This is a genomic window from Actinomycetospora lemnae (genome assembly GCF_028737315.1).
Classification (GTDB): Bacteria; Actinomycetota; Actinomycetes; order Mycobacteriales; family Pseudonocardiaceae; genus Actinomycetospora; species Actinomycetospora lemnae.
Map to the genome: position 1 here is coordinate 1 of NZ_JAQZAO010000007.1, position 352,767 is coordinate 352,767.

General features: G+C 74.6%; 343 protein-coding genes, 5 tRNA genes, 1 pseudogene and 1 riboswitch. Of the genes and pseudogenes, 194 read left to right on the plus strand and 155 right to left on the minus strand.

What is annotated here, in order from left to right:
* Positions 1–206: 206 nt before the first annotated feature.
* The 3 genes from PGB27_RS16610 to sbnB are packed head-to-tail and all read left to right on the plus strand — an operon-like array spanning position 207 to position 6,790.
* On the plus strand, positions 207–3,080 hold the full coding sequence (locus PGB27_RS16610; protein WP_274201498.1) for a Pls/PosA family non-ribosomal peptide synthetase: 2,874 nt from the start codon (positions 207–209) through the stop codon (positions 3,078–3,080).
* 21 nt (positions 3,081–3,101) lie between these two features.
* Positions 3,102–5,741, plus strand: a complete 2,640-nt coding sequence (locus tag PGB27_RS16615) for an amino acid adenylation domain-containing protein (RefSeq protein WP_274201499.1) — start codon at positions 3,102–3,104, stop codon at positions 5,739–5,741.
* 20 nt (positions 5,742–5,761) lie between these two features.
* On the plus strand, positions 5,762–6,790 hold the full coding sequence (sbnB, locus tag PGB27_RS16620; protein ID WP_274201500.1) for a 2,3-diaminopropionate biosynthesis protein SbnB: 1,029 nt from the start codon (positions 5,762–5,764) through the stop codon (positions 6,788–6,790).
* Positions 6,791–6,818: 28 nt separating this feature from the next.
* Here the strand turns inward: sbnB and PGB27_RS16625 are convergent, their stop codons facing one another.
* Positions 6,819–7,424: an FHA domain-containing protein gene (locus PGB27_RS16625; RefSeq protein ID WP_274201501.1), complete on the minus strand. Its 606-nt coding sequence runs from the start codon at positions 7,422–7,424 to the stop codon at positions 6,819–6,821.
* 148 nt (positions 7,425–7,572) lie between these two features.
* Between PGB27_RS16625 and PGB27_RS16630 the strand changes: the two genes are divergently transcribed.
* From PGB27_RS16630 to PGB27_RS16645, 4 genes are all read left to right on the plus strand, one after another.
* Positions 7,573–9,408: a serine/threonine-protein kinase gene (locus PGB27_RS16630; RefSeq protein WP_274201502.1), complete on the plus strand. Its 1,836-nt coding sequence runs from the start codon at positions 7,573–7,575 to the stop codon at positions 9,406–9,408.
* Between the two features lie 175 nt (positions 9,409–9,583).
* Positions 9,584–10,615: a 2,3-diaminopropionate biosynthesis protein SbnA gene (gene sbnA / locus PGB27_RS16635; protein ID WP_274201503.1), complete on the plus strand. Its 1,032-nt coding sequence runs from the start codon at positions 9,584–9,586 to the stop codon at positions 10,613–10,615.
* 68 nt (positions 10,616–10,683) lie between these two features.
* The gene (locus PGB27_RS16640) at positions 10,684–11,694 is read left to right on the plus strand and encodes a TauD/TfdA family dioxygenase (RefSeq protein ID WP_274201504.1); all 1,011 of its coding nucleotides are present in this window, start codon (positions 10,684–10,686) and stop codon (positions 11,692–11,694) included.
* A gap of 109 nt (positions 11,695–11,803) precedes the next feature.
* A complete protein-coding gene (locus tag PGB27_RS16645) occupies positions 11,804–13,228 on the plus strand; it encodes an aldehyde dehydrogenase family protein (protein ID WP_274201505.1) in 1,425 nt (474 codons plus the stop codon).
* Here the strand turns inward: PGB27_RS16645 and PGB27_RS16650 are convergent.
* Entirely contained in the window at positions 13,209–13,562 is a 354-nt protein-coding gene (locus tag PGB27_RS16650; RefSeq protein WP_274201506.1) for a DUF488 domain-containing protein, read from the minus strand. The genes PGB27_RS16645 and PGB27_RS16650 overlap by 20 nt on opposite strands.
* Positions 13,563–13,582: 20 nt before the next feature.
* Between PGB27_RS16650 and PGB27_RS16655 the strand changes: the two genes are divergently transcribed.
* Positions 13,583–14,680: an acyltransferase family protein gene (locus PGB27_RS16655; protein WP_274201507.1), complete on the plus strand. Its 1,098-nt coding sequence runs from the start codon at positions 13,583–13,585 to the stop codon at positions 14,678–14,680.
* A gap of 150 nt (positions 14,681–14,830) precedes the next feature.
* Here PGB27_RS16655 and PGB27_RS16660 read toward each other — a convergent pair whose 3' ends face one another.
* From PGB27_RS16660 to PGB27_RS16685, 6 genes are all read right to left on the minus strand, one after another.
* Positions 14,831–15,175, minus strand: coding sequence for a contact-dependent growth inhibition system immunity protein (locus tag PGB27_RS16660; RefSeq protein WP_274201508.1), 345 nt, complete (start codon positions 15,173–15,175; stop codon positions 14,831–14,833).
* A gap of 8 nt (positions 15,176–15,183) precedes the next feature.
* Entirely contained in the window at positions 15,184–16,443 is a 1,260-nt protein-coding gene (locus tag PGB27_RS16665; RefSeq protein ID WP_274201509.1) for an RNase A-like domain-containing protein, read from the minus strand.
* An 8-nt stretch (positions 16,444–16,451) separates the two neighbouring features.
* Positions 16,452–16,808 (minus strand): hypothetical protein, encoded by a 357-nt coding sequence (locus PGB27_RS16670; RefSeq protein WP_274201510.1) that lies wholly within the window; start codon positions 16,806–16,808, stop codon positions 16,452–16,454.
* A gap of 92 nt (positions 16,809–16,900) precedes the next feature.
* On the minus strand, positions 16,901–18,757 hold the full coding sequence (locus tag PGB27_RS16675; RefSeq protein ID WP_274201511.1) for a prolyl oligopeptidase family serine peptidase: 1,857 nt from the start codon (positions 18,755–18,757) through the stop codon (positions 16,901–16,903).
* Positions 18,758–18,821: 64 nt separating this feature from the next.
* A complete protein-coding gene (locus tag PGB27_RS16680) occupies positions 18,822–20,597 on the minus strand; it encodes an N-acetylglutaminylglutamine amidotransferase (RefSeq protein WP_274201512.1) in 1,776 nt (591 codons plus the stop codon).
* A 28-nt stretch (positions 20,598–20,625) separates the two neighbouring features.
* Complete coding sequence (locus PGB27_RS16685; protein WP_274201513.1) at positions 20,626–23,166, minus strand: glutamate--cysteine ligase; 2,541 nt, start codon at positions 23,164–23,166, stop codon at positions 20,626–20,628.
* A gap of 148 nt (positions 23,167–23,314) precedes the next feature.
* On the opposite strand from PGB27_RS16685, the gene PGB27_RS16690 reads away from it, so the two are divergent.
* The 6 genes from PGB27_RS16690 (at position 23,315) to PGB27_RS16715 (ending at position 27,521) form a co-directional block, all read left to right on the plus strand.
* Positions 23,315–23,785 (plus strand): ribose-5-phosphate isomerase, encoded by a 471-nt coding sequence (locus PGB27_RS16690; RefSeq protein WP_274201514.1) that lies wholly within the window; start codon positions 23,315–23,317, stop codon positions 23,783–23,785.
* Positions 23,786–23,814: 29 nt separating this feature from the next.
* Entirely contained in the window at positions 23,815–24,630 is an 816-nt protein-coding gene (locus tag PGB27_RS16695; protein WP_274201515.1) for an Fpg/Nei family DNA glycosylase, read from the plus strand.
* Positions 24,631–24,769: 139 nt separating this feature from the next.
* On the plus strand, positions 24,770–26,194 hold the full coding sequence (locus PGB27_RS16700; protein WP_274201516.1) for a hypothetical protein: 1,425 nt from the start codon (positions 24,770–24,772) through the stop codon (positions 26,192–26,194).
* A 40-nt stretch (positions 26,195–26,234) separates the two neighbouring features.
* Positions 26,235–26,381, plus strand: a complete 147-nt coding sequence (locus tag PGB27_RS16705; protein ID WP_274201517.1) for a hypothetical protein — start codon at positions 26,235–26,237, stop codon at positions 26,379–26,381.
* A 14-nt stretch (positions 26,382–26,395) separates the two neighbouring features.
* Positions 26,396–26,770, plus strand: coding sequence for an MmcQ/YjbR family DNA-binding protein (locus PGB27_RS16710; protein ID WP_408630083.1), 375 nt, complete (start codon positions 26,396–26,398; stop codon positions 26,768–26,770).
* A gap of 34 nt (positions 26,771–26,804) precedes the next feature.
* Positions 26,805–27,521 carry a PIG-L deacetylase family protein gene (locus tag PGB27_RS16715; RefSeq protein ID WP_274201518.1) on the plus strand — a complete coding sequence of 239 codons (717 nt, stop codon included), beginning with the start codon at positions 26,805–26,807 and terminating at the stop codon, positions 27,519–27,521.
* 3 nt (positions 27,522–27,524) lie between these two features.
* On the opposite strand, the gene PGB27_RS16720 is transcribed toward PGB27_RS16715, so the two are convergent.
* The 3 genes from PGB27_RS16720 to solA form a co-directional block, all read right to left on the minus strand.
* On the minus strand, positions 27,525–28,403 hold the full coding sequence (locus PGB27_RS16720) for a GDSL-type esterase/lipase family protein (RefSeq protein WP_274201519.1): 879 nt from the start codon (positions 28,401–28,403) through the stop codon (positions 27,525–27,527).
* 184 nt (positions 28,404–28,587) lie between these two features.
* Positions 28,588–29,784 (minus strand): aromatic ring-hydroxylating oxygenase subunit alpha, encoded by a 1,197-nt coding sequence (locus tag PGB27_RS16725; protein WP_274201520.1) that lies wholly within the window; start codon positions 29,782–29,784, stop codon positions 28,588–28,590.
* Positions 29,777–30,964 carry an N-methyl-L-tryptophan oxidase gene (gene solA / locus PGB27_RS16730; RefSeq protein ID WP_274201521.1) on the minus strand — a complete coding sequence of 396 codons (1,188 nt, stop codon included), beginning with the start codon at positions 30,962–30,964 and terminating at the stop codon, positions 29,777–29,779. The genes PGB27_RS16725 and solA overlap by 8 nt, the downstream gene beginning before the upstream one ends.
* A gap of 140 nt (positions 30,965–31,104) precedes the next feature.
* Between solA and PGB27_RS16735 the strand changes: the two genes are divergently transcribed.
* Positions 31,105–31,992, plus strand: a complete 888-nt coding sequence (locus PGB27_RS16735; protein ID WP_274201522.1) for a LysR family transcriptional regulator — start codon at positions 31,105–31,107, stop codon at positions 31,990–31,992.
* Positions 31,993–32,035: 43 nt separating this feature from the next.
* Here PGB27_RS16735 and PGB27_RS16740 read toward each other — a convergent pair whose 3' ends face one another.
* On the minus strand, positions 32,036–32,731 hold the full coding sequence (locus tag PGB27_RS16740) for an SDR family NAD(P)-dependent oxidoreductase (protein ID WP_274201523.1): 696 nt from the start codon (positions 32,729–32,731) through the stop codon (positions 32,036–32,038).
* A 93-nt stretch (positions 32,732–32,824) separates the two neighbouring features.
* Between PGB27_RS16740 and PGB27_RS16745 the strand changes: the two genes are divergently transcribed.
* From PGB27_RS16745 to PGB27_RS16765, 5 genes are read left to right on the plus strand one after another with little or no spacing between them, the layout of a single operon-like run.
* Positions 32,825–33,997: a cytochrome P450 gene (locus PGB27_RS16745; RefSeq protein ID WP_274201524.1), complete on the plus strand. Its 1,173-nt coding sequence runs from the start codon at positions 32,825–32,827 to the stop codon at positions 33,995–33,997.
* A 35-nt stretch (positions 33,998–34,032) separates the two neighbouring features.
* Positions 34,033–34,227 (plus strand): ferredoxin, encoded by a 195-nt coding sequence (locus tag PGB27_RS16750; protein ID WP_274201525.1) that lies wholly within the window; start codon positions 34,033–34,035, stop codon positions 34,225–34,227.
* A gap of 30 nt (positions 34,228–34,257) precedes the next feature.
* Positions 34,258–34,827: a TetR/AcrR family transcriptional regulator gene (locus tag PGB27_RS16755; protein WP_274201526.1), complete on the plus strand. Its 570-nt coding sequence runs from the start codon at positions 34,258–34,260 to the stop codon at positions 34,825–34,827.
* Between the two features lie 11 nt (positions 34,828–34,838).
* Positions 34,839–36,257: a uracil-xanthine permease family protein gene (locus PGB27_RS16760; RefSeq protein WP_274201527.1), complete on the plus strand. Its 1,419-nt coding sequence runs from the start codon at positions 34,839–34,841 to the stop codon at positions 36,255–36,257.
* 58 nt (positions 36,258–36,315) lie between these two features.
* Positions 36,316–36,777, plus strand: a complete 462-nt coding sequence (locus PGB27_RS16765; protein ID WP_274201528.1) for a cupin domain-containing protein — start codon at positions 36,316–36,318, stop codon at positions 36,775–36,777.
* Here the strand turns inward: PGB27_RS16765 and PGB27_RS16770 are convergent.
* From PGB27_RS16770 to PGB27_RS16790, 5 genes are all read right to left on the minus strand, one after another.
* Positions 36,774–37,412: a TetR/AcrR family transcriptional regulator gene (locus PGB27_RS16770; RefSeq protein ID WP_274201529.1), complete on the minus strand. Its 639-nt coding sequence runs from the start codon at positions 37,410–37,412 to the stop codon at positions 36,774–36,776. The two genes, PGB27_RS16765 and PGB27_RS16770, sit on opposite strands and share 4 nt — an antisense overlap.
* Before the next feature lie 141 nt (positions 37,413–37,553).
* Positions 37,554–37,826, minus strand: a complete 273-nt coding sequence (locus PGB27_RS16775) for a hypothetical protein (protein WP_274201530.1) — start codon at positions 37,824–37,826, stop codon at positions 37,554–37,556.
* Between the two features lie 260 nt (positions 37,827–38,086).
* Positions 38,087–38,992, minus strand: coding sequence for an NADP-dependent oxidoreductase (locus tag PGB27_RS16780; protein WP_274201531.1), 906 nt, complete (start codon positions 38,990–38,992; stop codon positions 38,087–38,089).
* 9 nt (positions 38,993–39,001) lie between these two features.
* Entirely contained in the window at positions 39,002–40,507 is a 1,506-nt protein-coding gene (wsfD, locus tag PGB27_RS16785; RefSeq protein ID WP_274201532.1) for a glycan biosynthesis hexose transferase WsfD, read from the minus strand.
* Between the two features lie 43 nt (positions 40,508–40,550).
* A complete protein-coding gene (locus PGB27_RS16790; RefSeq protein WP_274201533.1) occupies positions 40,551–40,985 on the minus strand; it encodes a TIGR03618 family F420-dependent PPOX class oxidoreductase in 435 nt (144 codons plus the stop codon).
* A gap of 294 nt (positions 40,986–41,279) precedes the next feature.
* Here PGB27_RS16790 and PGB27_RS16795 point away from each other — a divergent pair, with 294 nt between their 5' ends.
* Positions 41,280–42,452, plus strand: coding sequence for a serine hydrolase domain-containing protein (locus tag PGB27_RS16795; RefSeq protein WP_274201534.1), 1,173 nt, complete (start codon positions 41,280–41,282; stop codon positions 42,450–42,452).
* 73 nt (positions 42,453–42,525) lie between these two features.
* Positions 42,526–43,497: a DMT family transporter gene (locus PGB27_RS16800; protein ID WP_274201535.1), complete on the plus strand. Its 972-nt coding sequence runs from the start codon at positions 42,526–42,528 to the stop codon at positions 43,495–43,497.
* Between the two features lie 2 nt (positions 43,498–43,499).
* Here the strand turns inward: PGB27_RS16800 and PGB27_RS16805 are convergent, their stop codons facing one another.
* A complete protein-coding gene (locus PGB27_RS16805; protein WP_274201536.1) occupies positions 43,500–43,883 on the minus strand; it encodes a VOC family protein in 384 nt (127 codons plus the stop codon).
* 123 nt (positions 43,884–44,006) lie between these two features.
* On the opposite strand from PGB27_RS16805, the gene rox reads away from it, so the two are divergent.
* Positions 44,007–45,434, plus strand: coding sequence for a rifampin monooxygenase (rox, locus tag PGB27_RS16810; RefSeq protein ID WP_274201537.1), 1,428 nt, complete (start codon positions 44,007–44,009; stop codon positions 45,432–45,434).
* Positions 45,435–45,500: 66 nt separating this feature from the next.
* On the opposite strand, the gene PGB27_RS16815 is transcribed toward rox, so the two are convergent.
* On the minus strand, positions 45,501–46,466 hold the full coding sequence (locus PGB27_RS16815) for an SDR family oxidoreductase (RefSeq protein WP_274201538.1): 966 nt from the start codon (positions 46,464–46,466) through the stop codon (positions 45,501–45,503).
* Between the two features lie 29 nt (positions 46,467–46,495).
* The gene (locus tag PGB27_RS16820; RefSeq protein WP_274201539.1) at positions 46,496–47,203 is read right to left on the minus strand and encodes a DUF3159 domain-containing protein; all 708 of its coding nucleotides are present in this window, start codon (positions 47,201–47,203) and stop codon (positions 46,496–46,498) included.
* Between the two features lie 192 nt (positions 47,204–47,395).
* Here PGB27_RS16820 and PGB27_RS16825 point away from each other — a divergent pair, with 192 nt between their 5' ends.
* Positions 47,396–48,268, plus strand: coding sequence for a helix-turn-helix transcriptional regulator (locus tag PGB27_RS16825; protein WP_274201540.1), 873 nt, complete (start codon positions 47,396–47,398; stop codon positions 48,266–48,268).
* A gap of 12 nt (positions 48,269–48,280) precedes the next feature.
* Here PGB27_RS16825 and PGB27_RS16830 read toward each other — a convergent pair whose 3' ends face one another.
* Both PGB27_RS16830 and PGB27_RS16835 read right to left on the minus strand, forming a co-directional pair.
* A complete protein-coding gene (locus PGB27_RS16830) occupies positions 48,281–48,856 on the minus strand; it encodes a dihydrofolate reductase family protein (RefSeq protein WP_274201541.1) in 576 nt (191 codons plus the stop codon).
* Positions 48,853–49,494, minus strand: a complete 642-nt coding sequence (locus tag PGB27_RS16835) for a chemotaxis protein CheB (RefSeq protein ID WP_274201542.1) — start codon at positions 49,492–49,494, stop codon at positions 48,853–48,855. The genes PGB27_RS16830 and PGB27_RS16835 overlap by 4 nt, the downstream gene beginning before the upstream one ends.
* Before the next feature lie 72 nt (positions 49,495–49,566).
* Between PGB27_RS16835 and PGB27_RS16840 the strand changes: the two genes are divergently transcribed.
* The gene (locus PGB27_RS16840; RefSeq protein WP_274201543.1) at positions 49,567–50,334 is read left to right on the plus strand and encodes a Crp/Fnr family transcriptional regulator; all 768 of its coding nucleotides are present in this window, start codon (positions 49,567–49,569) and stop codon (positions 50,332–50,334) included.
* Between the two features lie 48 nt (positions 50,335–50,382).
* Here PGB27_RS16840 and PGB27_RS16845 read toward each other — a convergent pair.
* Positions 50,383–50,456 (minus strand) — tRNA-Gly (locus PGB27_RS16845).
* 406 nt (positions 50,457–50,862) lie between these two features.
* Here PGB27_RS16845 and PGB27_RS16850 point away from each other — a divergent pair.
* The 4 genes from PGB27_RS16850 (at position 50,863) to PGB27_RS16865 (ending at position 52,228) form a co-directional block, all read left to right on the plus strand.
* Positions 50,863–50,936 (plus strand) — tRNA-Pro (locus PGB27_RS16850).
* A 118-nt stretch (positions 50,937–51,054) separates the two neighbouring features.
* On the plus strand, positions 51,055–51,255 hold the full coding sequence (locus PGB27_RS16855) for a helix-hairpin-helix domain-containing protein (RefSeq protein ID WP_274201544.1): 201 nt from the start codon (positions 51,055–51,057) through the stop codon (positions 51,253–51,255).
* A gap of 67 nt (positions 51,256–51,322) precedes the next feature.
* Positions 51,323–51,724, plus strand: coding sequence for a cupin domain-containing protein (locus PGB27_RS16860; RefSeq protein WP_274201545.1), 402 nt, complete (start codon positions 51,323–51,325; stop codon positions 51,722–51,724).
* Between the two features lie 138 nt (positions 51,725–51,862).
* Entirely contained in the window at positions 51,863–52,228 is a 366-nt protein-coding gene (locus PGB27_RS16865) for a DUF4180 domain-containing protein (RefSeq protein ID WP_274201546.1), read from the plus strand.
* Here the strand turns inward: PGB27_RS16865 and PGB27_RS16870 are convergent.
* Positions 52,209–52,535, minus strand: coding sequence for a YnfA family protein (locus PGB27_RS16870; protein WP_274201547.1), 327 nt, complete (start codon positions 52,533–52,535; stop codon positions 52,209–52,211). The two genes, PGB27_RS16865 and PGB27_RS16870, sit on opposite strands and share 20 nt — an antisense overlap.
* On the minus strand, positions 52,532–53,353 hold the full coding sequence (locus PGB27_RS16875) for a pentapeptide repeat-containing protein (protein WP_274201548.1): 822 nt from the start codon (positions 53,351–53,353) through the stop codon (positions 52,532–52,534). Before PGB27_RS16875 ends, PGB27_RS16870 begins: the two co-directional genes overlap by 4 nt.
* Before the next feature lie 608 nt (positions 53,354–53,961).
* Here PGB27_RS16875 and tig point away from each other — a divergent pair.
* The 4 genes from tig (at position 53,962) to clpX (ending at position 58,589) form a co-directional block, all read left to right on the plus strand.
* Positions 53,962–55,527, plus strand: a complete 1,566-nt coding sequence (gene tig / locus PGB27_RS16880; protein ID WP_274201549.1) for a trigger factor — start codon at positions 53,962–53,964, stop codon at positions 55,525–55,527.
* A gap of 260 nt (positions 55,528–55,787) precedes the next feature.
* Positions 55,788–56,390 (plus strand): ATP-dependent Clp protease proteolytic subunit, encoded by a 603-nt coding sequence (locus tag PGB27_RS16885; protein WP_274201824.1) that lies wholly within the window; start codon positions 55,788–55,790, stop codon positions 56,388–56,390.
* A 13-nt stretch (positions 56,391–56,403) separates the two neighbouring features.
* The gene (locus PGB27_RS16890) at positions 56,404–57,057 is read left to right on the plus strand and encodes an ATP-dependent Clp protease proteolytic subunit (protein WP_274201550.1); all 654 of its coding nucleotides are present in this window, start codon (positions 56,404–56,406) and stop codon (positions 57,055–57,057) included.
* 245 nt (positions 57,058–57,302) lie between these two features.
* Positions 57,303–58,589, plus strand: a complete 1,287-nt coding sequence (gene clpX / locus PGB27_RS16895; protein WP_274201551.1) for an ATP-dependent Clp protease ATP-binding subunit ClpX — start codon at positions 57,303–57,305, stop codon at positions 58,587–58,589.
* A gap of 14 nt (positions 58,590–58,603) precedes the next feature.
* Here the strand turns inward: clpX and PGB27_RS16900 are convergent, their stop codons facing one another.
* The gene (locus tag PGB27_RS16900) at positions 58,604–59,539 is read right to left on the minus strand and encodes an alpha/beta hydrolase (RefSeq protein WP_274201552.1); all 936 of its coding nucleotides are present in this window, start codon (positions 59,537–59,539) and stop codon (positions 58,604–58,606) included.
* A gap of 94 nt (positions 59,540–59,633) precedes the next feature.
* On the minus strand, positions 59,634–60,482 hold the full coding sequence (gene fdhD, locus PGB27_RS16905; RefSeq protein ID WP_274201553.1) for a formate dehydrogenase accessory sulfurtransferase FdhD: 849 nt from the start codon (positions 60,480–60,482) through the stop codon (positions 59,634–59,636).
* Between the two features lie 101 nt (positions 60,483–60,583).
* Between fdhD and PGB27_RS16910 the strand changes: the two genes are divergently transcribed.
* From PGB27_RS16910 to PGB27_RS16975, 14 genes are all read left to right on the plus strand, one after another.
* On the plus strand, positions 60,584–61,963 hold the full coding sequence (locus tag PGB27_RS16910) for an OFA family MFS transporter (RefSeq protein ID WP_274201554.1): 1,380 nt from the start codon (positions 60,584–60,586) through the stop codon (positions 61,961–61,963).
* Positions 61,960–62,091: an MFS transporter small subunit gene (locus tag PGB27_RS16915; RefSeq protein ID WP_274201555.1), complete on the plus strand. Its 132-nt coding sequence runs from the start codon at positions 61,960–61,962 to the stop codon at positions 62,089–62,091. Before PGB27_RS16910 ends, PGB27_RS16915 begins: the two co-directional genes overlap by 4 nt.
* A 43-nt stretch (positions 62,092–62,134) precedes the next feature.
* A complete protein-coding gene (gene folC / locus PGB27_RS16920; protein ID WP_408630084.1) occupies positions 62,135–63,703 on the plus strand; it encodes a bifunctional tetrahydrofolate synthase/dihydrofolate synthase in 1,569 nt (522 codons plus the stop codon).
* Positions 63,700–64,110: a DUF4233 domain-containing protein gene (locus PGB27_RS16925; RefSeq protein WP_274201556.1), complete on the plus strand. Its 411-nt coding sequence runs from the start codon at positions 63,700–63,702 to the stop codon at positions 64,108–64,110. The genes folC and PGB27_RS16925 overlap by 4 nt, the downstream gene beginning before the upstream one ends.
* 55 nt (positions 64,111–64,165) lie before the next feature.
* The gene (ndk, locus tag PGB27_RS16930; protein WP_274201557.1) at positions 64,166–64,570 is read left to right on the plus strand and encodes a nucleoside-diphosphate kinase; all 405 of its coding nucleotides are present in this window, start codon (positions 64,166–64,168) and stop codon (positions 64,568–64,570) included.
* A gap of 90 nt (positions 64,571–64,660) precedes the next feature.
* A complete protein-coding gene (locus PGB27_RS16935) occupies positions 64,661–66,688 on the plus strand; it encodes a TIGR03960 family B12-binding radical SAM protein (protein WP_274201558.1) in 2,028 nt (675 codons plus the stop codon).
* Between the two features lie 109 nt (positions 66,689–66,797).
* Complete coding sequence (locus PGB27_RS16940) at positions 66,798–67,277, plus strand: GNAT family N-acetyltransferase (protein ID WP_274201559.1); 480 nt, start codon at positions 66,798–66,800, stop codon at positions 67,275–67,277.
* Positions 67,277–68,101 carry a TIGR03936 family radical SAM-associated protein gene (locus PGB27_RS16945; RefSeq protein WP_274201560.1) on the plus strand — a complete coding sequence of 275 codons (825 nt, stop codon included), beginning with the start codon at positions 67,277–67,279 and terminating at the stop codon, positions 68,099–68,101. Before PGB27_RS16940 ends, PGB27_RS16945 begins: the two co-directional genes overlap by 1 nt.
* Before the next feature lie 182 nt (positions 68,102–68,283).
* Positions 68,284–71,598: an Rne/Rng family ribonuclease gene (locus tag PGB27_RS16950; RefSeq protein ID WP_274201561.1), complete on the plus strand. Its 3,315-nt coding sequence runs from the start codon at positions 68,284–68,286 to the stop codon at positions 71,596–71,598.
* Between the two features lie 170 nt (positions 71,599–71,768).
* Positions 71,769–72,068: a 50S ribosomal protein L21 gene (rplU, locus tag PGB27_RS16955; protein ID WP_274201562.1), complete on the plus strand. Its 300-nt coding sequence runs from the start codon at positions 71,769–71,771 to the stop codon at positions 72,066–72,068.
* 11 nt (positions 72,069–72,079) lie between these two features.
* Positions 72,080–72,349, plus strand: coding sequence for a 50S ribosomal protein L27 (gene rpmA / locus PGB27_RS16960; RefSeq protein WP_274201563.1), 270 nt, complete (start codon positions 72,080–72,082; stop codon positions 72,347–72,349).
* 145 nt (positions 72,350–72,494) lie between these two features.
* The gene (obgE, locus tag PGB27_RS16965) at positions 72,495–73,979 is read left to right on the plus strand and encodes a GTPase ObgE (protein WP_274201564.1); all 1,485 of its coding nucleotides are present in this window, start codon (positions 72,495–72,497) and stop codon (positions 73,977–73,979) included.
* Positions 73,976–75,115: a glutamate 5-kinase gene (gene proB / locus PGB27_RS16970; RefSeq protein WP_274201565.1), complete on the plus strand. Its 1,140-nt coding sequence runs from the start codon at positions 73,976–73,978 to the stop codon at positions 75,113–75,115. Before obgE ends, proB begins: the two co-directional genes overlap by 4 nt.
* Positions 75,112–76,404 carry an aldehyde dehydrogenase family protein gene (locus PGB27_RS16975; protein WP_408630085.1) on the plus strand — a complete coding sequence of 431 codons (1,293 nt, stop codon included), beginning with the start codon at positions 75,112–75,114 and terminating at the stop codon, positions 76,402–76,404. Before proB ends, PGB27_RS16975 begins: the two co-directional genes overlap by 4 nt.
* A 194-nt stretch (positions 76,405–76,598) precedes the next feature.
* Here the strand turns inward: PGB27_RS16975 and PGB27_RS16980 are convergent, their stop codons facing one another.
* The 7 genes from PGB27_RS16980 to PGB27_RS17010 form a co-directional block, all read right to left on the minus strand.
* Entirely contained in the window at positions 76,599–77,057 is a 459-nt protein-coding gene (locus PGB27_RS16980; RefSeq protein ID WP_274201566.1) for an SRPBCC family protein, read from the minus strand.
* Positions 77,058–77,078: 21 nt separating this feature from the next.
* A complete protein-coding gene (locus PGB27_RS16985) occupies positions 77,079–77,774 on the minus strand; it encodes a helix-hairpin-helix domain-containing protein (protein WP_274201567.1) in 696 nt (231 codons plus the stop codon).
* Complete coding sequence (locus tag PGB27_RS16990; RefSeq protein WP_274201568.1) at positions 77,774–79,318, minus strand: acyl-CoA synthetase; 1,545 nt, start codon at positions 79,316–79,318, stop codon at positions 77,774–77,776. Before PGB27_RS16990 ends, PGB27_RS16985 begins: the two co-directional genes overlap by 1 nt.
* Positions 79,319–79,360: 42 nt before the next feature.
* Complete coding sequence (locus PGB27_RS16995) at positions 79,361–80,254, minus strand: MOSC domain-containing protein (RefSeq protein WP_274201569.1); 894 nt, start codon at positions 80,252–80,254, stop codon at positions 79,361–79,363.
* Positions 80,255–80,303: 49 nt separating this feature from the next.
* The gene (locus PGB27_RS17000; RefSeq protein WP_274201570.1) at positions 80,304–80,663 is read right to left on the minus strand and encodes a DUF3040 domain-containing protein; all 360 of its coding nucleotides are present in this window, start codon (positions 80,661–80,663) and stop codon (positions 80,304–80,306) included.
* 117 nt (positions 80,664–80,780) lie between these two features.
* Complete coding sequence (locus PGB27_RS17005) at positions 80,781–82,907, minus strand: RecQ family ATP-dependent DNA helicase (RefSeq protein ID WP_274201571.1); 2,127 nt, start codon at positions 82,905–82,907, stop codon at positions 80,781–80,783.
* Positions 82,908–83,069: 162 nt separating this feature from the next.
* The gene (locus tag PGB27_RS17010; protein WP_274201572.1) at positions 83,070–84,560 is read right to left on the minus strand and encodes a hypothetical protein; all 1,491 of its coding nucleotides are present in this window, start codon (positions 84,558–84,560) and stop codon (positions 83,070–83,072) included.
* 155 nt (positions 84,561–84,715) lie between these two features.
* On the opposite strand from PGB27_RS17010, the gene PGB27_RS17015 reads away from it, so the two are divergent.
* The 4 genes from PGB27_RS17015 (at position 84,716) to PGB27_RS17030 (ending at position 88,407) form a co-directional block, all read left to right on the plus strand.
* Entirely contained in the window at positions 84,716–85,606 is an 891-nt protein-coding gene (locus PGB27_RS17015) for an AAA family ATPase (protein ID WP_274201573.1), read from the plus strand.
* 43 nt (positions 85,607–85,649) lie between these two features.
* Positions 85,650–87,134: a VWA domain-containing protein gene (locus PGB27_RS17020; protein WP_274201574.1), complete on the plus strand. Its 1,485-nt coding sequence runs from the start codon at positions 85,650–85,652 to the stop codon at positions 87,132–87,134.
* 31 nt (positions 87,135–87,165) lie between these two features.
* Complete coding sequence (gene nadD, locus PGB27_RS17025; RefSeq protein WP_274201575.1) at positions 87,166–87,801, plus strand: nicotinate-nucleotide adenylyltransferase; 636 nt, start codon at positions 87,166–87,168, stop codon at positions 87,799–87,801.
* Positions 87,802–87,969: 168 nt separating this feature from the next.
* Positions 87,970–88,407: a hypothetical protein gene (locus PGB27_RS17030; protein WP_274201576.1), complete on the plus strand. Its 438-nt coding sequence runs from the start codon at positions 87,970–87,972 to the stop codon at positions 88,405–88,407.
* A 7-nt stretch (positions 88,408–88,414) separates the two neighbouring features.
* On the opposite strand, the gene PGB27_RS17035 is transcribed toward PGB27_RS17030, so the two are convergent.
* A complete protein-coding gene (locus PGB27_RS17035; RefSeq protein WP_274201577.1) occupies positions 88,415–88,828 on the minus strand; it encodes a TIGR03618 family F420-dependent PPOX class oxidoreductase in 414 nt (137 codons plus the stop codon).
* Between the two features lie 82 nt (positions 88,829–88,910).
* The gene (locus tag PGB27_RS17040; RefSeq protein ID WP_274201578.1) at positions 88,911–90,068 is read right to left on the minus strand and encodes an FIST signal transduction protein; all 1,158 of its coding nucleotides are present in this window, start codon (positions 90,066–90,068) and stop codon (positions 88,911–88,913) included.
* Positions 90,069–90,178: 110 nt separating this feature from the next.
* Here PGB27_RS17040 and rsfS point away from each other — a divergent pair, with 110 nt between their 5' ends.
* The 6 genes from rsfS to PGB27_RS17070 all read left to right on the plus strand — a co-directional run bounded on the left by rsfS (position 90,179) and on the right by PGB27_RS17070 (position 96,130).
* Positions 90,179–90,577: a ribosome silencing factor gene (gene rsfS / locus PGB27_RS17045; RefSeq protein WP_274201579.1), complete on the plus strand. Its 399-nt coding sequence runs from the start codon at positions 90,179–90,181 to the stop codon at positions 90,575–90,577.
* The gene (locus tag PGB27_RS17050; protein ID WP_274201580.1) at positions 90,574–91,188 is read left to right on the plus strand and encodes a histidine phosphatase family protein; all 615 of its coding nucleotides are present in this window, start codon (positions 90,574–90,576) and stop codon (positions 91,186–91,188) included. Before rsfS ends, PGB27_RS17050 begins: the two co-directional genes overlap by 4 nt.
* The gene (gene octT, locus PGB27_RS17055) at positions 91,185–91,907 is read left to right on the plus strand and encodes a diglucosylglycerate octanoyltransferase (RefSeq protein ID WP_274201581.1); all 723 of its coding nucleotides are present in this window, start codon (positions 91,185–91,187) and stop codon (positions 91,905–91,907) included. The genes PGB27_RS17050 and octT overlap by 4 nt, the downstream gene beginning before the upstream one ends.
* A gap of 53 nt (positions 91,908–91,960) precedes the next feature.
* Positions 91,961–92,392, plus strand: coding sequence for an SRPBCC family protein (locus tag PGB27_RS17060; RefSeq protein WP_274201582.1), 432 nt, complete (start codon positions 91,961–91,963; stop codon positions 92,390–92,392).
* A 136-nt stretch (positions 92,393–92,528) separates the two neighbouring features.
* Complete coding sequence (locus PGB27_RS17065) at positions 92,529–93,674, plus strand: ComEA family DNA-binding protein (protein ID WP_274201583.1); 1,146 nt, start codon at positions 92,529–92,531, stop codon at positions 93,672–93,674.
* 113 nt (positions 93,675–93,787) lie between these two features.
* Positions 93,788–96,130, plus strand: coding sequence for a ComEC/Rec2 family competence protein (locus PGB27_RS17070; RefSeq protein WP_274201827.1), 2,343 nt, complete (start codon positions 93,788–93,790; stop codon positions 96,128–96,130).
* Positions 96,131–96,205: 75 nt separating this feature from the next.
* Here the strand turns inward: PGB27_RS17070 and thrC are convergent, their stop codons facing one another.
* On the minus strand, positions 96,206–97,468 hold the full coding sequence (gene thrC / locus PGB27_RS17075) for a threonine synthase (RefSeq protein ID WP_274201584.1): 1,263 nt from the start codon (positions 97,466–97,468) through the stop codon (positions 96,206–96,208).
* A 12-nt stretch (positions 97,469–97,480) separates the two neighbouring features.
* Positions 97,481–97,592, minus strand: a riboswitch (SAM riboswitch).
* A 172-nt stretch (positions 97,593–97,764) separates the two neighbouring features.
* Between thrC and holA the strand changes: the two genes are divergently transcribed.
* Entirely contained in the window at positions 97,765–98,802 is a 1,038-nt protein-coding gene (gene holA, locus PGB27_RS17080; RefSeq protein ID WP_274201585.1) for a DNA polymerase III subunit delta, read from the plus strand.
* Positions 98,803–98,937: 135 nt separating this feature from the next.
* Here the strand turns inward: holA and rpsT are convergent, their stop codons facing one another.
* Positions 98,938–99,231, minus strand: coding sequence for a 30S ribosomal protein S20 (gene rpsT, locus PGB27_RS17085; protein WP_274201586.1), 294 nt, complete (start codon positions 99,229–99,231; stop codon positions 98,938–98,940).
* 171 nt (positions 99,232–99,402) lie between these two features.
* On the opposite strand from rpsT, the gene lepA reads away from it, so the two are divergent.
* Positions 99,403–101,316, plus strand: coding sequence for a translation elongation factor 4 (gene lepA / locus PGB27_RS17090; protein ID WP_274201587.1), 1,914 nt, complete (start codon positions 99,403–99,405; stop codon positions 101,314–101,316).
* Between the two features lie 155 nt (positions 101,317–101,471).
* A complete protein-coding gene (locus PGB27_RS17095) occupies positions 101,472–103,382 on the plus strand; it encodes a DEAD/DEAH box helicase (RefSeq protein ID WP_274201588.1) in 1,911 nt (636 codons plus the stop codon).
* Between the two features lie 12 nt (positions 103,383–103,394).
* Here PGB27_RS17095 and PGB27_RS17100 read toward each other — a convergent pair whose 3' ends face one another.
* A complete protein-coding gene (locus PGB27_RS17100) occupies positions 103,395–104,507 on the minus strand; it encodes a helix-turn-helix transcriptional regulator (RefSeq protein ID WP_274201589.1) in 1,113 nt (370 codons plus the stop codon).
* Between the two features lie 373 nt (positions 104,508–104,880).
* On the opposite strand from PGB27_RS17100, the gene PGB27_RS17105 reads away from it, so the two are divergent.
* Complete coding sequence (locus tag PGB27_RS17105; RefSeq protein ID WP_274201590.1) at positions 104,881–106,848, plus strand: FAD/NAD(P)-binding protein; 1,968 nt, start codon at positions 104,881–104,883, stop codon at positions 106,846–106,848.
* A gap of 13 nt (positions 106,849–106,861) precedes the next feature.
* Positions 106,862–107,704 carry an alpha/beta fold hydrolase gene (locus PGB27_RS17110; protein WP_274201591.1) on the plus strand — a complete coding sequence of 281 codons (843 nt, stop codon included), beginning with the start codon at positions 106,862–106,864 and terminating at the stop codon, positions 107,702–107,704.
* 42 nt (positions 107,705–107,746) lie between these two features.
* Here PGB27_RS17110 and PGB27_RS17115 read toward each other — a convergent pair whose 3' ends face one another.
* On the minus strand, positions 107,747–108,712 hold the full coding sequence (locus tag PGB27_RS17115; RefSeq protein ID WP_274201592.1) for a quinone oxidoreductase family protein: 966 nt from the start codon (positions 108,710–108,712) through the stop codon (positions 107,747–107,749).
* Positions 108,713–108,812: 100 nt separating this feature from the next.
* Between PGB27_RS17115 and PGB27_RS17120 the strand changes: the two genes are divergently transcribed.
* Together PGB27_RS17120 and PGB27_RS17125 are read left to right on the plus strand one after the other, a co-directional pair.
* A complete protein-coding gene (locus PGB27_RS17120; protein WP_274201593.1) occupies positions 108,813–109,580 on the plus strand; it encodes an alpha/beta fold hydrolase in 768 nt (255 codons plus the stop codon).
* Positions 109,581–109,614: 34 nt separating this feature from the next.
* A complete protein-coding gene (locus tag PGB27_RS17125; RefSeq protein ID WP_274201594.1) occupies positions 109,615–109,860 on the plus strand; it encodes a hypothetical protein in 246 nt (81 codons plus the stop codon).
* Between the two features lie 95 nt (positions 109,861–109,955).
* Here PGB27_RS17125 and PGB27_RS17130 read toward each other — a convergent pair whose 3' ends face one another.
* From PGB27_RS17130 to PGB27_RS17165, 8 genes are all read right to left on the minus strand, one after another.
* A complete protein-coding gene (locus tag PGB27_RS17130; RefSeq protein WP_274201595.1) occupies positions 109,956–110,738 on the minus strand; it encodes an enoyl-CoA hydratase-related protein in 783 nt (260 codons plus the stop codon).
* Between the two features lie 148 nt (positions 110,739–110,886).
* On the minus strand, positions 110,887–111,891 hold the full coding sequence (locus PGB27_RS17135) for a zinc-binding alcohol dehydrogenase family protein (protein WP_274201828.1): 1,005 nt from the start codon (positions 111,889–111,891) through the stop codon (positions 110,887–110,889).
* A 57-nt stretch (positions 111,892–111,948) separates the two neighbouring features.
* Entirely contained in the window at positions 111,949–112,698 is a 750-nt protein-coding gene (locus PGB27_RS17140; RefSeq protein WP_274201596.1) for a dienelactone hydrolase family protein, read from the minus strand.
* Between the two features lie 158 nt (positions 112,699–112,856).
* On the minus strand, positions 112,857–114,230 hold the full coding sequence (locus PGB27_RS17145; protein WP_274201597.1) for an MFS transporter: 1,374 nt from the start codon (positions 114,228–114,230) through the stop codon (positions 112,857–112,859).
* A 177-nt stretch (positions 114,231–114,407) separates the two neighbouring features.
* Positions 114,408–115,610, minus strand: a complete 1,203-nt coding sequence (locus tag PGB27_RS17150) for a trans-sulfuration enzyme family protein (RefSeq protein WP_274201598.1) — start codon at positions 115,608–115,610, stop codon at positions 114,408–114,410.
* Positions 115,611–115,692: 82 nt separating this feature from the next.
* A complete protein-coding gene (locus PGB27_RS17155) occupies positions 115,693–117,078 on the minus strand; it encodes an NtaA/DmoA family FMN-dependent monooxygenase (protein ID WP_274201599.1) in 1,386 nt (461 codons plus the stop codon).
* A 10-nt stretch (positions 117,079–117,088) separates the two neighbouring features.
* The gene (locus PGB27_RS17160; protein ID WP_274201600.1) at positions 117,089–118,252 is read right to left on the minus strand and encodes an LLM class flavin-dependent oxidoreductase; all 1,164 of its coding nucleotides are present in this window, start codon (positions 118,250–118,252) and stop codon (positions 117,089–117,091) included.
* A gap of 14 nt (positions 118,253–118,266) precedes the next feature.
* On the minus strand, positions 118,267–118,968 hold the full coding sequence (locus tag PGB27_RS17165; protein ID WP_274201601.1) for a GNAT family N-acetyltransferase: 702 nt from the start codon (positions 118,966–118,968) through the stop codon (positions 118,267–118,269).
* A gap of 115 nt (positions 118,969–119,083) precedes the next feature.
* On the opposite strand from PGB27_RS17165, the gene PGB27_RS17170 reads away from it, so the two are divergent.
* On the plus strand, positions 119,084–119,503 hold the full coding sequence (locus PGB27_RS17170) for a hypothetical protein (protein ID WP_274201602.1): 420 nt from the start codon (positions 119,084–119,086) through the stop codon (positions 119,501–119,503).
* Between the two features lie 12 nt (positions 119,504–119,515).
* Here the strand turns inward: PGB27_RS17170 and PGB27_RS17175 are convergent, their stop codons facing one another.
* Positions 119,516–120,112 carry a TetR/AcrR family transcriptional regulator gene (locus tag PGB27_RS17175; protein WP_274201603.1) on the minus strand — a complete coding sequence of 199 codons (597 nt, stop codon included), beginning with the start codon at positions 120,110–120,112 and terminating at the stop codon, positions 119,516–119,518.
* 103 nt (positions 120,113–120,215) lie between these two features.
* Between PGB27_RS17175 and PGB27_RS17180 the strand changes: the two genes are divergently transcribed.
* The 4 genes from PGB27_RS17180 to PGB27_RS17195 all read left to right on the plus strand — a co-directional run bounded on the left by PGB27_RS17180 (position 120,216) and on the right by PGB27_RS17195 (position 123,744).
* Positions 120,216–121,406 (plus strand): cytochrome P450, encoded by a 1,191-nt coding sequence (locus PGB27_RS17180; protein WP_274201604.1) that lies wholly within the window; start codon positions 120,216–120,218, stop codon positions 121,404–121,406.
* Positions 121,406–122,350, plus strand: a complete 945-nt coding sequence (locus tag PGB27_RS17185) for an MBL fold metallo-hydrolase (RefSeq protein ID WP_274201605.1) — start codon at positions 121,406–121,408, stop codon at positions 122,348–122,350. The genes PGB27_RS17180 and PGB27_RS17185 overlap by 1 nt, the downstream gene beginning before the upstream one ends.
* Positions 122,347–123,321, plus strand: a complete 975-nt coding sequence (locus tag PGB27_RS17190; protein WP_274201606.1) for a fumarylacetoacetate hydrolase family protein — start codon at positions 122,347–122,349, stop codon at positions 123,319–123,321. Before PGB27_RS17185 ends, PGB27_RS17190 begins: the two co-directional genes overlap by 4 nt.
* 84 nt (positions 123,322–123,405) lie before the next feature.
* Entirely contained in the window at positions 123,406–123,744 is a 339-nt protein-coding gene (locus tag PGB27_RS17195) for a cupin domain-containing protein (protein WP_274201607.1), read from the plus strand.
* On the opposite strand, the gene PGB27_RS17200 is transcribed toward PGB27_RS17195, so the two are convergent.
* From PGB27_RS17200 to PGB27_RS17210, 3 genes are read right to left on the minus strand one after another with little or no spacing between them, the layout of a single operon-like run.
* Entirely contained in the window at positions 123,735–124,931 is a 1,197-nt protein-coding gene (locus tag PGB27_RS17200; protein WP_274201608.1) for an acyl-CoA dehydrogenase family protein, read from the minus strand. The two genes, PGB27_RS17195 and PGB27_RS17200, sit on opposite strands and share 10 nt — an antisense overlap.
* Positions 124,928–126,343 carry an LLM class flavin-dependent oxidoreductase gene (locus PGB27_RS17205; RefSeq protein ID WP_274201609.1) on the minus strand — a complete coding sequence of 472 codons (1,416 nt, stop codon included), beginning with the start codon at positions 126,341–126,343 and terminating at the stop codon, positions 124,928–124,930. The genes PGB27_RS17200 and PGB27_RS17205 overlap by 4 nt, the downstream gene beginning before the upstream one ends.
* Before the next feature lie 13 nt (positions 126,344–126,356).
* The gene (locus tag PGB27_RS17210) at positions 126,357–127,655 is read right to left on the minus strand and encodes an MFS transporter (protein ID WP_274201610.1); all 1,299 of its coding nucleotides are present in this window, start codon (positions 127,653–127,655) and stop codon (positions 126,357–126,359) included.
* 414 nt (positions 127,656–128,069) lie between these two features.
* Here PGB27_RS17210 and PGB27_RS17215 point away from each other — a divergent pair, with 414 nt between their 5' ends.
* The gene (locus tag PGB27_RS17215; protein ID WP_274201611.1) at positions 128,070–128,558 is read left to right on the plus strand and encodes a beta-class carbonic anhydrase; all 489 of its coding nucleotides are present in this window, start codon (positions 128,070–128,072) and stop codon (positions 128,556–128,558) included.
* A 69-nt stretch (positions 128,559–128,627) separates the two neighbouring features.
* Here the strand turns inward: PGB27_RS17215 and PGB27_RS17220 are convergent, their stop codons facing one another.
* The 9 genes from PGB27_RS17220 to PGB27_RS29455 all read right to left on the minus strand — a co-directional run bounded on the left by PGB27_RS17220 (position 128,628) and on the right by PGB27_RS29455 (position 136,545).
* A complete protein-coding gene (locus tag PGB27_RS17220; RefSeq protein ID WP_274201612.1) occupies positions 128,628–129,902 on the minus strand; it encodes a sulfate adenylyltransferase subunit 1 in 1,275 nt (424 codons plus the stop codon).
* Position 129,903: 1 nt separating this feature from the next.
* Positions 129,904–130,824: a sulfate adenylyltransferase subunit CysD gene (cysD, locus tag PGB27_RS17225; RefSeq protein WP_274201613.1), complete on the minus strand. Its 921-nt coding sequence runs from the start codon at positions 130,822–130,824 to the stop codon at positions 129,904–129,906.
* On the minus strand, positions 130,821–131,582 hold the full coding sequence (locus tag PGB27_RS17230) for a phosphoadenylyl-sulfate reductase (protein ID WP_274201614.1): 762 nt from the start codon (positions 131,580–131,582) through the stop codon (positions 130,821–130,823). Before PGB27_RS17230 ends, cysD begins: the two co-directional genes overlap by 4 nt.
* Positions 131,579–131,719 carry an Insertion element protein gene (locus PGB27_RS17235; protein ID WP_274201615.1) on the minus strand — a complete coding sequence of 47 codons (141 nt, stop codon included), beginning with the start codon at positions 131,717–131,719 and terminating at the stop codon, positions 131,579–131,581. The genes PGB27_RS17230 and PGB27_RS17235 overlap by 4 nt, the downstream gene beginning before the upstream one ends.
* Positions 131,716–133,497: a nitrite/sulfite reductase gene (locus PGB27_RS17240; RefSeq protein WP_274201616.1), complete on the minus strand. Its 1,782-nt coding sequence runs from the start codon at positions 133,495–133,497 to the stop codon at positions 131,716–131,718. Before PGB27_RS17240 ends, PGB27_RS17235 begins: the two co-directional genes overlap by 4 nt.
* A gap of 100 nt (positions 133,498–133,597) precedes the next feature.
* Positions 133,598–133,789 (minus strand): putative leader peptide, encoded by a 192-nt coding sequence (locus PGB27_RS29450; RefSeq protein WP_408630086.1) that lies wholly within the window; start codon positions 133,787–133,789, stop codon positions 133,598–133,600.
* On the minus strand, positions 133,729–134,880 hold the full coding sequence (locus PGB27_RS17245) for an LLM class flavin-dependent oxidoreductase (RefSeq protein WP_274201617.1): 1,152 nt from the start codon (positions 134,878–134,880) through the stop codon (positions 133,729–133,731). Before PGB27_RS17245 ends, PGB27_RS29450 begins: the two co-directional genes overlap by 61 nt.
* Before the next feature lie 7 nt (positions 134,881–134,887).
* Positions 134,888–136,192, minus strand: coding sequence for an MFS transporter (locus PGB27_RS17250; protein ID WP_274201618.1), 1,305 nt, complete (start codon positions 136,190–136,192; stop codon positions 134,888–134,890).
* A 32-nt stretch (positions 136,193–136,224) separates the two neighbouring features.
* Positions 136,225–136,545, minus strand: a complete 321-nt coding sequence (locus PGB27_RS29455) for a putative leader peptide (protein ID WP_408630087.1) — start codon at positions 136,543–136,545, stop codon at positions 136,225–136,227.
* Between PGB27_RS29455 and hemW the strand changes: the two genes are divergently transcribed.
* Complete coding sequence (gene hemW, locus PGB27_RS17255; protein WP_274201619.1) at positions 136,441–137,676, plus strand: radical SAM family heme chaperone HemW; 1,236 nt, start codon at positions 136,441–136,443, stop codon at positions 137,674–137,676. The two genes, PGB27_RS29455 and hemW, sit on opposite strands and share 105 nt — an antisense overlap.
* Before the next feature lie 185 nt (positions 137,677–137,861).
* On the opposite strand, the gene PGB27_RS17260 is transcribed toward hemW, so the two are convergent.
* Genes PGB27_RS17260 through PGB27_RS17270 form a run of 3 tightly spaced genes read right to left on the minus strand, consistent with a single transcriptional unit; the run spans position 137,862 to position 139,607 of the window.
* Complete coding sequence (locus tag PGB27_RS17260) at positions 137,862–138,137, minus strand: hypothetical protein (protein ID WP_274201620.1); 276 nt, start codon at positions 138,135–138,137, stop codon at positions 137,862–137,864.
* Positions 138,138–138,168: 31 nt separating this feature from the next.
* Positions 138,169–139,278: a hypothetical protein gene (locus tag PGB27_RS17265; protein ID WP_274201621.1), complete on the minus strand. Its 1,110-nt coding sequence runs from the start codon at positions 139,276–139,278 to the stop codon at positions 138,169–138,171.
* Positions 139,278–139,607 (minus strand): hypothetical protein, encoded by a 330-nt coding sequence (locus PGB27_RS17270; protein WP_274201622.1) that lies wholly within the window; start codon positions 139,605–139,607, stop codon positions 139,278–139,280. The genes PGB27_RS17265 and PGB27_RS17270 overlap by 1 nt, the downstream gene beginning before the upstream one ends.
* A 272-nt stretch (positions 139,608–139,879) precedes the next feature.
* On the opposite strand from PGB27_RS17270, the gene hrcA reads away from it, so the two are divergent.
* The 16 genes from hrcA to PGB27_RS17350 all read left to right on the plus strand — a co-directional run bounded on the left by hrcA (position 139,880) and on the right by PGB27_RS17350 (position 156,014).
* Entirely contained in the window at positions 139,880–140,899 is a 1,020-nt protein-coding gene (hrcA, locus tag PGB27_RS17275) for a heat-inducible transcriptional repressor HrcA (protein ID WP_274201623.1), read from the plus strand.
* A gap of 53 nt (positions 140,900–140,952) precedes the next feature.
* The gene (dnaJ, locus tag PGB27_RS17280; RefSeq protein ID WP_274201624.1) at positions 140,953–142,110 is read left to right on the plus strand and encodes a molecular chaperone DnaJ; all 1,158 of its coding nucleotides are present in this window, start codon (positions 140,953–140,955) and stop codon (positions 142,108–142,110) included.
* Between the two features lie 16 nt (positions 142,111–142,126).
* The gene (locus PGB27_RS17285; protein WP_274201625.1) at positions 142,127–142,873 is read left to right on the plus strand and encodes a 16S rRNA (uracil(1498)-N(3))-methyltransferase; all 747 of its coding nucleotides are present in this window, start codon (positions 142,127–142,129) and stop codon (positions 142,871–142,873) included.
* Positions 142,874–142,889: 16 nt separating this feature from the next.
* Complete coding sequence (locus PGB27_RS17290) at positions 142,890–143,786, plus strand: alpha/beta hydrolase (protein ID WP_274201626.1); 897 nt, start codon at positions 142,890–142,892, stop codon at positions 143,784–143,786.
* A 79-nt stretch (positions 143,787–143,865) separates the two neighbouring features.
* On the plus strand, positions 143,866–144,921 hold the full coding sequence (locus tag PGB27_RS17295) for a PhoH family protein (RefSeq protein WP_274201627.1): 1,056 nt from the start codon (positions 143,866–143,868) through the stop codon (positions 144,919–144,921).
* A gap of 23 nt (positions 144,922–144,944) precedes the next feature.
* Entirely contained in the window at positions 144,945–145,526 is a 582-nt protein-coding gene (ybeY, locus tag PGB27_RS17300) for an rRNA maturation RNase YbeY (RefSeq protein WP_274201628.1), read from the plus strand.
* Positions 145,523–146,956, plus strand: a complete 1,434-nt coding sequence (locus tag PGB27_RS17305; RefSeq protein ID WP_274201629.1) for a hemolysin family protein — start codon at positions 145,523–145,525, stop codon at positions 146,954–146,956. The genes ybeY and PGB27_RS17305 overlap by 4 nt, the downstream gene beginning before the upstream one ends.
* On the plus strand, positions 146,949–147,332 hold the full coding sequence (locus PGB27_RS17310; RefSeq protein WP_274201630.1) for a cytidine deaminase: 384 nt from the start codon (positions 146,949–146,951) through the stop codon (positions 147,330–147,332). Before PGB27_RS17305 ends, PGB27_RS17310 begins: the two co-directional genes overlap by 8 nt.
* A complete protein-coding gene (gene lhgO / locus PGB27_RS17315; RefSeq protein ID WP_274201631.1) occupies positions 147,329–148,597 on the plus strand; it encodes an L-2-hydroxyglutarate oxidase in 1,269 nt (422 codons plus the stop codon). The genes PGB27_RS17310 and lhgO overlap by 4 nt, the downstream gene beginning before the upstream one ends.
* The gene (gene era / locus PGB27_RS17320) at positions 148,584–149,534 is read left to right on the plus strand and encodes a GTPase Era (protein ID WP_274201632.1); all 951 of its coding nucleotides are present in this window, start codon (positions 148,584–148,586) and stop codon (positions 149,532–149,534) included. Before lhgO ends, era begins: the two co-directional genes overlap by 14 nt.
* Before the next feature lie 227 nt (positions 149,535–149,761).
* A complete protein-coding gene (gene recO / locus PGB27_RS17325; protein WP_274201633.1) occupies positions 149,762–150,685 on the plus strand; it encodes a DNA repair protein RecO in 924 nt (307 codons plus the stop codon).
* Between the two features lie 68 nt (positions 150,686–150,753).
* A complete protein-coding gene (locus tag PGB27_RS17330) occupies positions 150,754–151,533 on the plus strand; it encodes an isoprenyl transferase (protein ID WP_274201829.1) in 780 nt (259 codons plus the stop codon).
* Complete coding sequence (locus tag PGB27_RS17335) at positions 151,530–151,940, plus strand: hypothetical protein (protein WP_274201634.1); 411 nt, start codon at positions 151,530–151,532, stop codon at positions 151,938–151,940. Before PGB27_RS17330 ends, PGB27_RS17335 begins: the two co-directional genes overlap by 4 nt.
* Positions 151,941–152,084: 144 nt before the next feature.
* Entirely contained in the window at positions 152,085–153,092 is a 1,008-nt protein-coding gene (locus tag PGB27_RS17340; RefSeq protein WP_274201635.1) for a permease, read from the plus strand.
* Positions 153,089–153,946: a DUF1980 domain-containing protein gene (locus PGB27_RS17345; protein ID WP_274201636.1), complete on the plus strand. Its 858-nt coding sequence runs from the start codon at positions 153,089–153,091 to the stop codon at positions 153,944–153,946. The genes PGB27_RS17340 and PGB27_RS17345 overlap by 4 nt, the downstream gene beginning before the upstream one ends.
* 130 nt (positions 153,947–154,076) lie before the next feature.
* A complete protein-coding gene (locus PGB27_RS17350) occupies positions 154,077–156,014 on the plus strand; it encodes a BCCT family transporter (RefSeq protein WP_274201637.1) in 1,938 nt (645 codons plus the stop codon).
* 183 nt (positions 156,015–156,197) lie between these two features.
* Here the strand turns inward: PGB27_RS17350 and PGB27_RS17355 are convergent, their stop codons facing one another.
* From PGB27_RS17355 to PGB27_RS17365, 3 genes are read right to left on the minus strand one after another with little or no spacing between them, the layout of a single operon-like run.
* Entirely contained in the window at positions 156,198–156,620 is a 423-nt protein-coding gene (locus tag PGB27_RS17355; protein ID WP_274201638.1) for a Fur family transcriptional regulator, read from the minus strand.
* Positions 156,617–156,997 carry an ArsR/SmtB family transcription factor gene (locus tag PGB27_RS17360; protein WP_274201639.1) on the minus strand — a complete coding sequence of 127 codons (381 nt, stop codon included), beginning with the start codon at positions 156,995–156,997 and terminating at the stop codon, positions 156,617–156,619. The genes PGB27_RS17355 and PGB27_RS17360 overlap by 4 nt, the downstream gene beginning before the upstream one ends.
* Complete coding sequence (locus PGB27_RS17365) at positions 156,994–157,299, minus strand: DUF6703 family protein (RefSeq protein WP_274201640.1); 306 nt, start codon at positions 157,297–157,299, stop codon at positions 156,994–156,996. The genes PGB27_RS17360 and PGB27_RS17365 overlap by 4 nt, the downstream gene beginning before the upstream one ends.
* Positions 157,300–157,399: 100 nt before the next feature.
* On the opposite strand from PGB27_RS17365, the gene PGB27_RS17370 reads away from it, so the two are divergent.
* The 6 genes from PGB27_RS17370 to PGB27_RS17395 all read left to right on the plus strand — a co-directional run bounded on the left by PGB27_RS17370 (position 157,400) and on the right by PGB27_RS17395 (position 162,877).
* Positions 157,400–157,732 carry an antibiotic biosynthesis monooxygenase family protein gene (locus tag PGB27_RS17370; RefSeq protein ID WP_274201641.1) on the plus strand — a complete coding sequence of 111 codons (333 nt, stop codon included), beginning with the start codon at positions 157,400–157,402 and terminating at the stop codon, positions 157,730–157,732.
* A gap of 127 nt (positions 157,733–157,859) precedes the next feature.
* The gene (locus tag PGB27_RS17375; RefSeq protein ID WP_274201642.1) at positions 157,860–159,287 is read left to right on the plus strand and encodes a glycine--tRNA ligase; all 1,428 of its coding nucleotides are present in this window, start codon (positions 157,860–157,862) and stop codon (positions 159,285–159,287) included.
* 25 nt (positions 159,288–159,312) lie between these two features.
* Complete coding sequence (locus PGB27_RS17380; protein WP_274201643.1) at positions 159,313–160,326, plus strand: XdhC family protein; 1,014 nt, start codon at positions 159,313–159,315, stop codon at positions 160,324–160,326.
* Positions 160,323–161,012, plus strand: a complete 690-nt coding sequence (locus PGB27_RS17385) for a YdcF family protein (protein WP_274201644.1) — start codon at positions 160,323–160,325, stop codon at positions 161,010–161,012. The genes PGB27_RS17380 and PGB27_RS17385 overlap by 4 nt, the downstream gene beginning before the upstream one ends.
* A gap of 2 nt (positions 161,013–161,014) precedes the next feature.
* Entirely contained in the window at positions 161,015–162,274 is a 1,260-nt protein-coding gene (locus PGB27_RS17390) for a deoxyguanosinetriphosphate triphosphohydrolase (protein WP_408630088.1), read from the plus strand.
* A gap of 87 nt (positions 162,275–162,361) precedes the next feature.
* Positions 162,362–162,877 carry a gamma carbonic anhydrase family protein gene (locus tag PGB27_RS17395; RefSeq protein WP_274201645.1) on the plus strand — a complete coding sequence of 172 codons (516 nt, stop codon included), beginning with the start codon at positions 162,362–162,364 and terminating at the stop codon, positions 162,875–162,877.
* Positions 162,878–162,883: 6 nt separating this feature from the next.
* Here PGB27_RS17395 and PGB27_RS17400 read toward each other — a convergent pair whose 3' ends face one another.
* The 3 genes from PGB27_RS17400 to PGB27_RS17410 are packed head-to-tail and all read right to left on the minus strand — an operon-like array spanning position 162,884 to position 165,637.
* Complete coding sequence (locus PGB27_RS17400; RefSeq protein ID WP_274201646.1) at positions 162,884–164,362, minus strand: FAD-dependent monooxygenase; 1,479 nt, start codon at positions 164,360–164,362, stop codon at positions 162,884–162,886.
* A gap of 13 nt (positions 164,363–164,375) precedes the next feature.
* Entirely contained in the window at positions 164,376–164,858 is a 483-nt protein-coding gene (locus PGB27_RS17405) for a DUF1772 domain-containing protein (protein WP_274201647.1), read from the minus strand.
* Positions 164,858–165,637, minus strand: a complete 780-nt coding sequence (locus PGB27_RS17410; protein ID WP_274201648.1) for a CPBP family intramembrane glutamic endopeptidase — start codon at positions 165,635–165,637, stop codon at positions 164,858–164,860. The genes PGB27_RS17405 and PGB27_RS17410 overlap by 1 nt, the downstream gene beginning before the upstream one ends.
* 136 nt (positions 165,638–165,773) lie before the next feature.
* Here PGB27_RS17410 and PGB27_RS17415 point away from each other — a divergent pair, with 136 nt between their 5' ends.
* Complete coding sequence (locus PGB27_RS17415; RefSeq protein ID WP_274201649.1) at positions 165,774–166,112, plus strand: thioesterase family protein; 339 nt, start codon at positions 165,774–165,776, stop codon at positions 166,110–166,112.
* Between the two features lies 1 nt (position 166,113).
* Here the strand turns inward: PGB27_RS17415 and PGB27_RS17420 are convergent, their stop codons facing one another.
* Complete coding sequence (locus tag PGB27_RS17420; RefSeq protein WP_274201650.1) at positions 166,114–166,905, minus strand: SDR family NAD(P)-dependent oxidoreductase; 792 nt, start codon at positions 166,903–166,905, stop codon at positions 166,114–166,116.
* A gap of 92 nt (positions 166,906–166,997) precedes the next feature.
* On the opposite strand from PGB27_RS17420, the gene dnaG reads away from it, so the two are divergent.
* Genes dnaG through PGB27_RS17435 form a run of 3 tightly spaced genes read left to right on the plus strand, consistent with a single transcriptional unit; the run spans position 166,998 to position 170,238 of the window.
* Positions 166,998–168,887, plus strand: a complete 1,890-nt coding sequence (gene dnaG / locus PGB27_RS17425; protein ID WP_274201651.1) for a DNA primase — start codon at positions 166,998–167,000, stop codon at positions 168,885–168,887.
* On the plus strand, positions 168,884–169,471 hold the full coding sequence (locus PGB27_RS17430; RefSeq protein WP_274201652.1) for a hypothetical protein: 588 nt from the start codon (positions 168,884–168,886) through the stop codon (positions 169,469–169,471). The genes dnaG and PGB27_RS17430 overlap by 4 nt, the downstream gene beginning before the upstream one ends.
* Positions 169,468–170,238 carry a trans-aconitate 2-methyltransferase gene (locus PGB27_RS17435; RefSeq protein WP_274201653.1) on the plus strand — a complete coding sequence of 257 codons (771 nt, stop codon included), beginning with the start codon at positions 169,468–169,470 and terminating at the stop codon, positions 170,236–170,238. Before PGB27_RS17430 ends, PGB27_RS17435 begins: the two co-directional genes overlap by 4 nt.
* Position 170,239: 1 nt before the next feature.
* On the opposite strand, the gene PGB27_RS17440 is transcribed toward PGB27_RS17435, so the two are convergent.
* The gene (locus PGB27_RS17440; protein ID WP_274201654.1) at positions 170,240–170,518 is read right to left on the minus strand and encodes a hypothetical protein; all 279 of its coding nucleotides are present in this window, start codon (positions 170,516–170,518) and stop codon (positions 170,240–170,242) included.
* Positions 170,519–170,638: 120 nt separating this feature from the next.
* On the opposite strand from PGB27_RS17440, the gene PGB27_RS17445 reads away from it, so the two are divergent.
* From PGB27_RS17445 to PGB27_RS17455, 3 genes are all read left to right on the plus strand, one after another.
* Positions 170,639–170,711 (plus strand) — tRNA-Asn (locus tag PGB27_RS17445).
* 24 nt (positions 170,712–170,735) lie between these two features.
* Entirely contained in the window at positions 170,736–170,927 is a 192-nt protein-coding gene (locus tag PGB27_RS17450; protein ID WP_274201655.1) for a hypothetical protein, read from the plus strand.
* Positions 170,928–171,135: 208 nt separating this feature from the next.
* Entirely contained in the window at positions 171,136–171,693 is a 558-nt protein-coding gene (locus PGB27_RS17455; protein ID WP_274201656.1) for a hypothetical protein, read from the plus strand.
* Here PGB27_RS17455 and PGB27_RS17460 read toward each other — a convergent pair.
* From PGB27_RS17460 to PGB27_RS17470, 3 genes are all read right to left on the minus strand, one after another.
* Entirely contained in the window at positions 171,680–172,210 is a 531-nt protein-coding gene (locus tag PGB27_RS17460; RefSeq protein ID WP_274201657.1) for a hypothetical protein, read from the minus strand. The two genes, PGB27_RS17455 and PGB27_RS17460, sit on opposite strands and share 14 nt — an antisense overlap.
* Before the next feature lie 3 nt (positions 172,211–172,213).
* On the minus strand, positions 172,214–172,672 hold the full coding sequence (locus PGB27_RS17465; RefSeq protein ID WP_274201658.1) for a hypothetical protein: 459 nt from the start codon (positions 172,670–172,672) through the stop codon (positions 172,214–172,216).
* A gap of 96 nt (positions 172,673–172,768) precedes the next feature.
* Positions 172,769–173,992, minus strand: a complete 1,224-nt coding sequence (locus PGB27_RS17470) for an adenylate/guanylate cyclase domain-containing protein (RefSeq protein ID WP_274201659.1) — start codon at positions 173,990–173,992, stop codon at positions 172,769–172,771.
* A gap of 126 nt (positions 173,993–174,118) precedes the next feature.
* Here PGB27_RS17470 and PGB27_RS17475 point away from each other — a divergent pair, with 126 nt between their 5' ends.
* From PGB27_RS17475 to PGB27_RS17485, 3 genes are read left to right on the plus strand one after another with little or no spacing between them, the layout of a single operon-like run.
* Positions 174,119–175,030, plus strand: coding sequence for a metallophosphoesterase family protein (locus tag PGB27_RS17475; RefSeq protein ID WP_274201660.1), 912 nt, complete (start codon positions 174,119–174,121; stop codon positions 175,028–175,030).
* Positions 175,027–175,707, plus strand: a complete 681-nt coding sequence (locus tag PGB27_RS17480) for a 4'-phosphopantetheinyl transferase family protein (RefSeq protein ID WP_274201661.1) — start codon at positions 175,027–175,029, stop codon at positions 175,705–175,707. The genes PGB27_RS17475 and PGB27_RS17480 overlap by 4 nt, the downstream gene beginning before the upstream one ends.
* A 13-nt stretch (positions 175,708–175,720) precedes the next feature.
* Complete coding sequence (locus PGB27_RS17485) at positions 175,721–176,245, plus strand: DnaJ family domain-containing protein (RefSeq protein ID WP_274201662.1); 525 nt, start codon at positions 175,721–175,723, stop codon at positions 176,243–176,245.
* 32 nt (positions 176,246–176,277) lie between these two features.
* On the opposite strand, the gene PGB27_RS17490 is transcribed toward PGB27_RS17485, so the two are convergent.
* The 6 genes from PGB27_RS17490 to PGB27_RS17515 all read right to left on the minus strand — a co-directional run bounded on the left by PGB27_RS17490 (position 176,278) and on the right by PGB27_RS17515 (position 183,439).
* A complete protein-coding gene (locus PGB27_RS17490; protein WP_274201663.1) occupies positions 176,278–179,145 on the minus strand; it encodes an AAA family ATPase in 2,868 nt (955 codons plus the stop codon).
* Positions 179,142–180,302, minus strand: a complete 1,161-nt coding sequence (locus tag PGB27_RS17495) for a metallophosphoesterase family protein (protein WP_274201664.1) — start codon at positions 180,300–180,302, stop codon at positions 179,142–179,144. The genes PGB27_RS17490 and PGB27_RS17495 overlap by 4 nt, the downstream gene beginning before the upstream one ends.
* 227 nt (positions 180,303–180,529) lie before the next feature.
* Positions 180,530–182,176 (minus strand): alkaline phosphatase D family protein, encoded by a 1,647-nt coding sequence (locus PGB27_RS17500; protein ID WP_274201665.1) that lies wholly within the window; start codon positions 182,174–182,176, stop codon positions 180,530–180,532.
* A 53-nt stretch (positions 182,177–182,229) separates the two neighbouring features.
* A complete protein-coding gene (locus PGB27_RS17505) occupies positions 182,230–182,850 on the minus strand; it encodes a hypothetical protein (protein WP_274201666.1) in 621 nt (206 codons plus the stop codon).
* Positions 182,851–182,896: 46 nt separating this feature from the next.
* A complete protein-coding gene (locus tag PGB27_RS17510; RefSeq protein ID WP_274201667.1) occupies positions 182,897–183,034 on the minus strand; it encodes a hypothetical protein in 138 nt (45 codons plus the stop codon).
* Between the two features lie 213 nt (positions 183,035–183,247).
* Positions 183,248–183,439, minus strand: a complete 192-nt coding sequence (locus PGB27_RS17515; protein ID WP_274201668.1) for a hypothetical protein — start codon at positions 183,437–183,439, stop codon at positions 183,248–183,250.
* 334 nt (positions 183,440–183,773) lie between these two features.
* Here PGB27_RS17515 and PGB27_RS17520 point away from each other — a divergent pair.
* Positions 183,774–183,848, plus strand: a tRNA-Ile gene (locus PGB27_RS17520).
* Between the two features lie 5 nt (positions 183,849–183,853).
* Here the strand turns inward: PGB27_RS17520 and PGB27_RS17525 are convergent.
* The 3 genes from PGB27_RS17525 to PGB27_RS17535 form a co-directional block, all read right to left on the minus strand.
* Positions 183,854–185,563, minus strand: a complete 1,710-nt coding sequence (locus tag PGB27_RS17525; protein ID WP_274201669.1) for a heparan-alpha-glucosaminide N-acetyltransferase domain-containing protein — start codon at positions 185,561–185,563, stop codon at positions 183,854–183,856.
* A 130-nt stretch (positions 185,564–185,693) separates the two neighbouring features.
* Positions 185,694–186,107, minus strand: coding sequence for a pyridoxamine 5'-phosphate oxidase family protein (locus tag PGB27_RS17530; protein WP_274201670.1), 414 nt, complete (start codon positions 186,105–186,107; stop codon positions 185,694–185,696).
* Positions 186,108–186,135: 28 nt separating this feature from the next.
* Positions 186,136–186,963, minus strand: a complete 828-nt coding sequence (locus tag PGB27_RS17535; RefSeq protein ID WP_274201671.1) for a Rossmann-fold NAD(P)-binding domain-containing protein — start codon at positions 186,961–186,963, stop codon at positions 186,136–186,138.
* A 104-nt stretch (positions 186,964–187,067) separates the two neighbouring features.
* Here PGB27_RS17535 and PGB27_RS17540 point away from each other — a divergent pair, with 104 nt between their 5' ends.
* Positions 187,068–187,868: a helix-turn-helix transcriptional regulator gene (locus tag PGB27_RS17540; RefSeq protein ID WP_274201672.1), complete on the plus strand. Its 801-nt coding sequence runs from the start codon at positions 187,068–187,070 to the stop codon at positions 187,866–187,868.
* 3 nt (positions 187,869–187,871) lie between these two features.
* Here PGB27_RS17540 and PGB27_RS17545 read toward each other — a convergent pair whose 3' ends face one another.
* The 9 genes from PGB27_RS17545 to PGB27_RS17585 all read right to left on the minus strand — a co-directional run bounded on the left by PGB27_RS17545 (position 187,872) and on the right by PGB27_RS17585 (position 197,728).
* Positions 187,872–188,693, minus strand: coding sequence for a DedA family protein (locus tag PGB27_RS17545; RefSeq protein WP_274201673.1), 822 nt, complete (start codon positions 188,691–188,693; stop codon positions 187,872–187,874).
* 183 nt (positions 188,694–188,876) lie between these two features.
* Positions 188,877–190,238 carry an MFS transporter gene (locus PGB27_RS17550; protein WP_274201674.1) on the minus strand — a complete coding sequence of 454 codons (1,362 nt, stop codon included), beginning with the start codon at positions 190,236–190,238 and terminating at the stop codon, positions 188,877–188,879.
* A gap of 188 nt (positions 190,239–190,426) precedes the next feature.
* Positions 190,427–190,801 (minus strand): hypothetical protein, encoded by a 375-nt coding sequence (locus tag PGB27_RS17555; RefSeq protein WP_274201675.1) that lies wholly within the window; start codon positions 190,799–190,801, stop codon positions 190,427–190,429.
* Between the two features lie 65 nt (positions 190,802–190,866).
* Complete coding sequence (locus PGB27_RS17560) at positions 190,867–191,739, minus strand: LLM class flavin-dependent oxidoreductase (protein WP_274201676.1); 873 nt, start codon at positions 191,737–191,739, stop codon at positions 190,867–190,869.
* Positions 191,740–191,750: 11 nt separating this feature from the next.
* Positions 191,751–192,557, minus strand: a complete 807-nt coding sequence (locus tag PGB27_RS17565) for an HpcH/HpaI aldolase/citrate lyase family protein (RefSeq protein WP_274201677.1) — start codon at positions 192,555–192,557, stop codon at positions 191,751–191,753.
* Positions 192,554–193,006, minus strand: a complete 453-nt coding sequence (locus PGB27_RS17570; protein WP_274201678.1) for a MaoC family dehydratase — start codon at positions 193,004–193,006, stop codon at positions 192,554–192,556. Before PGB27_RS17570 ends, PGB27_RS17565 begins: the two co-directional genes overlap by 4 nt.
* Entirely contained in the window at positions 193,003–194,931 is a 1,929-nt protein-coding gene (locus PGB27_RS17575) for an AMP-binding protein (RefSeq protein WP_274201679.1), read from the minus strand. Before PGB27_RS17575 ends, PGB27_RS17570 begins: the two co-directional genes overlap by 4 nt.
* A gap of 23 nt (positions 194,932–194,954) precedes the next feature.
* On the minus strand, positions 194,955–196,544 hold the full coding sequence (locus PGB27_RS17580; protein WP_274201680.1) for an acyl-CoA carboxylase subunit beta: 1,590 nt from the start codon (positions 196,542–196,544) through the stop codon (positions 194,955–194,957).
* Positions 196,541–197,728, minus strand: a complete 1,188-nt coding sequence (locus PGB27_RS17585) for an acyl-CoA dehydrogenase family protein (RefSeq protein ID WP_274201681.1) — start codon at positions 197,726–197,728, stop codon at positions 196,541–196,543. The genes PGB27_RS17580 and PGB27_RS17585 overlap by 4 nt, the downstream gene beginning before the upstream one ends.
* Positions 197,729–197,817: 89 nt before the next feature.
* Between PGB27_RS17585 and PGB27_RS17590 the strand changes: the two genes are divergently transcribed.
* The gene (locus PGB27_RS17590; protein WP_274201682.1) at positions 197,818–198,420 is read left to right on the plus strand and encodes a TetR/AcrR family transcriptional regulator; all 603 of its coding nucleotides are present in this window, start codon (positions 197,818–197,820) and stop codon (positions 198,418–198,420) included.
* Between the two features lie 18 nt (positions 198,421–198,438).
* Here the strand turns inward: PGB27_RS17590 and PGB27_RS17595 are convergent, their stop codons facing one another.
* Positions 198,439–199,251, minus strand: a complete 813-nt coding sequence (locus PGB27_RS17595; RefSeq protein ID WP_274201683.1) for a crotonase/enoyl-CoA hydratase family protein — start codon at positions 199,249–199,251, stop codon at positions 198,439–198,441.
* A 90-nt stretch (positions 199,252–199,341) separates the two neighbouring features.
* Here PGB27_RS17595 and PGB27_RS17600 point away from each other — a divergent pair, with 90 nt between their 5' ends.
* Genes PGB27_RS17600 through PGB27_RS17620 form a run of 5 tightly spaced genes read left to right on the plus strand, consistent with a single transcriptional unit; the run spans position 199,342 to position 204,757 of the window.
* Positions 199,342–200,598 carry an acyl-CoA dehydrogenase family protein gene (locus PGB27_RS17600; protein WP_274201684.1) on the plus strand — a complete coding sequence of 419 codons (1,257 nt, stop codon included), beginning with the start codon at positions 199,342–199,344 and terminating at the stop codon, positions 200,596–200,598.
* Complete coding sequence (locus tag PGB27_RS17605; protein ID WP_274201685.1) at positions 200,598–201,971, plus strand: phosphotransferase family protein; 1,374 nt, start codon at positions 200,598–200,600, stop codon at positions 201,969–201,971. The genes PGB27_RS17600 and PGB27_RS17605 overlap by 1 nt, the downstream gene beginning before the upstream one ends.
* Positions 201,972–202,010: 39 nt before the next feature.
* On the plus strand, positions 202,011–202,940 hold the full coding sequence (locus tag PGB27_RS17610) for an SMP-30/gluconolactonase/LRE family protein (RefSeq protein WP_274201686.1): 930 nt from the start codon (positions 202,011–202,013) through the stop codon (positions 202,938–202,940).
* Between the two features lie 12 nt (positions 202,941–202,952).
* Entirely contained in the window at positions 202,953–204,239 is a 1,287-nt protein-coding gene (locus PGB27_RS17615) for an acyl-CoA dehydrogenase family protein (protein ID WP_274201687.1), read from the plus strand.
* A gap of 35 nt (positions 204,240–204,274) precedes the next feature.
* Positions 204,275–204,757 carry a peroxiredoxin gene (locus PGB27_RS17620; RefSeq protein WP_274201688.1) on the plus strand — a complete coding sequence of 161 codons (483 nt, stop codon included), beginning with the start codon at positions 204,275–204,277 and terminating at the stop codon, positions 204,755–204,757.
* Between the two features lie 27 nt (positions 204,758–204,784).
* Here the strand turns inward: PGB27_RS17620 and PGB27_RS17625 are convergent, their stop codons facing one another.
* Positions 204,785–205,381, minus strand: a complete 597-nt coding sequence (locus PGB27_RS17625; protein WP_274201689.1) for a TetR family transcriptional regulator — start codon at positions 205,379–205,381, stop codon at positions 204,785–204,787.
* A gap of 86 nt (positions 205,382–205,467) precedes the next feature.
* Here PGB27_RS17625 and PGB27_RS17630 point away from each other — a divergent pair, with 86 nt between their 5' ends.
* The 4 genes from PGB27_RS17630 (at position 205,468) to PGB27_RS17645 (ending at position 209,261) form a co-directional block, all read left to right on the plus strand.
* Complete coding sequence (locus PGB27_RS17630) at positions 205,468–206,250, plus strand: enoyl-CoA hydratase/isomerase family protein (protein ID WP_274201690.1); 783 nt, start codon at positions 205,468–205,470, stop codon at positions 206,248–206,250.
* Entirely contained in the window at positions 206,247–207,014 is a 768-nt protein-coding gene (locus PGB27_RS17635; protein WP_274201691.1) for an SDR family NAD(P)-dependent oxidoreductase, read from the plus strand. Before PGB27_RS17630 ends, PGB27_RS17635 begins: the two co-directional genes overlap by 4 nt.
* A 39-nt stretch (positions 207,015–207,053) precedes the next feature.
* Positions 207,054–207,254, plus strand: a complete 201-nt coding sequence (locus tag PGB27_RS17640; RefSeq protein ID WP_274201692.1) for a hypothetical protein — start codon at positions 207,054–207,056, stop codon at positions 207,252–207,254.
* A 189-nt stretch (positions 207,255–207,443) separates the two neighbouring features.
* Complete coding sequence (locus PGB27_RS17645) at positions 207,444–209,261, plus strand: flavin-containing monooxygenase (RefSeq protein WP_274201693.1); 1,818 nt, start codon at positions 207,444–207,446, stop codon at positions 209,259–209,261.
* Positions 209,262–209,312: 51 nt separating this feature from the next.
* On the opposite strand, the gene PGB27_RS17655 is transcribed toward PGB27_RS17645, so the two are convergent.
* Entirely contained in the window at positions 209,313–211,049 is a 1,737-nt protein-coding gene (locus tag PGB27_RS17655) for an MFS transporter (protein ID WP_332843817.1), read from the minus strand.
* A 163-nt stretch (positions 211,050–211,212) separates the two neighbouring features.
* On the opposite strand from PGB27_RS17655, the gene PGB27_RS17660 reads away from it, so the two are divergent.
* Positions 211,213–212,184: an aldo/keto reductase gene (locus PGB27_RS17660; protein WP_274201694.1), complete on the plus strand. Its 972-nt coding sequence runs from the start codon at positions 211,213–211,215 to the stop codon at positions 212,182–212,184.
* 49 nt (positions 212,185–212,233) lie between these two features.
* Here PGB27_RS17660 and PGB27_RS17665 read toward each other — a convergent pair whose 3' ends face one another.
* Positions 212,234–213,022 (minus strand): SDR family NAD(P)-dependent oxidoreductase, encoded by a 789-nt coding sequence (locus PGB27_RS17665; protein ID WP_274201695.1) that lies wholly within the window; start codon positions 213,020–213,022, stop codon positions 212,234–212,236.
* 175 nt (positions 213,023–213,197) lie between these two features.
* On the opposite strand from PGB27_RS17665, the gene PGB27_RS17670 reads away from it, so the two are divergent.
* On the plus strand, positions 213,198–213,857 hold the full coding sequence (locus tag PGB27_RS17670) for a TetR/AcrR family transcriptional regulator (RefSeq protein ID WP_408630089.1): 660 nt from the start codon (positions 213,198–213,200) through the stop codon (positions 213,855–213,857).
* On the opposite strand, the gene PGB27_RS17675 is transcribed toward PGB27_RS17670, so the two are convergent.
* Positions 213,854–214,294 carry a GNAT family N-acetyltransferase gene (locus PGB27_RS17675; protein ID WP_274201696.1) on the minus strand — a complete coding sequence of 147 codons (441 nt, stop codon included), beginning with the start codon at positions 214,292–214,294 and terminating at the stop codon, positions 213,854–213,856. The genes PGB27_RS17670 and PGB27_RS17675 overlap by 4 nt on opposite strands.
* Before the next feature lie 85 nt (positions 214,295–214,379).
* Between PGB27_RS17675 and boxC the strand changes: the two genes are divergently transcribed.
* From boxC to PGB27_RS17695, 4 genes are all read left to right on the plus strand, one after another.
* Positions 214,380–216,107, plus strand: a complete 1,728-nt coding sequence (gene boxC, locus PGB27_RS17680; protein WP_274201697.1) for a 2,3-epoxybenzoyl-CoA dihydrolase — start codon at positions 214,380–214,382, stop codon at positions 216,105–216,107.
* Positions 216,108–216,111: 4 nt separating this feature from the next.
* Positions 216,112–217,539: a benzoyl-CoA 2,3-epoxidase subunit BoxB gene (gene boxB / locus PGB27_RS17685; RefSeq protein ID WP_274201698.1), complete on the plus strand. Its 1,428-nt coding sequence runs from the start codon at positions 216,112–216,114 to the stop codon at positions 217,537–217,539.
* Positions 217,540–217,633: 94 nt separating this feature from the next.
* On the plus strand, positions 217,634–219,262 hold the full coding sequence (locus tag PGB27_RS17690; protein ID WP_274201699.1) for a benzoate-CoA ligase family protein: 1,629 nt from the start codon (positions 217,634–217,636) through the stop codon (positions 219,260–219,262).
* The gene (locus tag PGB27_RS17695; RefSeq protein WP_274201700.1) at positions 219,262–219,438 is read left to right on the plus strand and encodes a hypothetical protein; all 177 of its coding nucleotides are present in this window, start codon (positions 219,262–219,264) and stop codon (positions 219,436–219,438) included. Before PGB27_RS17690 ends, PGB27_RS17695 begins: the two co-directional genes overlap by 1 nt.
* A gap of 16 nt (positions 219,439–219,454) precedes the next feature.
* Here the strand turns inward: PGB27_RS17695 and PGB27_RS17700 are convergent, their stop codons facing one another.
* From PGB27_RS17700 to PGB27_RS17715, 4 genes are read right to left on the minus strand one after another with little or no spacing between them, the layout of a single operon-like run.
* Positions 219,455–220,417, minus strand: coding sequence for a hypothetical protein (locus tag PGB27_RS17700; RefSeq protein WP_274201701.1), 963 nt, complete (start codon positions 220,415–220,417; stop codon positions 219,455–219,457).
* Positions 220,418–220,439: 22 nt separating this feature from the next.
* Complete coding sequence (locus PGB27_RS17705) at positions 220,440–222,035, minus strand: patatin-like phospholipase family protein (RefSeq protein ID WP_274201702.1); 1,596 nt, start codon at positions 222,033–222,035, stop codon at positions 220,440–220,442.
* A gap of 4 nt (positions 222,036–222,039) precedes the next feature.
* Positions 222,040–222,957 carry an SCO6745 family protein gene (locus tag PGB27_RS17710; protein WP_274201703.1) on the minus strand — a complete coding sequence of 306 codons (918 nt, stop codon included), beginning with the start codon at positions 222,955–222,957 and terminating at the stop codon, positions 222,040–222,042.
* 17 nt (positions 222,958–222,974) lie between these two features.
* Entirely contained in the window at positions 222,975–223,394 is a 420-nt protein-coding gene (locus PGB27_RS17715; RefSeq protein ID WP_274201704.1) for a hypothetical protein, read from the minus strand.
* A 114-nt stretch (positions 223,395–223,508) separates the two neighbouring features.
* On the opposite strand from PGB27_RS17715, the gene PGB27_RS17720 reads away from it, so the two are divergent.
* Positions 223,509–226,337 carry an ATP-binding protein gene (locus PGB27_RS17720; protein ID WP_274201705.1) on the plus strand — a complete coding sequence of 943 codons (2,829 nt, stop codon included), beginning with the start codon at positions 223,509–223,511 and terminating at the stop codon, positions 226,335–226,337.
* On the opposite strand, the gene PGB27_RS17725 is transcribed toward PGB27_RS17720, so the two are convergent.
* From PGB27_RS17725 to PGB27_RS17735, 3 genes are all read right to left on the minus strand, one after another.
* Positions 226,306–226,503, minus strand: a complete 198-nt coding sequence (locus tag PGB27_RS17725) for a hypothetical protein (protein WP_274201706.1) — start codon at positions 226,501–226,503, stop codon at positions 226,306–226,308. The two genes, PGB27_RS17720 and PGB27_RS17725, sit on opposite strands and share 32 nt — an antisense overlap.
* A 157-nt stretch (positions 226,504–226,660) precedes the next feature.
* Positions 226,661–227,677, minus strand: coding sequence for a phosphotransferase family protein (locus tag PGB27_RS17730; RefSeq protein WP_274201707.1), 1,017 nt, complete (start codon positions 227,675–227,677; stop codon positions 226,661–226,663).
* Positions 227,674–228,672 carry a zinc-dependent alcohol dehydrogenase family protein gene (locus PGB27_RS17735; protein WP_274201708.1) on the minus strand — a complete coding sequence of 333 codons (999 nt, stop codon included), beginning with the start codon at positions 228,670–228,672 and terminating at the stop codon, positions 227,674–227,676. Before PGB27_RS17735 ends, PGB27_RS17730 begins: the two co-directional genes overlap by 4 nt.
* A gap of 118 nt (positions 228,673–228,790) precedes the next feature.
* Here PGB27_RS17735 and PGB27_RS17740 point away from each other — a divergent pair, with 118 nt between their 5' ends.
* The 3 genes from PGB27_RS17740 to PGB27_RS17750 all read left to right on the plus strand — a co-directional run bounded on the left by PGB27_RS17740 (position 228,791) and on the right by PGB27_RS17750 (position 231,431).
* On the plus strand, positions 228,791–229,474 hold the full coding sequence (locus PGB27_RS17740) for a TetR/AcrR family transcriptional regulator (RefSeq protein WP_274201709.1): 684 nt from the start codon (positions 228,791–228,793) through the stop codon (positions 229,472–229,474).
* A complete protein-coding gene (locus tag PGB27_RS17745; RefSeq protein WP_274201710.1) occupies positions 229,471–230,700 on the plus strand; it encodes a cytochrome P450 in 1,230 nt (409 codons plus the stop codon). The genes PGB27_RS17740 and PGB27_RS17745 overlap by 4 nt, the downstream gene beginning before the upstream one ends.
* Before the next feature lie 65 nt (positions 230,701–230,765).
* Entirely contained in the window at positions 230,766–231,431 is a 666-nt protein-coding gene (locus PGB27_RS17750; RefSeq protein WP_274201711.1) for a thermonuclease family protein, read from the plus strand.
* 6 nt (positions 231,432–231,437) lie between these two features.
* Here PGB27_RS17750 and PGB27_RS17755 read toward each other — a convergent pair whose 3' ends face one another.
* Together PGB27_RS17755 and PGB27_RS17760 are read right to left on the minus strand one after the other, a co-directional pair.
* The gene (locus PGB27_RS17755; protein WP_274201712.1) at positions 231,438–231,938 is read right to left on the minus strand and encodes a hypothetical protein; all 501 of its coding nucleotides are present in this window, start codon (positions 231,936–231,938) and stop codon (positions 231,438–231,440) included.
* Between the two features lie 38 nt (positions 231,939–231,976).
* Complete coding sequence (locus tag PGB27_RS17760) at positions 231,977–233,371, minus strand: FAD-binding oxidoreductase (RefSeq protein WP_274201713.1); 1,395 nt, start codon at positions 233,369–233,371, stop codon at positions 231,977–231,979.
* Positions 233,372–233,519: 148 nt separating this feature from the next.
* Between PGB27_RS17760 and PGB27_RS17765 the strand changes: the two genes are divergently transcribed.
* Genes PGB27_RS17765 through PGB27_RS17775 form a run of 3 tightly spaced genes read left to right on the plus strand, consistent with a single transcriptional unit; the run spans position 233,520 to position 235,524 of the window.
* Entirely contained in the window at positions 233,520–234,095 is a 576-nt protein-coding gene (locus PGB27_RS17765) for a superoxide dismutase (protein ID WP_274201714.1), read from the plus strand.
* Positions 234,096–234,133: 38 nt separating this feature from the next.
* Positions 234,134–234,493, plus strand: a complete 360-nt coding sequence (locus PGB27_RS17770; protein ID WP_274201715.1) for a hypothetical protein — start codon at positions 234,134–234,136, stop codon at positions 234,491–234,493.
* A gap of 17 nt (positions 234,494–234,510) precedes the next feature.
* Positions 234,511–235,524, plus strand: a complete 1,014-nt coding sequence (locus PGB27_RS17775) for an alcohol dehydrogenase catalytic domain-containing protein (protein WP_274201716.1) — start codon at positions 234,511–234,513, stop codon at positions 235,522–235,524.
* A 67-nt stretch (positions 235,525–235,591) separates the two neighbouring features.
* On the opposite strand, the gene PGB27_RS17780 is transcribed toward PGB27_RS17775, so the two are convergent.
* Complete coding sequence (locus PGB27_RS17780; protein ID WP_274201717.1) at positions 235,592–236,284, minus strand: hypothetical protein; 693 nt, start codon at positions 236,282–236,284, stop codon at positions 235,592–235,594.
* A gap of 450 nt (positions 236,285–236,734) precedes the next feature.
* On the opposite strand from PGB27_RS17780, the gene PGB27_RS17785 reads away from it, so the two are divergent.
* A complete protein-coding gene (locus tag PGB27_RS17785) occupies positions 236,735–237,664 on the plus strand; it encodes an SDR family NAD(P)-dependent oxidoreductase (protein ID WP_274201718.1) in 930 nt (309 codons plus the stop codon).
* Between the two features lie 32 nt (positions 237,665–237,696).
* Here PGB27_RS17785 and PGB27_RS17790 read toward each other — a convergent pair whose 3' ends face one another.
* The 3 genes from PGB27_RS17790 to PGB27_RS17800 form a co-directional block, all read right to left on the minus strand.
* Entirely contained in the window at positions 237,697–238,080 is a 384-nt protein-coding gene (locus PGB27_RS17790) for a helix-turn-helix domain-containing protein (RefSeq protein ID WP_274201719.1), read from the minus strand.
* 167 nt (positions 238,081–238,247) lie between these two features.
* Positions 238,248–238,472, minus strand: coding sequence for an acyl carrier protein (locus tag PGB27_RS17795; protein WP_274201720.1), 225 nt, complete (start codon positions 238,470–238,472; stop codon positions 238,248–238,250).
* 103 nt (positions 238,473–238,575) lie between these two features.
* Positions 238,576–239,502 carry a hypothetical protein gene (locus tag PGB27_RS17800; protein WP_274201721.1) on the minus strand — a complete coding sequence of 309 codons (927 nt, stop codon included), beginning with the start codon at positions 239,500–239,502 and terminating at the stop codon, positions 238,576–238,578.
* A gap of 192 nt (positions 239,503–239,694) precedes the next feature.
* Here PGB27_RS17800 and fdh point away from each other — a divergent pair, with 192 nt between their 5' ends.
* Positions 239,695–242,955 carry a formate dehydrogenase gene (fdh, locus tag PGB27_RS17805; RefSeq protein ID WP_274201833.1) on the plus strand — a complete coding sequence of 1,087 codons (3,261 nt, stop codon included), beginning with the start codon at positions 239,695–239,697 and terminating at the stop codon, positions 242,953–242,955.
* Here fdh and PGB27_RS17810 read toward each other — a convergent pair.
* Together PGB27_RS17810 and PGB27_RS17815 are read right to left on the minus strand one after the other, a co-directional pair.
* Positions 242,939–243,601 (minus strand): OmpA family protein, encoded by a 663-nt coding sequence (locus PGB27_RS17810; RefSeq protein ID WP_274201722.1) that lies wholly within the window; start codon positions 243,599–243,601, stop codon positions 242,939–242,941. The genes fdh and PGB27_RS17810 overlap by 17 nt on opposite strands.
* Before the next feature lie 136 nt (positions 243,602–243,737).
* Complete coding sequence (locus tag PGB27_RS17815) at positions 243,738–244,169, minus strand: GlcG/HbpS family heme-binding protein (RefSeq protein WP_274201723.1); 432 nt, start codon at positions 244,167–244,169, stop codon at positions 243,738–243,740.
* Between the two features lie 230 nt (positions 244,170–244,399).
* Between PGB27_RS17815 and PGB27_RS17820 the strand changes: the two genes are divergently transcribed.
* The 3 genes from PGB27_RS17820 to PGB27_RS17830 are packed head-to-tail and all read left to right on the plus strand — an operon-like array spanning position 244,400 to position 247,548.
* Positions 244,400–246,154, plus strand: coding sequence for a PP2C family protein-serine/threonine phosphatase (locus PGB27_RS17820; protein WP_274201724.1), 1,755 nt, complete (start codon positions 244,400–244,402; stop codon positions 246,152–246,154).
* A complete protein-coding gene (locus tag PGB27_RS17825) occupies positions 246,151–247,221 on the plus strand; it encodes a cobalamin B12-binding domain-containing protein (protein WP_274201725.1) in 1,071 nt (356 codons plus the stop codon). The genes PGB27_RS17820 and PGB27_RS17825 overlap by 4 nt, the downstream gene beginning before the upstream one ends.
* Positions 247,222–247,233: 12 nt before the next feature.
* Entirely contained in the window at positions 247,234–247,548 is a 315-nt protein-coding gene (locus PGB27_RS17830; RefSeq protein ID WP_274201726.1) for an STAS domain-containing protein, read from the plus strand.
* On the opposite strand, the gene PGB27_RS17835 is transcribed toward PGB27_RS17830, so the two are convergent.
* From PGB27_RS17835 to PGB27_RS17845, 3 genes are read right to left on the minus strand one after another with little or no spacing between them, the layout of a single operon-like run.
* Positions 247,545–248,606 (minus strand): alpha/beta hydrolase, encoded by a 1,062-nt coding sequence (locus PGB27_RS17835; RefSeq protein WP_274201727.1) that lies wholly within the window; start codon positions 248,604–248,606, stop codon positions 247,545–247,547. The genes PGB27_RS17830 and PGB27_RS17835 overlap by 4 nt on opposite strands.
* Positions 248,606–250,297 carry an acyl-CoA dehydrogenase family protein gene (locus tag PGB27_RS17840; RefSeq protein WP_274201728.1) on the minus strand — a complete coding sequence of 564 codons (1,692 nt, stop codon included), beginning with the start codon at positions 250,295–250,297 and terminating at the stop codon, positions 248,606–248,608. The genes PGB27_RS17835 and PGB27_RS17840 overlap by 1 nt, the downstream gene beginning before the upstream one ends.
* The gene (locus PGB27_RS17845; protein WP_274201729.1) at positions 250,281–251,027 is read right to left on the minus strand and encodes a Crp/Fnr family transcriptional regulator; all 747 of its coding nucleotides are present in this window, start codon (positions 251,025–251,027) and stop codon (positions 250,281–250,283) included. Before PGB27_RS17845 ends, PGB27_RS17840 begins: the two co-directional genes overlap by 17 nt.
* A gap of 127 nt (positions 251,028–251,154) precedes the next feature.
* Between PGB27_RS17845 and PGB27_RS17850 the strand changes: the two genes are divergently transcribed.
* The 3 genes from PGB27_RS17850 to PGB27_RS17860 all read left to right on the plus strand — a co-directional run bounded on the left by PGB27_RS17850 (position 251,155) and on the right by PGB27_RS17860 (position 254,397).
* The gene (locus tag PGB27_RS17850) at positions 251,155–252,117 is read left to right on the plus strand and encodes a cyclase family protein (protein WP_274201730.1); all 963 of its coding nucleotides are present in this window, start codon (positions 251,155–251,157) and stop codon (positions 252,115–252,117) included.
* Positions 252,117–253,781, plus strand: coding sequence for a class I adenylate-forming enzyme family protein (locus PGB27_RS17855; RefSeq protein ID WP_274201731.1), 1,665 nt, complete (start codon positions 252,117–252,119; stop codon positions 253,779–253,781). Before PGB27_RS17850 ends, PGB27_RS17855 begins: the two co-directional genes overlap by 1 nt.
* A gap of 82 nt (positions 253,782–253,863) precedes the next feature.
* The gene (locus PGB27_RS17860; RefSeq protein WP_274201732.1) at positions 253,864–254,397 is read left to right on the plus strand and encodes an HAD family hydrolase; all 534 of its coding nucleotides are present in this window, start codon (positions 253,864–253,866) and stop codon (positions 254,395–254,397) included.
* 574 nt (positions 254,398–254,971) lie between these two features.
* On the opposite strand, the gene PGB27_RS17865 is transcribed toward PGB27_RS17860, so the two are convergent.
* On the minus strand, positions 254,972–255,862 hold the full coding sequence (locus PGB27_RS17865) for an isocitrate lyase/PEP mutase family protein (protein WP_274201733.1): 891 nt from the start codon (positions 255,860–255,862) through the stop codon (positions 254,972–254,974).
* Between the two features lie 104 nt (positions 255,863–255,966).
* Here PGB27_RS17865 and PGB27_RS17870 point away from each other — a divergent pair, with 104 nt between their 5' ends.
* The 4 genes from PGB27_RS17870 (at position 255,967) to PGB27_RS17885 (ending at position 258,461) form a co-directional block, all read left to right on the plus strand.
* A complete protein-coding gene (locus tag PGB27_RS17870; RefSeq protein ID WP_274201734.1) occupies positions 255,967–256,617 on the plus strand; it encodes a GntR family transcriptional regulator in 651 nt (216 codons plus the stop codon).
* The gene (locus PGB27_RS17875) at positions 256,614–257,228 is read left to right on the plus strand and encodes an isochorismatase family protein (RefSeq protein ID WP_274201735.1); all 615 of its coding nucleotides are present in this window, start codon (positions 256,614–256,616) and stop codon (positions 257,226–257,228) included. The genes PGB27_RS17870 and PGB27_RS17875 overlap by 4 nt, the downstream gene beginning before the upstream one ends.
* 158 nt (positions 257,229–257,386) lie before the next feature.
* Positions 257,387–257,749: a hypothetical protein gene (locus tag PGB27_RS17880; RefSeq protein WP_274201736.1), complete on the plus strand. Its 363-nt coding sequence runs from the start codon at positions 257,387–257,389 to the stop codon at positions 257,747–257,749.
* 121 nt (positions 257,750–257,870) lie between these two features.
* Complete coding sequence (locus PGB27_RS17885; RefSeq protein ID WP_274201737.1) at positions 257,871–258,461, plus strand: TetR/AcrR family transcriptional regulator; 591 nt, start codon at positions 257,871–257,873, stop codon at positions 258,459–258,461.
* On the opposite strand, the gene PGB27_RS17890 is transcribed toward PGB27_RS17885, so the two are convergent.
* Together PGB27_RS17890 and PGB27_RS17895 are read right to left on the minus strand one after the other, a co-directional pair.
* Positions 258,400–258,876: a protein-tyrosine phosphatase family protein gene (locus PGB27_RS17890; RefSeq protein WP_274201738.1), complete on the minus strand. Its 477-nt coding sequence runs from the start codon at positions 258,874–258,876 to the stop codon at positions 258,400–258,402. The two genes, PGB27_RS17885 and PGB27_RS17890, sit on opposite strands and share 62 nt — an antisense overlap.
* 65 nt (positions 258,877–258,941) lie before the next feature.
* Positions 258,942–259,832, minus strand: a complete 891-nt coding sequence (locus PGB27_RS17895; RefSeq protein WP_274201739.1) for a LysR family transcriptional regulator — start codon at positions 259,830–259,832, stop codon at positions 258,942–258,944.
* A 58-nt stretch (positions 259,833–259,890) separates the two neighbouring features.
* Here PGB27_RS17895 and PGB27_RS17900 point away from each other — a divergent pair, with 58 nt between their 5' ends.
* The 5 genes from PGB27_RS17900 to PGB27_RS17920 all read left to right on the plus strand — a co-directional run bounded on the left by PGB27_RS17900 (position 259,891) and on the right by PGB27_RS17920 (position 264,748).
* Positions 259,891–260,319 carry a Rieske (2Fe-2S) protein gene (locus PGB27_RS17900; RefSeq protein WP_274201740.1) on the plus strand — a complete coding sequence of 143 codons (429 nt, stop codon included), beginning with the start codon at positions 259,891–259,893 and terminating at the stop codon, positions 260,317–260,319.
* A complete protein-coding gene (locus tag PGB27_RS17905; RefSeq protein WP_274201741.1) occupies positions 260,306–260,611 on the plus strand; it encodes a hypothetical protein in 306 nt (101 codons plus the stop codon). Before PGB27_RS17900 ends, PGB27_RS17905 begins: the two co-directional genes overlap by 14 nt.
* A gap of 10 nt (positions 260,612–260,621) precedes the next feature.
* Positions 260,622–261,830: an amidohydrolase family protein gene (locus PGB27_RS17910; RefSeq protein ID WP_274201742.1), complete on the plus strand. Its 1,209-nt coding sequence runs from the start codon at positions 260,622–260,624 to the stop codon at positions 261,828–261,830.
* Between the two features lie 115 nt (positions 261,831–261,945).
* Positions 261,946–262,800: a siderophore-interacting protein gene (locus PGB27_RS17915; RefSeq protein ID WP_274201834.1), complete on the plus strand. Its 855-nt coding sequence runs from the start codon at positions 261,946–261,948 to the stop codon at positions 262,798–262,800.
* Between the two features lie 76 nt (positions 262,801–262,876).
* Positions 262,877–264,748: a serine/threonine-protein kinase gene (locus PGB27_RS17920; protein ID WP_274201743.1), complete on the plus strand. Its 1,872-nt coding sequence runs from the start codon at positions 262,877–262,879 to the stop codon at positions 264,746–264,748.
* Positions 264,749–264,768: 20 nt separating this feature from the next.
* Here the strand turns inward: PGB27_RS17920 and PGB27_RS17925 are convergent, their stop codons facing one another.
* The 9 genes from PGB27_RS17925 to PGB27_RS17965 all read right to left on the minus strand — a co-directional run bounded on the left by PGB27_RS17925 (position 264,769) and on the right by PGB27_RS17965 (position 275,189).
* Entirely contained in the window at positions 264,769–264,894 is a 126-nt protein-coding gene (locus PGB27_RS17925; RefSeq protein ID WP_274201744.1) for a hypothetical protein, read from the minus strand.
* A gap of 110 nt (positions 264,895–265,004) precedes the next feature.
* On the minus strand, positions 265,005–266,924 hold the full coding sequence (locus tag PGB27_RS17930) for an aldolase/citrate lyase family protein (RefSeq protein ID WP_274201745.1): 1,920 nt from the start codon (positions 266,922–266,924) through the stop codon (positions 265,005–265,007).
* A gap of 92 nt (positions 266,925–267,016) precedes the next feature.
* Complete coding sequence (locus tag PGB27_RS17935; RefSeq protein WP_274201746.1) at positions 267,017–268,630, minus strand: IucA/IucC family protein; 1,614 nt, start codon at positions 268,628–268,630, stop codon at positions 267,017–267,019.
* Positions 268,627–270,423 carry an IucA/IucC family protein gene (locus tag PGB27_RS17940; RefSeq protein WP_274201747.1) on the minus strand — a complete coding sequence of 599 codons (1,797 nt, stop codon included), beginning with the start codon at positions 270,421–270,423 and terminating at the stop codon, positions 268,627–268,629. Before PGB27_RS17940 ends, PGB27_RS17935 begins: the two co-directional genes overlap by 4 nt.
* 7 nt (positions 270,424–270,430) lie before the next feature.
* Positions 270,431–271,474, minus strand: a complete 1,044-nt coding sequence (gene sbnA / locus PGB27_RS17945; protein ID WP_274201748.1) for a 2,3-diaminopropionate biosynthesis protein SbnA — start codon at positions 271,472–271,474, stop codon at positions 270,431–270,433.
* 124 nt (positions 271,475–271,598) lie between these two features.
* Complete coding sequence (locus tag PGB27_RS17950) at positions 271,599–272,027, minus strand: TIGR03618 family F420-dependent PPOX class oxidoreductase (protein WP_274201749.1); 429 nt, start codon at positions 272,025–272,027, stop codon at positions 271,599–271,601.
* 42 nt (positions 272,028–272,069) lie between these two features.
* Complete coding sequence (locus PGB27_RS17955) at positions 272,070–273,296, minus strand: MFS transporter (RefSeq protein WP_274201750.1); 1,227 nt, start codon at positions 273,294–273,296, stop codon at positions 272,070–272,072.
* A gap of 41 nt (positions 273,297–273,337) precedes the next feature.
* Complete coding sequence (locus PGB27_RS17960; RefSeq protein ID WP_274201751.1) at positions 273,338–274,516, minus strand: alkane 1-monooxygenase; 1,179 nt, start codon at positions 274,514–274,516, stop codon at positions 273,338–273,340.
* Positions 274,517–274,595: 79 nt separating this feature from the next.
* Positions 274,596–275,189 carry a TetR/AcrR family transcriptional regulator gene (locus PGB27_RS17965; RefSeq protein ID WP_274201752.1) on the minus strand — a complete coding sequence of 198 codons (594 nt, stop codon included), beginning with the start codon at positions 275,187–275,189 and terminating at the stop codon, positions 274,596–274,598.
* A gap of 316 nt (positions 275,190–275,505) precedes the next feature.
* Here PGB27_RS17965 and PGB27_RS17970 point away from each other — a divergent pair, with 316 nt between their 5' ends.
* A complete protein-coding gene (locus tag PGB27_RS17970) occupies positions 275,506–276,312 on the plus strand; it encodes a hypothetical protein (protein ID WP_274201753.1) in 807 nt (268 codons plus the stop codon).
* 81 nt (positions 276,313–276,393) lie between these two features.
* Here the strand turns inward: PGB27_RS17970 and PGB27_RS17975 are convergent, their stop codons facing one another.
* Positions 276,394–277,662, minus strand: coding sequence for a cytochrome P450 (locus PGB27_RS17975; RefSeq protein ID WP_274201754.1), 1,269 nt, complete (start codon positions 277,660–277,662; stop codon positions 276,394–276,396).
* Between the two features lie 58 nt (positions 277,663–277,720).
* On the opposite strand from PGB27_RS17975, the gene PGB27_RS17980 reads away from it, so the two are divergent.
* From PGB27_RS17980 to metX, 3 genes are all read left to right on the plus strand, one after another.
* Positions 277,721–277,846 carry a hypothetical protein gene (locus tag PGB27_RS17980; protein ID WP_274201755.1) on the plus strand — a complete coding sequence of 42 codons (126 nt, stop codon included), beginning with the start codon at positions 277,721–277,723 and terminating at the stop codon, positions 277,844–277,846.
* An 80-nt stretch (positions 277,847–277,926) separates the two neighbouring features.
* The gene (locus PGB27_RS17985) at positions 277,927–279,234 is read left to right on the plus strand and encodes a bifunctional o-acetylhomoserine/o-acetylserine sulfhydrylase (protein WP_274201756.1); all 1,308 of its coding nucleotides are present in this window, start codon (positions 277,927–277,929) and stop codon (positions 279,232–279,234) included.
* A 13-nt stretch (positions 279,235–279,247) separates the two neighbouring features.
* Positions 279,248–280,387, plus strand: coding sequence for a homoserine O-acetyltransferase MetX (metX, locus tag PGB27_RS17990; protein ID WP_408630090.1), 1,140 nt, complete (start codon positions 279,248–279,250; stop codon positions 280,385–280,387).
* A gap of 1 nt (position 280,388) precedes the next feature.
* On the opposite strand, the gene PGB27_RS17995 is transcribed toward metX, so the two are convergent.
* On the minus strand, positions 280,389–280,787 hold the full coding sequence (locus PGB27_RS17995; RefSeq protein WP_408630091.1) for an ArsR/SmtB family transcription factor: 399 nt from the start codon (positions 280,785–280,787) through the stop codon (positions 280,389–280,391).
* Between the two features lie 76 nt (positions 280,788–280,863).
* On the opposite strand from PGB27_RS17995, the gene PGB27_RS18000 reads away from it, so the two are divergent.
* The 8 genes from PGB27_RS18000 (at position 280,864) to PGB27_RS18035 (ending at position 288,098) form a co-directional block, all read left to right on the plus strand.
* A complete protein-coding gene (locus PGB27_RS18000; RefSeq protein WP_274201757.1) occupies positions 280,864–281,994 on the plus strand; it encodes a DUF418 domain-containing protein in 1,131 nt (376 codons plus the stop codon).
* 348 nt (positions 281,995–282,342) lie between these two features.
* On the plus strand, positions 282,343–282,705 hold the full coding sequence (locus tag PGB27_RS18005; protein ID WP_274201758.1) for a cupin domain-containing protein: 363 nt from the start codon (positions 282,343–282,345) through the stop codon (positions 282,703–282,705).
* 61 nt (positions 282,706–282,766) lie between these two features.
* Entirely contained in the window at positions 282,767–283,495 is a 729-nt protein-coding gene (locus PGB27_RS18010) for an alpha/beta fold hydrolase (protein ID WP_274201759.1), read from the plus strand.
* Positions 283,496–283,555: 60 nt separating this feature from the next.
* Positions 283,556–284,458 (plus strand): oxidoreductase, encoded by a 903-nt coding sequence (locus tag PGB27_RS18015; RefSeq protein ID WP_274201760.1) that lies wholly within the window; start codon positions 283,556–283,558, stop codon positions 284,456–284,458.
* A 68-nt stretch (positions 284,459–284,526) separates the two neighbouring features.
* Entirely contained in the window at positions 284,527–285,216 is a 690-nt protein-coding gene (locus PGB27_RS18020) for a PaaI family thioesterase (RefSeq protein WP_274201761.1), read from the plus strand.
* A 61-nt stretch (positions 285,217–285,277) separates the two neighbouring features.
* Entirely contained in the window at positions 285,278–286,477 is a 1,200-nt protein-coding gene (cbiE, locus tag PGB27_RS18025) for a precorrin-6y C5,15-methyltransferase (decarboxylating) subunit CbiE (protein WP_274201762.1), read from the plus strand.
* Entirely contained in the window at positions 286,478–287,221 is a 744-nt protein-coding gene (gene cobM / locus PGB27_RS18030) for a precorrin-4 C(11)-methyltransferase (protein ID WP_274201763.1), read from the plus strand.
* A gap of 124 nt (positions 287,222–287,345) precedes the next feature.
* Complete coding sequence (locus PGB27_RS18035) at positions 287,346–288,098, plus strand: cobalt-precorrin-6A reductase (protein WP_274201764.1); 753 nt, start codon at positions 287,346–287,348, stop codon at positions 288,096–288,098.
* A 54-nt stretch (positions 288,099–288,152) separates the two neighbouring features.
* Here PGB27_RS18035 and PGB27_RS18040 read toward each other — a convergent pair whose 3' ends face one another.
* Positions 288,153–290,951: a DUF2232 domain-containing protein gene (locus tag PGB27_RS18040; RefSeq protein WP_274201765.1), complete on the minus strand. Its 2,799-nt coding sequence runs from the start codon at positions 290,949–290,951 to the stop codon at positions 288,153–288,155.
* Positions 290,952–291,051: 100 nt separating this feature from the next.
* Here PGB27_RS18040 and PGB27_RS18045 point away from each other — a divergent pair, with 100 nt between their 5' ends.
* From PGB27_RS18045 to PGB27_RS18055, 3 genes are all read left to right on the plus strand, one after another.
* On the plus strand, positions 291,052–291,408 hold the full coding sequence (locus tag PGB27_RS18045; RefSeq protein ID WP_274201766.1) for a VOC family protein: 357 nt from the start codon (positions 291,052–291,054) through the stop codon (positions 291,406–291,408).
* Positions 291,409–291,533: 125 nt separating this feature from the next.
* Positions 291,534–291,824: a hypothetical protein gene (locus PGB27_RS18050; RefSeq protein ID WP_274201767.1), complete on the plus strand. Its 291-nt coding sequence runs from the start codon at positions 291,534–291,536 to the stop codon at positions 291,822–291,824.
* 12 nt (positions 291,825–291,836) lie between these two features.
* On the plus strand, positions 291,837–292,022 hold the full coding sequence (locus PGB27_RS18055) for a hypothetical protein (RefSeq protein WP_274201768.1): 186 nt from the start codon (positions 291,837–291,839) through the stop codon (positions 292,020–292,022).
* A gap of 7 nt (positions 292,023–292,029) precedes the next feature.
* Here PGB27_RS18055 and PGB27_RS18060 read toward each other — a convergent pair whose 3' ends face one another.
* The 3 genes from PGB27_RS18060 to PGB27_RS18070 are packed head-to-tail and all read right to left on the minus strand — an operon-like array spanning position 292,030 to position 295,306.
* Positions 292,030–293,529, minus strand: coding sequence for a precorrin-2 C(20)-methyltransferase (locus tag PGB27_RS18060; RefSeq protein ID WP_274201769.1), 1,500 nt, complete (start codon positions 293,527–293,529; stop codon positions 292,030–292,032).
* Positions 293,526–294,182, minus strand: coding sequence for a precorrin-8X methylmutase (locus tag PGB27_RS18065; RefSeq protein ID WP_274201770.1), 657 nt, complete (start codon positions 294,180–294,182; stop codon positions 293,526–293,528). The genes PGB27_RS18060 and PGB27_RS18065 overlap by 4 nt, the downstream gene beginning before the upstream one ends.
* Positions 294,179–295,306 (minus strand): precorrin-3B synthase, encoded by a 1,128-nt coding sequence (locus PGB27_RS18070; protein ID WP_274201771.1) that lies wholly within the window; start codon positions 295,304–295,306, stop codon positions 294,179–294,181. Before PGB27_RS18070 ends, PGB27_RS18065 begins: the two co-directional genes overlap by 4 nt.
* A 70-nt stretch (positions 295,307–295,376) precedes the next feature.
* Here PGB27_RS18070 and cobN point away from each other — a divergent pair, with 70 nt between their 5' ends.
* The 3 genes from cobN to PGB27_RS18085 all read left to right on the plus strand — a co-directional run bounded on the left by cobN (position 295,377) and on the right by PGB27_RS18085 (position 301,268).
* On the plus strand, positions 295,377–299,042 hold the full coding sequence (gene cobN / locus PGB27_RS18075; RefSeq protein ID WP_408630092.1) for a cobaltochelatase subunit CobN: 3,666 nt from the start codon (positions 295,377–295,379) through the stop codon (positions 299,040–299,042).
* Positions 299,043–299,188: 146 nt separating this feature from the next.
* Complete coding sequence (locus PGB27_RS18080) at positions 299,189–300,784, plus strand: SLC13 family permease (protein WP_274201772.1); 1,596 nt, start codon at positions 299,189–299,191, stop codon at positions 300,782–300,784.
* Positions 300,785–300,860: 76 nt separating this feature from the next.
* On the plus strand, positions 300,861–301,268 hold the full coding sequence (locus PGB27_RS18085; protein ID WP_274201773.1) for a RidA family protein: 408 nt from the start codon (positions 300,861–300,863) through the stop codon (positions 301,266–301,268).
* Here the strand turns inward: PGB27_RS18085 and PGB27_RS18090 are convergent.
* Both PGB27_RS18090 and PGB27_RS18095 read right to left on the minus strand, forming a co-directional pair.
* Complete coding sequence (locus PGB27_RS18090; protein ID WP_274201774.1) at positions 301,229–301,942, minus strand: TetR/AcrR family transcriptional regulator; 714 nt, start codon at positions 301,940–301,942, stop codon at positions 301,229–301,231. The genes PGB27_RS18085 and PGB27_RS18090 overlap by 40 nt on opposite strands.
* Before the next feature lie 37 nt (positions 301,943–301,979).
* Positions 301,980–302,438, minus strand: coding sequence for a MerR family transcriptional regulator (locus PGB27_RS18095; protein ID WP_274201775.1), 459 nt, complete (start codon positions 302,436–302,438; stop codon positions 301,980–301,982).
* A 68-nt stretch (positions 302,439–302,506) separates the two neighbouring features.
* On the opposite strand from PGB27_RS18095, the gene PGB27_RS18100 reads away from it, so the two are divergent.
* The 3 genes from PGB27_RS18100 to PGB27_RS18110 are packed head-to-tail and all read left to right on the plus strand — an operon-like array spanning position 302,507 to position 304,593.
* The gene (locus tag PGB27_RS18100; RefSeq protein WP_274201776.1) at positions 302,507–303,418 is read left to right on the plus strand and encodes an RNA polymerase sigma-70 factor; all 912 of its coding nucleotides are present in this window, start codon (positions 302,507–302,509) and stop codon (positions 303,416–303,418) included.
* Between the two features lie 39 nt (positions 303,419–303,457).
* Positions 303,458–304,186, plus strand: a complete 729-nt coding sequence (locus tag PGB27_RS18105) for an SDR family oxidoreductase (RefSeq protein WP_274201777.1) — start codon at positions 303,458–303,460, stop codon at positions 304,184–304,186.
* Entirely contained in the window at positions 304,183–304,593 is a 411-nt protein-coding gene (locus PGB27_RS18110) for a hypothetical protein (RefSeq protein ID WP_274201778.1), read from the plus strand. The genes PGB27_RS18105 and PGB27_RS18110 overlap by 4 nt, the downstream gene beginning before the upstream one ends.
* Here the strand turns inward: PGB27_RS18110 and PGB27_RS18115 are convergent.
* A complete protein-coding gene (locus tag PGB27_RS18115; protein ID WP_274201779.1) occupies positions 304,574–305,140 on the minus strand; it encodes a TetR/AcrR family transcriptional regulator in 567 nt (188 codons plus the stop codon). The two genes, PGB27_RS18110 and PGB27_RS18115, sit on opposite strands and share 20 nt — an antisense overlap.
* Positions 305,141–305,212: 72 nt before the next feature.
* Here PGB27_RS18115 and PGB27_RS18120 point away from each other — a divergent pair, with 72 nt between their 5' ends.
* The 5 genes and pseudogenes from PGB27_RS18120 to PGB27_RS18135 all read left to right on the plus strand — a co-directional run bounded on the left by PGB27_RS18120 (position 305,213) and on the right by PGB27_RS18135 (position 308,652).
* A complete protein-coding gene (locus PGB27_RS18120; RefSeq protein ID WP_274201780.1) occupies positions 305,213–306,346 on the plus strand; it encodes an FAD-dependent monooxygenase in 1,134 nt (377 codons plus the stop codon).
* A pseudogene (locus tag PGB27_RS29460) lies at positions 306,343–306,540 on the plus strand (NAD(P)H-binding protein); the annotation flags it as partial. The gene PGB27_RS18120 and the pseudogene PGB27_RS29460, both read left to right, overlap by 4 nt.
* A 59-nt stretch (positions 306,541–306,599) precedes the next feature.
* A complete protein-coding gene (locus PGB27_RS18125) occupies positions 306,600–307,304 on the plus strand; it encodes an NAD-dependent epimerase/dehydratase family protein (protein WP_332843826.1) in 705 nt (234 codons plus the stop codon).
* 24 nt (positions 307,305–307,328) lie between these two features.
* On the plus strand, positions 307,329–308,384 hold the full coding sequence (gene tsaD, locus PGB27_RS18130; RefSeq protein WP_274201782.1) for a tRNA (adenosine(37)-N6)-threonylcarbamoyltransferase complex transferase subunit TsaD: 1,056 nt from the start codon (positions 307,329–307,331) through the stop codon (positions 308,382–308,384).
* 61 nt (positions 308,385–308,445) lie between these two features.
* Positions 308,446–308,652, plus strand: a complete 207-nt coding sequence (locus PGB27_RS18135) for a hypothetical protein (protein WP_274201783.1) — start codon at positions 308,446–308,448, stop codon at positions 308,650–308,652.
* 1 nt (position 308,653) lies between these two features.
* Here the strand turns inward: PGB27_RS18135 and PGB27_RS18140 are convergent, their stop codons facing one another.
* On the minus strand, positions 308,654–309,529 hold the full coding sequence (locus PGB27_RS18140; protein ID WP_274201784.1) for a PP2C family protein-serine/threonine phosphatase: 876 nt from the start codon (positions 309,527–309,529) through the stop codon (positions 308,654–308,656).
* 224 nt (positions 309,530–309,753) lie between these two features.
* Positions 309,754–310,296 (minus strand): type II toxin-antitoxin system PemK/MazF family toxin, encoded by a 543-nt coding sequence (locus tag PGB27_RS18145; protein WP_274201785.1) that lies wholly within the window; start codon positions 310,294–310,296, stop codon positions 309,754–309,756.
* Positions 310,297–310,361: 65 nt separating this feature from the next.
* Between PGB27_RS18145 and PGB27_RS18150 the strand changes: the two genes are divergently transcribed.
* Together PGB27_RS18150 and PGB27_RS18155 are read left to right on the plus strand one after the other, a co-directional pair.
* Positions 310,362–311,990 carry a cation:proton antiporter domain-containing protein gene (locus PGB27_RS18150; RefSeq protein ID WP_274201786.1) on the plus strand — a complete coding sequence of 543 codons (1,629 nt, stop codon included), beginning with the start codon at positions 310,362–310,364 and terminating at the stop codon, positions 311,988–311,990.
* 47 nt (positions 311,991–312,037) lie between these two features.
* Positions 312,038–312,322, plus strand: a complete 285-nt coding sequence (locus PGB27_RS18155; protein ID WP_274201787.1) for an MSMEG_0570 family nitrogen starvation response protein — start codon at positions 312,038–312,040, stop codon at positions 312,320–312,322.
* Between the two features lie 9 nt (positions 312,323–312,331).
* On the opposite strand, the gene PGB27_RS18160 is transcribed toward PGB27_RS18155, so the two are convergent.
* Positions 312,332–314,203: a serine/threonine-protein kinase gene (locus PGB27_RS18160; protein ID WP_274201788.1), complete on the minus strand. Its 1,872-nt coding sequence runs from the start codon at positions 314,201–314,203 to the stop codon at positions 312,332–312,334.
* Between the two features lie 277 nt (positions 314,204–314,480).
* Here PGB27_RS18160 and PGB27_RS18165 point away from each other — a divergent pair, with 277 nt between their 5' ends.
* The 5 genes from PGB27_RS18165 (at position 314,481) to PGB27_RS18185 (ending at position 322,443) form a co-directional block, all read left to right on the plus strand.
* Positions 314,481–314,966 (plus strand): helix-turn-helix domain-containing protein, encoded by a 486-nt coding sequence (locus PGB27_RS18165; RefSeq protein WP_274201789.1) that lies wholly within the window; start codon positions 314,481–314,483, stop codon positions 314,964–314,966.
* Positions 314,963–315,160 carry a hypothetical protein gene (locus PGB27_RS18170; protein WP_274201790.1) on the plus strand — a complete coding sequence of 66 codons (198 nt, stop codon included), beginning with the start codon at positions 314,963–314,965 and terminating at the stop codon, positions 315,158–315,160. Before PGB27_RS18165 ends, PGB27_RS18170 begins: the two co-directional genes overlap by 4 nt.
* Before the next feature lie 161 nt (positions 315,161–315,321).
* A complete protein-coding gene (locus tag PGB27_RS18175; protein WP_274201791.1) occupies positions 315,322–316,644 on the plus strand; it encodes an FAD-dependent monooxygenase in 1,323 nt (440 codons plus the stop codon).
* 117 nt (positions 316,645–316,761) lie between these two features.
* Positions 316,762–321,429, plus strand: a complete 4,668-nt coding sequence (locus PGB27_RS18180) for a cation-translocating P-type ATPase (protein WP_274201792.1) — start codon at positions 316,762–316,764, stop codon at positions 321,427–321,429.
* A gap of 90 nt (positions 321,430–321,519) precedes the next feature.
* Positions 321,520–322,443 (plus strand): DUF2188 domain-containing protein, encoded by a 924-nt coding sequence (locus tag PGB27_RS18185; RefSeq protein WP_274201793.1) that lies wholly within the window; start codon positions 321,520–321,522, stop codon positions 322,441–322,443.
* A 79-nt stretch (positions 322,444–322,522) separates the two neighbouring features.
* On the opposite strand, the gene PGB27_RS18190 is transcribed toward PGB27_RS18185, so the two are convergent.
* Entirely contained in the window at positions 322,523–322,780 is a 258-nt protein-coding gene (locus tag PGB27_RS18190) for a WhiB family transcriptional regulator (protein WP_274201794.1), read from the minus strand.
* A gap of 587 nt (positions 322,781–323,367) precedes the next feature.
* Between PGB27_RS18190 and PGB27_RS18195 the strand changes: the two genes are divergently transcribed.
* Both PGB27_RS18195 and PGB27_RS18200 read left to right on the plus strand, forming a co-directional pair.
* A complete protein-coding gene (locus PGB27_RS18195) occupies positions 323,368–323,577 on the plus strand; it encodes a hypothetical protein (protein ID WP_274201795.1) in 210 nt (69 codons plus the stop codon).
* A gap of 43 nt (positions 323,578–323,620) precedes the next feature.
* A complete protein-coding gene (locus PGB27_RS18200) occupies positions 323,621–325,060 on the plus strand; it encodes a DUF2867 domain-containing protein (protein WP_274201796.1) in 1,440 nt (479 codons plus the stop codon).
* Between the two features lie 42 nt (positions 325,061–325,102).
* Here PGB27_RS18200 and PGB27_RS18205 read toward each other — a convergent pair whose 3' ends face one another.
* On the minus strand, positions 325,103–326,200 hold the full coding sequence (locus PGB27_RS18205) for a carboxylate-amine ligase (protein ID WP_274201797.1): 1,098 nt from the start codon (positions 326,198–326,200) through the stop codon (positions 325,103–325,105).
* Between the two features lie 102 nt (positions 326,201–326,302).
* Here PGB27_RS18205 and PGB27_RS18210 point away from each other — a divergent pair, with 102 nt between their 5' ends.
* Together PGB27_RS18210 and PGB27_RS18215 are read left to right on the plus strand one after the other, a co-directional pair.
* Positions 326,303–326,761, plus strand: a complete 459-nt coding sequence (locus PGB27_RS18210) for an NUDIX domain-containing protein (RefSeq protein WP_274201798.1) — start codon at positions 326,303–326,305, stop codon at positions 326,759–326,761.
* A gap of 5 nt (positions 326,762–326,766) precedes the next feature.
* A complete protein-coding gene (locus PGB27_RS18215; protein ID WP_274201799.1) occupies positions 326,767–327,954 on the plus strand; it encodes an acyl-CoA dehydrogenase family protein in 1,188 nt (395 codons plus the stop codon).
* Positions 327,955–327,960: 6 nt separating this feature from the next.
* Here the strand turns inward: PGB27_RS18215 and PGB27_RS18220 are convergent, their stop codons facing one another.
* A complete protein-coding gene (locus PGB27_RS18220; RefSeq protein WP_274201800.1) occupies positions 327,961–329,349 on the minus strand; it encodes a sensor domain-containing diguanylate cyclase in 1,389 nt (462 codons plus the stop codon).
* Positions 329,350–329,811: 462 nt separating this feature from the next.
* Here PGB27_RS18220 and PGB27_RS18225 point away from each other — a divergent pair, with 462 nt between their 5' ends.
* Positions 329,812–329,970 carry a hypothetical protein gene (locus PGB27_RS18225; protein ID WP_274201801.1) on the plus strand — a complete coding sequence of 53 codons (159 nt, stop codon included), beginning with the start codon at positions 329,812–329,814 and terminating at the stop codon, positions 329,968–329,970.
* Positions 329,971–330,001: 31 nt separating this feature from the next.
* Here PGB27_RS18225 and PGB27_RS18230 read toward each other — a convergent pair whose 3' ends face one another.
* On the minus strand, positions 330,002–331,213 hold the full coding sequence (locus PGB27_RS18230; RefSeq protein WP_274201802.1) for an MFS transporter: 1,212 nt from the start codon (positions 331,211–331,213) through the stop codon (positions 330,002–330,004).
* Positions 331,214–331,381: 168 nt separating this feature from the next.
* On the opposite strand from PGB27_RS18230, the gene PGB27_RS18235 reads away from it, so the two are divergent.
* Both PGB27_RS18235 and PGB27_RS18240 read left to right on the plus strand, forming a co-directional pair.
* Positions 331,382–331,873: a DUF3145 domain-containing protein gene (locus tag PGB27_RS18235; RefSeq protein ID WP_274201803.1), complete on the plus strand. Its 492-nt coding sequence runs from the start codon at positions 331,382–331,384 to the stop codon at positions 331,871–331,873.
* Between the two features lie 49 nt (positions 331,874–331,922).
* Complete coding sequence (locus PGB27_RS18240; RefSeq protein WP_274201804.1) at positions 331,923–332,528, plus strand: hypothetical protein; 606 nt, start codon at positions 331,923–331,925, stop codon at positions 332,526–332,528.
* 3 nt (positions 332,529–332,531) lie between these two features.
* On the opposite strand, the gene PGB27_RS18245 is transcribed toward PGB27_RS18240, so the two are convergent.
* From PGB27_RS18245 to PGB27_RS18265, 5 genes are all read right to left on the minus strand, one after another.
* A complete protein-coding gene (locus PGB27_RS18245) occupies positions 332,532–333,794 on the minus strand; it encodes a beta-ketoacyl-[acyl-carrier-protein] synthase family protein (protein WP_274201805.1) in 1,263 nt (420 codons plus the stop codon).
* A gap of 10 nt (positions 333,795–333,804) precedes the next feature.
* Positions 333,805–334,047 (minus strand): acyl carrier protein, encoded by a 243-nt coding sequence (locus tag PGB27_RS18250; protein ID WP_274201806.1) that lies wholly within the window; start codon positions 334,045–334,047, stop codon positions 333,805–333,807.
* Positions 334,048–334,134: 87 nt separating this feature from the next.
* Positions 334,135–335,115 (minus strand): beta-ketoacyl-ACP synthase III, encoded by a 981-nt coding sequence (locus PGB27_RS18255; RefSeq protein ID WP_274201807.1) that lies wholly within the window; start codon positions 335,113–335,115, stop codon positions 334,135–334,137.
* Positions 335,112–336,044, minus strand: coding sequence for an ACP S-malonyltransferase (locus tag PGB27_RS18260; protein ID WP_274201808.1), 933 nt, complete (start codon positions 336,042–336,044; stop codon positions 335,112–335,114). Before PGB27_RS18260 ends, PGB27_RS18255 begins: the two co-directional genes overlap by 4 nt.
* Before the next feature lie 140 nt (positions 336,045–336,184).
* The gene (locus PGB27_RS18265) at positions 336,185–337,336 is read right to left on the minus strand and encodes a PucR family transcriptional regulator (RefSeq protein ID WP_274201809.1); all 1,152 of its coding nucleotides are present in this window, start codon (positions 337,334–337,336) and stop codon (positions 336,185–336,187) included.
* A 200-nt stretch (positions 337,337–337,536) separates the two neighbouring features.
* On the opposite strand from PGB27_RS18265, the gene PGB27_RS18270 reads away from it, so the two are divergent.
* The gene (locus PGB27_RS18270) at positions 337,537–338,208 is read left to right on the plus strand and encodes a pirin family protein (RefSeq protein ID WP_274201810.1); all 672 of its coding nucleotides are present in this window, start codon (positions 337,537–337,539) and stop codon (positions 338,206–338,208) included.
* A gap of 122 nt (positions 338,209–338,330) precedes the next feature.
* Here the strand turns inward: PGB27_RS18270 and PGB27_RS18275 are convergent, their stop codons facing one another.
* A complete protein-coding gene (locus tag PGB27_RS18275) occupies positions 338,331–338,534 on the minus strand; it encodes a cold-shock protein (RefSeq protein WP_116710338.1) in 204 nt (67 codons plus the stop codon).
* 205 nt (positions 338,535–338,739) lie between these two features.
* Positions 338,740–341,523, minus strand: coding sequence for a pyruvate dehydrogenase (acetyl-transferring), homodimeric type (gene aceE, locus PGB27_RS18280; protein WP_274201811.1), 2,784 nt, complete (start codon positions 341,521–341,523; stop codon positions 338,740–338,742).
* A gap of 341 nt (positions 341,524–341,864) precedes the next feature.
* Here aceE and PGB27_RS18285 point away from each other — a divergent pair, with 341 nt between their 5' ends.
* From PGB27_RS18285 to PGB27_RS18315, 7 genes are all read left to right on the plus strand, one after another.
* Positions 341,865–342,299, plus strand: coding sequence for a DUF3052 domain-containing protein (locus PGB27_RS18285; RefSeq protein WP_274201812.1), 435 nt, complete (start codon positions 341,865–341,867; stop codon positions 342,297–342,299).
* 85 nt (positions 342,300–342,384) lie between these two features.
* On the plus strand, positions 342,385–342,849 hold the full coding sequence (locus PGB27_RS18290; RefSeq protein ID WP_274201813.1) for a peroxiredoxin: 465 nt from the start codon (positions 342,385–342,387) through the stop codon (positions 342,847–342,849).
* Positions 342,850–342,913: 64 nt separating this feature from the next.
* Positions 342,914–342,985, plus strand: a tRNA-Val gene (locus PGB27_RS18295).
* Positions 342,986–343,071: 86 nt separating this feature from the next.
* A complete protein-coding gene (locus tag PGB27_RS18300) occupies positions 343,072–343,974 on the plus strand; it encodes a tyrosine-type recombinase/integrase (protein ID WP_274201814.1) in 903 nt (300 codons plus the stop codon).
* Positions 343,975–344,005: 31 nt separating this feature from the next.
* Positions 344,006–344,554, plus strand: coding sequence for an HD domain-containing protein (locus tag PGB27_RS18305; protein WP_274201815.1), 549 nt, complete (start codon positions 344,006–344,008; stop codon positions 344,552–344,554).
* Positions 344,555–346,410: 1,856 nt separating this feature from the next.
* The gene (locus tag PGB27_RS18310) at positions 346,411–346,611 is read left to right on the plus strand and encodes a hypothetical protein (protein ID WP_274201816.1); all 201 of its coding nucleotides are present in this window, start codon (positions 346,411–346,413) and stop codon (positions 346,609–346,611) included.
* A gap of 476 nt (positions 346,612–347,087) precedes the next feature.
* Positions 347,088–347,870, plus strand: coding sequence for a hypothetical protein (locus tag PGB27_RS18315; protein WP_274201817.1), 783 nt, complete (start codon positions 347,088–347,090; stop codon positions 347,868–347,870).
* A 1,159-nt stretch (positions 347,871–349,029) separates the two neighbouring features.
* Here the strand turns inward: PGB27_RS18315 and PGB27_RS18320 are convergent.
* The 4 genes from PGB27_RS18320 to PGB27_RS18335 form a co-directional block, all read right to left on the minus strand.
* Positions 349,030–349,830: a hypothetical protein gene (locus PGB27_RS18320; RefSeq protein ID WP_274201818.1), complete on the minus strand. Its 801-nt coding sequence runs from the start codon at positions 349,828–349,830 to the stop codon at positions 349,030–349,032.
* A 263-nt stretch (positions 349,831–350,093) separates the two neighbouring features.
* A complete protein-coding gene (locus tag PGB27_RS18325) occupies positions 350,094–350,531 on the minus strand; it encodes a hypothetical protein (RefSeq protein ID WP_274201819.1) in 438 nt (145 codons plus the stop codon).
* A gap of 202 nt (positions 350,532–350,733) precedes the next feature.
* A complete protein-coding gene (locus tag PGB27_RS18330) occupies positions 350,734–351,207 on the minus strand; it encodes an NUDIX hydrolase (RefSeq protein WP_274201820.1) in 474 nt (157 codons plus the stop codon).
* A gap of 4 nt (positions 351,208–351,211) precedes the next feature.
* On the minus strand, positions 351,212–351,979 hold the full coding sequence (locus tag PGB27_RS18335; RefSeq protein ID WP_274201821.1) for an XRE family transcriptional regulator: 768 nt from the start codon (positions 351,977–351,979) through the stop codon (positions 351,212–351,214).
* Positions 351,980–352,146: 167 nt separating this feature from the next.
* Between PGB27_RS18335 and PGB27_RS18340 the strand changes: the two genes are divergently transcribed.
* Complete coding sequence (locus PGB27_RS18340) at positions 352,147–352,371, plus strand: hypothetical protein (protein WP_274201822.1); 225 nt, start codon at positions 352,147–352,149, stop codon at positions 352,369–352,371.
* The last annotated feature ends 396 nt before the right edge of the window (positions 352,372–352,767 follow it).

The following is a 352,767-nucleotide window of genomic DNA, read 5'->3' on the forward strand; positions in this document are numbered from 1 at the left end:
CTCTGCGGCCGAGCGCCCCGCGCCCGCCCGCAGCCCGGCCGTCGGCGCCGCCCCCCCCGCCCGCCCAGCCCCGGCGCCGCCCGGGAGCCCCGGGCCCCGCCACGCCCAGCCGACCGGCCCCCGGACCCCCGACCCCCGGCGCCGGCCGCCCCGCGCCGCCCGCCCGCCACGGTGCGCCCCCTCGACCCGGCGCGCCGGGCCGGCCCGTGCCACCGACCCGCCCGGGCCCACCCCCGCACCGCGGCCCCGCCGGGCCGGGACTGCGACCGCCGCCGGGCCGTCCCGGGTTCGGGACGGCGGCCGCCCCCGCCCCGCCCGTCCAGCCCACCGCGCCGCCCGCGAAGCCGCCCGCCACGCCGGGCAAGGCCGGGGCAGCCGCAGCACCGGCCGCCGCGCCCGGCGCGACCGAGGCCCTGCTCCGGGAGATCCTGGTCGAGATCCTCGGGCGCCCGGACGTGCCGAAGGACGGCAACTTCTTCGACGACCTGGGCGCCGACTCGCTGCTGATGGCCCGCTTCTGCGCGCGCATCCGCAAGCACCCCGACCTGCCGTCGGCGGCGATGCAGGACATCTACCAGAACCCGACCCTCGCCTCGCTCGCGAAGGCGCTGGCCCCGGCCGCCAAGCCCGCCGACGCCGGCGGGGCCGCGCGCACCACCAGCGGCCTCGCCGGGGTGCTCGCCGAGGTCCTCGAGCGCCCTGACGTGCCGCCCGACGCGCACTTCTTCGACGACCTCGGCGCCGACTCGCTGCTCATGGCCCGCTTCTGCGCGCGGACGCGCAAGCGCGACGACCTGCCGTCGGTGGGCATGCCCGACATCTACGCGAACCCGACGATCGCGAGCTTGACGAAGGCCCTCGGCGGGGCGGCCGATCGGGCGCCGTCCGGGCCGGCGGGCCCGTCGGTCACCGAGACCGAGGAGCCCACCGGGCCGCGCGCCGGCACCGCGGCGTTCGTCCTGTGCGGGGCGGCGCAGCTCGTCTGCGTCGTGGCCTACAGCTACCTCGCCGCCGTCATCCTCACCTACGGCTTCCGGGCGGTCACGACGGCGACCGGGATCGTGGAGGGCTACCTCGCGGCCCTCCTCGTCGGGGTCATCGGGTTCGTCGCGCTCAGCGTGCTGCCGATCGTCGCGAAGTGGGCGCTCATCGGGCGCTGGAAGCCCGGGTCGATCCGCGTGTGGAGCCCCGCTTACCTGCGGTTCTGGGTGGTCAAGACGCTGGTCCGCACCAGTCCGATGGTGCTGTTCAACGGAACGCCGGCGTTCACGCTCTACCTGCGCACGCTCGGGGCGAAGGTGGGCCGCGACGTCGTCTACCTCTCGAGGCAGGTGCCGGTGTGCACCGACCTGTTCAGCGTCGGCGACGGCACCCTCGTGCGGAAGGAGGCCGTCATCGCGTGCTACCGCGCGCACGACGGCCGGATCGAGATCGGCGGGGTCAGCATCGGTGCGGGCGCCTTCGTCGGCGAGGCGACGGTGCTCGACGTGCGGACCGCCGTCGGCGACGGGGCGTCGCTCGCCCACAGCTCGTCGCTGCACGCGGGCCAGGCGATCCCCGTGGGCGAGGTCTGGCACGGCTCGCCCGGGCGCCGCAGCACCGAGGGCCCGCTGCCCGCGGTGCCGCCGGCCCCCGGCAGCCGCGTGCGCCGGGTCGTCTACTCGTCGGTGCTCCTCGTGGTGGTGCTGGCGGTGGCCTCGCCCGCCGCCCTCGCGATCGCGGGCGCGCTGTACTCCCTGGTGCCGGTGTTCGCCGCGCTGTTCGAGCCCGCGCCCGGCGTGCTCCTCACCGGGACCTTCCACCTCCAGCTGCTGGCGCTCAGCGGCGCGCTCTACCTCGGCGGCATCGTGCTCGGCCTGATCGTGGTGGCGACGGTGCCGCGGCTGTTCGCGCTCGGGGTCCGCCCCGACCACGTCTACCCCCTCTACGGGGTGCGCTACTGGCTGCACCGCGCGATCGGGACGTCCACCAACGTCAAGTCCTTCGTCGAGCTGTTCGGCGACAGCTCCGCGATCGCCCACTACCTCGTGCTCGTCGGCTACGAGCTGCGTCCGCTCGTGCAGACCGGTTCCAACTTCGGCATGGCGGTCCAGCACGAGAACCCGTACCTGACGAGCGTCGGGCGCGGCACCGTCGTCGCCGACGGCCTGTCGGTGATGAACGCCGAGTACTCCGCGACGTCGTTCCGCGTCTCGCGGACGACGATCGGCGCGAACAACTTCCTCGGCAACAAGATCGCCTACCCGCCGCAGGGCCGGACCGGCGACGACTGCCTGCTGGCGACGAAGGTGCAGATCCCGATGCAGGGGAAGGTCCGGCAGGGCGTCGGCCTGCTGGGCTCCCCGAGCTTCGAGATCCCGCGCAAGGTCGCGCGGGACAGCGCCCTCGACGTCGAGGACCCTGCCGAGCTCGCCGCGTCGCTGCGCCGCAAGAACCTCGACAACGGCGTGTCGATGGCCCTGCGCCTGCTCGTGCGGTGGCTCTTCGGCTACCTGGCCCTCGTGGGCGTCGTGGCGGTCGCGTCGCTGCCGATCCAGGCGGGGCCGGCCGAGGTCGTCATCGTCGAGCTGGTCGGCATCGTCCTGCTGGTCGGCTGGTTCGTGCTGGTCCAACGGTGTGTGTCGCGGCTCAAGACCCACGCACCCGACGGCGTCTCGATCTACGACCCCGCGTTCTGGCGCCACGAGCGCTACTGGAAGGTGCCGTCGCCGGACTGGGTGCAGATGTTCAACGGCACGCCGTTCAAGCCGATGGTGTGGCGCCTGCTCGGCGCACGGGTCGGCGCGCGGGTGTTCGACGACGGCGCGAACCTCACCGAGAAGGAGTTCACGACCATCGGCGACGACGCCACGCTCGGCGAGGGCTGCATCATCCAGTGCCACTCGCAGGAGGACGGCGGGTTCAAGTCCGAGCGCGTGGTGATCGGTGCCCGCGTCACCCTCGGCGTCTCCTCCTTCGTGCACTACGGCACGACCATCGGCGACGACGCGGTCCTCGCCCCCGACACGTTCCTGATGAAGGGCGAGGAGGTGCCGGCCGGCGAGTCCTGGGGCGGCAACCCCGCCCGAGGCCTCGACTGACCGAACCCCGAGGACGGACCCATGACCGACACCACGATCGCGTGCGCAGTCACCGACGACAGCCGCTGGCGTGCCGTCCTCGCGAGCGGCGCCACCGCCGTGCCCCGGTGGAGCCTCACCCCCCGCGCGCCCGGCGAGGGCCCGGTCGCGACGACGGTGTCCGTGCCGGCGGCGCTGCTCGACGCGGTGTCCGCGCAGGCCGGACGCCTCGGCGTGGTCCCGGAGGCACTGCTCCTCGCGGCGCACGCCCGGGTCCTCGCGGCGCTCACCGCGGAGCCCGAGGTCCTCGCGGGGGTCGAGGTCGCGGGCCGGACGCTGCCGGCCCGTCTCGACACCGAGGTCGCGTCGTGGCGGGTGCTGGCCACAGCGGCCGCCACGGCACTCTCCGAGCTGGCCGGCGCGGACCAGCCCGGGGACGAGGTGGCCCTGGCCCAGGCACGGCGCGACCTGACCGGCCTGTGGCCGGAGACGGTGCTGGCGCCCGCGGTCGCCGACGGCAGCGCTGCGGACGCCCCGCTCGCCGACGACGCCGTCTTCCGGGTCGACCGCCCGGCCGCGGACGTGCTGCGGGTCGTGCACCGGCCGGGCGACCTCGACGCCGCGGCCGCCGAGCGGATCGCGGGCTACCACCTCACCGCGCTCGAGCAGCTGTGCGCCGACCTCGACGCGGCGCCGGGCGCGCAGGGTCTCGTCGGCCCCGAGGAGCTGGCGCAGCAGATCGACGGCCTCGCGGGCCCGGTGCGCGAGCGGCCCGACCGTCCGGCCCACGAGATCATCCGGGGGCGGGCCGCCGCCGACCCGGACCGGGTCGCCGTGGTCAACGGCGAGCGGTCGTGGACGTACCGCGAGCTCGACGAGGTCACCGACCGGGTCGCGCGCGCGATCCTGGCCCGCCGCCTGCCGCCCGAGGGCATCGTCGCGGTGGTGGCCGAGCGGACCCTCGACTGGGCCGCGTCCGTGCTCGGCATCCTCAAGGCGGGGGCCGCCTACCTGCCGCTGGAGCCGCACTTCCCGGCCGACCGCATCGCGACCGTCCTCACCCGCGCCGACGCGCAGCTGGTGCTGGGGGAGCGGGGCAGCACGACGACCCTCGACGAGGCCCTGGCCGGCCTCGGCACCGCGGCCCCCGAGCGCCTGCTCGTCGACGACGCGATCGCGGAGGAGCACGGGGACGTGGTCCCGCAGGTCGAGATCGCCGGCGACCGCCTCGCGTACCTGTACTTCACCTCCGGCTCGACGGGCGAGCCGAAGGGCGCCATGTGCGAGCACGCGGGGATGGTCAACCACCTCTACGCGAAGATCGAGGACCTCGGGATCACCGAGGGCACGGTGGTCACCGAGACCGCGCCGCAGTGCTTCGACATCTCGCTCTGGCAGCTCGTGGCGCCGTGGCTGGTGGGCGGCACCACCGTCATCGTCGAGCAGGAGGTCATCCTCGACGTCCCGCGGTTCGTCGACCTCCTGGCCCGTCGGCGGGTCGAGGTCGCCCAGCTCGTCCCGTCCTACCTCGACGTCGTCGTGTCCTTCCTCGAGCAGCAGGACGCCCCGGCGACCGAGGTGCTGCCCGCCCTGCGGCGCATCGCGGTCACGGGCGAGGCGGTCAAGAAGGAGCTGGTGGCGCGCTGGTTCTCCGTGCGCCCCGACGTCGCCGTCGTCAACGCCTACGGCCTCACCGAGACCTGCGACGACACCAACCACGAGATCCTCACCGAGGTCCCCGCCGGCGAGCGGGTGCCGCTCGGGCCGGCCGTGCCCAACGTCCGCGTCTACGTCGTGGACGAGCACCTGCACCCGGTGCCCCTCGGCGCCCCGGGCGAGATCGTCTTCTCCGGGGTCTGCGTCGGCCGCGGCTACGTCAACGACCCCGAGCGCACCGCGAAGGCCTTCGTCCCCGACCCGCTCCGGCCCGGCGAGCGGCTCTACCGCAGCGGCGACCACGGGCGCTGGCTGCCCGACGGCAAGCTCGACTTCCTCGGCCGCCGCGACCACCAGGTGAAGATCTCCGGGTTCCGCATCGAGATCGGCGAGGTCGAGAACACCCTGCTGCGGGCGCCCGGGGTGCGCGACGCCGCGGTGGTCGTCGCCGAGCGGCCCGGGCGCGGCAAGCAGCTCGTCGGCTTCTACGGCGCCGCCGCGCCGGTGGAGACCGAGGTGCTGCGCGGGACCCTCGAGGCCTCGCTGCCCGTCTACATGGTGCCGCCGGTGCTGCACCACCAGGAGACCCTGCCGCTCACGCCCAACGGGAAGATCGACCGCAAGGCGCTCACGGCGCTCGCGCTCGCCCTGGACGAGCCCGAGCCCGCCGCCGGCGGCGACACCACCCCGCTGACGCCGACCGAGGAGCGCGTGGCCGCGGTCTGGGCGCCGCTGCTCGGTGTCGACGCGTCGGCGCTCGGCCGCGACACCCACTTCTTCGAGCGCGGCGGCTCGTCGCTGCTCGCCGTGAAGATGGCGGTCGGGCTGAAGAAGGCCGTCACCCTGCCCGAGATCGTGGCGAACCCGGTGCTCGCCGACCTCGCCGCGCTCATCGACGGCCGTGCAACGGCCGAGCCGGCGCCCGCCCCGGCGCCCGCTCCCGCCGCCGCTCCCACCCCGCCATCCGACGTGGACGAGACCCCGACGGTCCGGCTGCGCGCCTCCGACCTCACGCCCTCGACGTGACCACCCCGAAGGAGTCAGCGATGTCAGTGACGGTGCCGCCGTTCGCGGTGATCCCGGGTGCCCAGGTGGGGGAGGCGCTGCGCGGTCGCGAGCGCGACGTGATCGCCCTCATGGAGGAGACCTACCGGCTCCACGACGCGGGCCGGACCCACAACCCGCCGTCGTACTTCCTCACCTTCGCCGACCGGCCGACGTCGCGGATCATCGCGCTCCCCGCGTCCGTCGGCGGGGACGTGAACGTCGACGGGATCAAGTGGGTCTCGAGCTTCCCGGAGAACGTGGCGGCCGGGGTGCCCCGCGCGTCGGCGGTGCTGATCCTCAACGACCACGACACCGGCTACCCCTTCGCCTGCCTCGAGGCGTCGATCATCAACGCGTGCCGCACCTCGGCCTCCGCGGCGCTGGCCGCCGACCGGCTGACCCGCGGTCGCGAGCGGCCCCGTCGCGTCGGCTTCTTCGGGGTGGGCCTCATCGCCCGCTACCTGCACACCTACCTCGCGGCGAGCGGGTGGACCTTCGACGAGACCGGCGTGTTCGACCTGAAGCCCGAGAGCGCCGAGGGGTTCCGTGGCTATCTCGAGACGCAGGAGGGCACGGGGACGATCACCGTGCACGACGACGCCGAGTCGCTGATCCGGAACAGCGATCTGGTCGTCTTCGCCACGGTGGCCGGGACCCCGCACGTGCACGACCCGTCGTGGTTCGACCACCACCCGCTGGTGCTGCACGTGTCGCTGCGTGACCTGGGCAGCGAGGTGATCCAGTCCTCGACGAACATCGTCGACGACGTCGACCACTGCCTGCGCGCCAACACCTCGGTGCACCTCGTGGAGCAGGAGACCGGCAACCGCGACCACGTGCACGGGACGCTGGGCGACGTCCTCGAGGAGCGGATCACGCTGCCGACCGACCGGACCGTCGTGTTCTCGCCGTTCGGCCTCGGCATCCTCGACCTGGCGCTGGGCAAGGACGTCTACGACCACGTCACGAAGACCGGCGGCCTGCACGTGGTCGAGGACTTCTTCCACGAGCTCAAGCGGTACGGCTGAGGCCGTCGCGGTCGCGCCCCGGCGAGCGTCAGGTGAGCTCGCCGGGGGTGACGGCCCCGCGTTCCAGTGCCGCGTTGGCGAGCTCGACGCGGCGCCGGGTGCTCGTCGGGTCGAGCTCGAACTTGTCGTAGAGGCGCAGCAGGTGCTGCTTGACCGCCGCCTCGGACACGACGAGCTCGGCGGCGATGGCCCGCGCGGTGGCGGGCTCCGTGAACACCGCCCCGGAGAACAACGGCCGGCACAGCGCCACGAGCACGTCGTGCTCGCGGCGCGTGAGCTCCGGGGCCCGGCGCGGCGCCGTGGTGGGCGCCGCCCGTCCCCCGGAGCCGCGGAACACCATGCGGGTCGCGCCGACGTGGATGACGTCCCCGTGGCGCAGGGCGCGCTCGGCGATGAGCCGCTCGCCCCCGACGACGGTCCCGTTGGTGCTGCCGAGGTCCCGGATCGCCCAGCTCGGCCCGTAGGCCTGCAGCACGGCGTGCAGCGACGAGACCTGGCCGTCGTGGTCGAGCACGACCCCGTTGCCCTCGCCGCGCCCGATCGTCACCGTCGGTGGGGAGAGGAGGACGACCTCGACGCCGCCGGGCCGCCACACCTCGAGGAAGCTCGTCGCACGGTCCCGGTCGTCGGCCACGCCTCGCCTCCTCGCCGTGGATCCACCCGAGCGGGGGTGGTGACACAACGTGACTTTCGGGTGAGACTACTACGCGGCATGTACCACGAACGGGGGTGCGTGCGACATAGTGTCACGAGCTTCGACCAGGGGTCAGGGGGTGCCACAGGTGGTCGAGCGTTTCGGGCCCTACGAGCTCCGCCGCCGCGTCGGTCGCGGCGGCATGGGCGAGGTGTTCGAGGCCTTCGACACCGAGCACGACAGGATCGTCGCGCTCAAGCGCCTGGTGGCCGGGACGGCCAACGACGACGAGTTCCAGAAGCGCTTCCGTCGCGAGGCGCGGCTGACCGCGCGCCTGCACAGCCCGCACGTCATCCCCATCCACCGCTACGGCGAGATCGACGGACGCCTGTTCCTCGACATGCGGCTCGTCGGGGGTGCCGACCTCGAGAAGATCCTCCAGGCCGAGGGCCGGCTGAAGCCCGCACGCGCGGTGGCGATCATCGAGCAGGTCGCGTCCGCGCTCGACGCCGCCCACCACGCGGGCCTGGTGCACCGCGACGTCAAGCCGTCGAACGTGCTGATCGACGACGCGGTCGGCGCCCACGACTTCGTCTACCTCGTCGACTTCGGGATCACCCGCTCCATGACGGGCGACGAGAGCGCGGCCCTCACCGGGACCCGCACCCTCATCGGCAGCCTCGACTACATGGCCCCCGAGCGGTTCCGGGGCGAGGGCGGGGTGGGCATCGACATCTACGCGCTGGCGTGCCTGCTCTTCGAGTGCCTCACCGGGAGCCGGCCCTTTCCGCTCGACGGGTTCACCGAGCTCATGACCGCCCACCTGACCTGGACCCCGCCCACGCCGTCGCGCTCGGTGCCGGGCCTGCACGAGGCCTTCGACGCCGTGATCGCCGCGGGCCTGGCCAAGGACCCCGCGCAGCGTCCCGCGAGCGCCGGCGAGCTCGCCGCCGCCGCGCGGGCGGCGCTCGACGCGGGCACCGGGACGACGGTGCCGTCGACCCCGACCACCGCGGCGCCGCGGGAGGAGACGCCCGCGCCGGCGGAGCACATCGTCGACGGCGAGACCCCCGAGATCGCCGAGCGCGCGCGGGCCGGGAGCGAGGCCGGGAAGACCCCGGCCGCCGAGCCCGCGCCGGCCGGGACGTCGTCCGCCGAGCCGGTCCCGTCCGGCGAGCCGGCACCGTCCGAGGAGCCGACGAAGCCCCGCCGCGGCTCCACACAGGCCTCGCCGGCCGCGGCGGCGCTCGACGTGCCGACCACGGCCGTGCCCGCACGGACAGGGGCGGCACCGCACGGCGCCGACACGACGACCGCCCTGCCGCGGCCCGCGGCGCAGGCGGCGGTGGTGCGCGAGGCGCCCGGTCCGCGCACCCGCATCGGGGGGACGCCCCGGCCGGAGACGCCGCCGACGCGCGAGATCGGGCCGCCGGTGCGGGGTGCGCCCCGGCCGCCGACGGGCCGGGCCCACGGACCCGCCGGGGCGGTCCGCGGCGCGGGCGGGGGTCCGCGATCGGCCCAGCCGGCCCAGCCGGCGTCGTCGGCACCGCCGACCCCGCCACGCCCGCCCGCCGGCGAGGGCGTCACGTCCGATCTGCGGGTCGGCGACCCGCGGCGCGGCGCGACCCCGGGCTCGAACGCGGGACCGAACGCGGGACCGAACGGGGGCTCGAGTGCCAGGCCGTCCGCGCGGCCGTCGGCGCCGTCGTCCGCCGCGCCCACCGCGACGTCGACCGGGCGGCCCGCCGCCCGGCCCGCCGGCGGAGCGTCGGCGTCGTCGCCGTCGCTCGCCCCGGTCTCGGTGACCCCGGCCTCCGCACCGGTCTCGACGACCCCGACGGCCCCGACGGCCGCGGCGGACGCGCCGGCCGAGCGGAACACCGTCCGGACGGTCCTCTGGGTCGTCCTGGCCGTCCTCGGGGCCGCGGCGCTGATCGCGGGCGCCGTGTACGTGGCCATCCTCCTGACGCCCGCCGCGGGCTGACCGGAGGTCTCGCGATGGATCACGGCACCACGTCCCGCTCCCCCTTACCCCGGGGTGAGGAAAGCCTGACCCCGGCTCGGGGAAAGGGTGCCCGCGCGGCGATGTCGACGCGGGGCGCCGCAGCGGACCCTGTGATCCGCACCGGGACGACGACAGCGAACACGAGGAGGTCGCTTTGACCATCATCTCCGCCCCGCAGCAGTACAACACCGACGACCTCTTCGTGGACCTGCGCGCCATCGTCGAGCACAACCTCTTCCTCAAGGTCGAGGGCATGAACTTCGCGGGGTCCGTGAAGCTGAAAGCGGCGGCTTCGATGATCGCGGCGGCGCAGGCCCAGGGCCTGCTCAATCCGTGGTCGATCGTTGTCGAGTCCTCGTCGGGCAACCTCGGCGTCGCCCTGGCCATGGTCTGCGCGAACCACGGCTACCGCTTCATCTGCGTCACCGACGACCGCTGCAACGCGCAGACCCGCAAGCTGATCGAGGCCTTCGGCGGCGAGGTCCACGTCGTCGACGTGCCCCACCCCGAGACCGGCCTGCTCGGCGCCCGCATCGAGCACCTCGCCTCGATCTGCGCGAAGAACCCCGACGCCGTGTGGCTCAACCAGTACGAGAACCCGGCCAACGCGGGCGCCCACTACGCCCAGACGGGTCCGGCGATCGCCCACAACTTCCCGCACATCAACGTCGTGTGCGTCGGGGCGGGCACCTGCGGGACGCTGATGGGCACCGCGCGCTGGTTCAAGCAGCACCGCCCGCACGTCAAGGTCGTCGCGATCGACGTCGAGGGCTCGGTGAGCTTCGGCGGCGAGGCCGGCACCCGCCGCATCCCCGGTCTGGGTATGGGCATGACGCCGCCCGCGCTCGACCGCTCGCTGATCGACGACGTCGTCATGGTCCCCGAGACCGAGACCCTGCGGATGTGCCAGCGCCTCGCCATGCGCGGGTTCCTCTTCGGCGGCTCCACCGGCACCGTCGTCGCCGGCGCCCAGGCCTGGCTGAACGAGCACGGCCGGCCGGGGATGACCGCGGTGACGCTGGCGCCCGACTCCGGCGAGCGCTACCTCGACACCGTCTACGCCCCGATGTGGCGCGAGGAGCACTACGGCGCCTACGCGCGCCTGACCGGTCGCTACACCCTGCCCGACCCCGACCAGCTGCCCACGGTGGGAACACCGAACACGCCGACCACGCCGCCCGCCTGATCGTCGGCCGCCGGCTCGCACCGCCCCTGACCTCGTCCTACCGCCCGATCCGCCCTGGGAGCACCACCATGTCGTCCACGATGCAGCCGCCCGCCGCCGGCAACCTCGACCTCCGTCCCGGCCACCCGCCGGTCCTGTGGGTGAACCCCGGTCCCGACCCGGTCGGCTGGGCGGCGTATCACCGCAACGACGTCCGGCAGATCGTCGCCCGCCACGGCTCGGTGCTGATCCGGGGGCTCGGCGTCCGCGACCACGCGCAGACGGCCGCCGTGATGGGGCGCCTCGCGGCGGTCGGCCTGCTGGCCGAGCGCGAGGCCTTCGCGGCCCGCACGGCCCTCGGCAACGGGCTGTACTCGGCCACCCCGTGGCCGTCGACCCAGCAGATGTGCCTGCACAACGAGCTGAGCTACCTGCCCGACCCGCCAGCGTTCATGTTCTTCGCCTGCCTCACGCCGCCCGCCGCCGGCGGCGCCACCCCGGTCGGCGACGCCTCGGCCGTCCTCCAGGCGCTGCCGCCGGCGCTGGTCGCGCGGCTCGACCACGAGGGCTGGATGCTGGTCCGCAACTACAACGATGAGATCGGCGCCTCGTGGGCCGAGGCGTTCGGCACGAACGACCGCGGCGCCGTCGAGCACTACTGCCGCAGCCAGGGCATCGAGTTCACCTGGAACGGCGACGGCCTGAGCACCCGCCAGCGGCGTCGCGCCGTCGTGCGGCACCCCGTCGACGGGCGGCCCTGCTGGTTCAACCAGGTCGCGTTCCTCAACGAGTGGACGCTCGACCCCGACGTCCGCGAGTACCTCGTCGAGTCCTACGGGCCCGACGGCCTGCCGTTCACCACGCGGTTCGGCAACGGCGAGCCGATCGGTGAGGACGTCGTCAACCTGATCAACAACGCCTACGCCGCGCACACCGTGCGCGAGCCGTGGCAGGCGGGCGACGTCCTGGTCGTCGACAACATCCGCACCGCCCACGGCCGCGACCCCTACGAGGGCGACCGCGAGGTCGTCGTGGGGATGGCCGACGCGATCCGCCTCGACGGCGGGGCGGGGCCGGCGGTGCCGGGGCCTCGCCGCTGAGGGGGCCGCTGAGGGGGCCGCTGAGGGAGTCCCTGCTCCTCGGGGTTCGTCGCCGCCACCGCGGGCACAGTGGTGGGGGAACCGGACGAGCACCTGGAGGTCAGCAGGCATGACGGCGAGCGTCGAGACCCTGTCGCGGCACTGGATCGACGGGACCTGGCAGGAGGGCCCGGGAGCGATCCCGGTGGTGAACCCGGCCACCGGGGAGACGATCGCCGAGGTGCCCGCGGGCGGCGCCTCGGAGATCGACACCGCGGTGGTGGCCGCGCGGCACGCCTTCAACCGGTGGGCGGCGACGCCGCTCGCCGACCGGGTGGCGACGGTGCTGGCGATCCGCGAGGGGATCAAGGCGCGCAGTGCGGAGATCGCGGCCTCGATCACCGCCGAGATGGGGTCGCCGACGAAGTTCGCGAACTCGGTGCAGGTCGGCATGCCGATGGCGACCTCGAAGGGCGTCGCCGGGCTCGCCGAGTCGTTCCCGTGGACCGAGGAGATCGGCAACTCGCTGGTCGTGCGCGAGCCCGTCGGCGTCGTCGGGGCGGTGACGCCGTGGAACTACCCGCTGCACCAGGTCGTCGCCAAGGTCGCGCCGGCGCTGGTCGCGGGCTGCACGATCGTGCTCAAGCCCAGCGAGGTCGCGCCGCTGACGGCGAGCATCCTGGCCGAGATCACCGCCGAGGCCGGGCTGCCCGCCGGGGTCTTCAACGTCGTGCACGGCACCGGCCCCGAGGCCGGCGAGGCGCTGGCGAAGCACCCGCTGGTCGACATGGTGTCGTTCACCGGCTCGGTGCCCGCGGGGCGGCGGGTGCAGGAGGTGGCGGCCGGCACCGTCAAGCGGGTCGCGCTCGAGCTCGGCGGGAAGTCCGCCAACATCGTCCTCGACGACGCCGACCTCACCCAGGCCGTCAAGCTCGGCCTCGGCAACTGCTTCATCAACGGCGGGCAGACGTGCACCGCCTGGACCCGCCTGCTCGTGCCCGAGGCGCTGCACGACCAGGTCGTGGAGATGGCCGTCGAGCAGTCCGCCAAGTACACCGTCGGCGACCCGACCGACGAGTCCACGCGCATCGGGCCGATGTCCTCGGACCGCCAGCGCGAGCGGGTCGAGCACTACATCACCCAGGGCGTCGAGGAGGGCGCCGAGCTCGCCGTCGGCGGCCCGGGCCGTCCCGACGGGCTGGAGCGCGGCGCCTACGTCCGTCCGACGATCTTCTCCGGCGTCCGCCCGGACATGACGATCGCCCAGGAGGAGATCTTCGGTCCGGTGCTGTCGGTGATGCCGTACGCCGACGAGGACGAGGCCGTCGAGATCGCCAACGCCACCGTGTACGGGCTCGCCGGTGCGGTGTTCGCGGGGTCGCAGGAGCGCGGGCTGGAGGTCGCCAAGCGGATGCGCACCGGGCAGGTCGACGTCAACGGCGGCGCGTTCAACCCGCTCGCGCCGTTCGGCGGCTACAAGCAGTCGGGCACCGGCCGCGAGCTCGGGCGCTACGGGCTCGAGGAGTTCCTCGAGGTCAAGTCGATCCAGCTCTGAGGACCTCGGCCAGGACCCGGGCGTGGCTGTGCTCGGTGTCCCTGGTCGCGGTCAGCAGGGTGATCGGGCCCGGCGTGTCGCGCAGCGTCGCGAGGGCCGATGCGGCGGGCTCGGCCTCGAGCTCGGCGCGGTAGCGGCGGGCGAACTCGTCGTACTTCGCCGGGTCGTGGGCGAACCATCGCCGCAGCTCGGAGCTGGGCGCGACGTCGCGCAGCCACGTGTCGTGGTCGGCGTCGGCCTTGGCCAGCCCGCGTGGCCAGAGCCGGTCGACGAGCACGCGCGTGCCGTCGTCGTCGCTGCGCTCCTCGCGCACCCGCTTCACCTGCACCGTCATCGTCGGGGATGGTGCCGTACGTGACGACCGACCGGGGCGACCGGCACCGCGCGCCTGCCGGGGTCGCGGCCCTCGCCGAGGCGACCCCTGCGACGCGCGACCGGCTGGTCGACGCGGTGCGCGCGGCGGCGATCGTCGTGGTGGTCCTGTGGCACTGGGTGGGGTCGCTGACCCACCGCGGCCCGGACGGCGTGGTCGTCATGCCGAACCCGGTCGACGCCGTACCGCTGGGGTGGGCGGCGACGTGGGTGCTGCAGGTGATGCCGGCCTTCTTCGTCGTCGGGGGGTTCGCGAACCTGGCCGGGTGGGACGCGGCCGGGCGGCGGGCCGGGGTGTTCCTGCGGCGCCGGGGGCGCCGGCTGCTGGCGCCGGTGGCGGTGTGGGTGGGTGCGTGGGCCGTCGTCGAGGGCGTCGCGACGGCGGCCGGGGCGTCGACGCCGCTGGTGGCCCGGTTCCCGGGCGTGCTGACGCCGTTGTGGTTCGTCGGGGTCTACGCGCTGGTCACGGCCCTGGTGCCGGTGACGGCGGGGTGGCACCGGCGGGCGCCCGGGGGGACGCTCGTCGCGCTGGTGGTCGTGACCGCTGTGCTCGAGGCGCTCCGGGCCGCCCTGCCGATCCTCGGGTGGCTCTCGTCGGCGCTGGTGTGGGTGCTCGTCCACCAGATCGGCTACCTCTGGCGGGACCACGGGCGGGTCCCGCGCGGGGTGGGCGTGGCGGTCGCCGGGGTGGGGCTCGGGCTGCTCGTCGTGCTGACGGGTGCGCTCGGCTACCCGCGGTCGATGGTCGGGGCGAACCTGTGGCCGACGACGCCGGCGGTCGTCGCCCTGGGCATGCTGCAGCTCGGGCTCGCGCTGCTCGTCGCGCCCGCCGCCGACCGGCTGCTGCGCCGGCGCCGACCGTGGCGGTGGGTCGTGGCGGTCAACGCGACGGCGCTGACGCTGTTCGTGTGGCACATGACGGCCTTCGCCGCGGTGTTCCTCGTGGTGGAGCGCCTGGGCGCGGCGCCGGGCGGGGTGCCCGACGCGGGGTGGCTGCTCGCCCGCCCGTTCTGGCTGGCGGCGCCGGCGGTGGTGCTGTTCGTCCTCGTGGCGGCGTTTCGGCGGGCAGAGCTGCGGTAGGCGGCAGCGGGAGCTCCTCGGCCGCTGCCCGCGCGGCGTCCTCGGTGGGGAAGCTGTCGAGCAGGAGCTGCGCCTGGCCCGTCGCCTCCCACGTCATCCCGTGGTCGTCGCCCTGGGCTGCCGGTCCCAGGGCGCGCCCCGCGGACACGATCAGGACTCGTGGGGCCAGTTGAGGGTCGTCGACCGGTGCGGGTCCCGGAGAACCCGCTCCAGCTCCGCGAGCCAATCGCGCATCTTCCAGCCCTCGGCTTCCGGGGCGTAATCGAGTCCGAAGCGATGGACGACCTGCAGCGTGTCGGCCTCACCGGCGGTGCCGTCGAGGATTCGACGGACTTCAGCGGCGGCTTCCATCCGCTGCTCGGGCGACGACTCTCGACAGAACGCCCTGACCGTCTCCTCCGGTGTCCCGTGCTCCTCCTGGAAGTCCTGGTGGAAGTAGGCACCGAAGAGCGTCCACAGCTCGCTCCACTCCTCGGCCTGCGGGTCGATGTCCACGATCTCTCCTACGGTCGCGGGTAGGACGTCAGGATGCGGTAGCCGTCCGGCATCGCGACGTCACGGACGAGGACCACGCGGGAGACCGTGGCGTCGGTGACGTCTCCGAGCCCAGCAGCGGTCCTCGGTGCCAGACGACCGATGGGCTCGTCGTGCGCCAACTCGAATCGTCCCGGTCTCCTGGGATCGCTCTGGAGCCATCGGTCGATCGCGGCTCGGTTGGCGGCGATGTTCTCGTGGACGGCGCGCTCGGCGGTCTGCCGGTCGGTGTAGGTCGACACGGCGCCCGGCCGGTCCATGCTGGCCTGGCGGTCGAGCAGATCCTGGTCGCTCGCGCCGACGTGGGCGCGGCTCGGGTCGAGGGTGTGCCCACCCGCGTCCTCGTGCCGCTGGAGCCCGCCCCCGGGCGCGAGGGGTGTGTGATCGCCCGGCGCGGGGTCGGGCGCGAGGTCGCGGAGGCGACCGAGCTTGCCGAGCCCCTTGCCGCCCAGGGCGGCGGCGATGACGCCCGGGCTGCGGCCGACGGCCTCGTCCAGGCCGCCGGTCTGGTACGAGTCGACGACCGGCGCAACGGTGCCCTGGACCATCGTCCCGACGGCGCCGAGCGGGTCGGTCACGGCCGCCTGGGTGGTCTCCCAGGTGCCCTTCCACGTGTCCCCGAAGCCGGGGTCGAAGACGTCTACGTGGTCGAGGACGCCACCGACGGTGTTCGCGACCTCGTCGACGACGTCCCCGCCGGCCTTGACCAGCCCGTCCCACGCGTTGCCGTCGGGTGGCGCGGCGGCCGGCGCGGTGGGGGACAGGCCGGCCAGGACCGCCCCGGCGGCGTCGAGGGCCCGCGCCGCGTCCTCGGCCGCGGTCCGCGCCCGGTCCTCCGCCGAGGTCATGATCGCGGCGCCGTCGGTGATCGCGACCCGGCCGGACTCCCGCGCCGCGTCCGCCGGCGCGCCCGACCCCGCGCCGACGAGCAGCGCCTGGCCCTGCAGCGCCATCCGCTCGCCCTCGAGCCAGTCCTGCTGCGCCCGGCGGAGCTCGGCGGCGAACGCGCGCAGCGGCCCGACGGCGGCGCGGACGGCGCCGGCGGTGGTGCGGCTGCCGGTGGCGGCCGTGCCGACGGCCGTTGCGGCGAGCACCGCGGCGGACCCCGACCACGTGGCCGTCGCGGCCCGACCGTGCGCCGCCACGGCGTCGCCGACCGTGGCGAGGTCCTGCGCGGCGCGGTCGAGGGCGTCGGCGGCGACCTCGACGGCCGCCGGGTCACCCGGCACCCCGGGCATCAGGGCCCGCCGAGGCCGGGCAGCACGACGGCAGGTCCGGGGGCGGCGCCCGGTCGACCCAGCCCGCCCGCGGCGCCCACGTCGTCGGTGACGTAGGTGGTCGCCGAGCCCTCGAGGGACGCCGCGGCCTCGCTCACCCGCCCCGACACCGCGCGGACCGCGCCGTCCAGCCCCTGCCCGAACCGCGCCGCCGCCGTCCCCAGCGGCTCCACCCCGCACGCCCCGGCTGCGGAGGTCGCGGCGGCGGACGCCACCCGGCCCGCCCTGGCCAGCGCCTCCGCGTCGCCGCGCAGGGCGACCGCGCCGGCGCGCAGCTCGTCGGGGCTGACGTCGAACCCCTCGCCCGGTGCGGTCACGCGGCCCCCGTCCGATCACGTCGTCGATCGGAGAGTGGCAGAGGCACGCGGCCCGTAGGGCGCGTTCGGAGGAAGTCGGGGGCGCGGTCGCGCTACCCCGCGTCCGCGCGCTCGTCGAGCCCGAAGTGCTCGCTGAGCCAGTCCACGCACTCGTGGATGAAGCGCACGCGGTTCTCGGTGCGCTGGATCTCGTGGCCCTCGTCGTCGAAGAGCAGGTAGCGGAAGGGCACGCCGGCGGCCTTGGCCCCGTGCACGGCGAGCTCGGCCTCGTGGACGGGCACGTTGGTGTCCCACTTGCCGTGCACGACGAGCAGGGGCGCGCGCAGGTGCTCCATGCGGTGCACCGGGGAGAGCTCGCGCAGCAGGTTGCGGTCGTGGATCGGGTGGCCGTACTCGCCGACCGCGGCGTCGGCGATCCACGGCTCGGTGCGGGCGAAGAAGGTCTCGAAGTCGGCCATCCCGCACACGTCGATGCCGACGGCGAAGAGCTCGGGGTGGTTCACCAGCGCCGCGAGCGTCAGGTAGCCGCCGTAGGAGCGGCCCATGACGCCGACGCGGTCGGGGTCGGCGACCCCGCTGTCGACGAGGTGCTCGACGCACGTGGCCACGTCACGGATCGCCGCGAAGCGCCCGGCGCCGTTGTCGGCGTTGACGAAGGAGCGTCCGAACCCCGAGGAACCGCGGACGTTCGCGGCGTACACGGCGATCCCACGGGCGAGGATGTGCTGGTAGAGCGGGGTGAAGACCGGGCGCTCCTGCGCCTCGGGCCCGCCGTGCAGGAAGATCACCGTCGGCAGCGGCCCGGCGTGGCCCCGCGGGCGGTAGAGCCAGCCGGGCAGGCGCAGGCCGTCCGGGGTGGCGACGACCTCGAGCGTCGGGTGCACCAGCTGCCCCGGCGACCACCGGGGCTCCTCCTGCGGACAGATCAGCGCCGTGGTGTCCGAGGACAGCTCGTGGCACCACACGGCCGCCGGCACATCGGGGGACTGGATGCCCATGACCAACGAGTCGCTGTCGTGGCTGAACACGGCGTGGGTCACGACGTCGCCGGGCGGGGCGTAGGACGAGCACTTGCCGGCGGCGATGTCGAGCAGGTCGACCTCGCTGCGCCCCTCGACGTTCCACACGAGCGCGGCGAGCGAGGCGTCCTCGGTGAGCGCGAAGCGCTCGAGGTCGGCGTCGGTGCGCTCGGCGAGGACCTCGGGGGTCATCGGGCGCGCGTCGGTGGCGACGTCGACGCGGACCAGCGCTGCCCGCTCGCGTCCGCCGTCGGTGAGCAGGTACATCTGCGTGCCGTCGGGGCAGAAGCGGCCGGCGACGACGCTGGAGTTCCAGGTGATGGCCACCGAGTGCTCGACGGCGCCCGGGGGCCCGCCGGGGCCGCGGTTGCTGTCGATCTCGTGCCAACCCTCGGTGCCGTCGAGGTCCACGATCCCGACGTGGCGGGAGCCCCGCCGGCCGCGGCGCAGCAGCACGCGGCGGCGGTCCCGGCTGACGTCGAGGATCTGCAGGGCGTGCCCGGACCCGACGCGCTGGCGCTGCCCGGTGTCGGCGTCGACCAGCCAGGCCGTCGTCGTCTCGACGTCGGACTCGGTGATCGCGAGCACGGACCCGGTGTGCGTGAAGCGGTCGAGGGTGACCGCGCCGCGGTCGGCGTCGCCGACACCGCGCACGGGCCTCAGATCGCTCCCGTCGGGCCGCACGATCGCGACGTTGGTGCGCTCGCCGCCGTCCGGGGCCGTCTCGATCGCGAGCCAGGCGCCGTCGGGGGACCAGCGCACGGTGGAGACGAGGTCGTCGCCCGTGTCGAGGGACCACTCCTCACCGGTCGCGCGCCGGTGCAGGCGGACCTGCGGGCGCCCGTCGCCATCCCAGACGAAGGCGATCGCGGTGCCGTCGGGGGAGGGGCTGGGTGACCAGCAACGCGTGGCGCTGATCCACTCGTCCACCGCCCCGGGCCCTCCTCCAGTCGCGCACGATCCGCCGTCGTCGGGCACCGTACCCAGCGCGCGACTAGGTGATGCCGTGGGCCTGCAGCCACATCTCCAACAGTGCGACCTGCCACAGGGCGTTGGCCCCGAGGTTGGTCCGGCCGGAGTTCGGGTCGTCGAGCATCTCGGTGACGGCCTCCGGGCGGAAGAGCCCGCGCGACCTGGCCGCCGGGTCGCTCAGCGCGCCCCGCACGCGTTCGAGGACCGGCCCCGAGAGCTGCCGGATCGCCGGCACCGGGAAGTAGCCCTTCTTCCGGTCGATGATCTCGTCGGGCAGCACGCCGCGGGCCGCGGCCTTGAGCACGCCCTTGCCGCCGTCGGCGAGCTTGTACTCCGGCGGGCACGCGCCCATCGTCTCGACGAACTCGTGGTCGAGGAACGGCACGCGCGCCTCGAGGCCCCAGGCCATGGTCATGTTGTCGACGCGCTTCACCGGGTCGTCGACCAGCATGATCGTGGTGTCGAGGCGCAGGGCCGCGTCGACGGCGGAGTCCGCGCCGGGCCGGCCGAAGTGCTCGGCGACGAACGCGCGACTGACGTCGTCGTCGACCAGCGCCTCGGCGGTCAGGAGCTGGGCGACCTCGCTGTGCGGGCGGTCGAAGAACGCCTTCTGGTACGCGTCGAGGGCGCCGTCGCGCGGGATGCCGGCCAGCGGCGGGTACCAGTCGTAGCCGCCGAGGATCTCGTCCGCGCCCTGCCCGGACTGCACGACCTTGATCGACTTCGAGACCTCGCGCGAGAGCAGGTAGAAGGCGACGACGTCGTGGCTGACCATCGGCTCGGCCATCGCCGCGACCGCGCCCTCCAGCGCGTCGTCGGTCTCGTGCTTGGGCACCGTGAACCGCGTGTGGTCGGTGCCGTAGGTCTTCGCGACGAGGTCGGAGTAGTCGAACTCGTCGCCCCGCTCGCCGGCCTCGGACTCGAAGCCGATCGAGAACGTCTTGAGGTCCTTCTGGCCCATCTCGGCGAGCAGGGCCACGACGATCGACGAGTCGATGCCGCCGGAGAGCAGCACGCCGACCGGGACGTCGGCGACCATGCGCCGTTCGACAGCGGTGCGCAGCGAGGCGAGCGCGGTCTCCGCCCACTCCTGCTCGGTCTTCTCGCCGTGGCGCGTGAACTGCGGGGTCCAGTACAGCCAGTCGTCGGTGCCGCCGTCGGGGGAGACCGTGCGGACCGTCGCGGGCGGCAGCTTGCGGACGCCCTGCAGGATCGTGCGCGGCGCGGGCACCACCGAGTGGAAGCTCATGTAGTGGTGCAGGGCGACGCGGTCGACGTCGGTGTTGAGCCCGCCGCCCGCGAGCAGCGCCGGCAGCGACGACGCGAAGCGCAGCGCGCCGGGCACCTGCGCGACGTAGAGCGGCTTGATGCCCAGCCGGTCGCGGCCGAGGACGAGCTCGCCGGTGCGCCGGTCGGCGACGGCGAACGCGAACATGCCCTTGAAGTGCTCGACGCAGGCCTTCCCCCAGCGGTGGAAGGCCTTGAGCAGCACCTCGGTGTCCGAGGTCGAGAAGAACCGGTAGCCCTCGGCGTGCAGCTCCTCGCGGAGCTGCTTGTAGTTGTAGATGATGCCGTTGAACACGGCGGTCAGGCCGAGCTCGGAGTCGACCATCGGCTGGGCGCCGGTCTCCGACAGGTCGATGATCTTCAGCCGCTGGTGGGCGAGGGCCAGGGGCCCGTGCCCGACCACACCCCAGCCGTCGGGTCCGCGGGGCTCGAGGACCTGGGCCATGTCGAGGACCGCCCCGACCTCGGCCGCCCGGCCGTCGAAGCGGAACTCACCGGCGATGCCGCACAAACTCTGCCTCCTCCGGTCACCCGCGCCGTCAGCGCAGGATCCAGGTGTCCTTCGACCCGCCACCCCGCGAGGAGTTGACCACGAGCGAGTCGGCGGGCGCGACCCGTGTCAACGGGGTCGGGAGCACGGTGGGGGTCGGCGCGAGGACGACGAACGCCCTCAGGTCGACGACCCGCGGCTCCAGCGCCGCGCCCGTGAACGTGGGGTGCGTGGAGATTCGGATGGTCTCCTGGGCGACGAAGCCGTTCGGGTCCGCGCGCACCGCCGCCGCGGCCTCCTCGAGCTCCCGCTCCTGCGCGTGGGGCCCGATGATGATCCCCTGCCCGCCGTAGCCGTCGACCGGCTTGAGGACGAGCTCGGACAGGTGCTCGAGGACGTACTCGCGCTGCTCCGGTTCGGCGCACGACCAGGTCGGGACGGCCGCGAGCGTCGCCTTCTCGCCCAGGTAGTACTCGGTGAGGGCGGAGATGAAGGGGTAGACGCCCTTGTCGTCGACGAGCCCGTTGCCCGGCGCGTTCGCGAGGGTCAGGCGTCCGGTGCGCACGGCGTCCTGGATCGGCTCGCCGAGGCGGACACCGCTCGCGTCGGTGGCCTCGAACAGGACCTCCTCGTCGATGCGCCGGTAGACGACGTCGACGGGGCGCCCGCTCTCCGCGATGGTGATCATCCCGGCGGCCGCGCGGAGCTCGCCCGGCGTGAGCAACGGCACGCCCATCTCCTCGGCGAGCATGCGGTGCTCGAAGTACGCGGCGTCGCTCGGCCCCTCGGTGACGACGGCCAGCACCGGGTTGCTCCCCGCGGCCGGCGGCGCGCACGCCAGCAGCGCGTCGCGCAGCATCGCCGGGCCGTCGTCGGCGTCGAGGACGCCGTTCGGGGCCTGCAGCTCGGGCAGCACGCTGCGCACCACGCGACGGTCGGCCATGGCGAACCCGATGCCCGACGGGATGCGCAGGTTGTCCTCGAGGACCTTCCACTCGCCCTCGCCGTCGCAGACGAGGTCCAGGCCGCTGACCAGCGCCCGCACCGCGCCGGGGTGCAGGTTCATCGCGGCCTCGTGCGGACGGGGCAGCCAGCGCAGCGCGCCCTCGGGCAGCACCCCGTCGCGCAGACACGCGCGCTCGCCGTGCAGGTCCTGCAGCAGCGCCTCGCACGTCCGCGCCCGCTGGACCAGGCCCTCGGTGAGCGTCGTCCACTCGCCGGCGGTGATCAGTCGGGGCACGAGGTCGAGCGGGAAGAGCCGCTCGGCGTCGTCGGACTGCGGGAAGAACATGCCGCGGGCGCGCTGCTCGGCGTCGCGGCTCTTCTCGTGCACCAGCAGCCCGGACGGCCCGATCCGCTCGAGGGTGGACACGAGCCACGAGTACGCCGGGCGCACGGTGCCGTCCTCGGCGACGGCCTCGTCGTACCCGGGCGAGGCGTAGTCGGCGAGCATCACCGGGGCGACGGTCGCCGAGACCGGCGCGTCGACCGGCGAGTCCGGGGCGCCGCGGGTCTCGGCGACGAGCATGTCGACGACGGCCTCGAGGTTGCCGCTGCGGTTGGCGCGCTGCCGCTGCCGCGCGGCCCAGCTGCCCCGGGCGAGCGCCTCGAGGGCCAGCTCCTCGACGACCGCGCGGTCGCCGGCCTCCTCGAGGTCGTCGGCGAGGTGGGCGAGCATGAGGCGCACCGCCCGCGACGGCGGCACGAGCTCGCGGCCCGGCACGTCGACGAGGTCGCCCTCGAGGCCCGAGCGCGCCGCTCGCCAGCTCGCGGCGCGCAGCAGCTCGGAGCGGTACTGCGGCGTCGGACGGCCCTCGAGGTGGGCGCGCACCCCGTGGCGCACGAGCGCGCGCGACAGCCCGGCGAGGAGCACGACGCCGTCGACGCTCGGGCTCGCGTCGCAGATGCGGACCTCGACCGTGTCCTGGTGCGCCGAGGGCCGCATGTCGAAATAGACCATGCCGGGGTCGGACATGGTCCCGGAGGCGAGCAGGTCGGCGATGAGCGCGTCGTACTCGGCGGCGTCGCGCAGGGGCGCCGGCGGACCGGCGGTGGGCCAGCGGTGCCAGGCGAGGGTGCGCGAGCTCGCGTAGCCGGTGTCCTCGCTCTTCCAGAACGGCGAGCTCGCCGAGAGCGCGAGCAGGATCGGCAGCCACGGCGCGCTGTGCTGCATCACGGTGATCGCCGCGTCCCGGTCGGGGACGTCGACGTGCACCTGGGTGCCGCAGATCTGCTGCTCGAAGGCGAGCACCTGGTACTCGTCGCGCATCCGCTCGTAGCGCGGCGAGGGCGTGATGCCCTCGGCGGAGCCGTCGATCAGCGGGACGCTGCCGGCGCCGACGACACCCAGGCCGTGGTCGTCGGCGATGTTCGCGAGCATCCCGCGCAGCCGCACCAGGTCGGTGCGCAGGTCGGCGAGGTCGGAGGTCGGCGCGGAGTTGGTCTCGATGATCGAGGGCTTGAGCTCGGCGGCGAACGCCCCTTGGACACCGTCGTCGAGCGCCTGCAGCTCGTCGAGCATCTCGGGCACGCGCGGCACGGCCGAGCGCGTCTCGAGGTCGACGAGGTGGAACTCCTCCTCGACACCCATGACGACCTCGTGCGCGGGGGCCAGCCGATGGTCCGACGAACGCCTTGCCATAGCGGGCCAACCTACGATCGATGTGTCACGGCGATGTTTCCGAGCGCGTCCCCACTACCCCCGCGGCGGTCCGCATCACACCTGACAGACTGCGCGGGTGCGCGTCTTCCTCGGATCGGACCACGCGGGTTTCGAGCTCAAGGCCCACCTGCTGCGCGAACTGGCGCAGGCGGGGCACGACGTCGTCGACGTCGGGCCGGCCGAGTTCGATCCGAACGACGACTATCCGCCGTACTGCGTCGAGACCGGTCGCCGGACCGTCGCCGAGCAGGGCGCCCGGGGCGTCGTCATCGGCGGGTCGGGCAACGGCGAGCAGATCGCGGCGAACAAGGTGCCCGGCTGCCGCGCCGCGCTGGCCTGGAGCGTCGAGACCGCGCAGCTCGCCCGCAAGCACAACGACGCGCAGGTGGTCGCCGTGGGCGCGCGGATGCACAGCCTCGAGCAGGCCACCGAGATCGTGACCGCGTTCCTCGCCACCGGGTTCGAGGGCGGCCGCCACCAGCGGCGCATCGCCATGCTCACCGCCTACGAGCAGACGGGCGAGCCCCCGGCGCTGCCGCAGGACTGAGGGCACCGGCCGCGGGGTAGGCACGCCGGGTGCCCGAAGGCCACACCATCCGCCGTCTCGCGAGCACGCACACGCGGCGGTTCGTCGGGCACGAGGTCGCGGTGTCGTCGCCGCAGGGTCGCTTCGCCCGCGACGCCGAGCTCGTCGACGGCCGGGTGCTGCGCGCCGCCGACGCCCACGGCAAGCACCTGTTCCACGTCTACGCCGACGACCTCGTCGTCCACGTGCACCTCGGGCTCTACGGCAAGTTCTCCACGCACCGCGGCGACGTGACGCCCCCGCGCGGGCAGGTGCGCATGCGCATGGTCGGTCCGACGCACTGGGCCGACCTGCGCGGTCCGATCGCCTGCGAGGTGCTCACCGAGGGCGAGGTCGACGGCCTGCGCTCTCGCCTGGGCGCCGATCCCTTGCGCGACGACGCCGACCCCGAGACCGCCTGGGCCCGCATCTCCCGCTCGCGCGCGCCGCTGGCGACGTTGCTCATGGACCAGTCGGTGATCGCCGGCGTCGGCAACGTCTATCGCGCCGAGGTCCTCTTCCGGCACGGCCTCGACCCGCTGCTGCCCGGCCGCGAGCTCGGGCGGGAGCGGTGGGAGGCGGTGTGGGGCGACCTCGTGGCGCTCCTCGCCGACGGCGTGCGCCGCGGCGCGATCGACACCGTGCGTCCCGAGCACCGCTCCTGTGATCACGCGCACGACCAGCCGCACGGTCGCAGCTGTGGCCGTGAGGTGTACGTGTACCGCCGCACGGGCCAGCCGTGCCGCGTCTGCGGCACCGAGGTCTCGAAGCGCACGCACGCGAGTCGCAACCTGTTCTGGTGCGCTCGATGCCAGTCCGCGACCTGACCGTTACGTTTCGCGCCCCGCGACCGATGCGTCACTCAGGAGGGTGACGCGTGCCCCGTCCGGGGTGGGGGTCCGGGACGCGCGTCGTCCGATCGAGTTGACTGTGTCCGGGTCGTACGGCCCGACGAGGGAGGTGGGCGTGGCCCGGGAGAGGCAGCGGACCGGGGCTCGATCCACCGAGGGTCGCCCGCGTCGCCCGCGGTGGCAGCTGACCACCCGCTCGCGGTTCTCGGTCCTGCTCGGTGTCGCGGGCCTCGCGGTGGCCGGCGTGCAGCTCGTGATGCTCAGCGATCCGCCGACCGTCGTGCAGCTCGTCGTCGTCGCCTTCTGGAGCCTCGTGGGCTTCGGGTACCTCTGCTCCGCAGCCGCCCAGCAGCTCTTCGCGCGACGCAAGCCCGCGCCGGCTCCCGTCGCCGCGGCGCCGGTCGAGGAGATCGTGCCGGTGCCGGTGCGCCCGGCCCGGCCCCGGCCGCGGCGGGAGGAGGCCGGTGCGGCCCCTCGTGGTGACGGGGAGCAGCCCGATCGTCCCGAGCCGGCGGCGACGCGCGATCGAGCGCGGACCGAGGCGGTGCGGCCGCCTGCTCCGGCGTCCTCCGCGGCGGCTCCCACGTCGGGCCCGCCCCGGCCGGCCGCGTCAGGAGCCCCGGTGTCGGCGGAGGCCGGCGGGTCCACGCGGGTCGCGATCCGGTCCAAGCGGCCGGCCTCCGCGGCGACCGCGGTGACGCCGTCCACGACCACGGCCACGTCGGCGCCCACCACGACGTCCACCACGTCCACCACGACGTCCACCACGACCTCGGTCGCGACCCCGCGCGCTGCCGCGCACCGCGGTGCGCCGACGCGCCCGGGTACCGGCCCGGCACCCGCGCCCACCGCCGCGGTGCCCGCCGCCGCGGTGCCCGCCGCGCCGCACCCGCCGAGACCGGCCGGGACGCCGCCCCGGACCCCGGCCCCCTCCGTCGCCCCGACGATGGCCCCGTCCGTGCCCCCGTCCGTGCCCCCGTCCGTGCCCCCGGCGGCTGGCGCGTCCGCTGCCCCGCCCTCGCCGGCCCGGCCCGCCGCGCAGGCGCCCCGCGCGGGGCGTCCGGCACCCGCCGCCACGCCCTTCGCCGAGGACCGCACCGACGCCTTCCGCGTCCGGTCCGCTCCCGCGCGGCGGGCCGCACGGCACGACGCCGACGGGACGGCCCTGGCCGGGCTGGACAGCTTCGCCTCGGCACTGTCGTTCGGTGCGCCGAGCGCGGGCGGCGCGACCGGCCGGTCGCGCCGGTACAGCCCGACCGGCGAGCACCCGGCGGTCGACCCGCTCGCGGCGCCCCCCGACCCCGCGCCGGCGCCGCGGACGTCGTCGCCGTTGTCGGGCCCGCTGCCCACCGCGCCGGCCACCCCGTCGGCCACCCCGTCGGCCACCCGCAGCCGCCACGCCGCCGACGACACCCCGCCGCCCCGGCGGGCCCGGCACGCGGCCGACGTCGAGGACCCGGTGGCGGCGCGCCGCGGCCGGCCCGGGCCGAACGCGGGGCGCCACGCGACCCCGGCCGGCACCCCGGGCTCGGGACGGTAGCCTCGCGGGTGCCCGATCCGTCCCCTTCGTGAGGAACGTGATGACCGAGCCCGCCGAGCGCACCGACCCCACCGAGGGCGCCTCCGAGCCCGGGGTGACCACGCACCGGCCCTGGATCCGCGTCGTCACGATCGTCGTCCTCGCGGTGTTCGTGCTGGCGACCCTGGTGAGCGCGCTCGCCCTGTAGGCAGGATCGCGGGCGTGGACCCCGACGAGCTGCTCGCCCGCATGCGGGAGGTCTGCCTCGCGCTGCCCGAGGCGACCGAGAAGGTCAGCCACGGCTCGCCGTCGTGGTTCGTGCGCAGGATGTTCGCGAGCTGGGTCCCGTACCACCACGGGGACGAGCACCTCGCGATCTGGGTGGCCGCGCCCGAGGGCGCCCAGCAGGACATGGTCGACGCCGAGCCCGCCCGCTTCTTCGTGCCGCCCTACGTCGGGCACCGGGGCTGGCTCGGCCTGCGCCTCGACGTCGAGCCGGGCGGGCCGGACTGGGACGAGGTCCGCGGGGTCGTCACCGACGCCTACCGCTGCGTGGCCCCGAAGCGGCTGGTCGCGCAGCTCGACCCGACGGCTTGACCTCGACCTTGCTCGAGGTCACACCCTGTCCGTCATGAGCACCGACCTGCCGCCCCTGCCCGACGACGCGACGCGGGTGCTGGCCGTCGCCGCCCACCCCGACGACCTCGAGTACGGCACCGCCGCCGCGGTCGCCCGGTGGACCGCCGAGGGGAAGGACGTGTCGTACCTGCTGGTCACGCGCGGCGAGGCCGGCATCCACGACCTCCCGCCGGCGAAGGCCGCCGTCGTGCGCGAGGACGAGGAACGCCGCAGCGCGGCCGCGGTCGGGGTGCGCGACGTGCGCTTCCTCGACGACCACCGCGACGGCGTCGTCGTCGAGGGCCCGGCACTGCGCCGCGACATCGCGCGGGAGATCCGCCGGGTGCGCCCGGAGCTTGTCGTCGTCAACAGCCACCACGAGACGTTCGGGCCGGGCCTGTGGAACAGCGCCGACCACCGGGCGGTCGGGCGCGCGACGATCGACGCCGTCGGCGACGCGGGCAACCGCTGGATCTTCCCCGAGCTCGTCGACGAGGGCTTCGAGCCGTGGCCGGGAGTGCGGCACGTCGCGGTGGCCGCGTCGACGCAGCCGACCCACGTCGTCGACGTGACGGGGTACCGGGAGGCCGCGATCGCCTCGCTCGCCGAGCACGCGACCTACCTCGCGGCCCTCGACCCGCGCCCGGTCGCCGAGCAGGCCCGCGAGGTCGTGGTGATGACGACGGGGGGCGACGGCCCGCCGCGCGTGGCGTTCGAGGTCTTCGGCTGACCGTCAGCCCGGGAACAGGCCCTGCGCCACGCGCCCGTCGGCGGGGGAGGCGGGGGACGGGGGTGTCGTCGGCGGGGTCGGCGGACCGGCCGCGGCGAGGGCCGGCAGCACCCCGCGGGCGTGGCCGTCCGCGTTCGGGCCGCCGGCGAGGAGCGCCTCGCTGTCGGTGAGGGAGGTCAGCCAGGGCGCGGTCGAGCAGACGCCGTGCCCGGCGAACGCCGGGCGGACGTCGACGAAGCGCAGGCCGGCGGCGGTGACCCGGCCGGCGAGCACGGCGTCGAGCCGGTCGACGGCGTCGTCGATGCGGGCCGCGCGGGCGGCGTCGGCGGGTCCCTGGGGACAGGCCCTGCCCTCGGCGAGGTGGGGGTAGCCGGTGACGGTCACCGCGGCGCGGGGCGCGCGGGCGCGGATGTCGCGCAGCGCGGCGTCGAGGGCGCCCGGCAGGGTCCGCAGGGCGCGGTCGAAGCGGCCCAGGGCGGTGTCGCAACGTGCCGGCGTGCCGGCCGAGGAGCACGCGGCGGCGAGCGCGCCGAGGCCGGTGGCGTCGGCGCCGACGGTCGCGGTGACGATCTCGGTGGTGGGGGTGAGCGAGGTGAACTGGCCGTTGCCGCCGCCGGTGGACGACGAGCACGCGCGCGAGGTCCACGACGTCTCCGCGGCGGCGCGCGCGAGCAGCGGGGGATAGGCGACGCCGCTGCGCCGGCAGGTGCCCGACGCGGCCTCGACCACGCCGGCCGCGGTCCCGGCGGCCCAGGAGTCGCCGAGCGCGACCCGCCGGTTGCCGTCGCCGCCGCTGGTCGGGCTGCCCGCGACCGCGGTCCCGGCGCCCAGCGTGAGCGCCGTCGCCACCAGCGCCGCGACCACCACCGACCGACAGCCCATCCCCGCCCCCGATCACCGTCACGATCACGCCGTCCGACGGCGGTCAGTGTCGGTGTCGACGCCCACAGGAGGCAGGGCCGTCACGCCATCGAGGTGGCGCCACCACCCACACGGGGTGCGCTGCGCGCAGGTGAGCAGAAAGAAGTGCTCCAGCACTCCTTTCTGCTCACGAGCGCGGAGCGCACTAGGCGGCGGTGCGGGCGAGGTCGAGGGTGGCGAGGTACCAGTCGAGGAACGCCTCCACCGACGCCTCGACCACCGGCGAGAGCGGGCCCGGGCGGTAGCCGCGCGAGGCGATGCCGGCGTAGTTCTTCTCGCACAGCACCCAGTCCTGCTCCGAGGTCGCGCGCCACACCGCGGCGAGGGCGTCGGTGTCGACCGTCGCGTCGCGGTCGACGAGGAAGCAGAGCTCGACGTCGGTGGTCGCGGCGTCGATCGGGGTCAGACGCGTGGTCACCGCGTAGTCGGCGTTGGCGTGTGCCCACAGGTTGGGCAGCGAGATCACCCGCAGGCTGCCGACGTCGGGGTCGGTCAGCGTCCCCATCGGCGGGGCGAGCGGGCGGCCGTCGAGGGTCTCGGACAGGAAGCCGTCGCGCAGGGGCAGCCGCGCGATCCGGTAGGGGGCACCGCCGGGGAAGTTGACGTCCTCGCCGGGCAGGCCCTGCGCGGTCCAGCGGGTGCGCGCGGCGGCGAGCGCGCGGTCGTAGCGCGGATTGGTGCGCACGTCGCCGTTGACACCGACGTCGAAGTTCGACAGCGAGAACTCGGGGTGGCTGCCGGCGCAGTGGTAGCACTCGCGATTGTTCTCGACGAGCGTCTTCCAGTTCGCGGCGACGCGGTAGTGCTCGCGCACGGCGATGCGGGCGTCGGCGAGCCCGTGCGGGCCGAGGCGGGGCTCGAGCGCTTCCGCGAAGGGACCGAAGTCCGGCGGATCGTCGGCCAGGCACACGAACACCAGCCCGGCGGTCTCGCGGACGGCCACGGGCGCGAGCCGGTAGGACGACGTCGCGAAGCAGTCGCCCATGAGCCGCGCCGAGCGCAGCGTCCCGTCCAGGGCGTAGACCCACTGGTGGTACGGGCAGACGAACGCCTTGACCTGCCCGCGGTCGTCGGGCGCGACGCGCGAGCCGCGGTGGGCGCACACGTCGTGGTGGGCGTGCAGCGCACCGCCCTGACCGCCCTCGCCGCGCACGACGATGACGCGGTCGCGCCCGACGTCGACGGTGAGGTAGCGGCCGGGCGCGTCGAGCTCGGCGGTGTGCCCGGCGAAGAGCCACTGCCCGGCGAAGACCCGGTCGAGGTCGGCGGCGTAGACGTCCGGGTCGGTGTAGGCCGCCTGCGGCAGCGACCAGCCCGGCGTGCGGGAGACGAGATCAGACATGGAAGGCACGTCCCCAGCTCGGGTCGGTCAGCGCGGGGCGGTCGAGGGCGAACGTGCCGATGGGGTGCCGGGTGGTCCCCGTCGTCGCGAGGTCGGCGGCGATCCGGCCGAGCAGCGACGCGAACTTGAACGCGTGCCCGGCCCCGACGAGGACGCTGACGCGCGTGCCGGGCAGCGTGTCGACGACGTAGTGCTGGTCGGGCGGGATCGTGTAGAGGCAGGTCTTCGTGGAGAGCTCGGGGCCGCCGAAGCCGGGCAGGTGCTCGGCGAGGAAGGCCTCCTGGCGCTTCTGGCGCAGCGGGTCGGGGTCGTAGGTGCGGGTGTCGGCGGTGACCTCGTGCCCGCCCATGTGCTGCCCGAGCTTCGTCGCGACCTCGCCGTGGACGGGGAAGCCGTAGAAGTTGTCGCCGCCGTGCCACATGAACACCGGGAAGCGCTCGGGGGAGAAGTCGAGCAGGTTCGGCGTCGCGTAGTAGGTGACCTGCTCCTGGGTGACGGTCAGCGGGATCGACGTCAGACCGTCGAGCACCTCGTTGGTGCGCGCGTCGGCGGCGACGACGACGTGCTCGGCGAGCACCACCTCGTCGTCGAGGACGACCTCGACGTGCCCACCGGCGGGGCGCAGGGCCCGCACGGGGCTGTGCTCGCGGATCTCCGCGCCGTGCCCGCGGGCGAGGGCGACGTGGGTGGCGTTGGCCCGCCGGGCGTCGACGATGCCCGTGCGCCGCTGGTAGAAGGCCTCCTCGGTGCCCGCGAGGTGGAACTGCGGCCAGCGGCGCTGGACCCCGCGCGCGTCGAGCAGCTCGAAGTCGACGCCGTGCCGGTCGGCCACCGCGGCGTAGCCGCCGATGTCGCGGCCGCCGGTGGTCAGGCCCTGCCGGGCGTCGACGTCCTCGATGACGAGCCCGCCGGTCTCGGTGACGAGGGTCTGTCCGGAGACGCGCTCGACGTCGCGCCAGGTGGCGTAGGCGGCGGGCGCGAGGGCCGCGTAGGCGTCCTGGTGCTGGGCGTAGCGGATGATCCGCGAGTGGTCCTCGCTCGCGCCGTGGTGGTGGCCGAGGGCGTGGCGCTCGAGGGCGAGCACGCGGCCGCCGGCGGCGCGGGAGAGCCAGTAGGTGGCGGCGGCGCCGAGGCCGCCGACGCCGACGACGACGAGGCGTGGTTCGCGGGGACTGGGCACGGTGATCACTCCGGGTCTGCTCTCGGATGTGCCCTCACCATCGCGGGTCACCGGCGCCCGTGGTGCGGATCCGCGATCACCCTCGCCACTGGTGTCATCAGGTCTGCCTTATCGATCGCGCGTCGGGGCAGGATCACGGGATGGACGTCGAGCTGCGGCAGCTGCGGGTGTTCCTCACCGTGGCCTCCGAGCTGCACTTCAGCCGGGCGGCCCGGCGCCTGCACGTCAGCCAGCCCGCGCTCTCCCAGCAGATCCGCTCGCTGGAGAAGGCGCTCGGCGCCGCGCTGTTCGACCGCTCGAGCCGCGCCACCGAGCTGACCCCGGCCGGGCGGGTGCTGCTCGACGCCGCGCCGCGGGTGCTGTTCGAGGCCGAGCGGGCGCAGTCGCTCGTGGCGCAGGCGGCGGACGGGGCGGTCGGGCTGCTCGTGGTGGGCTCGGTCGGGACGGCGCTCGCCTCGATCACCCCGCGCATCCTGCGGGCGATGCGCGCCGAGTTCCCCGACCTGCAGCTCGAGGTCTCCCAGCAGGACACCGCCGCCCAGCTCGTGGCGATCGCCGACGGGCGCCTCGACGTCGGCCTCGTGCGCGCCGCCCCGCCGACCGCGACCGTGGCCGTCGAGCACCTCGTCTCGGAGCCGCTGCTCGCCGCCCTGCCCGGCGACCACCCGCTCGCCGAGCTCGAGGAGATCACGCCGGAGGCGCTCGCCGACGAGCCGTTCGTGCTCTGGCCCCGGCCGCTGGGGATGGCGTTCTTCGACATCATCACGAGCTACTGCCGCGACCACGGCTTCAGCCCGCGCATCGTCGCCGAGGGCGCGGACATCGAGACCCAGCTCGGCCTCGTCGCCGCGGGCCTCGGGGTGTCGCTGCAGCCCGCGTACTACGCGAACCTCCGCCCGCCGGGCGTGGTGTTCCGGCCGCTGTCGGGCGACGTGCCGATGGTGGCGCTGCAGGTGGCCTGGCGCCGCACCGACCGCTCGCCCGCCGTGGCCCACTTCGTCGACGCGGCCCGCGCCCTGGGTACGTGAGCACTTTCCACGGCTATAGCCGTGGAAAGTGCTCACGAGGGGGTCACCAGGACACGTGCTCGCCGTCCTGGAGGAACGAGCCGGAGGGAAAGGAGCCGGGGGAGCGGACGACGTCGACGATGCCCCGCGCGCCATCGGCGACCGGGCGCCCGCCCGCGCCGCCCATGTCGGTGGCGGTCCAGCCGGGCGAGACGGCGTGCACCGCGATCCCGTCGCGGGTCAGGGCGTCGGCGAACACGCGGGTCAGCGCGTTGATCCCGGCCTTCGACACGCTGTAGGCCGGCGACGTCGCCCCCATCCGCGCCAGCGACCCGAGCCCGCTCGTCACGTTGACGATCACCGGGTCGCGGCCCGCGCGCAGCAGCGGCGCGCACGCCTGGCTCAGCCGCCACGGCGCGAGCACGTTGGTGCGCCAGGCACCGTCGGCGACCGCGAGGTCCTCGGTGACCGGGTCGGCGCCGCTGTCGAAGTTGATCGCCGCGTTGTTCACCAGCGCGTCGAGCCGGCCGTGGCGCCGGTCGATCGCCTCGACCGCGGCCTGCACCGACTCCGGCTCGGTGACGTCGAGGGTCAGCGGCCAGGCCGCGTCGCCGAGCTCCTTCGCGGTCGACGCGGCGGCCTCCGCGTCGCGGGCCGCGCACAACACCGTCGCGCCCGCCGCCACCAGCTGCCGCGCGATCTCGACGCCGAGCCCGCGGCCCGCACCGGTCACGAGGACGATCCGCTCGTCTGCACTCATGGGAGGGGGATAGCCGCTCGGGACCTCACGGACACGAAACGGCAGTCCGCTCCCACTTCGCGTACGGTCGGGTTCCCGACGACGGGAGCGACGATGACCACCACCATCCCGCGGCACATGCAGCGCGACCGGTTCGCGCCGGTCCCCGAGACGCAGGCGGCCCGCGACGAGGACGGCTTCCCGGCGATCCGGACGGCGTTCGGCACGACCGCCCGTCTGGTGACGCGGTACGCCGACGTCCGCGAGGTCCTCGGCGACGCCGAGCGCTTCTCCAACGCCGGCCTGCCCCGCCTGCCCACCCCCGACGGCGAGAACGCGCGCGCCGGCAACCTGCTCGCCACCGACCCGCCGGAGCACACGCGGCTGCGCCGGCTGCTCACCGGTGAGTTCACGGTCAAGCGCATCCGGCGCCTGGAGCCGCGCATCACCGAGATCGTCGACGAGCACCTCGACGCGATGGAGCAGGCCGGCCCCCCGGCAGACCTCGTCAGCGCGTTCGCCCTGCCGGTGCCCAGCCTCGTCATCTGCGAGCTGCTCGGGGTCCCGTACGCCGACCGCCACGAGTTCCAGGACCGCGCCACGCGGCAGATCGACCTGAGCCGCTCGCTGGAGGAGCGCGGGCGGGTGGCCGCCGAGTCCCGCGCCTACATGGGCGAGCTCGTCGACCGCGCCTTCGCCGCCCCGGGCGACGACATGCTCGGGATGCTCGTGCGCGAGCACGGCGACGACCTCACCCGCGCCGAGCTCATCGGCATCGCCTCGCTGCTGCTCATCGCCGGGCACGAGACCACCGCCAACATGCTCGGGCTCGGCACGCTGGCCCTGCTGCGCGCGCCCGACCAGCTCGTCCGCGTGCGCGACGAGCCCGGCGCCGTCGCCCCGGCGATCGAGGAGCTGCTGCGGTTCCTGTCCGTCGTGCACTCGGGCATCCCGCGCACCGCCCGCCACGACACGACGGTCGGCGGCACCCCCGTCGCAGCGGGCGACCTGCTCGTGCTCTCGCTGCCGTCGGCCAACCGCGACCCCGCCGCCGTCGAGCGCCCCGACGAGCTCGACGTCACCCGGGCGATCGCCCCGCACGTGGCGTTCGGGCACGGGGTGCACCATTGCCTCGGCGCGCCGCTGGCGCGGGCGGAGATGGCGGTCGCGTTCCCCGCGCTGCTGCGACGCTTCCCGGACCTCGCGCTGGGCATCCCGTTCGAGGACGTCGAGTTCCGTTCGGCCACCGTCGTGCACGGGCTGCGCGCGCTGCCCGTGACCTGGTGACCACCACCCCTTCGACCACCACCTGAGGGAGAACCATGAGGATCCAGGCCGACCGCGACGTCTGCATCGGCGCCGGCAACTGCGTGCTCGCCGCCGAGGACGTCTTCGACCAGGACGACGACGCCCTGGTCGTGGTGCTGCAGGAGCACCCCGCGCCCGGGCAGGAGGCCGAGGTCCGCAACGCCGTCGCCCAGTGCCCGTCGGGGGCGCTCGCGCTCGTCGAGGACTGAGGCGCCCGTCGCCGGGTTAGGCTGACGCGGATGTCCGCGCCGTCCGATCCGGTGGCACGTCCGCTGCGCGCGGACGCGGCGCGCAACCACGCCGCGATCCTCGCCGCGGCCCGGGCCGCGCTGGAGGCCGGCGGGCCGGACGTGGCGCTCGAGGAGGTCGCCCGGCGCGCGGGGGTGGCGCCGTCCACGCTCTACCGCCGCTTCGCCGGGCGCGACGAGCTCGTCGCCGCGGTGCTGGAGGACTACGTCGCCGAGTCCGTCGAGCCACTGCTCGCGCGCGCCGCCGCCGTCGACGACCCGTGGGCGGCACTGACCGGCGTCCTCGAGGGTCTCGTCGACGGCGTCACCCGCCACCGCGGGCTGCTCGCCGCCGCCAAGGCCACCGGGGCGTTCACCCCGGAGCTCGCCGCCCGCACCCTCGCGCCGCTGGGCGAGCTGCTGCGCCGCGGGCAGGCGGCCGGCGTGGTGCGCGCCGACCTCGTGCCCGAGGACCTGCCCGTCGTCGTGCACATGGCCGTCGTCACCGCCGAGCACGACGCCCGGCGCTGGCGGCGCTACCTGCACCTGCTGCTCGACGGGATGGCCGCCCGCCGCGCGTGACCCGCCCTAGGGTGTCGCGCGTGATCAGGGGATGGACGCTGCACGGCGACGGGCGCGCACCCGCACCGGGCGAGGTGGTGCGGCCCGAGGAACGGCTGTCGTGGGGCCGCACGGTGGGCCTGGGGGCCCAGCACGTGCTGGCGATGTTCGGGGCGACGTTCGTCTTCCCCGTGCTCATGGGCCTCGACCCGAACCTCGCGATCCTGCTCTCGGGCCTCGCGACCATGCTGTTCCTGCTGATGACGCGCGGGCGGGTGCCCAGCTACCTCGGCACCAGCGCGTCGTTCGTCGGGGTGGTGGCCGCGGTCCGCGCGGACGGCGGCACCAGCGCCGAGGTGACGGGCGCGATCGCGGTGTGCGGGGTGGTCGTCGCGCTGGTCGGGCTGGCGGTGCACCTCGGCGGCGGCCGCATCGTGTCCGCGGTGCTGCCGCCGGCCGTGACGGGCGCGGTCGTGCTGCTCATCGGCTTCAACCTCGCCCCGGTCGTCGCCGGCACGTACTGGCCGCAGGACGAGGTCGTCGCGGTGATCACGATGCTCGTCGTCATGCTCACCGCGGTGGCCGGGCGCGGGATGCTGGGCCGGCTCGGGGTGCTCGTCGGGCTCGTCGTCGGGTACGGCCTGTCGCTGCTGCTCGACACGGTGCTCGGCCCGATCACGGGTCCCGACGCGTCGGGCGTCGTGTCCACCCACCCGCGCGTGGACCTCTCGGGGGTGGCCGACGCGCCGTGGATCGGCCTGCCGCTGGGGACGCCGGCGGCCCCCGGCCTGCACCTGCCCGCCTTCAGCGCGTCGGCGATCCTCCTGGTCGTGCCCGTGGCGGTGGCGCTCATCGCCGAGAACACCGGGCACGTCAAGGCCGTCGCGAACATGACCCGCGAGGACCTCGACCCCTACCTCGGGCGCGCGCTGGCCGCCGACGGCATCGCGACGGCGGTGGCCGGCGGCGTCGGCGGCTCGCCCACCACCACGTACGCCGAGAACATCGGCGTCATGGCCGCGACCCGCGTGTACTCCACCGCGGCCTACTGGGTCGCCGCGGTGGTGGCCGTCGCGATCGGGTTCTGCCCCAAGTTCGGCGCGGTCGTCGCGGCCACCCCGGGCGGGGTGCTGGGCGGCATCACCGTGGTGCTCTACGGGATGATCGGCCTGCTCGGCGCCCGGATCTGGGTGGAGAACCGCGTCGACTTCTCCCGCCCCGAGGTCCTCGTGCCGCTCGCCGCCGGCATCGTCATCGGCATCGGCGACGTCGCGCTGACGATCGGGGGCGGGTCGCTGTCGGGGATCGCGCTGGGCACGATCGTCGTCATCGTCGGCTACCACGTCCTGCGGCGACTGGCCCCGACGCCGGTGGACCGCCGCGACGGGACCCCGGTCGACGGGACCCCGGCCGACGGGACCCCGGCCGACGAGGAGCGCGACCGCTCGTAGGGGGTGCCGCCGCGCCCCGTGCTGCGCCACCATCGTCGGTGACCGCGGGGAGGCTCCGATGACCGTCCAGCTGCCGCCCGTCGCCGTCCGGACCGGTGAGGGTCGAGCCCTCGCGTCGCCGACCGGGGACCGGATCACGATCAAGCTCGGCACAGGGGACACGGCCGGGGTACTGAGCGCGGTCGAGATCGTGAACTCGCCGAGCAGCGGGCCGCCGCGGCACATCCATCGCCGCGAGGACGAGCTGTGGTGGGTCCTCGAGGGCCACTACCGGTTCGAGGTCGGCGAGACCCTCGTCGAGCTGGAGCCGGGCGGGATGGCGTTCGGCCCCCGCGACGTCGCCCACGCCTTCGTCAACGTCGGCGACGCGCCGGGACGCCTGTTGGTGATCACCACGCCGGGCGGGCTCGAGCAGTTCTTCGAGCGGTCCGCGGAGCTGCGGGCGACCACCGCGGACCCGCAGCAGCTGGCCGACCTCGGGCTCGCGCACGGGATCGACTTCATCGGGCCGCCGCTCTAGTCCCGGGTGGCCAGCCCGTCGAGCAGCGCGAGCAGCGCCCGCCCGTAGAGGTCGGCGGGCACGCTGTCGCGCGCGAGGCGCCGGTGCTGGACGAGGCCGGAGAACAGGCCCAGCGCCACGGTCGCGACCTCCTCGTCGGTCAGAGACCAGGCGGCGCCGCGGCGCGCGCGCTCCGCGCGGATGAGCGGGAGGAGGTCGGCGCGCAGGCGGTCCTGGTGGGCGGCGAGGTCGGCACCGAAGTCGGGGTCGCGCATCGCGTAGAGCCAGGCCTCGGCCGCGAGGAGGGCCGCGCGCCCGTCGTCGGCGGTGGCCGTGACCCGGTGGTCGAGGTCGTGCAGCGCGGACGGGAGGCCGTCGGCGAGGTGCCGCCGGGCGTCGTCCATCTCGGCCACGCGGCGGCGGTCCATGAGGGCGAGGAAGAGGTCCTGCTTGCCGGCGAAGTGCGCGTAGATCGAGCCGACGGACACGCCGGCGGTGCGGGCGATCTCGCCGACCGACGCGGCGCCGTAGCCCTTCTCGGCGAACACGGCCGCGGCGGCGTCGAGCAGCCCGGCGTGCGTGCGCTCCCGGGCCGCGGCCCGCGAGCCCGCCCGGGGGGTCCCGCCGGGCGGGGTGGGCTCGTCGGGGACCGGCACCGCCACACCCTCCCCGCGGTCCCGGGGTGGTGCAACATGCGACGGGTGCGGGGCCCGGTGGCGATTCCGGCGCCACCGGGACCCGCACCCGTCACCTCACACCGGTGCCCCGGCACCCCCGATGGGTCGGGGCACGGGTGCTCAGATCAGGCCGTCGACCACGTCGGCGACAGCGTCGCTCCCCAGCACGCTGTCGGCCGCCCCGGTGACGCCGCCCAGCAGCCCGCCGACGCCGCCGACGAGCTCGCCGCCCGCGCCGACGAGACCGCCGACCAGGCCCTGGCGGTCGCTGCTCCCGTGGGACGACTCGCTGTCGGACGCGTGGGACTCGGACGCGCTCGCCACGCCGGCGAGGGCGAGGCTTCCGGCACCGGCGAGGGCGGTGGCGGCGGCGAGGCGCTGCAGTCGGGTCATGGGGGACTCCCTTCGGGTCATGGACACCGCGCTGACCGCGGCGTGGGGGAGTCTCCCGAGTCGCTGAGCAGACGTTCATCGAGGGTGCGTTCGCTGAACGATCGCTCAGTCAAACGGTTGGTCCTGGTGGTAGCTCCGATCGGCGCAGGGCGGCGCGGCAGACGGCCTCTTCGGCCGCTCGACGGAGTGACGAGTACGCCGTTGGGGTGAAATGCCATCGGTGGTGGTCGCGCACGTGACACGCCCTGCTCCGGGCGGGATCAGGCGCCCAGATCGAGCACGACCTTGCCCAGCACGTGCCCGTCCTCCACGGCCGCGAGCGCGTCGGCCGCCTGCGCGAAGGGGACGACGGTGCGCACCCAGGGGTCGAGGTCGCCCGCCGCGACGCGCGCCGCGAGCGCGCCGAGCACCGCGGTGCTGCGGTCGCGGGGCACGTCGCGCCCGCCGAGCTCGGCCACGAGGGGCTTGTCGGCGACCGAGAACAGGTGCGCGGGGTCGACGAGCCGGGCGACCGCGCGCAGGGCGTCCCCGCCGACGAGGTCGAACACCCCGTCGACGCCGTCGGGGGCCGCGGCACGGACGTGGTGCGCGACCGCGGGGCCGGCGACGACCGCGGCCGCCCCCAGCTCGCACAGCAGGTCCTGCTTGCCCTCGCTCGCGACGCCGACCACGTGCAGGCCCCGCGCCCGCGCCAGCTGCACGGTCGGGATGCCCACCCCGCCGCCCGCGCCGTTGACCACCAGCGTCGCCCCGGCCGGCAGTGCCAGCACCTCGAGCGCGTCGTACGCCGTGCCCGCCGCGACGGGCAGCGCGGCGGCGTCGCGGGGCGCGACCCCGGACGGGCGGTGCGCCGCGAACGACGCCGTCACCAGCGCCTGCTCGGCCCACCCGCCGACCATGCCCGGGCAGCCGCCGAACACCTCGTCGCCCGGCGCGAAGCCCGTGACGTCCGGCCCGGTCGCGACGACCGTGCCCGCCACCTCGCGGCCCAGCACCGCCGACCCGGTGTGCCCGTACTCGCCGTTGCGCAGCCGCCAGTCGCCCGGGTTGACGCCCGCCGTGCGCACCCGCACGAGCAGCTCGCCGGGCCCGGGCTCGGGCACCGGGACGTCGAGGAAGGCCTGCTGGTCGGGGCCGCCGGGGCGGAGGAAGCCGTACGCGCGCACGGCTCCTTCCTACTCCCGCCGGCCCTGCTCCCGGTGGCGCACCAGCCCCAGCAGCGCCGTCACCGCCGCGCCCACCAGCGCGAGCCCCGACACCGCGAGCAGGTACGCCGCGAGCCACACGTGCTTGAAGACCTCGAAGTAGCCGTCGCCGGCCACCGCCACGACGACGAGCGCGAGCGCGGTGCCCGCCGCGAGCCCGGCGGCGAGCGACCACCGCCCGGCGCGGCCCTGCCACCGCGCGGTGGCCGCGACGGCGAGGGCGACGACCACCAGCACGGCCGGCAGCCAGGGTGGGCGGCGGGTGTCCTGCAGGACCTGAGCGAGGTCGGGCTGGCGCGCGCCCGACCAGCCGGGGTGCCCGTCCGGCGAGGAGAGGGCCGTGGCGGGCGCGGGGAACGCGTCGAGGTAGGGCAGGTCGGCGAGGGTCGTGGCCTGCAGGCCGACGCCCACCGCGCGCGCCGCCGCCGACGGGTGCTCGGCGAGCACGACGAGGGCGGACGCGCGGGTCTCGCCGGGCCGGCCGAGGATCGCCCCCTCCCACCACGGGACGCCGTCGGGGCGCGGCGGGCCGTTGAAGTACCCGTTGCCGGTGAGCTCGACGGCCTCGGGCGGCAGGCCCAGCGGGGACGTCGCCGACGGCCCGACCTCGAGCAGGACCGTCGTGAACACCAGGTTGTGCGCGTTGACCGGCGCGTAGAACTGCTGTTGCCGGGCGAGCGCCGCGGTCACCGGGACGACGGCGAGCAGCACGGTGACCAGCGCGATGACCGGCCCGTCGCGGCGTGGGCGCGCGGTGCCGATCGCCGTCACCGCGCAGACGATCACCGCCGCGACGAGCAGCGGGACGTAGGCCACCTTCGCCGTGGTCGCGACCAGGCCCCCGACCGCGGTGAGGGCGAGGGCGACGATCCGCGCGGCCCGGTGCTCACGGCGGGTGGCGAGCACGGCCGCGACCCCGACGCCGACGGTCACGGCGCCCAGCAACCCGGCCGGCTCGCTGTAGGTGGAGACGAAGAAGCGCGGGAACGTCGCCGCGGCCAGCGGGAGCACCGGGATCGCGACGACGAGGGCCCGGCGGCGCCCCGCGGCCGCGGCCGCCCAGGCGCCGAGCCCGACGACCACCCCGATCAGCACCGCGTACGTCCACCCCAGCACGACCGGCGACCAGGTGCCCTCGGCCAGGGCCGTCGTCGCCCGCGCGATGAGCAGGGCGGACGAGGGGACCGGGTCCTCGCAGGTCGGCGGGCCGACGGCGTACTCGGCGGTCCAGCCGCCGCGCCAGCTCGCGTAGCCGTCCGCGGTCAGCGGCGTGAGCCCGGCGCCGCAGAAGAGCCGGTAGCCGTCGCCGTTGTCCTCGACGCCGAGCGGGGTCGCCCCGACCAGGCGCGTCGCGAGGACGACCAGCAGTGACGCCGCGAGCCCGGCGAGGACGCCGACCAGCCAGCGCGGCGGGCCGGTCCGGCGCCGGGGCAGCGGATCCGTCGTCGCGGTCGCGTCCGCGGTGCCCGTGGCCATCGACGCCCATGATGCCCGAGCGCGTCCGGCCCGCCGCGGCGGCTCAGTCGCTGGTGTCGACGTTCTGGTCCACGATCGTCTGCCGCTCCGGGGTGACCCAGAGGATCACCCGCTCCGACTTGATGGCGTCCTCCGGGTAGTCGTTGCCGGTGTAGCGCTGCGCGAGCTCGTCGAGGTGCTGACGGGCCTCGGGACCGGTCGTGGTGCGCTCCACCCGGCCGCGGACCTCCGCGTAGCGGTACGGGTCCTGCTCGTCGCGGATCAGCACCGTGATGCGGGGGTCCGCCTCGACGTTCGCGAAGCGCCGGCGGTGGGTCTCGGTGTTGACCACCACCGAGCCGTCCTTCACCCCCACCCACAGGATCTGGGTCTGGATGCGGCCGCTGGGCAGCATCGTCGACACCGAGGCGAAGTTGCGGCCGGTGGCCAGCTCCTCGGTCATCGGGTGCAGTCCGGGTCCGTTGCGGGTGTCGGCCATCGTCTCGACCTTCCTGGTCGTGTGCGGGACCCGCGCGGCTACCCGATCGGCGCCGACCGTGCCCGGTGCAGATCGAGCAGCAGGTCGATCTCCGCGCCGTGGTGGAGCAGCTCGCTCGTCGGTCAGTCCCTCGAGGCGTGCCCGAGAGCCCCGCACAGGAAGTCGACCTGCTCGACCAGCATCGGGTTCCACTCCAGGGCCATGGCTCTGCTCCCACCCCTCCGTTCGACGGGTCCCGAAGAGTGTGGTGGCCAGCACACTGGGTGGCGACGCTCACTTCAGGAGGTCCACACCATGAGCAGGACGATCGACGGCTCCGGCATCGACAAGGTGCTGGCCGGCGCGGTCGAGGCCGGCGACGTGCCTCACGTCGCGGCCATCGCCGCCGACGCCGACGGCGTGTTCTACGAGGGCGCCGTGGGACCGCGCGCGGTGGGTGAGTCCGACCAGGTCTCGACGAGCACGCACTTCCGGATCATGTCGATGACCAAGATGGTGGCCACGACCACCGCGCTGCAGCAGGTGGAGCGCGGCGAGCTGGACCTCGACGCGCCCGTCGAGGAGTACGTGCCGGAGTTCGGGCAGATCCAGGTGCTCGAGGGCTTCGACGGCGACACGCCGCGGCTGCGCGCGCCCGCCACCAAGGCCACCGTGAAGCACCTCGTCACCCACACCTCGGGCCTGAGCTACTGGTTCTGGAACGAGGACATCCACCGCTACGAGCAGCTCACGGGCCACCCGAACGTCGTCCCCGGGCTGCGGCGTGCCCTCCTCGCGCCGATGGTCGCCGACCCCGGCACGCGCTTCGAGTACGGCATCAACACCGACTGGCTCGGGCTCGTCGTCGAGGCCGTCGCCGGCACCACGCTCGACGTCGTCATCAAGGACAACGTCACCGGTCCGCTCGGCATGGACGACACGGTGTTCGCCCTCGACGACACGCAGCAGGGCAACAAGACCCCGGTGCACGTGCGGGGTGAGGACGGCGCGTGGACCAACGCCGGCAACCTCCTGCCCGACGACCCCGAGTGGTGGGCCGGCGGCCACGGCCTGCACTCGACGCCCCGCGACTACATCCGCTTCGAGCGCGCGCTGCTGCGCGGCGGCGAGCTCGACGGCGCGCGCATCCTGCGCCAGGAGACCGTCGACGCGGCGTTCTCCGACCAGCTCGGCGGCCTGCCCTTCCCCGAGGAGATCGCGACGGCCGACCCGGCCACCACCGACGTGCTGCACCTCGGCCCGGGCTGGACCTGGGGCTACGGCCTGCTGCTCAACACCGACGACGTCCCCGGGCGCCGCCGGGCGTGGAGCGGCGCGTGGGCGGGCCTTCTCAACACCCACTTCTGGATCGACCGCAGCACCGGCATCTGCGCCTCGATCTACACGAACTCGCTGCCGTTCATCAGCGAGCACGAGGCGTGGAAGCTCTACGGCGACTTCGAGTCGGCGCTCTACGCGGCCCTGTGACGACGACGGTGACGACCCCGCTGTGACAGGAGACCGTTTGCGTTGTCGTTAGCGGTGCTATGGACTGGGGGCCATGCTCCGTGACAGGCGCGCCGGTCCCGTGGTGCCGCCCGCCGGCGTCGCCGCGGGGCCGGCGTCCACGCAGGTCTCACGGGCGTGGCTCGTCCCGGTGCTCAGCACCCTGTTCGTGCCCGTCTACGCGTCCGGGTTCGTCGTCGGCAAGATCGCCACCGCACACATGGCGGTGCCGACCGTGCTGCTGTGGCGGTTCCTCGTCGCGTTCGTGGTGGTGCTGGTCGCCGTCGTCGCCACCCGCCCGGCCCTGCCGCGGGGGCGGGCCTGGGGTCACCTCGTGGTGACGGCCCTGCTGCTGCAGGTCGGGCAGTTCGCCTTCTGCTACACGGGGCTCGCGGCGGGCGTCCCCGCAGGCGTCACCAGCCTCGTGCTCGGCATGGCGCCCCTGCTCGTCGGCCTGCTGACGCCGCTGGTGCTCTCCACCCGGATCGGCGCCGCGCCGGTGATCGGCCTGATCGTCGGCGCGTGCGGGGTCTACATCGTCCTGTCCGACCGCCTCGGCGGGGACCTCGGCACGACGATCGTGCTGCCGGTGCTGGGCGCGCTGTCGATGGCCGCCGGCACGCTGTACCAGAAGCGCTTCAACGACGGCACGCCTGTGGCGACGAGCGTCGCGGTGCAGATGGGGACCTCGCTCGTCGTCACGGCCGCGGTGATGCCGTTCCTCGGCGCGGCCTGGCTGCCCGCCGACGGCGCCGCATGGTGGACCGCGCTCTGGCTCGGCGTCGTCAACTCGGCGGGCGCGTTCGTGCTGATGTTCGTCCTGCTGCGGTGGCGCTCCACGGTGCACGTGAGCTCGCTGCTCAACCTCGTCCCGGCCGTCACCGCGCTCGCCGCGGTCCCGATCCTCGGCGAGCCGCTCACGCTCCACGCCGTCGCCGGGCTCGCCGTCGCCCTGCTCGGCATGTACATCGGTCTCGGGCTGGTCGGTCGACGACGGCGCGCCGCTGTCCCGACCCGGGCACCCTGAGCTCAGGCGCCGGGCACGAACAGGCAGAACAGGTGCCCGTGCGGGTCCCGCATCACCACGACGCCCGCGGCGGGCTGGTGGTCCTCCCGGGTCGCGCCGAGCGCCTCGGCCCGGGCGGCCTCCGCGTCGAGCGCGCCGGGGGCGACGAGCAGGTCGAGGTGGGCGTGCATCCGCTGCTCGCCCTCGCGCGGCGGCCAGGCGGGCGCGACGTGGCCGTGATCGAGCTGGAAGCTGAGCCCGGGCCGCTCGGAGCCCGGACCGCGCAGGCGCAGGAAGGTGGGGTCGCCGCCCTCGACCGTCGCCCAGCCCAGCAGCTCGCGGTAGAACGCGGCGAGGCCGGCGGGGTCCGGCGTGGAGAGGACGACGGACCCGAAGGTGGGCGCCATCTATTTCCCCGCCATGTCCAACGTATAGCGGACCGGGGGACTTGCGGCAAGGCCCGGTGCATTCCGCAGAATGCGCGCCCGCGCAATTCGCGCGGAATCGTCGTCGCTTTCTCGGGAGACCTGTTGTCAGACGTGATCGTCGTGGGTGCCGGCCCGACCGGGCTGATGGTGGCGAGCGAGCTGCGCCTGCACGGCGTGGACGTGCTCGTGCTCGACCGCGACGCGGAGCCCACCCCGGTCGTGCGCTCCCTGGGGCTGCACGCCCGCAGCATCGAGATCCTCGACCAGCGGGGCGTGCTCGACCGCTTCCTCGCCGTCGGGACGCGGTACCCGGTCGGGGGCTTCTTCGCGGCCATCCCCTCGACCCCTCCCGAGCGGCTGGACTCCGCGCACGCCTACGTCCTCGCCATCCCGCAGCCCACCACCGACCGGCTGCTCGCCGAGCGCGCGGTCGAGCTCGGCGCCGAGGTGCGCCGCGGCGTCGCGGTGGTCGGTCTGGACCAGGACGCCGACGGGGTCACCGTCGCCCTCGACGACGGGACGCACCGGCGCGCGCGGTACGTCGTCGGCTGCGACGGCGGGCGCAGCACCGTGCGCCGGCTGCTCGGCGTCGCCTTCCCCGGGGAGCCGACGCGGGTGGAGACGCTGATCGGCGAGATGGAGGCGGGGGAGTCGCCGGAGACGGTGGCCGCGGTCGTCGCCGACGTCCGTCGCACCCAGCAGCGCTTCGGGCTCGGGCCACTCGGCCACGACGGCCTGTACCGGGTGGTCGTGCCCGCCGACGGCGTCGCCACGGACCGCGGGACGCCGCCCACCCTCGACGACGTGCGCCGGCAGCTGCGGGCGGTCGCGGGCACCGACTTCGGCGTCCACTCCCCGCGCTGGCTCTCCCGCTTCGGCGACGCCATCCGCCAGGCCGAGCGCTACCGCGTCGACCGCGTGTTCCTCGCCGGCGACGCGGCGCACGTCCACCCGCCCGTCGGCGGGCAGGGCCTCAACCTCGGCATCCAGGACGCGGTCAACCTCGGGTGGAAGCTCGCCGCCGCCGTCGCCGGGTGGGCGCCGGAGGGGCTGCTCGACAGCTACGAGGCCGAGCGGCACCCGGTGGGCGCGGACGTGCTGTGGAGCTCGCGGGCGCAGATGGAGCTGATGTCCACCGAGCCCGGCGCCCGCGCGGTCCGGCGGCTGGTCACGGAGCTCCTGGCGTACGAGGACGTCCGGCGCCACCTCACCGAGAAGATCACCCGCACCGCGACCCGCTACGACCTCGGCGGCGAGCACGAGCTCGTCGGGCGCCGGCTGCGGGACATCGCGCTGGGGCGGGGGCGGCTCTACCCGCTGCTGCACGAGGGCCGCGGCCTGCTGCTCGACCAGACCGGACGGCTCGCGGTGACGGGATGGGCGGACCGCGTCGACCACGTCGTCGACGTCAGCGAGGAGCTCGACGTCCCGGCGGCGCTGCTGCGGCCCGACGGGCACCTGGCGTGGGTGGGGGAGGACCAGGAGGGGCTGACGGCGGCGCTGCCCCGCTGGTTCGGGAGTCCGGCCTGATCCCGGCACGACGAAACGCCCGTGGACGGCCGACCGGCCGTCCACGGGCGCTCCCGTCCCCCGACGTCAGGCCCGGGGGGCGGCCTGCGGGGTCGTCGCGGGGAACGACACCCCGGCCATCTCCTGCGAGACCCGCCAGACGCGCTCGGCCTCCTCGACGCTGCGCAGCGTCGGGAAGGGCTTCTGCTCACCGGGCGGCCCGCCGAGGTTGCCGAGCCCCTGCGGGCCGTAGAAGTGGCCGCTGCGGGCCTGCGGGGACGTCGCGGCGTACAGGGCGGGGAGCGCGGCGCTCTCCGGCGTGCCGGCGAGGATCCCGCGCGAGGACAGGAAGCCGATGACCTTGCGTCCGCGCACCGGCTCGTCGCGACCGAGCTCGGGGCGCGCCGTGAGCAGGCTCGTCGGCGCGATGCCCGGGTGCGACGCGTTGCTCGTGATGCCCCATCCGCCGGCGCGGCTGCGGCGGTCGAGCTCGAGCGCGAAGAGCCCGAACGCGATCTTGGACCGGCGGTAGGCGCGCATCCCGTCGTAGGAGCGCTCCGCGTTCAGGTCGTCCCAGTCGATCGACCCGGCGCGGGCGGCGATGCTCAGCTGCGAGGTCACCCGGCCGCGGCCGGCGCGCAGCAGCGGCAGCAGCTCGGCCACGAGGGCGACGTGGCCCAGGTGGTTCGTGCCCCACTGCAGCTCGAAGCCGTCGGTGGTGGTCTGCCGGTCGGGTGGCGTCATGACGCCGGCGTTGTTGATGAGGAGGTGGACCGGTCGATCCTCCTCGCGCATCGTCGCGCCGAGCGCGGCGACCGAGGCGAGCGAGGACAGGTCGAGCTCGCGCAGGGACACCGTGGCGCCGGGGACCTGCTCGCGGATGGCGCTGATCGCCGCCGCGCCCTTGCGCGGGTTGCGGACCGGCAGCACCACCTCGGCCCCGGCGGCGGCGAGTCTCCGGGCGATCCGGAGGCCGATGCCGTCGCTGGCGCCGGTGACGACGGCGCGGTGGCCGGTGAGGTCGGGGACGGTGAAGTCGCGGGTGCGGGACATGGTTCCTCCTGGGATGGGGTCGGAGCTGGTCAGGGGGCGGCCGTGATCGCCCGGCGGGCGGCGACGAGGGTGACGGCGGCGAGCAGGGCGAAGACGGGGGCGGCGGCGACACCGAGGGCGGCGAGGACGGCCGGCTGGTTCGCGAGGTAGGCCACGCCGCGGGCGACGAGGTTCAGGGCGTGGAGCGCGACACCGGCGAGCGTGCTGAGGGTGTAGACGCGCAGCAGGCGGGGGTGGTCACGCCAGTCCGCGGGGCCGCCGACGAGGCGGTTGAAGATCATGCCGGTCACCGGCCGGCGCACGAGGACCGAGCCGAGGAAGACCACCCCGAGCACGGCGGGGATCAGCGTCGGGAGCAGGAAGAAGGCGCGCGCCTCCCCGGAGAACGCGGCGACGCCCGCGCAGACGCCGGCGACGGCGAGGCCGATCAGCGCGCCGCGCAGGGACTCGCGGCGGGCCAGCCGCGCCCCGAACGCCACCGGGGCGGCGACGGCGAGGGCGATGAACGCCCAGGTGAGCCCGCCGACGGCATCCGCGGCGACGAAGGCGATGGCGGGCAGGGCGGCGACGAGGATGCCCGTCATGCCCCCGGACCGCGCGAGGCTCCGGCGCAGCGCCGCGGACAGCGTCGTCGGCTGCTCGTCGGGCTGATCGTCGGGCTGCTCGCCAGGGTGGTGGTCGCCGTGACGAGCGGCGGTGAACCGCTCGGTCGGGGCGGCCGCGAGGTCGTTCGTCATGGGAGCGCTCCTGGGGGTGTCGGGGGCGGACGCCGTCGACACTCACCCGTCGCCGCAGCGACAACCACGGCCTGCCGATCCGTGGTCGACGGGACCTCCCCACCGCGCCGCAGAGGGGGATCCACGATCCGTGGCTGCCGAGGGCTCCGCGCCGGTAGGAACGGGGGAGCACCGAGGAGAGGGCGGTACCCCATGATCGACCGGGCCGGGCTGGCGGAGTTCCTCCGGCGCCGTCGCGAGTCGCTGCAGCCCGAGGACGTCGGCCTGCCGCGCGGGCAGCGTCGCCGCACCAGCGGCCTGCGGCGCGAGGAGGTGGCCGCCCTCTGCCACATGTCGACCGACTACTACGCGCGCCTCGAGCGCGAGCGCGGCCCGCAACCGTCCGAGCAGATGATCGCGTCGATCGCGCAGGGCCTGCACCTCTCGCTCGACGAGCGCGACCACCTCTTCCGGCTCGCCGGGCACCAGCCCCCGGCCCGCGGCGCGGCCAGCGAGCACATCAGCCCGGGCCTGCTGCGCATCCTCGACCGGCTCGCGGATACGCCCGCGGAAATCGTCACCGAGCTCGGCGAGACGCTGCGCCAGACCCCGATGGGCGTCGCGCTCACCGGCGACACGACCCACTACACGGGCCCGGCGCGCAGCCGCGGCTACCGCTGGTTCACCGACCCGGCCTCCCGCGCCCTCTACGCGCCCGAGGACCACGCGTTCCTGTCACGGATGTACGCCGCAGGGCTGCGCCAGATCGCGACGATGCGCGGGCCCGGGTCGCGCGCGGCCGCGTTCGTGGACCTCCTGCTCGCGCAGAGCGAGGAGTTCCGGCGGCTGTGGGACGAGCACGAGGTCGGCCTGCACCCGGCCGACACCAAGCGCCTCGTCCACCCCGAGCTGGGGACGCTCACGGTGAACTGCCAGACGCTGCTCGACCCGGACCAGTCGCACCGGCTGTTCGTCTACACCGCCGTCCCGGGCACTGAGAGCCACGAGAAGCTCCAGCTGCTGTCGGTCATCGGGAACCAACGCGTCGGCGCCGACCTGCCGGCCATCGAGACCGACCGGGCCTGAGCCGGCGTCCCGTCAGTACGGGGAATCGGCGACCTCGCCCGTCGGCACGTACCGCATCGCCACCGCCCCCGACCGGAACTCCTGCCGGCCCACCAGCTCCAGGTCGACGTACTGCGACAGCCCCGCGAACAGCGTCGGCCCGTGGCCCGCGACCCGGGGGTGCACGACGACCTCGTACTCGTCGATCAGCCCCAGCTCCGCCAGCGCCAGCGGGAGCTGCACGCCGCCCGTGAACAGCCCGTCACCCGGCTCCTGCTTGAGCTCCCGGACGACCCGCTCCAGGTCGTCGCCCGACACCAGCTCGGCGTTCCAGTCGACCTGCTCGAGGGTGCTCGACACGACGTACTTCTTCGCCGCACCGATCGTCGCGGCGAAGGGCTCCGTCCACGCCGGGCGCGCGCCCGGCGGCGCCGGCCACCGCCAGCCCGCCTCCATCAGCTCGTACGTCGTGCGACCGAAGAGCAGGGCGTCGGCCCGGGCGAGGTTCTCCGCCGCGTTCCGGTGCAGGTCCTCGTCGGGGACCATCGCGTGGTGGTCGCAGCACCCGTCGAGGGTGACGTTCACGGAGTACCGCAGCGGCCGCGTCACGCGAGCAGCCGAGCCCAGGAGGGGGTCGGCACCGCCAGCATCTCGGCGGCGCCGGGGGCCATGGTGAGCGCGACGATCGCCGCCGGGATGCGCTCGAGGGGGACGGCGAAGTCGACGCACCCGGTGGCGAGGGCGGCGGTGGGCATGGAGGCCGCCTTCGCGGTGGACGGGTTCTGGACGATGACCCGACCGCCGTGGCGCTTGACGACGCGGGCCCCGACGGACCCGTCCTCCCCGTGCCCGGTCAGGACCACGGCGATCATGGCCCGGCCGACGGCGGGTCCGAGGGAGCGCAGCAGCGCGTCGGCCGGTCGCCGGTCCTCGTCGTCGACCAGGTGCAGGCGCCCCTGGTCGGCCCGCCCGGTCATCCCGGTCGGGACCACGGTCACGCCGGGACGGGTCACGGACTGCCCGTCGTCGGCGTACCGGACGTGCAGCCCACTGCGGTACGCGAGCACGGACGCGAGGACCTGCTGCCCGACGGGTCGGCGCAGCCCGTGCTGCACCACCAGCACCGGGGTCGGGAACGCGGGCGGGAGCCCCGTCAGCACCGACCCGAGCGCCTCGACCCCACCGGCCGACGCCACGAGCACGACGAGCTCGAACCGCCCCGTCGCGGGACGTCCGGTGGCTGACACACCGTCACTCTAGGGCGACGGGTGTCAGCCGGCCGACATACCGCCGGCGGGATCGCGGGTAGCCGCGACGCCGTGTCCGCCACCGAGCCCACTGACCCCGGCACGCACGGCGGTGATCCGCGCGCCAACGCGATCCTGGCCGCGCTGCCCCCGGCGGAGCTCGCCCGGCTCCGTGCCCTCGGGGAGGTGCAGGAGCTCGACGTGCGCGCCTCGGTGTACGAGCCCGGAGGCGCGATCACCGACGTCTACTTCCCGCTCGACGCGGTGTTCTCGATGGTCGCCGTCCTGCAGGACGAGTCCTCGGTGGAGGTCGGCACGATCGGGTTCGAGGGCATGGTCGGCCTGCCCGCCTTCCTGGGCAGCACGTCGAGTCCGCACGCGGCCTACTGCCAGGTCCCTGGGCGAGCGCTGCGCGTCGGCCTCCCCGAGCTGCGGGACGTCCTCACCGACGACGGCGCGCTGCACGACCAGCTCCACCAGTACGTCTCGGCGACGATGGTCCAGCTCGCGCAGAACGTGGCCTGCAACACCGGCCACCAGGTCGAGCAACGCATCTGCCGCTGGCTGCTCACCACGCACGACCGGGTGCGGCGGCCCGATTTCCCCCTCACCCAGGAGTTCCTGGCCCAGATGCTCGGCGCGCGCCGCCCGACGGTCTCGGAGCTGGCCGGGCGGCTGCAGCAGCGCGGCCTGATCAGCTACTCGCGCGGCCAGATGACCATCCTCGACCGCGCCGGGCTCGAGGCCTGCACCTGCGAGTGCTACTGGACCATCCGGCGCACGTTCCCGGGCATCGCCGACGCCGCGACGGATCCGCACGACGCGTCGTCGCCGGCGTGACCGTGCTGTCCCGAAGCGTGCGCGAGCACCGCCGTGGCGATGTCGTCGTGGAGCGGGCGACGGGAATCGAACCCGCGTAGCCAGTTTGGAAGACTGGGGCTCTACCATTGAGCTACGCCCGCGGCGGGCCGATCAGGCCCGCGACCACCGTAGCGGATGCGTCCTCCCCGCTCGGCTGCCCGGGGCTCGGCTGCCCGGGGCATCGTCGTGCGGACGACGAGGTGACGGCCCGGCGTCCGGCTCCTGGACGATCCCGATCGGGTCTTGACCGATCGACTGGAACGATCAGCCGAGCGTGACGTCCTCCGAGTACGCCCCGGTAGGTATGTACTTCTCGCCACCCTGGGTACGTCGGACGCCTACGAGGAAGGGAGTCGGGGATGAACACCGCACGCGAGGTCATCGACGGGGTCGAGGGCATCGAGGACGACCACATCGTCCGCGGGCTGGACTGATCGCCCTCACCACCGGGCCGGGAGGCAGCGGCGCCTCCGCGGTCGGCGGCCCCCGCCCCTAGACTCGCCGCCACGGGGTGTGGCGCAGCTTGGTAGCGCACTCGCTTTGGGAGCGAGGGGCCGTGGGTTCGAATCCCGCCACCCCGACCGTCGTGATCGCTCCCGCTGCTCCGTCGACCCGCTGTCAGGAGGTGCGCGGAGCACCCGCAGCGATCACGGCCGCGGCACGCCCAGGATGAGCACCTCCGCCCGTACCGTCCCCACCGTGGACGAGGACGTCGAGGTCGACCTCCCCCGCAGCATCGGCCGGCCGGCGACGGGCGCGCTGCGCCACGCCGGCTACACGCGCCTCGAGCATCTCGACGGCGTGCCGGCGAGGGACCTGCTCGCCCTGCACGGTGTGGGGCCGAAGGCGGTCCGGCTGCTGGGCGAGGCGCTGGCCGAGCGGGGGATGGGCCTGGGCTGAGGGGCTTGTGGCGCCGTCGCCGGAGGACGAGCGTGAGCCCTCCCCGCTCCACCCCCGGAGGCGCCCCGTGACCACCCCGAGCAAGCCCGTCGAGCTGACCGTCGTCGACACCACCACCGCCGAGTGGCAGGGCTTCCCCGTCGCCTACATCGGCGCGAACCTCGAGCACGTCCCGCTCGTCGAGGACCCCGAGACCGGCATGACGGTCCTCAAGATGGTCTACCGCGCGGGGTTCACCAACCCCTGGCACAGCCACCCCTGCGCGCACGGGGTGTACGTGCTCGAGGGCGTGCTCAACACGCACCAGGGCGACTACCCCGCGGGCAGCTTCGTCTGGTTCCCCGAGGGCGGCGTCATGCAGCACGGCGCGACGCAGGACCAGGACGTCACGTTCCTCTTCATGACGAACAAGCCGTTCGACATCCACTTCGTCGGCGACGAGGACGACCCCCAGGCACCCACGATGTGATGCCGCGCGAGGATGGGGGCCAGCGGTTCACGATCGCAGCCGCCCGCGGCGGCCCTGCCGTGACAGGTGGCTCTTCACCGGCAGGGCCGCCACTCCATCCCGGCAAATCGCCTGGGCCGCCACGCGATGATGAGGGTCATGGGACAGACGACCCGCGAGGTCCACGGCGTCGGTGTGCTGGTCCTCGACCGCGAGGGCCCGACGATCCGCGACGAGGCGGGCGCGCTCGACGTCATCGGGCAGACGTACGGGACGGGTGTCGACGTCGTCGCGATCCCGGTCGATCGTCTCGACCCGGCCTTCGCGCAGCTCTCCAGCGGCGTCGCCGGCGCGATCGTGCAGAAGTTCGTGAACTACCGGCTGCGCCTGGTCGTGGTCGGCGAGCTCGGCGCGACGTCCGGGCCGGTCGCCGACTGGGTGCGCGAGGCGAACCGCGGCCGCGAGCTGTGGTTCGTCCGCGACCTCGACGAGCTCGAGGAGCGGCTCAGCGCGGCGCGTACATGATGACGCCGACCCCGACGAGGCAGATCAGCGCGCCGGCGACGTCGAAGCGGTCGGGCCGGTAGCCGTCGAGGACCACGCCCCACGCCAGCGAGCCCGCGACGAACACCCCGCCGTACGCGGCGAGCACGCGGCCGAAGGTGGCGTCGGGCTGGAACGCGGCCACGAAGCCGTACAGCCCGAGGGCGAGCACCCCGAGCGCCGCGAACCACCACGCCCGTCCCTCCCGCAGCGCCTGCCACACGAGCCACGCGCCGCCGATCTCCAGCACGGCGGCGAGGACGAAGAGCGCGACGGAGCGGACGGTCACCGGGCGGACGGTAGAGCAGTCCAGTGCTCGGGACGGGCGAGGTGATCGGGGACGGTCGTGGCCGCGTCCCCGCGGGCGGCGGCGAGCTGCGGAGCCGTGAGCAGCAGCGCGCCGTCGAGGCGGGCGCCGCGGACGTCGGCGCCGCGGAGGTCGGCGCCGAGCAGCTCGGCGCGGTCGAGGTCGACGCCGCGCAGGTCGGCCCCGACGAGCAGCGCGCCGCGCAGCCGGGCGGCGCGCAGGTCGCGGCGGCGCAGGTCGGCGCCCAGGAGGTCGGCGCCGCGCAGGTCGGGGCCCGGGCGTCCGGCGTGGACCGTCGCGACGTACTCGTCGAACAGCGCGCCCGCCTCGCGGCGCACCGCGGCGACGTCGACGACGGCGAGGGCGTCGGCGTCGCCGCGCACCGTCTCCTCGACGCGCGCGACGAGCGCGACCGCGTCGTCACCCACCGCGCCGGCACCCGCCCCACCCGAGCGGGCGGCCTCGTCGAGCAGCGCCAGGACCTCGTGCAGCGGACGCAGCACCTCGAGGGCGTCGAACATCGCCGGGACCCGCCGGTCCGAGCCCCCGAAGGTGACCTGCACGACCTGCTGCCCGGCGCCGAAGCAGTCGAACACCACGCAGCCCGGGAAGCCGCGGGGGCGCAGGCGGTCGTGGATGCCGCAGGCGTGGTCGGCCCGCAGGTGCCGGCACGGGGTGTGCGCCGGCTTGTCGACGGCGAAGTCGGCCGAGGCCGCGAACGACGGCCCGACGCAGCACAGCGCCAGGCACGCCGCACAGTCCGCGGACCTCGCGGGGGACCCCGCCGCCGACCCGGCCACGTCAGCGCCGGGCGCGCTTGCGGCGCTTGGTGCCGTACCCGGCGAGCACCTCGAAGGTCTCGAGGGCACGCTCGATGTTGAGGCGGATCTTCTTCATGGGGCTCCTGTCCCTCCTCGTGGCGGGCCTCACCGAACGGGGAGCGGTGGCGAGGCGATCCCCACGGTGCCAGCCACGCGCGAGCGCCTCCACCGCCGCGACGAGAGGGCGTCCTGTCCTCCGAACGGACGCAGCCCCCGGCGTGTCGCCGCCCCGACGAGCGACGCGCCGTCCGGTGGGAGAGGCGGGCGGCACGGCGGGCTCGCCGGAGGCGGCCACGGTGATGCCCGGGCATGAGGTCGGCGGTCGGCACGGAGAGGTCGGCGGTGGCCCGTCCCGACCCGCCCGACGGGCGCCACGGCGAGCAGACGGGGGTCACGTCTAGACTCGCCGCCACGCCCGGGCGGGCGCGTCAGCAGGTGCAGGCACCGGTCCTCCGGTGCTCCTCGACCGTGAGCGGTGAGGACGGCCTCCCGCGTCACGCCACGGACCGACCCGCCCGTACGCCCACGGGGTGGCGGCCGGGTCACAGCACGAGCGCACGATGGCCTGCCCCGAGGAGAGACGACCAGTGAAGTCCACCGTCGAGCACCTGTCGCCGACGCGCGTCAAACTCGCCGTCGAGGTGCCCTTCGACGAGCTCAAGCCCAACTTCGACCGCGCCTACAAGAAGATCGCGCAGCAGGTGCGCATCCCGGGCTTCCGCCCCGGGAAGGCGCCCGCGCGCATCCTCGACCAGCGCCTGGGCCGCGGTGTCGTGCTCGAGGAGGTCGTCAACGAGGCCGTCCCCGCCAAGTACGGCGAGGCCGTCTCGGAGGCCGAGGTCCAGCCGCTGGGCCAGCCCGAGATCGAGGTCACCGAGATCGAGGACGGCGACAAGCTCGCCTTCACGGCCGAGGTCGACATCCGCCCCGAGATCACGGTGCCGGACTACACCTCGATCGCCGTCGAGGTCGACGACGCCGAGGTCACCGACGCCGATGTCGACGAGCAGCTCAAGGGCCTGCAGGCGCGCTTCGGCACGCTCACCGGCGTCGACCGCCCGGTCCAGAACGGCGACTTCGTCGTCATCGACCTCTCCGCGACCGTCGACGGCGAGCCCGTCGAGGAGGCCCAGACCTCGGGCATGTCGCACGAGGTCGGGTCGGGCCAGCTCATCGAGGGCCTCGACGAGGCGCTCGAGGGCATGACCGCGGGCGAGACCAAGCAGTTCACGACGAAGCTCGTCGCGGGCGAGCACGCCGGCAAGGACAGCGAGGTCTCGGTCACCGTCCAGTCGGTGAAGGAGCGCCAGCTCCCCGAGGCCGATGACGAGTTCGCCCAGCTCGCGAGCGAGTTCGACACCCTCGACGAGCTCAAGGACGACCTGCGCACGCGCTACTCGCGCGTGAAGAAGATGGAGCAGGGCAGCCAGGCGCGCGACCGCGTGCTCGAGGCCCTGCTCGAGGCGGCGGACGTGCCGCTGCCCGAGTCGGTCGTGCAGTCCGAGGTCGAGGTGCGCGCCCACGAGGCGGTCCACGAGTTCGACCACGACGAGGCGCGGCTGACCCAGTACGTCGAGTCCCAGGGCCAGACCCGCGAGGAGTTCGACACCGAGCTGCGCACCAGCGCCGAGCAGGCCGTGAAGACCCAGCTGCTCCTGGACAAGATCGCCGACGAGAGCGGCGTCCAGGTCGAGCAGCAGGAGCTCATGGAACGCATCATGATGCAGGCCCAGCGCTTCGGGGTGAGCCCCGAGGAGTACATCCAGCAGGCGCAGCAGGCCAACCAGCTCGGTGCGATCTTCGCCGACGTCCGGCGCGGCAAGGCGCTGGCCACGGTCGTCCAGGCGGCCACGATCACCGGCCCCGGCGGCGCCGAGGTCGACCTCTCGGAGCTCTTCGGCACCGCCGGCGAGGTCGAGGGCGAGACGATCGACGAGGCCACCGAGGAGACGCCGAGCCCCGACGAGGACGCGCCCTCGGCCGAGGGCGCGGACGTCGCCGCCGGTCCGACCGACGGCAGCCAGGTCGCCGACGCGGACACCGACGCCAGCGACCCGGCGTCGCCGAGCTCGCAGGTGGAGGTCGGCGCCGGCTCCGGTCACGAGGCCGACACCGAGGTCGTCGGCGCGCCCGACTCGACCTCCCGCACCTGAGCCCGACCCGCCCCGGGCCCGTCGGGCACCCCGCCCGACGGGCCCTCCGGCGTCGTCGCGACCCGTCCGCCGGCCCGATCTCCGGCCCGTTCATCGGCCAGGAGCGAACACGGCCCGTCGACGGACTGCCGAGGGGAACCCGGTGGTTAGTGTCGACGGTGTTCGACGCGGAGGACCCGACCGACGCCAGACCGATCACCTCAGCAGAGAAAGCGGGGACACAGGTGAGCCAGCACCTCTCCATCCCGGCCGGGGCGGTCATGCGCTCCGCCGGGGGATCGATGACGCTCAACGACTCGGTCTACGAGCGCCTCCTGCGGGAGCGCATCGTGGTCCTGGGTCAGGAGGTCAACGACACCATCGCCAACCAGATCTCGGCGCAGCTCCTGCTGCTCTCGGCCGAGGACCCCAAGTCCGACATCACGCTGTACATCAACTCGCCGGGCGGCTCGGTGTCGGCGGGCATGGCCATCTTCGACACCATGCAGTGGATCGAGCCCGACGTGTCGACGGTCGCGATGGGCCTCGCCGCCTCGATGGGGCAGTTCCTGCTCTCCGCCGGCGCCCGCGGCAAGCGCCTCGCGCTGCCGCACGCGCAGATCATGATGCACCAGCCCTCCGGTGGGCTCGGCGGCACGGAATCGGACATCACGATCCGCGCCGAGTCCATGCGCAAGCTCAAGCGCGAGATGGCCGAGCTCATCGCCGAGCACACCGGCCAGACGTTCGAGCGGATCACCGAGGACTCCGACCGGGACCGCTGGTTCTCGGCGCAGGAGGCCCTCGAGTACGGCTTCATCGACCACGTGGTGACGCGCTCGTCGGACCAGCCGAGCACCAACGGCCACGGCCAGAGTTCCTGAGACGGAGACGCAGATGAGTGAGCTCCACGTGCCCGGTGGCACGGCTCCGGCCTCGCCGCAGTCGCGCTACATCCTCCCCTCCTTCGTCGAGCGCACCAGCTACGGCGTCAAGGAGTCGAACCCCTACAACAAGCTCTTCGAGGAGAGGATCATCTTCCTCGGGGTGCAGATCGACGACGCGTCGGCGAACGACGTGATGGCGCAGCTGCTGTTCCTGGAGTCGAACGACCCGGACCGCGACATCACGATGTACATCAACTCGCCCGGTGGCTCGTTCACCGCGCTCATGGCGATCTACGACACCATGCAGTACGTGCGTCCCGACATCGCGACGGTCTGCCTCGGGCAGGCCGCGTCGGCCGCCGCGGTGATCCTCGGCGCGGGTGCGCCGGGCAAGCGCCTCGCCGTGCCGAACGCGCGGGTCATGATCCACCAGCCGGCCACCGAGGGCTTCTACGGCCAGGTGTCCGACCTGGAGATCCAGGCCGCGGAGATCTCGCGCATGCGCCGCCTCATGGAGGAGACGCTCGCGCGGCACACCAACCGCAGCGCCGAGCAGATCCGCCAGGACGTCGAGCGCGACAAGATCCTGACGGCCGCCGAGGCCAAGGACTACGGGCTCATCGACGACGTGGTGGCGAGCCGCAAGCTCTCCGCCACCCGCTGACGCCGCTCCCGGGGCCCGCCCGCGCGGTGAGGCCCCGGGGAGGCGTCCGGCGCACCCGGCGCAGCGGGCCGACCGCTGGTCGAGGGAGCGCCGTGGGGCCGGTGGTGACGAGCGGCGTCGCGGGCCCGCGACCTGCACGATCCACCGGTCTCGAACCTCCCCGTCCGGCGGGGTGGGCAGGTACGGTCAACCACGAACGAGCGCACCGACCGCGGTGCGCCGGAGGGGACACGAGGTCTGCTGCGATGGCACGCATCGGCGACGGCGGTGACCTGCTGAAGTGCTCCTTCTGCGGGAAGAGCCAGAAGCAGGTCAAGAAGCTCATCGCCGGTCCGGGCGTGTACATCTGCGATGAGTGCATCGACCTGTGCAACGAGATCATCGAGGAGGAGCTCGCCGAGGCCGGCGAGGTCAAGCTCGACGAGCTCCCGAAGCCGACCGAGATCCACGACTTCCTCGATCAGTACGTGATCGGCCAGGACGACACCAAGAAGACGCTCTCGGTCGCGGTCTACAACCACTACAAGCGGGTGCAGGCCGGCGAGAAGAACCGCGAGAACAGCCGCAACGACGACACCGTCGAGCTGGCGAAGTCGAACATCCTCATGCTCGGCCCCACCGGCTGCGGCAAGACCTACCTCGCGCAGACCCTCGCGAAGCTGCTCAACGTCCCGTTCGCCATCGCGGACGCCACGGCCCTCACCGAGGCCGGCTACGTGGGCGAGGACGTCGAGAACATCCTCCTCAAGCTGATCCAGGCGGCCGACTACGACGTCAAGCGCGCCGAGACCGGCATCATCTACATCGACGAGGTCGACAAGATCGCGCGGAAGTCGGAGAACCCGTCGATCACGCGCGACGTCTCCGGCGAGGGCGTCCAGCAGGCCCTGCTGAAGATCCTCGAGGGCACGACGGCGTCGGTGCCACCCCAGGGTGGGCGCAAGCACCCGCACCAGGAGTTCATCCAGATCGACACGACGAACGTCCTGTTCATCGTGGCCGGGGCCTTCGCGGGCCTCGAGAAGATCATCGCGGAGCGCGTCGGCCGTGGCGGTCTCGGCTTCGGCGCCGACATCCGCTCGAAGGCCGAGATGGAGTCCGCCGAGTCGTTCGGCGACACGCTCCCCGAGGACCTCATCAAGTTCGGCCTGATCCCCGAGTTCATCGGCCGCGTGCCGATCGTCGCCTCGGTGTCGAACCTCGACCAGCCGAGCCTCGTGCAGATCCTCACCGAGCCGCGCAACGCGCTGGTCAAGCAGTACCAGAAGCTCTTCGAGATGGACGGCGTCGAGCTCGAGTTCGCCCCCGAGGCGCTCGAGGCCATCGCCGACCTCGCGATCCTCCGCGGCACCGGTGCCCGCGGTCTGCGCGCGATCATGGAAGAGGTCCTCAACCCGGTGATGTACGACATCCCGGGTCGTGACGACGTCGCCAAGGTCGTGGTCACCGAGCAGACCGTCAAGGAGAACGTGAACCCGACGATCGTCCCGCGCCAGCCCTCGCGGCGGGAGCGGCGCGACAAGTCGGCCTAGCTCGACACCCCGGGTCAGCCGGCCCGGCGCGGTCCCGCGCCGGGCTGCTGGTCGCGGGCGTGACGGCCGAGGAAGCCGATCACGTCCGGCATGACCCGCGCGTAGTACACCCCGTCGTGGCGCCCGGGGCCGATCGTCGCCACCTCCGGGCGCGCGAGCGCGACGTAGCGCCGCGTGGCCTCGACGAAGGGGTCGGCGTCGCCGCACCACACGCCCGTCGGCACGCCGGCGAGCTCGGGGCAGAAGCGCAGCGGGTCGTGCGCCTCCCAGTCGGGCCGATCCCGGAACGGGCGGCGCGCGGCGGCCCGCCAGTCGGTGAACAGGCCCGGGCTGATGACGCCGACGGCTCGCGTCGGGCGCTGGCGTCGCACCCGCTCGCGGGTGTAGAGCAGCGCGCCCGCCCCGCCCATCGACACGCCCGTGGCCATCGCCGGCTCGCCCGGCAGGTCGCCGGGTGCGGGGGTGGTCGCGAGGCCGCGCTCGCGCAGCCAGGCGGGCAGCTCCTCGAGGAGCATGCGCAGCGGGTCGTCGCCCCGGGTGTAGGGGTGCCAGTAGTTGTCGCCGCCGTCGACGGCGACCAGCGCGAACGTCGGCACGCCGCGGGCCCAGGCGTCGCCGAGCAGCCTGCGGTTGCCGGCCTCGCCGAACCACAGCGCGTTGCCCCGCAGCCCGTGCAGCGCGACACACACCGGCAGCCCGCTGCGGTCCGCGTCCGGCGGCAGCACGGTGACGAGCCGGACCGCGCGGCCACGTGCGGTGGAGCGGATCCACTCGACGGTGCTGACGGCGTCGGTCGGCGACGGCCGGCGCGGCGGGTCCGGGATCCGCTGGGGCGGGGGCGCCGGGTCGTCCTGGCCGACGAGCAGCCCGCCCCCCCCCAGCGCCCCGGCGACCCCGAGGGCGCCGGCGGAGCCGAGGAGGAACTGGCGACGGGTCGGTCGGGCGGGCACGGTCGGCGTCCTCCCTCCACGCGAGCCGGGGTCCTCCGGCACCGTACGGCCCGGGGACCCGCGTGGGCGGGCCTCGGGCGCCCGATCGGCCCCGTCAGCCCCCGACCAGGGGAGCATCCTCGGTGACGATCCGCTGCGTCCCCGCGTACACGTTCATCGAGCGGCCCCGCAGGAAGCCCACCAGCGTCATGCCCGACTCCCGGGCCATCTCGACGGCCAGCGACGACGGCGCGGACACGGCCGCGAGCACCGGCACGCCCGCCATGACCGCCTTCTGGGTCAGCTCGAACGACGCGCGCCCCGAGACCATGAGCACGGTGCCGCCCGCGGGGATCCCGCCCTGGAGCAGCGCGTACCCGAGCACCTTGTCCACGGCGTTGTGCCGCCCGACGTCCTCGCGGGCGACGACCAGCGTGCCGTCGGCGCGGAAGAGCCCGGCGGCGTGCAGCCCGCCGGTGCTGTCGAAGACGGCCTGGGCCGCGCGCAGGGTGTCGGGCAGGCCGGCGAGGACCTCGGGGGTGAGGGTCACCGGGTCGTCGCCGGGCGCGTAGCGGGTCTTGGTCCGCACCGCGTCGAGGGACGCCTTGCCGCAGACCCCGCACGACGAGGTCGTGTAGAAGCGCCGCTCGACCGAGTCGTCCGGCGGCGCCACGCCGGGGGCGAGGGCGATGTCGAGGACGTTGTAGGTGTTGCGGCCGCTGTCGTCGACCGAGTCGCAGTAGCGGGCCGTCGAGACGTCCTCGCGGTCGCCGATCACGCCCTCGGTGAGCAGGAAGCCGTGCGTGAGCTCGACGTCGTGCCCCGGCGTGCGCATCGTGACCGCCAACGAGCGGCCCGCGACCCGGATCTCCAGCGGCTCCTCGGCGGCGAGGGTGTCCGGGCGCCGCCGCGTCTCGCCGTCCTCGATGTGCAGCACCGGCCGCTTCACCGTCACGCGTCCCATGACCGCCTCCGATCCGTGGCTGTGTGTGATCGGTGTGTGACTCTTCGCCCGACCGGGTATCGGCCGTCGTACCGGACGGTGGCGGCGAAAGGGGACCATCCATGGCCGGCGGCTTCTTCGATCGCTCCTCCATCGTCGCACCACCGGGATGGAGTCGCTGGCTCGTTCCCCCGGCGGCGCTCGCCGTCCACCTCGGCATCGGTCAGGCCTACGCGTGGAGCGTGCTCAAGACGGGTCTCGGCCAGGGGCTGCAGCTCTCCGGCACGGCGACGGCGCTGCCCTTCCAGCTCGCCATCGTCATGCTCGGTCTGTCGGCCGCCGTCTTCGGCACGCAGGTCGAGCGGCGCGGCCCACGCTGGGCGATGGCCGTCGCGACGGCCTGCTTCGCCGCCGGGTTCCTCATCTCCGCGGCCGGCATCGCCATGGGGCAGTACTGGCTGGTCATCGTGGGGTACGGCGCCGTCGGCGGCATCGGTCTGGGCATCGGCTACATCTCGCCGGTGTCGACGTTGATCAAGTGGTTCGTCGACCGCCCCGGCATGGCGACCGGCATCGCCATCATGGGCTTCGGCGGCGGCGCGCTCATCGCCTCGCCGGTCGAGACCGCCCTGCTCAGCGCCTTCGGTCGGACGCCCGGCGGTCTCGCCTCGACCTTCCTCGTCCTGGGCATCGCGTACGCGATCTTCATGTCGCTCGGCTGGCTGCTGATCCGGGTGCCCCCGGAGGGCTGGCGCCCGCCCGGCGCCGCGGCGGAGTCGGAGGACCCGGCGCAGCGGGGCCCCGCCGTCTCGGTGTCGAAGGCCGTCCGGCTGCCGCAGTTCTGGTTCCTGTGGATCGTCCTGTGCTTCAACGTCACCGCGGGCATCGGCATCCTCGAACGCGCCGACGGCATCTTCCGCGACTTCTTCGGGTCCACCACCACGGCGCAGCAGCTCGCCGGCGCGGCGGCGGCGTTCGTCGCGATCCTCTCGCTGGCCAACATGCTCGGCCGGTTCGTCTGGTCGTCGACGTCCGACCTCGTCGGCCGCAAGAACATCTACCGCATGTACCTCGGCCTCGGCGCCCTGCTCTACCTGGTCATCCTGACCCTCGGCGAGGGCAACAAGGTCATCTTCCTCATCGCGTCGCTGCTGATCCTGTCGTTCTACGGCGCCGGCTTCGCCACGGTCCCCGCGTACCTCAAGGACCTCTTCGGCACCTACCAGGTCGGCGCGATCCACGGCCGGCTGCTCACGGCGTGGTCGGCGGCCGGCGTGCTCGGGCCGCTGATCGTGAACGCGATCGTCGACGCCAGCGACGCCGAGGGCCCGGCGCGCTACACCACGTCCTTCATCATCATGACCGCGCTGCTGGCGATCGGGTTCGTGGCCAACGAGCTGATCCGCCCGGTGGACCCGAAGCACTACGTCAGTGACGCCGAGCGTGCCGCGCCCGAGGGCTCGGCCGCCGCCGAGGAGCGCCGACAGGGAGCGACCCGATGACCGACCGCACCACGTCCGCCCCCACCGGCGGTCGCCTCGTCCTCGCCGTCGTCGCGTGGCTGTGGGTGCTGATCCCGTTCGTCTACGGGGTCTACTCCCTCGTCCTCAAGGTGCCGGCGCTCTTCTGAGCCGGTCCGGGGCCGCGGGCGACCGGTCGTAGCATCGAGGGTGATGACGAGCGACGACCGATGGGGCTCCGTCCACGCCGACCAGGACGCGTCCGGGGATGCGGACGCCGACGAGCTGGCCCAGCTCCTGGCGATGGCGGGCGGTGCCGACGACTCCGGCTCCGGGCCGGGCGGCGGTGCGCTCGCCGACGCGCTGAGCCAGGGCGTCACGACGGGCCCGACCGACGACCGGTCCGGTCACGAGCCCGACGACGCCGAGGCGCTCGCGGCGCTGCGCGCCGTGGAGGCCGAGCTCGACGAGCGCTGGCCCGAGACCCGGATCGCGCCGTCGCTCGACCGCATCCGCGCGCTGGTCGAGGTGCTCGGCGACCCGCAGCGGTCCTACCCGGCGATCCACGTCGCCGGCACCAACGGCAAGAGCTCGGTCACGCGGATGATCGACGCGCTGCTGACGCGCATCGGCCCGCGCACGGGGCGGTACACCAGCCCGCACCTGCAGCGGGTCACCGAGCGGATCGCGATCGACGGGGCGCCGATCAGCGCACGGCGCTACGTCGAGATCTACCAGGAGATCGCCCCGTTCCTCGGCATCGTCGACCGCGCGCAGGGCGACGGCCCGAAGCTCTCGAAGTTCGAGGTGCTCACCGGCATGGCCTTCGCCGCGTTCGCGGACGCGCCGGTGGACGTCGCGGTGCTCGAGGTCGGGCTCGGCGGGACCTGGGACGCCACCAACGTCGCCGACGCCGTCGTCGCCGCGATCACGCCGATCGACATCGACCACGTGAACTACCTGGGTCCGGAGCTCGGCGGGATCGCCGCGGAGAAGGCCGGCGTCATCAAGCAGGGCGCCGTCGCCCTCATGGCCGAGCAGTCGCCCGAGGCCGCGAAGGTGCTGCTCGAGCGTGCGGTGGCGATGGACGCCGAGGTCGCGCGCTCGGGGATGGAGTTCGGGGTGCTCGGGCGCGACGTCGCCGTCGGGGGCCAGCAGCTGCGCCTGCAGGGGCTCGGCGGCGAGTACGACGACATCTACCTGCCGCTGTTCGGCGAGCACCAAGCGAAGAACGCGGCGCTGGCGCTCGCGAGCGTCGAGGCGTTCTTCGGTGCCGGGGCGTCGCGCAAGCTCGACATCGACGCCGTCCGCGACGCGTTCGCCTCGGTGCGCGTGCCCGGGCGGCTCGAGCGGCTGCGCTCGGCGCCGACCGTCGTCGTGGACGCCGCGCACAACCCGCACGGCGCACGGGCGGCGGCCGCCGCGGTGCGCGAGGAGTTCTCGTTCCGCCGGCTGGTCGGGGTCGTCGCGATCCTGGGCGACAAGGACGCCGAGGGGATCCTCGCCGCGCTCGAGCCGGTGCTCGACGAGGTCGTCGTCACCGCCGTCAGCTCGCCGCGCGCGATGGACGCCGACGAGCTCGGCAGCCTCGCGGTCGGGTACTTCGGCGCCGACCGCGTGGTCGTCGAGACGCGGATGGACGCCGCGCTCGAGACCGCGATCGGGCTCGCCGAGGAGACCGACGACCCCGACACCCCATTTGCCGGCGCGGGCGTGCTGGTGGTGGGTTCGGTCGTCGCGGCCGGCGAGGCTCGCACCCTGCTGGGGCGGGAGCCGCAGTGACCACCTCGGGAGACGGAACGGAGCGGAGCTCGACCGTCGGGCCCGACGGCGGCGCGGCGGCGCGCAAGGCGTTCCGCGGGCCGGCGAGCGCCTGCCTGTCGCTCGAGGTCGTCATCGTGCCGCTCGGCCTGCTCGTCATGGACAAGGTCGAGGGCGGGCTGACGCCGGCGAAGATCGCGTGGGTGGTCGTCCTGACGCTCGGGATGATCGTCGCGATCGCGACCTTCTCGCGGCCCTGGGGCCTGCCGCTGGCCCTGGGCCTGCAGGTGCTCATGCTGCTCGGCTGGCTCGTGTCCCCGTCGCTGGGCGTGCTGGGGCTGGTGTTCTGTCTGGTGTGGGCGCTGATGCTGTGGATGCGGCACGAGGTGCTGCGTCGCCAGCGGGAGTGGGCCGAGCGGGGCGCGTGACCCGGCTCGTTAGGCTCGTGCCCCGTCACTGCGGTACATCTGTGAGGGGAACGACGTGGACGAGCGCACCCTGGTGCTGGTCAAGCCCGACGGCGTGGCGCGGGGCCTGGTCGGCGAGGTCATCTCGCGCATCGAGCGCAAGGGCCTGCGCCTGGTGTCGCTGGAGCTGAAGACCGTCGACCGCGGCCTCGCCGAGCAGCACTACGCCGAGCACGAGGGCAAGGGCTTCTACGAGGACCTGCTGAGCTTCATCACCTCGGCGCCGGTCGCCGCGATGGTCGTCGAGGGCCCGCGCGCCGTCGCCGCCTTCCGCCAGATCGCCGGCGGCACCGACCCCGTCGAGAAGGCCGTGCCCGGGTCCATCCGCGGCGACCTGGCCCTCGAGACGGGCTCGAACATCGTGCACGGCTCCGACTCGCCCGAGTCCGCCGAGCGCGAGATCAAGCTCTGGTTCGGCTGATCGCCTGACGCCGGGTGGGCCCTCCGGGCCCACCCGGCGGCGTGGCCCCGGGTGGGCCGGACCGCCCGGGCGGCTCGTTACCCTGGGTGGGTGGTCGAGTCCGTGTTCGAGAGCCTGGAACCCCTGCTGCCCCGGGTCCGCAAGCCGGTGCAGTACGTGGGCGGCGAGCGCAACGCGGGGACCAAGCCGTGGGAGTCGGTGCCGGTCCACTGGGCGCTCTGCTACCCCGACGCGTACGAGGTCGGGCTGCCCAACCAAGGCCTGATGATCCTCTACGAGGTCCTCAACGAGCGCCCCGACGCGCTCGCCGAGCGCACCTACGCCGTGTGGCCGGACCTCGCCGCGCTGATGCGCGAGCACGGGGTGCCGCAGTTCACCGTCGACGGCCACCGGCCGGTCGGTGCGTTCGACGTGCTCGGCGTCAGCTTCGCCACCGAGCTCGGCTACACGAACCTCCTGTCGATCCTCGACCTCGCCGGCATCCCGCTCCGCGCCGCCGACCGCACCACCGAGCACCCCTTGGTGCTCGCGGGCGGTCATGCGGCGTTCAACCCGGAGCCGGTCGCCGACTTCGTCGACCTCGTCGCCCTGGGCGACGGGGAGGAGGTCGTCGGCGACATCACCGACGTCGTCAAGGCGGCGCAGACCGAGGGCCTGGACCGGCGGGAGACCCTCGAGCGCCTGGCCGCGGTGCCCGGCGTCTACGTCCCGGGGCTCTACGAGGTCACCTACGGCGACGACGGCACCATTGCCGCGGTCACGCCGACCAGCCCGGCGGCCCCGGATCGCGTCCACAAGCGGACGACCTCCGACCTCGACGACTGGCCCTACCCCAAGAAGCCGCTCGTGCCGATGGCCGAGACCGTGCACGAGCGGATGAGCGTCGAGATCTTCCGCGGCTGCACGCGCGGGTGCCGCTTCTGCCAGGCCGGCATGATCACGCGCCCGGTGCGCGAGCGGTCGCCGCAGGGCGTGGGGGAGATGGTCGAGCAGGGGCTGAAGAGCTCGGGCTACCACGAGGTGGGCCTGCTCTCGCTGTCGTCGGCCGACCACTCGGGCATCGGCGAGATCGCCAAGGGCCTCGCCGACCGCTACGAGGGCACCGGCACCGGGCTGTCCCTGCCCTCCACCCGCGTCGACGCGTTCAACGTCACCCTCGCCGAGGAGCTGACGCGCTCCGGCCGCCGCAGTGGCCTGACCTTCGCCCCCGAGGGCGGGTCGGAGCGGCTGCGCAAGGTGATCAACAAGATGGTCTCCGAGGAGGAGCTCATCGCGACCGTCTCCACCGCGTACGAGCACGGGTGGCGCCAGGTCAAGCTCTACTTCATGTGCGGTCTGCCGACCGAGACCGACGAGGACGTGCTGCAGATCGCGTCGATGGCCCACGAGGTCATCCGCGCCGGCCGCAAGGCCGCGGGCCGGGGCGACGTGCGCGCGACGGTGTCGATCGGCGCCTTCGTGCCCAAGCCGCACACGCCGTTCCAGTGGGCCGGGCAGACGGCGCCCGAGGTGGTCGACGCGCGGCTGCGCAAGCTCCGCGAGGCCATCAACAGCGACCGCTCGCTGGGCCGCAACATCGGCCTGCGCTACCACGACGGGCAGCCCAGCCTGGTCGAGGGCCTGCTCAGCCGGGGTGACCGGCGAATCGGTCGCGTCATCGAGCGCGCCTGGCGCGAGGGCCAGCAGTTCGACGGCTGGAGCGAGTACTTCTCCTTCGAGCGCTGGGTGGCGGCCGCCGCGAGCGAGCTCCCCGACCAGGGGGTCGACCTCGCGTGGTTCACCACCCGCGAGCGCGGCGAGCACGAGGTCCTGCCCTGGGACCACCTCGACTCCGGGCTCGACCGCGGCTGGCTCTGGGACGACTGGCAGGACGCCCTGGCCGCCGAGGAGCAGGACGACTGCCGCTGGACGCCGTGCTTCGACTGCGGCGTGTGCCCGACGATGGGCACGGAGATCCAGATTGGCCCGCATCAGGTGATACAGCCGGGGCGTCCCTCGCTGCCGATCACGCCGGTCGAGCACCGCACGTCCACCCCTGTCCGCAACCCCGCCTTCGCGACCACCGCGACCACCGCGACCACCGCGACCACCGCGACCGCGGCGGGGCGTGCGGAGTGAGCGGGGCCGAGCGCCCGTGAGCGCGGCCGGGTCGCGCCCCGATCAGCCCCGGTCACCGGAGCGGACGGAAGCGCCGGCAGGTACGGAACGTCCCGCGCCCGAGGTCCGGGTGCGCCGGGCGGGCCCGACCGACGGCGACGCGGTCGCGGCGCTGCGCCGTGCCTGGGTCGAGCAGCGCGGCCGCGCCGCGCCGGGCGAGGACCCGGGCTTCGAGCAGGTCTTCGCGACGTGGTGGCGCGCCGAGCTCTCGCACCACGTCGTGTGGGTGGCCGAGGCGGAGAGCGGCGACGGCTGGGACGTCGTCGGGTCCCTCGACGTCGCCGAGGTCGCCGCCATGCCCGCGCCCGGGCGGCCGGGGGAGCGGTGGGGCTACGTCGGCAGCCTCGTCGCGCTCGGGGCCGCGCCGCGCGGGGTACCCCGCAAGCTCCTCGGCGCGGCCGTCGCCCACGCCCGCGAGCGAGGGCTGGTGCGGCTGGTGCTGCGCCCCTCGCCGGCGGGCGCGGCCTTCTACCGCGCCGCCGGGTTCGCCCCGGCCGGCGACGACATCGTGGTCCTCCCCACCGGCGGGGGACCGGGAGGGACGAGCTGATGGCGGAGACGCAGGCCGGACGGCCCTCGGCGCTCACGGCCAAGGCCGGCGACGCGCCGCACCCGTCGGCGCCGGTCGTCGGGAAGCTGCGCATGCGCTACGCCAAGCGCGGGCGGGCGCGGTTCAGCTCGCACCGCGACATCGCGCGGACGATGGAGTGGACGCTGCGCCGCGCGGGGGTGCCGGTGGCGCTGTCGCAGGGGTTCAGCCCGCACCCGCGGCTCTCGTGGATCGGCGCCGCTCCCACGGGCGCGGCGAGCGAGGCGGAGTACCTCGAGATCGGCGTCACCGAGCACCTCGACCCGGCGCTCGTGGCCCGCGAGGTCGACGCGGTGCTGCCCGACGGGCTCGCCGTCATCGAGGTCGTGCCGGCGGGACCGGGCGCGCTCGCCGACCGGATCGACGCCAGCCGCTGGGAGATCGAGACGCCCGGCGTGTCCGACGACACCCTCGCGCCGGCGATCGCGGCGTTCCTCGCCGCCCCGGAGGTGTCGGTGGAACGCGTCACGAAGAACGGCCCGAAGCCGCTGGACGTGCGAGCAGCGGTCGCCGAACTGCGTCTTTCGCTCACCCGGACGGACGAACCGGTCGACGCCGACCGGGAGGACCGTGCACGAGCGGCGACGTGTGGGAGACTGACGGCGGTCGTACGGCACACCACGCCGGCCGCACGACCCGACGATGTGTGCAGTGCCCTCCGCGCCGTCGCCGGCCTCGAGTTCCCGGAGCCCAACAGGGCCACCCGGTGGGCGCAGGGACGGCTCGACGAGCGCGGGGAGCTGATCGACCCGCTCGCGGCGGACCGCGCGGCACCCACCGCGTAGTCCCCAGGACGGGCCCGGTCGGCCTCGGTGCTCCCACATCGGCGACCGCACGGTCCGACGGCTCCCGAACTCGCCGGCCGTGCCGCAATCGGCGGCCGTCCCCGACGACCGCCCAGGCGAGACCACGCGAGGCCCCCGTGTGGCCGCGACCCCCGGGTCGCGCCCGGGGGCGGAGGAGATGGATGACCGACATCGACACCCCCTCCGGCGGAGACTCCGCCGCGGGGGGTTCCGTCGCACCCGGACGCCCCGACGACGCGGTTCTGGCCGCGCTCCCGGACAAGGCGCGGGTGCACGCCCTGGCCCGCGTCCTGGGCACGTCCAGCCGCGAGCTGCTGGCCGTGCTCGCCCGGCTCGGGGTGGGGGCGCGCAGCGCGCAGTCCAGCGTCGACCGTGGCGTCGTCGCCCGGGTCGTCGAGGACCTGTTCCCGACGCCGGGTGCCCCGGCCGGCACCACCGTGGCCGGTCCGATCGCCGAGGCCACCCCGAGCGCCGCGCCGGTGCTCGACGACCTGCCGGAGCCCGCGGACTCGGTCTCAGCGCTCGACACCGCCCCTGACACCACAGACGACACCACTGGTGTCGCGGACAGTGCCGGAGAGAGTGTCGGTGACGCCGCGACGACCCTGCCCGGCCAGGCGCCCGCGAGCGCGCCGAGCGTGGCCGCGCCGGCCTTCGCCGCGCCGATGTTCCTGGCGCCCGAGTCGACGAGCACCCCGGAGGCCGCGCCGTCCCGCACGCGCCGCCGTCGGGGCAGCCGCTCCACCGGCGTCGTGACCCCGGGCGAGGCCACCGAGACCGAGACCACCGGCGAGCCCACGCCCGCCGAGGACGAGCAGCCCGCCACCACCGAGGCGTCCACCCCGGCCGACACCACCGCGGCGCCCGAGAGCGGGCCCGAGTCGGGCGAGCCCGGCGACGGTGACGACGACGAGGACGGCGGCCGCCGCCGTCGGCGCCGCGGGCGCCGCGGGCGCGGGCGCGGCCGCGGCGGCAGCGACGACACCGACGGCAGCGACACCGGCGAGGGCGGCGACGCCGAGGGCGACGACCAGGGCGAGTCGGACGACGCGTCGGGTGACAGCTCCGCCGAGACCGACGCGGGCGACGACGACAGCGGCGACGACGAGGACACCGCCGAGGGCAGCGAGGGCGAGTCGTCCGGCGGCTCGCGGCGGCGTCGTCGCCGGCGTCGTCGCTCCTCCGACGCCGACAGCTCGTCGGGCGACACCCCCACCGAGGGCGACGACCCGCCGGACACCGTCACCCACGTCCGCGACCGGGTCGAGCGCCCCGAGGGCGGCCGCTCGTCCAACGACGAGGTGCGCGGGGTCAAGGGCTCGACGCGGCTCGAGGCCAAGCGCCAGCGTCGCCGCGACGGCCGCGAGTCCGGACGCCGCCGCCCGGCGATCCTCTCGGAGTCGGAGTTCCTGGCCCGCCGCGAGGCCGTCGAGCGCACGATGGTCGTGCGCCAGCAGGCCGGCCGCAGCCAGATCGGGGTGCTCGAGGACGGCGTCCTCGTGGAGCACTTCGTGGCGGGCGAGGGCCAGAACTCGATGGTCGGCAACGTCTACCTCGGCCGGGTGCAGAACGTGCTCCCGTCGATGGAGGCGGCGTTCGTCGACATCGGCCGGGGCCGCAACGCCGTGCTCTACGCCGGCGAGGTCAACTGGGACGCCTCGGGCCTCGAGGGCAAGCAGCGCAAGATCGAGCAGGCGCTCTCGACCGGCGACCAGGTGCTCGTCCAGGTCACGAAGGACCCGGTCGGCCACAAGGGCGCCCGCCTGACCACCCAGATCAGCCTGCCCGGCCGCTTCCTCGTCTACGTGCCCGCGGGCGGGGCCACCGGCATCAGCCGCAAGCTCCCCGACACCGAGCGCAAGCGCCTCAAGGAGATCCTCAAGCGGATCGTCCCCGACGAGTCGGGCGTGATCATCCGTACGGCCGCCGAGGGCGTCAGCGAGGAGGACCTCGAGCGCGACGTCCGCCGGCTCACCGCGCAGTGGGAGGCGATCGAGAAGTCGGCCTCCGGCGCGAAGAGCGCGAAGGGCCCGACGCTGGTCTACGAGGAGCCCGACCTCCTCATCCGCGTCGTCCGCGACATGTTCAACGAGGACTTCTCCTCGCTCGTCGTCTCCGGCGAGCGGGCGTGGGAGACCCTCGAGGGCTACGTCTCGCACGTCGCGCCCGAGCTCGCGGGGCGCCTGACGCGTCACGTCGGTCCGCAGGACGTGTTCGCCGCGTACCGGATCGACGAGCAGCTGATCAAGGCGCTCGACCGCAAGGTCTGGCTGCCCTCGGGCGGCACGCTGGTCATCGACCGCACCGAGGCGATGACCGTGGTCGACGTCAACACCGGCAAGTTCACCGGCTCCGGCGGCAACCTCGAGGAGACGGTCACCCGCAACAACCTCGAGGCCGCCGAGGAGATCGTCCGCCAGCTCCGGCTGCGCGACATCGGCGGGATGATCGTCATCGACTTCATCGACATGGTCCTGGAGTCGAACCGCGACCTCGTGCTGCGCCGGCTGACCGAGTGCCTGGGCCGCGACCGCACGCGCCACCAGGTCTCCGAGGTCACCTCGCTCGGCCTGGTGCAGATGACGCGCAAGCGCGTCGGCCAGGGCCTGCTCGACGAGTTCTCGACCACCTGCGAGCACTGCCGCGGCCGCGGCGTCATCGTCTCCACCGAGCCGGTGATCGGTCACGACCACGGCGCGTCGGGGTCCAACGGCAGCAGCACGAACGGCCAGGGCGGCTCGACCGGCTCGAACGGATCGAACGGGTCGAACGGCTCGGGCAAGGGCTCCGGTGAGGGCTCCGGCGGGTCGTCCGGGCGTCGGGGCCGGCGTGGTCGCCGGGCCGAGCGCTCCGAGGGCGCGTCGCCCGCGACGGTCGCGGCCGCCACCGGCCTGCTGCCCGGCGGCGACGACGAGGACGAGCCGGAGACCGTCGAGACCGCGACCGAGGTCACCGCGGAGGTCACGGCGGAGACCACCGCCGAGGCCGGCGCCGGGGAGTCGGGCACGGTCGGGGACGGGGACGCCGCCGCCGAGACCGTCGTCGAGGCGGACGAGGCCGAGGTCGAGCTGGAGGCGGGCCTCGCGACGGCCAGCGCCGCGGAGGCCGAGGAGACCGACGCCGCCGGCGACGCCGAGTCCGTCGAGCAGACGATCCACGAGGCGGTCCAGGCCGAGGTCGCCCTGGAGGCCGACCTCGCCGAGCACACCCCGGGGGCCAACGGCACCGTGCCGGAGACGGCGCCGGAGAGCCCCGCCGAGCCCGAGCGCCCGCGCATCACGGGCGCCATCGGCGGCGGCAACGGTCACGGCCGGGACGACGGCGTGGTCACGCCTGCGGGGCCGGCGAGACCGGTCGGCGAGGAGCCGACGCCGGAGCCGGCCGCGGTGCCCACGGGCACCGGCTCGGCCCGTCCGCGGCGGCGTCGCGCCGCGTCCCGTCCGGCCGGTCCGCCGGCGGACGCGTCCAGCAGCTGATCCTCCCGGCACCCCGGGGTCCGGACCCCGGGGTGCGGGCGGGTACCCTAGGACGTCGGTGCCCGCCGGGTCACGAGCAAGCCACCCGCGGCACCAGCGCGCCGGGTCCGCACCGCACGGGCCGCGCCGGAGCCGGAAGCCACACCGTCAGACGAGGAGTCCCGCGGAAGATGTACGCGATCGTGAAGACCGGCGGCAAGCAGTACAAGGTCGCGGTCGGCGACGTCATCGACGTGGAGCTCCTCGACGGTGACACGGTCGACCTCCAGCCGGTGCTGGTCGTCGACGGCAGCACCGTGCTCAGCTCGGCGTCCGACCTGGAGAAGGTCTCGATCTCCGGCAACATCGTCGGGGACGCCAAGGGCCCGAAGATCAAGATCATGAAGTACAAGAACAAGACCGGGTACAAGCGGCGCGTCGGCCACCGCCAGCGCTACAGCCGCCTCGAGGTCACCGACATCTCGAAGTAAGGGGAGCAGACATGGCTCACAAGAAGGGTGCGTCCAGCTCCCGCAACGGTCGCGACTCCAACGCCCAGCGGCTCGGGGTCAAGCGCTTCGGCGGACAGGTCGTCAAGGCCGGCGAGATCCTCGTCCGCCAGCGCGGCACCAAGTTCCACCCGGGCGTCGGTGTCGGCCGCGGCGGTGACGACACGCTGTTCGCCCTCGTCCCCGGCGCCGTGACCTTCGGGTCGCGCCGTGGACGCAAGAACGTCAACGTCATCCCGGCGGAGGAGACCGCCTCCGCCTGATCGGTCGCACGGAGCGCAGCGGAGCTGCGGCGCCGGAGGCCGATGACAGACATCCAGCAGTACCGTCAGGGGTGGGTCCGGGACGCGGACCCACCCCTTTCGTTCGTCAGCACCCCTCGAGGACCGGGAAGGACAGCACGCCGCGATGGCCCGCTTCGTCGACCACGTGACACTGCACGTCACGGCGGGCAGCGGCGGCCACGGCTGCGCGTCGATCCGCCGGGAGAAGTTCGTGCCCCTCGGAGGCCCGGACGGCGGCAACGGCGGGCGCGGCGGGGACGTCGTCCTCGTCGTCGACCCCGGTGTGCACACCCTGCTCGACTTCCACCACCGCCCGCACGCGACGGCCGGCAACGGCCGCCCGGGCCAGGGCAGCTTCCGCAACGGTGCGAACGCCGAGGACATCGAGCTCGCGGTGCCCGAGGGCACGGTCGTGCTCGACGCCGACGGCGAGGTGCTGCACGACCTCACCGGGACGGGCACGCGGTTCGTCGCCGCCCGCGGCGGGCGGGGCGGGCTCGGCAACGCCGCGCTCGCCGGGCCGTCGCGCAAGGCGCCCGGCTTCGCGCTGCTGGGGGAGCCCGGCGAATCGCGCGACCTCGTCCTCGAGCTGCGGTCGATGGCCGACGTCGGGCTCGTCGGCTATCCGAGCGCTGGCAAGTCGTCACTGGTCAGCGCGCTGAGCGCCGCCAAGCCGAAGATTGCCGACTACCCGTTCACCACGCTCGCCCCCAACCTCGGCGTCGTCTCCGCGGGCGGCAGCACGTTCACCGTCGCCGACGTCCCCGGGCTCATCCCGGGCGCGAGCAGCGGCAAGGGCCTGGGCCTGGACTTCCTGCGGCACATCGAGCGCTGCTCGGTGCTCGTCCACGTCGTCGACTGCGCGACGTTCGAGCCCGACCGCGACCCGGTCTCGGACATCCGCGCGCTCGAGCACGAGCTCGCGGCCTACACCCCGGCCCTGGGCACCGACCTCGCCGCGCGGCCCCGCATCGTCGCCCTCAACAAGATCGACGTGCCGGACGCCGCCGAGCTCGCGGAGATGGTCCACGACGACGTGGCGGCGTTCGGCTGGCCGGTCGTCGAGATCTCGACGGCGTCGCACGCGGGGCTCGACCGGCTCGCCTACGCCATGGCCGCCGCGGTCGACGACGCCCGCGCGAGCGCGGTGCCCTCGACCGCGCCGCGGGTCGTGCTGCGGCCCACCGCGGTCGACGACACCGGCTTCACCGTCGAGCCGGACCCCGAGGAAGGGTTCCTCGTCAAGGGCGAGAAGCCCGAGCGGTGGGTCCGCCAGACCGACTTCACCAACGACGAGGCCGTCGGCTACCTCGCCGACCGGCTCGCGCGCCTCGGCGTCGAGGAGGCCCTCGCCGAGGCGGGCGCGGTGCCCGGCGACATGGTCACCATCGGCGTCCACACCTTCGACTGGGAGCCCTCGACCCCCGCCGGCGTCGCCGCCATGCGCGGCAACCGGGGCACCGACCCGCGCCTCGAGGGCCAGGGCCTGGCCGAGCGCGCCTCGGCGTCCGAGCGCCGCGCCGCCCGCGACGAGCGCCGCCGCCACCGCAGCGACGACGAGCTGGGCGTCGCGCCCTGGCACGAGGACTACGACGAGGACGAGCGGTGAGCGCCCGCGAGGCCGTCGCGGGCGCGCGGCGACTCGTGGTCAAGATCGGGTCGTCGTCGCTGACCACCGTCGACGGCGGGCTGGACGTCGCCAAGCTCGACGCGCTCGTCGACGCCGTCGCCGCGCGGGCCGCGGGCACCCAGGTGGTGCTCGTGTCGTCCGGGGCGATCGCGGCCGGCCTGCGCCCGCTCGGGCTGCCGCGGCGGCCCCGCGACCTCGCGACGCAGCAGGCCGCGGCCGGCGTCGGGCAGCTGCACCTGACCCGCGCGTACGCCGAGGCCTTCGCCCGCCACGGCCGCACGGTCGGGCAGGTGCTGCTGACCTCGCACGACGTGGTGCGCCGCCAGCCCTACCGCAACGCGCAGCGCACGTTCGAGCGCCTGCTCGGCCTCGGTGTCGTGCCGGTGGTCAACGAGAACGACACGGTGGCCACCGACGAGATCCGCTTCGGCGACAACGACCGGCTCGCCGCGCTCGTCGCCCACGTGATCTCCGCCGACGCCCTGGTGCTGCTCTCCGACGTCGACGGGGTCTACGACGCCGACCCGCGCTCGCCGGGCGCCACGCTCGTCCGCGAGGTGACGGGCGGCGCCGACCTCGCCGGGGTCCGCGTCGGCAAGCCGTCCTCGCTGGGCACCGGCGGCATGGCGTCCAAGCTCGCGGCCGCCGACCTCGCCAGCGGCGCCGGGGTGCCCGTGCTCGTCGCCTCCGCCGCGGACGCGACCGCCGCGCTCGCCGGCGCCGGGGTCGGCACGGTGTTCGCGCCCCACGGCCCCCGGCTGTCCGCCCGCCGGTTCTGGCTGCGGCACATGGCCGGCACCCGCGGGCGCCTGCACCTCGACGACGGCGCCGTGCGGGCCGTGGTCGGGCGCCGCCGCTCGCTGCTCGCGGCCGGCATCACCGGCTCCGACGGCGACTTCGAGTCCGGGGACGTCGTCGACCTCGTCGACCCGCGCGGGGAGGTCGTCGCCCGCGGCGTCGTCGGCTTCCACGCCGAGGAGCTCCCCGAGATCACCGGCCGCTCCAGCGACGACCTCCCGCCCGAGCTGCGGCGCGAGGTCGTGCACGCCGACGACCTCGTGCCGGTCGTCCCCACGATCCCGGAACCCGCCCCCGCCGAGGTGAGCTCGCCGTGACCACGACCCCCGCCGACACCCTCACCGCGACCGGCACCGACCCGGCCGCCATCGTCCGCGACTGCGGCCGCCGTGCCGCCGCGGCCGCCCCGCGGATGGCCGCGGCGGCCGACCACGAGGTCGCCGCCGCACTGCGCGGGATGGCGGCGCTGCTCGCCGAGGCCGCGGACACGGTCCTCACCGCGAACGCCGCCGACGTCGAGGCCGCCGAGCGCGCGGGCACCACCCCCGCGCTCGTCGACCGCCTGCGCCTCGACCGCGACCGCCTCGACGCCATGGCCGAGACGCTGCTGGAGCTCGCCGACGTCCCGGCGCCCGAGACCGACACGGTGCTCGAGGAGCGTCCGGACGGGCTGCGGCTCATCGAGCGCCGCCGTCCGGTCGGGGTCATCGGCGCGAACTTCGAGGCCCGGCCGAACGTGGTGGTCGACGTCGCCTCGCAGCTGGTGAAGTCGCGCAACGCCGGCGTGCTGCGCACCGGCGGGGCGGCGCTCGCCTCGGCCACCGCGCTCATGGAGGCCGTCGTCGCCCCCGCCCTCGCGGGAGCGGGCCTCGACCCCGACGCGGTCGTGCTCGTCACCGACCCGCGCCGGGAGTGCGCGGTCGAGCTGGTCCGGAACCCCGGGCTCATCCCGCTGGTGATCCTGCGCGGGTCCGGCGACACCACCCGCTCCCTCGGCCTCGAGGCGGCCCAGCACGGCGTGCGCACCCTCGCGCACGCCGACGGTGGCGGCGTGCTCTACGTCGACCGCGCGGCGACCACCGAGCTCGCCCACCACCTCGTCACCACGTCGATCGACCGGCTCGGCGTCTGCAACCGGCTCAACCTGCTGCTCGTCGACCGCCACCGTTGGGACGAGCTGGTCCCCGGCCTCGTCGGTCTCCTCGAGGGCCACGGCGTACGGGCCTCGCTGCCGCCGCACGACCACCCCCTCGGTCACGAGTGGGCGCTCGACGACGGGAACGAGGCCACGGTGACGGTCGCGCCCGCCGACGGGCCCGCCGACGCCGCGGCGATCGCCAACCGCGAGACCTCGGGCCTGGCCGCGACGATCGTCACCGCCGACGAGGCGGAGGCCCGCACGTTCCTCGACGCCTACGCCGGCACCGGCGCGTTCTGGAACGCGACGACGCGCCTGCTCGACGGCGTCAAGCTGCGCCGGGTGCCCGAGACCGGCATCAACGTCGACCACGTCCCGGGCCCGCGCGGGCCGGTGGTGTTCACCGACCTGTGCCTGCGCCAGTTCGTGGTCGTCCCGGCGTCGACGGCGATCGGGCACCCGGAGTAGGACGGTGTCGGGCCTCCGGCGCGGCAGCTCCGCTGCGCTCGGCTCGTGCCGGTGGGCGCGGCCCGACGCCCGTCGCGCTCGGTGTCGACGGGGTCGACGCGCGTCCACGGGCCGAACAGCCCGGTCGCGAGGCGGCTGAGCAGCTCGACGACCTGCGGCGGCGCCCCGGTCCGGGTGACGGCAGGGGAGGGTGGTCAGCCCCCGGCCTCGGCGATCTCCTTGATCTTCCGCAGCGTCCCGCGCATGTTCGCCCGGTTGGTGCGCCCCCGCGCCCGGCCGGCGATCGCCCAGTAGATCCGGGTCCCCGCGCTCGGGGTGAGCCGGAAGGACTCGGTGACGTCGGTGCCATCGCCCGCGGGCACGAAGCGGTAGTGCCAGTTGTTGATCGGCCGCCCGCCGACCAGCACCTCGAACCCGAACTCGCGGCCCGGCTCGCAAGCCGTGATGCGGCACGTCGACCAGTAGGTGGGCCCGCGCCCGTTGCGCAGCACGTGGCCGCGGAAGCGCTTGCCGACCGCCGGCCCGGTGGCGCCGTCGAGCCACTCGGCCTCGAAGGTCTCCTCGCTGTAGCGGTGGGTCTGGGTGACGTCGGCGACGAGGGCCCACACGGTCTCGGGTGCGGCCCGGACGTGCTCGGTCACGGCGTCCTGCATCGGTGTGACTCCTCGCGTGTCTCAGCGGCCGAGCACGACGCCGCGGTCGCGCACGAGGTCCCAGACGTCGTAGGGCAGGTCCGCCCAGGCGAAGACGTCGTCGACGGTGGCGAACCGCCCGGCGGCGCCGCGGCACGCCACGATGCGCTCGGCATGGGCGGGCGCGATCCCGCAGGTCCTGGCGATCACGGGTCCGGGCGCGGTGTTGAGGTCGACGAGCCCGCCGTCGTCGTAGGCGCGCGGCAGGTCGGGGCGCCCGACGCGCAGGTCCCGGGCCAGCAGCGGGTCGTCGGCGGCGAGGCGGCGGGCCTCGGTGCGGCGCGTCCGGGCGGCCAGGGCCGCCTCGACGGCCGGGTCCGGGGGCGGCCGGTCCCAGCTCGTCGGCTTCGCGCGGGGGCCGAACACCTGGGGCCGGAGGACGATCAGGGCCACGAGGCCCGCGACGAAGCCGGTCCAGATGCCCGCGGTCGCGAGGCCTCCGGCGACCCCGACGAGACGGCCCTCGGGGTCGCGCCCGGCCGCGCCGGCGCCGACGAACGTCGCGACCAGGAGGACGAGCGCCGCGACCAGGACCGCGATGTGGCCCGGGCGCCGGGTGCGGACCGCCGCGTGGGCGAGCGGCACCGGGAGCAGCAGGCCGGCGCTGAGCACGTGCACGAGGAACCACCACCCGCCCCGGGTGAACCAGGTCCCGGGACGGGTGCCCACCGTCGTCATCAGGTCGACAGCTGGTCGCGCAGGACGCGCTTGAGGAGCTTGCCCGACTGGTTGCGGGGCAGCTCGTCGACGAAGTGGACGTGCTTCGGGGTCTTGTAGCCCGCGAGGCGCGCACGGACGTGGGCGATGAGGTCGTCCCGCAGGGTCGAGCTCCGCTCGGCGTCGTCTCCCGCGGCGGAGACCTCCGGCTTCGTCACCACGAACGCCGTCACGGCCTCGATCCACCGCTCGTCGGGGGTGCCGATCACCGCGACCTCGGCGACCGCCGCGTGGGTGTAGAGCGCGTCCTCCACCTCGCGGGACGCGACGAGCACCCCGCCGGTGTTGATCACGTCCTTGATCCGGTCGACGACGGTGATGTAGCCCTGCTCGTCGATGCGCACGAGGTCGCCGGAGTGGAACCAGCCGTCGCGGAAGGCCTCGGCGGTCTCGTCGGGCTTGTCCCAGTAGCCCTCGCAGAGCTGCGGGGAGCGGTAGACCACCTCGCCGATGCCGCCGGGCTCGACGTCGTCGCCGTCGTCGTCGATCACCCGCAGCTCGACGAACAGCACCGGGCGCCCGCACGACTCGGGACGCTCGTCGTGCTCCTCGGGCTGCAGCACGGTGGCCAACGGGCCGATCTCGGACTGGCCGAAGCAGTTGTAGACGCCGAGCGCGGGCAGCGCCTCGCGGAGCCTGGTCAGGATCGGCACCGGCATGATCGACGCGCCGTAGAACGCCTTGCGCAGGCTCGTCAGGTCGCGGGTCGAGAAGTCGGCGTGGTTGACCAGCGGCACCCACACCGTCGGCGCCAGGAAGATCGCCCCGATGCCGTCGGCCTCGATCCGGCGGAGGATCTCCGGGATGTCCGGCGCCTCCATGAGGAAGTTGGTGGCGCCGACCATGAGGTAGGGCATGAGGAAGAGCTGCATGCCGGCCGAGTGGTACAGCGGCATGGCGTGCAGCGGGCGGTCGTCCTCCGACATCGCCAGCGCGTGCACGCCCGAGACGTACTCGTGCACGAGGCCGCGGTGGGTCATCATCGCGCCTTTGGGCCGCGAGGTCGTGCCCGAGGTGTAGAGCAGCTGGACGAGGTCGGTGTCGGCGACGGTCGCGAGGATCTCGGGCAGCTCGCCGCTGCTGGCCCGCTCGAGCAGCGAGCCGGGCGCGTCGCGCAGCGGCACGACCTGCTTGGGCTGGGCGGGCAGCGCATCGACGGGGCCCGCCAGCGCCGGGTCGATGAGCAGCAGTCGGCTGCCCGACTGCTCGACGAGGTAGCCGAGCTCCTCGCCGGTCAGCGCGTAGTTGATCGGCACGTGCACCGCGCCGAGCCGCGCGCAGCCCAGGAACGCGAGCAGGTAGGCGTCGGAGTTCTTGCCGTAGGTGGCGACGCGGTCGCCCGCGCCGATCCCGAGCTCACCGAGGAACCCGGCGGCCCGGGTGACGGCGTCGTCGAGCTCGCGGTAGGTCCAGGTGCGGTCGGCGAAGTGCAGGGCGACACGGTCGGGGGTGCGGCGCGCGCTGCGGGCCAGCACCCCGTCCACCGTGCTCGAGCGGGTGTCCACGGGGTGAGTTCTCTCCTCGGCGTCGCCGATGGGGGTCGACCGTCAGGCGTGGGCGTCACCGACGGCGATCTCGCCGCCGGCGCTGACGTCGGCGTACACGCCGGCGCAGGCCCACTTCCCGCCGACGACGGGGTGGGAGATGTCGATGCGGTTGTTCTTGGCGACCGTGCGCAGGGTGTTGCGGTCCTCGGGGAGGTCCTGCTGCGCCATCGTCGTCATGACGCAGCGCATGGTCTGGAAGCTGAACGCGAGCCGGACGTCGTCGCCCAGCGTCATCTCGCGGCCCGGCCAGTCGTTCTCGACGAACCCCGGCTCGGTGTCGCTGAGGACGACGTTGGGGCGGTAGCGGCGGGCGTCGAAGTCGCTCTCGGGCGCGAGCTCGCGCAGGCGCTGCAGCGTCGACTCGGTGATGACGTGCATGGCGCACAGGTCGTAGAAGCGCCCGGGCGGGGCGAACCCGGCGACGTCGAAGTGGCTGATGGCCTCGCCGGTGTCCTCCTGGCGCTTCGTGGTCGCCTCGATGATGTGCTCGGGTCCCAGCTCGGCGCGCTCGACACCCTCGATGTCGACCCAGAGCTCCTCGAACGCCACGCCGTCCGGCGGCGTCGTGATCAGCTTGACCTCGCGGCCGAGGACGTCGGAGAGCGCCTGGTCGATGTCGGGGTCGTCGCTGCGGCGGGTGGAGCCGTCCGGGAACGTGATGACCACCGGCGGCGCGGCCTCGCCGGGCACGGGCTCGCCGGTGTACGCGGCGGAGAACCCGAGGAGCTTCGCCCACCGCTTGGGCACCTTCGCGCTGGCGACGATGCCGGTCTCGACGTCGAGCACGGCGTAGGCGCGGTCGCCGATCACACCCCGCTCGTCGATCACGGCACGGCTGAGGGTCTCCCCGAGCATCGACTTGACGGGATAGCGGTACAGGGCGGCGATCGTCACACCGCAGGGCTTACCACCCGGGAGGTGTCGGCGGGAACCGTCCGCCCGGTCAGGACGCCTCGCCGGTGGACTCCGGGTGCGCCCGGCGCTCCCGGCGCTCCCGGTACTCGCGGCGGGAGAGGTGCAGCGAGATCGTGCCGGGGACGACCATGAGCGTCACCGCGACGAGCGCGGCCGCCCACGGCCCCGGCAGCACCACGACGAGGACGACGACCACCACGGCGACCTGGATCACCAGGTTCACCACGCGGTCGGACAGGTGGGACCGCCACGTCGCCGTCGGGCGCAGGCGCATGCTCAGCGCCGGGTCGTCGCCTGCGAGACGGGCCTCGAGGTCGAGCAGCGCGCGCTCCTCGCGGTCGGAGAGCGGGCGCGGCTCGGACGGCTCCGGCAGGCCGGGCATCGTCATGCTCGGGTCCTCTCGTCGACGGGAGGGCGCGGCGAGGCCGGGATCAGAACCCGACATTTCGCCCACGAGTGTCGACGGTGGGGCTGAAGATCGCCTGAGAGCGGGGTGTGGACCCCCTCAGCCCGTGGTGGCCAGCACGAACGGCAGCACGGCCGGCGCGCCGGCCCGTCGCAGCAGGGCGGCCGCGACGGTGATCGTCCAGCCGGAGTCGGCGACGTCGTCGACGAGCAGGACCGGGCCCGCGCTCGGGTCCGTGCCGGCCGGGACCGAGAGCCGCGACCACACCTCGGCGAGGCGCTGCGCGGAGTTGGGCGGCTCGGGCTCGGCGTCGTCCTCCGGGTCCTCGTAGATCGGCGGGGCGGTGTCGGCGAGCGCGCCGAGCAGCGGCAGGCGCCCGATGCTCGCGATGCGCTGGGCGAAGCTCTCGACGAGCACCGGCCGGCGCCGGCTGGGCAGCCAGACGACGCCCGCCGGGCGCTGCGCCCAGTCCCAGCCCCTGAGCACCTCGACCGCGGCGTCGACGGCGGGGTCGGGCACGAGGTCGTCCGCGCGCAGCAGCGGGCGCAGGCGCGGACCCCACCCGACGTCGGTGAGCCGCCCGAGCGCGCGGCCCTCCTCGGCCGCCTCCTCGGGCTTGATCTTGCCCTTGAGCGGGACGTCGAGGACGTCCATGCCGCTGGGCCACTGCTTGCGCGGCGCGAGCGGCACCCCCGGCCGGTCGAGCGTCGTCTGCGCCTGGACGCGCACGTCCTCGCCGATGGTCGGGTCGTACCGCTCGCCGGTGCAGTTGTCGCAGCGCCCGCACGGCGCGGCGCCGGGGTCGTCGAGCTGGCGGCGCAGGAACTCCATGCGGCAGCCGTCGGTGGCGATGTAGTCGAGCATCGCCTGCTGCTCGGCCCGCCGGGCCTTCGCGAGGCCGAGGTAGCGGCGGCCGTCGTACTCCCAGGGCTGCCCGGTGGCCTCCCAACCGCCCTTGACCCGGCGGACGGCGCCGTCGGTGTCGAGCACCTTGAGCATCATCTCCAGCCGGCCCCGGCTGAGCTCCACCCGCGGCTCGAGGGCCGCGGTGGACACGGGGCGGCCGGCGTCGCCGAGCACCGAGAGGGCCACCCTGACCTGCGGCTCGGCGGGGAAGGCCAGGGATGCGAAGTACGCCCAGATGTCGCGGTCCTCCGGGCCGGGCAGCAGCAGCACCTCGGCGCGCTCGACGCCGCGGCCCGCGCGCCCGATCTGCTGGTAGTAGGCCACCGGCGACTGCGGCGCCCCGAGGTGGACGACGAACCCGAGGTCGGGCTTGTCGAAGCCCATGCCCAGCGCGCTCGTCGCCACCAGGGCCTTGACGCGGTTCGCCAGCAGGTCGTCCTCGGCGCGCTCGCGCTCGGCCGGATCGGTCTTGCCGGTGTAGGCGGCGACGGCGTGCCCCCGCTCGCGCAGGAACGCCGCGAGCTCGTCGGCGGCCGAGACCGTGAGCGTGTAGACGATGCCCGACCCCGGCAGGTCGTCGAGGTGCTGGGCGAGCCAGGCGAACCGGTCGGCGCCCTTGTCCAGCGGCAGGACGCCGAGGCGCAGCGACTCCCGGTCGAGCTCGCCGCGCAGCACGAGCGCCTCCGCGTTCGACTGCGACACCCCCAGCTGGTCGGCGACGTCGCTGGTCACCCGGTCGTTCGCGGTGGCCGTGGTGGCGAGCACCGGGACGCCGGCGGGGAGCTCGGCGATGAGCGTGCGCAGGCGGCGGTAGTCGGGCCGGAAGTCGTGCCCCCAGTCGGAGATGCAGTGCGCCTCGTCGACCACGAGCAGGCCGGCGGTGCGGCTGAGCTCGGGGAGCACCTGGTCGCGGAACTCGGGGTTGTTGAGCCGCTCCGGGCTGACGAGCAGCACGTCGACCGCGCCCGCCTGGACCTGCGCGTAGACGTCCTGCCAATCGTCGGTGTTGGCGGAGTTGACCGTCACCGCGTGGATGCCGGCCCGCCCGGCCGCGTCGATCTGGTTGCGCATCAGCGCGAGCAGCGGGCTCACGATGACCGTCGGCCCGCCGCCGCGGGCGCGGATGAGCGCCGTGGCGACGAAGTACACCGCGCTCTTGCCCCACCCCGTGCGCTGCACCACCAGCGCCCGGCGCCCCTCGGCGACCAGCGCGTGGATCGCCGCCCACTGGTCCTCGCGCAGCGCGGCGTCGGGACCGGCGAGCCGCTGCAGCGTGGCCTCGGCGTCGGCGCGCAGGTCGGTGTCGGTGGGTGCCGTCATGCTCCCCATCGTGACCGACGGGTCCGACAGCGCGGGGGCGGTCCCGGGAAGACCGAGGAAGTCAGGGTCGCCTCACCAGGAAGGGGAACGCATGCCGGAGATCTCCGACGAGGCCGCGTTTCGCGCCGTCGTGTCCGAGCCGCCGCGGCGGACCAACCGGTACTAGCCGGTGCGGTGGGTGACCACCGGGATCGCCTCGGTGGGGCTCGCGGCGAGCCGTGCCTCGTCCTCCTCGGCCTCGAACAGGGCGTCCCCGTCCTCGGGGTGGCCGGTGCCGGCGTAGCGGACGTCGAGACCGCCGTCACGGCCGTCGTCGGAGCGGCGCAGGGCCAGCGCGCTGGTGGCCGCACCGAGGAGCAGCAGCGCGCCGAGGTTCTCGCCCAGCTCCTCGAGGTGGTAGGCGAGCACCTCCGCGACCCGGCCGCCGGTGCCCTGGGCGAGGACCACGCCCTGGACGCCCTCGAGGCCCAGCGCGAAGGAGAACAGCACGCCGAGCCCGACCACGAGGAGCCATCGGGGCCGGCCGCGCAGGCGCAGCGCGAGCAGGCCGACGGCGACCGCGATCACCAGGGCGACGGCCGCCCCGGGCACGACCCAGTAGAAGGAGAAGTTCCGACCGGGGTCGTCGGCGGCGGCGGCGCCCTCGGGGCGCACGAGATCGCCCACCCGCTCGTGGATGGAGGTCATGTCGTCGAGCGACATGCCCGCGAGGATCGCCGCGGTGACCAGCCACCCGGCCGCCCCGCGGGCACCTGTCGCCCGGCCGACCAGCCCCGCGACCAGGTGCGCCGCCGCGGCGGTCACGAGGAGGCCGACGCTCCACCAGGTCGGCACGTTCCCCTCGCCGTCGACGTCGAGGTACCCGACCCACTGCGCGAGCTTCGGGCCGGGCGCCGGCACCGCCAGCGTCAGCAGCAGGCTCATCGCGGCCAGGCCCGGCGTCACGACGAGGAGCAGGACCCAGGCCCGCGCCCGGCGGGGGACGGTCGGGAGGTCGCGTGGGGCGGCGTCCGGGAGGTCGGAGACCAGGTGGACCGCCGTCTCGCCGCGGGCCGCGTGCAGCGCCGTCACCACGACGGCCAGGAGCCCGGCCGCCCCGAGCCCCTGCACACCCTCGGCGACCGCCGCGAGGACACGCCCGCCGTCACCGAGTGCGCGGACGACGAGCTCGCCGCCGAGGGCGCCGACGCCGAAGGTCACCAGCGCGGCGACCAGCCGGCGGCCGTCGCGCAGCCGCCGGGCGAGGAGGGCGAACGGGGTCGCGAGCAGGAGCCCGGCCACGACGGCCGGGACGAGCCAGTCGGTGGTCAGGGGGTTGCTGCCCACGGCCTGCCGGGCGAGGCCGTCGATGCGCGTGTGCAGGCCGGTCGCGACGCACAGCGACGCCACGGCCGCCGCGGCGCCGGCGGCGACCCAGCACCGGGAGCCGAACCGCCCGCGCGTCGCGGCGACCACCGCGTTGGCGAGGCACGCGAGGACCGTGGCGAGCAGCACCGTCGCGGCGAGCCAGGTCGGGAGGTTGTAGGGCTCGAGCACGTCGACGTAGGCCCAGAGGCCGGAGGGTGCCGGGCGGACGAGGGCGACGACGACCGACAGCAGCGTCAGCGTCGTGATCGCGGTGGCCAGCGCCACCAGGAGCCGCTTGACGTTCACCTCACGTTCAACGAGGTGGCCGGGAGGTGGGTTGCTGCGCTACCGGGGTGTCGTCGCGTGTTCGCCCGACCCGGGGATCCCCCGGAGACGGGGAGTGACCCCGTGTCGACCACATCGCCGAGACATCACGGGGCGCGCGAGGCAGGATGCGGCCCGTGAGCACCGAGCCGGTCGGCGAGAAGGCCCAGAAGGCCCTGTTCGACTCCGTCGACGACGTCGTCACCCGGCTCGCCGACGTCGGCTACCTGGCGTCCACCGCCGTGGCGACCACCGTCTTCCTCGCCGACCGCCTCGGCAAGCCGCTGCTGGTCGAGGGCCCGGCGGGCGTCGGCAAGACGGAGCTGGCGCGCGCGGTGGCCGACGCGACGGGTGCGGGGCTCGTGCGGCTGCAGTGCTACGAGGGCATCGACGAGGCCCGCGCGCTCTACGAGTGGAACCACGCCAAGCAGCTGCTGCGGATCACCGCGAGCCAGGGTGAGCCCTGGGACGACACCCGCGACGACGTGTTCTCCGAGGAGTTCCTGCTGCCCCGCCCGCTGCTCACCGCGATCCGCCGCGAGGAGCCGACGGTGCTGCTCGTCGACGAGACCGACAAGGCCGACGTCGAGGTGGAGGGCCTGCTGCTGGAGGTGCTCGGCGACTTCCAGGTCACCGTGCCCGAGTGGGGCACGATCACCGCGAACCAGCGCCCGTTCACGCTGCTGACCTCGAACGCGACCCGCGAGCTGTCCGAGGCCCTCAAGCGCCGCTGCCTCTTCCTGCACCTCGACTTCCCCGACCCCGAGCTCGAGCGCCGCATCGTGCTCGCCCGCGTGCCGCAGCTGCCCGAGGCGCTCGCCGAGGAGCTCGTGCGCATCGTCGGCGTGCTGCGCGGTATCCAGCTGCGCAAGGCGCCGTCGGTGTCGGAGACGATCGACTGGGGCCGCACGTTGCTCGCTCTCGGCCTCGACACCCTCGACGACGAGACCGTGCGCTCGACCCTCGGCGTCGTCCTCAAGCACCAGGCCGACGCCCAGCGGGCGGTGGCGGAGCTCCGGCTGAACTGATGAGCGCGCCTACGGACACGCAGCGAAGCGGAGCTGGACGCTGATGGTCGTCACCGGCGGCCTGCCGGCCCACCTCGTCGACTTCGTCGGCGCGCTGCGGCGGGCCGGGATCGCGGTGGGCCCGGGGGAGTCGGTGGACGCCGCGGCGGTGATCGCCGAGCTCGACCTCCTGCGCCGCGAGCAGGTGCGCGAGGGACTGGCGGCGGCGATGCTGCGCCGCTCGGGGCAACGGGCGGTGTTCGACGCGCTGTTCGACCTGTGGTTCCCGCTGGGGCAGGGCGCCGCGCTGGGCGAGGTCGCGCTGCCCTACGCCGACGACGGGTCGGTCGACGTCGAGGCCCTGCGCGACCTGCTCGCCGGCCTGCTGCGCGACGGAGACACCGCGGCGATGGCCGAGCTGGCGCGCGCGATCGTCGACGGGCTGGGCGCCGTCGGACGGGGCCAGGGCCAGGGCGGCCAGGGGCAGGGCCAGGGCGGGGGCGGCGGCGACCGCGGCGAGGGTGGGGGCGGGCGCCCGTCGACGTGGTCGGCCTACCAGGCCCTCAACGCCGTGCGGCCCGAGACGCTGCTGGCCCGCGTGCTCGCCGACCTGCGCCGGGGCCGGGAGACGCAGCGCAGCGGAGCTCGACCCGACGGGGCGTGGGACAGCCCGTTCGCCGAGGAGGTGTCGCGGCGCGAGGTGCGGGAGCGGATCGCGGCGTTCCGGCGGATGGTCACCGACGAGACGCGCCGGCGAGGTGCGGAGATCCGCGGGCGGGAGGCGGCGGCGCGTACCGGGGTGCCCAAGCAGGGCGACCGCGTCGACTTCCTCACCGCGAACTCCGAGCAGCTCGCCGACCTGCGCCGCCGCGTCGCCCCGCTCGCGCGCCACCTCGCGTCACGGCTCGCCGCGCGTCGCCGGCGCGCGCGCCGCGGCCCGATCGACCTGCGCCGTACGCTGCGCCGCTCGATGTCCACCGGCGGGGTGCCGATGCGCCCGGCGTTCCGCCGCCCGCGTCCCGGGCGCCCGGAGCTGGTGCTGTTCTGCGACGTGTCCGGCTCGGTGGCGGGGTTCAGCCACTTCACGATGATGCTGGTCCAGGCCCTGCGCGAGCAGTTCTCCCGCATCCGGATCTTCTGCTTCGTCGACGGCTGCGTCGAGGTCACCGATCTCTTCGGCCCGAACGCCGACCTCGGCGGCGTCATGGCCGACATCACCGCGCGGCCCGGGCTCATCGCGTTCGACGGCCACAGCGACTACGGCTCGGCGCTCGGGCGCTTCCGGGAGGGCTGGCCGGACGTCGTGGGCCCGCGGACCTCGCTGCTCGTGCTCGGTGACGCCCGCACCAACTACCGCGACCCGAACCTCACCGTCCTCGGCGACCTCGCCGAGCGGGCACGGCACGCGCACTGGCTCAACCCCGAGCCGCAGGCGCAGTGGGGCACCGGCGACTCGGCGGCCCGCCGCTACGGCCAGGTCGTCCCGATGCACGAGTGCCGCACGGCCGCCCAGCTCGCGGGCGTGGTGTCGGGACTGCTGCCGGTGTGAGCGCACCGCGCCGACGCTCTAGGCTGATCGGATGAGCGGCCGCCGGATCGGGGTCATGGGCGGCACCTTCGACCCCATTCACCACGGTCACCTCGTGGCCGCCAGCGAGGCGCAGATCCGGTTCGCGCTCGACGAGGTCGTGTTCGTGCCGACCGGGCGGCCCTACCGCAAGGCCGGCTACGCGGTCAGCTCGGCCGAGGACCGCTACCTCATGACCGTGATCGCCACGGCGTCGAACCCGCGGTTCACGGTCAGCCGCGTCGACGTCGACCGCGACGGGCCCACCTACACCGTCGACACCCTGCAGGACCTGGCGGCGATCTTCCCCGACGACGAGCTCTTCTTCATCACCGGCGCGGACGCCCTCGAGCAGATCCTGTCGTGGCACCGCGCCGACGAGATGTTCCGGCTCGCGCACTTCGTCGGCGTCACCCGGCCCGGCTTCGACCTCGACGGCGACCACCTGCCCCACGGCGCCGTGAGCCTGCTCGAGGTGCCGGCGATGGCGATCTCCTCGACCGCGTGCCGGGAGCGTGTCGCCGCGGGGGAGCCGGTCTGGTACCTCGTGCCCGACGGCGTCGTGCAGTACATCGCCAAGCGCGGGCTCTACCGGCCGCGCGGGCAGGGCTGGGTGCTCGGTCCGACCGAGCACGTCGCCTCGGAGTAGCCGTCGGCCATCTCAGGACACGATCGAGTGACGACTTCGCGTTTCAACTAACACGCGCCGTGATCGACCCGAGATCCGCGGTGGGAGCCGCGCCCGCCCGGGGCGGCCCGCTCGGGGGAGAGTGATCTCGGTGCTGGCGTCGCGACCCGTCCACACCCGCGCCCGCTGATGGGCCGGCACTACGCCCCGGACGACGGGGACGACGAGGTCGACGGGGACGACGAGCAGCGCCGGCGCCGTGCGTGGGCCGACGCCCCGGGCGGGTTCACGCGCGCCGGGACGCAGGGCCCGCGCACGCCGCCGGACGGCGCGATCCCGGTCCAGCCGGTCGTCGAGCGGCCGGCGCCGCCGGACGGCGGCTGGGGCCCCTGGCCCCCGGAGGCGTTGCGCGACCACCACCACCCGACGCTCCTGCCCGCCGTCGCGGCCACCCCGGCGGGGACCGGGCGGCGGAGCGGTCGGCGGCCGGGCGCCCTCCCGACCGCCGCGATCACCGCCCTCGTCGTCCTGCTCGTCGGGCTCGGCGTGGTGCTCGCGCGACCCGACCTGGCCGGACCGCTCCTGCCCACCACGGGCGAGGTCGCCTCGGTCACGGAGGGGCGGTAGCCGCCGCTCAGCCCTGGCGGTGCACCGCCGTCGGGGCGATGCGGAGGATGAGGTGCGTCTGCCCCGGGCGGTGCCAGGGGTAGGGCCGCCCGAGGTAGCGCCGGGCGAGCGACTCGAGGTGCTCGACGGCCCCGACCGGAGTGACGTCGACGACCCGCCCGCGCACCGTCACGACCCGGCCCGAGCGTCGCGCGTCGGCGACCGCGATCGAGACCCGCGGGTCGCGCCGCACGTTGTGGACCTTCGGCAGGCCCTCGACGGCGTTGAGGACGACGTGCACGCCGTCGGTGTCCGCCCACGTCTCGGAGGTCTCCGGCGTGCCGTCGGGCCTGACCGTCGCGAGGAAGCACGGGTTCGCGCCGCGCAGGAGGGCGACGACGTCCTCCGGGAGGCGCTCCTCCTGCTGTGGCGCGACGGTCATCGCCGGTCGTGGTCCTCCGTGTCGGCTCCCGGACGCCGACCACGGTAGGGACCGGCGGCACCGGGCCGTGCGCGGGGGTTCGTCAGCCGCCGAACGCGAGCACGGAGGCGGTGAACGCGTGCAGGTGGTTGCGCGACGCGACGGGCCCGATCTCGCCGGCGGCGAAGAACCCGGCGACCCCCTCCGGCGACAGGCCGCGCCGGACGGCGGCGACGTCGTGGTCGGCGTCGGGGAACATGGCCCGCCCGCGCCCGTTGCACGAGAACAGCAGCGCGCCGGCCGTGCCGCCCTCGCCGCGGAAGCGCGTCATGAGCCAGTCGAGGTCGGCGTCGGCGCTCGCGGCGTCGCGGACCTGGAACCGCACGGTGCGGCCCACCTCGACGACGTCGCCGATCGTCACCGTGCCCTGCTCGGGGTCGGCGCCGACGACGCCGCGGATGAGGAAGTCGCCCTGGCGGTGGTCGTCGGCGTACTCGTCCATCGCGACGCCGAGGTGCAGGCCCTGCGCGACCATCTGCTGCTCGCGCTCGTCGAGCTCGCTGACGATCTGCTCGAGCTTCCGGTAGGCGGGCTGTCCGGCGAGGCCCTGCAGGTGCGGGCCCTCGGCGGCCGTGACCGTCATCGTCGGCCCGACGGGCCGGCACCCCTGGCTGACCAGCGTGCGGACCCGGACGTCGCCGCCGATCGTCACGCCGACGACACCGCGCTCGTGGACGACGCCGTCGAGGAAGAGCCGCGTCGCCCCCGCGCCGCCCGGGCCGGAGGCGAGCCCGCCGACCAGCGGCAGCCCGCGCAGCGCCTCGCCGGACTGCTCGACGAAGCCCTGGATCGGGAAGGTGTAGGGGTCGGCGAGCACGATCGCGACCTCGTCGGCGTCGGTGCGGGCGGGCATGCCGCCGACGGTGATGCCGGTCTCGGTGCGGGTCGCGTGCAGGCGGAACGGGGTCAGCGACGCGTCGGGCAGCGCGGCCGCCCACACCGCGACGGCCGGGCGCGACTCGACCCCGCGCCCGTCGCCGATCACCCCGCCCGCGCTGCAGCCGATGGCCACCCGCGCACCCGCGACCTGCATGGCCCGCTCGCCGGCGCGCGCCATCTCGTCGGGGTCGGGGTGGCAGACGAAGACCGCGAGCAGGTCGGGACGCCGCCCGCCGAGCGGTGCCGTGGCCTGCGCGACCGCGTTCTCGGCGGCCGCCACCAGGTCGGCGCCCTGGGCCAGTCCGTCCCCGAAGTCCGGCATCGGACAAGTATGCGACCTCGGGCCGGGACGGCGCGCCCGCGCGACGAGGTGACCGGTCCGGCGCGTCGAGTACCATCGGGTCGCCCGTTCCGCCGTCCCCGAAGGGTTTCGTGGCCGTCACCGACCGCGCGCGCCGTCTGGCCGAGACCGCCGCGCTCGCCGCCGCCGACAAGCTGGCCCAGGACGTCGTCGCCATCGACGTGTCCGAGCGCCTCCCGCTCACCGACGCCTTCGTCATCGCGTCGGCACCCAACGAGCGCCAGGTGCAGGCGATCGTCGACAGCGTCGAGGAGAAGCTGCGCGGCCTCGACGCCAAGCCGGTGCGCCGCGAGGGCACCCAGGAGGCCCGGTGGGTGCTCCTGGACTTCGCCGACATCGTCGTCCACGTGCTGCACAGCGAGGAGCGGGAGTTCTACGGCCTCGAGCGGCTGTGGAAGGACTGCCCCGCCGTGCCGCTGCCCGCCGAGGTGTACGGGCCGCCGGCCGACCAGACCGCTGCCGGCGAGTGACCCTCCACCGGCTCGTCCTCGCCCGGCACGGCCGGACGACGTGGAACGCCGAGAGCCGCATGCAGGGGCGGCTCGACCCGGACCTCGACGACCTCGGGCGCGCCCAGGCCCTCGCCGCCGCGCCCGTCCTCGCCACGTACGAGCCGGCGCTGCTCGTCGCGTCCGACCAGGTCCGGGCGTGGCGCACCGCCGAGGCCGTCGCGAAGGAGACCGGGCTCGTCGCGCGTCCGGAGCCGCGGCTGCGCGAGACGTCGGTGGGTGACTGGGAGGGTCTGACCGGGGGCGAGGTCTCCGCGGGCTGGCCCGGCGGGCTCGAGTCCTGGCGCACCGACCCGACCTGGGCGCCCCCGAACGGCGAGTCCCGCGTCGACGTCGCCGAGCGCGCCCGGCCCGTCCTCGGCGAGCTGGCCGACGAGCTGGCCGACAGCGACGAGGAGCAGACGGCGATGGTCGTCGCCCACGGTGGCACGATCATCGCGCTGACGGCCTCGACCCTGGGCTGGCCGCTCGAGACGTGGCCGACGCTGCAGCCGCTCGCCAACTGCGGCTGGGCGGTCCTCGAGCACCGCATCGACCGCTGGCGCCTGCGGGCGTGGGGCCTGGGGGCGTGAGCTCCGGGCCGGTCCTGGTCGTCATCGCCGACTCGCTGTCCTTCCACGGACCGGACCGCGCCGAGCCCGCCGACGAGCCCCGCCTGTGGCCGCACGTGGCCGCGTCCTCGCTGGGCGGGCGGGCGGAGCTGCACGCGGGCCTGGGGTGGACCGCGCGGCACGCGTGGCGGGCGATGGTCGGCGACCCGCGCATCTGGGCATCGCTGCGGCACGCCGACGCCGTGGTCCTCGGCGTCGGGGGCATGGACACCCTGCCCTCCCCGGTGCCGACGGCCCTGCGCGAGCTGATCCCGGCGATCCACGCGCCGCGGGTGCGCCGGGTGGTGCGGGACGCCCACGCCTGGGTGACGCCGCGGGCGGCGCGGGCGCTGGGGTCCGCCGGTCCGGTGGCGCTGGCGGCGGGAGAGACGGTGCGGCACCTGGAGCGGCTGCGGGTGGCGGTGACGACGCTGATCCCGGGGCTGCCGGTGGTCGGGATGCTGCCGGCGGTGCACCGGTCGCCGTTCTACGGCGAGGTGCACGCCGGGCGGGACCGGCACGTCGCGGCGATGCGCGCCTGGGCGTCCTCGACCGGTGTGCGGCTGGTGGACCCCGCGCCCCTGGTCGCCGACCATGTCCTCGGCGGCCACGGCAACCCCGACGGCATCCACTGGGGCTGGGACGCGCACGTCCTGGTCGGCGAGGCGGTGGGAGCCGAGGTGCGCCGGGCCCTGGCCTGATCGCCGTCCGGGGACCAGGCTCGTCCCGGGGGACGACGCGGGGGAGGTCATCGATGACGACGGTCGTGCACCGCGTGGACGTCGACGCCGACGCGGAGAAGGTGTTCGACGAGGTCGCCGACCTGCGCACCGAGACGCTGTGGAACCCTGCCGCCCGGCGGATCGACCTGCTCACGCGGGAGCCGATCGGGGTCGGGACGCGGTACGAGGGGTCCTGGCTGGGGTCCGGGCGCGGCACGGCCGAGATCGTGGCGTTCGAGCGGCCGAGGCACTGGCGCACGCGCTGTTGGTTCCGCGGGCTCGTGGTGGACCTGGTCGGCGACGTCGTCCCCGACGGTCGCGCGTGCCGCCTGACGCTGACGATCGAGCTCGCGGTCTCGCCGCCGCTGCGGCCCCTGCTGCCCGTGATGGCCGCGGTGCTGCGCCTGGCGGGGCGGGGGAACATGCGCCGGCTCGAGCGGTTGCTGACGATGCCGGGGGTCTGAGCGGGCCCTCGTCCTCGGCCGTCCGGCGGTCCTCGTCGGTCGGCGGCGCGATCCGGCGTCCCCAGCCCCGGCGGCTGTCCCCAGGGCGGTGCTCGGTGCTGTCGCCACGGGGCCGCTGCTTCCTAGCGTCCCGCGCATGGCCCGCTCCGCCCCGCCCGACGCCGACGGCACCCGCGCACGCCTGCGGGCGCTCGGTGGGCGTGGCGATCGCTGGGGTGGGCGCGAGGACGTCGAGGTCGGGGCCTCGGGCGAGCGGGTCGCCGGTGACGCGACGAGTGCCGCGGGGGAGCGGGTCGGCTGGCCCGGCGCGGCGCCGGGCACGCCGGCCGCGCGGCTGCGCCTGCCGCGCGTGGCGATGGTGCCCGGTGACGGTGCTCGCCGGTCGCTCGACGCGGAGCAGCACTCCGTACCGTCCCCGGACCTGCCACCCGAGGAGTCCCGCGCCTCGCCGCGGGCGGACCCGTGGTGGGACGACGACGAGGACGACCCGCCGCCCTCCCGCGGCAGCGCCTGGGATCCACCCGCGCGGGGCGAGCGCGTCCGCCGGTGGGCGGAACGGTGGATGCCGGCGTCGTGGGTGGGCGCCCGCTGGGATCCGGGACGCACCGGCGCGCTGGCCCTCGCCGCGGTGGCCGCCGTCGCGGCGGTGGTGGCCGCGGTCGGCGTGTGGTCCGACCGCCCGGTGCCCGAGCCCGTGCCCGCGCTGCCCCTGGTCGCGGGCGCGCCGCCGGCCCCGTCGCTGCCCTCGTCCGTGCCCTCGTCCGTGCCCCTGGCGGCGGGCGCCCCGCCGCTCCCGGCCGAGGGACCGATCGTGGTGTCGGTGTCCGGGAAGGTGGAGCGCCCGGGGCTCGTGCGGATCCCACCGGGCAGCCGCGTCGGCGACGCCATCGACGCGGCCGGGGGCGCCACGCCCGAGGCGGACCTGACCGGTCTCAACCTCGCCGCGCGGATCAACGACGGCGAGCAGGTCGTGGTGGGCGTGCCCACCCCGGTCACCCCGCCGGCGGGAGGTGCCGGGGCTGCCGGGGCCGCCGGGGCTGCCGGGGCTGCGGCGGCACCGGCCGGGGGCGCGCCGGGTGGTGCCCCGGGCGGCCGGCTCGACCTCAACACCGCCACCCTCGAGCAGCTCGACCAGCTCCCCGGCGTCGGCCCGGTCACCGCCCAGCGGATCCTCGAGTGGCGCACCCAGAACGGCCGGTTCGGGGCGATCGAGCAGCTGCAGGAGGTCAGCGGGATCGGCGACGCCCGCTTCGCCAACCTCCGCGACCTGGTCACGGTGTGAACGGCCGGCGCCCGTCGCGGCGCAGAGAACGGCCGGTCCCGGCCTCGGACGCGCCGCCGGGCCCGCCGCGCCCGTCGCCGACCCGGGCTCCCGAGCTCCCGGCCCCGCCCGACCTGCGGCTGGTCCCCGCGGCGCTGGCGTCGTGGGGCGTCGCGATCGCCGCGCTCACCGTCGGCTGGGGCGTCGCGCTGGTGCTGGTGGCGCTGGCCGTGGTGGCCGTGGTGATCGCGGCGCGCCGATCCCGTGCCGGAGGCGTGCGGGCCGTGGTCGTCGCCGCGTGCGGGTGCGCGGCGGCCGTGGGGCTCGTCGCCGGCCTGGGCGCCTTCGCCGTCGCCGACCATCCGCTGCGCCCGGCCACCGGCAACGGTGTGTCCGCGCGCCTCGACCTCGTCCTCACCACCGACCCGCGCCCGATCCGCTCGACGGTTCCCGGACCGGGGCGGGTCGTGGTGCGCGGCGAGCTGGTGGGCGGCCAGGTCGGCGCCGGACCCGGCTGGCGCGCCGGGGGCCGCGTCGTGCTGATCGCCCCCGCCGACGAGTGGGGCGGCCTGCTGCCCGGCCAGCTCGTGACCGCCCGGGGGCGACTCGCCCCGCCCGACCGTGCCGACCTCACCGTCGCGGTCCTGCAGGTCCGTGGGCCCCCGCGCGCCGTCGGCCCGGTGCCGGCCCTCCAGCGCGCGGCCGGCGATCTGCGCGGTGGCCTGCGTGACGCGGCCCGCGCGGTGCTCGCCGAGGACCCGGCGGGCCTGCTGCCGGGCCTCGTCGTCGGCGACACCTCGGGGGTCTCGCCGGGACTCGACGACGACTTCCGCACCGCCGGCCTCGCCCACCTGACGGCCGTGTCCGGGACGAACGTGGCGATCGTCTGCGGCGCGGTGCTGCTGCTCGCCCGCCTCGGGCGGCTCGGCCCCCGGACCGCCGCGGTGCTCGCGGGGCTGGCGCTGGTCGGGTTCGTCGTGCTCGCCCGGCCGTCACCGAGCGTGCTGCGGGCGGCCGTGATGGGCGGGGTCACGGTGCTCGCGCTCGCGGTGGGCCGCCGGCGATCGGTGGTGCCGGCGCTGTGCGCGGCGATCGTGGTGCTGCTCCTCGTCGACCCGGGGCTCGCGACCGACCCGGGGTTCGCGCTGTCGGTCCTGGCCACCGGGGCGCTGGTGCTGCTCGCGCCGGGGTTCGTCGCGCGGATGCGGGCGCGCCGGGTGCCGCCGGGCGTGGCCGAGGCGCTCGCGGTGCCCGTCGCCGCGCACGTCGTCACCGCGCCGGTGATCGCCGGGCTGTTCGGCGAGGTCAGCCTCGTCGCGGTGGTGGCGAACCTGCTCGCGGCCCCGGTCGTCGCGCCGGTGACGGTGCTCGGGGTGGCGGCTGCGGCGCTCGCCCCGGCGTGGACGGCGGGCGCGCACGCCCTCGTGGGGGCCGCGGGGCCCGGGGTCACGTGGCTGGTGTGGGTCGCGCGCCGGTGCGCGGCGGTCCCGGGTGCGACGCTGGCGTGGCCGGGCGGGGTGACCGGGGGCCTGGCGCTCGCCGGGGTCGTCGTGCTGGTCGCCGCGGCGCTGCGGTGGCGGCGCCTGCGGGCGGTGGTGGCCGCGGTGCTGGTGGGCGCGCTGCTGGTCCTCGTGCCGACGCGGGTCGTCCCGCCGGGCTGGCCGCCGGCGCACTGGTCGCTGGTGGCCTGCGACGTCGGGCAGGGGGACGCGCTCGTGCTGGCGACCGGCGAGCCGGGACGGGCGGTGCTCGTCGACGCCGGCCCGGACGCCGGGGCGATCGACGGGTGCCTGGCGCGGCTGGGGGTGCGGTCGCTGGCGCTGGTGGTGCTCACGCACCTGCACGCCGACCACGTCGGGGGCCTCGCCGGCGCCCTCGCGGGCCGCGCGGTCGGCGGGATCGGGCTGGGTCCGGCCCGCGCGCCCGCGGACACGCTCGCGCAGGTCGTGCGCCGGGCGGGCGCCGCCGGGGCCCCGGTGGTCGGCGTGGGGCGGGGCACGGTGATGCGCTGGCCGGGGCTGGTGCTCGAGGTCCTCGGGCCGGTGCACGCGTCGGCGTACGTCGACGGGGAGGACGGGTCCGCGGTCAACGACACCTCGGTCGTCCTGCGCGCGCACACCCCGGTCGGGCGGGTGCTGCTGCCCGGCGACGCGGAGCTGTCGTCGCAGTCGTCGCTGCTGGGCTCGGGGTCGGACCTGCAGGCCGAGATCCTCAAGGTGCCCCACCACGGCTCGCGGTCCTCGCTGCCGACCTTCCTGACGGCCGCGCGCGCCTCGTTGGCGCTGGTCAGCGTGGGGCGCGGCAACACCTACGGGCACCCGAACCCGGGGGTGGTGGGCCTGCTCGCCCGCACCGGGGCGCTCGTGCGCCGCACCGACGAGTCGGGCGACCTCGCGGTCGTCGCCATGCCCGGCCCCCGCGCACCGCCCGCGGTCGTCGCCCGGGGCGATCCGCGCCCCGACCCGAAGCGGCGGTGAGGGTGGCGGCGGTGAGGGTGGTGGTGCGGACGCCGGCGCGGACCCGTGGCCCGAGGACACGGGTCCGCGATCGACCTAGAGCCCCAGCGCCTCGCGCACGGCCTTCGAGGTGGCCGGGATCGTCGCCTTGGGGCCGACCTGGTGCTCGATCGCGTCGAGGGTCTTCAGGCCGTCGCCGGTGATGAGCAGGACGGTGTCGGCGTCGGGGTCGAGGTCGCCGGACTCCACCATCTTCCTGGCGTTGGCCACGGTGACGCCGCCGGCGGTCTCGGCGAACACGCCCTCGGTGCGGGCGAGCAGCCGGATGCCGTCGCGGACCTCCTCGTCGGTGACGTCGGTGATCGTGCCGCCGCAGCGGCGCACGGCGTCGAGGACGTAGGGGCCGTCGGCGGGGTTCCCGATCGCGAGCGACCGGGCGATCGTGTCCGGCTTCTGCGGGCGGACGACGTCGGTGCCCTCGCGGAAGGCGGTCGACACCGGCGAGCACCCGGCGGCCTGGGCGCCGAACACCTTGTAGTCGGTGTCGTCGACCAGCCCGAGCGAGATCAGCTCGCCGTAGGCCTTGTCGACCTTGGTCAGCTGCGAGCCCGACGCGATCGGGATGACGGTCTGGGCCGGCACGCGCCAGCCGAGCTGCTCGGCGACCTCGTAGCCGAGGGTCTTCGAGCCCTCGGCGTAGTAGGGCCGGACGTTGACGTTGACGAACGCCCAGTCCTCCTGCTCGAACGCGAGCTCGGTGGCGAGGCGGTTGACGTCGTCGTAGGTGCCCTCGCAGGCCAGGAGGTTGGTGTCGTACACCGCGGTCATGAGGATCTTCGCGCGCTCGAGGGAGGCGGGGATCAGCACGACCGAGTCCCAGCCGGCGCGGGCGGCCGCGGCGGCGGTGGCGTTGGCGAGGTTGCCCGTCGACGGGCAGGCCAGGACGGAGAAGCCGAGCTCGCGGGCGGCGGCGAGGGCGACGCCCACGACGCGGTCCTTGAAGGAGTGGGTCGGGTTGCCGGTGTCGTCCTTGACCCACAGGTTCTTGATCCCGAGCGCCGCGCCGAGGCGGTCGGCCTTCAGCAGGCGGGTGAAGCCGGGGTCGGTGTTCGGGATCGTCTCCACGGTGCTCGGCACGGGGAGCAGCGACTTGTAGCGCCAGATGCTGCGGGGGCCGCGCTCGATGTCGGCGCGGGTGACGCGGCCGAAGTCGTAGGCGATCTCGAGGGGCCCGAAGCACTGCGGACACGCGAACTCGGCGGCGAGGTCCATGCGGTGGCCGCAGGCCCGGCAGGACAGGGCGGCGGCGGGGCCCAGGTCGTAGCCGGTACTGGTCGTCGGCTGGGCAGTCAGCGTCATGGCAGGAAGTCCTCCTCATCTTCCCCGCGGACGGGTCGGAATTGGCACCGTGATCGCCCGCAGAACGCTGGCGCCGGTTGCCGGGGTGTCATCGGGCCGGTCCCTCTACCCCTCTGGATGAGCCGTATGCGGTTGTGCGGCGTCCCCCTGGGACATCCGGCGGAGAACACTACGGGACGCCGACCGGACCGACCACCGCCCGACCCGGGGCGAGACGCTCCTCACGGCCGCGTCGTCGCGTGGCCGTGCCGTCGCCGGACGCCGGGCCCGTCGGGGGCGCGTGGAACCATGAGGGCGTGAGCCCGTCGAGCACGTCCGACGCCCCGGGTCCGCTGCACCTGGTCGTCGGGGACGAGGGTCTGCTGGTCGAGCGGGCGGTGGCGCGGGCGATCGCGGCGGCACGCGACGCCGACCCGGCCGTCGAGGTCACCCGGCTCCCGGCCGGCGAGCTCACGGCGGGCGGGCTGGGCGAGCTGGTCAGCCCGTCACTGTTCGCGGAGTCGCGGGTCGTCGTCGTGGAGAACGGCCATGACGCGGGCGCCGAGGTGACGACGCTGCTGCTCGACTACGCCAAGGCGCCGAGCGACGGCGTCACGCTCGTCGTCGTGCACCGCGGCCCGCCGAAGAGCGCCGGGCGCCGCCCCGCCAAGGGCGCCGCGAAGGGGGGCAAGGGCGGCGGCAAGGGTGACGCGCTGCTCGAGGGCCTGCGCAGCGCCGGGGCCACCGAGGCGTCCGCGGCGTCCCTGTCCGACGACGAGCGGGCCGACTTCGTGCGCACCGAGGTCCGCCAGGCCGGCGGCAAGATCACCGGTGAGGCGCTCGGCCTGCTCATGGACGCCGTCGGCTCCGACCTGCGCGAGCTCGCCGCCGCCGCGTCCCAGCTCGCGTCCGACTCGGGCGGCCACGTGGACGCCGACGCCGTGCGGGCCTTCCACCGCGGGCGCGCCGAGGTCACGGGCTTCGCGGTGGCCGACCGGGCCATGACCGGCGACCGCACCGGCGCGCTGGAGGCCCTGCGCTGGGCGCTGGACACCGGCGTGCCGCACGTCGTCGTCGCCGACGCCCTGGCCGACGGCGTGCGCACCGCCGCGCGGGTCGGCGCCGTCGGGCGCGGCGACCCGTACAGCCTCGCGTCGTCGCTGAAGATGCCGCCGTGGAAGGTGCGCCGGGGCCAGCAGAACGGTCGCGGCTGGTCGGCCGAGGGGCTCGCGCGGGCGATGGGCGTCGTCGCCGACCTCAACGCCGACGTCAAGGGTGCTGCGGCCGACCCGTCCTACGCGCTCGAGCACGCCGTGGAGCTCGTCGTCGCGGCCCGGGGGAGTGCCCGCCGCTGAGGACCCGTCCAAGATCGAAGGACGGATACGGACGTTCAACGTCAGCGAAGGCACTTCGCTGACACCATCCCGCACACGCGACACGGCCCGCCCCCGGCGCACCGGGGACGGGCCGTGTCGAGCGGGAGGGGCCGGTCAGGCCGGGGTCTTGCCCGCCTTGGCGTCGACCGTGAAGCGCTCGGCGCGGTGGGCCATGCGCGACTTCTTGTTCGCCGCCTGGTTCTTGTGGATGACGCCCTTGCTGACGGCCTTGTCGAGGAGACGGGCGGCCTCGCGCTGACGCGTGGTGGCCTGCTCCTGGTCGCCACCCTCGACGGCCTCGCGGTAGCGGCGGATCGCGGTCTTGATGCGCGACTTGACGGCCTTGTTCTTGCGGCGCGCCTCCTCGTTCTTGCGGATGCGCTTGACCTGCTGCTTGATGTTCGCCACGGAGTTCTCGGACCTCGTCTGTCGGTGCTGTACGGCTCACGGGAGCGCGCGGGGGCGCTCGACCGCCTCACGCAGTACGACGAGGTTACCAACCCCGCACATCGCAGAAGGTCACCGGGCCTCGTGGGACGATGGGGGGGAGCCGGCCGAGTCGAGAGCGCGAGGAACCCGTTGAGCCAGACCACCCAGCAGTCCGCCGATACCCCCGGACGGCCGGGCACGAAGGGCTTCGCGGACGAGACGTTCACGCCGCCCGCGCAGATCCGCAACTTCTGCATCATCGCCCACATCGACCACGGCAAGTCGACGCTGGCCGACCGGATGCTGCAGCTCACGGGCGTCCTCGGCGAGCGCGCCTACCGCGCGCAGTACCTCGACCGCATGGACATCGAGCGCGAGCGCGGCATCACGATCAAGGCGCAGAACGTGCGCCTGCCCTGGTACGCCGCGGGCCCCGACGGCGAGATGCGCGACCACGTCCTGCACCTCATCGACACCCCGGGCCACGTCGACTTCACCTACGAGGTCAGCCGCTCGCTGGCCGCGTGCGAGGGCGCGATCCTGCTGGTCGACGCCGCGCAGGGCATCGAGGCGCAGACCCTGGCCAACCTCTACCTGGCCATGGAGCACGACCTCGAGATCATCCCGGTGCTCAACAAGATCGACCTGCCGGCCGCCGAGCCCGAGCGCTACGCCGAGGAGATCGCGCACCTCATCGGCTGCGAGCCCGACGAGGTCCTGCGCATCAGCGCCAAGACCGGTGACGGCGTCGAGGCGGTGCTCGACGAGGTCGTGCGCCGCGTCCCGGCCCCGGTCGGCGACGCCGACGCCCCGGCGCGCGCCATGATCTTCGACTCGGTCTACGACACCTACCGCGGCGTCGTCACCTACATCCGCGTCGTCGACGGCCGGATCACCCCGCGCGAGCGCATCAGGATGATGTCGACCGGCGCGGTCCACGAGCTGCTCGAGGTCGGGATCATCTCGCCGGACCAGAAGCCCTGCCAGGGGCTCGGCGTCGGCGAGGTGGGCTACCTCATGACCGGCGTCAAGGACGTCCGCCAGTCGCGCGTCGGCGACACCGTCACCTGGGAGCGCAAGGGCGCCACCGAGCCCCTCGGCGGGTACCGCGACCCGCAGCCGATGGTGTACTCCGGCCTCTATCCCATCGACGGGTCGGACTACCCGATCCTGCGCGACGCGCTGGACCGCCTGCGGCTCAACGACGCCGCCCTGTCCTACGAGCCGGAGACGTCGGCGGCGCTGGGCTTCGGGTTCCGCTGCGGCTTCCTCGGCCTGCTGCACCTGGAGATCACCCGCGACCGGCTCGAGCGCGAGTACGGCCTCGACCTCATCTCCACGGCGCCCAACACCGTCTACCGCGTCGTGCTCGACGACGGCGGGGAGGTGGAGGTCACCAACCCCGCGGAGTGGCCCGAGGGCAAGGTCGCGACGATCTACGAGCCGATCACCAAGGTCTCGGTGCTCGCCCCGTCCGACTTCGTCGGGCCGATCATGGAGCTCTGCCAGTCGCGGCGCGGGTCGCTCGAGGGCATGGACTACCTGTCCGACAGTCGCGTCGAGCTGCGCTACACGATGCCGCTCGCCGAGATCATCTTCGACTTCTTCGACGTGCTGAAGTCGCGCACCCGCGGCTACGCTTCGCTGAACTACGAGCCCGCCGGCGAGCAGGCCGCCGACCTGGTCAAGGTCGACATCCTGCTGCAGGGCGAGCCCGTCGACGCGTTCTCGGCGATCGTGCACAAGGACGCGGCCTACGCCTACGGCAACGACATGGCCGGCAAGCTGCGCGAGCTCATCCCGCGCCAGCAGTTCGAGGTGCCGATCCAGGCCGCCATCGGCTCGCGGATCATCGCCCGCGAGACCATCCGCGCCATCCGCAAGGACGTGCTCTCCAAGTGCTACGGCGGGGACATCACCCGCAAGCGCAAGCTGCTCGAGAAGCAGAAGGAGGGCAAGAAGCGGATGAAGACCATCGGGCGGGTCGACGTCCCGCAGGAGGCCTTCGTCGCGGCGCTGTCGACCGACCAGAACGCGGTGGACAAGGCGAAGTCGAAGAAGTAGTCCACTCCTGGACGACCCCGCGGTGAGCGGCCGGGAATGTCCACTCGCGTAGACTGGTTGTCAGCGCCGAGCTGTCGGCCTGGGTGGGACCTCGCGGTGTGAGCGGGTCCGCGGACAGCTCTCGTTGTCCGAGCTCCCTCTCCCGAAAGATCTACGTGACCAACGCTGCTGTCCTGTCCGATCACGACGTCGAGCTCGTCGACGTGATCTCCCCCTCGACCCCGGAGGCGTCCGACGCCTCCGACGACGCCGCCGACGCCGCGGCCATCGACGACCGGCCCACGGGCGAGGACGTCGAGAACACCGACGAGAACACCGACGAGACCTCCGTCGAGAACACCGACGAGACCGACGAGACGCCGGCCTCGGGCTTCGCCGCGCTCGGGCTCGCGGAGCGGTTGCTGCCGACCCTGGTCCAGTCCGGGTTCGACACGCCGACGCCGATCCAGGCCGAGACGATCCCGCTGCTGCTCTCGGGCCGCGACGTCCTCGGCCTCGCACAGACCGGCACCGGCAAGACCGCCGCGTTCGCGCTGCCGATCCTCTCGGCGATCGACCCGGCGCAGAAGGGCGTCCAGGCCCTCGTGCTGACGCCGACCCGCGAGCTCGCGATCCAGGTCGCCGAGGCCGTCGAGCGCCTCGGCGCCGGTGTCCCGGGCCTCGAGGTCGTCCAGCTCTACGGCGGCGCGCCCTACGGTCCGCAGCTGCACGGGCTGCGCCGCGGCGGGCAGATCGTCGTCGGCACCCCCGGCCGCGTGGCCGACCACCTCGAGAAGGGCACGCTCGACCTCTCGCGGGTCGCGCACTTCGTCCTCGACGAGGCCGACGAGATGCTGCAGATGGGCTTCCTCGAGGAGGTCGAGGCGCTCTTCGAGCGGCTTCCCGACGACCGTCAGGTCGCCCTGTTCTCGGCGACGATGCCCGCGGCGATCCGCGAGGTCTCGCGCCGGCACCTCAACGCGCCGGCCGAGGTCTCGATCAAGTCGAAGACCCAGACGGCGGTGAACACCCGCCAGCGCTACGTCGTGCTGCCCGAGCGGCAGAAGGCCGACGCGCTGTCGCGGATCCTGCAGGTCGAGGACTTCGACGCCTGCCTGGTGTTCGTGCGCACCCGCCAGAACACCACGGACGTCACCGAGGCGCTGCACCGCCGCGGCTTCGCGGCCGTCGCGATCTCCGGCGACCTGTCGCAGCCGCAGCGCGAGAAGACGATCGGCGACCTGCGCGCCGGCAAGATCGACGTGCTGGTGGCCACCGACGTCGCCGCCCGCGGCCTCGACGTCGACCGCATCTCGCTCGTCGTCAACCACGACCTGCCGCCCGACTCCGAGTCCTACGTGCACCGCATCGGTCGCACCGGCCGGGCCGGGCGCAGCGGCGAGGCGATCTCGTTCGTCACCCGCGGCCAGATCCGCACGATGCGGATGATCGAGGGCGTCACCAAGCAGAAGGCCGAGGAGATGTCGGTGCCGGGCACCGACGAGGTCAACGAGGTGCGCAAGCGCCGCTTCGCCGACCGCATCACCGGCACCCTCGACGGCACCGTCGCCGGCGGCGACGCGATGGACGTCTTCCGCGGGATCGTCGGCGACTACGTCGCCGAGACCGGGGTCGACCCGATGGAGCTGGCGGCGTCGCTGGCCAAGATGGTCCAGGGCGACAAGCCGCTGCTGGTCGAGGACCTGCCCGCCCCGCCGCCGCGCGGCGAGCGCCCCGACCGCAAGGGCCCCAAGCCCGAGCGCGGCCAGGGTCGCGGCAAGGCGCCGTCCTGGTCGGTCGGGTCGGGCACCGACACCTACCGCATCGACGTCGGCCACAACCAGCGCGTGCGGCCGGGCGCCATCGTCGGGGCCATCGCCAACGAGGCCGGCCTCGACTCGGCGCACATCGGGCACATCGACATCCGCACCGACCACACGCTGGTCGAGCTGCCCGCCGACGTGCCCGGACCCGTGGTCAAGCGCCTGCAGCGCGCCCGCGTCGCCGGCCGCCCGATGGGCCTGCGCCGCGCGTCGGGCGACGAGGCGGCGTCCTCGCGCGGATCCCGCGGCCCCAAGCGTCGGTAGGGCGCGCGACGATCAGGAGCGGTCGGCGCGTCGTCGGCCGTCGGTGACGAGCCCGTCATCGACGGCCGCGCCGAGTCGCGGCTGGTAGTGGCGCGTGAAGATCGTCGACATCAGTTCGCGGCGGCTCCCCACGCCCGCCTTCTCGAACACAGCGCGCAAGTGGTCCTGGACCGTGTAGGCCGACATGTGCAGCGATGCCGCGATCTGCTTGGTGCTGCGTCCCCGCAGCACCTGCTCGGTCACCTCACGCTCCCGGACCGTCAGACCGTAGACGTCGAGAACCACCGCGATCAGGTCGTTCAGGCCCGCGGGGCCCACCGACACCGCGGTCCGACCACCGTCGAGAGGCCAGGCGTGGAGCGCGGCCCAGCGCCCGGTGCGGGTGAACGCGCACGAGCGCGCGGGCCTCTCGGGGTTGGCCATCGAGTGCGACACGAGAGCGCGCAGGGTGTTCGGCGTGCGCGTGCCTCGGACTCCTGACTCCTGCAACTCGTTCAGCCACCGCTCGGCTGTCGGGCTGCTCGAGATGATCGTGTGGTCGCCGTCCACCACCGTGAGGCCCGGGGCATCGGGTAGATCTCCGAAGTCGGCGCCCTCGAGTGCCAGGGACGCCCGGACGGCATCGGCCACCGGTGCGGCCAAGCCGCGTGCCACGGCCACGTCGCCGGCGGAGAAGCCCGCGCTGCCGCTGCGACACCACACCAACAGGCCCCACACGTACGGGCCGTGGCGGAGGACGACCCGCATCTCATCGGACATCCCGAGCGGTCGGAGGATGTCCCGGTAGTAGGTGTCGGCGGGCAGCTCGTCGCGCGCCGACTCGCTCAGGACGCTGACCGTCGCCCGCCGAGCGACGAGGGCGCGGAGGTTGTCCGCGCCCTCGTGGTCGACGTGCTCGATCTCGAACATCCGCGGCAGCACCTCGTCGGGGAACGAGGAGTCGTGGACGCCGCCCGTGTCGAGCAGTGTGGCCGGGTCGAGCAGGACGGCGCACGAGAAGTCCGCGGGCACCCGGTGGCCCAGGGCGCCTGCGGCCGCCCGAAGGACCTCGACCGCGGGCATGGTGGCGCGGACGGAGCGGCGGAAGGTCCGTACCGCCGACTCTGCGGCATCGCGGGCGACCACGACCACGGAGTGTAAGGCGCGAGCGCCGTCCATCCCAGCTTTCTGGGGTACGCAGGAGATCCGCGTGGACCTAGCGTGATCAGCGTCGTCGGCCGGCCCATCGGGGGGTGGGCCGGCCGACGTGCTCCGCTTCATCGCGGCTCCTCATCCGCCCCTGAGCACGTCGCGCCTCACGGCTCCGTCCTGGCGGCCGGCAGTCCCCGTGGTGCTCATCGCCGGTGCCTGCTCGTACCGGCTCGAGCACCGATGAGGACCTCCCGAGATGCGGCCGTGTCCCATCGGGATGTCTCGTCGGGATGCGCTCGCGCGCCCGGGTGGTTGACCCTGCAGGAGCAGGGGCACTCACCCGGGGACGGCGCGGAGGAGCGGACTGGTGCCACGGTCGGTCGTGATCGTCGGGGGTGGACCCCGCGGGACGGGTGTCCTGGAACGCCTGGCCGCGAGCGCGCCGGAGTTCCTGCCTCCGGGTGAGGTGCTCGACGTCCACCTCGTCGACCCCTACCCCCAGGGCGCAGGGCGCATCTGGCGCGAGGACCAGTCGGCGCTGCTGTGGATGAACTCCATGGCCGCCGACGTCACGATGTTCACCGACGACAGCGTGCGCTGTGACGGGCCCATCGTGCCCGGCCCGTCGCTCTACGAGTGGGCCGTGGCGGTCCGCGACGGCGAGCTGGACGGCGAGACGGTCCCCGACGGCCCCGTCGGCGACGAGCTGCGGGCCCTCGGACCGGCGACGTTCGCCACCCGGCGCCTCCAGAGCCACTACCTGGACTTCGTGCTGCGCCGTGTCCTCGCGACCCTGCCGCCGCAGGTCCGCGTGCACCGGCACGGCACGCGCGCGGTCGGGCTGCGGCGCGGCACCCCGGACACGGTGTTCCTCGAGGGCGGTGGCGAGCTGCCCGCCGACGTGCTCGTGCTCGCCTCCGGCCACCTCGACGCGGCGCCCACCGAGGACGAGGCGGCGCTCGCCGCGCACGCCGACGCGCACGGGCTGCGCTACTTCCCGCCGGAGCAGACCACCGACTCCGACCTCGACCGCATCCCCGCCGGCGACACCGTGATCGCCCGCGGGATGGGCCTGGCGTTCATCGACCTCGTGGTGCTGCTGTTCGAGGGGCGCGGCGGCCGGTTCCGCGACCGCGGTGACGGCGCGCTCGACTACGAGCCCTCCGGCCGCGAGCCCGTCGTGCACGTCGGCTCCGGCCGTGGCGTGCCGTACCACGCGAAGACCGAGTACGCCCTGCGCGGACCGCGGCCCCCGCTGCCGCGCTTCCTCGGCCCCGACGAGATCGCCGCCTTCGTCCGGCGCGGCGACGTCGACCTGCGCCGCGACGTGTGGCCGCTCATGGCCAAGGAGGTCGGCTGGGCCTACTACCACGAGCTGTTCGCCGGCCACCCCGACCGCGTGCGCGGCGTCTGGGACGACTTCGCGCTGCGCTTCGCGGAGCTCGACTGGTACACGCCCGCGATGTGGGAGCTCGTCGCCGGGTTCGTCCCCGACCCCGCCGACCGGCTCGACTTCGAGCGGATGGACCGGCCGCTCGCCGACGTCTGCGAGTCCGACCTCGCGAGGCTGCAGGAGCGTCTGCGCAGCTACGTCCTCGACGACCTCGAGCGCCACGTCGACGACCGCTACACCGCCGAGCTCGGGGCGTTCGTCGGGCTGCTGAGCGTGTTCGCGCAGGTCGCGGAGCTCGCGGGGACGACGGCGCTCACGCCGCGCTCGCGCGCCCAGGACCTCGCCTGGTGGCAGAACTTCTTCAGCTCGCTCGCCAGCGGCCCGCCCGGGCCGCGCCTGCGCCAGCTGCTCGCGCTCTCCCGCGCCGGCTACGTCGTGTTCCTCGGGGCGGGCCTGCGCGTCGAGCCGGTCGACGGCGTCTTCCGGGCCACCAGCGCCTCGCTCGACGGCGTCGCCGTCACCGCGCAGACGTTCGTCGAGGCGCGCCTGTCGTCGCCGAGCGTGAGCCGCAGCGACGACCCGATGCTCGCCGGCCTGCACGCCGAGGGCCTGCTCGACGAGGAGACGCTGCGCGAGGAGCACACCGACGACGGGGGACAGGCCGTGCACGCCGCCGACGCCGCCGTCGCGCACTCCGGGGCGTCGGTGACCCTGCACAACACGGGCCTGGTACGGGTGCGTTCCTCGGACTTCCGCCTCGTCGACGCGCAGGGCCGTCCCGACCCCTGCCGGTTCGCGATCGGACCGCACACCAACGTGCGGCTGCCCGGGGCGTTCACCCGCCCGAACACCAACGCGCTGAGCTTCCGCGCCAACGACGCCCTGGCGCGCGCGGCGCTCGACGTCCTGGCCGCGGAACTCACGAGTCGACGCTCGGCCTGATCTGATGGGGAGCGTGGAGCTCCCCGCACCGGTCCGCATCGCGCTGCCCGACATCGTGCTCTCGGTGCTCGACGCCGGGAGCGGCCCGGCCGTCGTGCTCCTGCACGGCTTCCCCGACCGCGCGTCGCTGTGGCGCGCGCAGGCCGAGGCGCTCGTCGCCGCCGGCTACCGGGTGATCGCCCCGGACCTGCGCGGCTTCGGCGACAGCGACCGCCCCGACGACGTCGACGCCTACCGCATCCACCGCTCGGTGGCCGACGTGCTCGCGCTGCTCGACGAGCGCGGCGTCGAGCGGGCCGCGGTGGTCGGGCACGACTTCGGGTCGGTCGTCGGCTGGGCGCTCGCCCTGCGCAGCGACCGCGTCACGCGCTACGCGGCCCTGGCCGTCGGGCACCCCGAGGCGTTCCGCGCCGCGGGCCTCGAGCAGCGGGCCCTGTCCTGGTACATGCTGTGGTTCCGGTTCCCGGGCGTGGCCGAGGAGGTCCTGCCCGTCGACGACTGGGCGCTCCTGCGCCGCTGGCTGCACCGCGACGCCGACGACGACCTCGTGCGCACGCAGATCGCCGACCTCGCCCGGCCGGGCGCGCTCGTCGCGGGCCTGAACTGGTACCGCGCCAACATCGACCCGCGCACCTTCGTCGACGAGTCCCCGCTCGGCCTGCCGCGGCTGACGATCCCGGTGCTGGGGATGCACGGCGAGGCGGACGTCGCGCTGGGCGAGGCGCAGATGACCGGGTCGGCGCGCTACCTCGACGGCCCGTTCACCTACGTCCCCGTGCCCGGCGGTGACCACTGGCTCCCCGCCCGCCACCCCGACGCGGTCACCGACGCCCTGCTGCGCTTCCTGGCCTCGTGAGCGAACTTTGGAGCTATAGCTCCAAAGTTCGCTCACAGAGGGCTAACGGGTGAAGACGATCTTGCCGGCCGTGACGCCGTCGAGCATCGACCGGAAGCCGTCCTCGGCCTCGGTCATCGGCAGCTCCTGGCCGATCTCCGGCGCGATGCCCGTGGCGGCGACGAAGTCGAGCAGGTCGCGCAGCTCGGACAGCGTGCCCATCGTCGAGCCGACGAGGTTCTTCTGCAGGAAGAACATCTGCGCGAGCTCGGCGGGCGGCTGGTTGCCCGACGTCGCGCCCGAGCAGACGATCGTGCCGCCGGGCACGAGCGCGCGCACCGAGTGCTTCCAGGTCGCCTCGCCGACGGTCTCGAACACCGCCTGCACCTTGCCCGGCAGCTTCCCGTTCGACTCGAACACCTGGTGCGCGCCGAGGCGCAGGGCGAGCTCGCGCTTCTCGTCGGTGCGCCCGGTGACCCAGACCTGCATCCCGGCCGCGCGCCCGAGCTGGATCAGCGCCGTCGACACCCCGCCCGACGCGCCCTGCACGAGCATCGTCTGCCCGCCGCGCAGGCCCGACTTGGTGAACAGCATCCGGTAGGCGGTGAGCCATGCCGTCCCCATGACCGCGCCGGCCGTGGCCGTCATGCCCTCCGGGCGGGGCAGCGCGTTGCGCTTCGGGACGACGACGTAGTCGGCGAAGCTGCCCTGCGCCCACTCGGTGAGCATCTTGCGGGACGGGTCGAGGGTCTCGTCGTCCTTCCAGTCCGGATCGCCCATGAGCGAGTGCAGGACGACCGGGGTGCCGTCGTCGAGGGTCCCGGCGCCGTCGCAGCCCAGGATCATGGGGAACTGGTCCTCCTTGATCCCGACGCCGCGCAGCGTCCACAGGTCGTGCATGTTGAGGCTCGCCGCCTCGACCTTGACCCGCACCCAGCCCTCGGGGACCTCGGGATCGGGTCGCTCGCCCACCACGAGGGAGGCGAGCGGGTCGTCGGCGTTGGGCTCGGAGGCGTAGACCGCGAACATGTCCCGCAACCTATCCGGGACGGCTCGCGGCACGCCCGATGAGTTCGGGCGCCGCGCGGAGTTGACACCGGTGACGACACCCCGCACCGAGGAGCCCCCCATGACCAGCCCCACCGCCACCGGCGCCCGCGCCCCGCTGCCCGGCCTCGACGTCTACTACGAGGACCACGGCGCGGGCGACCCGCTCGTCCTGCTCCACGGCGGCGCGCAGACCCTCGACCTCAGCTTCGGCGCCCTCATCCCGCTGCTGACCCCGCACCACCGGGTCGTCCCGATCGAGCTCCAGGGCCACGGGCGCACCCCCGACCCCGACGACCGCGAGATCACGCTGGCGCGGATGGCCGACGACGTCGTCGGTGTCCTCGACCACCTGGGCCTCGCGCGTGCCGACGTCCTCGGCGCCAGCTGGGGCGGGCTCGTCGCGCTGGAGACCGCGGTGCGCCACCCCGACCGCGTCGACCGGCTGGTGCTCGCGGCCGTGCACACCCGCAAGGACGGCTACCACGCCGAGATCCACGACCCGTCGACCTACGCGACGTCCACCCGCATGCCGACCGAGGAGGACTTCGGCGCCATGGTCGCGGAGTACGAGCGGTACGGGCTGTCCACCTTCGAGCAGGTGGTCACGAAGCTCGACCCGATCGTCACCGCGGAGGAGAACTGGACGCCCGCGCAGCTCGCCGGCGTCACGGCCCGCACGCTGGTGATGATCGGCGACCACGACTTCGTGCGCGTCGACCACGCCGTCGCCATGGCCGACGCGATCCCGGACGCCGCGCTGGCCGTCCTCCCGCGGACGAAGCACACCGAGGTGGTCGGCCGGGTCGGGATCGTCGCCCCGATCCTCGAGGACTTCCTGGCCCGCTGACCGGCGTCGGACACGCCCGCGTACCGTCGACGGCGTGCTGCGAGCCGTCGCGACCTGGTGGGACGGCGTCGAGCTGTGGCTGACCCAGCTCGACTTCGCCGTCCAGGTCGTCCTCGTCGTGGCCGTGGTCGGGCCGGTGTGCTGGGGCGCGGCCGCGGTCATCGACACCGTCGTCGAGCGCTCCGTGGCGGCGCGCCTGGAGGCCGCCGAGCGCCGGGCGGAACGGCGGGCAGACCAGCAGGCGGAGACCCGGGCGGACGTCTCCACCGGGGAGCCCTGAGCCCCGTGGACCGGCGCACCGCCCGGATCTGGGTCTCGCTGACCCTGATCGCCCTGCTCGTGCTCGTGATCGTCGTCAACCTCGTCTGACGGGCGCTACTCCTGCGGGACCCAGGACGGCGCGCGCTTCTCGGCGAACGCGGCCATGCCCTCCTGACCCTCCTCGGAGGCGAAGAACTCCGAGGACAGGGCGAGCATCGCCTCGAGGTCCTGGGCGAGGTGCTCGCCACGGTCGCGGCGCAGCATCGCCTTCGTCGCCGCGAGGGCGCGGGGCCCGCCGCGGGCGAGCATGTCGGTGTACCGGGCCACCTCGGTGTCGAGGCCGTCGGCGTCCACGGCGCTGTTGATCAGGCCGATGGCGGCGGCGCGGTCGGCGTCGAAGGTCTCGCCGGTGAGCATCAGCTCGTGCGCGGCGCGGGGGAGCAGGCGGGGGAGCACGGTCGCCGAGATGACGGCGGGGACGACGCCGATGCGCACCTCGCTGAAGGCAAAGGTGGCCTCCCGGGCGGCGACGGCGATGTCGCACGCGGAGACCAGGCCGACCCCGCCGGCGCGGGCCGGACCGGCCAGCCGGGCGACGACGGGCGTGTCGGAGTACCAGAGCGCGGTGAGGATCGCGGGGAACTCGTTGACGCCCTGGTCGGACGAGCCGGCGCCGCGGGACTCGCGCAGGTCCATGCCCGAGCAGAACACCGGGCCGGTGTGGGTGAGGACGATGACGCGCACGGCCTCGTCGTCGATGGCCGTGTCGAGGTGCGCGGTGAGCTCCCGGCGCAGCTGGGCGGACAGGGCGTTGCGGTTGCGCGGCGAGTCGAGGGTGATCGTCGCCGTGCCGCCCGCGACGTCGAGGTGCACCAGTTCGTCGTGATCCTCAGCCATGCCGGTCACTGTGACACGGACCGGATCGCCCGCCCGCGGGTGACGCGCGAGCGCACCGGGGTGCGACGTGCGTACCCGCGCCCTGCGCGACCCGGCCGCCCACGGGGCCCGGGAGGTCGGCCGCTGCGTGCCGGTCGACGAGTTCCTGTCACCGCCCGGACCCCACCGGCCGCCACCGCAGGGGCCGGGGGAGCACGACGATCTTCCCGGTGGCCCGGTCGCCCTCCATGATCGAGTGGGCGTCCCGGATGCGTTCGATCGGGAACACCTGCCCGAGCGGGACGGTCGCGCGCCCGGCGGCGACGTCGTCGAGGAAGCCCTGCAGCACGGACGCGGGGAGGTCGGTCGCCTCGCCGCCGTAGGCGGTCAGCCGGACCCCGCGCGGCAGGTAGTCGATGGGGTAGAAGTCCGGCACGGTCCACCGGTTCGACAGCATTCCGGCGAAGCACACGACGCCGTGCCGACGCGTCGCGCGCAGGGTGTCGGGCAGCGTCGGGGTGCCGACGAGCTCGAGCGCGGTGTCGACGCCGTCGCCGAGCACCTCGTGCACCTGCGCGGCGACCTCGCCGTCGTCGACGAGCACGTGGTCGACACCGAGCGCGCGCAGCCGCTCCGCCTTGGACTCCGAACGGGTCGTCGCGAGCACGGTCAGGCCGCGGGCCTTCGCGAGCACCGCGGCCGCCATCCCCACCGACGACGTCCCGCCGCGCACCAGCAGCGACTGGCCGGGCCGCACGTCGAGGCCGTCGGTCAGGGCGCCGTGCGCGGTCTGCAGCATCTCGGGCACCGCGCCGATGGTGGGCCAGGGCAGGTCGCTGTAGAACGCGATGACCTGCGACGCCGGCACGCAGGTGTACTCGGCATAGCCGCCGTCGAACGTGCGGCCCATCCCGCCCATCATCGTCACGACCTGCTGCCCGGGCACGAACTCGCCGCCGGGGCAGACCGCCACCACGCCCGCCGCCTCGATGCCGGGCACGCGCGGGAACGTCACGCCCTCGGCGAGCCCGAGGCGGGTGTGCAGCTCGGAGCGGTTGATGCCGAACGCCTTGACCGCGATGAGCACCTGGCCCGGCTCGGGCTCCGGGACGATGAGGTCCTTGATCTGCAGGGCGGTCAGGTCGCCCGGCCCGCTGAGCACCACCGCGCGCATCCTCGCCACGGCGACGATCCTGCCGCCCGGGCGAGGATCACGGGAAGCACGGAGCACTCACGCCAGGCACTCGGCGAGCAGGCCCACGACGTCGTCCCACGCCCGCTGCGCGTGCCGCGCGTGGTACCCGACGCCGGGGAGCACGGCCTGGCCGTACTCGCCGTCGGTGGTGACCGACCCGTCGGGGTTGGTCGGCGGGTGGTGGAAGGCGTGCTGCGCGCCGCCGTAGACCACGAGGCGCCAGTCGACGCCCGCCTCCTGCATCTCGGCGGCGAAGGCCTCGCGCTGCGCCGGCGGCTGGATCGGGTCCTCCGACCCGACGCCGGCCCACACCGGGCAGGGGATGTTCGCGGCCTCGCCGGGCCGGCCCGTGATCAGCCCGTTGACGGTCGCGATCGCCCGCAGCGGGACGCCGGCGCGCCCGAGCTCCAGCCCGATCGCGCCCCCGGTGCCGTAGCCGATCGCGGCGACGCGGTCGGGGTCGGTGCGGGGCTCGGCGCGCAGCACGTCGAGCGCCGCGTGCCCGATGTCGCGCAGCCGCTCGGGGTCGCCGAGCAGCGGCATGACGCGCGCCAGCATCTCCTGGGGGTCGTCGAACCACCGCCCGCCGTGGATGTCGAACGCCAGCGCGACGTACCCGAGCTCGGCCAGCGCGTCGGCGCGGCGGCGCTGGAACGCGTTGAGCCCCGGCCCCTCGGGTCCGACGAGGACCGCGGGGCGCGGGCCGTCGCCGCTCGGCAGCGCGAGGTGGGACACCATCGTCAGCCCGTCGGCCGGGTACTCGACCGAGCGCGTGGTCACCGTCATGACCGGGACGCTAGGGACCGCACGCCTCGCACGGGCCCGTGTTCGCGGCCGGCGGACGGTGCGCTACACGCGGCGTAGGCGTTGCCGGGCTCCGGGACGATCCTCGCCCGGTTCCGTGGCGGCCGCGACGACCCTGCCGCGCAGGGCTGCGCGGGACCTCAGGACGACGCCGGTCTCTCAGCCCGGCCGAAGCCCGCGTCGGCGCTCAGGTCCCGGTCGCGGGTCTCGCGATAGGACAGGACGGCGACCAACGTCAGCACCGAGCTCGCGGCGACGTAGGCCGCGATCGCGTAGCCGGTGCCGAAGGCCGAGAGCAGGGCCACCGAGATGATCGGCGCGAGCCCGCCCGCGGCCACCGAGGCCAGCTGGTAGCCGATGGACACACCCGAGTAGCGGACCTTCGTGCCGAACAGCTCGGACAGGAAGGCCGCCTGCGGCCCGTACATGGCGCCGTGCAGGACGAGGCCGACGACGACCGCGAGGGCGGTGAGGGCGAAGCTCTCGGTGTTGAGCAGGGCGAAGAACGCGAACGCCCAGAGGCCCACCCCGGCGGCGCCGAACACGTAGACCGGCCGGCGCCCGACCCGGTCGGAGACCGCGCCCCAGAGCGGGATCGTCACGACGTGCACCGCGGCGCCGATGAGGACCGCGCCCAGCACGAACGACGACGGCAGACCGAACTGCTGGGTCATGTAGGTCGAGATGACGATCGTGAAGATGTAGTAGGAGACGTTCTCGGCGAAGCGCGCGCCCATCGCCGTGACGACCTCGCGGGGGTAACGACGGAACACCTCGAGGATCGGCATGCTGTCCTTCGCGGTGGTCCCGTCCGTCCGCTCCGCGGCCGCCGCGGCCGCGCGCTCCTGGGCCTGGCGGAACACCGGTGACTCCTCGACCGAGAGCCGCACGTAGAGCCCGATGCCGATGAGGATCGCGGAGAGCAGGAAGGGGATGCGCCAACCCCAGTCCTGGAAGGCCGCCTCGGACTGCACGACGGCCAGCAGCGCGAGCAGGCCGTTGGCGAGCAGCTGCCCGGCGGGCGCCCCGGCCTGCGGCCAGCTCGCCCAGAATCCGCGACGCTTGGGGTCGCCGTGCTCGGAGACGATGAGCACCGCTCCGCCCCACTCGCCGCCGAGCGCGAAGCCCTGGATCAGGCGCAGGAGCACCAGCAGCAGCGGCGCGGCGAGACCGATGGTCGCGTAGCCGGGCAGCAGGCCGATGAGGAACGTCGAGACGCCCATCATCATCAGGCTGACGACGAGGAGCTTCTTGCGACCGATCTTGTCGCCGTAGTGACCGAAGACGAGCCCGCCCAGCGGCCGGGCGATGAAGCCGATCGCGAAGGTGCCGAAGGACAACAGGGTGCCCGCGACGGGGTCGGCGTCGGGGAAGAACACCGCGGGGAAGACGATCGCCGCGGCGACGCCGTAGAGGAAGAAGTCGTACCACTCGACGGTGGTGCCGAGCATGCTCGCGGCGACCACCTTGACGATGGGCGTGCGGGAGGGTGCCCGTGATGGCGACGCGCTCATGAGCGGGAACCGTAGGCGTCCGGATCGTCCTGTACATCACGGAAGCCCGGCTTTCGTCCACCCAGTGCTGCCCGAGGGGTCGTCTGCACGATCACCTGCCCCGTGTCGGCGGAACGCTCGCGCTGCAGAGGTGCGACGTCCCGCCCGGGCCGACCGTCCCCCACCCGGGTGGGACGATCACGCACGGATCGTGTCCAGCGCGGCCGCGAGGTCGGCGATGAGGTCGTCGGGGTCCTCCAGCCCGACCGAGAAGCGCAGGTGCCCGTAGCGGCGGAACTCCTCGGGCCAGCGCGCGGCCCGCGCCCCGGTGGTGCCGACGTGGACGATGAGGCTCTCGTCGTGGCCGAGCGAGACCGCGGAGGTGACGACGCGCAGGTCGGCGACGAACCGGTTCTGCAGCGCGGCGTCGCCGTCGAGGGCGAAGGCCATCATCCAGCCGTGGCCGCGCCCGCCGAGCTGGCGCGTCGCGAGCGCGTGCTGCGGGTGGTCGGGCAGGCCGGGGTAGGTCACGTAGGCGACGGCCGGGTGGTCGGCGAGGAACTCCGCGACCCGCTGCGCCGACGTGACGTGCTGGCGCAGGCGCAGCGGCAGGGTGATCGCGCCCCGGGAGATCAGCCAGGCGTTGAACGGCGAGACCACGCCGCCGACGTCGACCATCGCCTCGGCCCGGATCGCGTCGATGTGCTCCCGGGCGCCGACGACCACGCCGCCCATCGCGTCACCGTGCCCGTTGATGACCTTGGTCAGCGAGTGCACGACGAGGTCGGCCCCGTCGGCCAGCGGCCGGTAGAGCGGGGGCGGGGTGAACGTGGAGTCCACCGACAGCAGCGCCCCGCCGCCGTGCGCGATCTCCGCGACGGCCGCGATGTCGCACACCCGCGTCGTCGGGTTGGCGATGACCTCGGTGTGCACGAGCTTCGTGTTCGGGCGCATGGCCGCCCGAACGACGTCGGGGTCGCTCGTGTCGACGAACGTCGCCTCGACGCCGTAGCGCGCCGGCAGGATGTCGGCGAAGAGCCGCCAGCTCGCCTCGTAGGTGACGTCGGAGACCACCGCGTGGTCGCCGGTGCGCAGGAACGTGAAGAACACCCCGTGCAGCGCGGCGACACCGGTCGCGAGCACGACGGCGTCCTCACCGCCCTCGAGCAGCGCGAGCTTCTGCTGCAGCGCGCGCTGGTTGGCCCCGGTGTTGCGGGTGTAGAGCGGCACGTCGAACCCCGACCACGACAGCTCCTCGGGGTTCTCCGGCAGCGCGTAGGAGTTCGCCATGACGATCGGCGTGCGGATCGCCCCGCTCCCCGCGTCGACGGCGTTGCCGGCGTGCACGGCCTGCGTCGCGAACCCGAGGGTGTCGGGGTGGCGCTTGTCGGGGCGGGTCACGCCGGGGATGGTGTCACTCCGGCTGGTCGTGAGCGGACTTTCGAGGTATAGCTCGAAAGATCGCTCACGGACGGCGTCCGGCCTACGCCTCCACGCTGACCGCGGCGACGGTGGTGGGGGAGGGCCGGAGGCCGAGGTGCTCGCGCAGGGTCGTGCCCTCGTACTCGGTGCGGAACGAGCCCTTCTCCTGCAGCAGCGGCACGACCTGGTCGACGAACGGGTCCATCCCGCCCGGCGTGATGTGCGGGACCAGCACGAACCCGTCCGACGCGTCGGACTGCACGAACTCGTCGATCGTGTCCGCGACGCGCTGCGGGGTCCCGACGAACGTGTGGCGCCCGTTCTTGCGGATGACGACCTCGCGCAGCGAGAGCCCCTCGCGCTCGCCGAGCTCGCGCCACTCGTTCGCGGTCGCGACCGGGTCGCGGTACATCCGCACGCTCGCCCGGCCCTTCGAGATGTGGCCCCCGGAGTCGACGTCGTCGTCGGTCTTCGGGTCGAACGAGGGGACGGGGCCGTCGGGGTCGACGTCGGAGAGGTCGCGGTTCCAGACCTGCTCGGCGAACGCGATCGCCGTCGCCGGCCCGACCTGCTGGTACTGGACCTGCCGCGCGTTCTCCGCGGCCTCCTCCTCGGTGTCCCCGAGCACGAAGGTCGCCGCCGGCAGGATCTTGAGGTCCTCGGGGCGCCGGCCGAACTTCTCCAGCCGCCGCTTCACGTCCGCGTAGAACTCCTGGCCGGCCTCCAGCTCCGCGTGCCGCGTGAAGATCGCGTCCGCGCTCGAGGCGGCGAACTCGCGACCCTCCTCGGAGTCGCCGGCCTGGATGATCACCGGACGCCCCTGTGGGCTGCGCGGCACCGGGAAGCGCCCGGAGATGTCGAACTGGTCCGAGCGGATCGCGAACCGCCCGGCGTCGCCGTGGCGCAGGAACTGCCCGGACGCGGCGTCGGCGAGCACGTCGTCGGCGTCCCACGAGTCCCACAGGGCCTGCGCGGTCGCGAGCATCTCCTGGGCGCGCAGGTAGCGCTTGTCCTTGGGCAGGTAGCCGCCGCGGCGGAAGTTCTCGCCGGTGAACTCGTCCCAGCTGGTCACGACGTTCCAGGCCGCGCGCCCGCCCGAGAGGTGGTCGAGCGTCGCGAGCTTGCGGGCGACGTCGAGCGGCTCGTTGAACGTCGAGTTGACGGTGCCGGCCAGGCCGATGTGGTCGGTGACGGCGGCGAGCGCCTGCAGGATCGCGACGTTGTCGGGGCGGCCCATGACGTCGAGGTCGTAGATGCGCCCGCCCTGCTCGCGCAGCCGCAGGCCCTCGGCGAGGAACAGGAAGTCGAACTTGCCCCGCTCCGCGGTCTGCGCGAAGCGGCGGAACGATGCGAACTCGATGTGGTTGCCCGACGCGGGGTCGCTCCAGACCGTCGTGTTGTTGACGCCGGGGAAGTGGGCGGCGAGGTGGATCTGCTTCTTCGCCATGGTGTCCTCCTCAGACCTGCGCGTAGCGGTCGGCGGGCCGCGCGAGGCCGAAGTGGCCCCGCAGCGTGTCGGCGTCGTAGGCGGTGCGGAACAGCCCCCGGCGCTGCAGCTCGGGGACGAGCTCGCGCGTGATGCGGGGCAGGTCGTGGGCGGTGACGGCCGGGCGCAGCCGGGCGCCGGCGAGCCCGGTCGCGTGCCAGGACTCGAGGACGTCGGCGACGTCGCCGACCGTGCCGGTGAGGATGCGGGCGTCGCTGCGCAGCTCCTCGCCGTCGGTCGCGTCGAGGCGGGCCAGGCGCTCGCGGGCGGCGTCGACGCTGTCGTCGAGCACGACGAGCAGGTCGCCGAGGACGCGCAGCTCCTCGCCCGTGCGCCCCACCGACGCCTCCTCGGCGCGGACCTGGCGCAGGATGGCCTCCGCGTCGCCGGTCGGGCCGGCGCGCCCCACCCCGCCGGGCGTCACGAAGACGAGGTCGGCGCCGCGGGCCGCGAGCCGGTAGGCGACGTCGACGTGCGCGAGCGCGCTGACCAGCGGCTGGCCCTGCGGCGGGCGGGGGGTGATCGAGGGCCCGCGCACCGAGAAGTGGGCGCCGGAGAAGTCGATGTAGTGCAGCTTGTCGCGGTCGACGAACCGGCCGGTCGCGGCGTCGCGGATCTCGGCGTCGTCCTCCCACGAGTCCCACAGCCGGCGCTGGACCTCGATGTGGTCGGCCGCCTCGTCGAACAGGCCCTCGTGGCTCTCCGCGCCGTACTCCCGGCGCCCGAACAGGGCGTACTCGTCCGCGCGCGACGACACCTTGACCCGCACCCCGGCCCGCCCGGTCGTCACGTAGTCGAGCGTCGCGATCTCGGTGGAGACGTGGAAGGGCTCGGTGTGCGTCGCGACGACCGTCGGTACCAGCCCGATCCGGCTCGTCACCGGCCCGACGCGCAGGGCGACGAGCTGGGCGTCGAGGCGTCCCTGCGCGCGGTCGGCGCGGTCGGTGTCGAGGGCGAAGGAGTCCTCGAACGTGACGAGGTCGAGCAGGCCCGCCTCGGCCTCGCGGACCTGGTCGACCCAGAAGCCCGCGGTGAACAGCTCGTCGGCACGGGCGCCGGGCTCGCGCCACGACGCCGGGTGCCAGCCGGTGCCGTCGAGGGCGACCGCCAGGTGCAGCGCTGACTCCTGGGTCATGGTCCTCCTGTCCGCTACGTCCGCGCGGGGACGTCGCTCGGGACGGTCAGGGCGGTGAAGTCGGGGCGGGCGCGCAACCGGAAGCCGAGGGCCTCGTAGAGCCGGATCGCGCCGATGTTCGACGCCGAGGCGTGCAGGAACGGGATCTCGCCCCGCGCCCGGATGCCGGCGGCGACGGCCAGGACGAGCCGGGTCGCGAGCCCCCGGCCGCGGTGCGCCGCGTCGGTGCAGACCGCGCTGATCTCGGTGTACCCGGGTGGGTGCAGGCGCTCACCGGCCATGGCGACGAGTTCGCCGTCCTCGACGACGCCCAGGTAGGTGCCCGTGGCGATGGTCCGCGGCCCGAACGGCCCGGGACGCGTACGGGCGACGAGCTCGCGCATCGCCGGGACGTCGTCGGGGCCGAGGCGGACCAGGTCGGGGTCGTCGTGACCCGTGACCTCGTCGCCGACGAGCTGGACCCCGGCCATGGTCCGCGCGACCTCGAGGCCGGCGGGGTCGAGGAGCCCGAAGGCCGGGACGACCGTGGTGTTGCCGGGCCCGACGAGCGCGGCGACGTCGTCCCACTCGGCCGCGCTGCGGGGCTCGGCGAGGAACGGCGTGACGTCGGGGTCGTAGCGCCGTGCGTCCCCGAGGGCCTGCGCCAGGTGCGCGTGGGCGCCGAGCAGGGAGCTGCGGACCGGCTCGTCGAGCGGCCCGGGGTGTCCGGGTGCCACTCAGGCGACAACCGCCCGCGCCGCGACACCATTCCGGCCCGGTGCGGCTCCGCCGCAGGTGATGACACGGGGGAGCGGAGCTGACGCTCACGGACGTCGCCTCGCCCCGGAGCGGGTGCTCACCGAGGACCCGCCGGCCTTCGTCGGTGCCTGCCGGCCGCGGCGGATGCTCGTGCCCTCGGCGTTCTGCCAGGGGCCGGCGCGGCGGTCGGTCGCGGAGGCGCGCCCGCGTCTCCCCGGCGTCGCCGCGTCGCGGGCGCCGCGCGTCGACGAGGTCGCCGCGTCCGTCGAGGCGGCCTGGGCGTCGCTGCACGCCGTCGCCGCAGCCCCCGCGACCGCCGGGCCGCGCGACCAGGCGGCGCTGCGCCACGAGGCCGCGCGGCTCGCCGGCGAGGCGACGCGGCTCGAGGCGGCCGTCGTCGGCGGCGCGGGCTACGTCGCCGACAGCGCCACCGCCCGCCGCTTGCGCGAGGCCGCGTCCCTCCCCGTGCAGGCGCCTACCGAGGCCCTGCTCGAGCACCGGACCCCGGCGTGACACCGAAGCATCTCAGCCCCGCGCCCGGACGGCCGAGAGCACCAGCTCGATCCCGCCGTCGGCGACGTCCTGGAACGACCCCAGCGCGTCGGGGTCGCGGACCCATCGGAAGACCACACCCATGTAGACGTCGGACAGGGTGCGCGCGGCCTCGGCGACGTCGACGTCCGCTGCGACCTCCCCGCGCTCCTGGCCCTCGCGCAGCAGGGGCCGCAGGTCGGCCAGGAGCTGGGACTCGTAGCGGATCGGGCCGGTCGCCGCGGTCCAGCCGAGCATCATCTGCCGGGTCAGCTCCGGCTCCGCCTCGACCAGCCGGCTGATCAGGCGGAAGTAGGCGCGGATGCGCTCCGGCGCCGGCTCGTCGGTCGACTCCGTGATCACCTCGACGGCGTCGTCGGCCATGCGCCGGGTCCACAGCATCGGGATGTCGCCCTTGCTGGGGAAATGGTTGAACGCCGTGCGCCGCGACGTGCCCGCCCGCTCGGCGATGTCCGCCATCGTCGTGTCCTCGTAGCCGCGCTCCACGAACAGCGCGGCCGCCGCCTCGTAGAGGACGTCCCTCGTCGCGGACGCGCGTCCGCCCCCGGCGCCCTGCTCGGCCGCGCTCACCGTCGCTCCCGTCGTCGTGACGCTTGACACGTCCTGCACTCGGGTGCAACTGTTCCGGAACCGCCACCTGCACCCGAGTGCAACCCTCTCACCAGGGAGAAGTATGTCCAACGTAGCTGCGGCGCCGCGGCCCGACGCCATCGACCTGTACCGGATCGAGGCCCTGCGCGACCCCTACCCCCTCTACGCCGAGCTGCGCGGGCATGGGCCGGCCACCTACGAGCCGGAGCGCGGGATCTGGCTCGTGCCCGGCTACGCCGAGGCCGCCGCGGTCCTGCGCGACCACCGCCGCTTCGTGTCCGGCGACGGCGCCACCTACGAGAGCGCACTCGGCCGCACCGAGCGCTATCCGCTGATCGAGACCGACCCGCCGGAACACACCCGCATCCGCCGGGCCGTCCAGCCGCCGTTCGCCCGGGCCGAGATCGAGACGCTGCGGCGGGGGATCGAGGCCGCCGCCACCACGATCGTCGACCAGGCGCTCGCGCAGGGGGAGGTCGACGCCGTCCCGGCACTGGCCCAGCCGATGCCCGACCGCGCGATGGAGATGCTCACCGGCCTCACCCCGCCGAGCTGCCAGGCATTGGTCGACTGGAGCGACGCCGTCGTGCGTGCCCAGGAGCCGGCGGCCGACCCGCGGCACACCGAGCTCCTGCTCGAGGCCCTGACGTGGCTGGGCGAGGACGGCATCCCCGGCCTGCCCGCCCACTGCCTCGGACGGCTGATCATGGACGGCGGCTCCACCGGCGGGCTCGACCCGGAGGGCCCCGAGCGCCTGATGACGCTGGCCTCCATCTGGCTGGCCGGGATCGACTCCACCGGCGCGCTCCTGGGCAACGCGATCGACGCGTTCATCGAGCAGCCGGACCAGTGGGACCTGCTGCGGTCCCGCCCCGACCTCGTCCCGAACGCGGTCGAGGAGCTGCTGCGCTTCGAGGCGCCGTTCCGCGTCTTCTACCGCCGCACCCGCGACGAGGCCGAGGTCGCCGGGGTCGCGATCCCCGCCGGCGCCACGGTCTGCGCGGTCCTGGGGTCGACGGGCCGCGACCCCCGGCAGTTCGCCGACCCGGACCGGCTGGACGTCACCCGGGAGAACGCCCGCACGCACCTCGCGCTCGGCACGTCGATCCACCTGTGCCTCGGCGCCCCGCTGGCGCGGACGGAGGCGACCGCGATGCTCACCGAGCTCACCCGCCGGGTGCGCCGCTTCGAGCGCACCGGCGACGCGGTGCGCAGCCCCAGCGGCACCATGCGCAAGTTCGACGCGCTGCCGGTCCGCCTGGTGGCGGCGTGATGGCGAGCTACGCGAAGGGCCCCCACGACCTCGGCGGCGACTGTCACGCCTGGCTGCTCCCGGAGGGCCGGTGGGGCGAGAGCAACACGGGGCTGGTGCGCGGTGTCGGGGTGTCGCTGCTGGTGGACACGCACTACGACCTCCCGCACACCGCGGAGATGCTCGACGGGTACGCGCCGCTGACCGCGGGCCACCCGATCCGGACCCTGGTGAACACGCACTCCGACGGCGACCACTGGCACGGCAACCAACTGGTCGCCGGCCCCGAGGTGGAGATCGTCGCCTCCGAGGCCGCCGCGGCGCTGATGACCCCGGCCGCGATCACCGAGCTGGCGGGCCTGTCCGCGCGCGACGACCAGCTCGGCGCGTTCAGCCGCTCGATCTCGGGCCACTTCGACCTCACCGGGATCGTCGCCACCCCGCCCACCCGCACCTTCACCGGCGAGCTCGACCTCGACGTCGGCGGGCGCCAGGTGCGGCTCATCCAGGTCGGCCCCGCGCACACCCCGGGCGACGTCCTGGTCCACGTGCCGGACGCCGGCGTCGTCTACACCGGCGACATCCTCTTCATCGGCGGCGCCCCGCTCGTGTGGACGGGTCCGGTCGCGCGGTGCATCGCCGCCTGCGACCGCATCCTCGACCTCACGCTCACCGCGATCGTGCCCGGTCACGGGCCGCTCACCGACAAGGACGGCGTCCGGTGGGTCCGCGACTACCTCGTGTTCGTCGAGCAGGAGGCGACCAAGCGGTTCGAGGCCGGTCTGACCGTCGAGGAGGCCGTCGCGTCGATCGACCTCGGCCGGTTCGCGGTGATGTCCGAGCAGGGCCGCATCGCCGCCAACGTGCTCAACGTCTACGAGGAGCTCGACCCGTCCCGCCCCCGCGCCGACCGCCTGGAGCAGTTCGGCCGCATCGCCGCGTTCGAGCTGGGAGACCCCGCATGAAGATCGCCCGCATCGAGGTCGACGGGGCCCGCCGGGTCGGTGTCGTCGACGGGGACCGGGTCCAGCCGCTCGCGGCCCACGTCACCGTGGAGGAGGTGCTCGCCGCGACGCCGGCCGAGCGCACCGCGCTCGTCGACCGGGCCGCCGACGGCGCGCCGCGTCCGTTGTCGGACATGCGGCTGCTCGCGCCGGTGGCGCCCCCGACCCTGCGCGACCACATCACCTTCGAGGAGCACCTCGAGGGCAGCCTCAAGCTGCTCGGCCGCACGGCACCACCCCCGGAGTGGTACGAGCAGCCCGTCTTCTACTTCTCCAACACCAATGCCGTCATCGGGCCGGACGAGCCGGTCGCGGTGCCGCCGGGGTGCGAGCGGCTCGACTTCGAGCTCGAGCTCGCCGCCGTCATCGGCCGGCCCGGACGGGACCTGACCCCCGAGCAGGCGGGCGACCACATCGCCGGGTACACGCTGTTCAACGACTGGTCCGCCCGTGACCTCATGGCGCCGGTGATCCCCGTGGGCCTCGGTCCGGTCAAGGGCAAGGACTTCGCCAACACCCTCGGACCGTGGATCGTCACCGCCGACGAGCTGGCGCCCTTCCGTCGGGACGACCGGCTGGCGCTGGAGATGCACGCGGAGGTCAACGGCGTCCCGCTGCCGGGCGGCGGGGACACCTCGGCGAGCATGGCGTGGTCGTTCGAGGAGATCGTCGCCTACGCCTCGCGCGGGGCGGAGCTGCGGACCGGTGACGTGCTCGCGTCGGGGACCTGCGGCACGGGCTGCCTGCTCGAGTACTGGGCCCAGGCGGGCGACGCGGCGCCGCCGCCGCTGCGGCCGGGGGACGTCGTCACGCTGGTCGTGGAGGGCATCGGGTCGGTGTCGAACCGCGTCGTCGCGGGTGCCGAGCCGGTGCCCGTGCCGAAGGCCCGGGTCGGGCACGCGCGACGGCCCCGTCCGTGGACGAGTACCTGATCGTGTCGTTCGGCGGTGTCCCCGCTCGGGCCCGAGCGGTGACCATGGTCGTCCACCACCACCACGGCACGGACGGGGACGACCATGCTCAAGCTCTCCCTCGACGCCTGCGCCCGCCAGCAGCTCACGGCGGCGCGCAGCAGCTCGGCCGGGCGCGCCGCCCACACGGTGGTGGGCGGGCACGGCAACGTCATGCGCCAGACGGTCATCGCGCTGACGGGCGGTCGCGAGCTCGGCGAGCACGAGAACCCCGGCGAGGCGACGCTGGTCGTGCTGCACGGCCGGGTGCGGCTCGTGTCGGAGAAGGACTCGTGGGACGGGCGCCGGGGCGACCTGCTCGTCGTGTCCGACGGCCGCCACCGGCTCGAGGCCGTCGAGGACGCAGTGGTCCTGCTGACGGTGGCCAAGCTCGCTCAGAAGTAGCCGTTCGTCGGGAGCGGGGCCCCGGTGACGAGGTGCCGGCCGATGGCGGCCGCCTTGTAGCTCGCCGGGTTGTGCAGCGTGATCGTGCGGATGTTGCGCCAGTGCCGGTCGAGGTTGCGGGCGCGGCTGGACGCCGAGGCCCCGCCGACGTCGAACAGGGTCGTCGCCGCGTCCAGGGCGACGCGGTCGAGGTGCACCTTCACCGACGTGTGCGCGAGCGACGCCGCGAGCAGCAGCTCCTCGGTCGGCTCGCCCTCCGCCCACGCCGCCATCACCGCGTCGATCGCGTCGGCCGCGGTGAGCACCGCCGCCTGCGCGGTCCACGCCGTCGCCGACAGCCGGCCGACGACCTCGTGCAGGATCGGGTCGTCGACGGCCTGCGGCGTGGGCGCGTGCTCGAAGGTGCGGCTGCGCGCGCGGACCACGCCGGCCGCGTCCGTGGCCACCGAGCGCAGGATCCCGGCGACCAGCGCGTGCAGGTAGAGCTGCAGGAACGCGACGTCGCCCGGTGGGCGCGGCTCGAGGCGCGGCCGCGACCCCAGCACGTCGCGGGGCTCGACGGCCACGTCGGTGAACGTCGTCGTGCCGGTGCCCGTCCGGCTCTGGCCCATGCCGTCCCAGTCGTCGACGACGTCCACGCCGGCGCGGTCGGCGGGCACCATCACCGTGGCGACCCGGTCCTCGGGCACCCGGGCCGCGACCGCGATCCAGTCCGCGTAGAGCGTCCCGGTGCTGTAGTACTTCGTGCCGTTGAGGACCAGGCGGCCGTCGACCTCCTCGAGCCGGGTGTCGAACTCGTGCCCGCCCGCCGCGGCCGGGCCGGTCTCGCTGATCGCGTTGCCGAACACCTTCCCGGCGCGGATCTCGTCGAGCCACCGCCGGCGGACGTCCCGGTCGGGGTGGCGCAGGAAGCCGATGACCTGGCTGTAGTGGGTGCGCAGCACGTGGGCGACGATCGGGTCGGCCTCGGCGAGGTCGACGACGAACGCCAGCACCTCCCGCACCGACGCGCCGCGCCCGCCCTCGTCCACCGGCAGCGACAGCGCGCCCAGCCCGGCGCGCGCCACCACGGCCACCTCCCCGAACGGCGAGGCGTCGGTCCGCTCCCGCTCCGCGGCGCCCGCGGCGATCCCGGCGAGCAGCGCGGCGACCTCGGGCTCGGCGGCGGTCCGCGACGCGGGGCTCACGGGACGCGGGACGCGCGCAGCGCCCCGGCCGGGTGGCTCGCGTCCGCCCGCGGTCCCGTGCCGCCCAGCACCTCGCGCAGCGTCCCGCTCGGCGGGGTCTCCGGCATCCGCCCCCGACGGCGCAGCTCCGGGACGACGAGCGTCGCGACCTGCTCGAACGTGCCGGGCGTGACCGCGTAGGCGAGGTTGAACCCGTCGGCGCCGGTCTCGTCGATCCAGCGCTCCATCTCGTCGGCGACGTCGGTCGGCGAGCCCACCGCCACCGGCCCGCGACCACCGACCGCGAGGTGCGCGGCGATCTCGTCGATCGTCCACTCCCGGTCCGGGTCGTCGGTGGTGAACGACGCGAGGGCGGTCTGCCCGGCCTCGGTGTGCACGTGGCGCAGCGGCTCGTCGGGCGGCACATCGGCGAGGTCGAGCCCGGTCCACCCGCCGAACAGCGCCATCGCGCCCTCGCGCGACGCCGCCGCGAGGTAGGACTGGTAGAGCTCCTGCGCCGCCGACGACGTCTCCGCCACCACCGGCGCGAGCTGCACGAAGATCGTCACCGACTCGGGGTCACGGCCCGCCTCGGCGACCGCCGCGCGGATGCCCGCCACCGACTTCGCGACGACACCGGTCGTCGGCCCCGACACGAACACCGCCTCGGCGTGCTTGCCGGCGAACGCCTTGCCGCGCGACGAGGCGCCCGCCTGGAAGATCGTCGGCGTGCGCTGCGGCGAGGGCTCGCAGAGGAACGGACCCGGCACGTCGAACCACGTGCCGTGGTGGGCGACGTCGTGGACCTTCGCCGGGTCGGTGTAGACGCCGCGCTCGACGTCGCGGACCACGGCGTCCTCGTCCCAGGAGGTCTCCCAGAGCTTGTAGCAGACCTCGAGGTACTCCTCGGCCATCGCGTAGCGCTCGTCGTGGGGGAGCTGCCGATTCGATGGTCCGGCTCCGCTGCGCTGCGCGTCCCCCAGCCCCAGGTTCGCCGCCGCGCTGGACAGGTAGCCGGTGACGACGTTCCAGGCGACCCGGCCCTTCGTCAGGTGGTCGAGCGTCGTGAACCGGCGGGCCAGCGCGTACGGGTGCTCGTAGCTCACCGACACCGTCACCCCGAAGCCCAGCCGTGAGGTCGCCGCGGCCAGGGCCGGGACCAGCAGCATCGGGTCACCGAGCGGGACCTGCGCCCCCGCCCGCACCGCCGCGTCCCGCGACCCGCCGTACACGTCGTAGATCCCGAGCACGTCGGCGAGGAACAGCGCGTCGAACCCCGCGTCCTCGAGCGTGCGGGCCAGCCCGATCCAGTGGTCGAGGTCGGTGTAGCGGAACCCCTGGTCGTCGGGGTGGCGCCAGAGCCCCGCCGACTGGTGGCCGGCGCAGTTCATGGCGAAGGCGTTGAGGTGGATTCTCCGCTTGTCGGGGGGCACGGCGTCCTTTCTGTCAGACCACGTCGTCGAACGCCGTCTCGCGCGCGAAGACAGCCGAGAGGATCGTCAGCACCGACACCCCCGCGAAGATCACCACGACGGGCCAGAACGAGCCGGTCGCGCCGACGACGGCCGCGGCGACCAGCGGGGCGAAGCCACCGGCGATCACGGAGCCGATGCCGTAGCCCAGCGAGGCGCCGCTGTAGCGCAGCCGCACGGTGAACAGCTCCGCGAACCACGCCGCCTGCGGGCCGTACATGGCGTCGTGGGTGACGTTGACCGCGAGCACCACGGCCAGCACGACCAGCAGCGTCGACCCGGTGCCGACGGCGAGGAAGAACAGCAGCAGCGTCACGGTGCCGCCGACCGCGCCGACCAGGTAGGGCTTTCGGCGCCCGATGCGGTCGGACAGGATCGCCCACAGCGGGGTCGTCGCGAGGCCCAGCGCCGACGAGATGACCACGCCGAGCAGCCCGGCGCTCGAGCCGCGGCCGAGCTCGCCCGCGATGTAGGTCAGGCCGTAGGTCGTGATGAGGACGAACAGCGCGATCTGCGAGAGGCGCAGGCCGGTGGTCAGCAGCACCTCGCGCGGCGCGGCCCGGAACACCTCGACGACGGGCAGTCGCGCGACCTTGCCCTGCGCGCGGAGCTCGGCGAACTCCGGCGCGTCGGAGATCCGCAGGCGGATGACCAGCCCGACGACCACGAGCACCGCGCTGGCCAGGAACGGCAGGCGCCACCAGCCCTCGACGAACGCGGCGTCGCCGACGGCCGTGCGCACGAGGAAGAACAGTCCGGTGGCGAGCAGCATCCCGGCCGGCGACCCGAGCTGGGTGAAGCTGCCGAAGAACCCGCGCCGTCGCGGCGGGGCGTGCTCGACGGCGAGGATCGCCGCGCCGGCCCACTCGCCGCCGACCGCGAGGCCCTGCAGGATCCGCAGCACCACGAGCAGCACGGGGGCGGCGACGCCGATCGCCGCGAAGGTCGGCAGGACGCCGATCAGCGTGGTGGCGACGCCCATGAGCACGAGCGCGCCGACGAGGACCGTGCGGCGCCCGAGGCGGTCGCCGAGGTGCCCGGCGATCACCGCGCCGATCGGCCGCGCGCCGAACCCGGCGGCGTACGTCGCGAAGGCCGCGAGCGTGCCGGCGGTGGGGCTGATCGAGGGGAAGAACAGCTGGTTGAACACCAGCGCGGTGGCGGTGGCGTAGAGGTAGAAGTCGTACCACTCGATGGTGGTGCCGACGGCGCTGGCGAGGGCGACCCGGCGCGGGGTGCGCGCGGGCGCGACGGGGGACTGGACGGCGGACACACGGGCTCCCGGGACGCGGGGGGACGGGGTGCGGAGGCGTGTGTCAGCGACAGGTGCCGTGGGCGGTGCGCATGAGGTCGACGTGGCGTCGCCGCGTCAGCACCGGCCGGGGGATCACGATCGACGATCGTCGGCGCTGCGGCGAGGCGCCGCAACCGGGGTGTGGCCCCGGCCATGTGCTCCCGTCCGGTGCGTTGCGGCCGGACCGATGGCTGCGGTGAGATGGGTGGATGCGTCGGTGCGCCCTCGAGCCGTTCTGGCCGAGCCGGCGCGTCGTGGAGTTCGACCAGTGGTGTCGCCGGGCCGCGTGAGCGCCCGGGGTCCGTCGACGCACGCCCGTCGCCCGTCCCGACCACCCGCTCGCGCGGCCGGATCGTCGTGTCCACGTCCGACCCGAAGCCGCGGAGGCTCCCCGTGTCCGTCACCGACGAGTACCTGAAGAACAACGAGACCTACGTCCAGCAGTTCCCGGGCGAGCTACCCCTGCCGCCGGCGCGCAAGACCGCCGTCGTGGCCTGCATGGACGCCCGCGTGAACCCCTACGGCGCGCTGGGCCTGCACGAGGGCGACTCGCACGTCATCCGCAACGCCGGCGGCGTCGTCACCGACGACACCATCCGCTCGCTCGCGATCAGCCAGCACCTCCTCGGCACCGAGGAGATCGTGCTCATCCACCACACCGACTGCGGCATGGTGACCTTCACCGACGAGCAGTTCGCCGACATCCTCGAGAAGGAGGCGGGTCAGCGCCCGACCTGGGAGGCGCGCGCGTTCCCCGACCTCGAGGCCGACGTCCGCGACTCGATCAAGCGCATCACCGACAGCCCGTTCGTCAAGAACAAGGGCTCGGTGCGCGGGTTCGTGCTCGACGTCGCCACCGGCAAGCTCAGCGAGGTGCAGTAGCGGGAGCGAGGGACGCCCTCGCTGCGTCCCACGCAGCGACGGCGTCCTCGCCCCCGAACTCCCGACGCCTCAGCGCACCTCGAGCGGCCGGGCGACCAGCGGGCGCCCGACCAGACCGGCGGCGAGCGTGTCGCCGGCCTGCGGGTCGATGAGCAGGAACGACCCGGTGGCGGCGACCTCGTCGTACGGGTCGAGCGGCAGCGGCTCGGAGACCGTCAGCGACGCCTGGCCCATGTCGTTGATGCCGAGCTCGCCCGGGTCCTCGACGACCGACAGGTCCTCGGTGTCGAGGCGGTGGGTCACCGCGCCGACGATCGCCTGCACGGTGCGCGTCCCGTGCTTGAGCAGCAGGCGCGCGCCGGGACGCAGCGGCTTCTCGTGCAGCCACGCGAGGGTCGCGTCGAACTCGGTGACGGGCTCGGGCGCGCCGGCCGCCGCGAGGAGGGCGCCGCGCGCGATCCCCAGGTCGTCGGCCAGGCGCAGGACGACGCTCTGCCCGTCGTGGGCGGCCTCGAGCTCGCCGTCGAAGGTGTCGATGCCCTCGACCCGGGTGCGCTGCCCGTCGGGCAGCACCTCGACCTCGTCGCCGACGCGCACCGTGCCGGCGGCGACCCGCCCGGCGTAGCCGCGGTAGTCGGGGTGCGCCTCGGTGCGGGGGCGCACGACGTACTGCACCGGGAACCGGAACGGCGCCTCGTGGTCGGCGCCCTCGACCGGCACCGACTCGAGGTGGTCGAGCAGCGTCGGGCCCTCGTACCAGGGCGTGTGCTCCGAGCTCAGGACGACGTTGTCGCCCTTCTTCGCCGACAGCGGGATCGCGACGACGGCGTCCTCGGCGTAGCCCAGCGCCTCGGTGAGCCCCGCGAACTCCTTGGCGATGCGCCAGTAGGTGTTCTCGTCGAAGTCGACGAGGTCCATCTTGTTCACCGCGAGCACGAGGCGCGGCACCCGCAGCAGGCCCATCACCGCGACGTGCCGGCGCGTCTGCTCGACGACGCCGTGGCGGGCGTCGACCAGCAGGACAGCCAGCTGTGCGGTCGACGCGCCGGTCACCGTGTTGCGGGTGTACTGCACGTGGCCGGGGGTGTCGGCGAGGACGAACGAGCGCTGCGGCGTCGCGAAGTACCGGTAGGCGACGTCGATGGTGATGCCCTGCTCGCGCTCCGAGCGCAGGCCGTCGACCAGCAGCGACAGGTCGGGATCCCCACCGCCCTGCGTCGCCCGCTCGACGGCCTCCATCTGGTCGGCGAGCACCGACTTGGTGTCGTAGAGCAGCCGCCCGACGAGGGTGGACTTCCCGTCGTCGACGGACCCCGCGGTCGCGAGCTTGAGCAGATCAGCCATGTCAGAAATAGCCCTCTCGCTTGCGGTCCTCCATGGCGGCCTCCGACAGGCGGTCGTCGGCGCGCGTCGCCCCACGCTCGGTGAGGCGGCTCTCGCGGACCTCGGCCAGCACCTCGTCGAGCGTCGACGCCGTCGACTCCACCGCGCCGGTGCAGGAGCCGTCGCCGACGGTGCGGTAGCGCACCGACTTGGTGACGATCTCCTCGCCGTCGCGGGGCCCGCCCCACGGCCCGCTGGTCAGCCACATCCCGTCGCGGGCGAAGACCTCGCGGGTGTGCGCGTAGTAGATCGACGGCAGCTCGACGCCCTCGCGGGCGATGTAGCGCCAGACGTCGAGCTCGGTGAAGTTCGACAGCGGGAACACGCGCACGTGCTCGCCGGGCTTGTGGCGACCGTTGTAGAGGTTCCACAGCTCGGGGCGCTGGCGCGACGGCTCCCACTGCCCGAACGCGGTCCGCAGGCTGAACACCCGCTCCTTGGCCCGCGCGCGCTCCTCGTCGCGGCGCCCGCCACCGAAGACGGCGTCGTGGCGGTGCTCGGCGATGGCGTCGAGCAGCGGCGTGGTCTGCAGGGGGTTGCGGGTGCCGTCGGCGCGCTCGGCCAGGCGCCCGTCGTCGATGTAGTCCTGCACGCGGGCGACCTCGAGGGTCAGCCCGTAGCGCTCGACGACGCGGTCGCGGAACTCGATGACCTCGTCGAAGTTGTGCCCGGTGTCGACGTGCAGCACCGGGAACGGGATCGGCGCGGGCCAGAACGCCTTCGCGGCCAGGTGCACCAGCAGCATCGAGTCCTTGCCGCCGGAGAAGAGGATCACCGGACGGTCGAACTCACCGGCGACCTCGCGGATGACGTGGATGGCCTCGGACTCGAGCGCGTCGAGCTGGTCGGTGGGCGCCGGCAGCGCCGTCGTGTCGAGGCTCATCCGTGCAGCCCGCACTCGGTCTTGGTGAAGCCCGCCCAGCGGCCGCTGCGCGGGTCGGCGCCCGGGGCCGGCTTGGCGGTGCAGGGCGCGCAGCCGATGGACGGGTAGCCCGCGTCCACCAGCGGGTTGACCAGCACCGCGTGCTCGCGGATGTGGTCCTGCATCTGCTCGTCGCTCCAGTGCGCGATCGGGTTGATCTTGACCAGCCCGTGGCGCTCGTCCCAGGTGACCAGGGGAGTGGTGGCCCGGGTCGGGGCCTCGACACGGCGCACGCCGGTGACCCAGGCGTCGTAGTTCGCCAGCGTCTTGCGCAGCGGCTCGACCTTCCGCATGCCGCAGCACGCGCCGGGGTCGGTGGCGAAGAGGTCCTTGCCGTAGGTCGCGTCCTGCTCGGCGACGGTCAGCTCGGGCTCGGCCTGCACGATGCGCACGCCGTAGACCTGCGCGACCGCGTCACGGGTGCCGAGGGTCTCGGCGAAGTGGTAGCCGGTCTCGAGGAACAGCACGTCCACACCGGGGCGGGCGGCGGCGCCGAGCTCGACCAGCACCGCGTCCTGCATGTTCGAGGCGACGATGAGATCGGCGCCGTAGGTCTCGGCGGCCCAGGCCAGGATCTCCCGGGTGAGCTCCTCGTGGCCCACGGCCCCCTCGCGGGCGGCGAAGCGCTCGCCGGCGGCGAGGGCGGCGGTGCGCAGGTCCTCCCGCGTTTCCGTCCCGGATGGTCCAGCTCCGCTTCGCTGCGTGTCCGTACTGGTCATCGCCGGGCCTCCTGTGCGACGGGTGTGACGACGAACGTGCTGCGGCAGTCCGCGCACTCCCAGGCGCCCTGGGGGTCCTCGCGGGGGCGCAGGTCCTGCTCGCCGCAGTAGGGGCAGTACTGGAGGGCCAACCTCATGACAGCTGGGCCTCGTCCGCGCGCACGACCCACTGGGCGAAGCGCTCGCCGTCCTCGCGGTGCTCGACGAAGGTGCGCACGACCCGCTCGACGTAGTCGCCGAGCTCGGCCGAGAGCACCTTGTGGCCGCGCAGCTTGCGGCCGAAGCCGGCGTCGAGGCCGAGGCCGCCGCCCAGGTGCACCTGGAAGCCCGCGGCCGGGTTGCCGTCGGCGTCGTTGATGATCTGGCCCTTGAGCCCGATGTCGGCGACCTGGACCCGCGCGCAGGAGTTCGGGCAGCCGTTGAGGTTGATCGAGATCGGGTGCTCGAGGGTGTCCTGGACGTCGGCGAGGCGCCGGTCCAGCTCCTCGACGAGCTCGCCGGCGCGGTTCTTGGTGTCGACGAACGCGAGCTTGCAGAACTCCAGGCCCGTGCACGCCATCGTCGCCCGGCGCCACGGCGTGGGCCGCGCCGGCAGGCCGAGGTGGTCGAGCGCGGTGGTCAGGCCGTCGAGGTTCGCCGGCGGCACGTCCAGGACCAGGATCTTCTGGTACGGCGTGAGGCGCACCCGCGTCGACCCGGCCTCCTCGGCGGCCTTCGCGACGCCGACGAGCGTCGAGCCGCTGGTGCGCCCGGCCGGCGGGGCGACGCCGACGTAGTGGTTGCCGTCGACCTGCTGGTGGACGCCGACGTGGTCGATGATCCCGGCGATCTCCTCGGGCGCGGGGCCGTCGACCAGCTTGCGGTCGAGGTACTCGTCCTCGAGGACCTGGCGGAACTTCTCCGGGCCCCAGTCGGCGATGAGGAACTTGATCCGCGCGCGGGTGCGCAGCCGCCGGTAGCCGTAGTCGCGGAACACCGAGGTGACGCCGTGCCAGACGTCGGCGACCTCGTCGAGCGGCACCCACGCCCCGAGCCGCACCGCGAGCTTCGGGTTGGTCGACAGGCCGCCGCCGACCTGGAGGTCGAAGCCGGGGCCGTGCTCGGGGTGCACGACGCCGACGAAGCTGACGTCGTTGACCTCGTGCGCGACGTCCTGCTGCCCGGAGATCGCGGTCTTGAACTTGCGGGGCAGGTTCGCGAGCGACCGGTCGCCGATGAAGCGCTCGACGATCTCCTCGATGGCCGGCGTGCCGTCGATGATCTCGTCGGCGCTGATGCCCGCCACGGGCGAGCCGAGCACGACGCGCGGGCAGTCGCCGCAGGCCTCGGTGGTGGAGAGCCCGACGGCCTCGAGGCGGCGCCAGATCTCCGGCACGTCCTCGACGCGGACCCAGTGCAGCTGGACGTTCTCGCGGTCGGTGACGTCGGCGGTGTCGCGGGCGAAGGTCTGGGAGATCTCGCCGATGACCCGCAGCTGCTCGGTGGTCAGCCCGCCGCCGTCGACGCGCACGCGCATCATGAAGTGCGGCGCGTCGAGCAGCTCCTCGTCGACGTGCCCGGTGTCGGTGCCCGGGAAGCCCTCGGCGCGCTGGGTGTAGAGCCCCATCCACCGGAAGCGACCGCGCAGGTCGGCGGGGTCGATCGAGTCGAAGCCGCGGTGGGCGTAGATGTTCTCGATGCGCGCACGCACGTTGAGCGGGTGGTCGTCCTTCTTGGACTGCTCGTTCTTGTTGAGCGGCTCCCGGTAGCCCAGGGCCCACTGCCCCTCGGCCTTGCCCTTGCGCGCCCGCGCGGGCCTCGGCTTCGGTGGCACGTCCTCGGTGGCCCCGGGGTGCCGCAGCGGGGTGGTCTCCGCGTACGACTCCTCCGAGGTGCGGGCGTTCTCGGACGAGGGGGCGCCAGAACGAGCGACCATGACGGGGCGGTTCCTCCGGGGGTGCGCGGACACGCGCGACCGCGGAGCAGGGCTCGCCAGACGCGCGCGTGCCCGCTCGGGTGGTGGTGGCGGGACGCGGTCAGCGTCGGCAGAGAGCGCTCGCGAGGCGCACGAGGTCGACGTGGAGTCGGCTCACCAGGAGCAGGCCCGTCGCACGCACGATCTCCAGCCTGCCACGAGCAGGGGGCGCTTTTCCACGTGATGCTCGCGCTACTCGGCGAACGGGACCGCGGCGGGGGTGGCGTCGACCGTCCCGGCGGGGTGGGACCACAACCCGCGACGGGCGAGCTCGGGCAGCACGCCCTCGCCGACCCAGTACGCCTCCTCGAGATGCGGGTGCCCCGAGAGGACGAACTCGGTGACGCCGAGGTCGTAGTACTCCTGGATGCGGTCGGCGACCTCGGTGTGGCTGCCGACGAGCGCGGTGCCCGCGCCGCCGCGCACGAGGCCGACGCCGGCCCACAGGTTGGGCGCGACCTCGAGGTCCGCCGCGGTCTTCCTGCCCCCCGCGTGCAGGGCCCGCATCCGCTGCTGGCCCTCGGACTCGCTCTTCGACAGCCCCGCCTGGACCTTCTCGATCATCTCGTCGGGGATGCCCGCGAGGAACTGCTCGGCCTGGGCCCACGCGGCGTCGGAGGTGTCGCGGGTGATGACGTGCAGGCGGATACCGAAGCGGACCTCGCGGCCCTGCGCGGCGGCGAGCCCGCGGACCCACTCGATCTTCTCGCGCACCTGCGCGGGTGGCTCGCCCCAGGTCAGGTACACGTCGACGTGCGCGGCGGCCACCTCGCCGGCCTTGGGCGACGAGCCGCCGAAGTAGATCGGCGGCACCGGGTCGGGCACGCGGGTCAGCGCCGCGGACTCCACGTGCACCTGCTCGCCGCGGCGGGTCACCGTCTCGCCCGCCCACAGCCGGCGCACGACGTCCAGGAACTCCCCGGTGCGCACGTAGCGGTCGTCCTTGCCGAGGAAGTCGCCGTAGGCACGCTGCTCGGCGGGCTCGCCGCCGGTGACGACGTTGAGCAGCAGCCGACCCTGCGAGTGCCGCTGGAAGGTGGCGGCCTGCTGGGCGGCGAGCGTGGGGGAGAGGACCCCGGGGCGGAAGGCGACGAGGAACTTCAGCCGCTCGGACTCGCCGGCCAGCATCGCCGTGGTCAGCCAGGCGTCCTCGCACCAGGCGCCGGTGGGCGTGAGCGCGCCCTCGAAGCCGACGGTCTCGGCGGCGCGCGCGATCTGGGCGAGGTAGCCGAGGTCGGCGGGGCGCGCGGCGCCGGCGGCCCGGGTCGTCACGCCGTGACCGCCGCCGACGAGGCCGCGGGAGTCGCCGTAGGTGGGCAGGAACCAGTGGGCGGTGAGGCTCATGGGACTCCTAGAGCGTTTCCAGTGGCCGCGCGCGCAGGGCGGCGACGGTGCTGACGACGCCGGCGAGCGCGAGGTAGCCCGCGGCGAGCCAGGGCGTGCCGCCGCCCGCGGCGAGCAGCGAGGTGAGGATCAGCGGCGTCAGCCCGGAGGCGTAGATGCCGCCGCCCTGGAAGGCCAGGGACATGCCGGTGTAGCGGGTGCGGGTGGGGAAGACCTCGGCGAACAGCGTCGACTCCGCGCCGCTGCACAGGCCGTAGGACAGGCCGAGCATGACGACGAGCACGGCGGTGACGGCGACGATCGACCCCGTCCCGAGCAGGGCGAACGCGGGGAACACCCCGACGACGAGCACGACGCACCCGGCCGCGAAGACTCTGCCGCGCCCGATCCGGTCGCCCCACGCCCCGGCGAGCGGGACGACGAGCGCGCTCACGACGGCGGCGACGGTGACGGCGACGAGGACCTCGGTGCGCGGCATCTTCAGCGTCGCCACCGTGTAGGTCAGGACGAAGACGCCCCAGGTGTTGAACGAGGCGCCCTCGGCCCACCGCGCGAGCAGGGTCCAGCCGAGGTTGCGGCGCGACGGCGGGTCACGCAGGACGTCGACGGCCGGGACGCGCGAGACCTCGGCCGCGGCCTGCAGGCGCCGGAACGCCGGGGTCTCCATGACGGCCAGGCGCACGACGAGGCCGACGGCGACGAGCACGAGGCTCGCGATGAACGCGACCCGCCAGCCCCAGGACAGGAAGGCGGCGTCGTCCATCACCAGCCCGAGCAGCGCGAACACCCCGGTGCCCAGCGCCAGGCCCAGGCCCAGCCCGATCTGCGGCGTCGCGCCGTAGAGGCCCCGCTTGCCGTCCGGGGCGTACTCGACGGCCATGAGCACGGCGCCGCCCCACTCGCCGCCGATCGCGATGCCCTGGACGACCCGCAGGACGACCAGCAGGATCGGGGCGACGACCCCGATCGCGGCGTAGCTCGGCAGGAAGCCGATGGCGGCGGTGGCGATCCCGGTCAGCGCCATCGTGACGATCAGCGTCTCGCGCCGGCCGACGCGGTCGCCGATGTGGCCGAAGATCAGACCGCCGATGGGCCGGGCGACGAAGCCGATCGCGAACGTCGCGAACGACAGCAGCGTCGCCACCGTCGGGTCGCCGTCCCCGTAGAACAGCCGCGGGAAGACGATCCCCGCGGCGGTGGCGAAGAGGAAGAAGTCGTACCACTCGATCGTGGTGCCGATGAGGCTCGCGAGGAGCACCGTGCGCGGGCTGGTGCTGTCCTGCTGCTCGATCTCGGGCGCGGCGGTGGTCATGCGTGTCCTCTGCGGTGGCGTGCGGGCGGGGCTCAGCACGCCGGGCAGAGGGCGCTCGCCAGCCGGCCGAGATCCACGTGACGACGCGTCACGAGGAGCAGGCGGAGGGCGGGCACGTCGTCGACGGTGCCATCCGCGTCCCGGCGTCTCCACCCGGAACGGTGCCGGGGTGACCTTCGCCCCAGGGGGATGGCGCCGGTCGGTGCGGGCGTCCTCGGGCGGGTCGTCGTCGAGCGCAGAATGGGGGCGTGCCCTCCGTTCCCCCCTCCGGCGAGCCCGCGCCCCCGGACGGCGCGCTGCCGCCCGCCGCGCTGGCCGGGCTCGGCACGCGGCCGTTCGGGGTGTACGTGCACGTCCCGTTCTGCGCGACGCGCTGCGGCTACTGCGACTTCAACACCTACACGGCCAGTGACCTGGGGCTCTCCGGTGCCGACGACCCGGCCTCGCCGGCGTCCTGGCTGGAGGGGCTGCGCCGCGAGCTGGACCTCGCGGCCCGCGTCCTCGGGACACCGCCGCCCGCCGACACCGTCTTCCTCGGCGGCGGCACCCCCTCGCTGCTCGGCGCCGAGGGGCTGGTCGCGGTGCTCGACGCCGTGCGGTCGTCCTTCGGTCTGCGGCCCGGCGCCGAGGTGACCACCGAGGCCAACCCGGAGTCGACCAGCCCCGAGCTGTTGGGCGCGATCGCCGACGCCGGCTACACCCGGCTGTCGCTCGGGATGCAGTCGGACGTCGACCACGTGCTCGCGGTGCTCGACCGGCGCCACACGCCGGGGGCGGCGGTGCGCGTCGCGGGGGAGGCCCTGGCGGCCGGGCTGCGCCACGTCAACCTCGACCTCATCTACGGCACGCCGACCGAGACCGACGACGACCTGCGCCGCTCGCTCGACGCCGTCCTCGCCTCCGGCGCCGACCACGTCTCGGCGTACTCACTGATCGTCGAGGAGGGCACGGCGTTGGCCCGGCGGGTGGCGCGCGGCGAGCTGCCGATGCCCGACGACGACGTGCTCGCCGACCGCTACGAGATCGTCGACGACGTCCTCACCGCCGCGGGTCTCGGCTGGTACGAGGTGTCGAACTGGGCGCGCGACGCCGACGCCCGCTGCCGGCACAACCTCGGCTACTGGGGCGGCGGCGACTGGTGGGGCGCCGGGCCGGGCGCGCACTCGCACGTCGGCGGCACGCGCTGGTGGAACGTCCGCCACCCCGCGCGGTACTCGGCGGCGCTGGCGGCGGGGCGCTCGCCGGCCGAGGCGCGGGAGCTGGTGACGCCCGACGAGGCGCACCTCGAGCAGGTGCTGCTCGAGCTGCGCACGGCCGACGGGCTCTCGGCGTCGGTGCTGGACGGTGCCGGGCGCGCCGCCGCGGACGAGGCCGCCCGCGAGGGCCTGCTGGCGTCGTCGGACTGGGCCCGCGGCCGCGCGGTGCTCACCCGCCGCGGGCGCCTGCTCGCCGACGGCGTGGCGATCTCCCTGGCGGGGGCCTGAGGGGCCTTCGGCGCTCGACCGGCACCTCGCGCATGATCGAGAGGCGGCGCGGCCTGCCGAACGTGCCGCTCGTGGGCGGGCGCGCAGCATGATCGCTGCGGGTGCTCCGTCGACCCTCTGTGAGCCGGTGGGTGGAGCACCGGGAGCGATCACCGCGACCTCGCCGTCGCGGAGGTCGATGAAGCTCACTCGGCCTCGTCGACCAGGGACCGAGCCAGCGCCTGGCCCTTGTCCGTGATCTGCAGCCAGCAGGCGTCGCCGGCGTGGAGCGGCGCCTCCGGCACGTCCCACTCGGTTCGGATGCGTGCGACGGCGGCCTCCGGCTCGAGGCGCCATGGCTCGAAGCCCGACGGACCGAGGTCGCCGACCACGAAGAGCCCGGCCTCCAGGAGAGCGGCGATGACGCCGAGCGTCTGCTCACGGAGCTCGACGGGGCCGACGTCTCCCACCTCGTCGCTCACGTACTGACGCGCGAAGCCGAGATCGACCCAGTCACTCAGACCCCAGACGAGGATGTCGCGGGCCGAGGCTCGAGCTAGTTCCGAGGAAGGTGGATTTCCAACGCTCTCCGTTCGGCAAGGTGGCGTCGACCGTGCGGCCGCCGGACGATGAATCGTCGCGGACGCCGAGGATCGTTCCGTCCGGCAACCGAACCCGCGGACCCCTGTATGAGCTCGGATCAGCGGGATGACCGCCCTCGCTCAGCTCGTCGTAGAGCTCGGCCAGCTCGTCCTCGGCGTCCACCTCGCGGACACGGCGCGAGTGCCCTGGCCGCCCGGCGGTCACGATCCTCTCGGGCACCGACCCGACGGGCCAGCCGCGGGCTCCGGTCTCCTCGTCGACCCGGAACGGCGCGACGCGGTCGTCGCCGAGGGCGTGGTGGGTGAGGTCGATCGCGCCCGCGCCGGCGAGCCCGACACCCGCCGCGACGCCCGCCGCCGAGAGGCCGGCGAGGGGGACGCCCACCGGGGCGCCGACCCCGGTCGCCGTCGCCGCGGTCCCCCCGACCACGCCCATGGCACTCACCCCGGCGAGGGCGGAGCCCCCGACGACCGCGATGCCCGACGCGGGGTGCTGGAGCGCCGCGTTGCCGAGCGACGCGGCGATGTTGCCGATCCCGGCCGGTGCCGCGCCGACCCCCGAGCCATCGTGGGGTGTCGTGGCGGGCGGGACGCCGGGGAGCGCGTCCGCGGCGGCGTCGACCGCGCGCGCCGCCGCCTCGTTCGCGGCGAGGGCACGCTCGAACGCCGACGCCGTCAGCGCCGGACCGTCGGGCGGCGGAGGGACTCCGGGCGCGGCCGATCCGGCACCCGCCGGGATCTGCTCGCCGCGTTCGAAGTCGCGTTGCGCGGCCCGCAGCTCCTCGGCGCAGGTCCGCAGCGGCCCGACGACGCCGGCGAGGGCGTCGGCCGCGCGGCCCAGGTCCTGGGCGTTCCCGTCCATCCGCGCCAGGGCCAGGGGCGCCGCGAGGCCCGACCAGTCCGCGGTGATCGTGCGGGCGCGGGCGGCCAGGTCGTCGCGGAGGGTGCCGAGCGCCCGGGTGGCCGACGCCAGCTGCTCGGCGGCCGCGAGCAGGGCGTCGGGGTCCCCGGCGAGCGGCATCAGCGGGGCGGCTCGAGGCCGGGGAGGACGACCGGGGGAGCGCCGGGTTCGCCGAGACCGGCGGCCGTGCCCTGGTCGGTCGCGAGGTACTCGGTGCTCGCCGCCTCGAGGGCGTCCGCGCACTCGGTGATGCTGCCGGTGACGATCCGGAGCAGGGCGTCGAGGCGGCCGGCGAGGGCGTCGGCCGCCTCGGCGAGCGGCCCGTCGCCGGCGCCCGTGGCCGTCGTCGCGGCGCCCTCGGCGGCCGGGCCGAGGGCGGCGCCCACCCGGCCGGCGTCGTCGCGCAGCAGCGCGGCGCCCCGACGCAGGTCCTCGGGTCGGACGTCCATCCCCTCCGGGACGCGGTCATGCTCACACCGCGTCGGCGGGCGTGAGGGCCGTTTCGCGGAACCACCGCGGGACGGTGCGGTTCGGGGCGGATCCTTCGGTCCTCGAAACAACCCGGCGACCCGAGCCGGTCGACAGGGTCCTGACGACCTCCGTTCCCCGGACGTCACCGCACACCTCGCCTACCATGGTGGGTCGGGCCCGACGGGATCACGAGAGCCGCGGGTCTGGAGACGAAGCGCAGCGGAGCTCGATCGTTCGGGAGGTGGGCGCGGTGAACGCCGAGGAGCGCCGCGTCGCCGTCCTGCGCGCGATCGTCGCGGACTTCGTGGCCACCAACGAGCCGGTCGGCTCGAAGGCCCTCGTCGAGCGGCACAACCTCGGCGTCTCGAGCGCGACCGTGCGCAACGACATGGCGGCGCTGGAGGAGGAGGGCTACATCGCCCAGCCGCACACCAGCGCCGGGCGGATCCCCACCGACAAGGGCTACCGGCTCTTCGTCGACCGTCTCCACCAGGTCAAGCCGCTCTCGGCCGCCGAGCGCCGGGCGATCACGACGTTCCTCGAGGGCGCGGTCGACCTCGACGACGTCCTCAAGCGCAGCGTGCGCCTGCTCGCTCAGCTCACCCGGCAGGTCGCGGTCGTCCAGTACCCGACGCTGACGCGCTCGACGGTGCGCCACCTCGAGGTCGTGCGGCTGACCCCGGCCCGGCTGATGCTGGTGCTGATCACCGACACCGGGCGCGTCGACCAGCGCGTCGTCGACCTCGGTGACGTCCTCGACGAGGAGGACGTGTCGCGGCTGCGGGCGCTGCTGAACAACGCGCTGGTCGGCCAGCCGCTGGCGACGGCCTCGCAGCGGATGTCCGAGCTGCCCGACGACGCCCCCGACGGCCTGCGCTCGCCGCTGCTGAGCGTGGCCGCGGTGCTCATCGAGGCCCTGCTGGAGCGGCCCGAGGAGCGCCTGGTGCTGGGCGGCACCGCCAACCTCACCCGGGCGGGCACCGACGCCGCGGCGCTGCACGGCATGCTGGAGGCGCTCGAGGAGCAGGTGGTCGTGCTGCGGCTGCTCACCTCCGCGAGCGACGCGGGCACGGTCACGGTGCGTATCGGTGAGGAGAACGAGTCCGAGGACCTGTGGAGCGCGTCCACGGTGTCGATCGGCTACGGAGCGGGGACCACGGCGCTGGGCGGGATGGGCGTCGTGGGGCCGACCCGCATGGACTACCCCAGCGCGATCGCGGCGGTGCGTGCGGTGGCGCGCTACGTCGGTGAGATCGTCGGGGGACGCTGAGCGCCCGCGACGCGGGCGGCGGCTCGAGAGCGACAGGACGGACGAGGACCAGCGTGGCGAAGGACTACTACGGAATCCTGGGCGTGTCCCGGGAGGCGGACGACGGCGAGATCAAGCGGGCGTACCGCAAGCTCGCCCGCGAGCTGCACCCCGACGTCAACCCCGACGCCGAGACCCAGGCGCGGTTCCAGGACGTCAAGAACGCCTACGAGGTCCTGACCGACCCGCAGAAGCGCCGCATCGTCGACCTCGGCGGCGACCCGCTGGACACCAGCAGGGGCGGCGGGGGCGGCGCCGGCGGGTTCTCCGCGGCCGGGTTCGGCGGCCTCGGCGACATCATGGACGCGTTCTTCGGCGCCGCCGGGGCCACCGGGGGACGGGGCCCGCGCAGTCGGGTCCAGCCGGGCGAGGACGCCCTCATCCGCATCGACCTCACGCTCGAGGAGTGCGCGACCGGCGTCGCCCGCGACCTCACCGTCGACACGGCGGTGCTCTGCGAGAAGTGCCACGGCGGCGGTGCCGAGCCGGGCACCCGCACCGAGACCTGCGACACCTGCGACGGCCGCGGCGAGATCCAGAACGTGCAGCGCTCGTTCATCGGTCAGGTCGTCACCGCCCGCGCCTGCCCGGTCTGCCGCGGCACCGGCGAGATCATCCCCAGCCCCTGCTCGCAGTGCGGCGGGGACGGGCGTGTGCGGTCGCGGCGCACGGTCACCGTCCAGGTGCCCGCGGGCGTCGGTGACGGCATGCGGATCCGGATGGCCAACCAGGGCGAGGTGGGCCCCGGCGGCGGCCCGGCCGGCGACCTCTACATCGAGGTCTCCGAGGAGCGCCACGACTACTTCACCCGCGACGGCGTCGACCTGCACTGCCACGTCAGCCTGCCGATGACCGCCGCCGCGCTCGGCACCACGCTCCCGCAGCGCACCCTCGAGGGCGAGGAGGAGCTGACGATCGAGCCGGGCACCCAGCCCAACACCACGCTGACCCTGCGCGGCCGCGGCATGCCCCGCCTGCGCTCCACGGGACGCACCGACGGGCGCGGCGACCTGCTGGTCCACCTCGACGTCCACGTCCCCGACCGGCTCGACCCCCGCCAGACCGAGCTGCTGCGCGAGCTCGCCGAGCTGCGCGGCGAGGAGCGCCCCGAGCTCGCGGCCCACCGCAACGGGCTCTTCGGGCGCCGGCGCTCGGGCGGCCGCACGCGGTGACCCGGCGGTGACGACGGTGAGCGCCGCCGCCTGGTCCCGCCCGGCGCTGTTCTGGGTGGACGCGCTGCCCGAGCACGGCGAGGTCGTGCTCGAGGGTGCCGAGGGCCGCCACGCCGCCGACGTGCGCCGGGTGCGGGTCGGCGAGGTCGTGCTGCTCGGCGACGGCGCCGGCACGCGGGCCCGGGCCGAGGTCACCGAGGTGGGCAAGGGCCGGGTGGCGACGTCGGTGCTCGAGCGTCGGGTGGACGACGAGCCCGCGCTGCGCATCACGCTGGCCCAGGCCCTGGTCAAGGGCGATCGCGCCGAGCTCGCCGTCGAACTGGCCACGGAGGCGGGGGTGGACGCGATCCTGCCGTGGCGCGCGGAGCGCTGCGTCGCGCGCTGGGACGACGGCACCCGCGGCGAGAAGGCGCTCGCGCGCTGGCGCTCCACGGCCCGCGAGGCCGCCAAGCAGGCCCGCCGCGCGCGGGTCCCCGACGTCGCCCCGCCCGCCACCACCGGCGACCTCGCCAAGCGCGACGCCGACGCCGTGCTGGTCCTCGAGGCCACGGCGACCGAGACGCTCGCCGACGTCGCCCTGCCCGAGCGCGGCGAGCTGGTGCTCGTCGTCGGGCCCGAGGGCGGGGTGACCGACGACGAGCGCGCGCTGCTCGCCGGCGCCGGCGCGCGCGAGGTGCGGATGGGCCCGGGCGTGCTGCGGACCTCGAGCGCCGCGGCCGTCGCGCTCGGGGCGCTGGGCGCGCGGACCGGGCGATGGGGGTGACGGATTGGGGGTCAGGATGGCGCGCCGATCGCTCCTGGGCGCGCTGGCCGGGCTGACCGGTGTGGCCGCCCTCGCCGCCTGCACCCGCGTGAGCACCCCGACCGGGGACGTCGTCATCCCGCCGACCCAGCCCGGCACCCCCGCGCCGCGGACGCTGGTCTACGGCAAGGACCCCGCCCAGTACGGGGTGCTGCACCTGCCGCCCGGGCCGGGGCCGGTCCCCGTGGTCGTCGTCGTGCACGGCGGCTACTGGCGTGCGTCGTACGGGCTCGAGCTCGGCACCCCGCTCGCGGTCGACCTCACCAACCGCGGCATCGCGGCGTGGAACGTCGAGTACCGCCGGGTCGGGGCGGGCGGGGGCTGGCCCGCGACGTTCACCGACGTCGCCGACGCCGTCGACCTGCTCGCGGGCCCGGTGCAGCAGGCCGCGGGCGGGCGCCTCGACCTCGACCGCGTCGTGCTGCTCGGGCACTCGGCGGGCGGGCAGCTCGTGACCTGGGCCGCGAGCCGGGAGCGCCTCGACGCCGGCACCCCCGGCGCGGACCCGCAGGTGCGGCCGGCCGGGACCGTCAGCCAGGCCGGCGTGCTCGACCTCGTCGCCGGGGCGGCGGCGAACCTGGGCGGTGGCGCGGTGGTCGACCTGCTCGGCGGGCGCCCGGACACCGTCGCGGACCGCTACGCCTTGGCCTCGCCGGCCGCGCTCGTGCCGGCACCCGCCCCGGTGGTGTGCGTCCACGGGGACGCGGACACGGTGGTGCCGGTGGACCAGTCGCAGCGCTACGTGACGGCCGCGACCGCGGCGCGCGGGGACGCCCGCCTGCGCGTCCTGCCCGGGGTCGACCACTTCGCGGTGATCGACCCCGACCAGCCCGCGTGGGCCGTGGTGCGCGAGGAGGTCGAGGGGCTGCTGTGAGCGGCACCCCGACCACCCCCGCGGTGGCGCTAGGATCGGTGTGAAGGACCGACGGCGAGGAAGCAGGACTGTTCAGCACGTGACCGGTGACGGAACCTCCCGGATCGTGGTGCCGGAGGCGGCGCTCCTGGCGCTCCTGGGCAAGCGCGACGAGAACCTGCGCGAGGCCGAGAGCCTGCTGGCCGCCGACGTCCACGTCCGCGGCAACGAGCTGACCCTCACGGGCGAGCCGGCCGACGTGGCCTTCGCCGAGCGGGTGTTCGCGGAGCTCGTGGTGCTCGCGAGCCGCGGCCAGCAGATCGACCCCGACGCGGTGCGGCGCTCGGTGCGCATGCTGCGTGACGAGGACGGCGAGGGTGACGGGGCGCCGTCGCCCGCCGAGGTGCTCAGCCTCGACATCGTGTCCCGCCGCGGGCGCACCGTCCGTCCCAAGACGCTCAACCAGAAGCGCTACGTCGACGCCATCGACGTCAACACGATCGTCTTCGGCATCGGCCCGGCGGGCACGGGCAAGACCTACCTGGCGATGGCCAAGGCTGTGCAGGCGCTGCAGGCCAAGCAGGTCAACCGGATCATCCTGACCCGGCCGGCGGTCGAGGCCGGCGAGCGGCTCGGGTTCCTGCCCGGCACGCTCTCGGAGAAGATCGACCCCTACCTGCGCCCGCTGTACGACGCGCTGCACGACATGCTCGACGCCGAGTCGGTGCCCAAGCTCATGGCCGCGGGGACCATCGAGATCGCCCCGTTGGCGTACATGAGGGGTCGCTCGTTGAACGACGCCTTCATCATCCTCGACGAGGCCCAGAACACGACGCCGGAACAGATGAAGATGTTCCTGACGCGCCTGGGCTTCAACTCGAAGATGGTGGTCACGGGCGACATCACGCAGGTCGACCTGCCCGGCGGCTCCACCTCGGGCCTGCGCGTGGTGCGCGAGATCCTCGACGGCGTCGACGACGTCGCCTTCGCGGAGCTGACCAGTCACGACGTCGTGCGCCACCGCCTGGTCGCCGACATCATCGACGCCTACGGCCGGTACGACGCGGCCCAGCAGCGGCGTCCCCAGGCGGTCTCCAGCGCCCCGCGTACCGGGCCGCCCGTGGGGCCGCGCAACCGCGAGCGCCGAGGACGATGACCCACCCCACCGACGAGGCCCCCATGAGCATCGAGATCGCCAACGAGTCCGGCGTCGAGGTGGCGGAGGGCCCGATCGTCGAGGTCGCGCGCTACGCCCTCGACCGCATGGGGGTGAGCCCGCTCGCCGAGCTGTCGATCATGCTCGTCGAGCTGGAGCCCATGGCCGAGCTCCACGAGCGGTGGCTCGACGAGCCCGGGCCCACGGACGTCATGTCGTTCCCGATGGACGAGTACGACTCGGCGCGCCGTCCGGACGCGCCGTCGTCGGGTCCGGCGCTGCTCGGCGACATCGTGCTCTGCCCCGCGTTCGCGGCGGACCAGGCGGCCGCCGCCGGGCACGGCCTGGAGGACGAGCTGCACCTGCTGACCGTCCACGGCGTGCTGCACCTGCTGGGCTACGACCACGCCGAGCCGGACGAGGAGCGCCAGATGTTCGGCCTGCAGGCCGAGCTGCTCGCCGACTGGCGCACCGCGCGGGCCGAGGCCGAGCGCGCCGCCCGTGAGCGCGCGGCCGCTGCCGCCCGCAGCGCGCGGGAGCGCGCGAAGGACGACCGGCTGCTCGGCACCGTCGGCCTGGACGAGTCGGGGAGCGCCTCGTCGTGACCCCCGAGCTGATCGGTCAGCTCGTCGCCGCGATCCTCCTCGTCCCGCTCGCCGGCGTGTTCGCCGCAGCGGACGCGGCGATCTCGACGGTGTCGCGGGCCCGGGTGGACGGGCTCGTGCGCGAGGGCGCGACCGGGGCCCGCGCCCTGGCCGCGATCGTCGCCGACCGCCCCCGCCACCTCAACCTGCTCATGCTGCTGCGCCTGGCGTGCGAGGCGGCCGCGACGGTGCTCGGGGCGTTCGTGGCCCTGCAGCTCATCGGCCCGGACTGGCTCGCGCTGCTGGTCGCGGGCCTGGTCGTCGTGCTCGTGTCGTACGTGCTCATCGGCGTCGGGCCGCGCACCCTGGGCCGCCAGCACCCCTACGGCATGGCGCTGGGCGTCGCCGTGCCGGTGCGGCTGCTCGCGCGCCTGCTGGGCCCGCTGGCGTCGCTGCTCATCGTCGTCGGCAACGCCCTGACGCCGGGCGTCGGCTTCCGCGAGGGACCGTTCTCGTCGGAGGTGGAGCTGCGCGAGATGGTCGACATGGCCGAGCGCGGCGGTCTCGTCGACGACGACGAGCGGGCGATGATCCAGTCGGTGTTCGACCTGGGCGACACCCGGGTGCGCGAGGTCATGGTGCCGCGCACCGAGGTCGTGTGGATCGAGCGCGAGAAGACCGTGCGCCAGGCCCTGGCCCTCGCGCTGCGCAGCGGCTACTCGCGCATCCCGGTGATCGGGGAGAACGTCGACGACACCGTCGGCGTGGTGTACCTCAAGGACCTGGTGCGGCGCACGCTCGACGACGACGCGCCCGCCGACGGCCCGGGTGCGGTCGGCGAGGTCATGCGGCCGGCGAGCTTCGTGCCCGACTCTAAGCGCGCCGACGCCCTGCTGCGCGACATGCAGCGCGACCGCAACCACATGGCGCTGGTCGTCGACGAGTACGGCGGCACGGCGGGCCTGGTGACCATCGAGGACCTGCTCGAGGAGATCGTCGGCGAGATCACCGACGAGTACGACGCCGCCGAGCACCGCCCCCTCGACCACGTCGACGAGAACACCTGGCGGGTCGCCGCGCGGCTGCCGGTGGAGGACCTCGAGGAGGCCACCGGCACCGAGTTCGACGTCGAGGACGTCGACACCGTGGGCGGGCTGCTCGCCCAGCGGCTCGGGCGCGTCCCGCTGCCCGGCGCCGAGGCCGAGATCGCCGGGCTGCGCCTGCGCGCGGAGGGCGGCGAGGACGCGCGGGGCCGCATGCGCATCCGCAGCCTGCTGGTCTGGCGCACCCCGGGCGAGGAGACCGGGGAGTCGCCGGCCGACGGGGCCCCGGCCGACGGGACCAGGACGTCGACCGGCGACGATGCGGGGGACACCGACCGCGCCGAGGGCGACTTCGCCCAAGCCGGAGCCCCGACCGGCGCCCGCGACGGAAAGGACGACCGTGGCTGACGCTGCCACCCTCACCGACCCGGTGGCCCCCGACGCGCTCGACGCCGAGGACGCCAAGATCGTGACCCTCGCCCGGTCGGCGCGCGCCCGCACCGGCGCGGCGCACGGCGCGGCGGTGCGCGACAGCGACGGCCGCACCTACGCCGCGTGCACCGTCGCCCTGCCCTCGCTGTCGCTGACCGCGCTGCAGGCGGCGGTCGCGGCGGCCGTGGCGGCGGGCGCGCCGGGCCTGGAGGCGGCGGCCGTCGTCGGCGTCGAGGGCCTCGAGGGCGGCTTCGACGACCCGGGCCTCGCCGCGGTCGCCGACGTCTCCGCGGGCGCGTCGGTGCTGGTCGCGGGCCCGGATGCGGCGGCGGTGCACCGGGTGGCCTCGTGAGCCGGCCAGGGCACCGCCCGGTGGCGCCGAGCCCGCACCACGACGTCGTCGTGGTGGGCGGGGGCATCGTCGGGTTCGCGGTGCTGCACGAGCTGCTCGCCGCCGGGCACACGTCGGTGGCCCTCGTGGAGCGCGAGCACACGCCCGGCACCCACCAGACCGGGCGGAACTCCAACGTCATCCACTCCGGGCTGTACTACGCGCCGGGCTCGCTCAAGGCGCGCCTGGCCGTCGCGGGCTGCGCGGAGACCAAGGAGTTCTGCGCCGAGCACGAGCTGCCGTACCAGGAGTGCGGCAAGGTCGTCGTCGCGACCGACGAGGCCGAGCTGCCGCGGATGGCCGAGCTGGTCCGCCGCGGGCGCGCCAACGGCGTCGAGGTGCACGAGATCGACGAGGCCGGGGTCCGCGAGCGCGAGCCCGCCGTCGCCGCGATCGCCGGGCTGTGGGTGCCGTCGACGGGCATCTGCGACTACGGCGCGATCACGCAGAAGCTCGCCGACCTCGCCGTGCAGCGGGGCGCGGTGCTGCACACCGGGCGGGCCGTGCGCTCGGTGCAGCGGCGGCGCCACGACACCGTCGTGCACACCGACCGGGGCGACCTGCTCGCCGGCCAGGTCGTCGTGTGCGCGGGCCTGCGCTCCGACGAGATCGCCCGCGCCTCGGGCTTCGACCCAGGCGTGCGGATCGTGCCGTTCCGCGGCGAGTACTCCGACCTGGTCGGGCCGATCGGCGAGGCCGTGCGCGGGCTCGTCTACCCGGTGCCCGACCCCGCGTTCCCGTTCCTCGGCGTGCACGCGACCCGCGGCGTCGACGGGTCGGTGCACGTCGGCCCGAACGCCGTGCTCGCCCTGGCCCGCGAGGGCTACGACTGGCGCACGCTGCGGGTGCGCGAGCTCGCCGGGACGCTCACCGACCCCGGCTTCCTGGCGCTCGCGGGCAAGCAGTGGCGCTACGGGCTGGGGGAGATGTACCGGTCGCTGTCGCGACGGGCGATGGCCGCGGCCGTGGCGCGGATGCTGCCCGGGGTGACCGCCGACGACCTGCAGCCGCCGCACGACGTGGCCCGGCGGGCCGGGGTGCGGGCCCAGGCGATCCGGCCGGACGGGTCGCTGGTGGACGACTTCCTGTTCGTGCAGGACGGGTCCCCCGACGACGGGCCGAGCGTGCTGCACGTGCTCAACGCGCCCTCGCCCGCGGCGACCGCGGCGCTGCCGATCGGCCGGGAGATCGTGGCGCGGCTGGAGGGCAAGAGTGTCGACGCCTGAGTCGCCGGGAGACGCAGCGGAGCGGAGCTCGACCCATCAGGACGGCTTCCGTTCGGGGTTCGCCTGCTTCGTCGGCCGCCCGAACGTCGGCAAGTCGACGCTGACGAACGCGCTGGTGGGGCAGAAGGTCGCGATCACCTCGTCGCGCCCGCAGACGACGCGGCACGCGATCCGGGGCGTCGTGCACCGCGAGGACGGGCAGCTGGTGCTCGTCGACACCCCCGGCCTGCACCGTCCGCGCACGCTGCTGGGGGAGCGGCTCAACGACGTCGTGCACACGACGTGGGCCGAGGTCGACGTCATCGGCTTCTGCGTGCCCGCCGACCAGGCGGTCGGGCCGGGCGACCGGTTCATCGCCTCCGAGCTGGCGAAGGTCACCGCGAAGACCCCGGTCATCGGCATCCTCACCAAGACCGACCTCGTGCGCCCCGAGGTGATCGCCGAGCGGCTCCTGGCGCTGCAGCAGCTCAGCGAGACCCTCGGGCACGAGTTCGCCGAGATCGTCCCGGTGTCCGCGTCGTCGGGCCACCAGGTCTCGCTGCTGGCGGACCTCCTGCTCGCGCGCATGCCCCCCGGCCCGCCGCTCTACCCCGAGGGCGAGCTCTCCGACGAGCCCGAGACCACCCTGATCGCCGAGTTCGTCCGCGAGGCCGCGCTCGAGGGCGTGCGCGACGAGCTGCCGCACTCGCTGGCGGTGGTCGTCGAGGAGATGACACCGGGCAAGGTCCTCACCGTGCGCGCCGAGATCTTCGTCGAGCGCGACAGCCAGAAGTCGATCGTGATCGGCAAGGGCGGCTCGCGGCTCAAGCACGTCGGCACCGAGGCCCGCCGGCAGATCGAGGCGCTGCTGGGCGAGAAGGTCCACCTCGACCTGTTCGTCAAGGTCGCCAAGGACTGGCAGCGCGACCCCCGCCAGCTCCGCCGCCTGGGCTTCTAGAGCCTCGCGAGGTGTCTCAGCCTGGCGTCCACGCTGGCACTCAGAGCCAGGAAAGCCCCCACGATCACCCGAGCAGCGCGAGATCGCCGGGCTGGCCCTGTACCTCGCACGCGTCCTCCGTCAACGGGACGAGCCCGATCGTCGACGGCGGCTGGGAGCTCACGAACCACCCCGATCCGCGACCCGTGGTGCACGCCTCGCCGCCGTCGGGGTGCGACGATGAGGGCGTGGGCTTCTATCGCGACACCGGGGTGGTGCTGCGGCTGCAGAAGCTCGGCGAGGCCGACCGCATCGTCACCTTCCTGACCCACCGGCACGGCAAGGTGCGCGCCGTCGCCAAGGGCGTGCGGCGCACGAGCTCGCGGTTCGGGGCGCGGCTGGAGCCGTTCGGCCACGTGGACCTACAGCTGCACACCGGCCGCAGCCTCGACGTCGTCACCCAGGTGCAGACCCTCGACGCGTTCGGCGGCGACCTGACCGGCGACTACCCGCGCTACACCGCCGGCTGCGCCCTGCTCGAGACCGCCGACCGGCTCACCTCCGAGGAGGGCGAGCCCGCCCGGGAGCTGTTCCTGCTGCTCGTCGGGGCGCTGCGCGGGCTCGCCGGCGGCTCCCGCGACCCCTACCTCGTGCTCGACGCCTTCCTGCTGCGCGCGATGGTCATCGCGGGCTGGGCCCCGGCGATCACCGAGTGCGCCCGCTGCGGCTCCGAGGGCGCGCCGTACCACCGCCGCTTCTCGGTGCCCGCGGGCGGCGCGGTGTGCGAGCCCTGCCGGCCGTCGGGCGCCGTCGTCCCGTCCGAGCCGACCTGGCGGCTCCTCGAGGCCCTGCGCGACGGCGACTGGAGCACCGCCGAGGGCACCGACGCCGCCGCCCGCCGCGACACCGCGGGCCTCGTCGCCGCCCACCTGCAATGGCACCTCGAGCGGACCCTGCGCTCCCTGCCGCTCGTCGACCGCCGCGGCGGCGTCCCGCGCGTGGACCTCGCGGCGGGCGCGGGGCTGGAGGTGGACGATCTGAGCGAAGGGACCCTTCGCTCGGAAGAGCCGGCGGAGGGCGCCCCTCGCCGGGACGACGTCGGCGAGCATTCGAGCGAAGGGCCCCTTCGGTCAGGACAGAAGGCCGGCGCGACCCCCGAGGCCGCCCGGTGAGCCCCCGCGTGCGCCCCGAGCGGGGCCGCTCGCACCGCCCGCTGCGCGGCCGCGACGACCCGACGGTGATGGCGCCGACCCCGCACCCCAGCGGCGCCACCCCGCCCGCCATCCCGCCCGAGCTGGTGCCGAACCACGTCGCGCTGGTCATGGACGGCAACGGGCGCTGGGCCAACCAGCGCGGGCTGCCGCGGATCGAGGGCCACCGGCAGGGCGAGGGCCAGCTGCTCGACGTCGTGCGCGGCTGCATCGACATCGGCGTCAAGTGGATCTCGGCCTACGCGTTCTCCACCGAGAACTGGCGGCGCAGCCCCGACGAGGTGCGCTTCCTGCTCGGGTTCAACCGCGACGTCATCCGCCGCCGCCGCGACGAGATGCACGCGATGGGCGTGCGTGTGCGCTGGTCGGGGCAGCGGCCGCGGCTCTGGCGCAGCGTGATCAAGGAGCTCGAGACCGCCGAGGAGATGACGCGGGACAACGACGTCGTCACCCTCACCATGTGCGTCAACTACGGCGGTCGCGCGGAGATCGTCGGCGCCGCGAAGGAGCTGGCGCGGCGGGCGGCGCGCGGGGAGATCGACCCGGAGCGCATCGACGAGAAGGCCCTCGCCCGCCACCTCGACGAGCCCGACATGCCCGACGTCGACCTGTTCCTGCGCAGCTCGGGGGAGCAGCGGACGTCGAACTTCCTGCTGTGGCAGTCGGCGTACGCCGAGATGGTGTTCCTCGACACCCTCTTCCCCGACTTCGACCGGCGCCACCTCTGGGAGGCGTGCGAGATCTACGCCCGGCGCGACCGTCGCTACGGCGGCGCCATGGACCGAGCCGAAGGGACCGGCACCTCGTGAGCCGTGAGGCCGCCACCACCGCGAGCCTGCTCATCACCGCCCGCGAGGCGATGGAGCAGTTCGTCGACGTGCACGTGGACGACGACGGCGCGCTGTCGTTCCGCAGCGGCGCCGTGCCGTGCGCGATCCAGGGCGTCGAGCTGGTCGAGGGGCTCGCCGTGCTGAGCCTGACCTGCGTCGTGGCCTGGGACCTCACCGACGCCGAGACCCCGCGGGTCGTCGCCGAACGCGCCGGTCAGGGGCTGTTCGGCACCCTCGGCGCGGTCGCGACCGACCGGGGCTGGGACGTGACCTTGCGCTACGCCTTCCCCGCCGAAGGGCTCGCGGTCGGGCCGCTCGGGACGCTGCTGCGCCTCGTGGTGTCCACCGCGGAGCAGGTCCGGGCGGACCTCGTCCCCGGCGACTGACGTCTCCACGGCCGCCGCGGCTGCGGCGTCCGGTCGAGCTCCCGGCCCAGCGACTTCGGCGCCCGTCCCCAACCCTCCCAGCTGTCCCCAGGCGCAGGGCGGGGCCTCGGAGGGCGCGGTGATCGGCTGGCAGCATCACGGGCCGTGAGCGCCCCCCGACCGACCGACACGCCACCGGCGACGTGGCGCGGCTCCGGGTCGCTCGTGGTGCTCTGCGGAGCCCTCCTCGCGGCGACGGCGCTGCAGGGCCCGCTGGTGGGGCTGCTCGACGTCGGGGTGGTCCGGACGGCGGCCACGGTGTTCGTCGCGGTGTGCGTGCAGGCGCTGCCGTTCCTCGTGCTGGGGACGCTGCTGTCGGGCGCGATCGCGGCGTGGGTGTCGCCGGCGGTGCTGCGCCGGGTGCTGCCCACGCGCCCGGCCCTCGCCGTCCCCGTGGCGGGCGCGGCCGGGCTGGTGCTGCCGGGGTGCGAGTGCGCGTCGGTGCCGGTGGCGCGCCGGCTGGTCGCCCAGGGCGTGCCCGAGGCCGCGGCGCTGGCGTTCCTCCTCGCCGCCCCGGCGATCAACCCGGTCGTGCTGGTCGCGACGGCCGTGGCGTTCCCCGACCACCCCGAGATGGTCCTCGCGCGCCTCCTCGGCTCGGCCGCCACGGCGGTCGGCGTGGGCTGGCTGTGGAGCCGGTTCGGGCGGGCGGAGTGGATCGCCGCGCGCGTGCGCCGCCCACCGCCGGACGACGGGACGCCGCGGTGGGCGGTGTTCGCCGAGACCGTGCGCCACGACGTCGTCGACGCCGGCGGCTTCCTCGTGCTGGGCGGGCTCGCGGCGGCGGTGATGACGGTGGTCGTCCCGCAGAGCTGGCTCGACGGGCTCGCCGGGCACCTCGTGCTCGCGGTCGCGGTCATGGCGGTGCTGGCGGTCCTGCTCGCCCTGTGCAGCGAGGCCGACGCCTTCGTCGCGGCGTCGCTCTCGGCGCTGCCGCTGCTGCCGCGCCTGGTGTTCCTGGTCGTCGGGCCAGCGGTCGACGTGAAGCTCGTCGCCCTGCAGGCCGGCGCGTTCGGGCGGGCGTTCGCGGCCCGGTTCGCCCCGCTGACGTTCGTGGTCGCGGTGACGTCCGCCCTGGTCGCGGGCCTGCTCGTACTGGGCGGCCCGCGATGAGCCGCGACACCCAGCACGTGCTGCTCGTGCTCGTCGGCGGAGTGCTGATCAAGATCGTGCTCGACGGGTCGTACCTGCGCTACGTGCGGCCGTGGTCGGCGACGCCGGTGCTGGTCGCCGGCGTGGTCCTCGTCGCCGTCGCGGTGGTGGGGCTCGTGCGCGACCTGCGGGGCCTGCCGGTCGGGGACGGTGGGAGCCACGGGGAGCACGACGGCCACGAGCACGACGGCCACGAGCACGACGGCCACGGGCACGTGGGCCACGGGCACGGCGCCCGCGCCGGGCCCGCCGCGTGGATGCTCGTGCTGCCGGTACTCGCGCTGCTGCTCGTCGTGCCGCCGGCGCTCGGGTCGGCGGCGGTCGGCGGGGTGGGGGCGCGCGCCGCGCCGATGGCCGCGGTGCCCGACGACCCGCTGCCGCCGGGCGAGGCGCCGCCGCTGGGGTTGCTGGAGGTGGTCTCGCGCTCTGCCGCCGACCCGCACGGGGTGCTCACCACACGTGACGTCACGGTCAGGGGCTTCCTCGTGCCGGCGCGCACGCCGCCGCCGGGGAGCGCGCCGGTCGACCTGGCGCGCCTGGTGATCACCTGCTGCGCCGCCGACGCGTCCGCGGTGCGGGTCCACCTCGCCGACCCCGGGGGCCTGCTCGACGGTCTCGGACCGGCCGCGGACGGGGGCGGTGGCGGGAGTGGTGGCGGGAGTGGTGACGGGAGTGGTGACGCGGGCGACCGGTGGGTCGCCGTGCGCGGTCGGGTCGTGCCCGGCACGGGCACCGCGGCCGACGGCCACGTGCCGACACTCACGGTGACATCGTTGTCGCTGGTTGCCACGCCCGATCCGGTGTACGAATACTGACCGAACGCGGCGTCGCGACACCGAGCGTCGGAAAGCGGGATGAACCGCAGAAAGCAGCCGTAGACTCCAGCGTCCGTCGAGCATGCGGAGAGGAGGGGCGTCTCTCGAGGCCAGGGAGGCGCGACTCGCGATGACACAGGATCTCTCGACACCACCGGGCGCCGGAGCCGGGCCGCCCGGCGGCGAGCCGGACGTCCCGGCCGTGAGCGCGGCCGACCGCAGGCACGGCACCGACTGGGTGGTCTTCGGAGTCGGCGCCGCGCTCGCCGTCATCTTCGTCGCCTGGGGCGTGATCGGCACCGAGAGCCTCAGTGCCGTGTCGAGCGCGATGCTCAGCGGCGTCATCCGCGGCGGCGGCTGGGGCTTCATCCTCGCCGCCACCGGGTTCGTGTTCTTCGCGCTGTGGCTCGCGTTCAGCCGGTTCGGCCGCATCCGTCTCGGCCGCGACGACGAGCAGCCCGAGTTCCGCACCGTGTCGTGGATCGCGATGATGTTCAGCGCCGGCATGGGCATCGGCCTGATGTTCTACGGCGTCGCGGAGCCGCTGTCCTTCTTCACCGAGCCGCCGCCCGGGTCCGTGATGCCCGGTGACCAGGTCGGCGCCCTGCGCACGGCCATGGCCACCTCGCTGTTCCACTGGACGCTGCACCCGTGGGCGATCTACGCGGTGGTCGGCCTCGCGATCGCGTACTCGACGTTCCGCAAGGGCCGTCGCCAGCTCATCAGCTCCGCCTTCATCCCGCTCATCGGCGAGAAGGCGGCCAACGGCGTGCCCGGCCGCATCATCGACATCATCGCGATCTTCGCGACGATCTTCGGCTCCGCCGCCTCCCTCGGGCTCGGCGCCCTGCAGATCGGCGGCGGTCTCGACGTCACCGGGTTCCTGCCCGGCGCGGGCAACGAGGTGCTCGTGCCACTGATCATCGTCCTCACCGCGGCGTTCGTGCTCTCGGCGGTGTCGGGCGTCGCCAAGGGCATCCAGTGGCTGTCGAACATCAACATGGTGCTCGCCGGCGTGCTGGCGCTGTTCCTGTTCGTCGTCGGCCCGACGGTGATCATCCTCGACCTCATCCCCACCGCCGTCGGCGCCTACATCGGCGACTGGGCCGAGATGGTCGGGCGCACCGAGGCCACCGGCGGCGAGGCCATGCTCGAGTGGCTGAGCTCGTGGACGGTCTTCTACTGGGCGTGGTGGATCTCCTGGACCCCCTTCGTGGGCATGTTCCTGGCCAAGATCAGTCGGGGCCGCACGATCCGCCAGTTCGTCGGCGGCGTGATCCTCGTGCCCAGCCTCGTGAGCCTCGTGTGGTTCGCGATCTTCGGCGGCACCGCGATCAGCCAGCAGCAGGCGGGCCTCAACCCGGCCGCGGCCGACACCCAGGACCAGCTCTTCGCCGTGCTCGGCGCCTACCCGTGGGCGACGTTCACGGGCCTGCTGGTCATGGTCCTCGTAGCGATCTTCTTCGTCTCCGGGGCCGACGCCGCGTCGATCGTCACCGGCACCCTGTCCCAGCGCGGCACCGACGAGCCGTCCCGGTGGGTCGTCATCTTCTGGGGCTCCGTGATGGGCGCCGTGGCGATCATCATGCTGCTCGTCGGCGGCGAGGACGCGCTGTCCGGCCTCCAGAGCCTGACCATCCTGGTGGCGGCGCCGTTCGTCGTCATCATGGTGTTCCTCTGCGTCGCCTTCATGCGCGACCTCAACCACGACCCCGTGATCCTGCGCGAGCGCAAGGGCCTCGAGGTCATGGAGCAGGCGATCGACCACGGCACCGACAAGCACGGCGAGGACTTCTACCTGCACGTCCAGGCCTTCCCGACGCCGAAGGCTCGGCAGCGCTCGGGTGACTCGGGTGGCCCGACGTACGCCGAGGTCTACGGCGTGCAGGACCCGTTCTCGACGGGAGAGACCCCGGCCGTGCCCGCGGATCCGGACGAAGCCCGGGCCCGGGCCGCACGGCACCGCGCGAGCCGGAAGGACGACGACCCGGCGGGCACCGAGGTCGTCGACACCGGTCCCGGCCCGCGCACCGAGACCGCCGGGCGGCCGTCGGCCGACCGCGAGTAGTCAGCACCACCGACCGAGAGCCGGGTCCCCACGCGGGGCCCGGCTCTCGTCGTCTCCGGGACGCGCCCCGGGTCGCATCGCCGGGACGCGTCCCCCAAGGCCGTGCGAACGAGGGACTCCCCGGCTGCCCGCCACGCAGCGGGGGTGACCCTCGCCGCCACCACCGGCGGCCCCGGGGAGGGCTCAGCCCGCGGCGCGGCAGGCGGCGCAGATGCCGAGGATCTCCACGGTGTGGGAGATCTCGGCGAAGCCGTGCTGGGCGGCGACGCGGTCGGCCCAGTGCTCGACGGCGGGGCCCTCGACCTCGACGGTCTTGCCGCAGACGCGGCAGACCAGGTGGTGGTGATGGTGCTCGGAGCAGCGGCGGTAGGACGCCTCGCCCGTGCCGGTGCGCAGGACGTCGATCTCGTCGGCGTCGGCGAGCGCCTGCAGGGTGCGGTACACCGTGGTCAGGCCGATGCCCTCGCCGCGGCGCCGGAGCTCCTCGTGGATCTCCTGCGCCGACCGGAAGTCGCTGAGCTCGTCGAGCAGCCCGGCGATCGCCGCCCGCTGCCGCGTCGCGCGCAGGCCCGGCACCGAGGGCGCGCGGGGTCCGGAGGTCGTCACGACTCCTCCTCCACGTGCGCGACGGCGTCGACGACGATGTGGGCGAGGTGGTCGTCGACGAGGCGGTAGACGACCTCGCGCCCGCGCCGGTCGCCGCGCACCACCCCGGCCGCCTTGAGCACCCGCAAGTGCTGGCTGATCAGCGGCTGGGTCACCTCGAGGGCGTCGACCAGCTCGTGGACGCAGCGCGGCGAGCTGCGCAGCTGCAGGACGATGGCGATCCGCACGGGCGCGGCGAGGGCGCGCAGCAGGTCGCCGGCGGCGACGAGGGCCGCCGACCCCGGCGTCTCGGGCCCGGGGAACCCGCGGTCGGGGAGAGCGGGGGCCTCGTGCACGCCCGCCGGGTCGGCCGCCGTCGGCCGTGAGGGCGCCGTCACCGCAGCACCAGCCCGATCGCGATGGCGACGAGCACGACGAGGACGAGTACGCGCACCGCCCGCTCGTTCGTGCGCAGCCGTGGCCACGTCGCCGCCAGCAGCACCGCGACGCCGACCGCGAGGAGCCCCAGGAGGACCGCGCCGGGCACCCCGCCGACGATCACACCGACGGCGAACACGACCACCACGACGGCGAACACCGCGACCGCCGGCACGCGTGCGAGCGGCCCCTCACCGGGCAGCATCCGGCCGCGCCGTCCGGCGAAGGGCGTGCGCGCCCGTCCCGGTCCGCGAGAGCTCACCGCTGCCTCCCGGCCATCTCCTCCGCCGACGGGGCCTGCACCCCGACGTTGTCCCTCCCGATAATGGCATCCGTTGTCGACCTGCGGGGGAGGACACCGGATGCTGCTGGTCTGCCGGTTCGCGCCGGATGCGGGGGAGGCCCCGGCGTTCCTGGAGCGCGCCCGGCGTGCCGTCGCCCTGCTCGCCGCCCAGCCCGGGTGCGAGGGCGTCGACCTCGGTCGGGCGATCGAGGAGCCCGGGCGCTGGGTCCTCGTCGCCCGCTTCGCCACCGTCACCGCGTACCGCCGCGCCCTGCAGCCCTTCGACGTGCGCGAGCACGTGGTGCCGCTGCTCTCCGAGGCGCTCACCGACGAGCCCGCCGCGCACGAGCGCGCCCTCGTCGCGGGCCCCGACGGCGTCACCGAGCACCCGAGCCTGCTCAGCGACCGCTGACCCCCGCGCCGCCGCCCGACGGCCGCTGCTGGTGCGCTCGCTACGCTGGGTGCACCCGCTCGGCCAGCGTGCCCGGCCGGCGGGCAGCGCGACCCAGCATCACCTCACGATTCCCCGGAGTACCACCGTGCCCACCCCCACCGGCAGCGCCCGCATCGAGACCGTGGTCAACCTCTGCAAGCGCCGCGGCTTCGTCTTCCCGTCCGGGGAGATCTACGGCGGGACCCGGTCGGCGTGGGACTACGGCCCGCTCGGCGTGGAGCTCAAGGACAACATCAAGCGCCAGTGGTGGAAGTCGATGGTCACCGGGCGCGAGGACGTCGTCGGCCTCGACTCCAGCGTCATCCTCCCGCGCCAGGTGTGGGTGGCCTCGGGCCACGTCGACGTGTTCACCGACCCGCTGGTCGAGTGCACCAACTGCCACCGGCGCTTCCGCGCCGACCAGCTCGCCGAGGACTTCAGCGAGCGCACCGGCGGGCCGTCGCTGGAGACCGTCGACGCCGAGGGCAAGGTCGGCTACGACCTCTCGACGGTGCCCTGCCCGAACTGTGGTGTGCGCGGCGAGTACACCGCGCCGCGCGAGTTCAACATGATGCTCAAGACCTACCTCGGCCCGGTGGAGTCCGAGGAGGGCCTGCACTACCTGCGGCCCGAGACCGCGCAGGGCATCTTCGTCAACTTCGCCAACGTCATGTCCGCCGCGCGCAAGAAGCCGCCGTTCGGCATCGGCCAGATCGGCAAGAGCTTCCGCAACGAGATCACGCCCGGCAACTTCATCTTCCGCACGCGCGAGTTCGAGCAGATGGAGATGGAGTTCTTCGTCGAGCCCGGATCCGACGAGCAGTGGCACCAGTACTGGATCGACGAGCGCACGCGCTGGTACACCGACCTGGGGATCGCCGCGGACAACCTGCGGCACTACGAGCACCCCAAGGAGAAGCTCTCCCACTACTCCAAGCGCACGGTCGACGTGGAGTACCGGTTCCAGTTCAACGCCGGCCAGGAGTGGGGCGAGCTCGAGGGCATCGCGAACCGCACCGATTTCGACCTCACGACCCACACCAACCACAGCGGCGTCGACCTGAGCTACTACGACCAGGCCACCGACTCCCGCTACCGGCCCTACGTCATCGAGCCCGCCGCGGGCGTCGGCCGGCCGATGATGGCGTTCCTGCTCGAGGCCTACACCGAGGACGAGGCGCCCAACGCCAAGGGCGGCGTCGACAAGCGCACGGTGCTGCGCCTCGACCCGCGACTCGCGCCCGTCAAGGCCGCGGTGCTGCCGCTGTCGCGCAACGCCGACCTCTCGCCGGTGGCGCGCGACCTCGCGGCGACCCTGCGCAAGCACTGGAACGTCGAGTTCGACGACGCCGGCGCCATCGGCCGTCGCTACCGCCGCCAGGACGAGATCGGGACGCCGTTCTGCGTGACGGTCGACTTCGACTCGCTCAACGACCAGGCCGCGACGGTCCGGCACCGCGACGCCATGACGCAGGAGCGCGTGTCCCTCGACCAGCTCGAGTCCTACCTCGCGGCCCGGCTGATCGGCTGCTGAGCCGCGCTCGCCTACGCTGGGACGGGTGAGCGACCTGAGCGAGGTGGCCGCGGTCCTGGCGCGGGGCGACGGGGCGCGGGCGGTGGTCCGCGTGCTCGACCGGCACGGGTTCGGCACCGTCGAGCCCGGCCAGCTGCTCGTCGCGGGCGCGGACGGCGCACTCGGCGGGGAGCTGCTGCGCGGCGCGCTGGACGACCGCGCGACGGTGCTGGCGACGGAGGCGCGCGAGCGGCCCCAGGTCGTCGAGGCCCACGTGGCCGAGGACGCGGCCGTCGCCGCAGGGCTCGCGTGCGCGGGCGGGGCGACGCTGCTCGGCCACCCCCTCGGCGCGGCACCTGCGCGGGCGCTCGCCGAGGCGTTCGTGGCCGGGGTGCCGGCGGCGCTCGTCACGCGCGCGGACGGGTCGGCGTCGTTGGCGATCACCGGCGGCGAGCTCGACGTGGTCGAGGGCTCGCTGGGCTTCGCCGCCGTCGACGCGGCCGCCGCCGCCCACGCGCGGGGCCTGCTGCGGCGCGGGGCGACGGTCACCGAGCGCGTGGTGCTCGAGGACGGCGCCGACGTGCTCGTCGACCTGTGGGTGCCGGTGCCGACGGTCGTCGTGGTCGGTGGCGGCGCGATCGCCGACGCGCTGGCCGCCCAGAGCGCGCTGCTCGGGTGGACCTCGCGCCGCGCCGACACCGTGGCCGAGGCCGACGCCGCCGTCGCCGCGTTCACCGACGCCGACGTGCTCGTCCTGGTCGACCACGACCCCGCGTTCGACGCCGTCCTGCGCACCGGGCTGGGTCACGGATCCGGGCCTGGCCGGGGCTTCCTCGGCGCCCTGGGCTCGCGGCGCACCCAGGCGGCGCGGCGCGAGCGCCTGCTCGCCGCCGGCGTCACCGCGGAGCAGCTCGCGCGCATCCACGGGCCCGTGGGGCTCGACCTCGGCGCCCGCACCCCGGCCGAGACGGCGGTGTCGATCGTCGGCGAGGTGCTCGCCGCGCGCAGCGGCCGCGACCCGTCGGCCCTGGGCCGGGCGGCCGGACCGATCGGCGCATGAGCCGGCCCGACCCGACCGCCGGCCCGCGTCCCGCGTCGTCCGACACCGGCGGCACCGCCCGCGCCGCGCTGGCCTGGGCGCCGCGGGTGGTGGTCGGCGCGATCGTCGTCGCCCTGCTGCTCGTCGGCGGCACCGCGGTGCGGGTGTGGCAGCTCGGGCGGGTGGACGAGCGCCAGCCGGTGGACATGATCGTCGTGCTCGGCGCCGCGCAGTACGACGGGCGCCCGTCGCCGGTGTTCCGTGCGCGCCTGCAGCACGCCCTCGAGCTCTACGAGGAGGGGGTCGCGCCGCGGATCGTCACCGTCGGCGGGGCCGCGGCGGGCGACGCGTTCACCGAGGCGCAGGCCGGACAGCAGTGGCTCGTCGAGAACGGCGTGCCGGGCCAGGCGCTGCTGCCGGTCGACGAGGGCCGCGACACCTACGAGAGCTTCGAGGCCGTCGCCGGCGTCGCGGAGGTGCGCGGGTGGCGCTCGGCGGTGCTGGTCAGCGACCCGTGGCACTCGCTGCGCTCGCGCACCATGGCCGACGACGTCGGGCTCGAGGCGACGACGTCGCCGACGAAGCGCGGCCCGGTGGTGCAGACGCGCGAGACCCAGTTCCGCTACATCGTCCGCGAGACCGGGGCGTTGATCTACTACCACCTCACGCACGGGTCGCCGGACTTCTCCGACCCCGGGCTCGGCTAGCCGTGGACGCGGGGCACCGGGCGGCGCGCCTGTTCGACGAGGCGCCCAAGCCCGGCCGCGACCGTCGCTCGCCGTTCGCCCGCGACCGGGGCCGCGTGCTGCACTCCGCCGCCCTGCGCCGCCTCGCCGGCAAGACGCAGGTCGTCGGGCCCGACGAGGACGCCGCGGTCACCGGCGTGCCCCGCACGCGGCTGACGCACTCGCTCGAGGTCGCGCAGATCGGGCGGGGGATGGCCGAGGACCTGGGGGCCGACCCCGACGTCGTCGACACCGCCGGTCTGGCCCACGACATCGGCCACCCGCCGTACGGGCACAACGGCGAGCGGGCGCTGCACGCGCTGGCGGGCGACTGCGGCGGGTTCGAGGGCAACGCGCAGACGCTGCGGATCCTCACGCGGCTCGAGCCCAAGGTGTTCGACGACGACCGCTGCCGCGGGCTGAACCTCACGCGCGCCGTGCTCGACGCGTGCCTCAAGTACCCGTGGGAGCGCCGGCCCGGGCTGCGCAAGTTCGGCGTCTACCCCGACGACGTCGACGTCTTCACCTGGGTGCGCGAGGGCGTGACCGGCGACCGGCGCTGCGTCGAGGCGCAGATCATGGACTGGGCCGACGACGTCGCCTACTCGGTCCACGACCTCGAGGACGGCATCCTCGCCGGGCGCATCGTCCTCGCGTGGCTGGGCCGCCCGGCGGAGCGCGCCGAGCTCGCGGCGCTGGCCGCGGAGGCGTTCTCCGCCGCCCCGCCCGCCGACCTGGAGCACGCGGCCGGGGTGCTCGCGGAGCTGCCGGTGGTGCGCGCGGCCGCGGCCCACGGCGCGCACGACGGCTCGTTGGAGGCCACCGCCGCGCTCAAGCGCCTGACCAGCGAGCTCGTCGGGCGCTTCGTCACCCGCACCGTCGAGGCCACCCGCGACGCGGTCGGCGACGACGTCGTGCCGGCCGGGCACGGCGCGGACCTCGTGGTGCCCGCCGGCGTCGGCGCCGAGGTGGCGGTGCTCAAGGCGGCGGCGCTGCGCTGGGTGATGCGCGACCCGGCGCGGCTCGCGGTGCAGACGCAGCAGCGCGCGCTGGTCACCGAGCTGGTCGAGCGCCTCGTCGCGGGCGCTCCCCGCGCGCTGGACCCGGCGTTCGTCCCGGCGTGGGAGGCGGCCGGCGGCGACGCCGCGCGCCTGAGGGTCGTCGTCGACCAGGTCGCGGTACTCACCGACGCCGCCGTCCCGCAGTGGTGCGCCCGCCTGCGCGAGGCCCGCTCGGTGGGCTGAGGGACGCAGCGAACGGCCTGTTCGCTGCTTCTAGGCGCACGAACGCCCCGTTCGCGCTGCCACCGGTCGGTCCGCGAGGATGCTCCCGTGCAGCTGATCACCGTGGACGGTCACACCCCGGACGTCGACGCGGAGGCCTGGGTCGCGCCGGGCGCGGTCGTCGCGGGCCGCGTGACGATCGGCAAGGACACCGGCATCTGGTACACGGCGGTGGTCCGCGCCGACACCGAGGCGGTGACGGTGGGGGAGGGGACCTCCGTGCAGGACGGCACGGTGATCCACGCCGACCCCGGCTTCCCGGCGTCGATCGGCGCGAACGTGACCGTCGGGCACCGTGCGGTCGTGCACGGGTGCACCGTCGAGGACGACTGCCTGGTCGGTATGGGCGCGGTGATCCTCAACGGCGCGACGATCGGGCGCGGCTCGATCGTCGCCGCGGGCGCCGTGGTGTCGCAGGGCGTGGTGATCCCGCCGAACTCGCTGGTCGCGGGCGTCCCGGGCAAGGTGCGCCGCGAGACCACCGACGACGAGCGCTCCATGATCCAGATGAGCGCCGCGGCCTACCGCCACCTGCTCGGCCTGCACCGCGACGCCACCGCCTGAGGCGCCTCACGCCACCCGGAGCCCCGTCCCGCACCACCGCGCCACGGCCGCGCGCGCCTCCTCCGCGAGCTCCGGGGTGTCCTCGCCCGCCCACGCGACGTACCCGTCGGGGCGCACCAGCAGGACGTCGGGACGCCGTGTCGTGGGCGTCGCCCGCGCCGTGCGCACGACGGCGGCGTCGGCCACCGCCTCGGCGGCGAGCCCCAGCGCGCTCGCGTCGACGAGCACGAACCGCCCGTCGCGCAGCAGCTCGTAGAGCCGCTTGGTCCCGCAGACGACGTCGGGCGCGCGCCGGCCCGTCCAGGGATGGGCGCCGCGGGCGGCGGGGTAGGCGATGCCGATGCCGGTCAGCCGTCCGACGAGCGCGCGCCGCGCCGGCGGGACCCGCACGATCGTCCGTACCGCCACCCGCTGCAGCACCTTGCGGATGCGCGAGTAGCCCAGCACGAGGTTGTTGAACGCGTCGGTGAGGGCCAGGACCTGCGCGCCCACCCGGTGGCGCTCGGTCGCGTAGCTCTCGAGCAGCCACGCCGGCGCCCACCCCTGCACCGTCGCGCCGAGCTTCCACCCGAGGTTCACCGCGTCGCCGATCCCGGTGTTCATGCCCTGCCCGCCGAGCGGGGAGTGCACGTGCGCGGCGTCGCCGGCGAGCAGCACGCGCCCCACCCGGTACTGCGCGGCCTGCCGGCGCTCGCTGAGGAACCGCGTGCTCCACCGCTGCTCGAGCATCCCGAAGTCCGTCCCGGCGATCCGCACGAACGCCTCGCGCACCTCGTCCATCGGCAGCGGCTCGGCCAGCGGCACCTGCTCGGCCAGCGGCACCTGCTCGCGCTGCCGGTCCCACGCGATCGCGCGGAACCAGCCGTCGCCGAACGGGATGACGACCACGGCGCCGGCCGGTCCCGTCTCGGCGAACATCGCCCCCTGCGGCGGTGCGGCGAGCCGGACGTCGGCGAGCAGGATGTGGGTCGCGTACTCGGTGCCGGTGAACGGGACGCCGAGCAGGCGGCGGACCGCGCTGTGGGCGCCGTCGCAGCCCACGACGTAGCGGGCGGTCTCCTCGGTGCCGTCGGCGAGCTCGAGGACGACGTGGACGATGTCCTGGCGCAGCCCGGTCACCTCGGCGCCGCGGACGATCTCCACGCCGGCCTCGTGGGCGCGCCGTTCGAGGACCTGCTCGGTCCCGCTCTGCGGCACGATGAGCAGCATCGGGTAGCGCGAGTCGATCTCGCCGAGGTCGATCGTCGCGCCGGACGTCGGGGTGATCTCGCGGATCGGCACGCCCCGCGGGAGCAGCTCGTCGGCCATCCCGCGGGCGTCGAGGAGCTCGAGCGTGCGGGCGTGCACCGCGAAGGCGCGGGTGGTGTCGGGCGTCTCCGTCCGTCGTTCCAGCACCCGGCAGCGCACCCCGGCCAGGGCGAGCTCGGTCGCGAGCATCAGGCCGGTCGGTCCGGCGCCGACCACGGCCACGTCGGTGGTCTCCACGGTGCTCCTCCGGTCAGGGGACGAGGTACAGCCAGGTCGCCACGACGAACAGCGCGAGCGCCGCCCACGTCGCCGCGGCGCGCAGCCAGTTCACGCGCAGCCAGCGCCCGCGGGCGTCGCGCCAGTCCGCCGGGGGGTCGGCGGCGTCCCACGCGAGGATCACCGCGTAGTTCGGTTCGGCCGCGAACCGCGAGGTCAGCACGGGTCCGGCGACGACGAGGGCGAGACCGGTCGCGGTGAGCACGAACGGAGCCCCGCCCGGGTCCGCCCGCAGCCCGACGAGGGCGACCACGGGGGTGAGGACCATGGCGGCGAGGAGCCCGTAGTTGGTGGGGGAGCGCTGGGCGACGGGCAGGAAGCGCTGCAGGCCGCCGGCGAAGCCGGGCGCGTCCAGCCTGCCGTACACCGGGTGCAGGATCGTCGTGAGCATGAGCAGCAGCCCCGACCACAGGGCGGTGGCGACGACGGCGGCGACGAGCCCGAGCGCGGCGAGCATCACGCCTCCAGGACGCGGCGGGGCACGGCGAGCGCGAGCAGCGGCACGACGAGCGAGACGGCGACGAGCAGCAGCGAGAAGGTCGTCACGGCTCCGGCCGGGATGACGACGAGCTTGAAGGAGTCGATCGCGGTGTGGAGCACGGCCGGCGCCCACACCGTGCCGCGCCCGGTCTCGAAGAGGTACGCGAGCGGGATCGACGTCGCCGCGGCGACGGCCATCGCCCCGAGCCCCACCGCCACGCCCGACGTGACGAGGATCGGCAGGTGCGTCGCCGCGAGCAGCGGCATCGTCCACGCGACGGCGGCGGAGAACGAGCGGCCTCGGCGCAGCCGGCGGTAGGCGTAGCCCCGCCAGACGATCTCCTCGGCCAGCCCGTGCAGGGCGAACACCCCGACGAGCAGCCACGGCCAGCCGGGGCGCAGGGCGACCGTCGCGCCCGTGACGAGCGAGGTCAGCGGATAGACGAGCAGGACGGCGGCCGAGACGCCCGCGGCGAGCCCGAGGACGCGGGCCCGGGTCCGGCCGAGCCCGAGGCGGCGGAGCGCCACGCGGGGCCGGACACCGTGGAACACCTCCTCGACCACCACCGCCGCGACGAGGACCGCCGCGAGCAGCAGGACGCCCCACCGCGCGGTCGGGTCGAGGGTCGCGACGGCCTGGAGCACGCCCCAGAGCACGAGGAACCCGACCAGGAAGCGCCCCCACGCCCGGGCGCCGCGCACGGCGGCGTCGCGGGCCGCCCCGTCGGGGGTCGGCGGCGCGCTCGCCGTGACCATGGCAGGACCTCCCGCCGCACTGCCGGACGGCCGCAGGGTGAGGTCGGACGGCGCGGGCCGCACCACCCGCGCGGGGTGAACCGGACCGGCTCGACAGCGGTGCGCCGGAGGCGCACCCGCCCCTACGATCGCCGCGATGAGGTACACCGTCAGCGACGACGACACCGCGATCGCCCTGGGCAGCGGCGACGTGCCCGTGCTCGGCACGCCGCGGCTGATCGCGTGGCTCGAGGCGGAGACCGTGGCCGAGGCCGCCTCGCGCCTGGCGCCGGAGCAGACCACCGTCGGCGCGGCGATCCGCGTGCGGCACCGGCGCCCGACGCCGGTCGGCGGCGTCGTCGACGTCTACGCCACCCTCACCACCGACGGCGACCGGCTCACCTTCGACGTCAGCGCCATCGACGGCGACGGGCACTACGTCGCCGACGGCGAGATCGACCGCGTCGTGGTGGACCGGGCGGCGTTCTCGTCCTGACTCAGGGCACGATCGAGTCGACGTACCCGCCGTCGACGCGCACCGCCGCGCCCGTCGTGGCCGAGGCCAGCGGCGAGGCCAGGTACGTGACGAGGTGCGCGATCTCCTCGGGCTCGATGAGGCGCTGCAGCAGCGACTGCGGCCGGTACTCGATCATGAACCGGCGCTGCGCCTCGTCCCACGGCAGGTCGTCGCCGACGAGCTCGCGCACGAACCCCTCGACGCCGCCGGTGTGCGTGGGGCCGGCGATCACGGAGTTGACGGTGACGCCGGTGCCGGCGGCCTCCTTGGCGAACCCGCGGGACACCGCGAGCAGGGCCGTCTTCGACATCCCGTAGTGGATCATCTCGGAGGGGATGACGACGGCCGAGTCGCTGGCGATGTCGAGCACCCGGCCCCAGCCGCGGGCGGTCATCCCGGGCAGGTAGGTGCGGATGAGGCGCGTCGCGGCCAGCACGTTGACCTCGAAGTAGCGGCGCCAGTCGTCGTCGCTGATCTCCAGCGCCGGCTGCGCGCCGAAGATGCCGAGGTTGTTGACCAGCACGTCGACGTCGGGCTCGGCGGCCGCGAGGGCCTCGGCGCCCTCGGCGGTGGCGACGTCGGCGGCGACCCCGACGACCTCGCCGCCGGTCTCCTCGCGGATCGCGGCCACGGCCTCGTCCACCCGCTCCCGGCCCCGGCCGTTGACGACCACCCGCGCCCCGGCGCGGGCGAGGTCGACGGCGATCGCCCGCCCGATGCCCCCGGTCGAGCCCGTGACCAGCGCGGTCCGTCCGGACAGGTCGAGCTGCATGGTGCTGCCTCCTCGGCGTCGCTGACGTGCTGGAGGAGGCAACCGACCGATGCGCGCCGACCTTCCCGCAGCGGGTCCCTACACTCAGGGGCATGGCGGGGCGCATCCGGGACGCGGACATCGCGGAGGTGCGCGACCGCAACCGGGTGGACGAGGTCGTCGGCGAGTACGTCGCGCTGCGCCGCGCGAGCGCCGGGTCGGTGAAGGGGCTCTGCCCGTTCCACGACGAGAAGACGCCGTCGTTCAACGTGCGCCCCACCCACGGCACGTTCCACTGCTTCGGCTGCGGCGAGGGCGGCAGCGTCATCGACTTCATCATGAAGATCGAGCAGCTGGGCTTCGTCGAGGCGGTGGAGAAGCTCGCGGACCGGGTCGGCTACCGCCTCACGTACGAGGGTGGCGGGTCGAGCGTCCAGAAGGACCGCGGCACGCGCACCCGGTTGCTCGCGGCGAACAAGCTCGCCGCGGAGTTCTACGCCGAGCAGCTGCGCGCCCCGGGGGAGGCCCAGAAGGCCCGCGAGTTCCTCGCCGAGCGCGGCTTCGACCAGGCCGCGGCCGAGGACTTCGGCTGCGGGTTCGCGCCGTCGGGGTGGGACAAGCTCACCAAGCACCTGCTCGCCCAGGGCTACACGCTCGAGGAGCTGGAGAAGGCGGGGCTCTCGCGGCCCGGCCAGCGGGGCTACATGGACCGGTTCCACCGGCGCCTGCTCTGGCCGATCCGCGACCTCGGCGGCGACGTCGTCGGCTTCGGCGCGCGGCGGCTGTTCGACGACGACCGCATCGAGGCCAAGTACCTCAACACCCCCGAGACGCCCGTCTACCACAAGTCGAAGGTGCTCTTCGGGCTCGACAAGGCCAAGCGGGAGATCGCGAAGACCCGCCAGGCGGTGATCGTCGAGGGCTACACCGACGTCATGGCCATGCACCTCGCCGGCGTGAGGACCGCCGTCGCGAGCTGCGGCACGGCGTTCGGCGACGAGCACGTGGCGGTGCTGCGCCGCCTGCTCATGGACGACTCGTTCGACCGCGGCGAGGTCATCTACGTCTTCGACGGCGACGCCGCCGGGCAGGCCGCGGCGCGCAAGGCGTTCGAGGGCGACCAGCAGTTCGCCACCCAGACCTACATCGCCGTCGCCCCCGACGACATGGACCCCTGCGACCTGCGGCAACGGCGGGGTGAGATCGCGCTGCGCGACCTGGTCGCCCAGCGCGCCCCGCTGTTCAGCTTCATCATCCGGGCGATCCTCGACGAGCACGACCTCGGCACCGTCGAGGGCCAGGTCGCGGCGCTGCAGCGCGCCGTCCCCGAGGTCGCCCGCATCCGCCGCGAGGACCTGCGCGACGGCTACGCCCGCCGGCTCGCGGGCTGGGTCGGGTGGACCGACGAGGCACAGGTGGTGCGCCGGGTGCGCGAGACCGCCGGCGCGCCCGTCGACGCCCCCGCCCGCCGGGCACCACGCAGGCCCCAGGGCCGCGGCACCGACGGGCCCGCGCTGCCCGCCCGCGACGACCCGCGCCTGCGCGTGCAGCGCGAGGTGCTCAAGGCCGCGCTGCAGGCACCGGCGCTCGCCGGCCCGCTGTACGACTCGCTGCCCGAGGACGCCTTCAACGACGCGGCCTACCTCGCGGTGCACCGGGCGGTGCTCGCCGCCGGGGGCACGTCGGCGGGGTGGTCGGGCTCGGCGTGGATCGAGGCCGTCGGCGCCGAGGTCCCGAGCGGCTACCGCTCGCTCGTGCACGAGCTGGCCGTCGAGCCGCTCCAGACCCGCGAGCCCGACGAGCACCGCTACATCACCTCGATGATGAGCGCGCTGCAGGGCACGCTCGTCGAGCGCCAGGTCTCGGAGATCAAGTCGCGGCTGCAGCGGCTCTCGCCGATCAACGACGCCGATGAGTACCACGAGCTCTACGGCGACCTCGTCGCGCTCGAGCAGTACAAGAAGGCACTGCGCGACCAGGCCACCGGGGCGGTCTCGCTGTGAGCGGCGTGCTCGACCGCCTCACCGCCCTGCTCACCGGGCGCGAGCCGGTGCCCGAGGGCTTCACGGGCACGCTCGACGACGGCGAGCGGGTGATCGCCGACGGCCGGGGGCCGCGCGGGTCGATCGTGCTGGCGACCGACCTCGGGCTCTGGCTGCCGCCCGCGGCCTCGGGCGACGGGGCGCGGCGCGTCGCGTGGCACCTCGTCACCAAGGCGACGTGGGCGGGCGGCGCGCTCGAGGTGATCGAGGCCGACGAGGTCGAGGAGCTCGCGGGCGGCGTGATCGTGCTCGCCGACCGTGCCGCGCGCCGCGTGCCGCTGACCGCGCCCGGCAGGCTCCCGGAGACCGTGCACCGGCGCGTCACCGCGGCGGTCAAGGACAGCCAGCACCACGACCTCGGCGACGGCGGGGCATGGTTCGTCCAGCGGCGCGTGCCCGGCGGGGCCATCGTCCTGCACGTGCGCCCCGACCCCGGCACCGACCCGGAGGTCGTGCGCACCGTGGCGGCCGGGGTGGGGGAGAAGCTGCGGGCGGGACGCGCAGCGGAGCGGAGCCGGGACCTCGGGGACGCGCGCGAGCCGTGACCCTCACCTGGGACCCGGCGCTCTACCGCCGCCACGACGACCACCGGGCCCGCCCGTTCCTCGACCTCGTCGCGCGGATCGGGACGCCGGGGCCGCGCGAGGTCGTCGACCTCGGCTGCGGGCCGGGGCACCTGACCGGCCTGCTCGCGCAGCGGTGGCCGCACGCGCGGGTGCGGGCGTCGGACGCGTCGCCGGACATGGTCGCCGCGGCGCGGGAGAACGGGGTGGCGGCCGAGCTCGCCGACGTCCGCGACTTCGCGCCCGGCCCGGAGACCGACGTCGTCGTCAGCAACGCGGTGCTGCACTGGGTGCCCGAGCACCGCGAGCTCCTGGCCCGCTGGGCGGCGGACCTGCCCGCGGGCGGGTGGCTCGCGGTGCAGGTGCCGGGCAACGAGCGCTCGCCGTCGCACACGATCCCGCGCGACCTCCTGGCGAGCCCGGCGTGGGCCGCGCTCGTGCCGGACGGCCTGCCGGGCTACGGCGTCGGCGAGCCCGCGGACTACGCGCGGCTGCTGGCGGTGGCCCGCCCCGGCGGCGTCGTCGACTGCTGGGAGACGACGTACCTGCACCCGCTCACCGGGGACGACCCGGTCGGCGACTGGATCGCGGGCACCACCCTGCGCCCGGTGCGCGACGTGCTCGACGACGCCGGGTGGGAGCGCCTGCGCGCGGACCTCGCGCCCCGGTTGCGCGACGCCTACCCGCCCGACGACGCCGGCGTCACGTGGTTCGGGTTCCGGCGCGTCTTCGCGGTGCTCGGCGCCTGACCTACCGGCCGGTGCCGTTGGTGGTGGACCGGCCCGGCGCCGACGGCTGACCGCCTCCGCCCGCGGCGCCACCCGACGGTGCCACCCGCTCGCGGGCCATCGCCACGCCGGTCTGGACGGCCTCGCCGGCCTTCGCGCGGGCCACGCCGGCCGCCCCCTGGACGCTCGGGTGGTCGGCCACGCGGCGGTAGGCGCGCGAGATCTGCTCGTAGCGCTCGCGCCCGGCCCGCGTGCCGAGCACGTAGCCCACACCGGCACCCAGCAGGAACGGGATCATCATCAGGCGTTCTCCTCCGCGACGTCTCGTGCGGGCCCATCCTGCCCCACCCCGCGGGGAGGGGCGGTGAGCCCCGTGCGGTAACGTGTACCCAGTCCGGCCGGGAGAGTCGGACGTCGGCAGTCCTCCGTAGCTCAATCGGCAGAGCATTCGGCTGTTAACCGAAGGGTTACTGGTTCGAGTCCAGTCGGAGGAGCCCTTCCCCCAGGTCACAGCGACGATGGCCTGGTGCGCGCCCCCGTTCTCGACGTCGGTCGCGGGGTGCACGGCGCTGGTGCTCGGCGCGCCGCGCCACCGCCTCACCGGTCAGTCGGCGGGCCACGCCTCGTCGTCGGCGACGGTGGAGCGCCGGGGACGGACTGCGGCGCGCACGAGCCCGGAGGCGGGCGTCTGGATTCACCACGTCGAGTGAATCCGTCCCCGAGTCGAGTGAACCTGGGCGCGGTGCCCTGGTGCCGACCACCCCGCGGTGGGCACGCTCTGCTCCGAGCCGGTGACGACGTCCCGGCGGTCCGGTGCCCCGGGGGGCACCGACGGCGAGATGGTGGGCCGGACCAGGCAGCTGGGGAGCGGGCCCTCCGGCCCACCATCATCGCGAGCCGTTCCGCCCTGGTCAGCGCGTGGTCGTGGTCGGTGTCGGCGTGGCCGGTGTCGTCGTGGTGGGCGCCGGCGCCGTGGTGGGGGCCGGGCCGGTGGTCGTGGTCGTCGTGGGCGGTGTCGCGGGCGGTGTCGTGGTCGTGCTCGTGGTGGTGCCGGAGCACGTCACCTGCTTCGTCACCGGCGCGCTCGGGGCGCTGGTCCAGTTGCCGGCGCTCGCGGTGACCCGCACGGTGATGCCGGTCAGCGTCGTCGTGGTGGTCAGCGTCGTGGACGTGCCGGTGACGGTCTTCGTCGGCGGCACGCCGATGGTCAGCAGGCGGCTCGACTCGACCGTGTACTGGCCCGCCCCGCTCACGACGTTCCAGCTCACGGGGATGGTCGCGGTGGTGACCAGGCCGCTCGTCGTGCACGTGACCGTGCCGATCGCGACGCCGGTCGGGGTGCCGATCTGGCCCGCGCGCGCCGACGCGGTGCCGGTGCTGGTGCTGCGCCACGCCGCGGTCGCCACGCCGCCGCCCGCGAGCAGCAGCGTGACGACCAGGGCGGCGACGATCCCGCGCCGGCTCATGCGCTCGTGATCGCGACGGTCACGGGGATGGTGAAGGTCGCGTTCTGACATCCGGTCTCCGAGGCGCTGGTCATCGACGCCGCGCCGGCGAGCGTCACCGTCGCCGACCCGTTCGCCGGGATCGCGGTCCCCGGCGATGCCGTCGTCATGCTGACGCCCGTGGTCGCGCACGTCCCCACACCGCCGGCCGCCGTCGGGGCGCCGGTGGGGGCGACCGAGGTGACCGTGACGGGGTAGGCGTTCGGGTTGGTGACGGTGAGCTTCACGTCGCCGCTGGTGCCCGGGTAGAGCAGGCTCGTGGTGAACGCGGTGCCGGGCACCGCGGTCGCCGTCGGTGGCAGGGCCTGGCCGGCCCGCGACGACGCGGCGCCGCCGCCGCTCGACAGCCAGGCGGCCGAGGCGAGCCCGGCGCCCAGCAGGACGGCGACGGCGACACCGACGACGCCGACGGTCGGCAGGCGGCGCGCCCACCACCGCCACGAGACCCGTCGCCCGGACGACCAGCGAGCGCGTCCGAGGGGGGACACGGCTCAGGTGGCCGCGGAGGCCAGGCTCGCGGTGAGCGGCAGCACGAACGTCTGGTCCTGGCAGGAGTTCGCCGGGTCGGCGATCATCTTCGCCTGCAGCGTGTACGTGCCCGTGCCGCCCGGCGGGATCGTGCCGGTGGGGCTGGTCAGTCCGCCGGTGGTGACGGTGCCGGCGGGGCAGCCGTCGCCGGTGGCGTTCGAGCTGCCGGGCGAGATCGCGGTGACGATCACGGGGTACGGGTTCGGGTTGTCGACCCTGACGGTGGCCGTCGTCGTCGCCCCGGGGTAGAGGCCGGCCGCACGGTCCTGCGGCGTGATCGTCGAGCTGACGGCCTGGGTCGAGGTGCCCTCGGCCGTGCCGGCCCCGCTGGAGAGCCACGCGGCGAGCGCGACGCCCGCGACGCAGGCGAGCGCGATCCCCCCGACGATGGCGCCGAGACGCCTCTTGGTCTTCGTTTCCACGTCGATCGCTCCTTGTGCCGGACGTCGGTCGTTCCCGACGTTCCGGACCGGAGGTAGTCCGGATGACGTAGCTGACAATCGGACGAACGGCCTACTTCACCGGATCGGTGCGCGTGCCGTTGCGCTGGCCCCGGACGAGCGACGTTGCACCCTGTACAGCCGTTGCGCTCCGCGTACACCCTTGAACTTGCGCGGCGCGGCGGTGCGGAAGCGGATGGGCTCGACCCCCTCCGGCGTCGCGGCGAGGACGGCGTCGTGGACGGCCGCGGTCACCGTCACCTCGCCCGGGCGCGCCGTCTCGGTGACGCGGCTGGCGAGGTTGACCGGCGGCCCGAACCAGTCGCCCGCGTGCGGCACCCCGATGCCCTTGGCGGCACCCACCCGCAGCGCGGGGCGCCCGTCGTCCGCGTCGGACCAGGCCTCGACGAGCGCGACGGCGGCGTGGACCAGCGCGGTCGGGTCGGGGGAGACGAGCATGACCGCGTCGCCGATGACCTTCGCCAGCCGCACCGGCGAGGTGACCACCTCCGTCGCGCACGCCGAGAGCATCTCGGCGACCTCGCTCAGCTCGACCGCGGACACGGACTCGCCGAGGTCGGTGAACCCGACGAGGTCGGCGAAGCAGACCGTGACGTCCTGCGCGCCCTGCAGCCGGCCCGCGCTCGTCTCCTCGACGGCCAGCGCGTGCGAGCGGATGCGGTCGGCGAGGGCGGCGGCGACGAGGTGGACGAGGTGGAGCGAGTCCTCCTCGACGATGCGACGGGCCTCGGTGGCATAGCGCAGCGCCATCTCCGGCTCGGGCTCACCGGGGCTCAGCAGGGCCTCGCCGAGCAGCCCGCCGAGGGCGTCGGCGATGTTGAGCACGCCCCGTCCGATCGCCCGGACGACCGGCATCATCTCCTCGTCGCTGAAGCCCAGGCTGCGGTACCGGTGGATGCGCTCGGCGATCTCGACGTCCTCGTCGGTGTAGATCGGGTCGTCGGGGTCGGGCGCGAGCGGGCGCCCCAGGGCCTGGAACCAGCGCCGGACGACGTCGAGGTCCACGTCGGCGAGGCGGCAGACGTCGGTGAGCGAGTGCCCGTCGTCGGGACGCAGCGTGCGTTCGAGCAGCAGCAGCCCGAGGCGGTCGCGCGCGATGGCGTCGCGCATCGTGTCGAACGCGACCCCGTCGGCCGCGAGCGACTCCAGCACCGAGATCCGCGTGCGCCGGTCGTCGCCGGTCAGGCCGTCGAGGAGCCCGGCCCGCTCGTAGTCGCCCTCGGCCATCACCGAGCGCAGACGCGCCGGCAGGGGCAGTGACGGGCGGTGGCGCGGCGGCACCGACCCATTTTGCCAGCGGCGCCCGGAGCGGACATCTCGTGCTCCCGGTGGGAGACGGCTCACGACGGCGCGGACGGGTCCCCGCGAGGTCCGTACCGTGGACGGGTCGGGAGATCGGGAGGACCCATGAGCAGCGGCCCGCGCCTGCTGGCCACGAGCGACCTGCACGTCAACCGCTCGGAGAACGAGGACCTGGTCCGCGAGCTGCACCCCACCCACCCGGACGACTGGCTGATCGTCGCAGGGGACGTGGGGGACCGCGTCGACACCGTGACCTGGGCCCTCGGCGTCCTGGCCGAGCGCTTCGCGCGCGTCATCTGGGTGCCGGGCAACCACGAACTGTGGACGCCGCCGGGCGACGAGGTCGACCTCGTGGGACCGGCCCGCTACGACCACCTCGTCGAGGCGGCCCGCGGGCTCGGCGTGCTGACGCCCGAGGACCCGTGGCCCGTGTGGGACGGCCAGGGAGGGCCGGCGCTGGTCTGCCCGATGTTCCTGCTCTACGACTACAGCGTCCGACCGCCGTCGATCCCCGAGGACTGGTCGAACGAGGCCGCGCTCGAGGTCGCCCGCGAGGCCGGCGTCGTGTGCACCGACGAGATCCTCATGTCCAGCGACCCGTTCCCCGACCCCGCCGCCTGGTGCGCCGACCGCCTCGCGCGCACCCAGGCGCGCCTCGCCGAGCGGCCGTCCGGGATGGCGACGGTGCTGGTCAACCACTGGCCACTGACCCCGCATCCCACCCGCATCCTGCGCCACCCCGAGTTCGCGCTCTGGTGCGGGACGACCGCCACCGCCGACTGGCACGTGCGCCACGACGCGGCCGCCGTCGTCTACGGCCACCTCCACATCCCCCGCACGACCTGGGAGGACGGCGTGCGCTGCGAGGAGGTCTCGGTCGGCTACCCGCGCGAGTGGCAGCGCCACGGGCTCGTCCGCGGCGCGCTGCGGGAGATCCTGCCCGGGCGCGAGGCCGCCGAGCCCGACCCGTTCACCGCGTGGGCGGCCGGGCAGCGCGCCACCTGGGCGCGGTCGTGACGGCCCCGACCGACGCGCTCGGGGAGCTCCTGCCGCGGACCGTCGTGGCGGTGGCCCGGGCCGACGACGACCCGTCCGCCGTGCTCGCGCCCGAGGAGGCGGCCGCCGTGGAGCGGGCGGTCGCGACCCGGCGCGCGGAGTTCACGACGGCCCGGACCTGCGCGCGCGACGCGCTGAGCCGGCTCGGTGCCCCGGCCGTGGCGATCCCGGTGGGGGAGAAGCGCGCCCCGATCTGGCCCGACGGCGTCGTCGGCGCGATCACGCACTGCGCCGGGTTCCGCGGCGCGGCGGTGGCCTGGCGCGACGAGGTCCGCAGCGTCGGCCTCGACGCCGAGCCGCACGTGGCGCTACCCGACGGCGTGCTCGAGGCGGTGTCCGACGAGGGCGAGCGGGCGGTGCTCGCCGCGCTGGCCCGGGACGTCCCGGACGTGCGGTGGGACAAGCTCCTGTTCAGCGCCAAGGAGAGCGTCTACAAGGCGTGGTTCCCGCTGACCGGGCGCTGGCTGGGGTTCGAGGAGGCCGAGCTCGTCCCGGCGGCCGACGGCACGTTCCGGGCCGGGCTGCGGGTGCCCGGGCCGGTGGTGGACGGGCGCGAGGTGACGGGGTTCGCCGGGCGCTGGGTGGTGCGCGACGGGCTGGTGATCACCGCGGTCGCCCTGCCGGCGTCGGGGTCGTAGCGTCGGGGGTGCCATGCGGGACGAGGGCTACTGGGAGCGCTACGAGTCGGTCGTCGAGCAGCGGATCCGCGACGCCCAGGACGAGGGCAAGTTCGACGGGCTGCGCGGCGCCGGCCGACCCCTGCCGGGGCTGAACCGCCCGTACGAGGAGAACTGGTGGCTGCGCTCGTACCTCGAGCGCGAGGGCATCCCGAACGACGTCCTGCTGCCGACGCCGCTGCGGCTGCGCCGCGAGATCGACCGTCTGGCGGAGACCGTGCGGGACATGGAGACCGAGCGCGAGGTCCGCGACACCGTCGCCGCCCTCGCCGCGCGCGTGGCCGCCTGGCTGCGGTTCCCCGACGGGCCCCAGGTCGCGGTGCCGATGCCGCGCTCCGACGAGATCGTGGCGCGCTGGCGGGAGGAGCGGGCGCGGGGCCGGGGGGCGCGGGAGCGGGCCGGACCGGGTGAGCCGGTCGGGGAGCGGGCGGTGGAGCCGGCCGCGCGGGTGCCGGCGCCGCGGCGGTCGTGGTGGCGGCGGCTGCTGGGGCGCGGCTGACGGCTGCTGGACGCGGCTGAGGCGGCGTCGGATCAGCCGGCGCGCGGGGTGCGGGGCAGGTCGACGACCGTGCCCGGCGTGCGGGCGGGGGTGTCCTCGCCGGCGGGCGCCACGTCGTGCTCGTCGGGGTGGTGGTCGTGCCGATCGTCCCGGTGCTCGCGGTCGTCGCGGTCGTCGCGGTCGTCGCGGTGGTCGCGGTCGTCCGGTCGCCGGGACGGGGCGAGCGGGACGACCGTGGCCGCGCCGATGCCGTGGTAGCGCTCCGGGGTGCAGGTGAGCACCACGACCTGCGCCGCACCCTCGGCCGCGGTCGCCGCGGTGAACACGGCGCCGAGGCGGGCGAGGCGCTCGGGGTCGGTGTGGCCGAGGGCGTCGTCGATGACCACGGGCACCCCGTCGGCGGGGTCCACCAGCGCGGCGCACGCCAGGCGCGCGCACAGGCCGAGCTGCTCCTGCGCGCCGCTGGACAGCGCGCCGAACGCCACCGTCGTGCCGTGCAGCGTGCGGTGGGTGATGCGGAGGTCCTCGTCGATCTCCAGCGACAGCGACGGCCCGAACACGATCCGCGCGAGCCGCTCGACCTGCGCGCGGAACGGGGCGACGTAGGACCGGCGGACCCGGTCGCGGTGGCGGGCGAGGGTCTCGTGCAGGCGGCGCGCCGCGGCGGCCCGGCGGGCGACGGCGTCGTGGTCGCGCACCGCGGCCTCGAGCTCGGTCGCGGCGGCGGCGAGCTGGTCGTGCCAGCCCTCGAGGCCCGCGGCCTGCAGGCGCCCGGTGGTCTCCGCGTGCTCGCGCTCGAGGCGAGCGGCCTCGGCGGCGAGGCGCTCGTCGACCGCCCGCGCGTTGACCACCCGCGCCTCGACGGTGTCGGGGTCGTCGTCGGCGAGGGCCGCGGCCAGCGACTCGTGCTCCCGCTCGGCCTCCCGCGCCCGGGCCCGGCGATCCTCCTCGGCGGCGGCGAGGTCGGCGTCCGGCTCCGCGGCGCGGGCGGCGCGCAGCTCCTCGGCCCGGCGCGCGTGGGCGTGGCGCGCGTCGGCCGCCCGCTCGGCGAGCACCGCGGCGCGCGTCTCGGCCCCGCGCACCGCGTCCTCGGCCGCCCGGCACGCCGCCCCCGCCTCGTCGGCCCGGCGCACGGCGTCGTCGGCGGCCACGCGGGCGGCGTCGGACGCCTGCCGCAGCGCCGCGAGGTCGGCGCCGACGGGCTCGACGGCGGCGGGCTCGGCGATCGAGAACAGGTCGTCGCCCCGTCCGACGCCGTCGTCCTCGCCCAGCCGCCCCCGCACCGCGTCCTGGGCCTCGCGCAGGGCCGCGGTGCTGCCGTGGCCCGCGAGCTCGCGGTCGCGCGCGGCGCGGTGTTCCGCGGCGCGCCGGGCTGCCTCGTCGGCGCGGCGGCGGGCGGCGCGGGCGGCCTCGAGGTCGGCGACGCCCAGGTCCGCGCAGCGTTCGTCCAGCGCGCGGGCGCACGCGCGCACGGCGTCGTCGCGGCCGGCCTCGTCGTGGCCGGGGCGCACGCGCACGTCGAGCACCCCGGGCACCGACACCGCCCGCGACCCCGCCACCGGCAGGTTCTGCGTCCGGCCGGGCGCGAGCGTCACCGGCTCGCCGTCGACGACGACCGTCAGCTCGGCCGGCGCGATCAGCTCGACCCGCGTGGCGGCGGCATCACGCGCGGCCTCGGCGCGCAGGAGGTCGCGGGCCAGGTCCTCGAGCGCGTCGAGGTCGTCGGGGCCGACGGTGGCGGTCGCGAGCACGCGCTCGGCCGCGGCGAGCCCGGACTCGGCCTCCTCGACCCGGCGCAGGCGCTCGGCGAGGTCGGCGAGCTCCGCGCGGTCGCGGGCGGCGGACACGGCCCGGGCGGTGTCGTCGGCGGCCCGGCGCGCGGCCGCCGCCTCCCCGCGAGCCGCGGTGTCGGCGGCGCGCAGGACGTCGCGTTCCTCGCGGGCCGCGACGTGCTCGGCGTCGTGGGCGTCGCGGGCCTCCTCGGCGCGCTCGACCACCGCGGCGTCGGCCTCGACCGCGGCGACCAGCGCGTCGCGGGCCTCCCGCCGCTCGCGGGCGGTCTCCGCGCGCTCGCGCGCCAGCACCGCGCGGCCGCGCGCCGTCTCGACCTCCCGCAGCCGCGACTGCAGCCCCGCCCAGCGGTCCTCGAGCTCGGCGACCTGGGCGGCGTGGGCGAGGCGGCGGCTGCGGACGCCCGCGGCGTCGGCGTCGAGCCGGTCGCGGGCCGCCACGTCGCGCTCCACCGCCTCCAGCGCGGCCCGGCAGCGCTCGTGCTCGGTCTCGGCGTCGGCGAGGCGCACCTCGGCGGCTCGGAGCTCGCCGGTGGCCCGGCCGCTGGGTGTGCGGTAGCGGCGCAGCTCCTCGACCGCGCGCTCGACGAGTCCGTCGTCGGCGGTGGGGTCGGGGCGCGCGGCCCCCGAGGCGGCGCGGTCGAGCGCGCGGGTCAGGGCGTCCTGGCCGCCGAGGTCGGCCTGGCCGACGGCGGTGTGCTGTTCGACGCGCAGCCCGCGCCAGAGCACGCGGTCCATCGTCTCGTCGAGGATCGCCGTCACGCGGGCGTGCGCGTCCGCGCCGGTGAGCTGCTCGCGGGCGGGCTCGAGGACGTGCAGCTCGGTGCGTGGGCGGCGCAGCCAGCGCTTGCGGTAGACGAAGCGGTAGGGGCCGGTCGACACCTCGGCCTCGACCTCGGGCCCGGCGTCGACCCCGGCCGGTTGCGCGGCGCGGATGTCGGCACGGCGCGAGGAGTCGGCGGCGTCGAAGAGCAGGTCGAGCGCGGCCACCGTGGAGGTCTTGCCCACCTCGTTGTCGCCCTGCAGCACGGTGACCCCGCGCTCGGCGAGCGCCACCTCGCGGTCGTGCACGCCGCGGAAGTCGCGCAGGCGGATACGGTGCAGCCTCATCGCGGGCTCCCGACCAGCCGGTGGAGCAGGCGCAGGGCGTCGCGGGCCTCGGCGTCGTCGCGGCGGGCGGCGGCGAACAGGTCGGTGGCGGCGTCACGGGCGAAGCCGTGCAGCGCGAGGTCGTCGAGGTCGGCGTCGTCGGGGACCGTCGCGAGGTCGGAGTGCTGCTCGAGGACCTCGACCGCGGCGAAGGCGTGGCCGTGGGCGGCGAGCAGGTCGTCGAGCCGGCTGCGCTGGCGCAGCGACAGCGTGCCGACCAGGGCGAGCCGCACCGCCGTGCGCTCCTTGTCGAGTAGCGCGGCGAGCCGGGCGTCGAGCGCGTCGAGGTCGTCGTCGCCGTCGAGGCCCGCGTCGTGGCGCACGAAGCGCCACCTCCCGACCGTCTCCACCGAGACCCGCGCGGCGTGCTCGTCGAGGTCGACGACCAGGACGTGGCCCGGATCGACCTCGTCGAAGTCGGTGACCTCGGGCGTCCCGGGGTGGCGGATGCGGTCGTCGACGGCGTCGGCCCAGGTGGAGTGCCGGTCGCCGAGCGCCACGTAGTGCACCCGCCCGTCGGCCAGCGCCGCGAGCACCCCGTCGCGGCGGATGCGGGCGGGCTCGTCGTCATCGGGGTCGAGCACGTCGAGCTCGCCGTGCCCGGCCAGCACCCGCAGCGTGCCCGGTGGCGCGGGGTCGAGGGCCGCGAGCTGCTCGCCGACGAGGTCGGTCAGCGGGTGCTTGGACCGCCACGGCGCGGCGACGACCTCGACGCCCGGCGCGACCTCGTGCACGCCGGGGGTGTCGAGCACCGTGATGTGCGGCGGGCAGCGGCGCACGAAGTCGGGCCGGCGCAGGACGCAGGCGGCGTCGGCGGGGTCGTGGTTGCCGGGCAGGAGCAGTACCGGCGTGCGGAACGAGGCGAGCGCCTCGCAGGCGCGGGCGACGACGTCGGGACCCACGAGGTTGGACTCGAAGACATCGCCGCAGACGAGCACGAAGGCGGCGTCCCGCTCGTCGGCGAGGCGCCCGAGCGTGGACACGGCGTCGAGGCGGGCCTGGGCGAAGCGGGCCTGGGCCTCGCCGGTGAGCCCGCCCGCAGCCTCCTTCGGCGGGCGGGCCCCGAGGACCCGTCGCGTCATGCCGAGCTGCCAGTCGGCGGTGTGCACGAACCGCACGCCTGCTCCCTCCGCTGCTCGACCCCTGACCGTAGAACGACGCCACGGCCCGGACGGGCACCGACACGCACCCGATCCGGCACAGGGTTCGACGCAGCCGCCGCTCCCGCGGTTCCGTGTTTCTCGGGCGGGATCGAGCGGGTGGGTTTCCTGGCGTTCAGTGACAGCGTGGACGCCAGGCTGGCAACCCCAGCCGCCCAGGTCAGGTCCGGTGGGGTCAGGTCAGGTCAGGTCAGGGGGAGCTCGGCGACGGCCTCGAGCCCGCCGCGGCTGCCCGAGCGTTCGACGCGGACGCGCGCGTCGCGGCCGCTGACCTCGAGCGTCGACACGGCGTTGCCGAACCACGGCCCGCCGATCGTCGACCAGGACAGCGGCAGGTCCCCGATCCCCGCCGCCCGCGCGACGCGGCCCAGGGCGTTGGTCAGGCCCCGCCACCAGCCGAGCGCGAACACGTACTCCATGAACCACGGGACGCCGTTGCGGACCGGCGAGCAGGTCAGCTGGTAGACCCGCGAGCGGGTGGGGGAGGGGTAGCGGGCCTCGGCGGCGTAGCTGTGGTGGACGTCCCCGGAGAGCACGCACACCGTCGCCGGTGCCGACGGGCCCGAGGCCACCCCGCGGACGAGGTCGGCGAGCCTGTCGAACGAGGCGCGGAAGGCCGGCCAGTGCTCGAGGTCGACGGCCTGCCGCACGGTCTCGGCGAGCTTGCTGCCCCGCGACGCGGCCCACTCGTCGAGCGACTGGACGTGGCTGACGGCCGGCGGCATCAGCCACGGGATCGACGAGCCGAGCAGCAGGTGGTCGACCTCCTCGTCCGGCGACGACGCGTTCTCCTCGATCCAGGCGAACGAGTGGTCGTTGATCATCAGCCGGTTCTCGGCGTTGAGCACCCGGGCGCAGCGCGAGTCGACCATCAGCAGCCGGGTGCGCCCCAGGTCCCAGCGGTAGCTCCAGCGCACGCCGGTGGGCTCGCCGACCTCGGCGTCGGCGCGGGCGGCGAAGTCGGCGAGCATCGCGAACACGTCGCCGTCGGCCTCGAGGACCTTGCGGTAGAGCGGGTCGGCGTCACGCGACTCCGGGTCGAGGTTGCCGAGGTGCTGGTAGACCCAGTACGACGCGAGCCCGGCCCGGATGCGCTGCGGCCACCACGGCTTCGCCGCCATCTGCTCGCGCCAGGTCTGCGAGGTGTTCCAGTCGTCGCGGACGTCGTGGTCGTCGAAGATCATCGCCGTCGGCACCGTCGAGAGCAGCCAGCGCAGCTCCCGGTCGGTCCACGACTCGCTGTAGAGGTGGGCGTACTCGCCGTAGTTCGCGATCTCCAGGCCAGGCCCGTCCTCGGCATCGGGGTCGCGGTTCGCCCGGATCCAGCGCTCGGTGCGCGGGGTGATCTCGTCGGCGTAGACCTGGTCGCCGAGCAGGCACAGGGCGTCGGGCAGGACCGTCGCCGGGTCGTCGGCGGCGGTGACCTCGTCCATCAGCCGCGTCGCGAACGCGTCGAGCGCGTCGATGCCGAGCGAGGCCTCGAGCTCGGGGTCGTCCGTCGGCGGGTAGCGGCAGGAGCCGAAGACGAACCGCAGGCGCCCGGTCTCGGGCTCGTCGGTGCGCTCGCGGCGCGTGCGCAGATAGCTCGGCGGCGTCGACGTGCCCTCGATGGGCCACACGAGCTCGCCGTCGAGGCGCACCTCGTAGGGCCGGACGGTCCCGGGCTCGAGGCCGTCGACGACGACGAGCGCGTAGTGCTGCCCGCAGACCTGGAAGGTCGGGGCGGACGCGCCGAGCACCTCGACCGTGCAGCGCTCGCTCGTCTCGACCCAGATCGTGGCGGTGGTGGTGCCGACGTGGCGCAGCACGGGGCCCAGCTCGAGGGACGTCACCCGCCCTGCCTACACCGGGCGCCCGTCCGCGGCCACGTGACGACGCGCCGCGATCAGTCCGAACGGTGGGTCAGCTGCTCCAGGCGGCTCTGGACCTGGTCGAGGCGCGCCTGCAGCAGAGCCACCTCGGCGCTGAGCAGCGGCACGAGCGTGGCCTCGTCGACCTCCCCGCCGACCCCCGCGAGCGGGGCGAGGCCGTCCTCGGTGGTGTCCTCGGCCTGCACCGGCACGTGTCCCAGCAGCACCCCGAACGCCTCCGGGGTCAGCACGGGACGCGGCCCCGCGCACAGCCCGCACACCGGGTGCAGGCGTCGCCAGCCGACGATCCCGGGCCCGCCGTCGGCGAGCGCCGTCGCGGCCCGGCCGCAGCCGCAGCGACCCAGCTGGACCGACCGGATCGTCTGGCGCGCATAGCGCAGGCCCAGCTCGTAGCGCACGAAGCGGCCCGACGCCGCGATCTCGAGCAGCACGCAGTGCTGGTACTGCGGGTCGCACGCGAGGTCCCGGGCGTCGTCACGCGCGTGGAAGCAGTAGAAGCCGCAGTCGCACCACGACGACGGGCAGCGGTGCCGCGGGCTCTGGATGCACACGGCGTCGGCGACCGCGCCGTAGACCTGCGAGCGGCCCAGCGCGACGCCGTTGAAGCCCCCGCGGCGCGAGTCCGCGGAGATCATCGGGTACGCGATCTTGTACCCCGTGAGCGGGCCCTCCGGCCGGTGCCTAGCGATCGACCAGCTGCTCGGCCGGCTCACGCTGATCCGTGTCCTCGAGGACCTCCTCGGCCGCGGGCGCCTCGGGCGCTGCGGGGGCGGGCGGGTCCTCGGCGATGCCGGCGGAGAGTCGACGTCCCAGGCGCATGGCGGCCTCCGAGTGTCCGGGGTGACGTGCCACCAGCGTCGTCGGCGAACCCCGCGATGTCCAGGGTTGTCGGAGGTTCGCGCATCCCCACGCGCCGAGGGCCCGGGTCGATCCCGACCCGGGCCCTCGCGGAAGCTGCTGTGGGGAGCGGCTCTCTACTGCGTCACTGCTGGTCGTGCTGCCCGACGTGGTGTCGGGTGATCACTCGGCCGATCACTCGGCGGCGGCGAGGCCCAGGGCGTCCAGGGCGGCGCCGACCTCGGCCTCGGTGGCCGCGACGTCCTTGTCGAGCTGGTGCGCGTACGGCGCCAGCTCGGCCGCGTTGGCCGCGGGAGCCGCGACGCCGGTGACGGCGGCGGGGACGGCGACGGCGGCGAACGCGAGGCGCATCGTGCTCTTCTTCATGGGAGTCCTTCCCGATCAGGACGGTGTGACCGTCCGGGTCCGGCTGACCCGAACGGCCGAACCATCGCGGGCCTCCGGCGTCCGGTTCAAGCCAGAACGGCCCATTCCGGGACTCGGTAACGAGATCATCACGCGGGCTGTGACGGCTCGGCTGCGCCGCGCGACCGAACGCCCATGTCCAGGGCCTTCCGGGTGGTCCTCGCGAGGATCTCGGGAAGATCACGTCGACGTCACGGGGGTTCACGTCGATGAAACGTCGTGCGGGCTCGCCGGGGCCCTGCGCGGGGTGTCGTACGCTCGCCCCGCCGTGCCCGCACCGGCGCGCGGCACCCGGGGGGCAGTAGCTCAGCTGGTCAGAGCAGCGGACTCATAATCCGTCAGGTCGTCGGTTCGAGCCCGACCTGCCCCACCCGCTCAGCCGTCCTCGCCCGATTCGGTCCCGGTGTCCCCGGACCCGGTGGCGTCGGAGGTGTCGGTGCCGCCGGTGCCGTCGGTCGCGTCCGCGGCGTCGTCGGCCGCGGGGTCGTCGGCGGTGGCGCCCGGACCGGGGGTCCCGGCGTCCGGGGACGTGCCCGCGTCGGCGGGCTCCTCCTCGGCCGTCTCGGAGTCCGAGCTCGTGGTGGCGGCGTCGCCCGTCGACGGGAAGGCCAGCGCCACCCCGGCGCCGGCGGCCACGGCGACGAGCAGGGCGCCGATGGCGAGGGCGGACGCGAGCAGGGCACCGACGCGAGCACGAGTGGTCGTGGCCTCCGTCTTCGACGGGGCGGGGGCCACCGCGTCGACGAGCCTGGCCACGCCGGCCTCCAGCGGGCCGCGTCCCAGGAACCGCTGCCAGACCATCCCGGCGGCCAGGACGCCGAGGACCTGCACGAGGAAGAGCGCCCCGGGGTCGGCCCCCGACGCCAGCCCGGTGACGACGACGTGCAGGACGTAGAAGGTCAAGGTCATCGACCCGGCCGCCGCGAGCGGGCCCCGGACCGCGCCGAGGACGCGGCCGGACGTGCGGTCCGCGGTGCGGGCGACCAGGCGGTCGAGCAGCAGCGCCAGGCCCAGCACCGCCAGCGAGGTCCCGATCGTGCGGGCGAGGTCGAACGGGGTGGAGGAGTGCGGCAGGGACACCGCGAGCCACCACCAGCTCGAGGCGGGCGTGACACCGTTCGGTCCCTCGACGAACAGGCCGGCGAGCTCCGCGGGGTCCGTGCCGGGGGCGGTGAGGACCTGCCCGAGCCCGCCGGCGACCTGCAGCAGCAGCGTCGAGGAGACGGCGGCGACCGTCGCGAGCGCTGCGCCACCGACGGCGAGGGCGGTCGCGGTGCGGGTGCGGTCGAGGCGCAGACGTCCGACGGCGATGCCCACGCAGAGGTAGGCGAGCCACGGCCAGACCGGGTAGGCGCCGGTGAACAGCAGGGTGGTCAGCAGGCCGGCCGGGTCGGTGACCAGCAGCGTGAACGAGGGGTCGAGCAGCTCGGTGGGCGGCAGCTGTGCCCGCAGGAGGTGGCTCGTGACAGGGGCGACGACGACGAGCGCCGCGCCGAGGGCGGCCAGCACGCGGGTCGACAGGAGCACCAGCGGGACGGCGAGCACGAACAGCACGCCGTAGTAGGTGAGGATCACGTCGATGCTGCCGAGCTCCGCCTGACCGAGGGCGAGCCCGATCGTGCCGATCGCGAGGCCCCGCACCACCAGGCGCAGGGCGTGACGGCGGGCGGCCTCGGTGCCCGGCTCCACGCGGCGCCGGCCGGTCAGCAGTGCGACCGAGAGCCCCGCCAGGACGCCGAACAGCGCCGCGGCGGGCCCGTTGACCAGGCGCCCGATGAGGGTGGGCTGGTCGCCCTCGGACAGGGGCAGCGTGTGGGCGGCGATCATCCCGATCAGCGCGAGACCCCGGGCGACGTCGACCCCGCGGACACGCGCGGGTCGGGACGCGGCGGGCGTCGTGACCACGGGGACCGGCCGGGTCGGGGTGAACGCCACCGTGGGCGCGTCGACCGTCCGCGGACGCGCCGCCGGGCCCGCTCCCGGCCGCACCCCCGGACCCGCCGGCGGACGCGGCGCCGGGAAGCGGTCGGTGACCGCGCCGGTCGGGCCCGGGGTCCGCGGACGTGGCGGCTCGGTGGTGATCATCAGGGCTCCTTCGCGCCCGGCGGCGGTGACCACACGAGCGTCCGCCGATCCGGGACGCCGCAGAATCACCGCCGCGGGCACAGAGGTCGGCCACCCAGGTCAGGGTTCTGTCACCTCGGGGCAAGGGTGCTCAGACGCGGGTGACGCGGCGCGGGTGCAGGACGATGCGCCGGATGTCCGCCTCGTCCGCCCACTCCGCCGCGGTCGCGCGGTGCTCCGCGGAGTCGGGGTCGTCCCAGTAGCGCTGCGCCAGCCGGTCCGCGAGCTCCTTGGCGCCGTCGTGGTGCACGGTCACGTCCGCCTCGATCGACACCCAGCCCTCGGTCTCGCCCGTCGGCCGGACCACGACGAACGTGGCCCGGGGGTCGGCCTCCAGGCGGCGGATCTTGGGCGAGCTCGCGAGCGAGAACAGCTGGACCCCGCCCTCGGGCGTCGCCTCGAACCACACCGGCCGGGGTGCGGGCAGGCGCCCGGGGGCGGGCGGGATCGTCAGCAGCCCGTGCAGCGGGCGGTCGAGCAGGGCGCGGTCGTCGTCGCTGAGCATCGGGGGCCTCCGGGTCGGTGGACGGTGGTCAGTGCCAGGCGCCGAGCGCGGCCTGCTCGACGGCCCATTCGCGGAAGGGGCGCGCGGGCCGGCCGAGGAGGCGCGGGACGTCGTCGCCCACGGCGTCGAGGTGGCCCTCGCTCATGATCGCGAAGAGCCCGACGAGCTCCTCGACGGTCGCCTCGTCGGCGCCGTCGGCGCGCAGCTCGGCGGCGTAGGCGTCGGGCTCGAGCGCCTCGTAGCGGATGTCGCGGTCGGTCGCGGCCGCGATGACGTCGACGGCCTCGCCGAACGACAGCGACGCGGGCCCGGTCAGCTCGTAGGTCCGGCCCTCGTGGCCCGGCGTGGTCAGGACGTGCGCGGCGACGGCGACGACGTCGGTGAGGTCGACGAACGCGTCCGCCACCTCGGCCTTCGCGGGCAGCGCGAGCCGCCCGGACCGCACCCCGGGCCCGAGCGCGTCCTCGGTGAAGCTCTGGACGAAGTTCGAGGCGCGCAGGACCGTGCCCCGCCCCGTCGCCGCGACCGCGCGCTCCGCCTCGACCATCGTGTCGCCGAAGCGTCCGTCGAAGTGCTCGAGACCGCGCCCGGAGATCATCGCCAGGCGCCGGACGCCGGCGGCGACCGCGGTGTCGACGAACGGCGCGATCGGCGTCGGGTCGCGGTACGGGGCCACGAGGTAGAGCGCGTCGGCGCCGTCGACCACCCCGGCCCACGTCGCCGGCTCGTCCCAGTCGAACCGCACCGGGCCCCGTCGTCCCGCCGCCCGGACCCGGTGCCCCGCGACGCGCAACGCCGCCGCGAGGCGCCGGCCCGACTTCCCCGTCCCGGCGAGGACCGCCACATCGTCTGCCATGACCCCAGGCTCGTCCGCGGTCGTCGTCCTGCCCATCGGCGCGACGCTCCGGCACCTTCGCGAGCGTCCACGCTCGACCCCCGACAGCGTCTAACCTCGAGGAGGTGGGGACGATCGACGCGCTGCTCGGGACGGTCCGCGTCGAGGAGCCCGCCCTGCGTGCCGACGCGCTCGCCCCCGGCCGGGCCACCGTCCCGACCGGCGACCGCTGGGCCCTCGTCGCCGTCGCGCGCGGGGAGGCGGACCTCGGCGACGGCGCGCTCCACCCCGGCGACGCCGTCCTCCTGCGCGGTGCCGGCCGCCTCGCCGCCCGGGTCGGCGACGAGGGCGTGACGCTGCTCGTCGCCGAGTTCGCGCTGCGGGGCGCCGCGCAGCGGCTGGCGCTGCTGCCCGCGCGCGCGGTCGTGCGTGCCGACTCGGAGTTCTGTCGTCTGCTCGTCGAGCGCGTCACCGACCAGCTCGACGCCGCGCCCACCAGCGACGTCGTCTCCACCCGCCTGCTCGACTGGCTCGTCACCGACACCGTGCGCGACGTCCTCGCCGAGGCGGCCGCGGAGGTGACGGCCACCGATCCCGGCGTCGCCGCCGCGCTCGCCGCCATCCACGACGACCCCTCCAGGGCCTGGACGGTCGCGCGCCTCGCCGCGCGTGCCGGGGTGAGCCGGGCGGCGTTCGCCCGCCGGTTCCGCGAGGAGGTCGGCACGTCGCCGCTGTCCTACCTGCGCGAGCACCGCTTCGACCTCGCCGAACGTGCCCTGGCCACCGAGCCCGACGCCACCGTCGCGGCGGTCGCCCGCCGCGTCGGCTACGCCAACCCCTTCAGCTTCAGCACCGCGTTCCACCGCCACCGCGGTCGGGCCCCGAGCGCGATGCGCCGCGCCGAGCCCTCGACGGCCCCGGGCTGACGGTCAGGCCGGGGTCTCGGGCTCGGCGGTGGCCTGCTTCGCCTTCTGCTCCCGCTGCGAGCGCACGCCGGACCTCACCGACACCAGCACGATGAGGCCGATGGTGATCCACAGGGCGTACCTGTCGATCGTGAGCACGGCGTCGACCGCGTGCTGGCCGATGCCGTAGCCGAGCCCGGCGACGAGGCCGGTCATGAGCGCCGCGCCCAGGGCGTCGAGGACCAGGAACGGCAGCAGCCGCACGCGCCCGAGACCGGCCAGGGCGAACACCGCGGCCCCCGGGACGCCGGGCAGCGACGCCCCGACGACGGCGAGCGCGGTGACCCACCTCGGGGCCGAGCGGATCCTCGCGACGACGCGCTGGGCCATGTCCCCGGGCGCCCACAGCGCGATGATCTTCTCGCCCCACCGGCGTCCGGCCAGCCAGAACAGCCAGTCGAACTTGATCATGCCGAAGGTCCCGGCGGCGATCACCAGCCACAGGTTCCCCTCGCCGATCCGGGCGAACGCGGCGCCCGCGCCGGTCGCGGAGAGGCTGCCGGTGAGGGCGGCGAGCGCGGTGGGGTGCGATGCCAGCAGGAACGGGCGCAGCGGCATCGTCGCCGCCATCGCGGCGAGGACACCGAGCGTCGCGAGGACCAGGACCTTGTCGCCACGCGACATCGGGTGGTCCCACGGCATGGCGTCGCGCCAGGCCTTCTTGGCCTGCGCGATCTCCTCGGCCGAGTAGTCCGCGGTCCGCCACCGGAAGCGCTTCGGCGCCGGCGCGGGCTCGGTCTGCTCGCCCTGCTGCTCGCGACTCGTGTCGGCGCCCGCGCCCGTCATGGTCTCGCTCCGTCCCCGATCGGTGACCCCGGGAGCTCCTCCCCGGTGTGGTCTCCACGATGGCCGAGCGGGGCTCGGGCGGCGTCCCTCGCCGGGACGACCTCACCGCCGGCCCTCCCCCGTGAGGAGGAGGCCCGGCGGCGGGAGGGTCGGCGGCTGGAGGGTCGGCGGGTGGGGCGTGGCTCAGGCCTGCGCGGCCACCCCGCGGGCGGGGGCCTCGTCCGGGCCGTCGAGGCCGCGGGTCAGCGTCTCGCTCATCGCCCAGCTGCTGCCCAGCGAGATCAGGGCGAGCAGGACGGTGAAGCCGGCGACCGCCATGAGGCTGCCCGTCCAGAGCACGAGCAGGCCGCAGATCGCGGGCGCGAGCCCGCCGACGATCGAGGCGAGCTGGTAGGAGAGCGAGGCCCCGCTGTAGCGCAGGTGGGTCGGGAAGAGCTCGGAGAAGTACGCCGACTGCGGCCCGTACACCGCGCTGCGGCAGGCCTGGACGACGAGCCCGCCGAGGATGAACAGCCCGACGACCCCGGTCTGCACGAGCAGGAAGTACGGGATCGAGAACACCGCGAGCAGCGCCATCCCCCCGAGGAAGAGCGGACGCCGGCCCAGGCGATCGGAGAGCAGCCCGAGCAGCAGGATCATCGGGATGTCCGACGCGGACAGGAACGTGTTCGCGCCGAGGATCGTGCTGCGCGTGTAGCCGAGCTCGGTGGTCGCGTAGGAGACGAGCCAGACCGAGCTGATGTAGAAGGTCGCGTTGGTGGCGACGAACGACCCGGCCGCCAGGAAGATCAATTTCGGGTGCTCGCGGAGCACCTGCAGCACCGGCAGCCGGCTCGCCTCGCGCCGCTCCTGGTCGCGGCGGAACACCGGGCTCTCGGCCACGGTCAGCCGGATCCACATCCCGACGGCGATGAGCACGGCGCTCGCGAGGAACGGGATGCGCCAGCCCCAGGCCTGGAAGGCGGGCTCGCTGACGGTCAGGTCGAGCACGAGGAACGAGCCGGTGCCCATGACGAGCCCGAGCGGCACGCCGACCTGGGGCCAGCTGCCGTAGAAGCCGCGCCGGTGGGGCGGAGCGTTCTCGACGGCCATGAGCGCGGCGCCGCCCCACTCGCCGCCGACCCCGAAGCCCTGGGCGAAGCGCAGCACGACGAGCAGGACCGGCGCGAGCACGCCGATCGTCGCGTACCCGGGCAGCAGCCCGATGCCGACCGTCGCCGCGCCCATGAGCAGCAGCGAGTACACGAGCATCGGCTTGCGCCCGACGCGGTCGCCGAAGTGCGCGAACACCGCGCCGCCGATGGGGCGGGCGATGAAGCCGGTGGCGAACGTGCCCAGCGCGGCGATGGTGCCGATCGCCGGGTCGGCGGCCGGGAAGAACACCTTGTTGAACACGAGCGCCGCGGCGGTGCCGTAGATGAAGAAGTCGAACCACTCGATGGTCGTGCCCACGAGGCTGGCGGCGGCGACCCGCCGCGGCACCCGCAGGGAGGGTCCCGCGCGGCCGCCCTCGACCGACTCCGTTCCGGACGCGTCGCTGGCCATGGGGTGCTCCTCGTCGTCGGGGTGCCCGGTCATGGAACGGCCCGCCCGGACCAGGGTCAAGGCTCGGCGGAGGAGTCGGTGACGAGACTGGGCCGTCGGCACGACGGCGCGCCGCCGTCACGGTGCGGTGTGCACACCTCGACGCTGCGTCGTCAGGAGCGTCGTCAGGAGCGTCGTCAGGAGCGTCGTCAGGAGCGCGGGAGCCAACGGGCGGCGGCGTCGGCGGCGTCGTCGGCCCCGGCGTTGAAGGCGATCGCGGCCTGCGGGGCGTGGCGGCGGACGAGGTCGACGACGCGCTCGAAGAACGCGAGCCGCGCCTCGTCGGTGCGGATGCCGCCGCCCACGACGACGCACGCGTAGGGCTCGGCGGCGAGGACCTCGGCGATCCGTGCGGCCAGCACGTCGGGGTCCTCGTCGTACGGGAGCAGCTCGTGACGCGCCGCGATGCCCCGCTCGACGAAGCGCCGCTCACCCGCCTCGATCTTCGCGACCACGGGCTCCGGGTCGTACCCCGGCACCGTGCGGGGGTCGAGCCCGAGGACCAGGACCTGCGTCGACGCCACGGCCCCCGATCGTGCCGGATGCCGGTCCCGGACCTCGAGGTGATGACCCGTCACGTCCGGCGGCGTCACCGCAGGCGGGGGAGCACGTCTCCGGCGAGCAGCTCGAGGGTGCGCTCACGGTCGGCGGACGCCGCGGCGGGCGCGATGACCACCGACGCAGCGCCGGCGTCGCGGTACTCCGCGAGGCGGGCCGCGACCTGCTCGGGGGTGCCGTGCGGGACGCAGGCGTCGACGATCCGGTCCATGTCCTGGCCGTAGGTGGCCGCGAGGACGTCGAGCGCGCGGCGGCGGGCGACGGCGGGGTCGGGGTCGACGGCGGTCCACGCGAAGTAGGCGCCGGTGACCGCGGCCGGGTCGCGGCCGCGGCGCTCGGCCTCCTCGCGGGCGGTGCGCAGGCCGCGGGCGACGCGGTCCGGGCTGCCGAGGTAGGGCATCCAGACGTCGCCGGCGCGCCCGGCGCGGCGCATCGACGCCTCGGAGCGCCCGCCGACCCAGATCGGCGGGCGCGGCCGCTGCAGGGGGAGCGGGTCGAGGGTCGCCGTGGTGCCGTCGACGTCGATCGCCTCGCCCGCGAACAGGCGCCCGAGCACGTCGAGGCCCGCGTCGGTGCGCCGTCCGCGCTCGCGCACCGGGACGCCGCACGCCGTGAACTCCACGGGGTTCTCGCCGCCCACGCCGACGCCGAGCTCGAAGCGCCCGCCGGAGACGCGGTCCAGGGTGGTCGCCATCTTCGCGGCGAGCGGCGCGGGGTAGAGCGGCAGCAGCGTCACCGCGGTGAGCAGCCGCACCCGGCTGGTCACCGATGCGGCCGCGGCGAGGGTGACGAACGCGTTGGCCGTCGGGCTGCCGAAGAGCACGTGCTCGCCGGCGGCGACGATGTCGAAGCCCTGCTCCTCGGCACGCCGGGCATCGGCCGCCTCCATCGTCGGCGGCATCATCAGCCCGACCCTCACGAGAGTCCCGCGCGGGAGAGCACCGCCGCCGCCATCCGCAGGTGCACGTCGTCGACCATCTCGCCGTCGACCACCCCGACCCCCGACCTGCCCGCCTCGATGACGAGCCGGGCGTGGGCGATCTCGTCGTCGGTCGGGGTGAACGCCTCGTGGGCCAGCGCGACCTGGGAGGGGTGGATGCAGATCTTGCCGTCGTAGCCGAGGTCCCGCCCGACGGCGGCGTCGGCGCGGAACGCGTCGGCGTCGTGCGCCGCGACGACGGCCTGGTCGAGCAGCCCGACCCCGCCCATCGCGCCCGCGAGGACCACCTCGCTGCGCGCGTGCAGCACCTCGAGCGACCCCGCGGTGCGCCGCCCGCCGACCGAGGCGATGTAGTCCTCGGCGCCGAAGTAGGCGGCGAGCAGGTCGCCGCCCGTGAGGATCTCCCGGCACCGGCCGATGCCGCGCGCGCTCTCCAGCCCGCCGATGACCGGCAGGTCGAGGCGCGAGCGCAGGTCCGCGAGCTGCTCGGGCGACTCGAGCTTGGGCAGCACGACTCCCTGCGCCGCCGACGCCGCGACCGCGGCGACGTCGTCGACGTACCAGGGCGTCGTCGGGCCGTTGACGCGGACGAGCACGAGGGTGTCCGACGCGGGCAGCTCCGCGATCGCCGCGACGGTGGCCTCGCGCGCGGTCTCCTTGTCGGCCGCGGCGACGGCGTCCTCGAGATCGACGGCCACCGCGTCGGGCGACCAGCGCGGCACCTTGGCGACCATGTCGGGCCGCGCCCCGGGCACGAACAGCAGGCTGCGCGGCACCCTCACGCGGGCCTCCGGTGCATCAGTCCGGTGCGCCGGCAGCGGCACACCAGCTCGTCGCGCTGGTTGTACGCGCGGTGCGCGAACACCACGATCCCGGCGTCGGGCCGCGACCCCGACGCGCGCGCCGACACGATCTCCGTCTCCACCCGCACGGTGTCACCGTGGAACACCGGCGCCGGGAACGCCACGTCGTCGAGCCCGAGCTGGGCGACGATCGTGCCCAGCGTCAGCTCCGGTACCGACAGCCCGACCACCAGGGCGAGGGTGAACATGCTGTTGACCAGCGGCCGCCCGAACTCCGTGGTCGCCGCGTACGCGTGGTCGAGGTGCAGCGGCGCCGGGTTCATCGTCATCGTCGTGAACAGGACGTTGTCGGTCTCGGTGACCGTGCGCCGGGTCGCGTGCTCGACGACGAGGCCCTCGGTGAGGTCCTCGAACCACAGTCCGCTCACGCGTTCACCGCCGCCGCGAGCGTCTCCAGGCTGCCCGGGTCCTCCAGCGCGCTGGTGTCGCTGCGCGCCTCGCCGTGCAGCAGGACCTCGCGCATCAGGCGCCGCATGATCTTGCCGGTCCGGGTCTTCGGCATCGCCGCGGTGACGACGACGCGGTCGGGCCGGGCGATGCCGCCGATGGTGTCGGCGACGAGCGTGCGCACCTCGTCGGGCACGTCGTCGGCGCTCCCGCCGGTGACGGTCACGAACGCGACCGGCACCGTGCCCTTGGTGGGGTCGGGGATCCCGACGACGGCCGCCTCCACCACGCGCGGATGCGTGGTCACCACGGCCTCGATCTCCATGGTCGACAGGCGGTGCGCGGCGACGTTGATGACGTCGTCGGCGCGCCCGAGCACCCACAGGTGCCCGTCGGTGTCGACGACCGCCTCGTCGTTCGTGGCGTAGCGGCCGGGGAAGCGCCCGAAGTAGGTCGACAGGTAGCGCTCGTGGTCGTCCCACACGGTGCGGGCGAGCGTCGGGAACGGGCGGGTCATGACGAGGTTGCCCTTGACCCCCGCCGGCACCTCGTGGCCCTCCTCGTCGACCACGGCGAAGGCGTGCCCGGGCACCGGTGTGCCCGCCGAGCCGGCCTTGAGGTCGTCGACGCCGGTGACGGGGTAGGTCCACGTCGACCCGGTCTCGGTCTGCCCGTAGGCGTTGACGACCGGGACGCCGTAGGTCTCGGTCGCCCAGGTGAAGGTCTCGCCGTCCAGCGGCTCGCCCTGCACCGTGATCAGCGCGAGCCGGGGCAGCGGGTGGGCGGCGGCCAGCTCGTCGCCGAACTTGCGCAGCGTCCGCAGCACCGTCGGCGCGCACAGCACCTGGGTGACGCCGTGCCGTTCGCAGATGTCGTAGAACCGCGAGGGACCGGGCGTGTCCAGCGCGCCCTCGTAGCAGGCGATCGTCGCGCCGTGGGCGAGCCCGCCGATCACGGCCTGGATCGGGAAGGTCAGCCAGCCGACGTCCGCGGCCACCCAGTAGACGTCGCCCTCGGCGGGCCCGGCCTGCCAGTGCACGTTGGCCCAGGTCCCGAGCAGGAAGCCGCCGACGGAGTGCACGACGCCCTTGGGGCGCGACTCGGTGCCGCTCGTGAAGATCAGGAACGCGGGCTCGTTGGGGTCGAGGGCGACGGTCGGGGCGCCCTCGGGGTGCTCGGCGAGCAGCGTCGTGTACGAGACCTCGCCCGGCCGCAGCTCGACGTCGCGCCGCGTGCGGTCGACCACCACGACGCTCTCGACGGTCGGCGCGTCCGGCCGCGCGGCGCGCAGGGTCTCGAGCAGCTCGACCGGCCTGCCGCGGCGGTAGATGGCGTCGGCGACGACCACGACCTTGGCGCGGGCCGCCGCCAGCCGCGCGGCGACGGCGTCGCGCCCGAACCCGGAGAACAGCACCGTGTAGATCGCGCCGATCTTGTTGCAGGCGTGGATCGCCGTGAACGCCTCGACGAGGTTGGGCATGTACACCGCGACGACGTCGCCGTGGGCGATCCCGAGCGAGCGCAGCCCGCCGCCGAGGCGGTCGACCTCGTCGGCGAGCTCCGCGTAGGTCAGCGTCCGCGTGTCGCCCGGCTCGCCCTCCCACACGACGGCGGGCCGGCCGGCGGTCGCCGGGTCCTCGGCCCACCGGTCGACGCAGTTGTCGGCGACGTTGATGCGCCCGCCCTCGAAGTAGCGGAAGTCGCCGAGCTCGCCCGTGCGCACGGTCTGCCACGGGGTCAGCCACCGGTGCCGGCCGGCGACCCAGGCCCAGTAGTCGTCGGGGTCGCGGTCGTGGAGCGCGCGGGCCTCGGCGAGCTCGGCCGCCCGCTCGGGAGAGCGCCACCGCTCGTCGAGGGGCTGCAGCGGCGCGGAGATCAGCGTGGCCAGGGTGTCGCGATCATCCATGATCGTTGCTCCTGCATCGGGGACTAGACAGGGCTGACGGGGTGGTGACGGCGCCCGCGGGTCCGGGTCCAGCCGTCGGCGTGCCGCAGGCGCGCGACCAGCTCGCCGCGCAGCTCCTCGCCGGGTACGACGGCGTCGACGACGAGCTCGTCGCCCATGCGCAGCAGGTTGACCTCCGCGCGGTGCTCCTCGACGCGCGTGGCGACGAACGCCGCGCGCTCGTCCGGGTCCGCGATCTCGGCGATCTTGCCGGCGTAGACGGCGTTGACCGACGCCTCCGGTCCCATCGCGCCGATGAACGCGCTGGGCAGCGCGAGGGTGGCACGGGGCTCGAACCCGGGCGCGCACATCGCGTAGTAGCCCGCGGCGTAGGCCTTGCGCAGCACGACGGTGAACTTCGGGACCTCGGCCGACGACATCGCGGTGATCATCTTCGCGCCGTGGCGGATGATGCCCTGGCGCTCCACCGCGACGCCGACCATGAACCCGGGCACGTCCTGCAGGAAGAGCAGCGGGACGTTGAAGGCGTCGCAGAGGCTGATGAACCGGGCGGCCTTGTCGGCGGAGTCGACGTGGATCGCGCCGCTGCGCACGCGCGGCTGGTTGGCGACGAGCCCCACGACCCGCCCCTCGAGCCGGGCGAACCCGACGACGATCTCGGGGGCCCAGTCGGGCTTGACCTCGAAGAACGAGCCGCCGTCGACGAGCCGGTCGATCACCGCGGTGACGTCGTAGCCGACGGTCGGGTCCTCGGGCACCAGGCCGTCCCAGCCGGTGGCCTCGGGCTCCCTCGGTTCGGCGCTCGGCGGGGACGCGTCGAAGTGGTCGGGGAGGTAGGAGAACAGCAGCCGGGCGGCAGCGATCGCCTGCCAGTCCTCGTCGAACACCGCGTCGCCGCAGCCCGAGACCTCGGCGTGCATCCGCGCGCCGCCCATCTCCTCCGCGGTGGTGCGCTCGCCGGTGACCTTCTCGGCCACGCGCGGCGAGGCGAGGTACATCGACGCCTGCCCGTCGACCATGCCGACCCAGTCGGTGAAGGCGGGCATGTAGGCCCCGCCGGCGGCCGACGGTCCGTGCAGGCAGCAGATCTGGGGGACGCGCCCGGACAGCGCGACCTGGAGGTGGAAGATCCTCGAGGCGCCCCGGCGGCCGGGGAAGAAGCCCATCTGCTCGGTGAGTCGCCCGCCCGCCGAGTCGACGAGGTAGAAGACGGGCAGCAGGTCGCGGTCGGCGCGCTCGAGGATGCGGATCTGCTTCTCGCACGTCCGCTCGCCCCACGAGCCGGCCTTGACGCCGAAGTCGTGGGCGATCACCGCGACCGGGCGCCCCTCGACCGTGCCCACCCCGGTGACGACACCGTCGGCCGGCATGCCGGGCGTGCTCGCCGACGCCAGCACGCCGTCCTCGACGAAGCTGCCCCGGTCGAGCAGCACGGCGAGGCGCTCGCGCACCGGCAGCTTGTCCGGCCACCGGCCGGTGTCGCCGCCCTCGCGGGCCCGCGCCGCGGCCGCGAGCACGTCGTCGCCCGAGGGAGGTGCCGGCGTCCCGGGGGGAAGGGGCGCCGGCACCTCCCACGGAGGAGGAGCGCCGTGGGCGTTGGCCGTCCCCGTCACGGGAGACGCAGCTCGTCGGAGCTCGACCCGTGACCGGGCACGAGCCGCTTGCCGAGGATCTCCAGCTGGATCTCGTCGGTCCCGCCGCCGATGCGCAGGATGCGCACGTCGCGGTGGTGGCGCGCGACCGGCGTCTCCTCGAGGTAGCCGGCGCCGCCGAAGAGCTGGACCGCCTCGTCGACGATCCACGCCGCCGCCTTGGCCGCGAAGTACTTCGCGGCGGCGACCGAGCGGTCGGCCTCGGGGTGGCCGCGGTCGAGGCGGTCGGCCGCCTTGTAGGTCATGACGCGGGCGGCCTCGAGCTCGATCTCCATCGCGGCGAGACGGTGGCGGATCGCCTGGCGCGCGGTCAGCGGCTCGCCCGCCACCTCGCGTCCGCGCACGTACTCGGTGACGGTGTCGAGCGCCTCGGCGGCGTGGCCGACGCCCATCGCGGCGAGCGCGACGCGCTCGAGCTGGAACGCGGCCATGATCTGGTGGAAGCCGCGGCCCTCGACGCCCAGCACCGCGTCCTCGCCGAGCTCCACCCCGTCGAGCACGACCTCGCGGGTGTCCGACGAGTGCCAGCCCATCTTCGCCAGCGGGGCGCCCGTCGACAGCCCGGGCGTCCCGGCGGGCACCACGAACGTCGTGATGCCGCGGTGGCCGCCACCCGGATCGGTCTTCGCACCGACCACCAGCACGTCGGCGAGACCGGCGTTGGTGATGTACATCTTGCGGCCGTCGAGCACCCACCCGTCGTCGGTGCGGCGGGCCCGCGTGGTGATGCCCGCGACGTCGGAGCCGGCACCGGGCTCGGTGACGGCGATGGCGGCGATCGCCTCGCCGGCGGCGAGCGCCGCGACCCAGCGCTCGCGCTGCTCGGTGGTGCCGTACCGGACGATGTGCGGGGCGGCCATGTAGGCGCTGACCAGCGCGCTCACCGCGATGCCGCCGCACGCCCGGGAGAGCTCCTCCGCGAGCACGGCGACCGCGGTCGCCTCGCCGCCCGAGCCTGCGGACCCACCGAGGTCCTCGGGGGTCAGCAGACCGAGCAGGCCCGCACCGCCGAGCTCCTTCCACAGGCGCTCGGGCGGGCGTCCCTCGCGCTCGGCCTCCGCGACGACGGGCCGGACGCGCTGGTCGGTGAAGGCCCGACACGTCGCCCGGAAGTCCTCGTGCACGTCGTCGAGGTCGTGGGACACGCTGCTCCTTGCTTCGACCGACCGGTCGGGCGAAAGTACCCCACGTCACACACGTTCGGTCAAGACGTGCGCGGGGAACGGGGAGCGCGATGGCGGCACGGGGGAGCGGCGGGGGCAGTCGCGCCGACGAGCAGCGGCAACGGATCCTCGCCGGCGCCGTCGCCGTCTTCAGCCGCCGCGGGTACCGCGCGGCGTCGATGAACGAGGTCGCCGACCAGGTCGGCCTGCGGAAGCCGACGCTGTACCACTACGTCCGCACCAAGCAGGACCTGCTCGTCGCGGTCTACGAGGAGGTCCTCGACGAGAGCCTGGCGAGCGCGCGGCGGATCGTCGCCGCGGCGCCGTCGGCGCGGGAGGCCGTGCGCGAGCTCCTCGTCGAGCGCGTCCGGTACACCTGCGAGCACCGCGACCTGCTGACGATCTGCTTCCACGAGGAGTCGGCGCTGCCGCCCGAGCTCGCCGAGCCGATCCTCGAGCGCCGCCGCGAGTTCGAGCGCGTGGTGCGCGACGCCGTGGCGGCCTACCTGCGCGAGTCGGGGCGGGCCCTGCCGATGTCGGTCGGGACCTACGTCAGCACCTGTCTCGGCGCCGCGAACTGGACCTACAAGTGGTTCGACCCTGCCGGTCCGCGCTCGCCGCGCGAGCTCGGGGAGGACGTCGCATCGGTGCTGGTGGGCATCCTCGACGGCTGATCCCGGCCGCGGTGCTGCTCACGGTGTGTCCTCGAAGACCGGCGCGCGCTCCTCGAACCCCGCGGTGACCGCCTCGACCTGGTTCGGGCTGCCGATCAACGCGCCGATCTCGGTCTGCTCGGCGGCGAAGCCGGTGGCGAGGTCGACCCGGCCCGCAGCGTCGAGCAGGCGCTTGGCCGCGCGCACCGCGTGCGGGCTGCGGCCGGCGATCTCGCGGGCGAGCGCCAGGGCGGCCCCGAGGGGGTCGTCGTCGGTGCGCGTGCACAGCCCGAGCGCGGCGGCCTCGGTACCGCTGACGACCCGCGCGGTCAGGGTCAGCTCCTTGGCGACGTCCCGGCCGACGAGCTCGGGCAGCACCTGCGTCCCGGTCATGTCGGGGATGAGGCCCCACGTGACCTCCATGACCGACAGGCGCGCGTCGGGGGCGACGATGCGGATGTCGGCGCCGAGCGCGATCTGCAGCCCCCCGCCGAGCGCGTTGCCGCGGATGGCCGCGATCACCGGGACCTCGAGCTCCGCCCACACCCACGCCGCGCGCTGTCCCGTCGCCCGCGCCGGCCCGTCGGTGGGCGGGAGCTGCGCCGACGCCGAGAGCCGCTCGCCGTTCGCCATCGCCCGGAACGAGCCGAAGTCGAGGCCGGCGCAGAAGTCGGGGCCCTCGCCGGAGAGCACGGCGACCCGCACCGACCGGTCCTTCCGCAGGGCCTCGCCCGCGTGGACGAGCCCCTCGAACATGGCCGGGTCGAGGGCGTTGCGCTTCTTGGGCCGCGACAGTCGCACGTCGGCGACGCCGTCGACGAGCTCGACCCGCACGCGTTCCTGCTCGCTCATGCGCCGCGACGCTACTTGAACGATCGTTCAGGTGGCGAGACGCTGACGGCCATCGCGTCCTGACACCGCGCAGACACGGAGGAGGTCGGTGTGGACTTCGCACTCCCGGCGGAGCTGACCCGGCGGCTCGACGCGCTCGACGACTTCATCGAGCGCGAGATCGTCCCGCTGCAGGAGCAGGACGACAACCAGCGGTTCTTCGACCACCGGCGCGAGTACGCCCGCACCGACTTCGAGAACGGCGGCGTCCCGCGGCCCGAGTGGGAGGAGCTGCTCGGCGAGATGTTCCGCCGTGCCGACGCGGCGGGGTGGCTGCGCTACGGGCTGCCGACGGAGGTGGGTGGCTCCGACGGCACGAACCTCGACATGGCGGTGATCCGCGAGCACCTCGCGCACCGCGGGCTGGGCCTGCACAACGACCTGCAGAACGAGTCGTCGGTGGTCGGCAACTTCCCGTTCGCGCACATGCTCATGGCGTTCGGCACCGACGCGCAGCGCGAGGAGTTCCTCGAGCCGATGCTCACCCGCACGGCGCGGCTGGGCTTCGGCCTCACCGAGCCCGACCACGGCAGCGACGCCACGTGGATGGAGACCCGCGCGGTCCGCGACGGCGGCGACTGGGTGATCAACGGCGCGAAGCGCTGGAACTCCAACATGCACGCGGCGACCCACGACGTCGTCTTCGCCCGCACCTCGGGCCACGACGGCGACGCGCGCGGGATCACCGCGTTCTTCGTCCCGACCGACACCCCGGGCTTCTCGGTCGACTTCCACTGGTGGACGTTCAACATGCCCACCGACCACGCCGAGGTGAGCCTGCACGACGTGCGGGTCCCCGACGAAGCGGTCTTCGGCGAGGAGGGCGAGGGGCTGGCCGTCGCGCAGACGTTCGTCCACGAGAACCGTATCCGCCAGGCCGCGTCGGGCGTCGGCGCGGGTCAGTACTGCATCGACTGCAGCGTCGCCCACGCCCGCGAGCGGCGGACGTTCGGCGCGCCGCTGGCCACCCGCCAGGCGATCCAGTGGCCGCTGGTGGAGCTGCAGACCGAGGGCGAGATGCTGCGCGGGCTGGTCCGCAAGACGGCGTGGGAGCTCGACCGCGTCCCGCACATGGAGATCAGCGACCGCGTCTCGATGTGCAACTACCGCGCCAACCGCTTCGTGTGCGACGCCGCCGACCGCGCCATGCAGGTGCACGGCGGTCTCGGCTACTCGCGGCACACCCCGTTCGAGCACATCTACCGCCACCACCGCCGCTACCGGATCACCGAGGGCGCGGAGGAGATCCAGATGCGCAAGGTCGCGGCGTACCTGTTCCGTTTCGCGGGCCCGAACAAGCAGCGGTGATGGGCGACGACCTGGGTGACCAGCTGGCACGACGCCTCGGCGAGGTCACCGGCTCCGACGTCCGGGTCGACGGCCTGCGCCGGCTGACCGCCGGGGCCAGCCGCGAGACGTGGTCGTTCACCGCCACCGATCCCACCACCGATCCCGCCACCGCCCCCTCCGGCCCGCGCGCCCTCGTGCTGCGCCGCGACCCGCCGGGCGACGACCGCCCCGAGGGCATGGCGCTCGAGGCGGCGTCGCTCGCGGCGGCTGCGGCCGCGGGCGTCCCCGTCCCACCGCTGGTCGACAGCGGCGGCGACCCCGCGGTCGTCGGGGCGCCCTACCTGGTCACCGAGCACGTCGACGGCGAGACGATCGGGCCCCGCATCCTGCGCGAGGAGCGCTTCGCCGCCGCCCGCGAGGGCCTGGCCGCGGAGCTCGGCCGCACGCTCGCCCGCATCCACGCGGTCCCGCTCGACGCCGTCCCCGGGCTCCCGGCGGGCGACCCCGTCGAGGACCTGCGCGCCACCTACGACGCGCTCGACGAGCCCCTGCCGACCGTCGAGATCGCCCTGCGCCGGCTCGACCGGCACCGTCCCGACCCGGTCCCCGACGCCCTCGTCCACGGCGACTTCCGGCTCGGCAACCTCATCGTCGACGAGTCCGGGCTGGCCGCGGTGCTCGACTGGGAGCAGGTCCACCGGGGCGACCCGCGCGAGGACCTCGGGTGGCTGTGCGTCAAGTGCTGGCGCTTCGGCTCGCCGCTGCCCGTCGCGGGCCTCGGGACGATCGACGAGCTGCTCGACGGCTACGCCGAGGTCGCCGGGGTGCGCCCCGACCCCGGGGCCGTGCGCTGGTGGCAGGTCCACCGCACCACGTGGTGGGCGCTGGGGTGCCGACGCATGGCCGGGCGTCACCTGGCGGGGGAGACGCCCTCGGTCGAGCTCGCCGCGATCGGCCGTCGCGTCGCCGAGCAGGAGCACGACCTGCTGCTCCTGCTCGGGCTGCCCGCCGGGCCGGGCCCCGAGGTGCCGGCCGCGCCGCGCTCCGACCTGCAGGGACGGCCCGGCGCGGGCGACCTCGTCGAGGCCGTCGCCGGCTTCCTGCGCGACGAGGTCATGGCCGCCGGCGACGAGCGCCTCGCCTTCCTCGGCCGCGTCGCGGCCAACGTCCTCGACGGCGTCGCGCGGGAGCTGGCGCTCGGCCCGGAGCTGGAGCGCCGCCACCGCGAGCGGCTCGCCGCGTTGGGTTTCGCCGACCAGGCCGGGCTCGCGGCGGCGATCCGCCGCGGCGCGGTCGACGACACCGACCCCGAGGTGCTCGCGGCCGTCCGCGCCGCGGTGACCGACAAGCTGGCCGTCGCCAACCCGCGCTACCTGTTCCGGCCGGGCTGACGTTGCGCTGAACGACCGTTCAGGGAGAGGCTCGCGGGCGTGCGCACCGTGGCGACCGGGCTGGGCTTCCCGGAGGGACCCGTCGCCCTGGCGGGCGGTGACGTCCTCGTCGTCGAGATCCGGCGGGGCACGCTGACCCGCGTCGCGCCCGACGGGACGACGGCCGTGGTCGCCGAGCTCGGCGGCGGTCCCAACGGCGCCGCGATCGGTCCGGACGGCGCGGTGTACGTCTGCAACAACGGCGGCTTCACCTGGCACGACCGCGACGGGATCACCGCGCCCGGCCACCAGCCCGCGGACTACGTCGGCGGGAGCATCCAGCGGGTCGAGCTGGACGGCCCCGCCGTCGGGAGGGTCACCGAGCTCTACACGGCGTGCGAGGGGCGCCCGCTGCGCGGGCCCAACGACATCGTCTTCGACACCGACGGCGGGTTCTGGTTCACCGACATCGGCAAGAGCCGCGAGCGCGACCGCGACACCGGGGCGCTGTACTACGCGCGCCCGGACGGGTCGTCGATCACCGAGGTGGTGCACCCGCTGACCCAGCCCAACGGGGTCGGCCTCTCGCCCGACGGCGCGCGGCTCTACGTCGCCGAGACGGTGACGGGGCGGGTCTGGGCGTGGGACGTCGCGGGCCCGGGACGCCTGGCGCGCACCGCGGAGCCCGTCGGCCCGCGCGGCGCCGCGCTCCTGCACGGGCTCGGTGGCTACCAGATGCTCGACTCGCTCGCGGTCGACGGCGAGGGCAACGTCTGCGTCGCGACCCTGATGACGGGGGCGATCAGCGTGATCGCGCCGGACGGCACGCTGCGGCGGCAGATGCCGGTGCCCGAGCACGATCCCTACGTCACGAACATCTGCTTCGCCGGCGCCGCGTCGCGCACGGCCTGGGTGACGTCCTCGGGGCGGGGCGTGCTCTACACCCTGGAGTGGGACGGCCCCGGACTCGACCTCGCGTACACGGCCTAGAAAGGACAGCGCATGGCCTGGGACTTCTCCACCGAGCCCGAGTTCGAGGCGCAGCTCGCGTGGATGCGCACGTTCGTCCGGGAGGAGATCCTCCCGCTCGAGACCCTCGACCTCGACGGGGAGACGCTGGCGCGGGCGACGGCGCCGCTGAAGGCGGAGGTCAAGGCGCGCGGGCTGTGGGCCGCGCACCTGCCGCCGGAGCTCGGCGGGGGCGGGTTCGGCCAGGTCAAGCTCGGGCTGATGCACGAGATCCTCGGGCAGTGCCAGTACGCCCCGGCGGTGTTCGGCAACAACGCGCCGGACTCGGGCAACGCGGAGCTGCTCGCCCTCGGCGCGAACGACGACCAGAAGAAGCGCTGGATGGAGCCGCTGCTCGACGGGGAGCTGCGCAGCGCGTTCTCGATGACCGAGCCGAACGCCGGCGCCGACCCGACGCTGCTGACCACCCGGGCCGAGCGCGTCGGCGACGAGTACGTCGTCAACGGGCACAAGTGGTTCACGTCGAACGGGTCGGTGGCCGACTTCCTCATCCTCATGGCCGTCACCGACCCCGACGCGGCGCCGCGGCGGCGGGCGTCGATGTTCGTCGTCCCCACCGACACCCCCGGCGTGGAGGTCCTGCGCGACATCCCGACGATGGAGCACCCCGAGGAGCGCACCGGCCGGCCCGGCGGGCACGCCGAGGTGATCTACCGCGACGTGCGCGTGCCCGCCGAGAACCTCATCGGCGCGGAGGGCGACGGCTTCCTGCTCGCCCAGAAGCGGCTGGGGCCCGGGCGCATCCACCACTGCATGCGCTGGCTGGGGCAGTCGCAGCGCGCCTTCGACATGCTCTGCGAGCGGGCGGTGTCGCGGTACACGCACGGGTCGGTGCTCTCGGAGAAGCAGATGGTCCAGGACTGGATCGCGACCTCGACCGCCGAGATGACCGCCGCGCGGCTGATGACGCTGCAGGCCGCCTGGAAGATGGACCAGGGCGGCACCGAGGCGGCGCTCACCGACATCGCGATGATCAAGTTCTTCGGCGCGACGGTGCTCTACAACGTCATCGACCGGGCGATCCAGGTGCACGGCTCGCTGGGCTTCACCACCGACCTGCCGCTCGAGGGCATGTACCGCCACGCCCGCGCGGCGCGGATCTACGACGGGCCCGACGAGGTCCACAAGGTCACCGTCGCCCGCCGGGTGCTGCGCGGCTACGAGCCCCGCGAGGTGCCGAGCGAGCACGTGCCGACCCGCCGCGAGGAGGCGAAGCGGAAGTTCGCGCACCTCCTGGACGCCGCTGCCGTGGGCAGCTAGTAGTTGTCCACGACCGATCGAAGGAGACCCGAACGATGATCGCTGTGGGAGAGAAGATCCCCGACGTGCCGCTGACGACGGTGGACGCCGCGGGGAACACCGAGTCCGTGCGCTCCGGAGAGCTCTTCGCGAGCGGGCGGAGCGTGCTGTTCGGCGTCCCCGCCGCGTTCAGCCCGACGTGCAGCGACGCGCACCTCCCGGGCTTCGTGGCCAGGGCCGGCGAGATCTCGGACAAGGGCGTCGACCGGATCGTGTGCGTCTCGGTCAACGACCCGTTCGTCATGGGCGCCTGGGCGAGGGATCAGCAGGTCCACGGCGTCACCATGCTCGCCGACGGGTCCGCCCTGTTCGCGAAGGCGATGGGCACCGACATGGACGCCACGGACTTCGGGCTCGGGATCCGGTCGCAGCGCTACGCGGCGGTCATCGAGGACGGCACGCTGACCTGGATCGACGTGGAGGACGCGCCGCCGGACCACGAGAAGTCCACCGCCGAGGTGGTGCTGACCAAGCTCTGAGGCGAGCTCTGAGGCAGGGGTGCGGCGCTACCGGCAGTCGACGATCCGCCGCGCGATGGCCGTGTAGCGCTCGACCAGCTCGGGGACGCCGACCCCACCGTCGGGCTCGTACCACTGGGCGATGGCGTTGCACGCGGCGACGACGGCTCGGCGCGCGTCGTCGGGGTGCTCGCAGCGGAACACACCGCGGGCGACGCCGTCGTCGACGAGGTCGGCCCACAGCTTCGACGCCGCGGCGCGCAGGCCGTCGAGGCGCTCGCGGTTCTCGGGGTCGAGGTTGCGCCACTCGGAGGCGGCGATGGTGCTCTCGACCTGCCGGCTGACCCGGTACTCGATCGTCGCGCGCACCAGCGCGCGCAGACGGGCGGCGGGGTCGTCGCCGGCGTCGCGCAGGGCCTCGTCGCAGCGGCGGAAGTACTCCTCGGTGCTCTCCTCGACGAGCGCGGTGAGCAGCTCCTGCTTGCCGGCGTGCCAGTGGTAGAGCGCCGAGAGCGACAGGCCGGCCCGCGCGGCGATGTCACGGATCGAGGTCCCGTGGTAGCCGCGCTCCGCGAAGCTCTCGCGGGCGGCGCGCGTGATGGCCTCCCGCCCGCCCCCGCGCGGCACCGCCGCCGGGCTGGTCATCGCGACAGCATAGGACGACTCGACCCCCGAACGATCGATCGATAGGTTCCGGACGTCATCTGCTGTCCGGGGACGGAGCCGCGCACATGGACGACGAGGTCCTGCTCACCCGGCGGGAGGGCGGCATCCTCACGCTCACCCTCAACCGCCCGCACCGCAAGAACGCGCTGGACGCCGCGCTCTGGGAGGCGCTGCACACCCAGCTCGGCGCGGTGCGCCGGGACCCGGACGTGCGCGCGGTCGTCATCACCGGGGCGGGCGGCGACTTCTGCGCCGGCGCCGACCTCTCCGGCGCGCGCGAGGGCCACCCGCTCGACCGGATGCGGTTCGTCAACGACGTCGCCCTGCTGCTGCACGAGCTGCCGGTGCCGACCGTCGCGGCCGTCGACGGTGTCGCGGTCGGGGCGGGCTGGAACCTCGCCCTGGGCTGCGACCTCGTCGTCGCGACGCCCCGCTCGCGGTTCTCCCAGATCTTCGCCAAGCGCGGGCTCTCGCTCGACTTCGGCGGGTCGTGGCTGCTCCCGCGCCTGGTGGGGATGCAGCAGGCCAAGCGGCTCGCCCTGCTCGCCGAGATGATCGACGTCGACGAGGCGCTGCGGCTCGGGCTCGTGACGTGGGTGGTCCCGGTCGAGGAGATCGAGGCGTATGCAGCCGAGCTGGCGGGCCGGCTGGCGGCGATGGCGCCGGTCGCGGTGTCGCAGTCGAAGGCGCTGCTGCACGAGAACGCCGACCGTCCGCTGCGCGACGCACTGGCGAGCGAGGCCCGGGCGCAGTCGGTCAACTTCGCCACCGAGGACGCCCCCGAGGCGTTCGCCGCCTTCAACGAGAAGCGCGACGCGACGTTCACCGGCCGGTGGGCGGTCAGGTGAGCGGTCTGTTCGACCTCACCGGCCACGTCGCGCTCGTGACCGGCGGGAACTCGGGGATCGGGCTCGGCATGGCCCGGGGCCTCGCGCAGTGCGGTGCGGACGTCGCGATCTGGGGCACGAACCCCGACCGCAACGCGGCGGCGGTCGAGGAGCTGGCGGCGCACGGCACCCGCGTGCGGTCCTGGCGCTGCGACGTCGGCGACGAGGACGACGTCGAGGCCGCCTTCGCCGGCGTGCTCGAGCACTTCGGCCGCGTCGACTCGTGCTTCGCCAACGCCGGGATCAGTGGCTCGGGGAGCCGGTTCGTCGACACGACGCTGGAGGAGTGGCGCCGCGTGACGCGCGTCGACCTCGACGGCGCGTTCCTGACCCTGCGGGCCGCGGCGCGGCACATGGTCGACCGGGGCGGGGGCGGGGTGCTCGTCGGCACGTCGAGCGTGTCGACGGTCCACGGCGCGCCCCGCAACCAGGCGTACGCCGCGAGCAAGGCCGGGCTGACCGCGATCATCAAGGGCCTGGCGATCGAGCTCGCGCGCCACGGCGTCAACGCGCACTCGCTGGTCGTGGGCTGGACCGAGACGCCGCTGGCCTCGCGCACGCTGCACGACGAGCGATTCGAGCGCGCCGTGATGCCGCGCATGCCGCAGCGGCGCTGGGGTGTGCCCGACGACTTCGCGCGCCTCGCCGTCTACCTCGCGGGCGGGGCGGGCGGGTTCCACACGGGCGACGAGATCGTCGTCGACGGCGCGTACTCGATCTTCTAGATCTGGACGCGGCCGGCGGGGTGGGGGAGCCTGCCGGTCATGACTCCGGAGCAGGTCGCCCGGGCCCAGGGCGAGCAGGACGCCTCGGCCGCCGTCGCCGACGAGGAGCGCTGGCGCATCGCCGGCGGCGGGATGCTCACCGTGCACCCCGTCGAGGCGTGGGTCCCCCGCGCCCACCGCCGCGCCTACCTCGACGGCGCCGCCAGCGTCCTGGGCTACCGCCCCCTGGTCCTCGGCTGACCCCCATGTGAGTAGTCGGCGCGCCTATACGCGTGTCAACTGCTCACGACGGGGCGGACGCAACCTGCCTGCAACCCTGCCGCCGCGAGGCGTGATCGGCTTCACTGTCTCCCACGCAGGAGGACGGTGGGCGGAGGCGGGCGCCGCCCACGGTCGACACGGGACGTCGCCCGGTGAAGAGAGGCAGCAGTGACGCAGACGGTGGAGAGCGGCCGCACCGAGACCGACCGGCGGGTGAGCAGCTGGCTCTCGGACTTCGCCGACGCGGTGTCGGCCGGGGACGCGGAGCGGGCCGGGGCGCTGTTCGCGGACGAGTCGTACTGGCGCGACCTGGTGTCGTTCACCTGGAACCTGATCACGGTGGAGGGCCCGTCCGGCGTCGCCGGGGTGGTGGGCTCGGAGGCCGCGCGTCAGGTGGCCCCGGTGAGCTTCGAGGTCACGGGCGAGCCGACCGAGGCGGACGGGGTCACCGAGGCGTGGCTGACGTTCGAGACCGCGATCGGGCGGGGCAGCGGGCACCTGCGGCTGAACAGCGACGGGAAGGCGTGGACGCTGCTGACCACGCTCGACGAGCTCAAGGGCCACGAGGAGCCGCGGGGGGAGCGCCGGCCGTTCGGGACCGAGCACGGTGCCAACCCCGACCGCGTGACCTGGCGCGAGCGCCGCGAGGCCGAGGCCGCGGAGCTGGGCTACACCCGCCAGCCCGAGGTCGTCATCATCGGCGGCGGGCAGGGCGGGATCGCGCTGGGCGCACGGCTGCGCCAGCTCGGGGTCGAGACGATCATCGTCGAGACCAACGAGCGCCCGGGCGACTCCTGGCGCAAGCGGTACAAGAGCCTCGCCCTGCACGACCCGGTCTGGTACGACCACCTGCCCTACCTGAAGTTCCCGGACAACTGGCCGGTCTTCGCGCCGAAGGACAAGATCGGCGACTGGCTCGAGATGTACACGAAGATCATGGAGCTGAACTACTGGGGCTCCACGACCGCGAAGAGCGCCACGTTCGACGAGGCGTCCGGCGAGTGGACCGTGGTGGTCGACCGCGCCGGCGAGGAGGTCACCCTCCGCCCGAAGCAGCTGGTGTTCGCGCTCGGGGTCTCGGGCAAGCCGAACATCCCCGCGATCCCGGGCCAGGAGCGGTTCCAGGGCGAGATCCAGCACTCGAGCCAGCACCCCGGCCCGGACGCCTACAAGGGCAAGAAGGTCGTGGTCATCGGGTCGAACAACTCGGCGTTCGACATCTGCGGGGCGCTGTGGGAAGTGGGCGCCGACGTCACGATGGTGCAGCGCAGCTCCACGCACATCATCAAGTCCGACACGCTCATGGAGTACGGGCTCGGTGACCTGTACTCCGAGCGCGCGCTGGCCAGCGGCATCGACACCCACACCGCGGACATGATCTTCGCGTCGCTGCCCTACCGGATCATGCACACGTTCCAGAAGCCGACCTACGACAAGGCCCGCGAGATCGACGCGGACTTCTACCGGAAGCTCACCGAGGCCGGCTTCGACCTGGACTTCGGCGACGACGACTCGGGCCTGTTCATGAAGTACCTGCGCCGCGGCTCGGGCTACTACATCGACGTGGGCGCCGCCGACCTCGTGGCCGAGGGCAAGGTGAAGCTGGCCAAGGGGCAGATCACCGAGCTCACCGAGCACGAGGTCGTCCTCGACGACGGCACCCGCCTCGAGGCCGACCTGGTCGTGCTGGCCACCGGCTACGGCTCGATGAACCAGCGCGCCGCCGACATCATCGGCCAGGAGATGGCCGACCGCGTCGGCAAGGTCTGGGGCCTGGGCTCGGACACCACCAAGGACCCCGGTCCCTGGGAGGGCGAGCAGCGCAACATGTGGAAGCCGACCCAGCAGGACAACCTGTGGTTCCACGGCGGCAACCTGCACCAGTCGCGCTTCTACTCGCTCTACCTCGCCCTGCAGCTCAAGGCCCGCTCGGTCGGCATCCCGACCCCGGTGCACGGCAAGCAGGAGGTGCACCACACGGCCTAGGTGCGCTCCGCGCTCGTGAGCAGAAATCGGTGCTGGAGCACCGATTTCTGCTCACGAGCCGACAGGCACCTGCGCGTGCTCGAGCACCACGTCGCTGCGGGTGGTGCGCCCGTCGAGGAGCACGATCCGCTGGGCGCTGGGGGCGAGGCCCGGCGCGCCGGTGACCAGCAGGTGGTCGCCCGGGCCGTCGGCGCGCAGGTCGAAGTCGCCCCCGGCGTCGCTGACCGCCCGGCCCGCCTCGCGACCCGCGGGGTCGACGAGGGTCAGCGTGGCCCCCTCGACGGCCTGGCCGCGGGCGTCGCGGACGGTGCCGGCGAGGCCGGTGCCGTCGGGCACCTCGCGCTCCGGCGCCGTCGTCCGCGTCGTCACCGCCCCGCGTCCCGTGGTGCGCCCGGCCGGGATGAGGACGCCGACGACGACGGCGCCGACGACGAAGATCCCGGCGGCGACGAGGAACGCGATCGTGTAGCCGTGCAGCGCCGCGGCGAGCGGCGGCCCGGCGAAGCCCACCGCCGCGGTGCCCGCGACGCTCGAGAGCAGCGCGGTGCCGACCGACCCGCCGACCTGCTGCATCGTGTTCACCGACGCCGACGCGACGCCGGCGTCACCGGGCTCGACGCCGTAGGTCGCCGTGTTGATCGAGGTCGACATCGCGGTGCCCATGCCCAGCCCGATCATCATGAGCGGGCCGAGGACGTGGCTCGCGTACCCGGACGTCGGGGTCAGGAACGAGAACCAGAACAGGCCGCCGGCGCCCAGCAGCATCCCGAGGACCACCAGCGGCTTCGGGCCGGTGCGGGGGAGCAGGTACGACGGCACCGTGTTCGCGGCCGTCACGATGCACGCCACCATCGGCAGGAACGCCACCCCGGTGACCAGCGGGGAGTAGCCGAAGACCTGCTGCAGCGTGTACGCGAGGAACAGCGTCACCGCGAACATGCCGGTGGTGAGCACGAGGATCGTGAGGAAGGACCCGCCGCGGAAGCGGTCGGTCACCACGCGCAGCGGCAGCAGCGGCGCCCGCACCCGGCGCTGGACGAGGACGAAGGCCACGAGCAGCACGAGGCCCGCGGCGAGGGGGGCGTAGACCAGCGGCGACGACCAGCCGTCGGTCTCGGCGCTCGCGAAGCCGTAGACCACGCCGAACAGGCCCGCGGAGGCCAGGACGGTGCCGACGACGTCGAGGCGGGGCCGGTGCTCGACCGGGTGCGCCGGGAGCAGGAGCGAGGCCCCGACGAAGGCGACCGCGGCGAAGACGGCGTTGACGTACATGCACCAGCGCCAGTCGACGTACTGGGTCAGCGCGCCCCCGAGCAGGAGCCCGATGGCGGCGCCGGAACCCGCGAGGGCGGCGAACACCCCGAACGCGCGCGCCCGCTCCCGTCCCTCGGTGAACGTGGTGGTCAGCAGCGAGAGCGCGGCGGGCGCGAGCAGCGCGCCGAACACGCCCTGCAGGGCACGCGCGGCCACGAGCAGCTCGAAGCCGGGCGCGAGGCCACCGAGCACCGACGCGGCGGCGAACCCGACCAGCCCGACGAGGAAGGCGCGCTTGCGGCCGACGAGGTCCGAGAGCCGGCCGCCGAGCAGCAGCAGGCTCCCGAACGCCAGCGCGTAGGCCGTGACGACCCACTGGCGCTGCGCGTCGTCGAACCCGAGGTCCGCCTGGGCCGACGGCAGGGCGATGTTCACGATGGAGTTGTCGAGGATCACCATCAGCTGGGCGATCCCGATCACGGCCAGGATCAGCCAGCGGCGCCGGTCCGGCGACGCGACGGCGGGAGGGTTCACGGGGCGTACGACCGTTCTGGACGATTCCGGGCGGTTCGAGCGGAGGGGGACGGCGCTGTCCCGGCGTTCCGCCACGCTGTCCAGGGCCAGCGCGGTCGACGACCGGCCGATTCCCCGTGCCGATCCCGGGTCGGCGAACGGTCGGTGGGGCACGCTGACGTCCATGGAGTACACGAAGCTCGGCATGACGGGTCTCGACGTCTCACGCATCTGCCTGGGCTGCATGAGCTACGGCGTCCCGGACGCCGGCGGCTGGCCCTGGTCGCTCGACGCCGACGACGCGAAGCCCTTCTTCCGCCAGGCGCTCGACGCCGGCATCAACTTCTTCGACACCGCGGACGTCTACTCGGCCGGCACCTCCGAGGAGATCACCGGCCGCTGGCTGAACGAGATGGCCGACCGCGACGAGATCGTCGTCGCCACCAAGGTGTTCAACCGCATGCGGAAGGGCCCCAACGGCGCCGGCCTCTCCCGCAAGGCGATCATGACCGGCATCGACGCCTCGCTGCGCCGGCTCGGCATGGACTACGTGGACCTCTACCAGATCCACCGCTGGGACGACGACACGCCGATCGAGGAGACGCTCGAGGCGCTCCACGACGTCGTCAAGGCGGGCAAGGCGCGCTACATCGGGGCGTCGTCGATGTGGGCGTGGCAGTTCTCGAAGGCGCTCCACCTGCAGGACGTCAACGGGTGGAGCCGGTTCGTGACGATGCAGGACCACTACAACCTGCTCTACCGCGAGGAGGAGCGGGAGATGCTCCCGCTCTGTGCCGACGAGGGCGTCGGGTCGATCCCGTGGAGCCCGCTCGCGCGCGGCAAGCTCACCCGCGACTGGGACTCCTCGACCACCCGCGGCGAGACCGACGAGTTCGGCAAGACGCTCTACCGCGACACCGACCGGCACATCGTCGAGAAGGTCGCCGAGGTCGCCGAGAAGCGCGGGGTGTCCCGGGCGCAGGTGGCGCTCGCCTGGGTGCTGGCCAACCCGGTCGTTGACGCCCCGATCGTCGGCGCGACGAAGTCCCACCACCTCAGCGACGCGATCGCCGCCCTCGACGTGCACCTCGACGACGACGAGATCGCCGGCCTCGAGGAGCGCTACGAGCCCCGCGGGGTGGCCGGGCACCGCTGACCACGTGACGGGACCCTGCGGAGCGGGTCCCGTCACCGAGGTCGCGACCTCACATGCCCATGCCGCCGTCGACCGGCAGGCCCACGCCGTTGACGAAGCGCGCGGCGTCGGAGGCGAGGAAGACCGCGGCGTCGGCGATGTCGGAGACCTCGGCGAGCCGGCCCGACGGCGTCAGCTCCACGACCGCGGCGACGGCCGCGTCCGGGCTCTCGAACAGCCCGAGCCCCGAGGTCTCGACGGCGAGCTTGACGCCCATGTCGGTCGGCACGAGGCCGGGGTAGAGGCAGTTGACGCGCACCCCGTAGCCGAGCTTGCCCGACTCCATCGCGGCGACGCGCGTGAGGCGGTCGACGCCCGACTTCGTCGCCGAGTAGCCGGCGATCGCGGGGAAGGCGATGGTCGCCGCCACCGAGGCGATGTTGATGACCGCACCGCCCTGACCGGCCGCGCCGCCGGGGCGCATGGCCCGGAACGCGTGCTTGATGCCGAGCATCGTGCCGAGCAGGTTGACCTCGAGCATGCGCCGGATGTCGTCGGGCTCGGTGTCGACGAGCAGCGAGGTCACCTCGAGCCCGGCGTTGTTGACCACGACGTCGAGCCCGCCGAGCTCCGCGACCGTCTGGGCGACGGCGGCCTCCCACTGCGCGTCGTCGGTGACGTCGAGGGGGACGAAGCGCGCGCCGGGGATGCCCGCCGCCGTCTGCTCGCCGACGTCCTTGAGCACGTCGCCCAGCACCACCGAGGCCCCGGCGGCCGCCATCGCCGCGCCCATCCCGGCACCCAGGCCGCGGGCGCCGCCGGTGATCAGCACCCTCCGGCCGGCGAGCTCGTCACTCATCCGCAGTCCTTCCCGCCGGCACCGCTGCCGGTCCGACACGTCCCGTGCTTCGCTGGTGCGACGCAGGTCACAACGTAGGGACGCTCTTGGACGGTCGTCAAGGAATCCTTGGACGACTGTCCAAAGGCGCGTGGTCGGCTACGCTCGGATGCCTCGACCCGACCGGAGACCGCCCGTGACCAGCACGTCCACGCCCGTCCCAGGGTCCGTCGCAGGGTCCGCCGCGCCGGCCGACCGCATCGCGCGGCGCCAGGTGGACAAGTTCGCCGAGCGCCGCCGCCAGCTCGCCGACGCGGCGCTGCTGACGCTGTCCGAGCGCGGGTACGCGCGCACGAGCCTGCGCGAGATCGCGAAGGACTCCGGTTTCTCGCACGGCGTGCTGCACTACTACTTCCGCGACAAGGTCGACCTCATCACCTACTGCGTACGGCAGTACAAGGCCCACTGCGTGGAGCGCCACGACGGCATCGTGGCCACGGCCACGGCGCCGGACGCGCTGCTCGCGGGCGTCGCCGACGCCCTCGCGGGCACGCTCGCGCAGGACGCGCTGATGCACCGGCTCTGGTACGACCTGCGCAGCCAGTCGCTGTTCGAGGAGTCGTTCCGGGCCGACGTCGCCGAGATCGACGACAGCCTCGAGCGCATGATCTGGCGGACGGTCGAGGCGTACGCCGGGCTGGTCGGCGCCGTGCCGACGTGCTCGCCGTCGTTCGCCTACGCGACGGTCGACGGCCTGTTCGCGCAGGCGCTGCTGCGCCACCTCGCCGGGGCGCCCGACGCGCTCGACGACCTCCGCGCCGGCGTGCGCCGGCAGCTCCCGACGCTGGTCGGCTAGTCCCGGCTCGGGGTCGCCCCGGACGCCACGCGCTTGCGCAGCTCGCCGACCTCGGTCGCCGCGAAGCCGTGGTGCGTCAGCCAGCCGCGCACCTCCTCGCCGTCGGGGTGGCGGGTCGGCACGACGTTGTAGACGTAGTTGAGCTGGCGCGCCGCGGCCTCGCGCTCGAGGTTCTCGAGCACGAACGCGCCGACGCCCGTCCCGCGCACCGGCGGTGCGGCGATGATGAGGATCTCCGCGTCGCCCCACGTGTCGTCGAGCCGGCCGTAGCCGATCGCCGCGCCCGTCTCGTCCTCGACCCGCCACCAGGTGTCGCCCAGCGGGCGGCCCACCTCGGGGTGGCCGAGGCCGAACAGGGTGGGCGGCAGGTCACCCAGCGCGGCCGCCTTGTCCTGGTCCCAGCGGGGTTCGTGCTCGGCGACCCAGTGCCACGTCATCGTGTCCTCCGAAGTTCTACAACTCTATGCATCGACGTCGAAGTGTCGTAGAGTGTGGGCCGCACGACAAGGGAGGACCACCACCGTGACCGTTGTCGAGGACGCGCCGGCCCCGACCCCCGGCGAGCAGGCCCACCCGGAGACCGTTCCACAGGTCGACTTCGACACCGACCCGACGCGCTACCGCCACTGGCGCCTGGAGGTCGACGGCGAGACGGCCTGGGTCTACCTCGACGTCGCCGAGGACGGCGGCCTCGTGCCGGGCTACGAGCTCAAGCTCAACTCGTACGACCTGGGCGTCGACATCGAGCTCTACGACATCACCCAGCGGCTGCGCTTCTCCCACCCCGAGGTGCGCAGCGTCGTCCTGACCAGCGGCAAGGACTCGAACTTCTGCGCGGGCGCGAACATCCGGATGCTCGCGCAGTCGAGCCACCCCTGGAAGGTGAACTTCTGCAAGTTCACCAACGAGACGCGCAACGGCATCGAGGACATGACCGCGCACTCGGGGCAGACCTGGGTGGCCGCGCTCAACGGCACCGCGGCCGGCGGCGGCTACGAGATGGCCCTCGCCTGCGAGACGATCCTGCTGGTCAACGACCGGTCGAGCGCCGTCGCGCTCCCGGAGGTGCCGCTGCTCGGCGTGCTGCCGGGCACCGGCGGGCTGACCCGCGTCACCGACAAGCGCCACGTCCGCAAGGACCGCGCCGACATCTTCGCCACGAAGTCCGAGGGCTTCCAGGGCCCGAAGGCCGTCGAGTGGAAGCTGGTCGACGAGACGGTCTCGCGCAAGCAGTGGGACGAGACCGTCCGCGCCCGGGCCGCCGAGGCCGCCGCGACGTCGAACCGGCCGGCTGACGCGCAGGGCATCGAGCTGCCGCCCCTGCAGCGCGAGGTCACCGAGGACGCGATCACCTACCCGAACGTCCGCTGCGCCATCGACCGTCAGGCGCGCACGGCGACCATCACGGTCCTCGGCCCCGAGCCCGGCACGGTGCCCGAGTCGCTCGACCGCATCCACGCCCTCGGCGCCGACTTCTGGCCGCTGGCCATGACCCGCGAGCTCGACGACCTCATCCTGCGGCTGCGCACCAACGAGCTCGACATCGGCACCTGGCTGATCAAGACCCAGGGCTCGGTCGAGGGCGCGCTGGCCTTCGAGCGCGTGATCGCGGAGCACTCGGGCTCGGACTGGCTGGTCAACGAGATCCGGCACTACTTCAAGCGCACGCTCAAGCGCCTCGACGTCACGAGCCGCAGCCTCATCGCGCTCGTCGAGCCCGGCAGCTGCTTCGCCGGGGCGCTGCTCGAGCTGGCCCTGGCGTGCGACCGGCAGTACATGCTCGAGGGCATCTTCGAGGACGCCGACGAGGAGCAGGAGCCCGCGCAGATCGTCGTCACCGAGTCCACCTTCGGCGCCTTCCCGATGGGCAACGGGCTGACCCGCCTGCAGTCCCGCTTCTACGGCGACGACGAGACCGTCGCGGCGCTGCACGAGCGGGTGGGCGAGCGGTTGACCGGGGCCGAGGCCGAGGAGGCCGGGCTCGTCACCGACGCCCCCGACGACATCGACTGGGAGGACGAGATCCGGATCCTGCTCGAGGAGCGGGCGTCGCTGTCCCCGGACGCGCTGACCGGCATGGAGGCCAACCACCGGTTCGTCGGCCCGGAGACGATGGAGACGCGGATCTTCGGCCGCCTCACCGCCTGGCAGAACTGGATCTTCATCCGACCGAACGCGTCGGGGGCCGAGGGCGCGCTGCGCCGCTACGGCACCGGACGCAAGGCCGACTTCGACAAGAAGCGAGTGTGACCTCGTGACCTCCTCACGCCCGAAGATCGACTTCGACGCCAAGATCCCGAACAACGTCGACCTCGCGTCGGACCGCAAGCTCCAGCGCGCCCTCGAGCGCTGGCAGCCGAACTTCCTCGACTGGTGGGGCGACATGGGCCCGGCCGTCGACACCAAGGACGTCTACCTGCGTACGGCCGTCGACGTGGGTCGCGAGGGCTGGGCGCACTTCGACCACGTGCCGATGAACGAGTACCGGTGGGGCGTCTTCCTCTCCGAGCACGACCCGGACCGCAAGATCGCCTTCGGCGAGCACAAGGGCGAGCCGGTCTGGCAGGAGGTGCCCGGCGAGTACCGCGCCGACCTGCAGCGCCTCATCGTCATCCAGGGCGACACCGAGCCCGCCTCGGTCGAGCAGCAGCGCTTCCTCGGCGCCACGGCGCCGTCGCTCTACGACATGCGCAACCTGTTCCAGGTCAACGTGGAGGAGGGCCGTCACCTCTGGGCGATGGTCTACCTGCTCCACGCGTACTTCGGCCGGGCCGGGCGCGAGGAGGCCGACCAGCTCCTGGCGCGCAACTCCGGGTCGGACGACTCGCCGCGCATCCTCGGGGCCTTCAACGAGGAGACCCCGGACTGGCTGTCGTTCTACATGTTCACGTACTTCACCGACCGCGACGGGAAGTACCAGCTCGGGACGCTCAAGGAGTCGGGCTTCGACCCGCTGTCGCGGACCTGCGAGTTCATGCTCAAGGAGGAGGCCCACCACATGTTCGTGGGCACCACCGGCATCGACCGCGTCGTCACCCGCACCGCGCAGCTGATGAACGAGCACGACTCCGAGGACGTCGCGGGCGCCGGCGGCATCCCGCTGGACATGATCCAGAAGTACATCAACTTCCACTACACGGTGTCGCTGGACCTCTTCGGCAACGAGTCGTCCACCAACGCCGCCAACTACTTCACCGCCGGCCTCAAGGGCCGCTGGCAGGAGGAGCGGCGCAAGGACGACCACGTGCTCACCGACGACGCCGGTGCGGTGGACGCCGTGCGCGACGGGCAGATCACGACGACGGAGGTCCCGGCGCTGCTGGCTCTCAACCAGGACCTGCGCAGCGAGTACATCGGCGACTGCTCCAACGGGCTCAAGCGCTGGAACCGCATCCTCGAGAAGCACGGGATCGACGCCCGCCTCTCGCTGCCCCACGTCGGCTTCAACCGCCAGGTGGGCGCGTTCGCGGGCCAGCGCATCTCGCCCGAGGGGAAGATGATCTCCGAGGACGAGTGGCAGCGGAACGAGGGCCGCTGGCTGCCCACCGAGGTCGACAAGACCCACGTGCGCGGGCTCATGCACCCCGTCCTCGAGCCCGGGAAGATCGCGAGCTGGATCGCCCCGCCGACCAACGGGATCAACGACAAGCCCGTCGACTTCGAGTACGTCCACTTCAACTGAGAGGTCCGGGCACGTCTTCCGCTCGGGCGCGGCGCGGGCCACGATCGGGCGACCCACCACACCACGCCATCACCACACCGAGGACGGGCAGCGCATGGCGGAGTCGTTCAATGCCGCGGACTACCTCGTCGGCCGTCGGATCGCGGCGGGCGACGGCGACCGGGAGGCGGTGCGGGCCCCGTCCCGCTCGCTGACCTACGCCGAGCTCGACGCGGAGATCGGGCGGGTCGCGGCGGGGCTCGCGGCGCTGGGTGTGCAACCCGAGCAGCGGGTCGTGCTCTGCATGGTCGACGAGGTCGAGCTGTTCACCGGCATCCTCGCGACGATGCGGCTCGGCGCGGTCGCGGTGCCGGTGTCGACGATGCTGCGCGGCGCGGAGCTGGCCGTGCTCGTCGCCGACTCCCGCAGCCGGTTGCTGCTGTGCTCCGCGACGTTCGCCGACACCTCGCGCGCCGCCGTCGTCGCGGCGCGGCAGCGGGGCGGGGACGTCGCCGAGGTCGTCGTCACCGGCGACGACGCGTCCGGCTTCGGCGCCGACGTGGTCGCGCGGACGTGGGACGAGATGCTCGCCGCGGGTGACGCGCTGGGCGGCGCGCCGCCGGCGTACGACACCTGGGACGAGTCGCAGGCGCTGTGGCTCTACACCTCGGGGACGACGGGCAAGCCCAAGGCCGCGATGCACCGGCACGCCGACATCCGCACGGTCTGCGAGACCTACGGGCAGCAGGTGCTCGACATCCGGCCCGACGACCTGTGCCTGTCGGTGGCCAAGCTGTTCTTCGCCTACGGCATCGGGAACTCGATGTTCTTCCCGCTGTCGGTGGGCGCCGCCGCGGTGCTCGAGCCGTCGCGCCCGACGCCGGCCCTGCTCGCCGAGCTCGCCTCGCGCCACCGCGTGACGATGCTCTTCGGCACCCCGAGCTCGTTCGGCCCGCTGCTCGCGGCCGCCGAGGCCGGGCAGGTCGACCCGGCGGCGTTCGCGACGGTGCGCCGCGGGGTGTCGGCGGGCGAGGCGCTGCCGGCCCGGATGGTCGAGGGGATGCGCGACGTCTTCGGGATCGAGGTGCTCGACGGCATCGGGTCCACCGAGGCGCTGCACATCTACCTGTCCAACCGGCCCGGCGAGGTCGTGCCCGGCACGTCCGGCGTCCCGGTGCCGGGCTACGACGTCGAGATCCGCGGCAGCGACGGTACGCCGGTGCCCGACGGCGAGACCGGCACGCTCTACGTGCGCGGCGACTCGATCTGCACCGGGTACTGGTGCCGCACCGCCACCAACCGCCTCGTGTTCGAGGGGGAGTGGCTGCGCACCGGCGACACCTACGTCCGCAACCCCGACGGCACCTACACGTGCCTCGGGCGCACCGACGACGTCCTCAAGGTCGGCGGCATCTGGGTGACGCCGGCCGAGGTCGAGGAGCGGCTGGTGGCGCACCCGTCGGTCGCCGAGGTCGTCGTCGTCGCGGTGCACGACGCGGACGGCCTGGACCTGCCCGTCGCCTGCGTCGTGCCGCGCGAGGGTCACACGGTGGACAGCGAGGCACTGATCGCGTGGTGCCGCGAGGGCCTGGCGTCGTTCAAGCGTCCGCGCCACGTCATCGAGATCGGCGAGGTCCCGCGCACCGCGACCGGCAAGGTGCAGCGCTTCCGGCTGCGCGAGCTGGCCGCGGAGCTGGTGGCCGCCCCGGCCCCGCGGTCCGCCACCCTCGAGGGCGCCCACTGATGGCGGGCGAGCGCAGCGACCGCACCGACCCGCTCGCCACGGCCGACCAGCCGCCGGCGCAGGGCGAGCCGTCCTACGAGCCGGTGGTCGAGCAGGGTGGCGACGTCCCCGGCGCGGTGCTGGGCTCCGAGCACGAGGAGCCGATCGACGGGACGGAGCCCGAGCCGGAGGGCTGAGGACCACGACCGCTGGTCAGGGAGAACTCCAGATCCTGGTCTTCCCGGGCCCTCGGCGGACGCGGGTGCTGTCGACCTTCTCGGCACGCTCCGGCTGGTTCCGCACGCGGTAGAAGGTTCGCGCGAACTCATCGGCGGCATCGAGCACATCCGCGGCGTTGGCGGCGTCGACCGACTCGCCGAATGTCCGTCCGCCGGCCCACGCGGAGAGCATCGGCGCGTAGGACACGGCCGAGTCGGCGTAGATGCCCTTCGACCCCATCGCCTCGGTGAAACCGATCGCCCGCCAGTCATCGGTGTGCGTGTGGCCGATACAGGCCGTGGAGAAGAGGGCGCGGAACTTTGCCCGCCGGTCATCCGCGATGTCCCCGAACGCGTCCCGCACAGCGCGCCCACTCTTCTTGCCGTCCCAGAAGAGCATGCGGTCGGTGAAGCCGTGCGAGGAGAAGATGAGGTCGACGGCTCTCGTGCCAGACCGTGCCGCGACTGCGTCGAGCGTCGCGACCACACCTTGCAGCGTTGCGTCCTCGCCCTTGACGAACGTCACCTCCCGGTAGTCGTCACCGAGCATCGTGCTGGTCAACGTCTCGGTGGAGACCTCGATGAACTCGTACAGCGCGCGCTCCGCGCCCTCATAGTCCTTCGAGAGCAGAATGACCTGCACCAGGTCGCGGGTCGACTTCTTCACGGGCTGCGGCGGCGGGAAGGGCAGGACGATCGGGGCGGCCAGGCCACCGAAGACGAAGAGTGGACCGGCGTGGTTCCTTCCGTCCGCACTCGCCGTGAACCGGAATCGGGGCAGCTCGAGCGGGCCCTCGTCGGACCAGTCGAGCGAGACGGTGTACGTGCCGTCGGCTCGGACGGTCCTGCGGGCACTGCGGTCGTCGGCCGTGGCGTCGTCGTCCTCGTGGACCCGCACCGCGGCGCCCGCGGCCGGCGTGCCTTCGTTGTAGGTGACCGATCCTCGGATCGTCGCCATCGGAGCTCCTGGTGTGTCGGCGTCAGTGGAAGGGAGAGGTCGTCCGGCTGATCGGCGTCCCTCCGAGGGCTCCCGCGTCACGGGCGGCGCTCAGCGGCTCGATCGCCGCGCGCCATCCCCGGTCCCACATCGCGACCAGGGGCGCCTCGGCGGTGTTCACGTAGAAGTCAAGGACGTGGTAGCCAAGCAGAGGGACGCTGATGTCGACGTAGGTGCGGTCGGCCATGAGGGCGGTCGTGAGCGCCTCTCTCGTCGACTGCTCGGTGTTGAGCACGCCGCGCTGCACGACGCCGGCGATCTGGTGGAGCAGCTCGACAGAGGGGTTCCCGCCCCCGTCGGTGCCGAGGGCGTCCGCGAGATCGAGAGCCACGACGGCGGCCGGGTAACCCAGCTTCTCCAGCCCGGCCGCCAGGATCGGACGGAGCACCTCGAGGGTGTCGACGCGCGGTGGGCTGCCCGCGGTCTCGAAGCGCGCGGGTCCGGCGCCCCACGCGGCCGGCGCCTCCGCGGCCTCGTCGAGGGATAGCCCGATCTTGACGCGGTCGTCGTCGGCCGTCCCGTCCGGCCAGAAGCGCTCGCTCCCGCCGGCGAAGAGGAAGAGGGGGAAGTTCGAGCACAGCCCGCCGTCCACGATCTGTCGCTGTGGACCCTGCGGCTCGAAGACGAAGGGAATGCTCATCGATCGCCGGACGGCGTCGATGACCTTCATCCTCGGATTCGTCCGCGAGCTGTAGACCGTCATCGTGCCTTGGTCGATGTCGGCCGCGATGACGGCGAGCGGCACGGGCAGGTGTCGGAACTGCACGGGTTTCGCCGGGTCGTCGTGCACCTTGCGGGACAGCAGTTCACCGACGATCCGGGTGAATTGCGCACCCTCGAACAGGCTGCCCTCGTGCACCAGGTTGGTGAGCAGGTACTGGAGCGGCTGCTGTGCGGCCACGGCGTCCCACACCGTGTCGGCGAAGTCGCGGCGCAGCGGCGCGGTGTCGGGGAGGAAGTCCCCGACCCGGGGTGGGTCCGCCGGGACCGGGAACAGGACGACGTCGAGCGCCGCCTCCAAGGCCGCTCGGCCCGCTCCGACCAGCCCTCCGATCAGAGGCAGGCCGACGATCGCCTGGACACAGGCGTCCCTCAGCTCACGGCGAGCCGGGATCGGGAGCGGGATGTCCCCGATGACGTCGAGGACACTGCCGTTCAGCGCGTGCCACAGCTGCGTCCGACGGATGCTCGACCGCGCGACCGTGTCGGCCGCCGGCAGGTCGAGGAAGTCCGGGAACGGGATGGGCTCGGTGATTCCTCGCTGCGTAAGCGTGGCCGGCCCCGACGGGGCGCCGGGGAACGCCGAGGACAGCCACTGGATCTCTCGGGCGGAGAAGCCGGCGGCCACCATCGCGGCGGTGATCGCCCCGGCCGAGTTGCCGGCGACGCGCGCGAACCCGATGCCGTTGTCCTCGAGGGCGCGGAGGGCTCCCACGTACCCGGTCCCGAGCGCGCCGCCGCCCTCGAACACCCCGTCGACCACGAGCTGACGCGGTGCGGCGACGGCGGCGAAGGCGCGCGCCCGCTCGGACGGCAAGAGGGCGGACTGGGGGAGCAGGTGGGGGAAGTCGACCGTCACGATGTCACCCGGCGAGCCGCTTGGCCGGGTCGGGCGGGGCGGCGTCGAGGTCGACGAGGGCCTCGGACCACTCGGCGAGCTGCTTGGTGACCGCCGGGAGGTCGTCGCCGATCGCGTCGACGACGGCCTGCTGCATCGCGTCCGTCCGCCCCTCGAGGTCGGCGCGGTGCCGCAGGCCGTCGTCGCTCAGCGCGTCGCCGTCGAGGAGCCCCCGCCCCCGCAGGCCGGCGACCGCCGTCCGGATCCGTTCGGGGCTCCAGCCCCGGGACGGCGTGTAGGCACCGAGCGGGTAGCCGCACCACAGCTCGGTGAGCACGTTCATCTGCACCGGGTCGAGCCCGTCGACGGCGCAGACCGCGAGGTGGGAGTCGCCGCGGTGCTCACGCAGGACGTGGCACGCGTGGACGAGGGCGGCGAGCGGGTCGGACGGCCAGGGCTCGACGGTCAGGCCGGTGAACAGGGGGCGGGCGGTGCCGTCGGCCGCGTCGATGCCGCGGCGCAGGGCCGGCAGCAGCGCGGCGGCCTCGGCGTCGACGTCGCCGAGCAGCCGGCGCAGCGTCGCGCCCGGCGCCTCGATCCGCACCCGCACCACGTCGGCGAGCGGCGCCGCCGCCACGCCGGCCTCGTACTGCGGGCCCACGAGGCCGGGCTCGAACACCCCGAGCGCCATCACCGCGACCGCGGTCGGCGGCGTCCCGAGCGGCGCGGTGCGCTGGCGGACGTAGGCGGCGAAGTAGTCGTCGAGGCCGACCGCCGCGTAGCCCTCGGCCGCCTCCGGCGACCAGATCGACAGGCAGGCGACCGCCTCGATCGCGTCCCGCAGGGCGCGCGCCGGCGACGGGTCGCGCCGGGCGGGCGGGTCGGCGGGGCGGGGTCGGTCGGGCGGCGCGAAGAAGAGGCCGCGCATCGTCGTGTAGTCCACGGAGAATCCCTCTCTCCTCAGCAGTCGGCGGTGTCGGGGTCGGCCAGCGCGCCCCAGACGAGCGCGGCGGAGACCGGGTCGGGCGCGGTGAGGACGCCCTGGACGCGGGCGACCTGGGCCACCAGCAGCTCGGGCTCGCACCCGTGCGCCGCCGCCTCGTCCAGCAGCACCGTGGCGACCACGTCCCGGACGCCGGTCGCCCGCCAGCGGCACAGCGAGCGCCCGAGCGTGCGGGCCGCCCAGCCCAGGAGGTCGAGCGCCTCCCGGTCGTCCGGGACCGGCGTGCGCGTCGCGGCGGTCCAGCTGCGCAGCGTCTCGCCGTGCGTCAGCGGCACCGGGAGCGGGACCCCCTCGTCGATCTCGGCCTGACGCAGGGCGAGCAGCAGGCCCGACACCTGGCCGCGCAGCGTCACCCACTCGCGCTCGATGTCCCCCATCTGCCGGCACCTCCGCCCCTTGTCCGTTCCGTCCGGTGAGCACGACGCTAAGGGCGGGACGGCACCGCAGCCTCGGGGCCGACCCCCGAGGAACCCCCCGAGGAAAGGTGCGTCGTGGGTGCGGTCCTGGAGCGCGAGGACGAGCTGGCGGCGACCGGCGAGCTCGTCGACCGCGTGCTCCGGGGCGGGGGCGGCCTGCTGCTCGTCGAGGGCGACGCGGGCATCGGGAAGACGACGCTGGTCGGGGCCGCGCGGGAGGTCGCGGACGGGCGGGGCGTGGCCGTGGCCGGGGCCCGCGGAGCCGAGCTGGAGCGCGAGCTCGCGTTCGGCGTCGTCCACGAGCTGCTGGCGCCGGTGGTCGTGCCCGCCGCCGGGGACGCGGCCGCCGCGGTGCGGTCCCCGGCCGCGTCACCGGCGCCCGGCACCGACCTCTTCGCCGTCCTCCACGGCCTCTACTGGGCCGTCGCGGACCGGGCGGCGCAGGGTCCGCTGCTGCTCACCGTCGACGACGTCCACTGGTGCGACCTGCCGTCGCTGCGCTTCCTGGCCTACCTCGCCCGCCGCCTCGACGGCCTGCCGGTCGCGCTGCTCGTGGCCGGCCGGCCCGTGGTCCTCGACGCCGCCCGCAGCGAGGTGCTCGACGCGATGGCGCGGGAGCCCGGCGTGCGTGTCCTGCGGCCGGCGCCGCTCTCGCGCGCCGGGACGCGGACCCTCATCACCGCGGTCCTCGGCACGCCGGACGACGACTTCGAGGACGCCTGCCGCGGGGCGACGGGTGGCAACCCCTTCCTGCTGGGGGAGCTGCTCGCCGACCTGCACCGGGAGGGCACGGAGCCGCGCGCCGCGGCCGTCGAGAGGGTCGCCGCGGCGGTCCCGCGGGAGGTGGAGCGGTCGGTGCGGGCGCGCCTGGCGGCGCTCGGCCCGGACGCGGTGTCCCTGGCGCGGGCCGCGGCGGTGCTCGGCGACGGGGTCGACGCGCGCCGTGCCGCGGAGCTCGCCAGCGTGGCGCCGGAGGTGGCGGGCCCCGTCGTCGACGCCCTGGTGACGTCCCGCATCCTGGCGCCGGGGCGAGCCACGACGGGGCTGGCGTTCCTGCACCCGCTCGTCCGCTCGGCGGTGCAGGCCGGCACCGGGCCGTCGGAGTGGGCCGAGGCCCACCGGCGCGCGGTCGCCGTCCTCACCGCGGCGGGTGTCGACGACGACGGGCTCGTGCGCCACCTCCTCGCGGCGCGCCCGAGCGGCGATCCGGCGGTGGTCGCCGCGCTCCGGGCGGCCGCCGGCCGGGCCGCGGCGCGCGGCGTGCCCGAGAGCGCGGCCCAGCTGCTGCGCCGGGCCCTCGACGAGCCGCCGACGGGACCCGCGAGCTCCGCGGTCCTGCTCGAGCTCGGCTCGGCCGAGATGCGCGCCGGCGACCCGGCCGCCCTGGACCACCTCCTGGCCGCCGCGGACGAGGCCGGCACCGTCGACGCCCGCGCGGTCGCCACGCTCGCGCTCGGGCGGGTCCTGCTGCACGCGGGCCGGGGCGTCGAGGCCGTGCGACGCCTGCTGGCCGTGCTCGAGGAGGTGGAGGCCGCCGAGCCGGGGCCGCCGGCGTCCGAGCGCGCGCTCGAGCTGGAGGCCGAGCTCGTCACCGTCGCGACCCAGGATCCCGCGACGCGTCCGGTCACGGAGGCGCGCCTCGCCCGCCGGACGCGGGACCCGGAGCCGACGACCCGTGGCGGCTGCGTGCTGCTCGCCGCGCTGGCGGTGGAGGAGACGGTCGTCCAGGGGTCGCGGACGCGGGCGGTGGCGCTCGCCGAGGCGGCCCTGACCGGCGGCCACCTCCTCGGTGAGCCCGTGATGGCCCGCCTGCCGGCCGTCGGGATCACGCTGGCCCTCGGCGGGCGTCCCGCTGCGGCGGTCGCGATGTGGGACGAGGCCATCACCGCTCTGCGGCGCCACGGCGACATGCGGGGCTTCGCGCTGGCCTCGGCGTTCCGCGGCTACGCGTGCACCTACACGGGGGACCTCGTTGCGGCCCTCGGCGATCTCCGCCAGGCCGTGGAGCTGGTCGAGCGCGATCCGTCCCAGGCCCTGACACGCAGCTTCGCCGTGGCCTGGCTGGTCGAGGGCCTCCTCGACACCGGCGAGCTCGACACGGCCGAGGAGCTGGTCGCGGCGCACGCCGTCCGCTCCGGCGGCCCGATGTCGGCGGGGTCCTACCTGCTGCGGTCCCGGGGGCGCCTGCGGCTCGCGCAGGGCCGCCCGGAGGAGGCCGCGCGGGACCTGCGCGAGTGCGGGGGCCGCCTGGAGGCCGCCGGTGCCGGGGCCGGCGCGGTGTTCCGGTGGCGGCCGGGCGTCGCGCTGGCGCTGCGCGACCAGGGCGACGACGACGCGGCGCGCGTGGTGGCCGACGAGGCCGTCGCGGCCGCCGAGGCCTGGGGAGCGCCGTTGCCGCTGGCCGAGGCGCTGCGGGTCGCCGGCGAGGTGGCCCCGCGGGGCGAGGGGATCGCGCTGCTGCGCCGGGCGGTGGACGTCGCGGCCGAGGCACCGCTGGAACGTGCGCGGGACCTGCTCGCCCTCGGCCGCGCGCTGCACCGCGCGGGGGACCGGGGCGAAGCGCGGGACGTCCTGCGGGACGCCCTCGACGCTGCCGTGGAGCGCGGTGCGACGGCCATCGCCCGGGCGGCGCAGGACGAGCTGGTCGCGACCGGGGCACGGCCGCGCCGGCCGCGGACGTCGGGGGCGGAGGCCCTCACGCCGACCGAGCGGCGCGTGGCGGGCGCGGTGGCCGAGGGCGCGACGAACCGCGCGGTCGCGCAGGCCCTGTTCGTCTCCGAGAAGACGGTGGAGACGCACCTCGGGAGCGTCTACCGCAAGCTCGGCATCGCGGCCCGCTCGCAGCTGGCCGACGCCCTGGGGGACGCCGGCGCTACGCCACGAGCTGCGGGTACCAGGCGCTGATCTCGAGGTCGAGCTCGGCGAGGTCCGGGTGGGCGAAGAGGGCTGCCTCGTCCGGGCTCAGGCGCTGCGGGCGGCGGCCACCCGTGGGGCAGCCGTCCTCGTGGCGCAGGGGGTAGAGCTTCCACACCCGCACGGACTCGCAGTAGTGGCACTCGCCAGTGATCATCGCTGGACTCCGGGCACGTCGGCACTGGGGGAACGGTCCCCGCACGCCGACGCTGGGCGCGAGGCCGCTGCCAGTCTGGTGCCCGAACGTGCCCGTAAGAACCCGCACCGTGACCCCGCCCACCTGTGACGCGCACCCACCCGTGCGCACACAGGGGTCAGCTCTTCAGCTCCGCCAGCGCGGTCTCGGCCTGGAGGTTGATGGCCTCGGGGCCGGTGACCTCGTCGGGATCGGCGTCGGCGCCCATGTCGCCCGCGCGGTAGCGGGTCCAGACGCCGGCGTGGATGCAGGCGGCGCGCCACCGCGCGAACGCGAGGTAGTAGGCGATGTCGACGTCGCCGGTGCCCGTCGCGGCCGTGTAGCGCGCGATGAGCTCCTGGCGCGTGGGGTAGCCGCCCGCCGGCGTGGGGCTCGACAGCGCCTCGGGCACGGTGTCGCCCGGCTCGCTCCACGAGACGAGCAGGTGCCCAAGGTCGCAGAGCGGGTCGCCGATGGTCGCGAGCTCCCAGTCGAAGACCGCGACCGCCCGCCCGTCGGCGTCGTAGGCGATGTTCCCGGGGCGGAAGTCGCCGTGGACGATCCCGACCTCGCCCTCGGGGATCCGCGCGGCCAGCGCCTCGTGGGTGGCGTCGATGGCCGAGAGGTCCTCCATCGCCGACTGGTGCGCCTGCCGGTGCCAGCGCTTGAGCTGGCGGGCGACGAAGTTGCCGGGACGGGCGAGGTCGTCGAGCCCGACCGAGGCCGGCTCGACGTGGTGCAGCGCGGCGAGGACGTCGATGGTCGTGGTGCCGACGTTGGTCCGCGCCGCCGCCGGCACCTTCTCGCCGGACTCGGTGTCGTTGAGGACCTTCCCGGGCGCGAAGTCCATGACGTAGAGGTCGGCGCCCCAGACGTCGTGGTCGTCGCAGAACGCGCGCGGCGTCGGCACCGGCACCTCGGTGGGGTTCAGCGCCGCGAGGAAGCGCCACTCGCGGCCCATGTCGTGCGCGGTCTCCAGCACGCCGCCCAGCGGCGGGCGGCGCAGCGCCCACGCGTGCCCCGCCTCGTCGGTGACCCGGTAGGTCAGGTTCGAACGCCCGCCCGCGATGCGCGTGAACTCCAGGGCGCCCTCGACCTCGTCGACGTGGGCGCGGAACCACTCGGTGACGGCGTCGGGGATCTCCTCGGCGCTCACCGCGCGCCGCCCGGGAGGAGGACGATCTTGCCGACCTGGGTGTTCGACTCGAGGTGACGGTGAGCGTCGACCACCTGGTCGAGGCCCTCGAACACCCGGTCCACCTGCGGGGCGAAGGCGCCGTCCCGCAGGCCCGCGCCCACGAAGGCGCCCGCGCGACGGAGCCGCTCTGCGTCGTGTGTCATCGCGAACAACGTATAGGCCCGCATCCACAGATCGGGCAACGTCTCGGCCGGGAACGGCGTCGGCTGCCCCGAGAGCAGCCCGTGGATCGTCAGCACACCGCCCTTCGCGGTGGCCCGTGCCAGGTCGGCGACCCCCGGCCCGGCGACGGCGTCGAGCACGTGCTCGCACCCGCGCCCGTCGGTGATCTCCAGGACGCGCTCGACGAGGTCCTCCTCGCCGGTCGCGACCACGTGGGCCGCGCCCGCGTCGAGCAGCTGCTGCGCCTTCGAGCTCGACCGGCTGGTGGCGATCGGGACCGCGCCGACCCGGTTGGCGACCGCGAGGGACGCCAGCCCGACGCTGGAGGTCGCGGCGGTGACCAGGACGTGGTCGCCGGCGCGCAGCCCGCCCGTCTCGACCAGCCCGCCGTAGGCCACGAGGAACGGCATCCACACCGCGGCGCCGTCGACCCAGCTCGTCGCCGCGGGCAGCGGCACGAGCGCGCGGGCCGGCACGACGGCGCGGTCGGCGTAGACGCCGTAGTCGTTCATCGAGAACGCCGGGACGACGCTGACGCGGTCGCCGACCGACCAGCGTGTGACGCCCTCGCCGAGCGCGGCCACGGTGCCCGAGCACTCGTAGCCCAGGCGTGCCGGGAGCCGGGTCTCCTCGATGTAGGTGCCCCGCCGGAACATCGACTCCGCCCGATTGAGCCCGATCGCGGCGACGTCCACCGCGACCTCGCCGGGCCCCGGCGCCGGGTCGGTCTCCTCGTCGATCCGCAGCACCTCGGGCTCACCGAGCTCCGAGAACCGCACCGTCCTCGTCATGGCCGGAGAGCTTGCCCGTCGGATGATCTCCGCGCGAGGGCTGTCCCCGCCGCACGCGGAGGTCTAGCGTGACTCGTGACCGGATGAGAAATCTGGTCACGCGTCGAAGGAGGACCGTGTGGGCCGGGTGGCGCAGATGCTGGACGCGGCGGGCGACCTGCTGCTCGCCCACGGGTACCGGCGGGTCACCGTCGAGGACGTCGCCCGCCGGGCCGGCGTCGGCAAGGGCACCGTGTACCTGCACTTCGCCAGCAAGCTCGAGCTCTTCGCCGGGGTGCTGGTGCGGGAGTCGGTCGAGGTCACCGCGGAGCTGCTCGCCGCCCTGCGCGCCGACCCCGCCGAGGCCGCACTCGACGCGACCATGCGCCGGACGTTCCTGGCGGTGCAGCACCGGCCGCTGACCCGGGCGCTGCTCGCCGGCGACGTCGAGGTCCTCGGCGCCATCGCCACCGACACGAAGACCGGGCTCGAGGTCGTCACCGACAAGTCCGAGTTCAGCCGCGAGCACTTCGCCCTGCTCCACCGGCAAGGCCTGCTCGCCGACGACCCGGCCACGACGCCCGACCTGTACTACCGGCTCGGTGCCGCGAGCATCGGCTTCTTCGTCGACCACCTCGTCCCGGCCGGTGCCGGGATGGACGTGACGGCCCGGGCGGACGCCCTCGCCGCCGTCGTCCGGGCGGGGTTCACCCCGCCCGGCGAGCCCGACCCGGCCGCCCTCGCGGCGGCGGCCCCCGGGCTCGCCGCGCTCTACGAGCGCACCCTCGACCACCTCACCGCGGCCCTCCCGGAGGAGCCATGACCACCACCGACACGACCCTGCGCGACCGCGACCTGCCCCCCGACATCGCCGACCTGCCCGCCGTCCTCGACTGGCTCGCCCGCCTGCGCGCCGAGGCGCCCGTCTGGCGCGACCGCTACGGCATGCACCACGTCACCCGCGCCGCCGACGTCCTGCTCGTGCTGCGCGACACGGCGACGTTCAGCTCCGACTTCTCGGCGGTGATGCCGGAGGCCCAGCAGATGAGCAAGGGCATGCTCACGCGGCTCGACCCGCCGGAGCACGGGGCCCTGCGCCACCTCGTGAGCAGGTCGTTCACCCCGAAGCGCGTCGCCGGGCTCGAGCCGCGGATCCGGGAGCTGTGCCGGGAGATGCTGCCCGACGTGCCGGGAGACGGCGCGGAGCGGAGCCCGACCCCTCGATCCGTGTCCTTCGACCTGGTCGACACGCTCGCGTTCCCGCTGCCCGTCACCGTCATCGCCGAGATGCTCGGGCTGCCCGCCGCCGACCGTGGCCGGTTCCGGCAGTGGGCCGACGGGCTGTTCTCGATGCAGGTCGACGACCCCAAGGAGGCGGTCAACGACCCCCGCGTCCGCGACGCCATGGGCGAGATCACCGGCTACCTCGGCGACTGGTGCCGCACCCGGCGCGCCGCCCCCACCGACGACCTCGTCTCGGCGCTGGTCACGACGGAGGTCGACGGCCGGGTCCTCGACGACGAGGAGGCCGCCAACTTCTCGATGCTGCTGCTCTTCGCCGGCCACATCACGACGACCCTGCTGCTCGGCAACGCGGTGCGGGTGCTCGACGAGCACCCGGGCGCGTGGGCGGCGCTGCGGGCGGACCCGTCGACGATCCCGGCGACGATCGAGGAGGTCCTGCGGCTGCGCCCGCCGTTCCCGGTGACCGCGCGCGCCACCACGCGCGACGTCGAGATCGCGGGGACGACGGTGCCGGCGCGCTCGATCGTGATGCCGTGGCTGCTCTCGGCGACCCACGACCCCGACGCCCACCCGGACCCCGAGCGCTTCGACCCCACGCGCCCCGGCATCGGCGGTGGCAACCAGACCGCGTTCGGTCACGGCATCCACTTCTGCCTGGGGGCGCCGCTGGCCCGCCTCGAGGCGCGCGTGGCGCTCGAGGAGATGACGGCTCGCTACGCTGGGCTGTCCGTGGGCGAGGGGGAGCAGCGGCCGTACACGGGTCGTGTGCTCGGCACGCGCCGGCTGCCGGTGGTCGCGACCTGATCGGGTGACCGGCGCCCCCGGTGACCGAACGTCGACTACCCATCACGATCAGTCACCATGAGCGCGTGTCCCGCGTCGCGCTCGCCCGCCTCCTCCTCGGCGTCGCCGTCGCCGTCTGCGCGGCGGCCGCCGTGGTGACGCTGACGACCGCGCCGGGCTCGCCGGACGCCGCCCCGGTGGCCGCGGGTGCCGTCCCGTCGGCGGACCCCGCGGCAGCGCTCGCCGGGGTCGGCGCCGACACGGTGGGGGAGCGGGTGGTCGTGGAGCGGGTCGTGGACGCGGTCACCGTGGACGTCCGCCTGCCCGACGGCGGCGCGGTCGTGCGGGTGCGCGCGCTCGGCGTGCAACCGCCCGGCTCGTGCTACGGCGCGCAGGCGACGGCGTTCGCCTCGCGGGTCCTCGACCGCCGCGCGGTCCGGCTCGTCGGCGTGCCCGCGTCCGACCGGTTCGACCGCCGGCTCGCCACGGTCACCCTCGACGGCAGCGACTACGCGGTGCTCGCCGCCGAGGCCGGCATCGCCCGCGCCTACCCCGCGGGCGCCGACCCGGCCGCCATGCCGCCCGTCCGCGCGGCCCAGGACCGTGCGCGCCTCGCCGAGCGCGGCGTCTGGGGCGCGCCGTGCCGCGGCGCCGCCACCCCGGACACGAGCAGCACGAGCAGCACGAGCAGCACGAGCAGTACGAGCAGCACGAGCACCGACAGCACGAGCACCACCTCCGGCGGGTCCTGAGCGACCTCAGCTCCCGTCGTCGCCCGGCCGGGCCTCGTGGTGCCGGCGCCCGTGGGTGCGTCGCGACTCCTTCATCGCCGCCTCGAACACGTGCCGCCGCCCGCCCGCGAGCTGCTCGCGGGCGCGGCGCTCGTGGTCGCGGACCACGGACCAGTAGGTGTCGTCGTACTCCTCGACGATCTGGAAGCTCCAGCGTCCCTCGAGGAGGTCCCGGCCGACGAGCTCGGTCTCGATCGCGTCGGCGATGGCGTCGTGCCCGGCCTCGCGGAAGGCGTCGACGGCGGCGCCGATGGTGAGGTCGGCGGTGCCCGAGAGCTGGTGGAACGCGTAGAGGTGCCCGCGGGCGCGCTCGACGAACTCCATGCCCTCGGAGAGCTTGCCGAGCGCCTCGACGGTGGCCTCGTCGAGGTCGCCGCGGCGATCGGGCCCGAGGGCGTCCTCGCCGGTCTCGTGGCGGACGGAGCCGCCGTGGTCGTCGTGCGCGTCGGGGGCCGGGACGTCGGTCACGGCGCGGACTTCCCGGGGGTCGGGGACCGGAAACGGCGTCAGATGCCCTTGCCCGGGTTGAGGATGCCGTGCGGGTCGAGGGCGGCCTTGACGGCGTGCTGCATCGCGAGCACCTCGGGCGCCTGCTCCCGCTGCAGGCCGTCGCGCTTGAGCAGCCCGATGCCGTGCTCCCCGGTGACCGTGCCCCCGAGGGCGAGGGCTTCGGCGAGGATCTCCTCGAACGCCGCCTGCGCGCGCCGGCGGGCGGGCTCGTCGCCGATCGGGGTGATGAGCAGCGGGTGCAGGTTGCCGTCGCCGGCGTGGGCGATGTTGGCGATCGTCGTCTCGTGCCGGCGGCCGATCTCCTGGATGCGGCCGAGCATCTCGGGCACCGCGGCGCGCGGCACGCAGACGTCCTCGGTGAGCACCGGCCCGAGCCGTTCCAGCGCCGGGTAGGCCAGACGGCGCGCGGCGAAGAGGGCCTCGGCCTCCTCGGCGTCGGCGGCCTGCGCGGCGAACGTGGCGCCCGCGGCCTCGAAGTGGCGCATCATCTCCGCCGCCTCCGCGTCGCCCGCGGCGCCCGGCGCGTCGGAGCGGCCCAGCAGCACGACGTCGGCCTCGGCGGCGAGGCCCATGTTCTTCCAGGCGTCGACGGCCTCGAGGCAGGTGCGGTCGACGAGCTCGAGCGCCGACGGCGTCAGCCCGGCCGCGGTGATCGCCGCGACGGCGCGCCCGGCGTCGACGACCGAGTCGAAGTACCCGGCGACGGTGTGCTCGGGCGCGCGGGCGGGGCGCAGCTTGACGGTGACCTCGGTGATCACCCCGAGCGTGCCCTCCGACCCGACCACCAGCCCCGCGAGGTCGAGCCCGGCGACGCCCTTGGCGGTGCGCCGCCCCAGCCGCACGAGCTCGCCGAGCCCGTTGACGACCTGCACGCCGAGCACGTAGTCGCGGGTCACGCCGTACTTGACGCAGCACACGCCGCCGGCGTTGGTGGCGACGTTGCCGCCGATCGTCGACCAGGGCGAGCTCGCCGGGTCCGGCGGGTACCAGAGGCCCTGCTCGGCACAGGCCGCGCGCAGGTCGTCGTTGACGACGCCGGGCTGCACGACCGCGAGCCGCTCGGCGCCGTCGATCTCGACGATGCCGGTCATGTGCTCGGTGGAGAGCACCACCGCGCCCTCACTCGCGTTGGCGCCGCCCGACAGCCCGGTGCCCGCGCCGCGCGGCACCACCGGAGCGCGGTGCTCCAGGCACGCGAGCACGACGTCGCGGCACTCCTCGGCCGTCCGCGGGCGCACGACGGCCACCGGCAGCGCGTGCGGGGCCCACTCGGCGTCGTCGTGGGCGTAGCTCGCGAGGACGTCGGGGTCCTCGATGACGCGCCCCGCCGGCAGGGCCGCGACCAGCGCCCCCACGACGGGAGCGGGGGTCGTCACGGAGGTGGTGGTCATCGGCGTCCCCTTCGTCGTCGGACCGCCCGCGAGGGGCCGGCTCCACGGTAGCCGCCGGGACGGCCCGGTCCGAGGCGTCGACGACGGCGGGGACACGCCGCTCGCGTGGTCGATGACCGGGCGCGTCGGTTCCTGTCAGGATCGTCCCGTGCTGCGCCGATCCGCCCACATCGCCCTGGTCCTCGCGGGTGCCGCCCTCGTCGCGAGCTGCTCGTCCTCCGAGGCCGCCGCCCCGCTCGTCACCGAGGGCGTGCTCGTCCCGGCCGCCCAGGGCGGGCCGGCCGTGACCTACGCGCCCGACGCCGCGCCGGCGGGCGCACGGCTCGTGCTCGAGGTCGTGCCCGGCGAGGGCTCGACGACCGCGACGTTCCGGGTCGCGGGGATGGTCCCGGACCGCGGGTACGCCGCGCACGCCCACGTCCGCCCGTGCGGGCCCACGGGCGCCGACGCCGGCCCCCACTTCCAGAACCGCGTCGACCCGGCCGCCACGCCGCAGGCGCCGTCGTCCGACCCCGCGTACGCCAACCCGCAGAACGAGGTGTGGCTGGACCTGCGCACCGACGCGACCGGCGCGGGCACGGCGACCACGACCGTGCCGTTCGGCTTCCCCGAGCGCGCGCCGGCGTCGGTCGTCGTGCACGAGAAGGAGATGACGGCGACCGCGCCCGGGCAGGCGGGCACCGCCGGCGGGCGCCTGGCCTGCCTCACCTCGACCTGGCGCTGATCGAGCGGTGATCCAGCGCTGACGTACCGTCGCCGGTGATGACCACCGGCCCCACCCTCACCGTCTGCCGCGGCTGCTGCTGCGGCACCGCGCGCAAGCACCCCGAGGTCGACCACCGCGCCCAGCTCGCCCGGTTCCGGGCCACCGGCGCGAGCGTGCGGGTCACGGACTGCCTCGACGCCTGCGCCTACTCCAACGTCGTCGTCGTGTCCCCGTCGCGGGCCGGGCGGGCGGCGGGCGCGCGGCCGGTGTGGCTGTTCGGGGTGCTCGACGCCGAGACCGAGGACGAGGTCGTCGCCTGGGTCGACGCGGGCGGGCCCGGCGTCGCGGACCCGCCGGGGATGCTCGACCTGCGCGTCTTCTCGCCGTCGCGGAAGGTCCGCGCGGCGGTCGACTGAGCGGGTACTCACGCCGCATGACCGCCGAGCAGCGCGTGGCCGTGCTCCAGGAGCCCGAGCACATGACCGTCGAGACCCGCCCGGTCCCGGAGCCCGGCCCGGGGGAGGTGCAGGTCGCGGTGCGGGCGGTGAGCGTCTGCGGCTCCGATGTGCACTACTACGACCACGGGCGCATCGGCGGGTTCGTCATGCACGCCCCGCTCGTGCTCGGGCACGAGACCTCGGGCGTGGTCAGCGCGCTCGGCGAGGGCGTCGAGGGCCCGGCGGTGGGGACGCGCGTCGCCGTCGAGCCCCAGCGCAACTGCGGGCGCTGCACGCAGTGCGTCCGCGGGCGCTACCACCTCTGCCCGTGGATCGCGTTCTTCGCGACCCCGCCGATCGACGGGTCGTTCGCCCAGTACGTGGTGGTGCCCGCGACCCGCGCCCACCCCGTGCCCGACGCCCTGTCCGAGGACGCCGCGGCGATGATCGAGCCGCTGGCCGTCGCGGTGCACGCCGCGGGGAAGGCCGAGATCGGGCCGGACGTGCGGGTCTTCGTCAGCGGGGCCGGGCCCGTCGGGCTGCTGTGCCTGCAGGTCGCGCGGGCCCGCGGCGCCGCGCACGTGACGGTCTCCGACCCCGTCGAGCGCCGGCGGGCCAAGGCCCTCGAGTTCGGCGCCGACGCGGTCGTCGACCCCGCCGCGGGCGACCCGGGGCTCGAGCCCGTCGACGTCGTGCTCGAGTGCACGGGCGTGCAGGCCGCGGTGGACCTCGCGATCGCGGCGACGGCCCCCGCGGCGACCGTCGTGCTCGTCGGCACGGGGGAGCGGGTGACCCTGCCGCTCGACGTCGTGCAGGCCCGCGAGCTGGTGGTCAAGGGGACGTTCCGCTACGCCCACGTCTACCCGGCGGCGATCGCGCTGGCGGCGTCCGGGGCGGTGCGCCTCGACGACATGGTGACCTCGCACCACGACCTCGACGCCGCCGAGGACGCGCTGCTCGCCGCGCGCCGGGACCCCGCGGCGATCAAGGCGGTCGTGCGACCCGGCTGACGCGACACCACCGGCCGGCACCGCGGGGAGCGGTACCGGCCGGTGGGGAGCTGTCACGCGCGGTGGCTCAGGCCGCCGCGGCGGAGGCGATGCTGCTGACCGCGTTGCCCGCGCGGCGGGCGATGCCGCGGACCTGGTCGCCCGGGCGCTGCTGCTCGCTGGCCTGCGAGGACAGCACGACGATCGCGCCGGTGAGCACCGGGATCGCGTACTGCAGGGCGTGCAGCTGGCGGTTGGCGCTCGCGACGTCGGCGGGCAGCGACTCGGCGACCTGGCTGACGGTCTGCCCGACGCTCTTGTCGGCCTCGCGCACGGCTTCACCGGGGCCGGTGTCGCCACCCTGCTTGGCAGTGCCGGACGGCACCGGCGAGGTGGTGGACGACGAGACGCCGCTCGCCTGGTGGATCACCGCGTCCTCGACCTTCTTGCCCACGAGGCGGGTGTAGCCGGACGCGGCGATGGCCGCGACGGTCAGCGCGAGCTTGGCGTTGACCGTGCCGGTGTGGCCCTTCTGGGCCAGGGCGCGCTTGCGGTTCTCCGCGAGCAGGCCCGCGCCACCGACGACGTGCGCACCGATGGCGAGGAAGTTGACCGGGCTCCACTTGGCCCAGCCGATGCTGGAGACGCGGTCGGCGGTGCGCCGGTCGCCGGCCTCCTCGGCCGCGGCGTTGAGGCCCGCGAGGCCGAACAGCGAACCGCCGAACCAGGCGGCGAGACCGACGTCGTGCAGGGCGTGGAGGACGGTGTTGCGCGTGCTCATGGGGCTCCCTTGCCACTCGGGGGCGCGCGACGGCGGTGCGGCGCTCGCCGCGGTGTCGCACGCAGGGGATGGCGGTGTGTCCCGCCGGAATGGGCTGGCTCGCTCAACCCGATACCGGGGGGTGACCGATGACGGCGCCGCGAAACCGCCACGGACCGGTCGGGGCCGGGTCACGGTCCGGGTCACGGTCCGGGTCACGGTCCGGGTCACGGTCCGGTCGGGTCCGGGACGACGGGGCGCCCTCGGGTAGCGACGACCACCACGCGGGTAGCCCCCGAGCCTGTCGGCGGTGCCCGCGGCGGGCGGACGAGCAGGGCGCCGGTGCCCCCGAACGCCGTCCGCGCTGGAGGGATCGTCGTGCTCGACGAAGGCACCACGACACGCGGGGACGGCGGCCGCTCACACGACGGCCCCCCGTCCGCGACAGGTCACGGTGGACGGGACCGCCCGGTGGCGCTCGTGCTCGGCGCGAGCCGGGGGCTGGGGTTCCTCATCGCGCAGGAGCTGGGGCGTCGCGGCCACGACCTGGCCGTCGTGGCGCGCTCCGCCGACGGGCTGGAGGCGGCCCGCGGCGACCTCGAGGCCACCGGCGCCACGGTGCTCACGCTGCCCGCCGACCTCTCGTCGCGGCCGTCGGCCGAGGCCGTCGTCGAGACCGCGGTGACGCAGCTCGGGCGCCTCGACGTCGTCGTCGCCAACGCCGGGATCATCCAGGTCGCGCCGGTGCGCGCGCTCACCGCGCAGGACGTCGCCGACGCCCACGACGCGATCTTCTGGAGCGCCGTGTACCCGGTGCTGGCCGCGGTCGAGGTGATGCGCCGTCGGGGCGGGGGACGGATCGTCGTCATCAGCTCGATCGGCGGGAAGATCCCCACGCCGCGCCTGCTGCCCTACACCGCGGCGAAGTTCGCCACGGTCGGGTTCGCCGAGTCCCTGCGCACGGAGGCCGGTCGCGACGGGATCAGCGTCACGACCGTCGTGCCCGGGCTCATGCGCACCGGGTCGACGCGCAACGCGCTGGTCGGCGGTGACCGCGAGCGCGAGCTGCGGTGGTTCACGACGCTCGCGTCGCTGCCGCTGCTGTCGATGGACGCCGGCGCCGCGGCCCGCCGCATCGTCGCGGGAGGGCTCGCCGGGCGCCCGGAGGTCGTGCTCACGCCGGCGGCGAAGATCGGCCTGCGGGTGCACGGGCTCGCCCCCGGGCTGACCCAGCGCGCGTTGGCGCTCGTCGACCGCCTGCTCCCGGCCCCGGGGGACGAGCCGCCCCAGCCCGGGCACACGCTGCCCGAGCAGCCGTGGTGGCAGCGGCTGCTGACGACGCTGGACCGCGGCGCCGCCCTCCGCCACCACGAGCACGACGACGAGACGCCCCGCCGCTGACCTGGTCGACGCTGACCTGTCGCCTGGGCGGCTCAGATGTCCCCGCTTCGCGGTGCCTGGTCGTCCCGGGAGGGCCGGGGCCGAGGCGGGAAGGGTCGCTCGCCCTCCCCACCGGGTTCCCCCCACTGGCCGAGGTCGAGGGGCCAGGGTTGCCCAGTCGGGCCCGGCACGTCGGCCCACATCTCGCCGTGCCGGATCCGACGGACGGTGGTGCGACTGATCCGGAAGTCGCGCGCGATGCCGGCCTCCGTCTCGCGTCCGGCGAGCCGGCGCTTGATCTCGCGGACCTTCAGCCTCGTGAGCGGCGCCTCGGACACGGTGCCCTCCGGCATCGTCCCCGGCGGGGTTCGCTCCTGCTCATCGGGCGGCTTCTCGCGCCTGACGTCCGTGCGGCCGCTCTCGTCGATGTCGCCCATCGTCGGTCACCTCTCGGAGCTGAGGACCTCCGAGGCAACAACGCGGCGGCCGGGGATGCAGGGGTCGAACGGCCCGACACCGCCGGGTCGTCCGGAGTCCCCACCGCGAGGCCGGAGAGTGGGCGAGCTCCGAGCCCGTGGGTCCGGAGCTCGCCACACGACGCCGGTCAGCCCGTCTTGGACGTCAGCTGGGCGAGGTACTGGTGGCACTGGTGCGCCCGGTCCGAGTCCTCGCTCATCACCTTGCGGAAGAAGTCGGCGACCTCCTGCAGACCCGCGTTCTCCGCGTCCCGCACGTACTGGCCGTAGTCGTGCCCGGCCTTGAGCGCGTGGTACTGCACGGACACGAGGTCGAAGGTGACGTCGTCGAAACCGGTTTCTCCGGTGGCCATGGTTGCCTCCACGGATCGTCGAGCGTGTCCTCCGGGCTGCTCGCTCAACTCGGACCCTGACGGTTACCCGACGCGCGTCCCGCCCCAACGCGTCGGGGACGGCTCAGGACGCGCTCTCGGCGGACTCCTGGGAGCCCTCTTCGTCGGCGAGCTCCTGGTCGAGCTCGGGGAACATGAGCCAGCTCCCGATGAGGAAGGCGATGCCCCCGACCAGGAAGCCGATCTTGACGATCGACGCGCCCGGCTCGCCCTCGGCCTGGAACGAGCCGGTGATCGAGAAGCCGGGGATCGCGCCGATGGTGAAGCCGAGCGAGCCCAGCACGAACATCGCGCCGACCCACCACGACACGTTGCGCAGCGTCTTCGGGAAGTACCCGTTCCCGGCCTCGAACGTCTGCAGCACCGAGGCCACGAGGAAGAACAGGGCACCGACGAGGCTGGTCCACCACAGGCCGACCTCCTCGGGGATCAGGTGGGCCGTGGAGAGCAGGGCCGCGATCGTCTCGTAGTTGAAGATCAGCGCGCCGATGAGGAACACGAACGCCCAGACGAACCCCAGGTCCCGGGCCTTGAAGCCGAGCCACCGCCACGACTCCGGGGGCTCGCCCCGGCCGTCGGAGGTGATGCGGGTGTCCTCGTTGAGGCTCTCCAGGATCTGTCCGTAGACCGCGACGGTGTAGAGCAGGGCACCGAGGGTGTACGCGGCCTCGGCGAACAGCGACATGGCCGTCTTGTCGCCGCCGAAGGCGCTGGGGACCAGCGACGCCGCGGCGCCGAGGATGAACAGCGCGGAGCCGACGGTGAACGACACGGCCACCCACCACGCCAGGCGCTCGGGCGCCCAGTAGCCGCTGCGGGAGACCGCCCCGGCACGTCGCGCGCCGTGGCCTTTGCGATGGGGACGGCCCAGCCAGGTGTAGGGCCGGTCGTCGGGTCCGCGGTACTCCGCCCACGTCGTGAACGGTCGTGGTCCACCGCTGCGGATCAGTTGCCAATCGGAGGGGACCTGGGGGCCAACGGTGTCGGGCATGACGCGGGAGCTACCCCATCGGCGAGGTCGACTAGCCGGGTCCACCGAGACCGTGGAGCAGCTCTGCGTTTGCGAGGGCCACGGGGCGGTGACACCGTTCTCCCACCGGTTCACCCCCCAGCCGGCGCCCGTCCGATCCGGTTCCGCCACTCGGAGGCGCCTGCCGTGAGCCTGTCCCGCCGTGCCGCCGACCTGGTGCGCTCCTGGCCCCTGGTCCGTCAGCTGACCGGCGCCGACCCCCTGGGTCGCGGCGCCGCCGTGCAGTCCAACTCCTCCGACGAGTGGCACGCGCGGACCGCCGACGCGGACACCGTCACCCGGTCGGTCTGCCCGTTCTGCGCCGTCGGCTGTGGCCAGCGGGTGTACTCGAAGGAAGGACGCGTCACCCAGATCGAGGGCGACCCGGACTCGCCGATCAGCCGCGGCCGGCTCTGCCCCCGCGGTTCCTCGAGCCTGAGCCTGGTGACGTCGCCGTCACGGCTCACGCGGGTCCGGTACCGGCGCCCCGGCGGGTCCGACTGGGAGGAGCTCGACCTCGACACGGCGATGGACATGATCGCCGACCGCGTGGTCGACACCCGGTCCCGCACGTGGCAGGACACCGACGACGAGGGCCGCGTCCTCAACCGGACGCTCGGCCTCGCGCACCTCGGCGGCGCCACGCTGGACAACGAGGAGAACTACCTCCTCAAGAAGCTCTACACCGCGATCGGCGCCGTCCAGGTGGAGAACCAGGCGCGCATTTGACACAGCTCCACCGTCCCCGGTCTGGGGACCAGCTTCGGGCGTGGCGGCGCCACCAACACCCAGCAGGACATCGCGCAGGCCGACTGCGTCGTGCTCGAGGGCTCGAACATGGCCGAGGCGCACCCCGTGGGGTTCCAGTGGGTGATGGAGGCCAAGGCCCGCGGCGCGCAGATCATCCACGTCGACCCGCGGTTCACGCGGACCAGCGCGGTGGCCGACGCGCACGTCCCGATCCGCCCGGGCACGGACATCGCGTTCCTCGGCGGGCTGATCAACTACGTGCTGGAGAACGAGCGGGACTTCCGCGAGTACGTCGTCGCGTACACCAATGCGCCGATGCTCGTGCGCGAGGAGTTCGTCGACGCCGGTGACGACGACGGCCTGTTCTCGGGATGGGACCCGGAGACGCGGTCGTACGACACCTCGACGTGGCAGTACGAGGGCACCGAGGTGGCGGCCGCGTCGGGCAACCGTGACGACTGGTCGCGCGTCGCCGACGACCGCGAGACCCAGCGCGTCGCCCACCTGCTCGGGCAGTCCGAGGGCGCGGGCTCGGGCGGGGCGAACTTCTCCGGCGAGCCGCACCGCGACGACACGCTGCAGCACCCCCGCTGCGTCTACCAGGTGCTCAAGCGGCACTTCGCGCGCTACACCCCGGAGATGGTCTCGCGGGTGTGCGGCATGAGCCCCGACCAGTTCCGCCAGGTGGCCGAGGCGATCTGTGCGAACTCCGGACGCGAGCGCACGACGATGTGGGTCTACTCGGTGGGCTGGACCCAGCACACCGTCGGCGTGCAGTACATCCGCGCGGCCTCGATCCTGCAGGGCCTGCTCGGCAACGTCGGGCGGCCCGGCGGCGGCATCATGGCCCTGCGCGGGCACGCCACGATCCAGGGCTCGACCGACATCCCGACGCTCTACGACCTCCTGCCCGGCTACATCCCGATGCCCAACGCGCACAAGGAGATGCACCTCGCGGAGTACCTGGCGGCCGACTCGGCCAGCAAGGGCTTCTGGGGCAACATGCCCGCCTACGTCGTCAGCCTGCTCAAGGCGTGGTTCGGCGACGCGGCGACGCGGGAGAACGACTTCGGCTTCGACTGGATGCCGCGCATCTCCGGCGACCACTCGACGTTCACGACGATCCTCAACATGATCGACGGCAACTGCGAGGGCTACTTCGTCCTCGGCGAGAACCCGGCGGTCGGGACGACGAACTCCAAGCAGCAGCGCCACGGCCTGGCGGCGCTCAAGTGGCTCGTGGTGCGCGACCTGCACGAGATCGAGACGGCCACGTTCTGGAAGGACGGGCCGGAGATCGAGACCGGCGAGATGCGCACGGAGGACATCGACACCGAGGTCTTCCTGCTGCCGGCCGCCACGCACGTCGAGAAGGCCGGCTCGTTCACCAACACCCAGCGGCTGCTGCAGTGGCGGCACAAGGCCGTCGAGCCGCCGGGCGACGCCCGCAGCGACCTGTGGTTCGTCTGGGAGCTGGGCCGGCGGATCCGGGAGCGGCTCGCCGACTCCGACCTGCCGCGCGACCGGGCGATCCAGAACCTCACCTGGGACTACCCGCTCGAGGGCGTGCACGGCGACCCCGACGCCCACGCGATCCTCAAGGAGATCAGCGGCGTCGACGCGAACGGCGACCCGGTCTCGGGCTACACCGCCCTCTCCGACGATGGGTCCACCGCCTGCGGCTGCTGGATCTACTCCGGCGTCTACGCCGACGGGGTCAACCAGGCGGCGCGCCGCACGCCCGGCGGCGGCGAGAGCCTCGCCGCGCTGGAGTGGGGCTGGGCGTGGCCGATGAACCGTCGTGTGCTCTACAACCGCGCCTCGGCCGACCCCGAGGGCCGGCCGTGGAGCGAGCGCAAGGCCTACGTCTGGTGGGACGAGGAGCAGCAGTCCTGGACGGGTCACGACGTCCCGGACTTCGAGGCGCACAAGCCGCCGTCGTACGAGCCCCCGGAGGGCGCCGAGGCGCAGGACGCCATCGGCGGCGACGAGCCGTTCATCATGCAGGCCGACGGCCGCATCTGGCTCTACGTGCCGACGGGGCTGGCCGACGGGCCCATGCCGGTGCACTACGAGCCGGAGGAGGCCCCGACCCGCAACGCCCTGCACCCGCAGACGCGGTCCAACCCGGCCCGCGAGCGCTTCGAGCGGCCCGACAACCTCTACAACCCGTCGGACCACCAGCCCGGGTCCGAGGTGTTCCCGTACGCGTTCACCACGTTCCGGATCGCCGAGCACCACACCGCGGGCGGCATGAGCCGGTGGACGCCCTACCTCGCGGAGCTGGCGCCCGAGATGTTCGTCGAGGTCTCCCCGGCGCTGGCCGCCGAGCGCGGCCTGGAGCACACGGGGTGGGCGACGATCGTGACCGCGCGCAGCGCCATCGAGGCGCGGGTGGTGGTCACCGAGCGGATGAAGCCCCTGCGCATCGCCGGCGAGACCATCCACCAGGTCGGGCTGCCGTGGCACTGGGGTCCGAACGGGCTGGTGACCGGCGACGCCGCCAACGAGATCATCGGCATCTCGCTGGACCCGAACGTCCACATCATGGACACCAAGACCGGGACCTGCGACGTCGTCGCCGGGCGCCGGCCGCGGGGCCCGGAGCTGCTGCGGTTCGTCGACGAGTACCGGCGGCGGGCGGGGCTCCTCGACGGGGCCGGTGGGCCTACCCCGTCACCCTGACCTCGACGCGGCGGCTGGCCGCGAGCGAGTCCAGCGGCCGCGCCGACCCGACGCCGACGGCGGTGAGGCTGCCGGCGGGGACCCCGGCCGCCTCCAGCCGGCGCACGATCTCCTCGGCGCGCCGCTGGGAGAGGTCCTGGGCGTCGTCGGTGTCCTCGCCGGTCGGAGCGGTGTGGCCCTCGACGGTGATCGGCGGCCCGGGGGCCGCGCGCAACGCCCCGGCCAGGCGCTCGACGGCCTCGTCGGCGCCGGCCGCGGGCGTGGCGCCGTCCGGCGGGAAGCGCAGCGGGGTGGCGGCGAGGACGTCGTCGATCGTGTCCTGCAGGACGGCGACGTCGGGACCGCCGGTGGAGGCCGGTGTGCCGGTGGCGCCGGGTGGGACAGGGCCGTCGGGCACTGTGGGCACGGCGGGGGCCTGCGACGCGGCGGGCGCCGGCGGGGGATCGGACGTCCCGGTCACCGCGACGGCGATCGCGACGCCACCGAGGGCGAGGACGCCGACCAGGAGCAGCGCCAGCGGCAGGCGCCGGTGGCCACCGGACGCGGCGTGCGAGCCGCCGCCGGCCGGGCCGCGGCCGCCCCACCAGTGCGCGCCGGTGTTGGGGCCGCCCGTGACGCGCCCGCGATGGGAACCCCCGCCAGTCACGGCCCGCGCCACCTCCTCCGGTCGGGACGCACTGTGCCCTGCCCGCACCCCGACCCGCTCGGGAGGAGCGAGAATCCGCCCGGACGGCCGCATCGATGTGCGACGGTCGGCCCAGGTGCGCTCCGCTCACCTGCCGTCAGGCACCCGTGCGGGGGGTGAGGCCGGCGGCGCGGATGCCGGCGACGACGGCCTCCTCGTCGGCGAGCGAGGCGTCCCCGCTGGCGCCCGCCGCGCCCAGCAGGGTGCCGGCGTCGTCGTGGATGAACACGCCGCCGGGCACCGAGAACACCTTCCCGCCGGTCAGCGCCGCGACCGAGGTGAAGAACTCCGCCGAGTCCGCGGCGCGCGCGGCGATCGCCCGGCTGTCCATCCCGAGACCGAGCACGCCGTAGGCCTTCGCGGTGGCGACGTCGGGACGCAGGAAGCCCGACCCGTCCTCGCGGCCCAGCGCCACGACCGCGCCGCCCGGGTCGAGCACCGCCACCGTGAGCGGCTTGAACCCCTGCGCGCGGGCGTGCGCGAGCGCGGCGGACACGATGCTCTGGGCCTGCTCGAGGCTGATGCTCATGGCGGGCCGGTACCCACCGCCGCGCCCCGCATCACACCGGGCGGCGCACACGGACCCCCGCGCGCCCGGGCGCGTGGCTCACCGGACCGGGCGACACCCGCCCGACCGCCGTCGTCACCCACCGCTCGTCCGTGATCACCGACGGCTCACCGTCCGGCCGGCTGCAGGTCCCGGCGTCGCCGTCGTCGGTCGACTACGGTGTTCTGGACCGTCGGACGGGAGGGGACGGCATGGAGGGACGCCACGGCGCCCCGACGCGCGAGGCCTCCGCGGCCCGCACCACCGAGGCGTCCCCGGCGGCGCCCGGCGCGACACCCACGGCGCCCGAGGGCGGACCGGGCCTCCTCGACGGGCTCGAGGAGGGCGTCGTCGTCTGCGACCGCGCCGGTGTCGTGCGCGCCGCGAACCCCGCGGCCCGCGCGCTGCTGCCGCAGCTGCGCGTGGGCGAGATCGTCGACGTCGCCCGCTGCGAGGTGCTCTCCCGCGCCGTCCACGACCGCGACGCGCCCGCGAGCTTCGAGACCGTCGTCGTCCACCCCGACGGCGAGCACCACCTGCGCGGACGGCGCGGGCCGGTCCTCGGTCCCGTCCCGCCCCCGCCGCCGGAGCCCCGGGACGGCGACACCGCCTGGTACCTGCGCGACGTCACCGGCGAGCACGCCCGCACCGACACGCTGCTCGCCGCCCAGGAGCGCGCCGCGTTCCTCGCCGAGGCCGGGCGGGCGCTGCACGGCGTGCTGCACCTCGACCGCACCGCGCGCCGCGTCGTCGCGCTCGCCGTGCCGCGGCTGGCCGCGGGCGCGACGCTGGTCGTGCGCCACGACGACACCGTCACCTGGGCGTGCGCGGAGCTCGGCGGCGGGCGCCCCCGGCTCGGGCACGCCGGGACCGGCGGCCTCGCCCGCGTCCCCCGGCTCGCCGCCGCGCTGACCGGCGAGGGCGCGGGCACCGGCGACCCGTTCCTGGCCGGCGACCTGACGACGCTGACCGGGCTCGAGGCGCCGGCCGGCGACGTGCGGACCCTCGCGGTGCCGACCACCGGGGTCGTCGACGCCCTCGTCGTGCTCGCCGGTCCCCGCAGCACCGGGTCGGACAGCAGGTCGGACAGCGGGTCGGACAGCGTCGATCCGCTCGTCCTCGCCGAGGAGGAGGTGCTCACCTCCTACGTCGCGCGCGCCGGCGCCGCGCTCGCCGCGGCCGCGCTGCACGAGGAGCAGGCCCACCTCGGCGCCGTCCTCCAGGAGAGCCTCGCCGCGCCGCGCCTGCCCGCGACCGCGGGCATCGCGTGGGGCGCGGCGTACCGCCCGGCGCGCGAGACGATGCGGGTCGGCGGCGACTTCTACGAGGTGGTCGACGGGTCCGAGCGGTCGGCCTTCCTGCTCGGCGACGTGTGCGGCAAGGGCATCGAGGCCGCGGTCCTGTCCGGGCGCGTGCGGCAGTCGTGGCACGCGCTGCGGCTGCTCGAGGACCGTCCCGGCCGCCTGCTGCCGCTGCTCAACACCGCGCTGCTCGACGCCGTCGCCACCCGTGACGAGAGCCCGCGCTTCGCGACGATGGTGCTCGGCGACGCCCGCCCGCTGGCCGACGGCACGGTCGCGCTGCGCCTGGCCACGGGCGGGCACCCGCCGCCGCTGGTGCTGCGCGCGAACGGCGACGTCGAGGCGGTGCCGGTGTCCGGGATGCTCGTCGGCGGCCTGCGCGAGGCGCGGTTCGGCGAGGCCGAGGTGCTGCTCGCGCCCGGCGACACCTGCCTGCTCTACAGCGACGGCGTCGTCGAGGCCCGCGGTCCCGGGGACTTCTTCGGCGAGGAGCGCCTCGCCGACGCCCTCCCGCGCTGCGCCGGCGCCCCTGCCGCCGTGCTCTGCGAGCACCTCGAGCAGACCGTCGTGTCCTGGCTCGACGGCCACGACCACGACGACATCGCGATGCTCGCCGTCCAGGCACCCCGGCACGCGGCCGAGGCGCCGCAGAGGAGTGAGGCGTGACCACCACGTCCCCGCCCACCGACCCGGCCGCTCTGCGGGTGGCCTACCTCGAGCGGCTCGCCACGTCCGACGAGCCGGGGGCGGTCGCGGTCGCGGTCGGTGCCCTCGAGGCGGGCGCCGACCCCGAGGTGGTGCTGCTCGACGTCGTCGCCGGCGCGCAGCGCGAGGTCGGCGACCTCTGGGCCGCGGGGGAGTGGACGGTCGTGCAGGAGCACGTCGCGACCCACATCAGCGAGCGTGTCGTCGCGGCGGTCGCGCAGCACGCCCCGGCACCCGCGCCGAGCGGGCTCGGCAAGGTGGCGGTCGCCTGCCTCGACGGCGAGTGGCACGGGCTGCCCGCGCGGCTGCTTTCCGAGGTCCTCGCCCGGCACGGCTGGGCGGTGGAGTTCCTCGGCGCCTCGGTGCCGGCCGCCCAGCTCGCGACGCACCTCCACCGGGCCGGCCCCGACGTCGTCGCGATCTCCAGCTCGCTGCCCTCCCGGCTGCCCGCCGCGCGCCGGATGGTCGAGGCCTGCCGCGCCACGGGCACCCCGGTGCTCGCCGGCGGGGCCGCGTTCGGCGAGGACGGCCGGTGGGCGCGCGCCGTCGGCGCCGACGGCTGGGCGCCCGACGCCCGGGCGGCGGCCGCGATGCTCGCCGCGGACCCCGACGGCCCGTGGTTCGCCGACGAGGACACCGGCGCGAGCGCCGTCCCGGGCTCCCGCGACCATGTCTCCGCCCGCGAGGAGCAGGCCGTCCTGCACGCGCGGCGCGCCGAGCTCGTGCGCCAGGCCGCCGCGGCGGTGCGACCCGGGACCGCCGGCGGCGAGGTGCCCGACGAGCTCGCCGACGACCTCGGCCACCTCGTCGACTTCCTCGCCGCCGCCGTCTTCGTCGACGACCCGGGCCTCTTCGACGGCTTCGTGCGCTGGGTCGGCACCGTGACGATCCCCGACGGCCTGCGGGCCGAGGAGGTCGCGCCGGCACTCGACGCGCTGGCCGCGGCGTTGGCAGACTCGCCCCGCACGGTCCGACTCCTCCGCTCCGCTCACGGGGCCCACGGAGGCCAGCCCGCCACGGTGGGGTGAGGAGGTGGCGCGATGCCCGAGCTGACCATCCGCACCGAGCGGACGGACGGACCCGGTGGCCAGGCCGTCGTGGTGGTGGGCGGCGACCTCGACTACGACAGCCACGGTCGTCTCGACGACGCCGTCGGCGCGGCGCTCGACGACCGGCCCGCCGACCTCGTGGTCGACCTCGCCGAGGTGACCTACTGCGACTCCTGCGGCCTGCGCGTCCTGCTCGGCGCCCACCGCCGCGCGACCGAGGTCGGCGCCGCCTTCGCGCTGCGCGGGGCCCGCGGCCAGCCCGCCCGCGCCCTCAAGCTGACGGGCCTGGACCAGGTGTTCAGCTAGCGCCCGCCGCGGGTCGACTCCAGGAACGCCCAGTAGGTCGCCGCCCACTGCTCGGCCGCGTCGACGTGGGGCCCGTGGCCGGAGCCGGCGAACTCCTCGATCGCCACGCGCCCGCCCGCCGCGCGGTAGGCCTCGAGCACCTCGCGGATCTGGCTGACCATCGGCTGGGGCGGGAAGGCGTCGGCGCCCGGCCAGCCCGGCACGACGCCGCTCGCGCCGAGGGTGCCGAGCTCGAGCGCCGAGCCGTCGGCGACCACGACGTCGTCGCTGCCGTGGGTCCAGAGCACCGGCGGCTTCTCGGCGAGCGTCGGCAGCCACGACCAGTCGCAGTACTTCGGGGACAGCGCGTTGAGCAGCCCGCGGGTGCCCGGCGCGCTGCCCGGCCAGTTCTCCGAGGTCTGCGCGTCGCCGGGGTAGCCGTCGTCGGAGATCGTCGTCAGCAGGATCTCGTCGACGAGCACGTCCTCGCGGTCGCGGGGCTCGCGGTGCCCGGGGCGCCAGTAGGTCGCGTTCATGACGTTGCGCGGCGAGAGCGGGCTGTCCTCGCTGCGGTCGCCCTCGCGCAGGCGGCGGACGAACTCCGGGTTCGCCACCCCGGCGCCCGAGCCCGCGAAGTCCGGGTAGCAGGGGCGGCCGTCGGGGAAGGTCCCGCCGAACCCGTACGGCGCGACGGGGTCGAGGAAGGTCAGCGACGCCACGCGCCGGGCGCGCGCCACCAGCGCGATCGCCGCGCCCGCGGTGGACCAGCCGACGAGGTGCGCGGGACGGTCGATGCCCAGCGCGTCGAGGAACGCGACCAGGTCGTCGGCCCAGTCGCCGAGCCCGCGTGTCGCGTCGATCGGCGCGGGCTCGGAGCGCCCGAAGCAGCGCATGTCGGGCGCGAGGATGCGCCAGCGCTCGGGCGCGCCCGGCATGAGGTGCTCGAAGAACCGGCTCGTGGAGAGGTTGCCGTGCACGAACACCACGGGCTCGCCGTCGGACGGCCCGGACTCGAGGTAGTGGGTGCGGATGCGGCCCTGGACCTCGGCGGCCCGCACACCGGGCATGAGGTGGTCCATCAGGCGCTCGTCTCCGTCCGGGGCAGCCGCGCCAGCAGCGCGCCGACGTCGGTGCCGCGGGGGAGCGTGCCGAAGGCGTGCCCGTGGTCGCCGACCACCCGCGAGCCGACGTAGGCGTCGGCCACCGCCGAGGGCGCGTTCCGGACCAGCAGTGCGCCGGTCAGCAGCACCGCCATCCGCTCGGCGAGACGCCGCGCGCCGCGCTCCTCGGGGGCGGCCAGCTCGGCCTCGACGTCCTTGAACCCGGCGTCGACGCGATCGTCGACCCCGAGCACCTCCGCGCGGTAGGCCTCCAGCGTCGCCGGCTCGCGGGCCAGCAGGCGCAGCAGGTCGAGGGCGTTGACGTTGCCCGCCCCCTCCCAGATCGAGTTCAGCGGCGCCTCGCGGAACAGCCGCGGCATCCCGGACGCCTCGACGTAGCCGTTGCCGCCGAGGCACTCGAGGGCCTCGCCGACCACGGCGGTCTGGCGCTTGCAGATCCAGTACTTGCCCAGCGTGACGCCGATCCGCCGGAACGCCGCCTCGTGTTCATGGGTCGAGCTCCGCTGCGCTGCGCCTCCCGCCTGCTCCCGCTGCGCGCGGTCCTGCGCCCCGGCCAGCCGCATCGCCAGCGCCACCGCGCCCTCGGACTCGCAGGCCAGGTCGGCCAGCACCTCGCGCATCAGCGGCTGCTCGATCAGCGTCTTCCCGAACGCCGAGCGGTAACGCGCGTGGTGGGCCGCCCGGGACACCGCCGCCCGCATCCCCGCCGTCGACCCCAGCGCGGTGTCGAGGCGGGTGCAGGCGACCATCTCGATGATCGTCCGCACGCCCCGGCCCTCGTCACCGACCCGCCAGGCCACGGTGTCCTCGAACTCCGGCTCGGACGAGGCGTTCGAGCGGTTGCCGAGCTTGTCCTTGAGCCGCTGGATGCGGAACGTGTTGCGCGTGCCGTCGGGCAGCACGCGCGGCACGAGGAAGCAGGTCAGCCCGCCCCCTCGAGGGTCCGGCTCCGCTTCGCTGCGCGTCCGGGCGACCTGCGCGAGCACGAGGAACAGGTCGCACATCGGGGCGCTGGTGAACCACTTGTGCCCGGTCAGCCGGTAGATCTCGCCGTCGGGGCGGGCGACCGTGGTGTTCGCGCGGACGTCGGAGCCGCCCTGCTTCTCGGTCATGCCCATGCCGGCGAGCAGCCCGCGCTTGGTCGACGGCACCCGCAGGCCGGGGTCGTGCACCCGGCTGGTCAGGCCGGGGCCGTACTGCGCGAGCAGGTCGGGGGCGGCGCGCAGGGCGGGCAGGACGGCGTAGGTCATCGTGATCGGGCAGCCGTGGCCCGCCTCGACCTGGCTCCACGCGACGTAGCCGGCCGCGCGGGCCACGTGGGCGCCGGGCCGGTCGTCGGCCCACGGCGCGCCGGCGAAGCCGTGCTCGACCGCGACGCGGGTCAGCTCCTGGTAGCCGGGGTCGTAGTCGACCTCGTCGATGCGGTGACCGACGCGGTCGTGGGTGCGCAGCCGGGGCTCGTTGCGGTGCGCGGCGTCGGCCCACCCCTGCGCGGTCGCCGAGCCGGCCAGCCGCCCGACGGCGTGCAGCTCGTCGCGGTACCACCCGGCGCCCTCGCGCTCGAGGGCCTCGAGCAGCGGCGGGTCGGCGGCCACGTCGTGGCCGACGAGATCGGGGACCTGGTTGGTGACCTCATGTGTCGCGGGCACCCGGTGATCCGACCACGCCGCGCGCCCGTGATCCAGGCCCGGGTGCGGGCCCGCCGCGGGCGAGCGCCACGAGACCCGGCCGGTCGTGGATCTGGTAGACCCCGCGCCCCACCGGCTCGATGATCCCGCGCTGCACCAGCGTGGCCAGCGCCTGGTTGACCGACTGCCGGGCCGCCCCGAGCCGGCTCGCCACCTCGGCCTGGCGCAGGGTGACGACGACGAGGTCGGACCCGTTCTGCCGGCTGGCCAGCAGGAACTTGGCCACGCGGCGCACGACGGGCAGCGAGCCGAGGTCGGTCATCTGCTCGGTGAAGGTCTGCAGGCGCTCGGCGATGTGGCGCGCGATGGCGATGCCGAGCTCGCGGTCGGCGGCGAGCATGGTCGTCAGCAACGTCGACGGGACGCGCAGCACGCGGGTGTCGTCGAGCAGCCCGCGCATGGTCGCGAAGTACGGGATGTCGGCCACGACGTTCTCGAGGCACAGGCTCTCGTGACGGCGGTCGGCGACGAAGTAGAGCATCGACTCGGGCCCGTCCGGGTCGCCGCGCCAGGCCCCCACCCGCCCGCGCAGGAGCACGAAGAACGCGTCGGCGACGCCGTGCGAGCGGTAGAGCACCGCGTCGCGGGCGAGCGTGACGACCGTGCACACGCGGGCGGCCTCGGCGAGCAGGTCGGCGGGCAGACGGCGGAACCACTCGATCTCCACGAGCTCCTCGACCGTCGGCCGCATGGCCGAACCGTAGCGTCCCGAACGACCGGCGTCCTGGTCACGGAGCGCACCCTTTCGGCCGCCCCTTGTCGCCCGCCGGGCGACGGGGCACCGTGGGCCGGGTCACGGTGATCTCGAGGAGGAGCTCATGGCCGACGTCCCGTCGATGCGGGAACTGCTGGGCGACGATCCCCCGCAGAACTGGGGGAAGTGGGGCGACGACGACGAGGTCGGCGCCCTGAACTACCTCGACGCCGGCCAGGTGCTCCGCGGCGTGGCCAGCGTCAGGAACGGCCAGGTGTTCACGCTGCAGTGCCCGATGGGCCACCCGCACGGCGACCCCGTCTTCCCCGGCCGCGAGGGCATCAAGCGCGAGATGGTCTGGGACCACGACGTCTTCGAGTCCGGCGAGGGGCCGAGCTTCCCCGGTGGCATCCGCGCCACGGACGACAAGGCCGAGATCTTCCTGCAGGGTTCCTCGCAGTACGACGCGCTGGGTCACGCCTGGTACGACGACACGCTCTGGAACGGGCGCCACGCCGACACCACCACCGGCGGCGGCATGAGCTGGGCGTCGATCCTCCCGATCGCGGAGCGGGGCGTCGCCGGGCGCGGCGTGCTCATCGACATGGCGCGCCACCGCGGCAAGGAGTGGCTCGACAAGGGCGAGACGTTCACCCACCGCGACCTCGAGGAGGCCGCGTCGGCGCAGGGGACGTCCATCGAGGACCGCGACATCCTGCTGGTGCGCACCGGCTTCCTGAAGTACTTCTACGCGACGCCGTCCGAGGAGTTCTACGAGGGCTTCATCGAGCCGGGCCTGACCTACTCGCGCGAGCTCGTCGAGTGGTTCCAGGACAAGGAGATCCCGAACCTCGTCACCGACACCATCGCCAACGAGGTCACGGCCGACCCCGAGAGCGGCGTGCTGCTCCCGCTGCACGCGTCGCTGCTGCGCAACCTGGGCATCAGCCTCGCCGAGATCATCTGGCTCGACGACCTCGCCGACGCGTGCGCCGCCGACGGCCGGTGGGACTTCCTCTACACGGCGGCGCCGTTGAAGATCCACGAAGCGACCGGGTCGCCCGTGAACCCCGTGGTGATCCGCTGATGGGCATCTACGACGAACGGCCCTGGCTGCCGCGCTACCGCGACGACTACCCGCACGACGTCGAGCCCGAGTACCCGAGCGCGCTCGCGATGTTCTCGGCCGCGCTCGAGCGCTCGCCCGACACCGAGATCGTCCGGTACTTCGACGGCACGCTGACGCTGCGCGAGCTCGACCGCCTCTCCGACCAGTTCGCCGTCGCGCTCGCCGACCGCGGCTTCGAGAAGGGGCACCGGCTCGCGACGTACCTGCAGAACATCCCGCAGGTGCTCATCGCCGTCATCGGCACGTGGAAGGCCGGCGGCATCGTCGTCTCGATCAACCCGATGAGCCGGACCCGCGAGCTGACGACGCTGCTCTCGGACTGCGAGGCGACGGCCCTGCTCGCCGAGGAGGACCTGTTCGGGCAGGTCGCGGCGGAGGTCGTGCCGACGATCCCGTCGCTGCGCATCGCCTGGACGACCTCGCCGCTGGAGTACCAGACCCGCCACGACAAGCGCCTGTTCGCGGGGATGGAGCGCACGCGCCACGAGGGCACCGAGGACCTCACCGAGGTGCTCGCGTCGATCGGCGACCGCACGCCCGAGCCCGTGGAGCTGGGCCTCGACGACGTCGCGTTCCTCGGCTACACGTCGGGCACCACCGGCCCGCCGAAGGGCGCCATGAACACCCACCGCAACGTGGTGTTCAACGCGCGCACCTACCGCGACTGGATCCAGCTCGGGCCCGAGGACTCGGTGCTCGGCGTCGCGCCGCTGTTCCACATCACCGGCGTGATCGGGCACATGGCGATCGCCCTGCTGATCCCGATCCCGCTGGTGCTCGCCTACCGCTTCGAGCCCGGCGTGGTGCTCGACGCGATCCGCGAGCACCGGCCGACGTTCTCGATCGGCTCGATCACCGTGTTCATCGCGCTGATGAACGCCGAGGGCGCGCAGCGCGAGGACCTCGCGTCGATGACCCGCCTGTACTCGGGCGGCGCGCCGATCCCACCGTCGACGATCAAGGCGTTCTCCGACCAGTTCGGGCTCTACATCCACAACTTCTACGGCCTCACCGAGACCAGCTCGCCCTCGCACGGCGTGCCGCGCGAGGCCGACGCCCCGGTGGACTCGGCGTCGGGCGCGCTCTCGGTCGGCGTGCCGGTGTTCTCGACGGTCGTGCGGATCGTCCGCGACGACGGCACCGACGCCGACGTCGGCGAGGTCGGCGAGATCGTCACCCGCGGCCCGCAGGTGGTGCCCGGCTACTGGAACAAGCCCGAGGAGACGCAGAACGCGCTGCGCGCCCCCGACGGGTCGGTGGAGCTCAAGACCGGCGACGTCGGCTACATGGACGCCGAGGGCTGGTTCTACGTCGTCGACCGCAAGAAGGACCAGATCAACGCCGGCGGCTACAAGGTCTGGCCCCGCGAGGTCGAGGACGTGCTCTACGAGCACCCCGCGGTCCGCGAGGCGGCGGTCGTCGGGGTGCCCGACGAGTACCGCGGCGAGACGGTCAAGGCGTTCGTCTCGGTGCGCCCGGGGCAGAGCGTGGAGCCCGACGAGCTCATCGCGTTCTGCAAGGAGCGCATGTCGGCCTACAAGTACCCGCGCCAGGTCGAGCTGATGGACGAGATCCCCAAGACCGTGACGGGGAAGCTCCTGCGCCGCGCGCTGCGGTCCTGACCCGGGAGGTGGGTGCTCGTCCGTGCTGGTCGTCGACGAGCACCCACCGTCCGGGCTGCCGACGCACTAGCATCGCCGGGCCATGACCCCACCGTCGTGGCCCGCGGTGCCGATGCTCTTCGTCGAGGTCGAGGGCGTGCTGCGCAAGACGCCCGAGGACCTCGGCCGCCCGTACCGCGGCCCGTTCGACATCGAGGTCTTCCCGGACGCCGTCGAGCGGCTGCGCCTGTGGAAGGGCGCGGGCGGGCGCGTGGTCGCGTTCAGCCAGCAGGGCGGCGTCGCGCTGGGGGAGACCGACGAGCAGACCGCGATGCGGACGCTGTGGACGGTCCGCGAGCGCGCCGCGAACCTCCTCGACCACGTCGTGCACTGCCCGCACCACCCCGACGCGCCGATGCCCGACCACGCCCGCTGCTGGTGCCGGCTCCCGCGCCCGGGGCTGCTGATCGCCGGGCAGCACGAGGTCTCGCTGCGCCAGCAGGAGCGCTACCCGTTGTGGATGGCGCTGCTCGTGGCCCGCTCGCCCGAGGCGCTGCAGGCGGCGGCGGACCTGGACCTCGACCACCTCGACGGCGACACCTGGCGCCGCGACGGGGGACTGGGCGGGGGGAGCTGAGGTCGGGGCCGGCACGAGCGGCACGTTCCGCATGATCGACAGGCTCCGAGGCCTGCGGAACGTGCCCCTCGCCGGGGCAGTCGCGCGGTAGCTCGCCAGTTCGATCTCGCGAGGGTGTCGCCACTGCTCTCGCGAGACGACGCTGACGACACTCTCGAGAGATCGATGTGGAGAGCACGCGCGGGCATGCCTGACGACGCCAGCGGCCGCGAGGGGCACGCTCGGCATGATCGAGGTGCCCCGCGGCCTGCGGAACGTGCCTCTCGCGGCCCGGTAGCTCGCCAATTCGATCTCGCGAGGGTGTCGCCATTGCTGTCGGCGGGACGACGTTGGCGACACTCTCGAGAGATCAATATGGAGAGCCTCGGCAGGACGTGCCCGTCGTCGCGGGTGTGGGCGTCGGCGCGACGGGCACGGTCGGCTGATCGACGGGCCTCCCTGCCTGCGGAACGTGCCCCTCGCCGGGGGAGTCGCGCGGTAGCTCGCCAGTTCGATCTCGCGAGGGTGTCGCCACTGCTCTCGCCGAGACGACGCCCACGACACCCTCGGGAGATCGATGTGGAGAGCACCCCGCTCACGTCGTGAAGCGCCGCTCCAGCTCGCGGATCTCGTCCAGACCCTCGCGGGCGGCGAAGGCGTCCAGGCCCCCGATCTCGTCGAGCACCGCGGCCGGGGTGCCGTCGGCGCGCAGGCGCGCGAGCACCGAGCGCATGGCGGTGTCGGCGGCGAGCAGGGTCGACACCGGGAAGAGGACGAGCGAGAAGCCGAGCTCGGCGAGGCGGTCGTAGGACAGCGACGGGGTGCGCCCGCCCTCGGCCCAGTTGAACAGCAGGCGGTGGCCCGCGAGCTCCTTCGCGACCGTCTCGATCGCCTCCTCCGAGGTCGGCGCCTCGACGAAGAGGACGTCGGCGCCGGCGTCGTGGAAGCGGCGCGCGCGGTCGATCGCGACGTCGAGACCCTCGACGGCGGCGACGTCCGTGCGGGCGATGATGACCATGTCCGGGTCGCTCCGGGCCTCGACCGCCGCCCGGATCTTCGCCTCCATGTCCTCGCACGGGACGACGACCTTGCCCGCGAGGTGCCCGCAGCGCTTCGGCATCACCTGGTCCTCGATGTGCAGCCCGGCGACGCCGGCCTGCTCGTACTCGCGGACGGTGCGGATGACGTTGATGGGGTTGCCGTAGCCGGTGTCGGCGTCGGCGATGAGCGGGACGTCGAGCACCGCGGCCATCCGGCGCGCGTTGTCGACCATCTCGGCCTGCCCGAGCAGGCCGATGTCCGGGCGCCCGAGCAGCGAGGCCGTGGTGCCGAAGCCGGTCATGTAGGCGACGTCGAACCCCGCCTGCTCCACCAGTCGCGCCGAGTGGGCGTCGAAGGCACCGGGAGCGAGGACGGGCCGCCCGGAGTCGAGCAGCTCGCGCAGGCGGGCGCGGCGGTTGCCGGGGCGGCTCAGCAGATCTCCCACGACGCGGGCTCCTTGTGCACAACGACGAACGGCCGGGACCGATCGTGCCTTGTCGCACGCGGCGGCGCACCCTAGGTTGCACACAACATCGGGACGGAGAGGCGATGACGAGCACGACGGCACGCGCCTCCGAGCGCGCTCTCGCCGACCTGCGCGCGGCGATCCTCGACGGCGACCTCGCCGCCGGTGCGCACGTCGGCGAGGTCGAGACCGCCGAGCGGCTGGGGCTCTCGCGCACCCCCGTGCGCGAGGCGCTCACGCGCCTGGCCGCCGAGGGGCTGGTCGAGCTCGAGGCCCACCGCGGCGCGCGGGTCACCCGGTTCTCCCGCGACGACCTCGACGGCATCTTCGACGTCCGCCTCGCCCTCGAGCCCCGCGCGACCGCCCGCGCCGCCACCCACGCCACGCCCGCGGACCTCGACGCCCTCGAGGCGCTCGCCCGCCGCATGCAGGAGCTCGGCGCCCCGGGCCCCGACCAGGACCTCGACGCCCTCGTCGACCTCAACCGCGACTTCCACGCGCGCCTGCTCGAGCTCGCCCACGCGCCGGCGCTCGCCGCGGCGCTGGCCAACGTCGTGCACACGCCCGTCGTCACCCGGACCTTCCGCGCCTACGACCCGGCCTCGCTCGCACGCAGCCTCGCCCACCACGTCGAGATCGTCGCCGCGCTGCGGGCCGGCGACGGGGACTGGGCGGGCGCGGTGATGCGCTGCCACCTCGGCAACGCCCGCGCCGTGATGGTGGGTCCGCGATGAGCGGTCCGCACGGCGCCCCGTTCGCGGGCCGCGTGGGCTGGGGGAGCCGGCCCGCCGTGGTCGTCGTCGACCTCGTGCGCGCCTACACCGAGCCCGGCGGGCCGTTCTTCCTCGACTCGCCGACGGTGGTCGACGCCTGCGCCGACCTCGTCGGCACCGCCCGCGACGCGCGGATCCCCGTGCTCTGGACGGTCGTGCGCTTCGCCGCCGACATGACCGACGCCGGCTTCTTCGCCGCCAAGGTCCCGTCGCTCGCCTGCTTCGCCGAGGGCGCGCCGGGCGGGTGGGGCGAGCTCGCGCTGGCGCCGGGGGAGGGCGAGGCGCTCGTCGTCAAACAGCACGCGTCGTCGTTCGCGGGCACCTCGCTCGGCGCGACGCTGCGGGCGCGGGGCGTCGACACGGTCGTCGTCGCGGGGGTGTCGACGTCGGGCTGCGTGCGCGCCACCGCGACCGACGCGCTCGCGCAGGGCTTCCGGCCCATCGTCGTCGCCGGCGCGTGCGCCGACCGGAGCACCGCCCTGCACGACCAGAACCTCGCCGACCTCGACGCGAAGTACGCCGACGTCGTCGACCTGCCGACCGCTCTCGACCGCCTCCGCGCGACGGACTGATCACAGTTCGCGGAGAGACCTCCCGCGGCGTCGGGAAGGACCGTTTCGTCGGCTCGACCTGCGTGAACGGTGGGTGTACACCAGGTGCTGACGACCCGGTCGTGCCCCTCACGCCGGGCCGCCTCCGTCGCCGCGAACGAGCGAGGAGCGCGATCGCCATGAGTGAACGCCCGCTGTCCGACCGCCGCCGCCACGAGCACGCCGAGCTCGAGTGGGAGGTCCGCGCCTGGGCCGACCCGCCGGGCCACCGGCCCGACGCGGAAGGCTGGCACAGCCTCGGGTGGAGCGAGAACCACGATGACGCGGTCGTACTGGCCCGCGCGCTCACCGAGTCGCGGCAGTACGAGTACGCCGAGGTCTGGGGACCGTGCGGGGAGGTGACGCCGGGCCGGGCGCGCATGTGCGAGCGGTTCCCCGAGCCGGACGCGGAGGAGCGGCAGGCGATGTGGCTGCGCGCGGCCGCCGAGCACTACACCGACGGCATCGACCTGCCGCACCGCACCTTCGCCGACACGGTGTGAGCGGACCTCACTCGGGGGTCCCGGGTCGCGTGGCGGTCCACGGCGACCCCCAGAACGTAAGTCCACCTATCGTCGGTCGACCATAGGAGCTGCTATGTTCGATCGGCGAGGGGGTGGCGACGTGACCGTGACCAACCGCGAGGGCTTCTTCGACGCGGCGATGACGCTCCTCGCGCGCGAGGGCCGGTCCGGGCTGCGCCTGGCCACGCTGTGCCGGGCGGTCGGTGTGACCAGCGGGTCCTTCTACCACCACTTCGGCGGCTGGGACGGCTTCGTCGAGGCCCTGCTCGAGCACTGGGAGACCGTCGACACCCGCCGCCTCGCCGAGCTCGCCGACCGCGAGCCCGATCCCGAGGGCCGCCTCGACGTCCTCAAGCACCTCGCGCTGACCTTCCCGCACGAGGCCGAGACCGCGATCCGGGCGTGGGCGCACGGCGACCCCCGCGTCGCCGTCGTGCAGGAGCGGGTCGACGAGCAGCGCCGGCGGGTCGTCGCCGACGCCCTCGTCGCGGCCGGGACGGACACCGAGCGCGCCGACCGGCTGGCCGACCTCGCGCTCGCCGTGCTCATCGGGCGTCAGCAGCGCCTCGGCACCACCGACGTCGGCGAGCTGCTCGCCCTGTTCGACGAGCTCTCCGCCCTCGGGGAGATCACTCCTGCCGGCGGTGCCACCGGGGGTCGTGGAGCATGTCGACGAAGTTCGGGTTGTTGAGCGCGCCGCTGCGCGCCCGGCGCACCAGGTCGATCGCCTCGTCCGGGTCGTGCCCGCCGCGGATCAGCGCCGCCGCCGACAGCAGCCCCGAGCGGTTGATCCCCGCCGCGCAGTGGATGAGCACGCGCTTGCCGCCGTTGCGCATGTCGTCGACGAGGTCGGCGAGACCGCGCAGCGTCGCGAAGTCGGGCGCCGGGCCGTCCTCGATGATCCAGTGGACGTAGAACTCGACGTCCTCGAGCGGCGGCGCGCTGCCGTGCAGGTCGAACACCGCGTCCCAGCGCTCGCCGGGCTCGGGGCTCCCGGACTGCCACAGCCCCGGCACGATCTCGTGGGGCGGCCACGGCGGCGGCTCCTCGGTGAGGTCGTCGCGCAGGTGCGCCGCGACGTAGTCGTCGTCCCGCAGATCAGCCACCGGTGGCCCTCCCGCCTCGCTGCCGTCGTCTCCATCCTGGCGACCCCGCGGCGGCCGTGCACGACTCACGGCGTGACCGCCGCCGCGAACGCCCGCGCCGTCGCGGTCGGCGCCACCTGCCCCGACCACGCCAGCACGATCGGCAGCGGGGCGGGCTCCTCCGCGATCGGCACGGCGACCACCTCGTCGCGTCGTCCGGCACCCGGGTCGGCATGGGCGAGCACCGTGAAACCCAGCCCCTGCGCCACGAGCGCCCGCGCGGTCTCGGCGTTCGCCGTGCGGTAGCGGATGCGGGGTGACAGGCCGGCGGCGAGGCAGACCCCGAGGGCGTGCTCGGAGCTCGGCGGCAGGTCCAGCAGCACCATCGGCTCGCCGGCGAGGTCGGCCAGCGCGACCGGGCGCGTCCCGCGCAGCAGCGGGTGCCCGCGCGGCAGGACGAGGTGGGGCGTGTTCGCCGAGACCGGGGTCAGCTCCAGGGCCGGGTCGAGGCGGTGGTCGTAGACGACGGCGACATCGAGCTCGCCCTCGAGCAGTCCGCGCTGCAGCAGGTCCTGCGAGCCCTCGACGAACTCGACGCGCGCCCGCGGGTGCCGCGCGCTGAACCGCCCGATCGCTGCCGGGAGCAGCCCGGGGGCGAGCGTCGTGTAGCAGCCGACCCGCACGGTGCCGGCGACCTCGCCCGGATCGCCGCCCGCGGCGTCGGCGAGCTCCCCGGCCTCGCGCAGCAGCCGGCGGGCCCGGCGCAGCGTCTCCTGGCCGGCGGGCGTGAGCCGGATGCCGTGGGCGCGCCGGCGGACGGTGAGCTGGGCGTCGAGGGCGCGCTCGAGCTCGTCGAGGGCCAGCGAGAGCGCCGACGCCGAGACGTGCAGCGTCGCCGACGCCCCGGCCAGCGTCCCCGCCTCGGCGACCGCGACGAAGTACGCGAGCTGGCGCAGCGAATACGCAGGATTGCTCACGTATCAGCCCACATACCTGAACTTTACAACGGATGTGGCGCGGCGCACGGTAGGTCCCATGACCACCACGCTGGACGGGTCGACGGGCGCGGGGGGCAGCGCGCCGGCGGCCCGGACCTACGACGTCGGCGCGAGCGACGAGGTCGCCGAGCGCGGGCGCCTCGTCGTCACCCTCGGCCACGGCACCGACGCCGTGACCGTCGGCGTCTTCCGCTTCCGGGACCGCCTCTACGCCTACGAGAACGTCTGCGCCCACCAGGGCGGACCGGCCTGCCAGGGCCGGATCGTCTCGCGGGTGCGCGAGCGCCTCGACGACGCGCAGCGCAGCCTCGGCCTCGTCTTCGACGACTCGGAGATGCACATCGTGTGCCCCTGGCACGGGTTCGAGTACGACGTCACCACGGGCCGCCACCCCGGCCGGCCGGACTACGCGCTGCGCCCGGTGACGGTCGCCGAGGAGGGCGGGCGGGTCCGTGTCACGGTCTGAGCGCATCTCCGAGCTGGTCGACCAGCTGACCGCCGAGGTCGACGCCGGGCTCGGTGACGGGGCGATCGCGAAGCTCGACCCGGACGTCGCCCGCCGCCTGTTCTCCGTCGCGGGACGCCTCTACGCCGTCGCCGCCGAGGAGGACGCGCACCCGCCGACGGGCACCGACCTCACGCCCACCGAGGCGGTCGTGCTCGCGACCGCGGCGCTCAAGGCGCACGACCTCAACCCGTTCGACCTCGCCCTCTGGTTCTCGCGGACACGCAGCGGAGCAGAGCTGGACCAGCGATGAGGAGCAGCTCATGACCATCGACGACGGTGTGCGTCGCCTGCCCACGCAGGAGATCACCACCCACACCGACAGCCGCGAGATCCTCGCCAACGCCGCCCGGGACACCGAGCGCTACGGCCTCGACGACTACTTCATCGTCGACGTGGACTCCCACCATGTGGAGCTGGACTCGTGGCCGGAGATCCTCGAGTTCCTCGAGTCGCCGGTGCTCAAGGACACCGCGCACCAGATGATGCGCAACTGGCCGCAGGCCTCCCACCTGGCCCTGCACAACCACCCGCCCGGCCTGACGATGCAGGACGTCTCCGGGCGCATCCCGCACCAGGCCTCGCTCGCCGAGGAGACGCCGGGGGCGGCGTCGGGGGCCGAGCGCGACGTGACGCTCGTGCGCCGGGCGATGGACGCGATGAGCATCGACCTGCAGGTCGTGTTCCCGCAGCCGATGCTCGAGACCGGCCTGCACCCGCAGCCCCAGGTCGCGAGCGCGCTGCTGCAGGCCTACAACCGCTGGTTCACCAGCCAGGTCCTGCCCCGCGAGCCGCGGGTCAAGACGATGCTCGGCCTGCCGTTCGAGGACCCCGACGCGTGCCTGGCGACGGTCGAGGAGTTCGCCGACCACCCGGGCGTCATCGGCTTCCTCGTCACCAGCCAGCGCCACGCGGGCGTGCACCGCAACGCCTACATGCCGCTCTACCGCATGCTCGAGGAGCGCGGCCTGCCGATCGGGTTCCACGCCGGCCCGAACCAGGCCGACTCGATGACGTCGACGATGAACCGCTTCCTGTCGGCCCACGCCATGAGCTTCGTGACCTGCAACATGACCCACATGACCAACTGGGTCATCAACGGGATCCCCGAGCGGTTCCCGGGGCTCAAGACGATCTGGATCGAGAGCGGCCTGGCGTGGGTGCCGTTCATGATGCAACGGCTCGACCACGAGTACTACATGCGCCAGTCCGACGCCCCGCTGCTGACGAAGCCGCCGTCGCACTACATGCGCGAGATGTACTACACGTCGCAGCCGATGGAGTGGACCGACGACGCGCTCCTCGAGGCGACGCTGCGGGCGATCGACGCGCCGAACACGCTGATGTACTCGTCGGACTGGCCGCACTGGGACTTCGACGTCCCCGGGCGCATCGCGTCGCTGCCGTTCCTCGACGACCACGCCAAGCGCAACATCCTCGGCGAGACCGCCCGCAAGGTGTTCGGGCTCTGACCTCTCGCCGCCCCGCGGACCGCGCTGGGCGCCCCGAGCGGTCGCGGGGTGGCTCGATCCAGCATGGTGAGGCTAGCCTTCCTCGCATTCGGGTGAAGGAGGGTTCGTGGCGAGGATGGCGGTGCTGCCGCTGCTCGAGGTGGTGGCGACCGAACGCATCACCCCGCGCATGCAGCGGGTGACGCTGGGTGGTCCCGCTCTGCGTGCCCTCGAGCCCGCGCCGCCCGCCGCGCACGTGCGGCTGCTGTTCGCCGAGCCCGGGGCGCCGGTCGCGCTCCCGAGCCCCGGCCCCTCCGGCCTGACGTGGCCCGCGGACTGCTCGCGGCCCTACGCCCGCAGCATGACCGTGCGCGCGCTCGACCGCGTCCGCGGCACGATGACCATCGACATCGCCCTGCACGGCGACTCCGCCGCCGGGCGCTGGGCCACCGCCGCGCACCCCGGCGACCCCGCCGGCGTCGTCGGCCCCGGCGGCGGCTGGGCCCCACCCGCCGACGCCCGCGCGGTGCTGCTCGCCGGCGACGAGACCGCGCTGCCCGCGATCGCCGCCCTGCACGAGGCGCTGCCCGCGGACCTGCCCGTCGAGACGGTCGTCGAGGTCGCCGAGCCCGACGACGAGCTGCCGCTCGCCCGCCCCGTGACGTGGGTGCACCGGGCGCTCGGCGGGTCGCTCGCCGACGCCGTGCGCGCCCGCGCCGTCACCGCCGGTGTCGCGGCGTGGGTCGCGGGGGAGGGGCACGCGGTCAAGGCGATCCGCGAGCACCTGCGCCTCGACCGCGGGCTCGCGCGCAGCCACTGCCACGCCATCCGCTACTGGACGCGCGGACGCTCCCACGAGGACTCCGACGCCACGTTCGGCGCCGCCCGGGCGGAGGCCGCGCGCCGGGGCATCGACCTCGTCACCACCCAGGACGTGCACGAGATGAGCTACGAGCTCATGACGGGCGGTTTCCGGCTCCCGCTGGGTTGACCGGCCGGTCCGCACATGATCGTCGCCCGTCTGGGGCAGACTCCCGACACCGACCGGGAGACGACGAGGAGTGCGGGTGGCCGACGAGGGCGAGCTGGTCGCCGAGCGCTACCGCGTCCTCGCGCGCGTCGGGCAGGGCGCGATGGGCGTCGTGTGGCGCGCCGAGGACGAGCGGCTGCGCCGGGAGGTCGCGCTCAAGCAGGTCTGGCTGCCCGCCGGCGCCGACGACCAGGCCCGCGACCGCGCCCACCGCCAGGTCTTCCGCGAGGCCCGGATGATCGCCCGGCTGCACCACCCGCACGCGATCACGGTGTACGACGTCGTCGAGCACGACGACCGGCCGTGGCTGGTCATGGAGTACCTGGCGTCGCGCAGCCTCGCCGAGGTCCTCGTCGCCGACGGACCGCTCGAGCCCGAGCGGGTCGCGCGGATCGGCCGGCAGGTGGCCGACGCGCTCGTCGCCGCGCACCAGGCCGGGATCGTGCACCGCGACGTCAAGCCCGGGAACGTCCTCATCGCCGACGACGGCCTGGCCAAGGTCACCGACTTCGGCATCGCCCGCGCCGTCGACGACGTCACCCTCACCTCGACCGGGATGATGGCCGGCACCCCGGCCTACCTCGCGCCGGAGGTGGCGCGCGGCGCGGCCGCCGACTTCCCGTCCGACGTCTACTCGCTCGGCTCGACGCTCTACGCCGCGCTCGAGGGCGCGCCGCCCTTCGGGACCGGGGACAACCCGCTCGCCGTGCTGCACCGCGTCGCGTCGGGGGAGTACGCCCCGCCGACCCCGCGCGGGCCGATCACCCCGCTGGTCGAGGCGCTGCTGCGGCCCGCGCCGGCGGAGCGCCCGGACATGCGGCGTGTCCGCGACGACCTGGCCCGCCTCGTCGCGGCGGAGGCCGGGACGGAGGAGGGGCCGGTGACGCCGGTGCTGGCGCGGCCGGAGCCGGCGCCGGACCCGGTGTCGCCCTCGAGCCCGCACCCGACGCCGACCTCGCACCCGCAGGCCACCCCGGAGGCGTGGCGGGACCCGACCCCGACGCCGCCGCCGAGCGCTCCGGCCACGGCCCCGACCACGGCCCCGACCACCGCGCCGGCTCCGGAGCCGCACCGCGCGCCCGCACCGGTCCAGGTGGCGGTCACGTCGTCGCCGGCGTCGTCCGGGTCCTCGCCGGCGCCGGCGCCGGCGGCGGCGCCATCCTCGCCGGGACCGTCGGCACCGTCGGCGGAGCCGGCGGAGCCGGCACCCGGGCGGCACGGGCCCCCGAACGGCGCCGTGGCCGCACCGACGACCGCGCCCGCCACCCGCCCTGCCACCCGCCCCGGCACCCGCCCGGCCGCGACCGCGCCGGTCGGGGCCCCCGACCCGGACGAGTCCGGCGAGTCGGAGCGCGGGCGCCGGTGGCCGTGGGTCGTGGCCGCGGCGGTCGTCGTCGCGGTGGTCGCCGTGATCGCGGTGGCGGCGCTGCTCAGCACGACCGCCGACCGGCCGGGGGCCTCGGTCCCGGGGTCGACGGCGGCACCGGAGGCCGGTGACCCGACCGGGTCGGGCGCGGCGTCGCCCGACGCCGCGGGTGGGAGCGGCGCCGGCGGCGGCAGCAGCAGCGCCGGCGCGGGGCTCACCGGCAGTCCGGAGGACCAGGCCCGCCAGCAGGCGGTCATCGACTACTACGGCCTCATCCCGGGTCGGCTCGACGAGGGGTGGGAGCGCCTGACGCCGTCGTTCCAGCAGGGCACCGCCGGCGGCTTCGACGGCTACCGGCGGTTCTGGGGCACGATCTCGCAGGTGACCGTCCGCGGGGTGTCACCCGCCGGTGGCAACGAGGTCGACGCGACGGTGACCTACCGCTACGCCGACGGACGCGAGGTCGACGAGCGCACGGTGTTCCGCCTGGCCTTCGCCGACGGCATCTGGAAGATCGACGGGCAGCGTCAGGCCGGCGGTTAGGGACCTGACGCCGCCGACGATCAGCGCGTCGGGAACGCGACGCCGTCGTTCCCGCCGGCCTTCTTGGCCTTCTTGATGGCCCGCTTCTCCTTGATGGTCTTGTCGGACTTCTTGGAGGAGGACTGGCGGGGGGACTTGTCGGACATCGGGTGCTCCCGGACGGCTCGGATGATCGTGGAACGAATCCGAGGGGGTGCACGCACCGATCGTCGGTCCCGGACGCGACCGGCGCGGCGCGCCGGGTGGTCGACCGACGCTACCCCGGCGGGCCGGACAGGAACACCCGCTGCGGATGCGGATGGCGCAGGAAGTCGTGGTGCGAGATGTCCCAGCCGTAGGCGCCGGCCGCCTCGAACACGACCACGTCCCCGGCGCGCAGCCGCTCGACGGGCGCGCGGGCGAGGGTGTCCTTCGGGGTGCAGAGCTCGCCGCAGACCGTCACCTCCTCGCCGGCCACCTCGGGGCGCGGGCGCCCCGCGGGCCAGTCGTCGACGGGGACGACGTGGAACGGGTGGCTGTGCTGCCACGACGCGGGCAGGCGGAAGTGGTGCGTTCCGCCACGCAGCAGGGCGTAGGCGTGGCCGTGGGTGTGCTTCACGTCGAGCACCTCGGCGGCGTAGACCCCGCAGCGGGCGACGAGGAAGCGCCCGCACTCGAAGTCGATCTCGCGCCAGTGCTCGGGGAACGTCGTGAGGAGCTCGGCGAGGCCGGCGCAGAAGGCGGGCCAGTCGAACGGGGAGTCGAGCGCGGCGTAGTCGACGCCGATGCCGCCGCCGACGTCGACCACCTCGGCGCGGACCCCGAAGCGCTCCTCCCAGCCGAGCACGACGTCGCGGTAGTGCCCGAGCATCGCGAGGTGGGTGGCGGGGTCGAGGTTGTTCGACAGCGAGTGCAGGTGGAAGCCGGCGAGGCGGATCCCGGGCAGGGTCGTGGCAGCGGCGACGGCGTCGGCGAGGTCGGACTCGTCGATGCCGAACTGGGTGGGGCGCCCGGCCATCGCGATCGTCGCCGCGGGGAACGGGCCGGCGAGGTTGACGCGCAGGAGGACGTCCGTCGTCGTGCCGGCGGCCGTCGCGGCGGCGCTGAGCCGGTGCAGGCCGAGCAGGCTCTCGACGTGGACGCGGGTCACGCCGGCCGCGACGCCGGCGGCGAGCTCGTCGTCGGTGGGGACGGGGCCGCCGAGGAGGACCGCGGCGTCGGGGGCCGCGTCGCCGACGACGCGGAGCTCGCCGCCCGACGCGACCTCGAACCCGGCGACGATCCCGTCGAGCGCGGCGACGACCCGCTCGTCGCTGTTCGCCTTGACCGCGTAGAACATCCGGCACCGCGGCGGCAGGGCGTCGACGACGGCGCGCACGTGGTCCTGCAGGGCGCGCAGGTCGTAGGAGTAGAGGCACACCGGGTCGGGGCCCTCAATGGCCGCGGCGATCACGTCCTCATGTGAGCGGACTTCCGAGCTATCGGTCGACAGCCCGCTCACGTGGGCACGGAAGGCGCGCACCGCCAAGGACCGCTCCTCGCCGTGGACGAGGTCGTGCACGCCGCGGGCGCGCCAGCGGTGGACGTCCGCGGGGACGCGGGGGATCGCGCAGAACCGCACGCCGTGGCGCACGCAGGCGGCGTGGACCTGCTCGACGGCCCGTCGCACGCGCGGGTGCCGCGTCCGCCACGGCACCCCGAGCGACTGGGACAGGTCGGCGGCGCCTTCGAGCACCATGTCCAGCCCGGGCGTCGTGACGATCTCGTCGACGACGTCGAGCGCCTCGGCGTCCTCGATCATCGCGACCACGGTGACCTTCGCGTTCGCCGTCGCCACGTGGGTCGCGAGATCCACCCCGCCGTAGCCGACCATGCGCCCCGAGTTCAGCGAGCGCATCCCTGCCGGCGCGTACCGGGCGGCGCGCACGACTTCCTCGACGTCGGCGCGGCAGCGCACGTGCGGGATGACGAGGCCCGTCGCCCCGGCGTCGAGCACCCGCAGGACGAACCCCGGATCGTGCTCGGGCACCCGCACCCACGGCGCGATCCCGGCCACCTCGGCGGCGCGGATCATCTCCTGCAGGGTGTCGGGGGAGACGAGCGCGTGCTCGGCGTCGAGGATCGCCACGTCGTACCCGGCGGCGCCCACCATCTCGACCAGCGCGGGCGACGGCGTCGCCACGAAGAGCCCGTCCACGTGGAGCCAGTGTGCGCCATCCGCAGAACCTCGTTGGAGCTGGCCGCCTACCCCTCGTGAGCGAACTTTCGAGCTATGGGTCGAAAGTCCGCTCACGTGGCCAGGGGGTTCGGGAGGTCGTGCACCCGGAGCTCGGTGTCGGGCCAGAGGCGGCGGGTGGTGAGCTTCTCGATCGACAGCGTCGGGGCGAGGACATCGAAGGTCGCCAGGCGCGCGGCGAACTCCGGGACGCGGTCGGCGTGGTTGCGGATCGCGCGCCGCACCACCGCCCAGAACTCGTCCTCGCCGAACCCGTAGTCGCTCGCCAGCACCCACGCCACCTCGGCCAGGTTCACGAAGCACAGGCAGTCCAGCAGGAAGCCCGTGACCTGCGCCGGGTCGTCGGTCTCGAGGAACGAGTTGGCGTTGGGGTGGTCGGCCGGTGGCGCCTCGAGCACCGGCGCCGGGGCGCGCAGCAACGACCGCGAGAACCGCACCCCGTCGTGGAAGTCCTTGAGCGCCACCCGCGTCGGCAGGCCCCCGGCGTGCACGAGCAGCATGTTCTGCGCGTGCGACTCCAGCGCCACCCCGTACACGACGAGCAGGTGCACCAGCGGCAGCACCGTCGCCTTGACCAGCCGCTCCACCCACCCCCGCGCGCCCTGCGCCCGGACCCACGGGTCGATCAGCGGCACGCCCTCGACCGAGCGCGACGCCAGCCCCGGGAACGGCACGGCCCGCTCGCCGGGGTGCAGGTACCGGTGCAGGCTCTCCCGCCAGATCGCCCCGAGGCCCGGGTCGACGGTGACGCCGAGGACCTCGCGCAGCACGATCACCCGCGCCTTGTCGGCCAGCACCGGGTCGCCGGCCACGATCCCCGCCAGCCAGTCGGAGATCGGCGCGGCGTTGCGGACGGTGTGCGGCGCCAGGCCCCTCGAGGTCGACGTGTTCGTGATCGCGAGCGGCAGCTTCACCGACGGCTCGCTCGGCGCGTCGATCCGCGCCAACGTCCGGATCGACATCTGCGGTCGGTGGGCGTCCCCGTCGTCCAGGACCCGCAACGCCCCCGACGCGAGGGCGTCGGCGTGGGTCGCGGCGACGTGGTGGTCCCACTGCCACGGGTGCACCGGGATCCCGACGCGGCCCGCCGGCGCGCGCCACACCGACGCCGGGTCCAGCCCCGCCGACGCCGACACCGCGACCAGCGACGGGTCGGCGTCGAGCAGCACCGGGCGCACGGTGGGCGCGAACTCCGGGGTGTAGGCCAGCAGGTCGTCGACCCCGAACCCGATCCGCGACTTGTACGCCGGGTGGTAGCGGTGCCCGTCGGCGACCAGGGACTCGAGCACGTCGTGGCCCGCGTCCGGGTCGAGCGGGCCGGCCGGGCGCGCGCGCACCGCCAGGGCGTCGCCGAGCACGGTCGCGGCGAGCTCACCGGCCAGGCGGGCCCGGCACGCGGGGTCGGCGCGGACCGGGGCGTCGGCGAGGAACTCGGCGGGGGTCACCGGACGGCCGTCGCGCGTGACCGGCGCCGTCAGCCGCACCCGCCCGAACGACGGCGTGCGCACGAACCGCAGCGCGAACGGCCCGGCGCTCGTGCCGGGACCGCCGTCGCCGACGACCTCGACGGCGTCCTCGAGCACCAGCGACTCGACGAGCTGCGCGAGCACCCGGTCGCGCACCGGGGCGGACGCCGCCAGCGCCGCGGCGACCTCGGCGGGTCTCACGGCACCGCCCGCAACGGGTTCGGGACGCGCGTGGTGCCCGCCGGCATGCTCGCGCCCCGCGACGGGCCGCGCTCGAGCAGCGGGCGCAGCACCGTCCGGTACGGCCAGGTCTCGGCGTCGAGCAGCGTCGCCCGCAACGCCTGGCGGACCACCGGGCTGCGCGTCCGGTCGACGGCGCCCTCGACCGCGTGCCGGATCACCGACCACCACCGCGGCTCGGGCTCCCCGGTCGCGCGCACCAGGGCGTCGACCACCCCGCCCAGCCCGACCTCGACGGTCAGCGTGCAGAAGAAACCGATCAGCTCCGCGGGCGTGTCGAGGCGCAGCGACTGCGTCCCGCCGGGCGCGAGCCGGTAGGCGGGGTCGGGCACCGAGAGCCAGCGCGGGTGGACGCGCACCGCGTCGTGGTCGCGCAGCACCACCCGCACGACCCGCCCGGACGTGTACCGACGGGTCGAGCTCCGCGCCGCTTCGTCTCCCGGCCGATGGGTCGAGCTCCGCTCCGCTCCGTCTCCCGGCCGACGGGTCGAGCTCCGCTCCGCTCCGTCTCCCGGCCGATGGGTCGAGCTCCGCTCCGCTCCGTCTCCCGCGAGCTCCACCAGCACGTTCTGCCCGTGCATCTCCGGCAGCACGCCGTGGCGCAGGAACCCGATCCCGACCTCGACGACGGCCTCGACCACCTCGCCGAACACCCCGGCCGGGTCACCGAGGCCGGTGAGCGCTCCCCGGGTCGAGCTCCGCTCCGCTCCGTCTCCCGCCACCCCGTCCCACGCCGGCGCCGCCAGGGCCGCCAGGGGCAGGCGCACGGCCCCGTCCGGACACGGCGGCAGCCGGCGCAGCGCCGCCGCGAGATGTCCCGGACGGTCGTGGAACTCGTCGCTGCCGTCGGGCGCCGCGAACCCCGACCACGCCGACTCGTCGGCGACCGCCACGCGCGCGGCGAGCGCGGGGTCGGCCGCGAGCACCCGGCGCAGGACCTGCTCGCCGCGCTGCCCGTGGTCGAGCGAGCGCGCCCCGAGCAGGCGCGCCGAGCCGAGCGTCGTCACCCCGAGCGGGAGCTTGAGGTGCCGGTCGCCGCCGAGGTCGAGGGTGCGCAGGGACGACGTGACCGTGCCCGACCCCACCCCCCGCGCCAGCGGGACGACGGTGCCGTCGGCGAGCTCGCGACCGAAGGCGACCGGGAGCACGCGCTCGCGGTCGAACGGGTGCACGGGCAGCGCCTCGTAGCCGTCCGGGGCCTCCGGCGCGCCGTCGACGACCACCGGGCCCCCGGTGCCGTGCCGCACGTGGTCGCGGCGCACGCCCACCCAGTCCAGCGCGACCTCGCGGCCCGGGCCCCAGCGGTCGAGCTCCGCGCGCGACCAGCCGGCCACCGCCCGTGCGGTCGGGTGGAAGGGGCGCCCGCGCACGGCGGCGAGCACCTCGCCCGAAGGATCGGAGACGTCCAGCACGTGCCCCACCGCCGTCCCCAGGTCCCGGGCCACGATCTCCTCGCAGGGCGCGTCGGGGGCGAGGAGCTCGAGGACCTCGGCGGGGTCGGTCGTCTCGCGCAGGGGCTCGCCCGGCACCCCGACCAGCACCGGCCCGTCGACGTAGCGCGAGGTCTGCAGCACCCCGCCCGCCCGCGCCCGCCACGCGAGGCAGCGCCCGTCGGGCAGGAGCAGGCGCACCCAGGTGCCGGGGCGGCCGTCCGGACCCGACCCGGGACGCACCCGGCCGGCGCCCGCGAGGTCCTCGGCGACGGCCGCGTCGAGCAGGTCCCGCAGGACGAGGACGCGCGGGTCGGTGCTCACCGGCGGCTCACACCGACGCCGCGACCCGACGAGCACGGGCCCGGTCGAGCCACGCGTCGTCCCACACGCGGTCGAGGTAGCGGTCGCCACGGTCGGGGAAGATCGCGACGATGCGGGCCGGCGGGGCGACGTCGCGCACGAGGCGGCGCACGGCGGTGACGACCGCGCCCGTGGACCCGCCCGCGAAGATCGCCTCGGTGGCGAGCAGCTCGCGGCAGGCCTCCGCGGCGGTGGCGTCGTCGACGTGCTCGACGCGGTCGATCTCGGCGGGGGAGTGCAGCTCCGGGACGCGGCTGGACCCGAGACCCGGCAGCTCCCGCCGCGCTGCCGTCTCCCCGCCCACCCCGCCGAAGATCACCGACCCGACGGCGTCGGCGGCGACGACCTCGACGGGCCCGCTCTCGCGCAGGCGCCGCGCGCAGCCCAGCAGGCTCCCGGTGGTGGAGACGGCGCCGACGAGGTGGGTCGGGGCGAGCATCGCGTCGGCGATCTCGGCGCCGGTGCCGTGGTAGTGGGCGAGCCAGTTGCGGTCGTTGGCGTACTGGTTGATCCACACGGTGTCGGGCGTCGTCGCGAGGATCTCGTGGACGCGGGCCAGGCGGGTGTGCAGGAAGCCGCCGGCCTCGTCCGGCTCGTCGACGGTCACGACGTCCGCCCCGAGCCCGCGCATGATCGCGACGTTGGCGGCGCTCGCGTGGGGGTCGATGACGCAGGTGAACGCCAGCCCGTGCAGGCGCGCGGCCATCGCGACCGCGACCCCGAAGTTGCCCGAGCTCGACTCCACGAGGCGGCTGCCCGGCGGGATCGACCCGTCCGCGAGGCCCGTGCCGACGATGTAGCGCGCCGAGCGGTCCTTCATGCTGCCGCCCGGGTTCATCAGCTCGAGCTTGGCGAGCACGGCCACGCCGGGCTGCGGGAACATCCGCCCGAGGCGGACCAGGGGCGTCGTGCCCACCGCGTCCAGCACCGAGTCGTGCACGGCCCAGGACCCCGCACGGGGTCCGGCGAGGTCACCGGTGGGGCCCGGGCGGGGCCCACGGGCGAGGGTCACGCACACCTCCGTCGCGACGCGGCAGGGCGGCGACGGAGATCTTCTCCGTGCCGACCGAGGCAACCCTAACCACGCGCCCGGTGATGCCGAACGGGTGACCGCTCCCCGCCCGGGAGGCCCTCGATCAGCCCACGTTGTCCGGGTTGTCGGTGGCCTTGTGCGCGCCCCAGCCGTGCCAGCGGTCGACCTCGATCCACGCGCTGACGCGCCCGCGGTCGCGGATCGGGTAGGGCTTGCCGGTGTAGTGCTGGGACAGGCGGTCGATCACGGCGAGGTCGTCGTCGTCGGCCCACTCGACGACGTGGCCCTGCATGCTGACGTGGGTGTACCAGTCGTCCTCGGCGAGCACGGTGATCGAGACCCGCGGGTCGTTCTTGAGGTACTCCACGCGCTTGCGCGCGTTGTCCATGTTGACCAGCACCCGGCCGTCCTCCCAGAGGTACCAGGTCGCCACCGACACCGGCTGGCCGTCGGGGCGCAGCGAGACGACGACGCTGGGGTTGGGACGGGCCAGGAGCTGCTGGGTCTCGTCGGGCAGCGGGGGGCGAGGCATGGGGGAGTCCTTCCGGTGGGGGTCGGCGGCGGGGTGCCCGCGTCACGCCCCGGCGCACTCCTGCGTGCGTCGCGAGCGCACGACGAGCAGGCGCGCGACGACCGCGGTGACGCCGAGGGCGACGACCACCAGCCCGTACCCCTCCGCGACCGGCCGCAGACCGATCTGCACGGTGAGGATCCCGGCGACGACGGCCGGCAGGCTGAACGCCAGGTAGGCGATCGTGTACGCGACGGCCATGAGCTCGCCCCGGGTCTCCGGCGCCGCGATCCGCGCGAGGGTGCCGAAGCAGGCCAGCGACGCCGACCCGAACCCGAGCCCGGCGACGACCGTCCCGGCCGCTGTGACCAGCGGCGACGCGAGCACCAGACCGCCGAGCGTCACCAGCGTGCCCAGCGCGAGCAGGCCGCCGGCGGGCGCGAGCAGCGACTCCGGCGGGCGGCGGAACACCGTGAACGCGGTGAGCGCGCCCACCCCGCACAGCAGGGTCACGACGATCCCGCCGATGAGGTGGCTGCGCAGGCCCAGGACCTCGGCGGCGACCGACGGGCCCAGCGAGAGGTAGAGCCCGCCGAGGGCCCAGCTCGCCGCGAGCGTCGGCACGATCGCCAGCACGTCGGCGCGCAGCCCGGCGGGGATCCGCAGCCGGGGCCGCAGCGAGGCCCACCCGCCGGCCCGGCGCGGCGCGGTCTCGGGCAGCAGGGCCAGCACGACGGCGACCACCACGAGCCCGGCCAGCAGCACGACCCAGACCAGGCGCGTGGGCGCCGGCGCGTACTCCACGAGCAGGCCGCAGCCCAGCGCGCCGAGCGCCAGGCCGATCAGCGGCGTCGTGGCGTTGGCGAGGCCGGCCCGGCGCGGGTGCAGGTCGACGAGCGTCGCGGCCATCGCGGTGATCGCCGCCCCGGTCGCCGCGCCCTGCACCGCCCGGGCGACGAGCAGCGTCGTCACCCCGTCGGCGACGAGGAACAGCACGACCGCCACCGTCTGCACGACCAGCGCGACGGCGAGCACCGGACGGCGCCCGACGTGGTCGGACAGCCCGCCGACCACCAGCAGCGACGCCAGCAGGAACAGCACGTAGACGGCGAAGACCACCGTCAGCGTCGCGGCGGAGAAGCCCCACTGCGCCTGGTAGACGACGTAGAGCGGGGACGGGACGCTCGAGGCGGCCAGGAAGAGCACGACGACCCCGGCCACCGCGGCGAAGAGCCGGCCGCGGCGGGCGGGGTCGAGGGCGTCGGCGGGGGCCGCTGCGGGGGCGCTCACTCCGGATGGCAACGCCCGCGGCAGCGAATCTATGTCCGCATCTATGTCCGCGCGTAGCGGGACAGGTAGCGCTCGCGCGTGCGCGGGTGGAGGTTCGCGAGCGTGATGTCGCCGTCGTAGTGCGCGAGGACCTTCGGGTCCATGATGCGCCGCCAGATCGGCGGGAAGAGCGCCACGACGATCATCGAGCCGTAGCCGCTGGGCAGCTGCGGGGACTCCTCGAAGTGGCGCAGCGTCTGGTAGCGGCGCAGCGGGTTGGCGTGGTGGTCGGAGTGGCGCTGCAGCTGGTAGAGGAGCAGGTTCGACACGGTGTGGTCGGCGTTCCAGCTGTGGCGCGGGTCGGTGCGCTCGTAGCGACCGTCGGGCCGCTTGCCCCGCTTGAGGCCGTAGTGCTCCAGGTAGTTGACGACCTCGAGCAGCGTGAACCCGACGACCGCCTGCAGCACCAGCCACGGCAGGACCGTCCAGCCGAAGACGGCGACGAGGGCGACGAACAGGACGACCGTCATCGCCCAGGCCACCGCGATCTCGTGGTCGAGCAGGCTGTGACGGCCCTTCGCGCGGCGCTTGCGCTCGAGGTGCCACGACGAGCGCAGGCTGCCCCACACCGTGCGCGGCAGGAACGCCCAGAAGCTCTCGCCGAGCCGTGAGCTCGCCGGGTCCTCCGGAGTCGCGACGCGGACGTGGTGGCCGCGGTTGTGCTCGACGTAGAAGTGCCCGTACGCGGAGCTGGCGAGTGCGACCTTCGAGAGCCAGCGCTCGACGTCCTCGCGCTTGTGCCCCAGCTCGTGGGCGGTGTTGATGGCGATGCCGCTGACCACGCCCATCGTCAGCGCGAGGCCGAGCTGCGCGTGCCAGGGCAGGTCCCAGGTGGCCCAGACCCAGCAGCTGAACACGAGGCTCGCGTACTGGATCGGAAGGAACAGGTAGGTGACCCAGCGGTAGTAGCGGTCGGCCTCGAGCCGCTCGCGCTCGGACTCCGGCGGGTTGTCGTCGGTGGCCCCGAACAGCAGGTCGAGCGCCGGCAGGATGACGAACAGGATCATCGGCCCGAGCCACCAGAAGACCGGGCTGCCGGTCAGGGCGACGAGGCCGGCGCCCGCGAACGGCATCGCCGGCATCACCGTCGCCAGCGGCCAGAGGTAGCGCTTGCGGTCGCGCCACGGGCGCTGCGGCGCGCTCCCCGTGGGCTCTCCGGTGGTCACTTCCGTGGTGCTCATGGGCCTGTCTCCCTCGACGCGACGGCTCGCGACAAAGTCTGCGCTGTGACGCGCGCTGAGACAAGACCCAATTTTTGTCTCAGCTCGGCGCGTGGATGAGCGCCATGAGGAGGCGGGCGACGCGCTGGCCGACGTCGACGGGGTCGAGGGCCGGCGCGACGACGTGCGAGATGACGAGACGGACGACGGCGTCGACCGTCTCCTCGATCCGCGTCGGCAGGAGGTCGGGGCGGCGCTGCTCCAGCCAGGTGGCGAGCAGGGCGCGCGCGGACTCGCGGATCGACTCGGAGCGCGAGGTCAGGAACGGCAGCAGCCCGGCGTCGCCCGAGCGGCTGCCGGTGAGCACGGCCCGGAGGAGCGGGTTGCGGGCGGCCTCCTCGAGGGTCAGGCGCGTGGCGGCGGCGACCGCCTCGCCGAGGTCGTCGTGCTCGGCGAGGGCCTCGTTGATCGCGGTGAAGAAGCGCTCGGCCTCGCGGTTCATGAGGGCCTCGCCGAGCCCGTCCTTGTTCCCGAACTCGCGGTAGAGCGTGGGGCGCGACACCCCGGAGTCGACCGCGACCTCGCCCACGCGCACCCGTTCCCAGCCGCGCTCGACCGTGTGCTCGTGAGCGGTCGTGAGGACCCGCTCGCGCACCTGGCGCCGGAACTCCAGGCGCAACGACTCCCCGGTCATGCGATCAGTGTCACTCACCGCAACCGAACGGGTGCGTGGAGCACGAGGCCGACACCCGGTCGGGCCTGTCCGTTGACCTGTGGAGCGCAATCCATGCTCGGGGGTGCGCCCATCGCCCTCGGCCCAACCGCTACGGCCGTCCGCTGGCTGCGGGCTGGGCCGAAGCGAGTCACTTCCTCAGGAAGGGCGACTGGCGAGTAACGACGGTCACCGATTGCCGATGAGCGGCCAAACCACACGGGTGGAACCCGGTGGGTCACCGTCCGGTCGAAGGGGTCCGCGCATGCTCGTCCGTCCCGGTCGTCTGCTCCCGAGCGTGATCGTCGGCGCCCTCGTCACCGGGGCCCTGGCCCTGGGGGCCGGGACGGCGTCGGCGGCGCCGGAGACGTGCACCGCAGGCGACACGCAATTCGTCCTCTCCGGCACGCTTCAGTCGGTGGGCGGGATCTGCTTCCTCGGAGACGTCGTGGCGGCTCTGGAGGACCTGAAGACTGCCGATTTCCAGACGCTGGCTGAGTACGAAGCGGCCGAGCAGCAGCGTTTGGAGCAGGAGCGTCTTGAGCAGGAGCGTCTTGAGCAGGAGCGTCTTGAGCAGGAGCGTCTCGAGCAGGAGCGTCTCGAGCAGGAGCAGCGGGAGCAGCAGCAGGAGCAAGTCCGTCTCGAGGAGGAGCAGCGCGTCGCCCAGCAACGAGCTGCGGAGCAGCAGGCGCAGCGGGATGCCGCGGCGCGCGAGGCGGCCGCAGCGGCCCAGCGTGCTGCTCAGGCGCAGGCCGCAGCTCCCGCGAACCTGCTGGCGCCGGGGGCGGGCGGCGGCGCCGGACTCCTGGCCGGGGTGCCCACGCTGAACTTCGGCGCGCCGAACGTGGGCCTGCTCTCACCCGTCGGCAGCCCGCTGCGTCCGCTGACCGGTCTGACCCCGGCGTCGCCCGTGACGACCACCAGCGACGTCCAGGCCATGGCCCTGGACTCGGTGCCCGCGGGGCTGGGGACGCCGGCGGTGGTGGGCACCCTGATCCTCTCGGCGCTGGCCGCCTTCGCCCTGCGGCACCGGGTGCTCCACCGCGCCCGCAGGGCCGCCGAGGCGGACACCGTCGAGACGCCGGTCCGGGCCTCCGTTTCCTGAGAACGGTCACCCGGCCCGCGCGGTCGACGACCGAGATCGAGTTCGACCGTCCGGGTGAGTTGATCTCGACCGCGGGCCCGGTCAGCGCGCCGCGTCGGTCCCGGCGATCGCGACGGGGAGGTGCTTGATCCCGTTGACGAAGATGCTGCGCAGGCGGTCGGGCTCGCCGACCACGCGGAGGTCGGGCATGCCGGCGAAGAGCTCGCGGAAGGCGACGGCGATCTCGCGGCGGGCGAGGTGGGCGCCGAGGCAGAAGTGCGGGCCGTGCGCGCCGAAGCCCTGGTGCGGGTTGGGGGAGCGGCGCAGGTCGAGACGGTCCGGGTCGGTGAACACGGTCTCGTCGCGGTTCGCCGCCCCGTAGACGAGCAGCAGCTTCTCGCCGGCCGCGACCTCGACGTCGCCGACGGTCGTGTCCTCGACCGCGGTGCGGCGCATCCAGTTGATGGGCGAGGCCCAGCGCACGATCTCGTCGACGGCGGTGGGCGTGACGCCCTCGACGTCGCCCGACCACGCCTCCCACTGCGACGGGTCGAGGTGCATGCCCCAGACGCCGTGGGTGATCGCGTTGCGGGTGGTCTCGTTGCCCGCGACGCAGAGCAGGATGAAGAAGGACGCGATCTCCTGGTGCGTGAGTCGCTCGCCGTCGACGGTGCCGTGGACCAGCGCGGAAGTGACGTCGTCGGTCGGCTCGGCCTCGCGGGCGGCGGCGAGCTCGGTCATCAGCCCCGAGAGCCCGGCGCCGGCGGCGAGGTAGTCGCCGAGCGGGTTGTCCGAGGTGACGTACTCGGGGTCGTCGCCGGCGAGGATGACGTTGGAGTGCGCGAACACCTCGTCGCGCCGCGACTCCGGGATGCCCATCATCTCGCAGATGACCAGGAGCGGGATGCGCGCCGAGACGTCGGTGACGAGGTCGAACGACCCGTCGCCGGTCAGCGCCCGCTCGCGTGCCGACGCGATCACCGACCGGGACACCCGGGTGACGTCGTCGAGCAGCGCCTCGGTGCGCCTGGGTGTGAAGGCCTGCGCCGCGATCCGGCGGATCTTCGTGTGCCGCGGGGCGTCCATGCTGATCAGCGAGCCGAAGAACTCGTGCGCCTCGGCGGGCAGGTCGAGGATCGACACCGCGCCCCGCCCCGAGCAGAACAGGGCCGGGTGCTTGCTGACGTACTCGACGTCGGCGTGGCGGGTGACGGCGCGGAACCCGGGCCCGCGGTCGAAGCCCGGGAACTCGGGCTCGGCGAACCAGCGCAGTCCGGCGTCGGCGCGCAGGCCGGCGAACGCCGCGAAACGCTGCGCCCAGGGCGCCGCCCAGAACTCCCGGTCACCGAGATCCACCGCGAAGGCCGTCACCGTTGGCAGGCTGCCAGCAAGGCGTCCGCCACGCCAGGCCGTGCGCAACGTGACCCCCGTGACCCCGGCGCGTGAGTTGTGCCCGCTGGCGCGCGGCGAGAGGATCGCCGCCGTGGTGCGGGTCGATCTCGAAGGTTTCTGGCCGAGTCGTCGTGTCGACGCGTTCGACGAGCGGTGTCGCTGAGGGGCAGCACCCCTCCGGACGAGCACGACGAGCACGAACGAGCGCATCCCCCGAACCACCCACGATGGAGTGAGCACCTCATGACCGACGCGAGCGCCGGCTGGTCGTTCGAGACCCAGCAGGTCCACGCGGGCGCGAGCCCGGACCCGGCGACGAACGCCCGGGCCACGCCGATCTACCAGACGACGTCCTACGTCTTCCGCGACACCCAGCACGGGGCCGACCTGTTCAGCCTCGCCGAGCCGGGCAACATCTACACGCGGATCATGAACCCGACCCAGGACGTGCTCGAGCAGCGCCTCGCCGCGCTCGAGGGCGGGGTCGCGGCCCTGGCGTTCGCCAGCGGGAGCGCGGCCACGACGGCGGCGATCCTCAACATCGCGAACGCCGGCGACCACTTCGTGTCCAGCCCGAGCCTCTACGGCGGCACGTACAACCTGTTCCACTACACGCTGCCGAAGATGGGCATCGAGGTCTCGTTCGTCGAGGACCAGGACGACCTCGAGCAGTGGCGCAACGCCGTCCGGCCGAACACCAAGCTGTTCTTCGCCGAGACCATCGCCAACCCCGGCTCGAACGTCCTCGACGTCGCGGGCGTCGCGGGTGTCGCGCACGAGATCGGCGTGCCGCTCCTCGTCGACAACACCGTGCCGACGCCCTACCTGCTGCGCCCCATCGAGCACGGCGCCGACGTCGTGATCCACTCGGCGACCAAGTACCTCGGCGGGCACGGCACCACGATCGCGGGCGTCGTGGTCGACGGCGGCACCTTCGACTTCGGCGCCCACGGCGACCGATTCCCCGGGTTCACCGAGCCCGACCCGAGCTACAACGGCCTCAAGTACTGGGAGGCCCTCGGCCCGGGCGCCTACGCCGCGAAGCTGCGCGTCCAGCTGCTGCGCGACACCGGCGCCGCGATCTCGCCGTTCAACGCCTTCCTCATCATCCAGGGCGTCGAAACGCTCTCGTTGCGCCTCGAGCGCCACGTCCAGAACGCGCAGGCGCTGGCCGAGTGGCTCGAGGCGCGCGACGAGGTCGAGAAGGTCTACTACGCGGGCCTGCCCTCGAGCCCCTGGTACGAGGCCGGCCGGAAGTACCTGCCCAAGGGCGTCGGCGCGATCGTGTCGTTCGACCTGCGCGGCGGGGTCGAGGCCGGCCGCGCGTTCGTCGACGGCACCACCCTGCACTCGCAGCTGGTCAACATCGGCGACGTCCGCAGCCTCATCGCCCACCCGGCGTCGACCACCCACAGCCAGCTCTCCGAGAACGAGCAGGAGTCCGCGGGCGTGACCCCGGGCCTCGTGCGCCTGGCCGTCGGGATCGAGAACATCGAGGACCTCAAGGCCGACCTCGAGGCGGGCTTCACCGCGGCCAAGTCCGCCCAGTGAGCGGTCTGGCTGCGTGACCGAGCTGCAGACGGTCCCGGTGCTCCCTCCCGCCACCGGCGCGTGGCGGGAGGGGGACCCGGTCGGTGACCGGCGGTTCGTCGACCTCGGGGCGATCACCCTCGAGGGCGGCGAGACGCTGCCCGACCTCCGCGTCGCGTACGAGACGTGGGGGCGCTTCGACGGCACGAACGCCGTCCTGGTCCTGCACGCCCTGACCGGCGACAGCCACGTCACCGGGGAGGCGGGGCTCGGGCACCCGACGCCGGGCTGGTGGACGGCGCTGGTCGGACCGGGCAAGGCCATCGACACCGACCGCTGGTTCGTCGTCGCGCCCAACGTCCTCGGCGGCTGCCAGGGCACGACCGGTCCGGCCTCACCGGCGCCGGACGGGCAGGCGTACGGCTCGCGGTTCCCGCGCACGACGGTGCGCGACCAGGTGGCGGTGGAGGCGCTCTTCGCCGACGCGCTGAGCATCGGCAGCTGGGCCGCGGTGCTCGGCGGCTCGATGGGCGGGATGCGCGCGCTCGAGTGGGCGGTCATGTACCCGGCGCGGGTGGAGCGTCTGCTGCTGCTGTGCTCGCCGGCGGCGGCGTCGGCCGACCAGATCGCCTGGGCGGCTCCGCAGCTCGCCGCGATCCGCGAGGACCCGGGCTGGCACGGCGGCGACTACCACGACCGCCCGCGCGGCGAGGGCCCGCACGTCGGGCTCGGCGTCGCCCGGCGGATCGCGCACAACACCTACCGGACCGCCGAGGAGTACGACACGCGGTTCGCGCGCCGTCCCCAGCCGGGGGAGGACCCGGAGGACGGCGGGCGCTTCGCGATCGAGAGCTACCTCGACCACCACGCCGAGAAGCTCGTGCACCGCTTCGACGCCGGCAGCTACGTCGAGCTCACGCGGGCGATGAACGGCCACGACGTCGCCCGCGGCCGCGGATCACCGGCCGAGGCGCTGGGCCGGGTGACGGCGCGGACCGTCGTCGCGGGCTCGGTGTCCGACCGGCTCTACCCGCTGCACCAGCAGGAGGAGCTCGCCGCGCTCATCCCCGGGGCGGGCGAGGTGCACCGCATCGAGTCGCCGTTCGGGCACGACGCGTTCCTCATCGAGGCACGCCGGCTGACCCAGATTCTCGAAGAGCTCTTCGCGCGGTGAGCTACAGCCGCGCAGGCTCGGCGACGACCTCGTGCAGCAGCGCGTGCACGGTCTCGTCGGCCAGCCGGTAGCGCACCACGCGCCCGGCACGCCGGGTGGCGACGAGGCCCTGCGCGCGCAGCAGGCGCAGCGCCTGGGAGGTCGTGGTGTCCTTGAGGCCCGCGGCGACGGCGAGGTCGGACACGCAGATCTCGCCGGCAGCGTGGATGCAGAGCAGCAGCGTCAGCCGCGTGGGGTCGGCGAGCAGGGCGAAGCGGGTGACCCAGGCGTGCATCACGGCCCCGTCGGGCAGGGCGGCGATGGCGTCGCACACCCGGTGGTCCTCGTCCAGCGCCCGGTGACGCTGCTCGAGGCGGGCGGCGTCGTCCGACGTGCCGTCCGAGGGCTCGGTGAGGTGCACCGAACCATCGTGTCATCCTCGCGCCGCCGCCGGGCGCCGGCAGGGGAGACACGGGGCGGAGCAGGAGGAATCCACGGTGACCGGACCGGCCGGACTGGCCACGCGCAGCGTCACCCCCGACCTCGCGCGCGGGCTGCTGCTCGCGCTGATCGCGGTGGCCAACGCGCACCTCTACCTCGTCGCCCGTCCCATCGGCTACCGCGGCTACCCGGTGGAGCTCCCGGGCGCCGACCGTGTCCTCGCCGTGGTGCAGATGGTGCTCGTCGACGGACGGGTCTACCCGCTGTTCGCCGCGCTGGTCGGCTACGGGCTGGCGCGGCTGGCGGAGCGCGCGCCGGAGAGCGTCCTGCGCCGCCGGGGGCTCGTGCTGCTCGGGGTCGGCGCGCTGCACGGGATCCTGCTCTTCCCCGGCGACATCATCGGCGCCTACGGCCTGCTGGCGCTGCTGTTCGCGCCGATGGTGGTGGCGGCGCGGACGCCCGCCGGCGCGCGCTCGCTGCTGGTGACCGCCGGCGGGATCGCGGCGATCGGGGTGCTGCTCTCGACCGGTCAGGGCACACCGCAGGGGGTGCCGACGGTGCCCTCGATCGCGGCGCCGACGCTCGGCGCGTTCCTCGGCGAGCACCCGTCGGCGTGGCTGGTGACGACGCTGTTCTCCGCGCTGCTCACCGCGCCGGCGGTGCTGGTCGGGGTGGTGATCGCGCGGTCCGGGACGCTCGACGACCCCGGCGCGCACCGGCGCCGACTCGCGGTGTGGGCGGTCGGTGGGGTCGGGGCGGGCGTGCTGCTCGGGCTGCCGCTGGCCCTGGCCGTCGCCGGCACGTGGGCGCCGACGGGGGCGACCGGGGCGCTGGTCGGCGCGGCGCACGCCGCCGGCGGTTACGCGGGTGCCCTCGGGCTGCTGGGCGTGATGGGCCTGCTCGGGAGCGTGTCCTGGCCGGGGCGGGACCTGATCGCGGCGTCGGGGACCTGGTCGATGACGCTGTACCTGTCGCAGTCGGTGGTGTTCGTCGCCGTGTTCGCGACGATCGCGGGCGGGCGCGGCGCCTCGGCGTCGTTGGTGACGGCGACGCTGGTGGGGCTCGCGACCTGGCTGGTCGGTGTGCTCGTCGCGGGCCCGCTCGCGCGGGCCGGGCACCGCGGTCCGGCCGAGATCGTCGTGCGCCGCCTGACCTACGCCGGACGGGCCTCGCGCCCGACGGCCTAGTCCGCCGCCGTCGTCCGCCGTCGTCGGTACCTCACCGAGCGCCCGACCTGACCCGGCGGCCGCGGCTGTCACCGACGTGACAGCTCCGGTGCTCCTGATCTCCTAACGTCGCGCTCGTGATCTCCCCGGTGATCGCGGAGCGTCGGTGACGTCGCGGGCGGTCCGCCGCCGCTCGGACGCCGCGACGTCGACGCCCTGTACCCGGGCACCCTGACGCGCTGGCCCTGAGTCACCTCTGCTGGGCCGAACGGGTGGCGCTCGGCGACGGGCGCGGCGAAGGCGGTCACACTGAGCGGCCCGACGGGGGGCGCCCGGGGTCCCGGGTGAGCCACGTCGAAGGAGGCCGTCATGGCCGCGATCGAGCACAGGAACATGGGTGCGCCGGACGAGACCCGCACCCCGGACAAGACCCGCCTCGAGGTCGTGCAGCTCGGGGACGCCACGGTCGCCCGGATCTCGCTGGAGCCGGGCTGGCGCTGGTCGGAGTGCATCAAGCCGGTGGTCGGCGGGGAGAGCTGCCAGGCGGCGCACCTGGGCTACCTGGTGGCGGGCCGCCTGCACGTCGTCGCCGACGACGGCACGGAGGCCGACCTCTCCGCGGGCGAGACCTACCGCCTGACGCCGGGCCACGACGCCTGGGTGGTCGGCGACGAGCAGGTCGTCGGGCTCGAGTTCGAGACCAAGACGGCCGAGACCTACGCCCGCGGCTGACCCGGCATGTGAGTACTTTCCACGGCTATAGCCGTGGAAAGTACTCACATAAGGTCGGGGCGTGACGGAGCTGCCGCCGCCGGTCCGCTGGTGGGGGCACCCGTTCGGCGAGGCGCGGGTGCACCTCGAGCTGGCGCGACTGCTCCTGTCCGACACCTGGCGCGGCGCGGACGTCCCGCACGGCGAGGGCGCGCCGGTGATGCTCGTGCCGGGGTTCCTCGCCGGCGACCTCACCCTCGCGGTGCTGCACGACTGGCTCCGCAAGATCGGCCACCGCTCCTACCGCTCGGGCATCACCTGGAACGTCGACTGCTCCGAGGCCGCGGTGCGCCGCCTGGACCGCCGGCTCACCGAGGTCGCCGAGCGCGCGGGAGCGCCGGTCACGCTCGTCGGGCACAGCCGGGGCGGCCTGTTCGCCCGCGCGCTCGCGGCGCGCAGCCCGGACCGGGTCCGGCGGGTCGTGGCCCTCGGCAGCCCGCTCGCCTCGCAGCTCGACGCGTCGGTGCTGACGCTCGCGGCGGTCAGCGGGGCCCGCGTCGCCCAGAACGTCGTGCGTCCCCACCGGCCGCACTGCCTGACCGTGCGCTGCCCGTGCCCGTTCTCCGCCGACCTGCGCGCGCCGGCCGCGCCGCCGGTCGTCGCGATCTGGAGTGCCGAGGACGGGATCGTGCGGCCGTCGGCGTGCCGGCCGGACGACGCGGAGTGGCGTGAGGTCCGCGGCAGCCACGTCGGGCTGGGCGTCAACGTCGAGGTGTACCGCCAGCTGGCCGAGGTGCTGGTGCGCCCCTGACCACCGTGGACCACCGCGGACCACCGTTTGGATCAGCACCCCGCGGGGCACGGGACGCGCATGACCGCGTGGACCCCCGCCGACATCGGAGACCAGTCCGGCCGCACCTTCGTCGTCACCGGGGCGAACTCCGGCATCGGGCTCGAGGCGTCCCGCGAGCTCGTGCGCGCGGGCGCGCGCGTCGTGCTCGCGGTGCGCGACACCGAGAAGGGCGAGCAGGCCGCCGCGGAGATCGCCGGCCGAGGCACCACCGAGGTCCGCCGCCTCGACCTCGCCGACCTGTCCTCGGTGCGCACGTTCGCCGCCGAGCTCCAGGGCCCGGTCGACGTGCTGATCAACAACGCCGGTCTCATGGCGGTCCCGGAGCGGCGCACCGCCGACGGCTTCGAGATGCAGATCGGCACGAACTTCCTCGGCCACTTCGCCCTCACGGGCCTGCTGCTCGACGTCGTCACCGACCGCGTGGTGACGCTCTCGAGCGTCGCGCACCGCATGGGCAAGATCGACCTCGCCGACCTCAACTGGCGCCGCCGCCGCTACCAGCGCTGGCTCGCCTACGGGCAGTCGAAGCTCGCCGACCTGATGTTCGCCTACGAGCTCGAGCACCGCTTCGTCGCCGCCGGCTCGCCGCTGCGCTCGATGGCCGCGCACCCCGGCTACAGCGCGACCAACCTGCAGAGCCGCACCGAGTCGGTGCAGGACCTCGCGATGGGTGTCTTCAACAAGATCGTCGCGCAGGGCCCGGCGATGGGCGCGCAGCCCACGCTCTACGCGGCGACGGTGCCCGACCTGCCCGGCGGCACCTACGTCGGCCCCAGCGGCTTCCAGGAGATCTCCGGCCCGCCGGTGCCGGTCGGCTCGACGGTCGCCTCGCACGACCGTGCCACCCAGGCCGCGCTGTGGGACCTCGCCGCCGAGCTGACCGGGGTCACGCCGCAGATCCGCGCGGGCGCGCGGTCCTGAGCACCGCCACGCAGGCGCCGCTGCGGGCGCTCGAACGCTGCGTCGCCGAGGACGTCCCGCTCGCCCCGGTGCACGCCGCCGTCGGGGCGCGGCTGCGCGCGATCGTGCCCGGGCGGGCCGAGGCGGTGCTGCCCGCGCCGTCACGGGAGCCCGACGCGGCGCTGTGGGTGCTCGCCGACTTCGTCACCGGGCTCGCCGTCACCGGCACGCTCGCCCCCGGAGAGCGGATCACCACGCTGCGGCTGACGCTGCACGTCGTGGCGCGCCCCGCCGGCGCGCTGCGCGGGGTGGGCACGCTGGACGACGTGACCGGGGGCGTCGCCCTGAGCACCGCGGTGATCACCGATGACGCGGGTCGGACGGTCGCGCGGGCGGTCGGGCGCAACGCGATCCTCGCCGACGAGGTCGCCGCGTCGACGTGGCCTGGAGATGCGCCGACCTGGTCCGACCCGCCGCGAGCGGCCGACCGGCTCGTGCGCGAGGGGGCGGCCCCCGACCCGGTGGCGGTGAACCACGCGGGCGTCGTGCAGGGCGGGGCGCTGGCGTCGCTGCCGGCCCGAGCCCTCGCCGAGGTGCTGGGCGGGCCGGCGGACGAGGCCACCGCGACCTTCCTGCGCGCCGTGCCCGTCGACCGGACCGTGCACACGACGACCGAGCTCGAGCACGGCGGCCGGCGCCTGCGCAGCGCCCGGGCGGTGGTGCGCGACGACCGTGACCGCACGGCGCTGACGATGACGGGGCTGCGCTACAGCCCCTGAGCACCGCCGGGTGACGAGGCTCCCAGCACCGCCGGCGGGGCGTCCGTGATGAGGTGTCGTGGTGAGCGTGACCGTGGTCGGCATCGGCGCCGAGGGGTGGCCGGGGCTGGGTGAGCCCGCCCGCGCCGCGCTGGAGAAGGCCGACGTCGTGCTCGGCGCGCCGCGCCAGCTCGCGCTGCTGCCGGACCTCGCCGCCGAGCACGTCACCTGGCCCTCGCCGTTGATGCCCGCCCTGCCCGGCCTGCTCGCCGAGCACGCCGACCGCACCCTCGCCGTCCTCGCCAGCGGCGACCCGACGTTCTACGGCATCGGCTCGGCCGTCCTCGCCCACGAGCCCGGGGCGACCGTGCTGCCCGCGCCGTCCTCGCTCGCGCTGGCGTGCGCGCGGCTGGGCTGGGCGGCGCAGGACGTCGAGGTGCTCTCGACGGTCGGGCGCCCGCTCGCGGCGGTCCGGGCCGCGCTGGCGCCGCGGCGGCGGCTGCTCGTGCTCGTCCCGGACGCCGGGGCCCCGGCCGTGCTCGCCGCCGCGTTGACCTCGTGGGGCTACGGCGAGGCGGCGCTGACCGTGCTGGCCTCGCTCGGCGCGCCGGGGGAGAGCCGCGTCGACGGCCGCGCGGCCGACTGGGACCAGCCGGCTGGCGACCCGCTCGCCGTCGTCGCCGTGACCTGCCCGGAGGTCCCCGACGACGTGCTCCTCGGCCGCGCCCCGGGCCTGCCCGACGACGCCTACGACCACGACGGGCAGCTGACGAAGGCCGAGGTGCGCGCGCTGTCGGTCGCCGCGCTGCGACCGGTGCCCGGCGCGCTGCTGTGGGACGTCGGCGGCGGGGCCGGGAGTATCGCGATCGAGTGGATGCGCCACCACGCCGCCTGCCGGGCCGTGAGCGTCGAGGTGCGCGAGGACCGGGCCGCGCGGATCGCGGCGAACGCCGCGACGCTGGGCGTGCCGGGGCTGCGGGTCGTGGTCGGGCGGGCGCCCGAGGCGCTGGCGGAGCTGGACGTGCCCGACGCGGTGTTCGTCGGCGGCGGGGCGTCGGCGCCCGGGATGCTCGACGCCGTCTGGACGGCGCTGCGTCCCGGCGGGCGGCTCGTCGTCAACACCGTCACCCTGGAGGGCGAGGCCGCGCTCGCCGCGTTCCGCGCCGACCACGGCGGCGCGCTGCGCCGGATCGGGATCGAGCGCGTCGCGCCGGTCGGGCGGTTCTCCGGGTGGCGTGCCCTGGCCGGTGTCACGCAGCTCGTGGCCCGAAAGGATGTGTGAGTGACCGTCCGCTTCGTCGGCGCCGGCCCGGGCGCCCCCGACCTCATCACCGTGCGCGGGCTGCGCGCGATCGCGACCAGCCCGGTCTGCCTCTACGCGGGCTCGCTCGTGCCGCCCGAGCTGCTGGGGCAGTGCCCGCCGCACGCGCGGCAGGTCGACACCGCGCGGATGACGCTCGACGAGATCACCGCCGAGCTCGTCGCCGCGCACGAGGCGGGCCACGACGTGGCGCGGCTGTGCTCGGGTGACCCGGCGGTGTTCTCCGCCGTCGCCGAGCAGGCCCGGCGCCTCGACGAGGCCGGCGTGCCGTGGGAGATCGTGCCCGGCGTCCCCGCGTTCGCGGCCGCCGCCGCGGCCCTGCGCACCGAGCTGACCGTGCCGGGCGTGGGCCAGTCGGTGGTGCTCACCCGCGATGCCGCCAACGCGACGCCCATGCCGCCGGGGGAGTCGCTCGACGTCTGGGCCGCGGCCGGCGGGACGCTCGTGCTGCACCTGGCCGTGCAGCGGTGCGCCGACGTCGTCGCCGCCCTGCGCGAGCACCGGCCGGCGTCCGAGCCCGTCGCCGTGGTGGCCCGGGCGTCGCGCGACGACGAGGTGGTGCTGCGCGGCACGCTCGCCGACATCACCGAGCGCGTCGAGGCCGCGGACGTCCGGCGCACCGCGGTGATCGTCGTGGGGCCGGTGGTCGGGGTGGCCGAGGGCTGCGACTCGCACCTGTACTCCGCGGCGCGCGCCCGGCCGTGAGCGGCAGTGATCGCGTCGTTCTGAGCGAAGGGCCCCTTCGGTCGGATAGATGGGCGAGGGGGGCCCTTGGCCGGAACGGGGCGGGCGTGCCGGTGCTGAACGAAGGGCCCCTTCGGTCGAATAGATGGGCGAGGGGCGCCCGCCGCCGGAACCGCACGGGGCCGCCGTGACGCGGCGGGTGCTCGTGCTCGGCGGCACGGCGGAGGCGCGGGAGCTGGCGTCGCGGCTGGCGGCGGAGGGCCACGCGGTGACGACGTCGCTGGCCGGCCGCACGCGTCACCCGCGGCTGCCGGCGGGCGAGGTGCGCACGGGCGGGTTCGGCGGGGTCGAGGGGCTGGTGGCGGCGCTCGCCGACGTGGACGTGCTCGTCGACGCGACGCACCCGTTCGCGGCGACGATGACCGACCACGCCGCCGTCGCGGCCGCCCGCACCGGGACCCCGCTCGTCGTGCTGCGCCGGCCCGGGTGGTCCGCCGGTCCGGACGACCGGTGGACCCGGGTGCCGTCGCTGGCGGCCGCCGCGGCGGCGGTCCCGGCGGGCGCGCGGGTGCTGCTCGCGACCGGCCGCCAGGGCGTCGGGGCGTTCGTGGACGTCGACGCGTGGTTCCTCGTCCGCGCGATCGAGGCGCCCGACGTCCTGCCGCCGCGCAGCGAGCTTGTGCTGGCCCGGGGCCCGTTCGCCCTCGCCGACGAGCGCGCGCTGCTCGAGCGCCACGGGATCACGCTGGTCGTGGCCAAGGACTCCGGCGGCGCGACCGAGGCCAAGCTGGTCGCCGCTCGCGAGCGGTCGCTGCCGGTGCTGCTCGTGGACCGCCCACCCCTGCCGCCCGGCGTGGAGGTCGTGGACTCGGTGGACGCGGTGCTCGCGCGCGTGTGATCGAAGTACCGATACGGACGTTGAGTGTCCGCAAAGGCACTTCGCTGGCACCCCCTAGAACGCCACCACCCCGACGGCGAGGATGGCGGCGACGACGAGGAGCAGGACCACGTCGCGGAGGCCCGGGCGCTGGTCGGGGCCGGCGACGGCGCCGAGGCCGCCCCGCGCGCTGATCGCCTCGCCCGTCTCGGCGGCCCGGCGCACGGCCATGGCGCAGGCGAGCATCGCGGTGCGCACGCCCTGGCGGACCTGCTCGCGCAGCGGCACCGACTGCCGCCCGGCGGGCCGGCGCTGGCCGAGCAGCTGCCACGACGTGCGGCCCTCGGCGAGCAGCAGCGGCACGAGGCGCAGGCCGAGCGCGATCCCGGTCGTCGGCGTGCGCAGCGGCAGGCGCATGCGGCGCCCGACGCGGGCCAGCCGCTCGAGCAGCGGCGGGAAGGCGCCGAGCGGGGTCGTCGCGACCAGCAGCGCCGCCCCGAGCAGCGAGACCAGCGTCGTCGCGAGGAACAGGACGACCCGCTCGAGTCCGCCGATGCTCAGCTCGGTGCCGAGCACGTCGACCAGCGGCGGGCGGGTCGACAGCGTCGAGAGCACGATCGCCGGGAGCCAGAACAGCAGCCAGCGCGGCGGGCGGGGCACGGCGCCGCGGGGCAGGCGCGCGGCGACCGCCCCGACCAGCAGCACCGCCGTCGCGGCCGCGAGCGTCGGCCACGTGGGGTCGACGAACAGGCAGCCCGCGGTCAGGCCGAGCGCTGCGATCTTCGTCCCCGCCCAGGCCCGGTGCAGCGGCGAGGGGTCCGGCAGCGTGCGCACCGCCCCGAGCGCCCCGCGCCCGCGCCGCTCCTTCCCGGTGGGGTCCGGGGCGTGCGATCCGACCAGCTCCGGCGGCCCGTAGACGGTCCCGTCGTCGACGTGCAGCACCGCGTCGGCGAGGTCGGCCAGCGGGGCGGTGTCGTGGGTGACGACGACGAGCGTGGTGCCCGCCGCCCGCGCCGCGCGCAGGGCGTTGCGGACGGCCGTCGCCGCGTCGGTGTCGAGCCCGGCGAGGGGCTCGTCGAGCACGAGCACCCGCGGGCCCGCCCCGAGCAGCCCGGCGAGCAGGACGCGGCGCTGCTCGCCGCCGGAGAGCTCGTCGACGGGCCGGTCGCGGTAGACGGCGGGGTCGAGGCCGAGGGCGGCGAGGGTGGTGTCGGCGGTGCGCGGGCCGACACCGGCGGCGTCCTCGACCTCCTCGCCCACGGTCGGGCGCAGCAGCGCCGGGCGCGCGTGCTGGACCGCGAGCAGCGCGCCGTCGCGTCCGTTGCGCAGGGGCGCGCCGTCGAGGGTGGCGGTGCCGCGGGCCGGGGTGGCGAGCCCGGCGAGCAGCCACGCGAGGCTCGTCTTGCCCGCGCCGTTGGGCCCCGTGACCAGCACCGTGTGCCCGGCGGGGATGCGCAGGTCGATGCCGGAGAGCACCGGCCGGCGCCACGGGGTGCCCGCGTCGTGGACGACGTCGACCCCGCGCAGGCGCAGCGCGCCGCCGGCCGCGGGGCGGGGCGGGCCCCACGTCCCGGGCGGGGCGGCCGGGGCGCGGTCGGGGCCGGGCAGGGCGACGACGACGTCGGCGGACCCGGGGTCGTGGTGGGTGATGTGCAGGACGGCGATGGCGTCGGGGCCCTCGGTGCGGGTGAGGCTGCGCAGCAGGGCGGTGACCTCCTCGCGCCCGTCGGGGTCGAGCATCGCGGTGCTCTCGTCGCTGACCACGACGGCGGGGCGGCGCGCGAGCAGCGCCGCGACCGCGAGGCGCTGGAGCTCGCCGCCCGACAGCGTCGCGGTCTCCCGGTCGCCGGCGCCCTCGAGCCCGACCCGCGCGAGCAGCGCGTCGACGGGCACGTCCTGGCCCGGTGGCAGGCCCCAGCGCAGGTCGTCGGCCGCGCGCACCCCGAGCACCTGGCTGTCGGGGCGCTGGAACACCATCCCCGTCCCGCCGACCACGCCGAGGCCCGCGTCGCCCGGGCGCTCCACGGTGCCCGACGTCGGGGGCCGGCCGGCGACGATGCGCCCGAGCGTCGACTTGCCGGCCCCGTTCGGGCCCGTGACCACGACGAACGTGCCCGCGTCGAGGTCCAGGTCGACCGGTGGGCCCGAGGGCAGGGCGACGCCGCGCAGGCGCAGCGGCAGCGGGGCGGCGGCGTCGGTGCGCCCGGTGGGCAGCCGGCCGGCGAGGTCGGTGGGCAGCAGGCGCCGCACCGCGCGCAGCGGGCGCGCCAGCACGAGCGCGGCGACCGCGACCCCGAACAGCGTGGCGACGATCGCCGCCGCGGGCAGCGTCACCCACCAGTAGCCGGTGATGACGCCGACCACCCGGTCGCCGACGGCGACGACGTGGTCGGTCGCCCCGACCCCGCGCAGGAGGCGGGCCATGCCGCTCCACGAGGTGCGCAGCTGGTCGAGGACGAGCTCGCGGTAGGCGGCGAGCAGGGCGAGCAGCGCCGTCCCCAGCAGCGAGGTGGGCAGGGCGAGGACGACGACGCCGGTCAGCGCGGTGCGCACCGTCGACCAGCCGCGGCGGGCCCCGACCCCGAGCAGCCAGCCCAGCGACGCCGCCGATGCCGCGCTCCCGGCCGGGCCGACGCCGCCGACGAGGAAGGCGACGACCACGGCCACCAGCACCCCGATCGCGCCCGTGCGCCCGGGCCGCCGCGAGGCCAGCACCGCCGCCGGGAACGCGGCGATGACCGTGCCGAGGGGGCCGATCGGGAAGAGCCGGGTCAGCACGCACACGACGGCGACGAGGTCACCGAGGGCGGCCGCCTCCGCGAGCTCGACCGCGTCGAGGGGCCGGCGGGGAGGCGACCGGCGGAAGCGCCGCACGCGTCGAGTATGCCCGGCGCCAAACCATGTTCGTCCCTTGACGGCTTACGAAAGCAGTAACTAACGTTAGTGGCACACCAACGGACCTCAGGAGGTCACCATGGGCCAGCCCGTCGCGTACTTCGAGATCACCAGCACCGCGCCGGAGAAGATCCGCGAGTTCTACACCGCCCTGTTCGGCTGGACGACCACCGACGACCCCTCGATGGAGGGCTACGCCATGGTCGACACCGGCGCGGGCGACGACGCGATCCCCGGCGGCATCAGCCCGTCGCAGGAGCCCGGCGACACGGGCGTGAAGATCTACGTGCGGGTCGACGACCTCGAGGGCGACCTGGCCCGGGCCGGCGACCTCGGCGCCGCCACCCTCCTGCCCCCGATGGAGCTGCCCGGCGGCTACGGGCGCATCGCCGTCGTCGCCGACCCCGACGGCAACCCCGTGGGGCTCTGGGCATGAGCACGGTGGACTCGGGACGCCGCGTCCTGCACGCGCTGTGGGGCGCGGCGCTCGAGTCCGCCCGTCAGATCGTCCACAGCTCGCCCGGCGCTCACCGCCCGCACCGCCCGCACCGAGGAGAACCCATGGCTCGCGTCCTGTTCCAGGTCGTCCACTTCCCCAAGCCCGAGCACCGCGAGGACATGCTCAGGGCGATGTCCGTCATCCGCGAGACCTCGGCGCACATCGAGGGTCTCGACGAGATCGGCGCGTTCGAGGAGGCCGATGGCTCGCGCATCGTCGCGATCTCCGTCTGGGCCTCGCCCGAGGCCATGGAGGCCGGCGCGCAGGAGCTGTTCGCCTCCGTCGCCGACCTCCCGCTCGACCAGTGGGAGACCCGCCCCTACGAGGCGGCGACGCTCACCCAGGTCGCCTGACACGATCCGGGGGTGGCTGACGAGCGGTGGTTGTGCCTGGGCGGACGCCAGCACGCCTGGGTCGTGACGAACTACGACTCCGGGAACGAGTTCATGGCGGCCGACGAGATCTTCTGCCCGACCTGCGGGCGCCTCGTCGCCCGCGACCGCCCCGGCCAGGACTGGAACTGGATCCCGCTCGAGGGCGACCTCTCCTGAGCCCGCCTCAGCCGTAGCGCCGCGGCGTGTAGACGGTGCCCGGCGCCGGCCAGCGCGACGTCGAGGCACCGACGATGAGCAGGGTGCGCATGTCGACCTCGCCCGGGACGAGGTCCGCGAGCCGCACGACCCGCACCGACTCCTCCGGCCCGTCGACGTCCCGGCCGACCACCACCGGCGTCGACGGGTCGCGGTACTTGAGCAGCAGGTCACGGGCCGCCTCGACCTGCCAGGTCCGCGACCGCGACGCCGGGTTGTACAGCGCGATCGCCATGTCGGCGTCGGCGACCGCGCCGAGGCGGCGCTCGACGACCTCCCACGGCTTGAGGCGGTCCGAGAGCGAGATCATCGCGTAGTCGTGGCCCAGCGGGGCGCCGACGCGGGCGGCGACGGCCTGCGCGGCCGAGACGCCCGGCACGACGCGGACGGGCACGTCGGGGTAGTCGGCGGCGGCGACCTCGACGACCGCCGAGGCCATCGCGAACACCCCCGGGTCGCCCGACGACACCACGGCGACCCGCCGCCCGCCGCGGGCGAGGTCGAGGGCGAACGCGGCGCGCTCGGACTCCACCTTGTTGTCCGAGGCGTGCACCCGCTGGCGCGGGTTCGGGGGCACGCGCGCGGTGTAGGTGGCGTAGCCGACGACGTCGTCCGCGGCCGCCAGCGCGGCGGAGGCCTCGGGGGTGAGGCGGTCGCGGGCACCGGGCCCGAGGCCGACGACCACCACGTCGCCGGTGCGGGGGCCGTCGATCAGCGCCGCCGTCTCGGCGCGCGCGCTCGGCGTCGTGTCGGCGTGTACCCGCGAGGGCACGAGGCCGACGGCGAAGTACGGCACCGAGTCGGGCGCGACGTCGGCGAGCGGGGCGGTGCGCTGGGCGTCGGTGGAGGCACGCTCGACGTAGCACGCCTCGTCGAGCCGGCCCGCGGTCGCGAGCGCGGCGCGGACGCCGGTGAACGTGCGCCCGAGCTTCATGATGGCCGCGGCGTCGGTCTGGGCGAGGCGGGCGGCGAGCTCGTCGGGCGGGAGGGTGCCGGGCAGGACCGTCAGCACCTCGTCGCGCTCCACCAGCGGGCGCCCGAGCGCCGCCGCCGCGGCCGCCACCGACGTCACGCCCGGCACGACCTCGGTGGGGTAGCGGTCGGCGAGGCGCTTGTGGAGGTGCATGTACGAGCCGTAGAAGAACGGGTCACCCTCGGCGATCACCACGACGTCGCGCCCGGCGTCGAGGTGCGCGGCCAGGCGGGCGGCGGCCTCGGCGTAGAAGGCGTCGAGGCGGCCCTGGTAGTCGGCCGGAGATGCTGTGGCCTCGGTGGTGACGGGGTAGGTCAGCTGCTCCTCGACCTGGGTGCCGAGGTACTGCGCGACGATCCCGCGCGCGTGCGAGCGGCCGTGGCGCGCGCAGTGGTAGGCGACGACGTCGGCGCCGCGGACGAGGTCGACGGCGCGCACGGTCATCAGCGACGGGTCGCCGGGGCCGACGCCGACGCCGTAGAGGGTGCCGGTCACGGGGTCGCCCCGAGAGCGAGGGCGTTGACCGCACCGACCGTCATCGCCGAGCCGCCGCGGCGGCCGTGGACGACGACGTGCTCCAGGCCTGCCGGGTGCCCGACGAGTGCCGCCTTCGACTCCATGGCCCCGACGAACCCGACGGGCAGCCCGAGCACGACGGCCGGGCGGGGCGCGCCGTCCTCGATCATCTCGAGCAGGCGGAACAGGGCGGTCGGGGCGTTGCCGATCGCGACGACCGCGCCGTCGAGGTGCTCGCGCCACAGCTCGAGGGCGGCGGCGCTGCGGGTGGTGTGCAGGGTCGTGGCGAGGTCGGGGACCTGCGGGTCGTGCAGGGTGCAGAGCACTTCGTTGTCCGCGGGCAGGAAGCGGCGGGTGATGCCGCTCGCGACCATCATCGCGTCGCACAGGATCGGCGCCCCGCCGCGCAGGGCCGCGTGGGCGGCGGCGACCGCGCCGGGGGAGACCTCGGTGTCGCCGGCGAGGTCGACCATCCCGCACGAGTGGATCATGCGGACGACGGTGTCGTGGGCGTCCTCGGGCAGGTGCGCGAGGTCCGCCTCCGCGCGGATGATCGCGAACGAGCGGCGGTAGATCTCCGGCCCGTCGGCGACGTAGGAGGGGACGGCCGACCTCTCCGTCGTCTCGCTCACCCCGACACCCTCCCTGTTCGGACGATCGTGCGATAGGTACCGCCGGGCGTGCCCTCCACCACGGCGACGGGCCCGGCCGGCGTGCCGCAGGCCCGCGCGCAGCCGACCCAGTGCGCGTGCAGCAGCCCGCCCGCGCGGCCGGTGGCGACGGCGCGGGCGAGGTCGCCGCGGACGTCGGTGTGCGACTTGGCGCAGCGGGGCGCGCCGACGCAGGCCGAGAGGCTCGCCCAGCGCGAGGGCCCGGTCTCGAGGTGGGGGGCGAGGCGTTCCCGGGCGTCGTCGGGCGCCGTGTCCCGGAGGCGCAGCACCACCGTGCGCCACGGCGTCACGCGCAGCTCCGCGCCCTCGTCGCCGAGGTCGGCGAGCACCCGCGCGGCGGCGGGCGTGACCTCGCCGAGGCGGGGGAGGACCTCGAGGCAGGTGCGCTCCGCGCTCGTGAGCACTTCGGCGTGCTCCAGTGCTCGTTCCTGCTCACGAGCGCGCAGCGCACCGAGGACGGCGTCGGAGCCCACCTCGGCCACGCGCCAGGCGTCGCCCCGCACGGCGAGGAAGGCCTCGACCGCGGCGAGGGCGAGGGTGGCGGGGCCGGCGGGGTCGTCGCCGGTGGCCTCGGTGGGGGTGCCGGCGAGCCACAGGGTCGACGGCGAGCCCAGCACCACGGCCACGTCGGCGCCGAGGCCCAGCACGTCGCCCGAGCCGTCGTCGATCGCGACGAGCAGGCGACCGGGGACGTCGGCGCGCCCGCGCAGGGCGCCGGCGACCGCCCGGGCCGGGGCGTCGACCGCCGGCGAACGCGGCGACGCGACCACGCTGCAGGGGACGTCGCGGCCCTGGTCGTCGAGGAGCGGGGCGGGGCCGCCGACCGTGGCCAGCGCGGCGGCGAGATCGTCGGCACCCTTCACCGACAGCCCGCGGACCTGCCAGGATCCCCGCGACGTGAGCTCGAGCGGGGCGGCGTCGGCGGCTCCCGCCAAGAGGCGCAGCTCCGCGGGGGCGATCGCGCCGCCCACCGGGCGGAACCGCGCGAGCGCCCCGTCGGCGGCGTCGTGACGGCGCCAGGCCCCCGGGCACGCGTCCGGCCGGGCCCGCACCGGGGCACCGTCACGTCGTCGGGGGGCGGGCATCCGTGACACAGTAGCCACGACTGGTCCTCAACATCTATCTAGGTGTTCAGACATCGGCCCTGGAGGCGCGGTGCTCCTGCTGCTCTCGACCTCGGACACCGACCTGCGCTCGGCGCGCGCGAGCGCGCCGGGCCAGGAAGGGCACTGGCGCTGGGCGAACCCGGCGCGGGTGGCGGTGGACGAGCTCGACGCGCTGCTCGACGGCGTCGACCTCGTCGTCGTGCGCCTGCTCGGCGGGCGCCAGGCGTGGGAGGACGGGCTGGACGCGCTGCTCGCACCGTCGCAGCCGCGGCCCGTCGTCGTCCTCGGCGGGGAGCAGAGCCCGGACGCGCAGCTCATGGAGTCCTCGACGGTGCCGGTCGGCGTCGCGACCCAGGCGCACCTCTACCTCGCCCAGGGCGGGCCGGAGAACCTCGCGCAGCTCCACCACTTCCTGTCCGACACCGTCCTGCTCACCGGCCACGGCTTCGAGCCGCCCGCCGAGATGCCGAGCTGGGGGCGCCTCGACGGCTGGGAGCACCCGGAGGACGCAGCGAACGGGCTGTTCGCTGCTTCTAGCGCAACGAACAGCGCGTTCGCTGCCTCCGACGCCCGCCCCCGCGTCGCCGTCGTCTACTACCGCGCGCACCACATGGCCGGGAACACCGCGTTCGTCGACGCCCTGTGCCGGGCGGTGGTCGACGCCGGCGGGGTGCCCGAGCCCGTCTTCTGCTCGTCGCTGCGCAGCCCGGACGCCGAGCTGGTCGCGGTGCTCGCGCACGCCGACGTCCTGGTCACCACCGTGCTGGCCGCCGGCGGGTCCAAGCCCGCGACCGCCAGCGCCGGCGGCGACGACGAGAGCTGGGACACCGGCGCGCTCGCCGCGCTCGACGTCCCGATCCTCCAGGCGCTGTGCCTCACGCGCAGCCGCGAGGAGTGGCTCGCCGACGACGACGGCGTGAGCCCGCTCGACGCCGCGAACCAGGTGGCCGTGCCCGAGTTCGACGGCCGCATCATCACCGTGCCGTTCTCGTTCAAGGAGACCGACGCCGACGGCCTGCCGGTCTACGTCGCCGACCCCGAGCGCGCCGCGCGCGTCGCCGGGCTGGCGGTCTCGCACGGTCGGCTGCGCCACGTCCCGAACGCCGAGAAGCGCGTCGCCCTCGTCCTGTCCGCCTACCCGACCAAGCACGCCCGCATCGGCAACGCGGTCGGCCTGGACACGCCGGCGTCGGTGGTCCGGCTGCTCGGCGCGATGCGTGAGGCCGGCTACGGGATCGGCGAGGTCCCCGGCCTGGCGGAGCAGGACGGCGACCTGCTCATCCGCGCGCTGATCGACGCCGGCGGCTACGACCAGGACTGGCTCTCGGAGGACCAGCTCGCCGCCAACCCGATCCGCATCCCCGTCGACGAGTACACGGCGTGGTTCCGGGGCCTGCCCGAGGACTTCCGCGCCGGCGTCGAGGAGCACTGGGGCCCGGCGCCCGGGTCGATGTTCATCGACGAGTCGTCCGGCAACGACCGGGCGATCACCGTCGCGGCCCTGCGCCGCGACAACGTCGTCGTGATGATGCAGCCGCCGCGCGGCTTCGGCGAGAACCCCATCGCGATCTACCACGACCCCGACCTGCCGCCGAGCCACCACTACCTCGCCGCCTACCGCTGGCTGCAGAGCACCTTCGGCGCGCACGCGCTCGTGCACGTCGGCAAGCACGGCAACCTCGAGTGGCTGCCCGGGAAGACGGTCGCGAGCAGTGCGTCCTGCGCGCCCGACCCGATCCTCGGCGACCTGCCGCTGGTCTACCCGTTCCTCGTCAACGACCCGGGCGAGGGCACGCAGGCCAAGCGCCGGGCGCACGCGACGCTCGTCGACCACCTCGTCCCGCCGATGGCGCGGGCCGAGTCGTACGGCGACCTCGCGCGGCTCGAGCAGCTGCTCGACGAGTACGCCTCGATCCAGGCGATGGACCCGGGCAAGATCACCGCGATCCGCGGCCAGATCTGGCAGCTCATCCAGGCCGCGAAGCTCGACAGCGACCTCGGCGTCACCGACCAGCCCGACGACGAGCGCTTCGACGACTTCGTGATGCACCTCGACGGCTGGCTCTGCGAGATCAAGGACGCGCAGATCCGCGACGGCCTGCACATCCTGGGTCGGGCGCCGTCCGGGCAGGAGCGGGTCGACATGGTGCTCGCGGTGCTGCGGGCGCGGCAGCTGTGGTCGGGCACGCAGTCGCTGCCGGGGCTGCGCGAGGCGCTGGGCCTGCGGGAGAACGAGGCCCCGCGCACCGAGGTGGACCGCGTCGAGGAGGTCGCGCACTCGCTCGTGCTGGGCATGGAGAAGCGCGACTGGGCCCGCACCGACGCGGCGCACGTGACGCTCGAGGTGCTCGGCCGGACCGACGACACCGTCACCGACATCCTCAGCTTCGCCGCGACCGAGGTCGTCCCGCGCCTCGACGGCACCACCGGCGAGATCACGAGCGTGCTGCACGCCCTCGACGGCGGACACGTGAAGGCCGGGCCGAGCGGGTCGCCGCTGCGCGGGCTGGTCAACGTCCTGCCGACCGGGCGGAACTTCTACTCGATCGACCCCCGCGCGGTGCCCTCGCGGCTGGCCTGGGAGACCGGGCAGATGCTCGCCGACTCCCTGCTCGAGCGGTACCGCGCCGACCACGACGGGGAGTGGCCGACCAGCGTCGGCCTCTCCCTGTGGGGCACGGCGGCGATGCGCACGAGCGGCGACGACGTCGCCGAGGCGCTCGCGCTCATGGGTGTGCGGCCCGTGTGGGACGAGGCGTCGCGGCGCGTGACCGGGCTCGAGGTCGTGCCGTCGTCCGAGCTCGGGCGGCCGCGCGTGGACGTCGTCCTGCGCATCTCCGGGTTCTTCCGCGACGCGTTCCCGCACGTCGTGGCGACGATGGACGACGCGGTGCAGCTGGTCGCCGGCCTGGAGGACGAGGCCGACGAGGACAACTTCGTCGCGGCGCACGCGCGCGCGGATGCCGCGTCGGGATCGTCGTGGCAGGCCGCGACGACCCGGATCTTCGGTTCGCCCCCGGGCGCGTACGGGGCGGGGCTGCTGCAGGCGATGGACTCGCGCGAGTGGCGCGGCGACGCCGACCTCGCCGAGATCTACACGACCTGGGGCGGGCACGCGTACGGCCGCGGGCGCCAGGGCGAGTCGGCGGTCGAGGAGATGCGCGCGGCGTACCGGCGGATCGCGGTGGCGGCGAAGAACATCGACACCCGCGAGCACGACATCGCCGACTCCGACGACTACTACCAGTACCACGGTGGCATGATCGCCACGGTCCGCGCGCTGACCGGCGCGGCGCCGGCGGCGTACGTCGGGGACTCGACGCGGCCGGAGAACGTGCGGACGCGGTCGCTGATCGAGGAGACGGCGCGGGTGTTCCGCTCGCGCGTCGTCAACCCGCGGTGGATGGCCGCGATGCGCCGGCACGGCTACAAGGGCGCCTTCGAGATGGCGGCGACCGTCGACTACCTGTTCGGCTGGGACGCGACGGCGGGGACGGTCAGCGACTGGATGTACGGCTCGCTGACCGAGAACTACGTCCTCGACCCCGAGAACCGCGCCTTCCTCCGCGAGGCCAACCCCTGGGCCCTGCACGGCATGGCCGAGCGCCTGCTCGAGGCCGTCGACCGGGGCCTGTGGGAGAGCCCGGACCCGGCGATGGTCGAGCAGCTCCGCGAGGCGTTCCTCGAGGCCGAGGGCGACGCCGAGGGTGGCTGACGCCATGTGAGCAGAAACGAGTGCTGGAGCACTCATTTCTGCTCACCTGCGCGGATCGTCGGTGAACCGCAAGGTCCGTCGCCCGAAGAGGTGAGGAACCGGTCCTAACGTGACGGTCCACGCAGGACGGACCGACGGGGGAACCGATGGGCGACCGGACCGCGCGCCACGAGGCCGGGGACGACAGCGGGGCGGACGTCGACGAGCGCCATCGCTCGCCCGGGCTGCAGACCGAGCCGGAGCCGCCGCGCACGGTCCGTCGCCATCGGATCGGGCTGGTCGCGGGCCTGGTGGCGGCCGGGCTGGTCTACCTCGTGCTGCCCGGGGGCCTCGCGCCCGAGGCGCGGCTCACCGCCGCCGTCGCGGTGCTCATGGGCATCTGGTGGATGACCGAGGCCATCCCGATCCCGGCCACCGCGCTGCTGCCGCTGGTGGTCTTCCCGGTCCTCGGTGAGCCCTCGGTCAGCGACGTCGGCGCCTCCTACGGCGACGACATCATCTTCCTGTTCATGGGCGGCTTCCTGCTGGCCCTGGCCATGCAGCGCTGGAACCTGCACCGCCGCATCGCCCTGGTGACGATCCGGGCGATGGGCACCAACCCCACGCGGCTCATCGCCGGGTTCATGGTGGCCACCGGCTTCCTGAGCATGTGGGTCTCCAACACCGCGACCGCGGTGATGATGCTGCCGATCGGGGTGTCGGTGCTGCTGCTCGTCCTCGACCCGGCCACCTCCGGCGCCGGGGGCACGGCGGGCGAGGCGGACACGGGCGCCGACGACGAGACCGCCCGCCGCACCGTGGTGCAGTCGACGTTCGGGACCGCGCTGATGCTCGGGATCGCCTATGCGGCCTCGATCGGTTCGCTGGCCACGATCATCGGCACCCCGCCGAACACGCTGCTCGTCGGCTACCTGGAGACCCAGGGTATCCAGATCGGGTTCGGACAGTGGATGCTCGTGGGCCTGCCGCTGGCCGCCGTGTTCCTGGCCATCGCGTGGTTCGTGCTCACGCGCGTGCTGTTCCGGCCCGAGATCGACCGGATCCCCGGCGGGCGGGCGCTCATCGACGGTGAGCTCCGGAAGCTGGGCCCCCCGTCGAGCGGGGAGAAGCGGGTCCTCGCCGCGTTCGTGCTGGCCGCACTGAGCTGGGTCACGATCCCGCTGATCTGGGAGGAGCCGCCGATCAGCGACGCGGGCATCGCGATGACCGTCGGCGTGCTGCTGTTCCTCGCGCCGGCCGGCGCCGCCCGCGGCGTGCGGCTGCTCGACTGGGACAGCGCGCTCGGGCTGCCCTGGGGCGTGCTGCTGCTGTTCGGCGGCGGGCTCGCGCTCTCGGAGCAGTTCGACTCCAGCGGCCTCTCGCGGTGGATCGGCGAGCAGGCCGCGGCGCTCGGCTTCGTCCCGACGGTGCTGTTCGTGCTGCTGCTCGTGGCCGGGGTGCTGTTGCTGACCGAGCTCACGAGCAACACCGCGACGGCGGCGACGTTCCTGCCGCTCGTCGGCGGCGTCGCGGTGGGCGTCGGCACCCCCGTGCTCCTGCTGACGGCACCCGTGGCGCTGGCGGCCACCTGCGCGTTCATGCTCCCGGTCGCCACGCCGCCGAACGCGATCGCCTACGGCTCCGGCTACGTGACGATCGGCCAGATGATCCGCGGCGGCATCTGGCTCAACCTGGTCGCGATCGTGCTCATCACCCTGACCGCGATGACCCTGCTCGTGTGGGTCTTCGGCATCGCCTACTGAGGCTCCGGTTCTGACGGTCCGTGACATGGCATTGCTCTGCTATGTTGTCGGTGTCCGTCGAGAGAGGAGCAGGGCCATGACCGTGCAGCTCGTGCACCCCGAGAAGGTCCACCGGGTCGACGTCCACCACCAGGTCGCCGACACGCGGGGCTCGCGCACCGTCTACCTGGCCGGGCAGGTGTCGTGGGACACCGAGGGCGACCTGGTGGGCCGCGACGACCTCGCCGCCCAGGCCGAGCAGGCGTTCCTCAACGTCGCCGGCGCGCTCGAGGCGGTCGGGGCGACGCTCGCCGACCTGGCCAAGGTCACCGTCTACGTCGTCGACCTCGACGCGTCGAAGGCCGAGCAGCTCGTCGCCGGGCGCGACCGGGCGGCCGAGGCGCTGGGTGTGGAGCTCCAGCAGCCGAGCACCTGGATCGGGGTCACCGCGCTGGCGGCGCCGGGCTACCTCGTCGAGGTCGACGCCGTCGCCGTGCTGTCCTGAGGGCTGTCCTGAGGGCTGTCCTGCGGGCCGTCCTGCGGGCCGTCCTGAGGGCCGTCCCGGGGCGGGCGCAGGGCCGCCCAGCCGGCCTCGACCGAGCGCCGACAGGCCGCGGGGTCGTCCCCGGCGGCGACGATCACCGCGGTGAGCAGCGGAACGCCCGACGCGAGGGTGCGTCGGGAGGCGACGCGGCTGACGACCAGCGACACGATCCCGTGGCACACCGTCCAGACCTCGGTGGCGAGCCGGTCGGGATCGGCGTCCGGCGCGATCCGGCCCTCGTCACGACACCGTCGCGCGGCCCGCTCGAGGTACCCGAGGGTCGCCTCGGCGGCCGCGACGTCCTCGAGCTCGACGGTCGCGTCGAACATGACCCGGTAGAGGTCGGGGTGCTCGAGGGCGTTGGCGGCGTAGGCGGCCGTCCCCGCCACGAGGTCCTCGACGGGGTCGGCCGGCACGTCGAGGGCGTCGAGACGGGCCGCGAGCCGCGTGAAGCCCTCCTGGCGCAGGGCCCGCCACACCCCGTCCATCCCGCCGAAGTAGGTGTAGACGGCCATCGTCGACACCCCGGTCCCGGCGACGAGCGACCGCAACGTGATCGGCTCGCGCTCCCGGAGCATGCGCGCGGCGCGCTCCAGCAGCTGCGTGCGCACCGCCGGGTCCTTCTGACGCGCCATCCGTGGATTCTATGGCGCTGCTATGAGAAGTGACGGCTCAGGTCCCGCAGGCCCCGCCGTAGGTCGTGATCTTGTAGTCGACGACGGCGAGGGCGCCCTGGAGGTCACGCAGGCGGTGCAGGATGTCCTCGCGGTGGGCCTCGAGCAGCGCCAGGCGCTCGGGCTCGGTCTCCGGCCCCTGCTTGACGAGCTCGACGTAGCGCGCGATGGCCGCGATCGGCATGTCGGAGTCGCGCAGCCGGGTGATGAACACGACCCGGCCCACGGCGTCGCGGTCGTAGACCCGCCGGCCGGCCGCGTCGCGGGGGACGTCGACCAGGCCGATCCGCTCGTAGTAGCGCAGCGTGTGGGCGCTGACCCCGGTCAGCGCGGCCACCTCGGCGATGGCCATCCGGTCGGGGACCTCGAGGTCCCGCACCAGCTCCGCCGTCAGCGGGGGCAGCTCGCCCTGCGTGGTGTGGATGAGATCCCGCAGCCGGTCGGTCGTCACGCTCACGTCGTCGACCGTAGGACTTCGAGTGCACTCGAAGGCAAGCCTTTCCGGCGCTTGCCAGGATGGCGGGCGTGACGACGGACGCCTTCACCGCGCAGCGTCCCCGCCTGTTCGGCCTGGCCTACCGGCTGCTGGGGTCCGCGCACGACGCCGAGGACGTGGTGCAGGACGCCTGGCTGCGCTGGGCGGGCCACGAGCAGGAGGTCGACAACCCCGCGGCCTGGCTCACCACCGTCGTCACCCGGCTCTGCCTCAACCGCCTCGACTCCGCCCGCGCGCGCCGCGAGACCTACGTCGGCCCCTGGCTGCCCGAGCCGATCCTCACCACCGACCCGGCCACCGGCCCGGCCGCGACGGTCGAGGAGCGCGAGTCGGTGTCGCTCGCCCTGCTCACGACGCTGGAGCGCCTGACCCCGCCCGAGCGCGCGGTCTACGTGCTGCGCGAGGCGTTCGGGCACAGCCACGCCGAGGTCGCCGCCGTCCTCGACGTCACCGAGGCGGGCTCGCGCCAGCTGCACACGCGGGCCCGGCGCCACCTCGCAGCGGTACCGACACAGGTCCCGACCACCCCGCCCACCGACCCCGCCGACGTCGGCCCGCTGCTGGCGCGGTTCGTCGCCGCCGCGCGGGAGGGCGACGTCGCCGGGCTCGAGGCGCTGCTGGCCGCGGACGTCACCGTGTGGTCCGACGGCGGGGGGAAGGTCAGCGCCGCGCGGCGCCCGGTGCGCGGCCGCGACGCCGTCGCCCGCTTCCTCGTCGGCATCCTCGGGGCGCGACGCCCGCGCCGGACCGGCGCGGCGGCGGAGATCAACGGCGCGCCGGCGGCGCTCGCGTTCGTCGACGGCGTGCTGGACGGGGTCATGACGATCGAGCCGGCCGGCGAGCAGGTCGCGACGGTCCGCATCCTCCGCAACCCCGAGAAGCTCGCCTTCCTCGCCGCGCAGCTGTCACGTTCGGCGGGGCTGTCCGGTCGACCTTCCTGAGCGGGCGGCGACCGGGCGCCCGGAGACCGGGAGGACGTCATGACCGTGCTGGTGACCGGGGGGACGGGGACGCTGGGTCGCGCGCTCGTGCCGCTGCTCGACGGGCCGCGGGTGCTGAGCCGCCGGGAGGGGCCGGGCCGGGTGGTCGGCGACCTCGCGACCGGCGAGGGGCTCGACGCGGCGCTGGCGGGGGTCGGCACGGTGGTCCACCTCGCCAGCCGTCCGACGGGCGACGCGACGGCGACCGCGCGGCTCGTCGACGCCGCGCGGCGGGCCGGGGCGGAGCACCTCGTGCACATCTCGATCGTCGGCGCCGACCGCATCCCGCTGCCGTACTACCGCGAGAAGGTGCGCAGCGAGCAGCTCGTCGAGGGCTCCGGGCTGCCCTGGACGATCCTGCGCGCGACACAGTTCCACGACCTGCTCGCCATGCTCTTCCGGGCCACCGCCCGCGTCGGCGTCCTGCCCGTGCTGGCCGGGACGTCGTTCCAGCCGGTCGCCGTCGGCGACGTCGCCGCGCGCCTCGCTGACCTCGTCACCGGCGCGCCCTCGGGACGCGCGCCGGACCTGGGCGGGCCGGAGGTCCGGGCGATGGACGACCTCGCGCGGACCTGGGCGCGGGCGACCGGCACGCGACGTCCGGTGCTGCCGCTGCGCCTGCCCGGCGCGATCGCCCGCGGCTTCCGCGACGGCCTGCACCTCGCGCCGGAGCACGCCGACGGCGTCGTCACCTTCGAGCAGTACCTGGCGGCGGGGGTGCGGTCGTGAGGGCGCTGCTCGGCGTGCTCGCCGCGTCCCAGTTCGTGGTCGGGCTCTGGGCGCTGGTCCTGCCCCTGGCGTTCTACGAGGCCTTCCCCTTCGGCGGCACGCCCTGGGTGGCCCTGCTCCCGCCGTACAACGAGCACCTCGTGCGCGACCACGGCGCCGGCACGCTCGCGCTCGGCGTCGTCCTGGCGTTCGCGGCGTGGTGGCCCGAGCGGCGCCTGGTGACCGCCGCGGTCGTGGCGTTCCTGGTGTTCGCCGTGCCGCACGCCGTGTTCCACACCTTCCACCTCGCGCACTTCCCGCTGATCGACGCGGTGCTGCAGCAGGCGGCGTTCGCGGTCGAGATCGTGCTGGCGGTGGCGGTGCTGGCGCTCCTCCCGCGGCAGCGGGTCAGGCCCGCGGGGCGGTGAAGCCGTGGACGACGTCGGTGATCGACGCCCGCAGGCCGGCCGCGTCCCGGGGCGGGCGGCCGGCCCCGGCGAGCTGGTCGAAGGCGAGGCCGTCGAGGCACGCGACGAGGTCGTCGGCCCGGCGGGCGGGGTCGGCGATCCCGAGCCCGTCCAGCGTGGCCGCGACCCGCTCCCGCACCCGGGCTCCGGCGGCGCGCAGGGCCGCCTCGAGCTCCGGGCGCCGGGTCGACTCGAGGGCGAGCTCCCAGCGGGCGAGCAGCCGCTCGTGGTCGTGGGCGAGCCACCGGCCGACGGTCGCGATGCACACCGCGACGAGGTCGTCGACGGTGGCGGGCGCGCCGGTGCCCGCGGGCATCTCCGCGAGCGTCCGCGCCGCCATCCGCTCGACACAGGCCTGCAGCAGCGCCGAGCGGGTGCGGAAGTAGTACGAGCTCGTGCCCTCGGCGAGCCCGGCGGCCGCGTCGACGGCGCGGTGGGTCAGCCCGCGGCTGCCCGCGCGGGCGAGCACGGTGATCGCCGCGTCGGCGAGCACGTCCCGACGGTCCACGGATGGCCCCTTCCCGCCCGATCCTCTACAGCCGTAGAGTACCGGCTACTACAGACGTAGAGGAGGCGGGTCATGGGACGCGCGGTCGTCGTGGGGGCGGGGCTGGGTGGGCTGGCGAGCGCGATCGCGCTGCGGCGCGCGGGCTGGGAGGTCACGGTGCTCGAGCGCCGTGACCCGCCGGCGTCGGCCGGCGCGGGCATCGCGCTGTGGCCCAACGCCCTGCGCGCGCTCGACGCCCTCGGGGTCGGCGACGCGGCCCGGGACGCGGGCACGGTCGAGATCGGTGGCGGCATCCGCACCGCGTCCGGCCGGTGGCTCGCCCACGTCGACGCGGCGGACCTCCGGCGCCGGCAGGGCGACGGCGTGGTCGTCCTCCCGCGTCCCGACCTGTTCGCCCTGCTGCTCGCCGCCGCCCCGCCGGTGCGCGCGGGTGCGGGCGTCACCCGCGTCGAGCCCGGCGACGCGGCGACCCCGGCCGTCGTGTGCGACGACGCGGGCGGGCGCCACGCGGCCGAGCTCGTCGTCGCGGCCGACGGGCTGCGCAGCGCCGTCCGTGGCGGATTGTGTCCCGAGGCCACCGTCCGCGACACCGGACAGACGGCGTTCCGCCTGGTCGCCGACCACGCGCTCGACGCCGGCGGGGAGACCTGGGGTCGCGGCGACTACGTCGGCCTCGGCCCGCTGCCGGGCGGGCGCACCTACGCCTACGCGGTCGCGCCCAGCACCGAGGTGCCCGCCGGCGACGACCCCCTGCCCTGGCTGCGCGCCCGCTTCGCCGGGTGGCACGACCCGATCCCCGCGGTGCTCGACGCCGCCGTCGGTCCGGTGCTCGTGCACCCGCTCGCCGACCTCACCCCGCCGCGCGCCTGGCACCACGGTCGGGTCGCGCTGCTCGGCGACGCCGCGCACGCGATGACGCCGAACCTCGGGCAGGGCGCGGCGCAGGCGTTCCTCGACGCCGTGGCGCTCGCGCAGGTCGCCACCACCGACCCCGCCTCGCTCGCCGCCTACGAGGCCCGGCGCCGGCCGGCCGCCGAGGCCGTCGCCCGCCGCTCGCGCACCGCCGGCACCGTCGCCGCCTGGCGCTCGCCGCTCGCGGTGACCGTTCGCAACGCCCTCACCGCCGCCCTGCCCGCCGCCGCCTCGGCGTCGGCCCTCGACCGCCTGCTCGGCACCCCGCCGGCACCGGAGGAGATGGTCCCGTGAACACCACCCACGTCGTCGTCGGCGCCACCGGCGGCATCGGCCGCGCCGTCTGCGCGGAGCTCGCCCGCCGCGGGCTCCCGATCCGCGCCGTGAGCCGGTCGGGGACACCGGTCGAGGGCGCCGAGGCGGTCTCCGCCGACGCCGCCGACCCCGCGGCCATGCGCGACGTCTGCCGGGACGCCGCCGCGGTCCACCACTGCGTAACCCGCCCTTCGCCTCCTGGCGCGCCGTCTTCCCGGCCGCCACGCGGGCGCTGCTCGCGGCCGCCGGCGCGGCGGGCGCGCGGCTCGTCTTCGCCGACGACACGTGGATGTACGGGCGGGTCGACGGCCCGATGCGCGAGGACACGACGGTCGCGCCGGTCTCGGGGAAGGGCGTGCTGCGGGCGTGGCTCGCCGAGATGGTGCTCGCCGCCCACGCGCGCGGGGAGGTCGAGACGGTCATCGGCCGGGCGCCGGAGCTGTGGGGCCCGGGCGTGGAGTCGCTGCTCGCCGGCGGGATCTTCGCCGCCGCCGCGCACGGGCGCACCGCCCGCTGGCCCGGCGACCCCGACCTGCCGGTCACCGCGGGCTACGCCCCCGACGTCGGCGCGGCGCTCGTCGAGCTCGCCCTGGCCCCGGCGAGCGCGACCGGCCGCGTCTGGCACACGCCCGTGCCGCCGCCGATCACCGGGCGCCTGTTCGTGGAGAAGGTCTACGCCGCCGCCGGCCACCCGCCGCGCATCGGGCGCATCACCCCGGCGATGGTCGCCGGCCTGCGGCTCGTGTCACCGGTGGTCCGGGAGGGCGCGGAGCTGCTCTACCAGTTCGAGCAGCCGTTCCTCGTCGACGACTCCGCGTTCCGCGCGGCCTTCGCCACCCGCGCGACCGACTGGGACTCCGGCGTCGCCGCGACGCTCGCCTGGTACCGCGCGGAGCCCGAGCGCACGCGCCGCCGCCTGGTGCCGGCGGGGGGCTGAGCCGGGCGCGGGCAGAATGGCCGCGTGAGCACGCCCCTGGTCCTCGGCATCGAGACGTCCTGCGACGAGACCGGCGTCGGTCTCGTGTCGGAGGGCCGGCTGCTGGGGGACGCGCTGGCCTCGAGCATGGACGAGCACGCGCGCTTCGGCGGCGTGGTGCCCGAGGTCGCGGCGCGGGCCCACCTCGAGGCGATGGCGCCGATGGTGCGCACGGCGCTGCGGCGCGCGGAGGTCGACCTCGCCGACGTCACCGCCGTCGCCGTCACCGCGGGTCCGGGGCTGAGCCCGGCCCTGCAGGTCGGGCTGGCCGCGGGCAAGGCGTACGCGCTGGCCGCGGGCGTCCCGCTCTACGCCGTGCACCACCTCGCGGGCCACGCCGCGGTCGACGTCCTCGACCACGGCCCGCTGCCCCCGCGGTGCGTCGCGCTGATCGTCTCGGGCGGCCACACCTCGCTGCTGAGCGTCGGCGACCTGGCGCGCGACGAGGTGGTGCACCTCGGCGACACCGTCGACGACGCGGCCGGCGAGGCGTTCGACAAGGTCGCGCGGCTGATCGGCCTGCCCTACCCCGGTGGCCCGGCGATCGACCGCGCCGCGCGCGAGGGCGACCCGCACGCGATCGCCTTCCCGCGCCCGCTCACCGGCCCGTCCGACCCGCCGTGGACGTTCTCGTTCTCGGGGCTCAAGACGGCGGTCGCGCGGTGGGTGGAGCGGCAGGACGGCCCGCTGCCGGTGCCCGACATCGCGGCCTCGTTCCAGGAGGCCGTCGCCGACACCCTCGCCCGCAAGGCCGTCGCCGCCTGCGCGGACCAGGGCGCGGACACCCTGCTCATGGTGGGCGGGGTCGCGGCCAACTCGCGGGTGCGCGGGCTGGTCGAGGAGCGCTGCGCCGCCGCCGGGATCACGCTGCGCGTCCCGCCGATCCGGCTGTGCACCGACAACGGCGCGATGGTCGCCGCCCTCGGTGACCTGCTCGTCCGCGCCGACGTCGAGCCCGACCCCCTCGACGTCGCCGCCGACCCGCGGGCGCGGCTGACCGGGGCGCTGCTGCACGGGACACGGCCCGTCGCCGTGGGCTGAGATCACCCCTGTCGGACCTCTCACGTTGTCGCCCGGTCGGCGCGCCGGTACCGGTGGAGGGGTGCCCGGTCTCCGCGCGGTCCTCGACGACCAGCCGTACCCGCTGCGCCGCTGGCAGATCCTCGTCGCGGCCGACGACTACGGCGTCGACGCCCGCACGCGCACGAAGCTGGAGCAGATCCCCGACCGCCCGTACCTCGACAGCGGCGACGTGATGATCGAACTGGCCATGACCCCGGCGCACCTGGCGGCGCGCACCCCGCTGTAGCTCAGCCGGCGGGCGCGAGCGCGAGCACCACCGCGGTGGCGTTGTCGTGCCCGCCCTCGTCGAGCGCGGCGACGACGAGCGCGCGCGCCGCGGCGTGGACGGTCTCGCGGTCGGTGGGCGTCCCGTCGAGCAGGCCCGCGAGCACCGCGGCGTCGGGCAGGTGGTTCCACACCCCGTCGCTGCACAGCAGCAGGACCCCGTGCTCGTCGAGCTCCCAGCTGCGGTGCCGGGCGACGACGTCGGGCGCGTCGGCGGCCAGCCAGCGGGTGATGACGTGGGCCCGGGGGTCGGAGAGCGCGTCGTCGGCACCGACCATGCCCGCGGCCACCATCTCCGCGGCCCACGAGTCGTCCTCGGTGAGCACCGTCGACTCGTCGGGCGAGCCGGGGCAGAGCCAGTAGGCGCGGCTGTCGCCGGCCCAGCTCACGACGGCCCGCCCGGCGTCGAGCACGGCCGCGACGTAGGTGCAGGCCGGCGCCTGGCCGCTGCCGGGCGCGAGCGCGGCGACGGCCTTGCGCGCGGCCTCGGCGGCGCTGGCGGCGGCGTCGTCGAGGTCCTGCCCGTCGGCGAGCGCCTCGTGCCCGGCCGCGACGGCGACGTCGCAGGCGGTGCGCGACGCGGTGTCCCCGCCGGGCACCGACGCGACGCCGTCGCAGACCACCGCGACGACGGCCGGCGTGCCCTCGGCCGTCGCCGCGCGGCAGAGCGCGAAGGAGTCCTCGTTGCGGCGGCGACGGTGCCCGCGGTCGGTGACGCCGGCGCCCAGGACCACCGGACCGGTCGACGCGGCGGGCTCGTCGAGCACCTCCTCGGCGTGCTCGGCGCCCGCGAACGAGTGGGAGGACGTGGGGGAGGCGGACGCGGGCTCGATCGGCACGGGCACTCCCTACACCCTCGGGACCGCGAGGGCCGGGACGACGCGGTCGGCCGGGGGCGCCGATCCGCCCGACGGGTGGGTCGGGGCGTGCACCGGTCGGCGCACGGGCTCCAGGACGATCACCGGCAGCCCCCTCCCGCGACGACCCGGCGGTACCCGGGTCGTGCACCGGAGGGTAGCCGTTCCCGCGAACGGGTGGTGGCCCGCGCCGGATCGATCTGGTGTCAGTTCCAGCCGTAGCCGTCGCGCAGCTCGGCCGCGACCCGCTCGTACCGGTCGGCGGGCATGACCGCGCCCTCGCGGCGGATGCCGTGCTCGGGGATCTCGAGGACGCGGTCGAGACGGACGAACGAGTCGCGGCCCTCGCGGTCCCAGGCGCCGGAGCCGACCGGGAGCCAGTGGGCGTCGTCGCGGCGGTGCTCCTGGCTGGAGAGCATGAGGCCGAGCAGCTCGCCCTGCCCGGCGCGCGCGACGACCAGCACCGGGCGGTCCTTGCCCTGCGAGGCGTCCTCCTCGTAGGGCACCCAGGTCCACACGACCTCGCCCGGGTCGGCGGCCCCGTCGAGGTCGGGCTGGTAGGAGATCGAGCGCGCGAGGTCCCGCGCCGGCGCGGCGCGCACGCCCGGCGCCGGGGCGGGAGCCGGCGGCCGCGGTCCCTGCGGCCCGCGCCGCTCACCCTGCTGCCTGCCCTGCCCGTCGACCTGCCTGGTCAGCAGGTCCAGCCCGGCCTGCAGCGCCCGCCCGACCACGTCCCGGAATCCCGCCACGGCGCACAGCTTGCCGCCACCGCGGCCCCGGCGGGCACCCGGGGCCCGGGCCGTAGGGTCCGCGCGTGACGGTGCTGGCGCTGGTGGTCGCGGCCCTGTTCGTCGGGGTGGTCCTGGTCGGCGTGGGGGACCGGCTGCGCCTGCCCTGGCCGGTGCTCCTCGTGCTCGTCGGGGCGGCCGCGGCGTTCGTCCCGGGGATCGACGCCCCCGAGCTCGACCCCGAGCTGATCCTGCCGCTGTTCCTGCCGCCGCTGCTGTTCGCGACGGCGCAGCGCGCGTCGTGGACGGTGTTCCGCCTGCGGTGGCGGGCGGTGCTGTTCCTCGCCGTGCTGCTGGTGGCGGCGACGATCGCGGTGGTCGGCGCGACCGTCGTCTGGCTCGTCCCCGGCATCGCCCTCGCCGCCGCGGTGGCCGTCGGGGCGGCGGTCGCCCCGCCCGACCCCGTGGCCGTCGAGGCGGTCGCCGGTCCGGTGGGGATGCCGCGGCGGCTGGTCAGCGTGCTGCAGAGCGAGGGGCTGTTCAACGACGCGACGGCGCTCGTCGTGTTCCAGGCGGCGGTCGCGGCGGCGGTCGCGGGGGAGCAGCCCGGGGTCACGACCGCGCTGGAGCTGGTGTGGGCGGCCGTCGGCGCGGTCGCCGTCGGCCTTGGTGCCGCCTGGCTCGCGGGGCAGCTCGCCGGCCGCCTCACCGACGCCGTCGCCCCGAGCGCCCTGACCCTCGTCCTGCCGTTCGCGGTGTACCTGGCGGCCGACGCCGTCGAGGCCTCGGGCGTGATCGCCGTCGTCGTCGCCGCGCTGCAGACCCGTCAGCGCGCCGACGCCGACGACGTCGAGCAGCGCCTCATCGGCGGCGCGTTCTGGAACGTCGTCGAGATGCTGGTGACGGCGGCGGCGTTCGCGCTCATCGGGCTCGAGCTGCGCGCGGTCGTCCAGGACGCCGGCGACCAGCTGGGCGCCATGGTCGCCGACGCCGCGCTCGTCGCCGTCGTCGTCATCGCCGTGCGCGCGGTGTGGATGCTCGGTGTGCTCGTGACCGTGCGCCGCCGCGGTTCCCCCGCGGGCGCCGCACCGCGCACGGCCGCCGAGGCCGCGGTGCTGACGTGGTCGGGCATGCGGGGGCTCGCGACGCTCGCGCTCGCCCTGGCGCTGCCGCGGGTCACCGCCGACGGCGCCCCGTTCCCGTTCCGGACCGAGCTCGTGATCATCGCCGCCGGGGTGCTCGTCGCGACGCTCGTGGTGCCCGGGCTGACGCTGCCGCTGCTGCTGCGTGCGCTCGGGGTCCGCGAGGGCGAGGAGGTGGGACGGCAGGCCGAGCAGCGCCTCGCGGCCCGGGCCCGGAAGGCGGCGCTGACCGAGCTCGCCTCCCTCGACCGCGACGCCCTCGGCCTCGACGACACCGTCGGGGAGGAGGTGCTGGGCGAGCTGCGCGCCCGCTTCGCCCGCCTCGGCGCGGGCGAGGGCGGGCCCGGTGCCGGCGGCGCCCCGGGCGACGACGCCGGCGACCGCGCCGACCACGACCGGCGCCTTGCGGCCCTGCGCCGGCGCCGTGAGCAGTGGACCCGGCTGACGTCGCTGGCCCTGGCCGCCGCGCGCCGGGAGGTGCTCGCCGCCCGCGCCGAGCCCGGCGTCGACCCCGAGGTCGCCGACCGCGTGCTGCAGCGCCTCGACGTCCGCTCGCTCGCGACGTCCCGCTGACGCGTCGGGCAACGCCGCCGACACATCCCTGCGCGACGATCACCGCCATGCCCGAGGTGCACGTCCGCCTGCGCTGGCCCGACGGGACCGCGCGCCGCTACTACTCGCCCTCGCTGGTGCTCACCGAGCACGTCGAGGAGGGCGTCGGCTACCCCACCCCGGACCTGCTCGTGCGCGCCCGCACCGCGCTGACCGAGGCGAGCGAGCGCGTCCGGGCCCGCTACGGGTTCCCGTGCCGCCTCGCCGCGGCGTCGCTGGCCGCGATCGAGCAGGACGCGGAGCGCCACGGCACGACGCCGGGCGTGGTGCGGGTCGAGGGCTTCGACCGCTGACGCCGCGGGTCAGCGCCCGCCGGTCAGACCGCCCAGTGCCTCGATCGCCGGGTCGACGAGCGCCCGCCGCGTGGTGGTGGTCGTCGGGGCGGTGGTGGTCTCGTCCGCGGAGTCCGCGGACTCCGCGGCCTCGGTGGTCCGGGTCGTCCCGGTGGCCTCGGTGGTCTCGTCGTCCGCGGGGGTGGTGGTGGTCGGCGCGGACGTCGTGGAGGACGCCGAGGTCGTGGTCGTCGGGGCCGTCGAGCTGGTGGTGCCCGAGGAGGTCGTGCTCGACGGCGTCGTGGTCGACGTCGGGCGCGTCGGCAGGTTCGGCAGCGTCACCCCCGGCAGACCTGGCAGCCCCTGGGGGGAGGTCGTGGTCGGAGTGCTGGGCGAGGTGCTCGACGGCGGGGTCGACGAGGTGCTCGACGAGGTGGCCGACGACGGCGGCGACGACGGGCGCTCCTCGCTCGGCGTGGCAGGGGTGGAGCCCCCGTCGGTGGTCGCGGCCACGCGCCGGGTCTCGCCGTCGGGTTCCGCCGGGGCCGCCGCGCTCGGCTCCGAGCGCTCGCGCGTGAGCGCGGGGGCCCCGGCGTCCCCGGAGTCCCCGGCGTCGTCGCCGGGCCGTGCGCGCAGGCCGTCGGCGAAGGTGCCGCCACCGCCGGGGTCGGCGACGATCTCCGCCGTCGGCGGCGGCACGGTGGCCGTCGGCGCGGCGACGGAGCTCCCGCCGTCGGCGGTCCACGCCGAGGCGACGACGACACCGCCCGCCAGCAGCACCGCGGCGGCGACCGAGGTCGCGACGGCGAACCCGCCCGCGTCGGCGGCCCTGGGGCGGCGTGTGCGCCCGGGCGCCGCGGGGGTCTCGGCCGTCCCGGAGCTGTCGGCGGTCCCGGGGGACGCGGCGACCGGCGGGAGGCCCAGGGAGCCCGGGGCGGCGCCGGGGACGCCCACCGGGGCGGCCCCCGGGCCGGCGGTGCCGGCCGCGGCGCCCGGGCGCAGGGTCTCGGTGGTGGCGTCCGGGACGGCGCTGGCGAGGCCCGGACCCGCGAGCGGGGCGACCGCCGTCAGCGGCGTCAGCGTCTCCGCCGCGAGCGCGGCGCGGCGCAGGCCCACGCACACCTGCTCGGCGGTGGGCCGGTGGGCCGGGTCGTCCGCCGTCATCGCGTCGAGCAGCGCGACGACCTCGATGTCGAGGCCCGCCGGGATGTCCGGGCGGCGCTCGAGGCGGGCACGGGCGGCGGCCAGGGGCTTGCCGTCGTAGGCGGGCCGCGCGGTGAGGGCCTCGATCATCACGAGGCCCAGCGCGTAGACGTCGGCGGGCGGCCCGACGGTCTCGCCGCGGACCTGCTCCGGCGCGAGGTAGGGCGCCGAGCCGACGACGATGCCCGTGTCGGTGATGCGCGGGGCGTCGGCGACGAAGGCGACGCCGAAATCCGAGAGGTGGGCACGGCCGTCGTCGTCGAACAACACGTTGCGCGGCGTCACGTCGCGGTGGAGCACACCGGCCCGGTGGACGTGCCCGAGGCCGTCGGCGACCGACGCGACGGCCAGCAGCGTCTCGGTGACCCCCATCGGGCCGTGCGCGAGCCGGTCGCTGAGGTTGCCGCCGCCGAGCAGCGACATGACCACGAAGGCGCGGCCGGCGACGTGGCCGACGTCGAAGACCGGGACCAGGCTCGGGTGGTCGAGCGAGGCCATGAGCGCGACCTCGCGCTCGATCCGCGGGTCGTTCTCCACCGGGAAGATCTTGACTGCGGCGTCGCGGTCGAGCAGGAGGTCGTGCGCCCGGTAGACCTCGGAGCACGTGCCGCGCCCGATCAGCTCGCCGAGGGCGAAGCGATGCCCGAGCCGGTCGGGGAGCGGGGGGCCGGGCACGGCGGACGGGTCGTCCTCGGACATACCTGCCTCCCCCTCCCCGGACTCCGATCTCCATCCTTCCACCTCCTCTACCCGGATCGGGGCACATCGACATACCGGATTCGCGAATTCGGATGACGGACGCAACCCCGTCGGCCAACGGTCGCGCGCCGATCACCCCCTCCGGGTGACGCGCCACGCAGGCCCGCGTGGAGCATTGACAGAAATTGCAGTGACGAGTACAACTTCTTGACGTCTGCCCTGCTCAGCGGTGGGGTCGGACTGCGCAGAGCACGAACGCAAGGACGCGACGGAAGCCGTGGGCGCCGACAGCCTCGACGAGGAGGACACCCCGCTGACCACCGGTCAGGCGGCGGAGTTCCTCGGCGTGCGACCGGCGTTCCTCCGGAGTCTGGACGCGGGTCGGATGGTCCGCCCGGAGCGCTCCGCAGGCGGGCACCGGCGCTGGACGCGCCGGCAACTGGCCCTCGCCTCCCGGATCCGCGAGCTGTTCGACGAGGGGCTCACCCTCACCGCGGCCGCGATGGTCGTGTCCCTGCAGGACGAGGTGGCCCTGGTCACGCGCGAGCGCGACCAGGCCCACGACGAGCTCGACCGGGCCCGACGTGAACTGGCGTGGGCGCGGCGCGAGCTCGCCGCGGCCCGGGGCGAGCACACCGCCCGCTCCGTGCCCACAGCAAGGCCCTCCGCACGTGTCCACCGCGCGTGCGGGACCGAAGTGCCCACGACCGCTCTTCGACCGCCCCTGCCGACCCCTCCACCTCAACGGACTCCTTCGACATGAAGCTCATCGACCACCGTCGGACCCACCTCCCCGTCCTCCGGGCCCCGATGCCGCCCTCCCTGGCGCGCGTCCCGCTCGTGGACCTCTGCTCCTGCAAGCACCCGCGCGAGTCGCACGAGCACTACTACCTCGGCGACCACTGCGCCCAGTGCGAGTGCCAGCACTTCCGCCGCGTCGACCCGGCGCGCGTCTGAGCCGGCGCCACCACCCCGCACGGCCCCGCCACCCGGTCCGGGTGGCGGGGCCGTGTGCTGTCGGGGGGTGTGCTGTCGGGTGCCGTGCGGTCGGGCGTGTGAGGGCGAGACCACGTCCCTCACGGGCGGTCGTGGGGTCCTCGGCACCTACCCTGGAGATCGTGGAGAGGACCGGGCGCAACAGGCAGCCTCGGGCCCTCGTCGTCGGCGCCGGTGTGGCCGGGCTCGCCGCCGCGACCTCGCTGCACCGGGCCGGCTGGTCGGTGCAGGTGTGCGAGCGGGCGCCCGAGCGCCGCACGGGCGGCTACTTCGTGCGCCTCGCGCCGGAGGGGCTCGCCGCCGCCGACCGGCTCGGGGTGTCGCACGCGCTGCGCACCCGCCTGCCCGCCGACGGGATCATCACCGGTGTCGACGCCCGCGGGCGCACGGTGTCGCGGGTCGAGGCGTCGCTCGCCGACGACCCGCGCGCGCTCGCGCTGGTCCGCGGCGACCTCGAGGCCGCGCTGTGGGACGCGCGGCCCGAGGAGGTCGCGGTGCGCTTCGCGACCGTGCCGCGCCGGGTCGAGCCGCGGCGCCACGGGGTGGACGTCGTCCTCGACGGGCCGGACGGGTCGTCGCGCGAGCGGTTCGACCTCCTCGTCGGCGCCGACGGCGTGCGCTCGGCGGTGCGCGGGATGGTGTTCGGCCCGGAGAGCCGCTTCCGCCACGAGTTCGACCACGTCGTCATCTCGGCGGTGCTCCCGCGCCTGCCCGGCGGCCTGCGCGAGGGCGACTACGTCGTGCCCGCCGAGGTGGGGCGCACCGCGCACCTCATGGCCGTCGCCGGGCACGCCCCCGTCGTCTTCTTCACCTTCCGCGCGGACCTGCTGGGTGTCGACGGACGCGAGGCGGCCTGGCGGGCGGCCGCCGACCCGGTGGGCGCGCTGCGCCGCGTCTACGGCGACTTCGCGGGGCTGATGCCCGAGATCCTCGACGGGGTCGAGGAGGCCGGCACCACGCACGTCGACACCGTCGCCCAGATCCGGCTCGGGTCGTGGCGCCGCGGGCGGGTCGTGCTGGTCGGGGACGCCGCGTGGTGCCCGACGCTCTACTCGGGCCAGGGCTCGGCGCTGGCGCTCGTCGGCGGCGAAACGCTGGGCACCCACGTCGCCGAGCACCCCGACGACGTCGAGGCGGGCCTCGCCGCGTGGGAGGCCGCGCACCGCCCGGCGGCGCTCGCGGCCGCCAGCGCCGCCCGCCGCTCGCGGCACTTCTTCCTGCCCGGCAACGGGCTCGTCGCCGCCCTGCGCCGCGCCGCCCTGCGCGTCGCCTCCTGGCGCCCCGCCGGGCGCGTGCTGCACGCCCTCGCGGCCCTCGCCGCGGGGCCCGGCGGGCCGGGTGGCTCCGCCGGGGCCACCGGGCCGACACCCGATCGGCGTGACATTCACCCAGGCGCCACTTCCGGGACGCGCTCGCTCCGATCAGCAGCGCTGGACCGCCCGTAGGCTGTCGCTCGCCGGTGCCGGGCGTTGGGCCGTCCGGGACCGCGAGCGTGCTGCGGGTGAGGCGCGTTCGGGTACATCACCGCACCCCGCTCCGACGGAAGGACGACAGCCACCCTCATGGCCTCCCATCCCGCCCCCCGCCCGTCCCGCGGCCTCTTCGCGCGCGTGATGGACCCGTTCGGCATCGCGGCCGGCGTCCTCGACCGCGTCGACCCGTTCCGCCACCGCGGGCGTCGCGTGTGGCGCGGCGCCGGGCTGGTGCAGGTCGGGGTGCCCGCGGTGGCCCGCGAGTCCGGGTCGGAGCTGGCCCGGGCCGTCGAGAAGGCGCTGGCCGCGCATCCGGACGTCGCGTGGGCCGCGACGAACGCCCACCTCGCCGCCGTCGTGGTGGGCCTGCCCGAGGGCCCGGACGGTGTCGCGGCGGGGCTGCCCGACGACGAGCTGGTCGACGACCTCGTCGACCTCGTCGAGATCCTCGAGGAGCGCGAGGGCGGGGTCGCCGTCGCCCCCACCGGCTCGCCGTCGCTGGGCGGCGCCCAGCAGGCCTTCACCGCCCTGGCCGCCGACCTCGCCGGCCTCGGTGTCGCCGCGGTCGGCCGCGTCCTGCGCCGCACCCCGCTGCCCGCCGAGATCGCCTCGGCCGCGACGTTCGTCGACCACCAGCCCCGCCTGCGCGCCGCCGTCGAGCGCGCGATCGGGCAGGACCGCGCGAACGTCCTGCTCGCCCTGTCCAACGCCGCCGCGCAGGCGCTCGGCCAGGGCACCACGGGCCTGCTGGTGGACGCCGCCTACCGCGCGATGCAGGTCGCCGAGGCCCGCGCGCGCACCACGACGTGGAGCCACGCCGAGCCGCGCCTGCTCGAATCGCCCGACCACGCCGCCGCACCGGCCGACGACGTCCTGCTCGAGGAGCGCCCGGTCGCACTGCCGGCCGGCCCCGTCGAGCGTCACGGCGACGTCGTCGGCATGGCCGCCGCGGGCGGGTTCGCCGCCACCGCGGCCGCGACCCAGGACGTGCGCAAGGCCGCCGGCGTCGCGCTCTCCACCCTGCCCAAGGCCGGGCGCCTCGGCCGCGAAGGCTTCGCGACGACGTTCGGCCGGGTGCTCGCGCGCCGCGGCGCCGTCGTCGTCGAGCCGTCGTCGCTGCGGCGCATGGACCGCATCGACACGGTCCTGCTCGACGCCGAGGCGCTGACCACCGGCGTGCTGATGCTCGGCGACCTCCTCGCGCTGCCCGGCGAGGGCGGCACCACCGACCCGCTCGAGGAGCTCGTCCCGCGCGTCCACGAGCTGTTCGACCCCGCCGAGCCCACCGCACCGCACCGGGTCACCGACGAGGGCGAGCACTGGCTGCTCGCCGGCCTCGACGACGTGCCCGGGGGCGACGAGGCGGCGGCGGTCGAGGCCGCCGACGCCCTGCGCACCGACGGCGCCACCCACGTGCTGGGCCTGCGCCGCGGCGACCGGCTCACGGCCGTCGTCGGCGTGCTGCCCGAGCCCGCCTCCGCCGCCGAGGCCCTGGCGGCGGCCGCGCGCCGCGCCGGCGTCACGCTGGTGATCGGGGGCGAGGTCGGGGGCACCGGCACGGGCGACCGCACGGTCGCCGGCGGCGAGGCGCTGCGCTCCTCGGTGCGTGACCTGCAGGCCGCCGGCGCCGGGGTGCTCGTCGTCTCCCGCGACCGCCGCGCCCTGGCCGCCGCCGACCTCGGCGTCGGCGTCTCCCGACCCGACGGCGTCGTCCCGTGGGGCGCACACGTGCTCGTCGGCGAGGACCTCGGCACCGCCGCACTGCTCATCGAGGGCGTCAAGGTCGCGCGCGGGGTGTCCGGCCGGTCGGTCAACCTCGCGCGCGCCGGCACGGTGCTCGGCGCCGTCATGGCCACCGCGGGCACCACCCCCCGCGCGCCGGGGCTCGCGGGCCTCGCCGTCAACGGCGCCGCCGGGGTCTCGCTGGGCGCGGGTGTCTGGTCGGCGACCGAGCTCGGCCGCCGGGTCGTGGTGCCCGGCGTCAGCCGCACGCCCTGGCACGTCATGCCCACCAGCACGGTGCTGGCGCGCCTCGACGTCACCGAGCAGGGCCTGACCACCGCCGAGGCACACCGTCGCCACCGCGACGACCCGGCCGCCGCCGAGACCCAGACGACGCTCGGCCGCGCGTTCCTCGACGAGCTCAACAACCCGTTGACCCCGGTCCTCGCGGGCGGCGCGGTGCTCTCCGCGGCCATCGGCGCGATCGTCGACGCGGCGATCGTCGTCGGCGTCACGGCCTTCTCGGCGCTCATCGGCGGCGTGCAGCAGGTCGTCACCGAACGCGCCGTCGCCGGGCTGCTCGAGCGCTCCGCGGTCCGCGCGCGCGTCGTGCGCGACGGCACCGCGCGCGGCGTGGGGGCCGACGAGGTCGTCGTCGGCGACGTCATCGAGCTCAGCCCCGACGACGTCGTCCCGGCCGACTGCCGCGTGCTGGAGTCCGACGCCCTCGAGCTCGACGAGTCGTCGCTGACCGGCGAGTCGCTGCCGGTGCCGAAGAGCCCGGTCCCGGTCATCGCGCGCACCGTCGCCGACCGCCGTTCGATGGTCTACGAGGGCAGCACCGTGGCCACCGGCCGCGGGCGCGCCGTCGTCGTGGCCACCGGGTCGAGCACCGAGGTCGGGCGCTCCACCGCCGCGGCGAAGGCCAGCGCGCCGGTCGCGGGCGTCGACGAGCGCCTCGCCGGCCTGACCCGCATCACCACCCCGCTGGCGATCGGCTCGGCGGCCGCCGTCGTGGCCGCGGGCGCGGTGCGCGGCCTGCCGTTCCAGCAGAACCTGCACTCGGGCGTCGGCCTGGCCGTCGCCAGCGTGCCCGAGGGCCTGCCGTTCGTGGTCTCGGCCGCCCAGCTCGCGTCGGCGCGGCGCCTGTCGGCCGAGGGCGCGCTGGTCCGCAATCCGCGCACCATCGAGGCGATCGGGCGCACCGACGTCCTGTGCTTCGACAAGACCGGCACGCTCACCGAGGGGCGCCTCGCGCTCTCGGCGATCTCCGACGGCGTGAAGCTGCGGCCCACCGACCGGCTGCGCAAGCGCCAGCGCCGCGTGCTCGCGGCCGCCCTGCGGGCGACCCCGCGCCCGGCGCCGGGGGAGCGGCTCGCGCACCTCACCGACCGCGCGGTGGTCTCCGGCGGCCAGCAGTTCGACGTCGACCCGGCCCACAAGCGCCCGGGCTGGTGGCCGGTCGCCTCGCTCGACTTCGACCCCTCCCGCGGGTACCACGCGACGCTCGGCGAGGTGGAGCCGCCGGGGGGAGACGCAGCGAAGCGGAGCTCGACCCCGGAGAAGGACGCCGGCGTGGACGACGGGCCGTACCGCCTGATCTCGGTCAAGGGCGCGCCCGAGGTCGTCATCGCGCGCGCGACGAGCTGGGGCGGCGACCCGCTCGACGACGAGGCCCGCCAGCGCCTCGTCGAGCACACCGAGCTGCTCGCGGGCCAGGGCATGCGCGTGCTCGCGGTCGCGGAGCGGGTCCTCACGGCCGAGCAGCACGCGGCCCGCGCGGCCGAGCGCGACGGCGACGGCGGGGTCGCCCTCGACGACGGTGACGTCGCCGAGCTGGAGTTCACCGGGTTCGTCGGGTTCACCGACCCGGTGCGTGCCGGCTCGCAGGCCACGGTGCGCGACCTGCGCGACGCCGGGGTCCAGGTCGTCATGATCACCGGTGACCACCCGAGCACCGCCGAGGCCGTCGCCGAGGAGCTCGACGTCCTCAACGGCGGCGTCGTCGTCACCGGCTCCGAGCTCGACGCCCTCGACGACGACGCCCTCGACGACCTGCTGCCCAAGGTGCGGGTGGTCGCACGGGGGACCCCGTCGCACAAGGTGCGGATCGTGCAGGCCTTCCAGCGCCTCGGGCGCACGGTGGCCATGACCGGCGACGGCGCCAACGACGCCCCGGCGATCCGCCTGGCCGACGTGGGCATCGCGCTCGGCCGCCGCGGCACCCCGGCCGCACGGGCGGCCGCGGACCTCGTCATCACCGACGACCGCCTCGAGACGATCCTCGCCGCGCTCGTCGAGGGCCGCGCGATGTGGGCCTCGGTCCGCGAGGCGCTCGGCGTGCTCGTCGGCGGCAACCTCGGCGAGATCGCCTTCACGGTGCTCGGGGCCACCACCACGGGCACCTCGCCGCTCAACGCCCGCCAGCTGCTGCTGGTCAACCTGCTCACCGACCTCGTGCCCTCGCTGGCCCTCGCGGTGCGCGCGCCCGAGCCCGGGTCGGCGGCCTCGCTGCTCGCCGAGGGCCCCGAGGCGTCGCTGGGCGAGGCGCTCAACCAGGAGATCGGGCTGCGCGCCATGGCCACGGCCGGCGGCGCGAGCCTCGCGTGGCTGCAGGCCCAGGCCACCCCGTACGGCAGCCCCGCGCGGGCCCGCACGGTCGCGCTGACCGCGCTGGTCGGCACGCAGCTGGGGCAGACCATCGTCGCCGGCGGCGGGCGCAGCCCGCTGGTCATCGGCGCGAGCGTGGTGTCCGCGGGCGCGCTGTTCGCGGTGGTGCAGACCCCGGGCGTCAGCCAGTTCTTCGGCTGCGTCCCGCTCGGACCGGTCGGGTGGGCGCAGGCCGCCGGCTCGGCGGGCGTCGCCACCGCCGCGTCGGTGGTCGGACCGCGGCTGGTCGAGCGCTACGGGCCGATCGTCGTGCCCGAGGGCTCGCCCCAGGCCTCCTGGCTCGAGCGCCTGGAGGAGGTCCGCGACGAGGCCACCAAGCGGTACCTCGAGCTGCAGGAGCGCGCCGCGGAGGCGCTGAACGGGTGAGTGCGGTGCCGGTTACTGGTGCGTTTGTGCTGGTGGAGGCCTGGGCATCAGACCCACTGAAGACACCGTCGAACAGGAGTTGAGACCGTCATGGCCGACCGGTACGTCGTTCCCACCGAGGACGGCTGGCAGGTGCAGAAGAAGGGCGCCCAGCGAGCCAGCGCCAAGGCGGCCACGCAGGCCGAGGCCGTCGAGCGGGCGACCGAGATCGTGCAGAAGGACGGCGGCGGCAAGGTGGTCGTGCACGGCACCGACGGCAAGGTCCGCGAGACCCACACGGTCAACGGCACCGACAGCGCCCCGGCCGAGGCGGCCAAGGCGGCGACGAAGGCCAACGCCGAGGGCGCCCGCGCGAAGGCGCAGTCCGCCTCGGACAAGGCGTCGTCGAGCGCGAAGAAGGTCGGCGCGGACGCGAAGGCGACCGCGCAGAAGGACGCCGACCGGGCGCAGGAGTCGGGCAAGAAGGCCGCCGCGCAGGCCCAGGCCGGCGCCTCGGGCGTCGCCGACCAGGCCGCCAAGGCCGCGTCGGGCGAGAAGTCGGTGCAGGCCGCCGCGAAGGACGCCTCGGCCATCGCGCAGACCAGCGGCGAGCAGGTGGCCACCACCACCTCGCGCGCGGGGGAGCGGATCGCCAAGGACGCCACCCGCGTCGCCCAGCACGCGGGGTCGGAGGCCAAGGGTCGCGCCGACGAGGCCGGCGAGTCGCTCGCCGAGAGCGGCGACCGCGCCGCCACCGTCTCGGCCGGGGTCGCCTCCGAGATCGACGGGGCGGGCGACGCCGCCGCCCAGCGCGTCAACCGCGCCAGCGAGGCCGCGGCCCAGCAGCTCGACCGCAGCGTCCGCGAGGCGGCCGACCAGGTGCGCGACAACGCGCCGGGCTACAACCCCGTCCGCATCGTCGGCAACGCCGCCTCGATGGCCGTGCGGACCGGGTTCAGCATCGCCGGCGCCGTGATCTCCACCAGCGGCCAGGTGCTGCAGTTCGCCGCACGGAAGGTGACCGGCCGGGGCTGATCCCCGACCCGTCCGACGACGAACGGGCCCGCCCCCAGCAGGGGGCGGGCCCGTTCGTGTGTGTGCTGTGAGAGCTCGCTCAGGCCGCGTGCGGGCGCGCGAGGGTGCCCACGCGGGCGGTACGGCGCATGGCGCGCCGCTCCTCCTCGCTGGTCCCGCCCCACACGCCGGCCTCCTGGCCGGTGTCCATGGCCCACTGCAGGCAGCCACGCTGGATGGGGCAGCCGTGGCAGACCGCCTTGGCCTCGGCCAGCTGCGCGGAGCCCGGACCGTGCTCGGTCAGGGGGAAGAAGAGTTCGGGGTCGTGGTCGCGGCAGGCCGCCTGCTCCCAATCCATGTCCTTGCCAGTCCAATCTCGCTCGTCGGTGGTCTCACCGGCTCGTGCCCCGCCGGAGGGGGCGGGGCGGGCCTGGTGCCGCCGGGCCCGACGCGAGGCGCGCGCGTGGGCACCTCGCGACGGCCCCTGCGGCACGGTTCGTGCGCCGGGCGTCGGTACGTATCCGGGGGTTCCTGCGTGACGGTCCTCGGAGCGGCCCGGGGTGGGCCCGCGCCCCGGGGTCCGGAGCACTGTCGGTACTCGATATGACGTCGCAGGAGCCGGATCGGTTCCTGCGACCCGCGACACCTGGTCGCGGCCCGCGATTCCCGGGCGTGCGGGAACCGCGTGTCGAACGAGCCCCCATGATCTAGCCGTACAGCGCGTCGGGCAAACACATTTGATCCGCGCCACCCCGGCGAACCTGTGTGATGTCGCTCACGGCTCCTGCTCACGCTCCGCCCACAGCTCGTGCTGAACGGGTGGGGACGACCGCCGCGGGCGCCCGTGCGCTGCGGCTCCGCCCACCACGGGCCACACTGATCGGCGAGCTCTCACGATCGAGTGACACCCGGCCGTGGGACGGACGGCGGGACGGAGGCGACCCGGTGAAGGCGGCACGACGGACGGCGCGCGACGTCGTCATCTGGGCGGGGTTCACCGCCGGCATCGTCGCCCTGGTCCTCGGGCAGACGATCATCGGCCTGGTCCTGCTCGCCTTCGCGGTGTGGCAGTTCACGCTCGCGGCCCGGCGGGGCGGCGGGCTGTTCGTCGACCAGCGCCCGGCCGACCGACCGGGCAAGCCCACCGTCTCCTGAACCCCGGGTGCCGGCACCGCGCGCGGCGCTCCAGGATGGCGGCATGCGCTGCGCGGTGATCGGCGGGACCGGGTACGTCGGCGTGCGCCTCGTGCGGCGCCTGCTCGACGAGGGCCACGACGTCGCGGTCCTGGTCCGCAGCCCGCACAAGCTCGCCGCCACCGGCTGGGCCGAGCGTGTCGACGCCGTCCCCGGGGACCTCGCCGACCCCGACGCGGTGCGCGCGCTCGTCGCGGGCGCCGACGCCGTCGTCCACCTCGCGCACGCCCTCGAACGTCCCGACTTCCCCGAGCGCGACCGCAGCGCCGCCCGGCTGGTCAGCACCGCGGCCGAACGCGCGGGAGTGGGCCGGATCGTCTACCTCGGGGGCCTGCGGCCGGGGGCGGGCGGGTCGCGGCACCTGTCCTCGCGCGCCGAGGTGGCCGACGTCTTCCTCGACGGCGCCGTGCCGACCGTCGCGCTCGAGGCCTCCATCGTCGTGGGCTCGGGCTCGGCGAGCTTCGAGATGATCCGCCACCTCGCCGAGCGCGTCCCCGTGCTGCCCGCCGTGCCGTGGCTCGCGCACCGCACGCAGCCGATCGCGATCGCCGACGTCCTGCACTACCTCCTCGGTGCCCTCGCCGTGCCCGCGGAGACGAACCGGCGCTTCGACGTCGGCGGGCCCGATGTCCTGACCTACCTCGAGCTCGTCCGCCGCTACCTGCGCCTCGCCGGCCTGCCGCAGAGTGCCGTCGTCCCGGTGCCCGTGCCGGTGCCGCCCGGCGGGCCGGCGCTCGCCGGGCGCGTCGTCGAGGCGCTCACCCCGCTGCCGCGCGAGCTCGCGACCCCGCTGATCGAGTCGCTCGCCGACGACCTGGTGTGCCGCGAGGACGACGTGCTCACCGTCATCGGGCCGCCGCCGGGCGGGCGCACGACCTACGACGACGCGGTCCGCGCGGCGCTGGGCCGCCGCCACGAGGTGCCCGCCGCGCCGGCCGCCGACGACCCCGCCCTGGCGGGCCCCACCGACCCCGCGGGCTCCGGCGGCACCGTGTACCACTGGGGCACCACGGCGCCGTGCCCCGCGGACGCGGCGGCGCTGTGGGCGGTGGTCGACGGCATCGGCGGCGACACCGGCTGGTACGTCCCGCTCGGCGCCTGGACGCTGCGGGGCTGGGCCGACCAGCTGCTCGGCGGCGTCGGCGGCTACCGCGGGCGCCCGCAGGGCCGGCCGCTGCAGGCCGGGGACGTCGTCGACGGCTGGTGCGTCGAGGCCGTCGAGCCCGGCGCGCGCCTGGTGCTGCGCTCGGAGCTGCGCCAGCCCGGCCACCTGACGCTCACGCTGGCAGTCGACCCCGACGTCTCCGGGCACGGCTCGCACCTGCGCCTCGACGTCCGGTTCGTGCCCGCGGGCCTCGCCGGCCTCGTCTACGGCCGCGCCCTCCTCGCCGGCGCGCCCACCGTCTTCGGCGCCATGGCCCGGGGCATCACCGCCGCGACGTGAGCGGACTCTCGAGCCATAGCTCGAAAGTCCGCTCACGAGGGCTCAGGGCAGGAAGCGGTCCACCGCCGCGCGGGCCGCGGCCGCGAGGTCCCCGCCGGCGGCCTCGATCGCCGCGCGCTGGCGGACCGAGCCGGTCCCGTGCGCCAGGACGCGCGCGCACCCCTCGTCGGCGAGCTCGGCGTCGCCCGCGTCGGCCAGCGCTCCGGACACGTGCTCCTGGAGGGCCCGCAGCACGTCGCCGGCGGCGGCGGGCTTGCCGCTGCGCGGGTCGACGAGCTCCTCGGTGAGCCCCCAGCGCGCGGCGCGCCAGTGCGCGAGGCGCAGTGCCTCGATCGGCTCGTCGCGCGGGGCGATGCCGTCCCGGGCCTCCCGGGCCGCCGTGCTGACCAGGGCGCGCGCGAGCACCGCCACGAGGACCGCGTCGTCGACCTCGAGCGCCACGTCGCACACCCGCACCTCGACCGTGCCGAGCTCGCGGGAGAGCCGGGCGTCGAAGTAGACCATCGCCTCGTCGAGCAGGGTGTCGGTGGCGAGCATCGCGGCGACGGCCTCGTCGTAGGCGGCCAGCGAGCCGAAGACGCGCGTCGGGCCGGCGGAGGGCCAGCGGGACCACACGATGCTGCGGTAGCTCGCGTACGTCGTGTCGCGGCCCCGCCAGCACGGCGAGTTGCTCGCGAGCGCGCGCAGCACCGGCAGCCACGGCCCGATCCGGTCGAGGACGCCGACGCCCTCCTCGGGGGAGCCGACCTCGACGTGCACGTGCTGCCCGCTCGTCAGCTGCGCGGTGGCGATGGCGCCGAAGCGGTCGGCGATCGCGCCGTAGCGCCCGTCGGGGACCGCCGCGTTGGGCTCCGAGGTCTCGTCCGGCGCGACCGGCGAGGTGGCGAGGCCGGCGACGTCGACGCCCTCCCGGTGCGCCGCCTCGCGGGCCTCCCGCCGCCGCCGGCGCAGGTCGTCGGCGAGGGACGCCGCGTCGTGGTGCGGCGCCGTGGCCGTCTCCACCTGCTCGGTGCGCATCTCCCCGTCGAGCTCGCCGGACGCCGCGTCGCGCACCCGGCCGGCACGCCCACGGGGGGCGCCGGTGGCCGGGTCGACCAGCAGCAGTTCTTCCTCGGCCCCGAAGGGGGGCACCGCAGTCATGACGTCATGTTCCCGTTCCGGCCGCCGCGATCGCCGTCCGGCTCCGGTCCGCTTAGTGTGATCTGTCGTGCCGGGACACGACGCGCAGCAGAGCTGGACCCCGTGAAGGGTGACGGTGACGGCTGGGTCGTGTGCGACGCGGGCCACCGGCACTGGGGACGGTTCGGGGCGGCGGGGCTGCTGCTGCGCCACGGTGATGCGGTCCTGCTCGCGCACCGGGTCTGGTGGAGCCACCACGGCGGCACGTGGGGCATCCCCGGCGGCGCGCGCGACTCCGGCGAGTCCGCCCGGGACGCGGCGCTGCGCGAGGCGGTCGAGGAGACCGGCGTCGACGCCTCGCGGGTGCGGCTGACCGGCGAGACCACCGACGACCACGGCGGCTGGTCCTACGTCACCGTCCACGCCCGGCTCGACACCGCGACCCCACCGGCCCTGGAGCCCACCGACGGCGAGGCGACCGAGCTGCGCTGGACGCCGGTCGACGAGGTGTCGTCCCTCGCACTGCACCCGGGGTTCGGGGCGTTCTGGGCAGGTCCGGAGGCCGTCGAACCCCTACCGTGAAACCCATGGTTGCCGCACCTCCCGATCCCAGCGACTTCCTCGCCGTCGACGCCGACCTGAGCGCCGAGGAGCGGGACATCCGCGACGCCGTGCGCGACTACGCGGCCGCGGAGCTCGAGCCGCGCATCGCCGAGTGGTACGAGTCGAACACCCTGCCCCGCGACATCGCGAAGGGCCTGGGCTCGCTCGGCCTGCTGGGCATGCACCTCGAGGGCTACGGGTGCGCCGGCACCAACGCCACGAGCTACGGCCTGGCCTGCCGCGAGCTCGAGGCCGTCGACTCGGGGCTGCGGTCGTTCGTGTCGGTCCAGGGCTCGCTGGCGATGTTCGCGATCCACCGCTGGGGCTCCGAGGAGCACAAGCAGCAGTGGCTCCCGCGGATGGCGACGGGCGAGGCGCTCGGCTGCTTCGGGCTCACCGAGGCCGACGCGGGCTCCGACCCGGGCTCGATGCGCACCCGGGCACGGCGCGACGGGGACGACTGGGTGCTCGACGGTTCCAAGATGTGGATCACCAACGGCACGCTCGCCGACGTCGCCGTCGTGTGGGCGCAGACCGATCCCGAGCAGGGCAGCAAGGGGATCCGTGGCTTCGTCGTGCCCACCGACACCCCGGGCTTCACCGCCAACGAGGTCAAGCACAAGCTCTCGCTGCGCGCGTCGCTCACCGCCGAGCTGGTCCTCGAGGGTGTGCGCCTGCCCGCCGACGCGGTCTTCCCCGAGGTCCAGGGGCTCAAGGGGCCGCTGTCGTGCCTCAACGAAGCCCGCTACGGCATCCTCTGGGGCGCCGTCGGCGCGGCGCGGACCTGCTACGAGTCGGCGCGCGCCTACGCCATCGACCGCGAGCAGTTCGGCCAGCCCATCGCCGGGTTCCAGCTGACCCAGCGCAAGCTCGCCGACATGGTCGTCAGCGTCAACCAGGCCGGGCTCACGGCCTCGCGCATCGGGCGGCTCAAGGACGCCGAGCAGCTCCACCCCGCCCAGGTCAGCTTCGGGAAGATGGCCAACGTCCGGGCCGCGCTCGACGTCGCCCGCACGGCGCGCACGGTGCTCGGCGGCAACGGGATCACGCTCGAGTACCCGGTGTTCCGGCACATGACGAACCTCGAGACCGTGCTGACCTACGAGGGCACCGAGGAGATGCACGCCCTGTCGATCGGCCAGGCCGTGACGGGCATCCCGGCCTTCCGCTGACGAGCCCTAGCGGCGCGGGGGCGCGCACTCCACCCGGTTGCGGCCCCCGTGCTTGGCGGCGTACAGCGCGGCGTCGGCGCTGACCATGAGGCCGTCGAGGTCGCAGGACGCCTGCGGGAACGAGGCCGTCCCGATCGAGGCCGTCAGGCCCTGCACGGTGCCGCCGCCGAGGGTGGGGGCGACGGTGACCTCGCACTCGCTGATCCGCCGGCGCAGCCGCTCGGCGGTGGTCCCGACCTGCTCGGGCCCGGCCTCGGCGAGCAGCACCACGAACTCCTCGCCGCCGAAGCGCCCGACGGCGTCGTAGGGGCGGACCTCGGAGCGCAGGGTGTCGGCCACGGCGCGCAGGACGGCGTCGCCGACGAGGTGGCCGTGCCGGTCGTTGATCGCCTTGAAGGCGTCGATGTCGACCATGATGACGCCCAGCTCGCCGCCCCGGCGACGGAGGCGGGCGAGCTCGCGCTCGGCCTGGTCGCGCCAGGCCGAGGCGTTGGCGAGACCGGTCTTCGGATCCGTCCGCGCGGCGCGGGCGAACTGCTGGATGAGGAAGCCGCGGTGCATGCCCATGACGGGCACGAGCAGCACCGGCAGCAGCCACGGCGTCGTCAGGGCCACGACGGCGAGCGCGGCGCCGAGGGCCAGGGCGCCGAGCCCGATGAGCGTGTCGGTGGGGGAGCCGAGCCGCTTCCACCACGGCGTGCCGGGGGCGCTCAGGCAGATCATGAAGACGACGAGCCCGTGGTTGACCGTCCAGCGCGTCAGGCCCGCGGCGACGAGCACGAGCAGCCCGACCGGCCCGGACACCGTGACCAGCAGCCCGCCGGGGATCAGCTCCAGCACCGCCCAGGCCGCCACGGAGGCGATGAGGACGGTCGCCGCGGAGTAGGTCCACCGGTGGGGCACCGGGCGTTGGCTGACGCGCAGCCACCAGTAGGCGAACGTGATGACGACGAGGGCCAGCGCGAGGCCGAGGGGCAGCAGCAGGAGGCCGGCGAAGCTCCACACCGATTTCAGCTCGATGTAGGGCTGGCCGTCGGCGACGACCTCGCGGCGCCGCTCGATGCCGCGCGCCGTCTCGACGTGGACGACGAGCCCGAGGACGAGCAGCGCGAGGGCCCGCCAGTCGGCCGGCCCCACCGGTTCGAGTCCCGCGACGGCGAGCGAGAGCGCGACGGCGAGCACGTCCACGACGAGGACCGCGACGACGACCCGGCGCGGCGCCTGCCACAGGCTCCAGCGCCGCGGGTCGAGCCGGCGCCCGAGGGACGGGCGGACCGGTGTGTTCTGCGCGACACCGGCACCGCCCGCGGCGCCGGCCTCCTCGCGCCGGCGACGCGCGTGACGCCAGGGGCGCACACCGCCGCCGTCCTCGGTCGGGAACCCGGCGTCCGTCACGGCGCGTACCGGCCGGTCGGGGCGCGTTGGTCCGGGCGCGGGACTGAGCGCGGACCCGGGGTCGCTGGGACCCCTCCAGGGTTCACGCGCCGTCACGATGTGTGACCTCCTCCGGGCCTGGCGGGGCCCGCGACGGGCGGTCTCCGCGTGCGGAACACGGTACCGACGGACTCTGGATCTCGGCAGTCGACGTCACCCGTTGGGCAGAGATCACCCCGTTGGTTGACGCCCAGTCGCCGTCTGGTCACGCACCGCTTCTTTGACCAGCATCGAGGGGCGGATGCGCAGTGACGTGCCGCCGGATGTGACAGTTCGGTCGCTCTCCGTCAACGCGGAGCGCTGCCGGTCCGGCGGTCGTCGCCGCGACCCGGTCCGCCACACAGCGTGTGCGATGGACCACGTCCGTGTCGTCCGGGACGCCGTCCCGGCCGATCTTCCCGCCCCCTGTCGAAAGGACGCCCCGTGGCCGACTCGAACTGGCACCGCGACTCCAACTGGCACCTCGCGGACTCGAACTGGCACCGCGACTCGAACTGGCACCTCGCGGACTCCAACTGGCACCGGGACTCCAACTGGCACTACGTGGACTCGAACTGGCACCGCGACTCGAACTGGCACTGAGCCCACGCGCCGCTGGACCCGCGTCCCGCCGTCAGGGGCGGGCGCGGGTCCAGGCGAGCGCGCACCCCACCGCGACGACTACGCCCACCGCGCCGGCGATCGCCACCGCGGTCGCCGGGTCCGTGGCCTCGGCGAGCAGGCCCGCGAGCAGCACCCCGAGGCCCTGCGTGACGCGCAGGGCCGTCACCGCGAGCCCGAAGGCCTGGCCGCGGTGCGCGTCCGGCACGGCGGCGACGAACGCCGCGTTCGCCGGCACCTGGTAGGCGCACGCGAGCCCCGACGCGACCCAGAGCGCCACGACGGCCGCGAGCGGCGGGTCGAGCGCCGAGGCGATGAGCGGCACGCACGAGGCCACCGCGAGCGGCCCGAGCAGGCGGTCGCGGCGCTGCGGCGGCACGAGCCGCGCGAGCAGCACGATGCCCAGCGCCGCCCCGAGCGGGTTCGCCGCCAGCAGCAGACCCACGGCGACCGGGCCCCCGCCCAGGGACGCCGCGTAGGGCGCCGCCAGCCCCTCGATGGTCACCACGAAGGCCGACACGCACGCCAGCGCCACGAGCGCGCGCAGCCGCCGGTCGCCCGCGACGATCCGGGCGCCCTCGCGCAGCCCGGCCCCGGCGCGGCCCTCCACCGACGTCGTCACCCGCTGCTCGGCCACCCCCAGTTGCAGGATCACGGCCGAGAGCACGAACGTGACCGCGTCCCCGAGCAGCGCGACCGGCACGCCCACCAGGGCCACCAGCGGGCCGCCGAGGGCGAACCCGAGGACCTGCCCGCTCTGGTACGTCGTCCCCGACACCGCCGAGGCCACGACGTAGCGCTCCCCGGTGAGCACGTGCGGCAGGATCGCCGCCCGCGCGGCCGCGAACGGCGCGGCGAGCAGCTGGCCCCCCACCACGAGCAGGCAGAGCACCCAGAACGGCGTGCCGGGGATCGCCATGAGCGCGAGCAGCCCCGCGCGCAGGAGGTCGGTGACGACCATCGTCGCGCGCCGCGGCGCCCGGTCGGCGATCCCGGAGAGCAGGGGGCCGGCGACGAGGTCGGGCAGGAAGGTCAGGGCGTAGGTCAGCGCGGTGAGGCCCGCGGAGCCGGTGTCGGTGAAGACGAGCACCGCGAGCGCCACGCGGGCGACCTGGTCGCCGAGCACCGAGAGCAGCTGCGCGAGCCACAGCGCGCGGAACTGGGGATCGGCGAGGACGTCGCCGAACCGGGCACCGCCCGTGCTCGAGCGGTCATCCTCGGTCACGGTGCGACGACTCTACGGACCGCGGCCCGCGACACGCCCGGGAATCGGTGACACTGGCGCCACAGGAGCATCACGGTGCACACTGCAGCCCGGTTGCGATCGGTTCGATCTCTGTCCGTGGACGAGGACGTTGGGGAAGACGCTTCTCGTCTCAGTCGGAGGTCAGCAGTGAGCACCCGTGGCGTGATCTACGTCCACTCGTCGCCGTCTGCGGTCCGGCCGCACGTCGAGTGGGCGATCTCGGGCGTCCTCGACGCCCGGGTCGTACTGGACTGGTCCGCGCAGGACGCGGCACCGGGATCGGTGCGTGCCGAGGTGGCGTGGGACGGTCCCGTGGGCACCGCGGCCCGTTTGGCGACCGCGCTGCGCGCCTGGGGCATGGTGCGCTTCGAGGTCACCGAGGACCCCTCGCCCGGCACCGACGGCGAGCGCTTCAGCCACGTCCCGGGTCTGGGGCTGTGGCACGGGCGCACGAGCGCGAACGGCGACATCGTCCTCGGCGAGGACCAGGTACGCGCGGCCCTCGCCGGCGCGACCACCCGCGAGTCGCTGACCCGTCGTCTCGACGACCTCCTCGGCACCCGGTGGGACGCCGCGCTCGAGGAGTTCCGCTACGCCGGGGACGGCGTGGCGCCGGCCCGCCTGCACCAGGTGGGCTGACCTGACGCCCGCCCGGGGACCGTCGGGGGGTGCTGGCAGTCTGGACGGCATGCTCGGGCGGTTCCGCGACGGTGCGCTGGCCGATCGGCTGCGCCCGGGGATCGTCATGCCGGTGGTGCTCGTCGTGGCGCTGGTGCTGCTCGTCGTCGCGGGAGCCCTGCTCGGGGCCCGGGCCGCAGCGGTCGGCCGGGCCGCGGTGGGGGACACCGGACCGGTGCTGGCCGGGGTCGAGCTCCCCGCCGACGGCTCCGCGGGCCCGCCCACGGTCGTGCTCTCGGCGCCCGCCGCCGCCCACCCGCAGGCGGCCGCGGTGCGCGACCTCGTGCAGCGCTGGACCGACGCGCGCAACGCCGGCGACCTCGCCGCCTACCGGGCCACGCTCGTGCCCGCCGCCCGCGTCGACGCCACGACGTTCACCGACACCGCGCGCACCCAGCGGGTGGGCTCGGTGGTGATCCGGCGGCTGGACCCGGTCGCGGGCGGGGAGATCGTCGTGCCCCTGGGCTACGTCACCACCCAGGACCCCGCCGTCGCCCCGCCCGACGTCCGCGTCCCGCGCCTGTGCTGGCAGATCAGCGCGGTGGTCGAGACCGCGGGCGGCACGCCCCGCCTCGTCGAACCGCGGCCCGGGAGCCAGCTGCGCACGCCCTGCTAGCTCCTAGGCGGGCGTGAACGCCAGGCAGACGTTGTGCCCGCCGAAGCCGAAGGAGTCGCTGATCGCGGCGTCCAGGCTCGTCTTGCGGGCCTCGCCGGCCACGACGTCGAGGGTGACGTCGGGGTCGAGCTCCTCGAGGTTCGCGGTGGGCGGGATGAGCCCCTCGCGCACCGACAGGATCGTCGCGATCGCCTCGACCGCGCCGGCGGCGCCCAGCAGGTGACCCAGCGAGCCCTTCGGCGCGGTGAGCACCGGGTGGTCGCCGATCGCCTTCTTGACGGCGACCGTCTCGGCCACGTCGCCGACGTTCGTCGCGGTGGCGTGGCAGTTGACGTGGCCGACGTCGGCGGGCTCGAGACCCGCCGTGCGCAGGGCGTTGGCGACGGCCCGGGACTGGCCCGTGCCCTCGGGGTCGGGCGCGGTGATGTGGTACGCGTCGGCGCTGGTGCCGATGCCCGCGAGGCGCCCGTGCACGGTGGCCCCGCGCGCGGCCGCGAACTCCTCGCGCTCGAGCACCACCATGCCCGCGCCCTCGCCGAGCACGAAGCCGTTGCGCCCGGTGTCGAACGGGCGCGAGGCGCGCTCGGGCTCGTCGTTGCGCAGGGCCATGGTGCGGGCCTGGCTGAAGCCCGCGAGCGTGATCGGGTGGATGCAGGCCTCGGTGCCGCCGGCGACGACGACGTCGACCTCGTTCGCCATGAGCATCCGCCAGCCCCAGGCGATCGCCTCGGCGCCGGACGCGCAGGCGCTCACGGGCGCGTGGACGCCCGCGGCCGCCCCGAACTCGAGGCCCACGTGCGCGGCCGGCCCGTTGGGCATGAGCATCGGGATGGTCAGGACCGCGACCTTGCGCAGGCCCTGCTGCTCGAGGACGTCGTCCTGGCCGAGCAGGGTCAGCGCCCCGCCGATGCCGGTGCCGACGATGACCGCGAGCCGCAGCGCGTCGACCTTCGGTGACCCGCCCTCGGTGGCCGGGTAGTCGCCCAGGTCGGCGTGCTGCCACGCCTCGCGCGCCGCGATGATCGCGGTCTGCTCGCTGCGGTCGAGGCGGCGGGCCTCGACGCGCTTGATGACCTCGGTGGGCTCGACGGCGAGCTGCGACGCGATCTTCACGGGCAGCTCGAAGGTGTCGACCCAGTCCTGCTCGATCTTCGACGCGGCGCTGCGACCGGCCAGGAGGCCGTCCCAGGTGGTCGCCACGTCGCCGCCGAGCGGGGTCGTCGCTCCCATACCGGTGACGACGACCCCCTGGCCGGTGCTGCTCACGCGTCGCCCCTTACGAGTGGTTGGAGATGTAGTCGACGGCGTCCTGGACGGTGGTGAGCTTCGCGAGCTCGTCGTCCGGGATCTTGACGCCGAACTTGTCCTCGGCCTGCACGGCGATCTCGACCATGGAGAGCGAGTCGATGTCCAGGTCGTCCACGAACGACTTCTCCGCGGTCACCTCTGCGGCGTCGACGCCGGCCACCTCCTCCACGATGCTGGCGAGGTCGGGCAGGATCTCTTCGTTGGTCGCCACGGGCTCCCTTTCTCTCTCGGACGTGCGTCGGTCGTGCATCGGGACGGTGCTCGGGTGCGCACCGTAGGACAGATCAGGGCAGGACACTCACGGCAGGACCACGACCTGCGCCGCGTACGACAGGCCGGCCCCGAAGCCGACGAGCAGCGCGACGTCGCCGGACTTCACGCGCCCGGCGCCCCGCATGTGGTCGATGGCCATCGGGATCGAGGCCGACGAGGTGTTGCCGGAGTACTGGATGTCGTCGGCGACCCGCAGGTCGTCGCGGCCGCCGACCTGGCGCAGGCGCTTCGCGATGGCCTCGACGATGCGCAGGTTGGCCTGGTGGGGCACGAGCACGTCGATGTCGGACGGCTGCAGGCCCGCCGCCTCGACCGCGCGCAGCGCGACCGGCGCGATCTTCGTGGTGGCCCAGCGGAACACCGCCTGGCCCTCCTGGCGCAGCGCGTCGGTCTCGTCGATGTGGATCGTCGAGACGAGGTCGCCGGCCGCACCCCAGATGACCGGACCGACGCCGACCTCCTCCTCGGTGGCGGCCGGACCGACCACGGCCGCGCCCGCGCCGTCGGCGAAGATGATGCAGGTCGAGCGGTCGTGCATGTCGAGCCAGTCGGAGAGCTTCTCCGAGCCGATGACCAGGACGTGCTTCGCCGTCCCCGAGCGGATCATGTCGCCCGCGAGCCCGGTGCCGTAGCAGAAGCCGGCGCAGGCGGTGTTGAGGTCCATCGCGCCGATGCCGTTGACGCCGATCCGGTCGGCGGTCTGGGCGGCGGCGTTGGGGATCGGCTTCTGCATGGTGCAGGTGGCGACGATGACCGCGTCGAGGTCGGTGGGCGAGAGCCCGGCGTCGGCCAGGGCCTTCGAGCCGGCCTCGACACCCATCGACACCACGGAGTCGTTCTCGTCGCCGAACCGGCGCTCCACGATGCCGACCCGGCTGCGGATCCACTCGTCGTTCGTCTCGACGATCTTCTCGAGGTCGTGGTTGGTGACGACCTTGTCGGGCTGCATGCTGCCGAGCCCGAGGATCCGCGCGCCCGCGGCCTGGGGGGTCAGCTGGAGCCTCATGCGTGCTCCTCGATCATCTGCACGGCCTTCTCCAGGTCGTCGGGCGTGTTGACGTTGTGGGTGGGCGTGCCCTTGATCTGCCGCTTCACCATGCCGGTCAGGGTGCCCGCGGGGGTCAGCTCGACGACGCCGGAGACACCGCGCTCGCGCATGGTGTCCATGCAGGCGTCCCAGCGCACCGAGCGCGTCACCTGCGCGACGAGCCGGTCGAGCAGCTCCGAGCCGTCGGTGACGACGGCCCCGTCGGCGTTCTGGACCAGGGGGTGCGTCGGGGCGGCGGGGGAGAGCTCGCCGCGGTGCTCGGCGACCCACGCACCGAGCGCCTTCTCGGCGGGCTCCATGAAGCGGGTGTGGAAGGCGCCGGCCACGGACAGCGGGCGCACCCGGGCCCCCTCGGGCGGGGACGCGACGAGCTCGTCGACGGCCTCCTTCCGGCCGGCGGCCACGACCTGCCCGGTGCCGTTGCGGTTGGCGGGCTCCAGGTCGAGCTCGGCGAGGCGGGCGAGGACCGCGTCGGCGTCGCCGCCGAGCACCGCGGCCATCGTCGTGGGCTCCTCGGCGCACGCGGCGGCCATCTCCCGCCCGCGCACCGCGGCGAGGGCGACGGCCTTCTCGGCGTCGAGCACCTCGGCGATCGCGGCGGCGGCGAGCTCGCCCACCGAGTGCCCGGCCACGAGCGTCTCGTCGGGGACCGAGACCTGCAGCCGCAGCTGGTCCCACGCCAGCAGCGCGGACGCGACGAGCAGCGGCTGCGTGACGGCGGTGTCGGCGATCGCTGCCTCGTCGGCCTCGGTGCCGAGGTGCACGAGGTCGAGGCCGGCCGCCTCGGAGAACGTCTCGAGCCGTCCGCGGGCCTCCGGGCGGTCGAGCCACGGGGCGAGCATGCCGGGCTTCTGGGCGCCCTGGCCGGGTGCGAGGATCGCGATCACGTAGGCCACCTCATCACGGCTCGGGGTCGGTCCGAAGGCGTCGCGACGACGAAACCGCGTCCGTCGCCGTTGTCGTGTTCCCACAATGCCCTGGCTCACACACCTGGCGCGAGACCGGCGTCGGACGGCGTTCGCCCTGCTCAGCGCTCAGCCGGATCGCCGTCCGGGTGCAGACGGTCCAGCCCGATCGCGAGGCGCAGCACCAGCCCGCCCCGCGCGTCGGCGGGGTGGACGCCCGTGAGTTCGGCCACGCGACGCAGGCGGTACCGCACGGTGTTGGGGTGGACGAAGAGCCGCCGGGCGGCCGCCTCGAGCACCCCGGCGGCGTCGAGGTAGCACTCCACGGTGGCGGCGAGCTCGCCGCCGGCGGTCCGCAGGGGCGTGGCGACGTCGCGGCGCAGCTGCTCGACGGCCTCCGCGTCGCCGTCGAGGACGCGCTCGGGCAGCAGGTCGTCGGCGGCGACGGGGCGCGGGGCGCCGGGCCAGGCCCGCACGGCCCGGTGCCCGGCCAGGGCGGCGGTCGCGCTGCGGTGCGCGGCGGTCAGCCCGGCCACCGTCGGCCCCGTGACCACTGCGCCCGGCCCGAACGACGCCGACAGCTCCGCCAGCGGCGCCCCGGGCCCGGCGATCATGACCAGGCGGGCGCCGTGGGTGCCGAGCAGCACGGTGGCGCCGGCCCGGTGCGCGGCGCGCCGCACGGCGTGCAGCGGCTCGGGCGGCTCCTCGGCCGGCGGCTCCCCGACGAGCACCGTCGCCTCGGCCGCCGGGTCCCACCCCAGCGCGGCGGCCCGCGACAGCAGCGTCTCCTCGGCCTCGCCGCGCACCACGGCGTCGACCACCAGCGCCTCGAGCCGCGCGTCCCACGCCCCGCGCGCCTCCGCGGCGCTCGCGTAGACCGTCGCGGCCGAGAAGGCCACCTCGCGACCGAAGCGCAGGATCGCGTGCACGAGCGCGGCGCGCTCGGCCTCGTCGGCGCCCAGGGCCGGGATGCGCTCCTCGAAGACCTGGATCGCGATGCGCACCAGCTCCACGGTCTGGCGCAGCGTCACCCGGCGGGCGAGGTCGAGCGGGGCGGAGCGGAACGCGTCGGCGGTCAGGCGCGGGGTGGCGTCGGGGTCGCGCAGCCAGGCCACGAAGTTCGCCGCCCCGGTCTGCGTGACCAGCAGGACCCCGGAGCGCTGCTCGGCGGTCAGCCGCCCGAACCAGGGCAGGCGCTCGGCCATCGTCGCCACCCCGGCCGCGGCGAGGTCCCCGGACGCCTTCTCCAGGCGCCGGAGCGTGGTGGCGCCCACGGGGCCGCGGCGCCCTGGGGCTGCCGCGCCGGTCACGGATCGCGGGAGACGCAGCGCAGCGGAGCTCGACCCATCGGGCGGGAGACGCAGCGCAGCGGAGCTCGACCCATCGGGCGGGAGACGCAGCGCAGCGGAGCTCGACCCATCGGGCGGGAGACGCAGCGCAGCGGAGCTCGACCCATCGGGGGAGCATGGCACGGATGACCACCCTCCGACGCCTCCTGCGCAGTGACCGCCCGGTCAGCGAGGGCGAGGGGGTGTGCTCGCGCCACGGCCTGTCGTTCGGCGCCCACTACGACCCGGAGCGGACCTCCTTCGGCGCGCTGGTCGCCCACAACGACGACGTCCTCGGCGCCGGTGTCGCCTACGGCGCCCACGAGCACCGCGACGTCGAGATCCTCGCCTGGGTCCTCGACGGCGCGATGGTCCACACGGGCCCCGACGGCCACGAGACGCGCGTGCCCGCCGGCACCCTGCAGCACCTCGTCGCCGGCACCGGCTGGCACCACGACGAGCGCGCGGCCGACGAGGGCCCGGTGCACCTGCTCCAGCTCTGGGTGACGCCCGGTCTCGACGACCCGCCGGCGGGGGAGCCGTCGCTGACCCACCACCGCCCGGATCTCGATGCCGGGCCGTTCACGCTCGACCTGCGCCGCCCGGGCGTGACGGTGACGCTCGCGCGGCTCGGGGCCGGGGAGCGGTGGGCGCCCGCGGACGGCGCCTTCCGCCACGTCCACGTCGCCCGTGGCGCGCTGGGCGAGGCGTCACCGACGGCGGAGGCCGGCGACAGCCTGGAGATCGCGGGCACCGGGCCGGTCACCCTCGAGGCCGGCCCCGACGGCGCCGAGCTCGTCGTCGTCACCACCGCCTGAGTGGGGGAGCGACGGTCACCCTCGCTCCCCACCCCCGGTCGCCCGACCCCGGACACACGACGGGGGCGGTGCGTCTCCCGACGCACCGCCCCCGGCTTCGTGAGGTGACTCCGCTGCGTTGCTTACAGCGGCGTGACCTGAACGGCCTGCAGGCCCTTCTGGCCCTGCTCGACGTCGAACGAGACGCGCTGACCCTCGTCCAGGGTGCGGAAACCGCGGGCCTGGATGGCCGAGTAGTGGACGAACACGTCAGCGCCACCACCGTCGGGAGCGAGGAAGCCGAAGCCCTTCTCGCTGTTGAACCACTTGACGGTGCCTTCTGCCATTCTTGCTCCTCATACCGATGTCCCGAGGCGTCGATCAGCCCCGGCCTTCAGATCCGCCGCTGGAGTCCGGGCTCCGCACGTCGGAGTCGAGCTCCTCGGATCGTCCGGGGACGTCCGAGCAGCGCGACGCCGACAGCCTATCCGGAAGGACGGGGTCGACGACCAGCCCCGACCACCAACCCCGCGACGAACGGTCACCGAACGGTCACGCCACGCCCGAGTCGGACGTCTGCGGACCGGCCGCCTGGGGGTCGTCGATCTGGTACTGCTGCGCGGCCCGGACCACGGTGTCGTGCCCGACCTCGCCGCGGCGGGCCAGCGCGGCGAGCACGCCGACGACGATGTTCTCCGCGTCGACGCCGAAGTGGCGCCGCACCGCCGGCCGCGTGTCCGAGAGCCCGAAGCCGTCGGTGCCGAGCACGGTGTAGTCGCCGGGCACCCACTTGCGGATCAGGTCGGGGACCGCCTTCATCCAGTCCGACACCGCCACCACGGGCCCGGCGGCGTCGGCGAGCGCCTCGCTGACGTACGGCGTGCGCGTGTCGGCGTCGGGGTGGGCGTGGTTGTGCTCGTCGCACTCCACGCCGTCGCGCCGGAGCTCGGTCCACGACGTCGCCGACCACACGTCGGCCTGCACGCCCCACTCCTCGGCGAGCATCCGCTGGGCCTCGAGCGCCCACGGCATGGCCACGCCGGAGGCGAGGACCTGCGCGCGCGGCCCGGGCCCGCCGGGGGCCTGGGCGTAGCGGTAGAGCCCGCGCAGCAGGCCGTCGACGTCGAGGCCCTCGGGCTCGGCGGGCTGGCGGTAGGGCTCGTTGTAGACCGTCAGGTAGTAGATGACGTTCGGGTCGCGGTGCGGGTCGGGCTCGCCGTACATGCGCGTCAGGCCGTCGCGCACGATGTGCCCGATCTCGAACGCGTACGCCGGGTCGTAGGCGACGACGCCGGGGTTGGTGGCCGCGAGGAGCACCGAGTGCCCGTCGTTGTGCTGCAGGCCCTCGCCGACCAGGGTCGTGCGCCCGGCCGTCGCGCCGAGCAGGAACCCGCGGGCCATCTGGTCGGCGGCCGCCCAGATGCCGTCGCCGGTGCGCTGGAACCCGAACATCGAGTAGAAGATGTAGATCGGGATCATCGGCTCGGCGTGGGTGGCGTACGACGTCCCCACCGCGGTGAACGAGCCGACCGACCCGGCCTCGTTGATGCCCTCGTGGAGCAGCTGGCCGGCCTCGGACTCGCGGTAGGCGAGCAGCTGGTCGTGGTCGACCGAGGTGTAGAGCTGGCCCTGCGGGTTGTAGATCTTCAGGTTGGAGAAGAACGAGTCCATCCCGAAGGTGCGCGCCTCGTCCGGGATGATCGGGACGACCCGCTTGCCGATCTCCGCATCGCGGGTGAGCTCCTTGACCAGCCGGACGAACGCCATCGTGGTGGCGATCTCCTGCTTGCCCGAGCCGCGCTTGACGACGTCGTAGACCTTGTCGCCGGGCAGCACCAGCGGCTTGTTGCGCAGCCGGCGCTCGGGCAGCGGCCCGCCGAGCTGTCGGCGGCGGTCGAGCATGTACTCGATCTCCGGCGCGTCGGCGCCCGGGTGGTAGTACGGCGGCAGGTAGGGGTCCCGCTCGAGCTCGGCGTCACTGATCGGCACCCGGACCTCGTCGCGGAACGTCTTGAGGTCCTGCAGCGTCAGCTTCTTCATCTGGTGGGTCGCGTTGCGGCCCTCGAACGTCGGACCGAGGGTGTAGCCCTTGATCGACTTGGCGAGGATGACCGTCGGGCGGCCCTGGTGCTCCATCGCCGCCTGGTACGCCGCGTAGACCTTGCGGTAGTCGTGGGCGCCGCGCTTGAGGTTCCAGACGTCCTCGTCGGACAGGTCCTTGACCAGCTCCTTCGTCCGCGGGTCGCGGCCGAAGAAGTGCTCGCGGACGTAGGCGCCGTTGTTGGCCTTGTAGGTCTGGAAGTCGCCGTCGGGCGTGGTGTTCATCAGGTTGATCAGCGCGCCGTCGCGGTCGGCGTGCAGCAGCCGGTCCCACTCCCGGCCCCAGATCACCTTGACGACGTTCCAACCGGCGCCGCGGAAGAACGACTCCAGCTCCTGGATGACCTTGCCGTTGCCGTGCACCGGCCCGTCGAGGCGCTGCAGGTTGCAGTTGATGACGAAGGTCAGGTTGTCCAGGCCCTCGGCCGCCGCGACGTGGATGGCGCCGCGCGACTCGGGCTCGTCCATCTCGCCGTCGCCGAGGAACGCCCAGGTGTGCTGCTGGCTGGTGTCCTTCATCCCGCGGTTGTGCAGGTAGCGGTCGAACCGCGCCTGGAAGATCGCGTTGATCGGGCCCAGGCCCATCGACACCGTCGGGTGCTCCCAGAACCACGGCATCAGCCGCGGGTGCGGGTACGACGGCAGCCCGCCGCCCGGCCCGGCGTGGCTGAGCTCCTGGCGGAAGCCGTCGAGGTGCTGCGCGCCGAGGCGTCCCTCGAGGAAGGCGCGCGCGTAGATGCCGGGGGAGGCGTGGCCCTGGATGAAGACGTGGTCACCGCCGCCGGGGTGGTCCTTGCCGCGGAAGAACCAGTTGAAGCCGACCTCGTAGAGGCTCGCCGCCGAGGCGTAGGTCGAGATGTGGCCGCCGACCCCGACGCCCGGGCGCTGCGCCCGGTGCACCATCGCCGCCGCGTTCCACCGGATCCACGCCCGGTAGCGCCGCTCGGTCTCCTCGTCGCCCGGGAACCACGGCTCCTGGTCGGTGGGGATGGTGTTGACGTAGTCGGTGGAGTACAGCGAGGGCACCGAGACCCGACGCTCCCGGGCGCGCTGGAGCAGCTGCAGCATGATGTAGCGGGCGCGCTGCTCGCCCTGCCCCTCGAGCATCGCGTCGAACGACTCGATCCACTCGGACGTCTCGTCCGGATCGATGTCCGGCAGGTGCGACGAGAGCCCGTCGCGGATGATGTGGACCCGGCCGGTGTCCGCGCCTGCGGAGCCCTTGTGGGTGGTCACGGATCGCTCTCCCTGTCGCTGGTTCGTCGACGGCGCGCGGCCGGGTCCGGATCGCGGGCTCCCTGGCCGGATTTCGGAACCGATTCTGCCCGGTCGTCCGTGGTGGCGCCGTCCCGCTGGTGCTCCGCGGTCACCCCATCGTCACCCGCCATCTCCTGCGCGTCACGTCTACCGACGGGTAGCCCGGGCGCGGACGATCGGGGCGGGTTCCGGACCCGGACGGGACCGGCCGACCCGCGTGGCTGGTTGCGCGGCGTGCGGCGGCCGTGTTCGCTGGGCGCTTCATACGGGTGACGTGCACCTCGCACGTCGCCCCGAGGCGTGAGAAGGGGGCAGCACGCGTGGTCGCGGCCACGGGAGACTCGGACAAGTCCGATCTCGCCGGCAAGCTCGGCATCGAGCCGGGCATGATCGTTCAGGAGCTGGGCTGGGACTCCGACGTCGACGAGGAGGTCCGGTCCGCGGTCGAGGACCGATGCGGTGAGGACCTGCTCGACGAGGACGCCCAGGAGGTCGTCGACGTCGTGCTCCTCTGGTGGCGCGACGGGGACGGCGACCTCGTCGACACCCTCGTCGACGCCCGCTCGCCGCTGACCGACGAGGGCGTCATCTGGGTGCTCACGCCCAAGACCGGCACCGACGGGCACGTCGAGCCCTCGGAGATCGCCGAGGCCGCCCCGACCGCCGGGCTCTCGCAGACCTCGAACGTGAGCCTGTCCGAGGGCTGGGTCGCCACCCGGCTCGTGCCACCGAAGGCCGCGCAGCGCCGCCGGTGACCTGCGCCGGGGTGGCCCTGCCAGGCGCTCGCGGTCGATAGGCTGGCCCGGCTCGGTCACCCGGACGGACAGGAGACAGGTCGACATGACCGTCGAGGTGGGCTCGCAGGCCCCCGACTTCACGCTCAAGAACCAGGACGGCCAGGAGATCTCGCTCACCGACTTCAAGGGCGAGAAGGCCGTGCTGCTGGTGTTCTACCCCTTCGCGTTCTCCGGCATCTGCACCGGCGAGCTCTGCTCGGTGCGCGACGACCTCTCGGCGTTCCAGAACGACCAGGTCCAGATCCTCGCCATCTCCTGCGACACCACCTGGGCGCTCAAGGTGTGGGCGCAGCAGGAGGGCTACGAGTTCCCGCTGCTCAGCGACTTCTGGCCGCACGGCGCGGTGGGCGAGTCGTACGGCGTGTTCAGCTCCGACCTGGGCTTCTCGTTCCGCGGCACGTTCCTGGTCGACAAGGACGGGGTCGTCCAGTTCCTCGAGCGCAACGGTCCCGGCGACGCCCGCGACCAGCAGGGCTGGCGCGACGAGCTGGCGAAGCTCGCCGCCTGATCCCCTTCCGGAGCGAACGGGCGCGTGGCCTCTCGGCGCACGAGCTCCCCGTTCGCCCCGGACCGGGCGCGTAGCTCAGCGGAAGAGCAACGGCCTTACAAGCCGTCGGTCGCAGGTTCGAATCCTGCCGCGCCCACGCAAGTGGTCTGAGCTGCGATAACCCGCTGGCCTTGGACAGGGCGCCGGTAGCACAACGCTCAGCGACAGGATAACGTTGCCCGCGTGCGGCACCAGTGGGAAGCGCTGCTGTTGGACTGGCGCGCCACCATGCGAGCCGAGCACAAGTCGCCGAAGACCATCACGGCGTACGAGCTCGCGGTGAACCAGCTCGTGGACCACCTCGAGAGCAGCGACCGGCTCGTGGCCGTCGCAGAGGTGACTCGGGCCGACGTCCAGGCGTTCATCACGTCCGTCCTCGACGCCCGCTCGGCCTCGACGGCGAACCAGCGGTACCGGTCGCTCCAGCAGTGGTTCCGTTGGCTCACCGAAGTCGAGGAGGAGATCAAGACTTCGCCGATGGCGAAGATGCGCCCGCCCTCGGTGCCCGAGACGCCGCCGGAGGTGCTGAGCGTCGAGCAGGTCAAGGCGCTACTGGACGACGCCAAGGGCAACGACATGATCTCGCGGCGCGACACGGCGATCATCCGCATGCTCTTCGACCTCGGGGGACGGCTCGGCGAGCTCGCCGGCCTCAAGCTCGAGGATGTCGACCGCGAGCGCGGCGAGGTGCACGTCGTGGGCAAGGGTAGGCGGCACCGCACGCTGGCGATGTCGTCGAACACGGCTCTGGCGCTGAGCCGGTACCTGCGCAGCCGGGCGACCGAGAAGCAAGCGGGTCGACCCGAGCTGTGGCTCTCGGATAAGAACCGGGGTCCGCTCGGCTCGAACGGCATTTACCTGATGCTGCGCCGGCGCGGCCACGCGGCCGGGGTGGAGAACCTGCATCCGCACCTGTTCCGCCATACGGCCGCGCACCGGTGGCTTGCGGCCGGCGGCGCCGAGGGCGACCTGATGAAGAACATGGGCTGGCGGTCGCCTCAAATGCTCCGTCGCTACGGAGCATCGCTCGCCGAGGAGCGTGCTCGCGACGCCCAGCGCCGACTCGCACTCGGTGATGAAGTCTGAGGGCGCTGCTCGCCGCCGCTAGACTCTGCTCGTGTCAGAGCTACCTACTCCGCAGGTAGCGGCGCGCCTCGCCGAAGCGCTGCTGTCACCGCTTGGCGACCGCTGGGCACACACGCAGGCGGTCGCGGCCCGTGCTCGCGAGCTCGCAGATGCGGTGCCGTCCGACGCGCGGGAGCTGCTCGAGGTGGCTGCTTGGTGGCATGACCTCGGTTACGCAACCGGCCTCGTCCAGACTGGGATGCACCAGATCGACGGTGCGCGCTTCCTGGAAGACATGGGCTACCCCAACCGGCTCGTCGCACTCGTCGCCCACCACTCGGCCGCGAAGTGTGAAGCGCACGAGCGTGGCCTTGTGTGCGAGCTCGGGCGTTGGGATCGGGAAGAGTCCGCCGTCGCTGACGCTCTCTGGATGGCCGACATGACCACCGGACCCCGCGGTGAGTCGTTCGAGTACTCCGATCGGCTCAACGAGATCACGGCGCGGTACAACGCAGACTCGATCGTGGGCCGAGCGATGACCGCTGCCCAACCGCTGATCCGAGGAGCAATCGACCGTACTAAAGATCGCGTGGCCGGTTGACACCCGCAGTCCAGGGTGGGCGAAGATCACTATGGCGGGAGCGATCATCGACTGATGATGACTTCTGTACGTCTTCAAGCCGGCCCTGACGGGCCGGACCGGGCGGCTCCGCTGCCGGCACGCCTCCACCTTCGGCCCGGCGGCCAGCGCGGGCACGCCCGGCCACCCTCGTGGCCAGCAGTTGCACGTTGGAAATGGCGACAGCAGGATTTGACAGGCCACGGCCGGCAACGCACCGGGTCACCTTATTGGGGGAGCGCAGCGTCGTCTGCTAGCAGGCGACACAACTATCGTACGATCTTTCTGTAGAAGCATGCAACGCCGAGGTTGCGGGCTGAATAACCCAAGCTCCGGGAGATTGGATAGACCTGGGGCTTACGGTCTTCTGCCCCCAGACCACCACGACAAGACAGAATTCTCGCGGGAAGGTGTGCGGCCGTCGGAAGATTTGCGGTCTCCGGAAGGTGTGCAGTTGTCGGAAGGTGTGCGGTTGTCGGAGAGTGTGTGACTGTCGGAAGATGTGCGACTGTCCGAATGTGGGCCACTTTCGGTCGATTTCTCGGACACTCGTGTAAAGGGCTGAGATGACGCTAGAAATAGGAATACGACTATAGCGCTGAGGAATTCTATCCCAAGGATGAGATCTACAAGGGTGAGCGACGAGATCGTCGGCGGTACGAGCACTTGTCTCACTGGTAGAAGTGCAAGAAGTCCAACTGCAACGCCCGCTAGGGCGGCAAGTGTCGCGCGCTCTCGTCGTGCGATCCATAGAACGGACAGCACCAGGAGCAGCGGCGCGAGGGATATCATGAATACCCAGATCGTTTGGGTGAATTTGCGGGTGAGCAAGACGCGTAGTTCGCCTGAGCTGTCTGTCATAACTTGAACGTTGTATTCACTTAGTCCCTGTCCGGCAAGGAAAGAGAAGGACGGCCGACCCCTTAAGGGACCGATGTCTACGAAGCTATTTACGACGTATCCGTCAAGCGGAAACGCCCTAGGGGAGCTCCAGATTTCGAACTCAACGGGAGTGGAGTCAGAATCTCGAGGCGCATACGCGGAATCTTGCCGCCGCACTGGAATCTCGACAGTGGAAGACTCGCGCAGCGATGTGATTCTCAACGGGATCGTCGCGGGAGGCGGTCCGTAGTCTTCCCCTCGTGCTGCCTCCTCATTCCAACGAGCACCGACTCGACCACGTAAGATGGCTCGGTTGATGTCTAGTTCCGTGACCGTCACATCTAGCTTTACCGGACCTCGCTCTTTCTCGAAGTCAACTCGGTACATAGGCGAAACTGTTGTGTCTGAAACCGGCGAGCCTAGCCCGCCACGAGACATCGTAAAAATGTCTCTAGCGTCCCCTATTCCGGAGTCCATGAAGAGTAACACAGCGACAAAGTAGATGATGATCGTGAACGTCGCGAGAAAATAGCGGACAGTGGCCCTCATCTTCTTTGCCCTTCTGTTACGCGCTAGCCTCTTGTGGGTCAGTCCCAGGGCGGTCGTCTTCCCCTGCTGCTCCTTTGAGCGGGGCTGTCGATGGCGCAGTTCGGAAAGTGCCCTCCCTCCTTGGGGCTTCTCGACCCAGTCGCACGCTCTGTTACGCAGCGCTGACCGCGCAAGATCTACCGCGCTTCACGCTCATGCTCGGCATGCAGCCCGACCCCGCGCGGGGTGCTCGCCGCCCCGCACCCGGGCGACCTCCGGGGAGGGGGTAGGGCAGGTCTCCCCGCCGGCCACCGCGAGGGCGTAGCACCCCCTGGCCCTGGCGTGCTCCGGGGGACCTGGCCGACGGGGAGACCACACCGGCCTGTCACGTCGGGAGGACGTCGACGAGCTCATGCAGCGTGCCGAGCATGACCGAGCAGGAGCAGGCCCAGGTCCAGGGCGAGCAGGACGCCTCGATCGCACTCGCCGAGGAGGACCACTGGCAGATTGCCGGCGGCGGGATGCTCACGGTGCGGCCGGTCGAGGAGTGGGTCCCGAGGGCACAACGACGCGCCTACCTCGACGGCGCGGCTTCCGTTCTCGGCTACAGGCCGCTCATTTCGGGATGACGCCAGGACGAGATCACCGGCACCGCTTACTGCCCTCTACCGGCCGCCAACGACCACGAGCGCCGCGACACGCTCGGAACCGCGCACGAGCGTCGGTGCAGCTCAGCGCCGGTGGTCGCCATCATCCACCAACGTCACCAAGCCCGGACTACGACTCCCGTTGGTTCCTGGTCGCGGACTGTAGCCGTGGCTCCTTGGCCGCTTTGGATGGTCTGTATGGGTGAAGTTCGTCTCCGCCTGTCACAACGACGTGCATCTGTGCGATCCGTAACTCGGCGCCGCAGGCACTGGAAATGCATGCGAGCGGTCGTCCGCGCTCGCGAAACCGGGGGTTCACCGTCTTGTATCGTATGACTTCTTTGTTGCGTCGCCGCCTGCCTTACACCGTTGGCCTTCTCGCCCTACTTCTATTGGGGAGCGTCCTTAGCGTTGTGGGTTTTTGGAGTCCGCCCGGTACCGGATTTCAGTGGAAGCAGTTGCTGACCGCATTAGGTGAAGCACTGATCATTGCTTTCGTCCTGGCCTTGATCGTGGACCCGCTTATGCAGCACAAGTTGGTCGTCGACTGGGGGCGAGACCTGTACTGGGCAATCTTCAGTCCTGACGCTCCTCAGGAGTTCAAAGCCGCTCTCCAGGAAGCCGCTGCACCATCCGCATATATTCGTCGCTGTACCTATACGCTACGCCTCAACAGGATTGACAACTTTGTTGAGGCCGACCTTGTCGTTAGAGAAGACGGAGATGTTCTGGATCGCGGGGGCTATAGGCCGCGCGACAAGGTTTTCATCTTTGCTGGCAGCGACGGGCGCCCGTCCAGATATAAGAGCTGGTCGTTTGAATGTCCAGACGACTTGGCTAATTCAATAGAGCTCAATGCGAGCGACCTTCATGGCCTGGGAGCCCTCAGTGTGGAGGTAACTGGGCGAACTGTCCTTGATCAATCCAAGATCGCGAACATGGGTGTTGTCCCTTTCCGCTCTCGTTATGAGCTCGAGCGTGGAGTGGAAACGACCCGCCGCACGAGTGACTTCTTAACCCTCTTTCGTACGAAGGTGGTCCTGGAGCAAGTAGTCGTTATTCGAGGGGACGCACTGAAGACTCTTGATGTATCTGTTTCCCACCTTGCCGAGGCTCAGCTGGAATTCGAGGAAGAAATAACACCAGCGGGCGAGCGAGTCCTCAAGTACTCGACAAGGCACGTGACTTTCCCTGGCCAAGCGAGTGTTGTTCATTGGCATCCCAAAGAAGGAGCACCCTAGGCCGCTCGCAGTGCGCTCACCGTCCGGGTCGCGGTAGTCGTATCGGGGTGGCTGTGCCACCGTACGGCGTTGGTCGCAATTGATGACAATGCGAGGCCAGACCAGCCGAGAGCGATAGGGCTGCGCCTGGGCGTTCGTCAACAACCGTGCCGTCGTTACCAACTATGAACTACGTTCGAGTCCCACGAGAGCGGACCGGTGTTTGCGGCGCTGTTGATGGGGGCATGGGATCGAGAGCAATTTTGACAAGCCCACGGACGATCAGAGGCGGCAGAAGGTCAACACCCAGGTTAGGACCTAGACGAACCCCGGCGGCCCTGATCGCCGCGACCCCTGAACATGCTCCGGCTAACAGGCGCGACTGCCGAGCTGATTTTCAGTTGGTCAAGGCGACGCCTCCGCCGTCGCGTCGGCCACGGCCTTCCGGGCCCTTGCCTCCCGCTCCGCTCCGGCGAGCCTGGACCGCGGCTAGGCTGCAAGTCGTCGGCTGCGGATTGACGATGAAGAGCCCCACGACGAGGGGCCGCATGTCCTACGATCAATTTGGCCGTGGAGCAACCAGCGGGTCTATCGCGGCTGGAAGCTTCCCGAAACTGGGATCATTCCAGCGCCAGGACACGGGCCACCGGCGCGTTCCTCATGCGTCTTGATCAAGCCGTCGCGCGGTTGGAGGCTGTAGCGCCGGTTGCAGTATCGGCAGAGTCCCGAACCGCGCCACCTTCTCCTTTGTGTGCCCTTCTTCCCAGGCCAGCCGCCGATCTTGTCGCCGGGCGCCGCCGCGCGCTCCTCGATAGGCCGGAAAGCCGCCCGTGGGCGATGGGTCGTGCGCCCGCCACTCATCGGCCCGCCTCTGGTTCCCGTTGGTGCGTTCGGCGACGTCGGCCACGTCTCTTCGGTCATATCGGACACTAGGCAACGGCGTTACCAAGCCCCCGGAGCTTCGGTCAGCGGGAGGTCAGAGCCACAGCCTCACGCGCCGAGGCTCATGGGCGGGTCCCGACCGGGGGTGGACCGTGGCCTGAGTCATCCACGCAGGCGGGAACCGGCGCGACCCGCGCAAGGCGACGCCGTTAGTACGTCTTCGGGGTGCCGGCCCCTGCTCACCGGGCAGGACGCGATGCGGCCCATGCGGAACACCCGTCGTGCCGTCGCCGCACAGTCACCTGCCGAGGTGTGGTGGCGGCCAACGGCCCTTCGGTCGCTCCTGCGCTCGGACGTCGTCGCCGAGGAGCTTCAAGCAGAGGTAGCCGACATCTGTCACTCGGTACGCAGGCTCTTCGTCCTCGCGCTTTGGCTGCGGCCCACTCGTAGAGGGCCGGTAGCGCTTGTGGATGTCAAGGGTCGAGCCTGGCCGGTCGCTCACGAGACCGTGCCGGACGAGGACCGCGAACACAGAGTCGAAAACCGGGTCGTTGCGCCCCCTCGAGACGATCGTCGCGAGCTTCACCGGCTGCGCCTTCAGGACGAACGGAACGCCATTCGTGGCGCCACGGATGGGCTCGGCCATCTCCCTCAGGACACGAACGTGTGACCCCTCCAGGTCGCGAAGGGCCAGAGCGAGGATCGTTGCTTCGCCAACATCGCCCCCCGGGCGCAGACCGTCGGCGAGCACTTGGGAGAGCGCCTCGAGCTTCTCTTCGGTGGTCGCCTGCGCAGCGCCCTCCAGGACCTTCGCCGTCAGCTCCCGGCGCTCGGCGTCCGCATGGCTCTCTCTTTCGAGGATGTCCAGCCCGCCGAGGAGTTCGGCCGCCCGCTCGGCCGCTCGACCCGCCGACGCCTCCCGGGCCTGTACGGCACGCTGATACAGGGAGCGGGCGTAGAGAACCGCCGGCCCGACCACACCGCCCGCGATCGTCGTGGCCGGAGTGCCGCCCAGGCTGAGACCTGTCATAACCCCGGCCATTCCGGCAGCTACGCCGGCCTTCGCGTCGGCGACCGGCTTGTCCTTGTCGTCCCGCATGTGTCGCACGCTAGATGGAGGGTCCGACACCGACCGGCGAGCATGTGCCAGTTCGCGACCGACGGGGCCGGGTGCCACGGAGGCGTACCGGGGCCGCTGTCAGCATCAGCGCCGCGAGGCGTGCTTGACAACTGAAGCGATCCGCTTCGATCCGCCTGCTCATGGAGCTGTCAAAGATCATCACCGCGGTCCGGCACCTACTCGTCGTCGCAGTTCTGAGACGTCCCGCGACCTCCCGTGATGCCTCGGAGGCGACTGCGTGGTCAAGAGCGGCGGCGAGTTCGACGACGGTGGTCGCTCGGACCTATCGAGCCGACGTCCTCGCGGAGGGAGGCTCGAAGCACCGACATCTGCTCGACGATGGCCGTCCAGGGGACAGACTCGTCCCGAAGGTTGGCTTGAAGAGCTGTCAGCACGTCGCGCGAGCGAGCGCTCAGGAAGATTCCGTTGCCGCTCGTGAAGTACCACGCGAACATGGCGGATTCGATCTTCTGTCTGCTTTCGCCATCAAGCTCAGTGCCGACTGACCCGGCCTGCGTCAGGCCCCAGAGCTCCTTGTACGCGTCCAATCGCTGTTGAGTGATCTCTACCCGAAGCGCTCGGGCTGCGTAGCGTGCACTCTGGGCCGCTACCGCCGTCACCACCGCAGCGATGAGCGCGCATACGCCTGAGACCACCGCAGCGATCACCGTGGCGTTCACAGGAGCAGGCTGTCACGCCTCGACCATGTCGCGTTACTGCGCCCAACCGGGAACATTCCGGGAACGCGCGAGGTAACCGCAGCCCGGCCGGCTCAGCATGGCCTAACAGACGAGCCGCAGCTCGGACCACTAGGTGGTGCCCGGCGGCGGCCGGCAGCACGGGCGGGCAGGCTTCACACCGAAGAGCTCGCCCACCCTGGGCTCACGCGATGCGGGGCTCGCTGTGGCCTCCAAGGGCGTCGGCGATGCGCTGGCGCGTCGACTCGTGGACCGGCAGCTCGTTGACCCGCTCGACGTCCACCCACTGGACGGCCTTCGTCTCCGAGCCGTCTTCCCTCGCCGAGCCCCCGACAGGGCGTGCATGGAAGCAGACGGAGAATTCCTGTCGGACCTCTCCGTCGTCATAGGCCATGACATGATCGGGATCGGTGTAGATGCCGACAAGGCCAATGACCTCGATCTCGATTCCTGTCTCCTCGAGCGTCTCGCGCACTGCGGCGGCCGCGATCGACTCGCCGAGGTCCATCCCGCCGCCCGGTAAAGCCCAGTAGCCGTTGTCGATCTTGTGGATCAGCAGGAGCCGGCCTTGCTCGTCGCGTACGGCGGCGGTTACCGAAGGCACCAGCGAGTTGGCCTTCGGCGCGTAGGGATCTTTGTAGTAGTCGACACGGGCCATGCGGTCAGCCTGCCGTGCGAGGGCGGGGCACGGCAGCCTGCGGCGTGCCGACGTTCCAGACCTCGTCGAAGGACCGCATGTAGTGGTCCCACATGCGCCCCCCAGGGACCCGCCGCAGGTGCATGACGGGGTTCTGGCCAGCGAGGGAGCCGTAGGCGTGGCCGTTGACCAATAGGTCCTGGTCGAAGCGGAAGAGGGAGTTGTAGAGCGTGGTCCCGTGGGTGCGGACCTCGACGCCGGGGAGGTCGGCGACCTCGCTGAGGTAGCGGCGGTGGAGCTGGATGCGGGCCTGGAGCCCGCCGGTGGTGCCCTCCTCCTCGGATCGACGCCGCACGGCGTCGGAGGCCTCGTCGGCGATGAGGATTCGGACCCGCACGCCCTCTTGGGACTTCTGGCGGATGACGCTGCCGAGGTCGTGCTGCTCGAAGAGGAACGTCGCTGCGTAGACGAGGACCTCGAAGGCCTCCCGCGTGCCCTTGATCAGTTGCTGCCAGACCTCGTAGGGCACGGCCGAGCGTGAAGGGTGGAGCTCGAGGAGCTCGGCGACGCTCGCGGCCTGAGTCTTGGCGTCGCTCATCAGCGCGGGCCAGAGGTAGGTGTCCTCGACCGCGAGGGCCTTCGAGACGACGTCGCGGTGTCGCCGGTGAGGTGTGCGGCCCTTGGTGATCCACCGCTCGACGGTCTTCGCGTCCACACCGACCGCGTCCGCGACGGTGGGCAGATCGAGACCAGCGGCGGCGATGGAGCCGCGCAGCCGTTCGTTGGTGGGCACGGGGACCTCCTAGGGACGTTTCTGCCCCGGCACGGACGTTTTAGCACGGTGCAGGACGTCCATGGGTGTCCTTTGGCGGAGGTGATGACGTCCCCTCTGTCGGCGGTCCTATTGACGCACTCCGGTTGCAGCAGTCGCGCCGGAAGGAGCGTCCAACGGGAGCAGCCATGAACGTCGTCGTCGCACTGATCTTGTTCTCCGCAGCGGTCACCTTCCTGGCCGTGAAGACCCGCGCGGCGGGTGTCGCTCTGCTCTCGGGTGTGTTCTGCGCGCTGCTGCTGTGTGCGGTGGTGACCGGGCTGCCCGGCGCGATCGCGGACGGGACGCAGTTCGTCGGCAACCAGGGCGCCGAGATCGCGAACGCGGCGACCAGCGGCGACAGCTCGCGCTGACGCAGTACCTACCGATCGGCTCGCCCCAGTTCTTGGCGGAGCGCACTCGCGAGCCGATCACCCAACTCACCAGCAACGGCAGGAGAGGTGTGCCTTCCCATGATCCCCAAGTCCGAGCGCTCACTGCGAGCGCGCATCGCGGCCAATGCCCGCTGGTCCCGTACCGCAGACCGGTCCGCCGCGACCGCGCCAGCGCGCAACGCGGCCTGGCAGAAGTTCGAGGACCTCGTCGACCCCGACCGGCGCCTCCCGTTGATGGAACGGGCGCTGCTGTCAACGACGGCTGAATCTGGACCCCCTGGCGACGGCCGAAAGTGGACCCCTCTCGGTGGTTGTTGATGTTCAGTCGGTGGTCTTGTCGGCGGTGGGGACGCGGCCGAGGTCGCGGTCTTTGAG

Coding starts and splice junctions, on each gene's coding strand:
- PGB27_RS16615 (WP_274201499.1), top strand. CDS start 3,102: ATGACCGACACCACGATCGCGTGCGCAGTCACCGACGACAGCCGCTGG.
- sbnB (WP_274201500.1), top strand. CDS start 5,762: ATGTCAGTGACGGTGCCGCCGTTCGCGGTGATCCCGGGTGCCCAGGTG.
- PGB27_RS16640 (WP_274201504.1), top strand. CDS start 10,684: ATGTCGTCCACGATGCAGCCGCCCGCCGCCGGCAACCTCGACCTCCGT.
- PGB27_RS16645 (WP_274201505.1), top strand. CDS start 11,804: ATGACGGCGAGCGTCGAGACCCTGTCGCGGCACTGGATCGACGGGACC.
- PGB27_RS16650 (WP_274201506.1), bottom strand. CDS start 13,562: ATGACGGTGCAGGTGAAGCGGGTGCGCGAGGAGCGCAGCGACGACGAC.
- PGB27_RS16685 (WP_274201513.1), bottom strand. CDS start 23,166: ATGGGTGTCGAGGAGGAGTTCCACCTCGTCGACCTCGAGACGCGCTCG.
- PGB27_RS16705 (WP_274201517.1), top strand. CDS start 26,235: ATGACCGAGCCCGCCGAGCGCACCGACCCCACCGAGGGCGCCTCCGAG.
- PGB27_RS16715 (WP_274201518.1), top strand. CDS start 26,805: ATGAGCACCGACCTGCCGCCCCTGCCCGACGACGCGACGCGGGTGCTG.
- PGB27_RS16720 (WP_274201519.1), bottom strand. CDS start 28,403: ATGGGCTGTCGGTCGGTGGTGGTCGCGGCGCTGGTGGCGACGGCGCTC.
- PGB27_RS16725 (WP_274201520.1), bottom strand. CDS start 29,784: ATGTCTGATCTCGTCTCCCGCACGCCGGGCTGGTCGCTGCCGCAGGCG.
- PGB27_RS16735 (WP_274201522.1), top strand. CDS start 31,105: ATGGACGTCGAGCTGCGGCAGCTGCGGGTGTTCCTCACCGTGGCCTCC.
- PGB27_RS16740 (WP_274201523.1), bottom strand. CDS start 32,731: ATGAGTGCAGACGAGCGGATCGTCCTCGTGACCGGTGCGGGCCGCGGG.
- PGB27_RS16745 (WP_274201524.1), top strand. CDS start 32,825: ATGACCACCACCATCCCGCGGCACATGCAGCGCGACCGGTTCGCGCCG.
- PGB27_RS16750 (WP_274201525.1), top strand. CDS start 34,033: ATGAGGATCCAGGCCGACCGCGACGTCTGCATCGGCGCCGGCAACTGC.
- PGB27_RS16755 (WP_274201526.1), top strand. CDS start 34,258: ATGTCCGCGCCGTCCGATCCGGTGGCACGTCCGCTGCGCGCGGACGCG.
- PGB27_RS16765 (WP_274201528.1), top strand. CDS start 36,316: ATGACCGTCCAGCTGCCGCCCGTCGCCGTCCGGACCGGTGAGGGTCGA.
- PGB27_RS16775 (WP_274201530.1), bottom strand. CDS start 37,826: ATGACCCGACTGCAGCGCCTCGCCGCCGCCACCGCCCTCGCCGGTGCC.
- wsfD (WP_274201532.1), bottom strand. CDS start 40,507: ATGGCCACGGGCACCGCGGACGCGACCGCGACGACGGATCCGCTGCCC.
- PGB27_RS16790 (WP_274201533.1), bottom strand. CDS start 40,985: ATGGCCGACACCCGCAACGGACCCGGACTGCACCCGATGACCGAGGAG.
- PGB27_RS16795 (WP_274201534.1), top strand. CDS start 41,280: ATGAGCAGGACGATCGACGGCTCCGGCATCGACAAGGTGCTGGCCGGC.
- PGB27_RS16800 (WP_274201535.1), top strand. CDS start 42,526: ATGCTCCGTGACAGGCGCGCCGGTCCCGTGGTGCCGCCCGCCGGCGTC.
- PGB27_RS16805 (WP_274201536.1), bottom strand. CDS start 43,883: ATGGCGCCCACCTTCGGGTCCGTCGTCCTCTCCACGCCGGACCCCGCC.
- PGB27_RS16815 (WP_274201538.1), bottom strand. CDS start 46,466: ATGTCCCGCACCCGCGACTTCACCGTCCCCGACCTCACCGGCCACCGC.
- PGB27_RS16820 (WP_274201539.1), bottom strand. CDS start 47,203: ATGACGAACGACCTCGCGGCCGCCCCGACCGAGCGGTTCACCGCCGCT.
- PGB27_RS16825 (WP_274201540.1), top strand. CDS start 47,396: ATGATCGACCGGGCCGGGCTGGCGGAGTTCCTCCGGCGCCGTCGCGAG.
- PGB27_RS16865 (WP_274201546.1), top strand. CDS start 51,863: ATGGGACAGACGACCCGCGAGGTCCACGGCGTCGGTGTGCTGGTCCTC.
- PGB27_RS16885 (WP_274201824.1), top strand. CDS start 55,788: ATGCGCTCCGCCGGGGGATCGATGACGCTCAACGACTCGGTCTACGAG.
- PGB27_RS16890 (WP_274201550.1), top strand. CDS start 56,404: ATGAGTGAGCTCCACGTGCCCGGTGGCACGGCTCCGGCCTCGCCGCAG.
- clpX (WP_274201551.1), top strand. CDS start 57,303: ATGGCACGCATCGGCGACGGCGGTGACCTGCTGAAGTGCTCCTTCTGC.
- fdhD (WP_274201553.1), bottom strand. CDS start 60,482: ATGGGACGCGTGACGGTGAAGCGGCCGGTGCTGCACATCGAGGACGGC.
- PGB27_RS16910 (WP_274201554.1), top strand. CDS start 60,584: ATGGCCGGCGGCTTCTTCGATCGCTCCTCCATCGTCGCACCACCGGGA.
- PGB27_RS16915 (WP_274201555.1), top strand. CDS start 61,960: ATGACCGACCGCACCACGTCCGCCCCCACCGGCGGTCGCCTCGTCCTC.
- folC (WP_408630084.1), top strand. CDS start 62,135: ATGACGAGCGACGACCGATGGGGCTCCGTCCACGCCGACCAGGACGCG.
- PGB27_RS16945 (WP_274201560.1), top strand. CDS start 67,277: ATGGCGGAGACGCAGGCCGGACGGCCCTCGGCGCTCACGGCCAAGGCC.
- PGB27_RS16950 (WP_274201561.1), top strand. CDS start 68,284: ATGACCGACATCGACACCCCCTCCGGCGGAGACTCCGCCGCGGGGGGT.
- rplU (WP_274201562.1), top strand. CDS start 71,769: ATGTACGCGATCGTGAAGACCGGCGGCAAGCAGTACAAGGTCGCGGTC.
- rpmA (WP_274201563.1), top strand. CDS start 72,080: ATGGCTCACAAGAAGGGTGCGTCCAGCTCCCGCAACGGTCGCGACTCC.
- obgE (WP_274201564.1), top strand. CDS start 72,495: ATGGCCCGCTTCGTCGACCACGTGACACTGCACGTCACGGCGGGCAGC.
- PGB27_RS16980 (WP_274201566.1), bottom strand. CDS start 77,057: ATGCAGGACGCCGTGACCGAGCACGTCCGGGCCGCACCCGAGACCGTG.
- PGB27_RS16985 (WP_274201567.1), bottom strand. CDS start 77,774: ATGACGACGGTGGGCACCCGTCCCGGGACCTGGTTCACCCGGGGCGGG.
- PGB27_RS17000 (WP_274201570.1), bottom strand. CDS start 80,663: ATGACGATGCCCGGCCTGCCGGAGCCGTCCGAGCCGCGCCCGCTCTCC.
- PGB27_RS17005 (WP_274201571.1), bottom strand. CDS start 82,907: ATGACGGCACCCACCGACACCGACCTGCGCGCCGACGCCGAGGCCACG.
- PGB27_RS17020 (WP_274201574.1), top strand. CDS start 85,650: ATGGTCGTCACCGGCGGCCTGCCGGCCCACCTCGTCGACTTCGTCGGC.
- nadD (WP_274201575.1), top strand. CDS start 87,166: ATGAGCGGCCGCCGGATCGGGGTCATGGGCGGCACCTTCGACCCCATT.
- PGB27_RS17030 (WP_274201576.1), top strand. CDS start 87,970: ATGGGCCGGCACTACGCCCCGGACGACGGGGACGACGAGGTCGACGGG.
- PGB27_RS17035 (WP_274201577.1), bottom strand. CDS start 88,828: ATGACCGTCGCGCCACAGCAGGAGGAGCGCCTCCCGGAGGACGTCGTC.
- PGB27_RS17040 (WP_274201578.1), bottom strand. CDS start 90,068: ATGCCGGACTTCGGGGACGGACTGGCCCAGGGCGCCGACCTGGTGGCG.
- PGB27_RS17060 (WP_274201582.1), top strand. CDS start 91,961: ATGACGACGGTCGTGCACCGCGTGGACGTCGACGCCGACGCGGAGAAG.
- PGB27_RS17065 (WP_274201583.1), top strand. CDS start 92,529: ATGGCCCGCTCCGCCCCGCCCGACGCCGACGGCACCCGCGCACGCCTG.
- thrC (WP_274201584.1), bottom strand. CDS start 97,468: ATGACGCTGACTGCCCAGCCGACGACCAGTACCGGCTACGACCTGGGC.
- PGB27_RS17115 (WP_274201592.1), bottom strand. CDS start 108,712: ATGTTCGCGGTCTACGCCTCCGAGCCCAACGCCGACGACCCGCTCGCC.
- PGB27_RS17120 (WP_274201593.1), top strand. CDS start 108,813: ATGACCAGCCCCACCGCCACCGGCGCCCGCGCCCCGCTGCCCGGCCTC.
- PGB27_RS17130 (WP_274201595.1), bottom strand. CDS start 110,738: ATGGCTGAGGATCACGACGAACTGGTGCACCTCGACGTCGCGGGCGGC.
- PGB27_RS17135 (WP_274201828.1), bottom strand. CDS start 111,891: ATGCGCGCGGTGGTGCTCAGCGGGCCGGGCGACCTGACCGCCCTGCAG.
- PGB27_RS17140 (WP_274201596.1), bottom strand. CDS start 112,698: ATGACGGTGACCACGCGCTCGGTCGAGTACCCGGCCGACGGGCTGACG.
- PGB27_RS17145 (WP_274201597.1), bottom strand. CDS start 114,230: ATGAGCGCGTCGCCATCACGGGCACCCTCCCGCACGCCCATCGTCAAG.
- PGB27_RS17155 (WP_274201599.1), bottom strand. CDS start 117,078: ATGGCGAAGAAGCAGATCCACCTCGCCGCCCACTTCCCCGGCGTCAAC.
- PGB27_RS17160 (WP_274201600.1), bottom strand. CDS start 118,252: ATGACCCAGGAGTCAGCGCTGCACCTGGCGGTCGCCCTCGACGGCACC.
- PGB27_RS17180 (WP_274201604.1), top strand. CDS start 120,216: ATGTCCAACGTAGCTGCGGCGCCGCGGCCCGACGCCATCGACCTGTAC.
- PGB27_RS17185 (WP_274201605.1), top strand. CDS start 121,406: ATGGCGAGCTACGCGAAGGGCCCCCACGACCTCGGCGGCGACTGTCAC.
- PGB27_RS17190 (WP_274201606.1), top strand. CDS start 122,347: ATGAAGATCGCCCGCATCGAGGTCGACGGGGCCCGCCGGGTCGGTGTC.
- PGB27_RS17195 (WP_274201607.1), top strand. CDS start 123,406: ATGCTCAAGCTCTCCCTCGACGCCTGCGCCCGCCAGCAGCTCACGGCG.
- PGB27_RS17220 (WP_274201612.1), bottom strand. CDS start 129,902: ATGGCTGATCTGCTCAAGCTCGCGACCGCGGGGTCCGTCGACGACGGG.
- cysD (WP_274201613.1), bottom strand. CDS start 130,824: ATGAGCCTCGACACGACGGCGCTGCCGGCGCCCACCGACCAGCTCGAC.
- PGB27_RS17230 (WP_274201614.1), bottom strand. CDS start 131,582: ATGACCAGTACGGACACGCAGCGAAGCGGAGCTGGACCATCCGGGACG.
- PGB27_RS17235 (WP_274201615.1), bottom strand. CDS start 131,719: ATGAGGTTGGCCCTCCAGTACTGCCCCTACTGCGGCGAGCAGGACCTG.
- PGB27_RS17240 (WP_274201616.1), bottom strand. CDS start 133,497: ATGGTCGCTCGTTCTGGCGCCCCCTCGTCCGAGAACGCCCGCACCTCG.
- PGB27_RS17245 (WP_274201617.1), bottom strand. CDS start 134,880: ATGAGCCTCACCGCCCACTGGTTCCTGCCCACCTACGGCGACTCCCGC.
- PGB27_RS17250 (WP_274201618.1), bottom strand. CDS start 136,192: ATGACCACCGCCGCGCCCGAGATCGAGCAGCAGGACAGCACCAGCCCG.
- PGB27_RS17265 (WP_274201621.1), bottom strand. CDS start 139,278: ATGCCGCTCGCCGGGGACCCCGACGCCCTGCTCGCGGCCGCCGAGCAG.
- PGB27_RS17270 (WP_274201622.1), bottom strand. CDS start 139,607: ATGGACGTCCGACCCGAGGACCTGCGTCGGGGCGCCGCGCTGCTGCGC.
- PGB27_RS17290 (WP_274201626.1), top strand. CDS start 142,890: ATGGCGCGCCGATCGCTCCTGGGCGCGCTGGCCGGGCTGACCGGTGTG.
- ybeY (WP_274201628.1), top strand. CDS start 144,945: ATGAGCATCGAGATCGCCAACGAGTCCGGCGTCGAGGTGGCGGAGGGC.
- PGB27_RS17330 (WP_274201829.1), top strand. CDS start 150,754: ATGGCGCCGACCCCGCACCCCAGCGGCGCCACCCCGCCCGCCATCCCG.
- PGB27_RS17345 (WP_274201636.1), top strand. CDS start 153,089: ATGAGCCGCGACACCCAGCACGTGCTGCTCGTGCTCGTCGGCGGAGTG.
- PGB27_RS17350 (WP_274201637.1), top strand. CDS start 154,077: ATGACACAGGATCTCTCGACACCACCGGGCGCCGGAGCCGGGCCGCCC.
- PGB27_RS17370 (WP_274201641.1), top strand. CDS start 157,400: ATGCTGCTGGTCTGCCGGTTCGCGCCGGATGCGGGGGAGGCCCCGGCG.
- PGB27_RS17385 (WP_274201644.1), top strand. CDS start 160,323: ATGAGCCGGCCCGACCCGACCGCCGGCCCGCGTCCCGCGTCGTCCGAC.
- PGB27_RS17405 (WP_274201647.1), bottom strand. CDS start 164,858: ATGCTCGCCGCGCTCGGGCTCGTCGCCGCCGTCGTCGCCACCGCCCTG.
- PGB27_RS17410 (WP_274201648.1), bottom strand. CDS start 165,637: ATGGTCACGGCGAGCGCGCCGCCGACCCCCGACGGGGCGGCCCGCGAC.
- PGB27_RS17415 (WP_274201649.1), top strand. CDS start 165,774: ATGAGGTACACCGTCAGCGACGACGACACCGCGATCGCCCTGGGCAGC.
- PGB27_RS17420 (WP_274201650.1), bottom strand. CDS start 166,905: ATGCAGCTCGACCTGTCCGGACGGACCGCGCTGGTCACGGGCTCGACC.
- dnaG (WP_274201651.1), top strand. CDS start 166,998: ATGGCGGGGCGCATCCGGGACGCGGACATCGCGGAGGTGCGCGACCGC.
- PGB27_RS17440 (WP_274201654.1), bottom strand. CDS start 170,518: ATGATGATCCCGTTCCTGCTGGGTGCCGGTGTGGGCTACGTGCTCGGC.
- PGB27_RS17450 (WP_274201655.1), top strand. CDS start 170,736: ATGGCCTGGTGCGCGCCCCCGTTCTCGACGTCGGTCGCGGGGTGCACG.
- PGB27_RS17475 (WP_274201660.1), top strand. CDS start 174,119: ATGAGCAGCGGCCCGCGCCTGCTGGCCACGAGCGACCTGCACGTCAAC.
- PGB27_RS17485 (WP_274201662.1), top strand. CDS start 175,721: ATGCGGGACGAGGGCTACTGGGAGCGCTACGAGTCGGTCGTCGAGCAG.
- PGB27_RS17490 (WP_274201663.1), bottom strand. CDS start 179,145: ATGAGGCTGCACCGTATCCGCCTGCGCGACTTCCGCGGCGTGCACGAC.
- PGB27_RS17505 (WP_274201666.1), bottom strand. CDS start 182,850: ATGATCTCCGCGGACTCGCGCCGCGGGGGCTTCAACGGCGTCGCGCTG.
- PGB27_RS17510 (WP_274201667.1), bottom strand. CDS start 183,034: ATGCGCCTGGGACGTCGACTCTCCGCCGGCATCGCCGAGGACCCGCCC.
- PGB27_RS17515 (WP_274201668.1), bottom strand. CDS start 183,439: ATGAAGAAGAGCACGATGCGCCTCGCGTTCGCCGCCGTCGCCGTCCCC.
- PGB27_RS17525 (WP_274201669.1), bottom strand. CDS start 185,563: ATGATCACCACCGAGCCGCCACGTCCGCGGACCCCGGGCCCGACCGGC.
- PGB27_RS17530 (WP_274201670.1), bottom strand. CDS start 186,107: ATGCTCAGCGACGACGACCGCGCCCTGCTCGACCGCCCGCTGCACGGG.
- PGB27_RS17535 (WP_274201671.1), bottom strand. CDS start 186,963: ATGGCAGACGATGTGGCGGTCCTCGCCGGGACGGGGAAGTCGGGCCGG.
- PGB27_RS17545 (WP_274201673.1), bottom strand. CDS start 188,693: ATGACGGGCGCGGGCGCCGACACGAGTCGCGAGCAGCAGGGCGAGCAG.
- PGB27_RS17550 (WP_274201674.1), bottom strand. CDS start 190,238: ATGGCCAGCGACGCGTCCGGAACGGAGTCGGTCGAGGGCGGCCGCGCG.
- PGB27_RS17560 (WP_274201676.1), bottom strand. CDS start 191,739: ATGATGCCGCCGACGATGGAGGCGGCCGATGCCCGGCGTGCCGAGGAG.
- PGB27_RS17575 (WP_274201679.1), bottom strand. CDS start 194,931: ATGGATGATCGCGACACCCTGGCCACGCTGATCTCCGCGCCGCTGCAG.
- PGB27_RS17590 (WP_274201682.1), top strand. CDS start 197,818: ATGGCGGCACGGGGGAGCGGCGGGGGCAGTCGCGCCGACGAGCAGCGG.
- PGB27_RS17595 (WP_274201683.1), bottom strand. CDS start 199,251: ATGAGCGAGCAGGAACGCGTGCGGGTCGAGCTCGTCGACGGCGTCGCC.
- PGB27_RS17605 (WP_274201685.1), top strand. CDS start 200,598: ATGGGCGACGACCTGGGTGACCAGCTGGCACGACGCCTCGGCGAGGTC.
- PGB27_RS17615 (WP_274201687.1), top strand. CDS start 202,953: ATGGCCTGGGACTTCTCCACCGAGCCCGAGTTCGAGGCGCAGCTCGCG.
- PGB27_RS17620 (WP_274201688.1), top strand. CDS start 204,275: ATGATCGCTGTGGGAGAGAAGATCCCCGACGTGCCGCTGACGACGGTG.
- PGB27_RS17625 (WP_274201689.1), bottom strand. CDS start 205,381: ATGACCAGCCCGGCGGCGGTGCCGCGCGGGGGCGGGCGGGAGGCCATC.
- PGB27_RS17630 (WP_274201690.1), top strand. CDS start 205,468: ATGGACGACGAGGTCCTGCTCACCCGGCGGGAGGGCGGCATCCTCACG.
- PGB27_RS17640 (WP_274201692.1), top strand. CDS start 207,054: ATGACTCCGGAGCAGGTCGCCCGGGCCCAGGGCGAGCAGGACGCCTCG.
- PGB27_RS17660 (WP_274201694.1), top strand. CDS start 211,213: ATGGAGTACACGAAGCTCGGCATGACGGGTCTCGACGTCTCACGCATC.
- PGB27_RS17665 (WP_274201695.1), bottom strand. CDS start 213,022: ATGAGTGACGAGCTCGCCGGCCGGAGGGTGCTGATCACCGGCGGCGCC.
- PGB27_RS17675 (WP_274201696.1), bottom strand. CDS start 214,294: ATGACGTGGCACTGGGTCGCCGAGCACGAACCCCGCTGGGACCAGGAC.
- PGB27_RS17690 (WP_274201699.1), top strand. CDS start 217,634: ATGGCGGAGTCGTTCAATGCCGCGGACTACCTCGTCGGCCGTCGGATC.
- PGB27_RS17695 (WP_274201700.1), top strand. CDS start 219,262: ATGGCGGGCGAGCGCAGCGACCGCACCGACCCGCTCGCCACGGCCGAC.
- PGB27_RS17700 (WP_274201701.1), bottom strand. CDS start 220,417: ATGGCGACGATCCGAGGATCGGTCACCTACAACGAAGGCACGCCGGCC.
- PGB27_RS17715 (WP_274201704.1), bottom strand. CDS start 223,394: ATGGGGGACATCGAGCGCGAGTGGGTGACGCTGCGCGGCCAGGTGTCG.
- PGB27_RS17725 (WP_274201706.1), bottom strand. CDS start 226,503: ATGATCACTGGCGAGTGCCACTACTGCGAGTCCGTGCGGGTGTGGAAG.
- PGB27_RS17735 (WP_274201708.1), bottom strand. CDS start 228,672: ATGACGAGGACGGTGCGGTTCTCGGAGCTCGGTGAGCCCGAGGTGCTG.
- PGB27_RS17745 (WP_274201710.1), top strand. CDS start 229,471: ATGACCACCACCGACACGACCCTGCGCGACCGCGACCTGCCCCCCGAC.
- PGB27_RS17760 (WP_274201713.1), bottom strand. CDS start 233,371: ATGACCACCACCTCCGTGACGACCCCCGCTCCCGTCGTGGGGGCGCTG.
- PGB27_RS17770 (WP_274201715.1), top strand. CDS start 234,134: ATGACCACCGGCCCCACCCTCACCGTCTGCCGCGGCTGCTGCTGCGGC.
- PGB27_RS17775 (WP_274201716.1), top strand. CDS start 234,511: ATGACCGCCGAGCAGCGCGTGGCCGTGCTCCAGGAGCCCGAGCACATG.
- PGB27_RS17780 (WP_274201717.1), bottom strand. CDS start 236,284: ATGAGCACGCGCAACACCGTCCTCCACGCCCTGCACGACGTCGGTCTC.
- PGB27_RS17790 (WP_274201719.1), bottom strand. CDS start 238,080: ATGGGCGACATCGACGAGAGCGGCCGCACGGACGTCAGGCGCGAGAAG.
- PGB27_RS17795 (WP_274201720.1), bottom strand. CDS start 238,472: ATGGCCACCGGAGAAACCGGTTTCGACGACGTCACCTTCGACCTCGTG.
- PGB27_RS17800 (WP_274201721.1), bottom strand. CDS start 239,502: ATGCCCGACACCGTTGGCCCCCAGGTCCCCTCCGATTGGCAACTGATC.
- PGB27_RS17815 (WP_274201723.1), bottom strand. CDS start 244,169: ATGAGCATCAGCCTCGAGCAGGCCCAGAGCATCGTGTCCGCCGCGCTC.
- PGB27_RS17820 (WP_274201724.1), top strand. CDS start 244,400: ATGGAGGGACGCCACGGCGCCCCGACGCGCGAGGCCTCCGCGGCCCGC.
- PGB27_RS17830 (WP_274201726.1), top strand. CDS start 247,234: ATGCCCGAGCTGACCATCCGCACCGAGCGGACGGACGGACCCGGTGGC.
- PGB27_RS17835 (WP_274201727.1), bottom strand. CDS start 248,606: ATGGACCACCTCATGCCCGGTGTGCGGGCCGCCGAGGTCCAGGGCCGC.
- PGB27_RS17845 (WP_274201729.1), bottom strand. CDS start 251,027: ATGCGGCCGACGGTCGAGGAGCTCGTGGAGATCGAGTGGTTCCGCCGT.
- PGB27_RS17850 (WP_274201730.1), top strand. CDS start 251,155: ATGGCCGACGTCCCGTCGATGCGGGAACTGCTGGGCGACGATCCCCCG.
- PGB27_RS17855 (WP_274201731.1), top strand. CDS start 252,117: ATGGGCATCTACGACGAACGGCCCTGGCTGCCGCGCTACCGCGACGAC.
- PGB27_RS17860 (WP_274201732.1), top strand. CDS start 253,864: ATGACCCCACCGTCGTGGCCCGCGGTGCCGATGCTCTTCGTCGAGGTC.
- PGB27_RS17870 (WP_274201734.1), top strand. CDS start 255,967: ATGACGAGCACGACGGCACGCGCCTCCGAGCGCGCTCTCGCCGACCTG.
- PGB27_RS17875 (WP_274201735.1), top strand. CDS start 256,614: ATGAGCGGTCCGCACGGCGCCCCGTTCGCGGGCCGCGTGGGCTGGGGG.
- PGB27_RS17880 (WP_274201736.1), top strand. CDS start 257,387: ATGAGTGAACGCCCGCTGTCCGACCGCCGCCGCCACGAGCACGCCGAG.
- PGB27_RS17900 (WP_274201740.1), top strand. CDS start 259,891: ATGACCACCACGCTGGACGGGTCGACGGGCGCGGGGGGCAGCGCGCCG.
- PGB27_RS17910 (WP_274201742.1), top strand. CDS start 260,622: ATGACCATCGACGACGGTGTGCGTCGCCTGCCCACGCAGGAGATCACC.
- PGB27_RS17915 (WP_274201834.1), top strand. CDS start 261,946: ATGGCGGTGCTGCCGCTGCTCGAGGTGGTGGCGACCGAACGCATCACC.
- PGB27_RS17925 (WP_274201744.1), bottom strand. CDS start 264,894: ATGTCCGACAAGTCCCCCCGCCAGTCCTCCTCCAAGAAGTCCGACAAG.
- PGB27_RS17950 (WP_274201749.1), bottom strand. CDS start 272,027: ATGCCTCGCCCCCCGCTGCCCGACGAGACCCAGCAGCTCCTGGCCCGT.
- PGB27_RS17960 (WP_274201751.1), bottom strand. CDS start 274,516: ATGAGCACCACGGAAGTGACCACCGGAGAGCCCACGGGGAGCGCGCCG.
- PGB27_RS17965 (WP_274201752.1), bottom strand. CDS start 275,189: ATGACCGGGGAGTCGTTGCGCCTGGAGTTCCGGCGCCAGGTGCGCGAG.
- PGB27_RS17985 (WP_274201756.1), top strand. CDS start 277,927: ATGACCGACGCGAGCGCCGGCTGGTCGTTCGAGACCCAGCAGGTCCAC.
- PGB27_RS18005 (WP_274201758.1), top strand. CDS start 282,343: ATGGCCGCGATCGAGCACAGGAACATGGGTGCGCCGGACGAGACCCGC.
- PGB27_RS18015 (WP_274201760.1), top strand. CDS start 283,556: ATGACCGCGTGGACCCCCGCCGACATCGGAGACCAGTCCGGCCGCACC.
- PGB27_RS18035 (WP_274201764.1), top strand. CDS start 287,346: ATGGGCGAGGGGCGCCCGCCGCCGGAACCGCACGGGGCCGCCGTGACG.
- PGB27_RS18045 (WP_274201766.1), top strand. CDS start 291,052: ATGGGCCAGCCCGTCGCGTACTTCGAGATCACCAGCACCGCGCCGGAG.
- PGB27_RS18050 (WP_274201767.1), top strand. CDS start 291,534: ATGGCTCGCGTCCTGTTCCAGGTCGTCCACTTCCCCAAGCCCGAGCAC.
- PGB27_RS18070 (WP_274201771.1), bottom strand. CDS start 295,306: ATGCCCGCCCCCCGACGACGTGACGGTGCCCCGGTGCGGGCCCGGCCG.
- PGB27_RS18080 (WP_274201772.1), top strand. CDS start 299,189: ATGGGCGACCGGACCGCGCGCCACGAGGCCGGGGACGACAGCGGGGCG.
- PGB27_RS18085 (WP_274201773.1), top strand. CDS start 300,861: ATGACCGTGCAGCTCGTGCACCCCGAGAAGGTCCACCGGGTCGACGTC.
- PGB27_RS18090 (WP_274201774.1), bottom strand. CDS start 301,942: ATGGCGCGTCAGAAGGACCCGGCGGTGCGCACGCAGCTGCTGGAGCGC.
- PGB27_RS18105 (WP_274201777.1), top strand. CDS start 303,458: ATGACCGTGCTGGTGACCGGGGGGACGGGGACGCTGGGTCGCGCGCTC.
- PGB27_RS18120 (WP_274201780.1), top strand. CDS start 305,213: ATGGGACGCGCGGTCGTCGTGGGGGCGGGGCTGGGTGGGCTGGCGAGC.
- PGB27_RS18155 (WP_274201787.1), top strand. CDS start 312,038: ATGCCCGAGGTGCACGTCCGCCTGCGCTGGCCCGACGGGACCGCGCGC.
- PGB27_RS18160 (WP_274201788.1), bottom strand. CDS start 314,203: ATGTCCGAGGACGACCCGTCCGCCGTGCCCGGCCCCCCGCTCCCCGAC.
- PGB27_RS18170 (WP_274201790.1), top strand. CDS start 314,963: ATGAAGCTCATCGACCACCGTCGGACCCACCTCCCCGTCCTCCGGGCC.
- PGB27_RS18180 (WP_274201792.1), top strand. CDS start 316,762: ATGGCCTCCCATCCCGCCCCCCGCCCGTCCCGCGGCCTCTTCGCGCGC.
- PGB27_RS18185 (WP_274201793.1), top strand. CDS start 321,520: ATGGCCGACCGGTACGTCGTTCCCACCGAGGACGGCTGGCAGGTGCAG.
- PGB27_RS18190 (WP_274201794.1), bottom strand. CDS start 322,780: ATGGATTGGGAGCAGGCGGCCTGCCGCGACCACGACCCCGAACTCTTC.
- PGB27_RS18200 (WP_274201796.1), top strand. CDS start 323,621: ATGCGCTGCGCGGTGATCGGCGGGACCGGGTACGTCGGCGTGCGCCTC.
- PGB27_RS18205 (WP_274201797.1), bottom strand. CDS start 326,200: ATGACTGCGGTGCCCCCCTTCGGGGCCGAGGAAGAACTGCTGCTGGTC.
- PGB27_RS18215 (WP_274201799.1), top strand. CDS start 326,767: ATGGTTGCCGCACCTCCCGATCCCAGCGACTTCCTCGCCGTCGACGCC.
- PGB27_RS18240 (WP_274201804.1), top strand. CDS start 331,923: ATGCTCGGGCGGTTCCGCGACGGTGCGCTGGCCGATCGGCTGCGCCCG.
- PGB27_RS18255 (WP_274201807.1), bottom strand. CDS start 335,115: ATGAGGCTCCAGCTGACCCCCCAGGCCGCGGGCGCGCGGATCCTCGGG.
- PGB27_RS18270 (WP_274201810.1), top strand. CDS start 337,537: ATGACCACCCTCCGACGCCTCCTGCGCAGTGACCGCCCGGTCAGCGAG.
- PGB27_RS18275 (WP_116710338.1), bottom strand. CDS start 338,534: ATGGCAGAAGGCACCGTCAAGTGGTTCAACAGCGAGAAGGGCTTCGGC.
- PGB27_RS18290 (WP_274201813.1), top strand. CDS start 342,385: ATGACCGTCGAGGTGGGCTCGCAGGCCCCCGACTTCACGCTCAAGAAC.
- PGB27_RS18310 (WP_274201816.1), top strand. CDS start 346,411: ATGACCGAGCAGGAGCAGGCCCAGGTCCAGGGCGAGCAGGACGCCTCG.
- PGB27_RS18320 (WP_274201818.1), bottom strand. CDS start 349,830: ATGCGGGACGACAAGGACAAGCCGGTCGCCGACGCGAAGGCCGGCGTA.
- PGB27_RS18330 (WP_274201820.1), bottom strand. CDS start 351,207: ATGGCCCGTGTCGACTACTACAAAGATCCCTACGCGCCGAAGGCCAAC.
- PGB27_RS18340 (WP_274201822.1), top strand. CDS start 352,147: ATGAACGTCGTCGTCGCACTGATCTTGTTCTCCGCAGCGGTCACCTTC.